452 protein-coding genes, 1 tRNA gene, 9 pseudogenes, 3 riboswitches and 1 other annotated feature (1 of these 466 running past the window's edge) are annotated in these 461,373 nt (G+C 38.9%); of the genes and pseudogenes, 127 read left to right on the top strand and 335 right to left on the bottom strand.

Annotated elements, in window-relative coordinates:
• Positions 1-575 precede the first annotated feature (575 nt).
• The 6 genes from K8L98_RS08675 to K8L98_RS08650 all read right to left on the bottom strand — a co-directional run bounded on the left by K8L98_RS08675 (position 576) and on the right by K8L98_RS08650 (position 5,313).
• Positions 576-722 carry a hypothetical protein gene (locus K8L98_RS08675; protein ID WP_223441300.1) on the bottom strand — a complete coding sequence of 49 codons (147 nt, stop codon included), beginning with the start codon at positions 720-722 and terminating at the stop codon, positions 576-578.
• A 14-nt stretch (positions 723-736) separates the two neighbouring features.
• Positions 737-1,456, bottom strand: coding sequence for an ABC transporter permease (locus K8L98_RS08670; RefSeq protein WP_223441298.1), 720 nt, complete (start codon positions 1,454-1,456; stop codon positions 737-739).
• On the bottom strand, positions 1,453-2,163 hold the full coding sequence (locus tag K8L98_RS08665) for an ABC transporter permease (RefSeq protein WP_223441295.1): 711 nt from the start codon (positions 2,161-2,163) through the stop codon (positions 1,453-1,455). The genes K8L98_RS08670 and K8L98_RS08665 overlap by 4 nt, the downstream gene beginning before the upstream one ends.
• Positions 2,132-3,076: an ABC transporter ATP-binding protein gene (locus K8L98_RS08660; RefSeq protein WP_223441293.1), complete on the bottom strand. Its 945-nt coding sequence runs from the start codon at positions 3,074-3,076 to the stop codon at positions 2,132-2,134. The genes K8L98_RS08665 and K8L98_RS08660 overlap by 32 nt, the downstream gene beginning before the upstream one ends.
• Positions 3,077-3,292: 216 nt before the next feature.
• The gene (locus tag K8L98_RS08655) at positions 3,293-4,651 is read right to left on the bottom strand and encodes a HAMP domain-containing sensor histidine kinase (protein ID WP_223441291.1); all 1,359 of its coding nucleotides are present in this window, start codon (positions 4,649-4,651) and stop codon (positions 3,293-3,295) included.
• Positions 4,648-5,313, bottom strand: coding sequence for a response regulator transcription factor (locus K8L98_RS08650; RefSeq protein WP_223441290.1), 666 nt, complete (start codon positions 5,311-5,313; stop codon positions 4,648-4,650). Before K8L98_RS08650 ends, K8L98_RS08655 begins: the two co-directional genes overlap by 4 nt.
• A gap of 476 nt (positions 5,314-5,789) precedes the next feature.
• Here K8L98_RS08650 and K8L98_RS08645 point away from each other — a divergent pair, with 476 nt between their 5' ends.
• Positions 5,790-6,293: an SMI1/KNR4 family protein gene (locus tag K8L98_RS08645; protein ID WP_223441289.1), complete on the top strand. Its 504-nt coding sequence runs from the start codon at positions 5,790-5,792 to the stop codon at positions 6,291-6,293.
• 80 nt (positions 6,294-6,373) lie between these two features.
• On the opposite strand, the gene K8L98_RS26555 is transcribed toward K8L98_RS08645, so the two are convergent.
• The 4 genes from K8L98_RS26555 to K8L98_RS08630 form a co-directional block, all read right to left on the bottom strand.
• Complete coding sequence (locus tag K8L98_RS26555) at positions 6,374-6,505, bottom strand: hypothetical protein (RefSeq protein WP_275976747.1); 132 nt, start codon at positions 6,503-6,505, stop codon at positions 6,374-6,376.
• 229 nt (positions 6,506-6,734) lie between these two features.
• The gene (locus K8L98_RS08640) at positions 6,735-7,868 is read right to left on the bottom strand and encodes a glycerate kinase (RefSeq protein WP_223441287.1); all 1,134 of its coding nucleotides are present in this window, start codon (positions 7,866-7,868) and stop codon (positions 6,735-6,737) included.
• A 12-nt stretch (positions 7,869-7,880) separates the two neighbouring features.
• The gene (locus K8L98_RS08635) at positions 7,881-9,149 is read right to left on the bottom strand and encodes a GntP family permease (protein ID WP_223441285.1); all 1,269 of its coding nucleotides are present in this window, start codon (positions 9,147-9,149) and stop codon (positions 7,881-7,883) included.
• 122 nt (positions 9,150-9,271) lie between these two features.
• Positions 9,272-10,372, bottom strand: coding sequence for a CdaR family transcriptional regulator (locus tag K8L98_RS08630; RefSeq protein WP_223441283.1), 1,101 nt, complete (start codon positions 10,370-10,372; stop codon positions 9,272-9,274).
• A gap of 165 nt (positions 10,373-10,537) precedes the next feature.
• Here K8L98_RS08630 and K8L98_RS08625 point away from each other — a divergent pair, with 165 nt between their 5' ends.
• Both K8L98_RS08625 and K8L98_RS08620 read left to right on the top strand, forming a co-directional pair.
• Complete coding sequence (locus K8L98_RS08625) at positions 10,538-11,089, top strand: NfeD family protein (protein ID WP_223443277.1); 552 nt, start codon at positions 10,538-10,540, stop codon at positions 11,087-11,089.
• A complete protein-coding gene (locus tag K8L98_RS08620; RefSeq protein WP_223441281.1) occupies positions 11,086-12,609 on the top strand; it encodes a flotillin lipid rafts scaffold protein FloT in 1,524 nt (507 codons plus the stop codon). Before K8L98_RS08625 ends, K8L98_RS08620 begins: the two co-directional genes overlap by 4 nt.
• Positions 12,610-12,959: 350 nt before the next feature.
• Here K8L98_RS08620 and K8L98_RS08615 read toward each other — a convergent pair whose 3' ends face one another.
• From K8L98_RS08615 to K8L98_RS08595, 5 genes are all read right to left on the bottom strand, one after another.
• On the bottom strand, positions 12,960-13,061 hold the full coding sequence (locus K8L98_RS08615; protein WP_223441278.1) for a YjcZ family sporulation protein: 102 nt from the start codon (positions 13,059-13,061) through the stop codon (positions 12,960-12,962).
• 184 nt (positions 13,062-13,245) lie between these two features.
• A complete protein-coding gene (locus tag K8L98_RS08610; RefSeq protein ID WP_223441275.1) occupies positions 13,246-13,803 on the bottom strand; it encodes a PepSY domain-containing protein in 558 nt (185 codons plus the stop codon).
• A gap of 172 nt (positions 13,804-13,975) precedes the next feature.
• Positions 13,976-14,677 (bottom strand): PepSY domain-containing protein, encoded by a 702-nt coding sequence (locus tag K8L98_RS08605; protein ID WP_223441274.1) that lies wholly within the window; start codon positions 14,675-14,677, stop codon positions 13,976-13,978.
• Between the two features lie 55 nt (positions 14,678-14,732).
• The gene (locus tag K8L98_RS08600) at positions 14,733-16,094 is read right to left on the bottom strand and encodes a sensor histidine kinase (protein ID WP_223441273.1); all 1,362 of its coding nucleotides are present in this window, start codon (positions 16,092-16,094) and stop codon (positions 14,733-14,735) included.
• Positions 16,091-16,789: a response regulator transcription factor gene (locus K8L98_RS08595; RefSeq protein ID WP_223441272.1), complete on the bottom strand. Its 699-nt coding sequence runs from the start codon at positions 16,787-16,789 to the stop codon at positions 16,091-16,093. The genes K8L98_RS08600 and K8L98_RS08595 overlap by 4 nt, the downstream gene beginning before the upstream one ends.
• Positions 16,790-16,916: 127 nt before the next feature.
• On the opposite strand from K8L98_RS08595, the gene K8L98_RS08590 reads away from it, so the two are divergent.
• Positions 16,917-17,738, top strand: coding sequence for a glycerophosphodiester phosphodiesterase (locus tag K8L98_RS08590; RefSeq protein WP_223441270.1), 822 nt, complete (start codon positions 16,917-16,919; stop codon positions 17,736-17,738).
• Positions 17,739-17,783: 45 nt separating this feature from the next.
• Here K8L98_RS08590 and K8L98_RS08585 read toward each other — a convergent pair whose 3' ends face one another.
• The gene (locus K8L98_RS08585; RefSeq protein WP_223441268.1) at positions 17,784-18,650 is read right to left on the bottom strand and encodes an STAS domain-containing protein; all 867 of its coding nucleotides are present in this window, start codon (positions 18,648-18,650) and stop codon (positions 17,784-17,786) included.
• A gap of 412 nt (positions 18,651-19,062) precedes the next feature.
• On the opposite strand from K8L98_RS08585, the gene K8L98_RS08580 reads away from it, so the two are divergent.
• Positions 19,063-19,692: a YitT family protein gene (locus K8L98_RS08580; RefSeq protein WP_223441266.1), complete on the top strand. Its 630-nt coding sequence runs from the start codon at positions 19,063-19,065 to the stop codon at positions 19,690-19,692.
• 50 nt (positions 19,693-19,742) lie between these two features.
• On the opposite strand, the gene K8L98_RS08575 is transcribed toward K8L98_RS08580, so the two are convergent.
• From K8L98_RS08575 to K8L98_RS08490, 18 genes are all read right to left on the bottom strand, one after another.
• Complete coding sequence (locus K8L98_RS08575) at positions 19,743-20,837, bottom strand: Gfo/Idh/MocA family protein (protein ID WP_223441264.1); 1,095 nt, start codon at positions 20,835-20,837, stop codon at positions 19,743-19,745.
• A 24-nt stretch (positions 20,838-20,861) separates the two neighbouring features.
• A complete protein-coding gene (locus K8L98_RS08570) occupies positions 20,862-21,689 on the bottom strand; it encodes a sugar phosphate isomerase/epimerase family protein (protein WP_223441262.1) in 828 nt (275 codons plus the stop codon).
• A 24-nt stretch (positions 21,690-21,713) separates the two neighbouring features.
• Positions 21,714-22,334 carry a YesL family protein gene (locus K8L98_RS08565; RefSeq protein WP_223441260.1) on the bottom strand — a complete coding sequence of 207 codons (621 nt, stop codon included), beginning with the start codon at positions 22,332-22,334 and terminating at the stop codon, positions 21,714-21,716.
• 16 nt (positions 22,335-22,350) lie between these two features.
• Positions 22,351-22,869 carry a type 2 periplasmic-binding domain-containing protein gene (locus tag K8L98_RS08560; RefSeq protein ID WP_223441258.1) on the bottom strand — a complete coding sequence of 173 codons (519 nt, stop codon included), beginning with the start codon at positions 22,867-22,869 and terminating at the stop codon, positions 22,351-22,353.
• Between the two features lie 73 nt (positions 22,870-22,942).
• A complete protein-coding gene (locus K8L98_RS08555; RefSeq protein WP_223441255.1) occupies positions 22,943-24,238 on the bottom strand; it encodes an ABC transporter substrate-binding protein in 1,296 nt (431 codons plus the stop codon).
• 146 nt (positions 24,239-24,384) lie between these two features.
• The gene (locus K8L98_RS08550) at positions 24,385-25,983 is read right to left on the bottom strand and encodes a response regulator transcription factor (protein WP_223441253.1); all 1,599 of its coding nucleotides are present in this window, start codon (positions 25,981-25,983) and stop codon (positions 24,385-24,387) included.
• Positions 25,958-27,718 (bottom strand): cache domain-containing sensor histidine kinase, encoded by a 1,761-nt coding sequence (locus K8L98_RS08545; protein WP_223441251.1) that lies wholly within the window; start codon positions 27,716-27,718, stop codon positions 25,958-25,960. The genes K8L98_RS08550 and K8L98_RS08545 overlap by 26 nt, the downstream gene beginning before the upstream one ends.
• A 77-nt stretch (positions 27,719-27,795) precedes the next feature.
• A complete protein-coding gene (locus K8L98_RS08540; protein ID WP_420828837.1) occupies positions 27,796-28,638 on the bottom strand; it encodes a carbohydrate ABC transporter permease in 843 nt (280 codons plus the stop codon).
• Positions 28,635-29,585 carry a carbohydrate ABC transporter permease gene (locus K8L98_RS08535; protein ID WP_223441245.1) on the bottom strand — a complete coding sequence of 317 codons (951 nt, stop codon included), beginning with the start codon at positions 29,583-29,585 and terminating at the stop codon, positions 28,635-28,637. Before K8L98_RS08535 ends, K8L98_RS08540 begins: the two co-directional genes overlap by 4 nt.
• A gap of 369 nt (positions 29,586-29,954) precedes the next feature.
• Positions 29,955-31,163 (bottom strand): exo-beta-N-acetylmuramidase NamZ family protein, encoded by a 1,209-nt coding sequence (locus K8L98_RS08530; protein ID WP_338037035.1) that lies wholly within the window; start codon positions 31,161-31,163, stop codon positions 29,955-29,957.
• Positions 31,164-31,221: 58 nt separating this feature from the next.
• A complete protein-coding gene (locus K8L98_RS08525) occupies positions 31,222-33,141 on the bottom strand; it encodes a glycoside hydrolase family 3 protein (protein WP_223441242.1) in 1,920 nt (639 codons plus the stop codon).
• Between the two features lie 18 nt (positions 33,142-33,159).
• The gene (gene pbp4b, locus K8L98_RS08520) at positions 33,160-34,518 is read right to left on the bottom strand and encodes a penicillin binding protein PBP4B (protein ID WP_223441238.1); all 1,359 of its coding nucleotides are present in this window, start codon (positions 34,516-34,518) and stop codon (positions 33,160-33,162) included.
• A 33-nt stretch (positions 34,519-34,551) separates the two neighbouring features.
• Entirely contained in the window at positions 34,552-35,562 is a 1,011-nt protein-coding gene (locus K8L98_RS08515) for a MupG family TIM beta-alpha barrel fold protein (RefSeq protein ID WP_223441235.1), read from the bottom strand.
• On the bottom strand, positions 35,559-36,929 hold the full coding sequence (locus tag K8L98_RS08510; RefSeq protein WP_223441232.1) for a PTS transporter subunit EIIC: 1,371 nt from the start codon (positions 36,927-36,929) through the stop codon (positions 35,559-35,561). Before K8L98_RS08510 ends, K8L98_RS08515 begins: the two co-directional genes overlap by 4 nt.
• 23 nt (positions 36,930-36,952) lie before the next feature.
• The gene (locus K8L98_RS08505; RefSeq protein ID WP_223441228.1) at positions 36,953-37,810 is read right to left on the bottom strand and encodes a MurR/RpiR family transcriptional regulator; all 858 of its coding nucleotides are present in this window, start codon (positions 37,808-37,810) and stop codon (positions 36,953-36,955) included.
• A 12-nt stretch (positions 37,811-37,822) separates the two neighbouring features.
• On the bottom strand, positions 37,823-38,731 hold the full coding sequence (gene murQ / locus K8L98_RS08500) for an N-acetylmuramic acid 6-phosphate etherase (protein ID WP_223441224.1): 909 nt from the start codon (positions 38,729-38,731) through the stop codon (positions 37,823-37,825).
• Between the two features lie 408 nt (positions 38,732-39,139).
• Positions 39,140-39,829 carry a vWA domain-containing protein gene (locus K8L98_RS08495; protein WP_223441222.1) on the bottom strand — a complete coding sequence of 230 codons (690 nt, stop codon included), beginning with the start codon at positions 39,827-39,829 and terminating at the stop codon, positions 39,140-39,142.
• A 25-nt stretch (positions 39,830-39,854) separates the two neighbouring features.
• On the bottom strand, positions 39,855-40,433 hold the full coding sequence (locus K8L98_RS08490) for a TerD family protein (RefSeq protein ID WP_223441220.1): 579 nt from the start codon (positions 40,431-40,433) through the stop codon (positions 39,855-39,857).
• A gap of 185 nt (positions 40,434-40,618) precedes the next feature.
• Here K8L98_RS08490 and aldA point away from each other — a divergent pair, with 185 nt between their 5' ends.
• Positions 40,619-42,067, top strand: coding sequence for an aldehyde dehydrogenase (gene aldA, locus K8L98_RS08485; RefSeq protein ID WP_223441218.1), 1,449 nt, complete (start codon positions 40,619-40,621; stop codon positions 42,065-42,067).
• Between the two features lie 193 nt (positions 42,068-42,260).
• Here the strand turns inward: aldA and K8L98_RS08480 are convergent, their stop codons facing one another.
• The gene (locus tag K8L98_RS08480) at positions 42,261-43,082 is read right to left on the bottom strand and encodes an aminoglycoside adenylyltransferase domain-containing protein (RefSeq protein ID WP_223441215.1); all 822 of its coding nucleotides are present in this window, start codon (positions 43,080-43,082) and stop codon (positions 42,261-42,263) included.
• Positions 43,083-43,250: 168 nt separating this feature from the next.
• On the opposite strand from K8L98_RS08480, the gene mraY reads away from it, so the two are divergent.
• Positions 43,251-44,207: a phospho-N-acetylmuramoyl-pentapeptide-transferase gene (gene mraY / locus K8L98_RS08475; protein ID WP_223441213.1), complete on the top strand. Its 957-nt coding sequence runs from the start codon at positions 43,251-43,253 to the stop codon at positions 44,205-44,207.
• Positions 44,208-45,168: 961 nt separating this feature from the next.
• Here mraY and K8L98_RS08470 read toward each other — a convergent pair.
• Positions 45,169-45,378 carry a YjcZ family sporulation protein gene (locus tag K8L98_RS08470; RefSeq protein WP_223441209.1) on the bottom strand — a complete coding sequence of 70 codons (210 nt, stop codon included), beginning with the start codon at positions 45,376-45,378 and terminating at the stop codon, positions 45,169-45,171.
• Positions 45,379-45,959: 581 nt separating this feature from the next.
• Here K8L98_RS08470 and K8L98_RS08465 point away from each other — a divergent pair.
• The gene (locus K8L98_RS08465; protein ID WP_223441206.1) at positions 45,960-46,901 is read left to right on the top strand and encodes a S8 family peptidase; all 942 of its coding nucleotides are present in this window, start codon (positions 45,960-45,962) and stop codon (positions 46,899-46,901) included.
• A 47-nt stretch (positions 46,902-46,948) separates the two neighbouring features.
• Here K8L98_RS08465 and K8L98_RS08460 read toward each other — a convergent pair whose 3' ends face one another.
• The 6 genes from K8L98_RS08460 to garR all read right to left on the bottom strand — a co-directional run bounded on the left by K8L98_RS08460 (position 46,949) and on the right by garR (position 52,853).
• Positions 46,949-47,902 carry a DUF4097 family beta strand repeat-containing protein gene (locus K8L98_RS08460; RefSeq protein WP_223441202.1) on the bottom strand — a complete coding sequence of 318 codons (954 nt, stop codon included), beginning with the start codon at positions 47,900-47,902 and terminating at the stop codon, positions 46,949-46,951.
• Entirely contained in the window at positions 47,899-48,459 is a 561-nt protein-coding gene (locus K8L98_RS08455) for an HAAS signaling domain-containing protein (RefSeq protein ID WP_223441196.1), read from the bottom strand. The genes K8L98_RS08460 and K8L98_RS08455 overlap by 4 nt, the downstream gene beginning before the upstream one ends.
• On the bottom strand, positions 48,446-48,775 hold the full coding sequence (locus K8L98_RS08450) for a PadR family transcriptional regulator (protein ID WP_223441193.1): 330 nt from the start codon (positions 48,773-48,775) through the stop codon (positions 48,446-48,448). Before K8L98_RS08450 ends, K8L98_RS08455 begins: the two co-directional genes overlap by 14 nt.
• Positions 48,776-49,064: 289 nt before the next feature.
• Positions 49,065-50,423, bottom strand: a complete 1,359-nt coding sequence (locus tag K8L98_RS08445) for a GntP family permease (RefSeq protein ID WP_223441190.1) — start codon at positions 50,421-50,423, stop codon at positions 49,065-49,067.
• 110 nt (positions 50,424-50,533) lie between these two features.
• Complete coding sequence (locus K8L98_RS08440; protein ID WP_420828862.1) at positions 50,534-51,952, bottom strand: four-carbon acid sugar kinase family protein; 1,419 nt, start codon at positions 51,950-51,952, stop codon at positions 50,534-50,536.
• A gap of 10 nt (positions 51,953-51,962) precedes the next feature.
• Positions 51,963-52,853 carry a 2-hydroxy-3-oxopropionate reductase gene (gene garR, locus K8L98_RS08435; RefSeq protein ID WP_223441184.1) on the bottom strand — a complete coding sequence of 297 codons (891 nt, stop codon included), beginning with the start codon at positions 52,851-52,853 and terminating at the stop codon, positions 51,963-51,965.
• A 228-nt stretch (positions 52,854-53,081) separates the two neighbouring features.
• Here garR and K8L98_RS08430 point away from each other — a divergent pair, with 228 nt between their 5' ends.
• Positions 53,082-53,732 carry a GntR family transcriptional regulator gene (locus K8L98_RS08430; protein ID WP_223441181.1) on the top strand — a complete coding sequence of 217 codons (651 nt, stop codon included), beginning with the start codon at positions 53,082-53,084 and terminating at the stop codon, positions 53,730-53,732.
• A gap of 163 nt (positions 53,733-53,895) precedes the next feature.
• Here the strand turns inward: K8L98_RS08430 and K8L98_RS08425 are convergent, their stop codons facing one another.
• Positions 53,896-54,276, bottom strand: coding sequence for an HTH domain-containing protein (locus tag K8L98_RS08425; RefSeq protein WP_223441178.1), 381 nt, complete (start codon positions 54,274-54,276; stop codon positions 53,896-53,898).
• 278 nt (positions 54,277-54,554) lie between these two features.
• Between K8L98_RS08425 and K8L98_RS08420 the strand changes: the two genes are divergently transcribed.
• The 4 genes from K8L98_RS08420 (at position 54,555) to K8L98_RS08405 (ending at position 57,870) form a co-directional block, all read left to right on the top strand.
• Positions 54,555-55,538, top strand: coding sequence for an ABC transporter substrate-binding protein (locus K8L98_RS08420; protein ID WP_223441176.1), 984 nt, complete (start codon positions 54,555-54,557; stop codon positions 55,536-55,538).
• A 12-nt stretch (positions 55,539-55,550) separates the two neighbouring features.
• Positions 55,551-56,522: an ABC transporter permease gene (locus K8L98_RS08415; RefSeq protein ID WP_223441174.1), complete on the top strand. Its 972-nt coding sequence runs from the start codon at positions 55,551-55,553 to the stop codon at positions 56,520-56,522.
• Positions 56,515-57,309: an ABC transporter ATP-binding protein gene (locus K8L98_RS08410; RefSeq protein ID WP_223443275.1), complete on the top strand. Its 795-nt coding sequence runs from the start codon at positions 56,515-56,517 to the stop codon at positions 57,307-57,309. Before K8L98_RS08415 ends, K8L98_RS08410 begins: the two co-directional genes overlap by 8 nt.
• Before the next feature lie 204 nt (positions 57,310-57,513).
• Positions 57,514-57,870: a hydrolase gene (locus tag K8L98_RS08405; RefSeq protein ID WP_223441172.1), complete on the top strand. Its 357-nt coding sequence runs from the start codon at positions 57,514-57,516 to the stop codon at positions 57,868-57,870.
• 42 nt (positions 57,871-57,912) lie between these two features.
• On the opposite strand, the gene abc-f is transcribed toward K8L98_RS08405, so the two are convergent.
• Both abc-f and K8L98_RS26680 read right to left on the bottom strand, forming a co-directional pair.
• Positions 57,913-59,790: a ribosomal protection-like ABC-F family protein gene (gene abc-f / locus K8L98_RS08400; RefSeq protein ID WP_223441171.1), complete on the bottom strand. Its 1,878-nt coding sequence runs from the start codon at positions 59,788-59,790 to the stop codon at positions 57,913-57,915.
• Between the two features lie 362 nt (positions 59,791-60,152).
• Positions 60,153-60,287 (bottom strand): RAxF-45 family protein, encoded by a 135-nt coding sequence (locus K8L98_RS26680; protein WP_420828836.1) that lies wholly within the window; start codon positions 60,285-60,287, stop codon positions 60,153-60,155.
• 189 nt (positions 60,288-60,476) lie between these two features.
• Here K8L98_RS26680 and K8L98_RS08395 point away from each other — a divergent pair, with 189 nt between their 5' ends.
• The gene (locus K8L98_RS08395; protein ID WP_223441169.1) at positions 60,477-62,018 is read left to right on the top strand and encodes an FAD-dependent oxidoreductase; all 1,542 of its coding nucleotides are present in this window, start codon (positions 60,477-60,479) and stop codon (positions 62,016-62,018) included.
• 46 nt (positions 62,019-62,064) lie between these two features.
• Here the strand turns inward: K8L98_RS08395 and K8L98_RS08390 are convergent, their stop codons facing one another.
• The gene (locus K8L98_RS08390; RefSeq protein WP_223441168.1) at positions 62,065-62,406 is read right to left on the bottom strand and encodes a zinc ribbon domain-containing protein YjdM; all 342 of its coding nucleotides are present in this window, start codon (positions 62,404-62,406) and stop codon (positions 62,065-62,067) included.
• Between the two features lie 62 nt (positions 62,407-62,468).
• Positions 62,469-62,666 (bottom strand): cold-shock protein, encoded by a 198-nt coding sequence (locus tag K8L98_RS08385; RefSeq protein WP_029281940.1) that lies wholly within the window; start codon positions 62,664-62,666, stop codon positions 62,469-62,471.
• Positions 62,667-62,954: 288 nt separating this feature from the next.
• Between K8L98_RS08385 and K8L98_RS08380 the strand changes: the two genes are divergently transcribed.
• Positions 62,955-63,755 carry an alpha/beta fold hydrolase gene (locus tag K8L98_RS08380; protein ID WP_338037024.1) on the top strand — a complete coding sequence of 267 codons (801 nt, stop codon included), beginning with the start codon at positions 62,955-62,957 and terminating at the stop codon, positions 63,753-63,755.
• Positions 63,756-63,988: 233 nt separating this feature from the next.
• Here the strand turns inward: K8L98_RS08380 and murQ (K8L98_RS08375) are convergent, their stop codons facing one another.
• The 6 genes from murQ (K8L98_RS08375) to ggt all read right to left on the bottom strand — a co-directional run bounded on the left by murQ (K8L98_RS08375) (position 63,989) and on the right by ggt (position 71,488).
• Positions 63,989-64,897: an N-acetylmuramic acid 6-phosphate etherase gene (murQ, locus tag K8L98_RS08375; RefSeq protein WP_223441167.1), complete on the bottom strand. Its 909-nt coding sequence runs from the start codon at positions 64,895-64,897 to the stop codon at positions 63,989-63,991.
• Positions 64,897-65,622, bottom strand: coding sequence for a GntR family transcriptional regulator (locus tag K8L98_RS08370; protein ID WP_223441166.1), 726 nt, complete (start codon positions 65,620-65,622; stop codon positions 64,897-64,899). Before K8L98_RS08370 ends, murQ (K8L98_RS08375) begins: the two co-directional genes overlap by 1 nt.
• A complete protein-coding gene (nagB, locus tag K8L98_RS08365) occupies positions 65,619-66,374 on the bottom strand; it encodes a glucosamine-6-phosphate deaminase (RefSeq protein WP_223441164.1) in 756 nt (251 codons plus the stop codon). The genes K8L98_RS08370 and nagB overlap by 4 nt, the downstream gene beginning before the upstream one ends.
• Positions 66,371-67,555, bottom strand: coding sequence for an N-acetylglucosamine-6-phosphate deacetylase (nagA, locus tag K8L98_RS08360; RefSeq protein ID WP_223441162.1), 1,185 nt, complete (start codon positions 67,553-67,555; stop codon positions 66,371-66,373). The genes nagB and nagA overlap by 4 nt, the downstream gene beginning before the upstream one ends.
• Before the next feature lie 229 nt (positions 67,556-67,784).
• Positions 67,785-69,233 carry an N-acetylglucosamine-specific PTS transporter subunit IIBC gene (gene nagE, locus K8L98_RS08355; RefSeq protein ID WP_223441160.1) on the bottom strand — a complete coding sequence of 483 codons (1,449 nt, stop codon included), beginning with the start codon at positions 69,231-69,233 and terminating at the stop codon, positions 67,785-67,787.
• A gap of 497 nt (positions 69,234-69,730) precedes the next feature.
• A complete protein-coding gene (gene ggt, locus K8L98_RS08350; protein ID WP_223441157.1) occupies positions 69,731-71,488 on the bottom strand; it encodes a gamma-glutamyltransferase in 1,758 nt (585 codons plus the stop codon).
• A 223-nt stretch (positions 71,489-71,711) separates the two neighbouring features.
• Between ggt and K8L98_RS08345 the strand changes: the two genes are divergently transcribed.
• The gene (locus tag K8L98_RS08345) at positions 71,712-72,137 is read left to right on the top strand and encodes a PH domain-containing protein (RefSeq protein ID WP_223441153.1); all 426 of its coding nucleotides are present in this window, start codon (positions 71,712-71,714) and stop codon (positions 72,135-72,137) included.
• A gap of 36 nt (positions 72,138-72,173) precedes the next feature.
• On the opposite strand, the gene K8L98_RS08340 is transcribed toward K8L98_RS08345, so the two are convergent.
• From K8L98_RS08340 to K8L98_RS08330, 3 genes are read right to left on the bottom strand one after another with little or no spacing between them, the layout of a single operon-like run.
• Complete coding sequence (locus K8L98_RS08340) at positions 72,174-72,617, bottom strand: GNAT family N-acetyltransferase (RefSeq protein ID WP_223441151.1); 444 nt, start codon at positions 72,615-72,617, stop codon at positions 72,174-72,176.
• The gene (locus K8L98_RS08335) at positions 72,583-73,191 is read right to left on the bottom strand and encodes an MFS transporter (RefSeq protein WP_223441149.1); all 609 of its coding nucleotides are present in this window, start codon (positions 73,189-73,191) and stop codon (positions 72,583-72,585) included. Before K8L98_RS08335 ends, K8L98_RS08340 begins: the two co-directional genes overlap by 35 nt.
• Entirely contained in the window at positions 73,181-74,614 is a 1,434-nt protein-coding gene (locus K8L98_RS08330) for an FAD-binding oxidoreductase (protein WP_223441147.1), read from the bottom strand. The genes K8L98_RS08335 and K8L98_RS08330 overlap by 11 nt, the downstream gene beginning before the upstream one ends.
• 173 nt (positions 74,615-74,787) lie before the next feature.
• On the opposite strand from K8L98_RS08330, the gene K8L98_RS08325 reads away from it, so the two are divergent.
• From K8L98_RS08325 to K8L98_RS08290, 8 genes are all read left to right on the top strand, one after another.
• A complete protein-coding gene (locus tag K8L98_RS08325) occupies positions 74,788-75,219 on the top strand; it encodes a pyridoxamine 5'-phosphate oxidase family protein (RefSeq protein WP_420828835.1) in 432 nt (143 codons plus the stop codon).
• 79 nt (positions 75,220-75,298) lie between these two features.
• Entirely contained in the window at positions 75,299-75,562 is a 264-nt protein-coding gene (locus K8L98_RS08320) for a hypothetical protein (protein ID WP_223441143.1), read from the top strand.
• Between the two features lie 160 nt (positions 75,563-75,722).
• Positions 75,723-76,226, top strand: coding sequence for a GNAT family protein (locus tag K8L98_RS08315; RefSeq protein ID WP_223441141.1), 504 nt, complete (start codon positions 75,723-75,725; stop codon positions 76,224-76,226).
• A 1,291-nt stretch (positions 76,227-77,517) separates the two neighbouring features.
• Complete coding sequence (locus K8L98_RS08310) at positions 77,518-78,297, top strand: transporter substrate-binding domain-containing protein (protein ID WP_223441138.1); 780 nt, start codon at positions 77,518-77,520, stop codon at positions 78,295-78,297.
• 33 nt (positions 78,298-78,330) lie between these two features.
• A complete protein-coding gene (locus tag K8L98_RS08305; RefSeq protein ID WP_223441136.1) occupies positions 78,331-78,996 on the top strand; it encodes an amino acid ABC transporter permease in 666 nt (221 codons plus the stop codon).
• A gap of 29 nt (positions 78,997-79,025) precedes the next feature.
• Complete coding sequence (locus tag K8L98_RS08300) at positions 79,026-79,754, top strand: amino acid ABC transporter ATP-binding protein (RefSeq protein ID WP_223443271.1); 729 nt, start codon at positions 79,026-79,028, stop codon at positions 79,752-79,754.
• A gap of 281 nt (positions 79,755-80,035) precedes the next feature.
• Positions 80,036-80,653 (top strand): YczE/YyaS/YitT family protein, encoded by a 618-nt coding sequence (locus tag K8L98_RS08295; RefSeq protein WP_223441133.1) that lies wholly within the window; start codon positions 80,036-80,038, stop codon positions 80,651-80,653.
• A 171-nt stretch (positions 80,654-80,824) separates the two neighbouring features.
• Positions 80,825-82,003, top strand: coding sequence for a NupC/NupG family nucleoside CNT transporter (locus K8L98_RS08290; RefSeq protein WP_223441131.1), 1,179 nt, complete (start codon positions 80,825-80,827; stop codon positions 82,001-82,003).
• A 50-nt stretch (positions 82,004-82,053) separates the two neighbouring features.
• Here the strand turns inward: K8L98_RS08290 and K8L98_RS08285 are convergent, their stop codons facing one another.
• The 3 genes from K8L98_RS08285 to K8L98_RS08275 all read right to left on the bottom strand — a co-directional run bounded on the left by K8L98_RS08285 (position 82,054) and on the right by K8L98_RS08275 (position 85,468).
• The gene (locus tag K8L98_RS08285; protein ID WP_223441129.1) at positions 82,054-83,682 is read right to left on the bottom strand and encodes a M14 family metallopeptidase; all 1,629 of its coding nucleotides are present in this window, start codon (positions 83,680-83,682) and stop codon (positions 82,054-82,056) included.
• 288 nt (positions 83,683-83,970) lie between these two features.
• The gene (locus tag K8L98_RS08280; RefSeq protein WP_223441127.1) at positions 83,971-84,891 is read right to left on the bottom strand and encodes a patatin-like phospholipase family protein; all 921 of its coding nucleotides are present in this window, start codon (positions 84,889-84,891) and stop codon (positions 83,971-83,973) included.
• 349 nt (positions 84,892-85,240) lie between these two features.
• Positions 85,241-85,468, bottom strand: a complete 228-nt coding sequence (locus K8L98_RS08275; RefSeq protein WP_223441124.1) for a hypothetical protein — start codon at positions 85,466-85,468, stop codon at positions 85,241-85,243.
• Between the two features lie 229 nt (positions 85,469-85,697).
• Between K8L98_RS08275 and K8L98_RS08270 the strand changes: the two genes are divergently transcribed.
• On the top strand, positions 85,698-85,835 hold the full coding sequence (locus K8L98_RS08270) for a hypothetical protein (protein WP_223441121.1): 138 nt from the start codon (positions 85,698-85,700) through the stop codon (positions 85,833-85,835).
• 446 nt (positions 85,836-86,281) lie between these two features.
• Complete coding sequence (locus K8L98_RS26830) at positions 86,282-86,479, top strand: DUF2533 family protein (protein WP_420828834.1); 198 nt, start codon at positions 86,282-86,284, stop codon at positions 86,477-86,479.
• On the opposite strand, the gene K8L98_RS08265 is transcribed toward K8L98_RS26830, so the two are convergent.
• The 4 genes from K8L98_RS08265 to K8L98_RS08250 all read right to left on the bottom strand — a co-directional run bounded on the left by K8L98_RS08265 (position 86,472) and on the right by K8L98_RS08250 (position 91,771).
• Positions 86,472-87,653, bottom strand: coding sequence for a DHH family phosphoesterase (locus K8L98_RS08265; protein ID WP_223441118.1), 1,182 nt, complete (start codon positions 87,651-87,653; stop codon positions 86,472-86,474). The genes K8L98_RS26830 and K8L98_RS08265 overlap by 8 nt on opposite strands.
• 486 nt (positions 87,654-88,139) lie before the next feature.
• The gene (locus K8L98_RS08260) at positions 88,140-89,684 is read right to left on the bottom strand and encodes a GxGYxYP domain-containing protein (protein ID WP_223441116.1); all 1,545 of its coding nucleotides are present in this window, start codon (positions 89,682-89,684) and stop codon (positions 88,140-88,142) included.
• A gap of 12 nt (positions 89,685-89,696) precedes the next feature.
• Positions 89,697-90,845, bottom strand: a complete 1,149-nt coding sequence (locus tag K8L98_RS08255) for a glycoside hydrolase family 76 protein (RefSeq protein WP_223441114.1) — start codon at positions 90,843-90,845, stop codon at positions 89,697-89,699.
• 746 nt (positions 90,846-91,591) lie between these two features.
• The gene (locus K8L98_RS08250) at positions 91,592-91,771 is read right to left on the bottom strand and encodes a small acid-soluble spore protein H (protein WP_223441112.1); all 180 of its coding nucleotides are present in this window, start codon (positions 91,769-91,771) and stop codon (positions 91,592-91,594) included.
• Between the two features lie 391 nt (positions 91,772-92,162).
• Between K8L98_RS08250 and K8L98_RS08245 the strand changes: the two genes are divergently transcribed.
• Positions 92,163-92,786 carry a LysE family translocator gene (locus tag K8L98_RS08245; RefSeq protein ID WP_223441110.1) on the top strand — a complete coding sequence of 208 codons (624 nt, stop codon included), beginning with the start codon at positions 92,163-92,165 and terminating at the stop codon, positions 92,784-92,786.
• A 164-nt stretch (positions 92,787-92,950) separates the two neighbouring features.
• Here K8L98_RS08245 and K8L98_RS08240 read toward each other — a convergent pair whose 3' ends face one another.
• The 6 genes from K8L98_RS08240 to K8L98_RS08215 form a co-directional block, all read right to left on the bottom strand.
• Positions 92,951-93,964: a DUF3231 family protein gene (locus K8L98_RS08240; protein WP_223441106.1), complete on the bottom strand. Its 1,014-nt coding sequence runs from the start codon at positions 93,962-93,964 to the stop codon at positions 92,951-92,953.
• Positions 93,965-94,225: 261 nt separating this feature from the next.
• Positions 94,226-95,167 carry a mannose-6-phosphate isomerase, class I gene (gene manA, locus K8L98_RS08235; protein ID WP_223443269.1) on the bottom strand — a complete coding sequence of 314 codons (942 nt, stop codon included), beginning with the start codon at positions 95,165-95,167 and terminating at the stop codon, positions 94,226-94,228.
• 184 nt (positions 95,168-95,351) lie between these two features.
• A complete protein-coding gene (locus K8L98_RS08230; RefSeq protein WP_223441103.1) occupies positions 95,352-97,286 on the bottom strand; it encodes a PTS fructose transporter subunit IIABC in 1,935 nt (644 codons plus the stop codon).
• A gap of 125 nt (positions 97,287-97,411) precedes the next feature.
• Positions 97,412-99,364 carry a BglG family transcription antiterminator gene (locus K8L98_RS08225; protein WP_275976745.1) on the bottom strand — a complete coding sequence of 651 codons (1,953 nt, stop codon included), beginning with the start codon at positions 99,362-99,364 and terminating at the stop codon, positions 97,412-97,414.
• Between the two features lie 300 nt (positions 99,365-99,664).
• Positions 99,665-101,185 carry an osmoprotectant update ABC transporter permease/substrate-binding subunit OpuFB gene (opuFB, locus tag K8L98_RS08220; RefSeq protein ID WP_223441097.1) on the bottom strand — a complete coding sequence of 507 codons (1,521 nt, stop codon included), beginning with the start codon at positions 101,183-101,185 and terminating at the stop codon, positions 99,665-99,667.
• A 3-nt stretch (positions 101,186-101,188) separates the two neighbouring features.
• Positions 101,189-102,136 (bottom strand): ABC transporter ATP-binding protein, encoded by a 948-nt coding sequence (locus K8L98_RS08215; protein ID WP_223441095.1) that lies wholly within the window; start codon positions 102,134-102,136, stop codon positions 101,189-101,191.
• 165 nt (positions 102,137-102,301) lie between these two features.
• On the opposite strand from K8L98_RS08215, the gene K8L98_RS08210 reads away from it, so the two are divergent.
• Entirely contained in the window at positions 102,302-102,943 is a 642-nt protein-coding gene (locus K8L98_RS08210) for an alpha/beta hydrolase (protein WP_223441093.1), read from the top strand.
• Positions 102,944-103,189: 246 nt separating this feature from the next.
• Here K8L98_RS08210 and K8L98_RS08205 read toward each other — a convergent pair whose 3' ends face one another.
• The 5 genes from K8L98_RS08205 to K8L98_RS08185 all read right to left on the bottom strand — a co-directional run bounded on the left by K8L98_RS08205 (position 103,190) and on the right by K8L98_RS08185 (position 111,499).
• Positions 103,190-106,303 (bottom strand): cell wall-binding repeat-containing protein, encoded by a 3,114-nt coding sequence (locus tag K8L98_RS08205; RefSeq protein WP_223441091.1) that lies wholly within the window; start codon positions 106,301-106,303, stop codon positions 103,190-103,192.
• Between the two features lie 146 nt (positions 106,304-106,449).
• Positions 106,450-107,472: a M42 family metallopeptidase gene (locus K8L98_RS08200; protein WP_223443267.1), complete on the bottom strand. Its 1,023-nt coding sequence runs from the start codon at positions 107,470-107,472 to the stop codon at positions 106,450-106,452.
• A 116-nt stretch (positions 107,473-107,588) separates the two neighbouring features.
• Complete coding sequence (locus tag K8L98_RS08195) at positions 107,589-109,352, bottom strand: glycoside hydrolase family 13 protein (RefSeq protein ID WP_223441088.1); 1,764 nt, start codon at positions 109,350-109,352, stop codon at positions 107,589-107,591.
• Between the two features lie 61 nt (positions 109,353-109,413).
• On the bottom strand, positions 109,414-110,331 hold the full coding sequence (locus K8L98_RS08190) for a LacI family DNA-binding transcriptional regulator (protein WP_223441086.1): 918 nt from the start codon (positions 110,329-110,331) through the stop codon (positions 109,414-109,416).
• Positions 110,332-110,626: 295 nt separating this feature from the next.
• Entirely contained in the window at positions 110,627-111,499 is an 873-nt protein-coding gene (locus tag K8L98_RS08185) for a dimethylarginine dimethylaminohydrolase family protein (protein WP_223441083.1), read from the bottom strand.
• A gap of 170 nt (positions 111,500-111,669) precedes the next feature.
• Between K8L98_RS08185 and K8L98_RS08180 the strand changes: the two genes are divergently transcribed.
• Together K8L98_RS08180 and K8L98_RS08175 are read left to right on the top strand one after the other, a co-directional pair.
• The gene (locus K8L98_RS08180; RefSeq protein ID WP_223441080.1) at positions 111,670-112,914 is read left to right on the top strand and encodes an ATP-binding protein; all 1,245 of its coding nucleotides are present in this window, start codon (positions 111,670-111,672) and stop codon (positions 112,912-112,914) included.
• Between the two features lie 888 nt (positions 112,915-113,802).
• Positions 113,803-115,059, top strand: a complete 1,257-nt coding sequence (locus tag K8L98_RS08175; protein WP_223441077.1) for an MFS transporter — start codon at positions 113,803-113,805, stop codon at positions 115,057-115,059.
• A 367-nt stretch (positions 115,060-115,426) separates the two neighbouring features.
• Here K8L98_RS08175 and K8L98_RS08170 read toward each other — a convergent pair whose 3' ends face one another.
• From K8L98_RS08170 to K8L98_RS08065, 22 genes are all read right to left on the bottom strand, one after another.
• A complete protein-coding gene (locus K8L98_RS08170) occupies positions 115,427-115,879 on the bottom strand; it encodes a YoqH family protein (RefSeq protein WP_223441075.1) in 453 nt (150 codons plus the stop codon).
• A gap of 73 nt (positions 115,880-115,952) precedes the next feature.
• Complete coding sequence (locus K8L98_RS08165) at positions 115,953-116,372, bottom strand: hypothetical protein (protein ID WP_223441073.1); 420 nt, start codon at positions 116,370-116,372, stop codon at positions 115,953-115,955.
• Between the two features lie 421 nt (positions 116,373-116,793).
• Positions 116,794-117,573 (bottom strand): serine hydrolase, encoded by a 780-nt coding sequence (locus tag K8L98_RS08160; protein WP_223441071.1) that lies wholly within the window; start codon positions 117,571-117,573, stop codon positions 116,794-116,796.
• Positions 117,570-118,580 (bottom strand): ABC transporter ATP-binding protein, encoded by a 1,011-nt coding sequence (locus K8L98_RS08155; RefSeq protein WP_223443265.1) that lies wholly within the window; start codon positions 118,578-118,580, stop codon positions 117,570-117,572. The genes K8L98_RS08160 and K8L98_RS08155 overlap by 4 nt, the downstream gene beginning before the upstream one ends.
• Positions 118,577-119,497, bottom strand: a complete 921-nt coding sequence (locus tag K8L98_RS08150) for a C40 family peptidase (RefSeq protein ID WP_223441070.1) — start codon at positions 119,495-119,497, stop codon at positions 118,577-118,579. Before K8L98_RS08150 ends, K8L98_RS08155 begins: the two co-directional genes overlap by 4 nt.
• Positions 119,494-120,597: a dipeptide epimerase gene (locus K8L98_RS08145; protein WP_223441069.1), complete on the bottom strand. Its 1,104-nt coding sequence runs from the start codon at positions 120,595-120,597 to the stop codon at positions 119,494-119,496. Before K8L98_RS08145 ends, K8L98_RS08150 begins: the two co-directional genes overlap by 4 nt.
• A 16-nt stretch (positions 120,598-120,613) precedes the next feature.
• The gene (locus tag K8L98_RS08140; protein WP_223441068.1) at positions 120,614-121,537 is read right to left on the bottom strand and encodes a S66 peptidase family protein; all 924 of its coding nucleotides are present in this window, start codon (positions 121,535-121,537) and stop codon (positions 120,614-120,616) included.
• A gap of 63 nt (positions 121,538-121,600) precedes the next feature.
• Positions 121,601-123,217, bottom strand: coding sequence for a peptide ABC transporter substrate-binding protein (locus K8L98_RS08135; RefSeq protein WP_223441066.1), 1,617 nt, complete (start codon positions 123,215-123,217; stop codon positions 121,601-121,603).
• A 32-nt stretch (positions 123,218-123,249) separates the two neighbouring features.
• Positions 123,250-124,245 (bottom strand): ABC transporter ATP-binding protein, encoded by a 996-nt coding sequence (locus K8L98_RS08130; protein ID WP_223441064.1) that lies wholly within the window; start codon positions 124,243-124,245, stop codon positions 123,250-123,252.
• Positions 124,246-124,249: 4 nt separating this feature from the next.
• Entirely contained in the window at positions 124,250-125,203 is a 954-nt protein-coding gene (locus K8L98_RS08125) for an ABC transporter permease (protein ID WP_223441062.1), read from the bottom strand.
• A complete protein-coding gene (locus K8L98_RS08120; protein ID WP_223441060.1) occupies positions 125,203-126,135 on the bottom strand; it encodes an ABC transporter permease in 933 nt (310 codons plus the stop codon). Before K8L98_RS08120 ends, K8L98_RS08125 begins: the two co-directional genes overlap by 1 nt.
• A gap of 13 nt (positions 126,136-126,148) precedes the next feature.
• Entirely contained in the window at positions 126,149-126,973 is an 825-nt protein-coding gene (locus K8L98_RS08115; protein WP_223441058.1) for a M55 family metallopeptidase, read from the bottom strand.
• A gap of 433 nt (positions 126,974-127,406) precedes the next feature.
• Positions 127,407-127,820, bottom strand: coding sequence for a PaaI family thioesterase (locus K8L98_RS08110; protein WP_223441055.1), 414 nt, complete (start codon positions 127,818-127,820; stop codon positions 127,407-127,409).
• Between the two features lie 16 nt (positions 127,821-127,836).
• Positions 127,837-128,619 carry an enoyl-CoA hydratase/isomerase family protein gene (locus K8L98_RS08105; protein WP_223441051.1) on the bottom strand — a complete coding sequence of 261 codons (783 nt, stop codon included), beginning with the start codon at positions 128,617-128,619 and terminating at the stop codon, positions 127,837-127,839.
• Between the two features lie 6 nt (positions 128,620-128,625).
• Entirely contained in the window at positions 128,626-129,009 is a 384-nt protein-coding gene (locus K8L98_RS08100; protein WP_223441047.1) for a PaaI family thioesterase, read from the bottom strand.
• A gap of 21 nt (positions 129,010-129,030) precedes the next feature.
• A complete protein-coding gene (locus K8L98_RS08095; RefSeq protein WP_223441044.1) occupies positions 129,031-130,212 on the bottom strand; it encodes a thiolase family protein in 1,182 nt (393 codons plus the stop codon).
• 19 nt (positions 130,213-130,231) lie between these two features.
• Positions 130,232-131,380, bottom strand: coding sequence for an acyl-CoA dehydrogenase family protein (locus K8L98_RS08090; RefSeq protein WP_223441042.1), 1,149 nt, complete (start codon positions 131,378-131,380; stop codon positions 130,232-130,234).
• Positions 131,377-132,210: a 3-hydroxyacyl-CoA dehydrogenase family protein gene (locus tag K8L98_RS08085; protein WP_223441040.1), complete on the bottom strand. Its 834-nt coding sequence runs from the start codon at positions 132,208-132,210 to the stop codon at positions 131,377-131,379. The genes K8L98_RS08090 and K8L98_RS08085 overlap by 4 nt, the downstream gene beginning before the upstream one ends.
• Positions 132,211-132,220: 10 nt before the next feature.
• Complete coding sequence (locus K8L98_RS08080) at positions 132,221-133,105, bottom strand: 3-hydroxyacyl-CoA dehydrogenase family protein (RefSeq protein WP_223441038.1); 885 nt, start codon at positions 133,103-133,105, stop codon at positions 132,221-132,223.
• A complete protein-coding gene (locus K8L98_RS08075) occupies positions 133,095-134,711 on the bottom strand; it encodes a long-chain-fatty-acid--CoA ligase (protein ID WP_223441036.1) in 1,617 nt (538 codons plus the stop codon). The genes K8L98_RS08080 and K8L98_RS08075 overlap by 11 nt, the downstream gene beginning before the upstream one ends.
• 11 nt (positions 134,712-134,722) lie before the next feature.
• The gene (locus K8L98_RS08070) at positions 134,723-135,988 is read right to left on the bottom strand and encodes an MFS transporter (protein ID WP_223441035.1); all 1,266 of its coding nucleotides are present in this window, start codon (positions 135,986-135,988) and stop codon (positions 134,723-134,725) included.
• A 24-nt stretch (positions 135,989-136,012) separates the two neighbouring features.
• A complete protein-coding gene (locus K8L98_RS08065) occupies positions 136,013-137,161 on the bottom strand; it encodes an acyl-CoA dehydrogenase family protein (RefSeq protein ID WP_223441031.1) in 1,149 nt (382 codons plus the stop codon).
• A 489-nt stretch (positions 137,162-137,650) separates the two neighbouring features.
• Here K8L98_RS08065 and K8L98_RS08060 point away from each other — a divergent pair, with 489 nt between their 5' ends.
• From K8L98_RS08060 to K8L98_RS08050, 3 genes are all read left to right on the top strand, one after another.
• Positions 137,651-138,781, top strand: coding sequence for an Ada metal-binding domain-containing protein (locus K8L98_RS08060; RefSeq protein WP_223441028.1), 1,131 nt, complete (start codon positions 137,651-137,653; stop codon positions 138,779-138,781).
• Between the two features lie 385 nt (positions 138,782-139,166).
• Positions 139,167-139,925, top strand: a complete 759-nt coding sequence (locus K8L98_RS08055) for a hypothetical protein (RefSeq protein ID WP_223441025.1) — start codon at positions 139,167-139,169, stop codon at positions 139,923-139,925.
• Positions 139,926-140,215: 290 nt separating this feature from the next.
• Positions 140,216-140,383: a hypothetical protein gene (locus K8L98_RS08050; protein ID WP_223441021.1), complete on the top strand. Its 168-nt coding sequence runs from the start codon at positions 140,216-140,218 to the stop codon at positions 140,381-140,383.
• 240 nt (positions 140,384-140,623) lie between these two features.
• On the opposite strand, the gene K8L98_RS08045 is transcribed toward K8L98_RS08050, so the two are convergent.
• From K8L98_RS08045 to K8L98_RS08030, 4 genes are all read right to left on the bottom strand, one after another.
• The gene (locus K8L98_RS08045) at positions 140,624-141,166 is read right to left on the bottom strand and encodes a DUF420 domain-containing protein (RefSeq protein ID WP_223441018.1); all 543 of its coding nucleotides are present in this window, start codon (positions 141,164-141,166) and stop codon (positions 140,624-140,626) included.
• A 113-nt stretch (positions 141,167-141,279) separates the two neighbouring features.
• Positions 141,280-142,965, bottom strand: a complete 1,686-nt coding sequence (locus tag K8L98_RS08040; RefSeq protein ID WP_223441015.1) for a sigma-54 interaction domain-containing protein — start codon at positions 142,963-142,965, stop codon at positions 141,280-141,282.
• A 5-nt stretch (positions 142,966-142,970) separates the two neighbouring features.
• On the bottom strand, positions 142,971-143,291 hold the full coding sequence (locus tag K8L98_RS08035) for a DUF3870 domain-containing protein (RefSeq protein ID WP_223441012.1): 321 nt from the start codon (positions 143,289-143,291) through the stop codon (positions 142,971-142,973).
• Between the two features lie 516 nt (positions 143,292-143,807).
• The gene (locus tag K8L98_RS08030; RefSeq protein WP_223443263.1) at positions 143,808-145,022 is read right to left on the bottom strand and encodes an acyl-CoA dehydrogenase family protein; all 1,215 of its coding nucleotides are present in this window, start codon (positions 145,020-145,022) and stop codon (positions 143,808-143,810) included.
• 349 nt (positions 145,023-145,371) lie between these two features.
• On the opposite strand from K8L98_RS08030, the gene K8L98_RS08025 reads away from it, so the two are divergent.
• Both K8L98_RS08025 and K8L98_RS08020 read left to right on the top strand, forming a co-directional pair.
• The gene (locus K8L98_RS08025; protein ID WP_223441009.1) at positions 145,372-146,442 is read left to right on the top strand and encodes a DUF3900 domain-containing protein; all 1,071 of its coding nucleotides are present in this window, start codon (positions 145,372-145,374) and stop codon (positions 146,440-146,442) included.
• An 893-nt stretch (positions 146,443-147,335) separates the two neighbouring features.
• Positions 147,336-148,175, top strand: coding sequence for an STAS domain-containing protein (locus K8L98_RS08020; protein ID WP_223441007.1), 840 nt, complete (start codon positions 147,336-147,338; stop codon positions 148,173-148,175).
• Positions 148,176-148,232: 57 nt separating this feature from the next.
• On the opposite strand, the gene K8L98_RS08015 is transcribed toward K8L98_RS08020, so the two are convergent.
• From K8L98_RS08015 to K8L98_RS08005, 3 genes are read right to left on the bottom strand one after another with little or no spacing between them, the layout of a single operon-like run.
• A complete protein-coding gene (locus tag K8L98_RS08015) occupies positions 148,233-148,955 on the bottom strand; it encodes an amino acid ABC transporter ATP-binding protein (protein ID WP_223441005.1) in 723 nt (240 codons plus the stop codon).
• Positions 148,952-149,608: an amino acid ABC transporter permease gene (locus K8L98_RS08010; RefSeq protein ID WP_223441003.1), complete on the bottom strand. Its 657-nt coding sequence runs from the start codon at positions 149,606-149,608 to the stop codon at positions 148,952-148,954. Before K8L98_RS08010 ends, K8L98_RS08015 begins: the two co-directional genes overlap by 4 nt.
• 42 nt (positions 149,609-149,650) lie before the next feature.
• On the bottom strand, positions 149,651-150,463 hold the full coding sequence (locus tag K8L98_RS08005) for a basic amino acid ABC transporter substrate-binding protein (protein WP_223441000.1): 813 nt from the start codon (positions 150,461-150,463) through the stop codon (positions 149,651-149,653).
• A 420-nt stretch (positions 150,464-150,883) separates the two neighbouring features.
• Between K8L98_RS08005 and K8L98_RS08000 the strand changes: the two genes are divergently transcribed.
• Positions 150,884-151,933 (top strand): lactonase family protein, encoded by a 1,050-nt coding sequence (locus K8L98_RS08000; RefSeq protein WP_223440998.1) that lies wholly within the window; start codon positions 150,884-150,886, stop codon positions 151,931-151,933.
• 49 nt (positions 151,934-151,982) lie between these two features.
• On the opposite strand, the gene K8L98_RS07995 is transcribed toward K8L98_RS08000, so the two are convergent.
• Both K8L98_RS07995 and K8L98_RS07990 read right to left on the bottom strand, forming a co-directional pair.
• Positions 151,983-152,198: a hypothetical protein gene (locus K8L98_RS07995; RefSeq protein WP_223440995.1), complete on the bottom strand. Its 216-nt coding sequence runs from the start codon at positions 152,196-152,198 to the stop codon at positions 151,983-151,985.
• A 49-nt stretch (positions 152,199-152,247) separates the two neighbouring features.
• Positions 152,248-152,571, bottom strand: a complete 324-nt coding sequence (locus K8L98_RS07990; protein ID WP_223440992.1) for an ArsR/SmtB family transcription factor — start codon at positions 152,569-152,571, stop codon at positions 152,248-152,250.
• Positions 152,572-152,718: 147 nt separating this feature from the next.
• On the opposite strand from K8L98_RS07990, the gene K8L98_RS07985 reads away from it, so the two are divergent.
• Positions 152,719-152,931: a hypothetical protein gene (locus K8L98_RS07985; RefSeq protein ID WP_223440987.1), complete on the top strand. Its 213-nt coding sequence runs from the start codon at positions 152,719-152,721 to the stop codon at positions 152,929-152,931.
• 26 nt (positions 152,932-152,957) lie between these two features.
• Here the strand turns inward: K8L98_RS07985 and K8L98_RS07980 are convergent, their stop codons facing one another.
• A complete protein-coding gene (locus K8L98_RS07980) occupies positions 152,958-153,581 on the bottom strand; it encodes a peptidylprolyl isomerase (RefSeq protein ID WP_223440984.1) in 624 nt (207 codons plus the stop codon).
• Positions 153,578-154,582: an LLM class flavin-dependent oxidoreductase gene (locus K8L98_RS07975; RefSeq protein ID WP_223440980.1), complete on the bottom strand. Its 1,005-nt coding sequence runs from the start codon at positions 154,580-154,582 to the stop codon at positions 153,578-153,580. The genes K8L98_RS07980 and K8L98_RS07975 overlap by 4 nt, the downstream gene beginning before the upstream one ends.
• 241 nt (positions 154,583-154,823) lie before the next feature.
• Between K8L98_RS07975 and K8L98_RS07970 the strand changes: the two genes are divergently transcribed.
• Positions 154,824-155,225 carry a hypothetical protein gene (locus K8L98_RS07970; protein ID WP_223440977.1) on the top strand — a complete coding sequence of 134 codons (402 nt, stop codon included), beginning with the start codon at positions 154,824-154,826 and terminating at the stop codon, positions 155,223-155,225.
• A 38-nt stretch (positions 155,226-155,263) separates the two neighbouring features.
• Here the strand turns inward: K8L98_RS07970 and K8L98_RS07965 are convergent, their stop codons facing one another.
• The 4 genes from K8L98_RS07965 to K8L98_RS07950 form a co-directional block, all read right to left on the bottom strand.
• Entirely contained in the window at positions 155,264-155,833 is a 570-nt protein-coding gene (locus tag K8L98_RS07965; protein WP_223440974.1) for an MEDS domain-containing protein, read from the bottom strand.
• Between the two features lie 106 nt (positions 155,834-155,939).
• The gene (locus tag K8L98_RS07960) at positions 155,940-156,779 is read right to left on the bottom strand and encodes an STAS domain-containing protein (RefSeq protein ID WP_223440971.1); all 840 of its coding nucleotides are present in this window, start codon (positions 156,777-156,779) and stop codon (positions 155,940-155,942) included.
• Between the two features lie 101 nt (positions 156,780-156,880).
• A complete protein-coding gene (locus K8L98_RS07955) occupies positions 156,881-157,837 on the bottom strand; it encodes an ABC transporter permease (protein WP_223440968.1) in 957 nt (318 codons plus the stop codon).
• The gene (locus K8L98_RS07950; protein WP_223440965.1) at positions 157,834-158,775 is read right to left on the bottom strand and encodes an ABC transporter ATP-binding protein; all 942 of its coding nucleotides are present in this window, start codon (positions 158,773-158,775) and stop codon (positions 157,834-157,836) included. The genes K8L98_RS07955 and K8L98_RS07950 overlap by 4 nt, the downstream gene beginning before the upstream one ends.
• 224 nt (positions 158,776-158,999) lie before the next feature.
• Between K8L98_RS07950 and K8L98_RS07945 the strand changes: the two genes are divergently transcribed.
• Positions 159,000-159,512, top strand: coding sequence for an RNA polymerase sigma factor (locus K8L98_RS07945; RefSeq protein ID WP_223443260.1), 513 nt, complete (start codon positions 159,000-159,002; stop codon positions 159,510-159,512).
• Positions 159,513-160,418 (top strand): LolA family protein, encoded by a 906-nt coding sequence (locus tag K8L98_RS07940; RefSeq protein ID WP_223440961.1) that lies wholly within the window; start codon positions 159,513-159,515, stop codon positions 160,416-160,418.
• Between the two features lie 199 nt (positions 160,419-160,617).
• Here K8L98_RS07940 and fbpA read toward each other — a convergent pair whose 3' ends face one another.
• Together fbpA and K8L98_RS07930 are read right to left on the bottom strand one after the other, a co-directional pair.
• The gene (gene fbpA / locus K8L98_RS07935) at positions 160,618-160,770 is read right to left on the bottom strand and encodes a Fur-regulated basic protein FbpA (RefSeq protein WP_223443257.1); all 153 of its coding nucleotides are present in this window, start codon (positions 160,768-160,770) and stop codon (positions 160,618-160,620) included.
• 101 nt (positions 160,771-160,871) lie between these two features.
• A riboswitch (SAM riboswitch) is annotated at positions 160,872-160,979 on the bottom strand.
• Positions 160,980-161,124: 145 nt separating this feature from the next.
• Positions 161,125-161,412 carry a DUF2325 domain-containing protein gene (locus K8L98_RS07930; protein ID WP_223440960.1) on the bottom strand — a complete coding sequence of 96 codons (288 nt, stop codon included), beginning with the start codon at positions 161,410-161,412 and terminating at the stop codon, positions 161,125-161,127.
• A 338-nt stretch (positions 161,413-161,750) separates the two neighbouring features.
• Between K8L98_RS07930 and K8L98_RS07925 the strand changes: the two genes are divergently transcribed.
• Positions 161,751-162,764, top strand: a complete 1,014-nt coding sequence (locus K8L98_RS07925) for an aliphatic sulfonate ABC transporter substrate-binding protein (protein WP_223440958.1) — start codon at positions 161,751-161,753, stop codon at positions 162,762-162,764.
• A gap of 45 nt (positions 162,765-162,809) precedes the next feature.
• Here the strand turns inward: K8L98_RS07925 and K8L98_RS07920 are convergent, their stop codons facing one another.
• The 10 genes from K8L98_RS07920 to K8L98_RS07875 form a co-directional block, all read right to left on the bottom strand.
• Positions 162,810-163,211 carry a hypothetical protein gene (locus K8L98_RS07920; protein WP_223440957.1) on the bottom strand — a complete coding sequence of 134 codons (402 nt, stop codon included), beginning with the start codon at positions 163,209-163,211 and terminating at the stop codon, positions 162,810-162,812.
• 70 nt (positions 163,212-163,281) lie between these two features.
• Complete coding sequence (locus K8L98_RS07915; RefSeq protein WP_223440956.1) at positions 163,282-164,301, bottom strand: aliphatic sulfonate ABC transporter substrate-binding protein; 1,020 nt, start codon at positions 164,299-164,301, stop codon at positions 163,282-163,284.
• 27 nt (positions 164,302-164,328) lie between these two features.
• A complete protein-coding gene (locus K8L98_RS07910; protein WP_223440955.1) occupies positions 164,329-165,675 on the bottom strand; it encodes an LLM class flavin-dependent oxidoreductase in 1,347 nt (448 codons plus the stop codon).
• A gap of 18 nt (positions 165,676-165,693) precedes the next feature.
• A complete protein-coding gene (locus tag K8L98_RS07905; protein WP_223440954.1) occupies positions 165,694-166,539 on the bottom strand; it encodes an ABC transporter permease in 846 nt (281 codons plus the stop codon).
• 15 nt (positions 166,540-166,554) lie between these two features.
• Positions 166,555-167,325 (bottom strand): ABC transporter ATP-binding protein, encoded by a 771-nt coding sequence (locus tag K8L98_RS07900; protein ID WP_223440952.1) that lies wholly within the window; start codon positions 167,323-167,325, stop codon positions 166,555-166,557.
• Positions 167,326-167,340: 15 nt separating this feature from the next.
• On the bottom strand, positions 167,341-168,507 hold the full coding sequence (locus K8L98_RS07895; RefSeq protein WP_223440950.1) for an LLM class flavin-dependent oxidoreductase: 1,167 nt from the start codon (positions 168,505-168,507) through the stop codon (positions 167,341-167,343).
• 106 nt (positions 168,508-168,613) lie between these two features.
• Entirely contained in the window at positions 168,614-168,772 is a 159-nt protein-coding gene (locus K8L98_RS07890; protein WP_223440946.1) for a YezD family protein, read from the bottom strand.
• A 23-nt stretch (positions 168,773-168,795) separates the two neighbouring features.
• Entirely contained in the window at positions 168,796-169,350 is a 555-nt protein-coding gene (gene ssuE / locus K8L98_RS07885) for an NADPH-dependent FMN reductase (RefSeq protein WP_223440941.1), read from the bottom strand.
• Positions 169,351-169,570: 220 nt separating this feature from the next.
• The gene (locus K8L98_RS07880; RefSeq protein ID WP_223440937.1) at positions 169,571-169,969 is read right to left on the bottom strand and encodes a peptidoglycan-binding domain-containing protein; all 399 of its coding nucleotides are present in this window, start codon (positions 169,967-169,969) and stop codon (positions 169,571-169,573) included.
• A 281-nt stretch (positions 169,970-170,250) separates the two neighbouring features.
• Positions 170,251-170,943, bottom strand: coding sequence for an aspartate/glutamate racemase family protein (locus tag K8L98_RS07875; protein WP_223440934.1), 693 nt, complete (start codon positions 170,941-170,943; stop codon positions 170,251-170,253).
• 490 nt (positions 170,944-171,433) lie between these two features.
• Here K8L98_RS07875 and K8L98_RS07870 point away from each other — a divergent pair, with 490 nt between their 5' ends.
• Positions 171,434-171,871, top strand: coding sequence for an SgcJ/EcaC family oxidoreductase (locus K8L98_RS07870; protein WP_223440931.1), 438 nt, complete (start codon positions 171,434-171,436; stop codon positions 171,869-171,871).
• Positions 171,872-171,912: 41 nt separating this feature from the next.
• Positions 171,913-172,269: a VOC family protein gene (locus tag K8L98_RS07865; RefSeq protein WP_223440928.1), complete on the top strand. Its 357-nt coding sequence runs from the start codon at positions 171,913-171,915 to the stop codon at positions 172,267-172,269.
• A gap of 203 nt (positions 172,270-172,472) precedes the next feature.
• Here K8L98_RS07865 and K8L98_RS07860 read toward each other — a convergent pair whose 3' ends face one another.
• From K8L98_RS07860 to K8L98_RS07840, 5 genes are all read right to left on the bottom strand, one after another.
• The gene (locus tag K8L98_RS07860; protein WP_223440926.1) at positions 172,473-172,976 is read right to left on the bottom strand and encodes an RNA polymerase sigma factor; all 504 of its coding nucleotides are present in this window, start codon (positions 172,974-172,976) and stop codon (positions 172,473-172,475) included.
• A gap of 377 nt (positions 172,977-173,353) precedes the next feature.
• A complete protein-coding gene (locus tag K8L98_RS07855) occupies positions 173,354-173,731 on the bottom strand; it encodes a nuclear transport factor 2 family protein (RefSeq protein ID WP_223440924.1) in 378 nt (125 codons plus the stop codon).
• Positions 173,732-173,896: 165 nt separating this feature from the next.
• Positions 173,897-174,349, bottom strand: a complete 453-nt coding sequence (locus tag K8L98_RS07850) for a GNAT family N-acetyltransferase (RefSeq protein ID WP_223440921.1) — start codon at positions 174,347-174,349, stop codon at positions 173,897-173,899.
• A gap of 116 nt (positions 174,350-174,465) precedes the next feature.
• Entirely contained in the window at positions 174,466-175,047 is a 582-nt protein-coding gene (clpP, locus tag K8L98_RS07845; protein ID WP_223440919.1) for an ATP-dependent Clp endopeptidase proteolytic subunit ClpP, read from the bottom strand.
• Between the two features lie 30 nt (positions 175,048-175,077).
• A complete protein-coding gene (locus K8L98_RS07840; protein ID WP_223440917.1) occupies positions 175,078-175,773 on the bottom strand; it encodes a sigma-70 family RNA polymerase sigma factor in 696 nt (231 codons plus the stop codon).
• 509 nt (positions 175,774-176,282) lie between these two features.
• Here K8L98_RS07840 and map point away from each other — a divergent pair.
• Positions 176,283-177,023 carry a type I methionyl aminopeptidase gene (map, locus tag K8L98_RS07835; RefSeq protein ID WP_223440912.1) on the top strand — a complete coding sequence of 247 codons (741 nt, stop codon included), beginning with the start codon at positions 176,283-176,285 and terminating at the stop codon, positions 177,021-177,023.
• Between the two features lie 351 nt (positions 177,024-177,374).
• On the opposite strand, the gene K8L98_RS07830 is transcribed toward map, so the two are convergent.
• Positions 177,375-177,884, bottom strand: a complete 510-nt coding sequence (locus K8L98_RS07830) for a DinB family protein (protein ID WP_223440909.1) — start codon at positions 177,882-177,884, stop codon at positions 177,375-177,377.
• A gap of 728 nt (positions 177,885-178,612) precedes the next feature.
• On the opposite strand from K8L98_RS07830, the gene K8L98_RS07825 reads away from it, so the two are divergent.
• Positions 178,613-180,046, top strand: a complete 1,434-nt coding sequence (locus tag K8L98_RS07825) for a cell wall-binding repeat-containing protein (RefSeq protein WP_223440907.1) — start codon at positions 178,613-178,615, stop codon at positions 180,044-180,046.
• A 415-nt stretch (positions 180,047-180,461) separates the two neighbouring features.
• Here the strand turns inward: K8L98_RS07825 and K8L98_RS07820 are convergent, their stop codons facing one another.
• Positions 180,462-181,769 carry an MFS transporter gene (locus K8L98_RS07820; RefSeq protein WP_223440904.1) on the bottom strand — a complete coding sequence of 436 codons (1,308 nt, stop codon included), beginning with the start codon at positions 181,767-181,769 and terminating at the stop codon, positions 180,462-180,464.
• Between the two features lie 83 nt (positions 181,770-181,852).
• On the bottom strand, positions 181,853-183,427 hold the full coding sequence (locus K8L98_RS07815; RefSeq protein WP_223440903.1) for an AMP-binding protein: 1,575 nt from the start codon (positions 183,425-183,427) through the stop codon (positions 181,853-181,855).
• A 256-nt stretch (positions 183,428-183,683) separates the two neighbouring features.
• Here K8L98_RS07815 and K8L98_RS07810 point away from each other — a divergent pair, with 256 nt between their 5' ends.
• Positions 183,684-184,283 (top strand): TetR/AcrR family transcriptional regulator, encoded by a 600-nt coding sequence (locus K8L98_RS07810; protein ID WP_223440902.1) that lies wholly within the window; start codon positions 183,684-183,686, stop codon positions 184,281-184,283.
• A gap of 197 nt (positions 184,284-184,480) precedes the next feature.
• On the opposite strand, the gene K8L98_RS07805 is transcribed toward K8L98_RS07810, so the two are convergent.
• From K8L98_RS07805 to K8L98_RS07715, 19 genes are all read right to left on the bottom strand, one after another.
• Positions 184,481-185,338, bottom strand: coding sequence for a PHP domain-containing protein (locus K8L98_RS07805; protein WP_223440901.1), 858 nt, complete (start codon positions 185,336-185,338; stop codon positions 184,481-184,483).
• 20 nt (positions 185,339-185,358) lie between these two features.
• The gene (phnL, locus tag K8L98_RS07800) at positions 185,359-186,072 is read right to left on the bottom strand and encodes a phosphonate C-P lyase system protein PhnL (RefSeq protein WP_223440900.1); all 714 of its coding nucleotides are present in this window, start codon (positions 186,070-186,072) and stop codon (positions 185,359-185,361) included.
• Positions 186,073-186,097: 25 nt separating this feature from the next.
• On the bottom strand, positions 186,098-186,703 hold the full coding sequence (locus K8L98_RS07795; RefSeq protein WP_223440898.1) for a DapH/DapD/GlmU-related protein: 606 nt from the start codon (positions 186,701-186,703) through the stop codon (positions 186,098-186,100).
• 13 nt (positions 186,704-186,716) lie between these two features.
• A complete protein-coding gene (locus K8L98_RS07790; protein WP_223440897.1) occupies positions 186,717-187,898 on the bottom strand; it encodes an alpha-D-ribose 1-methylphosphonate 5-triphosphate diphosphatase in 1,182 nt (393 codons plus the stop codon).
• 19 nt (positions 187,899-187,917) lie between these two features.
• Entirely contained in the window at positions 187,918-188,769 is an 852-nt protein-coding gene (locus tag K8L98_RS07785; RefSeq protein ID WP_223440896.1) for an ATP-binding cassette domain-containing protein, read from the bottom strand.
• A complete protein-coding gene (locus tag K8L98_RS07780; RefSeq protein ID WP_223440895.1) occupies positions 188,766-189,626 on the bottom strand; it encodes an alpha-D-ribose 1-methylphosphonate 5-phosphate C-P-lyase PhnJ in 861 nt (286 codons plus the stop codon). The genes K8L98_RS07785 and K8L98_RS07780 overlap by 4 nt, the downstream gene beginning before the upstream one ends.
• Positions 189,627-189,651: 25 nt before the next feature.
• Positions 189,652-190,773, bottom strand: a complete 1,122-nt coding sequence (locus K8L98_RS07775; RefSeq protein ID WP_223440894.1) for a carbon-phosphorus lyase complex subunit PhnI — start codon at positions 190,771-190,773, stop codon at positions 189,652-189,654.
• Complete coding sequence (gene phnH, locus K8L98_RS07770) at positions 190,774-191,394, bottom strand: phosphonate C-P lyase system protein PhnH (protein WP_223440893.1); 621 nt, start codon at positions 191,392-191,394, stop codon at positions 190,774-190,776.
• Entirely contained in the window at positions 191,381-191,818 is a 438-nt protein-coding gene (gene phnG / locus K8L98_RS07765) for a phosphonate C-P lyase system protein PhnG (protein WP_223440890.1), read from the bottom strand. The genes phnH and phnG overlap by 14 nt, the downstream gene beginning before the upstream one ends.
• A 384-nt stretch (positions 191,819-192,202) precedes the next feature.
• Positions 192,203-193,045, bottom strand: coding sequence for a PhnE/PtxC family ABC transporter permease (locus K8L98_RS07760; protein WP_223440889.1), 843 nt, complete (start codon positions 193,043-193,045; stop codon positions 192,203-192,205).
• Positions 193,045-193,830, bottom strand: a complete 786-nt coding sequence (locus tag K8L98_RS07755) for an ABC transporter permease subunit (RefSeq protein ID WP_223440888.1) — start codon at positions 193,828-193,830, stop codon at positions 193,045-193,047. Before K8L98_RS07755 ends, K8L98_RS07760 begins: the two co-directional genes overlap by 1 nt.
• On the bottom strand, positions 193,820-194,608 hold the full coding sequence (gene phnC, locus K8L98_RS07750) for a phosphonate ABC transporter ATP-binding protein (RefSeq protein ID WP_223440887.1): 789 nt from the start codon (positions 194,606-194,608) through the stop codon (positions 193,820-193,822). The genes K8L98_RS07755 and phnC overlap by 11 nt, the downstream gene beginning before the upstream one ends.
• A 24-nt stretch (positions 194,609-194,632) precedes the next feature.
• Complete coding sequence (locus K8L98_RS07745; protein ID WP_223440886.1) at positions 194,633-195,667, bottom strand: PhnD/SsuA/transferrin family substrate-binding protein; 1,035 nt, start codon at positions 195,665-195,667, stop codon at positions 194,633-194,635.
• A gap of 86 nt (positions 195,668-195,753) precedes the next feature.
• Positions 195,754-196,476, bottom strand: a complete 723-nt coding sequence (phnF, locus tag K8L98_RS07740) for a phosphonate metabolism transcriptional regulator PhnF (RefSeq protein WP_223440885.1) — start codon at positions 196,474-196,476, stop codon at positions 195,754-195,756.
• Positions 196,477-196,719: 243 nt separating this feature from the next.
• Positions 196,720-197,505, bottom strand: a complete 786-nt coding sequence (locus K8L98_RS07735) for a TIM barrel protein (protein WP_223440884.1) — start codon at positions 197,503-197,505, stop codon at positions 196,720-196,722.
• Positions 197,502-198,488 (bottom strand): Gfo/Idh/MocA family protein, encoded by a 987-nt coding sequence (locus tag K8L98_RS07730; protein ID WP_223440883.1) that lies wholly within the window; start codon positions 198,486-198,488, stop codon positions 197,502-197,504. Before K8L98_RS07730 ends, K8L98_RS07735 begins: the two co-directional genes overlap by 4 nt.
• Positions 198,489-198,580: 92 nt before the next feature.
• Positions 198,581-199,405 (bottom strand): carbohydrate ABC transporter permease, encoded by an 825-nt coding sequence (locus tag K8L98_RS07725; RefSeq protein ID WP_223443254.1) that lies wholly within the window; start codon positions 199,403-199,405, stop codon positions 198,581-198,583.
• A gap of 26 nt (positions 199,406-199,431) precedes the next feature.
• Complete coding sequence (locus tag K8L98_RS07720) at positions 199,432-200,376, bottom strand: carbohydrate ABC transporter permease (RefSeq protein WP_420828833.1); 945 nt, start codon at positions 200,374-200,376, stop codon at positions 199,432-199,434.
• A 92-nt stretch (positions 200,377-200,468) separates the two neighbouring features.
• On the bottom strand, positions 200,469-201,761 hold the full coding sequence (locus tag K8L98_RS07715; protein ID WP_223440881.1) for an ABC transporter substrate-binding protein: 1,293 nt from the start codon (positions 201,759-201,761) through the stop codon (positions 200,469-200,471).
• A 332-nt stretch (positions 201,762-202,093) separates the two neighbouring features.
• Here K8L98_RS07715 and K8L98_RS07710 point away from each other — a divergent pair, with 332 nt between their 5' ends.
• A complete protein-coding gene (locus K8L98_RS07710) occupies positions 202,094-202,924 on the top strand; it encodes an AraC family transcriptional regulator (protein ID WP_223440880.1) in 831 nt (276 codons plus the stop codon).
• A 137-nt stretch (positions 202,925-203,061) separates the two neighbouring features.
• Here the strand turns inward: K8L98_RS07710 and K8L98_RS07705 are convergent, their stop codons facing one another.
• The 12 genes from K8L98_RS07705 to K8L98_RS07650 form a co-directional block, all read right to left on the bottom strand.
• On the bottom strand, positions 203,062-203,259 hold the full coding sequence (locus tag K8L98_RS07705) for a hypothetical protein (protein WP_223440879.1): 198 nt from the start codon (positions 203,257-203,259) through the stop codon (positions 203,062-203,064).
• A 306-nt stretch (positions 203,260-203,565) separates the two neighbouring features.
• The gene (locus K8L98_RS07700; protein WP_223440878.1) at positions 203,566-204,714 is read right to left on the bottom strand and encodes an MFS transporter; all 1,149 of its coding nucleotides are present in this window, start codon (positions 204,712-204,714) and stop codon (positions 203,566-203,568) included.
• A 15-nt stretch (positions 204,715-204,729) separates the two neighbouring features.
• Positions 204,730-205,371 (bottom strand): YesL family protein, encoded by a 642-nt coding sequence (locus K8L98_RS07695; RefSeq protein ID WP_223440877.1) that lies wholly within the window; start codon positions 205,369-205,371, stop codon positions 204,730-204,732.
• Between the two features lie 41 nt (positions 205,372-205,412).
• A complete protein-coding gene (locus tag K8L98_RS07690; RefSeq protein ID WP_223440876.1) occupies positions 205,413-206,489 on the bottom strand; it encodes a Gfo/Idh/MocA family protein in 1,077 nt (358 codons plus the stop codon).
• Positions 206,490-206,518: 29 nt separating this feature from the next.
• Positions 206,519-207,382 carry a sugar phosphate isomerase/epimerase family protein gene (locus K8L98_RS07685; protein WP_223440875.1) on the bottom strand — a complete coding sequence of 288 codons (864 nt, stop codon included), beginning with the start codon at positions 207,380-207,382 and terminating at the stop codon, positions 206,519-206,521.
• 47 nt (positions 207,383-207,429) lie between these two features.
• Positions 207,430-208,800, bottom strand: a complete 1,371-nt coding sequence (locus K8L98_RS07680; protein WP_223440873.1) for an extracellular solute-binding protein — start codon at positions 208,798-208,800, stop codon at positions 207,430-207,432.
• A 53-nt stretch (positions 208,801-208,853) separates the two neighbouring features.
• A complete protein-coding gene (locus K8L98_RS07675) occupies positions 208,854-209,753 on the bottom strand; it encodes a carbohydrate ABC transporter permease (RefSeq protein ID WP_223440872.1) in 900 nt (299 codons plus the stop codon).
• A 12-nt stretch (positions 209,754-209,765) separates the two neighbouring features.
• The gene (locus K8L98_RS07670; RefSeq protein WP_223440871.1) at positions 209,766-210,713 is read right to left on the bottom strand and encodes a carbohydrate ABC transporter permease; all 948 of its coding nucleotides are present in this window, start codon (positions 210,711-210,713) and stop codon (positions 209,766-209,768) included.
• 39 nt (positions 210,714-210,752) lie between these two features.
• Complete coding sequence (locus K8L98_RS07665) at positions 210,753-210,926, bottom strand: hypothetical protein (protein ID WP_223440870.1); 174 nt, start codon at positions 210,924-210,926, stop codon at positions 210,753-210,755.
• 62 nt (positions 210,927-210,988) lie between these two features.
• Positions 210,989-211,984: a Gfo/Idh/MocA family protein gene (locus K8L98_RS07660; protein ID WP_223440869.1), complete on the bottom strand. Its 996-nt coding sequence runs from the start codon at positions 211,982-211,984 to the stop codon at positions 210,989-210,991.
• 13 nt (positions 211,985-211,997) lie between these two features.
• Positions 211,998-212,840 carry a sugar phosphate isomerase/epimerase family protein gene (locus K8L98_RS07655; protein ID WP_223440868.1) on the bottom strand — a complete coding sequence of 281 codons (843 nt, stop codon included), beginning with the start codon at positions 212,838-212,840 and terminating at the stop codon, positions 211,998-212,000.
• A 38-nt stretch (positions 212,841-212,878) separates the two neighbouring features.
• On the bottom strand, positions 212,879-214,096 hold the full coding sequence (locus K8L98_RS07650) for an ROK family transcriptional regulator (protein WP_223440867.1): 1,218 nt from the start codon (positions 214,094-214,096) through the stop codon (positions 212,879-212,881).
• Positions 214,097-214,759: 663 nt separating this feature from the next.
• Between K8L98_RS07650 and K8L98_RS07645 the strand changes: the two genes are divergently transcribed.
• Complete coding sequence (locus tag K8L98_RS07645; protein WP_223443248.1) at positions 214,760-215,335, top strand: DUF2179 domain-containing protein; 576 nt, start codon at positions 214,760-214,762, stop codon at positions 215,333-215,335.
• Between the two features lie 88 nt (positions 215,336-215,423).
• Here K8L98_RS07645 and K8L98_RS07640 read toward each other — a convergent pair whose 3' ends face one another.
• The gene (locus tag K8L98_RS07640) at positions 215,424-216,296 is read right to left on the bottom strand and encodes a LysR family transcriptional regulator (protein ID WP_223440865.1); all 873 of its coding nucleotides are present in this window, start codon (positions 216,294-216,296) and stop codon (positions 215,424-215,426) included.
• 151 nt (positions 216,297-216,447) lie between these two features.
• On the opposite strand from K8L98_RS07640, the gene K8L98_RS07635 reads away from it, so the two are divergent.
• Together K8L98_RS07635 and yyaC are read left to right on the top strand one after the other, a co-directional pair.
• Positions 216,448-217,563, top strand: a complete 1,116-nt coding sequence (locus K8L98_RS07635; RefSeq protein WP_223440862.1) for an AbrB family transcriptional regulator — start codon at positions 216,448-216,450, stop codon at positions 217,561-217,563.
• A 41-nt stretch (positions 217,564-217,604) separates the two neighbouring features.
• On the top strand, positions 217,605-218,195 hold the full coding sequence (gene yyaC, locus K8L98_RS07630; RefSeq protein ID WP_223440860.1) for a spore protease YyaC: 591 nt from the start codon (positions 217,605-217,607) through the stop codon (positions 218,193-218,195).
• A gap of 15 nt (positions 218,196-218,210) precedes the next feature.
• On the opposite strand, the gene K8L98_RS07625 is transcribed toward yyaC, so the two are convergent.
• Both K8L98_RS07625 and K8L98_RS07620 read right to left on the bottom strand, forming a co-directional pair.
• A complete protein-coding gene (locus K8L98_RS07625; protein ID WP_223443245.1) occupies positions 218,211-219,521 on the bottom strand; it encodes a CitMHS family transporter in 1,311 nt (436 codons plus the stop codon).
• Between the two features lie 300 nt (positions 219,522-219,821).
• Positions 219,822-220,685: a LysR family transcriptional regulator gene (locus K8L98_RS07620; protein ID WP_223440858.1), complete on the bottom strand. Its 864-nt coding sequence runs from the start codon at positions 220,683-220,685 to the stop codon at positions 219,822-219,824.
• A gap of 147 nt (positions 220,686-220,832) precedes the next feature.
• Between K8L98_RS07620 and K8L98_RS07615 the strand changes: the two genes are divergently transcribed.
• On the top strand, positions 220,833-221,960 hold the full coding sequence (locus tag K8L98_RS07615; protein ID WP_223440856.1) for a 2-methylaconitate cis-trans isomerase PrpF family protein: 1,128 nt from the start codon (positions 220,833-220,835) through the stop codon (positions 221,958-221,960).
• Positions 221,961-222,047: 87 nt separating this feature from the next.
• Positions 222,048-222,194 carry a hypothetical protein gene (locus K8L98_RS07610; protein WP_223440855.1) on the top strand — a complete coding sequence of 49 codons (147 nt, stop codon included), beginning with the start codon at positions 222,048-222,050 and terminating at the stop codon, positions 222,192-222,194.
• 359 nt (positions 222,195-222,553) lie between these two features.
• Here the strand turns inward: K8L98_RS07610 and K8L98_RS07605 are convergent, their stop codons facing one another.
• On the bottom strand, positions 222,554-223,198 hold the full coding sequence (locus K8L98_RS07605; protein ID WP_223440854.1) for an MBL fold metallo-hydrolase: 645 nt from the start codon (positions 223,196-223,198) through the stop codon (positions 222,554-222,556).
• 491 nt (positions 223,199-223,689) lie between these two features.
• Entirely contained in the window at positions 223,690-224,112 is a 423-nt protein-coding gene (locus K8L98_RS07600; protein ID WP_223440853.1) for a DUF1801 domain-containing protein, read from the bottom strand.
• 428 nt (positions 224,113-224,540) lie between these two features.
• On the opposite strand from K8L98_RS07600, the gene K8L98_RS07595 reads away from it, so the two are divergent.
• From K8L98_RS07595 to K8L98_RS07585, 3 genes are all read left to right on the top strand, one after another.
• Entirely contained in the window at positions 224,541-225,011 is a 471-nt protein-coding gene (locus tag K8L98_RS07595; protein ID WP_223440852.1) for a DinB family protein, read from the top strand.
• A 203-nt stretch (positions 225,012-225,214) separates the two neighbouring features.
• Complete coding sequence (locus K8L98_RS07590) at positions 225,215-225,541, top strand: helix-turn-helix domain-containing protein (RefSeq protein ID WP_223440851.1); 327 nt, start codon at positions 225,215-225,217, stop codon at positions 225,539-225,541.
• Positions 225,463-226,404 carry an IS3 family transposase gene (locus tag K8L98_RS07585; RefSeq protein WP_223443242.1) on the top strand — a complete coding sequence of 314 codons (942 nt, stop codon included), beginning with the start codon at positions 225,463-225,465 and terminating at the stop codon, positions 226,402-226,404. Before K8L98_RS07590 ends, K8L98_RS07585 begins: the two co-directional genes overlap by 79 nt.
• 193 nt (positions 226,405-226,597) lie before the next feature.
• Here K8L98_RS07585 and K8L98_RS07580 read toward each other — a convergent pair whose 3' ends face one another.
• The 3 genes from K8L98_RS07580 to K8L98_RS07570 form a co-directional block, all read right to left on the bottom strand.
• Positions 226,598-227,284, bottom strand: coding sequence for an MBL fold metallo-hydrolase (locus tag K8L98_RS07580; protein ID WP_223440849.1), 687 nt, complete (start codon positions 227,282-227,284; stop codon positions 226,598-226,600).
• Positions 227,285-227,746: 462 nt separating this feature from the next.
• Positions 227,747-228,268: a hypothetical protein gene (locus K8L98_RS07575; protein WP_223440848.1), complete on the bottom strand. Its 522-nt coding sequence runs from the start codon at positions 228,266-228,268 to the stop codon at positions 227,747-227,749.
• Positions 228,261-230,981, bottom strand: a complete 2,721-nt coding sequence (locus K8L98_RS07570) for a DUF3289 family protein (RefSeq protein ID WP_223440846.1) — start codon at positions 230,979-230,981, stop codon at positions 228,261-228,263. The genes K8L98_RS07575 and K8L98_RS07570 overlap by 8 nt, the downstream gene beginning before the upstream one ends.
• 1,122 nt (positions 230,982-232,103) lie before the next feature.
• Here K8L98_RS07570 and K8L98_RS07565 point away from each other — a divergent pair.
• Together K8L98_RS07565 and K8L98_RS07560 are read left to right on the top strand one after the other, a co-directional pair.
• Positions 232,104-232,397: pseudogene (locus K8L98_RS07565) on the top strand (D-Ala-D-Ala carboxypeptidase VanY); the annotation flags it as partial.
• 107 nt (positions 232,398-232,504) lie between these two features.
• Positions 232,505-233,029, top strand: a complete 525-nt coding sequence (locus tag K8L98_RS07560; protein WP_223440845.1) for a VanZ family protein — start codon at positions 232,505-232,507, stop codon at positions 233,027-233,029.
• A 732-nt stretch (positions 233,030-233,761) separates the two neighbouring features.
• On the opposite strand, the gene K8L98_RS07555 is transcribed toward K8L98_RS07560, so the two are convergent.
• Positions 233,762-234,214, bottom strand: coding sequence for a VOC family protein (locus K8L98_RS07555; RefSeq protein ID WP_223440844.1), 453 nt, complete (start codon positions 234,212-234,214; stop codon positions 233,762-233,764).
• Between the two features lie 706 nt (positions 234,215-234,920).
• Here K8L98_RS07555 and K8L98_RS07550 point away from each other — a divergent pair.
• Positions 234,921-235,481 (top strand): NAD(P)H-dependent oxidoreductase, encoded by a 561-nt coding sequence (locus K8L98_RS07550; protein ID WP_223440843.1) that lies wholly within the window; start codon positions 234,921-234,923, stop codon positions 235,479-235,481.
• Between the two features lie 81 nt (positions 235,482-235,562).
• Here the strand turns inward: K8L98_RS07550 and K8L98_RS07545 are convergent, their stop codons facing one another.
• Together K8L98_RS07545 and K8L98_RS07540 are read right to left on the bottom strand one after the other, a co-directional pair.
• Positions 235,563-235,925, bottom strand: coding sequence for a winged helix-turn-helix transcriptional regulator (locus tag K8L98_RS07545; RefSeq protein WP_223440842.1), 363 nt, complete (start codon positions 235,923-235,925; stop codon positions 235,563-235,565).
• Positions 235,926-236,359: 434 nt separating this feature from the next.
• Complete coding sequence (locus tag K8L98_RS07540; protein WP_223440841.1) at positions 236,360-237,259, bottom strand: DMT family transporter; 900 nt, start codon at positions 237,257-237,259, stop codon at positions 236,360-236,362.
• Positions 237,260-237,739: 480 nt separating this feature from the next.
• On the opposite strand from K8L98_RS07540, the gene K8L98_RS07535 reads away from it, so the two are divergent.
• The gene (locus K8L98_RS07535; RefSeq protein WP_223440840.1) at positions 237,740-238,366 is read left to right on the top strand and encodes a LysE family transporter; all 627 of its coding nucleotides are present in this window, start codon (positions 237,740-237,742) and stop codon (positions 238,364-238,366) included.
• Positions 238,367-238,369: 3 nt separating this feature from the next.
• On the opposite strand, the gene K8L98_RS07530 is transcribed toward K8L98_RS07535, so the two are convergent.
• The gene (locus tag K8L98_RS07530) at positions 238,370-239,149 is read right to left on the bottom strand and encodes a YqcI/YcgG family protein (RefSeq protein ID WP_223440839.1); all 780 of its coding nucleotides are present in this window, start codon (positions 239,147-239,149) and stop codon (positions 238,370-238,372) included.
• A gap of 169 nt (positions 239,150-239,318) precedes the next feature.
• Between K8L98_RS07530 and K8L98_RS07525 the strand changes: the two genes are divergently transcribed.
• The 7 genes from K8L98_RS07525 (at position 239,319) to K8L98_RS07495 (ending at position 246,469) form a co-directional block, all read left to right on the top strand.
• On the top strand, positions 239,319-239,957 hold the full coding sequence (locus tag K8L98_RS07525; protein ID WP_223440837.1) for an MOSC domain-containing protein: 639 nt from the start codon (positions 239,319-239,321) through the stop codon (positions 239,955-239,957).
• 308 nt (positions 239,958-240,265) lie between these two features.
• Positions 240,266-240,520 (top strand): hypothetical protein, encoded by a 255-nt coding sequence (locus tag K8L98_RS07520; protein WP_223440835.1) that lies wholly within the window; start codon positions 240,266-240,268, stop codon positions 240,518-240,520.
• Between the two features lie 21 nt (positions 240,521-240,541).
• The gene (locus K8L98_RS07515) at positions 240,542-241,393 is read left to right on the top strand and encodes a dimethylarginine dimethylaminohydrolase family protein (RefSeq protein WP_223440833.1); all 852 of its coding nucleotides are present in this window, start codon (positions 240,542-240,544) and stop codon (positions 241,391-241,393) included.
• Between the two features lie 45 nt (positions 241,394-241,438).
• Positions 241,439-243,106, top strand: a complete 1,668-nt coding sequence (locus tag K8L98_RS07510) for a ribonuclease J (RefSeq protein WP_223443239.1) — start codon at positions 241,439-241,441, stop codon at positions 243,104-243,106.
• 552 nt (positions 243,107-243,658) lie between these two features.
• On the top strand, positions 243,659-244,498 hold the full coding sequence (locus K8L98_RS07505; protein ID WP_223440831.1) for a manganese catalase: 840 nt from the start codon (positions 243,659-243,661) through the stop codon (positions 244,496-244,498).
• 177 nt (positions 244,499-244,675) lie between these two features.
• Positions 244,676-246,040, top strand: coding sequence for an amino acid permease (locus tag K8L98_RS07500; RefSeq protein ID WP_223440829.1), 1,365 nt, complete (start codon positions 244,676-244,678; stop codon positions 246,038-246,040).
• 12 nt (positions 246,041-246,052) lie between these two features.
• Positions 246,053-246,469 (top strand): hypothetical protein, encoded by a 417-nt coding sequence (locus K8L98_RS07495; protein ID WP_223440827.1) that lies wholly within the window; start codon positions 246,053-246,055, stop codon positions 246,467-246,469.
• A gap of 78 nt (positions 246,470-246,547) precedes the next feature.
• On the opposite strand, the gene K8L98_RS07490 is transcribed toward K8L98_RS07495, so the two are convergent.
• Positions 246,548-247,780, bottom strand: coding sequence for an MFS transporter (locus tag K8L98_RS07490; RefSeq protein ID WP_223443237.1), 1,233 nt, complete (start codon positions 247,778-247,780; stop codon positions 246,548-246,550).
• Between the two features lie 173 nt (positions 247,781-247,953).
• Here K8L98_RS07490 and K8L98_RS07485 point away from each other — a divergent pair.
• A pseudogene (locus K8L98_RS07485) lies at positions 247,954-248,118 on the top strand (DUF4025 domain-containing protein); the annotation flags it as partial.
• A 90-nt stretch (positions 248,119-248,208) separates the two neighbouring features.
• On the opposite strand, the gene K8L98_RS07480 reads toward K8L98_RS07485, so the two are convergent.
• The 5 genes from K8L98_RS07480 to K8L98_RS07460 form a co-directional block, all read right to left on the bottom strand.
• Positions 248,209-251,010 (bottom strand): pullulanase, encoded by a 2,802-nt coding sequence (locus K8L98_RS07480; RefSeq protein WP_338037023.1) that lies wholly within the window; start codon positions 251,008-251,010, stop codon positions 248,209-248,211.
• Between the two features lie 976 nt (positions 251,011-251,986).
• On the bottom strand, positions 251,987-252,979 hold the full coding sequence (locus tag K8L98_RS07475; RefSeq protein ID WP_223440825.1) for a nuclease-related domain-containing protein: 993 nt from the start codon (positions 252,977-252,979) through the stop codon (positions 251,987-251,989).
• Positions 252,980-253,089: 110 nt separating this feature from the next.
• Positions 253,090-254,424 carry a hypothetical protein gene (locus K8L98_RS07470; protein ID WP_223440823.1) on the bottom strand — a complete coding sequence of 445 codons (1,335 nt, stop codon included), beginning with the start codon at positions 254,422-254,424 and terminating at the stop codon, positions 253,090-253,092.
• A gap of 138 nt (positions 254,425-254,562) precedes the next feature.
• The gene (locus K8L98_RS07465) at positions 254,563-255,462 is read right to left on the bottom strand and encodes a DUF3895 domain-containing protein (protein ID WP_223440821.1); all 900 of its coding nucleotides are present in this window, start codon (positions 255,460-255,462) and stop codon (positions 254,563-254,565) included.
• Positions 255,463-255,535: 73 nt separating this feature from the next.
• Positions 255,536-256,096 carry a GNAT family N-acetyltransferase gene (locus tag K8L98_RS07460; RefSeq protein WP_223440819.1) on the bottom strand — a complete coding sequence of 187 codons (561 nt, stop codon included), beginning with the start codon at positions 256,094-256,096 and terminating at the stop codon, positions 255,536-255,538.
• A 99-nt stretch (positions 256,097-256,195) separates the two neighbouring features.
• On the opposite strand from K8L98_RS07460, the gene K8L98_RS07455 reads away from it, so the two are divergent.
• On the top strand, positions 256,196-256,735 hold the full coding sequence (locus K8L98_RS07455; protein WP_223440818.1) for a GNAT family N-acetyltransferase: 540 nt from the start codon (positions 256,196-256,198) through the stop codon (positions 256,733-256,735).
• A 159-nt stretch (positions 256,736-256,894) separates the two neighbouring features.
• On the opposite strand, the gene K8L98_RS07450 is transcribed toward K8L98_RS07455, so the two are convergent.
• From K8L98_RS07450 to K8L98_RS07400, 11 genes are all read right to left on the bottom strand, one after another.
• Positions 256,895-257,188: a hypothetical protein gene (locus K8L98_RS07450; RefSeq protein ID WP_223440817.1), complete on the bottom strand. Its 294-nt coding sequence runs from the start codon at positions 257,186-257,188 to the stop codon at positions 256,895-256,897.
• 117 nt (positions 257,189-257,305) lie between these two features.
• Positions 257,306-257,716, bottom strand: coding sequence for a hypothetical protein (locus K8L98_RS07445; RefSeq protein WP_223440816.1), 411 nt, complete (start codon positions 257,714-257,716; stop codon positions 257,306-257,308).
• A gap of 136 nt (positions 257,717-257,852) precedes the next feature.
• Positions 257,853-258,653: a hypothetical protein gene (locus tag K8L98_RS07440; RefSeq protein WP_223440815.1), complete on the bottom strand. Its 801-nt coding sequence runs from the start codon at positions 258,651-258,653 to the stop codon at positions 257,853-257,855.
• A gap of 14 nt (positions 258,654-258,667) precedes the next feature.
• Positions 258,668-262,111: a hypothetical protein gene (locus K8L98_RS07435; protein ID WP_223440814.1), complete on the bottom strand. Its 3,444-nt coding sequence runs from the start codon at positions 262,109-262,111 to the stop codon at positions 258,668-258,670.
• Positions 262,112-262,987 (bottom strand): DUF4007 family protein, encoded by an 876-nt coding sequence (locus tag K8L98_RS07430; protein WP_223440813.1) that lies wholly within the window; start codon positions 262,985-262,987, stop codon positions 262,112-262,114.
• A 105-nt stretch (positions 262,988-263,092) separates the two neighbouring features.
• Positions 263,093-268,189 (bottom strand): FtsK/SpoIIIE domain-containing protein, encoded by a 5,097-nt coding sequence (locus K8L98_RS07425; protein WP_223440811.1) that lies wholly within the window; start codon positions 268,187-268,189, stop codon positions 263,093-263,095.
• Positions 268,186-269,745, bottom strand: coding sequence for a hypothetical protein (locus K8L98_RS07420; protein ID WP_223440810.1), 1,560 nt, complete (start codon positions 269,743-269,745; stop codon positions 268,186-268,188). Before K8L98_RS07420 ends, K8L98_RS07425 begins: the two co-directional genes overlap by 4 nt.
• A gap of 14 nt (positions 269,746-269,759) precedes the next feature.
• The gene (locus tag K8L98_RS07415; protein ID WP_223440809.1) at positions 269,760-271,448 is read right to left on the bottom strand and encodes a hypothetical protein; all 1,689 of its coding nucleotides are present in this window, start codon (positions 271,446-271,448) and stop codon (positions 269,760-269,762) included.
• Positions 271,449-271,451: 3 nt separating this feature from the next.
• Positions 271,452-272,588, bottom strand: coding sequence for a hypothetical protein (locus tag K8L98_RS07410; RefSeq protein WP_223440808.1), 1,137 nt, complete (start codon positions 272,586-272,588; stop codon positions 271,452-271,454).
• Positions 272,575-273,465 (bottom strand): hypothetical protein, encoded by an 891-nt coding sequence (locus K8L98_RS07405; RefSeq protein ID WP_223440807.1) that lies wholly within the window; start codon positions 273,463-273,465, stop codon positions 272,575-272,577. Before K8L98_RS07405 ends, K8L98_RS07410 begins: the two co-directional genes overlap by 14 nt.
• Entirely contained in the window at positions 273,462-273,686 is a 225-nt protein-coding gene (locus tag K8L98_RS07400) for a hypothetical protein (protein ID WP_223440806.1), read from the bottom strand. Before K8L98_RS07400 ends, K8L98_RS07405 begins: the two co-directional genes overlap by 4 nt.
• 258 nt (positions 273,687-273,944) lie before the next feature.
• Between K8L98_RS07400 and K8L98_RS07395 the strand changes: the two genes are divergently transcribed.
• Positions 273,945-274,355, top strand: coding sequence for a (deoxy)nucleoside triphosphate pyrophosphohydrolase (locus tag K8L98_RS07395; protein ID WP_223440805.1), 411 nt, complete (start codon positions 273,945-273,947; stop codon positions 274,353-274,355).
• Positions 274,356-274,360: 5 nt separating this feature from the next.
• Here K8L98_RS07395 and K8L98_RS07390 read toward each other — a convergent pair.
• Positions 274,361-275,112 (bottom strand): annotated as a pseudogene (locus K8L98_RS07390) (DUF3427 domain-containing protein).
• A 63-nt stretch (positions 275,113-275,175) separates the two neighbouring features.
• On the opposite strand from K8L98_RS07390, the gene K8L98_RS26550 reads away from it, so the two are divergent.
• The 4 genes from K8L98_RS26550 to K8L98_RS07375 all read left to right on the top strand — a co-directional run bounded on the left by K8L98_RS26550 (position 275,176) and on the right by K8L98_RS07375 (position 276,866).
• Positions 275,176-275,301: a hypothetical protein gene (locus K8L98_RS26550; protein WP_275976744.1), complete on the top strand. Its 126-nt coding sequence runs from the start codon at positions 275,176-275,178 to the stop codon at positions 275,299-275,301.
• A gap of 18 nt (positions 275,302-275,319) precedes the next feature.
• Positions 275,320-275,607: a hypothetical protein gene (locus K8L98_RS07385; RefSeq protein ID WP_223440803.1), complete on the top strand. Its 288-nt coding sequence runs from the start codon at positions 275,320-275,322 to the stop codon at positions 275,605-275,607.
• 32 nt (positions 275,608-275,639) lie between these two features.
• On the top strand, positions 275,640-276,575 hold the full coding sequence (locus K8L98_RS07380; protein WP_223440802.1) for a DHH family phosphoesterase: 936 nt from the start codon (positions 275,640-275,642) through the stop codon (positions 276,573-276,575).
• A gap of 120 nt (positions 276,576-276,695) precedes the next feature.
• Positions 276,696-276,866: a DUF3934 family protein gene (locus tag K8L98_RS07375; protein ID WP_223440801.1), complete on the top strand. Its 171-nt coding sequence runs from the start codon at positions 276,696-276,698 to the stop codon at positions 276,864-276,866.
• 141 nt (positions 276,867-277,007) lie between these two features.
• On the opposite strand, the gene K8L98_RS07370 is transcribed toward K8L98_RS07375, so the two are convergent.
• The 4 genes from K8L98_RS07370 to K8L98_RS07355 form a co-directional block, all read right to left on the bottom strand.
• Complete coding sequence (locus tag K8L98_RS07370) at positions 277,008-277,199, bottom strand: hypothetical protein (RefSeq protein WP_223440800.1); 192 nt, start codon at positions 277,197-277,199, stop codon at positions 277,008-277,010.
• A 106-nt stretch (positions 277,200-277,305) separates the two neighbouring features.
• The gene (locus K8L98_RS07365; protein ID WP_223440799.1) at positions 277,306-277,857 is read right to left on the bottom strand and encodes a hypothetical protein; all 552 of its coding nucleotides are present in this window, start codon (positions 277,855-277,857) and stop codon (positions 277,306-277,308) included.
• Positions 277,858-277,934: 77 nt separating this feature from the next.
• Complete coding sequence (locus K8L98_RS07360) at positions 277,935-278,126, bottom strand: DUF1272 domain-containing protein (RefSeq protein ID WP_223440798.1); 192 nt, start codon at positions 278,124-278,126, stop codon at positions 277,935-277,937.
• Between the two features lie 125 nt (positions 278,127-278,251).
• Positions 278,252-281,287: an efflux RND transporter permease subunit gene (locus K8L98_RS07355; RefSeq protein WP_223440797.1), complete on the bottom strand. Its 3,036-nt coding sequence runs from the start codon at positions 281,285-281,287 to the stop codon at positions 278,252-278,254.
• Between the two features lie 256 nt (positions 281,288-281,543).
• Between K8L98_RS07355 and K8L98_RS07350 the strand changes: the two genes are divergently transcribed.
• Together K8L98_RS07350 and K8L98_RS07345 are read left to right on the top strand one after the other, a co-directional pair.
• Positions 281,544-281,738 carry a hypothetical protein gene (locus K8L98_RS07350; RefSeq protein ID WP_223440795.1) on the top strand — a complete coding sequence of 65 codons (195 nt, stop codon included), beginning with the start codon at positions 281,544-281,546 and terminating at the stop codon, positions 281,736-281,738.
• Between the two features lie 187 nt (positions 281,739-281,925).
• The gene (locus K8L98_RS07345) at positions 281,926-282,498 is read left to right on the top strand and encodes an MEDS domain-containing protein (protein ID WP_223440792.1); all 573 of its coding nucleotides are present in this window, start codon (positions 281,926-281,928) and stop codon (positions 282,496-282,498) included.
• A gap of 243 nt (positions 282,499-282,741) precedes the next feature.
• Here K8L98_RS07345 and K8L98_RS07340 read toward each other — a convergent pair whose 3' ends face one another.
• From K8L98_RS07340 to K8L98_RS26540, 6 genes are all read right to left on the bottom strand, one after another.
• Entirely contained in the window at positions 282,742-283,167 is a 426-nt protein-coding gene (locus K8L98_RS07340) for a VOC family protein (protein ID WP_223440790.1), read from the bottom strand.
• Positions 283,168-283,403: 236 nt separating this feature from the next.
• Positions 283,404-284,102, bottom strand: coding sequence for a cadmium resistance transporter (locus K8L98_RS07335; RefSeq protein WP_223440788.1), 699 nt, complete (start codon positions 284,100-284,102; stop codon positions 283,404-283,406).
• Between the two features lie 741 nt (positions 284,103-284,843).
• Positions 284,844-285,047, bottom strand: a complete 204-nt coding sequence (locus K8L98_RS26825; RefSeq protein ID WP_223443236.1) for a Ger(x)C family spore germination C-terminal domain-containing protein — start codon at positions 285,045-285,047, stop codon at positions 284,844-284,846.
• A gap of 4 nt (positions 285,048-285,051) precedes the next feature.
• Positions 285,052-285,180, bottom strand: coding sequence for a hypothetical protein (locus K8L98_RS26545; RefSeq protein ID WP_275976743.1), 129 nt, complete (start codon positions 285,178-285,180; stop codon positions 285,052-285,054).
• Between the two features lie 251 nt (positions 285,181-285,431).
• Positions 285,432-287,333, bottom strand: a complete 1,902-nt coding sequence (locus K8L98_RS07330; RefSeq protein ID WP_223440787.1) for an acyltransferase family protein — start codon at positions 287,331-287,333, stop codon at positions 285,432-285,434.
• 421 nt (positions 287,334-287,754) lie between these two features.
• A complete protein-coding gene (locus K8L98_RS26540) occupies positions 287,755-287,877 on the bottom strand; it encodes a hypothetical protein (protein WP_275976742.1) in 123 nt (40 codons plus the stop codon).
• Positions 287,878-288,253: 376 nt separating this feature from the next.
• On the opposite strand from K8L98_RS26540, the gene K8L98_RS07325 reads away from it, so the two are divergent.
• The gene (locus K8L98_RS07325) at positions 288,254-291,097 is read left to right on the top strand and encodes a winged helix-turn-helix domain-containing protein (protein ID WP_223440786.1); all 2,844 of its coding nucleotides are present in this window, start codon (positions 288,254-288,256) and stop codon (positions 291,095-291,097) included.
• 263 nt (positions 291,098-291,360) lie between these two features.
• Here the strand turns inward: K8L98_RS07325 and K8L98_RS07320 are convergent, their stop codons facing one another.
• Together K8L98_RS07320 and K8L98_RS07315 are read right to left on the bottom strand one after the other, a co-directional pair.
• Positions 291,361-292,203 (bottom strand): aldo/keto reductase, encoded by an 843-nt coding sequence (locus tag K8L98_RS07320; protein ID WP_223440785.1) that lies wholly within the window; start codon positions 292,201-292,203, stop codon positions 291,361-291,363.
• A gap of 29 nt (positions 292,204-292,232) precedes the next feature.
• Positions 292,233-293,441: an MFS transporter gene (locus tag K8L98_RS07315; RefSeq protein ID WP_223440784.1), complete on the bottom strand. Its 1,209-nt coding sequence runs from the start codon at positions 293,439-293,441 to the stop codon at positions 292,233-292,235.
• Positions 293,442-293,617: 176 nt separating this feature from the next.
• Between K8L98_RS07315 and K8L98_RS07310 the strand changes: the two genes are divergently transcribed.
• The 3 genes from K8L98_RS07310 to K8L98_RS07300 all read left to right on the top strand — a co-directional run bounded on the left by K8L98_RS07310 (position 293,618) and on the right by K8L98_RS07300 (position 295,600).
• Complete coding sequence (locus tag K8L98_RS07310) at positions 293,618-293,977, top strand: winged helix-turn-helix transcriptional regulator (protein ID WP_070876893.1); 360 nt, start codon at positions 293,618-293,620, stop codon at positions 293,975-293,977.
• A gap of 132 nt (positions 293,978-294,109) precedes the next feature.
• Complete coding sequence (locus K8L98_RS07305) at positions 294,110-294,454, top strand: DUF805 domain-containing protein (RefSeq protein ID WP_223440783.1); 345 nt, start codon at positions 294,110-294,112, stop codon at positions 294,452-294,454.
• 198 nt (positions 294,455-294,652) lie between these two features.
• A complete protein-coding gene (locus K8L98_RS07300; RefSeq protein ID WP_223440782.1) occupies positions 294,653-295,600 on the top strand; it encodes a nucleoside hydrolase in 948 nt (315 codons plus the stop codon).
• A gap of 46 nt (positions 295,601-295,646) precedes the next feature.
• Here K8L98_RS07300 and K8L98_RS07295 read toward each other — a convergent pair whose 3' ends face one another.
• The 4 genes from K8L98_RS07295 to K8L98_RS07280 form a co-directional block, all read right to left on the bottom strand.
• A complete protein-coding gene (locus K8L98_RS07295; RefSeq protein ID WP_420828861.1) occupies positions 295,647-296,042 on the bottom strand; it encodes an OsmC family protein in 396 nt (131 codons plus the stop codon).
• 63 nt (positions 296,043-296,105) lie between these two features.
• Positions 296,106-297,353 (bottom strand): glutamate-5-semialdehyde dehydrogenase, encoded by a 1,248-nt coding sequence (locus K8L98_RS07290; protein WP_223440779.1) that lies wholly within the window; start codon positions 297,351-297,353, stop codon positions 296,106-296,108.
• A gap of 15 nt (positions 297,354-297,368) precedes the next feature.
• Positions 297,369-298,460 carry a glutamate 5-kinase gene (proB, locus tag K8L98_RS07285; RefSeq protein WP_223440778.1) on the bottom strand — a complete coding sequence of 364 codons (1,092 nt, stop codon included), beginning with the start codon at positions 298,458-298,460 and terminating at the stop codon, positions 297,369-297,371.
• 216 nt (positions 298,461-298,676) lie between these two features.
• Positions 298,677-298,898: a binding site (T-box leader), on the bottom strand.
• Positions 298,899-299,052: 154 nt separating this feature from the next.
• Positions 299,053-299,871 carry a uroporphyrinogen-III synthase gene (locus tag K8L98_RS07280; protein ID WP_223440777.1) on the bottom strand — a complete coding sequence of 273 codons (819 nt, stop codon included), beginning with the start codon at positions 299,869-299,871 and terminating at the stop codon, positions 299,053-299,055.
• A gap of 277 nt (positions 299,872-300,148) precedes the next feature.
• Between K8L98_RS07280 and K8L98_RS07275 the strand changes: the two genes are divergently transcribed.
• Positions 300,149-300,331, top strand: a complete 183-nt coding sequence (locus tag K8L98_RS07275; protein ID WP_133311741.1) for a YolD-like family protein — start codon at positions 300,149-300,151, stop codon at positions 300,329-300,331.
• 38 nt (positions 300,332-300,369) lie between these two features.
• On the opposite strand, the gene K8L98_RS07270 is transcribed toward K8L98_RS07275, so the two are convergent.
• The 3 genes from K8L98_RS07270 to K8L98_RS07260 are packed head-to-tail and all read right to left on the bottom strand — an operon-like array spanning position 300,370 to position 303,064.
• Positions 300,370-301,134, bottom strand: a complete 765-nt coding sequence (locus K8L98_RS07270; protein ID WP_223440776.1) for a HipA family kinase — start codon at positions 301,132-301,134, stop codon at positions 300,370-300,372.
• Positions 301,131-302,216 carry a glycosyltransferase family 4 protein gene (locus tag K8L98_RS07265; RefSeq protein WP_223440775.1) on the bottom strand — a complete coding sequence of 362 codons (1,086 nt, stop codon included), beginning with the start codon at positions 302,214-302,216 and terminating at the stop codon, positions 301,131-301,133. Before K8L98_RS07265 ends, K8L98_RS07270 begins: the two co-directional genes overlap by 4 nt.
• Before the next feature lie 23 nt (positions 302,217-302,239).
• Complete coding sequence (locus K8L98_RS07260) at positions 302,240-303,064, bottom strand: hypothetical protein (RefSeq protein ID WP_223440774.1); 825 nt, start codon at positions 303,062-303,064, stop codon at positions 302,240-302,242.
• Positions 303,065-303,257: 193 nt separating this feature from the next.
• Here K8L98_RS07260 and K8L98_RS07255 point away from each other — a divergent pair, with 193 nt between their 5' ends.
• Positions 303,258-304,013, top strand: a complete 756-nt coding sequence (locus K8L98_RS07255) for an NUDIX hydrolase (RefSeq protein ID WP_223440773.1) — start codon at positions 303,258-303,260, stop codon at positions 304,011-304,013.
• A gap of 75 nt (positions 304,014-304,088) precedes the next feature.
• Here the strand turns inward: K8L98_RS07255 and K8L98_RS07250 are convergent, their stop codons facing one another.
• The 7 genes and pseudogenes from K8L98_RS07250 to K8L98_RS07225 form a co-directional block, all read right to left on the bottom strand.
• Entirely contained in the window at positions 304,089-305,102 is a 1,014-nt protein-coding gene (locus K8L98_RS07250) for a S66 family peptidase (protein WP_223440770.1), read from the bottom strand.
• Positions 305,103-305,594: 492 nt separating this feature from the next.
• The gene (locus tag K8L98_RS07245) at positions 305,595-306,440 is read right to left on the bottom strand and encodes an SDR family oxidoreductase (protein ID WP_223440768.1); all 846 of its coding nucleotides are present in this window, start codon (positions 306,438-306,440) and stop codon (positions 305,595-305,597) included.
• Positions 306,418-307,509 carry a mannonate dehydratase gene (gene uxuA, locus K8L98_RS07240; RefSeq protein WP_223440766.1) on the bottom strand — a complete coding sequence of 364 codons (1,092 nt, stop codon included), beginning with the start codon at positions 307,507-307,509 and terminating at the stop codon, positions 306,418-306,420. Before uxuA ends, K8L98_RS07245 begins: the two co-directional genes overlap by 23 nt.
• A 21-nt stretch (positions 307,510-307,530) precedes the next feature.
• Positions 307,531-308,937 (bottom strand): glucuronate isomerase, encoded by a 1,407-nt coding sequence (uxaC, locus tag K8L98_RS07235; protein WP_223440763.1) that lies wholly within the window; start codon positions 308,935-308,937, stop codon positions 307,531-307,533.
• Position 308,938: 1 nt separating this feature from the next.
• Positions 308,939-309,184, bottom strand: a complete 246-nt coding sequence (locus tag K8L98_RS26535; protein WP_275976757.1) for a DUF5110 domain-containing protein — start codon at positions 309,182-309,184, stop codon at positions 308,939-308,941.
• A gap of 102 nt (positions 309,185-309,286) precedes the next feature.
• A pseudogene (locus tag K8L98_RS26530) lies at positions 309,287-309,487 on the bottom strand (hypothetical protein); the annotation flags it as partial.
• 15 nt (positions 309,488-309,502) lie between these two features.
• On the bottom strand, positions 309,503-309,667 hold the full coding sequence (locus K8L98_RS07225; RefSeq protein WP_223440759.1) for a hypothetical protein: 165 nt from the start codon (positions 309,665-309,667) through the stop codon (positions 309,503-309,505).
• 449 nt (positions 309,668-310,116) lie between these two features.
• On the opposite strand from K8L98_RS07225, the gene K8L98_RS07220 reads away from it, so the two are divergent.
• Positions 310,117-311,112, top strand: coding sequence for a LacI family DNA-binding transcriptional regulator (locus K8L98_RS07220; protein WP_223440758.1), 996 nt, complete (start codon positions 310,117-310,119; stop codon positions 311,110-311,112).
• 1,148 nt (positions 311,113-312,260) lie between these two features.
• Here K8L98_RS07220 and K8L98_RS07215 read toward each other — a convergent pair.
• From K8L98_RS07215 to K8L98_RS07145, 17 genes are all read right to left on the bottom strand, one after another.
• Positions 312,261-312,758, bottom strand: a complete 498-nt coding sequence (locus K8L98_RS07215) for a DinB family protein (RefSeq protein ID WP_223440757.1) — start codon at positions 312,756-312,758, stop codon at positions 312,261-312,263.
• A 487-nt stretch (positions 312,759-313,245) separates the two neighbouring features.
• Positions 313,246-314,001: a Sapep family Mn(2+)-dependent dipeptidase gene (locus K8L98_RS07210; protein ID WP_240549838.1), complete on the bottom strand. Its 756-nt coding sequence runs from the start codon at positions 313,999-314,001 to the stop codon at positions 313,246-313,248.
• Positions 314,002-314,395: 394 nt separating this feature from the next.
• Positions 314,396-314,731, bottom strand: coding sequence for a copper homeostasis protein CutC (locus K8L98_RS26820; protein WP_223443235.1), 336 nt, complete (start codon positions 314,729-314,731; stop codon positions 314,396-314,398).
• Positions 314,680-314,832 (bottom strand): copper homeostasis protein CutC, encoded by a 153-nt coding sequence (locus K8L98_RS26815; protein WP_223440755.1) that lies wholly within the window; start codon positions 314,830-314,832, stop codon positions 314,680-314,682. Before K8L98_RS26815 ends, K8L98_RS26820 begins: the two co-directional genes overlap by 52 nt.
• 15 nt (positions 314,833-314,847) lie before the next feature.
• A complete protein-coding gene (locus K8L98_RS07205) occupies positions 314,848-315,312 on the bottom strand; it encodes a hydrogenase maturation protease (RefSeq protein WP_223440754.1) in 465 nt (154 codons plus the stop codon).
• Complete coding sequence (locus tag K8L98_RS07200) at positions 315,312-316,718, bottom strand: nickel-dependent hydrogenase large subunit (protein ID WP_223440752.1); 1,407 nt, start codon at positions 316,716-316,718, stop codon at positions 315,312-315,314. Before K8L98_RS07200 ends, K8L98_RS07205 begins: the two co-directional genes overlap by 1 nt.
• On the bottom strand, positions 316,711-317,619 hold the full coding sequence (locus tag K8L98_RS07195) for a hydrogenase small subunit (protein WP_223440751.1): 909 nt from the start codon (positions 317,617-317,619) through the stop codon (positions 316,711-316,713). Before K8L98_RS07195 ends, K8L98_RS07200 begins: the two co-directional genes overlap by 8 nt.
• Positions 317,616-318,095 carry a cytochrome b5 domain-containing protein gene (locus K8L98_RS07190; protein WP_070875097.1) on the bottom strand — a complete coding sequence of 160 codons (480 nt, stop codon included), beginning with the start codon at positions 318,093-318,095 and terminating at the stop codon, positions 317,616-317,618. The genes K8L98_RS07195 and K8L98_RS07190 overlap by 4 nt, the downstream gene beginning before the upstream one ends.
• Positions 318,096-318,152: 57 nt before the next feature.
• Complete coding sequence (gene hypE / locus K8L98_RS07185) at positions 318,153-319,160, bottom strand: hydrogenase expression/formation protein HypE (RefSeq protein ID WP_223440750.1); 1,008 nt, start codon at positions 319,158-319,160, stop codon at positions 318,153-318,155.
• Positions 319,161-319,162: 2 nt separating this feature from the next.
• Entirely contained in the window at positions 319,163-320,269 is a 1,107-nt protein-coding gene (gene hypD, locus K8L98_RS07180; RefSeq protein ID WP_223440749.1) for a hydrogenase formation protein HypD, read from the bottom strand.
• Positions 320,244-320,477: a HypC/HybG/HupF family hydrogenase formation chaperone gene (locus K8L98_RS07175; protein WP_223440748.1), complete on the bottom strand. Its 234-nt coding sequence runs from the start codon at positions 320,475-320,477 to the stop codon at positions 320,244-320,246. Before K8L98_RS07175 ends, hypD begins: the two co-directional genes overlap by 26 nt.
• A gap of 6 nt (positions 320,478-320,483) precedes the next feature.
• A complete protein-coding gene (gene hypF, locus K8L98_RS07170) occupies positions 320,484-322,787 on the bottom strand; it encodes a carbamoyltransferase HypF (protein ID WP_223440747.1) in 2,304 nt (767 codons plus the stop codon).
• Positions 322,772-323,434 (bottom strand): hydrogenase nickel incorporation protein HypB, encoded by a 663-nt coding sequence (gene hypB / locus K8L98_RS07165; protein WP_223440746.1) that lies wholly within the window; start codon positions 323,432-323,434, stop codon positions 322,772-322,774. Before hypB ends, hypF begins: the two co-directional genes overlap by 16 nt.
• On the bottom strand, positions 323,424-323,774 hold the full coding sequence (locus K8L98_RS07160; RefSeq protein ID WP_240549818.1) for a hydrogenase maturation nickel metallochaperone HypA/HybF: 351 nt from the start codon (positions 323,772-323,774) through the stop codon (positions 323,424-323,426). The genes hypB and K8L98_RS07160 overlap by 11 nt, the downstream gene beginning before the upstream one ends.
• Before the next feature lie 336 nt (positions 323,775-324,110).
• Positions 324,111-324,575 carry a copper homeostasis protein CutC gene (locus tag K8L98_RS07155; protein WP_223440743.1) on the bottom strand — a complete coding sequence of 155 codons (465 nt, stop codon included), beginning with the start codon at positions 324,573-324,575 and terminating at the stop codon, positions 324,111-324,113.
• A gap of 406 nt (positions 324,576-324,981) precedes the next feature.
• Positions 324,982-326,010 carry a histidinol phosphate phosphatase domain-containing protein gene (locus K8L98_RS07150; RefSeq protein ID WP_223440742.1) on the bottom strand — a complete coding sequence of 343 codons (1,029 nt, stop codon included), beginning with the start codon at positions 326,008-326,010 and terminating at the stop codon, positions 324,982-324,984.
• Positions 326,000-326,791, bottom strand: a complete 792-nt coding sequence (locus K8L98_RS07145; protein ID WP_223440741.1) for a DeoR/GlpR family DNA-binding transcription regulator — start codon at positions 326,789-326,791, stop codon at positions 326,000-326,002. The genes K8L98_RS07150 and K8L98_RS07145 overlap by 11 nt, the downstream gene beginning before the upstream one ends.
• A gap of 434 nt (positions 326,792-327,225) precedes the next feature.
• Here K8L98_RS07145 and K8L98_RS07140 point away from each other — a divergent pair, with 434 nt between their 5' ends.
• The 3 genes from K8L98_RS07140 (at position 327,226) to tatC (ending at position 329,454) form a co-directional block, all read left to right on the top strand.
• Positions 327,226-328,428, top strand: coding sequence for a metallophosphoesterase family protein (locus K8L98_RS07140; RefSeq protein ID WP_223440740.1), 1,203 nt, complete (start codon positions 327,226-327,228; stop codon positions 328,426-328,428).
• 35 nt (positions 328,429-328,463) lie between these two features.
• Positions 328,464-328,643, top strand: coding sequence for a twin-arginine translocase TatA/TatE family subunit (tatA, locus tag K8L98_RS07135; RefSeq protein WP_223440739.1), 180 nt, complete (start codon positions 328,464-328,466; stop codon positions 328,641-328,643).
• A 64-nt stretch (positions 328,644-328,707) separates the two neighbouring features.
• Complete coding sequence (gene tatC / locus K8L98_RS07130; RefSeq protein WP_223440737.1) at positions 328,708-329,454, top strand: twin-arginine translocase subunit TatC; 747 nt, start codon at positions 328,708-328,710, stop codon at positions 329,452-329,454.
• Positions 329,455-329,600: 146 nt separating this feature from the next.
• Here the strand turns inward: tatC and K8L98_RS07125 are convergent, their stop codons facing one another.
• From K8L98_RS07125 to K8L98_RS07110, 4 genes are all read right to left on the bottom strand, one after another.
• Positions 329,601-330,284, bottom strand: a complete 684-nt coding sequence (locus K8L98_RS07125) for a copper homeostasis protein CutC (protein WP_223440736.1) — start codon at positions 330,282-330,284, stop codon at positions 329,601-329,603.
• 44 nt (positions 330,285-330,328) lie between these two features.
• Positions 330,329-331,495 carry a MalY/PatB family protein gene (locus K8L98_RS07120; protein ID WP_223440735.1) on the bottom strand — a complete coding sequence of 389 codons (1,167 nt, stop codon included), beginning with the start codon at positions 331,493-331,495 and terminating at the stop codon, positions 330,329-330,331.
• Between the two features lie 302 nt (positions 331,496-331,797).
• Positions 331,798-332,247 carry a DUF421 domain-containing protein gene (locus K8L98_RS07115; protein ID WP_223440734.1) on the bottom strand — a complete coding sequence of 150 codons (450 nt, stop codon included), beginning with the start codon at positions 332,245-332,247 and terminating at the stop codon, positions 331,798-331,800.
• A 171-nt stretch (positions 332,248-332,418) separates the two neighbouring features.
• Complete coding sequence (locus K8L98_RS07110; protein WP_223440733.1) at positions 332,419-333,012, bottom strand: dienelactone hydrolase family protein; 594 nt, start codon at positions 333,010-333,012, stop codon at positions 332,419-332,421.
• A 771-nt stretch (positions 333,013-333,783) separates the two neighbouring features.
• On the opposite strand from K8L98_RS07110, the pseudogene K8L98_RS07105 reads away from it, so the two are divergent.
• Positions 333,784-333,882 (top strand): annotated as a pseudogene (locus K8L98_RS07105) (YjcZ family sporulation protein); the annotation flags it as partial.
• Between the two features lie 359 nt (positions 333,883-334,241).
• Here the strand turns inward: K8L98_RS07105 and K8L98_RS07100 are convergent.
• Together K8L98_RS07100 and K8L98_RS07095 are read right to left on the bottom strand one after the other, a co-directional pair.
• Positions 334,242-334,700 (bottom strand): VOC family protein, encoded by a 459-nt coding sequence (locus K8L98_RS07100; RefSeq protein ID WP_223440731.1) that lies wholly within the window; start codon positions 334,698-334,700, stop codon positions 334,242-334,244.
• A 192-nt stretch (positions 334,701-334,892) separates the two neighbouring features.
• Entirely contained in the window at positions 334,893-335,276 is a 384-nt protein-coding gene (locus K8L98_RS07095) for a YciI family protein (RefSeq protein ID WP_223440729.1), read from the bottom strand.
• 642 nt (positions 335,277-335,918) lie between these two features.
• Here K8L98_RS07095 and K8L98_RS07090 point away from each other — a divergent pair.
• Positions 335,919-336,461, top strand: a complete 543-nt coding sequence (locus tag K8L98_RS07090) for a tetratricopeptide repeat protein (RefSeq protein WP_223440727.1) — start codon at positions 335,919-335,921, stop codon at positions 336,459-336,461.
• A gap of 324 nt (positions 336,462-336,785) precedes the next feature.
• Positions 336,786-336,941, top strand: coding sequence for a hypothetical protein (locus K8L98_RS07085; protein WP_223440725.1), 156 nt, complete (start codon positions 336,786-336,788; stop codon positions 336,939-336,941).
• Between the two features lie 57 nt (positions 336,942-336,998).
• Here K8L98_RS07085 and K8L98_RS07080 read toward each other — a convergent pair whose 3' ends face one another.
• The 8 genes from K8L98_RS07080 to K8L98_RS07045 form a co-directional block, all read right to left on the bottom strand.
• On the bottom strand, positions 336,999-337,235 hold the full coding sequence (locus K8L98_RS07080) for a hypothetical protein (RefSeq protein WP_223440723.1): 237 nt from the start codon (positions 337,233-337,235) through the stop codon (positions 336,999-337,001).
• Positions 337,236-337,297: 62 nt separating this feature from the next.
• Positions 337,298-338,068 (bottom strand): hypothetical protein, encoded by a 771-nt coding sequence (locus tag K8L98_RS07075; protein WP_223440721.1) that lies wholly within the window; start codon positions 338,066-338,068, stop codon positions 337,298-337,300.
• Between the two features lie 236 nt (positions 338,069-338,304).
• Positions 338,305-338,544, bottom strand: a complete 240-nt coding sequence (locus tag K8L98_RS07070) for a hypothetical protein (protein WP_223440719.1) — start codon at positions 338,542-338,544, stop codon at positions 338,305-338,307.
• Between the two features lie 162 nt (positions 338,545-338,706).
• A complete protein-coding gene (locus K8L98_RS07065) occupies positions 338,707-339,045 on the bottom strand; it encodes a (2Fe-2S) ferredoxin domain-containing protein (protein ID WP_223440718.1) in 339 nt (112 codons plus the stop codon).
• Positions 339,046-339,070: 25 nt separating this feature from the next.
• A complete protein-coding gene (locus K8L98_RS07060) occupies positions 339,071-339,949 on the bottom strand; it encodes a hypothetical protein (protein ID WP_223440717.1) in 879 nt (292 codons plus the stop codon).
• Between the two features lie 29 nt (positions 339,950-339,978).
• Positions 339,979-342,399, bottom strand: a complete 2,421-nt coding sequence (locus K8L98_RS07055) for a heavy metal translocating P-type ATPase (RefSeq protein ID WP_223440716.1) — start codon at positions 342,397-342,399, stop codon at positions 339,979-339,981.
• A 156-nt stretch (positions 342,400-342,555) separates the two neighbouring features.
• The gene (gene copZ / locus K8L98_RS07050; protein WP_223440715.1) at positions 342,556-342,762 is read right to left on the bottom strand and encodes a copper chaperone CopZ; all 207 of its coding nucleotides are present in this window, start codon (positions 342,760-342,762) and stop codon (positions 342,556-342,558) included.
• Positions 342,763-342,777: 15 nt separating this feature from the next.
• Entirely contained in the window at positions 342,778-343,119 is a 342-nt protein-coding gene (locus K8L98_RS07045; RefSeq protein WP_275976741.1) for a metal-sensitive transcriptional regulator, read from the bottom strand.
• 298 nt (positions 343,120-343,417) lie between these two features.
• Here K8L98_RS07045 and K8L98_RS07040 point away from each other — a divergent pair, with 298 nt between their 5' ends.
• Both K8L98_RS07040 and K8L98_RS07035 read left to right on the top strand, forming a co-directional pair.
• Positions 343,418-344,434 carry a DUF3231 family protein gene (locus K8L98_RS07040; protein ID WP_223440714.1) on the top strand — a complete coding sequence of 339 codons (1,017 nt, stop codon included), beginning with the start codon at positions 343,418-343,420 and terminating at the stop codon, positions 344,432-344,434.
• A gap of 2 nt (positions 344,435-344,436) precedes the next feature.
• Positions 344,437-344,901: a hypothetical protein gene (locus tag K8L98_RS07035; RefSeq protein ID WP_223440713.1), complete on the top strand. Its 465-nt coding sequence runs from the start codon at positions 344,437-344,439 to the stop codon at positions 344,899-344,901.
• Positions 344,902-345,064: 163 nt separating this feature from the next.
• On the opposite strand, the gene K8L98_RS07030 is transcribed toward K8L98_RS07035, so the two are convergent.
• Positions 345,065-345,382, bottom strand: a complete 318-nt coding sequence (locus K8L98_RS07030) for an antibiotic biosynthesis monooxygenase family protein (protein ID WP_223440711.1) — start codon at positions 345,380-345,382, stop codon at positions 345,065-345,067.
• A gap of 184 nt (positions 345,383-345,566) precedes the next feature.
• Complete coding sequence (locus K8L98_RS07025; RefSeq protein ID WP_223440709.1) at positions 345,567-346,130, bottom strand: peptidoglycan-binding domain-containing protein; 564 nt, start codon at positions 346,128-346,130, stop codon at positions 345,567-345,569.
• Positions 346,131-346,441: 311 nt separating this feature from the next.
• Here K8L98_RS07025 and K8L98_RS07020 point away from each other — a divergent pair, with 311 nt between their 5' ends.
• The 4 genes from K8L98_RS07020 to K8L98_RS07005 all read left to right on the top strand — a co-directional run bounded on the left by K8L98_RS07020 (position 346,442) and on the right by K8L98_RS07005 (position 352,688).
• Positions 346,442-347,737, top strand: coding sequence for a hypothetical protein (locus K8L98_RS07020; RefSeq protein ID WP_223440707.1), 1,296 nt, complete (start codon positions 346,442-346,444; stop codon positions 347,735-347,737).
• A 349-nt stretch (positions 347,738-348,086) separates the two neighbouring features.
• Positions 348,087-349,658, top strand: coding sequence for an APC family permease (locus K8L98_RS07015; protein WP_223440705.1), 1,572 nt, complete (start codon positions 348,087-348,089; stop codon positions 349,656-349,658).
• A 32-nt stretch (positions 349,659-349,690) separates the two neighbouring features.
• A complete protein-coding gene (gene argH, locus K8L98_RS07010) occupies positions 349,691-351,010 on the top strand; it encodes an argininosuccinate lyase (RefSeq protein WP_223440703.1) in 1,320 nt (439 codons plus the stop codon).
• A gap of 859 nt (positions 351,011-351,869) precedes the next feature.
• Entirely contained in the window at positions 351,870-352,688 is an 819-nt protein-coding gene (locus tag K8L98_RS07005) for a carbonic anhydrase (RefSeq protein WP_223440702.1), read from the top strand.
• A gap of 443 nt (positions 352,689-353,131) precedes the next feature.
• Here K8L98_RS07005 and K8L98_RS07000 read toward each other — a convergent pair whose 3' ends face one another.
• A complete protein-coding gene (locus tag K8L98_RS07000; protein WP_223443231.1) occupies positions 353,132-353,974 on the bottom strand; it encodes a LysR family transcriptional regulator in 843 nt (280 codons plus the stop codon).
• A gap of 125 nt (positions 353,975-354,099) precedes the next feature.
• Between K8L98_RS07000 and K8L98_RS06995 the strand changes: the two genes are divergently transcribed.
• The 3 genes from K8L98_RS06995 to K8L98_RS06985 all read left to right on the top strand — a co-directional run bounded on the left by K8L98_RS06995 (position 354,100) and on the right by K8L98_RS06985 (position 356,111).
• Positions 354,100-354,840 (top strand): SDR family NAD(P)-dependent oxidoreductase, encoded by a 741-nt coding sequence (locus tag K8L98_RS06995; RefSeq protein WP_223440701.1) that lies wholly within the window; start codon positions 354,100-354,102, stop codon positions 354,838-354,840.
• A gap of 297 nt (positions 354,841-355,137) precedes the next feature.
• Positions 355,138-355,692, top strand: a complete 555-nt coding sequence (locus K8L98_RS06990; protein ID WP_223440700.1) for a DUF3995 domain-containing protein — start codon at positions 355,138-355,140, stop codon at positions 355,690-355,692.
• Positions 355,689-356,111, top strand: coding sequence for a DoxX family protein (locus tag K8L98_RS06985; RefSeq protein WP_223440699.1), 423 nt, complete (start codon positions 355,689-355,691; stop codon positions 356,109-356,111). Before K8L98_RS06990 ends, K8L98_RS06985 begins: the two co-directional genes overlap by 4 nt.
• Positions 356,112-356,261: 150 nt before the next feature.
• On the opposite strand, the gene qacH is transcribed toward K8L98_RS06985, so the two are convergent.
• The gene (gene qacH, locus K8L98_RS06980) at positions 356,262-356,630 is read right to left on the bottom strand and encodes a quaternary ammonium compound efflux SMR transporter QacH (protein WP_223440697.1); all 369 of its coding nucleotides are present in this window, start codon (positions 356,628-356,630) and stop codon (positions 356,262-356,264) included.
• 2 nt (positions 356,631-356,632) lie between these two features.
• Positions 356,633-357,181: a TetR/AcrR family transcriptional regulator gene (locus K8L98_RS06975; protein WP_223440696.1), complete on the bottom strand. Its 549-nt coding sequence runs from the start codon at positions 357,179-357,181 to the stop codon at positions 356,633-356,635.
• A 234-nt stretch (positions 357,182-357,415) separates the two neighbouring features.
• Between K8L98_RS06975 and K8L98_RS06970 the strand changes: the two genes are divergently transcribed.
• Positions 357,416-357,712 (top strand): hypothetical protein, encoded by a 297-nt coding sequence (locus K8L98_RS06970; RefSeq protein ID WP_223440695.1) that lies wholly within the window; start codon positions 357,416-357,418, stop codon positions 357,710-357,712.
• 190 nt (positions 357,713-357,902) lie between these two features.
• Here K8L98_RS06970 and K8L98_RS06965 read toward each other — a convergent pair whose 3' ends face one another.
• The 3 genes from K8L98_RS06965 to K8L98_RS06955 all read right to left on the bottom strand — a co-directional run bounded on the left by K8L98_RS06965 (position 357,903) and on the right by K8L98_RS06955 (position 359,919).
• Positions 357,903-358,346 (bottom strand): ABA4-like family protein, encoded by a 444-nt coding sequence (locus K8L98_RS06965; protein ID WP_223440694.1) that lies wholly within the window; start codon positions 358,344-358,346, stop codon positions 357,903-357,905.
• A gap of 31 nt (positions 358,347-358,377) precedes the next feature.
• Positions 358,378-359,271, bottom strand: coding sequence for a hypothetical protein (locus K8L98_RS06960; protein ID WP_223443229.1), 894 nt, complete (start codon positions 359,269-359,271; stop codon positions 358,378-358,380).
• A gap of 135 nt (positions 359,272-359,406) precedes the next feature.
• On the bottom strand, positions 359,407-359,919 hold the full coding sequence (locus K8L98_RS06955; RefSeq protein ID WP_223440693.1) for a TetR/AcrR family transcriptional regulator: 513 nt from the start codon (positions 359,917-359,919) through the stop codon (positions 359,407-359,409).
• A 490-nt stretch (positions 359,920-360,409) separates the two neighbouring features.
• Here K8L98_RS06955 and K8L98_RS06950 point away from each other — a divergent pair.
• Positions 360,410-360,685: pseudogene (locus tag K8L98_RS06950) on the top strand (class I SAM-dependent methyltransferase); the annotation flags it as partial.
• A gap of 567 nt (positions 360,686-361,252) precedes the next feature.
• Here K8L98_RS06950 and K8L98_RS06945 read toward each other — a convergent pair.
• Positions 361,253-361,366, bottom strand: coding sequence for a YjcZ family sporulation protein (locus tag K8L98_RS06945; RefSeq protein ID WP_223440692.1), 114 nt, complete (start codon positions 361,364-361,366; stop codon positions 361,253-361,255).
• A gap of 208 nt (positions 361,367-361,574) precedes the next feature.
• On the opposite strand from K8L98_RS06945, the gene K8L98_RS26810 reads away from it, so the two are divergent.
• Entirely contained in the window at positions 361,575-361,868 is a 294-nt protein-coding gene (locus K8L98_RS26810) for a tyrosine-type recombinase/integrase (protein ID WP_223440691.1), read from the top strand.
• A 307-nt stretch (positions 361,869-362,175) separates the two neighbouring features.
• Here K8L98_RS26810 and K8L98_RS06940 read toward each other — a convergent pair whose 3' ends face one another.
• From K8L98_RS06940 to K8L98_RS06920, 5 genes are all read right to left on the bottom strand, one after another.
• Entirely contained in the window at positions 362,176-362,598 is a 423-nt protein-coding gene (locus K8L98_RS06940) for a hypothetical protein (RefSeq protein WP_223440689.1), read from the bottom strand.
• Positions 362,599-362,753: 155 nt separating this feature from the next.
• Positions 362,754-363,605: a major capsid protein gene (locus K8L98_RS06935; RefSeq protein ID WP_223440687.1), complete on the bottom strand. Its 852-nt coding sequence runs from the start codon at positions 363,603-363,605 to the stop codon at positions 362,754-362,756.
• A 58-nt stretch (positions 363,606-363,663) separates the two neighbouring features.
• Positions 363,664-364,320, bottom strand: coding sequence for a hypothetical protein (locus K8L98_RS06930; RefSeq protein WP_223440685.1), 657 nt, complete (start codon positions 364,318-364,320; stop codon positions 363,664-363,666).
• Between the two features lie 2 nt (positions 364,321-364,322).
• Positions 364,323-364,802 carry a phBC6A51 family helix-turn-helix protein gene (locus tag K8L98_RS06925; protein ID WP_223440683.1) on the bottom strand — a complete coding sequence of 160 codons (480 nt, stop codon included), beginning with the start codon at positions 364,800-364,802 and terminating at the stop codon, positions 364,323-364,325.
• On the bottom strand, positions 364,802-365,053 hold the full coding sequence (locus K8L98_RS06920; RefSeq protein WP_223440681.1) for a helix-turn-helix domain-containing protein: 252 nt from the start codon (positions 365,051-365,053) through the stop codon (positions 364,802-364,804). Before K8L98_RS06920 ends, K8L98_RS06925 begins: the two co-directional genes overlap by 1 nt.
• A gap of 319 nt (positions 365,054-365,372) precedes the next feature.
• On the opposite strand from K8L98_RS06920, the gene K8L98_RS06915 reads away from it, so the two are divergent.
• Positions 365,373-365,573, top strand: a complete 201-nt coding sequence (locus tag K8L98_RS06915; protein ID WP_223440679.1) for a hypothetical protein — start codon at positions 365,373-365,375, stop codon at positions 365,571-365,573.
• A gap of 177 nt (positions 365,574-365,750) precedes the next feature.
• Here K8L98_RS06915 and K8L98_RS06910 read toward each other — a convergent pair whose 3' ends face one another.
• Positions 365,751-366,746, bottom strand: coding sequence for a hypothetical protein (locus K8L98_RS06910; protein WP_223440677.1), 996 nt, complete (start codon positions 366,744-366,746; stop codon positions 365,751-365,753).
• A gap of 238 nt (positions 366,747-366,984) precedes the next feature.
• Here K8L98_RS06910 and K8L98_RS06905 point away from each other — a divergent pair, with 238 nt between their 5' ends.
• The 5 genes from K8L98_RS06905 (at position 366,985) to K8L98_RS06885 (ending at position 370,365) form a co-directional block, all read left to right on the top strand.
• A complete protein-coding gene (locus K8L98_RS06905) occupies positions 366,985-367,548 on the top strand; it encodes a recombinase family protein (protein WP_223440675.1) in 564 nt (187 codons plus the stop codon).
• Positions 367,549-367,778: 230 nt separating this feature from the next.
• On the top strand, positions 367,779-368,045 hold the full coding sequence (locus K8L98_RS06900) for a DEAD/DEAH box helicase family protein (RefSeq protein ID WP_223440673.1): 267 nt from the start codon (positions 367,779-367,781) through the stop codon (positions 368,043-368,045).
• Between the two features lie 479 nt (positions 368,046-368,524).
• Positions 368,525-369,253: a sigma-70 RNA polymerase sigma factor region 4 domain-containing protein gene (locus K8L98_RS06895; RefSeq protein ID WP_223440671.1), complete on the top strand. Its 729-nt coding sequence runs from the start codon at positions 368,525-368,527 to the stop codon at positions 369,251-369,253.
• 33 nt (positions 369,254-369,286) lie between these two features.
• Positions 369,287-369,523, top strand: coding sequence for a hypothetical protein (locus tag K8L98_RS06890; protein ID WP_223440669.1), 237 nt, complete (start codon positions 369,287-369,289; stop codon positions 369,521-369,523).
• 239 nt (positions 369,524-369,762) lie between these two features.
• Positions 369,763-370,365: a hypothetical protein gene (locus tag K8L98_RS06885; protein ID WP_223440667.1), complete on the top strand. Its 603-nt coding sequence runs from the start codon at positions 369,763-369,765 to the stop codon at positions 370,363-370,365.
• Between the two features lie 23 nt (positions 370,366-370,388).
• On the opposite strand, the gene K8L98_RS06880 is transcribed toward K8L98_RS06885, so the two are convergent.
• From K8L98_RS06880 to K8L98_RS26805, 11 genes and pseudogenes are all read right to left on the bottom strand, one after another.
• A complete protein-coding gene (locus K8L98_RS06880) occupies positions 370,389-370,772 on the bottom strand; it encodes a hypothetical protein (RefSeq protein ID WP_223440665.1) in 384 nt (127 codons plus the stop codon).
• A 63-nt stretch (positions 370,773-370,835) separates the two neighbouring features.
• On the bottom strand, positions 370,836-371,510 hold the full coding sequence (locus tag K8L98_RS06875; protein ID WP_223440663.1) for a hypothetical protein: 675 nt from the start codon (positions 371,508-371,510) through the stop codon (positions 370,836-370,838).
• A gap of 17 nt (positions 371,511-371,527) precedes the next feature.
• Complete coding sequence (locus K8L98_RS06870; RefSeq protein WP_223440661.1) at positions 371,528-371,977, bottom strand: hypothetical protein; 450 nt, start codon at positions 371,975-371,977, stop codon at positions 371,528-371,530.
• 92 nt (positions 371,978-372,069) lie between these two features.
• Positions 372,070-372,867, bottom strand: coding sequence for a hypothetical protein (locus tag K8L98_RS06865; RefSeq protein ID WP_223440659.1), 798 nt, complete (start codon positions 372,865-372,867; stop codon positions 372,070-372,072).
• A 227-nt stretch (positions 372,868-373,094) separates the two neighbouring features.
• Positions 373,095-373,292, bottom strand: a complete 198-nt coding sequence (locus tag K8L98_RS06860) for a hypothetical protein (protein WP_223440658.1) — start codon at positions 373,290-373,292, stop codon at positions 373,095-373,097.
• A gap of 47 nt (positions 373,293-373,339) precedes the next feature.
• A pseudogene (locus tag K8L98_RS06855) lies at positions 373,340-374,253 on the bottom strand (tyrosine-type recombinase/integrase).
• 117 nt (positions 374,254-374,370) lie between these two features.
• Positions 374,371-374,442: transfer RNA gene (locus tag K8L98_RS06850), tRNA-Val, on the bottom strand.
• Positions 374,443-374,861: 419 nt separating this feature from the next.
• Positions 374,862-376,829 carry a TRAP transporter permease gene (locus K8L98_RS06845; RefSeq protein ID WP_223440656.1) on the bottom strand — a complete coding sequence of 656 codons (1,968 nt, stop codon included), beginning with the start codon at positions 376,827-376,829 and terminating at the stop codon, positions 374,862-374,864.
• On the bottom strand, positions 376,819-377,328 hold the full coding sequence (locus K8L98_RS06840; protein WP_223440654.1) for a DUF1850 domain-containing protein: 510 nt from the start codon (positions 377,326-377,328) through the stop codon (positions 376,819-376,821). Before K8L98_RS06840 ends, K8L98_RS06845 begins: the two co-directional genes overlap by 11 nt.
• Positions 377,329-377,390: 62 nt before the next feature.
• Complete coding sequence (locus tag K8L98_RS06835) at positions 377,391-378,371, bottom strand: TAXI family TRAP transporter solute-binding subunit (protein ID WP_420828832.1); 981 nt, start codon at positions 378,369-378,371, stop codon at positions 377,391-377,393.
• A 600-nt stretch (positions 378,372-378,971) separates the two neighbouring features.
• A complete protein-coding gene (locus K8L98_RS26805; protein ID WP_223440652.1) occupies positions 378,972-379,115 on the bottom strand; it encodes an aminoglycoside adenylyltransferase domain-containing protein in 144 nt (47 codons plus the stop codon).
• A 240-nt stretch (positions 379,116-379,355) separates the two neighbouring features.
• On the opposite strand from K8L98_RS26805, the gene K8L98_RS06830 reads away from it, so the two are divergent.
• The 3 genes from K8L98_RS06830 to K8L98_RS06820 all read left to right on the top strand — a co-directional run bounded on the left by K8L98_RS06830 (position 379,356) and on the right by K8L98_RS06820 (position 381,443).
• Positions 379,356-379,781: an SRPBCC family protein gene (locus tag K8L98_RS06830; protein WP_420828831.1), complete on the top strand. Its 426-nt coding sequence runs from the start codon at positions 379,356-379,358 to the stop codon at positions 379,779-379,781.
• A complete protein-coding gene (locus K8L98_RS06825) occupies positions 379,781-380,116 on the top strand; it encodes an ArsR/SmtB family transcription factor (protein ID WP_223440649.1) in 336 nt (111 codons plus the stop codon). The genes K8L98_RS06830 and K8L98_RS06825 overlap by 1 nt, the downstream gene beginning before the upstream one ends.
• 187 nt (positions 380,117-380,303) lie before the next feature.
• On the top strand, positions 380,304-381,443 hold the full coding sequence (locus tag K8L98_RS06820; RefSeq protein WP_223440646.1) for a zinc-dependent alcohol dehydrogenase: 1,140 nt from the start codon (positions 380,304-380,306) through the stop codon (positions 381,441-381,443).
• A 60-nt stretch (positions 381,444-381,503) separates the two neighbouring features.
• On the opposite strand, the gene K8L98_RS06815 is transcribed toward K8L98_RS06820, so the two are convergent.
• Positions 381,504-381,746 carry a WGxxGxxG family protein gene (locus K8L98_RS06815; protein ID WP_223440644.1) on the bottom strand — a complete coding sequence of 81 codons (243 nt, stop codon included), beginning with the start codon at positions 381,744-381,746 and terminating at the stop codon, positions 381,504-381,506.
• A gap of 152 nt (positions 381,747-381,898) precedes the next feature.
• On the opposite strand from K8L98_RS06815, the gene K8L98_RS06810 reads away from it, so the two are divergent.
• Together K8L98_RS06810 and K8L98_RS06805 are read left to right on the top strand one after the other, a co-directional pair.
• Positions 381,899-382,402 carry a DUF3231 family protein gene (locus K8L98_RS06810; RefSeq protein WP_223440642.1) on the top strand — a complete coding sequence of 168 codons (504 nt, stop codon included), beginning with the start codon at positions 381,899-381,901 and terminating at the stop codon, positions 382,400-382,402.
• Positions 382,403-382,458: 56 nt separating this feature from the next.
• Positions 382,459-383,316 carry a manganese catalase family protein gene (locus tag K8L98_RS06805; protein WP_223440640.1) on the top strand — a complete coding sequence of 286 codons (858 nt, stop codon included), beginning with the start codon at positions 382,459-382,461 and terminating at the stop codon, positions 383,314-383,316.
• A 138-nt stretch (positions 383,317-383,454) separates the two neighbouring features.
• On the opposite strand, the gene K8L98_RS06800 is transcribed toward K8L98_RS06805, so the two are convergent.
• From K8L98_RS06800 to K8L98_RS06750, 11 genes are all read right to left on the bottom strand, one after another.
• Positions 383,455-384,087 (bottom strand): spore coat protein, encoded by a 633-nt coding sequence (locus tag K8L98_RS06800; RefSeq protein ID WP_223440639.1) that lies wholly within the window; start codon positions 384,085-384,087, stop codon positions 383,455-383,457.
• Between the two features lie 69 nt (positions 384,088-384,156).
• Positions 384,157-385,227 (bottom strand): Ger(x)C family spore germination protein, encoded by a 1,071-nt coding sequence (locus K8L98_RS06795; protein WP_223440637.1) that lies wholly within the window; start codon positions 385,225-385,227, stop codon positions 384,157-384,159.
• Positions 385,224-386,315: a GerAB/ArcD/ProY family transporter gene (locus K8L98_RS06790; RefSeq protein WP_223440636.1), complete on the bottom strand. Its 1,092-nt coding sequence runs from the start codon at positions 386,313-386,315 to the stop codon at positions 385,224-385,226. The genes K8L98_RS06795 and K8L98_RS06790 overlap by 4 nt, the downstream gene beginning before the upstream one ends.
• Before the next feature lie 13 nt (positions 386,316-386,328).
• Complete coding sequence (locus K8L98_RS06785) at positions 386,329-387,849, bottom strand: spore germination protein (RefSeq protein ID WP_223440634.1); 1,521 nt, start codon at positions 387,847-387,849, stop codon at positions 386,329-386,331.
• A gap of 102 nt (positions 387,850-387,951) precedes the next feature.
• Complete coding sequence (locus K8L98_RS06780) at positions 387,952-388,971, bottom strand: DUF3231 family protein (RefSeq protein ID WP_223440633.1); 1,020 nt, start codon at positions 388,969-388,971, stop codon at positions 387,952-387,954.
• Between the two features lie 97 nt (positions 388,972-389,068).
• On the bottom strand, positions 389,069-389,761 hold the full coding sequence (locus tag K8L98_RS06775) for a hypothetical protein (protein ID WP_223440632.1): 693 nt from the start codon (positions 389,759-389,761) through the stop codon (positions 389,069-389,071).
• Positions 389,762-389,904: 143 nt separating this feature from the next.
• A complete protein-coding gene (locus tag K8L98_RS06770) occupies positions 389,905-390,753 on the bottom strand; it encodes a DUF1206 domain-containing protein (RefSeq protein WP_223440631.1) in 849 nt (282 codons plus the stop codon).
• 171 nt (positions 390,754-390,924) lie between these two features.
• Entirely contained in the window at positions 390,925-391,575 is a 651-nt protein-coding gene (locus K8L98_RS06765) for an amino acid ABC transporter permease (protein WP_223440630.1), read from the bottom strand.
• A 13-nt stretch (positions 391,576-391,588) separates the two neighbouring features.
• Positions 391,589-392,242: an amino acid ABC transporter permease gene (locus K8L98_RS06760; protein ID WP_223440629.1), complete on the bottom strand. Its 654-nt coding sequence runs from the start codon at positions 392,240-392,242 to the stop codon at positions 391,589-391,591.
• Between the two features lie 62 nt (positions 392,243-392,304).
• On the bottom strand, positions 392,305-393,117 hold the full coding sequence (locus tag K8L98_RS06755) for a transporter substrate-binding domain-containing protein (RefSeq protein ID WP_223440628.1): 813 nt from the start codon (positions 393,115-393,117) through the stop codon (positions 392,305-392,307).
• Positions 393,118-393,139: 22 nt separating this feature from the next.
• Positions 393,140-393,868: an amino acid ABC transporter ATP-binding protein gene (locus tag K8L98_RS06750; protein ID WP_223440626.1), complete on the bottom strand. Its 729-nt coding sequence runs from the start codon at positions 393,866-393,868 to the stop codon at positions 393,140-393,142.
• A gap of 283 nt (positions 393,869-394,151) precedes the next feature.
• On the opposite strand from K8L98_RS06750, the gene K8L98_RS06745 reads away from it, so the two are divergent.
• Positions 394,152-394,355 carry a hypothetical protein gene (locus K8L98_RS06745; RefSeq protein WP_223440625.1) on the top strand — a complete coding sequence of 68 codons (204 nt, stop codon included), beginning with the start codon at positions 394,152-394,154 and terminating at the stop codon, positions 394,353-394,355.
• Here K8L98_RS06745 and K8L98_RS06740 read toward each other — a convergent pair.
• Entirely contained in the window at positions 394,352-394,930 is a 579-nt protein-coding gene (locus tag K8L98_RS06740; protein WP_223440624.1) for a YdcF family protein, read from the bottom strand. The genes K8L98_RS06745 and K8L98_RS06740 overlap by 4 nt on opposite strands.
• Before the next feature lie 803 nt (positions 394,931-395,733).
• Here K8L98_RS06740 and K8L98_RS06735 point away from each other — a divergent pair.
• A complete protein-coding gene (locus K8L98_RS06735; RefSeq protein ID WP_223440623.1) occupies positions 395,734-396,042 on the top strand; it encodes a hypothetical protein in 309 nt (102 codons plus the stop codon).
• 307 nt (positions 396,043-396,349) lie between these two features.
• Here K8L98_RS06735 and K8L98_RS06730 read toward each other — a convergent pair whose 3' ends face one another.
• The 6 genes from K8L98_RS06730 to K8L98_RS06705 all read right to left on the bottom strand — a co-directional run bounded on the left by K8L98_RS06730 (position 396,350) and on the right by K8L98_RS06705 (position 399,874).
• Positions 396,350-396,583, bottom strand: a complete 234-nt coding sequence (locus tag K8L98_RS06730; RefSeq protein ID WP_223440622.1) for a YolD-like family protein — start codon at positions 396,581-396,583, stop codon at positions 396,350-396,352.
• Positions 396,584-396,774: 191 nt separating this feature from the next.
• Positions 396,775-397,551, bottom strand: coding sequence for an MFS transporter (locus K8L98_RS06725; protein WP_223440621.1), 777 nt, complete (start codon positions 397,549-397,551; stop codon positions 396,775-396,777).
• 187 nt (positions 397,552-397,738) lie between these two features.
• Positions 397,739-398,524, bottom strand: coding sequence for a TerC family protein (locus K8L98_RS06720; protein WP_223440620.1), 786 nt, complete (start codon positions 398,522-398,524; stop codon positions 397,739-397,741).
• Positions 398,525-398,528: 4 nt separating this feature from the next.
• Complete coding sequence (locus K8L98_RS06715) at positions 398,529-398,921, bottom strand: sporulation protein (protein WP_223440619.1); 393 nt, start codon at positions 398,919-398,921, stop codon at positions 398,529-398,531.
• A gap of 15 nt (positions 398,922-398,936) precedes the next feature.
• Positions 398,937-399,065: an FbpB family small basic protein gene (locus K8L98_RS06710; protein ID WP_223440618.1), complete on the bottom strand. Its 129-nt coding sequence runs from the start codon at positions 399,063-399,065 to the stop codon at positions 398,937-398,939.
• Positions 399,066-399,355: 290 nt separating this feature from the next.
• Positions 399,356-399,874, bottom strand: coding sequence for a GNAT family N-acetyltransferase (locus K8L98_RS06705; RefSeq protein WP_223440616.1), 519 nt, complete (start codon positions 399,872-399,874; stop codon positions 399,356-399,358).
• A 142-nt stretch (positions 399,875-400,016) separates the two neighbouring features.
• Between K8L98_RS06705 and K8L98_RS06700 the strand changes: the two genes are divergently transcribed.
• The 3 genes from K8L98_RS06700 (at position 400,017) to K8L98_RS06690 (ending at position 401,896) form a co-directional block, all read left to right on the top strand.
• Positions 400,017-400,409: a DUF948 domain-containing protein gene (locus K8L98_RS06700; protein WP_223440615.1), complete on the top strand. Its 393-nt coding sequence runs from the start codon at positions 400,017-400,019 to the stop codon at positions 400,407-400,409.
• A 257-nt stretch (positions 400,410-400,666) separates the two neighbouring features.
• Positions 400,667-400,930 (top strand): YiaA/YiaB family inner membrane protein, encoded by a 264-nt coding sequence (locus tag K8L98_RS06695; protein ID WP_223440614.1) that lies wholly within the window; start codon positions 400,667-400,669, stop codon positions 400,928-400,930.
• A 366-nt stretch (positions 400,931-401,296) separates the two neighbouring features.
• On the top strand, positions 401,297-401,896 hold the full coding sequence (locus K8L98_RS06690; protein WP_223440613.1) for a short chain dehydrogenase: 600 nt from the start codon (positions 401,297-401,299) through the stop codon (positions 401,894-401,896).
• A 33-nt stretch (positions 401,897-401,929) separates the two neighbouring features.
• On the opposite strand, the gene K8L98_RS06685 is transcribed toward K8L98_RS06690, so the two are convergent.
• Entirely contained in the window at positions 401,930-403,396 is a 1,467-nt protein-coding gene (locus tag K8L98_RS06685) for a phospholipase D family protein (RefSeq protein ID WP_223440612.1), read from the bottom strand.
• A gap of 635 nt (positions 403,397-404,031) precedes the next feature.
• Between K8L98_RS06685 and K8L98_RS06680 the strand changes: the two genes are divergently transcribed.
• Positions 404,032-404,742, top strand: coding sequence for a response regulator transcription factor (locus K8L98_RS06680; RefSeq protein WP_223440611.1), 711 nt, complete (start codon positions 404,032-404,034; stop codon positions 404,740-404,742).
• 214 nt (positions 404,743-404,956) lie between these two features.
• Here the strand turns inward: K8L98_RS06680 and K8L98_RS06675 are convergent, their stop codons facing one another.
• The 6 genes from K8L98_RS06675 to K8L98_RS06650 form a co-directional block, all read right to left on the bottom strand.
• Positions 404,957-406,156 carry a phosphoglycerate dehydrogenase gene (locus K8L98_RS06675; RefSeq protein WP_223440610.1) on the bottom strand — a complete coding sequence of 400 codons (1,200 nt, stop codon included), beginning with the start codon at positions 406,154-406,156 and terminating at the stop codon, positions 404,957-404,959.
• Positions 406,157-406,219: 63 nt separating this feature from the next.
• A riboswitch (ZMP/ZTP riboswitch) is annotated at positions 406,220-406,298 on the bottom strand.
• A 314-nt stretch (positions 406,299-406,612) separates the two neighbouring features.
• Positions 406,613-407,068, bottom strand: a complete 456-nt coding sequence (locus K8L98_RS06670) for a DUF3574 domain-containing protein (protein ID WP_420828830.1) — start codon at positions 407,066-407,068, stop codon at positions 406,613-406,615.
• A 141-nt stretch (positions 407,069-407,209) separates the two neighbouring features.
• On the bottom strand, positions 407,210-407,623 hold the full coding sequence (locus K8L98_RS06665) for a hypothetical protein (RefSeq protein WP_223440606.1): 414 nt from the start codon (positions 407,621-407,623) through the stop codon (positions 407,210-407,212).
• Positions 407,624-407,738: 115 nt separating this feature from the next.
• Positions 407,739-408,032, bottom strand: a complete 294-nt coding sequence (locus K8L98_RS06660; RefSeq protein WP_223440603.1) for a WXG100 family type VII secretion target — start codon at positions 408,030-408,032, stop codon at positions 407,739-407,741.
• A 98-nt stretch (positions 408,033-408,130) separates the two neighbouring features.
• Positions 408,131-408,469 (bottom strand): hypothetical protein, encoded by a 339-nt coding sequence (locus K8L98_RS06655; RefSeq protein ID WP_223440601.1) that lies wholly within the window; start codon positions 408,467-408,469, stop codon positions 408,131-408,133.
• Positions 408,470-408,481: 12 nt separating this feature from the next.
• Entirely contained in the window at positions 408,482-409,675 is a 1,194-nt protein-coding gene (locus K8L98_RS06650; RefSeq protein ID WP_223440599.1) for a lipase family protein, read from the bottom strand.
• A 410-nt stretch (positions 409,676-410,085) separates the two neighbouring features.
• Between K8L98_RS06650 and K8L98_RS06645 the strand changes: the two genes are divergently transcribed.
• Positions 410,086-410,676, top strand: coding sequence for a TetR/AcrR family transcriptional regulator (locus K8L98_RS06645; protein WP_223440597.1), 591 nt, complete (start codon positions 410,086-410,088; stop codon positions 410,674-410,676).
• Positions 410,677-410,952: 276 nt separating this feature from the next.
• Here the strand turns inward: K8L98_RS06645 and K8L98_RS06640 are convergent, their stop codons facing one another.
• The 5 genes from K8L98_RS06640 to K8L98_RS06620 form a co-directional block, all read right to left on the bottom strand.
• A complete protein-coding gene (locus K8L98_RS06640) occupies positions 410,953-412,161 on the bottom strand; it encodes a Ger(x)C family spore germination protein (RefSeq protein WP_223440596.1) in 1,209 nt (402 codons plus the stop codon).
• Positions 412,145-413,248, bottom strand: coding sequence for a spore germination protein (locus K8L98_RS06635; protein ID WP_223440594.1), 1,104 nt, complete (start codon positions 413,246-413,248; stop codon positions 412,145-412,147). Before K8L98_RS06635 ends, K8L98_RS06640 begins: the two co-directional genes overlap by 17 nt.
• A 27-nt stretch (positions 413,249-413,275) precedes the next feature.
• Entirely contained in the window at positions 413,276-414,850 is a 1,575-nt protein-coding gene (locus K8L98_RS06630; protein ID WP_223440592.1) for a spore germination protein, read from the bottom strand.
• An 801-nt stretch (positions 414,851-415,651) separates the two neighbouring features.
• A complete protein-coding gene (locus K8L98_RS06625) occupies positions 415,652-416,566 on the bottom strand; it encodes a response regulator (RefSeq protein WP_223440590.1) in 915 nt (304 codons plus the stop codon).
• The gene (locus K8L98_RS06620) at positions 416,563-417,876 is read right to left on the bottom strand and encodes an ATP-binding protein (RefSeq protein ID WP_223440589.1); all 1,314 of its coding nucleotides are present in this window, start codon (positions 417,874-417,876) and stop codon (positions 416,563-416,565) included. The genes K8L98_RS06625 and K8L98_RS06620 overlap by 4 nt, the downstream gene beginning before the upstream one ends.
• 149 nt (positions 417,877-418,025) lie before the next feature.
• Between K8L98_RS06620 and K8L98_RS06615 the strand changes: the two genes are divergently transcribed.
• The 3 genes from K8L98_RS06615 (at position 418,026) to ystJ (ending at position 422,281) form a co-directional block, all read left to right on the top strand.
• Positions 418,026-419,312 carry a cation:dicarboxylate symporter family transporter gene (locus K8L98_RS06615; protein ID WP_223440588.1) on the top strand — a complete coding sequence of 429 codons (1,287 nt, stop codon included), beginning with the start codon at positions 418,026-418,028 and terminating at the stop codon, positions 419,310-419,312.
• A 47-nt stretch (positions 419,313-419,359) separates the two neighbouring features.
• On the top strand, positions 419,360-420,784 hold the full coding sequence (gene aspA / locus K8L98_RS06610; protein ID WP_420828829.1) for an aspartate ammonia-lyase: 1,425 nt from the start codon (positions 419,360-419,362) through the stop codon (positions 420,782-420,784).
• Between the two features lie 270 nt (positions 420,785-421,054).
• Positions 421,055-422,281 (top strand): NADP-dependent malic enzyme, encoded by a 1,227-nt coding sequence (ystJ, locus tag K8L98_RS06605; RefSeq protein ID WP_223440586.1) that lies wholly within the window; start codon positions 421,055-421,057, stop codon positions 422,279-422,281.
• Between the two features lie 416 nt (positions 422,282-422,697).
• Here the strand turns inward: ystJ and K8L98_RS06600 are convergent, their stop codons facing one another.
• The 8 genes and pseudogenes from K8L98_RS06600 to K8L98_RS06570 form a co-directional block, all read right to left on the bottom strand.
• Complete coding sequence (locus tag K8L98_RS06600) at positions 422,698-425,238, bottom strand: glycoside hydrolase family 32 protein (RefSeq protein ID WP_420828860.1); 2,541 nt, start codon at positions 425,236-425,238, stop codon at positions 422,698-422,700.
• Positions 425,239-425,271: 33 nt separating this feature from the next.
• Positions 425,272-426,300: pseudogene (locus K8L98_RS26800) on the bottom strand (glycoside hydrolase family 32 protein); the annotation flags it as partial.
• A gap of 66 nt (positions 426,301-426,366) precedes the next feature.
• Entirely contained in the window at positions 426,367-427,353 is a 987-nt protein-coding gene (locus K8L98_RS06595; protein WP_223440583.1) for an ABC transporter permease, read from the bottom strand.
• A 6-nt stretch (positions 427,354-427,359) separates the two neighbouring features.
• The gene (locus K8L98_RS06590; RefSeq protein WP_223440582.1) at positions 427,360-428,913 is read right to left on the bottom strand and encodes a sugar ABC transporter ATP-binding protein; all 1,554 of its coding nucleotides are present in this window, start codon (positions 428,911-428,913) and stop codon (positions 427,360-427,362) included.
• Between the two features lie 109 nt (positions 428,914-429,022).
• A complete protein-coding gene (locus K8L98_RS06585) occupies positions 429,023-429,994 on the bottom strand; it encodes an ABC transporter substrate-binding protein (RefSeq protein WP_223440581.1) in 972 nt (323 codons plus the stop codon).
• A gap of 639 nt (positions 429,995-430,633) precedes the next feature.
• Positions 430,634-431,386, bottom strand: a complete 753-nt coding sequence (locus K8L98_RS06580; protein WP_223440580.1) for a DeoR/GlpR family DNA-binding transcription regulator — start codon at positions 431,384-431,386, stop codon at positions 430,634-430,636.
• 510 nt (positions 431,387-431,896) lie between these two features.
• Positions 431,897-432,421 carry a GNAT family N-acetyltransferase gene (locus K8L98_RS06575; RefSeq protein WP_223440579.1) on the bottom strand — a complete coding sequence of 175 codons (525 nt, stop codon included), beginning with the start codon at positions 432,419-432,421 and terminating at the stop codon, positions 431,897-431,899.
• Positions 432,422-432,633: 212 nt separating this feature from the next.
• Complete coding sequence (locus K8L98_RS06570; RefSeq protein WP_223440578.1) at positions 432,634-433,350, bottom strand: YebC/PmpR family DNA-binding transcriptional regulator; 717 nt, start codon at positions 433,348-433,350, stop codon at positions 432,634-432,636.
• 203 nt (positions 433,351-433,553) lie between these two features.
• Here K8L98_RS06570 and K8L98_RS06565 point away from each other — a divergent pair, with 203 nt between their 5' ends.
• Together K8L98_RS06565 and K8L98_RS06560 are read left to right on the top strand one after the other, a co-directional pair.
• The gene (locus K8L98_RS06565; RefSeq protein WP_223440576.1) at positions 433,554-433,895 is read left to right on the top strand and encodes a YflT domain-containing protein; all 342 of its coding nucleotides are present in this window, start codon (positions 433,554-433,556) and stop codon (positions 433,893-433,895) included.
• 245 nt (positions 433,896-434,140) lie between these two features.
• A complete protein-coding gene (locus K8L98_RS06560; protein ID WP_223440574.1) occupies positions 434,141-435,733 on the top strand; it encodes a phosphodiester glycosidase family protein in 1,593 nt (530 codons plus the stop codon).
• A 501-nt stretch (positions 435,734-436,234) separates the two neighbouring features.
• Here the strand turns inward: K8L98_RS06560 and K8L98_RS06555 are convergent.
• From K8L98_RS06555 to K8L98_RS06515, 9 genes are all read right to left on the bottom strand, one after another.
• The gene (locus K8L98_RS06555; protein WP_223443223.1) at positions 436,235-437,017 is read right to left on the bottom strand and encodes a DUF2935 domain-containing protein; all 783 of its coding nucleotides are present in this window, start codon (positions 437,015-437,017) and stop codon (positions 436,235-436,237) included.
• A gap of 329 nt (positions 437,018-437,346) precedes the next feature.
• Positions 437,347-437,718 (bottom strand): VOC family protein, encoded by a 372-nt coding sequence (locus tag K8L98_RS06550; protein WP_223440572.1) that lies wholly within the window; start codon positions 437,716-437,718, stop codon positions 437,347-437,349.
• A 399-nt stretch (positions 437,719-438,117) separates the two neighbouring features.
• Positions 438,118-439,620, bottom strand: coding sequence for a malate:quinone oxidoreductase (locus K8L98_RS06545; protein WP_223440570.1), 1,503 nt, complete (start codon positions 439,618-439,620; stop codon positions 438,118-438,120).
• A gap of 244 nt (positions 439,621-439,864) precedes the next feature.
• Entirely contained in the window at positions 439,865-440,164 is a 300-nt protein-coding gene (locus tag K8L98_RS06540) for a TrmO family methyltransferase domain-containing protein (protein ID WP_223440569.1), read from the bottom strand.
• Between the two features lie 272 nt (positions 440,165-440,436).
• A complete protein-coding gene (locus K8L98_RS06535; protein WP_223440567.1) occupies positions 440,437-441,126 on the bottom strand; it encodes an alpha/beta fold hydrolase in 690 nt (229 codons plus the stop codon).
• 277 nt (positions 441,127-441,403) lie between these two features.
• Complete coding sequence (locus K8L98_RS06530; RefSeq protein WP_223443220.1) at positions 441,404-442,630, bottom strand: MFS transporter; 1,227 nt, start codon at positions 442,628-442,630, stop codon at positions 441,404-441,406.
• A gap of 403 nt (positions 442,631-443,033) precedes the next feature.
• A complete protein-coding gene (locus tag K8L98_RS06525) occupies positions 443,034-446,162 on the bottom strand; it encodes an MMPL/RND family transporter (protein WP_223440565.1) in 3,129 nt (1,042 codons plus the stop codon).
• A gap of 13 nt (positions 446,163-446,175) precedes the next feature.
• Positions 446,176-446,625: a MarR family winged helix-turn-helix transcriptional regulator gene (locus K8L98_RS06520; protein WP_223440564.1), complete on the bottom strand. Its 450-nt coding sequence runs from the start codon at positions 446,623-446,625 to the stop codon at positions 446,176-446,178.
• 167 nt (positions 446,626-446,792) lie between these two features.
• A complete protein-coding gene (locus K8L98_RS06515; protein ID WP_223440563.1) occupies positions 446,793-448,619 on the bottom strand; it encodes an APC family permease in 1,827 nt (608 codons plus the stop codon).
• Between the two features lie 145 nt (positions 448,620-448,764).
• A riboswitch (cyclic di-AMP (ydaO/yuaA leader) is annotated at positions 448,765-448,910 on the bottom strand.
• 167 nt (positions 448,911-449,077) lie between these two features.
• Here K8L98_RS06515 and K8L98_RS06510 point away from each other — a divergent pair.
• Positions 449,078-449,212: a hypothetical protein gene (locus K8L98_RS06510; RefSeq protein ID WP_223440562.1), complete on the top strand. Its 135-nt coding sequence runs from the start codon at positions 449,078-449,080 to the stop codon at positions 449,210-449,212.
• Positions 449,213-449,273: 61 nt separating this feature from the next.
• Positions 449,274-449,921 (top strand): glycosyltransferase, encoded by a 648-nt coding sequence (locus K8L98_RS06505; RefSeq protein WP_223440561.1) that lies wholly within the window; start codon positions 449,274-449,276, stop codon positions 449,919-449,921.
• 217 nt (positions 449,922-450,138) lie between these two features.
• On the opposite strand, the gene K8L98_RS06500 is transcribed toward K8L98_RS06505, so the two are convergent.
• Together K8L98_RS06500 and K8L98_RS06495 are read right to left on the bottom strand one after the other, a co-directional pair.
• Positions 450,139-450,651, bottom strand: a complete 513-nt coding sequence (locus tag K8L98_RS06500; RefSeq protein WP_223440560.1) for an acyl-CoA thioesterase — start codon at positions 450,649-450,651, stop codon at positions 450,139-450,141.
• Positions 450,652-450,676: 25 nt separating this feature from the next.
• Positions 450,677-451,162 (bottom strand): annotated as a pseudogene (locus tag K8L98_RS06495) (amidase); the annotation flags it as partial.
• 261 nt (positions 451,163-451,423) lie between these two features.
• Here K8L98_RS06495 and K8L98_RS06490 point away from each other — a divergent pair.
• Positions 451,424-452,191: a SurA N-terminal domain-containing protein gene (locus K8L98_RS06490; RefSeq protein ID WP_223440558.1), complete on the top strand. Its 768-nt coding sequence runs from the start codon at positions 451,424-451,426 to the stop codon at positions 452,189-452,191.
• A gap of 129 nt (positions 452,192-452,320) precedes the next feature.
• On the opposite strand, the gene K8L98_RS06485 is transcribed toward K8L98_RS06490, so the two are convergent.
• The 5 genes from K8L98_RS06485 to K8L98_RS06465 all read right to left on the bottom strand — a co-directional run bounded on the left by K8L98_RS06485 (position 452,321) and on the right by K8L98_RS06465 (position 456,968).
• Positions 452,321-453,148, bottom strand: coding sequence for an ABC transporter permease subunit (locus K8L98_RS06485; RefSeq protein WP_223440555.1), 828 nt, complete (start codon positions 453,146-453,148; stop codon positions 452,321-452,323).
• On the bottom strand, positions 453,141-454,040 hold the full coding sequence (locus tag K8L98_RS06480) for an ABC transporter ATP-binding protein (protein ID WP_223440553.1): 900 nt from the start codon (positions 454,038-454,040) through the stop codon (positions 453,141-453,143). The genes K8L98_RS06485 and K8L98_RS06480 overlap by 8 nt, the downstream gene beginning before the upstream one ends.
• 19 nt (positions 454,041-454,059) lie before the next feature.
• The gene (locus tag K8L98_RS06475; RefSeq protein WP_223440551.1) at positions 454,060-454,851 is read right to left on the bottom strand and encodes a CPBP family intramembrane glutamic endopeptidase; all 792 of its coding nucleotides are present in this window, start codon (positions 454,849-454,851) and stop codon (positions 454,060-454,062) included.
• 21 nt (positions 454,852-454,872) lie between these two features.
• Positions 454,873-455,415: a helix-turn-helix domain-containing protein gene (locus tag K8L98_RS06470; protein WP_223440549.1), complete on the bottom strand. Its 543-nt coding sequence runs from the start codon at positions 455,413-455,415 to the stop codon at positions 454,873-454,875.
• 326 nt (positions 455,416-455,741) lie between these two features.
• A complete protein-coding gene (locus tag K8L98_RS06465; protein ID WP_223440547.1) occupies positions 455,742-456,968 on the bottom strand; it encodes an MDR family MFS transporter in 1,227 nt (408 codons plus the stop codon).
• A gap of 161 nt (positions 456,969-457,129) precedes the next feature.
• Here K8L98_RS06465 and K8L98_RS06460 point away from each other — a divergent pair, with 161 nt between their 5' ends.
• Positions 457,130-457,885 (top strand): alpha/beta hydrolase, encoded by a 756-nt coding sequence (locus tag K8L98_RS06460; RefSeq protein ID WP_223440544.1) that lies wholly within the window; start codon positions 457,130-457,132, stop codon positions 457,883-457,885.
• 38 nt (positions 457,886-457,923) lie between these two features.
• Here the strand turns inward: K8L98_RS06460 and K8L98_RS06455 are convergent, their stop codons facing one another.
• The 5 genes from K8L98_RS06455 to K8L98_RS06435 all read right to left on the bottom strand — a co-directional run.
• A complete protein-coding gene (locus tag K8L98_RS06455) occupies positions 457,924-458,394 on the bottom strand; it encodes a GNAT family N-acetyltransferase (RefSeq protein ID WP_223440543.1) in 471 nt (156 codons plus the stop codon).
• A 240-nt stretch (positions 458,395-458,634) separates the two neighbouring features.
• Complete coding sequence (locus K8L98_RS06450) at positions 458,635-459,909, bottom strand: MFS transporter (protein WP_223440541.1); 1,275 nt, start codon at positions 459,907-459,909, stop codon at positions 458,635-458,637.
• A 72-nt stretch (positions 459,910-459,981) separates the two neighbouring features.
• Positions 459,982-460,518: a DinB family protein gene (locus tag K8L98_RS06445; RefSeq protein ID WP_223440539.1), complete on the bottom strand. Its 537-nt coding sequence runs from the start codon at positions 460,516-460,518 to the stop codon at positions 459,982-459,984.
• 41 nt (positions 460,519-460,559) lie between these two features.
• Positions 460,560-461,081, bottom strand: coding sequence for an NUDIX domain-containing protein (locus tag K8L98_RS06440; RefSeq protein ID WP_223440537.1), 522 nt, complete (start codon positions 461,079-461,081; stop codon positions 460,560-460,562).
• A 73-nt stretch (positions 461,082-461,154) separates the two neighbouring features.
• On the bottom strand, positions 461,155-461,373 hold the final stretch of the coding sequence (locus K8L98_RS06435) for a helix-turn-helix domain-containing protein (RefSeq protein ID WP_223440535.1). 531 nt of this gene lie beyond the right edge of the window; the window shows 219 of its 750 coding nt (coding positions 532-750); its start codon lies beyond the right edge, outside the window; it ends in the stop codon at positions 461,155-461,157.

Below are 461,373 nucleotides of genomic sequence, written 5' to 3'. Positions count from 1 at the left end.
AGTGAGTCGATTTTTCTGCTCCATTCACCTGCTTTGACGCACTTCTTTCTACAGTGAGGTACTTTTTCTGCTCCATTCACCTGTTTTGACGCACTTCTTTCTAGAGTTAGACGATTTTTCTGCTCCATTCACCTGCTTTGACGCACTTCTTTCTACAGTGAGTCGATTTTTCTGCTCCATTCACCTGCTTTGACGCACTTCTTTCTACAGTGAGGTACTTTTTCTGCTCCATACACCTTTTTTTGACGCACTTCTTTCTAGTGTTAGACGATTTTTCTGCTCCATTCTCCTGCTTTGACGCACTTCTTTCTAGAGTGAGACGATTTTTCTGCTTCATTCACCTGCTTTGACGCACTTCTTTCTACAGTGAGACGATTTTTCTGCTCCATTCACCTGCTTTGACGCACTTCTTTCTACAGTTAGACGATTTTTCTGTTCCATTCACCTGTTTTGACGCACTTCTTTCTACAGTTAGACGATTTTTCTGCTCCATTCACCTGCTTTGACGCACTTCTTTCTACAGTTAGACGATTTTTCTGCTCCATTCACCTGCTTTGACGCACTTCTTTCTACAGTTAGACGATTTTTCTGTTCCATTCACCTGTTTTGACGCACTTCTTTCTAGAGTTTGACGATTTTTCTGCTCCATTCACCTGCTTTGACGCACGTTTTACACGGCATAGCCATTTGGTTACGGCAAGCAACAAAAAAAAGACCGCCATACAGCGGTCTCCATCTAAACAGCTTTATTTTTAATGTAATAAAAGCTTCCTGTAAAAAAACAGACAAACCCGCAGGCTATGGAAAGATAGAAGGATATTTCCGTGATAAAGAATCCCTCGTTCTGGGGCATCATTGCCAAAAACGGCTGCGCCCATGGATAATATGGACCGATTTTTTCTGAGTTGATGATCATTATGTTTGGAAGTGTAAACATCACATTGAGCGCCAATGGGGCGGCAAAACTAGTCCATGCCATGGATACCCAAAGAAATAGTGCGGCAAGAGGCAGGGTAGCCAGAAAACCGCCTGTCAGCAGTTTGATAAAAATATCGGCTGGGAACGGATCCGAATATCCTTTAACAGCTCCAACCAGAATCCATGCTGTCATAAACAAAAGCTGATTGATCAATATCAGGAGCGTAATCATCAGCCATTTAGACATAAAAACACTGACCCTGCTTACAGGCAGACTGAGAAGCTGCTTCCATCCGCCTTGCAGATGTTCATATCTGCAGAGAAAGCTTGTTAAAATCCCAATCATCAGCGGGAGTAAAATCAGAGCATGCGCCGGCACCATAATCAGCAAAGGCGAGAGCCATTCATTTGAAATACCCTCAATCTGGCCTAACTTAAATCCAAGCACTCCTGCAAAAAGCGGACTCACGAACAACAAGCTGAGAACCTTGGTTTTCCGAAGCTTCAGCAGCTCTGCCGACAGCAGCTGCATCATCATGTCAGCACCTCTCTTCTGACAAAATCCATCAGTCCTGCGATCAAGATAACGGACCCTGTAATCATTCCTGCCACAGCGTACCAAATTGGATCATGCTCTCCGACAAGCAATGGCCATTTCCACGGAATCCAGTCCGGTGCAGCAAATGCTGCCGTCATTGAAAAGACGGCACCAAAGACGCCTGCAGCGAGCGGAAATGCCTGATTCTGCATCACAACAGACAGCCATACTTGCAGACATAAAATAGGAATTCCCGCAAAAAAAGGATAATAGCTATTTTTAATAACTGCAAGGAATGGAATATCCAATCCGAAGTGTAATCCTATACCAAAAAACACAGTTCCAATAAACAACAAGGTAGAGGAAATAAAAATCATGATCGCTGCAACCGCTAATTTTGACAGAAACACATACCCTCTTTGAACTGGCAGGCTGAGCAGCTGCTTCCAGGAACTTTGCTGATGTTCGATTGCGGCAATCTGCGAAGCGAGAATGGTCATTCCCAGCAGAAGCGCTGGCGCAACAAACATGTTAATATTATCAAGAAGTCCCGCCCAAACATCCGGCTCCTGCTGCATCAAGTAGTCATAGCGAACCCCGTAATTCACCAGCTGGAGGGCAATGACACCAAAAGGTCCCAGAAAAACCAAGAGCCAGAACCATTTTCGTTTCACTTTAAGAAGATCGGCTTTTAGAATGGACATCATGAACGTTCCCTCCTTCGCCTGTTAAATCCAAAAAGATCTCTTCCAGCGATTTCCGTTTCTCTTCGACCCTGTAGACCTCAATTCCTGACTTAACTAATAAGGCAATCACTTGGGCGATTCTGCTATCTGTCATATCACGCAAAATAACAGATTTTCCGCTTTGCTCTGCCGTTTGCCCATTTGAAAGCAGCAAAGATGCTGCCTTGACCGAATTTCCCGTCCTGATGATCACCTGTTCCTTCGCTTTGCTTTTCAGCTTGCTGATCGAATCCTGAAAAATCATCTTTCCTTTAGAAATAATTCCTACTTTTGTTGCCATTTGATCGATTTCACTTAGTAAATGACTGGAGATTAAAACGGTCATTCCGTATTCTCTCGGCAGCCTCTTAATAAGATCCCGCATTTCATGAATACCTGAAGGATCCAGACCGTTTGTCGGTTCATCCAAAATAAGAAGCTCAGGATTTCCAAGGATGGCGGACGCAATTCCAAGACGCTGCTTCATCCCTAAAGAAAACCCTTTTACTGGTCGATTACTGTCATTCGTCAATCTGACTATGGACAGCACTTCATCGATTCGGCTTTTTTGCACCTGCAGAATTTTCCTGATTGTCTCTAAATTCTCACGTGCGGTTAAATGTCCGTAATAAGAAGGGGACTCAACGAGAGACCCCATTTTCCGCAACGATTCAAGCTGATGGTCAGCTGCATTCTTTCCAAAAAGCTCGATTGTTCCTCCAGTTGGTTTCATAAGTCCAAGAAGCATTTTAATAGTTGTAGTTTTTCCCGCTCCATTCGGCCCTAAGAAGCCATATATCTCCCCTTTTTCAATCTTCATATCCAAACTGTCCACAATGGTTTTTTTCTTAATAACCTTTGTTAGATTTGTGGTTAAAATCATCAATTCCGCCATTTATTATCACCTCTTCATCAGATTAAAAGATGAGAGTTAAAACGCGGTGATGATTCGGGTTAAATTTTGTTTAAAATTAAGAAAATCGGAACCGGCTGTTCAGCACCGGCAAAAAGAAAAGAACTCCATTCAAAATAAGGGGTGATTGCTTAAAAAATTAAGTTAAAACCTGAAGTTATACTCGCTGGTCACAAAAAAAAAACGCCTGAACGACGTTTATGTTTCTTTCAATATGGAGATAACAGTTCCGCTGCTGTCCGAATCAATTCTGAATGTGAGATTCATTTTTTTTGTCATCATCTCAACGATTGTCAGTCCGATGCCCGCTCCTTTATTGCCGCTGTCCTGACGGAAGCCATTTCCCCTGTCTCGAATCATAATATACTGTCCGAATTCCGTTTGGCGGACAGTTATGCCTACATACTTGCCTTCATCTGCATGGCGAATGATGTTCTGGAGCAGATTATCCAGGATTCTCTCAAGCCATTCAGGATCTGCAAACCAGATGATTGTATCCGGCTCAAGATCGATCTCCGCCTCAAACCTATGTTGTTCAAAGACAGGGTACCACTCCGCTGCCTTTTTTCGAACAAACCGGCTGAGATTAATTTCTTTAGGATGATAGTGATACTTTCCGGATGACAGAAGCGTATAAGAAAATAGATTATCAATCAGCGCACTGATAAAATCTATTTTTTCATCGATTGCCCGGGCAGCCTCCAATCCTGCTTCTGTGACAGACTCTTTTTTGACACTAAAAAGATGAGCACGCATAGTGGTTAGCGGCGTTCTAAGATCATGAGAGAGACTTGCCATTAAGTCCTTGCGTATTTTCTCTTCCCTCTTCTCGCGTTCTCTGCTTTCCTCGAGTTCTTTTATCATGTTATTAAAACTTTCTTCAAGCTCTCCAATTTCATCCTTATTTGATAGTGCAATAGGGAGAGGAAGCCCAGAATGATCTTTTCTCTTCATAGCTTCTTTAAGACGAAGAATCCGTTTATGGAGCCGTTTGAAAAATAGCCATGATAGAAATAAAAAAGCGAGCATAAGCACGGCGAGCACGGTAAAATAAATCGCGTCATATTGATACCCCAATCTTTGAATCGGAGGCTCGAGCATCATGCGGTCCACTCTGATCACCATAAACCCTTTATCTTTATCGTCTCCTATAAAAGCGACAACTGTAAATGGATCAGCATCAAAGCTGTTTTTCATATAGGAGATTGTATAACTTGGCGTCCAGATATCAGGGAGCTCCTCTTTATATGAGAAACTCTCTCTTGTTCTGCCTTCTTTATCTACCCAAAACAGCTGAGAGCCTGGATATTTTTTATGAAGAGATTGGAGCTTTTCTGCAACTTCTATATCATTTGCAGCTTTAAGCTGACCTGCCTCTTTATGCCACATCTCGGTGAGTTCATTATAGCCCTCATAAGGATGCACCGTTTCTTTTTCAAGAAAAACTCCAGGGACATAAACCAAGGCGGAAGCAAGAGAAAAAGAAATGGGGATACAGAGCACAGCTGCAAGAATAATAGAAAGGTATTTAAATTGCAGCGATCTGCGCCATTTCATCCCCTCACCCTGTAGCCGACTCCTCTGACCGTTTCAATGATTTCAGGTTCAGAAGGATTCTTTTCAATTTTTTCGCGCAAATAGCGGATATGCACCATCAATGTCTTGTCTCCGTCTAAAAATGGCTCGCCCCATACATGCTCAAACAGCTGCTCTTTTGTCAGAATTTGATTTAAATGCTGCAGGAAACATGTAAAAATATGATATTGCTTTCCTGTTAAGATAATTTCTTCTCCGGTCTCGGCATTCCGAATAAATCGGTTCGCCTGATCGATTTCAAGATGCTTGAGAATCATTTTTTCAGACTCCAGTTTATGATATCTTCTCAGCTGCACCTCAACCCTTTTAACAAGTTCCTCGGGGTGGAAAGGCTTAGTCAGATAATCATCTGCGAACTCAAGCCCCTCAAGCTTATCATCGATCGATGTTCTTGCAGACAGCATCAGAATTGGCGTATCCGGGTTTTTCTTTTTAAATCTTCTTCCTAACGAAAACCCGTCAAGCCCTGGAAGCATAACATCCAGGATGAGCAAATCATACCTTTTGCCATCCTGTAATGACAGCCCGGTGGTTATCCATTCCACGGAATATCCCTTTTGCAGAAGCTCACTTTTCACCCAGCTTCCGATTTCCAGATCATCTTCTATGTATAAAATATTCAAGTTGCTTTCATCTCCTCACCTTTAATGTTACAAAATATGGATGATCTTGAAAAGAGAGAATAAAAATTTGTATGATTGCAGAAAAATAGTGTATTTTGTCGCATTTTCGCGTGTTCTATCTATACAGGGGACAAACAGCTTCCTATTTAGCAAATAAAAAGGCGGCAATCTATCCAGTTATCTACAACACTCATAATAAGACATATATGTGGACACCAACGATTGCTAATATTAAAGTAGAGCCTGTTGAGAAAAGAACAAAGAGAGACTCTGGAATTCCCGGCAAATATAAAACGTGGTACATTAGAAACCCAAAATGGGATTGGACAGCACATCAAATACACCATGAGTTACCACTGAGATTTGGTGGTAACAATACGATGGGCAACCTGTTCCCATTACCGACAACAATGCATCTAAAAACAGTGAGTCCTTGGTGGACTTCTTATTAATAAAGTTGAGGAGGATAAACTGAATTGAGTCATTCCGTACAAAATACCCTAACTGGTCTCAAAAAATTACTGGATGATAAGGGGCAGTTAAAAGTTTCTTATGAAGGTCAAGTTTATACTGTCGTTTGTACTTTCAACTCTCCAACCAACTTAAATGAAGTGGATATCTTTGAAAAAGAGAACAACATCAAACTACCTGAAGACTACAAGGCATTCTTATCACTTCATAATGGTGCAAGAATTTTTCAGCTTACTGATGAAAAAGGAGAAAAAATAGGTGGCGGTCTTACTATCTATACTTTTGACGAAATAAGGAAATTACAAGAAATTGAGATGTTTAATGAATTGGGGATTCCCATTGCAAACCTATTGGAAGATTGCTATTTGTATTTAGATATAGATAAGATAAAAGCAGGAGATCCAAATTACCTTAACATCTTGGAGTTTATAGACCTTTCACCTTTAAATCTTAGTTTCGAAGCCTTCTTAGAACGATACATTAAATCAAGAGGTAATCAATTTTGGTGATAGCACATTTACACCGCTACACCAGAAGATAACCAAATCAAAACAAGAGCGACTGCCAATTAGATGCAGTCGCTCTTTTCTTATTTATTTCCTATGGTTGTAAGTACATCTATAAAATCTTGAAATCGATAAGTAATATAAGCCACACTTACAGCTAAAACAACTAAAGAGATCGTGTTGATTTTTTCAATTGTGGATTTATCAAGTTTCATATTTGCACTTCCTTTTAAAGGGGGGACTATATTACCGGAAAGATTTCATCAGTAAACGATTTAAACAACCACATACATCCTTCATGAAAAACCTATGGAGTCTAATCTCGCTTAGTATATGACAGAGTTCGTTTCCGGGAAAAATAAAAGCACAGACAACCTGCTGCTTCACCGGATGAAAAGTCTGCGATACCAGCAAAAAACCGGTATTAGAATACCGGTTTTTTGCTCATCTTTTTAAATTTAAAACCTGTCCCAGATTAAACATCAGGTTCTCTACATAAAGAGGGCCTCTATTCAGCGCCTCTTCCAATGATACAATTCCAGGCACGATGGAAAACACAGAACTGATTCCCTCTTCATGCACTTTTTCATAGCCATCCCCTATCGACCCGGCAATCGCAATGACTGGAATATTCAGCTTCTTGGCTGTTTTAGATACACCGACAGGCGTTTTGCCGTGAATGGTTTGTCCGTCAATTCTGCCTTCGCCCGTTATGACGAGATCAGCTTCCGCCATATGCTGCTCAAGCTTTACAGTTTCAATGACAATATCGACACCGCGCTTTAGATTGGCATTCAAAAAGGCTAGCAGTCCCGCTCCCAGTCCTCCTGCTGCACCCGATCCTTCTATTTTTTCAACATCCCTTCCTGTCTCTTTTAGAATAAGAGAGGCATAATGTGAGAGATTTCGGTCTAATACGGCAACTGTTTCATCTGTTGCTCCTTTTTGCGGACCAAATATGGCAGAAGCACCAGTCGGACCTGTCAATGGATTATCAACATCACAGGCAACATCTATGGTTACACCTGATAATTCTTTCATCATTTTAGAAGCATCAATCTTTGCAAGCTTTGATAAAGCACCGCCGCCATACGATAATTCTGCCCCCTCTGAATCAAGGAATTTCACTCCCAGTGCCTGAGCCATACCCATGCCGCCGTCATTCGTTGCACTTCCGCCAATTCCGATGATTATATGCTTCGCACCTTTTTGCACAGCATCTTTTATTAGCTCGCCAGTCCCCGCAGTTGTCGTCATTAATGGATTTCTTCTTTCGGGAGGGACTAGATGAAGCCCTGAAGCGGACGCCATTTCAATGACAGCAGTCAACTGATCTCCAAGCCACCCGTATTCAGCTTCTACAGGAAGCCCTAATGGTCCTGTTACAGTCAAAGAAGTAAACGTTCCATTTGTAGCATCGACCAATGCCTGCACCGTTCCTTCTCCGCCGTCAGCCATAGGAATTTTCACCGTCTGAACTTCAGGAAGTGAACGTCTTAACCCGCGTTCTGCCGCTTCGCAAACCTCAAGCGCCGTCATGCTTTCTTTAAATGAATCCGGTGCTATAACAATCTTCAAATCTCTCAGCTCCTATACTAATAGTTTAAATACGCCAAATATTAAGGTAGAGATTACCGCAAGCGTGAATCCTACTAAAGATTCATAGGGGATCAGCTTCATTCTTTCTTTCATCCCCATAAAAACACTGCCTCCTGTTGCATGAAAGAAGCTTCCGTGCGGGAGATGGTCAAGTACGGTAGCCCCCGCATGAACCATGGCTGCTCCTGCCAGTCCGGAGATGCCTATTTCCAAAATAGCAGGAGCAAAGACACTGCTCGCTACTGCTGTACCCGCTGTTGTCGAGGCAGTTGCCATCGACATTAAGATACCTGATGCCGGAGCCAGAATATATGCTGGCAGGCCAGATGCACTCAGACCTGATACAATAACATCCTTAAGACCTGAATTCGCAATAATTCCGGCAAGAGTCCCTGTTCCGATGAGCATGATCGCAACACCTGACATTTTCAAAAGGCCAGACGATGCAAAATCTGTCAGCCGGAGGAAGTTCTTAGTCGCAATCGCTCCGACAATACCGCCAAGGGGCAAAGCAATAATGGGATCGATGGCAATGTCAAATACCGGTCTGAGTGAAAGCAAGAGGATGGCCGCTGCTGGTCCGCTGATTGCTGCTGCAAACGGAGGCAGATTGGCTCCATCTTGAGCCGTAATTTCTTCTGCGCTCACCTGTTCACCTTTTAAAACCATTCTTTTAGCCAAAATATATGTCACTATCACTCCAAAGACGGCAGGAATCAAACCTGCTGCCATCACGGATGTAAGCGGCACGTCAAATGCATCTGCTGCAGCAATCGTATTTGGATTAGGCGACATGATGTTTCCCGCCTTCCCTCCTCCGATCATCGCAAGCAAAATAGCGGGCTTTGAGAGCTTGGCTCTTTTTGCAATGGCAAGTGCAATTGGCGCAATCGTAATAACAGCTACATCAACAAAGACACCAACCATTGTTAAAAGCATCGTCGCAATGACAAGTGCAAGGAGTGAGCGCTTCTCGCTGATTTTCTTAATGATTGTATCTGCTATCACAGAAGCAGAACCTGATTCAATCAGCACGCCTGCAAGAACTCCTGCTGCTAAAATTCTAAGAACAGCCGGTGTGATATCCTTGGCGCCGGTGATCATCAATTCAATGGTCTCCGTCAGATTGACTCCGCCAAGCAGGCCCCCTGCCAGCGCCCCTGCCATCATGCCGTATGCTGGAGGAACTTTCTTTAAGATGAGAAAGATGGCAACAATCAATGCGCACACCGCTCCGAAAGCACTCACTTGGATATCCAATGGTTTTCCCCCTTATAAGTAATCTAACGCTATAATTGTAACCGCTTACCACAAGAGGAATCATTGTTCCAGCTGACAAAAAAAGAAAGCAAGTACCGGCCACACTTGTGCAAATGCACAACCTAAGTGACCAGCATTGCCGCATAAAGGGTCATCAAATCCAGCGTCTTCCTCGGATTATACGAAGTTATCTCCTCTATTTTATCAAGTCGGTACCTGAGTGTATTTCTGTGGATAAAAAGCTCCTCAGCTGTTTTATTCATGTCCCCGTCAAATTGAATGAATGCTCTTAAGGTATGGAGCAGCTCCCCGTTTCGGTCTGACTGCTGAAGAATATCCATAGTCTGTTTAAACAGCGCATGTTTTTTTTGATCTTTTTTATCTCGGAGCAAAACGGAAAGAGCCCAGTCCGTATATTTATAGAAAAAATCCGGGGCGGATTGTTTTTTTGCTGCATCCAAGGTTTCTTTTGCGCTCTCATAAGACATGGATACACCATAAAATCCGTCATACTGATAACCGAGAGCACCGTAAATGCCAAGCTCCATTCGTGTCAGCATGTCATTCATTTCTTCCGGAAAAACAGATTGTTGTAGGGTTTTGGTTTCTTTTAACCATACAATTTCAGCAGCCGAAGTCGATACGATTAAATCATTCGCGCCTGATTTATGCTCCAATTCTCTTATAAATAGCTGTCTTTGTTTTAAAGAGATTTGTTCGGGAAGGTGAAAAAGAACAGCCTGCCGTTCAACAAAGAGGTTTAGATTCAACCGACCTGCCCGTTCTGTAAACTCCTTTGTTTGCTGCTTTTCTCCTTTGAGGAGCTGAATCAGCGTTTCCTGCTTCAATGTTTCATTCCATCGCATCTGATCCGATAAATAGGCTTGTTCGATTGTGAGCTCAGCTGCCATTTTTACAAGCTCGCCAAACGGAGCCACAACTTCTGGATCTCCTGTTATGCCTATGACGCCGATTAATTCCTGATGAAAAAAGATCGGCAAATTGACTCCCTGCTTTGTTCTTGGATAATTCCTGCTGTCCTCCTCTGTAAACACTACTTTTTCACCTGTCTGCAGAACCGCAAGCGCCCCATGATGTTCATCCCCAAGCCTCGTATGATCACCTGAGCCTATTAAGATTCCGTCCTTATCCATTACATTGACGTTGTAAGGAATAATGGACATCGTTCTTGCTACAATTTCTTTTGCGAGTTTTTCATTCATTGCTGATTTCACCTGCCGGCCGTTTTCTTAAATTCTATCATTGAAAAAAGAAATGGCAATTATTCAATTTTTCCAAAAAGATGAAACTTTACGCCTATTAGGTCGTATAAGTAAGAGGGACCCAATTCAAGGAAAATTTTCCAAAAAAGAAAAAGATAGAGGGTGATACTCATGTTTGGTTACCCGATTGAGACGATTTATTTATTCGGACTAATCATTGCCGGAAGCTTGACCTTGCTGTTTGTTTTTTTTGGAGATGCAGTAGAAGGCATCACCGGGGGTATTCCGTTTTTAAGTCCGACACTTGTCCTCGCATTTATGACCTTCTTTTTTGCATGCGGATACATTCTTGAAATGACTGCTCTGTTTTCAGCGTTTCTTTCCGTATTCATTTCCATTTTCAGCTCAGCAATTTTAGTTACCCTGCTTCACATCTTTGTATTAGTGCCGCTATCCTCAGCGGAAGAATCCCTTTCTTATCATGAATCGGAACTCAAGGGACGCGTAGGCCATGTTATTACGTCCATTCCTGTGAATGGATTCGGGGAAGTGCTGCTCTCAAGCAGTGTCGGCTCTATTTCTAAAATTGCCGCAAGCTTTGATAACACCCCTATCCCAAGCGGAACAAAGATTTTAGTCATTGAAAGCAAAAACAGCGTCGTATCTGTTACATCGTATCAGCCATTCGAAGAATCACTTAAGGGGGACACACTATGACCATGCCAATCATTATTGTTTTAGGTATCGTATTTTTTATTCTAATTGCTTTAATTGCTGTATTTGTGACGAAATACCGGACAGCAGGACCAGACGAAGCACTCATTGTAACGGGAAGCTATCTGGGAAGCAAAAACGTTCATACAGATGAAAACAGCAACAAAATTAAAATTGTCCGCGGCGGCGGAACCTTCGTATTGCCTGTCTTTCAGCAAGCAGAACCTTTGAGCCTGCTTTCAAGCAAGCTTGACGTTTCCACACCTGAGGTCTATACCGAGCAGGGTGTTCCAGTCATGGCAGATGGTACGGCAATTATTAAAATTGGGGGTTCCATCGGGGAGATTGCAACAGCTGCCGAACAGTTTCTCGGGAAATCAAAAACAGACCGAGAGCAGGAAGCCCGTGAGGTTTTAGAAGGTCATCTCCGTTCTATTCTAGGCTCGATGACTGTTGAGGAAATCTACAAAAACCGCGAAAAATTTTCTCAGGAAGTACAGCGAGTGGCCTCTCAGGATCTCGCGAAAATGGGTCTTGTCATCGTTTCATTTACCATTAAGGATGTCCGTGATAAAAATGGATACCTCGATTCTTTAGGAAAGCCTAGAATAGCACAAGTGAAGCGCGATGCTGACATTGCAACAGCAGAGGCAGAAAAAGAAACCCGCATTAAAAAGGCAGAAGCAGCAAAAGAAGCGAAAAAATCCGAACTTGAACGGGCAACGGAAATTGCTGAAGCGGAGAAGCTTAATCAGCTTAAAATGGCTGAGTACCGCAGAGATCAGGATACGGCAAAAGCGAGTGCCGATCAGGCCTATGACCTTGAAACCGCAAAAGCAAGGCAGCAAGTAACCGAGCAGGAAATGCAGGTTAAAATCATCGAGCGAGAGAAGCAAATTGAACTTGAAGAAAGAGAAATTCTGCGCCGCGAGCTTCAGTATGATTCAGAAGTTAAGAAAAAAGCAGACGCAGACCGATATTCCGTCGAACAGGCTGCGGCTGCTGAAAAAGCAAAACAGCTTGCAGATGCAGATGCCAACCAGTACCGGATTGAGACACTCGCAAGGGCTGAAGCAGAACGAATCCGCATGGATGGATTAGCCAAAGCTGAAGCACAGCGCGCTCAGGGGGAAACAGAAGCTGAAGTGATTCGCCTGAAAGGGATCGCTGAAGCTGTCGCAAAAGAAAAAATTGCAGAGGCCTTTGAGCAATACGGTCAGGCTGCGATTTTGGACATGATTGTGAAAATGCTGCCAGAATATGCGAAGCAAGTAGCAGCTCCGCTGTCCAATATTGATAAAATCACGGTCGTTGACACTGGGGGCAGCGGTGAAAACAGCGGCGCCAACAAAGTCACAAGTTATGCAACAAATCTGATGAGCTCCCTTCAGGAAAGCCTTAAAGCATCCTCTGGCATTGATATGAAAGAGCTGATTGAAAATTACTCAGGTAAAGGGAATATTAAACAAAGCATCGATCAGCTTGCAGTTAGTCAGCAAAAAGAAATGGATAAAAAAGAATAGACTTTCTGACTAGTTCTTAAACGCCTGGACGTCACCCAGGCGTTTCATTCATTCAGACTGAATGAAACTGTATTTTGACTATGACAGTATATTTTCTGCAATTTTTCGGCAATAAAAGATCGCATGCTGATTCAGCATGCGCAAGCAGGAAGAGGTGTCTTACAAACATGAGGCTTATGAGAAAAGCATCTTTCTCATAAGACATTCTATTCACATTCTATTATTTCGTATGATTGTTTTGTCCAAGCTGCGCACATTTTGTCAAAAATCAACAAGTGCCCTAATGAGTATCTAATAAGTTTTATGTAAAAAGGAGCCGCTGATTTATCATCAGCAGCTCCCTGCCATTATTAGTAGCCGCCGTTACCGCCGTAGAATGAAGTTCCTACGATGATCAAAAGAATAAATAATACGACAATTAGCGCGAAGCTATTGTTGTATCCACCAGACATTGCTCTTCCTCCCTTTCATCTTTTAGTCACTTTCTTTATCAAAATATGTAGAATACTAGGAATTGACATAGGACAAGAGTGGAGTTTCATAAAAAACCCTCAAATGCCCTAAGTACATTTGAGGGTTTATGCTGTTATTCTTCATCTTCCCATTCTATTTTCAGAACCTTCCCGGTTTATGCTATTAATCTTCATCTTCCCATTCTGTTTTCACAACGTTCCCGGTTTCTGCCGAAATTTCAACTTCTGCTTCTTTGCCGTTTTCACTCTTTATTTCAAAGCTGTAAACAGCCTCTCCGTCTTCATCCTCAAGTTCAGCTTCTTCAACCGTTCCTTTTGCTTCATTTAAAGCAATTTTCGTTGCTTCTTCCAAACTGATTTTCACTTGTTTTGAATCAACGTTTGAATCGTCCCTGTCGTCATCCTGCCGGTCATCGTCCTGTTTCTTTTTCGTGATTTCTCCTGAGTCTGCATTTACGCGGAAATCATAATCTGTTCCTTCCGACTTAACTTCGATGTCATATACCCAGGCACCTGATTCACGCTCAAGCTCCATTTCTGAAATGCTGCCTTTTTGTTCTTTCAGTACGATTTCTTTTGCCTGCTCATAGCTGATTTTAAGATTTTGCTCTTCTGCCTTTTTTTCTGCCTGGACACGGTCATTCGGTCCGATAAACTGTGATCCTGCGCCAATTCCTCCTATGACAAGTGCTCCTGTTAATAATGCCGTTGTTAATTTCATGTTTTATTCCTCCTTGTTTTTCTCTACATCCTTATCTTAGCCCTCTAAAATGATAAAAAAGAGATAGAAACATTAGAAAACGATGAGAAAATCATGAATTTCTTATCATTTAGCGAATCCTAACCTGCCAGAATTTAAAAAAACACCTTTTGACAGCATCAAAAGGTGTTTTTTAATCTTCTTCATTTTCAATGGCTACTGATAAAATCTTACCTGTAAACGCGTCAACTTGGATGGTTGCTTCCTGCTGTCCCGAATCAATTTCGACTTCATAGAAAACACTGTCATCCTCTTCTTCTAGATCAATATCTTCTATTTCCCCGTTCACTTCAGCCAATGCGATTTTTTTTGCCTGCTCTTCTGTCAGTTTTACCTGCTTTGTGTTTTTCTCAATGCTGCTTTTGTCCTCTGATGTAATCTTACCGCTGTCAGCATTCATTTCAAGTTTAATTTCTTCTGTTTTTGTCAGAACTGTTATGCTGTAGATCTTATCTTTCAAAGTAAGGCCCTGAACGTTCCCGCTGTAGATTTCCTCTGCAAGCTTTTTAGCTTCTGCTTCTGAGAGTGCAGGTTTTTCCTCCCTTTCAGGGTATTCCTTCTTCACCTGCTGCAGGTTTTGAATGTTCCCTGTCCCTGCATCAACTTCGAGAGTGTATAGTCCCGTCTTTTCTTCTAATCGCACGTGATAGACGTCTTTGCCATTTGATTTGGTTAACGATATTTTCTTAATCGTTCCCGTATAGTGCGCCTCAATAAGATTCCGCGCCTCTGCTTCGGTTACCTTCACGTCACCCTTCATGGCAGAAGCAATCCCGATGATTCCAATGACCCCAATGATCACAAACACGCTGATAATAACCCATTTTCTTTTCATCGTTTCCTCCTTTTTTGACTCCATGAATAAATCTTAATCGTTCAAGATTAAAACTTCATGAGAAGGATTCACTTTGTAAATAAAGATGAACAGTTGTCCCTTTCCCCTCTGTGCTTTCAATTAATATCTCGCCTCCATGGGCATGAACAATTTTTCGGGCAATAGAAAGACCAAGTCCTGTCCCTCCTGTTTCTCTGTTTCGTGCTTTATCTACTCTGAAAAAGCGGTCGAAAACATGCTGAAGATCCTCCTCCGGAATACCGATGCCCTGATCGGCAATCGAAAGATGTACCCGCTCATTCTTCTGTTCAGCCTTACATGTGATGCTCTTCGAACTGTATTTCATCGCATTATCGAACAAAATAAACAGCAGCTGTTTCATTTTAAGCTCGTCTGCTGAGATGAACAGTTCTTTTTGATCAAAATGAAAGTCGACATGCCGGCTGTAAACCTGTTCGATGGTTCGTCCTGCCTGATGACAAAGCAAAACAAGATCCATCTTTTCCAAGTTGAGCTGCATGCGGGTATCATTTTCAGCAAGCTGAAGAAGCTGCGCAGTCATTTCTTTCATCCTCACCGCTTCTGAGTAAATGGCTTCAACAGATTCTTCCATGACTTCAGGTTTTGTTGTCCCCCATCGTTTCAGTAATTTTGCATAGCTTTCGATAATGGTTAAAGGTGTTTTCAATTCATGTGAAGCATCGGAAATGAACTGCTGCTGCTTTTCAAAATTCGTTTGAAGAAGATCGATCATATTATTGAACGTGTTTGTCATCTGCTGCAGTTCATCCTTAGAATGTCCGCTGACTTCGATTTTCTTAAAGGTTTCTTTTTTCTCAATTTCCTCCATCGTGCCAATTAATGAGTTGATTGGTTTTAAGATCATTCTGCTCAGCATTCTTCCTGCAAAGAAGGAAGGCAGCAAAACCAGGAGCGAGGCGATGACCAGAACGATTTTCAAGACATCCATATTTTCATTCACGTTCTCAAGGTTTTCGGTTACCTCAAGCTGAACAACTTCCCCATCGATCCAAATAACGGGAACAGCAGCCTTCGCAAAAGAACGGCCTTCAGCCTTGACGACTTCGCTGCTTTCCGATGAACGAAATGCCGGAGAAAGGATGTTTCGATAATCTGCATTTTTTGATACAGCTAAAATCTCTTTTGATTGATCATCAATAATCCGGATCATGCCATCAGCAGGCAAATAAGCTCTTAAAAGGTCTGATGAGTTCACAGGCTGCTTTTCATCCTGTCTGATGGCTCCTGCGATCGCTTCGGCCTGAAGCTTTAAACGATCAAGCTCGCTGTTTTGGGCAATCGTTAAAAACAGAAAATAGATGGCAGCATTGATTGCAAGAACAATAATCAGCATCCATACAGTTGAAAAAAGCTGAATTTTATGGTTGATTTTCATGAAGCTGGCTCCTTGATCGAATATCCAACACCTCTGACTGTATGGATAAGCGCAAAGTCAAACTCGCTGTCTATTTTTTTCCGTAAATACCGGATATACACGTCAACGACATTTGTATCGCCATAATAGTCGAATCCCCACACTCCGTTCAGGATCTGCTCCCGGTTCATCACCTGATTTTTATGGCTTAGTAAATAAACAAGCAAATCAAATTCCCGCGGCGTTAATTCGATTTCTGCTTCCCCGCGCCTTACTTCTCTTGTTTTTTCATTCACAGTAAGATCGGCAGCCTTCAATACACCTTCTTCAGCTGCTAAACGCATTGGTTTGCTCGTCCGCAGACAAACCCTGATTCTTGCAAGCAGTTCTTCTATTTGAAATGGTTTTGTTATGTAATCATTAGCTCCCTGATCAAGGCCGCTCACTTTATCAGGAATCGAATCGCGGGCTGTCAAAAGAATGACAGGCGTTTCCTGATCATTTGCACGGAGCCTCCTAAGCACCTCTATGCCTGTCAAACCAGGGAGCATCACATCTAGAAGAATTAAATTCCAGGAAGAGGATCGAATCTGTTCAAGCGCATCGAGACCATCATGAACGGAATGGACCAAATACCCTTCAAATTCCAGTTCAAGCTTCAGTACTCTGGCAATTTTCACTTCATCTTCTACAATCAAGATTTTTTCTTTCTCCATAACTGCCTCCCCTGACAACGTTTTTACTGAAGTATATCACAGAATAAGTATGATTCTACCTTCCTGTTGGCAATGATTCATAAACTGGGGTACTATGAAAAGACAAGCTGACCGGGGGTGTATATCTATGGAAACCATCATCATTGTCATCGTCCTTTGTTTATTGATAACTGTTTATATAATTAGAAGAGCAGCCCCTCACCCTCAAAAAGGAGCAGCACGCTCTATGCTGACTGTTGCTCATAGAGGGGCCTCAGGCTATGCACCGGAAAATACGATTGCATCCTGCGATAAAGCAGTCGAGATGAAAGCAGATTTTATAGAAATTGACCTGCAATTGAGCAAAGATGGCCGTATAATGGTCATCCATGATGACTCAGTAGAAAGAACAACAAATGGAAAAGGAAACGTACGGGATCTAACGTTTCAGCAGCTTCGCAATCTCGATGCCGGAAGCTGGTTTCACGATTCGTTTGCAGGACAAAAAATCCCGACTTTTGACGAGGTGCTCGACCGCTATATTGAGAAATGCGGGCTGCTCATTGAATTGAAGAGTCCAGCATTGTATCCTGGTATCGAACAGAAAGTCTTTGATGCTTTAGCAAGCAGAGGTCTGATTGAAAATCGGCAGACGAAAGTCATTGTCCAATCATTCGATACCCATTCAATGAAACGATTTCATGAAATCGCTCCAGCCATTCCGATTGGTGTACTCGTAAAATTCACGCCAAAAGGAATATCAAACGCACAGCTCGACGAATACAAAACCTATGCAAACTATGTAAATCCAAACAAAAGGCTGGTCTCAAAAAAACTAATAGCGCGCATTCATGAGCGCGATATGAAAATCATTCCCTACACCATTCGAGACCGCAAAACAGCAAAAGCCTTTCTGCAGCTTGATTTAGACGGGATTACAACGGATTTTCCGGATTATATTAAAGCTTAAAAAGCATGAAGTGAACCTTCATGCTTTTTCTTTTTATTATGAAGTTCATGATTCATTCCGGTTCAGTGTAAAACCAATGCGGTGCAGGATTTCCTCCAGATTCCCGCCAATCATCACATTCGACAGATTTAAATTAAGCTGCACAGCTTTCATCGCTAGGTCCGGCCGTATACCTGTCAGAGCCGGAGTTACACCTATAAGCTTAAGCATCTGGACAAGGTTTAACAAATGGAAGCTTACGTCGTCGTTCATTTGGAGAATACCTGATAAATCAATAACTAAGTATTGCAGAGATAATTCCGTGCTTTGTGAAAGGGCAGTATGAATGATTTTTTCAGCACGGTATTCGCTGATATCGCCAATGATCGGCAGAATTGCCACACCCTGCGTAATCGGAACAATTGGGGCTGATAGATGAATAATTTCTTTGTTGGCATTATCAAGCTCCAGAACGTACGACAGCAAGGATGCCATCGTTTCGAACAGCTCAACATGCTTGTCTGTAAATGCAAAAGGCAACGTATCAAGACCGCAAATCGTTCCGTAGTTTTCACCATTTTCATAGAAAATCGGAATTCCGATGAAACAGCCCCCGCCAAGTTTCTTTGTTACATCCAGATCTTTTGCCAATTCATTGCCGGTTAAATCAGAAATGATCAGTACCTCTCTTCCCTTCTCAACACTCAATTTACAGAACGTTTCGTTAAATGGAAGTTCGGAGCCTTCTTCCAAAAGAGTCAATTCCTGATTCAGAACCTTCACAATCTCATTTTTATGTTTATCATTTTTTGCAATAAACAATGTATTTATTTCAATAAACTGGCTCATCATCTTAAGAATGCTTTCAGACGCTTCATCAAAATTACGATACTTTTTAATCGGGGTACTCAAATCTAAAGGCATTTCTGTCATCTATCTTTTCCAGCCTTTCTGATGAACTTAGATTGTCTTAACTTGTTCATTTAAACTTTACTCTATACCCAATCTGCCGAATAGATAAACTAAAACCGTCCAAGATTAAAAAGTTTTTTCTCCATTAAAGGTCATTGACAATTGGTTATGATCCTGTGGGATTTAGACATACTTCCCCGTTGAAACACATCAAATTTTTTTAGAAGCTGTATAAAATGAACTCCCTTACAAAGCAAATGTCGGCATACTGAGGAAAACCCTTCTATCCAACTGGATTTGCTTTGTAGAATACCAAAAAATGAAAGGGTTTCCAACTAATTTTCATAACATTTCCATTTTTCAATAACAAAAGAATACCTAAATTCTTCATGTATAATGAGCATATCAACTACAGAAGGAGTCGTCCGGAAACATGCAAAATGTAATTCGTTGGGTCAGCATCTTAATAGGCTGTTTTGCCGTGTCTCTCGGCGTTCACTTGCTATCATCATCAGAATTGGTGATTGGCGGAACGGCCGGTCTTGGCATCGTAGCTCAGCATCTGACAGCCTATTCATTCGGAACCCTGTTTTTTGTTATCAATCTGCCATTCTATGCTCTCGCTGTTACCCAGCTAGGCATCGCCTTTGCCCTTCGGACGTTTATCAGCGTCAGCATCTTGTCCATTACCTCAGAATTTCTGCAGCAAACTTTCATTGTCCATTTTCCACATCCGGTCATCGCAGCCATCCTTGGAGGAATCTCCATCGGCATCGGACTGATCTTCCTGTTCAGAAACGGATCATCCTTAGGAGGGATGAACATTCTCTGCATTTTCCTTGAGAAAAAATTCGGATTTAACCCAGGCAAAACGATGCTCATCACCGACCTCATGATCGTCGGCTCAGCACTCCTTGTCTTCGGGCCGCTGCAAATTGCATATTCAGCTGTGGCGATCTTTGTGATGACCGCCATTCTTGGAAGATATCATAAAAAAGCTCCGCTTGAGCGTGAGAGTCAGGCAGCAGATTCTGAAGAGGATCGGGTTTCGGCTACGGCTTAAGCATAAAAAAACACAAGCCTCAGGCTTGTGTTTTTTCGTGTTGAATTTTTTTACTGAACAGTCTTAAGTTGACGAATAGATGCAAGGGAGACAGGCTGTCCGGTTTTGGCAGATTGATAGATAGCTGCTATGATTTCCAGTGGTTTAATGCCTTCCAAACCATTTACTAAAGGCTCACGATCCTCTTTAATAGCTGAAATCATATCAAGCATTTGCTCACGATGAGAGTTTCCAGAAATAGCACCTGGATCATTCGCCCCTGTTCCTTGTTCTTCATCAGAACTTTTTACAAGGTTTTGTACTTCAACACCATAATGGTCTGTCAAATTTTCAGCCGCCTCTTTTAAGTAAAAATGAGTAAGTTTATCATTGTCAATGACAGCTGTACCTGATGTGCCGAATACTTCAAGCCTTGCTGAAAGACCTGGAAATGCACTTGTCGTGCCAACGATTGTACCTAATGCACCGCTTTGAAACTTAACCGTTGCAACAGCCACATCCTCTACCTCAATCCGTTCATGAGCAAGTGTAGCTGCGTGTGCAAATACACTCTCAACAGGACCCATTAAATATTGCAGAAGATCAATTGTATGAATGGACTGATTCATTAATGCGCCTCCACCATCCATTTTCCAAGTGCCTCTCCAATCACCGCTGTCATAATATTCTTGTGATCTGTACCAATTTACCGCAGCCTGACCGAGGATCATCTTTCCAAACTTGTCTTCATCTATTGCCTTTTTCACTTCAATAGTAGATGAATCAAAACGGTGCTGTGAAATGATGGATAATTTCACATTTGCTTTTTTACAGGCATCTATCATTTCATAAGCTTTTTCAAGAGTGGTATCTATAGGTTTTTCACAGATGACATGCTTTCCGGCTTTTGCAGCATCTAAGGTAATCGATTTATGGGAACCGCTTGGAGTTAAAATGCAAACAACGTCTATGTCTTCCCGCTTCAGCAATTCTCTATAATCAACATACCAGTCAGCGTCAGCCCGGTCCGCAAGTGCTTTAGCTTTGTCCGGGTTTTCATCTGCAACAGCAACAAGTACAGCTTCCTCAATATCCCTTATTTGTGATTGATGCGTATCGCTAATTACACCGCATCCAATAATTCCAAATCGTATCTTCTCAGTCATCCGATTTCATCCTCTCCTGAATACTTACTTCCACTTTGATTCTGTTTCTTGCAGCAAATCCTTTAAAGCTTTTGCAGCAACTTTAAATAAGTCTGGCCCGCTAAATCCTGAGAATGTTTCTGCAGCAGCCAAATGCGGCTCCAGCGAAAGAAATCCATCGTATCCGCTTGTTTTAAGCGTTTGCAGCAGTTCTCTTACTTCTCCATCCCCTTTACCTGCCGGCACAACCTTTCCGCTTTCAAACAATGCATCTTTTATGTGGACATATTCAACATATGATTTTAATAGAGGATAAGCTTCAGAATAGGGCTTTACACCGCATTGTACAAAATTTGCAGGATCAAAGGCCATTCTAAGATAAGGTGAATTGATCGTTTCCAGAATATCTAAGCAGCGAATCGCATTGTCTCCGTATATTTCTTTTTCATTCTCATGCAAAAGGACAATCCCTGATTGCTCTGCTTTTTTCACAAGAACCGATAATCTGCTGATTACTTCGTCTCTATATGCATCAGGGTTATGTCCATCAGGAATAAAAAAAGAGAAGATGCGAATATATTTTGCATGAAAATAATCAGCTGCAAACAAAGCCCGGTCAAATTGAATCAAATGTTCATCGAAATCATCAAGAATATTGATTTTTCCTATTGGAGAACCAATAGAAGATAGTTGTATTTCTTTTCTCAACAATTCTTCTTTTAGGCTGCTTAACTCTTGATCAGATAATTGCAGAACATTTTTCCCCCATACTCCCCTAAGTTCAATAAATCGAATATCTTCAGACTCCAGCACTTCAATTTGAACATGCAAGTCTGGTGAAATTTCATCAGCAAAGCCTGTTAATGTCAGCATTCTAATTCCTCCTTGGATTTTATCTCAATTTTGAACAGCCTGGGACTGATTAAGAACACGCATTGATCTATACATACACCAAAGTCCCAGAACACTGCTTCCACACAAAGCAATTAAACCTGGCACTAGATACAGCACACAGCATAAAGACAGCAATCCAAGTAAAGTCAAAATCGTATTTAAAGGATGTTTAATAGCAAGTTTGATAGATGTTTTAATTACAACAAAATAGCTCATTTGAAAATGCGTATAAAATGAAAAGCTATATAGGCAAATCACTATAAATACCACAATCAATTGCGCTGTGAAAAATCTTCCCAAGATAAAAAGATGTGTATGGCCAGACATAAAAAAGGCAAGATCAATGATCAATAAGCTTCCAGTAAATAGAATAAATCCATTTGCTTTTTGACTATTCATAAATTCTTTTCTATAAGTCTTCCAGAAAAATTGAAGAGTATTAAATGGCTGTTCACTGATCATCCATTTTCTAAGTATGGTTTGAGCTGCAATTGAAGCCGGCGCCCAGCCAAAAAGAACAAGGCCAAGAAGGGTAAAGGCTATCCACAATAAATTAAGGTAAATTAAACGCATGATCCAATCGGATAAGTGATAAAGGGTTTCGCGCAAATTTTGATTGTTCATATTTCTAAACTCCTTATCAATCTAAGAATAGCTTAAGTATTTCCTCTCCTTCCGCTTGCTTTTTGCTGAAAGCAGGAAGAATGGCGACCAATGGTTCATTTACTGGAATCTCATTTTTCTCAAACAGGTTTATATGTTTGTTTATTGGCAACCCATATAAGTGCCTTTCACCGTTCTGATTTTTTGTCATGAATGGATAGAAATCTTCTATATCATTTCTTGAATGAATTAATTGATCCAAAGGCTTCAATCCATTTTTGTTTAATAGCTGTGATAGATGTTCGTGAGTGGAAATGAAAACATCTCCTTCTCTCTTAGAGAGCATCACTGCCAGTTTTTCTCGTGATGAAGGGTATAGTTTCACGTTAATTTTATGCCTGTGTTTTGTCATTATTAATAGCTCAGCTTCAATAGCAGCTTCATGTATGGGTGATATTTTAGAAAAAATCAATACATTTACTTCAGGTGTTGATTTCTCACATCCAGTTAATAGTACAAGGATTAATAAAGATTTTAAAAAGAGGTATCTTGTCATATCATGCCTCCTTTTAAAGACTGAGAATGAACAGTGTCCCAAGGATTTTTTTCCGTGGGGACACCAGCAGCAATTAATTATTAACGGTTTCTGCAAACTTAGCCTTTATTTCTTCGTATGCCTCTTCTGGAGAAATCTTTTCGAAAATCAATTCTTCCCCTACTTGCGTATAATCATTTTGTATATAGTTCCCCCACCCTTTAGGGCCGCCGTTAAATGGCTGCGCATCCGGGGCAGTTTCATTGATCATATTTAATTGAGCTTTATCAGAGTCTGTAAAACTTGAATTTAATTCGTCCAAGACGATGCTTGATACTGGAAGTCCTCTTGTATTACCCAGAATGGCGGTTGCCTCTGGATCGTTAATAAAGAAATCAATAAACTTTTTCGCCTCATCTTTTTGAGATGAGTGTTCACTGACAGACCAGAACATAGATGGCTTTAAGTATCCTCCAGCTTCCTTATCTCTTGGGGCCTTGAGGAGTGCAAAATTGCCCGGAATCACACTGTCAAAGCTCGGAAATTGTGCTGCGAAGCCCTGTTTGAACAATATCGTGCCATTTAAAAGCAAATCCCTTTTAGGGTCATATTCTTGCTCAGATACAGCTACCTCGGCAGGAGTCACAACACCTTTTTTACGCAAGTCTTTGAAAATGTTGATCCACTGCATCCAAGTTTCTTTGTCGATATTGAATTTTCCATCTTCTGTTGTCAGATGTCCTTTTCCCTTGCTTAATTGGTACATCTCATAAACGCCTGCATCGTAAGAAAAATCTCTGACAACATATTTTCCCTTTTCCAATTTTGGCTGGATTTGTTCAGCAAGTTCAAAAAACTCATCCCATGTCCAGCCGGCCTTTGGCGCCTCAATTCCTAATTTCTCGAGAGCTGCCTTATTATAAATCATGCCATATGCATTATTTCCAAGCGGAATTGCCTTCAATTGATCTTCATATTCACCTGAATTTAACAGATTTTCATCGATATCCTTTGTTACTATTCCATCCGTTAAATCTGCGAGCTGATTTCTAGAAGCATATTCCTGTAAATATTGTGCATCCATCTGAATAATATCAGGTGCATTTTTTGCTGCTGATTGAGTTGCCAGCTTGTCCCAATATCCATCCCATCCAGAGAATTCGGTTTCAAAAGAAACATCGGGATTCTTTTCTTTATAAAGCTCGATAACCTTTAATGTTGCATCATGTCTTTCTTGAGATCCCCACCAAACAATCCTGAGCTTTGTTTTTTCAGATTTTTTCCCGGATGAATCTTGACCGTTAGAAGATTGTGCACTGCATGCAGATACACTGATTGCTAATAGAGATGCAATGATTAATAGCAGCAGCTTTCTTACTTTCCTGTTCATTCTGATTCCCCCTCGAATTAAAGAAAATAATAACTGATTTCTTTTATTATAAAGCGCTTACATAGTCGGTTTATATAAGACAGATGCACAATAACTTTCAATTTTGAACAAGGAATTAAGAAGATTGCTATAAAAGCAATGTCATATTATTGTTTTAATAAATCGGTCGGGTTTAATCCTGTGTATTTTTTAAATAGGGAACTAAAGTAAGGCGTATTTTTATATCCGACCTCTTCAGCAACTTCATAGATTAACAATTTGCCTTCTAATATTAGATTTTTCGCTTTTTCCATTCTTATTTTATTTACATAATGATTAAAAGAGAGACCTGTTGCTTTTTTGAAGATTTGGCTTAAATAGTTTCTGGAAATATAAATTTGTTCAGATAGATCTTGAAGTGTTATGTTTTTGCTGTAGTGCTCTTGAACATACTGCATCATATATTCGACCGCCTGCTTATGCCGAATATTTTCTTTCTCATTAAGTTTTTGATGCTCACAAACTGCAGTCAGCGCATCTTTTAACCAAACACTAAAGGGCTTTAAGCCAGTTATATAGTCAATACAATGATAAATGCGTTTCCCTTCAGATAGTTCATCAATATTTAATCCGTTCTCATAAAGAGAATATGTAAGAACTGCCCATAATTCTTTGCAAATTAATTTAAGATGAGAGAGTAAATAACGATTGTTTTCTTCACACTCTTTTACAAATTGATCGATTACTTTCAAACCATGTTCTTTATGGTAAATTTTAAACGCCTCTGCTAATTCACGGTAAAACGGCACTGGACGATGGAAATCTATTTTTTTGTCAGGTTCTCCGTTTATCAGCTTTTCATATTGTACAATTTCATATGGGGAAGCCTTTGATAAAGCACTTAATGCCTCTTTTGTCGAAATCGAAATATGCTGCCAATCATCTTTTATACTGCCTGCCCCCATTTGAAAAGGGATAGTCAGGATTTGACGAACATCCTCTAAAATCAGCTTTGCAAGTTTCAGCGTGTCACAAATGACTGTCTCTGAGGCAATTTCGTCACTGAACGAAAGGAAAATAGCAGAATCATGGTAATCAAGCTCAATCCATTCTGCATTCACAAAATGGGGAAAAGATAATTTCCTTTCATTAAATGACTTTATAAATTTCGGCCATGCAGGATTCGATTGTAGGCCCGGAGACTTTTCCATTTGTATGCAAAGTACGATGTGCTTTAAGTTTGTCACTTTTAATTTCTCATTGTTTAAGAGTGTAAATTGCTGATCCTGTAATCCGATGACAACAGATTTCAGCCATGAATTAAGCAGCATAGACTGATAATATTCAAGAGTATCTTTTGTCTCTCTTTGCTGCTTTTTAGCTAACGAGTCTTTTTCAAGCTGAGTTATCACTCCTTGCAAGACTTCAGTGATTGTTTGAATCGTAACAGGCTTTGATAAATAATCATGTACATCCAATTGCAATGCTTTTCTGGCATATTCAAAGTCTGCATAGCCGCTCAATATAATGGCTTTTCCGTTAAAATCGTGTTCTCTCAGCCTCTGAAGCATTTCAAGACCTGTCATTACAGGCATATAGATATCTGTCATAACGATATCCGGTCTCGTCTTCATAATTACATCATAGCCTGAAGCCCCATCTGTACCTTCCCCGACGCATACTGCTCCGATTGTTTCCCAGGGTATTGCTTTTCTCATTCCAGCTAATACATGGCGGTCATCATCCACAATTACGACTCTCCACATTGCTATCACCATCCCCTAAGATCACTTGTTTTGGAATTTTAATTAAAGCTGTCGTGCCAATATTCTCCTCGCCATAGAGCGTAACAGTATATGATGGCCCAAAATAAGCAAACAGCCTGTCTCTGACATTTCTTATCCCATATCCGCCTGTGTTTACTTTTTTAATAGGATGATTCTTTTTAAGACCAGCTCCATTATCCTTGATTGTTATCAGTAAATTATTTTGAACCTCGTAAACTTTAATAATAATGAATCCTGAATCTTTATTATGAAGACCATGTATAAGAGCATTTTCAACAAATGGCTGCAGCGTCATCTTTGGGATATAACATTGAAGGAATGAGTCGGGAATATCAATCCGATAATCAAAACGATGATCTAAGCGAATTTGCTGAATTTGAAGATAGGATTCCAGATGAATTAATTCATCTTTTAAATGGATGAAATTTTCACCATTAGATAAACCCACCCGAAACATCTTTCCCATTAGTTCAAGAACGCGGCTTATTTGCACCTGTCCTTCTGCAATAGCCATCCAATTCAATTGATCGAGAGTATTATATAAAAAGTGCGGGTTGATATTAGCTTGAAGAGCAGCAACTTCTGCCCTTCTTTTCTCGTTGAACTCCACTTCGAGATCTTCGTATAACTTCTTTATCCTCAGGATCATTTTTTTATATCCTGTAAATAAAGTGCCAAATTCATTTTGATAGTCGTTTGGCAGCTGAAGCTCTTTTTCACTTATCGAAAATTCATCCATGTTTTCAAGGAGGGCTTTAAACGGTTTCGTAAATTGTTTTGTTAGATAAAACGTTAACAGAACAACAAGCAGGATAGCGATTAATCCTATCAGAAAAAGAATGCCTGCCAGTTCTAAACTGTTTTTTGCGATTTCCTTCCAAGGAGTTATTTCTACTAAAAGCCAATCATTATTAAATAGTTTTGACCACACTACAAACTTATCTTCATAACGCATAAACCCATCCGAATTAAGGTCAGCGTCTTCATTCTTTTCAATATCGCCAATTGTGCCGAGGGCATCCTCAATGTCGATTTTGCCAATGGAAGCAATGGGCAGCTGTGAGGAGTCAACCAAAATGCGATTCACTTTTCCATTTTCATCTTCGAGCATTTTTCCAAAACTGGACGATTTGATGTTCACTACTAATACGCCTTCTGCCTTTCCATTTAATGAATATACTTTCCTTGCAAAACTGATGACGGATATTGTCCCTTGCGGAGATTGAATTCTATGTTTTTCAAGCCATGAAAAATCAGCATGATCAAGGCGGTTCAGCCAGCCGGTCCGGCTGTATTGATCAATGGAATAATAACGGATAGGACCTTCTTGATCTCTTAAAGGAGGGTCTTTTAAATACAGATGAATCGAATCAATCATAGGCATACTAAAAACAAGATCAAAAAATGAAGCATTGATGCTCGAAATGCTTTTGTAAGAAGAATAATTATCTTTTTTTCCTTGGAGATATTCCTGTAAATCACTGTTTCTCGTCATGGCCAAGGAAACTTGTTCGATTGCTTTTTTTTGAATACTGATTTGTTCATTCATTTCTCTTAATAGCTTCTGCTGATAATGCGAGGTATTATTTTGCATTTGTGAAATAGATACTTGATAGCTGACAATCACGATCGTAACTAAAAGGAGCGTAACAAATCCTGCAAAAGCAAGAAAGAATACATTTCGAATGGGATAGCGTTTAAATGGACTTTTCATGTAGGGACTCCCTCTTTTAATGTATGGATAAAATGGCAAAAAGGCTGTTTAAACAGCCTCATTTTAATCCTATGACTTCATCCTTTTAAACCAGATGTAGCTACCCCGTCTACGATATGCCTCTGGGCAAAGAAGAAGATAAGGATTGCAGGTACAACGGATAGAAGCGACATTGCAAATAACTGACCCCAGGGTACGGATGTATTGGTGTCAACAAACATTTTGAGTGCCAGGCCGACAGTATATTTATCAACCGAGTTGATATAGATCAGCTGTCCTAAAAAATCGTCCCAATTCCATAAGAAGCAGTAAATGGCAACTGTAACTAGAGGCGGCTTCATGAGAGGCAATATGATTCTAAAATAAATGCCAAACCACGAGCAGCCGTCTATTTTTGCAGCCTCATCCAATTCTTTTGGAATTCCCCTTATAAACTGAACCAGTAAAAAGATGAAAAAGGATCCCCCTATTCCACCGGCCAGCGTATGGGGCACGATGAACGGCAAGTATGTATTGACCCATCCGAAAGCGTTAAACATATCATATTGGGGAACCAGCGTAATCTGACTCGGCAGCATTAACGTGACCAAAACAATTGAAAACCAAAATTTCTTCAATGGAAAATCAAGACGGGCAAAAGCAAAAGCAACAAGACTGCATGAAATTAATGTAGTAAATAATACGCCTGCAATTAATTCAAATGTATTCAAATAGAATTGAGTGAAGGTAAACCCAGGGATGGCATACCAGCCATCAATAAAATTTGAGAATGTCGGGTTTATCGGAAAGAAATGAATGGAATCAATTTCTTCATTTGATTTAAAGGCAGCACCGAACCACCATACGATCGGATAGATCATAAAAAGACATACAAGCAAAAGAGTGATATGAGAAACCCATTTCTTTTTCATCAATCTCATCCTTTCTCCGATTCGTAAAATACCCAATAGCGGGAGGAAATAAAAATAAGGGCAGTGACGATTCCAATAATAACCAGAAGAATCCAGGCCAGTGCTGAAGCATATCCCATTTCAAATCTTGCAAAGGCTCTTTCGTATAAGTAAAGGGCAAACATATAGGTAGATTGAATAGGACCGCCTTTTGTAATCACAAACGCCTGTGTAAACATTTGAAATGAACCGATGGTTTGAAGCACGAGATTAAACAAAATGACTGGTGAAAGCATTGGAAGAGTAATAAGGAAGAACTGCCTGATTTTTGTTGCTCCATCAACAGCCGAAGCTTCATATAATTCAGGTGAGATCTGTTTTAATCCTGCCAGGAAAATAACCATTGAAGAACCAAATTGCCAAACAACCAGCAAAATTAATGTACCAAGTGCAGTATCAGGACTGCCAATCCAGCTGCGCCCAGATATTCCGAATAACGAAAGAGCTCCATTTACAATACCGTCTGAACCAAAGATATTGCTCCAAAGGATGGCTACTGCTACACTTGTACCAATCAAAGACGGCAAATAGACAAGCGTTCTATAAATAGAGATTCCTTTTAGCTTCTGGTTTAAAAACATGGCCATAAGAAGTGCAGTTATTAGTTTGAGAGGTACTGACAGAATGACAAAAAATAGAGTAATGGATAACGATTTATAGAAAAGTTTATCCTCTAAAAATATCTTCTGATAATTTTCTATTCCGACCCAATTTGGGGCTTCGAGCAATGAATAATCTGTAAAAGAAAAATACAGCGACTGAAGCATCGGATAGAGAGTAAGCAAAAAAAGTCCAAGAAGCCAAGGTGATATAAACAAGTAGCCCGTTAATGGCGCATCCCACTTTTTCTGTCTTTTTACACGTACTTTAGGTTGATTGATAACATTTGTGATTACGCTTTCATTTATCGGTTTCATAAATCCTCCTTTTATCTTCTTTTTTTAAGTATAGGCGAGGATTAAATGAGGATAAATGATACAAATGCACAAAATATTATAAAAAATCAATAAACTTTCGCAGTTGTTCAGTGTTTGATTGAATGTTCTTCATCTCTACTAAACCAATTTATTGATTAATTCTATCTAGATGAAACAGAAGTTACAATCTATTTTTTAATTTTTTGTCTTATCAAGTGATGATCTTTGTAATCCGCTATCCTTGTATTTATTTGTACATTCTGCCGAATTTCCAGCTATTAAACAGAGCCGGCTGACTGCAGGAACTGATGGCAGCTTTCAAATAAAAAAAAGGATGAAATCGGCATGATTTCATCCTTTGATAACCTATTACTTATAAATCAAATACTCTTTTCGAACCTTTTTAAATTCATCCTGCTCAACCTGGTATTCATTCATAATTTCAGCTACGGATGCTCCTTCAAGGATCATTGGTCTGACCCAGTCGTTTCCGATCAATTTATCGAAGAAGTTGTTAGATAGAAATTGGAAGTCATTTGGATACATGTCATGAATCGTTTTGATGATGTGAAGACCTGTTGGAATTGCATCAAATTCTTCGCGGTCAGTTACATAAATCTCTACGCCATGACTAAGTTTCCCGGCATGTTTTGAGAATGTCGGTGTAAAGGATGCAGCTCTGAATTTCACGCCTGGAAGACTGAGGGAGTTCAGTTCTGCTGCAAGGTCTGTGCTGTTGATATATGGTGCTCCGATTAGTTCAAACGGCTTGGTTGTTCCGCGTCCTTCCGACATGTTTGTTCCTTCAATCAGACCAGTTGCCGGGTAAACAATTGTTGTTGAAACAGTTGGCATGTTAGGAGACGGCAGGACAAATGGAAGTCCAGTGTCGTCGTAATCCATGGAGCGCTTCCACCCTTTCATTTTGACAACTGTCAGGTCTGCTCCAATTTCAAACTCTTCATTAAAGAAATTGGCAAGCTCGCCTATTGTCATTCCATGCTTTGTTGGAATTGGATAAAGCCCGATAAAAGATGCGGCCTCAGGCTCCAGAACGGGTCCGTCAACTGAAAGTCCGCCTTGCGGATTCGGACGGTCAAGCACGACAATCGGAATGTTATTCTCTTTTGCCGCTTCCATGGCATAAGCCATTGTATAAATGTACGTATAGTGCCGGGTTCCTACATCCTGGATATCAAAAAGAAGGACTTCAACATTTTCAAGCATTTCAGGTGTTGGTTTTTTTGTCTGTCCATAAAGGCTGTAGACAGGCAAGCCAGTTTTTTCATCAATATAGAATTCGACGTAAGATCCAGCTTGAGCATCCCCGCGCACCCCATGCTCCGGACCGAATAAGGCTGTCAGTTCAATATCCGGATCATTGTGCAGCAAGTCCACAATGCTGTTCAGTTTTGAGTCAATGCCTGTCGGATTCGTAATTAAGCCGACTTTTTTGCCTTTCAAGAGCTCTTTTTGATCATCTAAAAGGACCTCAACGCCAGGAGTAACTTTATTCTTTTTCTTTTCCTTATGGGCAGCAACATCTTTTGCTGCAGGCAAAGCACTTAGCGCAAGCATCAGAATCGTTATCAGCACAAGAATTCGTTTCAATGAAACCTCTCCCTTTCAAATCGGATTATTTAAGCTGCTTGCCTGAACGAATATCGAGTCCATGGCCAAACGGATAAAGAATTTCATCTGGTTGAGTAACGGATGGAATATCTACAGGCAATTTACCTTTTGGCTTTGATTCGCCAAAGATCGTTTTAATGCCCGCCGGAATATTCGGCTGTCTGTAAGCTCCATTTGAATAGCCTTTAAATCCATAAACCGCAAGCACAGCTTTAGCTTCTTCAAAATTCGCTGCATCATAAGGGTTGCGCAAACTCATTAATACAAATTCTTTTTTCTTGGCTTCTGCATCTTTCATAACCGCTCTCGGGAAAGCCGTTGCCCATTTACTGGAGTCCTGAACACTGTCATCGATTACGCCATCATTTACAGCAGGATCATTTTTAACAACATAAGAGCCGGTAATTACATAGTCCGCTTCATCAATCATCGCAGCTACTTCATCATTAAATGATTTATTTGAGAAGGCATAGCCTGTCACTTCAACATTTTTCTTCTTGCCCTTTAATTCTTTTATGCTTCTTGTCATCGCTTCTACTTGATCAGCAAAAGGAGCGAGCACAAGGATTTTATCATTTTTCTTTGGTTTGAAAGGAAGGGTTTTGTCTTCATTTTTCAAAAGAGTTACAGCATCCTCCGCCATTTTCTTTTCTTTATTCAAATGATCCTGATTTCCAACAACGTTCAGAGCATTTTCAACTTTTTCGTCGATCGGCGTGTGATCAGGAGTTAAAATACCGCGTTTGACTTTAAGTTCAAGGATTCTCTCAACTGAAGCATTTACCTGTTCAATCGGAAGGTCACCTGTTTCAATGGCCTCTTTTACTGCGTTAAATACAGAGGCTAAATTCTTTTCCATTTCAAGCGAGTTGACCTGTGCAGGCATTAACGCAATATCCACACCTGATTTTAAAGCTAAAACAACGGCTTCTTCCTGGCCAAAGTTGTCAGCGATAGCTTTCATGTTCAGCGCATCTGTGACGATGACACCTTCAAAGCCCATTTCCTCGCGGAGCAAGCCTGTCAGCACTTTTTTGGAAAGAGTGGCTGGAACCAAAATTTCCTGGCCGTCTTTTTTGCTGATATACGTTGTATCATCAAATGCAGGGAATTGTACGTGGGCTGTCATGACCATATCCACGCCTTCATCAATCGCTTTCTGGAAAGGCACAAGTTCCACAGAACGCAATCTTTCCTTGTCATGTGTAACTAGCGGAAGACCGTAATGGCTGTCAGTAGCCGTATCGCCATGTCCCGGGAAATGCTTTGTTGTTGCAGCCATGTTTTGGCTTTGGAGTCCTTTAATGGTTTGGATACCTAGCTTAGAAACAAGCTCAGGGTTTGAGCTGTATGAGCGTACTCCGATTACAGGATTTCCAGGGTTGTTGTTTACATCTACAGATGGACCGAAGTTTACATTGACGCCAAGTGACGATAATTCTTTTCCAATGATTTCGCCAGTCTGATAGGCATACTTTTCACTTCTTGCTGCACCGAGAGCCATATTGCCGGGCAGGTTCGTTCCGGTTTGAAGGCGTGTTACGATTCCGCCTTCTTGATCAATGGTAATAAAAAGCGGAAGTTCAGGGCTCGCTTTTTGCAGACCATCTGTCAAGCGGGCTGTTTGCTCCGTTCCCACGACGTTTTCAGCAAATAGAATGACGCCGCCTAAATGATATTTCTGAATGATGCTTCCTACTTCATCATTCATAACTGTAAAGCCAGCAGCTTTACTTTCCCCTTGTTTTTGCCAGTTGCGGAAATCCGGCATAAGCATTTGACCCACTTTTTCTTCAACCGTCATACCTTCAACAATGGCTTTTACATCTGCTTCAGCTGACGCTTCAGCAGGTTTGATGCCGGCTAAAGCGGAAACTGAAAGCACTGCAGCCAAAGCGGCTGCTGCCCATTTCTTTTTAAACATGTTCCCATCCCCTTTTTATTAATTAGATTCTAAAGCTTCGTAAACAGCTGTTACAACACTTCCATAACTTCCTGTTGTGAAAAGATCTCCGAAAAATTGATTGGAGTTAGCAGCAGGATTCACGAGCGGCGAATGCTTTTTATTCGTGAGCAGGACGATTCCCAAATCCTGTTCAGGGTCAATAATTGTCACAGTACCTGTCCATCCTGTATGTCCGTAAGCACTGTTGCTTGCATATTTGCTGAACATCCAGTCCATGCTGTCATTGCCGTTTAATCTCCAGCCGAGACCATAAGTCGCATTCTTTTCAGATGGGGCAACGAATTCTTCAATCGTTTCTTCATCAAACAATTTTTCATTTCCGTAGCCGCCGCCGTTCAGCATCACCTGCAGAAGAACAGCGAGATCACTGGTTGTAGAGAATAAGCCTGCATGACCGGAAACACCCTCCATTGAATAGAACGCTTTTTCATCATGCACTTCCCCTTGAAGCGTATAAGTGCGGATGTTCGGGAAATTAATCACACCGTCACGCGTGTTGCCTAATAGCTCAGTAGCCGCAATCTCCTTAGGCTTGAAGCCTTTTTGCAGCGGATTAAACACCGTATCTTTTAAATTAAGCGGCTTGTACAATTCGTTTTCTACATATTCATCAAGCTTTTGGCCTGTAATTTTTTCCACAATGGTTCCAAGCAGCATATAGTCAACGTCACTGTAGACATTTTGTGTCCCAGGCTCATATGTAAGCGGAGTTTTATTGATGTTTTCAATCGTTTTTTCTCGTTCCTGGGAATAAAGCTCTTTCGACACATTAGGATTGTGGTACTGCGGGTCTGGTTTGAAACCGGCAGTGTGGTGAAGCACATCAATGATCCGCATCGTATCTTTCCCTTTAATCACATCTGCTTCTGAGTCTTTAAATTCAGGTATGTACTCCTGAACTCTTGCATGTATATCAAGCTTTCCCTCACTCGCAAGCTTCTGAAGGGCAAAATTTGCCGCATACATTTTCGTATTGGACGCAAGATCAAACAGGGTGTCGTTTTCCATTTTCAAAAACTTCTTAAGCGGTGTATGTCCGTCAAATTTCTGTTTATAGCCATAGCTCTCATTTTTCACAATTTTCCCGTCTTTTATGACAATCAGTGCCGCTCCCGGAAACCCTGCAGCTACTTCTTTTTCAATCAGCTGATCGACTTTTTCAAGCTTCTCAGAGGAAAATCCGACTTCCTCCGGCTTTTTTGCCTTTGTTAATACAGGATACTGAACATGTGCTTGAGGCGACGCTTTTTCATTTGGCTCTGCAAAAGAAGCAGAAGGTGCAAGTAATGAGATGGCCAGAACAGAAGTTAGTGCACAGCTTGTCCATTTTTTCATTATGTTTCCCCTTTGAAATCGTATTTTAATACCTTATGAAACAACCAGTTTCACTTTTTGACCTGGCATTGCCAGATCAAGCAGCGGCAAATCCTCTGAAGAAACGTGTCCAATGACATTCACCCGTTCGTCTGCCTCCAAATCCCGCCGGCAAATTTGAATTTCACCCTTGTAACGCCCGTAGCCGTCATTATCCATCGTAATCATACCTATTTGACGTCCGATGGTATTCTCGGGCACTACCTCTGAAGTTCTGCGTGTACCCTGAAGGCGGAATACATCTCTTGAAGCATCAGGTCGAAATTGATACGTTCCGCTTTTAAAAGTACTGGAAATAACATTCATTATAAGAATATTCTGATTTTCGTAGATGGAAAGATTTTCGAGCAGCTCATCTTCTGTGCCCGGATCCCCTATGAATACTTCATCCACTTGCTGCAGCATTTCTACGCCGGCTGCATAAGGGTTTATGCCCCTGTGCTTTTCAAGTGTAGGCAGGCCGTCAAAAAGCGGTCCGCGTTTTGTTTCTGTACCCGGAATAAATGCCGCAATTGGGATGCCGTATTTTTTGAACATCTGATTTTGCTTATGAAAAAATACTTCGTCAAGCCCCGTTTCACGCCTTGGATAAAAATTGTGCCAGGCAATGAGACGGTCTGATTTTATTCCGCTGCCAAGGACAGTCAGAAGCTCCTTTTCGGTTAGCGTGCTTGCATTAAGAGAGAGAGAAAACACGTCTGATAAAGATTTGATTGTTTCATAGTTAAACCCGTCATCAAGCCGGATTCCTTTAATTCCATACGATGATAAATCCTCGAATCTGCTGATTTCAAGGTGATCTAGCGTCTTTAAAGAAACATCTGCATGAATCTCCATATTATGGCTCTCTGCTAGCTTTAGAAGCTCAGACATCCTCTGAACGAGACTGCCTTTTTCTTCAGGGATGTGAAGCGAGGTAAACGCCCGCTTCACTCCTGATTTTGCTGCATGAACAATTTGTTTTTCTGCATTTGGATCCTGTAGATAAAATGAAATGCCTATCACTTGAATTCAGCTGCCATTTCATCTTTAAAGCCGAATAGGTAAGTGAAAATAAATCCAGCTGCATAAGAGATTAATAGACCAGCAAGGTAAAGAATAATTTGATTCGTGTGAACTAAGAATGTAAGCGGAAGGCCTGATACGCCAACTGCGATTGTTGCGATATCAAAATGAGCCTGGAATGCTCCCCCTACACCTGCGCCTAAACATGCTGTTAAAAACGGACGGCCAAGCGGAAGGGTCACACCAAAGATTAACGGTTCGCCGATTCCGAGCATTCCTGAAGGAAGCCCGCCGCCGATTGCACGTTTTAAGCTTTTCTTTTTCGTTTTAAAGTAGATGGCAAATGCTGCGCCGACTTGACCCGCTCCGCCCATAGCAAGGATTGGAAGCAATGGATCATCACCAATAGAGTTAATCAGCTCAAGGTGCACTGGTGTTAACCCTTGATGAAGTCCGGTTACAACTAACGGAAGGAACGTTGCGCCAAGAACAAATCCGGCAACAACTCCGCCAAGATCCAGCACATTGAGTAAGCCTTTTGTAATCGTATCAGATACAAATCCGCCGACTGGCATGAATACAATGTAAGTGACGATACCAGTGATTAATAATGCAATAGTAGGTGTAATGATGATGTCAAGGGATTGCGGCACAAATTTTCTTACTTGTTTTTCAACTAAAGCGATGAAGATGGCTGCGAATAAAACCCCTATTAACCCTCCGCGTCCAGGAAGCAGGTTTTCACCAAATAAAGCAATGTCGCCTACAGCAGGGTTGATGACGAGAATTCCGGCCAGTGCTCCAAGCGCTGGGGAACCGCCAAATTCTTTAGCTGCGTTCGTTCCTACTAAAATACCAAGGTAAGCAAACAGCCCAGATCCGATAACGGTTAGAATAATAGCTAATTGTGAATCTGCTGCAAGCCAGCCTGCCTGAACAATCGCTTTTGTAATCCCTGTAATCAAACCTGAAGCTACAAGGGCAGGAATCAGCGGAATGAAGATGCTTGCGATTCTTCTCAAAAAGAGTTTAAAGGGTTTTGCATTCTTTTTATCAATCTCTGATTTGTTTTTGGAAGCTGCATCTTTCAGGTCAAAATCATCAGCAGCTGCAAGCAGTTTTTCAAACTCTGCTGAAACTTTATTTACAGCACCCGGTCCAAGGATGATTTGGATCGTTTCTTCTTCTACAACACCCAGAACCCCTTCTGTTTTCTTGATGGCTTCCATGTTGACCTTTGAACGGTCCTGCGGCGCGACACGAAGTCTTGTCATGCAATGCGTGGTGGTCGCAATGTTAGCCGCTCCGCCAAGATGCTCCAATAGTTTTTCTGCAATCAATAAGTTTCTGTTATTCCCCTTTGCCATCTTAAAGCCCCCTTTAAAAGTGCCTATTTATATTTTTCTGTCATTGATTTGATGGCCGCTCTAGTATTATCTATATATTGAACGGTCTCATCGTACTGCTCTGTAGCCATTCCGAGAAACAAAATGTCGATCATATAAAGCTGTGCCAGCCTGGATGAAGTCGCTGCGCTCCTGAACGGCGCTTCATTAGAAAAAGAAGTGTGAAGCGAAACATCGCACAGGGACGATACGGTCGTCTGCCCAAAGTGAGTAAGCCCGATCGTTTTGACGCCGCGCTCTTTTGCAAGCTTCAGCACGTTGATGATTTCCTGTGTCTCGCCAGAAAAAGAGATGGCGAACAGGACATCTTCCGGATCTGCATTGGCAATCAGGGTTGCAACCAGATGCATGTCTGTAAAAGCCGTTGCTCCTTTATTTATGCGGATCAGTTTTTGCTGAGCATCCTGCGCCACAATATTTGAAGCGCCTACCCCGCAAAAATGAACGTTTTTAGCTTTCAGCAGCATGCCGATAGCTTTCTTCAAATTTTCATGATCGATAATTTCCGCTGTATCACGGATAATCTGAATCGTGTTGCCGGTTGTTTTTTCAACCACTCTGTAAAGGGATTCGGAAGGTTCAATATCACGGTATCCCTGTTCAACAGATTTCATCAGATCACCGGCAATTCTCATTTTCAGATCCTGGAACCCTTTTAAGCCAAGTGATTTGCAGAGCCTGACGACTGCTGCCCCGCTTGTCTCCGCAGACGTGCTTAATTCACTTACTGTGCTGTTCACTACTTCATGCGGATGCTGCAGAATGTAATCTGCAAGTTTTTGCTCTGACTGCGGCAGCTTGTTAAGCATGGTTTGAATGATTGATAATCCGCCTGTTGCCATAGTGCCCGCTCCTTATGATGTATGGAGTGAGATGGCTTTTCGTACATCCCCATCCGCACGATTTAATAGATTTATTGCTTCTTCTACTGAGGTGTTTGCTTTAATCATGACAATCGCTGGTTTGACTTTAAGCTCTGCTTTTTCAAGTGTTTCTTTTGCAAGGTCATATCCAGCGTCCGTCACCGTTTGGATGATGCTGATCGCTCTCTCCTTCAGCTTGTGGTTGCTGACATTCACATCGACCATTAGATTTTCGTAGACTTTGCCGATCTTAATCATCGCTGCTGTTGAAATCATGTTGAGCACCATTTTATGAGCCGTTGCCGCTTTCATCCTGGTTGATCCGGTGACCACTTCAGGACCTACGACAACCTCAATGCCAATATCGGCAGCTTCAGAAATTTTAGCATCCTTATTGCAAGAGAGCGCGATTGCTTTTGCACCTGTCTCTTTAGCATAACGAAGGGCTCCGATCACATAAGGTGTCCGGCCGCTTGCAGCAATTCCAACTACAGTATCATCATCGGACAGATCAATAGCCTTCAAATCAGCTACACCGAATTCTTCTTTATCTTCTGCTCCTTCGACAGCACGGACGAATGCTTTCTCTCCGCCTGCAATCAAGCCGATAACTGTATCAGGTGAAGTGCTGAACGTCGGCGGGCACTCCACCGCATCAAGGACTCCAAGTCTTCCGCTCGTCCCTGCACCGATGTAAATCAATCTTCCTCCCTTCTTTAACGATTCATATGCACATTCAACAGCTGCCCTAATTTCAGGCAAAACCTCCTGCACAGCAATCGCCACTTTCAAATCTTCGTTGTTCATCATTGAAAGAATTTCGAGTGTATTTGCGCTGTCAATATTCATAGTTTGTTCATTTCTCAATTCTGTCGTTAATGAACGCAGTTGTTTTTCCATAAACGGGTGATGCCTCCTAATAATAAAGATTCTCAATTTTCAGTATATTATATCTTAAACATAATTTCAATTTAATCTTTATTTTCTTGAAATTATGTTTCAGATTATACGCTAATGATAGCGCTTTTATGACTAAACAGCAAGAAGAAATGATTTGAATTCGTGAATAAAAACAGAGTTTACAGGTTTCACAATCAGGCATTACGACAAAATAACAAACAGAAATCATGGATAACAATAAGGATTTTTACACTCATCCCCAATTAATAGCTGATATTAGCAGTCAAATAGATTTATTTTTACATTTAATTGAATTGAAATTAGCTGAAATTTAGGTTTCACTGTTCGAGACCCAATCTTGCTTTCCTCCATCTGCCCCTCAGGCAACATAAAAAAACAGCCTGGGATTCACGTCCCAGACTGTATTTCCTCCAATAATACTCTCTTCTCTTTCGCTTCTCTAATCCAATCCGGAAATTCGTTCAGCAAGCGATCGTACAGCTGCTCATCTGTTATCGCATCGATGTCCTGAACATGAAAGAAATTGGCGTTATCAATAAATCTGCCTTCCATTGTATCCAGGTTTTCCAGCACATCGAAATTTGAATTTCCTACACCGACAAATTGCCAGAATATCGGTTTGTCAGAAGATGATACTACCGGCTTTTTGATCGTTCGCTTGCAGCCTCCGTCGTTAATAAACACTATAAAAGCTGGATCTTTACTTGGATCTTCTTTTAAATATTTGTTCATGACGTCGTACATGACAGGCGGTTCATCGTTGCGGCCGAATTTATGTATAGTGTCACTGTTTAAAATCTGCAGGTTGACGTAGTTTTCAAAATCTCTTTCTGTCACAGAAGGCAGTCTTGAAAACTCATTATCGTATACCCACACATCCAGCATGCCGTCATCATCGAACTGACTGGCCACAGCCAGGATGCGTTCTACCACTTTTTGAACAGTTCCATTTTTATAGAGGCTTCTCATAGATCCTGAGATATCAAGTACTAGTCCTACCCGTGCGACAACTCCGGTAAGTTTCTTTTTTTCAAGTACGATTCCTGCGGTTTTTTTCATTAAGTTGATCGAGCTCACTTCTAACAGTCCCCTTTATCGAATCTTAAACGTCTAATCCGTAATTTTTGCAAAGTGCAGCAAGGCCGCCTGAAAAGCCGCTGCCGATTGCGTTGAATTTCCAGTCTTGACCATGCTTGTATAATTCACAGACAACTACTGCTGTTTCAACTGAAAAATCTTCACCCAAATCATAACGGAGCACTTCTTCAGAGTTATCGGCATTTACAACACGAACAAATGCATTGGAAACTTGGCCAAAGTTTTGATGGCGGCCATCCGCATCATGAATCGTTACAGTAATCCCTATTTTTTCTACATGGTCCGGCAGCAGTGAGAAGTCAATGGTCATTTGCTCATCATCGCCATCCCCTTCTCCCGTTCGGTTATCTCCAGTATGTTCAACAGCGCCATTTGGACTTTTTAAGTTGTTGTAAAAAACAAATTCTAAATCGTTCTGAACCTTGCCGCTTCCATCAGCCAGAAAAGCAGAAGCATCCAGATCAAAATCCTTCCCGCCTGAATACTTATTCGTATCCCAGCCAAGACCGATAATGACTTTCGTAAGGCCCGGGTTTGTTTTTGTCAGATCAATACGCTGTCCTTTTGATAAAGAAATTGACATGATATCACCTCGTTAAATATTTTCCAAAAAAGGAAGTCTGCTTCTATTGTACTACGAAACTTGTCCAAAAAAGTTTCAAAAGAAAAGATTGTCCGATTTTTTAGAACAGATAGAAATTGGCCTTGATGTTTGAGGCTCAATAGAGAGTGGAAAACGTTCAGTACAATCTTAAAAGGAGGCTCACTATGCAGCAGCATAAATTGTACATTAACGGTGAATATATAGACTCTGCTTCTGAGGACACAATCGATGTAATCAACCCTGCAACAGAACATGTGATATCCAGAATACCCGCAGGAACAGAAGAGGATGCAAACAAAGCCATTGAAGCGGCCTATGAAGCGCAGAAAAAATGGGAAAAAGTCTCATCTGCAGAAAGAGGTAAAATAGTCCGCGAGCTTGGCGATAAGCTGAAAGAAAGACGAGAAACGTTCATTGAATTGCTCAGCGAGGAACAAGGCAAGCCATATGAGCAAGCAAGCGGAGAAGTTGATACCGCAATCGACTACTTCTATTATATGTCCGAATGGGCACGGCGGATTGAGGGAGAAATTATACCGAGTGACCGTCCGAATGAAAACATCCTGATGTTCAGAAAGCCAATCGGAGTCGCAGCTGGAATTGTCCCATGGAACTTCCCTGTGTTTATTTTGGCAAGAAAAGTGGCTACAGCGCTGATTACCGGCTGTTCAATCGTCTTAAAACCGAGTCAGCAAACGCCAAATACTGCAGCTGAATTCACTAAGATTGTTGATGAAATGAATGACATTCCTGCAGGCGTCTATAATTTCATTACCGGAAAAGGATCAACCATCGGAACGGTGATGGCAGCTCATCCAAAGGTCAGCATCATTACAATGACAGGCAATGTGAAAGCCGGAACGAAAGTAATGGAAGCTGCGGCTAAAAACATGACAAAAGTCAATCTTGAGCTTGGCGGTAAAGCGCCGGCTATTGTAACTAAAAATGCTAATCTAGATACAGCTGTAAAATGCATAAAAACATCACGCATCACAAATTCCGGACAGGCCTGCACAAATGCTGAGAGAGTATACGTCCACGAAGATATCGCAATAGAATTCATTGAAAAAATGACTCAGTCAATGAAAGAAACGAAGCTTGGCATGCCTAATGATAAAGATGCTGAAATGGGCCCGCTCGTTAGTCAGGACCGTTTGGATATTGTTCATGAAATGGTGCAGAATGCCGTTCAAAACGGAGCGAAAGTCTTAACTGGCGGCAAGAGAGCCGAGATGAGCAGCGGTTTCTTCTACGAACCAACTGTTATAACAAATGTACAGCAGGATTCAGAAATCATCCAGGACGAAATTTTCGGACCTGTTCTTCCAATCCTTACTTTTAAAACACTCGATGAAGCGATTGAACTCGCTAACGATTCAGATTATGGACTATCCTCTTCCATCTATACTGACAACGTGCATGAAGCAATGAGAGCAGCCAATGAACTGAAATTCGGCGAAACCTTCATCAACCGTGAAAATTTCGAGGCCATTCAAGGCTATCACGCAGGTCTCCGCAAATCAGGACTCGGCGGAGCGGACGGTAAACATGGAATCGAAGACTTTACTGTAACACACGCAGTGTATATGCAGTATGACGATGAAAAGCAATAATGGGAAAGCGTTCAGACAAATATCTGAACGCTCTTTAAAAAAAGGCCGGTCAATTTATAAGGACCTAAATTGTAAAAAGCCTTAATAATAAAAGAAGAGCACATATTAGTCATGTATAATATGTGCCTTCTTTTATTCAATTAAAGCGCCCTTTTCTTGAATAAACTTTTACATAGTAATAAGTAGTTCTCTATTAACCCTGATTTTTATACATAATATTACAATAATTAAGAATGTAGTTCATACATAGTATCATGTCATTAACCCGTTGCTTCTTAGAATCACAATAACGTAAGCTTAAACCTTCTCGAATACTTATCGCTTCTTTAATAATGTTATGCCATCTTTCTGGCATATAATTGATTGCAAATTTACCCGCATCAACTTTTGAAATGACTTCATGTTCTCTAAGCGTATAGAATTGGCGCAACATTCCAGTAATAGACCATTGTAATTCCCATTCCACAATTTTGTTTGGCAATAGATGTGCTATTCTTCTGAATTTTTTATTTCTATTCATTCGTTTTAACCAATAGGTGTTCATATTATTGAGTACGTAGGCAGCCAAAACACTTTCATCAACATCAAAGTGAAATGAGTTTATCTCGGGACCAATGACGTTTATTCCCTTGTCTTTCAGAATCCACCAAGTAATCGGATTAGTAACATGATTACCCCAATCTACCTTTCCATCGTTTGCATATAACCGTTTTTTTGTTTCAGCTTTCATATTGCCCATGTCCTCCCACAGAAGGTAGCATCCGTCCAATACTGTCTTTTTGTACTTATCTTCTAATTCTTGATGGATTTTAGATAATATTTTTATCTCTGCTACAGTCAAAAGACGGTTTATTATGGCAACGAAATCAATATCGCTAGTGCCATTAATAAAAGCGTTAAGGGCGATAGAACCGTGTAAATATAAGCCTTCAAGAGTATTGGGAATCCGCTCATGAAATAAGGAAATATATTCATGTAGAATGTTTTGAACTGGTATGGGGACTCTTGAATCCATAAAATCACTCCTTTTCTAAAACTCAATCAATCGTATACAACGATAAATAATTACTTTTACCGCTTCCTATGAAGGTAACCCAAAATATTGGATTGTATGGGATAGAGGAAATGAATGAGTTTTATAGAACTTATTATAGATAGTAAAGAGAAAAGGAGTAAATGAGAATTGAGAGATCAAATAATCCCAGCGTTAATTGCTTTTGTAGCTGTTTCAATTTTATCTCCACTATTAATTACTGTTTTGAGAAAACTTAGGCTCATTCAACCGATAAGAAAAGAACTTCCTTCAGATCATCAGTTAAAAAATGGCACTCCGTTAATGTTTGGAATTATTCTTTTTGTAGGAATTATAGTATCAATTCTTTTTTCACCTACTCCATTAATGTATTTCTTGTCAATTACCTACATTCTTTTTAGTTTTGTTGGCTTTTTGGATGATTTTTGGAAAGCTTCTCGTCAAGATCCAGGAGGGGTATCTGGTAAGACCAAACTTATTTTTCAATTTATTTTTACTGGTACTTTGCTTTTTTACGTGATCAACGAACTAGGCGTAGACACCAGCATTGCTATTAATAAAAATATTACCTTGGATCTCCCAATGGTGTTATATGTCATTGTCATCACCTTATTTGTCGTAGGTTCTGCAAATGCCATAAATTTCACGGATGGATTAGACGGTCTTTTAGGAGTTGTTGCAATCCCTACATACTTTTTCTTTTTTATGGTTTCAGAAAGATCAGAGGTGCAAATTTTTTGTTTAATTATGATTGGATGTTTACTCGGCTTTCTCATTTATAATATATATCCAGCCAAAGCTTTTATGGGAGATACGGGATCACTAGCTATAGGGGGATCGCTTTCATTTCTTGCTGTTCTTGAGAAAGTTGAAATTTTAATTCCCATTTTGTTCTTTATATATTTTGCTGAACAACTTTCGGTTATTTTACAAGTTTCGTCATTTAAACTTACTCATAAGCGTATTTTCAAAATGACACCAATTCACTATCACTTTGGCTTAAAATATGGGTGGTCCGAAACTACAATTGTCACAGTTTTTGGGTTCATTTCTTGGTTTTGTGCTTTTATCTGTTTATTTTATTGGAAATTTCTTCTAAACCCATAAATAAGGTAACCAGGCAATGCACAATGCAGAAAAGAAATACCAAGGTCGAATATCTGCCACCGCATAAATTGATGTACTAATCAATTCTCCGATAATTAAATAAACGGTGATGATCTCCATTTTGTCATCGAACTCTTTTTTAATATTATAAAAAGGTGCACTTGTGAGGGTACTACATTTTGGCATAATATTAAGATTTTTTATGTTAAAACGATCTTCGACTTGAAGATCGTTTTAAGTATGTCACGACTCCGGCTGTTCTGATGGAGGCTGCATCCTGATTCACATATCTTGCAATGTATGCCAAATGAAGACGGCCGGCAAATAATTATCCTCATTTTTAAACGTAAACCTGCCGATAAAAATCTGCATTTTGCTAATTGAAACCCCATTTATGCAAATTGAAAAGGCAATTTTGCGAATTGAAACAGGATTTCCGCGAATTGGCTGCTTGAGATCTTGAGTGAGAACCCATTTACTATTTTTTATTGATCGATTTCTTTTATAAATGGCCAAAGGCAGCTGGCAAAAGGCAATTAAAAAGGTATGGCGGCAGATTCAGTTACGATCACACCCCAGATTCAGGGTAGAGCCTGTTTTACTTTCCAAAACCCGACAATTACCTGCCGAAATAGTTCTTTTACTGCCGGAATCAATCAATACTTTCCTTTTTAGTATTTTACTATCTTTTCTCCATCTCCCTCCTAAGTCGAATGCACTGCCTCCTATTTTTATAAGAAAAAAACGCAGGAATCTATGTTCCTGCTCAAGATACTCATCATTTTGTTTTATAAAAAAATCTTGAAACCAAAATACCAACAAAATACAGGGCTTTTCTTCTTATAACTTTCATTACGTAAACTACATTGCGATCCATCAAGACGGCTTTTTTTGCTTAACTAATGAATAAAAACTCCAGTATGAGTACTGGAGTTTTTGAAGGCGGATGCCCGTGATTAGGTCAGCGACAGAAAGTACATGCGCCAATAATGATTAGTAAAATAAACAACACTACTATAATCGCGAAATCATGACATCCATGACGGTGATCTCTATATTCACAAACTGGAGCTGCGTATCCATAAGCAGGAGCTACATATCCGTGAGAAAAAGCAGGTGAGTGAGGAATATTCTCTCCAAGAGTAAATGGTGCGTTTACGTTATTATACATTTTCACATCTTCCCTTCGTTTGTAAAGCCCTGTGATTATCCATTTCATAAAGCTTTGATAAAGTATATGTTCTACGGTCCTTATGGGAAGCTTATTCGCAGCCTAAATTACGATCCGCTAACCACCGATAATCTCTGGTTATGGTAACAATACGAGGTTGAGTACCTTTTGGACGTCCAAGAGGCACTCAACCTCGTTCATTGCCGATAAGAATGATTATTAAATTAGATTTGTATGGAGTATTCATGTAATACACAGTAACGAGGCGCTTTAATCTTTGAATTTCATAAATCCGATACCTTCTTTTCTACAACACTACGATTAAACACAGTCTATTTCTTCACCTTTTCTCCGAGTCAGCTCGGCTCTAAGTTCACTTACTTCTTGCTGCAATTGCATCATTTTTGTTTCCATTTCATCTATTTTTTTCTGAATTCATAAGCCACCACTTCTATCTTCTTAAGTTACATTATATGGAAATTTCACGAAACTGAATAGTTCTCTTGAATTTCGCATTCTTTAGCATTGATCCTCACTTTTTATCATATACCTTAATCATTACAAATAAAGGAGACGGTAAAGTGAAAGGACAAGTTAAACTGCTTCCCCATAAATACGGACCTATCGTGAAAAATGTAAAAACAAATTCTGAAGGAGTGGAAATGATTCGTGCTCCAAAGCTCTGGGAACAGGGGATAAGAGGGAAAGGAATTACAATAGCTGTGTTAGATACAGGCTGTGATGTGAATCATCCTGACCTGCGCGCAAATATTGCCGGCGGGCGAAATTTCACGACGGACGATAATGGAAATCCTGACAGTCTTACTGACTATCACGGCCATGGCACGCACGTATCGGGCACCATTGCGGCGGCGAGGTATGTGGGAGTTGCGCCTCAGGCAAAAATTCTTGTTGTAAAAGTGCTTGCCGGAGACTCCGGAAGCGGAGAATATGCTTGGATTACAAACGGCATCTTGTATGCGATTGAACAAAAAGTTGATGTGATTTCCATGTCGCTTGGAGGTCCTTCAGATCATTCTGAAATGCGAAAGGCTATCAAAAAGGCGGTTTCCAAACAAATCGCAGTTGTTTGCGCTGCTGGCAACGAAGGCGATGATGACAGCAGAACATCTGAGTTTTCTTATCCCGGTTCCTACAATGAGGTCATCTCGGTAGGATCAGTAGGCTTCGGGAAAATTTCCTCGCCATTCTCAAACTCTAATAATGAAGTTGATCTTGTAGCGCCTGGAGAAAAAATCGTCTCGACTATTCCCGGAGGTGAATATGCAGCATTCACCGGAACCTCTATGTCAACACCACATGCGGCAGGCGCGATTGCCTTAATCAAACAGCTTGAACAAAAGGAATTTAACCGAAAATTTACGGAAGCAGAAGTATATGCGCAATTGATCAAGCGGACAATTCCGCACGGCAATCCTAAAACGCAGGAAGGCAATGGTCTGCTATACTTGACTGCTCCGGACCTGCTGAGGGAAAGTGTAGCCGAGAACAAGCTAATATGAAGAATAAAGAAAAAGCCATCACCTGTTAAATAGTGATGGCTTTTATTTTACCTCAGCTGAAAATCTCCAGAGCTGGTCCGTGCTTTTATCGTATATTTCCCTGAACCGATTTTCCCCAGTATCTCATCTTCCGATTTTTCCTCATAGCTCAAGCCATCTAAATCAACTGTTCCTTCGCCAGAGCCTCCTTTAAAATCGACCGAAAGGGAATCTGGCTTCTCATCCAATTCAATGGTAATTTCTCCACTTGAAGCCTCGGCATCAATGTTTCCTCTCAGTTTCTTGTTTTCGATGTGAATGTCTCCCGATGAAGAATCTGCTTTTACAGAACCAGCTGCATTTACAACATTTATATCTCCTGAAGATGTATAAAGAACTGTCTCTTTTGCCTTCTGATCCCGAATCATTAAGTCACCGCTTTCCGATTTCAAATCTAAAGCAGCTGCTGAATTAGAGAGTAACTGAATTTCTCCGCTGGAAGTTTTAAGAACCGTTTTTCCTTCAGAAGCTGAACTGTCCATTCCAACATCCCCGGATTGCGAATTCAGAATGATTTCCTTTGACTTAATACCAGAAGCTTCTATATCACCCGAGGACGTTTTCGCATTGATCCTGTCAAAAACCCGTTCCGGCAAGTAAACATCAACATTCGTATCCACAATATTGATGCCGAAGTTAAATTCGATTCTGTCTTCCCCTGATAGACTAATATCAAGTGTTTTGCCGTTTTCATCTATATCTAATTGAAAGCGGTCGCTGTATTTCTTGTTTGCTTTTCCATTCAGTTCCACCTTAATATCCTCATCAGAAGTTTGGTGAAGAGTAAGATCTGCTGAAGTTAAATCAATCTCAATGTTTTTAATATCCTTATTTGCAATGATCTTTTCATCAAACACTTCTTTTGTGTTAAAAGAAAATCCCCCAGACGCTCCCGCTGTTGCAACTGTGCCCGCTATCCCTGCAGCAAGCAATAAAAGCAAGCCATAAACCAATTTTTTCATACTGCCCTGTCTCCTTTAATCACTTTTAAATTGAATTTAATGTACCTCAGAATTAAATGGTAAAAATATTTTCCTACGTATATCATTCCGATGCTCATTAAGAGACCAAGGCTGACTAAAGTCAGCGAGAAGAAAAAATTGAATGCAAAGTTTTCGATGCTAAATCCCATGAACGATGAAGCCATAATGCCAAATGGTGATAGGGTAAGTAAAATGGCCACCGCACAAAGTGCCAGATACGTTCCAAGAAGCGCTGCAACAGGACCTGCAATAAAAATAATGTTAAAAAAGCTTAAACTGACCGCTGCAAAAATAGCCCGAAACATGTTGGTCGCCGTTTGATCTGATTCTGCCTTGCTGATAAAGTAGTCCGCAAGCAGTTCCCTTGCAATCACATTCGGATCGCCGAGCTCTCCTGCTAATTCCTTTTCGCTTTTCCCATCGCTTGCGCCAATCTCGAAATGCTCCTGGTAGTCATAAAGCATTTCATGCCTTTCTTTTTCCGGTACTCTGCTCAGCAGAGAATCCAGTGTTGATAAAAATTCATTGTTCCTCATCCCCTGTGCCCTCCTCAATAAATTGATTAACTGAAAATGAAAACTGCTTCCACTCTTCAACGAGCATATTCATGTTTTTTCTCCCTTTTTCCGTCAATGAATAATACTTCCTGGGTGGTCCTTCTTTTGATTCGGCAAGGTACGTTGTTAAATATTCTTCTTTCGTCAGCCTTCTCAGAAGTGGATAAAGCGTCCCTTCCGCCACCTCAATCTTGCTCGATATGCTTTGTGCAAGCTCATAACCGTACCGATCCTTCTTGGAAATAAGAATCAGCACACAAATCTCTAGCACCCCTTTTTTAAATTGCACATTCAATCTTGTTCACCTCTTCTGTGCTTAGTACTGAATATAGTATAGTAGTTAGACACCGTGTTTATGTCATTTAATTCCATGTACTAATAATATAATACAGTAGTGATTAATGCAAGGTACTGAACGTTACTTTTTTTACTTATTTTCTTTCATTGTTAGTTCGAATTTTCTTTTACCGCAACACATTCATTTTAGTTGAAGAACTCATCAGCAAGTTCACCTCAATAAAAAACCCTTGCCGATACGTTAATTGTATCGGCAAGGGCTATTATTAAAATAGAGATGGATCATATTAAATAAACAAATCAAGCAGTAAAACCATAGCAAATGCCGAGAAGGATAAGATTGTTTCCATGACAGTCCACGTTTTTAGAGTGTCTGGTACTGACATGTTAAAGAATTCCTTAATCAGCCAAAATCCTGAATCATTTACATGAGAAAGCATAATCGATCCTGCTCCTACTGCCAGTACTAATAGTTCCGGGCTGACGCCTGGAGTTACCAAAGCAATTGGAGCAACAATTCCCGCTGCTGTTGTCATAGCAACTGTTGCAGATCCGACCGCAGCGCGGATCAATCCAGCAATTGCAAAGGCTAAGAAGATTGGAGAAAGGCTTGCGCCAGATGCAAATTCTGCTATGGCATCACCTACACCGCTTGTAACAAGGATTTTATTAAATCCGCCCCCTGCTCCGATGAGAAGGACGATTGACGCGACAGGTCCAAGACAATCATTCGTAAAATGCAGAATTTGTTCTTTATTATATCCGCGTGCAAATCCAAATGAATAGAATGCAAATACAAGCGCAATCAGCAATGCGATGACTGGACTGCCGATAAATTCAACCCAGTATCTAAGCAAACTTGTTTCAGGCAAAGTCAAACCGGCTACTGTAGATATAAGCATTAGAATAACAGGAAGTAAAATGGTAAATAGAGTAATCCCGAATTTTGGAAGTTCTTTATTTTTAGATTTTGTTAATTGATCAGCTAATTCTCCAGTAGGTTCAACCTTTACTCTTTTGGAAATCCATGAACCGTACAAAGGACCGGCAACTGCAGCTGCAGGAAGAGCAACAACCAATGACAGCAAGATTGTTTTTCCAATATCAGCCCCAAAGATGCCGACAGCAAGCATTGCTGCAGGATGCGGAGGTACAAGACTGTGGACTACCGCTAGTCCCGCTACTAGTGAGAGACCTATTTTAAGCAAAGAGGTTCCTGTATGCTTGGCTATTACAAAAACAAGCGGAATTAATAAGACGACCCCGACCTGGAAGAAGACAGGAATCCCGCAGATAACAGCCACAACCATCATCGCCCAGTGGACATTTTTTTCACCGAAAATTTGAATGAGAGTCCGTGCGATCCTTTCAGCACCGCCTGACTCGGCAAGCATTTTACCAAGCATTGTCCCAAGTCCTATCACAATCGCGATAAATCCTAATGTACTGCCGACACCGGCTTCAAATGCTTTTAATATTTCGGGAAGCTTCATTCCTGATATAAGCCCCATAAACACTGCTGAGACAATAAGTGCAATGAACGGGTTGACTTTAAATTTGGCTATTAAAAAAATTAATCCTGCAATTGCGATAATCGCATATAATAGTAAGCTTGCATTATGACTTAAACCAAATACAGAATCCATTGTTAATCCCCCTTTAAGCTCAATGTTTTTATAGAAGTAACCGTTTTCATTCTTTGTCTGACCTATGGCATGTAAACACCTGAGGTCAGAAAGTACGTTCAAAATACATCCTAGTTCAACAGTTCAACAACTTCCCTTAATGAAGTTTTGCTGCCTACGTTTCCCGGAAACACGATATATGGCATTCCTGGAAATTTACTTTCATTCCCAGTCTTCCAGACGGGAATTCCAGGCTGAATTTGGCCGGCTACCACAGCTCTTTTTACTTCAAGGCCATTGGTGCCTACATCGCTTGATGTTATACCGCCTTTGGCTATAAGGTAGTTAGGTCTAATCTTTAATTGTTTGACGATACTTGTCACGGCTTCCGAGATTTTAACAGAAAGCTTTAACTCTTCTTCCTTTCTTTCTTCCCCAAGATCAAGCCGTTCTCTTCTTGTATAAACAGCCACAGTTTCTCCTGAATTCAGAAGGTTTTCACATGTCTCTATGACTCTGCTGATTTCTGAACGGAACTTTTCTGGATCTAATACAAGATGACAGTCAAATTCTATAAACTTGATAGACTCTGCCTTTCTCAGTTCAGCAAGCTGGTCAGTTGTTTTTTGCACATGGGAACCAATAATAATTAATCCCCCATTACCTGACTCTTCTATAATAAGGTCTTCTTTTGATAGAAGCCCTTTATCCTTTATGCCGCCAATAACTTTAGTAAAGGCTGCAGCACTTCGGAACATAAAGTTTTTCCCTGCTCTAATTGCATCAATTAATGCTATGGAAAATATTTTCACATCGACATAATCGACTGCATTCACAATAACCTTGTTAAAATCCTGAACTGAAAGCAGCTGGTTTTTGATGGTTTCAATATCAAGTGCCCTTAAGCTTTCCAAAGAAATATAGACAGCCGATTCAGCCTTGAAATCTCCATTTGATTTTTCCTCAGCCCACTTGCCTAAATGTGAATGGGTATATCCAAATGTCCTGTCCTTGGCGAATTCAGTTTCTCCAGCTGGAATCAGCTCCTCGTTGTCCTGAACATAGTGAACATTGCCGATTGTGAAGCGGCCGCCTTCCTTAAAGAAGGGGATAATCACTTCTCCGTCAAAACGCGAGGCAGAGGCGGCTTCAGTCGTGTCCTTCAATACCTTTGTTTCTAATGGATAATGCCCCCTAAGAGTTGAGTCACCGCGGCTGACAATCATATATTCCTGATTATGTTTCTTTGCAGCTGCCAGGATATTTAAGGCTATCTCTTTATGAGCCCTCTCCGTTTCTTCTGCTGTAAAACCTCTTGAATTTGTTAAAAGAAAAAATATAGAATTTGTTTCTTTAAATCCCTTTTCTATGCTTTCCATTGACCAGTCTGTGTAGACCGAAACACCGTGAACAGTCTGAACTCCAGTAGGATCATCATCCAAAACGATAATTTTTTTATTCAGCTCCAAAAGCCGTGCATCAAGCATTTTAGAAACAGTGCTTTCATTTACTTTCGGAATTCTTTGAAATACCGCTTTACTTATTCTCATGCTCATTTTATTACCCCCTTACTTCGACATTTGCGAGTTTTTCAAAATATTGAACAATGCCCCCGTGGTCTTCAGCTGCTTTTCCATCGACCTTCAAAGTGTGAAATATTTCTAATAATTGACTGGACAGCGGCATTGGTACACCAATTTGATGAGCTGTCTCCATCACATTTGTCATATCTTTCAAGTTGATGTCAATTCTTCCTCCAGCTGCAAAATTCCGTTTCAGGATTAGTGGAACTTTAGCATCAAGGACAGCACTTCCGGCAAGTCCGCCTCTGATTGCCTGATACATTCTTTCAACGTCAATACCTGCTTTTGCCGCAAGCACCAAAGCTTCAGACATGGCTGCAATATTTAAATTAACGATAACTTGATTAGCTAATTTCGCCGTGGTTCCGCTTCCATTTCCGCCTACTAATGTCACTTCAGAGCCCATTGCATATAGAACATCCTTTACCTTTTCAAAAATCTCTTCCTTACCGCCAGCCATAATGGCTAAAGTTCCATCTATTGCTTTAGGTTCTCCTCCGCTTACTGGGGCATCCAGCATTTCAACACCTTTTTCAGCTGCTGCCTCTGCAAGCTCTTTTGATATTACAGGTGAAATGGAACTCATATCTATAATCACAGTACCTGAGTTCGCTCCGCTCAAAACACCATTTTCTCCCAAAATCACTTGCTGTACATGCTGTGAAGCAGGAAGCATTGTAATGATGATTTCACAGCTTTCACTCATTTTTTTTGGAGATTCAGCCCCAATGGCACCTGACTTTACTAATGCTTGCACCGCATCCTTGTTAATATCGTTAACTGTGACTGAATACCCCTTTGATAATAGATTTAATGCCATTGGTTTTCCCATAATGCCCAACCCGATGAAACCGATTTTTTTCAACATCCTATTTCCTCCTAATCTGCTAATCACTTATTTTGATAGGTTTGTAAATCTAAAATCTGAATACGCTTTCATATTTCCTATAATGCGATTGTATACCATTACATTAATTTTGTATACATTTTTTTAATTTTTGTATTCATTATTGATTAAATTGTTTAGCTTATACATTTATTCATCATTTTTTGTTACTATAATTGATAATTGGTTTTTGAATTAGGAGTGAAAGCTATGAGTAAAAACAAAGGAAAATCTCGGCCTGCTTACCATCAAACATATGAAGTGATTCGTGACAGGATTTTAAATGGGGATATTCCGGGAGGAACGAAAATTGTAGAAGAAAAGCTCGCAGCTGAACTAGGCTACAGCCGTACTCCTATCAGAGAATCTCTTCGCCAGCTGGGATATGAGGGTCTCATTGTAAATAAAAAGGTTGTCCAGCCTACTGAGAAGGATTTGCGTGATTTATTCCAGGTTCGCATTCTTTTAGAAGGGTTTTCTGCCCGGTCTGCTGCAACATATTTGCCTGAGGAAGACTTAATATCCCTATCTGAATGCATTAATATTGGAAGAGAAGGAACGACTGATGAAATCATGTCTGCTAATGAACGCTTTCATGAAATTATCGTTCATTCCACTGGTAACTCTATGATGATTGATACCATCAACAGAATGCAGTCAATTATTTATCTATTCCGCAAGACAGTGGTTCTTTACAGCCGCCCTCGTTTAATTGATGAACACGAAGAAATTTATGAAGCAATAAAATCAAGAGACGGGCAAGAAGCCGAGAGCCTGATGAAAAATCATCTTCAATCAGATCTTGAATTTTGTTTACATATTCTTAGCTATAATCAAAATGAAAAAAAAGGAAGCAAATGAGTGTCTTAATTCATCTCATTTGCTTCTTTTTTTCCCTTGAAATGATTACTTGTATTGGGCTCCAAATTTTTAGAAAGGGTAAAACTATTCCTTATTCCTTCCATGATAATAATTTTCTCCAAACAGCAAAAAAACCCCGGTTACCCCGAGGTTTCTCATCCGTCTATTTGGATAACAGCTGCAGAATCATCTCCGCATCTTTTTCTCTCACATTCATTTCATCCGCAAGCTTCGCAGGATTGCCGGCAAGCGACGGACTTTTTTTTAGGGCAGCAAGCGCCTGATAGCAAAGACAGATCGGCGTTTTTTCAATGCGGGTGCTGATAATTCTGCATACCCCGCTCTTCTTCGACTGAATAGCCCCGAACTGCTCGAGCTGATCGAGCTTCTGAATGGCAGATCGCTTTGAAACGCCTAGTTCTTCAGAGAGCTCGCTGATTTGATAGTTCACATTCCCATCCGCATCCCGTTTGACAAGCAAATAACCTAATAGTTTTGAATATAACCTTGATAGATTGACTAATGCTCTGTCATTAATGTTCATATACCGGCCACCTAATCCAATCTGTTGCAAATAAGTATACATATTGTCTTAGGACGAATGTTTCATATAATCATTTTGTAATATAGTTTTCATTGTTTTGTTATAAATTTGTGAGTTATTAGGAGAATCTTAAGCGAAAAATACTGCCAATGACCTAAAAAGAGCAGAAATTTCAGTTAAATCTGAAAATAATGATTGAAGAAAACGAAACATGAGTTATAATTTAATGAATAAAAGCATAAAAGCGTAAAAGTAGAATAAAAAATGGGGGTATTACAATGAACTGGAAAACAAAGCTTGGCATGAGTGCCGCAATCTCAGGAATGATTCTTGCAGCAGGCTGCGGCAGTAAAGATACAGCGGGAAGTGCTGGAAGTGAAAAGACCTATCAAGTCGGGGTTACTCAAATTGTAGAGCACCCTTCACTCGATGCTGCACTTGAAGGATTTAAAAAAGCGCTTGATGAAAAAGGACTGAAGGTTGAATATGATGTTCAAATTGCTGGCGGCGATCAAAACAACAGCCAGACGATCGCAAGCAATTTTGTCGGAGATGACGTTGACCTTATTTTCGCCAACTCAACACCGAGTGCTTTAAGTGCTCTGAATGCAACAAAGGATATACCGATTGTCTTTACATCCGTAACAGATCCTATTGGAGCAGGACTTGTTAAAAGCTTTGAAGAGCCTGGAGCAAATATCACAGGCACAACCGATACTCATCCGGATGCAGTTCCAAGTACGGTCAAATTTATTGATGAAAATGTTGAAGGCAATAAAATTGGGATGATATACAATTCAGGAGAACAAAATTCAGCTGCCCAAATAGATCTTGTTGAAAAAGCGATTAAAGGTACTGATTTAGAAATCGTGGAGTCATCTGTCTCAACTTCCGCGGAAGTCAAACAAGCTGCTGAAGCACTTGTCGGAAAAGTGGATGCTTTCTATATCATAACGGATAACACCGTCGTTTCTGCACTGGAATCGGTTATCTCTGTAGCAGGCGACGAAGATATCCCTCTATTTGTAGGAGAGCTTGATTCAGTGGCGCGCGGAGGATTTGCAGCTTATGGCTTTGACTACAACGACATTGGCTATGAAGCGGGATTAAAAGCTGCCGATATTTTAGCCGGCAATAAGAAAGCAAGCGAAATACCTGTGGAATACCCGCAGAAGCTGAAACTTCAGATCAGCAAAAAAGCTGCTGAAGCGATGAATGTTGAAATTAAAGAAGAATGGGAAGATGCAGAAATTATCGACTAAGGAGGTCTTATCATGTTTACTGCTCTTTTCTCGTCCGTCGAATCCGGACTGATTTACGCTATTATGGCGCTCGGTGTTTATCTTTCATTTCGAATTTTAGATTTTCCCGATTTAACTGTGGACGGCAGCTTTGTAACCGGAGCTGCCATATGTGCAGCAATGATCGTAAACGGCATTAATCCATTTATCGCTACGCTCGCAGCCCTGCTTGCAGGGTTTGCAGCGGGGTGTCTGACGGGCATCCTTCACACGAAAGGAAACATTAACCCGCTGCTTTCCGGTATTTTAATGATGATTGCCCTGTATTCAATCAATCTGCGGATCATGGGACAGTCAAACGTCCCTCTTCTTCAAGAAAGCACAGTCTTTACTGCCTTGCTTGATGGCTGGAACCAGCTTGGTATTGACTCTTTCATGCAATCATTCTTTCTTTCTGTCGGTCTTGAAAACTTTATTCCTAAAACATGGTCCATTCTTATTGCAATGCTGATCCTTATTTCATTTATCAAGTTAGTCTTGGATTATTTCCTGAAAACAGAAGTCGGCATCGCCATTCGTGCAGTCGGCGATAACGAAAAGATGATCGCAAGTTTTTCAGCTAATACCGACATGATGAAGATTATTGGTCTTGGTCTGTCAAACGCTCTTGTAGCTTTTTCAGGAGCATTTATTGCTCAGTATTCCGGATTCAGCGATGTCGGCATGGGAATCGGAATGATCATTATCGGTCTTGCATCCGTGATTATCGGTGAAGCCCTTGTTGGAACGAAAACCATTATCCGGGCAACACTAGCGGTCATTATTGGTGCGATTGTGTACAGGATGATTATTGCACTCGCCCTAAGAGCCGATTTCCTTGAAACGGGAGACATGAAAATGATCACCGCATGTATCGTCATTGCAGCGCTTGTCGTTCCGCAGGTGCTTGCCAAGCGGAAGCGGAAAAAAGGCGGCTTGAGAAAGAGTGGTGTCAAAATTGCTTGAATTAAAACAGATTGAAAAAGTGTTTAATGAGGGATCACCAGATGAAAAAAAGGCTTTAAACGGCCTTTCTCTTTCTCTGCAAAAAGGAGACTTTGTTACTGTCATCGGCAGCAACGGTGCTGGAAAATCGACTCTTTTAAACGTCATTTCCGGGAGAATCTTTCCGGATGAAGGCGATGTAGACATAAACGGAAAAACCGTCAGCTTCGTCCGCGAGCATAAACGCGCGAAGTACATTGGACGTGTTTTTCAGGATCCTATGGCCGGGACTTCTCCAGCTTTGACCATTGAAGAAAACTTGGCCATTGCTTATTCTCGCGTGAAAAAAAGATCACTCAGACCCGGTGTTACCTCCAAACGAAGAGAATACTTTAAAGAACAGCTTGCATCACTTGGCCTGCGGCTTGAAGACAGACTGACCGCAAAAGTAGGTTTGCTGTCTGGCGGAGAAAGGCAGGCCCTCTCCCTGCTGATGGCGACGTTTACAAATCCCGATATTCTTCTCTTGGATGAACATACAGCTGCTCTAGATCCGGCACGTGCTGAGCTGATTACACAGCTCACTAAAAAACTTGTCACAAACGGCAGCCTGACTACCTTGATGATTACTCACAATATGCAGCAGGCAGTTGATCTCGGCAATCGCCTGATCATGATGGACAGCGGACGCATTATCTTTGAAGCAGAAGGCGAGCAGAAGAAAAAACTGACCGTAACAGCTCTCTTAAATGAGTTTGGGAAAATAAAAGGAAATGGATCTCTTTCTGATAAAGTGATGCTTAGTTAGAAAAGGAAGCGCCTCCCTCAGTGGGGACATGGCAGAAAATGATTCGACAGTAACATCCGGGTTGGTCTTTTTGGGAATTGGTTCTGACCAAGATGCTAAATATTCATGCTCCCTAGTACTTACCATAATTCTAGTCATTTCAGGATTAGCTTTCTCTCTTTAGTGGTAAATGCTTACTAAAGCCACTAAAGGAGTTGAACTAAGATGGAACAAGAAAAACGAACTTATTTTGTCGATATTGCCAGCGGAGAAATCCTTGAATACCCGGTCGAATCCAGTCCAAGCTTTAAAATTTTTGCAAATCCATCCGAACTGAATGAATTGAAGTCGTATTACAGTGAAAACAGTGCTGCGGATTTTCAAACGTTTCAGCGCGCACAGGTTCCGTTTCGCGAATACCATCATGATGCCGAAAATAAAGCTTATGATGATTCAATGAGAAAGATTTATGCCATGATCTACATGCTTGGAGACGCGGAAGCGAGACGCCATATTGAAGAGCACGGCATTTTAAAAGACAATCATGCCAACAATCCTGATGAAGTGGAAAATTTCAAATAAAGAAAAGGTCCATTGCAGATAGGCAATGGACCTTTTCTTTATTCAGCTGATCGCTTCAAGCTGTTCATATAACCATTCAATCTGCTTTTCTTTTTCTTCCTTCAGTCTGTTCAGCTCCATCAGCTGCGCAAGATCAGTCAGCGAAAGCATCTGTTCTTCAAGCCGGAATAATTCGTTTTCATGCTGTTCGATCTGTCTTTCAATTTCTGCTGATCCTGGAGCCTGTAAAACATCGTTTGATTTTTTCACCGCAAGCTTTGGAACTTCCCTTGAAGGTACCTCTTTTTCAGCCAAGTGCCCCTTCATCTTTTCCCGTGCCCAGGAGTAGTTACCATCAAATGAATGAAGCCGTTTTTCATAAATCCAAAACGTTTTTGTGAAAAGTTTGTTCAGAAAATACCTGTCATGGGAAACAGCGAGGATGGTACCGTCAAAATGTTCAATTGCTTCCTCAAGCACTTCCCTTGAATCAATGTCCAAATGATTGGTCGGTTCATCCAGAATGAGAAAATTAAGATCCTTCTGCATCAGCTTAGCCAGCTGGATTCTCATTCTTTCTCCCCCGCTTGTGTTTTTCATTTTTTTAAAGACAGCAGACCCGTAAAATAAAAATTTTGCTAATATATGGCGTGCATCGTCCTCTGAGACAGACAAATCTTCCCTGAAATAATCGATGATCGAAACTTCTGCATCTGTGAGAATAAGCTGCTGGGAGAGGTAGCCTATTTTCACGCTGCTGCCAATCCGCACACCTGCATCATCAGGCTCATGCTCTCCCATGACCAGTTTCAGCAGCGTTGACTTGCCTGAACCGTTTTCTCCGACTATTGCCGCCCTGTCCTTATAGGAAAGCTGCATGCTGACATTTTCAAACACCAGTCTTCTTCCAAAGGTTTTTGTTACTTTTTCAAAGGTCAGGACTTTTTTGCCGCTTCGGTCAGACCCTTCAAAATGGAGATCCATTTTCCTGTGATTCAAAATAGGCTTTTTTAATTTCTCCATCCGCTCAAGTGCACGCTCCATATTCCGTGCACGTTTGTGCAGTCCCTCATTTGGAGGATTTGCCTGATTAGCCCATTCTCTCAGTCTTTTAATGGCTTCTCTCATTTTCTTCACTTTCTTTTGCTGATCCTGATAAGCCTGAAATTCAGCCATCAGCCTCTTTTGTTTTTCCGAAATGAAGCCTGAATAATTGTGATGGTATACTGTGACCTCCCCATCTTCTAGGTCGATGATTTTTGCAGCCACTTCATCTAAAAAGGCCCGGTCATGGGAAATGACAACAACCGTCCCTTTATATTCTTTTAAAAAGCCTTCAAGCCACTCTACAGCAGCTATATCAAGATGATTAGTCGGCTCATCAAGTAAAAGGATCTGGGGTGCCTGAAGCAGCATCAGACCAAGGGACACCTTTGTTTTCTCTCCGCCGCTGATTTTGTCAAAATCCGATTTCAGAAGGGGCTGCAGCTGAAGCCCGTTTGCAACGGCGCTGATTTTGGCATCCATCTCATATCCGCCCTGATTTTCATATGTTTCCTGGCAAATGCCATATCGTGCAATTGTTTTTTCCAATTTATCAGGATCCTCTGTTTCAGACATCTCCATTTCAAGCTGTGCAAGCTCGTTCGATAAAAGATTTAACTCGGCAAAAGCTTGTCTCAGAACCTCCTCAACCGTTGTTCCGGCGGGGAACAACGGAATTTGGGCGAGATATCCGACCTTCATCCCTTTTCTGATTGAAATCGTTCCTGCGTCAGGGTGCTCGATTCCTGACAGACATTTAAACAATGTCGTTTTTCCCGTCCCGTTTCGTCCTACAAATCCGATTTTTTCATTTTCATTTATTTCAAAGGATAAATTTTCAAAAATAAGCTGGCTTCCATATGATTTTGCTAATTGGTGAACTGAACATATTGTCATAAGTAACATCTCCTTTTATTTAAAAAGCGGAATTGCCCGTTTAGCTCGGAAGACAGATTTGTTCTGGCCGAGGAGTTGGGCCATGAGCTAGACATCGATGCGCATAGCTCTGTAATTCTTAAAACTAAAAAAAGACCAGAAAGAAACAGTTTCCTGCTTATCCTGGTCTATCGAAAAGCGAAACCGCCTTGCTCAGCGCAGACATGGCAGATAAGGATCCGCCAAAGTCCTGTTTTGACTTTTTTGGCGGAGCGTTTCTGACCGGGGAGCTAGGCGGTGCAGCTAGACATTGATGACATAAAAAAACGGAGAGCTAATAAGCTCTCCGCATCACTTTTAATTGAATGGATAAGAGAATCTTCTTAACGTTTGATTGTGCCTATGCAATTAGTAAAAAAGGGCATACGTATCCCGTTGATCACAATTGCATGAAAAATTGCACGACATAAATAAAGGTATGACAACTCTTTACCGTGCGACACTTTCAAACTCATCATCTCTTATCCACCTCCGTTCTTTAAGTTACTACAAGTATAACCGATGACTGTCAAAATTATCAATTAATTATTTTATATACATTTATTTGTATTTTATGGAAATCATAAAATGGAACTTTCATCAGAGATTATTAAAAAAGTTTACTATTCATAAATACAGGATAATTGTTAAATAAAGGAGGGATCCATTTGAAGAATCAGAATTCAAAGCTGCCTAAATTTCCAGAGCCTTACTGGAGAGATTCTGCCGAGCTGCCATCTTTTCCGAAGCTCTCAAAACATGTGAATGTAGATGTGGCGATTGTTGGCGGAGGAATCACCGGGATTACTTCTGCCTATTTACTTTCAAAAGAGGGACTTTCAGTAGCATTAGTCGATTCAGACGTAGTGTTAAACGGGACAACCGGCCATACCACTGCAAAAATAACCGTGCAGCATGATATTATTTATGATGAGCTTATTCAGCACTTTGGCGCTGATGGAGCAAAACATTATTACGAAGCAAATAAAAGCGGTCTCGAATTTATTCGCAAAATGGTTGATGATAAGAAGATTGACTGCGGGTTCTCTGATGAAGACGCAATTCTTTATGCCGTTTCAGATGACTCACTAAAAAAACTGCAAAAAGAAAAAGAAGCCTATGATACTCTTGGCATTCCATATGAATATACAGATACCATTCCGATTGATATCGAGATCCAGGGTGCGCTGATCGTAAAAAATCAAGCCCAATTCCATCCTTTGAAATACTTACATACCCTGCTTCAGGAAATGTCACAGACTGGTGTTCAAATTTTTGAAAATACAGCGATTATCGATATAAAAGGAACAGAAGATGAACCGAAGCTGATTACGAATGAAGGATTTGAAATCACCTGTCAGCATGTCATTGCAGCATCGCATTTTCCTTTTTATGATGGGAATGGATTTTACTTTGCAAGAATGTATGCAGAGCGCTCGTATGTACTAAGTGCTATGACCGATAAGCCCTATCCAGGTGGAATGTATTTAAGTGTGGACGAACCAAAACGCTCGCTTCGTTCTGCAGCAAACGGCGGAGAGGAGCTTGTCATTATCGGAGGAGAGGGCCATAAAACAGGTCAGGTAAACGATACGCATAAGCTTTATGAAAACCTTGAATCATTCGGAGAAAAAGTTTTCGGCTTAAATGACATCACACATAGATGGTCGGCACAGGATTTATATACTCTTGATAAGGTGCCGTACATCGGAAATCTTACTTCAAACAAAAAAAACATCTATACTGCAACAGGCTTTCATAAATGGGGCATGACAAACGGAACCTTTGCTGCCATTCTGCTGAGGGACTTGATCGTGAAAAAAGAATCCCGCTACCTTGATCTTTTTACACCATCCCGCTTCCAATCCGATCCGAGTGTAAAAGAGTTTCTGAAACAAAATGCGGACGTAGCCAAGCATTTAATCTCAGGCAAGCTCAAACGTCCATCCAAAAAACCTGAAGATCTTAAAGTAAATGAAGGCTGCGCGGTCATGTTTCAGGGTAAAAAAGCCGGCGCTTATAAAGATGAACATGGCGTACTCCATCTCGTTGATATGACATGCACTCATTTAGGCTGCGAAGTAGGATGGAACAGCGGCGACCGTACGTGGGACTGCCCATGCCATGGATCCAGGTTTTCTTACAGCGGAGAGGTGATCGAGGGACCTGCAGATAAGCCTCTGAAAGTACTGGATGCTGAATCTGAATAGACTTAAAAAGGACAAGAGTCATTCTTGTCCTTTTTCAATGCTGCACTTAAACCTTTTTAACAAATTCAGATTTTAACTGCATCGCACCAAAACCGTCGATTTTGCAGTCTATATCATGATCTCCATCCACTAAACGGATACTCTTTACTTTTGTTCCTATTTTTATAACCGATGAGCTTCCTTTTACTTTGAGGTCTTTGATGACGGTAACAGAATCACCATCATTTAAGATATTTCCGTTTGCATCTTTAACAACCTTTTGATCTTCCATACTTTCAGTTTCCGCATCTGCTGTCCACTCATAAGCACATTCCGGGCAGACAAATAGACTGCCGTCTTCATACGTATAAGCGGATTGACACTTTGGGCAATTTGGCAATTCGTGCATATTTCCACCTCCAATTTTTATGCATAAAAAAAGACTCCCGGCATGGGAGTCCTTTCGTTCAATTACTTTTGAACGTTAGCAGCTTGTGGTCCACGAGCGCCTTCAACGATTTCGAAAGTAACTTCTTGGCCTTCTTCTAAGCTTTTGAAGCCTTCGCCTTGAATAGCAGAGAAATGTACGAATACGTCTTCTTGACCTTCTGCTTCGATGAAACCGAAACCTTTTTCTGCGTTAAACCATTTAACTTTACCTTGTAACATGTGTGTATCCTCCTCGTGCGTCATCCGCACAATTGTATTACTATCCCTGCTCTAGATAATATTCTTCAAGACGAATGCCTTTTTAATCATATTACGAACAAAAATAATTACTCTTAGTATAGCAAATTGGGCCTCAGCCCGCAACCGTTTCTCATATTTTTTTAGGCTGCTATCCAATTTTTTGAACAACTTCGAAATGTGTCGCTTTTCTTACAATTTAGCAATCTGCTTCACATTCACTCTCTAAACATATTAAGATGGAAGTTCCAATTAAATGAAAGATTGCAGGTGCAGAACATTTTATATTACCGGACACTTCGGAATCATGAGCAGAAGCCGTGGGTCACGTTTATCCACGGAGCCGGCGGGAGTTCTGCGATATGGTACAAACAAATACGCGAATTTAAAATTCATTTTAATATTTTGCTGATCGATCTGAGAGGTCATGGCAAATCACAAAAAGGAATGTGGAAAAAAGGGGATGATTTCACTGAGATTGCTCAGGAAGTCATTGATGTTCACGATCACCTCAATATCAGCTCTTCCCATTTTGCAGGTATTTCTCTTGGAACGATTGTTATCCAGTCAGCTGCGAGGCTTAGGCCTGCTCTGATTTCTTCTATGCTATTAGGAGGAGCCATCACTAAGCTGAATGCTTTTACCCGTTTTTTGCTCATTCTCGGCAGCCTGGGGAAACGGATATTGCCGTACATGTGGCTGTATGCTTTCTTTGCCTGGATCATCATGCCTTACTCCAATCATAAAGAAGCACGGTCAATGTTTATCTCTCAAGCACAGACAATGTGCCAGAATGAATTTATTCAGTGGTTCTCACTGACACGATTTGTGAATCCATATTTAAAGGAGCTTCAGAAGGATTTCCACGAGATTCCGACACTCTTTGTGATGGGTGATGAAGACCACTTATTTTTGTCTGCCGTTAAGGAAATTGCAGCTTCACATAAAGAAGTCAAAGTTATTTACATAGAAAATTCAGGCCACGTTTGCAATATCGACCAGCCTGAGCAATTTAATGCAGTCGCAATACAGTTTATAAAGGAAAAAAATTCATTAAAGTTTGTTATATAAAAAAAGCTTGGACTAAATAAGTCCGAGCTTTTTTTAGCAATTTCCATCCAAAAGCAGATTCTCTGCACTTCCCTAGAAGAGATTAATTGGAAGAACCTTGTCTCCTTCTTTTTGCCCCATTTCCTGTTTGTACCATAATCAAGCTTACCGAAATGTTCATGTTTAAGACGAAGACAGTAGCCTAATTTTAAATCTTTTGTAAATGACTTAAAACTGTTAAGGAATGATTTCCTCTACTTTTTATCTTTATCGAAAAAATACTGTATCGCCTGTTTCAGTTTCCCTTCAGCCCGTTCTATAGAAACTGCAGCTTGTTCATGTGAAGATTGAGTTACAGTCATAAAGATCGCTTCTTTTAAATTGTAATGTGTTTGATGCATGGCAGATTCAGCTGCCTCAGCATTAATTCCGGTCAAATCCATTAATATATTTTCAGCCCGCTTTTTCAGCTTCAAATTAATGAGTTTCATATCCACCATTTCATTTTGATACACTTTTCCGAGCCGGATCATCACGGCAGTAGATATCATATTAAGCGCTATTTTCTGGGCTGTGCCCGCTTTCAGCCTTGTGGAACCTCTAATGACTTCAGGACCAGTTGACAATTCAACTGAGACATCACTTATTTTGGAAACGTCAGTATGTTTATTGTTGCTGATGGAAATTGTGCATCCTCCAACTTCTTTTGCATAAGACAGACCGCTTTTAACAAACGGTGTGGAACCGCTGGCCGTAAGTCCAATTACACAATCAGATGTGTTTAACTGATAGGATTGAAGCTCATTGCGAATAACGCTTTCATCATCTTCAGTCTCTTCAAGCGGCTGCCACATCGCTTCATTTCCGCCAGATACAATGGCAGTCCATCTGCCGGTTTCTACTGAAAAGGTTGGGCCAAGCTCCACTGCATCAAGCATTCCGACTCTGCCGCTTGTTCCCGCACCAATTACAAAGACTCTTCCTCCCTTATTCCATCGCTTCACGACCGCATCAACAGCTTTTGCAATTTGCGGCAATGCTTCATTTACTGCCGCCGTTATTGCTGAATCTTCTTTGTGCATCATTTCCACAATCTGAAGGGAATCCATTTCATCAATAAGCGAAGTTCTCTCATTTCTCTCTTCGGTTGGTTTACGCACCATTATAATCGCTCCATATCAATTGTGAATTTATAGCGATCTGCGCGATAGACGGACCTGACGAGCTCAAACGGTTTGTTTGTATCAAGCGTGGTTCTCCGTTCAATCAGCAGTACTGGTGCGCCTTCAGCAACTTCAAGCATCTCAGCCTCCGTTTTTCTGGCAATGGAGGCTTCCAGCACTTGTCTTCCATGCTGTATCTTTAATCCAAGCTTATTTTCTACATAATCATAAATGGAGTTCACTGCTATTTCCTTCGTTAGTCCTTGTGCAAGCTCTTTTGATATATATAGCATTTCATACGCCATTGGAAGCTGATCAGCAAGCCTCACACGTTTCAATTCAAAGAGTAGAGCCCCTGCTTCAACCTCAAGCTTGGCAGCAAGATCATGACTGGCTTCAACTTCAGTAAAACTGATGACGCGAGTGCTCGGTTCAAGTCCTCTCGAACGCATATCTTCTGAAAAGCTTGTTAAGCCCTGAAGAGGCTGCTCAATTTTTTGATGGGCAACGAAGGTCCCTTTTCCACGCTGCCGGTATAAATAGCCGTCATTCACCAGATTCGAAAGAGCCTGTCTCACCGTCATCCTGCTTATTCCATACTTTTCAGCGTATTCTCTTTCTGAAGGAATCATTTCACCAGGTATTAATTCTTGTTGTTGAATGGCTTCTTTTATTCCTTCTTCAAGCTGATAATAAATTGGGAGCGGAGAATTCTTTTGAATCATTTGGCAAACATCTTCCTTTCATCTTGATGCAATTTTGACAATGCTTCTTGATCAGCAATGATGATTGTATCCGGATGATTTCTTAAAATCGTTGCCGGTATGGAGCTTGTAACATCTGAATGAAACAGATCATATAAAATAGATGATTTTTGCAATCCTGAAGCGAGAAGCAGCACTTTTTTGCTTTTCATAATTGTAGCGATCCCCATTGTTACTGCATGAGTTGGTACATCTTCAATTGAATCAAAGTAGCGGGCATTTGCCTGGCGGGTTGACTGTTCCAAAGCAACCAAATGAGTATTCGATTCAAAAGAACTTCCCGGTTCGTTAAATCCAATGTGCCCATTTTGACCGATGCCAAGAAGCTGAAGATCGATTCCGCCAAATTCCTCAATTTTTCGATCATAATTCTTACATTCCGCTTCCATATCATGTGCTTCCCCGTTTGGAAGAAAGGTTTGAGAAGAAGGAATATTGACCTCATCAAAAAAGTGTTTCTTCATATATGCATGATAGCTGTTTTCATCTTGTTTTGATAAGCCTGCATATTCATCAAGATTGAACGTTTTAATATGCTGATAGGCTGTTTTGTTTTGCTGATGATCTAAAATCAGCTGCTGATAGGTGCCAAGTACAGTCCCGCCAGTTGCCAAACCAAGCACAGAATCAGGTTTTGACTTGATTTGAGCCAATATAACCCCTGCTGCGAGCATACTCATTTCGTGATAATCTTTTGCTTCAATTAGCTTCATTGTTCAACACTTCCTGTAAAAGAGATTTTGCCTCTGCAAAACGTCATCAGCACTTCATAATTTTCATCGAGTACGACGATGTCAGCATCTTTTCCGATTGATAGACTACCTTTGCGGTCATAAACGCCGATTTGTTTAGCAGGATTAACGGAAGACATTTTTACAATCTCTTCTAGTGAACAGCCTGAATAATTCATCATGTTCACTGCAGCGTCTCTAAATGTCAAAATACTTCCTGCAAGAGTACCATCAGCAAGCGTCGCCCTGTCCGCATCAACCGTTACTTCTTGCCCGCCAAGGTCATATTTGCCTGCTCCAAGACCTTTAGCTCTCATCGCATCTGTAATTAATATAGTTCCCTCACTGCCTTTTACTTTATAAGCAAACTTCACCATTTCAGGGGCAATGTGAATACCATCCACAATCATTTCTGTTTTCACTTCATCCATCATTAGCACAGTACCTGCTACACCTGGTTCCCTGTGGTGAATACCTCTCATTCCATTGAACAGATGTGTGGCATGCTTCACGCCGCTTTCGACAGCCTTTTCAACTTCTGAATAGACGGCATCACTATGGCCAATTGAGGCCGTTATGCCCGCAGATGTTAAATGCCGGGCCAGTTCATATCCATTCTTGCGTTCTGGTGCAAGTGTGACCAGCTTAATATAATTTTCTGCTTCTTCCAGCCATTTATTAAAAAGTTCGAATGATGGTTCAATGATATTGCCTGGAGCCTGGGCACCTGCACGCTTTGGATTCAGAAAAGGACCTTCTAAGTGAATACCAAGCACTTCTGCTCCTTCATTATTTTCATATTTGATATAATCAGCTGCATTCTTCAGGGCATCCGTAATCTCTCCTCGATCTGCAGTCATCGTTGTTGCGAGATAACTCGTTGTCCCTTCTTTCGGAAGAGCTCTGCTCATCGTTAAAATCGCTTCTTTTGTCGCATCCATCACATCTGCACCATCTGCACCGTGGATATGAATGTCAATAAAACCCGGCAAAATGGAAGCACTGCCTCTAAGATTTATCACCTTATCTTTAGGTTTAGGTTCAGTCATTTCAGCTAAGTCCCCAGCTTCAATAATTTTATCGTTTTCAATGAGGATAAAACCGTTCTGGTAAACGACTTCACCTGTATATAATTTTGCGTTTGTTATATAGGTTTTCGGCATGGTTACAGCTCCTTGCATCTATTCTCAGACTTACTATAACACCCATTCAGCTAGTTGTCTATACCAGTATCTTGAGATCACTTGTATTATATGGATTGGAAGTTAAAACTCCCTCCTATGATTTAAGCAAGCAATTGTCATTGGAGGGAGTTTATGTTTAGAGAAAATAATTACACTTTAAAACGAATAGCTTTATTGAATAATATTCAGTTTAAACATCTATTCTCAATTATTTTCTTATTTTTTCCATTTCATCAGCTACAAACTGTACTTGTGTACCCACGATTACCTGAATGCTGTTTTTTCCGACAATATTAATTCCCGGTACACCCGTATCTTTAATCTTTTTCTGATCTACTGCATTCATATCTTTCACTTCAATTCTTAAGCGAGTCACGCAGTTGTCTACAGACGTTACATTTGCGTCTCCGCCCAGGCCATCATAGATCTTGGCAGCCATTACTGCAAACTTAGAGCCTTCTATGTGAGATGAATCACTGCTTACTGTACCTTCATCTGTATCTTCTTCTCTTCCAGGCGTTGCCAAATTGAATTTTGTAATTAAGAATCTGAATAATACATAATAAATGACCGCTACCACAAGTCCTTGCAGAAGCAACATATAAGGCTGATTAGCTAACGGTAATCTTGAACTTAATACAAAGTCAACAAATCCTGCACTAAAACCAAATCCTGCTGTCCAATGGAAAAATGCTGCAACAGCTAATGAAAGACCTGTTAAGGCTGCATGGACAACATAAAGTGCCGGAGCTAAAAACATGAATGCAAATTCAAGCGGTTCTGTTACCCCAGTAAAGAATGAAGCAAAACCTGCAGCTAACATCAACGATGCCGTCTGTTTTTTTCTTTTCGTTTTTGCAGTATGATACATTGCTAACGCTGCGGCTGGTAAACCAAACATCATAATTGGGAAGAACCCAGCTTGATACATTCCTGTAATTCCCTTAGTTCCAGTTCCTGCCCAGAAATTACCAATGTCATTAATTCCAGCGACATCAAACCAGAACACTGAGTTTAAAGCATGATGCAGCCCAGTAGGAATTAAAATTCTATTGAAGAAACCATATAATCCTGCACCAATAAATCCTAATTTACTGATCCATGTTCCAAAAGCAACTAATCCAGTAAAGATTACAGGCCATGCGAAGAACAATACTACTGAAACCAGCAACATAGAAACAGCTGTCATGATAGGAACTAAACGTTTTCCACTAAAGAAAGATAATGCAGCCGGCAATTGTACATGACTAAAACGGTTGTACATAATGGATGCTACGATACCTGAAAGAATCCCAACAAATTGATTTCCGATTTTAGCAAAAGCAGCGTTGACATTTTCCGGGTCAACCCCTTGAAGCATCGCTACTGAGTCTGTTGAAAGCAGCGTTGTGATAACCAAGTAAGCCACCAAACCACTCATAGCGGCAGAACCATCTTTTTCTTTTGACATTCCAAGTGCTACTCCAACTGCAAAAAGAATCGCCATATTGTCAATAATAGAAGATCCGGCTTTTATTAAAAATGCTGCGATCGGATTCCCTGCTCCCCAGCCTGCAGGATCGATCCAATAACCGATTCCCATCAGAATCGCCGCAGCCGGCAATACTGCTACAGGCAGCATCAATGAACGGCCGATTTTCTGTAGATATTTCATCATTTTACATTCCTCCAAAATAAAGTATAGGATAATAAAGGATTTAGATTTACTTGATGAAGACGACTCCTTGTATTCGTTTTCAATTTCACTATACCACGGATTCAACTAGTTATCTATACCAGTTAATCTGTTTTTTTTTTACAATTCAAACCATTTTTGAGCATAAATCAAATGTTATATTTAAAATATGCTAGATTCTTGAAATAATACTACTAGCCGGCAAAGTCTCCGAGTTGCTTTAAATCCTTTAAAATAAAGGATGATCTTACCACGCAATTCCGAAATTATCTACCTCTATTCCCAGACTTATTGATTTTCCAAAACAATTCTGAGACTTTACCCCTTTATTCCGAGACTTTTGAATTTAATTCCGAGACTTTTAGAAATAATTCCCATACATTTCGAATTAATTCCGTAAAATTGTGAACTTCCGCAAAATCCTAAGTTAACTTGAAAACAAAAAAACAGCACCCTCTCCAATAGGGTGCTGCATTCTCTTACTTATCTTTCTTCGTTTTCAGATCAACGCCGATTGCAGCGCCATTTCTGCTTGAGTCGGCTACTCCTTTAAATGTTCCTTTTTCGTTATCAATCAGGATGCTTTGCACGTTGCCAATGACAACAGGGTTTATGCCAAACCGGTGACCCATTTGATTTAAGCGAGCGATGAGGTCTGAAGAGATGCCGTTTTCAAACCGATACGAATTCAGATTATTCGTATAGATCCTAGGTTCTTCAACTGCTGCTTTTAGTTCCATATCATATTCGATAGTGTGAAGAATCGTTTGAAGCACGGATGTGATAATCGTTGGTCCTCCAGGAGATCCGACAGTTAAAACAGGTTTATCATCTTCAAATACAATGGTTGGAGTCATACTGCTGAGGGGACGTTTATTAGGCTGAACTTCATTGGCTCCGCCCGGAACAGCGTCAAAGTCAGTGAGTTCATTGTTCAGCATTAAACCATATCCTGGAACCATTATGCCGGTTCCAAAAACCTGCTCAATGGTTGTTGTATAAGAGACGACATTTCCCCATTTATCTGTCACGCTGAAGTGAGTCGTTTCTCCGTACTTCCTATCATTTGGCTGCACTGTTTGTTCATAGTCGGCAGTACCTTCTTCGTACCTCCACGGATCACCCGCTTGAGGATTTGGATTAACTTTATCAAGACTGATCATCTGCTGTCTTTTGGCAATGTAATCCGGATGGAGCAGTCCATCTACTGGCACATCTACGAATTCAGGATCACCGGCATAGGCTGCACGGTCAGCATAGGCAAGATGCATGGCCTCTGCCAGTAAATGATATTTCTCAGCCGAACGCACGTCATATTGAGACAAATTGAAATCATCGAGGATCTTCAGCATCTGCAGCAAGAAAACTCCGCCTGAGCTTGGAGGCGGCATGCTTGCAATTTTATACCCCTGATACTCACCCCAAATTGGTTCATCAATTGTGACATTATATCGCTTCAAATCATCCGGCGTCATGGAGCCTCCAAAATCCTGTACGGTGCCGGCAAGAGCTTGCCCGATTTCACCTTTGTAGAACGCATCCGTTCCTTTTGAACGAATCAGTTTAAAGGTTTTCGCCAAGTCTTTTTGAACAAGCTTGTCCCCTTCTTTTATCGGTGTACCTTTTGGAAGGAAGACGTCCTTTGCAGCAGTAGCGGATAACGTATCAGCATTGTCTGAAATCGCTGCTGCTAAAACCGAATCAATTTTAAAACCCTTTTCAGCGAGTTGAATCGAAGGACTGATCAGTTCCTTCATTGATCGCGTGCCCCACATGTCCAGAGCCGTTTCCAATCCCTTCAGCGTCCCTGGCACTCCAACTGCAGTTCCGCCTTTGTATCGTTCTGAAAAAGGAATCGGAACTCCGTTTTCATCGAGAAACATATCTGGCGCCGCTCCTGCAGGCGCCCGCTCGCGGCTGTTAATAATCGTTGTTTCTTCTGTTTTGCCGTCATACACCATCATAAAACCGCCGCCGCCAATTCCGGACATCATCGGCTCTGTCACATTCAGCGCATATTGAATCGCAACAGCTGCATCAATCGCATTTCCGCCCTTTTTAAGAACATCAGCTCCAATTTTAGATGCCAGCGGATGGGCCGTTGTCACCATGCCGTCCCGTCCAACATCGACCTGACTGTATTCCTCTTTCTTTTCCGGCTTCTTAGCCTCTGTACTGACCGGAAATCCTCCAGCAAGCAAGATCGCAATCAGGAAAACACTCAACCTTCTTTTCATAACCTTCCTCCTTATAAGCAGAATCTCATCTCTACCATATGTAAAAGAAAATAGAGAATCAAGCAATACGTCAGAATTATCTGAATATTAGTCCGTTCGTCCTATCCTTATTTTTCCTGATTTCACTCTATAGGGAATTTAGTATGGTATGAAAACTAGATAACAATACCTTCAGAAAAAAGGAAAAATGTGCTAAAATAATTCTTGAAAGGGGACTTTATATATGATCTTTCAAGTTAAGAAAAATCCGATTCTTGTTGCCATTGTGCTGTTTCTGATCATTCTGCCATTTTTTCTGCTTTTCCGGTCTGAATCCCTTCCATCCCTGATTATCCCTTTTTTGCTTTCAGCTTTTTTAGCCCATGCATTAATAAAATCCTACTTTGTTATTGAAAATCAAAAATTGATTATCGTCTTCGGATTAATAAAAAAAGAAATACCTCTAAGGGATATTAAGGAAATCCGCTATTCAAATAACCCGCTCTCTTCTCCCGCCTGGACGCTGAAAAGACTTGAGATCATTTTTGCAAAGCCGATTGGACCCAGACCTCAATTCTCCACGAGATTTGCACTTGTCTCACTGCCTAAGGACGAAACTGGCTTTTTCAGAGAACTGACGAAGCAAAATCCCTTCCTTTCAACACCTTAAAAAGTGCCGGCACAACTTTCGTGCGGCACTCTTTCTTTAATATATACCCAACCGGTAAATGGCCTCGCCGTTTTCTACTTTACCTGTATGAATAAAACCGGCTTTTTGATAAAGCCTTATCGCCTGACCATTCTCAGGATTGACTCCAAGTAAAAGAAATGGGCTGACATCATACCGTGATTTCATAAAACTGAGCACAATCTGCAAAGCTGCAAAGCCATACCCTTTTCCTTGATGGGCTTGATCAACCATAAACCGAACCAGCCAGTACACCCCATCTTTAGGATCCTTTCCGATCATCGCAAAGCCGATCATTTTATTTCCCGCATAAAGGCCCAGCGGCAAAAAGGTGGTTTCAAATCTTGATTCTGCCAGGGAATACAGGTTACTCGCAACAAACCTCTCTTGCTCTTTTTGAACCTTAAGCGATATACATGTTTCCCAATTATGCTTCGTTATGGGATGGAGCTGAATCTGCATGGTACGGCACCTTCTGTTCCTTATCAAAGTATGAATCTGATATTCTTAAAACGCTGACTCCGCCAATAAAGTAGACGGATGAGGCAATGAAAAAAAGAAATGTTACAGTAAAGTACTGAGCTAAAAATCCGCCTCCCATGATCGCAGCCGCTGACATAAGCGATGTGAAAAAATGATAGTTTCCAACTTGCATGCCGCGTTTTTCTTCCGTCGTCCACTGCGTCAACAGCATTTTTTCCCCATGCTTCTGCATCGCGCCAAAGATACCCATGATCATTTGACATACATATACTTCTTCAATCGTTCCCATGTGCGGGTAATACAAAAGAATCAAAGCCATTCCGAAAGAAGAAACCGCTAACATCACTTTGTCGCTTATTTTTCCTGACAAACGGCCTAGAAGCGGATGAACAAGCGCTGCTGAGAGACCAAATAATCCATACGATATGCCGAACTGTGAAAAAGAGGACCCTACATTTTTTATAAACAAAATATAGAATGGGAAGATGAAATTGCCCGCAAAAAACAGGGTGCTCTGAGCCGCAACAAATCTTCTGAACGAATCATTTTTCATCGCGGCCATACTCCTCATAAAAGTAATTCATAAAAATTTCCTTTTCGTCATATGTTCGCTTCAGTCCGAAAAACTCATCTGTTCTTGGATACGCACGCTTCATTTGCTCCTTAGTCGGATAAGGCTGATAAGGCAAATAATATGTGCCGCCAAAAGAAAGGGTGACATCAATCATCTTGCGGATCACGTTTCTGGTCTTCTTTATTTCATCATCAGACAAACCCTGATTGATTAATAAAACGAAGGCAAACATTTCATCTCGGCTGTAGGACAAAACAGCATCTTCATTGTGATCTACGTAGCGAATGGTCATATTAAATAGATTCAGCTCTTCCTCAGTCAATGTCTTCCGCAGACTGTCCACATAGTCAGGAAATGCATCAACCGGGACAAAGTATTCCTGAAGAATATCCGTATTTGTTTCATGTTCATACTCCAGAAACTCAGACTCTGACCGCATCACATTATTTCTTGTAATATAGGAATCTTCTTTTTTTAAAAAATATGACTTTTGGGCATTCCAAAAAACATTTTTTCCCCAATCGTAGTTTCTTGATAAACCAAGCAGGAATTTCATGAGCGCAACATTCTTTTCTTCACTTAGTTCATCATATTCTGTACGAGCCCCCTGATCACCTGCAAGCTCATAGTTCGTCACATACATTTCGCTCAAAAAAGTGTCAGGTGCAGTGGATAATCTGGCAAGATGCATCCTGACCTTTTCATTGCCTCTGACTGCCTGTTTAAAATAATCGGCATATTCTTTGTAATCGAGAGCTTTTGTTTTCATTTCATAGAGCTCATCAACCGTTAAACTGATTTCTGCGTCTAAAATCACTCCAAACAATCCGTATCCGCCTATGACAAGCGGGAATAGTTTTTCGTTTTCTGTTCTGCTGACCCGTACAATTTCTCCATCGGCGTTCAGCAATCGAAAGGACTGAATACTGTCAATTAGAGAACCATGGCGGATATCCCGTCCATGTACATTCACGCTCATCGAGCCTCCCACCGTGAAAATATTTTGAGACTGCATGACTTTGACTGCAAGTCCATGCGGATTGACGTAACGCTGAATATCGTCCCAAGTCGCCCCGCTTTGAACAGTTATCGTCTTATTCTCTTTATCAAAGTCCAAAATCTTATTGTAGGAAGTCATATCAAGCACGATTGCATCTTTGTAATAAGTATGTCCTCCCTGACTGTGCTGCTTTCCCGCAATTGAAATTTTCTTATTCGTCTCTCTTGCTTCTTTGATTGCTTTTTTGAATGACTCAATCTCTTTTCCTTTTATGACCTTATCAATTTTTATTGGCATTAAACCGCTGACATCTGTCATGATTAACGGATCATTTTTTTCTTCTTCTGAAGCCGCTTTTAGTGAACATGTAAAAACAATGATAAATCCGAGAGTGAGGAGCATTAAATATCTCTTTTTAATAGTTCCACCGCCAATTAGAAAAATGTGTTATTTAGTTACATTTTACACTTAGTGGCTATTTTTAACAATACGGTTTTTCATGAACTGCTGGCACCTTCCAATGTTTTAATCTGCTAATAAAAAGGAATATATACACTAACACCTACTAAAAGGAGATGTTTCACTTGGATAAGCAGAAATTAAACAAAGAAGTATTAGATATATTGAAAAAGCATAAGGTCGGCACGCTTTCTACTGTAGTGGATAATAAGCCCCATTCCCGCTATATGACATTCTTTAATGATGAATTAATGCTTTATACACCAACAAATAAGAACACTCATAAAGCAGAAGAAATCGGTGAAAATCCCAATGTCCATATCCTGCTCGGTTATGAAGGCGAAGGTTTTGGAGATGAATATATTGAGTTTGAAGGCAAGGCAAGCATCAGCGAAGATCAGCGATTAAAAGAAAAGATCTGGAATGATCAAATGAAAAACTGGTTTGAAGGACCAAATGATCCTGATTATATCGTTCTTGCGATCAAGCCAAATAAAATCAGATTAATGAACAGCGGACAAGAGTCACCGCAAACATTAGAAGTATAGGGAACCAGCAGCCGGCATCAGTCTGCCGGTTCTTTTTGTGCCGATTTCTTGTTTTCAAAAGAGCCTCATGAGAAAATGAATGCAAGAACCAAAACTAGAAGGTGATCAGATGTATTACGTAGTAGTGGATATTGGCTGTTCTGACTGCGGAGAAGCTTCGAATGTTGTCGGGATTTTCACTGAAGAAACTAAAGCACGGACTGCGCTTCGGGAGTATAAAGCAGCAAATAAACTTGATCTGTACGGTGACGACCATCAATTTTTAATTTATAAAATTGAGAAGCTCAACGCCATTAATAATAACAGCTTTGACCATCTTATTTATGATAGTGAAGAAGAATAAAGGTATGGCACCTGCTTGAATGCGGGTGCTTTTTTTCATAAAAATAGACAGATCTGCAACTCTTCCCAATTCGGGCAAAACGGTTGATTCCCTTTTTAAAATCTAGTAAAATTATATACTGTGTTTTGCGTTCGGATCTTATTTAAGGAAGGAGTCAGGTATGTATAATACTGTATTAACACGCAGCGATCAGACATCCATAGACGCTGAAGAACTTCAGTTTCAGCTCTTTAGAATGCAGGATAATCTGAAGGAAATTGCAAAGCGGTGGCAGGTTGTCGGAATTGATCAAACGAAGGAAGATAAATGGGTTGTGGTTTATGCACAAAATGACGGTGATTCATGCAAGGTGATGCTGAATGATTGTGAATCTGCTTATCGGGGCACCTGGGATTTTTCCATTCATGCCACATACAATGACGATAAAGCGATCCACATCGGAGATATTAAAGGCCCTGCAAATAAGGGCTACGGATCCATTTGCATGAATTATTTAAAGGAGTTTGCGAAGGATCAAAACATCCCCTACATCACGGGCGACATTGCCAAGCGAGACTGGGATCACGTTGACCGTCTTGTGCATTTTTATGAAAAACACGACTTCAAAGTAAACATTGACTACGAGAAGCAAGCAGGCGAAATTGAGTGGAATGATATGTATTGAGAAGCAGATATGATCTGCTTCTTTTTTGTTGGGCTAGAAAATGCGGAGGATGCTCTGCCAGCCGAATTTTGATTTTTTACAGCAAAGCCTATTTGGACACACACTACCATATTTCTCCTTTCTTCTGAGGCGATCATAGTTTGATCGCCTTTTCTAAGGAATTATCTCCATTTGAATACTTTTCATAATTTAAGCTGCCATGGTCACGGTGATGATTATAGAATTCAATAAATTCATCTATTCGATAAAAGATTCAAAGGTGAACTTCGTTGATAACACTCCGTTCTAAAATACTGTGAAACGACTCAATGAACGCGTTCAAATTAGGCGATTTAAGTGGAATCCTTTAAATGCGGTTTACAGCACTTAATGTGGGCTTCAACACGAAATAAGTGTTTCATAACCGAATTTGCTGCACTTAATGTGGGCTTCTACACCAGATAAGAGCTTCATAGCCGAATTTGCTGCACTTAATGCGGGCTTCTACACCAGATAAGTGCTTCAAAACTGAATTTGATGCACTTAATGTGGGCTTCACACCAGATAAGTGTTTCATAGCCGAATTTGCTGCACTTACTGCGGGCTTCTACACCAGATAAGTGCTTCAAAACTGAATTTGATGCACTTAATGTGGGCTTCACACCAGATAAGTGTTTCATAGCCGAATTTGCTGCACTTAATATGGGCTCCGAAACGATATAAGTGCTTCAAAACTGAATTTGCTGCACTTACTGCGGGCTTCTACACCAGATAAGTGTTTCATAACCGAATTTGCTGCACTTACTGCGGGCTTCTACACCAGATAAGTGCTTCAAAACTGAATTTGCTGCACTTAATATGGGCTCCGACACTATATAAGTGCTTCAAAACTGAATTTGCTGCACTTACTGCAAGCTCCGACACAAAATAAGTGTTCCAAAACCGAATTTACAGCACTTAATATGGGCTCCGACACAAAATAAGTGTTCCAAAACCGAATTTGCTGCACTTAATATGGGCTCCGACACAAAATAAGTGTTCCAAAACCGAATTTACTGCATTTAATATGGGCTCCGACACGAAATAAGTGCTGCAAAACTGAATTTGCTGCACTTACTGCGGTTTCTACACCAGATAAGTGCTTCATACTGCTTTTCATGAATCAATCCCCTCTCCCACTCGCCCATCATTTCTAATTTTACAAAATGATAGGTTTTCTCTCCTGAAACTTAGGGTATATACAACTAGTGCATTTTTTCCTGTTTACCATAATCGAGCTATTTCAAAAAAAGAAAGGAGCCATGATCCTTCAATGAGAAAAAAAGCATTACTCTTATTCTCTGCCCTTTTTCTTGTCTGCATGCTTAGCGCCTGCGCAGAAAAAGAGAAATTATCAGATGGCGCAGAACTGATTGACAAAGATGAATTTGTATTCGCGGCTTCAGGTGAGTTCAAGCCATTCAGCTATGTTAAGGATGATATGACGATGACCGGGTTTGATGTTGCTGTCGGCGAAGCCATCGCAAAGGAGCTTGGCCTTGAACCTGTTCAAAAGCGGATCAAATTTAAAGGAATCGTTGAAGGTGTGAAAACCGGCCGAGCAGATGCAGCAGTTGCAAGCCATACCATCAACGATCAGCGTGCAAAGCATGTTTCTTTTTCCACTCCCTACTACTACTCGGGTCCTCAGATTTTCACACGTCCTGACAGTGATATTAAAACAGTAGAAGATTTAGAAGGAAAAGAAGTTGCCGTAGCCAAAGGTTCTACATATGCTGCAACCGCAGAAAAATACACGAAGAACATAAAGATGTACGATAGCGATATTACTGCCCTTAAAGCGCTGAGTACAGGCCGGCATGACGCGGTCATAACTGATTTTGTAACAGGAAAAAGTGCAGCTAAAGGCGGATTTGACATAGCCGGACAGCAGCTTATTGAACGAAGCGAGCAGGCCGTTGTCATTCCACAGGATAATCCCCTTCTCTTAAAAAGAGTGAATGAAGCGCTGGAAAAACTCAGACAGGACGGTACCCTGAAGAAAATCAGCATTGACTACTTCGGAGAAGACATTACGACGAAACCTGAATAACCCACCAATTGCACAGAAAGGATGTTGTTCATTTTGCCTAGTTTTTCACATTTTTTCGATTCGTTAGTTGCGAACAAGGGCGTCTTTTTTGATGCGATGCTTATTACCCTGCAGTTAACGGTTGTTTCAATATTAATCGGTATTGTTATTGGCCTCTTTTTTGCCCTTTTAAAAATTTCGAAATTAAAAGTCCTTGGCATTATCTCGGATGCTTACATTTATTTAGTTCGCGGGACGCCTTTGATTGTCCAAATTTTCATCTTGTACTTCGGCTTTAGCGGACTTTTTCTAATTCCTGATTTCTGGGCTGCATCACTGGCACTTGCCTTTCATAATGGAGCCTATATTGCCGAAATATTTCGCGGAACCATTCAGTCCATTGATAAAGGACAGATGGAAGCAGGCCGCTCTCTTGGTATGACAAGAGGCCTTACATTGAGACGGATCATTATGCCCCAGGCTTTCAGACGCGCTCTTCCGCCGCTTGGAAACCAGATGATTATCGGGCTGAAGGATTCATCACTTGCAGCCTTTATTTCTATAAACGAGCTCTTTAATGTGGCGACCACACTCGGTTCAAATAACTTTGATGAAATGACATTCTTATTAATTGTTGCCGTTTATTACTTAATTTTAGTGGCCATTTTAACCCTTATTGTTAATGGTCTGGAAAAGAAAATGTCAATCAGCGACCGCTAAGGAGGTAATGATTTTTGGAAACGAAAGAAATGATTAAGGTTGAAAAGCTGAATAAATCATTCGGTGATCTGCACGTATTAAAAGATATTGATTTGAAAGTAAATGAGAGCGATGTTGTTTGTCTGATCGGCTCCAGCGGATCTGGAAAAAGCACCCTGCTCAGATGTCTGAACTTTCTTGAGAAAAAAGACAATGGGAAAATCATCATTAATGGCGAGGAAATTACTCAAGCGACACATGACATCAATGAGGTTCGCCAAAAAGTCGGAATGGTGTTTCAGCATTTTCAATTATTTCCGCACAAAACAGTCATTGAAAATATTATGGAAGCACCTTTAATGGTGAAAAAAATGAAGAAAGATCAGGCAGCCTCTGAAGCTCGTGTCCTGCTTGAAAAAGTAGGTCTTTCTGACAAAGCCGATGTGTATCCCAACAAGCTCTCCGGCGGTCAGAAGCAGCGTGTGGCCATTGCCCGCGCCCTTGCGATGAAGCCTGAAATTATGCTTTTTGATGAACCAACTTCAGCTCTTGATCCGGAGCTTGTGGGTGAAGTTTTAGCTACCATGAAGGAACTTGCTGTAGAGGGAATGACGATGGTTGTCGTGACCCATGAAATGCAATTTGCACGTGAGGTGGCCGATTGGATTGTTTATATGAACGAAGGACGCATTGTTGAGAGAGGTCACCCAGATGACTTTTTTACGAATCCCCAAGAAGAGCGTACGAAAGAATTTCTTAAAACGACACAGCTGAATTAATCACAAAAGTTAAAACGCGCCTTGGTTGCCGGGGATCTCGGCGCCGGACATAGCCGCAGCTAATTTTATATTATCCACAACATTTTTGACTTGTATCAATATCTAAATAACCAGACTGGACGAGAGATTTTAGAATCTCTCGTCTTTTTTTTGTTCTCTTTACAATAAATTTCATATTGCTTTTGCAGGCAGAATTGAGTATGATGAAAACGGTTCAAAGAGGTCTGATGACTAACATCCAAATAATTACAATAGATGTCAGCTTGAGAGGGGATTTTTAAGTGAAAGAAAGAGCTTTATTTTTTATTACAGGATTATTGATTTTAACACTGGGTGTAGCATTAATTATAAAATCAGGTTTAGGCGCTTCCTCTTGGGATGCACTGGCTGTAGGTGAATCAAACATGTTTGGCCTGACAGTCGGAACTTGTATTTTCATTAATGGAATCGCTTTAATTTTTATTAATGCATTTTTGCTGAAGAAAAAGCCTGAACTTTTAGCAGCAGCAAGTATTCTTTTAATTGGAGCACTGATTGATTTCTGGCTATTGGTTGTTTTAAAGCATTATTCACCAACTGTTCTGTTTTTCCAGGCTTCAGCTCTTATCGCCGGCATTCTTTCAATGGGCGTCGGAGTAGCCATTTATCTGCAGGCTAAATTTCCTGCAAGCCCGATGGATACATTAATGGTAGCCATTCATACACGTTTTGGCTTGAACTTAAGAAACTCAAGAATCATCAGTGAAGCATTTGCACTGCTTCTTGCTTTTATTTTTCAAGGGGCTATAGGAATCGGGACATTTATCGTCACGCTTACATTAGGGTTTGTTGTTCAGTATTTTTACCCTAAATTTGAAGGTTTATTATTTAAAATGAGTAGCAAACTATCTTATAAATAAAACAAAATTCTTTTTAAATATAGGGTTGATTTGTTCCTATAAATCTATTATAGTTGAATACGTCAGAGGTCAGACATCAGATGACGCTGACTATCTTTTATGGAATTAGATGAAAGCGTATACAGATTTCCTTTTCAAAATGCTTTTAAATATATCTCAGAGGTGAAGAAAATGAAATACCTAATAGCACTGCTCGGTCTTGCAATCGTTCTTGGATTAGCATGGGTTGCAAGCAGCGACCGCAAAAAAATTAAATTCAAACCTGTAGCTCTTATGATTGTGATTCAAATTCTTTTAACGTTCCTGCTGCTGAATACTAAATTTGGTCTTGTCATGATCACAGCTATTGCGAATGGTTTCGGAAAATTATTAGGATATGCAAACGAAGGGATCTCCTTTGTTTTCGGCGGAATTGCCAATGATGGACAAGCTCCGTTCTTCTTGAATGTTTTACTTCCAATCGTCTTTATTTCAGCACTTATTGGCATCTTCCAATACCTTAAAATTCTTCCTTTTATTATGAAAGGAATCGGTCTTGTTCTAAGCAAGATCAATGGAATGGGTAAATTAGAATCTTATAACGCTGTAGCATCTGCCATTGTTGGACAATCTGAAGTATTCATCACCGTAAAAAAACAGCTGGGCCAATTAACATCACAGCGACTTTACACGCTTTGTGCATCCGCTATGTCAACCGTATCCATGTCTATCGTTGGTGCTTACATGACTATGATCGAGCCAAGATATGTTGTAACGGCAATCGTCATCAACCTGTTCGGCGGATTCATTATCGCATCGATTATCAATCCTTATACTGTTACAGATGAAGAAGATATCTTGGTAATTCAAGAAGAAAAGCAATCTTTCTTCGAAATGCTTGGCGAATATATCATGGACGGATTTAAAGTAGCTATTATCGTAGGAGCAATGCTTATCGGCTTCGTTGCCTTAATTGCTGCTGTAAACAATATTTTTGATATGATTTTCGGCATTACATTCCAGGGAATCTTGGGCTACATTTTTGCACCAATTGCGTTCATTATGGGTGTTCCTATGAGTGAAGCAGTTGCTGCCGGCGGAATTATGGCTACTAAATTAGTGACAAACGAATTCGTTGCGATGATGGATTTGGCAAAAATCTCTGAGAACTTCAGCGAACGCACACTTGGAATAATCTCTGTGTTCCTAGTATCTTTTGCGAACTTCTCTTCTATCGGAATCATTGCAGGTGCTGTTAAAGGACTTCATGAAAAACAAGGGAACGTTGTTGCCCGCTTTGGATTGAAACTGCTTTACGGTGCTACACTTGTAAGTATTTTATCTGCGATCATTGTTAGTATCGTACTATAAGAAAAAGCAGCCGGGAATGTTTATCCCGCTGCTTTTTTTGTTTTTTCCCCTTACTTCAGCTTCTTCCCGTTAAGCATAAACCTGTAGACCGGCAGCTCTTTTCCAACTTCAGAAGGAATGTATCCAAATGTGACATAGCTGTCAATCGATTCCGGCTCTAAAGAGAGTGACAGCAAGTTGTTTTCTGGCTGTGCAGATAAGAATACATATGTGCCTTTTGGGAACACGACATCTTTCTTTTCAAGCTCTGTCTGTACTTCTACAAGCTGTTTGCCTTCATACTTCTCCGTGTTCTCTTTGCTCGTTACATCGTAAGCTTCAACTGACAGCTTCATTTGCTTTGGCAGCTGGAACCCTTTCAATCCCTGATTCTGAAGCTTGGCAGCAATTTCTGCCTGTTCAGGCTTCAGCACATAGGCTGTCGGGCGTTCTCTCGTTAACGTCGGTTCTGCTTCTGTTGCGCTGAAATAGTTCACTGGAATATCTTTTACAGTACCTGAAGCGATATCAATCATTTCAAGTGTTTGATTTTCAAGCTCAGCAGCTTCGCTGTTTATGATGATTGGATCTTTATCATTAGGAAGCAGTCCTTTTCTAACAAGCTTTGCCCGTTCTAAGGCAACTGTCGTTTTTACCTTTTTCGCATTCTCTGCGGTCTGCCTTAAAATATGCTCGTGGGTTGCGATTTGAGCGGCAACACGGCGGCCGAAATCTTCTCTCCCAATGGCAATTCCGCGGCTCTCTACTAAAAATGAAAACGATGTCTGCAAGCCAAACGAGTTCCGTCCAATGCGGGGTTCAGTTCCCCCTTCAAGAATGTCGATTTCTCCGTTTGTTACACCAGTTGTATAATAGCGGTCACCTGTAAAGCCCATGTCTTCTAAAGTATTTAAAGTCGGGTCTACATACAGATTGTCGGACATTGCGCGGATTTTTTCAGGAATGTTTAAGTTTCTTCCCGATAATAGGAGGATGTCATGATACTTTAGCAGCCCGTCCTCGCCGAATTGATCAAATGAACTCGTATACGGGGAGTATTCATGCGCATCAATCACAACTTCAGGCGTAAATTTGTTAAATTCATGATGAATAGCCTGTACCTCTGGAGAATCAAGCTTTACATGGTCCCGGTTTCCATCAAGTCCGTTTTGCAGCTGACGTTTAAAATTGTACGAGCCATCCGGATTCACCCGCGGAACGACAATGACGTTAATTTTATCTAATACCTCGTCTCCAAGATCACCTGTCAATCGGTTTGCAATCGCTAAAATCGATTCTCCGCTTGCCGGCTCATTGCCGTGAATCTGACTTTGAATCCACACAGTTGGTTTTTGTGATAAATAACTGGGATTGATTTTTTGATCTTTAGTAAAATAGAGGGCCGGTATTTCAAGGCCATTTTGTGAGGTGCCGATGTTTTTCACCGAAACGTATGGACTCTTCCCTTTCAGCTCTTCTATGTAAGCAAGCATTTCCTCCTGAGTTGTAAATGCTTCTTCATCTTTCACAAATGCAGGTGTTCCATCCGTTGCCTCTACCTCAGGAAAAAGATGCCGTACCTGTTCAGGCTGGCTGTAATCCTTTCCGTAATAAGGAGTTTCTGCACTGACTGCAGGGGCTAATAAAAAACTGGCTGTCAATAATACTGGAATTGAGCTTTTCTTAAGAACCTTTTTCATGGACTGCCTCCTCTTTTTCTTATGAATCTAATGATAGAGGAAAGACTGATTATTTTCAAAAAATTAAGAATAGTTTGTTATACTCATGATATTCGATTCTTACATTCGATTTACGTTAAGCAGGACAAAAGATGCAACGAATATTTCGTAAATCGAAATATTTATAGAAAGAATGTACCATCCACTAGATGATAATTTATAGACACTCACCCTTTAGAAGCATTTTTACAATCCAAAAAAAATCTTAAATATCAAAATGATTTGTTGGCTTTTTTTATTTCCTTTGGTCTAAACTTTATTCTTTTTCTTTCGTAATTCTTTATATTTCTCAAAATTCCAATCTTCTAAAAACGCCTTTGCTGATAAATATCCGGATTCATAAAGAAAATCAATTTCTTCATCTGTCAGCTCAAAATCTGTTGCAGTAATGCCTCCAGTTGGAATTTGAATCGTCCTTCCCTTTGTTTCTTCTGTCAAATGTCTGAGATCATGGGCCTGAAGCATTGTTTTAAAGATATTTTTAAAAAGATGAACAGGTGTCGGAATCACCGCACCCATCTTAATCTCATCCTTTACAAACCGAAAGCCAAACGTCGGAAAACGGGGTTCATCTTTTGAATCAAAAATCCAAATGGGAAAGTTGCTGAGCAGCCCGCCATCTAAAATATAAGATTTATATCTCGATTTTGATTTCCATATGACTGGCCGAAAAAAAAATGGAAGGGATGCACTCATCATGACAGCTGTTGAAATTTTCAAGTCGCTTCGGGTCATGCTGTACTTTGTTAAATCATCTGGCAATATAAGAATTTCACCATTTGATACATCAGAAGCAATAATCTTCAATTTATTTTCAGGCAAATCAGCAAACGTCCTGATGCCTTTTGCGGCAAGAAGCGATTCCACCCATTTTTCCAAGTAATCATTCTTGTAAAATCCTAAATGAATCATAAGCTCAAACAGGCTTCCGACTATCGGAATATAGTTCAGGAATGATTTTCCTCTAAATTTTGAGACATCCATTTCTTTCAGCAAATCACGAATTTCATAGCTCTTATAGCCGCAGGCCAGAAGTGAAGCGATAACGGCTCCTGCCGAGGTCCCGGCAAGCCTTTCCCACTCTACCTGTTCTTCCTCCATCGCCTGGATAGCTCCTGTGAAAGCAATTCCCCTCACCCCACCGCCTTCAAATACGGCATCTGCCTTCATTAGCTGTCACCTCGCATGATAAATTTTCTTTCTCTTACCTTCAAGATTCTATTTGAAAATTCCTGTTCACAATGTTCAAATGATTCATTCCACCCAATATAATAAGATGAATGAGTCGTGAACGAACCATTGCTCTCCAGAATGAAGCCTGACCTCATGGCTGTATATGGGAAAGAATCATGTTTAATCAGCAAAAATCAATTCAGGCTATCGCCATGCATTATTCTCAAAGAATGACAATTGATCATATCCAAATGGACTTAAAGACTAATCGCCACTTTTAATAAGTATTAGAAAAAATCAAATATAGATCTTTCGGGACCCATAAAAAAAGATCTAGTACACGCGGCTAGATCCTCTTTTTAACATCTTCTTTTAATGATTCAATCATATTGTCTGATAAATTTGCAGGAATAGATGTACCATCCTCGAAAACCCAGGAATTAATTATTTCAAGGTCTGCTTTTTTGAAAGTAACACTATATTCTTTATTATTGTGAGTAAAATCAGCTGTCACCGATTCTTCGCCATCAAACTCGTCATCAATAATCATGTTATTTATTTCATATGGATTCACGATGTAATCTCCTTTTAACATTCTTTCTTTATGTATATAGAATTAACTTTAGATTGCTGTTTATTCACTTTTCCCAGCAAATCTGCCTGGATTTTCAAATAGAAAATGCACGATCTGTCAGATAAAAAAATGATTCAATCGACTTTCAAGTGAGCATTTTTCATTGATGCATGATGAAACCTTAAGTGGTGCATATTAATTTTTAGAACAATTGGAAGGGGTAATTACCATGAAAAAGCAAGAAAAGCAAAATGAAAAGGATCATAAAGAAAGCCAATCGGAGCTGCAAACAATTAATGATATTTCTAACAGCGAAAACGGGCAGCCGGTCCCTCAGCCTAAAGATTTCGATGCAATAGAGTATTAAGATAAAAGCAATGCCTGGATAAATGCTTTTAAAACAACGTCTCAGAAGCTTAAGGGAACGCATATGGCCTTCACATATTTCTTGTGAAAGAGATTATGGGTGCCGTGTTTATTTTTAACGTGTTCGGTTGCGGGGTGTTAACATATTAATTAGCAGTATAAATAGCACACAAATTAGCATACCAATTAGCATAGCTTCTGGTATGCTTTTTTAGTGATTTAAAAGGTTTTTATAGGGAAACAATGCTATTTTCAACACATAAATTAGCATAAGAAATAGCAAGCATATGCTGTTCAGCAGAGTGCGTTTATTTGTACTGCTAATTCTAATACCAATTTAAGTGGTAAATAAAAATAAGGAACTCCAGATTTTTATGGAGTTCCTTTTTGTTCTTCCATTATTGCCCACTAGCAGCGTGAGAAATGTATTGACGAAGCGACTGAGTTATGGTAAATATGGAACCTTTTACAACAGATAAAATCAATGAAGTGACAAATAAGATGAACCGACTCAATTTACGTAATATTCCACTTAAACAAAATGTTACCGTTGAAATGATTCAGGAATACGTAAATAAATTAATAAAATGGTGTTCATCTCAAAAGCGAACACTGTCGCTGTTCGCTTTTTTTAAAATTATTTAGCCTTTTTTACTTCTTCCATTAAGTTTCTGACGAAATTATCATCATTTACAAGCCATACTGAATATTTTCTTTTTAAGAACTTTTCTGCTTCTTCAAAACTTGGGTGGGTCTGTTCCGTTATTGTTTTATTTTTTTCAATCCCCCATTCCCCATTTTCTAAAGGATATATAAGATAGATCTCGTCACTTCTGTTTTTATACATGGTACCAAAAGTGGATTCTTTTACATTATATCGATTTCTTTTCGCATCTTCTGGTAACGGTTCAAGATGATAGGTATCAATTGCGAATTGCTTGTAGGCATCTTCTGTTAAGGTGCAGCCGGATGCTTTTGCATGTCCCCCGCCACCGAATTGTGTAGCAACATCAGACACATCAATATGATCGTGAATTGTTCGAAAACCCATTCGTTTGCCGCCAATATTTAATATGGCTATATAATCTAGGTGCGGGTTTTCTTTACCGAGTTCATTCCCGAGTTCTGAGTGATACGATTCCGCATAAACCACACCCGCAAAAAGTCCCCCAACCTCTGTTTGAACGAGCTCCCTTCTTTTCCTGCGAATATATCTGTCAATTTTATTTTCTTCCATATCAAGGATTTTTGTTTCAAATTCATCAAAGTAGAAATGATCACTCGTTTGCAGCCGGGAAATCATTTTTTCTTCAAATTGATCTATTGAGAGAAGAAAAAATAATACATTCAGTCGCTGTGCATGGTGGTTTTCATTTTTCTCCCACTCCCACGTATCGTATTGTCTTACGAGTTCAACAAATTCCGCTGTTGCGTCTGATGGCTCCATTAGTTGATGAGATATGAGGTATTCATATAATAAGGAAGTAGCTGAAGTTAACTTCCCTTCCTCACCCTCCACCACAACGTGCCCCCACTTATAATCATTATAACGGAGAGCCGTTTTATGGTGATCAATCAACTTAACCTTTCCCCCTGCTTGAAAGAATTCTTCCAGTCTTTTTTCATTTTCTTCACTTACGGACAAATCTGTAATAAATAAGAAAGTTTCCTTCCCCTCATTTTCTAAGAACCATTCCACTTCACGATTAAGACCTGAAATAGAATTGTAGCGTACTTTGACCTGCTCGCCAAAAGAAAGTTTTGCTAAAATACCGCAGCCAACTCCATCGAGATCATTATGAGATAACAGTTTATACATATTCTTCACCTCAAAAGATAGTATAGGTTTAACTATTGATTAACATGTAAATAAAAAGCTGACTGAAGGTCCTCCCTTCAAGTCAGCTTTAATGATTTATATAGTTTCTTCACTTTCCCGCCCAATTGTTAATATGGCTTTCCATCAAAATCCCCCTAAATCGATTCTTCACTTATTCCGCAATTGTGCCGATTATTTGAAGAAGGAAAAATCTGGAGGTCACCTGGCTGATCTCCAGGTATCGAGCCCGATACTTTAAACACACACTTTCACAATCTTCAATACATAATAAGAAAGATGGGAATTAATCCTTTTTGCATTGCATTATGGATTAATTATTTCAACTTTACAAACTGGAGTTTGACATCCTACTTTGTTGTAATGTTACGATATACCATCAAATTAATTGCATTTATATATTATGCTGTTTTAATGTTTTGCACCTCTGAACCGAACCTGTTGGTTTATTTCTGCACCTTCCATATGTTAATGGGTTACATTTTCTTTAATGAGGGAAGTAAAATCCTCTGGTGTCACGACCTCTACATCTGAATTGAGCTGTTCCACTACGGTCTTCACATCGGAAAGCGACTTGCTCCATGCATGGACCAATACGAGTGTGTAGCCTTGTTCACTTTCAGGATTTCGCGGTGCTGAATTGATGCTTTCTATGACACTTTTTTCGTCTGCACCGGCAAGTCCGCTCCATAACATTTCTCTGGCAGATATGATCGGCTTATCGTTTGACCAGACAATTTTCCCTTTATGGGTGTCATACCTTGAATATTCAAGGTAAAACAAGGCGTCTATATTCTTCTGCGAGGTATATTTGTTCCAAAGAGATTTATTTTCCAGTGAGTTGAAATCAATAATTTGTGCAATGTGCAGATCAGTTTTACCCATATATTGATTTAGCTTTTTTACATGCTTATTTAATTCTTTCTCTGGATATTGACTCGGATACATATATCCATTGCCGGATGGTCCGACTACAAATTGATCAGAGTGCTCACCGTGTGAAGCGCTTTCATAATACCAGTTCATTACGGAAGGAGCAAGTTCAGAAAGCAGCGGGGATATTCCCCAGCCCATATTGAAAGTGCCTCTTTCTTTGCTCGAATACCACCTGTTGTCTGATTGAAAATCACCGAGAAGCCACTGGACATTATCTCCATCTGTCATCAAAAATGTAACATAATGGGTGTTTTTGTTTGCCGGACGCTTTGTATCGGCTGTTTTCTGCTTAAGAGGTCCGGTTTTAATAGATGATAACATCGATAGATTAGAAGCATGGTCAGAAGGAATCGTAAATACACCGGCTTTTGATGATGGAGATATAAACTGATCCTCCCCTGAGGATGCATCTCCCCATCCAAATGCTGTTGAATCTTTTTTTAGTCCCTCCATTAACTCAGAACGGAAAGGCGAGTTTCCGTCATAAAAAATCATCGACTTTTCTTTCACTGCAAAATCTCTTAATTGAAAGGCAAAATCCTCTTTTTGTTCAACAATTTTATCCTTCTTAAATTGTGGCCAATAATGATCCTTTACCCATTTTTCATCTTTGCCTCTCACATCCATTTTTTCTTTTAAACCATAAAATTCTGCTTTGCCCACAAGACTTTCCTCAACCGCAATTGCTCCTGTCACCCCAGCTAAGCTTGTTGCGGAATTGATCGAATCATCTCCTTTTTTAAAAAGAATATAGTCCTTTATTTTTGATTTCTTCACAAGTTCCCAAGGGTTGTCGGTATAAGAGTACGGGATGCCATAGTTTTCTTCCAAGTCCTTTAACCATGTTTGATACCCGCCATATTCGCGGTCAAGGTAAAGCTGAATTTTTGAGTTTTGCTGAGCCAATAAGCCTTGAAGAGTGGCAATCATTGTCGCTTCTTCAGCCGACATTTCAGACGTTTTGATAACGTAAATATGCTCCGGATCCTGTGCTTTAGCTGTTGTATATAGTGGATGACAAGCCATCAAGATAAGCAGAATGGTCATCCATGATATGATCTTTTTACGATTATTCATATAACACCTCCATTAAGCTTTTTTCCGGTAATCTTTTTTCTTCCAGGCAAGCGAAGCATAAATTTGCACCATAGCTGATTGTTCCAGAAGAGTAACAGGATGTTCACCGTCAAATTTAAATAGTCCGGTTTCAGGGTCTCGATACTGCTCCCAGACCTTGTCTGCATAGGTTTGCATCGCATGGGAATATTCTTTGTTTTTTGTTTCTGCTTCTAGCAATAAAAGGTTCTTAAAGAAAATCGCATTGAATCTCGCTGGCTGTTTATACAGTCGCTCTTCTTCTTCGTAATAGGCTAAAGCTGCATTTGCAATGCTTTCTGATCTTGTTAAATATTTTTTCTCATTCGTAATACGGTATAAAAGAACATTCGCTCCAATCATTACACCCTGGTTGTAGCTCCATTGCGTTTTTTCAATCGTGCCCGCTAAATCAATATGATCCCAAAAAAGCCCGTTAGGTGCGAGCATGTATTCATTTGTCCAATCATACATTTTCTTTGCCCATTGAAAATAATGTGTCTGGCCTGTTATTTCGTACAGATGGAACCCAAGCTCGGCCCCTGGGGCATTTGATACTGTATTTCGATCGCTGCTCCAGGATGCTTGTGTCCAAAAGACGCCGCCAGAAGCAGGATGAGATGGATCATTGTCCCATCCAAAGACAACAAGATTGAATATTTCTTTTGCTCTTTCTAAATATTTCTTGTCATGAGTCATTTTATAGAGCTGAATAAACTCAAGACCAATCCATTCATTATCGTCATAAAAAAAATCTCCCCCATGTCCATACGGAGCAAGGACATAAGAGTCATAGCCTTTTGGCTGTTTTTCTTCGTTCCAATACAGTTCAAGCGCATCTAAACGGTCTTGTACATCATCTTCATAATCTGAACCTATCTTTGGTACTCCTGATAGGTCAATAGTTCCTGCCATCGCTTGAGAAAAAGGCCAAACATAGGAATATGGATTTCCGCTTTGATAGGGAAATTCCTCTAAATACAATTTTGAATCTTCCTTATAAAAGTATTGCTGCAGAGACTCATATGACTGAACGGCTCTTTCTGCATTTTGCGTTTGATGCTGTTTTGCCTGAACACTCATTGGACTAAAGATTGATAAGAAGATGCTCAATGTAATTAGCAGACTAACAATTGATTTCATAAAAACCTCCTAAGTAAATTTAATTGAACTGGCTAACCCTTTTAACCTCCTGTCATTTGATTGGTGTTTTCCCTATGAAGAAAAAACAGCAGATCCGTTCGTTTCTGCTGTTTTCATTCTCTGTTGGTATGTTGTTATATAGATACACATGAAAAATATAACGATATATATCTACATATTGATTATATATAATCTGAATATTTCGTCAAAAAGGAAATAGGTCTAATTTGAAACATGGATAAAAGATCCATTTCTTAAAAAACCTTTATTACTTTTCTCCTATTAGACGACGTGAAAAATACTTAGGGCTATAACTTTAATCATATAATAAGACCCCAAAAACGATTATTCCTATAAAATCAGGTTAATTATCAATAATTAGCTTGAAACCAGATAGTTGATAAAAGAAAGAAAGCTGCCTAAAAGGCAGCTCCGATCTTTACTAACGCAACTCTTTAGTTGAAATAAGGTGATTGGATTAGCGTATTCTGTCCTGCAGCGACCTGCCGCGTTCCCTGTTCTTTGACCATCACGTAAATAGCTAGACTGCCTTGACCATCAGTCGCCGGGTATTGTCGAATATGTGCAACAGTCACATCCGGACACACAAAGAGGATGTTCTCGGCCGAATACCGTGCATATGAGTTAAGGAGTGATCCCGATAATACTGCCTTGTGCGTTTCATTAATTTGCTTCCATCCTGAGATCCGCTCGCCGAACACATCTTATGAAATCGCTTTGAAGATTTAATGTTCTATTAAGTTAGACAAAGGAACCACTTGTTCATTCTGTGGTTCATCAATAGGATAAATTCTAGCTGTTTCATTGTTTTCATCCACATTCTGAATATAGATTGGAGTTTCATTATAGGTTACATTAGCCATAACTGGTGATGCAGCAATCTCTTGTGCACGTTGTTTGTTCATATTAAGACCCCCTCTCTTTTTATAACAATCAAGTCATAATGTTAACTTCAAACAATATAATTATTCTTGTTATTCAACATAATAAAGATTTAATTGTTAAATATAGTTACTCACTAGCCCGGTTGTCCTTGAGCTTAGGAAGAAAATTGAAATCCTTGAACCATTAAAACTGATCGAATAGCTGGTATGGATTGATATACTTGCCTTTTTTATCGCTTATATGCACATTATCAGGCTTTTACAAAATTCAATGGGCGAAAAAAAGATAAAATAACACATACCCTTTACTACTGTCTCCTTAAGACTAAATAGTTCCTTTACTTTAGTTTTGGAAAAGTTTAGATTTATAATTAAATGAAATTTTATTTCAATATTTGGAGGGACTGATAAAATGGAAGTAATAGTAGTATTATCCTTTTTAGGTACGGCAATCTTTCTTACTTTGATGCCTGGTCCAGATATCCTGTTTGTCATTGCCCAAAGTATCTCACAAAATAAAAAAGCTGGTATAACAACAGCATTGGGGCTTTGCTCAGGACTTGTCATACACATATCTGCAGCGACACTTGGCATTTCAGCAGTAATTTATCAATCAGCGCTGGCTTTTGCAATTGTTAAATACGCCGGGGCAGCTTATTTATTGTTTTTAGCTTGGCAGTCTTTTAGAGAAAGAGAATCTGATTTTGCAATTGGCAAACAGAATTCTTTAAACTATAAATCATTGTACAAAAAAGGGATTTTGATGAACATTCTAAATCCTAAAGTATCCTTATTCTTTTTAGCATTATTACCTCAATTCGTTGATAAAACGATGGGGCATGCATCAATCCAAATGCTTATTTTAGGAATTATTTTTATGGTACAGGCTTTAATCATTTTTATAGCAGTTAGTGTATTTTCGGATAAAATACGTAATCTGCTATTAAGAAAAACGTTTATAGCAAAGAGAATGAACGTCATAAAAGGTTCACTGCTGGGCTTTATTGGATTGCAAATCGCGTTTAGTGAAAAATAAGAAAGGACAACTCTTAGAGTTGTCCTTTCTTATTTTTTGTTTCCCATATAAATAGCTCCCTAATAATAAGGAGCAAAGGAACGTGATTGCATCAAAAGAAAATTACCAGGGGTTCAAATATATATTATTAAAGTTTTTTATTCATAATTGTTATAGATCTCCCATTACTTTTTATTGGCCAAGTCATTCCGGTCATCAAATATAGGCGGCTGCTCCATCCAGCCGTTATCTATCATGATGTTTACACCATCTTCAGCGTACTTTGTAACATCCGCTATCAAGAGTAGATACTCTGCTGCCAAATCACGTCTTTGGCTAAGGGAATAAGCTGCGCCATAATATGCAGAAGCAGTTGAAATCAATGATACAATATGAAAAATCAACAGTTTATCTGAAAATGGCGAAACTGTTGAGCTTGTAACTTCATCATCCCATTTTTTGGGGGAGTGAAGATTATCTTCCGATAAAAAAGAACTTAGAATAGTAAATTGCTTATCACAAAGTCCTTTACCTCTTTGGATGTATTCACGGACTTCTTTAGATTCTGCAACTTGACTAAATCCGATTTCCAATACTATTTTTACGACATTCTTTAGCATATTAAAATAAATACCGCTTACCTCTATAGCGTTTAGTGGTCTTTTCCTTCCCAACCAACCCGTTAAATAGCTTTGTTTTTCCACAAATTGAATTTTATCCGGTGCGTTAATAGCTGGTGGTCTGCTTACTATCCCCTTATTTAGCATAGCATCCATTATCATGTTATATAATTCCATCGCTTCCATATTGCATTTAATAAAGTATTTTCTTTGATCTTCGCGAATAGAAGTACCTACTGCTCCAGCGTAGCCTAATAATCCATGTATCGTCATGATATGCAAATAGACAAGCAAAAATGGATCAGAAAATAAAGGAGGTGCCTTGAGGTTAACATCGTCTTCAATTGTAAATCCTTTTGGGATAGGATAATTATCTTGCATAAAAAATTCTTTAATGCTTTCAATATGCGAATGTGATAAGTCTAATGCAAATTCAAGAACAGAACGAATGTCATTATCTTTTACATTTTTCAAATAATAACTAATTACACAAAGCGCCATACTATCATTCACAAACTGACTCCAAAGGTTTGATATTTCAGCTGAGGTTAGACGAGTGTTATGATTAATATCTCCCATATAGATCACCCTTTTTTTGTTACTTAATTATTTCGTTATTATAATTCAAACAATGGATTAATATTCAATATAAATAGTGCAGTCTTGGTTCTATTCTCCCCGCTAGGATGCCTCTTTACCAATGACCGCTTGAATTTTGCAAGATGAACAAGGTCTTGTAATTAAAAAAAGAGCTTGCTATTTGAAATAAATAATAGCAAGCTCTTTTTCTACATACTTCTCTCTGTCGATTAAGATATCAGGTCTATACAATAGCACCCATTATATACTTGAAATAATAAGTTCTGATTTACCTGCAAGCCCGAATTCACCGAATTCACCAGGTAATAAAAAGTGGTCTCCTTTTTTAAAGAAGGAATGATTTCCATTATGGATTAGTTCTCCTTCTCCATGAATGACACTGGCAAGAAGAAAAGGTTTTTGCTGTTTTAAGCTGGCTGTACCGTCTAATTCCCATTTTTGTACTGTGAAGTAAGGACATTCAATGAGTGAATCGATCGTTAAGCCCGCTATTTTTTCAGGTTGAGTATTTAATTTATTTGCTGTGAAAGGAACTTCAGTTACTTCGATGCTTTTTTGAATATGAAGCTCACGGTGATTCCCTTCTGAATCCTTCCGATTATAATCATATACACGGTAAGTAGTGTCAGAGTTTTGCTGCGTCTCTAAAATGATAATACCTTCACCAATCGCATGTATGGTTCCACTGGGCACATAGAAGAAATCACCTGGTTTGACTTTTACTGAACGAAGCAGTTTATCCCATTCCTCATCATTAATCATTCGGATTAATTCTTCTTGTGTTTTTGCATGATGTCCATAAATAATTTCGGCATTTTCTTTACAATCAATAATATACCAGCATTCGGTTTTCCCTAACTCTCCATTCTCATGAATCCTGGCATACTCATCATTAGGGTGAACCTGAACCGATAAGTCTTGATTTGCGTCTAATATTTTAGTAAGAAGAGGAAAACGGTCTCCTGCTGTATTTCCAAATAACTCACGGTGTTTTTCCCATAGTTCACCCAAGGATAACCCTTTATATGCACCATTTTTTACAACACTTTGTCCATTTGAATGTGCTGCAAATGCCCAGCACTCTCCTGTTTGATTAAATGGAATATCATATCCGAAGGAAGTCAGGTTCTTTCCGCCCCAAATTCTTTCTTTAAAAATAGGTTCAAAAAACAATGGCTCAATGGTCAAAACAATTCTCTCCCTTTCATTCTTTTTATTTTTTAAGTATACCTGTCTTTGTCTCTAAGCTGTCATACTGTGCCCTTTGAAACATCTTTTTTCAAAAGGCCCTTTTCCCATTAAAAAAATGAGAAAAGGGCTGACATTCATCCTTTAGTTTGAGGGCTGAACAATCTTGGCAACGAACCTATTCAATCGATTCTAAAAGCTGAAAGGCTTCTTCTTTTGTTTTAACAGCTAATAATTGTTCTCTATAGCTTTCATCCATCAGTTTACGAGAAAGCATTTGAAGGATTTTTAAATGTTCATTCCCTTCACTATCCTTAGGAACAGCAATCATGAAAATCAGCTTTGCATCTGTACCATCAAGGCTTTTCCAGTCTACCCCGTCTTTTTTGAGACCAAAAACAACGCGAGGTTTCTTTACGGCAATTGATTTTCCGTGAGGGATAGCAATGTTCATGCCAATTCCTGTTGAGCTTTCTTGTTCTCGGTTTAATATCGCCTGTTTGAAGTCTGAAGTTGAACTTAATGCTCCTGCATCATCTAACTTTTGTATCATTTCATCAATAACATCATCACGTGTTAATCCGGCTAGATTTACGTCAATTAGCTCCGGACTGGTGATATCTGTTAATTTTTTAATTTCTATATTTGCTGTCTTGATCTCTTTTTGATGTGTTTTTTGCGGTACTTCTTGGGTTTCTTCAGCTTCTTTTGCATCAGGGGTATCTAATGTCTGAACATCTCTTTTCAAGATATTGACCAATAGAGCTGTTACAAACGCACCTGCAATTACGGCGATAAAAAACATCAGAACATTATCAACAGCTCCGAGTACGGCAACGATCGGTCCTCCATGTGCAACTTTATCTCCAACATGTCCAAGCATTGCGATAACTGAACCAATCATAGAACCGGCCATAATACTTGGAATGACACGAAGCGGATCTTGAGCTGCAAACGGAATTGCTCCTTCTGTGATTCCGAATAATCCCATTGTAAATGACGCTTTACCTGCTTCTCTTTCTGCAGGCTGGAATTTTTTCTTTCCTAAGAACGTTGCAAGTCCCATTCCAATAGGCGGTATACAGATTGCAACTGCGATTGGGCCCATGATTTCATAGTTTCCTTCTGCAATCATTGCAGATCCGAAAAGAAACGCAACCTTATTTACAGGACCTCCCATATCAAAGGATATCATTGCACCTAAAATTAATGCCAGCAGGATTGAACTTGTACCTTGCATGCTTGCTAACCATGATGTTAATGATTCGAAAACTTGGGCAACAGGTGCTCCAAGAATATAAACAAATACGAGACCGACAATAAGTGACGCAATGATCGGGATGATGATAATTGGCATAATCGGCTGAATGGCTTTTGGTACTTTTAGTTTTTTAATACCTAAAGCTACATACCCCGCTAAGAAACCAGCGATAATACCGCCGATAAAGCCTGCACCAGCTTCACTTCCGTAAAAACTGCCATTTGCTGCAATATATCCGCCAATCATACCAGGAGCTAAACCAGGTCTATCTGCAATACTAACGGCAATGAATCCTGCCAGAATTGGAATCATGAATGTAAAGGATGCTCCACCGAGCTTTTCGATCGTTTTCCAGAATGAATCATCCGGAATCACAAGGCCTCCAGGAGTCTTTTCTCCTCCGAGAGTTAATGCAATCGCAATTAATAATCCGCCAATTACAATGAATGGAATCATATAAGAAACCCCATTCATTAAATGCCGGTAAAAAGGATTTTGTTTTTCTTCTTTTTTATGATTATTTTCTGCAGCCTTTGATGCTTTGTACACAGGTACGTCGCCGCTTATTTTATTAATTAATTCTTCTGGCTTGCGTATTCCGTCTTGAACACCAGCAACTAACACCTTTTTGCCAATAAACCGATCTTTATTAACTGATTTGTCAGCAGCGATAATAATACCGTCCGCCTCACGAATATCCTTCTCAGTAAATTCATTTTCTACCCCGATTGAGCCCTGGGTTTCAACCTTCATTTGAACGCCTAACTTTTCAGCAGCTTTTTGAAGATTTTCTGCAGCCATATAAGTATGAGCAATCCCGTTTGGACAGGATGTAATCGCTAATATCTTCATTTCTAATCCTCCTAAATTTGTTTCGCAATCGCTTACATTCATACTATAACGCGAAAAAACGAGGGGAAAAGTTTAACTTTTTACCGCAGCTTCCGGAAATATCGGTTTTAATACATGTTAGGATACTATCTTCTAACATGAAAATTAGATAAAAAGTTCATTTTATCTTCTTCTTTAATGAGAGTTTGAATAAAAGCAGGCTGTTCTGTCAGATAGGACAATTCACTAAATAGCTGCTTTGTCTCTTCATGCTCATCATTTTTGACAGCGAGCATAAATACGAGTGTTACTTTTTCTGATCCCCATTTAATCGGTTTTTTTAAAGTAGCAATTGCAATCGCTGACTGCTTGATCAGTTTGGGGCTGCCGTGTGGAATGGCAATGCCTGCACCAATGGTTGTTGATGACATTTTTTCCCTATTAATGGCGTTATGTGCATATTCTTTTTCCACATATCCTTTTTCATACAAGGAGTCAGCAAGCATTTCGATTATTTCATAACGATGTTCTGCATCTTGCTGTAAAAAAACTAAAAAGGGATTCGTATATTTCAACAGCACAGATTCTTCTATTTTATGATGAACAGATTCTTCAAACTGATTGATAAAACTCATTAATTTCTCTTCTTCTGCTGCCGTTAACAAAGGGGAAACTACAAGATGTGGAATCTTTAATTCTGGCAAAGAGACAGTAGATATCACAAGGTCGACATCATATTTTGATACAAATTCTTTTAAGTCTGCCTTGGCTATGCACCCCATGATATGGATGGAATAAAATTTTCTCTCAATTTTTGTTTTTAATAACTGGGACGTACCAATTCCCATATGACAGACAATAACGGCATTTTTCTTTTTTTCTCTGGTGCTTTTAAGCCGTTCAATCGATGCTTGAAAATGCAAAGTAACATAGGCTGCTTCTTCCTCTGGAATTGACAGAGCGAAAGATTGATTAATTTCTTCTAAGACGTTGATGACCATATCAAACATATATGGATACATTTTTTTTATATCATCCAACATTGGATTTGTAACGGAAAGACCGTAATTAAGACGATTTAATGTTGTATACAAATGAACCTTAAGTCCGCTTAACAAGGTTTGATCCTTTGTAAATTCAATCATATTTAACTCGGTCATACGATTTACTAAAAGATGCACCAGCATTAATAGCATAGGGTTATTTTCAGTAAAACCAGCTAGTTTGTCTGTCTCGTTTCTTTGTTGATAACGAATTTTCCCGCCTAATATATGTAAAGCCAAATATGTGATTTCCTCTTCTGGAAAATGCAATGAAAAAACTGGTTCCAGCCTTTTTAAAAATTCAGAAGTCCATTCATATTCTTTCTTATCTCTGAGAAGAGATTTTTCTTTTTCTGAGATGGAAACAGGCTGTTTAAGTTTTATTCGCTTAATCATCAGGAGTGTATGTATGATTAAACTTTCAACAGTTTCATCTGTAAAATATAAGGAATGACGATTTTGCAGCTCTTTCAATTCTATTTTTACTGCTTCTGCTTCATAAGATGAAAATTGTTCTTTTATAAATTGATTACTGGATGTCATATTGTTGGTCAGCTGATAGAATCGGGAAAAAGCGGTTCGTTTATTTTTTTCAGCTCCTATAATCGTCAGGCCGACTCTTTGCTTAGAAATTAATGTTAAGTCCATATCCTTTAGCCATTCATCGATTTTGTCCAAGTCTTTTTTGATAATTGCTTTATTCACAAAATACTGCAAAGCAAAATCCTGAACTGTTACTGGCTTTACGGACATTAGAAGCTGATAAGCTATTTGTAGAACCCTTTCATTAGATTCATAGACTGGATTGTTTGCCAGGTGGAGCTGTTTAAACAGGGCTGTCTTGTCACGCTCTTCAATTTCTAAGTATACGCCTAACCCTGGTTTTCGAATTAAAGAAGCATTTGAATGCTGTTTTATGTATTCTTCAATTGCCTTAAAATCATTGCGTATTGTTTTTTCAGAACAATCCACTTTTTCTGCAATATCCTGCACTAACAAATGCTGATCTGATTGAGTTAATAAAATATGTAGGATTTCTTGCTGTCTTGCATTCATTAGGTTCACCTGCTTATCTTTGGAACAATTCTATATTCATTATATTGTGGATTTAACACCGTTTTTTATACGATACATTTGATGATAGTGTAAATTGACACAATACATCTATAAAAACTTGACGGGAAATTTTGAAAAACCGCAGACATCAAATCTCATCATATATCATTTTTCTTTTATGATAAACAAAGGAATCTATTCAGAAAGCTTAATTTGTATGATTTTCTAACATTTCATAACCAGTTCCCTTGGTCAAATAGCAAAAAGAGAGAATTCCGGTTGGATTCTCCCTTTTTAACTCTATTCTTTCAGCAGGCCATTTTTTTGAAGGTACTCTTTCGCCGCTTCTGAAGCTTGCTTCCCTTCAACATTTACCTGATAATTCATCTCCCGCATTTCATCGTCCGTAATTTTTCCTGCGAGATTATTTAGCGCGTCCTCAATCTCCGGATGCTCTTCTAGCGTTTCTTTTTTCAATAACGGCGCACCCTGATAAGGCGGGAATAAGTTTTTATCATCTTCTAGAACCGTTAAGTTATATTGCTGCAGCTCACTGTCTGTTGAATATGCATCAATTAAATTGATTTCACCGGACTGAATGGCTTCGTAACGCAGCTTTGGCTCCATCGTTTTTATGTTTGAAAAGGTTGTTTCATAAAGCTTTTGAATACCTTTATATCCGTCCTCACGATCAGAAAACTCAAGTGTAAATCCAGCATTCATATTGCCTGCCACTTGTTTTAAATCTGACATTTTTTCAAGGCCAAATTGTTCGGCTGCTTCTTTTGGTACGGCTAAAGTGTACGTGTTATTAAATTTCATCGGCTTTAGGTAGGCCATATCAAATTTTTCCATCATCCCTTTTTTGGCCTGCTCATATACTTCGTTTCGATTGGTGCTTACAGCTTCCTCTTTTAAAAATGTAGTTATGGCGGTACCAGTGAATTCCGGGTAAATATCAATATCTCCTGATTTTAGCGCATTAAAAACAAATGAGGTTTTTCCGAGACCAGGTTTAACTTCCACTTCTAAATCTGTCTCTTGCTCAATCAGCAGCTTATACATATTGATTAAAATTTCAGGCTCAGATCCAAGTTTGCCGGCGATGACGATATCTTTTTTCCCAGTTCCAAAAACAAGCGGAACAGCAACAATTAAGACTGCGGCTAATCCTGCAATACCAACTGCTTTCATTGATTTTCTCGCTGATGTTTTTTCAACTAAACGGAGGAGAACATCAAACAAGATTGCAAGAAGAGCTGCTGGAATTGCTCCAAGTAATATCAGCATGTTATCGTTGCGGTCGATGCCAAGCAGAATCAGTTTCCCTAATCCCCCTGCGCCAATTAGAGCTGCTAGTGTTGTCGTTCCTACGATCAGCACCATCGCTGTCCGGATTCCGGCCATAATTACCGGGAGGGCAAGAGGGAGCTCCACTTTAAACAAACGCTTGGAATTGTTCATTCCCATCGCTCTTGCCGCTTCAATTAAGGAAGGATCAACCTCTTTAATTCCCGTGTATGTATTTCTCAGGATTGGGAGCAGTGCATAAATAACCAATGCAACGATTGCCGGTATGACTCCAATCCCGACAAGCGGAATCAGCAATCCAAGCAAGGCAAGGGAAGGTATGGTTTGTAGCACTGCTGAGATTCCTATGACACCTTCTGCAGCTCTGGCTTTTCTTGTTAAATAAATACCGAGGGGAATAGATATGATAACAGCAAGCAAAAGAGCTATAAACGAAATTTGGATATGTTCAAACAAAGCAGATAATAGCTCGCCTTGCCTTTCTTTAAAAACATCAATGAATGCATTCATACGTTAACCTCTTTCTTCCGTTCGCCCCGATAAAAACTGTACGGCCGACTCTCTTGTAATGGTTCCGATAATCTGTCCATTCCGTTCTACAGGAATCATATCTTCTTCTCCTAATCGAGCCAGGGCCACCTTGATATCTGCAGAATAAGACAACGGAACTTTCAGGGGATCTGTTTCCTGAAGAGGACGAACAAACCCTTCAATCGAACCCTCTAGAACATTTGTCACGGCACGATGGCCGATAAACTCCTTTACGAACTCATTTGCAGGATCCCTAACAATAGCTTCAGGTGTATCAACTTGAATGACCTCTCCATCCTTCATCACACAAATGCGGTCTCCTAAAGCCAGGGCCTCCTGCATATCATGTGTGACAAATACAATCGTTTTATGAATCCGCTTCTGCAGATCAATCATATCCTGCTGCAGTTTTTCTCGGCTGATCGGATCCAGCGCGCTGAATGGCTCGTCCATGAGAATGATATCCGGATCAGCAGCAAGCGCCCTGATGACTCCGATTCTCTGCTGCTGACCGCCGGATAATTCGCTCGGCTTCCGTGTTCGATATGTATCAGGATCAAGACCTACCATTTCAAGCAGCACATCTGTCCGCTTGCGGATTTTCTCAGCGTCCCATTTTCTAAGCTCAGGAACGATCGCGATATTTTCTTCAATCGTCATATGCGGAAACAGAGCAATCTGCTGCAGCACATACCCGATATTCCAGCGGAGCTCATGAATGTCATAGTCATGAACATTTTTTCCGTCTATGAAGACAGATCCAGCCGTTGCATCTATCAGACGGTTAATCATTTTCATTGTTGTTGTTTTTCCGCAGCCTGATGGCCCGATAAAAACAAAAAACTCCCCTTTTTCTATAGTTAAATCCAAGGCATTAACGGCTTTTGTACCATCCTTATATACCTTAGATACGTTCTCAAAGCGGATCATAAGCTCACCTTTTTCTATTGTTATAATGAAAAAATCGTCATACCCTTACCTCTATTACCCGAAATATTCAGAAGTTATTCATCTTTTTAGAAATAACGAAAACTTTCTCTTAAGCAATAGTGGAATTATCTGTATAATACTAGAAAAGAGAGGGTGAAGCCAGTGATGAAGATCATAACAGATTCTGTAATCGGATTTAAGGATGCTAACATTCCATTTACGCTTCTCAGCAAAAATTCCAACACAAAAAGCCTGGCCATTATGCTTCCAGGCTTAGGCTATACAGCGCAGGGACCTCTTTTTCATTACTCAACTGGGGTATTCTTAAATAAGAATGCTGACGTGCTTCATATCAATTATCAATACAATGCTGCATTCTATGAATCTTTTACAAATGAAGAAATCGATGAGGCTTTAAAAAGAGATGTAAGAAACGTAATCGATACTGTCTTAAGCGCACATACTTACAGTGTTTTTTATCTAATAGGAAAATCGCTCGGAACCATCGCATTAGCTTCTGAGCTCGGCAGAACAGCTTTTTTCGATGCGAAAGTAATTTGGTTAACACCGCTATTAAATAGAGAAGATGTTTTTGGATCGATTGTAAAGAGCAAAAAAAGAGGATTGTGCATGATTGGCGATAAAGATCCTTATTATAAGGAAGATAGATTTCAGCAGCTGAAGGATAACCCGATTCTTAACTCTGTCCTTATTCCTGAAGCGAATCATAGTTTAGAATTGGATGGTGATCCTGTGGGTTCCGTGGATATATTAAAAGCAGTGATTGCGAAGATTGAGGCATTTTAAAAGCGCGGCAGCAAGCCGCGCTTCTTTTATACAAACAGCTGATCAATTGCACTTTGAGGAAGACCTATTTCTCCTCCGAGAATGTAATAAACAAATGTTTGTTCCTTATACTTTTGTATAGTAGCTTTAGTTGCGCCGTTTGCAGTCTTTGGATTTGTTAAAACAACCTGGCTGAAGTATTGAGCGGCAAGTGCATACTTTCATTAAAAAAAAGCCCTGATTTGATCAGGACTTTTCATGAAAAACTTATTCAAATAATGAACTTATTGCAGATTCAGGAAGAGCATTTTCTCCGCCAATAATGTAATACTTTTTAGCTGAATCAGCATAAGCCGCAATTGTATCGATCGTTGTTTGCTCAGCTGCTTTTGGATTTGTTAAAATCATAGGATTTCCATGAACTGCTGCTGCAGCAGAACCTGACAATGCATCAGGGTAGTTTGTTCCAGTTGCAATAAACGGACTCGACATATTCAAGTCAGCAGCAAAGTAGCTGATGATGCTGCTGTTTGTTTCATAACGAGTCGCCCCGCTGATGCGTTTATGATTTGGGAAAACTTTAGCAATTTTATCAGGCACAACAGCTGTGCCGCCAATAACAAAGGTTTGCTTCATGCTGCTTGATTTAACGTATTGGCTGACAGAATTCGGTATTGCATTTTTCTTTGTCAGTAATATTGGCATCGTTTTCGATGCAGCGATTGGTGCAATGGATAAGGCGTCTGCAAAGCTTTCGCCAGTAGCAACTACAGCACGATCCGCCGTTCCAATCTGTTTAGCAATATTAACGGATGTCTCATAACGGTCTATGCCGCTGATTCTGGAAATCGATGTTATGCCGGCAGCCTTCAGCTCTTTTTCTACGTTTGCAGTTATGGCAGATTTTCCGCCAACCAGAATAACTTTTTTCGCTCCCAAGCGCTTAAGCTCACCTTTTACCACAGCAGGAAGCGAATTCGTGTCTGTTAATAAAAGAGGGGCCTTGTGTTTATGAGCAAGAGGAGTTGCACTTAATGCATCCGGATAATTTTTGCCTGTTGCAATGACAACTGTTCCGGACCCAGTAAAGCTTTCTTTTGATACTTTTACAGCTGTTTCATAACGGTCTGAACCAGAAATGCGTTCCACCGGAATATTCATTCGATCAAATGCTTTAACAGCGCTGAATAAATCAAGTCGGCCCCAGCCAGATACTGTGTCATAACCTGGAATGACTTCTTCTTCAGGATACGGGTATTCTTCGTCATATGGATATTCTTCCAAGTCATCCATAGGGTTATCTTGTTCATCAAATGCAATGTCAGCAGCAGATTTCGTCAGGATTCGTTCTACTTCACCCGGCGTTAAATCCATATTATGTGAAAGAAGCAGGCCTGCTGCTGCTGCTGCATGAGGTGTTGCCATTGATGTTCCCGTCATATTCGTTACATTGCCATCAGGCATTATGCTAGGAATGTCAGTACCTGGTGCAACTAGATCCAGCCCTTTTCCATAGTTTGAATAATCCGATACTAGATCAATGCGGTTTGTTCCGCCTACTGAGATAACATACTTAGAAGAAGCAGGATAAGAAAGCTCTTCCAAGCCATCATTTCCGCTTGCTGCTACAACTGTTACATCATGATCGTAAGCATATTTTAACGCACTCTCGATGACGCGGCTGTATCCTCCGCCAAGACTCAGGTTGATCACGTCTGCACCTTGATCAACTGCATATCGAATTCCGAATGCAATTTGCTCTGTGTCGCCGCTTCCTGCTGCATCAAGGACTTTTACAGGAAGAATTTTGGCATGAGGATTAATGCCAGCCATTGAATAATGGTTATTTGCTTCAGCAGCAATGATGCCGGAAACATGAGTTCCATGCCCATTGTCATCTATGGCATTTGAGTTTTTCTCAATAAAGTTGTAGCCTTTTTCAGTCAGTACCTTGCTGCTTAGATCTGCAAGAGTATGATCTACTCCGGTGTCAGCTACAGCAATCACTGTTTCACTCAGCTGTCTGCCTTTTAATACTTTTTGAAGCTGTTCAAATTTAATGTCAGCATCAGCAATGCCGCCATCTTTCCCTTCGTTTTTCAGCGACCATTGATATGGATATTGAGTATCAGCAGTAAATGCTTTGTACTGTTGAACAGGTTCCGCAAATTCAACCTCCGGCAGCTTTGCAAGCTGTCCTGCCGCTGTTTTTAAAGAACTCGCTGAAGCTTTATAGCCTGTTGTGCTTCCTTCTACTTCCATCACATACATATCAGGGAAAACAGATTTACTCGCTTTTAGCTGAGAAACCGACTGAATGCCAAATGATTTCGTTTTTGCCTGAATGCTGCTTAATTTCTTTCCTTCTTTTAACTTTACAATGACGCGGTTTTCATAGCTGCTTGCAGCAGGTACTGCATATCCGCCTTTTTGTAAAATAGAAGAAACGGTTTTGTTCGTTACATTTGAAAGACCGATGCTTTTCCCGGTTTTCTCAATTTGATCTTTAAGGAAAGACGGTACTGATTCAAGCGCTGTTTGATATAAACGATTGATCGCATCTTGATCCGCGCGGGTAATTTTATACGTACTGCTGCTTCCTTTTTCTGCAACATCTGTAAATAAGCCTTTTAATTGGACTAAATCCTGATAAACGTTATCGCGGATCGTCTTGCTGAAAACCATTTTCGTGCTTAAAAATGGAGCAATCTTGTAATACATGGAAGATAATTCTTTTCCATTTTCAGTTTTAGCAAGGACATCTTCACGAATGGTTCTCAAGTCCTTTAAAATGTTTTTGCCGTTTTCTCTTTCTTTTGTGCTAAGCTCTGCCGGACACTCTTCCGAACTTACATATTCAGAAGGAGGAAGTGTTATCCCATCATATCCGATCGTATAGGAAGCGGGTGGCTCTGCAGGCTCTTCCTCTTCTTCCTCAATCGTCATCTCTTCTTCTATGACCTCTTCTTCACCCGTGTAATGCTCTACTTTAATATAAAAAGGTCCCGCCCATGCTACCGGGAAATCAATGACTGCCGGCTGATCTGCATAAGAATACCCCATATATCTGTCGAATGCGCGATTATCAATTGCATTTTCAAGACTGGAATATACCGTTACATTCAATTCAGCTTCTGATTGAAGCTTTACGCGCAGGTGCGTGTAATCTTTAATTTCTGCTTCCGTTGGATCTATCGTGTACCACTGTACTTGTTCCGATTCCTCAAACAAACCTTCCACTGGTTCTGAAATGGTTAATTTCGCTTCTTCTTTCGGCACATCTGCTTCTGCTGCCAAAACATCCTTTACAGAAAATTGGCTGAAAAACAGGGCAAAAATCAGAATGACTGCCATGAAACTGCTAAACTTTCTTTTCGTCATTTGAAACCTCCGCTTAATAGATTCATAATATTTACATTTTCTATTAAAACATAGAAATTTCTTTCTTGGAAAACATTTCTATATATTTAAGGTAGATTTAAACAAGGAGCTGCTTCTCGCAGCTCCTTGCTGGTGTTACCCTTTTTTTACAGAACCATAGCAGATTTCACATAGTGATAAAGCAGCTTCGCAGTATTTTCAAGCGAGTCTTTGTGAGTGCGTTCAAACGCGTGTGAGGAGTCGATTCCCGGTCCGATTAATCCATGAACAATATCATGGCCGGAACGGATCGCTGCTGATGCATCAGATCCATAGTAAGGATAAATATCTAATTTAAAGCCAATGTTGTGCTCTTTCGCCAGATTCGTTAAGTTTTTGCGGAGCTCATAATGGTAAGGACCGCTTGCATCTTTCACACAAATTGAAACGGTGTACTCATCCGTTGACTGTCCGTCACCCATCGCACCCATATCTACAGCTAAATATTCGACTGTTTCAGGTGTGATATTAGAATTTCCGCCGTAGCCGATTTCTTCGTTATTTGATATTAAAAAATGAGTTGTATATGGCAGCAGTAATTTTTCTTCCTTGATTTGCTTCATAAGCATAAGCAAAAGCGCAACACTTGCTTTATCATCTAAATGACGGGATTTAATAAAGCCATTATCCGTCACTTCCACACGGGGATCAAACGAGACAAAGTCTCCGACTTCAATGCCGAGTGCCCTTACATCATCGGCATTTTCCACCGTTTCATCAAGGCGGATCTCCATGTTGGCCTGATTCCGTTCTGCTTTTCCTGCATCTTTATAGACATGAACTGAAGTCTGGTGCATCAGGATTGTACCTGTAAACATCTTGCCCGATGAAGATTCGATTTTGCAATATTCACCTTCAATCGAGTTATAGTTAAAACCTCCGATTAAATCAATCGTCAGCCGTCCGCTTGCTTTAATTTCTTTTACGATTGCCCCAAGCGTATCAACGTGCGCTGTCAGCATGCGGTGATGTGAATTGTCTCTTCCCGGAATGGTTGCAAGCAGTCCGCCTTTGCGATTGCGTCTCGTCTCGATTTGACATTCAGCCAAATAGTTTTCTACATATGTAATCACTTCATTTGTATTCCCAGATGGACTCGGTATGGACACGAGCTCTTTGATCAGCTGCATCGTTTCATTCAAATTAGATTCTCTCCTTTTAGTTGCTTTTTCTATATTATAACAGTTTCAAACATCCTTAAAATAGCAAAACCGATACCCCATAATGGGAAATCGGCTGATTGACCTTATTCATATGAGATGATGCTGAGCCCATGAGCATCAAGTGCAAGTGTTGAACTTAAAATCTCTTGACCTGTTAATAGGCATGAAGCCTTCTTTAAATTCTCAGGAAGAGAAACATCAATTGGATGATTTTCCCCGTTTAAAATGAACAGGATTTTCTCATCGTTAAACGTTTTTGTATACATGATATGCTGATCTTCTCGGCCAGCTTCGACAAATTGAATTTTCCCCTTGTTGCCGAAGGCCGGATTGTTTTTGCGAAGCTCAATCATCTGCGTAATAAATTTCAATAATTCCCCGTCCTGTTTTTCCTCATCCCAAATCATGCATTTACGGCAGCCTGGATCCATCACGCCCGTCATGCCTATTTCGTCCCCATAATAAATACACGGTGCGCCCGGTGATGAAAGCAGAAAAGCGAAAAGCTGCTTTACTTTATCTGTATTTTCTCCGCAGACAGTAGCGATACGAGGAGTGTCATGACTTCCAAGCAAGTTAAATGCAACTTCCGACACTTGCTCAGGATACATAAGTAGAGCTTCTGATGTTCGGCTGATAAATTCTGATGCCGTTACTTTTCCGTGAGCAAAATAGTCGATTGCCACACTTGTGTACGGATAATTCATTACTGCATCAAACTGATCACCCTGCAGCCAAGGCATTGCATCATGCCACACCTCTCCTAAAATATAAACCTCAGGATCAATCGTTTTAATTTCTTTGCGGAACTCGCGCCAGAAGTCATGGGAAACCTCATTTGCCACATCGAGTCTCCATCCGTCAATGCCAAATTCCTTCACCCAGTACCGCCCAACTTCAAGCAAATATTCCCGCACTTCAGGATTCCCTGTTCTGAGCTTTGGCATATTTTCCGAGAAACCGAACGTTTCGTAATGAACCTTGCCGTCTTTTTTCAGCGGAAACTGATCAATGTGGAACCAATCTCTATATTTTGACGCTTCTCCGTTTACGACCACATCCTGAAACGGCGGAAACTCATAGCCGCAATGATTAAACACAGCATCAAGCATCACTTTAATGCCATTTTCATGACAGACCTTCATTAACTTTTTAAACGTTTCTTTGTCTCCAAACTGCGGATCAATTTCTAAATAATCAATCGTATCGTACTTGTGATTCGAAAACGCTTTAAAAATAGGGGTGAAATAAATACCCGTAATCCCAAGCTTCACAAGGTAATTAATATTTTGAATGATCCCTTTAAAGTCTCCGCCAAAGCTGTTCGCTGCTGTCGGCTCTGTACTTCCCCAAGGCAAAGCATCTTTAGGGTTCAGGGCTTGGTCTCCATTCGCAAAGCGTTCAGGAAAAATCTGATACCAGACCGTGTCCTTGACCCATGACGGGGCAGCAAAAATATCTTCTTCATTAATATAAGGGAAGGTAAAATAGTAACCGTTATGATCTTGCGGCTTTTTATCCAAAAATCCCTGCTCCGTAAAAATGAGTGTTTGATCTCCCGATAGTATCTCAAACCCATACTTCAAACGTCTATGCGGTGGTTTAAGCGCAGCCGTCCAAATATCGTAAAGCTCCGTTCTTCCAAGCAGAGTCATCCCGATATGCTCTTCAGACTTCCATTTCCAGACTCCTTTGCTTTCCTGCTCCCACGTGAATGGATCTCCCCAGATCAAATTCACCTTTTCAGCATCATTTTTCTTTGTCTGCAGACGGATGTGCAGCGTATCTTTATCATAAGCATATGCAAAATTATTTTTAGGACGGTGGTAAACCGCTTCTTTTAACATCGGATTCAGTTCCCCCAATTCTAGACTTAAACGTTTAAGTAACGGTAGAAAAAAGCAGAAGCTACTCTGCCGGTATATTAGTGTATTTTTCTAAATGCAAACCTCTGTTGTCTTTAATAAGATCGGATAAAACCTTGAATGCAATATTCGCTTTAGAATCCCTGAATAAAACCATTTTTGCTCCCACAGGAAGGATCTCCGGACAATTGGATGTGCAAATCACGGCATCATCTTCAATGTTCCGGAATTTCGATACAGTGGAGGCCAAAAACTCGTTTAGAATAATCGCTGATTGATCAGTGTTCCTTGCTAAAAATTCAGCAAGGACTTTTTCATCCTCCATAAGATGTATGTCACCCTCTGAAAGACCCGACGCCATCTTAATATGCTCAGTAAGTCCAGCATTGTGAAACTTCTCCATAATTAAAACGGCTGATTTTCCTTTCAGCTGTTTTTTTGCAGCTGAAAAAGCTCTCTTGTAATCAAACATGACCTTGTAAAACAATTCATCATCAATTACACTGTCAACGAGTACGAGCGGCACTCCTGCTGGAACGGTGTTTGAGATGCTGTAGAAGAAATCTTCCCGGACATCAATCAGGAAAACGCCATCAAGCTTCCGTTCTGCGATAATCTCAAGATTGGGCTTCTCCACATCAATACTTGAAAGCACAACGTGATACCCCTGTTTTGTCAGCAGCTGCTCAAGCTCAAAAATAAACTCGGCGTGATGCGCGCGTCTCCATACCCCTTCGTGTGCAGAGCGGTTTATAAGAATTCCGATTAACCCTGTCTTCTGCTTAACAAGTGATCTTGCAGCAAGGTTAGGCACATAATTCAATTTCTTTGCAATCTGGAGCACACGTTCCTTTGTCTCTGCTGGAATCGATTGATTTTCTGCATTATTTAAAACGTAGCTCACAGTCGCAACAGAAACATTCGCTTGAGACGCAATATCTTTCATTGTTGCTTTTTTCATCTCTTTCACCATTTTCACTTAATCGTTTAAGTTGAGTATACAGATCATTGACTTAAATGTCCAGGACCAAATATTTAAGTTCCTATTACCGCCATAAAGCGACTCTAATGGTGTGCCAGCTTTCCTTTTAGACATGAGGCTGTATATCTCATTTATGCGTAATTATGTAAGAATAGCCGCGAATTTTCTTTGAAAGAGCCCAATTAATTTGCAATGGCTCCTAACTCCCGAAAGCTAGATTGATTGATTACAGGAAAAGCCGGCTGCTCATTTTAGCAGCCGGCGCTTATACCCTTTATACCGCTCTTAAAATAGGTAATGTACAGCATCTGAAAGAGCCTCCAGATTTGATGATTTCAGTGATATCCACTTCAATCACCTCATACCCTCTGTCTCTGAGCTGTTTGTTTACATTTTTATTAACAGGAAGACTGATGATTTTTCTATCGCCTATCGAAAGGACGTTTGTGCCCATTGTAAACTGTTCGGCTTCCGATACTTCAATTAAGTTGTAGCGCCGCTTAAGCATTTTCAGTTCTTTCTCTTCAAAAGCATATGGAAAGATCAGGGCTTCCGTTTCGGACAGGACATTAAATACACAGTCTAGATGAAGGTATTTTTCATTTATCGGAACAGGTATAACCTCAAAGGCTGGAACAAGCGACTGCAGTTTTTCGATCGCATGCATACACGTTCTGTCACTCACCCCAACGAAAATAGCCGTTCTGTCGATGATCACGTCTCCGCCTTCAATCCGGTGTTCTTTCAGACATTGCTGCGGATAGCCCTGTACATCAAGCCAGCTGCGCAGCACTTCTTCCTCTCCCTGTCTGATGTCCTGGCCCATTTCCGAAACGTAAACGGTTTTGCCTAAAGTGAAGCCGATGTCACGGGTGAATACTTGCTCAGGGTATTTTTCATAAGGTGTGAGCATAATTACTTCTGCCCCATTTTCCTCTAATGTCCGGACAAACTGCTGATGCTGTCTGATTGCGAGCTCTGAATCTATATTTTCATCGGCATAATGCCTCTGTGTTTCATTAATAACTTCGGTGATCCGCATATAGTTTGGCTGACATACCAGCACCCGCTTTAATGAATCATATTCGCTAAAACAGGCTAACGTCTGATCTGGTTTTCGAATGGTCGTCAAAATAAATTCCCCCATTATGATTGCTTTTATGAGATTATTCCCTAAACGGCTTAAATATTAAACTATTTTGTGACATTATCTGACGCCTATTCTTTTAATCACGCTGTTAGTAATTGTCAAACATGTTTAATTGTTATATAGTTTTAAAAGTTGAACTATATTTTTCTCATATGAGGCTGGAAAGAATGAAAATTGATAATGAACTAGAAACATTACGAAAAGAAAATCAGCTTTTAAAAGAACTCATCACACAATGGCCTACTGCATTTACTTATGTAAATCCGGAACTCGAGCTTGCGGTTTGCAAAGAGAAGGCAGACTTGCCTCCATCCATTCAGAAAATGACCAGCGCACAGCTGACGGCTCACACAAATCAGCGCCTCTGCCTATCATCATCAGCTATTGATTCATTTCATCACACAGAAGCTTTTCTATCCGACATCTTCGATTTAGTTGCCCATCATGTTGTTTTTATTGATGAAGCGGGCATTGTTACTTTATGCAATCTTCAAGCAGCAAAGGATCACGGGGTCAACCGGGACGAGATTATCGGCAGGCATTTAAGGGAGCTTGTATGCATTCCAGACGATCAGCTTCTGACACTTGAAACCGCCCGCACCGGGATTGAATTCATTGACCGTGAAGTACTTGATAAAAATTATGGAATCCTGAATACGAAAATCCTCTGGAATAGCGACGGATCCATTAAACGGGTAATCGGCACCTTCTACTTTTTAAACGCTATAAAAGAAGCCGAAAAACAGGCGATCGCCGGCAGAATTGCCGCTGGAATTGCCCATGAAATCAGAAATCCATTAACAACGGTCCGAGGCTTTCTTCAGGTGCTTCAAGCTTCAGCAGATCCTGAAACGAAAAGCTTATTTCAGACAATTTTAATTCCTGAAATCGACCGGGCAAATAAAATCATTTCAGATTTCCTGAGCATCGCAAAACCTGCCGAAATTCGGTCTGAGCATTTTGAAGTGAAAGAATTTCTCCTGAATCATTTAGGAAGAATCTTAGAAAGCGAATCGCTTCTTTACTCCATTGAGTTTCAAGTCAAAATTGACCCCACTGCAGAAGGGATATATATCCTTGGAAATAAGGATGAACTTCTTCAGGTCTTTCTGAATTTGTTTCAAAATTCTTTTCAGGCAAAAAACACAGATCCGCTTAGAATTCACATCTCTTGCACGCGCCAGGAAAATCGGCTGCAAATCAGTTTTTCTGATAATGGAAAAGGCATTATCCCTTCCGCTCTGCATCATATATTCGATCCATTCTTCTCTACAAAAGACAGCGGAACAGGACTCGGTCTCTCTGTTTCGAAAAAAATTGTCGAGAACCATAAGGGTACAATGACGGCAAGCAGTGACGAAAACGGTACTATATTTTATCTGGATTTCCCTGTTTGGGAGGAGCAGCGTTAAAAGTATACAATACCTGAAAATTGCTATGAAATTTCCTTGCAAATTTAGTAAAGAGAAGATCAGGAATACAAAAAAGGCTTAGAGTATTTGCTCTGAGTCTTTTATAATTTAAATGGTTAATTCCATAATAGCCTCCGATTATTGAAGATAATAGTTATTCTATTCATCAAATTCTGGATCGGATATCATAAGCAACCCCTTTAAACAATCATCATATTCTACAATCCTTCCCTTTAACTTAATACCAATTATTTCAAAATAAAGATGAGAATTCAATCATTTATTACATTATTTAACATGATCACTAGCGGTAATTACGCTACAACCCGGATTTCATTAATATAAAGTAAAAGAAAACGTTCTGTCGGACGTGGTCCTTATTGAAGTTATTACCCACCTTGCTTTTTATGCTACAATTCAAGAACTCTAAAAAGAAAACTTTAGTAATGCGGCTGCCGGTTATTAGGGCAGCTTGTTCATTACCTTATACTTTGCAAATAATGAGAGAAGAGGTTAAATTGAATAATATATTAATGCTCGGTGCAAACCGGTCAATTGCAAGGTGAACTGGACCTTGGTGCTGCAAAAGAAACTTATAACTTCCCAATCATTGGGTCTGAGAAAATGTCTCATCTCGAGGATGCAGCAGCTGCTTTTTCTAATACCTGAAGAAATTGCGTTCCTGGAAGAGCCGTATGGCCGCATCCAGTGCTTGGTTTAGATTAAATTGTGGTGCAGCGGCAATTCCCGATATTCCGAGTTTTGCTGACCCTAATCCTAATAAGTAACAGGGTTCCTTTTTTCAGGAGCAGTGTTTAGCACTGCTCTGTTTATTTGTTTGCGGACTGGCAGGATTTACGAATTTTCTAATGGAGGGGATTCATCAAGATGAATAAACAGGAAAGCGGCTATAGATGGGTGGTATTTGGCACCGTACTATTTGCTTACTTCTTAATTGTAAGCCAAAGAACAGCTCCAGGACTTATTACCGATCAATTAATGAAAGATTTTCATGTTTCAGCTTCTACCATTGGTCTTATGATCGGCATTCAATTTTTAGCCTATGCAGGATTACAAATTCCGGTTGGTCTATTAGCAGACCGATATGGTCCCAATCGATTTCTTATTATAGGTACGCTTCTTACTGGGCTGGGAAGCCTTCTCTACAGTCTTGCTCCCAATGAATATGTATTGATTTTTTCCCGATTTTTAGTTGGAACGGGAGATGCAGCCATTTTTGTCAATTTGGTTTTAATCTTAAGTCAATGGTTTAAGGCAAAGGAATTTGTAAGTTTGTTAGGTGTGGTTGCCATGGTTGCGAGCCTTGGTTCATTATCAGCTACCGTGCCTTTTTCCTTGTGGATTTCATTCGCAGGCTGGAGATTGCCATTCCTTAGCATAGGAATTATTTTAGTGGTTTCTGCCTTTCTTCTATTTACTGTTCTTATATCGAGACCAAAACGAATATTTAAAGATGATTCCAAAGCGAGGAAAAGTCCTATTAAAAACCGGGAAAGTGCTTGGATAATATTACGCCGAATGTTTTCTACTCGCCAAGCCTGGGCAACGTTCCTTTGCCACTTTGGAGTGGTCGGCACATATGTAGGATTTATCGGTTCGTGGGGAGTTCCATATGGAATTGATGTGTTTGGATTGTCTCGTTCAGAGGCAAGCCAGCTTATTATGTATGGTCTTTTTGGAGCCATCATTGGAGGTCCTTTAATTAGCTGGATTACAAGCCGGCTAGATTCTATTAAAAAAATCTACACCCTTATTCATCTCATTGTATTGTTTAGTTGGAGCGGGTTGTTTTTGGCAGGTGTGAAACCTCCCTTTATTATGATCGTGGTTTTGCTTTTTATTATAGGTTTTGGAAATGGAGCAAGCTCATTAACTTTTGCAGTGGTACGGGAATCCTTTCCCATGGAACAAGTGGGTGTTGTATCAGGATTTGCCAATATGGGCGGATTCTTAAGTGCAGTTTTATTGCCAAGTGTTTTCGGAAATGTACTGGATCTATATCCTCAAGATTCTATAAATGTTGGCTATCATTATGGATTTATCATTCCTGTCCTATTTTCTTTAATGGGATTGTTCGGTGTCATGTTGATAAAAGAGGGAAAAAAAGAGGAACAAACGTCTTAATGGCTGTTTTCTACCCATTTTCAGGGAAAGAAATTTAGATTGGATTTCGATGTGCAGTATACATAACTCCACAATGTTGCAACAGCTTTAGAAGCAGTCCCCAAAAAGGGGCTGCTTTATCTCGGGACTTGCTGAACTAACCTGCCATAAAAAAACCAGCCCACCTTAGTTGGACTGGTTCTTTTGATATATATTCATTTTGATCCGGAAACCATTGGTTAGAATAAGCTGCATTATCTATTGCGAATTTATCAGCAAATCAATATTCTATTTTTCTCCTTTAAAACAGAACCTTTTATAATTGTCCTTTAAGCTTTTCTTTTTTTAAAAAGTCTTACTTCATAAAACTCCTCGATTGATTAATATATCATTTACAGGATGTAATAGGCTTTGTTAATACACTTGGTCCCAATGTATCGGTTTTCGAGTTAGAAAGTCTAACCTGAACTTCTGCGTTTTTCATCCCTGCCGTAATTAAATCAAATCTTCCTGCCCATGTTGGACTATCTCCTTCAGGAGTAGGATACAGCTTAAAACGCCAACTTATTTCACCAGGTATAAAGGCAAATCCTTCATACCTATCGTAATTCCCATAGGAAGAAGGTTCTGGGAGGTGAACAGCAAGTATACTCACATTCGTGCGAGCGAAACTAGGCGGATTTAGCTGAACTTTATAAATCAAAGCTGTTCCCTTTGCATTTTTCAGATTTTTATCTACTGGCTCTAAAACCATACTGCAAGGCATACTGATTGCATTTGTTTGAGCAGGATTCATAGCAAAAATAGTAATTAAGAATATAGCCAAAACAAATTGTTTCATAAAAACACCTCTTTACATTTGTTTGGCTAGTATCTCCCATTCTGCTTTAATTACAGTTCAATCTATTCAATTATTATCTCTTTATTAGCATTTTATCTAATTCACGCACTTTGTCATATGACTCTAATAGGTGTTCAGATACCAATGTTCTCCCATATTCCCAAGCGTTAGTTTCTATTTCAGACATAAGTTTTTCTTTTTCATCATCGCCGCCATAGATCAGGGTTCTTAAATCATGTTTGTTTTTCTTAAAACTTAAATAATAGCCAATCTCATGATAAAGAATGATTTTCACAAAGTTTTCATCCGACTCTTTAATTCTTACCTTCCCTCTATACCCGTTAATTTGAAGATAATTAAATTTAATTGTATTAGTCGATACGTTAAAACTCATAGGTGCTGGCAGATTATTATCAAATTCATAGTTAATATCTAAATTGTGCTCATGCAGTGTCGTTTTAATTATTTTCTCAATATCCCATATATAAAGCATCTTATCTCTCCCTGCTCTTCAAATTCTCAGTAATAATAAGCTTATTTTCAATTATTTCATAATGTCATACTCTCCATTTGACTATCAACTTTATAGCATTTAGATAAGATTATATTATAGACCTTTAATGAATGAGACGCATTCCTATTTGAGTAATGCAGCCGATTGTTGAAGATTCATTTATTCACATTAATTAATACCGCACTTTTAGAGTTTGAAAACGGATTCCTTAAAAGATTCTTTATGATTGACTAAATACCTCCTTCAACTTTTTTGTCTAGTGAAAAATGACGCCTTCGCTTAAACTCGGATAAGCATGAGACAATAAAAAAACGAGTAATAATCTTTGCGATTTCATACTCGTTTTACTAGTTTTTTTTTTAGTTATTTGAACTGCTTGTCCATAAAAAAATGTGCGTTTTTACATGTCTGTAAGCTCTTCATAAATTAACTTCCCGATTTCACTGATTGTCCTTCTGCCTGCTTCCTTATTCTGAAGCTGATCAATCAGCACGGCGGCATAGGCCGTTCGATTGCCAAAGCGGATGATCGCACAGTCATGCTCAATGCCTGGAAGCTCTCCGGTTTTGTTGCCTGCGTATACCTTTTCCTTATCCATGTGATAGGGAAGCTTGTCTGTGAATTGCTGCTTTTGAAGGATGTCTGCCATCTGTTTTCTGCTTGCTGCAGAGAAGTAACCTTCCCCGCCGATTGCTTTCAGGCACTTCAGGATGTCATCTGCTGCCGTCCAGTTATTCAAACCGTTCTTGATTGCTTCCAAATCCATCATATTCCTGTTCAGTTCAGTCCCTGTGAGATTCAGTTCCTTTATACAGGCGCTTATTGCCGGTCTTCCGGCTTTATGAATCATGTAATTTGTCGCCGCATTATCAGAAACGACAATCATTAATGTAAGCAAATCTAAAATGGTTAAGACAGCATCATCTGAAAAAGACTGCAGGACACCGGCTCCGCCTGTTTTTTCAATATCACACAATTTCACCTTTTCTTCTAAAGTAAGAATGCCGTGCTCTTTTTGATGAAAAGCTGTCAGCAGGATGGGAAGTTTGATCAGACTCGCCGATGAAAAAATTACGCGGCTGTCCCGTTCGAAGATTCTCCCATTTAGATCTATTGACAGTCCTATTCTTCCAGGACAGCGTTCCATCACTTCCTCAAGCCTTTGCTCAAATCCCGTCATTTCGTCGCTGCGATTTGGGAAAAATCCTGGTCGCCCATGATGCTGCGGTCATATAAATGACAGGCAACGAAATGATTTTCCTCTACTTCCTGCCACACGGGCTTTTTAGATGCACAGGCTTCCATCGCATAGGCACAGCGTGTTCTGAATACACAGCCGCTTGGCGGATTCATTGGGCTCGGCAGCTCGCCCTGTAGGATAATGCGCTCCCGCTTATCCTCTATATCCGGATCAGGAATCGGAATTGCTGTCAAAAGTGCCTGAGTATAAGGATGCAGCGGTTTTTTGTAAAGCTCGCTGCTTGCGGTCTGCTCAACAAGGTGGCCTAAGTACATAACACCGATGCGGTCGCTGATTTGCTTCACCATGGACAGATCATGCGCAATAAAAAGGTAGGTGAGTCCTTTTTCCTTTTGCAGGCGTTTCATTAGATTCACAACTTGAGCCTGCACGGAAACATCTAGAGCCGAAATCGGCTCATCTGCGATAATGAATTCCGGATCAAGGGCAAGTGCGCGGGCAATACCGATCCGCTGTCTTTGCCCTCCGCTGAATTCGTGCGGATATCGGTTGGCATGATCACGGTTTAATCCCACATCTTCAAGCAGCTGATGCACTTTTTCCGTCCGGCCCTGCTTATTTTTATACAAGCCGTGAACTTCCATCGGTTCAGAGATGATCTCAAGGACGGTTGACCGCGGATTTAATGATGCATATGGATCCTGAAATATCATTTGCATCTGACGATAGTAGGCAAATTTGTCTTTTCCTTTTAATTCATGGATGTTTTTGCCGTTAAATAATACATCTCCTTCTGTCTGATCGTATAAGCCAAGAATGGTTCTGCCGGCAGTTGATTTTCCGCACCCCGACTCCCCGACGATTCCGAACGTTTCTCCTTTTTTCACCGTGAATGAAATGCCGTCTACTGCTTTTAGAGTTGCCCCTTTACCAAGGTGAAAATGTTTCTTTAAATTTCGTACTTCAAGCAAATTGTCCACTGTTATCCCTCCGTCTTTAGCCAATAGCGTCTAGCTGCACATAATTCCTTTTCATAAATGGTTCCGGCCATATCTAGAATCTCAATCGACTTTCCGGTGTTTGGCGAATGAAGAAGCTTGCCGTCTCCGTAATAAATGCCTACGTGATGAAGGCTTCCTTTCCCTTCTTCGTACGCAAAAAATAATAAATCCCCCGGTTTAATCGCGGTAAGCTCTACTTTTTCCCCTGAAGCAGCCTGATCATGGGCATCTCTAGGAATGATGTATCCATTTGCTTTGCACATTGTGTAACTGAACCCTGAACAATCAAATCCAAAGCTGCTCATTCCGCCCCAAAGATAAGGAAGACCGATAAATCTTTCGCCACAAGCCACAATGTCCTGACCGCTTCCATTTGGAACACTTTCAAAAGCATCATAAATGGAAACATCCGCTGTCTTCAGTTTTCCTTTGCCATATGGTGTTTCTACTTCAATCCACTCTGTTCCTCCTTTTAGAACCGTCAAAATGGTTTGAAAACTTAGATCAAATTGAGGTGTTTCATCTTCTGAATAAAGCATGTTTTTTTTGCTTTGAACAACTGCGATAGGTCCATGCAGTGATTCTGCATTCAGTTCGATTTGGCAAAGAGGCATCCACCCCGGGTACCCTCTTTCATCCTTTGAGGAGGACTGAGCAGGTATAATGACATGTGCATAGCCATCCTGTTCGTCTATGATCAATACTTCTTCTCCAAGCAAAGCCTGAGTCTGGATCCGATTTTCATTACATAGAGCAAGACTCGTTTCATATGTTAGCCCGTTCAGCCATGATTCAATATCAGCCGGATTCACAACTGCTTTTTCATCCAAATCACGCGGGGAATCCTTTGACGTCCATACGGCTGCAACGGATACCGCCACTCTTCCTTTTCGTATTGTCATTTTGCTGCAGCCTCCCCGTCATTTACAAGAACATCTGAGATTCCAAGCCCGATTCCTTCTGAAAATGTTATTTTCCTTCCGTTATACCGGACTCCGCCCTCTACAATTTCTTTTGCAAACATGAGCGGGGCGTCGAAGTCAAAGCGTGTAATATTCTTTTTGGCCGCTGCAAAATGCGCAGCTGCGGTAATGCCGATTCGCGTTTCTATCATGCTTCCGACCATGCATTCAACCCCGCATATTTCCGCAAGCTGATTGATCATGGCTGCCTGATAGATGCCCCCTGCTTTCATTAATTTAATGTTAATCAAATCTGCACTTCTGGTTTTCAGCACTTCAAAGGCCTGTTTCGGAGTAAACACACTTTCATCCGCCATAATCTGCGTCTTCACGGTATCAGTTACTTGCTTTAATCCTTCAATGTCATGGGCTTTTACTGGCTGCTCAACTAATTCAATGTTCAAGCCCAGGTCTTCCATTTTGCCTATTACAGTGACCGCTTCCTTTGGTTTCCATCCTTGGTTGGCATCAAGACGGATTTTAATATCCGGACCGACACGGCTTCTGATTTCCCTGATCCGATCGATATCCAGAGCACTGTCGCCAAGCCCAACCTTCACCTTTAAAACATTAAAACCTTTTTGAATATAGGAAGCCGCATCTTCTCCCATTTCCCGCACGTCGTTTACACTGACGGTAAAATCTGTTTCCATTTTATCTTTATAACCGCCTAAATATTGATAAAGCGGCAGTCTGCTATGCTTGGCAAGACAATCATAAAGGGCCATGTCCACTGCTGCTTTTGCACTTGAATTGCCTGCTAAGACCGATTGTATTCCCTGGAAAATAACTTCATAGTTCAATAGATTTTTTCCGATTAAAAACGGTTTCAGCACTTGATGAATACTGGCTTCTATACTCGAGAGACTTTCACCCGTAATAACAAGTGTCGGCGGCGCTTCGCCCCAGCCGGTAATCCCGCTTTCGCACGTCACTTTTAAGATGACGGATTCTGCTGTCACAACTGTCCGGAGTGCCGTTTTAAAAGGCTTTGTCAGAGGGACAGCCACCCGAAATGTTTCCACTTTTTCGATTTTCATAAAAATCCACCCTTTATTAAAGAATCCCGCTTTCGATTACAACTTTCTTTTCGAATGTATTCATTTCTGCATGTGTTCCAAGCGGAACAGAGATATTAGGACTGCAGTGTCCGATTTTAAACCCTCTTAAAGCGGGTTTGCCTGCAAGTTTTATGTAATGGGCCAGCACTTCATCAAACGGAATTGAATTTTTTCGTTTTTGAGGAACGCAGTTATGAAAATCAGCGACGAGAATACCAGCTGCGTCTGTTAACTTGCCCGACATATAAAGCTGATTCAGCATGCGGTCGACTGCATAAGGCTCTTCATCAATGTCTTCAATTAAAAGCAGTTTCTCTTTCGAATCAATCTCAAAAGCGGTACCGACCGAGCTTGTGATTAATGATAGATTCCCGCCAACAAGCTCACCGCTTGCTTTTCCTTCAATCATGATTTCAAGGGGCGAAAGAGATTCATTATAAGTTAGAGGGCTGTTCTCAAAAAGCTGATGAAAATACTGTTTGGTTATCGGAAGAACACCGGCTTCCTCTCCAAAATCAGAGCTGAGCATAGGTCCGTGAAACGTAACGAGACCGGTCTTCTGTCTGATGGCTGTATGTAAAAAAGTAATATCGCTGTAACCCCAGAAAATCTTCGGGTTCTTTTGAATAAGGTCATAGTCCAATAGAGAGGCCATTCGGGCTGTTCCAAAGCCGCCGCAAGCGCAGATGATGGCTTTTACCTCCTGATCCTGAAACATCGTATGAATATCTTCTGCTCTTTCTTCATCGGTTCCTGCAAGGTATCCGTATTCCCGTTCAATATGTTTGCCGAGCTTAAATTTCAAGCCTGTTTCTTCTAAAAAAGAAAGAGAGCGCTTAAGGTTCTCTTTATTCGGAGGACTTGCCGGGGAAATAATGCCGATCGTATCGCCTTTTTTTAAAGCCTGGGGTTTTATCATGCTACTAGTCTCCTTTATATAGAAAAGGGATGTTCAATCAGCTGAACACCCCTTTTGCCTGGCTTACTTCTTATCTGCCCATTTTAGTTCTAAATATCCGACAGGGTGACGGACGATGCCTGATACATCTTCATTTTGCAAGTAAACCTGGTTGTAGAAATGGATCGGAATGATCGGTGCTTCTTCAAATAAAATCTTTTCTGCTTTGTACAGCATTTCAAAGCGTTTTGCTTCGTCAGATTCATTTTTAGAGTCTTTGATTAATTGATCGTACTCAGCATTTGTCCAGCCAGTGCGGTTCATGGAATGTCCTGTTTGAAAGTTCTCAAGGAAGTTTACAGGATCGGCATAGTCAGCTAAGAATGAACTTCTTGAAAGCTGGAATTTCAATGCTTTTTGATCTTCTGCAAATACGTTCGCTTCAAGGTTCGCAAGTTTAACATCCACGCCTAAATTTTCCTTAAACATTTGCTGAAGCGCTTCCGCAATTTTCTTATGCGTATCATCTGTACTGTAAGTTAATGTTACTTCAGGCAGCTTGTCATACCCTTCTTCTTTCATGCCTTTCTCAAGCAATGCTTTTGCTTCAGCTGCATCTGTTTTCACAAGATCGCCGCTTGCTTCGCGGAAGTCTTTGCCTGATGGATCTTTAAAGCCAGGTGACACGAAGCCGTATGCTGCTGTTTCCTGGTTTTTCGTTACGAAATCAACGATTTGCTTTTGATCAACTGCCATTGCAAATGCTTTGCGGATGTTTACGTTCTGGAACGGTTCAATTGTTACGTTCATGCGGTAGAAGTAATCTCCAGCCTGTTCTTCAACATTTGCTTTTCCTTCTTCAAAAAGAGATTCTGCCAAGTCAGCAGGCACGTCTGATGTATCCAATTCGCCTGTTTGGTAGAGCTGGTATTCTGTATTAGTATCTTCTACGATCGCCCAATGAACGCCATCAAGCTTCACGTTTTTTGCATCCCAGTACTGATCGTTTTTCTTCATTACAAATTCCTTGTCATGCTCCCATGACTCGAGTGAGAAGGGTCCGTTGCCAACAAACGTGTCAGCTTCTGCAAACCAGTCTAGTGTTTCCGCAGCTACTTTTTCATTCACCGGGAAAAATGCCGGGTTCGCAATGACACTTAAGAAATATGCTTGAGGACTGATTAGTGTAACTTCAAATGTCTTTTTGTCAACGGCTTTCACTTTTACATCATCTGCAGAGCCAGTTCCGCTGTTGTAAGCTTCTCCGCCCTCAATGAAGTAGCCTAAAAATGCTGCTCCTGATCCTGTTTCAGGATTTAAAAGGCGTTTCCACGCAAACACGAAATCGCCGGCTGTTAAATCATCGCCGTTTGACCATTTTGCATCTTCGCGAATGTGGAAAGTATACGTTTTGCCATCCTCAGAAACGTCCCATTTCTCAGCCGCTGCTGCTTCAGGCTCATGATCTTTTCCTAAACGGGTAAGACCCTCCATTAAGTTGTTCAGCGCATTCCATGAAACAGCGTCAAATCCAATGACAGGGTCAAATGATGTTGGTTCAGCTCCATTATTAAGGTGCAAAATTTTCTCTTTCTCTTTTTCTTCTTTTTCTGTATCCTTTCCTGCACTCTCATTTGCTGTACATGCTGCAAGTATAAATACTAACAAGGCAGTCAGGAATATAGCCATCCACTTTTTCATTGTTCTCCCCCTCTTATTCTTGATCTATATGTTTATTTCATTGATGCTGCAGCTAATGCGCGGCTGTCCTGCAGCCAGCAGTCCACTTGGTGCTCTTTGCTCAATGCAGACGTAAAAGGATACACACGATCACAAACTTCCATTGCATGCTCACACCTTGCCGCAAACGGGCACCCTTCTGGAGGAGAAAATAAATCAGGAGGTGAACCTGCAATCGGAATCAGCTCTTCTCCTTCAATATCAAGACGCGGGATGGAACGAAGCAGTCCCTTTGTGTACGGATGCTGCGGCTGATAAAAAATTTCTCTTCTTGATCCTGCTTCCACGATTTTACCGGCATACATAACCGCTACCCGGTCAGCTACTTGTGCGACAACTCCCAAATCATGGGTAATCAGAATAATGGAAACGCCTGTTTTCTTCTGAATGTCGCGGAATAAATCGAGAATTTGAGCCTGAATCGTCACATCAAGAGCGGTGGTCGGTTCATCTGCGATTAACACTTCAGGTTCGCAGACAAGAGCCATCGCAATTACAATCCTCTGCCGCATCCCTCCGCTGAATTGATGCGGATACTGCTTTAACCGAGCTTCAGGGCTTGGGATGCCAACAAGATTCATCATCTCAAGTGCTTTTTGTTTTGCCTTTTCTTTCGGCATGCTTTCGTGCTGGATAATGCCTTCCATGATTTGATCACCTATGGTCAGCGTTGGGTTCAGCGCTGTCATCGGATCCTGAAAGATCATCGAAATCTCAGCGCCGCGAAGCTTTCTAAGCTCTTTTTCCTTCATTTTGGTTACGTCTTTTCCTTTAAAAAGGATGGAGCCTGAATCAATTGTTCCCGGCGGTTCAGGAATTAGGCGCATAATGCTTTGGGAAGTCACACTTTTTCCGCAGCCCGACTCTCCTACTATTGCGAGTGTTTCGCCTTTTCGCAAATCAAAGCTTACGCCACGGACCGCTTTTACACGTCCCCCGTATGTTTGAAAAGAAACATGGAGTTCGTTTACTTCCAGTACTTTTTCCATGATGTTACCTCCTTAGCTTCGGATCAAGCGCATCCTGCAGTCCGTCTCCAAGCACGTTAAATGCAAACATCGTCAGAGAGATACAGAGGGCAGGAAAAAAGAGGCGCCACCAGTGTCCTGTTAAGATTGTTGAAAGAGCATCACTTGCCATCACACCCCAGCTTGCAAACGGAGCCTGAATCCCAAGTCCGAGAAAACTCAGAAACGCTTCTGCAAAAATAGCAGAAGGAATCGTAAGTGTTATTTGAACAATAATTGGCCCCATTGTATTGGGCAGGAGGTTTTTCCTGATGATCCTGCTGGTTTTCGTCCCGAATGATTTAGAAGCATGAACAAATTCATAGTTTTTGATTTGAAGAACCTGTCCTCTTACGATCCTCGCCATACCGATCCAGCCTGTGACAGTCAGCGCAACGATAATAGTAAACAAACCTGGCCCCATCACGACCATGAGCAAAATAACGACAAGCAAATAAGGAAGGCCGTACAGGACTTCAACGACACGCATCATATAATGGTCGATTTTCCCTCCTTTATAGCCGGCAATTCCGCCGTAAAGAACCCCAATCGCAAAATCAATTAATGCGGCAATCGCTGCCACTAAAAGCGAAATTCTCGCCCCATACCAAGTTCTTGTAAAAACATCGCGGCCAAGTTCATCTGTACCGAACCAGTATTTAGCGGACGGAGGCAGATTTTGATCAGTCAGAATTTGTGTTCTGACGGAATGCGGTGAAATGATCGGCCCGAAAATGGCCATAAAGGCAATAAAAATCAAGAAGAGCAAGCCTGTCATGGCAAGCTTATTTTTACGCAGTCTTCTCCAGGCATCATGCCAGTAGGAAAGACTCGGTCTGACGACGGCTTCTGCATCCTGCTTGTCCCTGATTTTTGGAACAAACCAATCATCAGGGATATCCCGGGAAAGGTGAGGATCATGCTGTTTTCTAAGCTCCATTATCTTCCCTCCCTTTTATTTAATTGAATTCTCGGATCTAAAATTCCATATGCAACATCTACAAGGAACAGCATCACGATCAAAATTGTACTGTAAAAAACGGTCGTGCCCATTATGACCGGATAGTCGCGGGTTCCAATGCTTTCAATGAAGTATTTTCCCATGCCGGGTATCGCGAAAATTTTCTCAATTACAAATGTTCCTGTTAAAATACTGGCAGCAAGCGTTCCAAGAACGGTTACAACTGGCAGCAGTGCGTTTCTAAGTGCATGCTTGAACACGATTTTGACTGGTGAAAGTCCTTTTGCCCGGGCTGTCCGAATGTAATCCTGAGTAAGCACTTCAAGCATGCTTGACCTTGTCAGACGCGCAATGATCGCCATCGGTCCTGTAGCAAGCGCAAGTGTCGGCAAAATCATGTGCATCGGGCTCGACCAGGTTGCAGCAGGCAGTATTTTTAAATTAACAGCCAGATTTTGAATTAATAGGGTCGCCATAATAAAGTTTGGAACGGATATCCCGAGAACGGCGATTGTCATGGCTAAATAATCAATGAATCCATTGTGGCGGAGCGCTGCAATGATGCCAAGCGCAATTCCTGAAAAGACAGCTACAATAAGCGTGACGATTCCAAGCTCAAAGGAAACCGGAAAGCCGCGGCCAAGCAGTTCATTGACTGTTTGAGAAGACTTTTTGATAGAAGGTCCAAAATCAAACGTAACAAGTGATTTCATGTACATCGCATATTGTACCGGCAGCGGTTCATCTAAATGGTAATAAGCTTCAAGATTTCGCTGAACCGCTTCGCTTGTCCCGCGTTCCTGATTAAAAGGCGAACCGGGAATCGTATGCATCAGAACGAACGTGAGCGTAATGATCAGCCAAAGTGTAAGGACCATGGAAAGCAGACGTTTAAAAAGATATGTATTCATAAATTCTCACTTCCTAACAGAATGTCGTTCTCATCGCAAGCTCCGTCATTACGAGCATTGCCCGGTAAGCCTCAAGAATGTCGCGTGCCTGGTAGCGGACAATCGTGGTGTTTTCTAAGTGCTCTGTTCCCGGCATAAGCGCTGCCCATTCAGCTTGTCCATAGTTGGCAAACTCAATGGCCATAAGCGGACGGTCTGGAGGAGTGAGCGGCATTACGTTTTCTCTGTTTTTAATGGCGAGGGCAGTCTTTTCTATGAGCAGCTCTCCTGCTTTGACAGGTGTCAGTGATTTGACGACAGACCTTGAAATGGTTTCCTTTACGACAGCTGTCGTGATATTCGGTATGAGCGCTTCCGCTTCCATTACTGCCTGATCATCTCCCGCAACCATCAAAACCGGTATGCCGTGATAGCCGGCAACATAAGCATTAAAACCTAATTCTCCAACAGCCGTATCATTTATGTAGATCTCCCTGACCCCAAAAATCATCGTATGTGACATCACGCCTTTTTTTGAAGCGCGTGCATGATACCCGACAAACATCGCACCGTAAAAACTGTCATCAAGTCCCTGCACCATGCTGTATGGTTTTACATCTCCCGTAATCAGCTGTGTTTCCGGATGCAGTCTTTCGATCAGCAAATTGTTCATTTTTGAATGACTGTCATTGACAATGACCTCTTTTGCACCATGGTCAAAGGCAGATTGGATGACATAATTGGCTTCATCCGTCATGATTTGACGGCCCCGTTCGTAATTGTGCTTAGATGAATTCACATGTGTCTCATCAGCGAGTCCAGTGATTCCTTCCATGTCAACTGAGACATATATCTTCACCCAAATTCCCCCTGTTTATATTTCCAATTTTCTTAAAATTATAAATTAAATATCATTACTTTACAATAACATTTACATAAAAATACACAATCCCGAATACATTTACTTCATTTACCATGGATAAAAAGCCCTAATAAATACACATTTTAGTAGAATTAATGTGCAGGAAAACCTATCTTTCAAGTCAATAGATAGAGTAAAAGAATGAATTTTTCAGGAATTTTAAAAGACAATAATTTTAACAGCAAGCACAAAAAACCCTTTATATATAAAGGGTTTGAACGACCTTCCATCCCAGATTCCGTTCCATCCGGCACATACCCGGACAAATATCCCGATCTGCATACTTTCCATTCGGCAGGTTTTATTCCGCCTGCAGGAAAACAGTTATTTAGACTCCCTGCCGAATTTCACATGCATAATCTTCGTCCATCTAAATACTTTCTGATCCTCTGATAACTTTAAACGTTCCTGTTCCCTTGGCCACTATTTTTCCAAATGAATCTTTTATTTCACCCTCCAAAAAAGCAAGCTTATAGCCAAGCTGCAAAACGTTTGCTTCTGCGAAAATGTCACCTTCTGAGATGGCTGCCAAGTATTGCGTGTTCAGGTTTAGTGTTGCACATCTAGTTTTCGTAATGGATCTGAGCAGCATGCCCTGGATAAAATCGAGCATTGTCGCATGAACACCGCCGTGCAGTGTTCCATTTGCATTCAGGACATGTTCTTTGATTGTGAGCTTAATCTTTACGGAATGCTCTTCAAAATGAATGATTTCAATTCCCATATGGTTGAAAAAAGGGCTGCTTTCAAAGCTTTCCCGAATATCCTGAACGAGAATGGCCAAGTGTGTTCATCCTTTCTTATTTGGCTGTGAATTGAGGTTTTCTTTTTTCTAAGAAGGCAGACGTTCCCTCATTTTTATCATCAGTTGAAAAAAGAACAGCCTGCGCTAGCTTTTCAATCACAAGTCCTGTTTTTTGATCGGCATCAAATCCTGCATGCACAGCAAGCTTCGCAAGTTTTACCGCAAGAGGGCCTTTTGAAAGAATTTGTCCCGCTGTTACCTCAGTTTTTTCCTGCAGCTCTTCGATGCTTGCAATCTCTGACACTAACCCTATTCGGTACGCTTCCTTCGCATCAATGATTTTCCCTCTTAGAATCATATCCATTGCTGCACCTTTTCCAACAAGTCTTGCAAGCCGCTGTGTTCCGCCGGCACTTGGTATGATGGATAAATTCAGCTCAGGCAGTCCGAACTTGGCATTTTCTGAAGCAATCCGGATATCACATGCCATCGCAAGCTCGCAGCCTCCGCCAAGTGCATACCCATTCACCATGGCGATTGTTGGTTTATCGTAGGCTTCTATGTAATCATAAACCTGCTGCATGCCTCCGCGGTTAAAGACATCAAGTGCTGTTCTTGACTTCAGCTGGCGGATATCAGCCCCTGCAGCAAATGATTTTTCGCCGCTTCCGGTAAACACCACACATCCGGTCTCATCATCTGCTGCAAGGATTTCTAATGCTTCCATCATTTCATTTAACGTTTCTTTATTTAAGGCATTTCGAAGCTCAGGTCTATTGATGACAAGATAAGCAAGTCCATCTGATTTTCTGATCTCAATATTTGCAAAAGTGTTCATCTTTCTTCAGCTCCTTTTTTTCAGCAGTTTAAAATCTGCCTGGCTTTTCGCAATCAGGGTCTTGTATTCGTCGAAGACCCAGCCTTCAGCAGATGCCATGCCCTCAAAACAGTGAGTCACTTTAGCCCTGCATAATAACGACGACTTGACGGATGAATCAAAAATGGTTGTTGTTAAGGCAATTGTTGCAGAAGGAACACCTCCCGCTTTAGATGCAGCTGTTCCCATAGCAATATCAAGCATCGTGTAAAAAATCCCGCTCCCAATCGTTTCGGAATCTGCTAGATGCTCCTTTTCAATCACAGCGGAAATGATAATTTCTTCTCCTTGATTCTGCTCCCTCCGAAGGGACAAATGGTCAAAAAAAGAAGAATGCATAATGTCCAGCATCTGCCCCGCTCCTTTCGGCTCTTATATGAGTTCAATCATCATGGCCATTCCCTGGCCTCCTCCAACACAGAGCGTCGCCACACCAAGCCTGTGATCTCTCCGTTTCATCTCATGAACCAGCGTCGTCACAATTCTTGCACCTGTCGCGCCGAGTGGATGGCCGAGTGCAATTGCCCCGCCATTTACGTTGACTTTTTTTCTATCAAGCTCTAACTCTCTGATTACAGCAAGGGCTTGAGAAGCAAATGCTTCATTCAGTTCAAACACATCAATATCGCCGATGCTTTTATTGGTTCTTTCTAAAAGCTTCCGCACAGCCGGTACCGGACCAATGCCCATAATTTCAGGGGAAACACCTGCCGCCGCCCAATCTGCTACTCTCGCAATCGGCTTTATATTGAGCTCCTTTGCTTTGCTTTCTGCCATCAGGACTAAAGCGGCTGCCCCGTCATTGCGTCCGCATGCATTTCCAGCGGTCACTGTCCCAGATTTTCTGAATGCAGGCTTTAATTGTGATAACTTTTCATAGGTTGTTTCAGGGCGCGGATGTTCATCTGTATTAAATAAAGCAGACCCTTTCTTATGAGGAACATCAATCGGCACTATTTCATCCTGAAAGAGCAGATTTCGATTTGCCTTCTCCGCTCTCTTTTGACTTTCAAGGGCAAAGGCATCCTGATCTTCTCTGGAAATTTGATATTTCTCGGCAACATTTTCAGCTGTAATGCCCATTCCGAGATGCTCCCCAAACGTTTCCTTTGGCTGCTGCCCGTTCTCTTTATTTGAATCAACCAAATGAGCAGCATCTCCGCCAAAACGGGAGCCTCGAAGATAAATCGGCGCCTGGCTCATATTCTCCGTGCCGCCGGCAACAACGATTTCAGCCTGCCCTGACTGAATTTGCTGTACGGCTGAGGCTATGGCCTGCATACCTGAAGCGCAAAGCCGGTTAATTGAAAATGCAGGAGCTGTTTCCGGAATACCAGCCCGAAGAGCTGCAACTCTCGCAACATTAGAGGCAAGGGTGGTTTGTCTGACTTCCCCTAAAATGACTTCATCGACCTGTTCTGCAGAAACTCCTGCTCTACTAAGTGCCTCCTTTATCGCATAGGAAGCCAAAAAACTGGCCCCAACATCTTTTAGCGCTCCTCCGTACCGGCCAATTGGTGTTCGCACGGCACTTGCAATTACAATGGTTTCCATGGTTTCGCTGCTCCTTCCTTTATTGATATTGCTTTTTCAATTGACCTGCAATGATGTTTTTCTGAATTTCGGAAGTGCCTTCATAGATTCTCGTAATCCGTGCATCCCGGAAAAATCGCTCGATGGGGTAATCAGCAATATAGCCGATTCCGCCATGTACCTGAACGGCTTTATCTGCCACACGGTTATACACTTCAGATCCGAACAGCTTCAGCATCGCCGCTTCTTTAATCACCTTCATGCCTTCGTCCACCATCCAGGCGACCCGGTAGGTAAACGACCGCAGGGCTTCAATTTCCATCGCCATCTCTGCAATCATATGGGAAACTGCCTGATGTTCAAAAATAGGAACATCAAATTGCACTCTTTCCTGGGAATACGTCATCGATAGGTCAAGCAGCTTTTGACACGATCCCAGATTTCGGGCCGCAAGACCTGCACGTCCATTTGCGAGGATTTTAAGAGCATTCACATACCCATGGCCCTCTTCACCAAGTATATTTTCAGCGGGAACCTCACAATCTTCTAAAATGATCTCAGCTGAATGTGAACCGCGGAGCCCCATTTTCTTTTCAACAGCTCCTACTTGGAATCCCGGAAAATCTTTTTCTATGATAAAAGACGTGATGCCCTTTGCACCTTTTGAAGAGTCCGTTACGGCCATCACAGTAAATACATCTGCCTCAGTCGCATTTGTGATGTAATGCTTCGTGCCGTTAAGAATATATTTATCTCCCTTTTTCACAGCAGACGTTTTAAGATTTGTCGCATTAGAGCCGGCACTCGGCTCTGTTAAGGCAAAGGCGCCGATTTTCTCGCCGCTCGCCATGGCAGGCAGGTACTTCTGCTTTTGCTGTTCATTTCCCATCTCGACAATTCCGACTGTTCCAATGCCTGTATGAGCACCGATTAACGTCGTATATCCGTTATGAGTTGCACCGATTTCTTCATACAAAGCACATTTTCCAACCATTCCGATGCCTAGACCTCCGTATTGCTCCGGAATGCTTAATCCGAAAAGCCCCAGTTCCTTTGACATCGAAATGATCCGTTCAGGTATCGCATTTGATTCCTCAATTTCCATCGCAACAGCTTCAACTTCTGTTTGAACAAAATCACGGACGCTCCGTTTTAAAAATTGAATGTCCTCATCAAATTGAAAGTTCATGAGCTTGCCCCCTGGCTGTATTTATAAAATCCCCGGCCGCTTTTTTTCCCTAGCCAGCCTGCCTTTACATATTTCACAAGGATCGGACACGGACGGAATTTTTCGCCAAGCGTTTTATAAAGATATTCCATATTCCTGAGCCTCGTATCGAGCCCGACTAAGTCAGCAAGTTCAAGCGGTCCCATTGGATGATTTAAGCCCAGCTTCATCGCCTTATCGATATCCTGAACAGAACCGACTCCCTCCATCACCATTGTCATCGCCTCATTTCCGATCAGACAATTCATGCGGCTGACAGCAAAACCGGGAAACTCATTAATCTTTACGCATTCTTTTCCAAGTGCTTCTCCAAATTGAAAGCACGCATCGATTGTGTCTTCGGACGTTTCCAGGCCGCAAATGACTTCGATCAGCTTCATTTTTGGCACAGGATTGAAAAAGTGAAGCGCAATGCACTGCTTGGGGCGGCTTGTTTGGGCACCGATTTCAGTCGGGCTCAAAGTTGATGTATTGGTTGCCATAATCGCTGAAGGTTTAGCATAGCGGTCAAGCTCTTTAAACACGCTGATTTTCAGTTCCATCACTTCAAGCACTGCTTCAATAATGAGATCTGCGTCTTCTGCTGCCTGCTTTAGTTCAGTAGTGTAGATCATGTTGGCCTCTGCATCTGTCTTGCCTATTTTTTCGAATTGCTTTGACACATAGGCGCGGCAAGTATTCAGCGATTGTTCATGAATATCCTGAACAACAACTGAAAACCCTGCAGCCGCACATGCAAAGGCAATCCCCCGGCCCATCGTTCCTGCACCAATTACACTGACTTTTTGCACAGAATCCCCCCTATTTCACTGCTGCCTTTTTGTTGTCATATGTGTAAAAACCTTTGCCGGTTTTTCTGCCCAGCTCCCCTTTTTCCACCTTTTCCTGAACGATCTTGGCAGGCTTATCACGCTCATTTCCGCTTTCCTCATAGCGCTGCATTCTGACAAAATAGTTGACATCAATGCCGGTCAGATCCATTAAGGCGAACGGGCCAATCGGATGATTCAGCGCTTTTGTACAAACGAGGTCGATTTCTTCAAAGGCTGCATAGCCGTTTTCAAAAAGGTACACCGCTTCATCCATCAGTTTTCCTAAAATGCGGTTGGCAATAAATCCTGAGATTTCTTTATTCAATAAAACTGGCAGCTTATTAATCTTTTTCACAAAGTCCATTGACGTTTGAGCAGTTTCATCAGAGGTGTGCGGTCCTTTCACAACTTCCACAAGCTCCATTACTAATGCAGGGTTGAAGAAGTGAATGTTGCAGACCTTATCGGGACGGCCAGTTACATCCGCTATTTTTGAGCTGACGATTGTTGAGCTGTTTGTGGCCAAAATGGCATGCGGCGGTGTGATCTCATCCAGCTTCTTAAATAGCGCTCTTTTTACATCCAGTTTTTCAACGATCGCTTCAATAACAAGATCTGCTTCCCTTAATTCATCAAGAGACGCGGTAAACGAAATCCGGCTGAACGCAGTTTCAACTTCCTCTGCGGTAAACCTTCCCTTTTTCACTCGCTTCTCCATTTGTACACCTAAAAACTGCTTTGCTTTTTCAAGGTTTTCCCCGCTTACATCCTGCAATGTAACCGGATATCCTGCAAGTGAGCAGACCATCGCGATTTGCGATCCCATTGTCCCTGCTCCAATCACAGCTGCTTTTTCAATTGATTCAATTCCCATTCAGGTTGTCCCCTCTCTCTGATTCTTCTTTTATCAGCAGCCGTTTTAACAGTTTTCCAACCGTATTCCGCGGCAGACTGTCTCGCACATCAAACTGCTTTGGAACTTTATAGGGTGTCAGTTTTGTATAGCAATAGCCTCTCAGCTCTTCTTTATCAATTGTCTTCCCATCCTTTGGCACAACATACGCTTTCACTCTTTCTCCGTGCTCTTCATCAGGCAATCCTACAACAGCCGCTTCCTTCACATCCGGGTGCTCATAGAGGACACCTTCGATTTCCTGCGGATAAATATTAAAACCGCCCAAAATGATCATTTCTTTTTTGCGGCCGACAATATAAAAGTAACCTTCATCATCCATCGTCGCCAGATCCCCGGTGTACAGCCAGCCATTTTGCAGCGCTGCGTGTGTTTCAGCTGCATTGTTCCAGTAGCCCTTCATAATTTGCGGACCCTTGATCAAAAGCTCCCCGACACTTTTTGCCCCTAGCTCCCGGTTGTCCTTATCCACAATCATGCAGTCTGTTTCTGGAACCGGAATACCGATGCTGCCGATTTTTCTTTTGCCAAACGGCGGATTGCGGTGTGTGGAAGGCGAAGCTTCTGACAATCCGAATCCTTCCCCAATCCGCGTTCCCGTCAAGCGTTCGAAACGCTGAATGATTTCAACCGGAAGCGGAGCAGATCCTGACGAACATAACTTTAGACAACTCAGCTTTGCCTCTTCAATCTCAGGATGATTGACAAAAGCGATGTACATCTTCGGTACGCCCGGAAAAAAAGTAGGCCTATGCTTTTTGATTTTCGCAAGCACATCATCAATCTCGAACTTTCTGAATAAAAGCAGTCTGCCTCCAATGAAGATCCCCAAATTCATGCCGCTTGTCATGGCGTACACATGATAGAGCGGTGTTGCGATCAGCACCGTTTCTTTTCCCTGAACCATTGATTCCCCGTACATTAGGCAGCTCTGATAGACGTTGGCTGTCAGATTAAAATGTGTCAGCATCGCGCCCTTCATTTTCCCTGTAGTTCCTCCTGTGTACTGAATGACTGCCACATCTTCCTTCGCATTGATTTCAGCAGGACTTTTTAAAGGAATTCCAAAGGCTATTAACTCTTCAAGCTTCAGATAACGGCCGTCTGATTCTGACAGCTGAGAAGCCATCATATATCTGAAGGAATACAGGCCGCTGACTTCATTAATTGTTTTCCTGCCCGAGGCATCTGCCACGATCGAAGTCACTTCAGCATCTGTTATGATTTGAAGCAGCTCTCTTGCTGTGTACATCGGATTAATCTGCACCACAATCAGCCCCAGTGCATGAGCAGCATAATATGAAATGACGTAATCGGGGTGATTGGCAAGCATTAATCCAATGCGCTCACCCTTTTTGAACCCCATTTCGTTCCATTTGCCTGCCAGCAAATCGACTTTGCTCTTAAGCTCAAGATATGACAGGTCTTCCTCTTCGAAAATAATCGCGGTTTGCCCGCCATAGCGTTCAGCCGTTTTCTTAAGCATCGTATAAACAGACTGTTCCGGAATATGAACCTCCCCGTGCTGATAAAAAGAATGCCAGGGACGCTGAATCGTACGTTCCACATTACCCCTCCTTACTTTCCGATTGCGGCATGATTATCTGATGCAAGGTCCACTTTCGAATTAGGTCTTACAAAAACAGTGAACAAAATCCCAAATAACGTAATCAGACCTGCCATGAAAATGATGGACAAATCAAAGCCGGCCGCACTGTTATTACCGGATGATCCTACGATATAACCTGTAATTAAAGGTCCAACAATGCCTGCCAGGTTGCCTGATGAAGTTAAAATACTCGTCATCAGCCCGCCCCGCTCCGGAAGCAGATGGATGATGATGGTTGGTCCTATCGTTAAAATTCCATATGTAAGACCTTTTGCAAGGCACATGGCAATAATGACCCAGACGGCATTTGTAAAAAAAGCCGTTGAAGCGAGCAGCAGCGCACCGATGATCATGGCCAGTCCAACTACATACACCCTGGAAATCTGCCAGTCCTTATTCCGTTTAAACATTCTGTCAGATAAAACGGAAACGCCGATATAAACTCCGACTGAAACAACGCCAATGCCTGATACCGCATAGCCCATCTCAATGTTTGACATGTTGACGATTTTTACTAAGTAAACAGGCAGCCATACGGCAAACCAGACAACAAGCAGGTAGGTTGAAAAATATGCAAGCGTCGTGAACAAGGCTGATGGCCTAGACAGCAGGATTAAAAAAGCTTTTATATCAAGCTTTTCAAGCTGCTTCTTCTTCGGTTTTTCGTCTTCTTCCAGTTCTTCAGCTCTCGGAACGTCACGCGTGAATTGAAACGCGGCAAACCAGACAATACTTGCCACTCCTAAAAAGGCGAAGGCAATGCGCCATCCGAAAATATGGATAAGCGCCACAAGAATGGGCGCCGCAACCATCGCACCTAACGTAGCTCCTGAAACAACGACAGAATTAGCAAGACCGCGAAGCTTCGGAGGAAACCAAGTATTTGCATGGTTATATGCAATCGGGCTGAACGGACCTTCAAAAGCACCCAGTAAAAAACGGTAAAGCAGCAGCAATGGCAGACCTGCAATGGCAAGCACACCTATCTGCAAGACTGCCCATGTCAGCATCAGAAAGCCGAGCACTTTTTTTGCTCCGATCCGGTCGGCCCATGCTGCTCCGAAAATCCCTGTTACCGGGTACAGCCAATAATAACTGCTTCCGACAAGACCCCAATCGGCATAGGAAAGATTAAATTCCTTCATAATCGGTACAGCTGCAAGACCCGTAATCGATTTATCCGCAAAGTTAATGAACATCCCAAAGAACAGTAAAACAAGCACAGTCCAGCGCATCTAACTCCCCCTATCCGCTCTTGCTCAATTTTCTTCCAGTACACGTCTTGCGATGATCAGACGCTGAATTTCGTTTGTTCCCTCATAAATTTTCGTAATCCGGGCATCACGGTAAAAACGCTCTACTGGATAATCCGAAACATAGCCCATTCCCCCGTGAATCTGTACCGCTTTGTCCGCTACCCGGTTGAAAACATCTGAAGCAAACAGCTTTGCCATCGATGCTTCCTTAATGACCTTTTTTCCTTCATCAATCATAGAAGCAGCCATGTATGTCAGTGTTCTGGCAGCTTCCGTTTCCGTCGCCATATCGGCAAGCATCCATTGAATCGCCTGATTATCAGCAATCGGTTTTCCGAATTGAACCCGTTCTTTTGCGTATGAAGCTGAAAGCGCTATCAACTTATCGCACGATCCAACTGCTCTTGCTGCAAGCCCCACACGTCCTTCGCTTAATATTTTCAGCGCTGACATATATCCCATGCCGACTTCCCCGATTACATTTTCCTCAGGCACCACGCAATCTTCAAAAATCAATTGTGCGGTATGAGATCCGCGCAGCCCCATTTTCTTATCTTTTTTTCCGAGCATGAATCCCGGAAAATCTTTTTCAATCAAAAATGCGGTAATTCCCCCTTTTGCTCCTTTTTCTTTATCTGTTAGCGCGAAGACTGTAAAAACATCAGCAACCGGCGCATTCGTAATGAAATGCTTTGTCCCGTTCAATATCCACTGATTTCCCCGTTTTTCTGCACGAGTTGCAAGGTTCGTAGCATCGGAACCAGCACCGGGCTCTGACAAAGCAAACGCGGCGATTTTCTTGCCGGCTGCCATATCAGGCAAATATTTTTGCTTCAGCTGTTCGGAAGCAAGCTTCACTAAACCTGTGCTTCCGATTCCTGTATGTGCACTGATTAAGCTGACAAAACCATTATGCGTATGTCCGAGCTGTTCAAGCACCACTGCTTTTCCAACCGCATTCAGCCCGATCCCGCCGTACTCTTCTGGAATGCTGATGCCGAAAAGACCAAGGTCCTTCGCCTGCTCTACTAAATGATCCGGAATCTTGTCTTCATCTTCAATCTGCTGTGCGTATGGTTCAACCTCATTATCTACAAAGCTCTTCACCATTTTCTTCATTTGTTCAATTTCCTGAGTAACCGTTGCCTGCATCTATATATCCCCCTTTTAGATTCTTAGTTTTATAGATGCAAGAAGTGTGCCAACTGTGGAAATGCTGAGGTAATGTGAGTGTCAGGTGCAGAAGATTCATTTTTGAATCACACATGTCGATATAGGAGGGTTTTGGTGATTCATTTTTGAATGAGAGGATTCAGGATTGAATTATTTGAAAAACCGGTCTATTGCACTCTCGATTAAAACGATTTTTTCTTTTTCTAAGCCGTGCGGATTAAAATTTTCGTCACTACACGTTCTGAAGTATTCCGGACATATAAAAAAACCGATTTATAATCAGCTCTTTAAATGCTTCTTCATTACCTTTGATTGCTTTCTCTACTGTATGTACATGACTCACGTTTTCATATCCTTTCACATGTTAGAGGGACATGATATAAGAAAAGTAAGTGATGAAATCTACGTCATCATACAAAAATATGTAAAATAGTGGTATCATTTTTAATAAAGAGAGGGGATGAAATCATGACAGTGTTACCCCGCAGCACAATGCTTAAAGCGATGCTATCTGCTGACAAAACGTTTGATGGCGTATTCTACACCGGCGTAAAAACCACTAAAATCTATTGTTTACCCTCCTGTTATGCAAAAAAACCGCTTCCTGAGAATGTTATTTTTTTCCAATCGGCAGCCGATGCTGAAAACCAGCAGTTCCGCTCATGCAAAAAATGTTTTCCTGATTTTCTGCAAAGTAAATGGATTGATCATAAGAGTTACATAGAATTAATCCCTCCAAATGATTTTGCCTTCAGTGAATGTCTTGCGTTTCTCGGAAGATCCTCTGCTGAAGTTCTTCACCATGTCGAAGAGGGGTTCCTGCTCAAATGGATCGAAATCGATGGTAATAGGGTCATGATGAAGGTGTCATTGAAGCAAGATAGACTAGTCATTGAATTCCCTGATCTTACACCTGACAAGTTCACCCGTGTACAAGCAGCCAAATACATCTGGACTCTATTTGATTTAGACAGGGACATGCAGCCTTTTTACGAGCTTGCTGAAAAGGATGAACTATTAAGAAACGTCGTCACTAAGCATTACGGACTGCGGATCATTGGCATTCCCGATTTGTTTGAAGCCTTGACCTGGGCAATCATTGGCCAGCAAATTAATCTTAATTTTGCCTATACGCTAAAAAGAAGATTAATCGAACAGTTCAGTGAGTGCCATTATTTTGAAGGAAGACAGCTGTGGCTTTTTCCAAAAGCTGAAGTGATTGCTTCACTTGAGATATCAGATCTTCAAAACCTTCAATTCACAAAGAGAAAAGCAGAATATATTCTTGGCATTGCGAGGGAGATTTCGAACGGCGATCTTTCTAAAGAAAAGCTGCTTCGATTAGAAACAGATGAAGCACGGTCTCTTCTGCTAAGCATTCGCGGTGTAGGTGCATGGACAGCAGATTATGTCATGATGAAATGTTTAATGGAGACAGCTGCTTTTCCTGCTGCAGACGTCGGTCTGCATCATGCTATAAAAGCTCAGCTGGGTTTAGAGAGGAAGCCTTCTATGGATGAACTAGTAGAACTCTCTGAAGGCTGGCAGGGATGGGAAGCGTATGCAGTATTTTATTTATGGAGGTCGTTGTATCAATAATAAAAAAACGGGTTATTCTTCCTTGCACTTTGATTGCAGCGCTGCTCATTTGCTTGTCATCAGACTTTGGGGCTGGAAGAAAATCGATCAGATGGGGACGGGATAGATTTTCAAAAGCATTCTCCATACACTATCGATGCAGCCACTGAATACGTTAGGTTCGGATTTAAAGCAGACATGGCTTTTAAATATGCTGTAGATTTTGGGATTGATGGCTTGTATTCTATTCATGAATTACAAAAAGATTTTAAATTTAAATTGCTTAAATAAGTGTTATTCCTTCCAAAAATGGAAATAAATAATATTGTCACATATTACAAGTTTTTGAAATACATAGTAAAATTATTCTGTTACTATGTGACACTATTATTGGGGAGGAATTGGAATGGAACAAAGAATCATTGCATTAAAGAGCCAGCTTGAGAACGTAGAACTAAAAGAGGATTCAAAAGATTTTCTAGCAAATGTCCTTGAAATACTTTCTCAGATGAATGAAGAGTTTGGAGCAGCTAAGAAAGATGAAATTATTGGCCGTATAAATGAGTACTATGAAAAAAGAATGGCTGAGATCAGAGAGGGTAATACACATATTAAATTTGATGATATGTCCCACACTTTCACGATGTTCATATTGCCTTTAGATGGATTTGCAAATAAGAACTATGAAACACAATATGACCTGCAAAAAATCAATTTATCACAAAATCAAGTTAAATTTAAGCCTATCTATGCAAGTGAATGGACTCCTGGAACTAACTCTGAAGGCTTAATTACTAGCAATAAACATTCTTATACCCAGATATACAGAAACGGTGTAGTTGAAGTTGTGGATAAAGGCATCCTAAGTAGAAGTCAAATTCCATCTCAAGGTCTTGAAAACAAAATTGTGGAGCACGTGAGAGAGATATTTGAACTGTTGAGTCTTGCTGAGGTTAAAGGGGATTTTATAATTAAAATCCAAATAATGGACGTTGATAGAGTCACATTGGCCACAAATCCGGAAAGATATTGGGGAAGATCAAAAGAAGTTTCAGGTGACATAAGCTTACCTGATGCATGGATAACAATCGAAGATGACATATTGCAAAGTTTGAAAATTCAATTTGATGCTTTATATAACAAATTTGGTTTTAACAGGCATTAAAGTCTTTAATTGTAGTGAGGGCACATCCTTCACTACAATTAATCAGTTTGACACATGCCCTTCAAGCTAAGATATATTTGTATCCCCTTAACGAAAAAATTCTTTTTTTCTATTGATTTTACAGAAAAAGTAGCCCTTTTTGCGTTTTGGTGTGTTTTTTATTTTTATCTTGATGGCTATGCATCAGTACCCCGTTAAGCAATAAAAACTTTGGTGATGCTAATTTTATTAAATTGAATGTCCTTTTATTATTAGTCACATACTAAAAAAAAGAGGAAGGATGAAATCGAATGGGAAAAATGAATAAAGAAGCTGCTCCTAACAACAACTTGTCTTCAAAAGAAATTCGGTCCTCAAAATTAGTTTCATCTAAACATGAAAATGATTATGAATTCTCAGAAGAACTTGCTGATGGTGGAGAACGAAATGAAATCATTACAAGACAAGAAGATCATTAAGAAACATGATAAACATCCTTCGGGGTGTTTTTTACATTTTAATACTATGGCCACGACTACTTAACGACGAAGTACTATTAAAAAGCTACGTTAAGACGTTTCTTGTGGGTTATGTGGTGGTATCCTGGGCTTTGACAACGTACGAGAAAATGGGAAGAAACTGGACGTCATTTCCCAGACTGATTATCTATTTATTGAAAAAAATGAATAAAAAAAGCTCAGCGCAAGCTGAGCTCTTTTTCAATAATACGGTGAGATCATCAAGTAAACAATGACACCCGTAAAGCTTACATATAACCAGATCGGCATACTCCAGCGTACAATCCTGCGGTGCTTTGTAAGCTGGCCTGTCCAGCCCCAGACAAGTGAGAACAGGGCAAGCGGAACAATGATTGCAGCAAGGAAGCTGTGTGTAATCAGAATGAAGAAATAGACATTTCGAATGAAACCTTCTCCGCCAAAACGCGTTGTTTCACCTGACATGTAGTGATACGTCAGATAAGACACACAGAAAAGCAATGTCGTAGTAAAAGCGGCTAAAATAAAGCCTTTATGCAGCTTCACATTTTTCTTAATAATGGAGACAAGCGCTATGACTAGAAAAACAAACGTAAAGCTGTTCAGTACGGCATTTATCCGCGGAAAAATATGAATATCAAATTTAACTTCGCCGCCATAGCCGATCGGCAAAAAGAACAAACCAAGAATAATCGCATTTACGACAAGGGAAAGTGTGACGATAATCGCTGTATAATTCTTGCCTGTGCGAGCTGTTTCTTCCATAAGTATTCTCTCCTCATGATTCAATATGTTTTATTGTACCACGAGATTATATGCTAATATTCGACAATTGTATGAAGGATTCTCCTGCAGACTGCCCGGGTTCGGGAGGCGTTTTATTGGACAGGCTGTTCGAAACACAATCCATACTTCTTCATCTTTCTCACAATCGTAGGCTGGCTGCTGTCTAGAGCTTCAGCAATTTCATAGGTCGTTTTGTACTTTTTAACCGCAAGCGACAAGATCTTCTCCTCAGCAAGCTCTGCCGCTTCCTTCAATGTGACAATTTTAGAAATATGAATGGGTCCTTCCTGCCGCTTATACTCTGAAGGAAGATGCCGGGTCTTTAATAAATCCTCTTCGCTGATTAAGACGAGTCTTTCAATTAAATTCGCAAGCTCCCGTACATTTCCAGGCCAGCTGTATGTATAAAAAAAATCTTTAAGAGCCGTATCCATCCGTTTCTTCTTCTCATACCTTTTGTTGGCTTTTTCCAAAAAAAGCTCCGTCAGCGGCAGGATATCGCTTTTTCGGTCCCTTAGCGAAGGAATGAGAATCGGGACAACATTTAAACGGTAGAATAAATCCTCACGGAACTCTCCGTTTTGAACCATGTCCTTAAGATCTTTATTTGTGGCGGCAAGGATTCTGACATCCACTTTTTTGGGTGAAGTTCCGCCTACGCGCTGAATTTCTTTTTCCTGTATGACACGCAGCAGCTTTACCTGAAGACTTAGCGGCATCTCGCCGATTTCATCCAAAAACACGACACCCTTGTGCGCCATTTCAAACATGCCTGGTTTCCCATGTTTATTCGCTCCCGTAAAAGCGCCTGCTTCATAGCCAAACAGCTCCGATTCAAGCAAATCAGCAGGGATCGCCCCGCAATTCACTTTAATGAACTCACCCTTTCCTGCACGGGCACTTTTGCTGTAAATGTAGCGGGCAAGCACGTCCTTGCCGACTCCGGTTTCCCCTAGGATTAAAATTGTTGCATCTACATCCACAACTCTGTCAGCCGTTTCATAAATGGAGACCAATTCTTCGCTTTTAATGACGACATCTCCGTTCAAATCTTTTTTTCCTTTTAACCTCTCAATTTCTTTTTTATAGCTGTCATTCAATTTCGTAGCTTTCCGCAATGCACTTTGAAGTTCGTTAAGCTCTGAGAGATCACGGATATTTGTCACGATGCTCTCGATTTCGCCTTTATCGTTAAATACCGGATTGCCGGTGAGGAGCGTTTCTTTCCCTGCCCGGTTCAGCTGAACGACGGAAACACTCCGTTTTTTGTCCAATACTTTATGAGTGACTGAATTTTCAAGAATGCCGCGGTTAATAAGGGCATTCACATTTTTCCCGATATAGTAATCTTTCGGAATGCCGGTTATCCGCTCAATCGCTGAATTCGTCTTTAACGTAATTCCCTCTTTATCTGTAATATAAATGCCGTCATATGAATTTTCGATAATTGCATCAAGTTCCCGATTGACCCTCTTCGACTCCTTAAGCTCATTTATCAAGGAAATCAGCTCAGTGGAAACGGTTCCAATATAGAGCTTGTCAGAAGAATCGGCAAGCTTTGTCTTCATAAAAATACAGCTTGAGCCATTGCTGCTCGCATGGATCAGTTTCCCGCCTTCGAGTTCTTCCCACACATCAAATAACTCGCTGACTTTCATATTTTGAACGCCAATGCGCTTGGTAAATTTCAGGACAACTTCATTGCTGTGTAAAATGATATGGCTGTTTGACGTCACAATACATGGAAAAGGAATATGTTCAATGATCTTCGCATTCATCCCTGTCACCTCTCTAATTTCAGCTGCTGATACTGAAAATGAAGGTCTGATAGAGCGGCAACAATCGCATGAATGGCTTTCCCGCAGTAGTTTTCTTTTACATGCTGAACAACTTCATCCACACCATGCAAAAGACTGTAGCCGCGAAGCAGGCGTCCGACGAAATCTCTCCCGTGTTCTGTCGCAAGTGTACAGGACGCTTCCAAAATCACCGCATACCTTTTATCAATTTCAACCGTAATGGTCAGCATATCATATACATTTTTTGCAGCCATTCCTGCTGGCAAACGTGCATGGCCGGCAATAAACATCGTCTGTGAATGCATCGTGCAGCCCGTCCTTTCGACAAAAACCCCAATTTGATACTGACTTACTTCTTTATTTATCGGGGGAATCCTGCTTTCTTTTGAGGGTTCCCGTTATGAAATAAAGTGATTGCGACTTGTGTTCTGGATTATTTTGGAGCGGCGGAAGTAATTCCGGTACTTTTCGAAATAATTCCGAGACTTTATATCTTAATTCCGAGACTTTTAACTTAATTCCGAGACTGTCCAATTTAATTCCGAGACTGTCCAATTTAATTCCGAGACTTTCTAACTTAATTCCAAGACTTTTCAACTTAATTCCGAGACTTTTCAACTTAATTCCGAGACTTTATATCTTAATTCCAAGACTTTTCAAATTAATTCCAAGACTTTTCAACTTAATTCCGTATAAATGTGAACAAAAGTGAATTTCCTAAAAAGTCCTAACGATCCAATACCCCTGCCGCACAAAGAGGAACCTAATAAAATTTGAACATATTAACAAAACCCGCAGCTATCCGCCGCGGGCTTCCACATTTACCTTTTTACTTTTTCCTTAGCCTCTTCAAACGGCCAGCTGGGCAGCATACTCGAAAGTGCTTTATCTTCACGGTATCCTAAAACGTATTCCGCCTGCATGATCGTGTGGATCTCTCTTGTTCCCTCATAAATGACTGGTGCTTTTGAATTTCTCAAGAAGCGTTCGACTGGATATTCGTTGGAATATCCATATGCCCCGTGAATTTGCACGGCATCGTTAGCTGCTTCGTTTGCGAAATCACAGGACTGCCATTTTGCAAGCGACGTTTCTCTCGTATTGCGCTTGCCTTCGTTTTTCAGGCAGCCTGCACGGAATACCAGCAGCCGCGACATTTGATAGCCAGCTTCCATTTTTGCGATCATTTGCTGAACGAGCTGATGCTTTCCAATTTCTTTTCCGAACGTTTTCCGTTCGTGACAGTAGTTCACGCTTTCTTCAATACATGCCTTAATGAGCCCGCATGCTCCTGCTGCAACTGTGAAACGCCCGTTATCAAGTGCGGACATCGCAATTTTAAAGCCGTCTCCAACTTGCCCAAGCAGATTTTCTTTCGGAACTTTAATATGATCAAAGAAAATTTCTCCTGTGTTGCCTGCGCGGATCCCAAGCTTGCCTTTGATTGCTTTTGAATTAAAGCCCGGCATTGTGCGTTCGACAATAAATGCTGAGATGCCATGATGTTTTTTGCTTTTATCCGTATAGGCAAACACGAGGAAATGATCCGCATAATCACATAAAGAAATCCACGTCTTCTGACCGTTCAGTATGTAATAATCACCTTCTAAAACTGCAGTCGTTTGAAGCGCAGCCACATCAGATCCCGCATTCGGCTCTGTTAATCCAAACGCCCCAACCTTTTCGCCTTTCGCTTGCGGTACTAAGTATTTCTGCTTTTGTTCTTCATTTCCCCATTGCAGCAGCGTCAGGCTGTTCAAACCCGTATGAACCGAAACAGCTGTACGGTAAGCTGTATCGCCGCGCTCAAGCTCCTCGCATACAATTGCAAGTGTATTGTAGTCCATGGCGCTGCCGCCGTATTCTTCCGGAATACAAATTCCCATAAGTCCAAGCTCTGCAAGCTTTTTCAATATGGCAGGCTCGAAATGCCCAGCTGAATCCCACTCTGCAATATTCGGATTAATTTCTTTATCTACGAAATCACGGACCATTTTCCTTACTGCATTTTGTTCTTCTGATAAGTTAAAGTTCATCATTTACCTCATCCCCTTTATTGTAAATATAAAAAAGCCAGCTGCACACTAAAGGCAGCTGGCTTTTGTCAACGTTAATAAGCTCTTCCAAAGACAATTCAGCAGATTATAAAAATCCTATTCAAGCTGGTTATAAACTAGATCACGGAACACAAGAGGGCTAACTCTTTAGGCGTGAAATACGTTTAGTTAAGAGGATTATACACATAACCGGAAAAAATTGCAATATTTTAATTGAAAATTCTATCTATTTTCTCCTCTTCTTCTTTTGATAAAAATAGTGTAATAGATTGACTGCTTTAGTCCAATCTTTTACACTTGAGGAACTGAAAAAGAAGCAGGTGAATCTATGGAATTCAACATTAACTATCTCTCTTTTTACCTTATCCAAGTGGATGGCAAAGAGGAGAATGCCAATAAACAATACAAGCATTTTCAAACATTAACAACAGAAGAATACGAAGGAAACGCACTGAAAGACTTTTTGGACGGCGAATTGAAGAAAATCGTCAAGCGCAAAGTCGAGAAGCATCCGCGCAGCGAACAGGTTCCGACGAAGCTTGGCCACTTTGTCGTTGAGCCAGGCTATGAGCTGGATTCTAATCCGAACTACAACCTTTTCCACAAAGCGCTGACTGCTGATACAAAAGAATCGTTTAAAGAAGCCAGCGAACGATTTGTCGGGGCTTATTTAGATGCAAGCGCAGTTCGCGGCGGGGCATTTCTAGTTCTTTCCGCCACTCCAGAAAAGTACTTTGAAGATACTTTTTTGTTCATCTTAAAATGTGATTTTGAACCAAAAGTTGCTTCAATCTCTGATGAATCCACGCTCATCCGCAACGTGCAAATGGCGATCACAACAAAAAACATGAAATCAATCCAGTACCCGCATATGCCTGAGGAAGGTATGACAGAGCCGGGCGAGCTGAAAATTCATCAGGCCTCACACGCCCGCTACTTTGAAGACTTCTTAAAATTCGTCGAATACGGAGAATCCATGCCCGAAATCATGAAAACCCAAGTGATGAGCATGGTCCAGGAGCATGTCCTCGAAACCTACGAGGAAAACAGCCAGGAGCGCCAGCAGTTCGAACATGACATGGAAATTTGGGAAGCAAGCGAAAAGCGCGAAATTCAAGAGCGATTAGACACGCACCAAGTGATTGAAGCTGCAGCTCAGATTGTTGAACACACTCCTGAAGCTGAGCTGAAAATGAAGCTTGGTGAAACGTCTATTAAAGGATTGCTTGCCGACTTTGGGGAGAACATTCACCTAGGTAAGATCAATGGACGGTATGTGCTGCTGGTTGAAGCGGATACGATTCAGTTTGAGAAAGGTGTCTCGCCGATTGAGTTTCACCGGCCGGATGAGCTTGGGGAGATCATTGAGAGGATTGCTAATAAAACGGAATCTATTTAAAACTATCTCTTTTCAAATTTTGTTTTTTTGGGGTGCTCATAGAAATTGTTTGATGACCCCAATTTCTTTTTTTACTTCTTTAGGTACTCATAGAGGATGAATAAGACCCCATTTTCTTATCCTCACCTATTTGAGTACTCATAGAAGCCTTTTGATTCCCTCATTTTCTTATTCTCACCTATTTGAGTACTCATAGAAGCCTTTTGATTCCCTCATTTTCTTATCCTCACCTATTTGAGTACTCATAGAAGCCTTTTGATTCCCTCATTTTCTTATTCTCACCTTTTTGAGTACTCATAGAAGCCTTTTGATTCCCTCATTTTCTTATTCTCACCTTTTTGAGTACTCATAGAAGCCTTTTGATTCCCTCATTTTCTTATTCTCACCTCTTTGGGTACTCATAGAAGCCTTTTGATTCCCTCATTTTCTTATTCTCACCTCTTTGAGTACTCATAGAAGCCTTTTGATTCCCTCATTTTCTTATTCTCACCTCTTTTGGTACTCATAGTAGCCTTTTGATTCCCTCATTTTCTTATTCTCACCTCTTTGGGTACTCATAGAAGCCTTTTGATTCCCTCATTTTCTTATTCTCACCTCTTTGAGTACTCATAGAAGCCTTTTGATTCCCTCATTTTCTTATTCTCACCTCTTTTGGTACTCATAGTAGCCTTTTGATTCCCTCATTTTCTTATTCTCACCTATTTGAGTACTCATAGAAGCCTTTTGATTCCCTCATTTTCTTACTCCCACCTCTTTGGGTACTCATATATGAACAGCATTCAATTTTGGGACAAGCTATGTATTTTTTTAATTCCTCGTTCGCCTCCTGTCTTTTCACTCAAGAATCTTTTATACTTAACCTATCTGAGTTTCAAAAGGAGAAATAGTACTTAATGAAGGAAGAGCTGCATTATATCGGTCATAAAATACAGGAAAACGCATGGCAGATAACGCTGAATATACCAAAGGTTCAAGATTCACAGCATACACAGCAGCTGGAAGAATCCGGTTTTCCATTAGAAGAACGCATCGCATTACGTGAAGAACTGATTGGATATTTAGGGCAGGCTTTATGCGGAGAAAAAGAGTCTGTAAAAAATGATAATGTGAAGAATTGGAGCATGAAACTTTCTATGCGGGCGATCCATTTTGATGTTCCGTTAAGCCAATGTCTGCGTGCAATTGCTGCTTACCGTACTGCATTATGGGATACTCTCACTGAGGAGCTCCATAAAAACAATTTTTCAGCCATTACGATGCTTGATGTATCAAAAATAATCGATCCCCTCCTTGATAAGGCGTGCAGTGTAATCAGCAATGTTTATGAAAATCATACCAATGAATTAATGGCGATCGCTTATTCGGCACTTGAAGAATTATCTGTTCCTGTTGTGCCGATTGCCGATGGCATCGCCGTTATCCCGCTTGTTGGCGCAATCGATACTCGCCGTGCTTCCTTAATTATGAAAGTTGCGCTCCATGAAGGAGCCCGTCTGAATTTAGAGCATGTGATTCTGGATGTATCAGGAGTTCCGATTATCGATACAATGGTTGCTGATCAACTTTTCAAAATCGTTAATGCTTTAAAGCTTAGTGGCATTGAGACAGTACTGACAGGCATTCGTCCTGAAATTGCCCAGACCATTATGAGTCTTGGACTTGATTTTCATGCAGTTACGACTAAATTCAATATGAAACACGCTCTGCATGATTTAGGATTTCGAAAACGTTAAAAGCTGCAGCCATTTGAGTTGGCTGCAGCTTTTTTTAATTCTGTCCTTTGCTTGCTTCTACAATATCTTACTGAGAAAACTCTTTGTTCGTTCATGCTGCGTATTTTCAAATAACTCCTTAGGAGTGTTCTCTTCGATGATCATTCCCTCATCCATAAAGATAACACGATCCCCTACTTCGCGGGCAAAACCCATTTCATGCGTGACAATCATCATTGTCATTCCTTCTTTAGCCAGCTGCTTCATAACTTCGAGCACTTCTCCAACCATTTCTGGATCCAGTGCTGAGGTTGGCTCGTCAAATAACATGATTTTCGGTTCCATCGCGAGTGCCCGCGCAATCGCCACACGCTGCTTTTGTCCGCCTGATAAAGAATCAGGATAAACATTTACTTTTTCAGAAAGCCCCACTTTTTGCAGCAGCTCACGTGCTTTAGCTTCTGCTTTTTCCTTGCTCCATTTTCGTACAATGATTGGAGAGACCGTCAGATTTTCAAGGACTGTCTTGTGCGGAAACAAGTTAAAATGCTGAAAGACCATTCCCACATCTTTTCTTATAGCATTGATATCTGTCGATCGGGCGGTCAAATCAGCACCTTCGATGTACACATGCCCGTCTGAAATGGTTTCCAATAAATTCAAACATCTCAGAAACGTTGATTTTCCTGAGCCTGAAGGCCCAATAACGACGACAACTTCCTGCGGCTGTACTTCCAATGATATCCCTTTGAGTACTTCATTTTTGCCAAAAGATTTTTTCAGTGCTTTTACCGAGATCATTCTGTGTCTAACCTTCTTTCAACATAATTTAGCAAATAGGTTAGGCTTAATGTGAGCACTAAATAAACGAAAGCGACTGTTAAGTAAGGTTCCCAAATCCGGTAATATTGACCGGTAGCGGCCTTGCCCCAATACATTAATTCCGGCACTGAAATTAACGAAATCAGCGAAGAATCTTTAAGCAGCACGATAAATTCATTTCCAAGCGGAGGAATCATCCGTTTCACTGCCTGCGGCAAAATCACTTCCTTCATTGCTTGCATATGATTCATTCCAAGTGATCGTGCAGCTTCCATCTGTCCCCTGTCGATTGACTTAATGCCGGCTCTGAAAATTTCCGCTATGTAAGCAGCAGCATTTAAGGCTAAGGAGACAACTCCTGATATGATGGGATTCACAGTAGTCATAAACAACGGCATAACGCCGAAATGGATTATGAATATTTGAACAAGCAGCGGTGTTCCTCTGAAAAAATTGATATACCAGACAAAAGGCAGTTTTGCCAGCGGGTTTTTCATCATTTTACCGATTCCGATAAAAAGACCTAAAATTGCGCCAAGCAGCACGCCCATAATAGTGATGGCGATTGTCCATAGTGTTCCTTCTATAAAAAGCGGCAGATAATCTGCTATAATATCAAAACGGAAATCCATAGCTGTCTCCTTTATGTTTAAATCGAATGAAAAGCCCGGTATTTATTCAGCTTTTAATAGAGTGTCTACACTCGGCTCTTTTCCAAACCACTTTTCATAGATTTCTGCGTACTTCCCGCTTTCAATGACCGCTTTAATTGCTTCATCAAATTCTGCTTTTAACTTGCTGTCTTTCGGAAACATTAAGCCGTAAAATTCAGATTCAAAGCTGTCTTTATCTTCTATCGCTTTGACTTTGCTGTTTGGATTATTCTTTGTATATTCACTTGCCACAACATTATCTGTCACAACCACTTCAACATCATTATTTTCAAGTGCCATAAATGCAACAGCGGTATTTTCATATTTTGATATATTGTTATTTGCGCCGACTACTTTTTCTGCAGCAAGCTGTCCGGTTGTACCGTTTTGCACGCCGATTTTCTTCCCTTTAAGATCTTCAGCGCTTTTAATGTCTGTACCTTCTTTAAAAACAATCATATGTGTGGATTCAAAATAAGGAATTGAAAAATCATAGGTTTGTTTGCGATCGTCATTGATTGTAATACCTGAGATAGCCAAATCGATTTGTTTCCCTTGTACGGATGCAAATAATGGATCCCACCCGATGTTGTCGAGTTTATGCTTATAGCCTGCCTCTTCCATAACTGCAGCCAGAAAATCGACATCAAAGCCAACAATTTTCCCTTTATCCATGTATTCAAACGGCGCGAATGCCGCATCGGTTCCAACTTTAAGGACTTTCTTCTCATCTGGCTCTGCACTATTGCTTGCTTTTTCACTGCTGCCGCATCCTGATAGCATGAGAATAATGGCAAATAACAGGACACCTATAAGCTTATTGCTGTTTTTCATTGAATTTTTCCCCTTTTCTAATGGTTTTCTTTTTGTTCAAGTAACTTAGCTTTTCACCTCCTTTTTTCCTAAAAAATAACAAAATGTTACCTTTTATTACATGAGTGCATTTTTTATTATCATATTGGTTGTCGAATCTTTTTTCAATAAAAATTTTTTTAATAGTTTGAAAATACACAAAAAAAAGAATGCTTCCAGCATTCTCTCATGACTTGGTAATACTCGATTGATAGGTTTGTAAAAAAAAAACGACTGCAAAGCGTACCGAAATGATTGGAATAGCTTCTGGATATATTTAAAGAAAAAGGGTTTCTTTTTTCAAGCCGGGAGGGTATGGAAGAATATCTGACCTTTCAAATGAGAGTTCACGCGCTTCATGTGCTAAAATAAAGGCAAACCTACTAAATAGGAGGAAAAAAGATGAAGTATACTGGCTATATTGGTACTTATACAAAAGGCGACAGCAAAGGTATTTACTCTTTTACACTTGATACAGCTGCTAAAAAACTTGGTGAAGTCAGCGTTGCTGCAGCACTTGATAACCCTACATACTTAAACCTCAGCAAGGACAACCGCTTTGTTTATGCTGTTGCTAAAGAAGGAGAGGCAGGCGGCGTAGTTGCTTACTCAAGAAATACGGAAACAGGCGAATTAAAGGAATTGAACCGCCAGCTTCTGCGGGGCGCCTCTCCATGTCATGTCAGTGTGAATGACGAAAATCAATTTGTTGTTTCGGCCAATTATCATAACGGCACGATTGAATCGTATGAAATGAATACTGAAAGCGAAACTCTTTATCCTTCTCTCTCTATTAAAAAGCATGTAGGAGATGGACCCAATAAAGACAGACAAGATGGACCACATGCCCATTATGCAGGCTTTACTCCTGACCAGAAATATGTGGCTGCCATCGACTTAGGAACAGATAAACTGTATACCTACGAATTAAACAAAGGTGAATTAAACGAAATACACAGCCTTCATTTACATGCGGGAAGCGGCCCAAGACATATGACGTTCCATCCGAACGGAAAAATCGCTTATTTAATGACCGAACTGAGCAATGAAGTTGTCGTTCTTGCTTACAGCCAAGAAGATGGCAGCTTTACAGAATTACAGTACATCTCAACAATTCCCGATGATTTCACTGAAAATAATCAAGGCAGCGCGATCCACATTTCTTCTGACGGAAGGTTCGTTTATGCAGCCAACCGCGGACATGACAGCATTGCCGTATTCAGCACAAACAGCGACAGCGGCGAGCTGACATTTGTTGAACGCACATCTACAGAAGGTAACTGGCCGCGTGACTTCGCACTTGATCCGACAGAAAAATTTCTGATTGCCTCAAACCAGGAAAGCAGCAGCCTTGTTTTATTTGAAAGAGATCAGGAAACAGGCAAACTTACTTTGCTTCAATCTGATATAACGGTTCCGGATCCGGTTTGTGTGAAATTTCTGAATCAGTAAAGTAAAAAACCCACCCTTATTGCATTTGGCATAAGGGTGGGTTTTCTATTTATTCAACTTCTTTAAGCATGTTTTCGATGTTAGTTAAACGTCTATTTAATTCCTGACTGGCTTTCAGTTGATTTTTTTGAAAAGAAATTTGCTCTCGATCTAATTTTAGTCTTTCTTCAGCTCGTGCTTCCATTCTCCGAAATAATCGAATGATCACGAATAATGGAACAGATACCATTAAAATCATGATTATAATTGGTCCTAAAGTAGTCAAAATCTCCACTTCTCCAACCCCCGTTTCCGTTATTAAATAGAAAAATCCTTCACTCCTTTTTCTTCTTTATCGTCACACTTTCAGCCACACTGGCAATCATAGATTCATCGATTGGAAGACAGAAAGGGATAAGCTCAAAATATTTCATCGCTTTTCCAACTTCAGAGATTTCATGATGACCTTTGATTAATTCGGCATCTTCGAGTTTTTGAAGGTGCAAATAAAGCAGCGGCCTGCTTATGCCGAGCTGCCTTGCAAGCTGGCTGACGTACTGCCTCTCCTTATATAGGACAGCCAAAATCTTTAGACGGTAAGGATTAGAAAGAGCCTCTAAAACCTTTAATAATTGGTCTCCATTTAATTGTTGTTTCATATGTAATAATTATATGACAGGTGTAAGCGGTAAGCAATAAAATCTGGAATATTTTCATTAAATTTCCATCTTTGAATGGAAGAAGGAGGATTCTCTTTATAGACTAAAGAAATATATATTTACGGATAACCAAACGGAGGTGTCCAAATGGAAATCTTCTTTCTCGCTGTCATTCTTGGTTTCATTACTTTTTCTCTCTATAAAATCATCAAGAAAAACCGCAAGCTGCCAAGCAATGAATATACACCTGCAAACGATATTGACAATGGTCTTGTCCGCACTTATTCGAATGAAACACCAATGAGTGAGACAAAAAACGAAGCTCCGTATGAAGAAAAGGAACCTAAAAAAGCAAAATAAAAGCAGCGGATTCCCGCTGCTTTCCTCTACTTCACCTTTTCAGGCTTCCCGTAATCCTCGCCAAATGTATCGACGGTAACGGTTTTCATTTTTTGATCTTTAACTGGCTTTTCTCCATTTGTTTCTGCGCTTACGATTTCATCTACTGCATCCATGCCTTCTGTTACTTTTCCGAAAGCGGCATATTCGCCGTCTAAGCTTGGGTAGTCAGCAACCATGATGAAAAATTGGGAGCCTGCACTGTCAGGGGACTGCGAACGGGCCATTGAGATGACTCCGCGTTCATGCTTGAGCGGATTTTCAAATCCGTTTGAACTGAATTCCCCTTTAATAGCGTAGTCCGGGCCACCTGTTCCAGTTCCTTCAGGATCACCGCCCTGGATCATGAATTCAGGTATGACACGGTGGAAAATCAAACCGTCATAAAATTTATCGTTGATAAGCGAAATAAAGTTAGCCACCGTGTTGGGGGCAATCTCCGGATACAGCTCAACTTTGATTTGCTTATCGTTTTCCATTGTAATTGTGACAACTGGATTTTTTTCAACCTTCTTTGCCGGTTTATCAGAACCTTGATCATCTGCTTCATTGCCGCATGCTGCCATTAATAGTAAAAGCAGCGTCATTAGTACAAATCCTAATTTCTTCATTTCATCATCTCTCCCATTTCATTTGCAATTAATTCATAAGATTTGAGACGGTCATCGTAGCTATGGATAATCGTAACAATCATCAGCTCGTCCGCACCGTACTTTCTTGCGATGTCCAAAAGCTGCTTCCGAACTTCAGACGGATTTCCGATCACCATCTTTTTTTCCGCTGCCTCAATCATTTCCCGTTCTTCAGGTTTGTATTTGTAAGCTTTTGCCTCGTCTATTGATGGAATGCCGGATGTTATCCCTTGGAACTGCTGAATTCTCCAAAGATGAGCACTCAATGCCATTTCTTTTGCTTTTTCTGTTGTTTCTGCACAAACGGCATTTACGGTCAGAATGGATTTGGGCTGCTTTAGTTCATATTTCGGCTGAAAGTGGGTACGGTAACCTTTCAGAATTTCCGCCCCGTCCTTATCACTCATAAACTGGCCGAATGCGTATGCTATTCCTGTCTGAGCAGCAAGCTTTCCGCTTTTTTCACTTGTCCCGAGAAGCCAAACTTCAGGAGGCTCTGCTGGAATGGGCGATGCCTTAATTTTCGAGAACATATTCTCATCTGGAAAATCACTATGTAAAAAGCGGAGCAGCTCCTTCAATTTTTGCGGCATTGTCCTTACGTTTTCAAGGAAATTATCAGACAGCGCCATCGTTGCTTCAGCTGATCCGCCAGGGGCCCGTCCAATTCCCAGATCGATTCTTCCCGGAAAAAGAGAGGCAAGCAAATGAAACGTTTCCACCACTTTGTACGGTTTGTAATGCGGCAATAAGATCGCACCAGCCCCGATCCGGATTGTGCTTGTCCCCGCACCAATATAGCTCAGCATCACTTCCGGCGCAGGACATGCCAGCCCGGGCATATCATGATGCTCGGCTATCCAATAACGAGTATAACCTGTTTTTTCGGCGAGCTGTGCAAGCTTCAATGATTCCTGCAGCGCGTTCTGCGGGGTTGCACCGCTTGCAATCGGCGCCTGATCTAGAATACTCAGCTTCAAAGCTTCCACTTCTTTCTGGATTTTGATGCTTCTATTATACACGCTTGACTGCTTTAAATTGAAGCTTTCTTGCTCCTGCTTTCCTGCTTTTACAATAAGAAAAGAAGTTTTGTGCTTTTCATTACAGGTTTGGCAGCTGCTTTATTTTATTTTATCATGAATGCTTGCATTATTTTCCACCAACTCTAAAAAGAATGGATCACACCTGACTTGCAAAAGCTAATGGACAGAGGTGATAAGCATGACACAGGTTACGCTTTTATTCATATTCTTTTTATGGCTGCCATTATTAATTGTGCTCTTTTATCTTCATGTAAGTTCTGACCCAGCTATCTTTCTGAATCAATATCAGAAATGTGAAAACAGGATGCAGCGAAGGCTTTATGATACGCTCCGCAACAATGGCTATTATGTAAGGGTTAAAGAAAAATGCGGACCGTATACACTGGATTTAGTTCTCCCATATTATCGGATTGCTCTGCGCTGCGTCTGTGAAACCGACAAAATTGAGGATTTTAAAAAAAGGAAGTACCTCGATAAACAAGGGTGGCGTGTGATACCCGTCAAAGAAAAAGACCTGAACGGAAAAATAACAACGATTTTAGCTAAAATTGAAACTGCGGCAGTTGAATACAAAAAATAAGAGCGAAGATTTTCTCTTCGCTCTTACATAAAACGATTTTATTTTTCTTGTTCTATAGTCTGCTTCTTGATTTCTTCATCCGTCATTAGAATTTCGTGAGACCTCAATAATGATTCCTTAAGCGAGTCAGGCACTCTGTCTGCATCATAGGCACACACTGAGATTAGTTCCAATGAAGATACTGCTTTATTTGCCTTATTTTCAAAATCTCCGATTAGATCCGTTATTTCTCCTGTATTTCCCCATTCTACATGTGCCCAAGTCCGGACAGAAATATTTTTTGTAAGATATGGATCTAAAATAGAAGAAAAATAATCTATTATTGTTTCAGAATGGAAATCACCATTCAAACAGTAGAAATCAAAATTATTTATATAATGGATCATAGTAAGCTGTTCTTCTGTCAAAAGACTTTGCATTTTCTTGTATACAGAAGGAAATATTCTTTCATTTTCAATAATAAGAACACAATCCCCTTGTTCAATGCCAGCATGAATATAGGAAACCGTATTTTCAATATATTTTTGTTCATCATGAAAATAATAAAAGATATGACCGCCGGATGATAGCTGTAATTCTTTTGTAAGCTGCAAAATTTTTTGATTCAACATTCATTACCCCTTAATGGGCCTATATCAATAGAAAGACACCACAACACACTTCGTTGATAGGATACATTTTATGGCCATAAATCTGTAAACCTGAACACCAATATTATTTATCAGGCTTAGAAGCAAGAGCTTGAGATAACGTTGATTTAATTGAAATATTGTCAAATGAAAGACCAAGCTGCATGGAAGTAAGCGCAATTTCAGGGCGAATGCCTGATAAGGTTGTCTTAATCCCAATAAGATTCAACGCATCAATCAATTGAAAAATTTGATGCGCTACCATTGTATCAATCATAACCACTCCTGATAGATCAATAAACAAATGAGAAACCCTTTTTTCGGAACATTGTTTTAATGTATTTTCTAGGACCATTTTAGCCCGTGCTGTGTCAATATCTCCAACAAGCGGAAGCAAGGCAGTATCATCTTGAAGTTTGATAACAGGCGAACTGAGCTCATAAATCATTTCCTGTTGAGCTTTTAATTGACGGTCAGCTGTTTTTTGTGTTTCATCAACGTAATGAAAAATGACTCTGTCATGTGCTCTGACGATTAAATCCTTCCAGGCATTAATCTGCTCTTGTGAGTATTCATCCGGATACAGACCTGCAAATGTACATACTTCATCTAAATACTGACTTCTCGTTCTCATAAATTCTTTAATAATAAACTGGATCGGAGTATTTAAATGCTCACCGTCCTTAGCGATTTTCTCGATCCATTCTTCAAAAAGCTCCATAAAATTAATGTCTTCCTCGGCAAATACCTGAATAAATCTCTTATGAAATTCCTGGTTTTGCGCCTTCAGCTCTTTAATGACTTCAGGATCATTCGATGTGTACACTCCGCCTGTTTTCGATTTATCGAGGGACTCATACCACTCTTCTGTTAAATGATGCGCCCGCTGCTGCAAATAATTATAGAATTTCTGGTTTCTGTGCACGATGTTTTTCCTCCTGATTTCTTCTCCACTCTTGTCTGTCCTCTATTTTACTCCATAAACCAAAAAAGAACCAAACGAATTGATTCTTTTTTGGTGGCAAATTATATGCTAATATCTCTTTTCTGGAAATAAATGAACGTCACCGTCATGAATACCGCATAATAGATGGCCAAAATCAGCAAGGAGATTGGCAGCGTAATTGTCTCAAGGATTTTATCCTGATATGCATATACGGTCAAATCCATGTGCGGAAAAATTAAAAATTTCGTCCATGTGTATTTTTCAGCTACGAAAAGAATGACGCTTCCGATTGTCGATGAGAAAAAGAGGACAAAGATCCCGATGCCGACGGCAAGCGCCTGACTTTTAAATAAAGTCGACAGCATAAAAGCAATCGCCGTCACGATGAATAAACTTGGCAGGAAATAAAGCAGCTTCAGCACAGTTTGATCGCCTACAGCGACGATATTTTCAGGATTCATTTGACCTTCCATCGAAATCTCAAACATTCTTTCACTAAAGTCGCCTGCTCCAAACAAGATTAGACCTGCTAAATAACCGGCAGTCAGCAGCACGAGCAAAAGAAGAAGCGAATAAAGCGTCGCTGCGATATATTTTGAAAGCAATACCTTCCATCTTCTATGCGGCCTGATCAGAAGCTGTTTAATGGTGCCGTCCGAAAATTCAGAAGCAACGTTGGCGCTGCACACAATAACGGCAAACAATGTGACGACAGAAGTGATCATAAAGACGATATTATTCAGAAAATGCCACGTGCTCTTGGCACTTGGATTTATATCTTCCTGCAAATACAACTGCTTTTCGTCGATTTGCATTTGCTGCCATTCCCGTTCTTCTTCAGGCAGCTCTTTCATTCCCTTTTGCAGCTGAGTGATGTCTGCTTGAACATCCTGACGCCAGTCTTCGCTTGGCTTTTCTGTAAACTTATAATCAATAAAAGCAGCGCCGGATACGATAATTACTATTAATATAAGATATATCCAGCTGGACACTTTCGAAAAGATTTTCATCCATTCATTTTGTATTAGTCCAATCATTGCATTTGCTCCTTTTTCTCTTTGTTCGTCAGCTCTAAAAAGCGGTCTTCAAGTGTTGCTTTATGGCTTACGATTCCGTATACGCCGACTCCGTTTTGAACGAGCAGCTGATTGATGACCATCGTCTTTTCCTTATCCAAATGAAGCTTAAGCTGCTCACCATTTGCCTCAATTACACCTTCATATAAGCCTTTTTCTTTAATAAGAATGGCCGCCTCAGAGCTGTCGCTTACTTCAAAAATAACCTCACGCGTCATTTCTTTGCTTTCTTCCATTGAATCATGCATGGATGAGATATGAATCAATTTTCCTTTTTCAATAATCGCAAACCGGTCGCACATCAGCTGCATCTCAGAAAGCAGATGAGAAGATACAAGTACAGAGATCCCATCGTCTGCAAGTTTGCGCAAGTAATCTCTGAACTCTCTGATTCCCTGCGGATCAAGGCCATTTGTGGGCTCGTCAAAAATTAAAACAGAGGGATTATGTAATAATGACTGCGCAACTCCAAGACGCTGGCGCATACCAAGAGAATATGTTTTTACCTTTTGATGCATCGCATGCTGAAGTCCCACAAGTTCAATGACTTCGTTTCTGCGTTTTTCTGAAATATCTTTTACAGCCATTCGTTCATAATGACGGATGTTTTTTAATCCGCTCATATATTTGTAAAATTCCGGGTTCTCAACGATTGCGCCAATCTCGCTCATCGCTTCCTTAAAGGAATCATCGAGATTATGGCCATTGATGATGACATTCCCGCCAGTGCGGTTAATCAGACTGACAATCATTCGGATGATTGTTGTTTTTCCGGCTCCATTAGGGCCAAGCAGTCCAAAGATCTCTCCCTTTTCTACTTGAAAGCTGACATCATCCACGATTGTTTTTTTGCCGATCTTCTTTGTCAGAGACTGCACTTCAAGTGCATACTGCGTCATGATTTAAAACCTCTTTTCTTTCTGTCGATTTATGTATTCAATTGTAATACGAACCATCAGGGAAAAAGTTTCCATTATCATAAAATAATTTCATTTGGACACGCTTTCCTTTGTTATAATGACAGAGGTTTGGATTTTTTATGATTTATTTTACATATTTTTGAAACTAATCGTAATATGAGACGTCAATTCAGTATGGAAAAAGGGTGGGAAGATTGGAAACAGTGAATGTTGAAAAGCTGATTGAAGCGCACCGTCCAAGAATGGAGAAAACCATCAGGAAGTTAATCAAGAATTCTTCTCTAGTCGACGACATCCTTCAAGATGCTTCAATTAAAATCTTTCGGTACTTTTCAGACAAAGAGAAAGAATATCCTGAAAATATCGAAGCTTGGGTTACGATTTTGTCAAAAAACACAACCTATGACCATTTACGAAAAATGAAACGAAATCAGGACACTGTACAGCATGTGAGTGAAGAATACAAGCACAACATCAGCATCAACACCGAAACACCTGAACGGGCATTTCTGTCGAAAGAAATGATCGGCGAGGTTAAAGAAGTTTTTCAGACACTAGATCAAGAAACAAAGAATATTCTCATCTTAAGAAATCAAGGCCGTTCATACGAAGAAATAGCCGCAAGCCTTAAAATTTCACTTGCAAAAGTAAAGACAAGAGTATTTAGGGGCCGCAAGAAATTAATGGACGCTCTTAAAAGTAAGGGGGTGCTATAAATGAACTGCGAAAAATGCCAGGAAAAAATTCTTATCTTTGATCAGCTGTCAGAGCCGGAACAGGATGCCCTGCTTGAGCACATTGAAGAATGCGAAGAATGCTCAGAATCCTTTGAACAATTTCTGCAGCTTGAAGAAGCTTTGGACATCATTCTCGAAGATAAAGAGGTCATGCTTCCTCAAAAGAAAAAGCAACAGCCAATTCCATATAAATACTTAAAACGCGCAGCACTCATTTGTGCATCCCTCTTCATCCTGTGTCTTGCAGCCTGGAACACACCTCCTGTCAAAGCAGCGATAGAAAGAGCGCTCAATGAGTTAATCAGAGACAAGTTTTTAGAAATGGACAAACCATTGGAGCATAAGGATGAGGATAAAAAGAAGAAGGAAACAGAGCTGATTATTTATATTGTTTTTGATGACAGGAGTAAGCAGTACGTTTCAGGAAGAAAAGAAAGACGGGAATATGAGAACGGGAATGTGACAGTTGTAAATGGAAAGTTCCAGAAAAGTTACGATAAAAAAGAGAACACATTTACTATTACTGAACTGCTTTTAACAGCTTCTCAATATACACAAGACATTCTAAATGAATTAGATCCTGATCAGATAAAGAGTTTAGGGGAAACGACGATCGCTGGACGAAAGGCTGACCGTTATCAAATTACCTATAGTGCTGATAGGACCGTTGAGTTCTGGTTTGATAAAGAAACAGGATATGTGGTGAAAGAAATGCTTGTGGCTGAGGGGAAAGCAATCGATGATCAGCCTAAAGTCATCCAGTTTGAAGTAAAGGAATATGAAAAAAATCATGGATTATTTAAACTTGAACCGCCTGTAGGTGCAGAAATCATTGAAGAGTTCAATAGTCCGATTGAGGAAACAGATGAAGGAAGCGAGCAGTAAAGATTAATAATATCTCGGGTTCAAACCTGTTCAAAAGGCTGAATCAAAAGGCCGTTTTAAAAACGACACTTTTGATTCAGCTTTTTTCTTTGCATGATTTAAGTGGTTTTGGTTTGTATGATAGTTATTTCTATCACAGCTGAGGTAAGCTGCCAGTCTGCCAGGGTGACCAAAAGTTAGACTTTTGGAACACTCTCATTTAATTTTGCACGTTTAAAATCCGCTTGAATTCCTCCTCAAGCTCCGTTAAAGTCAGCTCAAATAAATGTAAATCATTCTTCTTATAAATACCGTTGCTAAGCAGTTTGCCGATGAGATGTTTTTTTCTTTTTTCAATAGCCTGACGAATCATGTTTCCCAATTCAGACACCCCTTTTTCTTAATATAAGGGGGAATAAATAATACCCCCTTCTGATTACAAAGAAGAGGGTTCATTTAAAATGAACGTGCCCCTTCTCATCTTCCAAGCACTGAAGCTTGATGGATTTAGCACAGTCTTCACACGTAGAAGCTGCTGCTGAGACTTCATCGGGCCATTCCCTCCGCCTCTCTTGATAAGAAGAATTTCTATTAGACCATAGTGTCCCCACAAAAATAACCCATACCTATTGGTATGAGCTTTCGGTCGACCGATCAGCGATTTTTCTGATTTTATTTTAATACTAATTAATCATATGTGTCAAGTTGGTTTTAATGCATAATTAGACTACGCTGTCATGATTTTTTTCAATTCACAGGATATGGAGGTCCATGAGCGTTTCGAGAAAAAAACAGGAATCGCCTTCTCCTGAGCCTTTCTTTTTACAATCGTGGAGAGATTGTGATTGATGTAATCGGTGAGTATGAGTACCACCTCCACTTTGCATGGAATTTCTTTGACGGTCATCTTGGGTTTTCTTCCGTCCAGATGAGAAATCACCTTTACCCCTTCCTGCGCAAGTCTCGCCACGATGGGCTCGATGCGATCCCCGCCTGCAATCAGCAAATACTTCATAACAGCATCCTCCTTTTGTATAGACGAAGAGGCTTTCATTCTGTGAGAAAAATAAACAGGAACGAAAGCCTCCAGCAGTCTGGTCGACGTTTTCAGTTATTGTTATTATTTTACTCCGAATATTCTGATTTATCAATGTGATTTGAAAATAAATCACACTTGACAAATCGGAATAGTAAGTATTAACATGGATATATATTCATACATAAGCCGATCTGTCAACCGAAGGCCCTGTCTAGCAGCATCTTTATGCTGTTAGATAGGGCCTTTCCTGTTTCAGCGGAGAAAAGGAAGTGAAAATGAGTTACTATTTCAACATATCTTCTAGGGGGATGAATATGAAAAGAACGAATCGTTTTACTGGGTACTTGATTTTCTTTATGCTGCTCACCCTTCTTTCTGGGTGCGGGTCTAAATCAGCTGGTTCAATAGAGAACAGCGAATCAAAGAAAGAGGGTATAACGGTCAATATCGGTATTCAGCAAAGCATCTGGCCTATTTTGCTTGCAAAGCATAAAGGCTGGTTTGAGGAAGAATTCAATAAGGCTGGCGCAAAAGTTAAATGGGTCGAATTTCAAAGCGGCCCCTCCTATTTTGAAGCCATTGCATCAGGAAGGATTGATTTTGGGAGGGTCGGCAATATTCCGGTCCTATCCGGCCAGGGTGCTGATATTCCGTTTAAAGAAATCGCATCAGCAAGCACCGGAGAAAAAGGGGATGCTATTCTTGTCCATAAAGATAGCCCTATTCAAAAACCAGAGGATTTAAAGGGAAAAAAAGTAGCGGTTGCCAAAGGAAGCAGCGCATTTGGATTGCTGTACCGCTTCCTTGAAAAGGAAGGCATGGATCCATCTGAAATACAGATCATTCAGCTTCAGCCTGATGAAGCGCAGGCTGCTTTTGAAACGAATAAAGTAGACGCCTGGGCGATTTGGGAGCCTTATCAGTCCATCCAAGTTGTAAAAAATGAAGCAAGAGTTCTCTCGAACGGAAAAGCGATCGGCACCTTCAGCCCTGGCTTTCAAATCGTACGCACTCAATTTGCTGATGAACATCCTGAACTTGTTGAGCTTTATCTGAAAGTTTCAGAAAAAGCAACGAGATGGCAAAATGAAAACCAAGAAGAAGCAATTGCGATTTATTCTGAACTTAAGAAAACGGATAAAGTAGTGATCCGAAAAGTTCTTGAAAACTCCGTGCCTGCAAACTCACCGATCGATGAGAGCATCATAAATGAACAGCAAAGCACTGCTGATCTTCTGCTCGAACTCGGAGGACTGAAAAAAGAACTGAACGTCTCGGAAGTAGTGGATAATTCATTCATTGAAAAAGTATTAAAGGAATATGAGTAAGCCTATATGAAAAATGAAACCCTCCTTTAACTTCAAGGAGGGCCTTTATCTGCTTTCTTCTATAATAATTGTTTCATGAAAACGGCTAATCAGACGCATGATCTTTTCCGGAATGTCTTCATTCTCCTCTGCAGGTGAAAACACAGGCATCAGCAGCTTTCCTTTAAAAATCTCAGCAGGTAAAGCTTCAAGGATGGATTGCATCGCATAAAAAGAAGGCAGGAACTGTTTTGGAACCGCGAGTATGACGACTCTTGAGGAGTTTATTCCATCTATTAAATGACGGAATTTCGGATGACCGTACTGGGGGTTAAAAAGAACATCCGGGTGAAAATCACAAAGATAAACTGATTTTGCCCTGCATCCTTTTTCAGCCAAATTGGTCCAGAACGATTTCATCTTCCGCTCACCTATCAAAGGGCCAATAACAAACAAAAGATCCTTCATTTGTTTCCCTCCATTTATATAGAAAAAAGAGGATGCTGATAAAAGCATACTCTCATTTCCCGCATTCATCTTATTTCAAGGCTTCTTCAATGTAGCGATTCTCTATGACTTCAGAGGTATCAAGTTTTTTATGAATACCTCCCGCTTCAAAAAGAAAATCAGCTTGATCCTGGTGCGCTTTTTTAAATTCATCTGTTGCAGGAGATAGGATAGGTTCAGAATTTTTCAGGACAGTTGAAATAATGTCTACGTCCACTCCTTCTGCATCTGCTATTTCCTGCGATACTTCATCTAGATTTTCAGTAAAGTGCTTTCTGACCTCTTCATATGTTTTCAGAAAGAGAACAGTCAGTTCCGGATGCTCTTCCGTAAAACCTGTACGTGCAATCAGAAAGCCTGGGGCATTGATATTTAAGTCTGCCCCACTGACGAGGACATCCGCTCCTGTTTGAAATACGGCCGTCGTCACGTATGGCTCCCATGTAGACCATGCATCAATTGAGCCATTATCGAGCGCTGGCCGCGCTTCATCCGGCTGAAGCTGAACCAGTTTAATGTCTTCATCTTTTAATCCTGCCCGCTCAAGCGCCATATATAAGAAATTGTAGGCACTGCTACCTTTTGCTACTGCAATCTTCTTCCCTTTTAAATCCTTTAGTTCATTAACAGCACTTCCTTTTGGAACAACGATTGAGTTTCCTTTTTTACCGTCTGTTGTTACCGCTATGGCTTTAAAATCAACACCTCCTGATTGTCCTGCTATCAGCGGTGTCCCTCCAGTTGCCCCAAAATCCAGTCTTCCTGAAGCAAGTGCTTCAAAATGCGGCGGGCCGCTTGCAAATTCATGCCACTCTACTGCTGCCCCTGCTTTTTCAAAAGCCTTTTCAAACGATTTTTTTTCCCGTGCATATGGCAAAATCCCTGTACTTCCCTGAACTCCAATGTGAACCACCGTTTTTTGACCGGCAGAAGGGGCTTTTTCTTCTTCAGCAGAGCTCGTTTCTGAGCCGCACCCTGTAAGAAAAAGCTGGATGACCATTAGTAAACTTAAAAAAATTCCCCATTTTCCAAGGCTGGCTGCAGATTTCATGAATACATGCTCCTCTCTAATGAACAACTAATAGTTTCGTATTTTTTGTTGTTTTTCCGGAAACGAAAGACCCAGATTCCCCCGCAATGTATGGCTTTCATATTCCGTTCTGAAAAGACTTCTTCGCTGAAGCTCCGGTACAACAAACTGAATAAAGTCATCAAAACCTTCACTCATCAGCTGCGGCATGATGTTAAAGCCATCTGCTGCACCATTTTCAAACCACAATTCCAGTTCATCTGCGATCTGCTCTGCCGTTCCTGCTATCGTGAAGTGACCGCGCCCTCCTGCAAGACGAAGCAGCAGCTCTCTAATTGTCAGCTTCTCTTTTTCTGCTAAACTCACAATTAGCTGTGTCCTGCTTTTATGGCCCTGAATATCACTGATGTCAGGCAGCCGAGGAAGAGGTCCGTCAAGCGGATAGCCTGTCAAATCAATCCCAATTCGGTTTGAAAGCTGAATCAGGCTGTACTCTGGATTCGTTAATTCATGCAGCTTTGCTTCCTTTTCCTTCGCTTCTGCTTCTGTTCTGCCGATAATCGGGCAAATTCCGGGAAGGATAATGATTTCATTCTGGGACCGACCATATTCCAGAGCCTTTGCTTTTATGGCTTGATAAAATCCTTTAGCCTCTGTCAGCGACTGCTGGGCAGTAAAAACGGCTTCCGCATATTGTGCCGCAAAATCAATTCCATTCTTTGAGGAACCGGCCTGTACGATGACGGGCTGACCCTGAGGAGAACGGGAACTGTTCAAAGGGCCTTTCACCGAGAAATAATTGCCTCTGTGTTGAATTTCATGCACTTTTTCATGATCTGCATAAATGCCTGAATCTTTATCTTTTAAAAGTGCTCCTTCTTCCCAGCTGCCCCACAGCTTGATGGCCACATCCATAAATTCTTTTGCACGCCTGTACCTTTCTGCATGAGGCGGAATGCGGTCAAAATTGAAATTGACCGCCTCCTCATCTGTGCCTGAAGTAATCACATTCCACCCGGCTCTTCCTTTGCTGATGTGATCAAGAGAAGAAAACCTTCTTGCTACGTTAAAAGGTTCATTGAAAGAGGTGGATACGGTGGCAATCAGGCCGATTTTTTCTGTCACGGCCGCGAGAGCCGATAAGAGAGTAAGAGGTTCCAGGCCCCCGCCTCCAAGCTCCCCAAATTTAACCGCTTGTTTAGAAACAGAATACCTGTCTGCCAGAAAAATAGAATCAAGCTTGGCTGCTTCTGCCTTTTGGACAATCTCGCGATAATAGCCGATATCATGAATCCGTCCTATCTCAGAGGACGGATGCCTCCACGCTGCCTCATGATGACCCATGCTTGTCAGAAACAAATTCAAATGCATTTTCCGCTTTTTTCGCTCCGCCATTATTATCCCCCTTAAGTATTAGCCTTTATAGCTGTCCCGCCATTTAAGCAGTCTTCTCTCAAAGAACCTGACAAAAGAATCCGAAGCCTTTCCAAAAACGGCAAAAATGATTATTCCCACGAAAACGACCGTTGTTTGAGAAAATTGTCTGGCATCTGTAATCAGATAGCCGATTCCTTCACTCGAGCCCATCAGTTCCGCAGCTACCAAAGCGAGCCAGGCTGCACCGAGAGCAAGACGCAAGCCAAGCAGAATATTAGGGAGAGCTGATGGCAGCACCAAATTTTTAATTTGTTTCCATCTGCTGAATTCCAATACCTTGGCCACTTCAAACATTTTTGTATCTACACTCCGGATCCCTAGAAAAGTATTTACATAGAGCGGAAAAAAAGCACCTTTGGCAATTAAAAGCAGCTTGGAAACTTCCCCGAACCCGAACCACAAGATAAACAGAGGGATCACAGCAAGTGTTGGAATGGTTCTCAGCATCTGCATGGTCGGATCCAATGTCTGTTCTGTTTTACTTGAAAAGCCAACTAGAAGACCGGCAAGAAGCCCGAGTGTTCCTCCAATCAGAAATCCCCCCAAAGCACGGAGTAAACTGACCTGAAAATGATAGATCAGATTGCCTGTTGTCAGCAGATCAATAAATGAAACAAAAATGTCCGTTGGCCTCGGCAGCAAAGTTTGAGAAATGACTCCCAGATAACCTGCAAGCTCCCATATGACGAGTATGGCAGCGGGAAACAATAATCCCCTCATAAAAGAACTGGTTTGAGCCTTTTTCTTCTTTTGTTTTGTTAAGAAGCCTTTATTCCCCTGCTTGGAGGCTGGTGTAAATATCCATAAAGCTTTTTGACTCATCTCCTATTCACCTCACTAGATACCTGCACTGTTCAGCAGCTCAAGCTCTTCCGTTTTTTCAAACTCATTTAAAATAAGCTGGCGGTATTCCTGAAACGGGCGGCTTGTTTTTTTTCTTGGATGCGGCAGATCAATCGTCACCGTTTTTCGGATGGAACCCGGTCTTGCGTTCATAATGACGACCCTGTCGCCGAGATAGATAGCTTCATCGATATCATGTGTCACAAAGAGCATCGTTGTCCGGTTCTTTTGCCATATATCAAGAAGCACTTCCTGCATATGGGATCTTGTAAAAGCGTCAAGCGCTCCAAACGGCTCATCGAGCAAAAGCACTTTTGGATTTCTAAGCAGGGCCCTTGCAATCGCAGCACGCTGTGCCATTCCGCCTGACAGCTCCTTAGGATAGGCTTTTTCAAACCCATCCAGCTTTACAAGCTGAATCAGCTCCTTTACTTTTTTCCACGTCTCTCTTTCATGAAGCGAGTAATTGGCTGCTATGTTTTTCTCAACCGTGTACCATGGAAAAAGTCTCGGTTCCTGAAAGATAAACCCTTTGTCAATACTCGGTCCTTTTACTTCTTCCCCCTCGATCTGAACACTGCCCGACAGATCCGTATCAAGTCCGGCAATAATTTTCAGCATGGTGCTTTTGCCGCATCCGCTTGGTCCGATGATCGTAATAAACTCACCGTCATTAACAGATAGCGTTATATCTTTCAGCGCATGAGTATGTCCTTTTTCACTTTCAAACCGTTTGTTTAAATCATTCATTTCAAGTAAAGCCATAACCTTCTCCTTTCTTTACGCTTTTACTTTCAGCTTTTCTTTGACAAGCGGCAAAAGCAGTTTCCCGGTAATCTCTGCTTCCTCCAGATTAGGATATCCGGATAAAATAAAGGAAGAAATGCCGAGATCTGCATATTCAAGTATGCGGTCAGACACTTGTTCCGGAGTGCCAACAAGCAGCAGTGAGCCCCCGCCTCTGACTGAAGAAAGACCGGTCCATAAATTAGGCCCTGCAAAATAATCCTGATCAGCCGATTGCACTCTCAGCTGATTCTGTCTCTTCTGATTCGTTGCATCTGTTCTCGTGAAGCGCTGATTGGATTGATCAACTGCGCGCTGGTCCACTTTGCTGATAATTTCCCATGCAGCTCGGTACGCCTCCTCCTCCGTTTCCCTAACCAGAACCTGAGCCCTAAGTCCATACCGAAGCCGGCGGTTCAAGCCTTTTTCTTCATTCACCTTTTTCACCAGACTTTCTGCCTCATCTATTTGCTCCTTGATCCAATCAAGGGGTTCGGCCCACATGAGGTATACATCAGCTGTTTCAGCAGCAGTCCGTTTTCCTGCAGGCGAGCTTCCTCCAAAATAAATAGGAGGATGCGGTTTCTGAATGGGTGCAGGCTGACTTTCACCATTTTCAATCGCATAATAGTCTCCTTTGAAAAATAGACCCTTCTCACTGCTTTTGGCATGCGCTGCTAAAAATTCATTACCTTCTGCAGCTATTTGGTTATTCCAGAGTCCTTTTATAACCTGCAAAAATTCAAGTGTTCTGTCGTAGCGTTTGTCATGATGATTGGCCAACGGGTCTCCTGTTGCTTTTAAGTCGTCTGGAGACCCGCCAGTTACGATGTTTATTAAAGCCCTCCCATTGGATAAAACGTCCAGAGTTGCCGCCATCCTTGCTGCAGGCACCGGCTCAATCAATCCCGGACGCATAGCTACTAAAGGTTTTAGAATGCTGGTATGGGAGGCAATCATGGAACCTACAATCCAAGCATCCAGGCATGAGCCTCCCGTTGGAATCAGAGCAAACGTAAAACCCGCCGTTTCTGCTTTTTGTGCAACCTCAATCATGTACTCAGCCGTTGATTCTTTCTCAGGCTTCACGCCAATGTATTTCCCGTCGCCAGTTGTAGGTATAAACCATCCAAATTCAACCTCTTTTCCTGTATCACTCACACTCATTCATCCCTTTCGATTCTTTTTTTCAATAAAAAAAGACACGCTCTACAAGTAGAATTCGTGTCTTCTCCGGATGACCGGTCGAATGACTGTCAGGCAATTTTCAGCTTTTAACAGGTTTAGTCTTTGAGAATCTGCTCTTTTCCGTGCTGTCAAGCTGCGTAATTTCACCATCGTGAATGGTAATGAGTACAGAGCCGTAATTGATTTTTTTCAGAGCGGTTATTATTTGCTGAACCTTTGTCTCGTTAATAGTAGCCATCCGCTTTTCCTCCCTGTTCTTTTTTACTTCAATTCAGCAGAGCTTCTTAAGTTTGAAACAATTTCTATAAACTGTTTAAATTGAACGGTTACTTTCGACTGAACCTCTTCATCTTTAATTGGGTTTCTGGGGTCAGACTTATCCACAAACTTATCTAAGACATAGACGCCTTTTAATATGGTCTGGGCACTTAAAGCGGCCAGCAGAGGCTTCAATGAATAATCAATCGCAAGCAAATGCGCCCCGCTTCCTCCAACCATCAGAGGAAACACAGGTTTATCCTTTAAAACATCCTGGGGAAGAAGATCCAGCAGGGTTTTTAAAGCCCCAGAATAAGCAGCCTTATAAACGGGCGATACGATAATGACACCGCTTGCCCCCTTTAGTTCCTGTGTAACCTGCAGAATGGACGGATGATCGTAAATGCCGCGGATCAGAACATCAGGCTCAAAATCAAGAACTGAGATTTCTTTTATTTGAATTCCATTCTGCTCAGCTTCCCTCTTCAAGTAGTTTGTCAGAATGGAAGATCTGGATTCTGACGACGGACTTCCCGAAATAGCAACAATATAACTCATGTTTTAACATCCTTTCCTTGATAAGCATAAAGGCTCCAATTCTTGCTTTGAAGCAAGACCTGGAGCCTTCGGTTTTCCGATTAGCAAATCAATTATTTTTTTAATTGTCTGTATTTTATAATACATTAATCCGATAAGTCAACTAGGTTTTTATATTTTTTTTATAAATTTATCCAATAAAAAACGCGTTATCCTTCACAGTGAAGGATAACACGCTTTTTTAGTATCTGGCAGTTGATAAGCAATAATATGTATCCTTGCCCACAATTCCGTCAGCAGCAAGGCCTTTGTCAGCCTGAAAGTCCTTCACTGCCCGTTCTGTCCCGCTTCCGAAGATCCCATCAGCAGCGCCCGGTGAATAGCCAAGGCATGCAAGCGTTCTTTGAATGCTTGCAACATAAGATGATTTGTTGCCTGAATAGCCATTCTTAACGATAAAGGAAGTGCTGAAATCAATAATAGTGTTGCTCAGGACTACTCCGCAAATGGATACCCCAGATTTGACATAGCCTTTGTCCGAGGTATTGATTATCCATTGATACCCTTCTGTTTCCGTTCGTGAACTTCCTGACCATGAACTTCTTCCATTGCATGAATACGCTTTTGCATCTAAAGACATTCTTATTTCCCCCTGAAAAATCGATCATTCAATTCTGCCGACCCGACTTCACATGTCTGATTCCACTATGTATGAGTCCAAGTTTTTAGAACTGTACTATAGGTACGAGTCACTAGACAAGAAGTTTCACTTTTTTCAGGAAAAATGAACCAATTCTTAAAAATCCAAATAAAAAAGCAGAAACTACAGCTGAACGGTTAGTTAAACAAAAAAAAGCGATTCTTATTTAACCCACTTCATCAGTAAATTATATTAATTATTTAGGTATCTTCATTACTTTGCTATTTCCGTAAGGACATATTTACTGCTTCAAGAGCATGTATATAAGTTGTATCAAACAGAGGAACTTCAGAATCCTCCGGTTTTATCAATAATCCAATTTCTGTACAGCCTAATATAATACCTTCAGCGCCAGTTTCGATTAAACCTCGGATAACCTTTTTATAATAATCCCTTGATTTTTGTTGAACCTTCCCTAAACATAACTCTTCATAAATAACTTTGTTTACGATCTCTCTTTCATTATCATTTGGTACCATAACCTTTATACGATTAGAATCTAAGCGTGATTTGTAAAAGTCTTGCTCCATCGTATATTTTGTGCCAAGTAACCCTACGGAATTAATTCCTTGCTTTTTAATTTGATTAGCTGCTGCATCTGCAATATGCAAAATAGGTATGCTGATTTTTTTCTGTATGTCACCAATAACCTTGTGCATGGTATTGGTACAAATTACGATAAAGTCTGCTCCCCCTTTTTCCAAAGAACGTGCAACATCACCCAATGTTTCACCAGCCTTTTTCCAGTCGCCCTCTGACTGATAACGCTCAATTTCTTCAAAATCAACACTGTATAAAAGGCATCTTGCAGAATGTAACCCTCCTAATCTTCTTTTCACTTCTTCGTTAATAATCCGATAATACTCAACAGATGATTCCCAACTCATTCCGCCAATAAGTCCAATAACCTTCATGTTAAATCCCCCACCATTTTTTTGTTATTCTTCCCTTTGTTCAGCATCAAGCAAGTTTTCTTGTTCAAATAAGCGTCATAACATCTTCTGATAAACTTCGATTTACTAACGTATAACCCCTTCTCTTATTCCTTAAAAATGGCCCAATACATGAAAAAGACGCGTTCCTAAATAAACGCGCCAAATTGCAGATATATTGAAATATGTGAAAGAGCTGTAAAAATGTATGAGTAAAGAGTTGCGTTTAATTATTTATAAAGTAAGTCTCATACAGCAAAAGTTGGAAGCAAGTTCATCCATTTGACTGTTAAGATAAGTTTTATCTCCCTTTATAATTGGGATAAATCGTAATATTAACCAAAAAATGGACTGAATGCTGATAAGGTTTCTCTAAAGAACCAGTTATTTACTTAACACAAAGAAAGTATAGAAAGTCCGCATTATAGAAAGAAACCAACAATTCCCAATAACAATAGGAGGAGGAATGTTAATGTCTGACAAACCCGAAGTTTACAATTCAGAGGATCGGCAGGAAGAAATAAACGCCATCCGGCAAACCATCATCGAGATTGAGGCTGCATTTAATCAACATAATGCAGACGAATTAGATCGTCACTTCACTCAAAACGCCATATGGGTCAATGTGGTCGGTGTGCAGCTATCTGGTTGGAAGCAAATCAATGAAACGCACAAAGTAATCTTGGCAGGACCACTCCGTAACGCATATGCTCGTTATACGGTCGATAGCATTATTTTTGTACGTCCAGATGTGGCTACTGTACACATTCGGCAATATCCGACAACCTCAGAAGGGAAAATAATAGAAAATGGGCAAGGCAGTCTCGCCATTTACGTGATGGTCAAAGAACAGGGAACGTGGATGGTCGCTGCTGGACAGAATACATTAGTCCAAGAAATCCCTCGTTAGCGGGGAGTAAGATATTATCACTAAAAAGAGGAGTGTAACCAATGAAACTAAACCATCTCAATCTCACGGTCACTGACGTTAACGCAGCTCGAGAATTCTTGGAGAAATATTTCGACCTGCAAACCAAGAGCACGCATGGCGATTCATTCGCTGTACTGACCGACGACAACGGGTTATTGCTCGCCTTAATGAAAGGTACTCAGGTCAGCTACCCTAAGAGCTTTCATATAGGCTTTTCGCTGGAGGGCGAAGAGCAGGTGAACGAGATCAATCAACGCTTGAAGGATGATGGGTTTGATGTGAAACCCCCGCAAAGGCTGCATGGCTGGACATTCTATGTTAAAGCACCGGGTGGATTTACTGTCGAGGTTCTCTGTAGAATGAGGCACATTCAATAAACCATCTTCCCGAACGTATTTTATCGTATACTGTTCACCTTGATTCAATTGTGAACAAAAGGTCTCAGCTTTGGTTATATCACTATTTTCCTAGATGAAATCCATTTCCGGATAGTCGTCTTTCTAAACACAATGGAAATAGAACTAGACCCTACACCAAAGGAAATAAAAGAGGATGAACTCCCATGAGTTTTCATCCTCTTTTACAGCGCAGCCTTCAATTCCTTTCGCGCTCTATGTATTTTTGTTTTAACAGTCGATAGGTTCAAAGAAAGATACTCTGCAATCTCCTGATCTTTCATTTCCAAAAAAAGTTTTAGGGTCATAATTTCCCTGTAATCGGATTTAAGCGCAGAAACCAGAAGCTTCGTCTTCTCTTTTAACAGCGTATAGTCAATCGTATCCTCTATCTGTTCCCTGCCGTCCGCTATGAGCTGCTCCTCAATCGAGATCTCGTTTCTCTTCTTTCTTAAAAACAAATCAATCGCCGTTCTCCTCGCAATGGCTGAGAGCCAATTTTTCAGCTTCCCGTTTTCAAATATCGTATCCATCTTCAAAAAAGCCTTAAGAAAGGTTTCCTGTGCAATATCCTCAGCTAAATGAGGATCCTTTGTCATCCGCAGTGCAATCCGGTAAATCACCGTATAATAAGTTTGATAAATATCATTAAAAGCAGTCTGTTCCCTTACTATAGCTGCTGGGGGCATGAATGACTCACCCGACTTTCTAGTATTCTCGTTAAATTAACTTTCCATGTCATGATTATATGTCAGCTTATCGCATGTTGAAAGGAAACTTTTTCTTAAGATTTTTTAAAGAAATATTAAGATTTGCCTATAGGCTGCTTTTTTAAGTCGAAAAAGAAATAAACCGCTCTCCTGATGGAGTCGGCAAAGGGAAACGGTTCTACGCTTTTGACTTACTATATAAAAATAATGGTCTAAAAGGTCACAAGTCGCTGGGGGCAGTCAAAACAATGCATTAGATCTATCTGAGCCACCGATTCTGGCCTTTTTCTTATAGGGTCATGATTTTTCTTGGATCAAAATCGGCGATTCCTAGTACACATTTTAAAAGGATTTAATCAGTATCCTTTTTCAACATCATTTACCTGCAAATCGGTTATAGTACCTTGATGGAAAAACAATTGCCACCTGCCGTCGATCAATTTCCAGATTGAGCTGCGAAGTGTATTTCGCTTTCTGGTTTTATCGTTTATAAAATAGGTGGATAATACAACATCCGAAGCTAAAGGATAAATTTCGTAATTATGTAAAGTCATCTCTGTCAACATTACTCCGCTTTCCAGACATTCTTTTTTATCAAACATATAACCAGAACTGCCTATTTCAAAGAAATCATCCGCAAGTATCTTGTTCAGTTTTTCACGGCTTTTCCGCACTTCTAGACTTGTATGGCTTTTCTCTAATTCTTTTAAATGTTCTTTTAGATGTGAGTTCATTATTCTTCCTCCTTTTTATTAAAATGAATCATGATCCGATCGGGGGTATTACATTAAGGTGAGTGTAAACGTCTGCAAGGAAAAAGAATGAGATGTTTGACAAACATTCACCAAAACAAGGAATTATACATATAAGCAATTGTAATGTTTAGTGTGTTGAAAACCTCATATCATTTTCTTCATACAAATGCTGTTTTCCATTCCTATATAAGGTCCGTAATTTGGGATTTCAGAATATCCGGCATTTATATATAAATGAATGGCCTCATGCTGCTTGGTTCCCGTTTCAAGCACGGCGTATGAATACCCTTTTTCATCTCCTGCTTTTTCCAGCTCCCTGATGATTAATTTTGATAACCCTTGTCTTCTATTCTCTTTTCCTACGAAAATACGTTTTAATTCAATCGTTTCACGATCGTATTCTTTGAAGGCGCCGCAGGCCACAGGAACATCGTTTTTGTAAATGACGATTACATCATGGATATGATCCAGTTTATTGTGCTGATCGTATTCCTGCTGCAGGTCGCCATACCTTTCGTTGAGGTCGGAATCTAATTGGTTGACCAGCATTCTAAAATCTTGATTCTTGCCATTTGTTTTTACTATTTTTAACATCATTTAATCTCCTCCATAAAATGAATTTATCTTTAATTTACAATTGGCAATCGTAAAGTTCAATATATTCAAAAAAAAAGATACATGATCGCCCCATAGGCAGTCATGTATCTCTCTTCTTATCTCGAAACAATTATCTCATCAATAATCCCGTATTCTTTCGCTTCAGCAGCACTCATGTAATAATCACGGTCAGAATCTCTTGCTACTTTTTCAACGGACTGACCTGTGCGTTCAGCGATGATCTTATTGATGTGCTCACGAAGCTTCAGGATGCGGCGGGCGGATATTTCAATTTCAGTGGCCTGGCCGCGTGCACCTCCAAGCGGCTGATGGATCATGATTTCGCTGTTTGGGAGCGCAAACCGCTTTCCTTTGGTTCCAGCTAACAGCAGCATCGCTCCGAATGAAGCGGCCATGCCTGTGCAGATGGTCCTGACATCCGGCTTGATATATTGCATGGTGTCAAAAATTGCGAACCCCGCCGTAATTGATCCACCAGGACTGTTTATATAAATGGATATGTCTTTTTCGTTATCTTCTGCCGCCAAAAACAGGAGCTGGGCGACAACTACGTTTGCTACATGATCATTAATTTCATCACCGATCATGATAATGCGGTCCTTCAATAGGCGCGAGTAAATATCATAGGAACGCTCTCCGCGCCCTGACTGTTCAATGACATATGGAATCGTACTCATTGGAGTTCCTCCTCTTTTCGATTTAGCAGGCTATGCAGCCATGCACAGAGAGGCCGAAGAAGAGAAGCTCGGTAAAGGGCGCACACTTGCAAGTGTGAGCGCAGGGCTGTCAGTACCATCAAATGTAAGAATTTCCGGCAATGCCTGAAGCAAAGGAGATGGGTCCTGAAACTGCAGGGAGGTATACATCAAATCAGAAAGCAGCTCGCGTTCTTCCTCGTCCCAGTAAGAATCAGCCTCATCCTTATCCTTCGCTAACCGTTTCTTTGCACGGAACAAAGCGGATTTAATCGAAGTCTCGGACGTCTCAAGCATTTCTGCAAGCTCTTTGGCCTGATATTGAAATCCTTCTTTCAGGAGAAAAAGAACGGCTTGCTTTGGAGTACACTTCTCCACTAAATGATCAATCATTTCTGAAAGTTCATTCAATCGTGCTGCATGATCCCTTGCACTCAGCTCAGGAAGCTCGCCAAGAGATTCTTTTTTCCTTTTTCGAATCAAATCGACCCAGTGATTGTACGCCATTTTATTCAAAAGGGCAGAACTTATTTTCTCTTGCTCGTATTTAAGAATCGCTTTTAGCATAACATCCTGGGCTACATCTTCCCCGTCATGTTTATTTTGGGTCAGAAACTGGCAATATTGCTGTAATTTTGGGTAGTGCTCAAGTATTTCAAACGCTTGCCAATCCTGTTTTTTTATGTCTGACAGCCTGTTACCGTGCATGATCTCACTCCTTTTAAACCTCTCTGCTTTATAAACGAATGAAGGGGGATGAAAAGATACGGGTTCGGTTATATATTTTTATTTTATACAATTTCATTTGGTTTTGACCACTTAGATGAAAAAAACCGGCTCTGTTTTAGTAAGGGGTTCCGTATAAGGAGAGAAAACAGTAAATAGCATTATAAATAGCAGGGTAATTCGCATATGTATTCCATTAAAGGACAGGGTTGTGGAGGATTCGATATAATTATGTGGTGTGAGATTGTGAAGAAATGTACTTAAACTAAAGGGACAGGTTTTCTCTATAAGAAAAGTGGAAGGTAAATCCAATTAATAGTATAGTCATATGTACTAGATCCTTTTTGTGATCTATTTCTTGATCAAAGAAAAATTCAAGCTGGGGGTATTGCACCAAATAATTTACATTGCTATTATTTTTCGAGAAAATAAAGGAACAATTAATACTTATATAGTTTATTGATGAAAAAAGATAATGAGGTAGGAAAAAAATGATTGCAAAAACAGAAGAAGATTTTAATGGTTTGAAGGAAATTGGCAAAATTATTGCCTCCATTAGAGATGAATTGGTACAAAGAACAATTCCTGGCATAACGACCAAAGAACTTGATGAAATAGCCGGAGAACTTTTAGAAAAAGCAGGTGCAGTTTCAGCTCCAAAAGGTGAATATGATTTTCCTGGCTATACTTGCATTAGTCTTAATGAAGAAGTTGCACATGGTATTCCGGGTCATCGGGTTATTCATGAAGGGGATCTAGTAAATATAGATGTATCTGCTTCAAAGAACGGTTATTTCGCAGATACAGGAATCTCATTTGTAGTAGGAGAAGGAGAAGAAGTATTAACGAAAATATGCGACGTTGCTAAAAAGGCATTTGAAGCAGGTCTTAAGAAAGCAAAACCCGGTTCCAAAAAAAGCAGAATCGGAAAAGCAGTATTCGAAACAGCGAGACAGCATGGATTCACTGTTATCAAAAACCTTACAGGACATGGTGTTGGACGTAGAATACACGAAGCACCTGACCATATTTGTAATTATAATGATCCATGGGATAATGAACTATTAAAGGAAGGGATGGTTATCGCATTCGAACCATTTATCTCAACCTTTGAAGAAGAAGTATTCCAAAAAGAAGACGGTTGGACCTATGCTACAGAAAAAAGCTATGTAGCTCAATTGGAACATACGATTATCCTTACTAAAAATGGTCCGATTATTGTCACACTTTAATTCAAGCATAGACGGAAAAGACTCGTATTAATATAAGTAGTTCGCTTACCGTGCAGGAAACTTAAATGGAGTAACATATAAATTCGTAACAGTTTTAAAGAATGTTACTCGCATCTATAAAAAGAAGGATTCGATTGGTGTATTCCACATCAACCCACTTAAATAAGGGAGTTGCTTTGGCAGCTCTTTTTCTTATGGAGCTAAAGGGGCAGATTAGTTCAATAACGAAAGTTAATTTTTGGTTGTAGATGCGCATTTAAATTTATGTTTCGTTTTACTATACAACTGACAATACACTAGTGGAAAATTGAAGCTAAAAAAGCACTACTCAAAAAGCAGCTCCCTTTGTAACTATTTTTGTTGTTCGAAAAGAAATGCACCATAGTCTGTATTGCAGCCAGTAAATCCAAGTTGTCTTAACATAGCCGTTATATTTCCTCTGTGATAAGTTCCATGATTGACAATGTGCGTAATCATATCATGGTACGAACAATCCAATTGACCAAAAAAGATGGATTCAATTTGATCAAAGTCATTGATTTCATTGAAAGCTTGTCTAAATTCTAAATATAAATCGTCATATAATTTTTGCAAACCAGTAATATCTTGTTTTTGAGCTGATTCTGCTAAAACTATCACTCTTTCCTTCATCTCATCAATATCGGAACTTTCATCCCTTAATATAGTAGAAAGCCATCCGTGATCAACAACGTACATATGAACCAAAGTATCTTTTATTGATGCGAATACGCTAGTAACTTCTTCGGTTGTAACGTTTTGAGGCAATGTTTGCAAATGAGCAAAAACTTTATTATTTGCCCAAATATGATAATCGTAGAATTTTAATGAACTGTTTTTCATTAAATGAAACCTCTCTCTTCATTTATTAAAAGAAGAAGTCACAGTTTTTGGATCAGTAGGTGATTCTTCCCCTGATTAAATATGTTTCAACCCAGTTCTGTAATTTGTCATAATAAACGCCTCCGATTCGATAATCATAGTACTGGAATCCAATACGCTATGCAAGAAGAGGTTAATTTGCTTTTTATAGTTGGCGTGCATGTTAAACGATTTCTACTGTTTTTCAGCAAACGGGAGAGAATAAGATTGTGTAGGATTGTACTTTAACTAACGGGTAGCGTTAGTTAAAGAAGAATTGTAAGTTGAACAATTTTAGGACTGTGGGCATATTGTAGTTATTCCATTAAAGGGGACGTTAGTTGAATAAAGCAGTGAAATAAAGGAAATACTTCCGTCTGTACTTGCAGCTAAAAAATGCAACTACGAACCTTATAAACCCAGCTGGAGCAGAGCAAACAACGAAAGATACACTTGCTTCGTATACTGACTCAGCTGAAATGTATTACATCATCGGCGGTGAAACTACTTTACCGGAAGACTCAATCCTTTCATTATCTGAATAGGACCAGCACATGCAGGCCCTGACTTTTGTCAGGGCTTTGTTTATGTCAAAAAAAGTCGAAATAAATAGAGTTATGTATTACCATAAAATAGTAAACAACTATTACATTTGAATGGATTAGGAGTTATAATCTAGTAGATTTAATACATATATTCAGGGGGATACTATGAAAAAAGAATTATTGTTAGCCTGCGGACTCTTTCTTGCACTACCTGTGGGGCAGGGTTTTGCAGAGGGAAAAACAGCATTGGCAGAAAAATGGTCAGCTTTGCAGCAGCATCAGACACATGAAATGAAACTATTTGGATTTAATGAAGATGAAGGAACTTATTATGAAGATGAGCCAAACGATACTTTCGCAAAAGCCACTCCTGTAGAGACTGGGTATTTTTTGTCTGGAAGCAGTCACAACCAGTCTGTTAATAATGGAAAGGATATTGATCTTTATAAATTCACATTAAAAGATGAAGAAGATTATTCTCTCGTTGCATATACTCAGAATCAAAGAGAACAAACACTTAAAATACGTGTACTTTCATCAGATGGAGAAGAAGTAGCAAAGAGCACTTTGTTCAGTGAGGATGGATATGATCTGCAAAGCATTGAGAGCGTTCTTACACCTGGAACCTACTATTTGGAAGTCACGAATTCCTATTCAACTGTTCTTAATGAAAATTATGCAATCTTTCATGATGTTTACGGGTATGGACAATCATTTGAAAGACTCGCCGGCGAAGACCGCTATGAAACATCAGTCAAAATCTCACAGGACGGGTGGTTGGACGGAGAAGCTGAAACGGCTGTCTTAGCGACTGGAGCAAACTTTCCTGATGCCCTCAGTGCAACTCCGCTTGCATACCGCTACGGTGCACCATTGCTGCTGACAAGGCAAGCATCCCTGCCAGCAGTTGTTAAAAATGAGCTTGTTCGTTTAGGCGTATCCAAAGTATTCATCGTTGGAGGCACAAGTGCTGTTTCAGCAGATGTTGAAAAACAGGTTATGAATATGGGGATTAAAGTAACTAGACTAAGCGGTACTGACAGGTATTCGACTTCTGTGAAAATTGCAGATGAAATTGGAGCAGGTGCGGTTGTAGTTGCAACAGGAGGCAACTTCGCTGATGCTTTATCAATAGCTCCGATTGCTGCTCAATTGGAAATGCCAATTCTTCTTTCTAGGAAAGATTCAGTACCAGGCGCAGTTTCAACCTTTATTAATAATTGGGATGTAGAAAGAAGCTATGTTATCGGAGGAGTTAATGCTATTTCAGATGCGGCTGCGAAAAAACTGCCCGGAGTAAAACGAATCAGCGGTGCAGACCGTTACGCGACAAACAGTAAAATCATTGATACGTTTATTGAAGACATTGATACGTTTTTCACTTATTTCGCAACTGGCACTAATTATCCTGATGCATTAGCAGGATCTGCTCTTGCAGCTCAATATTCCAGTCCTGTCATTTTGACAAATCCGGCTAAAGCGAACATAGCTACCAAAACGACAGTAGAAAAATATATGGACCAAATGTACGTCTACTATATCCTTGGAGGAGAGACAGCTCTTCCACAAAGTGCAATCGATCAATTATTTGCAGAATAGATGGAAAGCGTGGCCTATTGCCACGCTTTTTAAAATGCGTTAATTTTTATCAGCACATCCTTCAATACAACCACTTACCCGACAGCATTCTCTGAATATTCCAGACTGTCTGTGGGCTTACGTTAAAAATCCCAAAAGGTATGATGGAATGCAATATTCAGCAATCGGGGGCATTAGCTGAAGAGTGGAGCTGTCTTTAAGGCGGCATTTTTTAGGACAGAGGCCATATTATTCCATTATAGGGGGGCTATAATGGAATAACTTATTAACTCAGTTCAACAATGAGCTGAGTTTTATTATGCAAAAAAAACACCGCTAAAAGCGGTGCGAATTGGAATTCTAATGCTATTCCAGGTGCTAAATACCGTGTGATTTCAGGTTCCCCCCCATTTTTTTGGGGGTTTCCTGAATAAAATTAAACATTAAGAGTCTTGTCTGATTCGAACGTATCCACACGATCTTCGTACCGGGAAATTTTCCTGGTATCTGGTGCAAAGATACATAAGACAAGGGAGATAGCTATCCCCGACATCATGAATCCGCCAAAAACCCACGGTGATGGCCCGTATGATTCTGCCATTGATGTCCAAATCATAGGTCCAAACCCTACAATAGCAGCTGCAATCTGATACCCAACTGACAAACCGGTGTATCGAACTTTTGCAGGGAATAACTCAGAGAAAAAGGTTCCTTGAGTTGAAAAAATCGCCGCCCAGATGATGCCGAGCATTGCTGCCTGGAAATAGTACAGCCAGATGGCACCTTCCCCGATCATTGTAAAGTATGGAACCGCAAAGAGGAACATTAGAATTAATCCGCCAATATAGATAACTTTACGGCCTATAAAGTCAGATAGGTACCCAACAGCAGGAATGGTGATAATCATTGTTGCACAGCCTATTGTCAGGGCGGTCAGGGCAATATCGCGTGAGTAACCCAAATAGGACGTTGCAAAGACAAGAACATAGGACATAAGAAATACATTAAAAAATCCGTCACCCAATTTAAGTCCAATCACATGAAAAACGCTTTTCCAGTTGTTGCGGAAGGTCTCTATAATAGGCACCTTTGACAGTTCTCCACTCTCTTTTTGCTGCTGAAAAGCCGGAGTCTCATCTATACCGCTCCTGATCCAAAGTGCCAGAACAATGAGCACAGCGCTGAACAGGAAGGGAATACGCCATCCCCATGCTAAAAATTGAGCATCGGTTGTCATTGAACTTATAAACGTAAGACTGAAGGACCCTGCAACCAAACCTAATGGAACACCTAATTGGGGAATGGAACCGTATAATCCGCGAACCCCTTTAGGAGCATACTCTGTTGCTAAAAGGACTGCTCCACCCCATTCACCGCCAAGGGCAATCCCTTGAAAAATCCTCAGGATCACCAGCAGGATAGGGGCGAGCAACCCGACCTGGGCATAGGTTGGAAGTAAACCAATTAGAAAGGAACTCCCTCCCATACCGATAAGTGTCAGCATAAGTGTAGCCTTTCGCCCAATCTTATCACCCATGTGTCCAAAAATGATACTTCCTATCGGGCGTGCAGCATATCCAGCTCCAAAGGTAGCAAAAGCGATAAGGAGTGATATCGCGGGATCCTGATTTGGAAAAAAGAGAGTTGAAAATACTAATCCAGTTGCCGTACCATATAAATAGAAGTCATACCACTCTATAACCGAACCAGCAAGGCTGGCAAAAAGAACACGGCTTTTTTTCATGCTAATTCCCCCTTATGACATTTACTTAGTCAGATCAAAAACGTTTACATTCGGATAATTTAAAAGCTTTTATAAGAAAACATTTATAAGTGTGCCTTCCCGCTTTCTTTATGTCTCTGCCTTAAAATATGCTTTTGCACTTTTCCAACTGCTGTCCTCGGAAATTCCTCGATAAACTCTATTGAATCTGGAACTTTGAATTTTGCTAAACGTTCACGGCAGTAAGATAGTAACTCTTGCTCAGATCCTGCATAATTTTCTTTTAAAATAACATATGCTTTTATTGCTTCATCACGAATGTCATCGGGTATGCCTATTACTGCAGCCTCGTATACACTTTGATGTTCAGCTAAAATACTTTCAACCTCATTGGCCGCAACATTTTCACCGGCCCGTTTAATCATATCTTTTTTCCTGTCAACAAAATAAAAATAACCGTCCTCTTCAACCCTTGCATTATCCCCTGTGTATAACCAGCCATCCCGCAGTGTTTCTGCAGTTGCCTCAGGATTCTTAAAATACCCTTTCATCAGCGTGCGACCTGAAATTCCTTTAACAATGATTTGACCTGTCTCCTTTATATGTACATCATTTCCATCATCATCCACCACTTTCACCTCATACCCGATCGTCGGTTTACCCATACTCATGTTTTTACGTATTCCATCGATTGGATTCATTAATGGAACGCCTACTGTTTCCGTCATTCCATACATCTGTAACAATGGAACCTTATATTTTTCTTCAAATTTCTTTAATTGTTCCTCCGAGACCATTTGAGCAAACCAGATTATTCTTAATGAATGATTTATGTCATTTGGATCGTAATTTTGTGCAAGAATCATCCTGATTGGTGCAGCAAACAGCGAACCAACTGTCACATTGAGCCTTCTTGCTTGTTTGAAATAACCAGAAGCGCTAAATCGCTCGGTAATGGCGATACTTGCGCCTACCACCAAAGCTGACATTGTCGAATAGTATTGCGCATTTCCGTGAAACAAAGGCAGAACAATGAATTGTCTATCATTCGGAGATAAACGAATTGACTTTGACATCATTTCACCTGTAAAGATGTAATTTGCGTGAGTAACCTGAACCCCTTTAGGTTTAGAAGTCGTTCCAGATGTGTATAACATTGCTGCTGGATCTTCTGAATCTATTTTGAAAGTTTTATAATTTGGTTTAGCGTTCTCTATTAACCTATTTAAATTTTGACCTTCAAAATCCTCCCCTTCATAACGGGCTAACAATATTTCTTTAAGTTTCGGCAAGTTTTTACGAATACAATTAATTTTATCCAAGTGTTCCTTCTCAGTAATAATTAGGACTGATTCTGAATGTTCTAAGATATATTCCATTTCGTTTGAAGTGGATAAAGGATTTGTTGGAACCATGATGGCTCCAATGCTGGCCAAAGCAAACCATGAAGTCATGAAATCCATACTATTAGGAAGGTGCAATGCCACATGATTCCCTTTTTCTACACCAAAATCGTTGAATACTTGACTCAATCGGTTTACACGCTCAGCAAATTCCCCATAAGTAAAGCCATATTTTCGTTCCTCTTTATCTTCAAAAATAAGAAACGTTTTATCACGATGTGCGGCAACTTTCTCATTTAATAAATCCCGCAAGTTTTTATCCCCGACAATATCCATACAAACCCCCTCCTGGTTAAACGCTTTCATTTTATCCGATTTAACAAACCATAGTCAGAAACTATAGTCTTTCATTTATTGTAGAGCAGCTTCCATCTATCGTCAATTGTGTTTTCTGAATTTTTAGAAATATAAATATGTTATGATTTGGGCAAGGTAACATCTAATCAGATTCTAGTTTTTAATGGTAAAATATCTATTAATATTTCTTTTTATTTACCTTTTTTATTACCTTGTTAGCTAAAGGAGAATTATTATGTCACGGTTGACTCCGAGAAAACTGAAAGCACTGCAAACAAAACAAAGAATTTTAGAAACAGCACTGGAGCTTTTTAGTAAAAAGGGATTTGATCATGTAACTGTTGATGAAATAGTCAGTAAAAGCCAAACCTCTAAAGGCGCTTTTTATGTGCATTTTAATTCTAAATACGAAATCTTCCTTGAAAAATTCAAGGAAATCGATGACTTTTATGCGTCTTTTATTCAATCTCTTCCGAGCGGAATATCCTCTCATGAAAAATTACTTCTCTTTACACAATCCCAAATGATTTATCTAAGGGATTCTTTAGGTAAAGATATTATGAGAACAGTTTATATGAGCGGTTTAATTCCGGCACAAGTCAATTACTTCTCCAATACGGATAGAAATCTTTATAAGATTGTCTTTACTTTAGTGAAAGAAGGACAGGAAGCTGGTGAAATCAAAACAGATCTTTCACCAAATGAAATAACGATGTTAATAACGCGGTGCATGCGAGGAACACTATACGATTGGCTATTGTTTGAAGAGAATTACGATCTATTAGATGAAAGCCAAAAATTCATAAGAACGATTTTAGGCGGAATTCAAAAGTGAATGATACTTATAGGAAAATCTTTAAAATGTCTCAGGCTTAACTTTATCCGCTAAGTTCCTTTGTAAGAGGCCGGCTCTTGCAGTTTGGTCCGGCCTCTGAATAAATAGAAACACTTCTCAAATCGTTACATAGCTCTACGAATAAAACTGTTATTCCGCAATGAAAAAAAGATACCCCTCTGGATATCTATCACACATCATAGCTTTAGCATACTTTCTCTTCTCGCAATCAATTTATCAAATTCCACTTGATCCGCTGCAAAAGCTCCAATTTCAGATTGTGTATCACTATAAAAACCGTGAAAATCGGATCCTCCGGTTTGAATCAAGTTAAAGCGCTCTGCTAAATGTCCAGCTTTTATTCTGTCTGTTTGATTATGCAGCGGATGGTTGACTTCAATTCCCTCTAAGCCAAGCTGTACCCATTCTTCGACTGCATCAAAGTTGTGAAATTGGCCTGGGTGTGCAAGGACAGGTATTCCGCCTGCCCTTCGAATGGCTTTAATCGCATCTTCTGCTGATACATATTCAATAGGAATATACGCCATTCCTCTCTCTTTTTCATTACGTCCTTTTGAAAACAGCTTTTTGTAAAGCGTGCCATAAATGGAATTTGTGTAGCCCTTTTTCAATAATGCATGCATAATATGCTGTTTATAGACACCTGTTCCGCCTGCAGCAAGCTCCTCGACTTCATCCCACGACAGGTCATAGCCAGCTTCAATTAAAATCCTGACCATCATTTGGGATGCTTTGTTTCTTTGTTCGATTAAAGGCTGACAGAGTTCACTTATTGCTTCATGTCCAGGTGTCACATACAGTCCTAATATGTGGGCGCGATTTCCCCGTGTGAAATCAAATGCCGAAATTTCTATGCCTGGAATAATGGAAACGCCAAGTGCCATTCCGATTTCTGCTGCTTCACTGAGCCCTGAAGTTGTGTCATGATTTGTGATAGCCAAATGCGTAACACCTTTTTGTTCAGCCATTGAAATCACTTCTTCTGTTGTAAATGAACAGTCCGATATCTTTGTATGACAATGCAAATCGATCATTTTTTCTGTCAGCTCCATTCTTAAACGGTCATTTCATCCTTTAATACACCTTGCGTTAAGCTGTATTCACGATCCACCACTGTCTCCATGAAATCAAGATCGTGGAAAATGCCAATCATGCTCGTTCCCTCTGTTTTCAGCTGGAGAATCATTTCCTTAACCGAAATCTTAGATGCATCATCAAGGGAGGCAGTCGGTTCATCGAGCAGCAATAATTTAGGGCGTTTAACCATGGCCTGTGCCAAATTCAGCCGCAGTTTTTCTCCGCCGCTGAATGTGCGGGGGTAAGAATCCCATAAGGAAGATGGAAGGTTGAAATGAGCCAATATGGATTTTGCCTCTGCCGCTGCATGTTCGCTTCCTTTTCCCATTTCCATCAATGCTTCTGCAACAACCTCAATGGCTGTAATCCTTGGCATAACATTTAAAAATTGAGATACATATCCTATCTCATGTTTTCGGATGGCAATCATTTCACGATCGGTCGCTTTCACTAAATCAATGGGTCCAAACTGCTCCGATTTGTAATGGATCGAACCGCCTGTCGGTGCATACGTCCGGTAAATGCTTTTTAGTACAGTTGACTTTCCTGATCCGCTTTTGCCTGTTATTCCGATAAATTCCCCTTCGTTAAGTAAAAAACTGATGCCATTGCAGCCTATAATCTGTTTTTCATTAAATTCATGCATATTAAACGTTTTTTGCAAGTTTTCTACTTTCAATAATTCGTTCATTGTTTTCCTCCTTCTAAGGCGGAGATTACTTGCCATATTTCCGGATAAACCGTTCGACATCATTTAATTCTTCAAAGCGTTCTTCCAATGTAGGGCGATCCCAATTCCACCATGCAATCTCCAGCAGTTTTTCCGCGATTTCTTTTGGAAAGCGTTCTTTAATAGGCTTCGCCGGCACTCCAGCTGCAATCATATAAGGAGGGACATCTTTGGTCACAACAGCCCCAGAACCGATGACTGCACCTGTGCCAATTGATACACCCGGCATGATAATGGCACCATGGCCGATCCATACATCATGGCCAATCGTTACTTTATGGTCTTTTCTCCATTCGAAAAACTCCGTGTCGTCAGATTCACCTAAGTCATATAAAACTCTGCGGTAGGTCATGTGATGCTGTGTGACTCTCCACATTGGGTGATTAACCGGATGAATTCTCACATGGGAGGCAATTGAACAATACTTCCCGACCTCTGAATACGTAATTTGAGCATCTCCGGCAGTATAGGTGTAATCACCAATGATAGATTCTTCTATAACAGAGTTTGCTCCTATTTCTGTCCAGGCGCCAAGTGTACTGTCAAGAACCTTTGCACCCTCATGAATGGTTGGTTTTTCTGATAATTTCATTCTTTTTCATCCTTCACATTGGAATTGGGACTGCCGCATGGTGGTGATAATTCATTTGACAGACAACCTGGCCATTTACCATCACCATTTCAAGAACCGGACGCACACCTTCTTCACTGATAAAAATGAGATCGGCAAGCTTTCCTTCTTCAATTGAACCTATTTCCGCATCAATACCCAGCGCTTTCGCTGGATTTAAAGACACCATATTAAAAGCTTGATAGATTGGCATTCCTCCTTTATACAATTTAAAAGCTGCATGCAATAAAGAGGATGGATAATAGTCAGAGCATAGAATATCAACCGCACCAGTCTGAACAGCTTCCAGGGCAGAAACATTATTGCTGTGTGATTTTCCAAGCAGGGCATTTGGTGCACCCATGACAACATAAAGTCCTTCTTCCTTCGCCTTCACAGCTACATCAAGCTCAATCGGAAACTCACTGATGACAGCGTTCCATGATTTAACCAATTCAATTTTCTCAAGTGTATCGTCATCATGAGAAGCAAGGGGGATGTCATATTCTGCTGCAAGCTCTGACAGCTTCGTTAAGATTTCACCGTCTAATTTCGGCAGCAGCTTGCTGTCTTCAATGACCTGCTTTGCTTCTTCCTCTGTAAAATGACGGTGCTCCATTAACAATCGTTTATGAACCTCTAAATCACGAAATTGACCTTGTCCAGGCGTGTGATCCATAAAAGATAACTGATCAATTTTCCCGTCCTTCATCATTCTTTTCACATCTTCAACTGCGACTGTGTTTGTTATTTCATATCTTAAGTGTGTTTTGTGGCGGATCAGCTGTTTTCCGGCAGACAGCCGTTTAATATCATCAATTACCTGAAGCACCGTATCATTTTGACGAATCCATTTTTTTGCATTTTCCTCCATAAGCGATAAAGAATGATAGATTGTCGTAATACCTTCTCCTGCAAGCTTTTTTTCCAGTTCAAAAAATGAGATTTCTATTGGAAAAGTACTGCTTGGACGAGGTTCCAGCTCTAATTCAATTGCATCGCTGTGGGAATCAACCAAACCTGGGAGAACCCATCTTCCTGCTGCATCAATATCCTCAAGTCCAATCGCTCCCGGTTCTCCTTCAGTAATAGAAGCGATTTTTCCTTCAAGAATTTCAATCGTCCCATTCTCGATGACGTTTTCGGGCGTTACGATTTTTGCATGATAGATTTTCATAGGTCACCTCATCTAATTTTTATAAAAGAGAATGCACAAGCAATTGAGTATAAGGGTGCTCTGGATCTTCTAAGATTTGGTCGGTTAATCCCTGTTCGACAACTCTTCCGCTTTTCATCACAAGCGTCCGGTCAGCAAGCATGCGAATCACGCCAAGATCATGGGATACAACAATCATTGATACGCCAAACTCACGCTGAATGCTGCGGATAAGATCCAAAACTTTTGCCTGTACCGATAAATCCAGGCCAGTTGTCACTTCATCAAGCAAAAGAATGGGAGGATTATTCGCCATCGCTTTTGAAATCTGCACGCGCTGCTGCATGCCGCCGCTGAAATTCTTCGGAAGCTCATCCATCCGGCCGACCGGAATTTCAACATGCAGAAGCAGTTCTGATGCGCGTTCACGAATGTTTCCGACATGGTAGGTCCCTGATGCGATTAATTTTTCTGCAATGTTTCCCCCGCTTGAAAACGACATTTTAAGACCGAGCCATGGATTTTGATAAACCATTCCCATCATGTAATTGCGGATGTACCGTTTCTGCTGGGCAGAGACTGAAAAAATGTTAGCTTTTCCGTCATGGTATGTGGAGATTGTTGCTTCTCCTGAAGTGACAGCATCATCAAAATAGAGGCTCTTAACCAAGGAGCTCTTCCCTGAACCGCTTTCGCCGACGATCCCTAAAATTTCGCCTTGATACAAATCCACATTAACATCTATGCACGCCCAGACACTGCCGCATTTTGGACAGCGGTTGTCATTGTTTTTCAGATCATTCGGTGAATGACAATGAGTGCAGCCTTTCCCAAATCGTTTATTCAGGTTTCTTACTTTTAATAGAGGGGTGTCCCCCGATGGCTGGATCATACCTCTAACCCCCTTTCTCCCTGAACCTTTGCACAATGGCCGGTATCTGAACATTGATGCATTTTCTCTCCTGTTTCGCTGTTGTATATTTCATCAAGGAACGTGTCTTTGCTGCCGCATATATAACATGAAAGACCTTCAAAGCGTTCTGTTTCAAAAGGATAATCCTCAAATTCAAGCGGAGCGACATTCGTATAAGGAGGAATGGCATAAATCTTCTTTTCCCTTCCTGCTCCGAAAAGATAGAGGCCATCTGCCTGATGAAGCTTCAGCAAATCATAGCGCGGGATTGGACTTGGATTAAAAATGTAGCGGCCATTCACCAAGCTTGGGTAATCAGCGCCTATCGTAATTTTTCCATAGTGCACAATATCTTCATATAATCTTAGCCACATTGAGCTGTAGTCCATTTCAGCATGCAGCTTTTTCGTTTCCTGCTCCTTTGCTTCTACTCTTCTCAGCGGTTCAGGAAGCGGCACCTGCAAAACTAATATTTGATCTTCGCGCAGTGGTGTTTCAGGTACTCTGTGTCTGGTTTGAATAATCGTGGCTTCCTCAGAGTCATTGGTAGTTATGACGTTTGAGCAAGATTCAATTAACTTTTTTATGCTGACCGCATTCACGCTGTCATCATGACCTTGATCGATAACCTTCACACAGTCCCTCTCTCCGATTAATGATAATGTAAGCTGCAGTCCGCCTGTTCCCCAGCCTCTGCCGATTGGCAGCTCTCTTGATGCAAAAGGGACCTGATAGCCTGGGATAGCAATGGCTTTCAGTGTGGAACGGCGAATTTCCATTTTTGATCCTTCGTCTAAAAAAGCATAATTGTATGCTTGCTTTAGCTGCTGTTTCATGATTAACACTCCTTTCCCTCCAGAATTATGTATGACTGAACGATCCTTCGCTTTCAAATTGGGCTGTTTTAGAAGCTGTTTCTGCTTGAGCCTGCCTGATTCGATCCAAAGTGGATTGAAAGGTAATATAATGAGGCAATTTCAAATGGGAGACAAAGCCATTTGATTCAATGCTGTCTATATGCAGCAGCACAAACTCCTCATCCTGTGCAGGGGATGTCCCCTTGGTCTCCAAGCTTCTTTCCAAAATGGCCATAGCGATCGCCTTTACTTCGTTTTGACCAAATGTCAGTCCGTAACCCAGCATAAACTCAACTTCTCCCTCATTGTTCTGTGTAAAAGAGTTGATGGTTTCAACTTCAGTCATCAGGACTTCTCCAATATAGAGACTGTCATCCTCATCTCCGAACGGGTATGGGATATGAACATCTGTGTGTCCAACCCGTAATTCTCCAATCGTCGGATGAACGACTCCATACCCTCTCATACTGCTGTAAGCCATCGCCGTCATGGCTCCAGTTTCACCCCTAGCAAGAGATTGAAGCCTGGCAGATCGTGAAGCCGGAAACGTTATTTTTTCCCGGGTAATATCAAAAGGCTCCTCTTCTTTCTTCTCCCGGTTTGAAAGAAAACCCTGATCTCTCAACAAGTCTGCAACCTTTTGAAAGGTGTGTTCAAACTTGATGTCTTCTGCATCGAGATTCATAGATTCCAAAAATGATTGAATTTCTTGTTCATCTTCATTTCTTAAATGAAAATTTAATAAGCGATGGGTATAATCATAGGTTGGGCCAAGCAGCTGTCCGCCAGGGATATCTTTAAATGAAGAGGAAATTCTTCTGACCACTCTCATATCCCCCGGTTCGGCGGTAAGAGAATAATAGTTTCTTGGAAGAGTCGAGCGATAGGCTCTTAATAAAAATGCCGCTTCAGCAGGATCTCCTTCTGATTGCTTGAGGGCAAGAGCTGCATATTCAGGTGCATATAAGCCGCCTTCTCCCATTACCCGGTCGATCAAAAGGCGCATTTGACCTTCAATTTGATTCGTTTTTAAGGTTTCTCCCCTATCCTTTAAACGAAAATAATCAACTAGACGACTTGCATGCTCAATCGCTTTTTGTCCTCCAGTTACTGCCACATATCCCATTCAGATCTCCTCCTTTTCAATTAATGCAGTACGGGGAATCGCCATGATTTCACCAGAAGAGGTTGTCAGAATCATGTCAACCCCGAGCGGAAATTCACTGTTTACTTTCTTTCTCTCGGCTATCCAGGCAGAAGGCATTCCATCTGCATATACCTCTCTCGTGCCTTGAATGCCGGGGCCAGTTAACTTTAGCTTCATGCCATCTCCAGGAATATCAGTCAGTGTATTCACTTGAATCAGAATCGTTGCGCTTAAATGAGGATCTTCCAGAGTTCCGGCTTTTACTTCATTCATTACACTTTGAATCTCTGAATCACTCAGCTGCTTCCCGATAAAAACATAATGGGCTTCATGCAGCTCGGCAGCTCGGCTGAAAGTCTGCCAATATATATATTGTTCAGCCTTTTCTTTAAGATCAGATATCACGTGAAAACTCACTTCCCGATCGACAAGCGTATAAGCAAGACTAAGCAGGGGCTTGGAAAATAAATTCTCATAATCTTCTTGGACTAAATAAGGCTCAATGGAATTCACTTTACCCGGTCTTGCCATGCAATCCAGAAGCTTGCGGTAAATTTGCTGTGTATGGTTCACAGCATCAAACGGCTCAACTTTTGTCATTGTAATCCTCCATTGTGTCAAAACTTACTTGTGAACGAGCAAGTTTTGACATTTCTTTTTGCTTTAGCTTTGCTATGTTCCTTTCTTCCTCTTCAAGTTCATGAAGCCATAACCCGGCAATCGGGAGCTTTGCATTAAAGGCGGCATCAACAACGGCAAGCGAATATGCCCGTTCAGGCTCTTCGCCCATCAGCACACCTAATCCTTGTGAGCCATGGACTTCAACGGTGCAGTCTGTAATGAGAACTTCACCCATATAAAATGGCTGCCTGGAAACCGAATCACGCGTTTTCATCATGACAAGACCAGTACTTGGTGAACGGTTCACTTTAACTGTGTGAGTTTCCTCAACTTGGGCTGAAAATTTCTTAAGCAGATTTGGATTTCCTTCTATTAAAATCTTTGATAATCTTGATTTTTTCATTGGTTCTCCTCTCATAAACAGTCTGTATGAAGATGAAAGAGCGTTTCATCTTTTCCTTACTTACAATCTAACTTGTCGCCAAGTTTCAAAGGTTAAGTGAATGTAAAAAAAGGTAAAGAATGAGTAAAGAAAGACTATATATCTCTGGTTCGTTTTGTTCACATTTATACGGAATTCATTCGGAAAGTCTCGGAATTATTTTTGAAAGTCTCGGAATTATTTTTGAAAGTCTCGGAATTATTTTTGAAAGTCTCGGAATTATTTTTGAAAGTCTCGGAATTAAATGAAAAAGTCTCGGAAAAATGGCTGAAAGTCTCGGAATTAAGTAAGAAGGGCACCATTTCACGTAACACTAAAAAAAACGCCGAATAATTCGGCGTCCCGCTATCTTGCACGCAGATTTGATTTAATCCGGATAGCTAAAAGTTCGAGCAAAATAGCAAACGTTAAAATGAAATAGGTGATCATTCCAACTTCTCTCAAGTCAAAATAGAATCCGCTTGCCATAAACAAATCAAACCCGATTCCGCCCGCACCTGCAGCCGCACCCATTGCAACAGCTACCCCAAAGTTTATTTCAAATCGCAGAAACGTCCATGAAATCAAATAGGTAATCGTTGAAGGTATGACTGCCTGAAACACAATATGCCAAAAGCTTGCCCCGCTTCCCCGCAGGGCTTCAATGACTCCTTCATCCATCTCCTCAAAGGATTCTGAGTAAGCTTTAATTAAGTATCCGACAGAGTGAAATGTCATTCCGATTACGGCGGCTACGCTGCCAAGTCCGGCAGCAACAGCAAAAATTAATACCCAGAGCACCGTAGGAACAGCTCGAATAAAGGCAACTGCTCCTTTGATTACAGCTGAAACCTTATCATTCGATAAGTTCCGCGCTGCAAACAGCCCAAGAAATAAGGCGATGACAGCTCCAAACAATGTCGTAAGAGCTGCAAGGCCGATTGTAATTAAAACCTGATAAACCGCTTCCGCAAAAGTGAAATGAACAAAATGAGCCTCTGTGAACATTATCTTGAAATTTTCAAAAGCAGCAGCAAGTCCGCCTAATAAAGTAACATCCTTATAATCAAAGCTTATAAACCCATAAACCGTCAAAACTGCAAGAGCAGCCATCGTAAGCTGGATGATGAATGACTGTTTATTAAAGGGCTTTACTTGAATCCGCTTTCCTGCAGCATTCGGAGGTATGGAAAATCCATCTGATCTCATTATAAAATCACCCTCCTTACATAATTTGAGACCGCTTCAATCAGCAAAATGGACACTACTATCAAAAGAACGACTAAGCTCGCAGAAGAGTAATTAAGACTTTTATAATATAAGTCAAAAGAAAATCCAATGCCTGTCCCAGTCAGAATTCCTACGAGCGTCGCACTTCTGATATTCGTCTCAATCATAAACAGCACCCAGCTGATCATTTGCGGTAGACTCGCCGGAATGACGGAGTGAATAATCACCGTAAAATAACCGGCGCCTGTTGCCTGCAATGCTTCAACCGCGCCATGACCGACTTCATCAATCGTTTCCATGAATGCTCTGGTCAAAAAACCAAAGGACACAAAAAATAAAGCAAAGTACCCTGTCAGCGAGCTTTGTCCAAAGGAAAAAAGCAAAATCATGGCCCAGGCAGCAACATCGATATTCCTGAATAGGGTAGCAATACCTCTGCTCACGCCTGCAAACAAACCGTTTACTTTGGTTGTTTTCGAACCTGCAATAGCAAAGAATACGGCAAGCACGGATGCCACAGATGCTGCTGCAATGGAAATGAGCAACGTTTCAATTAACTTATCAAAGATAGAAGGAAGATTTTCTAATGATTCACTTGTTGGATAAAAATTTGAAAATCCCCATATAATCGCTTTTGGAATGGAGGATAACCCATCTTGCAAATTAAACTGCGTAATCATCATCGCCCCGTATGTGACTGATAAAAGGACAGCCAGGATCATTGCAGATTGAATTCGTTTTTTCAAAAAGAAGTTACCCTGCATTGCGTCCACCTGCATCCATAATCAATTCTCCCGCTTCTGAGCCATAAATACTGTGTATTTGTTCATTCGTGATATTTTTCGGAGGGCCATCGTATACAACCTTTCCCTTGCTGACGCCAATGATGCGATCGGAATAGGCTAAAGCCACATCTACCTGATGCAAATTGACAAGGACCGTAATTCCCATTGATGTTGAGATTGTTTTCAAATGATCCATAATAATTTTAGATGCATTTGGATCCAGGGACGCTATCGGTTCATCACAAAGCAGCAGTCTCGGATCCTGAATCAAGGCTCTTGCAATGCCGACACGCTGTTTCTGCCCTCCGCTCAGCTGATCACATCTCTTATAAATTTGATCGCCAAGTCCCAATGCTTGAAGAATTTTTAATGCTTCCTTCTTTTCATCTTCCTTGTATACGCCAAACATCCCTGCTAAAACAGATTTATATCCAAGTCGTCCATGCAAAACATTTTCAATCACACTTAAACGGTTCACAAGATTATAATGCTGAAAAATCATACCCATTTTCGTTCTCGCTTTTCGTAAATCCCGCTTTCCTAAAGAATTCAAATTTGTTTGATCAAATAGTATTTCTCCTTCTGTTGCATCAATCATTCTGTTGATGCAGCGAAGGAGCGTCGATTTCCCCGCCCCGGATGGACCGATAATGGAAACAAACTCTCCTTCGTTTACAGAGAAGGTAACATCTGATAACGCCTTCGTATCTTTCCCATACTGCTTAGATACTCCGTTTAACTGAAGCAACGCTTTCATTGTTATCTCCCTCTTCTTCATGATTTATTTAGATAATTCACGGATCGGATCAAACCATGCATCTTCTACTTCAAGGAACCTTTCTTTGTCCGTTTTGTAGAATAAGCCTGAAGTCTCTGAATCTTCCGGAACGAAAATGTTCTCATTGCTTGCCATTTCATCAGAGGTAAAGGTTTCTTTAAGAGATTTGATATCTTCTTCACTGACTGTTTCTGTATTGACTGTAAATGGTGCATTCAATACCGGTGTGACAGAAATCAATGTGAACTCTTTACCAGGGACTGTATTAAATGGCTCCGCTGCATCCTCTTTGACTTTGTAAACCGATCCTGCAGTATTCTCATCACCTTCAGACAGCTCTACATAGTTTTGAACACAAGTATCACAAAAAGCTGCTGCATCTGATTTTCCTGTCAGTAAATTCACTGCAGACCCTTGATGGGAACCGCCATATTGAACCTCGCTGAAAAACTTTCCGCCTTCTAGCAGGTCTTCTGCTTTAAGATCTTTGTACTCGTCCATTTTGCTGAAGTAGGAAACAATGCCGTCTGAAGGTACTTTAAAACCAGAAGTAGAGCTGTTTGAGACAAATGAAAACTTTTTATCTTTGATTTCATCAATCTTGAATTCTCCGCCGTCTTTATATGACTCTGCCTTTTCTTTTTGTACAGCCAGCCAGCTGTGATAAACAGCATCGTCGATTGTGCCTGATGCACCGCTTGGAACAACCAGCGGCTGTACTTTATCGTTTTTAGCATTAGCTTCGATGTAGCCTTGCGCTCCCATAAATGCGATATCTGCATTTCCATTTGCAATCGATTCAATTGCAATAATGTAATCTGTCGTCGTTTTGTGCTCAACTTTTTTGCCGGTTGCTTCTTCAACCACTTTACCGATTTCCTCGCGTGCACCTTTTAAATCAGCCCCGGATTCATTAGGATACCAGGCAATCGTCAGCGTATCATCACTGCCGCCGCTTCCGCTTTGTGCGTCAGCCGAGCAGGCAGACAAAATTGCCGCAAAACTAAACAGGAACATAAGAACAAACCATTTTTTCATTGAAGATTCTCCTTTTAACTTGTTTTAGTTTGGTGGATAACGAATTCAGAAAACGCAAAGCTTTAAGAAATGCAGACAACACCCCCTTAAAATTCGATCAGACATCTATGCATGTCGCTTCGGACTCTTGCAACGCTGTATTCAAGCGGTGAACCGCCTGGATGGTTCATCAGACTTTCAATTTGCACGATTGGCACGCTTTCAGGAATGCGCAGTACTTTTGCATCTTTCAAAAATGGAAGACTCGCATGAAAGATGGATTTGCTTCGCACTGGCCGAAACTGATAGTATGTTTCAAGCAGCCCGTACAAAGAATGAAATCCTTCAAAATAGTTTTCAAGTCCAGGAACTTCTGCTTCTGGAAACACAGTCGTCGTTACGGACATTGGTGTGTCATCTACATATCTCAAGATTTCTAAACGATAGACAGTTTCATTTTTTTTCAGCTGTAAATGGGTGCGCTCCTCTTCTGAAGGCAATCCTGCCTCCCAATGAAGAAGCTTGCTTTTATGCGGAACGCCTTGATTTGACATATTTTCAGAGAATCTGGTTTGAGAGGACAGAACATATTGAACAGGTTTCATGATTCGATTAATATAGCAGCCCTTTCCCTGCACAGGCGTCACCCACCCAAGATTAGTCATTCTCGCAATCGCCTGCCTCACCACATGACGATTCACATGAAATTGACGGCAAAGCTCATTTTCAGAAGGGATTTTTTCGCTTTCCCTATACTCCCCGCTGCGTATTTTTTCAATAATCGACTCCGCAATCTGCAAGTGCAAAATCGCCTCATCCTGAACCTTCATTCTGCTGCCCCCTTTCCTTTTCACTCACTGTATTAAATGTAACTTATCAACAAGTTGGGATGGTTAAGGCAGTGTAAAAGAGTTTTAGTTTTATGTAAAGTTTCATCGAAATTTGTTATTATGTTCATACTATTTTTACATTCAGGCTGAAATACCGGCAAAAATAAAGAAAAAGCCCCTCCCTTATATGGGAGAGACTTACTAGTTTGATAGTTTCCAAAAAGCTCTTAATGTGAATTGCAATTATCTGGCACCCGCTTCAGATGGAAATACTTGATTAAGAATGGTTTGTGAAAATTCTTCTAGAGCTTCATCCGTATTTTTCGTATAACCGCACTCTAACCCTACAAAACCATTGTATCCCGTTTCTTTAATGGCCTTAAGAATATTGACATAATTCAGTTCTCCAGAACCAGGCTGATTCCGCCCAGGATTATCAGCAATATGGTAATGGCTGATTCGCTCCGCATATTTCGTAGCGTTTCGAATGACATTCCCCTCTGTAATCTGCTGATGGTACACATCAAATACTAATTTAACATTCGGACTGTCGACTTTATCAATAATTGACACAGCTTCATCTGAATATTGGAGGAAATGTCCCTGATGATCAACAAGTCCATTCAAAGGTTCAACTTCAAGAATGACATCTGCATCCTCACACATAACAGCACACTGTTTTAATGTTTCAATCATTGCCTGCTGCTGTACTTCCCGGGATACACCATCCTGAACATTGCCGGTTTGAGTAATAATAGATTGAGTTCCAAGAATTTTACATGCTTCAATGGTTTCTTTCAAACCTGCTAAATATTCAGCACGCCTGCTTGAATCAACTAAATTAAAATAGCGTGTGCAAGTAGCAATAATGCCTGCACCAATCCGTTCCTGTTCTTTTGAGATCTTTTCCAGATCAAGGTCCCACCAGCTGTAATACTCCAAACCGTGAAAACCATGTTCTTTAATTTTCTCTAAATGGTAAATAGCATCCTTCCCTTGATAAGCACCTATACATAGAGAAAACTTCATATTCTTGACAACTCCTTAAGTGAAACCGGTTTTCCGGATTCAGCCGATTCATTCGCTGCCAATGTTACCTTGTGCGTTTTTAGAGCATCTCTATAATCTGATAAAATACTGGATGGATCACCTGTTTGTACAGCCTGAATAAAAGCTTCATCTTCCGAAAGATAAGGGTTCTTCCTATCATGATAGTCAAAAGTACGGCCTGGAGAAACCTCTTTCAGTCCTGATCCGGTAATTTCCAAAACTCCCTGTTCTGTATAAATGTCAAGGCCAACCTTATGTCCAACAGGAGACATGCATGTGTTGGATATTGTTGCAACCATTCCATTATGGAGAGTCAATGTAACTGTCCCTACATCAGCAACGGTAGTACCTTTTACTTTTTCATGCATCACACGTTTACCGTAGGAGGCATAAACCTCTTTCACCTCTCCGCAAAGGTAGCGCAATAAATCAACGATATGGGTTGTTTGTTCAACAAATTGCCCTCCTGAACCTTCCTGAAGTCTCCACCAAGGTACCATAGGCATACCTCCCATCCAGTAGCCTAGAGCCATACCCGCCTTACGTTCAGTGAGCATAGAAAGTGCTCTTTGAACTCCTTCCTGATAGCGCCAATGATACCCTACAGATGTAATCAATTTATTTGCTTCTACAAGCTTTAAAATATCTTCCGGCTGTTTATGATCAATGCCAAGCGGCTTCTCCACAAGAAAAGGAATACCTCTCTCAATAACAGCTTTTTCTGCTTCACCATGCACCATAGGAGGAACACATATGTAAACGGCGTCTAAATTCCGATCGTCAAGCATATCGTTTACATTTGCATATGCCTTTGCATCAGGCCATTGCTGTGCTTCGGCCTGCGCTCTTTCCACTTGAACATCGCATAAGGCTGATACTTGTACATCTTTTATCTTGGCAAGATTATTGATATGGAATTTTGCAATACCGCCTGTACCTATAAATCCAATTTTCAACGTCATAAAAATAGCCTCCCTATTAATTGGTTTCATCCTCTACTGGAGCTTCCAAATAATCATTCAGTGAAGGCCCCACCTCCTTTAAAGCAATTCTATTAATCTTTTATGGCACCAGCTGTTATGCCGGAGATAAATTGACGGCTTACGAAAATGAAGAAGATGATTAATGGGAGAGTGGCCATTAATGTACCTGCCATAATCATCCCGTAATCTGTTGTGTATATCCCATTTAACTGCGATAAAGCAACTTGCAGCGTGAATTTCTCAGGATCATTTAAAGCCACAAGCGGCCATAAATAGTCATTCCAGCTGCCAATAAAAGAGAAAATACCCAGAAATGCAAGCGCCGGTCTCAAAATTGGCAGAGCAATGTGCCAATACAGCCTGAAGGGACTGCAGCCATCGAGTCTTCCCGCATCAAGCAAACTATCGTGGATAGCTTCCTCAGCAAACTGCTTGATCCAAAAGATCCCAAAAGCACTGGCGATGCCCGGGATGATCAGCGCTTTAAACGTACTGGCCCAGCCTATTTCCGCTACCATAAGAAAAGATGGAATAAATGAAAGCTGCGAAGGAATCATCATTGTGACCAGCAGGCCCCCGAACAATATTCTTTTTCCGGGAAACACGAACTTTGCGAACGTAAATCCTGCAAGTGAACAAAAGAATAAAATGCCAGCTGTTGAAGCTCCAGCCACAAATAAAGTGTTTAAAAAAGCCTGAAAGAAGTCCACATTCTCGATGACCTTACTGATATTTGCAAAAAGCTCATCGCCAAGTGTCAGCTTAGGAGGAAACGCAAGAATGTCACCCGTTTTATTTGATGCCATCACGACAAGCCAGTAAAAAGGAAAGATAGAAATGAAAACACCTATTAATAAGATAAGATGCAGGATCATTTTATTTAACCGTGCCTTCATCCGGTTCATTAGATTAATTCTCCCTTCTAGGATTTCACGCCAGTCCTCTGTACAACTTTCCAGTTGAATAATGAAAAAAGAGCAATGATTAGAAAGAGTGCCCATGAAATGGCTGCTGCATATCCAAACTCATGCTTGATAAACCCTTGCTGATACATGTACAAAGCAATTGTTAAGCCCGACTCTCCAACGCCCCCAGAATCTCCAAGCAAAACCTGCGGTTCAGTGAACAGCTGCATGGATCCTATTGTTGTCATTAAAACTGTAAACAGGATAATAGGCCGAAGCATGGGAATCGTGATATGAAAAAACATTTGATATGAATTCGCACCATCTATTTTTGCAGCTTCGTAAAGTGTATTTGGAATACTTTGAAGGCCTGCAAGGTAGATAATGGCGTTATAACCGGCCCATCGCCAGACAACCATGGAAGCAATCACAATTTTGACTAGAATGCCAGAGTTCATCCATTGAACAGGCTCAAGACCGATCACGGTTAAAATATAATTGAGGAGTCCATACTGATTTCCAAATATAGATTTAAAGATAATGGTAACCGCTACGATAGACGTAACATTAGTTAAGAAAAAAGCGGTTCTGTAGAATCCTTTGAATCTGAGACTGGGTACATTCAGCAAAAACGCAATGCACAATGCACCAAACAGCATGGGAATGGTTGATAAAAACCAAATAATAAAGGTATTTCCAATTGCCTTCCAAAAAACAGGATCCGTTATTAAATACTGGAATTGGACTAGCCCGACAAACTCCATTTCTCCAATTCCGGCCCAGCTTTGAAATGAAAGAAATAAAGAAAAGATTACAGGAAACAAACCAAATGCTAAAAAGAGAAGATAAAATGGCGATATAAAGAGATACAATACTTTATTTTTATAAATATCATGCCAGATGCCGCTTTTAGGTAACGGAACGGCTGGGTGTGCAAGTGCTTCCGTTTTTTCAATTTTCATGGGGCCATCCACCTTTCTAATCCCTCCTTTAATCTGCTGAAGAAGCCTTCAGTCCATTGCATGAAGAATGCTAAATAGGTCCAGCCAGATCATTAATGTGAAAGTTCCCTTTTTATTTTTTCTAATGCATCTTTCCATGCTTTGCCGGGATCTTTATTTTGTCTTGCTATCAATAACAATTGTTCATCGAAAGCGGCTCTGGCTGTAGAATGCTCAGGGCCATAGTATGCTACTGGAACATCTCGGGCTGCTTCGCTAAAGACCTCCACCGTTTTTTGGCCTCCAAAAAACGATTCTTCCTCAATCATTTCCGGTTGATCATATATGCTGGGTGTTGAAGGGAATAAATCCATTTTCAAATAGGATTGAAGCTGATTTTCAGGATTCATCAGCCACTTGATGACCTCATATGCCTCTTTAGGATGCTTTGAGCTTTTTAATACTCCTATAAATGAACCTCCATTGTTCCCGCCGCCGCCTGGACCCCTTGCAACCCGCCACTTTCCTGCGGTATCAGGAGCAGCATCCTGAAGAATTAATTTTTCCCAGGAAGCGCCCACAAATGAAGCCACTTTTCCATTGTTCATGCCGGCGCTCCATTCAGGTCCATTTTCTAAGTTTGCGCTTAATCCTTTTTTATGGATTTCCACGCCATATTCCCAATCTTCTTTAATAGATGGCCCATCCCCTATAAACTGATCAGATTTATTGAAGAATATATCTTTCCTTTGACTTGTGAGCTGGGTGAACACTCTGTTGATCGTATCAAACATGTAGACTCCGGTTTTGGCTTTCATTTGTTCTCCAGCTTTTATATAATCATCCCAAGTTGAAAGGTGTGCAGATACATCAGCCGGGTCGGTTGGAAGCCCAGCTTCTTTAAATAAATCTTCCCTATAGAATAAAACGGTTGGACCAATGTCCATCGGCAGAGCAATTAAATGCTTTTTATCTGGTGTTAACGCCTGATTCCACTTCCAGTCCAGATATTGATCTTTTATCTTTTCACCTTCTAAATCTAATAGATTTACAAACTCATCATGATATGGCAAAAACTCAGAAACCCAATCGTTCATTGCAACAATATCCGGTGCTCCATTTTTTGCAATCAATGTAGTTTGAAGTTTTGTTTTGTATGTGGCACTGTCAATTTTTTGGGTTTTCAATCTAACATGAGGGAACTGCTCCTGAACTCTTGCCAAAAGTTCATCATCGATCGATCGATTGTAATACCATATTGTAAGCTGAACCTTGCTATCAGCGTCTGTATCTTCCGTACTTACAGGCTTTGTACATCCGATCACAGCGCAAAACATAAAAAGGATCATGACGATTCCTGAAACCTTCCTTGACTTCATTGCAATCATTCCTTTTGAAATAGTCATAATTACACTTCTTACATGAACTGAAAAGGATCAAACAGCACTTTTTAAAGCGCTTTCATTTTACTGCAAACAAGCTGAGACTCTTCAGCTATTTTCTTAAAGGCACACATGAAAAAGGTTTCAATTGTTCCTTCAGTTGTACATGTTCCTCCCTTCTGTAACGGCAGATCATAGGCACATTGACTGAATCGGCAACTTCTCATTGACATCTTTTTAATTATTTAAATATTTATAATCTTTAGTTATATTTATCATAATGGAATATTTCACAAATCTATAGGACAAAACAAACGAATAAATAGGATATTTTGAACATACGGAGGAGGAGGGCCATGCTGCCAATTCATTTTCTTAATACAAGAGGGGAAAACAAAGGAATACCGTTGACTTTGTATTCAATTGGATGGGAGCATCAGGTATACATGAACAGGCCCGTCGGATTTCCCGTGAATCAAGTCTTCTTGACTAAAAAGGGCACGGGGGTATTTCGAATTTTTGGGCTTGGCGAGCTTGAATTAAAGGCGGGGCATGTCCTTGTTTTACCTGCCGGAGTGGCGCATGAGTATTTCCCATTAACCAAGTCGCCCTGGCAATTAGGGTTTATTGGGTTTGAGGGAAATTCGGTAAATCCAATCCTTGAGAATATAGGACTTAAACAGCCGAAAGTGATGACTGTAAAATCATTTTCATCTCTTTGGTCTTATGTTGAAAAGCTGTGGCAAATTGCAAAGAAAAATGAGAATGATGCCGTAATGAATGCATCCGTCAGTCTTTACTCTTTCCTGCTGGAACTGAGAAAGCTGGAAGAAACGAACAGCGAAAGCCATATAAACAGCGCAGAACATTCACCTCACGAAAACATTCGCAAAATCGTAAATCTTCTTCACGAACATTACGACGAACCTCTGGAAATGACAAGCTTATCAAGTCTTGCCGGCTTTACACCACAGCATTTCACAAGAATTTTCCGCAAAATGTACGGTCTGACACCTTATCAATATTTAAATAAAATACGTTTTGAGAAAGCCATTTTTTTGCTGAAAGAAGAACCAGAATGGCATGTTCATGAAATAGCTGAAAGACTGGGGATGGAAACAAACTATTTTATTAGAGCTTTTAAAAAGAAATATGGTGTTACACCAGGTGTCTATAGAGCAAAGTAGAGCAGAAAGCAGAAAAAACAGCGACAGAAGAGCAAGTTTGTTTAATTTTTAATACAACCGAATTAAAAATTCCAAGTGTTTTTTCCTTAATATAAATAGTTTATTTAACCGATTTTAAAAAGAAATTACAAGGAGCACTAACCCCAAGAAGATAACAGTGCACCAATATGAGATGTCGGCATCGCTTTTAGTATCACATCCTGGACTACATCTTCCCCGTCATGTTTATTTTGGGTCAGAAACTGGCAACTTTGCTGTAACTTTGGGTAGTGCTCAAGTATTTCAAACGCATGCCATTCCTGTTTTTTTATGTCTGACAGCCTGTTACCGTGCATGATCTCACTCCTTATTAACCTCTCTGCATTTTAAAGGAATGAAGGGGGATGAAAATACGGGTTCGGTTATATATTTTTATTTTATGAAATTTTAATTGGTTTTGACTATTCAGATGAAAAACCAGCTCTGTTTTTGAGCCGGCATTTTTTCGAGGATTTCCTGAATTAAGTCATTTTGTTCATACTTTTTTAAACAATCCCGCTGAAAATACAGTAAAAAAAATAAAAAGCCCCTCCTTGTTATGAGAGAGACTTACTAGAGTTATATTCAATAAAGAATGACTTTCATTTCACCAAATCCTCTTTTTAGATATCTTTTTCTCTGCTGACCTTTATTGAGGGATCTTTCTTTTCCATCCATAAAAAAGGAATGCCAGCCAATGCCAGGACAGTCGTTAGCTGGAACATCGTCTCTGCTGCAAAATGATTCAGAACCCAGCCGCCCAAAAGATTGCCAGTCACTCCCCCCAATCCCAGGGTCACAGCCGTATAAAGAGTTTGCCCGGTAGCCCGGTAATTTTGCGGCGTCAATACATCTACATAGGCTACAGATGCAAAATAGTGAATACTAAAAGAAAAACTAAGCAATATCTGAGTCCAAATCAGCACTTGCAAATTATCACTGAAACCCAGGACACTCCACCTGCATGCATAAATAAAAGCAGCAAATGACAAAAGCATAGGATAAGAAAATCTCTTCATCAGCTTGCCTGAAACCGCGAAAAAAGGTATTTCCCAAATTGATTTTAATAGCAGGGTAAAGCCTACTATTGTAATGCTGGCTCCAAGGGACTGCATATGAATTCCATAAAACGAGTTATTCGCATTGATCGTCAGCTGCAGCAAAAAATTAAAAAACAAGAACAGTACAAATGCTTGGTTTTTAAGGAGACCAGCCGCTTCTTTTATAAGAAAATGCTTCTTCTCGCCTTTTTGAATCGGCAGTCTTAATAATACAAGCAATGTTATAAGCAGCACTCCGCTGTGAAGCAAGAACATAAATTCTAACCCGATAAAATCAAGAATTCTCCCAATACTGATAACACCGATTGCATACCCTAATGAGCCCCACAAACGAATTTTGCCAAAATCATTGCGATCTACCAGCAAAGCTAGAGCTGTACTATCGGCAATTGGGTTAATAGAGCTTTGAAAAAACCAATAAAAAAGATTTAAAATCACGAAATGATGAAAATCATATGCAAAAGGAAAAAAGGCGGCTGTACAAGCTGAACCAAGGAGAGCCAAAAGCAGCGTTGCCTTGGGACGGTCCCATAAATCAGTCAGCACACCCCATACAGGCTGAGCCACAATCATCACAAGCGGTCCGATTGCAAACAGCATGCCAATCTGCCCTTTTGCAAGCCCAATCTCTCCATAATATAAATTAAGAAATTGAAGGGAACCTACGCTTAAGCTGAAACAAAAGTAGAAGGTTTTTAAAATGAAAATCATTTTTTAGTATTCACCTTAACTTTCTGAAGCAAGATGCTTTTTCATTTCCCAGTCCATATACCTAAAGATTCGTAATGAATACCACATGATCAGAAGCGAGATACCGCTTATTCCAAAGAAAAGAAAGAGACCTGACAGCATCATTGTGACATAGAATGAGAGTACAGAGGCCAGCACCAGCAAAATGGTCTGAAAAGGATTTACGATAGCAATAAAGAAAGCTTGCCGAAAGTATAAGAGTGTCCTCATCTCATAATGAACATATACAGGAAAAATGTAGATCAGAGTAAAGACGAACAAAATAATCATCAAACTAAAAATGCTTGTTAAAAAGATAAATGCGGCCCCCTGCAAAGTTTGTACAAACTTCAAATCAACATAGAGGATGCAGGCTGCTAGTCCAAAAAGAAGGCAAAGCCTATTAGAATGAAAGAATTCCTTCCGGTAGGATTGCAAGAACGTACGGACAAGCGGTACATCTTTTTCTCCTCTTAACCATTTCCTTATGACAGTAAATACGGCTGTCGTGGATGGAAAGATGCCAAATAGAATGAATCCGGCCAGAGTAAACGCAAGCCATAATAAATTTAAGAAAGCGAGCCTGTAAAACCAATCGCATAGTCTGTAGAGATTTCCAGTAACCCAGCCGGTACTCATTAGACGATTCTCCTCCTTTCCATACACACAATCAGATTCTATTACACTTCAACACTCTGTCCGAACTGTATTTCCGTACCTTTTTCACTAGATTCATAGATCGCACAAAGTATTTTCATCATTTCAATTCCATCCTCTACCGGACTCAACGTTTCTTTTTCTCTTTTACATGCAGCAATAAAGTGATCAATTTCATTTTGGAAAGCCTGTACAACATCAAAAGACAGATTATTAATCTGAGGCGTTGCATTCAAAATAATATCATGCTGTTCAGTTACGATGGATAATTCAGGCTCCAGCTCAAATCCTCCCTTATCTCCATACAATTGCACTGTTAATTCATCTTTTTTCCCATGAATGGTAAAGCTGACATCCACCATCAATGAAGCGCCATTTTCAAATCGGATAATGGCGTTAGCCAGATCTTCCACTGTGTTCTTATCAGGATCATAATCGGCTGCTTGATAAAACGATAAATGCTTAACATTAGAGCGATTTCCGAGCTTTGAATACGTATTGCCGCTGACCGATTTCACTTTCGGTTTCCCCATTAGGTACCAGCAAATGTCTATGACATGGACTCCAAGATCGATAAGAGGTCCTCCTCCTGATCTTTCTTTATCCGAAAACCAGCCTCCAGGATTCCCTAAACGGCGCAAGCAAGAGGCTTTTGCGTAGTAGATTTCGCCAAAATGATTTTGATTCACGAATTTTTGAATGATTTCAGTATTTGATGCGTAACGTCTGACAAAACCAACTTGCAGGAGCTTGCCGCTTCGTTTAACTGCTTCTTCAATTTTCAATGCATCAGCTACTGTTGTGCAAAGTGGTTTTTCAACTAATACATGTTTGCCTGCATCGAGTGCAGCAATGGCAATTTCGGCATGAGAGTTATTCCAAGTACATATGCTGACAGCATCAATCACCTGATCAGCAAGAAGCGATTCATAATCATAATAAACCTTTGACGCATTGTACTTTTTTGCTTTTTCATGTGCTCTTTCTTCATTCATATCACAGATCGCATACAATTCTGCAAAATCATTATTTTCATAGGATTGCATATGCATCTCTGAAATAGAACCAGCACCAATGACTCCGATCTTTAGTTTACTCATCGCTTGATCCTCCCATTTCCCACATTAATTTAAACTTCTTCCCACATTCTGCGCACATTTTCCATACTGATTCTCGAGCCTGTTTTACACTCTTCCATTCCTTCAAATTCTACTGACAAATACCCGTCATATCCTGAGTGTTTAATCACTTTTAAAACTTCCCGCATCGCTATATCCCCATGACCAATAATTGCTCCCCGCAAATAGTTTCCAGATGCTGTCGGGAACCAGCCCTTTCCAGGATTGAAATGCGACGGCCGCATGTAAAAATCTTTAATATGAACTATGGAAGCAATCGGTATATTCTTTTTTACCGCTGATACAGATTCCTCATCCACACACATAAAATTCCCCACATCAAGCGTTGTTTTAAAATTAGGCCGATTCACATGATCCACAACTGTTTGAACACGGTCACTCGCCTGAACAAAATACCCATGATTTTCAATACTTGTTGTAATTCCATGCTCAGCAGCATAATCAGCAATCCTGCGGGAAGCCTCAACAATCTTCGGCAGATCTTTTTCAAATTGCTGAATGGAAGCCTCTTGCGGTGGCCTTGAGGCAACATCATGGCGCATCAGCTTAACTCCTAATTGTGAGGCAATATCAACTTGTCCCTTAACACGATCGATTTCTTTCTCAAATTCTTCACTTGTTAATGAAATAAAATTAGCTCCAATTGCATAATTAGATATCTCGATGCCGGTGCTCTCGGCCCTTTGGCGAATTGCTTCGATTAAATCAGGGTTGTGATCGAGTGTAAATCCGAAGGGAACAATTTCAATGTGCTCTCCTCCTTGTTCCGCGATCCAGCTGATCGCTTCTAAAATATCAATTTCTTTTGATTTCAGCGCTGAAACCAGACTATACGAACTTAATCCAATTTTCATATTTAATCACCTCTTAATTGAGTCGTTTCATCACGCTCATATCTTTTCTATTGTCTTGCAGACCAGCTCTCAGCTCGTTTTTGCAGATCATCCAGAAACGTTTGAATATCAGGTGCCTGTTTATTTGCTGCTTTACTGATAAATCCATTAATAGCCGGAGCTATTTCACTGCTGAAAAACGGATTTGCCTCATCCATTAGCGTCGATTTCGAAATATCCGCTACCTCCATTGCCCGTTTCATATATTTGTCATTTTTACTCACAAAGTCAGTTTCTTTTAAAGTTGGCGTAAATTTGTAGTTATCATAGTTGTGCTTTTGAGTTTCATAGCCAGTTAAAAATTTCATGACCTCCCATGAAGCCTCAACATTTTTTGCATCTTTTGCCATAACAAAAGGATCTGCAGCCACCCAGCCTTCGCCGTTTGGTCCAAGATTTAAGCTTGTATCAAATCGCTCTAAAAGCTTTTCATCTTTATTTGCCTGAAATTCTCCCATTGTGCCTGCTCCAGAATGATCTAAAGCAATGGCAATTCGATTTTTTTCCAGTCCGAAGTTTTCTGCTCCCTGATTATTAATAAATGCTTTCGGAGGATACTTTGCAGCTTTTTCAAGCCATTCAAGAACCTTTACCATTTCTGGAGTATTAAGCATCCATTTAATATTAGCAGTATCATCCAAGCTTCCTTCTGCCCCTTTAGCACCATAAGCATGAGCCAATGCAACAAAAGTAGAAGCATTTAATGCATTCCCATTCCACCATAACCCGTAGTTTTGCTTGCCTGTTTTCGGATTTTTACCTGTCATTTCTTTCGCTTTATCTAAGATCTCTTCAGGAGTAGGATTTTCAGATAAATAATCTACGCCCCATTCATCGAAAATTTTTTTATCGTAGATGGTTATCCTTCTTCCAAGGACTGCAGGAAGACCGTATCTCTCTCCTTTAAACGATTTTGTACTGTACGAATTCTCCCAAATACCATCTAAATAGATGCTTGAATCAAATGCTGCATCCTTTTCCATTAAATCGTCGATTCCACGGAGCAATCCCTTTTCCATCCACTGTGAAGCGAATGCGCCTCCAGTATAAAGAACATCAACATCTTTTGACTGCAGCAGAGCAGTCTGTTTCGCCTGAGCATTTTCCCATGGAACTTGATACAGTTCTAATTTAATGTTGGGATATCTCGGTTTGAATTCTTTTTCAACATATTCATTTAATCCCGTTGCCAGAGTGCCTGTGATTGGATCAAGTCCATTCTCTAGCTGCCACCCTGCAAGGGCCACCCTTACCGTTCCTTTTACCTCCGAGACCACCTTGATATTTTTGTTTTCACTTGTACTGCTGGATTCTGAAGAGCAAGCGATCAGCGAAAAAAACATTAGAAATGCCAGAAACATGATCATAAGTTTTTTCATTCTGGTTCCCCTCTTTTCTTTTTTATGCAATTTATCCCGACTTAACAGGACAATTATTGCTTAATTCCTGATAAAGCAATGCTTTCCACTATATATTTTTGCAGAAATAAATAAACAGCAACGATAGGCACAAGACTTACGCTTGTTGCCGCCAATATAATAGAAGGCAAAGGAATATCTTTGTTGTACGTAAACATGGCAAGCCCTAATTGAATGGTATATTTATCGGGACTTTTCAGTGCGAGCAGCGGCCATAATAGATCATTCCAGACACCCAAAAATTGAAGAATGACCATCGTTGCAAGGATCGGAATGCACAATGGGAGGTAAATTCTCAAAAAAACGGTGAATTCATTCGCTCCATCTATGATTGCAGCTTCCCGCAGACTCCCCGGAAGCTGATCAATAAATGCCTTTGCCAAAAAAGTTCCGAATGCATAATTTAATGCGGGAAGATAAAAGGCCCAGTAAGTATCAAGAAGCTGCAGTTTATCGAAAAGCAAATATTGAGGAATCATTGTCATCTCAAATGGAATCATCATCGTACTGAGTGCAAGTACCATAATAATCCCTGCTCCTTTAAATTTAAGCTTGGAAATGGCATATCCGGAAAATAAGGCTGACATTAAACTGATTAAAATTACTCCTATTGCTACAATAAGCGAATTAATCATGTATTTGATCATTGGGACATTTGTAAATGCTGCCTCATAAGGCAAAAGCGAAGCCTCCTCTGGCCAAAATCTTGGTGGAAAAGGAATATTCAGCCTGGCTCCCCAGTCAAAGCTTGTTGTAACCATCCAGATAAAGGGGACAATCATGATGAGAGAGCCCAAAAACAAAATTCCAGTTAACAGATGTCCTCCAAATCGAATCTTTTTTTTGGGGGCCTTTTCTTTAAGAATTAATCTGCCTGAATGTTTCTGATGAATTTGATCAGGTACAATTTTCATGGTATTCCTCCTTTAATCCAGATTATTTTTTTTATTTGAATACAGCATGATAATGGTGAGGATAAGAATTATCATAAAAAGAATATAGGATGCCGCTGTAGCAATTCCCATTTGAGAAGCCAAAAAGGCATTCCTATAAATATAAAGGACAGCTGTCATCAAAGATCCTGCAGGATTTCCGGCGGTTCCCCCGATCAGCCAAACATCCGTAAAACGTTTCATTGCATTAATCGTGCCAATAATGACCATAAAAATAATAATTGGCTTTAAATATGGAACAGTGATATAAAGCCACTTCTGAAACCAGTTCGCTCCGTCCACTTCAGCTGCTTCATATAAATCCCTTGGAACGCTAGTCAAAGCAGCAATAAAAATAATCGTATTATAGCCGAGCATTCCCCAAAGCGTCATCAAAACAATACTAAAACGAGAATAAGAGGGATCAGTAAACCACCCAATCGGCTTCATTCCCAACAAGCCGAGAACGTAATTTAGAAGCCCTTCTTCTCCAGGACTGAAAAGAAAAGAGAATAAGATACTTGTTGCAACCAGCGAAACAACATTGGGAAGAAAGTATACACCTTTAAAGAAATTTCTCCATTTGGAGGAAGCGACATTATGAATCAAACTTGCCAGAATAAAAGAAGAAGAAACTCCCAATATAACCGTAAAAGCCCCCATATAGAGAGTGTTGTAGATCGATTTCCAAAACATGGAATCCGTTAGAACATATTTGTAATTGCTAAAGCCTGTCCAGCTTCCTTCAAATGAGCTTGAAGATTTTTTAAAACTCAAGATAAGTGCACCAATCATTGGATAAATAGCAAATCCAAAGATTCCTAATAATAGAGGTACTGAAAAAAGATATCCGGCAGCATCACGCTTTGTAAAAATTTTCTTACGTCTTTTTAGAACCAGTTTGCTAGAGTTTCCTGGAGATGTTTGAGTTGTAGTTTGCACATAATCCCCCCATTTCCCTATAAATAACCAACTTTAAATTCATCTAATATCTTTTAGTATTCTAAACGCATCGAATGCGGTTCCTGCTAAACCCCACTCAACGTAATTCCTTCTATTAAATACTTCTGCAGGAAAAGGAACAGCAGTTCCAATAATCGCTGAAATTTCACAGTCGTTTAATTTAGACCATGCTTCAAGGTGCAGCTTCCCCATAATTCCCTACCCACCAACCGCTACTTCCCTCATTTTCTCGCCTCATTTTGGTGAGATTGTATTTAGTGAACCCCCGCAGCAGCAGACATAAATTCTTTTAAATGAATAGCCTTTCCCGATTTGTTTGATTCATTGGCGGCAAGCGTTACACCCAATGTTTTATACGCTTCTTCATATGGTGCAAGAATTAAGGCTTTATTCTTTAATCGAATCGCTTCAATAAATGCCCGATCCTGCTCAGCATAGAAATCAATGCTCGATTTGTAAGTGACCGTTTTGTTTTTTTCAATAATGTGAAGGGTTGTGTTATCAATAACTACTCTGAAGTCACGCCCATAAAGCGCAACTCCTGAACTGTGATCGGCCTGGATAAACGAACTGGCAAGATGGCCTACTGCGCCTGTTTCAAGCGTAAAGCTGACAGAAGTTACATCCGGAATATCAATTTCCGGGATATCATTCATCACCTGCAGCGACATGTTTGCATAAACCGTGCTTACATCTCCAGCCAAGTAACGGATGAGATCCAGGGTATGTGTTGATTGCTCGACTAATTGTCCGCCGGATTTATTTATGCTTCGATACCATGGCGTTAAAACAAAAGAAGTCAGATAATGTCCTCGCACCATTGCAATTTCCTTATCCTGCAAATATTCCCTTGCCTTTTGCACAGTGTCCAGATAGCGCAAACAATAGCCGGTTGCGCAGATAATCCCTGCTTGCTCAATCGCTTTTGCTTTCGCGGCAACACCTTCCAGCTCAAGTCCCAGCGGTTTTTCAACCATCAAATGTATCCCCTTTGCTGCTGCTTTCTCTTCAATAAACCCGTGTGCGAATGGAGGAACACAAATAAACAGCGCATCCAGTGTTTCCTTTTCAAGCATTAAATCTATATCTGTATATCCTTTTGCTCCATACAATCGGCTTGCCTCTTTTACTCTCTCTGCTGATAGATCACATACGGACGCAATCTCGGCATATTCATTCAAACTCAAATTCTTTAAATGCACCGATGCAATGCCGCCTACTCCAATAAACCCAACCTTGACCTTTGTCATCTTTTATTCCCTCCTATACTTTTTGTGTGATTGTACAGCTTGATAAAATAACATCCATTTGTCGAGCTGTGTCATTTGCAAGCTCTTGTGGAGCAATCAAATATGGTGATAGTTCTGCTGTTAATACATCGTCATACTTAATTTCCTTCAGAGCCTTCATCACTGCAGCCCAATTTACATCTCCTGCCAACAATGAGACAAAACCGGTTATATTTCCTATGCTTGTCCGAAAATCTTTCACATGCACTTTTCGAATCCTGTCATTCAAGATCCGGATCCATTGTTCAGGGTAACCGAATTGAAGGACATTCCCGACGTCAAAATAAGCTCCTGCATATTGAGATTCAATCTCATCAATGTATCTTGCCATTTCCAGGGGGCTTAACAGGAATTTATTCCAGACATTTTCGATCCCAATATGCACTTTTTTTTCTTCAGCAAAAGCAGCCAGCTTGCGAAGTTCTATCTGACTTCGCTCATAACACTCTGCATAAGAGGTTTCTTCATTGACAACCCCAGGAACAACCAAGACCGTACCGATTCCCATGGCTTCAGCAAGCTCGATTTGTTTTTTCACAATGCTCCTGCCTTTTTCTCTTACATTCTCATCAGGTGAGGATAGAGGTGCTTTCCATAATAATCCCGTCGAAAGACTCGGCAGCTTCAGGCCATATTTCTCTGCCATTTTTACAATAGCGGCCGCTTCCTGAGCAGCCGTTTCCATTGTCAGCCCTATTCCTCCTTCTTCATAAACATTCAGTTCTACTGCTTCAAAGCCAGCTTCATAACTATATTCAAAAATCTTTTCAAGTGATGTTCCATCCGGATAACACCATTGATTAATACCTTTCAGCATTTTGAGCCCTCCTGTTTTTTAAATATTCAGAAATCTAATCAGCTAAAAAAACCCGGTGAACGAAACTTTTCCTGTAAAAGCACAGCAGCAGCACCCATCATTTCAAATTCAGGCCCGAGTGTCGTTGGGAGAATACGAATATCATCCTTTAAGGATGGGATGACGTGTCTTGACACCTCCTCTTGAATAGCTTCTATAAACAATGGATTATCTTGGAACATATTGCCTCCAAGTATAATAACTTCCGGATTAAATAAATGGATATAATTAACGATGCCTGCAGATAAATAAGAGACGACTTCATCCATAATTTTTAAGCAGATCAAGTCTCCCATGTTTATTGCTTTTATGAAAATTTCTGGAGTTATTTGGCTGAGCTCCTCAGGCACAAGCTCTTGGATTTTCGTCTGCTGGCCTCTTGTCAGAATTGCGGTGAGAATTTTCGAATATATCGCAGGCCAATTCACATAGCTTTCCAAGCATCCGATATTGCCGCATTCACATTTTACTCCGCTTCCTCTATTGACGGTTGTATGTCCAAGCTCACCGGAACTTCCCCTATACCCACGGTGAATGGAACCATTGATCATTAGGCCCGATCCAACGCCATCCCCGACCGTAATATAAATCACGTCTTTATAATGGCTGTAAGAACCAAAATGCTTTTCGGCAAGAACAAAGGAATTCGTGTCATTGTCCAAATAGGTCTTTAGACCAAATTGCTGCTCGATTAATTTCTTCAGGGGAACATGATTTAAATTTAATTTTGTGTTATATGAGATGATGCCTTTATCCGCATCGACGATTCCCGGTGTAATAACTGAAATGCCAACACATCTCTCCATGTTATCTGTATTTTGAAGGAACTGTTTAATAATCTCTAAAATATGATCAATCACAGCTTGCCCGAAATGCAGATTTGTAGAGTAAACTGCCTTGCGCCGTATTTCCGCTTCCAAATTCATCTCAGCAACCTTTATATAGGAATTTGAAATGGAAACACCTATAATAAAATGACTATTTGGATCAAACCTCAGCAAAACAGGTTTTCTCCCTCCATTCGAAACACCAATGCCATCCTCCCTGACAAATCCTTCATTCATCAACTCGTTTACAGCAGAGGTCACAGTTGTTGGACTAATATTAATTCGTTTGGCGATTTCACTCCTGGAGATTGGAGCTTCTTTACGGATCATGTCAAGAATAATAGAGCGATTGAGTTCTTGAATTAGTTTCAAATCCCCAGTTCTTCGCATTTAGGCAAACACCCCCAATAAACAACTTACTTTTTCCAATGACTTTAATAAGATTGTGAGGATGATAACTAAGTTAATAATTATCGATAATAATGGTATATTATGTGAAAGTTCTTGGTTGAATTTGTGATGAAAACTCATGGTGAATAGATGCAGGATTGTTAGTTCCAATCTTGGTGGATTGATGAAGGATCGATAGTTCCTATCTTGGTGAATAGACGCAGGATTGTTAGTTCCTATCTTGGTGAATAGACGCAGGATGGATAGTTCCTATCTTGGTGAATAGACGCAGGATGGATAGCCTATCTTGGTGAATAGACGCAGGATGATAGTTCCTATCTTGGTGAGGGAAATGAAACAATTTGACACTTACTTTTTCCAATGCTTTTATTAAGTTAAATTCAACTACATTATCACATGAAGCAATGATTTATTAAATGGCTAATTGTTACTATTTTCTAAATTTTCTAATATTTATAATTGGGTCTTATTTCCTTTTTTTCTCTATAAGTATTTACTATTTTAATAGGCTCACATCCATAATATTTATTGATTGATTTAAATCAACCAAATGGTAATTTCATGAATAATTACGAATAACTGAAAAGATTTACGAAATATGTTAAGCTTTCCCTATGTCAGGAAGAAGGAGTTTTATACATGATGCTTCAAGCGTTGTTGATCTTTTTACTGCAGCTGATTTTTGTTCCGGTCCTCACGATGAGAACCATCCTTCTTGTAAAAAATCAAACAAAATCAGCAGCTGGTGTCGGGTTATTGGAAGCGATTATCTACATCATCAGCTTAGGGATTGTTTTTCAGGATCTTTCAAATTTTTATAACATTATCGCTTACGTCGTTGGATTCAGTATTGGTTTGCTCCTCGGCGGATTATTGGAGAAGAAGCTGGCCATTGGCTATATAACGTATCAAGTAAATATTCCGGAGAGAAATTCGGAGCTTGTGAATGATTTAAGAAATGCAGGTTTCGGCGTTACTTCGTTTGAAGGACAGGGCATCAATTCCACCCGCTATCGTTTAGACATCGTTTCAAAGCGGTCACGCGAAGAGGAATTGCTCGAAATTATTCAGGAAAGAGAACCGGCTGCTTTCATGATGTCCTATGAAATCCGTTCGTTTAAAGGCGGTTATTTGACGAAGTCGATGAAAAAAAGACAGAGTATGTTTAACAAGAAAAAAATAAAAGGACATGCTGAGTCCTATACTGAAAAAGGCTGATGTGAATCCACATCAGCATATTTTTTATAGATAAGAAAGGATAAAATTTTGTGCATTGATGTTTTGCGCTTTTCTTATTCCTTTCCGCCTAAATCCCATTCTCTAAATCCAAATTCTCGATAAAATCCACAAACGCCTTCACAATATTCAGCTGCAGAGATTCCTCGTGAAAAAACATCCATGTTTTACGCATGATAGGCTTTCCATCAACTGTTTCGATCACAATTTTGTGCAGGTCATCAACATCACTTAAGATCATACTCGGCAAGATGGCATAGCCTAATCCGTTTACAACCATTTTTTTGCACGTATCGGCTTTATCCACTTCTATACTTATTAATGGTGGCTGAGTGAAATGTTCAGACCACCAATGATCGACAGCTGTTTTCAGAAGAGGATCTGTATGATAATCAATTCTCGGCAGTTCAGGGAGTTTCGAGATATCTATTTCTTCTTTTGAAGCAATGCACAAGGTTTCTTCAAACAACGGACGCTTTTGCCCTTTCCAGCTGTAATCTCCCCTGACAAACCCGATGTGAACATCCCCGCCGTAAATTAAATGGGCAATTTCGCTGCTGAATGCGGTCGTTACCTTGAATTCCACTTTCGGATACTGCTCTTTAAATAATTTTAATAGATTGGGAAGCTTGTAATCTGTGAAAAAGTTAGATACGCCAAGCCTTAAAGTTCCAACTGTGTTATCCTCCATATTCAGGACATTTTCTTTTATTTTTTGAATGGCTGACAGCATATCATGTGCACATTTCGCCAAATATTCTCCTTGTGGAGTAAATTGAACGCCGCGCCTTCCTCTGTGCACAATGGTCACACCGAATTCCTTTTCCAGCTGCTGCAGGCGATTCGTCAATGCCGGCTGTGAAATATATAAATGCTGCGCAGCCTTTGTGATGTTTTTTTCGCTGTAAAGCGTTTGTAAAACCAGCCAATCCCGTTCATCCACCCTCATTTCCTCCCTATTGAACATCAATTTTATTTATGGATAAGAATAAAAATTTAATATTTTATTTATATCTAAAAGTATACTATATTTGGGTTAATAAGTTGGTGATGTATCCGTTCACAGCTTTAAATCATGGAAAGAAGGAGCTTGAATGAAAGAAAACAGCGTTTTTTTTCAATGTGTCTTCTTTATGGCAGTTTGCGGGGCTTGTGGATTTCTTATTTCTCTTACAGGCGTTCCAGTCGGCTGGATGATTGGAACACTGCTGATGGCTGCTTTCCTCTCCATCATGAGTCCGAAATGGCTGAAAATGCCCCAAACAGGTATTCCGGTGCACTGGCTATTAATTGGGCAAGGTATTTTAGGGATTGAACTGGGCATGAAATTAAATGATTCTGTTTTTTATATTTTTAAAGAGAATTGGCTGACTGTCATGATGATGCTGCTTCTTTCTCTTTTCTTTGCCTTGCTCTCAGGCCTAATTTTATGGAAATACAGCAGACTTGATATGCTTACCAGTTTTTTCGCCTCTGCGCCCGGGGGCTTGTCCGCCATGCCGGGTATGGCAGAAGAAGCAGGCGCGAATACAGGAATGGTAAGCATCATTCAGACCATGCGCATATTCATTGTCGTTCTCTCCATCCCAATTCTGCTCTTTATGTGGATAGGCAACCCGGTTGAGCACACGGTTTCTCCTGCTGTATCAACTTTTGAATTCAAAGAGTTGTCAGGGACTGTTATCTTAGTACTGGCCGCATGGTTCGGCTCTTACTTATTTAAATTATTGAAATTTCCTGCTCCATGGCTGATCGGGACAATGATATGCGTTGCCATGGCAAAGTCTTTCAGTTTTACAGCCGGGTATGATCTCACAGCCTGGTGGCCGCCTGAATTCATAATTCTTTCGCAAATCTTTATCGGGGCAAGCATCGGCTCCCGTTTTCATAAGAAAATGTTCATCGGGTTGAAGGAAACCTTGTTTGTTTCATTCTTAAGTACAACTGGGCTTGTGCTCTCTATGTTTTTATGTGCTTATCTTGTTTCAGCTGCAACCGATTTGCCATTCATCACCTCGGTGCTTGCATTTGCCCCGGGCGGCATTGCAGAAATGACAACGGCTGCAGTCGTGTTTCATGCCGACTCTGCCTTTGTCGCCGCGGTTCAAGTGCTGAGGGTAGTAGCTGTCTGTATGATTCTCCCTCCTTTCTTTCGATTCTTACATGTTTTAGAATGTAAGAAGAAGAAGCAATCGCGGGCTTCTGCATAATGTTCAGGTTATAATGAACAGAGCCGATTGGGGGGACAACAGTGAATCTATTTTATAATGAAATGACAGAAGAACCTGCTTTTTATGTTAAGTCCAAGAGTAAAACAGAAGAAAAAGAAATTGAATGTGCAGCCCTGAAATTAAATGAAATTTTCCAGCATGCTGAACGGGAGAATCAGGAGATTGTATTCTTATGCATTGGTTCAGACCGTTATGTCGGCGATTCATTAGGACCATTAGTCGGAACAATGCTGTTGGAACATGAAATACCCTATCGTGTATACGGAACTTTGGAAGAACCGGTTCATGCGTTTAATTTGAAAGGAATCCTTAAAAAGATTCAAAAACCAAAGAAACCTCTCATCATCAGCATGGATGCATGCCTCGGCGATCAGGATCAAGTCGGTTCTGTTAGTTTTAATAAGGGCCCCCTTGCGCCGGGAAAAGCTCTTGAAAAAATGCTTCCGGAGGTAGGGGACTACCATTTCAAAGGGTTCGTGAATTATATCGATCCGCTGCCGGCTTCACAATTTTTAAATGATACACGTCTTTATACAATCATGAACCTGGCGAAGATCATTGTCAGGATCATTTCAGTCGCCGCGCAAAAAGAAACGGAGCCTGGTATTTAGCAGGCTCCTCCCCTATTAAGAAATAGCACCTGTTATAAAAGCAGCAATAATGATGACAAGTGAGCATAGAAGAGTCCACTTAAAGGCATAGCGCTGAAATTCGCCAAGATCGGTTTTGACCATACCAACTAGCAAAAGTGTTGAAGCAACAAGCGGACTCAGAAAATGTACGGGCTGGCCTAAAACAGAAGCTCTCGCAATCTCCAAAGGACTTACTCCATAAGCAGCTCCTGCTTCAGCAAGAATCGGCAATACACCAAAGTAATAAGCATCATTTGAAAGCACGAATGTAAACGGCATACTTGTCAGCGCCACAACCAGCGGGAAAAATGAACCAACAGATTCCGGAATGATGGCTACCAATGAATTTGAAATGGCATCGACCATTTTTGTTCCCGAAAAAATCCCTGAAAAGATACCCGCCGCGAATACAAGGATGACAACTGTTAAAGCATTTCCTGCATGTGAAATAATTCGTTCCTTCTGCTGCTCTAAATTCGGATAGTTAATCATTGCGGCAAGCACTGTACCGATTAAAAACAGAATTGGAACCGGGAGAATGCCCATGACCAGGATCACCATCACCGTGAGAGTTAATACCAGGTTTACCCATCTTAGTTTTGGCCGTTTGATATCATCCTGCATCGTATAAGCGGCTGCAGCCTCACTCAGCGCCATTGACTCCTTCGACACTTCTTCCATTTGAATAATTCCTATTCGCGCCCTCTCCTTTTTCCCAAGAACAAAGGCGATAAATAGAATACATCCCATCCCTGAAAGCATTGTCGGAAGCATAGGCAGAAAGAATTCATTTGCATCCAAGCCTAAAGAAGCAACTGCTCTTGTCGCAGGCCCTCCCCACGGCGTCATGCCGCTCATGATACTGACAGACAGCATCGAAATCGTAGCGAGAATAAGTGTATTCATGCCTATTCGGAGGTAGAGCGCAAGCATAGCCGAAATGGTAATCATGTGTGTCGTAGTTCCGTCTCCATCAAGCGCAACAATCATCGCGATCACAGCGGTTCCTATCGCTATTTTCACTGGATCGCCTTTAACCAATTTCATCATTTTATGGATAAGGGGATCAAACAATCCCGCGTCTATTAAGATACCAAAAAACAAGATTGCAAACAGGAGTAAAGCTGCTGAAGGGGCTACTACCTTCAAGCCTTCCATCATCATCTCCCCAAGCTCTAACCCGAAACCGCCAATCATTGCAAAAACAATTGGCACAATGACCAGGGCCGTAACAGGAGATAACCGCTTTGCCATAATCAAATAGGTAAAGACCGCCACCATTGAAATTCCTAAAAAAGTAAGTATCTTCATCCCCTCCTTGTAGTAAGTAACCGCTTTCAAATAACTCTTATTATCATTCGCAATATTGCATATTTTAAGATTATTAGAAACAAGGAAATAAGTAAAATATATATTTTTTTAAGTATTCTTTAAAAAAATCTTATAATGAGAAAAACGGATACAATCGTTTAGTTCCTGCAGACAGATAAGAATCCGGCAGAAAAGACAGGTTTTTATTTTGAGGGAGTTGGGATGGAGCTAGACCTTAATGCGCAACTCTTTATATTTTTTATCTCAGTAAGAAAGAGGAAAGTTCTCCTTTCCTCAAATATCAGGATGATTATTTAAAAAGTCAACAAAATGCTTAACAGTAGACAGCTGCAAGGAATCCTGATTATACATAAGCCATGTATTTCTTAAGACAGGTTCCCCTTTTTTATAGGACAAACCATATGTATATAGATTATCAGATGGCTGCAGGCAAATTTCAGGCAGAATGGCAATTCCTAAATCATTTTTCACCATCTCCTTGCACGTTTCCTGCCTGTCTGTTTCCATCGTCACAAATGGCGGCTCTGAAAAACGGTCATTCCACCACCCGTTTATTAGATTTTTAAGGGAACTATCTGTTTTATATTGAATAAACGGCAGCTGTGGCAGCCGGTCCATATTGATTTCTTTTTTCGAAATCAGACACAGCCTTTCCTTATGGAGAAGCGTTTTCGTCCCATACCAATCATAATTTCCGCGCAAAATGCCCAGCTGAACACTTGAAGAATCCAGAAGGCTCATAATCTCCGTACTCCATCCAGTGTTCACGCTGAATTGCACATGAGGATGCTCGGTAGAAAAGCCTTTTAATAGTTTGGGAAGCTTATATTGTGCAAAGTTGCTTGAAACACCAAGCCTGAGAGTTCCCCTTACTTCATTTTGCATGTTCAGCATGTAATCTTTCGTTTTCTGCAGATTTTTGATCATTTCTTCAGCGTACGCTGCTAAGTGCAGTCCTTCTGATGTGAACTCTATTCCCCCTTTAATTTTAAAAAACAAACGAGTTCCGAATTCTTCTTCCAGGTTTTTCAGTCTATATGTCAGCGCAGGCTGAGAAATATACAGACGTTCTGATGCCCGGCTGATATTTTTTTCTTCGCTTAAAATCCGTAAAGCGATCCAGTCTTTTTCATCCATTCCATTCAGCTCCGATCTTTGATTATAAGTTTTTTTATATATTCTACTAATAAATTATCTATTTTACTTATGATTATCTCTATCATACTATATTTTTAAAAGCACCGGTACTTTTTGAAAATGAATAGGAAAAGGTGGTTATGCGGGATGAAAGTGCCTGTTGTCCTGATGCGCGGAGGAACAAGTAAAGGAGTTTTTCTGAACTTTGAAGATATGCCGGCTGATCAATTGCTTTGGGATGAGTTTTTACTCGACATTATGGGAAGCCCTGACCGCAGGCAAATTGACGGACTTGGGGGAGCAAATTCATTAACCAGTAAAGCGGCAATCATCAAAAAGGCAAATTTAGAAGAGATTGATGTAGAATACACCTTTGCCCAAATCAGCATTGAAAATCAATTGGTTGATTTTAAAGGAAATTGCGGAAACATTTCATCGGCAGTTGGTCCTTACGCGATTGAGCAGGGACTTGTACCAGCAATCGAACCAATTACCAGGGTGAGAATTTTCAATACCAATACTCAAAAAATCATCATCGCGGAGGTAGAGGTAGAAAATGGCCGGGTAAAAACAGAGGGAATGTGCTCCATTCCAGGTGTGCCGGGAACTGGTTCCCCTATTTATCTTTCTTTCACAAATGCAGATGGCGCTGTAACTGGAAAGCTTTTTCCGACTGGAAACGAAAAAGATGTTATTCAAACACCGAGAGGTCCAATTGAGGTTTCAATAGTTGATGTGGCCAATCCGCTCGTTTTCGTAAATGCTAAAGATGTGGGTCTTAACGGAACTGAGCTTCCCCACGAATTTACACCGGAGAATTTGGCAGAACTTGAGGAAATCAGAGCAGCGGCAGCTGAGTTATGCGGTTTTGCAAACAAAGAAACGGCAACAAAACAATCTCCTGCGGTGCCAAAAATGACCCTTATTGCTCCCCCATTGGATTACATCGATGTAACTGGAACGCCAAGATCAGCTTCTGAAATGGATTGCACAATCAGAATGATGTCGATGCAGAAGCCGCATCAGGCCCTTGCCATTACCGGAGCCATTTGTACAACCTCTTGCGCATATCTGAAAGATACGATCTTATCAGATTTTATAACTGTCCAAAATGAAGTTTTTCGCCTAGGTCACCCGGCAGGAATTATGCAGACAAAGACAGATATAATCGCTGGCCATATCCGTGCCATCAAAGTTGTTCGAACAGCAAGAATTATCTTGGATGGGTACGTGTACACAAAGAAAAACTATGCTGTTACCGGAATGCTTGCCTGACCACATGTCGATTTTTAGTCATAATATGTCCATCTCGAAATAGGTTTTAATAAGAAGACTAAATCGGCTGAACAAGGAGGAGATATCATGTGGGTGATCACGCTCTTTTTAAAGGGATCGATTAAAATGTACGAATTCAGCACAGAAAAAGAAGCCAGAGATGCTTTCAAAAAGTTAAAAGGCAGCAAGTTTCTATCTGAAATTGTTTACTTTAATGATCCTTGTTTTGCTTGAACTGTATTGAATAGCCGTAGAAATCACTAATAAAACGCTTAGAAGTTATTCTAAGGGGTACCGTTTTGGGAGGGAAAACCTGAAATCACACGGTATTTAGCACCGGGAATAGCATTAGGATTAGTACACTAAATTCGCACCGCTTTTAGCGGTGTTTTTTTGCATAATAAAACTCAGTTCATTGTTGAACTGAGTTAATAAGTTATTCCATATATCCGGACCTAGTACCATTGCTCCTGCACCCCCACTCCTTGATCATAAGTTATTCTTTAATAAATTAAATATTAAAATATTTTATTTCCATCTAAAATGCTTAACAAATCAATAATGTCTATTCAGGAGAAGGCCCAGCTATATATTTATTCATACAGCATAGTTACGACTCCAGCATATTCTGACAAATTTTCTTTGGAAATATCCAATGTCTTAACTTCGGTTGTTCGTTGTCCGGAAAGCTGAAGAAACTTATCTACCTTTGAAAACATCAAGCCAACTACCGACAATGCCTTTGTTCTATAATGCATAGGAATTGTTATAGTAGGTTTCAATTGGCGCATTACTTGAGTAGCTTCTAGTGCATTAATCGTAAATGTACCTCCTACGGGAATGATGAGAATATCAACTTTTCCAATTTCATTTACTTGTTCACCTGAAATTAGATGCCCTAAATCTCCACAATGACAGATAGTTAGACTATCCATTTGAAAACGATATAAAATATTGAGGCCTCTTTTCTCACCATTAACCTTGTCGTGAAATGTCTTAAATCCACTAATTCTTACATCATCGCCGATGTATTCCTTCGGCTCATTAACAAGCAAGTAATCACCTGTTGCAGCTTGAATTCTACTGTGATCAAAATGGTTATGTGTAACGGCAACTATATCTGATTCAACAATCGGCATACGGTAGCGGATGAAGCGAAAATATGGATCAATGAGAATCCTAGTTCCTCCTTCAGATGTCAGTAAAAAAGCAGAATGACCAAACCATTTTATTTTCATACTAAAAAATTCTCCTTACTTTGCAATTAATTTAAAATTAATAAATCAAGCAACTTTATAGGAACCTCGGACTACAGTTCAATAATAGTCCATATTTTATTAATAACTAACCTACGTCGTTCTTTTACCCCAACAAGAAAAGGCGACACTAATTCAGCAATCGCCCCCTTTAATGGAATAACTACAAAATGGACTCAGTTCTAAAATTGCTTACTCAACTTACAATTCTTCTTAAACTAACGTACCCTATAGTTTAAGTACATAATTTCACAAACTTTATACAGAACAAGGTGCTATAGATATCACAAAGAAGGAACACTCGGTTTTAGTTACCGGTTATGATGAAAACTATATCTCCTTTAACAACCCTATGACTGTTGAAGTGAAAAAAACACCAATAAACGATTTTCGCGAGGCATGGATACAGATGGGGAAACAAGCAATTACAGTTACAAAAAAGAGGACATGGATTTAGAACTATGGCAATAACTTTATTCGTTCGGATAAAGATTCTGATATGTTTCTACTGTATGTTTAATTAAATCCTTTAAAACATTGGTATCGATATCAGTCAATTTATTAACATAAATACAAGCCTTACTCTTCGTGTGTTTACCAAAGCTTTCTAATAATTTTTCTCTTTCCTCACTTTCATAGGACAAATAAAGACTAATTTTCGCCTTTCTTGGTGAAAACCCCACTAAAGGCGCATCCCCTTCATGTCCTGATGCATACTTATAGTGATAGCTACCAAAGCCTATAATACTGGGACCCCACATTTTTGCGTCGTAACCAGTTACCTCTTCAAAAATTTCTAATAACTGATAGGCATCTGCCTTCTTCTTCTCATTTTCCACACTTTCAATAAATTCAATTACACTATTGTCGGTTTCTTTCATCTTCGGTTCATTCATATATGCGCTCTCCTATTCTCTGAGTAAATACTTGTTTAATTATTGTCATCATTATTACATTCTAGAATACAAGTCCAATTTCCGGCAAAAAAGAATAATCTCTAAATAACCAATTATCCTACAAATACTTTTGAGAACTTTATAACTTCCCCTTATAGAAAACATTTTCTACCAAAGTTCCAGTTTTTTTGATATTTTGCTATCTATTTTTACTCAAATATGTTGCAGGAAATCTAAAAGTCTTTGTTTACTGAAAACACATGCCAATCGTATTCATAATCAATTGCGACAAATTGCGAAATATGAACAACATATTTCTTTGTCTGCCTATTTTACTTAAAGCTTCTTATAGGAAGTTTCAACTATATTCTTTTCCAATTTTTACTGGTATAATATGGTTGATTTTGTTAATGAGAGGGGAGAAAAAGATGGATCAACTTGTATTTAAGCAATTTGAGATGACAAGAGAATACTTCATTAAGATTGTAGAGTCCGTTTCTAAGGAACAAACTGATGTGCAGCCAGATGGTTTTAATAACACAATTCATTGGCATACAGGTCACGTTTTGACAATTACTGAACAAACTATGTTTGGTTTCCCTAATGTAACAACTCACCTTCCCACGAATTATATGGAATTGTTTGGAAATGGCACAAAACCAGCTGATTGGACAGGGAATATACCTGCTATGGATCAGCTTATTGTACAGTTGAAAGATCAATTAACTCGTTTAAAGCAAATTCCTACTAAACAGCTAGATCAAGATTTGGATACACCATTCTTTGGGTGTAAGACTGTTGGAGAACTTGCAGGTTTAACATTAATGCATGAAGCTGCTCATATGGGGCAAATTCAGGCAATGAAGCGTATGATTGAACAAGTAAGTGTTAAAAACTGAATTTAACAAAGTGTTACATTGAGATAAAAAAACCAGTCTAATAAAACAGGTCTTTTCTTTTGTATATTTTATACATTCTTAGTTAACATAAACATAATTGATTGTTATCGGTATGAAAAAAAGGATCTTCGATTGATATTATCCCCTTATAGTAGACAGTAAAAAGAAAGGTTTGTACTGTTTATTTTGGAGGGGATTTTATCATGGGGAAAATTAGAAAGACTTATACAAAAGAGATTAAATTAAAAGCAATTAATTTGTACATAAATGATATGGGGATTAGATCAATTTCTAAAGAGTTGGGTATAGGATATACAACTATCCAAAGATGGATATCTCATTATAAAAGTGAAGGAGTCCAAGGCTTAGAGGAAAAAAGAGGAACATCACGTAGCCAGTTTAAAGGTAGACCTAATAAAGATTATGAAAGTGAGGCAGAAAAAATAAATCGATTAGAAGCAGAAAATGCCTTTCTAAAAAAGCTCTTAGCTGCGAAAAGGGGGATGTTAAAAGAAAAGAAAAATCGTTAGTATATAAAATAATCCATGAACTTAAAAAACAATTTAGTATCATCACCTTATGTAAAATAGCAGGTGTTTCAAAGAGTGGTTATTATAAATGGTTTAAACGCCAAAATAACCCTTCAAAAAAAGAGCTGGAAGATCAATCAATTGTAACAAAAATTATTAAATGCCAACAAGATCCTGATATTAATTGGAGTTATGGTTATCCAAGAATCAAAACTTGGTTAAAAAAGACCTACGGTCTAAGAGTTAATCATAAAAGAATTTATCGTTTAATGAAGAGATATGGAATTCAAGCAAAGATACGAAAAAAGAAGTGGAGGCACTTTGGACGTAAAGAAAAATGTGTCGTCTCTGATAACTATTTAAACAGAGAATTTTCAGCTACACGCCCAAATGAAAAATGGGTGACAGATATAACCTGTCTCAAATTTAATGGAAAGAAAATCTATTTATCTACAATATTGGACCTTTACAATAATGAGGTTGTTTCGTATAAGATAAGTGAAAGAAATGATCTTAAACTAGTAACTGACACTTTAAAATCAGCCATAAAAAAAAGAGATGTCAAAGGACTCCTATTGCATAGCGATCAAGGATTTCAGTACACCTCAATAAGATATAACCAACTATTAAAAAGAAGCAATATAAACGTAAGTATGTCCCGAAAGGGAAATTGTTTTGATAATGCTTGTATAGAGAGTTTTTTTAGCCACTTTAAAACAGAATGTTTTTACCGTTCTCGATTCAAGACTTCAAAAGAAGTAACAACAGCAGTAAGAAAATATATCAAGTTTTATAATAATAAACGTTTTCAAAAGAAATTAAACAACCTCAGCCCTACTGAATTTAGGGCTACGGCTGCTTAATTAGTATACCCTTTTTTTCATTGTCTACTTGACGGGGGTAAGACCAATCGAAGATCCTTTTTGCTGCTTGTTAAATTAACGCGCCTGATTGCGGAAGATCTATTGTATTATAAAAACTTGTTAAACCAGTCTTATGTGTAGAGATAATAAAGTTATTTAATTTGAGAGCCGAATATTAGCGTTTAGGCCCCAATTATAAAATGAATTTTCCACCATGATAACAATAGTAATTTTCAGCTTTAAGATTTTTAATTTTATTCAAAGACTGTTCTGCTTTCTCAACATTTAAACAAAAGTGTGGATTAGCAATAACTAATTCATGATTTTCATTAACAGCTGCATCGCCTGTAATTACACTTTTTAAACTTGGAAAATATAATGAAATATGCCCTGAGGTATGCCCTGGTGTTGCTACTACTCTACATTTGTTATCTAAAATCATATCACCATCATGTACCTTTTCATCAATTGAAACATGCTTCAAATTCTTTAATTGCTGTATAAACCATTTACCAAATTCCATTTCTTCATTTGGCATATTTTCTAGCATTTCTTCGGCTTGAACCAATCTTTCTGACTTTATTTCACCACAAATATATTTTGATTCAATTTCACTAGCTATAATGTTAATCCAAGGATACTTTTCTTTAAAATCATATAAGGAACCTATATGATCAACATCATAATGAGTAATGATTATATTCTTTAAATTCTTCATTTCATATCCATTTTTAAAAATTTCTTTTTCGATTAAAGTTAAAAAATTTATATAGCCTGTATCGACCAAGGTTAGTTCATTATTCAATATAATTAAGCTAGGATAAATATAATTTTTTTGTCCATTAAATTCAAATTCAATTGGTAGTTCTATTATCTTCATTTTTCTTCCTCCATATTAGTTCAAGAATAAATCTGTTAAAACGACTCCCCAGTAAAGAAAACTCATAGTAAAAAAAACAAACACAAATGTCGTTAAGGCTTTTGGTAATTTACCATAAAAGTATATTAGTGCTAATCCAATTAGTATGTGAATGAAAGCAAAAAGAACAAGACCCATGCACCTCACCTCTTATCTAATTAGCACCATTTTTCCACTACTCTGCACCGTGAGTTCAATTAGCCTTACTCCAGAATATGGCCCGATTGTTGATCAAACTCTTGAAACCACTCTTCAACTATACTGCCCTTTACTACAATAAGAAGAGGCGACACTTTGTTAAGCAATCGCCCCCGGTTGTTGAATATCATCTATGTTGTCTTATAGAAGAAAAGCGCCCTTTAACGGAACATGGAAACGATTCGAGTAATGAGGGTCATATGGGAATAGTGATCCCCAGTCTAATCACTCAACAAGCTGATCCTCAATAAAACGCAACCACTTAATTATTTCTCCTTCCTTACTTTTATCATAAACATTGTATTCTTTTTGTGGTTCAGCATCTGACCAAATGATCGATGCAATGAGATCATGCTTATGATGTTCCATCCGATCCGTATTCATGTAACTTTCATCAGGCTGCCAGTCTCTTGGCAAATCGTCACTTTCCCTGTAGAAGGACATATAAAAAATCCTGTTTTTTCCTTCTATTACTTTCATGTCTTCTTCAACTGGATGATTCTTAATGTATTTTTCAACTAATTCTTTTAAATCTATTAAATCTGTTGGTGGATTCAGAATCATATAATGCTTTCTAAGAGTCACCTCTTCTTCATCCTTTTTACCAACGATCTGTTCTGTATTGGCAATTTCGAAAATCTTTGTTTCCCCGCTTGATTCCTCATTCTTTGTACATCCAATTACGTTTAATGGAATTAAAACTATACCAATCATTAAAACGATAATTTTTACATTAATTTTAATCACTCAATTTCCCCTCAAATGGTATATCCATTTCCATTACAGAAACAAAGGGCTTATATTTCCCATTATATTCATCATAATGCTGTAAGACAAACCAGGCACGAAATCCTGCTAAGTTGACATACTCCTTCTCCACATCTGGCTGATCTAACCCAAAATGATCATATAAACGAACATGCATAACACCTTTAAAGTGATTGTTCTCTACTGAAAAGTCTTTGACGGATACGGTATTCCCCCAAGTATCATTTACTGAAATTGTAAGTCCGCCTATTCTATCGTCCCAAGTGCTAAACGTCGGGTAAACAGCATTATCCTGTATATATTGATAAAATTTATCTGTATCCTTTGTACTTTTATCAAACTGAAGTGCTGACAAATTACCTCCATTTTTCTTTAACTCATCAACTAAAGCGTTTTTGAGGAATTCAATATAGGCTTTTGTTGTCTCATGCTCCCTCGCTTTTTTCGTTAAAGTCTGATTGCGATAATCAGTACCATTTCCTTCCTCAAAGTGATCAATCATATCTAAAATAACATCTTCCATTTCTCCCGTAGAAAATAAGCTTGTTGACATCCACTCGAACTCATCAAAGAGAATATCTGGCCAATCAGATTCCCATAATTGGAAGTTGAACATCCAGCTAATGTCAGTCATTTCATCTCCAGTATAATCATTTGTTTTCATATCATTCGCTACATTTCCATTTTCATCATAGCCTTCTGGTCTATCTGATTGATAAATTACTAAATTGGATAAATCAGCGTACAACAACGGTCTTTCATCCTCTTTATCAAAAATTCCATCTCCATCACTATCTTTTTGGTCAGGAAAACTGGTTGGAAAGAAACCTTCAAAATGAATAGTAATTCCAAAAAATTCCACCGTGAATGTTTTGAATGGACCCATTTCTTGCCCATCGGTTAATCCATCTCCGTCACTATCTTTCTTGTTAGGATCTGAGTAGATGATACCGTATGGTGTTTTCATTCCTTCAGTTTCATAGGTATCGTATAAGCCATCCCCATCTGAATCTTTTGGATCTGTCTCTCCACCACTTGAATCATCGCTACTAGATACTATATTCTTATCTCTGCTTAAGTAGTCTATTTCCTTACTCCAAAGCTCCAACCATTTTTTCTTATCAACAACCATATATTCACTAAGCTGAGTCGTTTCCACACTTATTGTATTCTTACTTGTATCTAACACAGCGTTAAGGCTTTCAAACATTTCTTCCTCTTCATTATACCAAACGATGGCTAGATCATCTTCCAACGTGTCTCCTAGCTTTGATTCATCATAAGTAAATGTAATGCTTGCTTTCTCAAATTCTGATTGCGTATTGATCCTAATAGGAGAACCAATAATACCGTGTAAATTAGTTGTTTTCATATTGCCTTTGTTTGTGCTAATTCTAGTCGTTTTATTAATATTATCCTTTGCACTAAAACTAACTTCTACACTTGTAATTTCTGATTTACCAGACGGTTTCAATGATTGACGAATAGATTGTTGATGGAGTTCTTGTGAATCCGTGGTCTCGTCATTATCACTGTCTGCAGCATTCGGGTTTGTCTTTAAAGCATGTTCATCTCCATCACTTAATCCATCGCTATCTGTATCATCCTTATTAGGTAATGAATCAAACTGTTGAACTTCAAATCCGTCAGTTAAACCATCTTGGTCTGAATCTTTCTTCATCAAATTTGTTTGATAAGCCTGCTCATCATTATTTTTCAGGCCGTCTTCATCGCTATCTTCATCTGCATCACTTATGCCATTATCATCTGTATCATATTTTATAGGGGAAATAGAGGATTTCATCTCATATTCAATATTGTCCTTTAATCCATCACCATCTGTATCCTTTTCAAATGGATTCATTCCCTCTAGGAATTCTATTCCATCGGTTATCGTGTCACCATCCGTGTCAGAAGTAGATTCAAAGAATTCTGTGTTAAATTGATAGCCTGCTTTTTCAAGTCCGAATAATACTTGTTTATATACATTTTGATAGGATTTTGATGCAGGGATAGCTAGATCTTTTTCTAGAAACCCATTCGCTTTTTCAGACATTTTCACAGCGTTATTCAAATGAGCTTTTATTTTATTTCCTTTGTGATCCGTTTGATCAGAGATATCCTTTAAAATGCCGATAGCATTTTTATTGACAATTTTATCCGATAAATAAAAATTAAAGAGTATATCTGAAATTAATACTTCAGTTGGTTCATTAAAATCGTTTTCTTTTACATACCCCCATAGACCTATGGTTAACTTATGTTTGATTTTCAAGAGCCGATCACTTTTAAGAACCACCTCTTTTATGTATTCCTCTTCAACAGCTTGTTCATATTCGTTAATCAATTGTTGAAGTACATCAGGTTCATTTATCTCTTTTTGTTTAAAGTCTCCAGTTTCATCCATTTCCGCTAGCAGTTTAGAATCAAACTTCGCATTCGTTTCTTTTATGACTGTGGCAAAACGCTTTAATTCTTTTATTGCAATCTGATCATAGATTTTTGCAATTCTTGTGTCCTCATAGAATTCATATTCACTTAACCACTGTTTTACATTTTGCTCACTAGAAATCTTATTTTTTCCTTGATTAGCTTGGTTATTGCTCTTGGCAACGACCGCTTGCCCAAATCCGCTAAAAATCATTGCAAAGATCAATAAAAAACTCAACATCCTTTTTAATTTTTTTCCCACCGTGATAATCTCCTCTATTAAAATATTTATTTAACCTATTGACGTTATCGTGGTTCCCAACCGAAGAAATATTGTCAAAATCCTTGAAATCATGTCATTAGATCAACTCCCTTACAAGTATTATTTTTTAATAGAACTTGTTGTCTTTATCAAAAGATATTTGAATTTTACAAAAATTTTCGAGCCAGAATGACACTTAAATTTACCGAACATCAATAAATCTTTGCCCCAATCTATTTTCGAACTGTAAACCAATGAATGGACCCCGTTTCGCTCCCCACCGTTTATATAAAATGTTCAAGGGATGATGCTTTTTGGTCCTTAGACTGTGGCGAAAATACAAAAGCATTTAAGAGCATAAAAAAACAGTAACAGCTCTTATCATTCCTTGAGGAATAAATTCATTTTTCTCCTTTCCCTCACTAAAAAATTTATTTATCAACTCAGTATCAGTTTACACAGGAGAAATATGGAATATAAGGTAAAAAACTCCTGAATATTTTTATCAGACTTATGAATCATTGATCTTTCTTTAGAGATTGAACCTACCAATTTTTTTAAAAACTTTTGTTCAAGAAAATGGCCCGATTGTTGATCAAACTCTTGAAACCACTCTTCAACAATCCTGCCCTTTAATGGAATAACATACATTTCGAGATGAACCACCTAATTGTCTTTTTTCACTCCAGAATATGGCCCGATTGCGGAACAACTCTATTGTCACTCAACAATTCCCTAATCCACTTTTATGTTGGTTTTGAATAAAGTTTGATTAAAAATTTTCTGTAAACCCACAAGCTATGGCTAATAAAAGGAAACCATTTTGAAAAAAGATTAATCAAAATGGTTTCCTTTCTTTTTGAATGGACTCTCCGTTTTCTAAAAAAGTTTAATCAAAACTCATTTAGAAATCTTTGATTGAAAAGATAAAGTATCACAACTTTATTCAAAACTTCGCATCTTTCTTACAAACATCGCAATTAATTACCAATGGCGGATTCCTAAGAAGATTAATAATAAAATCCAAGTAAAAATTTAAGAAAAATTTAATATTTATCCCACTTTTTATTTTAAAAGTTTTTCCTATCCTATAAACAAGTTACATCAAGGAGGAGACTAAAAATGAAAAAGTGGGGATTTTTATTGGTTTTTGCATTATTTCTAGTTTTTATTTTTAATATATTACCGATATCCCAAGATAAAGTAGAGGATCAAATATATGAACAAAATGATAATATAGCTACTGAAAATACCCAAAAGATTGAGATTACAGAAGAGCAGATCTATCAAGGGAATCTGCTTTTAGTTAACAGTGAATATGCTGTTCAACAAGCTGGTATAAAATCGGATATCATAAATTTATTTACACATAAAGAATTAACAACCGGATACCAGTTACTTAATAGTGAAATAAAATGATCAGAAGAAATAGCTGAAAATTTTTCGGAGATGATAGCATAGTGTAAAGTCGGATAAAAGCTTAGATTATAAGTTTGAAAAAGAATTAGAAATTGAGGATTTATATGGAAAAATCAAAAAATAATCAAAATAAAATAACTGCTGGCTTGTTGGCCGTATATTTATTTGCATTAACATGGATTATAGTCTTTAAAATGCAATTTTCATTTCAAGGCTTGCCGGATTTTAGGGAAATCAATTTAATCCCTTTTGCTGGTTCAGCTAATGTTAATAATCAAATAGATTTTAATGAAATAATCTATAATGTACTTGCATTTATCCCATTTGGAATTTATATCAGTATGCTAAAACCAAATTGGTCTTTCTTGAAAAAGATTGCAGTAATAGCAGGAGTTAGTTTGTTATTTGAAGTATTGCAATTCATCTTTGCTATAGGAGCTAGCGATATAACTGACTTCATGGGAAATACATTAGGTGGAATTATTGGAGTTGGATTTTATATTGTATTTTGTAAGCTGTTTAGTACAAAAGCAAATAAAATCCTTAATGTTTTAACTTCAATCGGAGTGATATTCCTTGTTGCATTAGTGCTGTTATTAATTAGTGGTGTTATTAGGTTTAAATTTTAGTAATTGGAGAATTGCTGTTCATGAAAATTAACAGAGGGTATACCATCAATGACTTTGATACAGCAGGTTTATTTATAAAACAAGAATGACAAATATCACAAGCCACCTATTTTGAGGGTGGCTTTTTTATATCCAGTAAACAAAGTAATGTGTATCCTATACATTTCCAGTTAACACAATCACTTAATTTAGGAAGATGCCCAAAACGCCAAACCCATACAGTTAAAGGGTTTGGCATCTGTTCGTTTTTTATCATTTATGCATGATTTTATACAACTTTTTTACATCAACGTTTTTGGCTTCTGAAGAAGCCTGGTTGCTGCATAAAAATGTGGAGTTTTATGTAACCTCTTATTCAACATTATGGCCCTTATGTGGAATAACTTCTGAATCCGCTTACTCCGTTAAACTGCCCTTTACTTCAATAATAAGATGCGACACTTTGTAAAGCAATCGCCCCCCTTTAATGGAATAATAACAACTTGGATTCAGTCCTAAAATTGTTCACTCAATTCACTATTCTTCTTAAACAAACGCTACCCGCTGGAAATTTATTCAGTTGAATCATACTCCTTTGATATTGCATCAAAGGTTATGCTCCACAAAATTCTTAATTATATTTAATGTGTAAAATCTTTAAAGCAAATAATTTAAAAAGCGCTCCTTCTTCTTGGAGAAACGCACCCGATTGCTGAATAAAGCAGTAAAGGCTTTTTATAAAACGTCACAGACTTATTTGTTACCGAGTTGTTCCGCCAAACCGATTAGAAGTCCTTCGGTTCCGCGAATGTAGCAGAGCCGATACGAGTCCTCGTACTGAACCACTTCGCCAACGAGCTGAGCACCATACTTAGTGAGTCTGGATACCATTTCGTCAATGTCTTCAACGGTGAACATGACGCGTAGATAACCGAGGGCGTTTACAGGAGCAGTCCGGTGATCTGATATAGTAGGTGGGGTGAGAAATCGCGAAAGTTCAAGTCGGCTGTGGCCATCTGGGGTAACCATCATAGCAATCTCTGCGCACTGAGAACCCAATCCGGTTACGCGACCAGCCCATTCACCTTCGACAGTGGCTCGCCCTTCGAGGTTCAAGCCAATCTCCTCGAAGAAAGAGATTGCGTCATCAAGGGATTCTACAACGATGCCGACATTGTCCATTCTTAGTAATTTGTTTTTTGCCATAGTTTTATCTCCTTATGTGTAAAAATTTATTATCTGATTATCTTAATAATTATGCTATTAAAAAGTTACAAATCCCTTCCAAACAAAAACACCTTGTCACAGTATAGGAAAATGTGAAATTGGGTTTTCGAGTATGTCATATAACATCTTGTTAACGAACAACACTTCGTAAACCCTCTACTATTTGAATATTCGCGAACCTTATTTCGTGAATGCCACCATGTTCAATAGTTTCAAAAATTCGATACCGTAGTTGCTATTCGATAAAACAACTTCGACTTCCCCACAAAATATTCCTGCCCTCTACTCCATTAAATGGCCCTTATGTAGAATAACTTTAGAATCCGCTTACTCCGTTAAACTGCCCTATTGCTTAATACCAATTATTTCAAAATCAAGCAATTTACTCAATACTTTATTCCATTAAATAAGGCGCCATCCTTGTACTGGATAAGCGCCCGATTCTTGAATAACTAAAAAATGACTTAGTACACGATTTTTTCTAACAACGTACGGTTACCCCGAGAATGCAGCTATTCTACTTTGCGGGTAATAGGTTCGCAGGTCCTCCTTATAGAAAAAATATTTTTATGACTGATTTGACGCTCACCTTTATGTAAGTACCTGTACTAAAAGTGCATACTTACATATTTGCAGTTTGCACTTTATTATCAAGATATAAATAATACTTTAGGAGGACAATTCTTTGAAAACTCTTGTTATCGTAACACATCCCAGCATAGAAACATCCGTTATTAATAAGCGATGGGTAGAAGAACTGAAAAAGTATCCGGAAAAGTTTACTGTTCACGAATTGACTAAAGTTTACCCTGATGGAAACATAGACGTGGAAAAAGAACAAAAATTGGTTGAATCACATGGTAATCTTGTTTTGCAGTTCCCTATATATTGGTTTAATTGTCCGCCTCTCCTTAAAAAATGGTTTGACGATGTTTTAGCTTATGGATGGGCTTATGGTTCAAATGGCGGAGATAAATTAAAGAATCGTAAAATTGCTTTAGGTGTATCTGCAGGAATCAAAAAAGAGGATTATAGTAAAAATGGAAGATATCAGTATACACTTGAACAACTATTAGTTCCATTTGAAACGACCTTCCTATATTGCAGTGCAGATTATCGTTCGTTCTTTGCGTTTTATGGCAAAGAAAATGAGCCGGGTGGAAACGAACAAGAAGAAAATGAGTCGGGTGCAAGCGAATTGGAAAAAAGCGCTCAGGATTATTTGAATTTTGTTGACAACCTGTAATAGGCAGCTTAATTAAAGCTATAAAAAAGAAGTATTTTTATTGAGGAAATACTTCTTTTGATTTAAACAAAATAGCTACGCCTACCTCTGTACATCCTCCAGAATTGGCAAACGGTTTTTCTCTCCCCATTCGCACATCATATTTAACAATGGAACGAGAGAAAGACCACGGTCAGATAATGAATATTCAACTTTTGGAGGCACTTGGGGAAATTCCTTGCGTATGATAAGACCATCTGCCTCAAGCTCTTTTAACATGATGCTTAGCGTTTTAAAAGAAATGATACCGATACTTCGCTTCAGCTCATTATGCCGCATAACCTTATTTTCAGACAGCCAATATATAATGATCATTTTATATTTACCGCCTATTAAGGACAACGTATATCCAAAACCAGTGTCTTTTCGTTCAACGCCAGTCGGAACACAGGTTTTGCGTCGCATAAGTTACACTCTCCTTTAGGTAAGTATATGAAATAGGCATCCTTTACAATAGATCATTATGCAATCTTATTGCAAAGGATGTATTGTAAAATCGCTATAAAATTTTGCTATATCTTTAATTCCAGTAAATTTTAACAAAACAACCCTTAGATTGACTGTTAAAAAACTTCTTCTTTATTCAATTAATTGGCCATTATACAGAAGAACTTCTGAATCCGCTTACTCCGTTAAACTGCCCTTTCCTTCAATAAGAAGAGACGACACTTTGTTAAGCAATCGCCCCCGATTGGTTGAAGATTACTATTTAAGCTGGTTAGCTCAATAAGCCTATTAAGTTAAATAGCTAGATTTTCTTCTGGATTCTTTGTCAATAACCTGAGATTCCATTCATTAAATGAGTGCAATTATTAAATTAATAAGTAAATTCCTTCTTACTAAATCCTGAAAGGCAGCTTCACATTCTGATTTCTTATTCCAAATCCTAAAGCAATTGCAGCGCCAATACAGCTAAATAGGCAACCAGCAAATAAATACACTGATGGATCTGACTCACCGATAAAAACAGAGGCCACTCCACCAATAGCTGGGAAAAGAGCGACCATATAGCCGCTTTGAGCTCCTCCAATTCTTTCTACAAGCTTCAAATAAAATAACCATGCCGCAAATGAAGCAACCAGAGTTAAATATAACAACGCAGATAAGTATGAAACAGATCTTGGAATTATAAATTCTTGACCTTGGAACAATACAATTGCCCCCATCAATATACTGCCCACTGTAAATCCAATTGCATTTGCATAAATTGGATCAACCTTTCGATTAGCATTTCTTGCCGAGCTGGCGTCACCAACTGACGTCAGAAGTGTACCTAGGAAAGCAATCATAATTCCTTTTATGTCATTGAACCCTTGAAAATTTTCCAAAGTCGGATAGATAAGAATACATACGCCCAATACACCTAGAGTTCCCCCAATTAAAACCCGTGAATGTAATTTTTCTTTTAAAAAAATTCGGAGAGCTATCGGAGTCAAAATCACTTTTAACGAAAAAACCAGTGTTACGATTGCTGCCGTACTCAAAATTGTGGCGTAATAAAGGCACAAATAGCTTAATGCAAAGTTACATATACCAAACACCATTACAAATGGAATATCTTTTCTTGTTGGTCTCCCCTTTGGGCGAAGGAACCAAACAAGAACCAAAAATAAAAAGGATGTTATAACTAAACGATAAGTTAAGGATAATTCCAAGCTTACTGGTGTTCCTTGAATTTTTACCGCAATAAAATTAAGTCCCCATACAATCAAACAAAATATGTACATGAATCTTACCATGGTATTACCTCTTCCTGGTGTCTGACTAACAATGTTAATGAATGATTACTTTATTTATTTTAACAAATTCTTTAAAAGGAAAGAGATATTAATTCCGGACTATCTGGATTTTCTTATTCGACAATATGGCCCTTTAACAAAAGTAGAAAGAAAATTGAATCCTCCACAATCCTGCCCTTTCATATTATAAGGGTGCTGATTATGTAACTATTTCTACTCAAAAACGGTTGAAATCCTTGTTATATCAACAAAAACAGCAGGTCTAATTCATATGCGAATTACCCTGCTGTTTTAATGCTATTTACTGTTTTCTCTCCTTAAACGGAACCCCTTAAAGTTATTCTGAGCATTTTATGTTTCTCCTTAAGTAATACCTCGTCCTCATTTGAATAAAAGTAAAGCTATTTCTTTAATAAAAAGTGGTACATGCCTATCCTTAGGAATATGCTTACATATAAAAATAATTTGGAGGGCACCGCTTTGAACATTTTCTTAACCTATATGATCCTTGGTATTTCTCTGGCAGCACCTATTGGTCCTGTAAATGCAGCTCAGCTTAATCGCGGTATAAAAAAGGGATTTTTTCATGCATGGATTTTTGGGATAGGAGCGCTGCTCGCTGATCTTCTTTATATGATGCTTGTATATTTTGGTGTGATTCACTTTATTGACTCTTCATTTATGAAAACGTTTCTTTGGATTTTTGGTTTCTTTGTCCTTATTTACTCAGGGATCGAAAGTCTTTTGAGCATAAGAGAAATACATATCAGGAATGATGCTTCTATGAAAAATTCGGGCTTAAGCTCATTTTTATCAGGATTTGTCATGTCTGTTTCAAATCCGCTGACTATTATGTTCTGGTTAGGCATTTATGGATCAGTTTTAGCTAAAACTGTTTCCAGTTCCAGTGTCAATCAGCTTCTATTATACAGTACTGCTATCATCTGCGGAATTTTAATCTGGGATTTTACAATGGCCGCAGTCTCAAGCTATGCAAGAAAGTTCCTTCACTCTAAAATATTGATCGCAATCTCATTCCTCTCATCATTATCGATGATTGGATTTGGAATCTATTTTGGCTATCATGCATGGGTGATTTTATTTTAAAACTCAAAGATTATTCTTATTTTTCTTAGACTCAGAGTTTATGTCATTTTTCCCATAGCCTGAGAATGGACAGGACTTGGGTGATGAATGATCATCCCGCAGGAAATACTGCTTCCATTCATAATTATCTTCTTTCCCATACTGATTCAAATCCGGATGAGGGGAAATTGTATCATATTGATTTAATCTTCTCCTTATCTCTTTTTTCACTTTGCTGCTGAGGATTTTATTCTTTTCGAATTCATTTAACACCCAGCGTGGTGTAATTGCTAACATGAGATAAGGAAAAAAACGGCTATTTCTGTGACGATGACTGGGGGTTGCACAATACATAAAGTACTTTTCCCCAGCGAAACAGTACTCCCAGAGTTTATTTTCCGGATCTGTTGGTATGTCTATTGGCCATTGCTCCTCATCGAACTGCTTTATGCTTGATAATATCTTCCAAAAAAGAGCCTCATAATTCTCCGGCGTATATCTTTCAGTTTCAGGTATGTTTTTAAAGAAAACAATAAGTGAAGAGTATGTTCCAGTCGTTTTAGAGATTTCGGAATAATAGGTGAACTTGCCGGCAAAATCAGAGAGAGAGTTCATGTCAAGCGGATCATCTATGAACGCATATCTAAAGTGATTCATAGCAAACCCTTGTGTCGCTGGTATGCAAGGAAATTTAAGCTCCTTGTTTTGTATTTTTTCTGAGAATAAATGAAATGCTTTTCTTTCCCAGTCGCCAAGTATAGCTTCGTTTTTATCAAGGCTGATTTTATCATATATGAGCTTCACGTATTATCCCTCCTCCACCCAATTTATTTTTGGGAACGGGAAAGGGTGCGCGTATAAGATGAGAAAGCTAAAAGGAAGGTGAAAATCTTATGATAATTGGTAATGTGAAAGAAATAATAAGGTATCCGGTAAAATCATTCACGGGGAAAAAATTAATCAAGTAAATGTATTGGGACATGGATTATATGGAGATCGAAGTCACGGATTCAAGACTGGGGACGGGAAATATTTAACTCAAACACAACTGCCTGAGATGACAACTTTTAAAGCACGTTTTAAAGGTGATGAAAAACCAGAAAACTATCCGCCTGTGGAAGTTATTTCAGCAGAGGGAACAGTATTTGCTTTTGAGGATACAGCCCTCCTTGAAAGGCTTGAGAAATTATCTAAAAAGAGGCTAACCCGCATAAAACATCATCCCGCTTATACACCCTTTGGTGCAATCGAAGTTGAAAACATTCTTCTGGTGACTGATGCCTCAATAAAATACATCTCTCACGTCTTAGACAATGAAGTAAATCACCTCCGTTTTCGGCCAAATATCGTCATAGATTTATATAATAAAAAACCTTTTTCAGAGCAAACCTGGGCTGGTAAACGATTGAAAATTGGGGATGTGGAAGTTGTTATTAAAAAAGGCTGTGAACGCTGTTCCATCATTAATATTGATCCTTCCTCCGGCATCATTGATCGAACGGTGCTAAAAACGGTCTTTAAAGAAAATCATAATATTTTTGGTGTGTATGCTGCTGTATTAAAAGAAGGATCTGTCAAAACCGGTGACATGATCACATTACATGATGGCTGATTACGACAAAATGCGATAGAAATGAAAGCTTTTATAAACCAGCTATGAAAGCATGATTTAATCTTGAGTGGAAAATTTGCCCTTAACACAGACCAAAGTTTATCTTAACAGGGATTTCATTTATCTGTATGAGTCTTATGTTACCTGAGCACAATATAAAGAAAACGTGCTGCAAGCAAAAGCCCCAGCAGAAAATCATGCATTCAATCACCTTATCAATTTGAAGCAGTTAAACTAGTTCAACGATAATCTGGTTTTATGAAAGTGAAAAACAAAATTATGATCATGCGTCTCTTGGAGGAAAGATAATGGAACATACTGATTTTGATGAAATGCTCGAGCTTGTAGAACAAGCAAGAAATGCGGTGATTCACGCCCAAATGAATTTTAACTCCGATGAATACCAAAGAGCCTTAAGAGCTTTAAAGTTAGCTAAAGACCAATTAAGCACTGTTATGCACCAGGAGTTGCAAAATGAAGAACAGGCAACGATGGTTCATCATGCTAAAGAACATTTAATGCATTTAAATGAAACACTAGTTGCCCTGCAGAGCATCAATTAAAACAATTTGGAGGATAATGGAATGCATCAAGAAGATAAATCAGAAGTAAGCTGCTTTTCCGAATATGATTCTTTAAAGAATGTAATCCTGTGCGAACCAAGATTTATGAGGATCAGTCAGGTCATTAATGAGACTCAAAGAAGATATCATAAAGAAAATATTCAAGTGGAAAAAGCAATCATTCAACATCAATCTTTTGTTAATGCTCTTAAAAATAACGGAATCGAGACTCATATCCTTCCTTCAAAAGAAAAATATCCAGAACAGGTTTTTACTAGAGATATCGGATTTGCTGTAGGAGAGGTTTTATTTATTTCAGATATGAAAATGCCAATCAGACAGGGAGAAGAAGGAATTCTAAAAGAATGGCTTAATACCATTGGAATAAAGTACATAGACCTTGTCGAAGATCAGACTGAAGGCGGCGATGTTATTATTGACCGTAAAACAGTCTATATTGGTTTAAGTGAAAGGACAACAGCCGGTGCCATTGAGAAAATCCAATCACATCTAATAGATTATACGGTCATTCCTATCCCTATAAAAAAAGAAATTTTACATTTAGATTGTATCTTCAATATTATTTCAGATACAGAGGCCCTTATTTATAAAGATGGCCTCAATGAAAGTGAATATAACCTTTTAGCCAATCGATTTGATTTAATTGAGGTTTCTAAAGAAGAACAGTTTTCTATGGGTGTTAACGTACTTTCAATAGGAAATAGAAAAATCATCAGTTTGCCTCAAAACGCAGAAGTCAATCAGCAATTAAGCAAGCGCGGGTATGATGTGATTAAAATTGATTTTAGTGAAATTATAAAGTCAGGCGGATCATTCCGCTGCTGCACGCTGCCAATTAAACGAATTCCGTAATTCACTCTCAAAAAAGTTTAGATACATAGGAGGATTTTTGTTTTGATGACTAGTGAAAAGCTTTCAATATTTGCACTTGGCGGATTAAATGAAATCGGTAAAAACATGTATGCCTTACAGTACGATAATGAAATAGTAGTCATTGACTGCGGATCAAAATTTCCCGATGAAAGTCTATTGGGAATTGATTTGATCATTCCTGATATTGCTTACCTGCAGGAGAACAAAGACAAAATCAAAGGTTTAGTGGTTACTCATGGACATGAAGATCACATCGGCGGTATCCCCTATCTTTTAAAACAGCTGAACCTCCCAATTTATGCGAGTAGGCTTACTTTAGGATTAATCGAGATTAAGTTAAAAGAACATAACCTTTTGGCTGAAACACAACTGATAAGAATTGACTCAGAATCAAAAATTGATTTTGAATTTCTAAAATTAAGTTTCTTTAAAACAAATCACAGCATCCCTGATTGTCTTGGCGTAGTTTTTAATACCCCTGAAGGAACTGTTGTCCATACCGGGGATTTTAAATTTGATTTGACCCCGGTAAATAATCAGCATACTGACATACATAAAATGGCCAAAATAGGCAGTGAAGGCGTTTTGATGCTCTTATCAGAAAGCACAAATGCTGAAAGGCCAGGATTTACTCCTTCCGAACAAATCGTAGGAGAACATATAGAAGAAGCTTTCATAAAAGCTAATCGAAAAATTTTCATCTCTACTTTTGCTTCAAATGTAAATCGTGTTCAGCAGATCGTGAATGCTGCAAAAATAACGAATCGAAAATTAGCCTTACTCGGACGAAGTATGGTTAATGTGGTATCCGTGGCTATCGATCAAGGATACCTTCAAATACCCGATGGCATGCTGATTGAAGCACATGAAATCAATCAATTGCCTCCTGAGCGGGTAGCGATCCTTTGTACTGGAAGTCAAGGTGAACCAATGGCTGCTCTCGCCAGACTTTCAAACTCCAGTTATCGGAATGTCGAAGTATTGCCTGAAGATACGGTGATTTTTTCAGCTTCCCCAATCCCAGGTAATGAAAGAAATGTCTCCCGTATTATAGATAACTTGTTTAACTTAGGAGCAACTGTCATATACGGGTCTGGCAGTTCAACTGGAATGCATGTTTCAGGCCATGCCTATCAGGAAGAACTCAAGCTGATGCTGACTTTGATGAAACCTAAATATTTCATCCCTATTCATGGAGAATACAGAATGCTCCACCATCACTGTTTACTGGCTGAATCCGTGGGTGTCGCAGCTGACAATATGTTTGTTATGAAAAATGGGGATATTGTAGACATTTCGAATCAGACAGCCGTTCAAACTCGTTCAATACAAGCAGGCAATGTATATGTTGATGGTTTAGGTATTGGCGATATTGGCAATATCGTTTTAAGAGACAGGAAACAGCTTTCAGAAGATGGGATGCTTGTTATCGTAATCACTTTAAGCAAAACGGAAGCAAAAATCATTTCCGGTCCAGATGCTATATCTCGAGGTTTTGTTTATGCACGTGATTCTGAAGCGCTGTTGCGAGAGGTTAATCAGCTTACAAAAACAACTGTAAATTCACTATTAACAAAGAAAAACCACCAATGGAACGCAATCAAAAAAGAGATAAAAGAAAAACTTGGGCATTTTTTATTTGTTCAAACTAAGAGAAGACCTATGATCCTTCCCATCATTATCGAAGTTTAATAAAACAGGAATGATCTGCTCTTTTTAAATGCCCTGGTTTAACAGAAATGAACAAAAGTACATCTACCTTTTTTAAAAAGACTTCTATCTTTACGATAGAAGTCTTTTTAAATGTTAAGAAAATCAGGTTTGAGAAAGTTGTTTTTATTTAGAAGAACAATTAATTTAAAAAAAGGTTTTTATTAAATGTTCATCTCTCTCACATGCAGAACAAAGATAATTTATTTCTAAAGCATCTTCAGTTATTGTGTGGAGTGTTTCTTTTTTGCAGTTTTCACAATATCTTGTTGAATTTGTTTCAATCAATTCCTCACCTGCTTTTAGATTATTTACGAATATTTTTCCACACAAAAACGGCCTTATCCATATAAAGTATGCCACTTTTAAAGTCAGGTAAAACTCATTTTCACTTTATACTCCCTCTTTTACCTAATTGACCAGAAGTATGACTGCTGGTTAATTCATCTTTTTACTCTTCCAACGTTTTGTAAAAGAATTACCGGGTATGTAGATATTGTAAATATAATCAATATATTAGGAGGAGAAATTTAAATGTTCCGACATCAGAAAAATTTGCAATTTGAAGTGAAAGTAGACAACCCTGACCCAATGCTGGCCCGTCAAATTCAAGAAGTATTAGGTGGACAGTTTGGAGAAATGACCGTTATGATGCAGTACCTCTTTCAAGGATTTAACTGCCGCGGTGAAGAGAAATATAAAGACATGCTGATGGATATTGGAACAGAAGAAATCGGTCATGTAGAAATGCTTTGCTCATTGATAAGTCAATTATTGGATGGTGCCTCCCCTGAAGATCAGGCAAAAGCAGCCGAGGATCCTGCAATGGCTGCCATCATGGGAGGAATAAATCCGCAGCATCTGCTTGTAAGCGGTCTTGGCGGCTTGCCGTCAAACTCTAATGGTGTACCATGGAACGGGTCATATATAGTGGCAAGCGGAAATCTCTTGGCTGATATGCGATCTAACTTGCATGCTGAGACTCAAGGCAGACTTCAAGTATCCAGGTTATACCACATGACAAAAGATGAAGGTGTACGTGCAACATTCCGTAAAATGCTTGCCCGTGATCGGTATCATCAATATCAGTGGATGGCCGCCATTCAGGAACTAGAAGAAAAGAATGGTGTCGTCGTACCTGCTTCGTTCCCTCCTGAAGCAGAATTAGAGTCCCAGGAAGAAGCATACAAATTCTGGAGCTTATCAGAAGGAGAAGAATCAGGCAAGGGCCCATGGGCTAATGGCAGCGCTCCCGATGGAACCGGTGATTTTGTGTATGTTTCCGATCCTGAACCTAAAGGACAAGTGCCGAAACCTAAAATACCTGCCGATCATTTGCATCATGATTTAGGAAAACACCTAGTAAAAAATTAATAATAAGACACTTTTATTTTTCCTTCCTTAACAAGCCAGAATTCTGGCTTGTTTTAATTTGTAAAAGAACTAAAAGCTCGCTTAAGCTTAACGGAAAAAATACATATATCCCTTCCAAATTAAAATACATATTCAATGACTTTAAATCGAACAATAAAACTGTGAAGGAGGGGTTACATGAGCAGCTGCACTCCAGGCAGTTCTAATAAAAGCAGCTCAAGCAGCGGAGATTTAAAATGGTGGCAGTTATCTTTAATCGGAGTCGGCTGCACCATTGGAACCGGATATTTCCTTGGATCAAGCATTGGAATTATGATTACTGGTCCCTCCATTGTCATTTCTTTTTTCCTGGCATCAATAGGTACATATATTGTCTTTAATGTTCTGGCAAAAATGACAGCAAAAGACCCGCAGGAAGGATCCTTCTGTTATTATGCAGGGAAAGCATTCGGCAAATGGGCAGGATTCAGCTGCGGGTGGAATTACTGGGCCTCCAATATCTTAATTATGGGCAGTCAGCTTATTGCCCTGTCTATACTCTCTCAATTTTGGTTCCCAAATATAGCTTTATGGATTTTTGCCGTTTGCTATGCGATTCTTTCCATCCTGGTTGTTATTACAGGCACCAAAGGGTTCGATAAGACAGAAAACCTTCTTGCCATATTAAAGTTTGCTGCGATAATCATGTTTATTATTCTGGCAGTTCTGGCACTTATGGGATTCATAAAAGGCCCCCAAAAACCGGAAGTGTTTGCTGGAGCATTTGATCTTTTCAAGGATGGATGGAAAGGATTTTGGGCTTCATTGACATATGCTTTTTATGCCTATGGAGGAATTGAAGTAATTGGTCTTATGGCCATACAGCTTAAAAAGAAGGAAGATGCGCCAAAGGCTGGAAAGGTGATGCTCTTCTGTCTGACCGCCGTTTATGTCATTTCTTTGGCACTTGCAGTATTGTTGGTGTCCTCTGATTCTTTTCATGAAAAAGAAAGCCCATTTGTAACGGCATTAACTGGATATAACCTTGTGTTTTTTCCACATGTATTTAATGCAGCGATTATTATCGCTGGATTTTCTACTATGACTGCTTCCCTTTTCGGTGTAACGAACCTTCTTGTTACGTTGTCCAAAGATGGAGATGCTCCAGCCCTTTTTTCTAAAAAAAGCAAGAGATTCAAACAGCTTCCTGTCCCTTCCCTTGCATTAGCATCAATAGGTCTTGTTGCATCCATCATAACAGCCTTAATTCTGCCTGGAAAAATATACGAGTATATAACCACTGCAGCAGGAATACTTCTTCTGTACAATTGGTTTTTCATTATTATATCTTCCTTAAAACTGCTGAAAACGAAGTGGATCACTAAACTATCTTCATATCTTGGAATTGTATTGATTTTTGCTGCTGTAAGCGGAACGTTAATGGACAAGGCCGTCAGACCAGGTTTTTACATTAGTCTGTTATTTGTGCTCATTATCTTTTTAATTTGCTTAAAGATGAAAAAATATTGGAAACAAGAAAAAATAAAAATTAGATATTATTAAGGAGTGACTAAAATGGGGAATTCAAAAAAAGAACAGACTCCTACAGAAGATGCAGTCTTGCTGATGTTCCTGTCCCTTGCCGAAAATGACGGCATAGAAGTAGCGATTACCCTGAACATTCAGGGAGCCATCGTTACAGGCATATTAATTGGTTCCAGAGCTTATTATGACGGGATTACGGAATCCTCCCTTCATTTAAAAGACGATACAATGTCCAAGATTATTGCCAAACGATTTGGTGACTTAAGAGATGAATACTTAAAACAAAAGCAGGAACAAGGGGATAAAAAAGACGATGAGGAAGCTGCCGCAACCTATATTCACCTGAAAAACGCAAAATATAATCAGCCGGCAATGACTGCTTCTGCGTCCTGGTGGAGAGGAAAAATTTCATCCATTGACTCGTTTTCATTTGATTCACTGATTTAAGTGCAGAAAGAACTCTATTTCGAGTTCTTTCTTTTTTACTTGAAAATAAATTGCATCCGGCATTTAACCAGATGCAAGTCAAAAGTAAATCATTTTCCTTTTTTCAGGCTTTGCTTTGAAATTTTTTATCACCAACCACAACAGGAGAATGCCTGTAATACCAGCTGTTATAAAACTCAGGTTCAAATAATTTTTTGTCACCGCAGTCATAATTGGCGGTCCTAAGGCAACACCGATGAACCTTGCAGAACTGTAAAATGAGGTAATCGTGCCCCGTTCTTCCTTCTCGATATTTTCTGTTACAATTGCATCCAAGGTAGGAAGCATGGCCCCAATAGCCATACCAATGATACTGGTAACAAAAAAAAGCCAAAAAAAATCATTTTTAACGTAGCCTATAAACGGAACACTTAAAGATAAAATTAAAAGGCAGAAAATCGTGATGATTCTCATTATTTTCATATCACCCTTTATACATTTACCTGTTATAAATGCTGAAGTGCATAAAACCATAAGGGGAATGGCTAACAAAAATCCTTTTTTGATTCCTTTTAGTAAATATACTTTTTCAAGATGGTTTGATAAGAAGAATAATACAGCGAATAAAATAAGCATAACAAATGCTCCAAGGGCGAACAAAAGGTAGAGCCATTTTCCCTCTTGATGAAAGGTCTTTTTTGTTTTTGAAAGAAATTCTTTAAAAGCAGCCGGTTTTTCTTTCCTTTTAGGAACCTTTATAAAAAAGAAAACAAGAAGAATGGAAATTAAACTAAAAAAAGAAATGGAAAAAAACGGAACAAACCATAGTATGGAAGCGAATAATGATCCGATAATTGGACTGAGCACTTTTCCAAATGTATTGGATGTTTCCACTACACCCAGGCATGAACTTGCCTTTTCATCATCGTTTTTATACAAATCCCCAACTAAAGGCAGGATGATGGGAGAGGCACCTGCTGCTCCTATCCCCTGAAGAATACGCCCAAGAATGATCATTGTATATGGATCACTTAACTTCCAAGAAGCAAATCCTGCCACTAATCCGCCGATGAGAGCAATAAACAGACTGGGTAATATCACTGCTTTTCTTCCAATTCGATCAGATAAGTATCCTGCAAATGGGATAAGGATAATGGACGCAATCGAATAACTGGTAATTACCATACTTGACTGAAAAGGAGTAATCCCAACCTCTTTTTCAAAAATCGGCAAAACAGGGATAAGCATTGAATTGCCGAGTGTCATAACGAGTGGAATAGAAGCCATACTTACTATGCACCACTTGCTTAGTTTGTTCTCCTCACTGACCATGGATGCACCCAAATCTTTGACCTCCTGCTTGTTAGGATTAGATCAGACCTTTCTTAGTATTTTCCTCGTACTCTTAAGTATGTACAAACCGGCTATTTTAATGATTTGGAATGTTTTACTGACATAAGAGCATTCTATAAATAAATACACATGAATGAGGTGCATGAATGATGAAAAAGAAAAACACACAATCATCAGAAATTGCAGGAAAACAATTTGATGTTTCTAATTATGAAGGTGAAACACAATTGGAAAAAGGACTGGCCGAGACTCATGAGCAAGTCAGTGATGATTATTACGAGGGAACCATTGACCAGCAAGTTAAAGGGGATGAATAAATAAAAAGGCCAAATGGCTTGGCCATTTGGTCTTTTATTATCTTATATATATCTTAGCAAGCCACCAAGCCGATCGTAGCATCTACGCGGTTAACGGCAAGATGGATGTTTAGGGCCAACCGGTTTTTTATTGCTTACTTTTATGACAACCGTCGTTAAAGGTTCGATTGTAATGGAATTTTTTTTCAGCTTAAATCCGGATGCTTTTTTAACTTTTTTTGCGCCTGCTTCGTCATTATCGACTACAATTACGCCTTTTCTTAAATCCTCGGAAAGAGTAAGCGTTCTTGCTTTCGTATCTGCATTTACAAATACAGAGTAAGCTTCTTTTCCATTGGAAGATACGTTTTTATAGCCGATGACTAAATCTGAATCATTCATTTCAGGAGCATCAATCATCGTAACATTGGAATCAACTAACTCCTTGCTTCCTAACCTGAAAGCATCTGTTGATTTTCTCAGTTCAATTAGACCTGCCGTGTATTCGCGAGTCGTGTTATTGATTGGATACGCCCTATCATCTGTGGCCTTTTTCCAGTCGAATTTATTGATGGCATCTGATGAATCGTATGAATCGTGAATGAAATAGCCAAACACTTTTCCAGAATCATCTTGAAGAGCGTGGAATTTCTGTTCAGGCACTCCTTCTCCAAGCCACTGTTTTGTTCTTCCATATTCCTGGCCAGCATGCAGGAAGGCTGTGCCCTGCGAAGTGAGAATCATGGAGTTTCCTAAACGGATTCTGTCATGAATTTCTTCATTGTTTGCAGGAATGGCCGGATCTTTCTTGATTGATTGAGCGATGACATCATACAATGGCAGGTTGTCATGCGCTTCAATATACTGAACCATATCACCAGAATCATCTGCGGCAGTATTGGTAGGCTGCCCTTTAATATTTTTCATAATAAGATCAAGGCTTCTTGCTCCGCCTGTCAGGAATCGCGGTTCTCCTTCTGATCCGAAACCAGACTTCAGTTCATTGCGGATTTCATCTGAGAAAACTCCGACATCATCTGTTTTGTTCATCCAGTCCTGATCGGCACCCTTGCCTGCAAGAGATGGATCTGAAAGATGGCCGCCGAACGTTCTCCAGCCTTCGCCGATGAATAAGGCATTTTCATTAATTTCTGCAGCAGCATTGTAGGCATTCTGAATGGAATCATACGTAGCATCACCCATCATATCAAAACGCATGCCGTCAATTTTGTATTCTTCAAACCAATATTTAACGGAATCAACCATCAGCTTTTCAGCCATAACGTGGTTTGTTGCAAGGTTGTTTCCGAATCCGCCGATAAAGTTTCCATTAGCATCCTGGAAAGCATAGTAGTTCGGGACAATATCATTCAGCATGCTTGATTTTGCCATATGGGTATACACAACATCAAGCACAACACCCATTCCTGAATCATGCACCGCATCAATGAGCCCCTTTAATTCTTTGATTCTAAGCTCAGGATCTTTCGGATTCATTGAATAAGCTCCGTCGGGTGAAAAATAACTGTGAGGATCATAGCCCCAGTTATATTCATTGTTTGCCGCAGAATACTCAAGCTCGCGTTCTCTCATATTCGTTTCATCGCCATAATACCAGGCCATCACCGGCAACAATTGAACGTGAGTCACACCAAGAGATTTGATATATTCAAGCTTATCTTTAAACGCGTCATACGTACCCCAGTCAGATTTTAAATCTTCTTTAATGGAAGGATCTGATGTAAAATCTCTGACGTGCACTTCCCAGATTACAGCATCCTCTCTTTTTTCATAGCCGTCAATCTTCGCAAAATCAAGTCCCTTCGGATTTGTTTTTGCAAGGTCAACAATGGCTGCTTTCCCCACCATATCACCATCTGGACCTGCTTCACCTTTTGTATTTACAGTGAAAGGAGCCATAGATTTTGCATAAGGGTCGAGAACTTTCTTTGTTTCCCCGCCATTTGTTACTTCGTATTGATAATAGTATCCTTTTAAATCAGAGATTCCAAGATTCTTTGGCTTCGCTTCAACTGACCAGACTCCTTTTTCTCCCATAGCTAAATTGAGCCTGCCAATCTCTTTTGCTGCATTCTTTTTATCATAAAAAACCGCTGTAACCTTGCTTGCTTTAGGTGCCCATAGTTTCAGCACTGCTTTGCCAGATTGATAGACAGCTCCCAGATCATCGCCATCATACGAATAAAGCTCATCAATCATTCTCCAGCCTTTAGTTGCCGTAATTGATTTACCGCCGTATGTAACGGTGTAAGAATCATTCGTCAGTTCAGCAGAAGTACTTACTTCCACTGTAGAACCGGATATTATTTTCACACTTTCAACTGGAATATCTGTGCCGTTTTCATCCTGAATTTTTATAGAAGAAAACAGTTCCTCTTCCGTTAACCCTTCTGTTCTTGTCAATCCAATCAGAAGCTTTTGTTTTGAAACAATTTCTGCACTGACTATACCAATCGGATTTTCCCATTCAGATGATGTGTAAACCGTGTCATCTGCATTTTTAATCCAGAGGTGATTGTAGTCCTCAAGCATCGTGAAAACTTTGTCTCCGCCTGTTTTCTCGCCAGTCACGCGATTGACAACAAGGAAACCAAGTTTCTTCGCGCCTTCTTTCACTTTCACATCGATGTAGCGTCCATGCTCGTCGGTTTGCTCTTCAGTAAACGGCACAGCATCTTTAGGCCACTCTTTTGGCGCTTCCGCTACATCCTCCCATAACCACAATCCAAGATCTTTGTAGTTTTTATCGTCCTTAACATAGTGAATTCTGACCGTATTTTCAGGCAGATCAGGGTCCTTTTCAGCTGCGTTTGCTTCTGGCAGCTGTAATGCTGGAATTACCATTGAAATAAATAAAATAAAAACAAGTGCACTTTTCAATAATCTTGGCATCTTTCAACCTCCCTATTATTAGCTTGTACTAAATGAAACTTTGAAACTGGTAAGAAAGTGTGTACGCGGATAGTTCTTGCACGGTGTGCAAACGATTTCATAAAGCGTTTACATTTATAATTAAAAGGAAAAATATGCTTTGTGTCAATAATAATTTTGAAAATTCTACAAAATATATATTAAGGGAGAACCCGGCTGTTGGCCTGGTTCTCCCTTTTGAACGCCACTTTAAATTCTGCTATTTGCAAGTAGGCAGGCTATTTCTAGCGCGGCAACTCTCAAATTAGCGCCCGTTTACTGTATAAAGTGATCTTTTTCTAGAAAAAGACTATTTCTCCTGGACACCAGAATGAGCATTTCTATTAATTCCGAGACTTTCAACCTTTATTCCAAGACTTTTTGAATGAATTCCTAGACTTTGCGGGTTTTTTCCGAGACTTTAGTAAATAATTCCGTATAAATGTGAACGCCCATCAAAAATTGGCTAATCGAAAGCATGTAGGCTATTTTTAGCGTGGTCCCCTCTTCAATTGGTGCTTATTTACTGTTTAAAGTGATCTTTTCTAGAAAAAGACTATTTCTCCTCGACACTAGAGTGACCATTTCTTTTAATTCCAAGACTTTGAACCTTTTTTCCAAGACTTTTTGAAAGAATTCCTAGACTTTGCGGTTTTTTTCCGAGACTTTTGAAAATAATTCCGTATAAATGTGAACGGCACATCAAAAATTGGCTAATCGAAAGCATGTAGGCTATTTTTAGCGCAGTCCCCTCTCCAATTGGTGCTCATTTACTGTTTAAAGTGATCTTTTCTAGAAAAAGACTATTCCTCCTCGACACTAGAGTGACCATTTCTTTTAATTCCGAGACTTTGAACCTTTTTTCCAAGACTTTTTGAAGGAATTCCTAGACTTTGCGGTTTTTTCCCGAGACTTTTGAAAATAATTCCGTTTAATTGTAAACAGCTTCTCTACATGCCTACAACAAACCATCCCTGTATCGTTCAATCAGCGAGGTCAAATGATATCGTCTTCCCTTGGTTTCTCCGGAGTGATCAATATTCAAGATTCTTAATAAGTTTAAAGCAGATGTATCTGAAGAGATTTGTAAAAATTCTCGCATCTGTTTATTAGAAATGTCTGAAGAAATCAAAAGAGCATAATCAATTAATGAATGGACGTACGCTTTGCGTGAGGTACCGCTGCACTTTGGACAAACCCACGAGTAATGGACTCTACTTATGGGCAGCTGCATGCATTTCGTACAATAAACTCCCTTAATAAGATCAGATTCTTTAATCTTGAATTTGGTCAAAATTTCTCTGATCAAAAGAATATTTTTCTTCATAAGAATACTGGAAAGCTTTTTCAATTCCTTATCAGATAGTATGGGAGTTTGATGATTGGTCTCGAGGTTTTTCAATTCAAGCGGAAGCGCAGCACTATGAATAATTTTGGTGCCATTTCTAATCATTTTGGACGTGGGTTTAATAATAGTTGATGGATTGCTGATGACAATGAAACCTTTAATTGGAGCGCACGTGATTTTATGCTGGAGGATGAAATTTTTCAGAAGGGCTTCTTGACGGCCGACTTGCAAATAAGGGTCTGCAAAACCTGTTTCTTCGCCGTTTTTTGTCCGAATGAGCTGACTGAATTTTTCATCAAAATAGAGGGTGCCGGAAAGGTTTTTAACTTCTAATACAATGAAAAGATTCTTTGAGGCAATCAGTGAATCAATCTGAAAATTGCGGTCTTCGGAGGAAAGACGGAGATCGTGGAATATGTGATACTTTTTTTGATCAATACTTGATAATTGATAATCCAAAGACTTCTCTCCGTTGAAACCTGCCTTGCTTTTTGCCAATTCCTCAAGGATGTGAGGACGCTTGGGATGATTTGCGGGAATTCTCCTAAGCAAAGCTTCATATTGGAGAATAATTATGGGGAGTTTTCTTTCTTTTTTTATCATATACAGCTCCTTTCTGGATGATTATACCATTCCTTACTTATAGATGAGAACAAGGAATTTAAGGACTAAAATTGGGAATAGAAAAAAGACATGAGCTTCATCATGTCTTTTCAAAAAATAACCCCCAATCCGGCAAAAGCCAAATCCTCACACTCTACTTTCTGAACATAACTGTCTTTTTCAAAAGTATGTGTATACCGGCTCAGTTTAACCATGCCTACATCGTTCTTCGTGTAGAAGACAACAGTCGGCCTTTCATTTTCATAGAAAAAAACCGGTCTGAGTGAAGGAGGAATGGTTTTAAATTCATTCCAATCACCTAGTGTATACAAGTAATCTACTACGCTGTTTGCCACTCTGTATTCGGCCTCATCTATAGGCAAAATATCGCCTGCACTCCAATAGCACCCGTGCCACAGCGCGCCAAATTCCCCGATTTCATGATAAGCAATGGCTGCCTGCAAGTAGGATAGCGGAGAATAATCCCCGTCCACTGCCTTCATGAAGTGATCATACGCAAAATCCGGTTTCGGATGCTCCAAGCTATGCTCGTCTGAATACATGCATTCTTCAGGCGAAGGCAGCTCCCGATCATGAGGAATAGCCCACACGGCTGAATTTCCGTTTCCGCCAGCCGTATATTGATAGGCTCTTAATTTGTAATTCTTTCGTATTCGCAGCTGTGAAAAACTTTCAATGACACGTTCAGGATTATCTCTTGAAACCGCCCATCCTTCATTTTCATGATAATAAGAAGTAAAAGGACCAAGATAAAGATTAGGTCGAGTGGCAGCGACCGTAAATTCAATGATATCTGATAGATCTTGTGGATTAACATTTTGCACATACAAGTGCCTGAGCTCTTCGACCATTGCATGCTTTTTTGTCATTAGGAGCGGGCAAACGTGATAATAATCTCCATTTTGATTTTTCTTGCCGAATGAAGGAATGCCTGCCAGTTCTATTTGCTCCAGCCAGTGGCTTTTCAGCTGCTTTAAAAATGTGTATGTACTCTTATTGTTTACTCCCCACCCGATGCAAATCCATGGATTCTTTTTCAGCTCACTCACGGGCACTTGCATATCGGATGGAAGTACCATCCCTCTCCCGCCCAAATATTCGTTATAGGCAATGGCCTCACTGTCCTTCGGGTTCTGCAGCGTGAACAAATTATACAAATGAATTCTTCCATTTAGAGGCTCAAGATGGTAGAATGCTTCAACCAATTTCACCACTTGCTTCATCGTGGGATCCAGGGAAACCTGTGCGAAAACACTTTCCCCATCCTGCAAATCCCTTACAGCATCGTGACTTGCACTTCCAGGGTTCAGCAGCAGAAAACTGCCGATCGATTTTTCACTCACTCCCCATTGAAGGTAAGCTGACTGGCGGAAAATGTGATTCTTCTTTTTTAGAAACGTTCCGAATGCTTTTGGCAGGTACATCTCATTCACCCCTATATTGATGTGTCCTATCTTTTATGAGTTCAGATTGCGTTAATATTAACAAGTAAACTTATCTAATAAGCAGTTACCTAAAAAATCTTCGGCACAAAAAGAAAATGCCTTCATACTAAGCAGATCTCATTTCACTGAATACCACCGGTCATCAAACGTCTTACTATCTAATTGACAGACTCCCTGATCCACCAATTGATCCAGCACCATTGCCACATAGACAAACGACTTCGGTTTTCCAGAATCATAAAATCCTTTAAAAGGATGATTGAACTGATTAATCTCGCTGCACACCTCCAGCACACTTGTCGTTCCGGTGTTTTCAATTAAACGAATGATTGCTTGATGAATTTCCACCCCTAAAGGAGAACTTACCTTAGGAATCACGTTTAACTTCTTTGGAGCAGCTCTTGTAATCGCCTTTGCGGCTTCAGGCTGACGCAGTGCCTTACGGCGAGCACCTTTCTCCTTTTGAACCATTCGATAAAGTCTATTAATCTGTCGATTTAACAAAGGCAGGTCGAGCTTAATGAGTTCCTGAATCTCTTCAGGAAGTTCAATATTAACCGCTTTAGCCTCCGTAAGAACTTTCCTGTCCCAGCCATTCATCACTTTATAAAGCATTTCATCCAGTTCAAAATCAATCTGGGTAAACCCTTTAATGATATCCTTCACAACGGATGCCGGAATCCCGGTGTGAAATTCAAAATGATCTTTTCCAAATTTCTTGATTTCGCCTGTCTCTGTATTCTTCACAATATACTGATACCTAAGCGGCATGCCGCACTCACAGCGAAACGGGCGATTTCCAAGACCGCCATCAAGCAGCTCAATAAACTCCCAGTCGTTAATTTCCCGGTCAAGCTCCTGATCTGAACCACTATAAGTCCCCTTGCTTCTCGCCAGTTCATTTGAAAAAAGAGTCCGTTTTCCGCGCTTTAACCGTTCAAGTAAATACGACCGCTGATCAACTGTTAAATCCTCAAGAATCTCAGACCGTTCCTCCGCCTCAAAATAAAAATCCATGGATGCCGCCTCCACTACGTACTATTCTTCCTTACCAAACGTTTTCCTTGTTAAGATTCATTAAATATTCCATTTATAAATGAAAAAGTAAGGACATATCATTCGTTTTTCTTTTCCAAATCATATGATCACTCTCTTCTCCCCAATAATCTTTAAGCAAATAATCAGGATCACCAAACTTCTTCCGCCATACCTTTTGTGCATTTTTATATCCACTATCCAGACAAAACTCGTTGATTCCTCTATTCTGCAGAGTAAGAAGCATTAAATTCAAAAGCAGCGAACCTAAACCCCGTCTTTGATAATCCGGATGAACAAAAACGGTTCCTACCTCGACTCCTTCTCTCAACACGCCCTCTGTGCATGTAACAATCAACTCACTAACAGGACCATATTCAATTGAACCGACAATCTCATTTTCATCTAAAGCGATTAAAAAATATCGTTTCTCCCCATTGCTTTCCAAGTCGGTTTTCAAATATCGTTTCTTACTTTCAATTTCCTCTTTCATATCATCAAGCAGTTCCGATATACCTTCTTTATTAAATGTATCCCTAATGACTATACTGAAAAATTGATTCAGCTCTTCCATATCTTCCATTCTTGGTCTTCTTATCTCAAGACTTATGACCATCACTCCCTGACTATTAAAACAATTCCATCCACTATATTCCATCTACTATCTTGTTTATCCTTTTAAATTCGGTACAATTAAGAGAGAGGGGATGATTTGATGTTAAAAAATGAAACCATACATATAAGACCTTTTACAGTGGAGGATGCAGAAGCAAGACTTCAGCTTCAGCTCAATAACCGCGAGTTCTTTGAACAATTCTCCATGATCCGCACACCAGATTTCTACACCCTGGAAACTCAGCGCACCATGATCCAAGAATACGAACAAAAAAGCAAAGAAGACACCGAGTATCAATTCGGCATCTTCCTGAATGAGGACAATCGTTTACTCGGCACCATCAGCCTCTTCCAAGTCATGCGGAGTTCACTCCAAAATGCTGTCCTAGGCTATTTTCTGGACAAGGCTCACAACGGAAAAGGCTACACAACCCATGCAGTCAAACTGATTATTAAGTATGCCTTTGAAGAACTCAAACTGCACCGTATAGAAGCCGGCGTTATGCCTCACAACATCGGTTCTATTCGAGTACTCGAGAAAGCAGGCTTTCATAAAGAAGGACTTGCGAGAAAGAATGTGAAGATTAATGGGAAGTGGGAGGATCATGAGGTTTTGGCGATTTTGAATCCGGATGATTGATAATTGGGAAGAGACTGTTTCGTACTTATAAGCAGTCTCTTTTTCCTATTCAAAACAAACAGGCGGGATTACTTAATAGTGAATACTTCTACCCCCTGATATTGTGTGGAAATATGATTGTATTATTCAATTTCACCATCCTATCTTTTTGTACAAATTTCATTTTTCTAATGACTTCATAGACTCTTCAATTATTTTTCTTAAATTTTCTTCATTAAAATTCTTAATATTAATCCATCCTCTTTTATCTACTAAATAAGAATGAACATCTGAAAGATACTTTCCACATACATAACCATTTCCTGTTTTAGTAGAAAATTCAGAGATTACAGTTTTCTGACGTTTTGTAGCAGTGGGATGTTTGTATGAGAGCCTAATGTTATCTTTGTGTTTTCTTTCAATTAGTAATGAATAACTTTTAAAGATTGATAGTTTTTCTGAGACTGAAAGCATTATAAACCCCTTTCATTTTTGAAACTACTTATCACTAATTTAATAGTAACTGGAAATTTCATTAATAGCTATTTGAAATAAAAAGACCGTCCAAATATGAACGGTATATATTGTTTCCTATATAATGCTCTTACTGTAATGGTTATATTGAAATACATAACACTTCATATTTAGGCACAAGCAATTTTCAGCTTCAGTTATTACTTCATTGGTATCTTGTAAGATAAAATTATCAGTAACATAAGGATTATAATAAATTTGTTTAGAATGACGAATAGGATCATAGTGAAGACCTTTAAACTCCCCTACAATAAAGGCATGTACATTTTTATTTCCGGTTTTCAGTGTCAATTCTCTACCGCTTTTTCTGACAACCATTTTTACATTAGATACTAGAATACCTTCTCCATATCCAATTACCTTATTTAATTTAATGTCTTGTATTGAAAAAATATTTTTATGTAAATTCCTATATATTCTTATCTTTTGTCCAGGAACTAATGAGAAACCTGCTTTTAAATTTAACATTTATAACACCTTCATCTTTTTTAGCTTGTCCACATATTCTGTCCAATTAATGAAAGTATTATTTATTTCTGTTATAAACAAAAAACTACTTTTAGAATAATTCTAAAAGTAGTCTTTTGACTCTAAATCAAAGCTTTTATGAAAATGAACATACACAAGGAACAGTTTCATCTTGGGTTTTTAAAAATTTATCTACACCTTCAGCATCCATTTGAAGTCTGTATTGTTTCAATGTAAAGGGACCACCCTCTTTTTTAAGTATTGAAACATTCTTTTCAAAGTGCTTACGAAAGTTTTCTTCCATCTCTTCTTGTAAAGCATATCTATCAGGCCATATTTTGTATAACTGAGCGTAATGCTGAAATCCGCCTCTCACGCATCTGCCACCACAATTAGCATGTGAAAAACCTAATTCATACATCCTTGGAAGTTTAATACCCCATTCATTCTGTATTATTGCTTTTGCATCAATGTCTTCTCTAAATGTTTCGATCATAGGAAATCTAGTTTCAATTGGCTCTACAGGTCTATGTAGATAAAACTCCTTTAAATTGTCAGACCTGTGTGTTTCATGAGGACCTATTCCAAAATAAAGAATTGGTTCTAAGTTGTGAACGTCTCTTAATTCTTCTAAAAATACAATTGTTTGATACACTTTAAGTTCTTCTGAACATTTGGCTAAACGAGAATTTCCCAGAAAACGATAGTCATAAAACACTTCTTCAGGGGTACGACCATCTACTCTCTCGGTAATCTCTAACCCTATATAATCTGCGACTTCATCCATAAATCTATAGTTATCTTCATCTTCCCACATTGTGTTTGTGAAAAATAAAATACAGTTCTCTTTTCCATGAGTTTGCACCATTTGATATGCAACATAAGCACTCGCTGCTCCACCACTAAACATTGCTACATGTACTTGTTTTCTTTCCATAAGAAAACACCGCCTTACTCTACAAAATCTTCCATTAATTTATATATCATATATTCAACTTCTTCTTTAGGTACATTTCTTCCAGCATTATTTATCATTCTTGAAACATTATTGTAAATAGTCTGGGACTTTGTTGATAGTTCAACTGTATTAATATATTTTACATTACCATTATATATAATTTGGATATTTTTATCATTTATTTGATCTGTTTGCTTAATAGAATCGAATTCTACTTTTAATTGCCTTTTAAACATTTCTGTAGTTGTGTCTGACCACGCTTCAATTTCAATGCCTAAAAAACTTATTGCAAAAGCATCTATCCATTTATGTTTATCATTTATTTTTATAATTGAATTGGCTAGTTTATTTTTCTTTTTTATTTCTGGAGTTTGCTCTTTAACCCGTTTATAAAGTTCTTCAAAACTATTCACATTAAATAAAGTTAAAATGAATTTCTTCAAATCTAATTTAAACTCATTAAAATAACTTTCTAATTGTAGTCTATGATTTTTTAATTCTGACAAATTATTAGAGTATCTTGAGTAAAGTTCAGTTAAGCTTTCCTGCGGATTAATTTCACTTTTCTTAATGTTATTTTTTAACCAGAGCAAATCACTATTTAGGTTGTCTGTGATTTGAGTTACTCTAGGTAAATTCCTTAACCAAGTCAAGATAGCATTATTAATTCTAATTATTCTAGGTTTATTTTTCACTAAACCATTTTCAAACTCATTAAACATTCTTTCTATTCCGACAAAAAATTCTTCAAATTCTTCTTTGAAATTATAATAAACAAATGAATATTCACTAGCTTCTTCAACCATTTTGTATAGTTTCTCGCCATTAATTCCAGATACGTACATATCGTTTCTATAAAACATTAGTTGATCCCACTTGTCTCTTAAAAGAGACACTAAAAAGATTGGAATTAGTGGTTCTCTTATCCCAAAAGGCTCATTACTCATAATCTTTACAAAGTCTATTAAATTTCCTGAGTTGTTTTGCTCTAAGTAATTTATTAGTTCTTTTCTTAACTTTTTTATATCATCAGATTGAATTTTATCTAATGAGTTTGGATAAAACTTATTATTCTTAAAAATCGTTGCATAGATAAGATAATCAGGACCTTGCCCTTCAATACCAATGTCTTGTTTTGAGTAATCATTAATAATATGATCTAATACTTTATATCCAGCATTTCTCTGAGTATTGTTGATTTTTCTTCTATTAAAAGAATCATTCCTTACTTCAATTGTATTAGGGTATTTTTCAAACATAGTTTGACTTAAAATCTTTTCTAATCCAATTTCACTTTCTATGTTAATAACTCTATTTTTATAAAGCCAAGTAGTTTTATTATCATAAGAATAATATGTGTTTAAGAAATCATTAAAAATAAAAACTAAATCCTCTTTCTTTAAATTCAACTCATCTTTTAAGTTCTTATCCTGGCTCATTAATTCTTGATCTAGTAATAGATTTTCAATCGCTAAATATTCAAGTGTTTGGAGTTCTATTGACGTGAATAAATTATTTGATATACAAAACAGACAATAATCATTATTCATTAGGTGTGGGTTACTTAATAATTTTTCATAGTCTTGTTGAGACTCTAATAATATATAGAATACAATCATATCTGAGTTTTTACTATTTCGTAATTCTTCATAATCGATAGTAGTATCTAATATCTCAGAGCTAAATATGAATTGAACTTCTGCATATCTAGTCATGCTTTTAGTGTCATTATAATCATTTGACAAGTAAAACTTTTTAGCTAGACATTTATCTAATACAACAATTTTATTGCGATTGTTATATGAAATAGTAGGAAGTTTATCTTTTATTAATTCATCAAGGAAGAATGAACTCCCCTCCATTAATTCCCAATATCCCAAAACACGATTATATCTAATTGCTTTAATCATAGATAAATCTAGTAATAGTTGTCCTAATACTTTATTACGTATTCCTAATGAAAATTCAAGAAACTCAGAATCAAGTTTAAACTTAGAATTTAAACCTGCTAACTGCCAGAGAGTAATTAATTTTAATATTGAAGATTTCTCCTTATCATTATTTATTTCTGGAGTTTTATTTATTATCTTCTTATAAATTTTCAACTCTCTAAAATCTTCATTACTAGTATCAATATTGTGAATAGCAGGAAAAAAATACTCAAATAATTCGGAGGGAAGATAGTATTTACCTGTTTTATTCATATGATTTTGAAGCCCACTTGTCTCGTTACTTTCTAAGAATGTAAAAAGTGTTCTCTGATTTTGCCCAAATGCGCTTGATAAATATGGCAACAAAAAAAGAGTTACTGGATGAATTGGATAAGTTCCTTCAATTACGATTTTTTCTATTTCCTGCTGGTTTAATTCAGGAAACAAAGGGTATTTACGCAAACTATTTACAATTTTCTCGATACCATTATTCACTACTTTTGTTGGATAGCCATCCTGAATAAAGCTTTCTGCAATCCTTAAAAAAGTTGAACTATCACTTTCTACATAGTAACTTCTAAATCTTTTTTCTATACGATTAAATTCTTTCTTATACTCATCATTTAACAGGTTAAAATATTGAGACAGATTTTTATGAGTAATTAATAAAAAATGCAGATTAAGTGATGTGTGATCAATTAACTCAGCCATATCCTGTATGTCTTGCATTGTTTCATGTACTTGTAGAGAATCTAATGTTTGAAGCATTCTTCCGAATTCATCATATACAATGAAAAGTCCAATATTTAGTTTTTTTAATTCTTGTAAGACAAATGACAGCTGTCCTATAAAATCTTCCTTAAAGTCAATGAAAAATTCAGCACCTGCTGAAAGAGTTGGATATACCTGCATAAACCATTCTATTTCATCTTTATTTCTATTTAGTATTTCTAATCTCCAAAGTTGCAAATCTTTCTTTTCTTCTTTTAATTTCTTTTTAAATTCTCTATAGGTTTGAGGAAATTCCTGTTTCCATAAATCAATCGTTTGTATGATCTTACCGTATTGGCCTGGTAAAATTATATCTACTTTATTTTCATTTAATGTACGAATTATTGAATCTAAGATTGCATATCTAAAACGACCTTCATTCCCATTTAAAGCAACAGTTAAATACGTTATATCATTATCTTTTATTTTATTTAGTTCTGTATAGATACCTTCATGAACTTTTTCATACTTTCTCACTAAGACATTGAAAGTAGAGTTATCGATTTTCTTAGAGACGAGGCCTCCTACTATTGTTGCTATAAGAGACTTTCCGGTTCCATATGGGCCTATGATCATATGTGATTTTAAAGATTTTTTAGAGTTAAATCCTTGTAATAAACCAAGCAGTGATTCCGCATGGGATGGTGTAGGCAGGTACCTCTTTACGAATTCTTTTTTACCTAAGTCAAACTTAACATTTACACTTGTTTTAAAATTACTATCTAAAACCTTCATCTATTTAACCCCATTTTTTAAAAGATACTCATACTCTAAAAACTCTAATGGAGAAACATCAGGAATTCTAATTAAATCCAAATTATTAGTTCTAATGAATTTTAAAGGAAATTTATTATGGTTATTTAATTTGTTTAAAGCATTTACTATTGATGTTCTACTCATATTAAATACTTTTCCCCAAAGCCCGCTTTTTTGTACTAGATCATCAACGCTAATATTTTCTGTATCAAATTTACTTTTAAAATCTAAAAGAATATACATGAGTGCCGATAAACCTATATCATCCTCGGATAAGCTTCGTTTAATTATTAAGCCTCTTTTTTCTTCCAATAATCCTAATTTATTTAGAGGACTTTGTATTACTTCCTCAGGGTCATTAGAATTTTGTCCAGCTGTATACAACTTTATTAAACAATCTATATCTCTTTTTAATGAACGATCAGAGATACCTTTATTTTCATTTTTACTAACCCATTCAATTAATTCGTCTTGAAGATTATCTCTACTGATTAATGTTTCGTTTAAAATATTGAAAAACCAAAACCAAGAAGTGCTCGGCTCTCTTTTATTAACCATTTCATAGTGTAAAATTGAAGCCGTATCATTATATTTCAAGAACTTGTCATATTTAAAAATTAGTTGCCCTAGTGGTGTTATATGATGTATTTTTTTTCTTTCAATATTTAGTTTCTCATGAACTACACCTGTAGCAACTACCCAATATCGTAGAGATTGAACCATATTTTTACCTAATCCCATTTCCTCAAAAGCATCTTTGTCATAAAATAATCTTTCATTATCTTTTAAATGTTTTATTGCCTTATTGAGCCATCTATCTCTTAGATAGAAACTTTGATGTTGACCGTATCCCATAGGTAATTACACCCTTCTATTTCTACTGGTAGTTTATATCCAGTGAAAAATTAATTGCAAAAGAAGGCATCTAGACAAATTCTAGATGCAATATCATATATGATGCTAATTTTGATGTGAATGTTGTTCAACTTTTTTAAAATAATTTAATAAAGCTCTTCTAACTTGAGTGGTAAGAAATGGACTTTTTCCTCTATCAATGTTGCCGTGTATTTTAGCAAGGAAATCTCCTTTTCCTGCCAAATTTTCTGCTCCTGATTCATCTAGTATAATATTAGAAGCATTAGCATCTGCTGCTCTTAAAGCCAAGCGTGCTCCTAAATTATTTCTAATGTTTGTATTTATTATGTCCGCACGAGGATTTTGTGTACAAATAATCAAATGGATACCAGCTGCTCGAGCTTTTTGACCTAATCTTAAGATTGAATTTTCCACTTGTTTTTTCATGTCCCCATCTTGAGTCATAAAATCTGCAAATTCATCAAATACTAGTACTAACCTAGGCAATTGTATTTTTACTTCTGTAATATATTCTTCTAGATTAGTCACCCCTTCTTTTGCGAATTTTGTATATCTTGATTCCATCTCATTTACTAATTCATTTAAAATATTCACTGATTCATTTAGTTCTGTAATAACATTCATTGTATGTTTTTTTTCTTGATATATAGTAAATTCTACCTTTTTAGGATCTATAAAGATAAATTGTAATTGCTCAGGTGAATATAAGCACATCATACCTAAAATAATTGAATTTAACGTTACACTTTTACCGCTTCCAGTAGTACCTCCAGTTAATAGATGAGGTGACATTGAACTTGAAAAATCCATATATATCACGTTATTTAGAGGGTCTAGACCTAGTGGAGCTATTAAATTTACATTAGAAACTTCATTTTGAATTTGGTTTCTAGTTAATTGCATGAACTTTTCAAAATAAATAGTTTCTGGTGTCTCTCGAATGATGTCAATATTCATACCTTGTTTATTAATAAAAATATGCGGTTCTGAATTAAGACCTAACCATAATTGTATATCCTTAGTTTTAGATAATATTTTATTTGCGGATAAGTCATGCGGTAAAGAAATTATTAATCGGATTACACTTGATCCTATTATTGAATCTTTGATAGAAATATGTATACCATTTTGATTAAAACTATATTTTAATTTTCTAATATACATATCTTTCAGCTCTTCACTATTACCTTGTATATCTTCGTAATTGAAGCTTAAACCTGCAAGAGCGATTGCTTCTGGGAAATCCATATTATTTTCTTCAAGTGTATAAAGTTCACCTATATTCTCTTCATTAGATTTACTAACTACATTGTCAAAATCACCAATATTCTTAGAATCTTCAATATTATTTATCTCTGAAAAATCATCGGTACTTATTTTCTGTTCATTAGAAAAATCTACTGCCTTATCAACTTCTTCTGTTTCAGTTTCATCATTTCTTGAGATAGTTCCTATAGATTGTTTAAGAGATTCTTGTAATGAGTATAAAGTGTCAACATCTTCATAATTCGGGATTACTGCCTCATCTGTTTGTAATTCCTTAAGAATGTAAGACCTTGCATACATATAATTGTTTATACTAGGTTCTAGTTCTTCTTTAAATATTCCATCGTCTACTTTTTCAAAATTATAGTTTGTTAAATTAGAAGTATAACAATAAGCATCAACACTGCCGCTAATTGTAACTTCAATATTCTCCAGATCTGTATGTTGCAAATCTTTGATTAAATGAACATGATTTGGAGGATATGCACTTCTTTCAACAAGATATTGAACTAGTTCAGATCTCCAATAATTTGTGTCAAGTTGTGTCTTTGATAAAGAAAACAATTTATTATATAGATTTAATCCACTCTTAACTTGTTTTAATGCGTCGAATCTTTCTTTATCAAAAATATTGTGGTTAATAAATTTCAATTCAATCAATTCAAAATTTATTTTTATATTATTTTGCTCTTTGCAAATCGTGGTTAATACCAAATCAGGGCGTCTTTTATTATTTGCAAACCAAGGTAAATCATCACAAATAGACCAAATTTGCAATTTATCGACTGATTGATTGGATCTTTTTATTGTTGATAAGTATGTTGCTAACATCTCATGTGCATATTTCCCTCTACCTATTACCTTTAACACTAATGAACCTGAAATATCTTTTACTTTATTTACAGAATCAATAACAATATCTCTAGAAATATTCTCATTCTTTAAAATAGATACTAATTTCCGATGAAGTCGATCATAATATGCAAAATCTGAAGTTTTCTCACTGATTTTTTTAATATATTTCGATGAAGAAACAATTAATTTAAACTCACTATTTTGGCCAGCAGCTTTAGGTTTATATTGAATAATATTAGCCTCTGAAGAAGTTTTAGTTAAAAGGGTCTTGTCTAAATACCTATCTAAGATCATTACCCAATTAAATTTCCTGTGCATAAAATCAATTAAAGAACTATGATTAATATTTGTAATAGAAATAATGTTTTTAAGCACGTTAATTTCATCTTTATCTGGCATTGCATTAGTTTGAACTATATATTGCATTTGATAATATAATTGCAAAACTTTAGGTAAGTGTTCACTAACATAACTAATTCTTTTTACAGCTTCGTCATCTTTAAGTGGTTCTTTATATAAAGTCTCAAACCAATTTAAAGATAGTTTAGGTTTTATTCGTTCAAAGTTATATCTTATCTGATTACTTTGTCCAAAGTAGTCTGCTAAAATAACTAAATCAGAGTCAGACATTTTTTTATCTATCTGGGTAAATATCTCACTTGCACTACGGCCCGATATTACACCGATTTCCAATTTAGGGAACTTACTTCCGATATCAGGTTTGGTGTACTCTTCCTTTTGTTGCAGCCACTTATTTAGTTGATTGTGTAATTTAGCTGCAGATTCACTGTGTACTGTCAATCTCAACTTCTTAATCTTAGTTTTGGAGAATAAGGAGTCTACACATTTAATAATTACATCACTGCTATGGCAATGAAGAAGAAGAATATCCATCCCATCTTTTGCGTAAGGATAAACTTCTAAATAATTTTTTGTAGTTTTAACTAGTTCTTCAGATAATTCATTCGAAATGTAATCTGTATTATTAGCCGGTTTAGTATTTAAAATAAATGAGCCTTCACCTAAAACTTCAGATTTTTCAATTAAGAAAGATTCATCTCCGTAGCTTGAAAAGTATCTAGGAGCTAAATGTTTTGATTTTCCTAACATAAATTCAAGGTACTCATCTAGTTTTTCTACTTCTAATATGTTCTTACTAGCATTTATTAGCCATTCATCAATAATTAAAGAGATTTCTTCATATCTTTTAATATAAGCTAATAACCTTATAGGATTTAAAATTGTTAAGATTCTGGAAACTGGTATTCCAGATTCTCCTTTTTTATTATCATAGAAATCTGTAGCCCCAATTAAATTTATACATTGTAAGATTTGTTGTGAAACAATAGATGATGAATATAAATTTTCCAGGATTTTTTCTAAGATTATTTCTAAGCTTTTATAATCAATGGAAAAGACTCCGTTTTCAAATATAGAGTGTAGTATTTCAGTGTACTGCTCTAAAAAAAGTTTGAATTTATCTAAATTCTCTTTTATATTAGGTGTACCTGAACTTAAATAATGCTTAACTCTATCTTGAACATTTGTCATGATATCTATTAACTCTATTTCATTTTCAGCATAATTAACTAAGTATGGTACTTTATTATCTTTTACTAACTGGCTGAAGGAATATAAGTTCAAGTTGTTAAAAGTTGTAACCTTAAATTTCTTATTTGATACATCGGCATCTTCAATCTTATGCGTTAATTTAAAATTCACATCAGTATCCTTTACTGAATTATCAACTTCAGGTAACGAATCAATAATAAAGTTTATTCTTGGTATAACGCTTTTTATATTCGTTAAATAAACTTTCAGTATACTTACAACGTTCTCTGGTGATTTCGGGGTAACAATTTCTAATTCAAAGGTTGAATCAGAAATCTTTGAGTTATTGCTCTCTTCTTCGATAAGAGAAAAAACCTCTCTCATTAAAGCGTGATTAATATCTTCATAAATTGATGGATTTCTTAGTTTTTCAATTAAACGATTAAGTTTTTTTACCAAACCTTTTTTCTGATTTAATAAATCTTCAAATTCTTCAACGAAATCTTGTATTGCTTCAGGGTTATTTCCACAAACTACTTCATTTAGCCCTTCCTCAAACTCACGCTTACCATTTTCATCAAATGTAGACTGGTTATTAATATATACCTCTTCAATCTCACTTTTTATTGTAGATGGTCCATTTTTAAATTCTGTAATCTTCTGAACAAAATCAAAATCGTTAAATAAAAAAGAAGTAGAATTTTGATTTAAGAATCCTATTATTTCATTAGTTAACTCATCAACTGATTTTGTTTGCCATATCTCATCAGGCCATTGATTTAACTCTTCCTTATCAATAAATGAATATAAGTTATTTTGTATTTTTTCTTGATCTGAATCTTTTATTTGTAAATTAGCTAATAGATAATTCCTTTTCAAACGAGAACTTTCCAATATATTAATTTTTAGTTTACTGTCTGAAAACAAGTTCAAATAAGGAAGATTTTTTTGAATTTTTTCTACTACAGAAGGTCCCTGATCATTTAATATATGAGTAATAAAATTTAGAATACTCATTAATTGCGGTTCAGAAATACTTTTATACATCTCCATAAAAGTTTCAATATGCTCAATTTCATCCGCTGCAACTTTGCTGCTTTCAGATAGTACATTATATAATGAACTTAATCCTAACCCTGTTAATAAGGAAGACTCATCAATAGTAAAAAGATTTTCAAGACTCTGACCTTCCGGTGTAAGATCATTAATTATTAGGATAAAAGCTTGGTTATATTTAGTGTTATTTCTTAACCAAGTACTTGTTTCATAGTCTCTAAAAGAGAATTCTTCAAAACCCTCTATATTTTTAACAGTTCTTATAATGGGATCGTAATATTCCTTAAAAGTTGTCATATTTTTTCTTGTTTGAATGAGTAGTTCTTCTATATTATTATTTGTTAAGCCTGTAATTTTAATAAATAGTTTTTCAGTAAAATCTTTTTTCTGAGCTTTAAAATGATCAACTATTAATCTGTTAATCCATAAAGCTAAAAGTTTATCACTTTTCATACTATAGCCACACCTTCCGCTAAATCGTATGGATTATGAATCATTGCAGTCGCGTCTGAATATTCTACTAACAAACCATTTTTCCTAAGTTTTTCTCTAAGTGCTAGCTCATTTTTTTGATAATAACTAATGTTTAACTTAGATTCCTTATAAAGCCCACTTTTTCGTGCTTGAACTTCCCCTATTACAAACCCATAACTATTATATAATCGTGAAATAAAATCACTAAATTCTATTGATTCATTAGGCCTAACATTTATAAATACTAGAGTTTGTAGAAAATCATCTGTCATAATGTAACGATAATTAGATCCGGACTTAAAATTACCTATTCCCCCATCTCTCGCTAAAGTTCGTATTATAGATAATTGATGACGTTTTAGAGAATCTGATATCACTTCGTTTACTACGTTAAATAGTTTTGATGTTACATCTTCATAAGTATTACATTTTGCTAAAGTATTAATTACTCTTTTTTTCCTTGATTGGAGCTTTTGTAAATTCATTATATTAACGAACTCTTCTGGATTTTCTTTCCACATAGAAAGATTTGTTTTTACATTTTTCTCATTTCCAATGAGTTCATGGAATTGCTCATTAAAGTAATGTTCAAATTTATTTTTTACTAATAACTCATTGTTTTTAAATGTTTTTGATGATAGTTTTTGAATTTGTTCGTTTTTACCATCTAAGCAATCGAAAAAGTATTGAATTTGATAACTTTCTTCAATTTTAGATTGTTCGTACATATATCTCATTAATTGAAAACAAGTTAAACTAATAAGTAATTTAAACATGTCATACGTATCAATATCTAGTGATAAAACATCATTAAGTTCTATTGCAAATGAGTCAAAAAGATCAGATTCTGTCAGTGGAAGGTGGGGGTATTCTTTGCTATTTATTGATTGTTTTAATGGATATGTAACATCAGTATTTTTTGAATCGCCTAACGCACTTTGAATAGAATCAACTATTTTCCCAATTGAGTTATTCTTTGTTAATAATTCTTTGAAACGACTTTCAATTTCATTTCTTAATTTTGGATTTTTTTCAGTTCCATATGAAATCATTAAGTAATATAGTTCTCCACCTCGTGCAAAGAAATTTCTTTCATAAGATGCCGGACTACCACTTTTCACACGTAATTCAAAAAATAATAAGCTTTCGTGTAATGGGTATAGTGAACGAGCATACCAAGAACGATCTGCTTCCTTACCTCTACCGTCTACTAATGGTACTTCTAAATTCCTAAAGAATTCTCTTATAACTTCTACCTTATTCTCGTTGGAAATTTTTTCATATAATATCCTTTTTTGTTCATCTTTTAATTTAGCAGTGTCTCTCTTGCTACCTTCTTTAACTCCTTCAAAAATAAACTTTCTTAAATTTTCCGCCTTATTTCTGTTATAACCATCTGCATCTAAAGCATAGTTAGTACCAAATAGCACATTTAGAAACTCTAAAACATACTCAGGACCACGTTGACCGTCTTTAAAACGATGTCCCCATATTTTAGCAGAAAGTTTTGAAGAAAAATCATCCAAATTTTTCACTTTATTCCTCTCCCTCAATCAAAGATTTCAATCTCATCTTGGACATATAATCCTCTGTCTTTATCTGCACGCAAAACGTTAAGAATATATTGGTCTGGTTTACTAGTCTTTATTATTTCATTTTTAAAAGTATCTAATAATATTTCAACATCTTCCCTTAAAATATTATGAGTATCACCAGAACTTAAACGCTTTAAATATTCAAATACATGTAAATCCATAGGTAATACATTATTGTCATTCACAATTAGACTGAATTTTGATGGTATATGATCTACGTCTTCTCTGTTTTTATCTTCAATTAATTTCACTTGATTTGCTGAATAAGATGAATGAATCATTAAATTTTCTGATGTTGCATAAAGAGGAGAGTTCGCTAATACTAGCCTTTTGGAAAATGCTCGATTAAGACCATTTATTAGATCTTTTTTAACTTGGGCTTGTTTTAAACCACTTTCAAATAGTAAGCTATACTCTTCAAAATATTGAAAAGGAATTAAACTTTTTCTATTAAACAAATCTTCTTGAGGAAATTCGAAATAAAATTTCCTTCTAAGCTTTGATATCCACTCTTCAATTAATTTGTCATTACTTTCTTTGTTATGGTCTCTATAAATTTCCAAACGTTTTTTGAAGTAACCTAAGTAAAGATCAAGATCATTATTGAAAAGATTTAAATGATATTCTTCAAGTATTTCGTTCCCACTAATATCACCATTAAGTATAAAATCATCAATATTTGAATTCGAGTTTGATCCAGGATCTAATTCTCTGAAAAGTTTTAATGCTCTCATCTCTGAAAATGCTTCGTGTTCAATCTCATGTCCGTAAAAATTTTGGTAATACGGTTTGTTAATTTGAAGTTTCAGTTCATTATAATTTCCATTGATTATATCAGTACACTTATAGCCGCCTGTTAGAATATAGCTGATATGAATCAACATTTCACGCATTGTTATATGTGTACTTAAAAAATCTAACAATCTATATTGTTCAACTAGTCTATTTTTGACATCAATTTTAGAAGTTTTTTTATGGTTTAAATTAATAATACATGTATTTATTTTAGGACAAGAATTACATGGCACCCAATTCTTTTCTTTATTCCACTCTTCGAGGACCTTTTCTACATAAATTGAAGAAGTGACATCAATAAGGTTAATGATATTAAATACATTATTGTTATTAATACTATCTTTAAAACGTAATTTAACTTGTTCTTTTAGGTGTGATAATTCACTTTTTTGCGATAAAAACTTTGTTAGCTTTCCCTCGTTTGCAGCAATTAAATAATAAACGCGATCTTTATGATCATTCATAATATACTCTTGTAGTCTTAACAATTCCTCAAAGATCTTATCCTCTTTTAGTTCAGAAAGGTCTTTCACAATTCTCAATGTGCCATGTTCCGTTGAAACCTCGCGAATACCTGAATTAGGCCAATTTTTTAAATCTTCACTACTAAAGTAATTAAAAATAGATCGACATAGGCGGGTCTTTCCATCGCCTGCATTACCAGTTAAAATAAAACTTTGTCCAGATTTTTTTAGAATATTAATTAAATAATCTTCTACTTTTGTTTCAATTTTAAAAGTATATGATTTTTCACCTTTATCATATGAGTATTCATCATAAATCTTTGAATGATTAGGAGACAATACGTTAAATTGATCTAAATAGTCTACAAATGGATTACCGTTCAAAAGCTAACTCTCCTTTATACGTTTTTTTAGATATGCATATATAATGTTTAGCTCCTCGTGAATATTAGACTCTTCATAAAATACTTTTGAAAATTGCCCATATTCTTTACTACCAATCTTTGTAATCTGAACTATTTTATGCTCTATAAGTTTAATCAAAATTACGTTGAATCTTTCAATTGGATTGTCCAATTTCTTTGAAACACTTAACCTGAATCTTGAGCGCATAACGTTAATTGAAAAAAGACCTTCATAATTAATTGCATTCATAATTTCTCTAAAAAACAAAATACCAAATGAGTCATTTGATAACTCATTTTCGAAGATAACCCTCAGCTGTAAAGCGCTTTCATTAGGTATTTTCTTAGTATTATCCATATAGACACTTACTAAAGAAGCTATTAATTTTCCTCTAGTTTCAAAAGTATTGAAGTAATAGTAATAATCAGCCTGTATGTTATTGGCAATTTTTATGTAATTACTTCTATTTAATATATTTTGTTCCAATGATAAAGGAATGATTATATATTGCAAGTATTGCTCTAATTTTTTTTGGATACTCTCACTTACACTGGAGCAAACTATGTTTGAAATATCTCTATTATCAAGATTTACATTAATAAATAATTCCGAGAATTTATATTGAAAAATTTCATGTAATATTTCTTTATTTTCATTGATAAAATTGTTTATTTTATTAAATGAGCCTTCCCAAAATAATTCAATAATTTTCTGTTCAAAATAATTATTTAAATTATTTAAAATCTGATCTTGAAATAGTAAGTAAGATTCAAGAAATAATGAATAAATATTATTGTAATCCTGGAGATAACTCATATTCACTTCCGAATAATTGAATTTAACTGAAATAAATTCTTTATTCACTAATATATGGTCATTATTTGGATATATCGATTTAAATAATAATAATAATTCAGGACTATATAAAATTTCGTTGCAATTTGAATCATACTTTAAGCAGACAATTTTTCTTGTTTTTTCAAAATAATAGAGTTCACATTTATTTTCATCTAATATAAAAAAAGGGTTATCTTTACTATGTGAAAGATTATTAAGATTACTTAACAAACGTTCAATAAACAAAGTATATTGTGATTTAATTTCTTTATTTTGTTTCAATTAAATCACCTTTAAGTATTTCTGCTAAAGAGTTACTTTTAAGTAAATTATTTATTATTGAGTTTTTATTAATAAGTTGGTTAACTTGTTCAGTTTTTTCATTAACATCTAAAATGTTTTCTTCAGCTTCAAAGATTTCAATTAATTTGAGCTTATTTTCTTGTTGAACTTTTTCTAGTACATTTACTAGATTATTAATTTTATTATATATTTCATCAATTTTACTTTCTGTAGAACTTAATAGTTCGTCTAAAAAGAAGTTCTCATTTATAAAGGAGAATGGTGTTTCAGCCTTATCCTCAATTTTTATGCTAACAGTCTCTTTATCATTGCTAAGTATGAACCTTTTATCATATTCTAGTAAAAAGACTTTATTTAAACCTACTGAATTATTGCAGATCTCATTATATATATAATCTAAATGTAAATAAGAGATTTCATTTTCTTCTAATAATTGATATACATCATCATTAACAATTTCCCATTCTGACAATATTATACTTTTATTACCACTTAACATTAAAAATCTACTATCCCTTTGAATGAGGTTCAATAGGGATATTTTGTTACCATCATAAAATGATGTGGCATTTGAAATAGGATAACTATCTTTATTATTTTTTAATTCATTATACAAATTATCTAAATCGGAAATACTTTGGTATTTCATATATAATAATGAACTAGTTTTCTCAATGTAACCTTTTTTAAGGTACTTATTAAGGAGGTTCTTGAAAATATTCTGATTAATTTCAATATTCATTTCTATTTTAAAAAACTTATTTAAATCTGAAATTGTTAGTGATCTCGAAGATAGATAAAATGCAATTTTAAGTAAATCAATAAACCTTAATTCTAATCCCTTAAATTTCATCATCTTAAATAAGAGCTCCATTCATCTTTTAGATTTTTCAAGTTGTTTATTGATGTACAAATTGGAGTAATATTATTATGAATCACTTCCATTTTTTCTGTATTGCATTCTTTAAAATTATCGATCACTTTTTTTTCAACTTCTTTTTTTAAATCAATCTCTACTTTTAAAAGATTATCAATATCAGAAAAGATATTTTCTATATCTTGAAATATTTTCTCCACTCTAAAACCCGCCTTTCTGCAATAAGTATTATAGCATAAGATAATGGTATTATATTCTATTTTATTTGAATAATTTTCTTTTAGTTAATCATTAAAAACTATAAATTAATTACTGAATCAGGAGTAAATAATCAAAAGTCTTATTAGAATTTAGGTCTAAGTGCTTATTACCAACTTAAATCTATACTTCATTTTTATATAATCATTAAAATTAAGTATAATGATAATAAAATAAATAAGTTAAGGGAGGATTCCACCTTGAAAAAATCACTAAAAGTTGTCGCATCAATCATCGAAAACGATCAAAACGAAATCCTCTGCGCTTTAAGGTCTCCAGAGATGGCCATTCCGAACTTGTGGGAGTTTCCTGGTGGAAAGGTAGAGAAGGATGAAGATATCCATTCTGCTTTGATTCGAGAGATTGATGAAGAATTGGGATGTACGATTGTTACTGATGGTTTATTTCATGAACACACTCATGAATATGACACGTTTAACATTACGCTTCTGTGTATCAAGGCTAAGATTACGGATGGAGCTCCTGCTCCAAGTGAGCATTCTAAACTGATTTGGCTCAAGCGTGAAAATCTTGCTTCATTGAAGTGGGCTCCAGCCGATATTCCAGCAGTTGAAGCGTTAATAAATGAAAAAATAGTCTTCTCAAGTTGAGAAGACTATACTTTTACTACGAATTCAGTATAAAGAGGTCCTGGTAGTTTGTGTTCTAATTCTATTTGAACGGTTATTGGTTTTTCCCCCTCGTATTCAAATACGTCTCCCTTGCCTATATAAATATAGGGTTCTACTTTTCCATCGATTTCTTTATATTTTCTCAAGAACAAATGAAGGTTAATGCCCCTCGACGCATTGAATATGATATTCTTCCCACGTTCAGAGCTTTGGCTCGTACTGTTTGGTGTCTGCCACTGGAATGTTTTTCGTTTATTAGTTTGTCCTGATAATTGATGCTTTCTTTGATATTATCTTCTTTATGCAAGTCGATAAAGAGAAAATAATCGTTTCCGTTTGTCAATAATCCAGATCCTCTAAATGAACTGTGGATCTTTCGATAATTGGATAAGAGAGCTGCATCTATCATTTGATACTGTTCGTATAACTTAAAATGTGGAATCCCGTAATCCGTGTTCTTAAATTCCTTTTCATATCGAAAAAGGCCATAATTTACGATATCCTCAATAAATCTTCTGTACTCAGGATTATTTAGCACTTTTGAAAAACTTGTTGTTTTACGAAGGATCCCATGTTCTAAATCAACCAGTTTCAACTTACTCTTTTTTTGAACGCTGTCAAAATACGCATGATTTAAGCTTTCAAACGCATGAAAAACACTATCTTCATAAACTTCAGACACATATTTCAAGATTTCTATCTTTGCACGATCTAAAGATATCGTTTCATTTTCCATTAAATCTTTTATTATTACAAATTCGTATATTCTCTTTAATGGAAGCATTATAGCAGTGTAGCTTTGTCGGGAGCGAATTCCATTGACGAGCGCTCCTATTTCATGAAACGATTAGAAATCGACGAAGATGAGTTAGAAGTTATTTTCACCGTGGATATTTTTAATGAGGGTGTCGATATTCCATTATAAAATACAGGAGGGTTATCAATGGAATATGCCATAATCATCGTGATTCTGCTTTTCATCTACATGGTCACTTCCAGCAGAATTAAAGCACTTGAAAATCAGATTAAAAGTATGAAAGTTAAGATTGATCAGCTTTCCATAAACGGAGATGTACAGGTCAATCCAGTAGATGATGACATACGCAAGCTATTGCATGAAGGGAAAGATGTTCGTGCAGTGAAAGCGGTACGTGACGCTTTGGGCTTGTCTTTGCTTGATGCAAAACAATATGTGGATGCAATTAAGAAAGAAATGGATGAAAAAAAGTAAGGAACTTATAAAGGTTTAAAGGAGATGATGACTTGGAAACAGTACAAAAAGGAATAGTAGATGCTATACAAAAGCACTCCACCATCATCATCCACCGCCACATCAACCCCGATCTCGACGCCATGGGATCCCAGGCAGGATTGCAGAGAACGCTTCAACTTTCTTTCCCTGACAAAAACATTTACGCAGCCGGCAACGATGAGAAAAGTCTTCTCTTCATCAATACGATGGACTTCATCCCAGATGAAGTATATAAAGAAGCTTTAGTTATTGTCTGTGACACGGCTGATACGTCTCGTATTTGTGACCAGCGATTTTCAAAAGGAGCCATGCTGATAAAAATCGATCATCATCCTGACCATGAACCATACGGTGATCTCTCATGGGTAGATCCTTCATACAGCTCGGCCAGTGAGATGCTTATTGATTTGTTTTTGGAGTATCCTGAAGTTTTTAGTATGAATAAAGAAGTAGCCGGAGCTTTGTATACCGGGATTATTGGGGATACTGGCCGTTTGCTGAATGGCACTGCTTCACCGCGTACTTTGATGGCTGTAAAGGCATTGAGGAAGTTTCATTTTCAGCCTGAACGGATTCATAATCATTTGAATAAGAAAAGCAGCGGTGTTTCTCGTCTTCGCGAGGCGATTTTAATGACTTTTAAGGTGACGGATCATGGAGTTGCCTATATTTATTTAACGGATGAAAAATTGGCTGCTTATGGGGTGGACCGTGCGGAAGCGGCTAATCTTGTGAATGTCCTGTCTTCGATGGCACGAGTGAGAATCTGGGTCTTGTTTATTGAATATCCGAATGAAATTCGTGTAAGAATCCGTTCAAGGAATATTCCGATTGATGACATCGCCCGTACGTTTGGCGGCGGCGGTCACTCTTTCGCAGCAGGAGCATCGATTGATTCCTGGAAAAAAGCGGATGAAGTGATTGAAGCTTTGAATGGTAAAACTTAAACCGAATATTGGAACTATTTTTGGTTTTTACATAGAACCTGTGGTTTGTGGTAGTGTAGTACTAATACACTTAAAATAGACACGCTGCAATTCAGCGTTCAATCATAATGGAGTGATAGTATGGGTAAAGCTAAAGCTAAAACGAAGAGCAGTAAAGGCGGGACAGGCGGAGGAACAGGCAAAAAGGGCTGGAACCGCTGGCAGGCAAGCGCCAATAAAAAGAAGAGCTTTAAGCCCTATACGAGTAAGGGCACGAAACAGCAGGACGATGGAAAAGGCTCAAAAGAATAAAATGAATAACAGCGCATGGATCCTTTTTGGGTCTTTTTTTATTTACTGCAGTCTTAAAGAGATGCCGAATAAAAAAGAATAGAGCCGGGATGCCACCACAATAAAAAAAGACCGATCCCATTAAAGGTCCGATCTTTTTTTTCATCGGTAACTGCTTCCCTTCACAATTAAAACTAAAATCACTGCCAGCAGCAATCCGCCAATGATAAACGGACCGAGGCCCGAGCTGTATACGAGATAGACTCTTACATGTTTCATTGTATTGACAATCACATAAACGAAAAAAATCAGACTCAATCCTGCAATCAGCGGAACATAAGGATTTCGCTTCAAGTTGATCAGCCCTTTTTAGAAGCTTTTACTTAACCCTATGCCTATGGTAATTTGTATCATGCTAAAAAGGCCTGCTTTCTTATGAGAAAAGCAAACCGTTTTTCATTTACATGTCTCTTCCCCTATACGGTTCTTTTTTCGGGAATAAGGTGTAGCTGAAGCTGATGAGAAAATCAAGTCCAAGGACTAGGGTCCAAAGCTGAAGAGTTTTAAGCAGCTGTTCTGTCTGCTGTCCGTTGTTGATGTAGAGAATAATTGCCCCGAGAAAAGTTGCACCAATTATCCAGGCAAGGAGATGGCGGAACCATCCTTCTCTTTCACGTCGTGCATGCTCGGTTCCGTATTTGATTTTCTTCGGCGGTTTCTCTCCATTTGCAAACCGGTAGGCAAAATGCTGATCTGCCCAGTTGATCATCCCATGGCCGAAAGCAATACTGATTCCAATATAAATGGCTGCAATTCCATGTACCATTGTCGCAGTCGCCCCGTTTTTTAAATCAAGCACGGTTGCTGCCAGCAGCACCAAATCAACTACTGGTGTACAGATCAGCAGAAACGCTCCAAGCTTCTTCTTTTTCAATAGATACCTTGCGACTAAACCCGCTAGAACAAAGACCCAAAATCCAATTTCACACCCTATAATTAACAAGCCAATCACTTCGGCACCCCCTTACCAGCCAGTAAAAACAAAGAAAAGTGAGATGTTGACTGTTCTTTGTTTTTCTAAATAGTTTTTCATTCAGCCAAAACAGCTTTTCCGCTCCTCGGCCGCTTCACAAGCTCTCCCCCGCAATTTGGGCAGACAAATTCCATTTCTTCCGTACATGTATGGCAGAATGTGCATTCATATGTACAGATGTAAGCATCTGATTTGTTATGAAGATTTGCAGAACATTTTTCACATACTGATCTCATTTCCAGTGCCATTTTGAAAACCCTCTCCTATTAGAATTAGAAAATCCTTCTTTTCCCAATTATATACCATATTTTCTTTTTTAGGTAAAAAACAGAGGGCAGACCTAAAAGTCTGCACCTCTGTGTTCTTATATTTCTTAAACCCCAATATCCTCTGCAACATCTTTATTCTTCTTCTTTCTTCTCCCCATTTTCGCCAGCAGTTCATACATAACCGGCACAACTACCAATGTTAGGGCAGTGGATACGATTAGTCCCCCAATTACAACTACTGCTAAGCTTCTTGAGACCATGCTGGCAGCTTCTGTTGCACTGAAAATCATTGGTGTTAAGGCTACGATTGTTGTTACGGCCGTCATGATAATCGGGCGCAGCCTAGTGGATCCCGCTTCTAACAGTGCTTCTCTGGCGTCGAGTCCTTTTTCGCGGTTTTGCTGGACGCGTTCGATTAAGACGATGGCGTTTGTTACCACGATGCCAATCAGCATTAAAGCTCCGAGCAAGGCATTGATGTCAACTGGTGTCTGTGAGACGACGAGTCCCAGAATACCTCCCACTGCAGCAAGCGGCAGCGAGAACAGAATCGCAAATGGCGCTCTTGCCTGGCCGAAGGTGACGACCATGATGAGGTACACGACTAATACAGCGATTCCCATCATTTTAAAGAGATCAGTGAAATCGTCCTGCATCGATTCAGTAGCGCCTGAAATGGAGACGGATGCACCTTCCGGGAGGTCGATTTCTTTTGTCATTTGATCGATTTTCATTCCTGCCGCTTTTAAGTCGTCGGCACTGATTTCACCTGAAATTTGAATCGTTTCTTTTCCATCCTGATGATACACCTGTGTTTTAATTTCCCGTTCTTCAATCTCAGCTACTTGTTTGAGTTGTACAGGTCCGGCAATAGGTGAAGTGACGTACGTATCGAGGACTTGTTTAGTTGTCGAAAAGGTTATATCATCGTATTCGATCACAGCTTGGAGCTGCTCTTCGCCGACTTTTATTTGGCCAAGCGGCGTTTTATTCAGCATGGCGCGGACCTGCTGGCCGATTTGTACTGGACTTAAGCCCAGTGCAGACGCTTTTTCCTGGTTCACATTGACAATCCATTCGTTTTTCAATTCTTCGTAGTTGCTTTTGACTTTTTCGATTCCCTCGATCTTCGCAAGTTCTGCTGCAGCAAGCTTTCCTGCTTCTGCAAGGTCATCCTCATTTGATGCCGTCACGTTCAGCTGAATGCCATTTCCTCCGCCAAAGCTGCCAAATGAGAACTGAGTTCCTTCAATTTTGCCTGGAGCATACTCTTCATTTTTTTCCTTGATCATTTCTAAAAATGCTTCAACATCTTTTCCTTTTTCAAAAATCACAGAATAATTCGCTTGTTTTTCAGATAAAACCTGACCGTATTTTGCATCTTCTGCTGTAGAGCCCATCTGGAAAAATAAATCCTTGAGCTTATCTTCTTTTAATAATTCCTGCTCAAATTCCCCTGCTTTTTCTTTGGCATCTTCTAAATCAAAATCTGCCGGGTAAGTTAAGGAGACATTTACGAACGATTCAGACTGACTGTTAACACTGGCCTGCGGAATCGAATTGAAGGTGAAAATGGATCCAACAAAAATGATCAACGCGGCACCTAAAACAATCCATTTATGATTCAATGACCATTTCAAAATAGATATATACTTAGCAGACGGCTGATGCTCCTTCTGCTTCACCTTCTTTAAAAGGACAAAGCTTAACAGCGGTACTACTGTTAATGCGACAAGCAAGGATGCAAGGATCGAATAGACGACTGACAAGATCAGCGGAGTCATGATTTCTCCAATCGAACCGCCAACAAGACCAATCGGCAGGAAGACTGCGATTGTCGTAAGCGTTGAAGACGTAATCGCAGTAGAAACCTCTTTCGTTCCACTTAGAATGACTTCTTTTGACAAGCCTTCAGTCTGAATGCGGCGGTAAATATTTTCAATAACAACAATGCTGTCATCGACTAATCGTCCGACCGCAACGGCTAATCCGCCAAGGGTTAAAATATTTAGCGTAATGTTTGATTGATCAAGTAAGAACAGTGTAATTAGAATCGACAGCGGAATACTGACGACCGCAATTAAGGTTGTTCGGATGTTTCTTAAAAACAGCAGAATGATAAGCGTTGCAGCGATTGCCCCAATCGCCACTTCCTTTGCCATGCCAAGCACGGCGCCTTCAACATCCTCTGCTGTATTTTGAACCGTGCGGATGGAGAAATCATCTTTATAGATATCGTTTAATTCTTCGGCTTTCCGGTCGACTTCTTTTCCAATTTCAACAGCGTTTTTGCTTGCTTCTTTAAAAATAACCAAAACCAGTGCTTCTTTACCATTTAACCTTGCATCTGCTTCGTAAAACTGACGAATGGAAACATCCGCAATATCTTTTATTTTTGTATCTTGTGCAAGTATCGCATTCTCTATTTGTGTTTTGTCTGTTACTTCCCCGAGCACCCTGACGGCATTTGATTTACCGTCCACTGCAATTTCTCCAGCAGGAATCGATGCATTTTGAGATTGCAGAGCCATCATCAGCTGTTCGGCAGACACTTTCTTTTCTTTCATTTTTTCCGGATCGATTTTAACAGAAAGCTCCGAAATGGACTTTCCGTAAAACGTGACGCTGGATACACCATCTATGTCTTCAAATTTCGTTTTTATTTCTTCTTCAATCCGATCTTCATCTGCTTTCGAAAATCCCTCTTCAGATTCAAGTGCCACCTGAGCAAGCGGAATCATCGAGAAGTTAAGCTGAGACACAACCGGCTTTCCTGTGTTCTGCGGCAGCTGAACTTGATTGATCAGCTTTTCAGCCTCTGAAGCAGCCTCTTTCATGTCGGCTTCTGACGTGTAATTAAGCGTAATCATGGAGATTCCTTCACTTGTTGAAGAAGTCATGCTGTCAAGATACGTACCATTTTTCAATTGACGTTCAAGCGGTTCCGTTATCTCTTCGGTAACCGTCTCGGCATCCATTCCCTCACCAAACGTGGTGACCGTAATCATCGGTGCATCCACGCTCGGCAGCAGCTCCATCGGCAGACGGGAACCCGAATACACACCGAGTACTGTTACCAGAAACACCATGATAACAATCGCTGCCCGATTTTTTAACGAGAACTTGGTTAAAATAGACATTTGCTTATCCCCCAACAATATGAAATAGACATACTCCATAAATATACAACAGAATTTGGAAATTAGGTGTAAATTTTTGTTAATGATTAGTAAAAATTACTTATTCGCACCCTTTACAATTTATCTATAAATAACGGGGGATACTATCAGTAAAATAAAATCTAAAATTATTTTCAAATTAGGGGTAGACGGTTTAATTAAACTTGTTATAATAGGTGGAAGTTAAAGCACATTATGAAAAAAAAGGCGGGACGAAATGAAAAATAATTCGTGCAGATATATCATTAACGCGAGCGGTAAAGGCGGAGAAACGTATATGACCCACTGCCAGGATAAGCATGAATTAAATCAATGGATAGCTGAACGTAAAGATAAACTCCTGATGGATGAAATTAAAATAACAGACAAAAAGAAAAATCCATTCTTTAAATGGTTTTCTTTTATGAAATAGACGCCATGTCTTGTATATGGCGTTTTTATTATTTTCTTTAATTAATCGTGAGACTAGTCACCGTTCATACTGTTCTGTATAAGACGCACACTCTCAGCGATTAAGGAAAGCTCTATTCTTCATTCGTTTTTTAGCTTTCTTCACAGAAATCCATTATAATGAGGGAAAATAAAAAAAGGGTGATTACTTGAAAAGCAAAATGAACCAGTTGTTTTATGACCAAAGGAATATTCATGTACTGTATTCCTATAGTGGAACGAAGAATTACATAGATCAGGCAGTGAGTTATATCCAAGATGGCATTTTGGCGGGAGATTACGTTATTCTTATTGAAAATGAACGTGTTTACCGTGCGATTCACAAAGAACTGAGCACTCGGTTAACAACAAAGCAAATGGAATTCGTTCACTTTGTAAACAACTTCGATTTCTATTATTCAAGCGGCAGTTATCATCCTCCTGCAATCGTTGAATACTTTAATAAAACCGTTCAGCTATATGTGGAAAATAAAATTTCTTTCCGATCTTGGGCACATGTAGAGTGGGCCACTATGGGAGATCCGCTGCATCTAATAAGTGATTTAGAGAAAGCAGTAGACGAAGCTGTAAACCAGCTTTCGTTTCCGTTAATTTGTGCATACGAAGCTGAGAGAATGCCAGACTATCTCAATACGATTTTAATGGAAACACATCCATATGTGTTAATGGAAGATGATATCATCCTCTCCGAGCAATACCAGCCAAAGATTGATGTAAAATAAATAACGCTATTAGTAAAACCGGTTACGGGGTCTTCTTGGTATCCAAGAAGCAGTAAAAAGCAGCTAAAGCCGAATTTCTTGTTGAAACAATGAGAAATTCGGCTTTCGTTGCTCTTACTGGCTCCCTTTTGCCTGAATACCTTGGGAAATGTCTTTTATTAACTTAGTATCACCTTAGCCGGTAATTTCCTGCTAAGAGTATCAAAAACAGCCGCTATGGGTTATCCATGGGGGCTATTTTTATTATTTTTCGCCCTCTGTGTAAATTTGAAACGTTACACCGAACTTGTCCGTTACGATCCCATAAGCAGGGCTAAAAAAAGCTTCCTGCAGCGGCATTTTCACTTCTCCGTCTTGCTTTAGCGATTCAAAGATTTGTTTGGATTTTTCGATGTCGTTCGTTGAAAGACAGATCGTAACCTGATCTCCAATTTGACTGGTTTGACCTGGAAACATATCTGAAAACATTAGGTCCGTTTCGCCAACTTTTACCATTGCATGTGACACCAGTTCCTTTGCTTCTTCAGGTAAAGGGAATTCTGGATTTGCTGGCATTTCTCCAAAAGTCTGGTTGAAGAGGACTTTCCCGTCCAATGCTTTTTCGTAAAATTGAATCGCTTCCTTTGCATTTCCGTTCATCATTAAATAGGGGGACATTCGCAATGTCATAATTAAGCAGCTCCTTGGCTTAAATTTTAATACAAATGCTTGAGTAACCTACAAACCTCCGTTTGAATTGTCAATGGCTGTAACCACTTTCACATTATTACCCATAAATGCATTTTACAATACAGAACAAATGTTCGTCAATAAAAACTTAATTGAAGATTAACAATATTCCCCTTAATACTCTTTACCCAGTCGATAACCAAGTTCTTTAGTAAATTCCTTTTGAGAAGTTACTGTTAATTGAATAACAATAACAGATGATTGAATGTACCATTTTCAAAAAGAATAAAGATACCTAATCCGATTAAAACAAAAGGAACAAGAAAGTGACCGTAACGCTCCAAAGTCTGAGCAATTAACGGATGGCGAACTAATACATAACCTGCGTAACACCATAAAGCTAAAAGAGTTAAGAAAATAAAAACAATCAGAATAATGTTCCCTGTGCTATAGGCTGCAAAAAAAGGAATGTAGACACCAATATTATCACCGCCGTTCACAAATGTGACCGTAGCCACTTTTAAGACATCAGGGTTTAAAAGTTTCTTTAACCAACCTGGTAGATTAAATGTTTCATTTTCTACTTTGTCAATCTTTGGCTTCCTCTCACCGACGGAATGCAGAACTCCTTCAACCTTTACAGCAGAAATGCTTTCCTTCCTCTCTTGATATTGCTCGACCAATGATTTTATCCCAAGATATATAGGAACCAACCCAAGCAATCCTATCCACGCCATGGAAATGAGCAAAACTCCAAAAGCTCCAATTAAACTTAACGTGATCAGGAGAATAAATCCAAGGTATTGTCCTGCAACAATATAACGTCTTTTTTCCCTAGTTGTATTTGCTTGAGAGAACCAAGTCATTAAGAGAAATATATCGTCAATATTAGTTGCTGCGAAAAAAACAATGCTCGAAAAAATTAAAGTTAACATACTCGACATACCTTCCTTTCTTTTTTGAAAGGTACACTTATCATTTTAACTTCAATATATATACTGGATTTTAAAATCTCTTATGCAACTAAACTGCATTCGGCAGTTCAATAAAAAAGAGCTGTAATCAAGGAGGCCAGATTGTTGTGGAACGTTTTCTTTAGAGCAGGAATTGTGAAGGTTTGCACTTAAACTAACGTTTTTTTTGTTTTACATCAATTCCTCTTAAGGATACATAACAATTTCTAGATATTGTTAAAAGTACATAATACAAATAGCCATTAGGTTTAATACGAAGAACAAGGTTATTTTCATTTACTTTTGTAGTAAATGTTTTTTAAATTATAAGATTTTATTGTTTTATTACTATTATTCAATGATGATTCTTATTCTCTCTCAATAACAGTAAGAATCCAGTAATATCGTCCATTTACCCTAATGGTATTCGCATAAAAAACAAATTAAGGGAGGTTCTACATAGAGTCGTCAAAAAAGAAAATCAGTACCATATTTCGTTTCCGAAATTAAACGAACACATATTCGCATATAATAATTTAAGAAATAGATAAGGAGGTGCATGGCATACTTCGTGATCGAAGAATATCAATTGGCAAGGCATGTTTTTACCAGAACAAGTGAAGCTTCTTCGAGAACATCTAAAGCTCTTTTCTCACTGTTACATACTTATTAATCTTTCCTTACAAGTAGTGGACAAGCACTCCATGTGTGACAAAGGGGAGTTTAAAATAAATTACCAGTATTTTTAATATTCACTTCTATTGAAGGAATGATTTCGACATTTTGATATGCTTCCTCCCAATTAAGCCCCTTATAGAATGAGGGCTTTTTACTTTCTACCGTTCTTCCAATACCTATAGGGTCACTATTTGCTTCAATTAATAAATCAGTTATTTCATTAGCTTGACTTGATAGCTTTTTTGATATGGTCTTATACCAGTTCTTTTTCTAATAAGTCTTCGGTGTGAGACAAGTATTCTTTGATTAAACACAAATTTTCTTTCAAATTATCAGTTAGATTGGTAATTTCATCATTCTTCTTATTTTCAAAGAACTCCATTGTTTTTCTCCTTATTAATAAATTCAATGATAATATCCCCATTTAGATATGTAATATTCTATTTGTACTAGCAAAAAGGTTTCTTTTTACACTAAAAAAAGCGCTTCTTCCTATAGAAGAAACGCTACTCAATATAATTTTATTTTACCGATCTCTTCGGAAGTTACCTTTTTATCCGCTATATAATTTCACTGCAGCTCAGCCATTAAAAGAAGAATGCCAATCTTACAGCATTCCTCTTCATATTTTCTCTATTTATTTATTTTCTCGGCTATCAAAAAAGCCATCATTTGAGAACCTTGTTCATTAAGATGTATCCCATCAGGAGCAAAATACTCTTCTTGATAGGCACTTGCCGAATACCAGTCCACAATTTCCGCATTTGGGTGGCCCGATTCCACATTATTCAATATCGAGTTCACGACAGCCTCCCAAGGTCTCGGAACCCTTACATTAACTAAAATAATATCCCGTTTGCTGCCAATCAGCTCAATTAGAGACGACAAATGTTCTTCAGAAAAACTGCCATTGGTACCTAGTTCAATTATTACACAACTACCCAATTCATTGGATTTTTTAAGTACCTTGACAATATTCGCTGCTTCTTGCATTTGTCTGCCAACCTTGGCATCAATCATGATATTCGGAAATTCTTTCTTAAGATATGGAGCGACATCAATCAAAACTGAATCTCCAATAGCAGTTATAGTAGAATTTCTATTACACTTATTAGAAGACTGCGTATGTGATTTTAAATCAACAATGTCATTGGCTTTATCCTTATTTTCAATAACAGAATCTGTTTGTTTTTTTTCATCTTTAACAAGTACCGAATCATTTTTTGACATTTCTGCAGCTGTCTCACTATAAAGAGCAGTAACTTTAGATATAGCTGTTACCAAAATAAGAAGTAAACAGAAGATAAAAAGAGATTGTCTAAGAAATCTCATTTTTTCCTTTCTCTCTCCAAACAGCATCATATTCCAAACCTTTTTATATATTCCATTTCGTATAGGATTCTCAATGAGTTCCCATGACAGAGAAGCAAGACCAATGATTAATGCAAGCTGGAATATGATTCTGAAAATATTTGGTTCACCAACATCAATTTGTGGGCTAGTTAACACGATCACAGGGTAGTGCCAAAGATAAATCCCATAGGAACGCACGCCTATCCAACTAAGAGGTTTAAAACTCAACCATTTATTTAGATTGCTGGCAGGGTGTGCAAGCACCGCAACCAGTAATGCAGCAGCGATAGATAGAAGGATCATACCCCCACGGTAAAGAAAGCCTTCATACTCATTAATATTCCATATCATGAAAAGAATGATAAAAAGGCCTGCTCCGCCAACTGAATCCATTATATAACGAAGCAATGCCGGTAACTCTTTAGAAAGTCTTCTGTTTGGCCATAAGAAAGCAAGCCCTGCTCCAATAAGAAGGGAAAAAGCCCTTGTATCAGTTCCATAGTATATTCTGCTGGGATCAGAACCCGGCTGATACATTAGTGCCATTGCAAGTGCTGAAACAATTGCAAAAAATATAGTTAACCAAAAGAGGAGTTTAGTTTTAAGTCTAAAATGAAACCAAAGACAAATTAACAATGGCCAGATTATATAGAACTGCTCTTCAACAGCCAATGACCAAAAATGAGTAAGAAGAGATGGAATTTCCAATTTTTCAAAATAAGATAAGTCTTGAAAAATATACCACCAATTACTTATATATAATAGTGCGTATAATGTATCTCCCCAAAACTTCATCAGTAAAGAATGATTAAAAAGCATGATCCATACCATAACCACCACTAGCATAGCTAACATACCAGGAAGCAGCCTCTTTGCTCGTCGAATCCAAAAATGCTTCAAATCAATTTTCCCATTATTGTTCCATTCTAAAATTAAGAGATCTGTGATCAGATAACCAGAAAGTACAAAAAAAACAGTTACTCCCAAAAGACCTCCTGATGCCCATTTGAAATTTAGATGATAGGCAATTACTGATAGAACGGATATGGCTCTTAAACCGTCCAACCCTTTTATATAACGGTTCTTTCCCTTTTTTTTTGGTTTTTGACTTCTCTTTACTTCCTGTGATTTGATAGCATTTTTCAATATTATTTCAACACTGTTATTCCTTATGGAATTCATATCTATATATTCCTTTCTGGGATTCTATTTATGAACTAACCTTTCCGTCCACGAATACATAATTGTTCTTCTTTAGCCATCAAAGATAGAAACTAGAAAAAATAAATCACTGATTGATGTATAAACGTGCTAATCCGAGATTAAAACTATCTAGTACTCTTAACTGTTCTATTTTTTTTAGCCATAATCCTTATCTTTAGTTAATTTAAAAAGAACAAACCCCTGATAGGTCTGTCCTCAGTTTGATTTATATTCGTTCAGATAATCTTGTCCATACACATAAAAATCTGTTGCAGGTCTCTCGCGATTTTCTTTACGACCAAGAACGGAGCCTTTTCCAGTAAGGGTTGCCACTATAAAGGGCAATTGCACTTCAGGGGAAGAGTTTAAAAAAGTGTAAGGAACTGACCTGTTATCGGATTCACGCTCCAGCTCCATATGGAAACCGCGGTAGATCTTCTGCTCCTGCAAAATTCGCATTCAGAACATTTACTTGCTTCGTTTCATTTATCACAGTCCCAATTTCTGAAATTGTCTTCATCATAATGTTTCAATCTTACTGATTTCTTACAGAATGCTATTTTTACGTTAACTAAAATAAAAAAGACTGTCTTATCTATATAAGTCAGTCCCTGCTGATTCTGAATGCACTAAATCTCACTCCTATTTGCAGGAAGGGCAACGCTACTCCATTAAGAGCATTCTTGTATTCTCTATTTATTATAGCTTCTATAAAATCTCTGGTTTGACTACCTAGCTAAAATCTAACTAGTATATTAGTTTAAGTGACAGCGGTTCTGAATGGTGTTGATAAAATTCAGAAAAATTATAAAAGAAATAAATCTTTATATAATGCAAACTTTAATCTATTTTTTAGGTATAATCTTTATACATCTTTAGAAAGGAACTTTCTATCCTATATGCAAAGAATTTTAGAACATAAAATTAAAATACCCAGCCCACATAATTACTTTGTTCGTAAAAGACTATATTCGTACCTAGATAAACATTCTTCTGCCTCCCTTTTCTTAATAAACTGTGATGCAGGATATGGAAAAACTTCTTTAGTTTCAGGATATGTGCGGCATAAAAAAGTGCCGGCCGTCTGGTACCATTTGGACGCGGATGATCAGGAAGCTCATATTTTTCTTAGTTATCTCAAAACTGCTATTTTAAGAATAACTTCAAATAATGAAATGAATTTAATTGTTAATCGTGAAGAGATCGAAAGTGAATTCCAGGATCTTCTTTCCATCCTAACAAATTGGTCTGATCTCCTATTTATTGTTATAGACAACTGCCAGCACATAGAAAGCAATAACAAAATACACCAAATGCTAGATCAACTTCTTCAATATTCTTCTTCTTCCATAACATTTATTTTAATAGGACAAACTAGAATTAAACGAATCCCAGTACAATTAAAATTAAATCGCAGAGTTATAGAGATAAATAAGGAACATTTATCTTTTACGAAAACAGAAACTGAACAATATCTTAGACATTTGCACGGCATTCAACAAAATCATGAAATTACTGCTGTCCATGAAAAAACAGATGGGTGGATAACAGGTATACAATTCTATCTTCAATCTATTCAAGATATGGAGGATAGAACTCACAGTGATGCCATTATGAATTTTCCCGGTATTCATGACATTCATGATTATTTTACTTTTCATGTAATGGCTAGACTGCCAGAAGATTTGAAAATCTTTCTCTATAAAACCTCTTTGCTTACAGAACTTGACCTATCTGTTATTAATCAGTTCCTGGCAATTCCTAACTCTGAGAAAATAATAGATGGTCTATTAACAAGAGGGGTCTTCCTTTCCAAAGATGAACAAGGGGTTCTATGTTATCATCCTATGTTTCAGTCTTATTTATATGAAGAGTTTCAGGATATACTGAAAGATTCTGATCAAGATATTAGCGATCACCATATAAAGATCGCAAAAGTCTACAAAGATAAATGTATGTTTTTCCCTTCGTTTGTGCATTATGTTGCAGGTGAGGATTACTATCAAGCCGCTCAATTAGTAAGAAATATGGAGCTAAGATATAATCCTGACAAATTTTTGATCCTTATTCTTAACTGGTTAGATGGGATTTACGCTCACGACAAGATGCCATTTGACAGCGTTTTCCTTTTTCGTTGCATTCCCCTAGCCATATTAGATCAGCTGATCCTTCCAATTGAAAAGTATATGAAAATCTTAGAAGAAAAAGAAAACCTTCTACAGTTATGTCATCTTCAATATTGTTTGGCTACAATATACAGACACAAAGGTGAGTTCGAAAAGGCAAAATGTTTTTACCTTACTTCATTAGATTACAGTGAAAAATGGAACATTCACTCCTCTACTGTGTTGAATCTTGTTGGACTTTCAGAAGTCTATCTCAATTCTGGTCTTTTTCATGAAGCAGAAAAGAAAGCAAGGCAAGCGTTATTTTTATCAGAAAGATACCAGATTACTCATTGTCAAATATACGCACTTTGGTTCTTGGCTGAAATTCATCTACAACAAAATAAGGCCGATACTGCTTTACCTTTTTTAGAACAATTGAAAACGTTATTGGATCATGCTATAGAATATGACGCTCGAAGTGTTTATCTTTATTATTCTTTGAGTCGGTTAAAGGCATTGCAAAAGGATTATGCTCAATCACTGGAATTTGCAGAAAAAGGGATGCGTGATGCTAATAAATTTGGGAATGACCTTGACCTCGGCGGATCATACTTTCAATTAGGGCAAACCTATATACAAATGAAAAATTGGGATAAAGCAGAAGAATACTTAAACTTAGCAGTGAAGGAACTTGAATATTTTACGTTTTATCGTTGTCTAGCAAAAAGCAAGCTTGTAAATCTATTCGAATTAAAAGGTGATTATAAGGCTGCCAATGAAATGAGGAATGATTTATTAAATATCTGCCGGATAAATCAATATCATTATTTAGCTGAACAAATCAACCTAACCCAGAGATGTATCGTAATAAGTAATATTCCAATGGTCCAGCCATTATCCATTAAGGTTTTAGGGGATTTTAAGGTAACTCTTGATGGGAAACCTGTCATCATAAAACGTAAATCGAGCCTAAAAATGCTTCAGCTATTAATCGTAAATAGACAAAAAAAATTACAAAAAGACTACATGCTTGATACTCTTTTTCCCGAAGTTACTTTTGAATCCATAAACAACCACTTTTATGTTTCATTATCGACTTTACGAAAAGTGCTCGAACCTGAACTAAATTCAGGAAGAAATTCACGTTATATCAGTCAAATTGATGATCATTATATACTCAAATCTGAACATCTTTATTTAGACGTGGATGAATTTCTTTCTCTATCGGATAATAATTCAAATTCTTTATCAAAAATTCCAATAGAGAAACTATTAAAGGCGGAGTCTTTATATAAAGGAAACTTGTTTGAAGAATATCCTTACGAGCCTTTCATTGAGCAAGAACGTGAGAGAATACGGGCAAAACACCTTACTATTTTAAGAACGTTGGCTCATTATAATTGGAGTATAAATGATTTTACTAATGGAATTGAATACTTTGAAAAAATACTGGCCATAGATCCTTATCAGGAATTAATTTATCTTGAATATATTAAGAAGCTGCTGGAAAATAACTTGTTTATACAGGCAAAAAATGTAGCTGAACGTAATATTAAGTTTGTAGAGAAAGAGCTTGGAATTAATGTAAGCACTAAAATAAATGAAATATTTCATCCTTACTCTTTCTCGATGTAAAATTACTTAAAAAATAAAATAATAACTTTACTAGATATATTTATTAATTTATAGCGTTAAGCAAAGCACAAGGGAGGCTATACTCCTCTTTGTGCTTTTTTTATCGATTTAATGACCATTACGTTTAATCCCATACAATTACTCCAGACATAGTACTGCAAATGCGAAAAAGCACACCATTTTTTTAAAAAAATGGTGTGCCAAAATAGAATGTTATATAATGCTTTTACGCCACTGAACTAATCCATTAATGAGGACTCTAATTAAAAATCAAAATTGTCAGGATCAGGGCCAACTCGTTCATTTTTATTCAGTCCATCAATAAGAGCCATGTCCCCGTCTGTTAACTCAAAATCAAAGATCGCTGCATTCTGGATGATGCGTTCCTCTTTTGTTGATTTTGGAATCGTGATCACTCCGTTTTGAAGGTCCCACCGCAGAATGATTTGAGCAATTGATTTCTTGTATTTATTTGCAATTTCCTGCAGCTGCGGATGATTCAATAATTGGCCCTGCATCAAAGGAGACCATGCTTCAAGCTGAATACCATGTTCCCTGCAAAACGATAGAAGAGTTTTTTGAGTCAGACGCGGATGGAATTCCACTTGGTTAATCATTGGTTTGATTTCCGCATCTTCCATCAGACTTTCCAAATGATGAGTTTGGAAATTGCTTACGCCTATCGCTTTAATTTTTCCACTCTTATAAAGAGTTTCAAGCGCTCTCCATGCTTCCTTATATTTGCCTTCTACCGGCCAGTGAATCAGGTATAAATCCAAGTAGTCTAAACCAAGTTTAGTTAAGCTCGTTTCATAAGCTGCGAGCGTTTGATCGTAACCTAAATCCGCGTTCCAGACCTTCGATGTGACAAATAGATCTTCTCTGCGGATACCAGCTTCAGCTATCCCTTCACGTATTCCTTGTCCAACGCCTTCTTCGTTTCCATAAATAGCCGCCGTATCAATACTGCGGTATCCATGTTTAATGGCTGCTTTTACGGCATTTACAAGCTCTGGTCCTTCTTCTACTTTAAACACGCCAAGCCCGAACCATGGCATTTTCACACCGTTATGCAGAGTTGTTGTACTTTGTAAGTTGTTCATCATTTTCATATTCCTCCTATAATTTCAATAAGTTATCCAGCTAGTTTTTGTCCTTGCATTTTCTGATCTTTATTTTCTAGCGCGCGGCTCCAGCCCGTAAGAATAACAGCGCCCAAAACCATGAATCCTCCGATCCAGGCAGTGTGAATCAGGCCAATTGAATCCGTAATGATTCCTCCCAAGAATGCGCCAATCGCAATTCCTGCATTAAACGCAGCAATATTGATCGCAGATGCCACATCAACGGCACTTGGCACAAAACGTTCCGCAAGCATGACGACATAAACCTGAAGCCCAGGCACGTTCATGAAAGCAAATAGTCCCATCAATAAAATCGTCAGCAAACCTGCAATTTTGAATGGAGCGGTAAAGCTTAACACGAAGAGTACGATAGCCTGCACAATAAACATATAAAATAATGCCTTAATCGGATTTTTATTCGATAGCTTTCCGCCAATCATATTTCCGATGGCGATCGCAATTCCATAAACAAGTAAAATCATTGCTACTGTTCCTTCTTTAAAACCTGTTACATTTTGAAGCAGCGGTGACAGGTACGTAAAGACAACGAATGTTCCACCGTATCCAAGAGCTGTAATCATAAAGACAAGCAGCAGACGGCCGTTCTTTACTAGTTTCAGCTGATCGGCAAATGTTGTGCGATTGCCTTTTTTCAAATCAGACGGCACTAAAATGCTGTTGGCAATAAGTGCAGCCAGCCCAATAATAATAATCACAATAAATGCAAGTCTCCAGCCAAATTGCTGGCCAATAAATGTTCCAAACGGAACTCCTGTTACAGTTGCTACTGTCAGACCAGTAAACATGATGGAAATTGCACTTGCCCGGCGGTTTTCTGGTACAAGGTCAGCTGCAATCGTTGAACCGATCGACATAAACACACCGTGTGAAAGTGCTGCGATAATACGTCCGCCTAATAAAACTCCAATGCTTGTAGCTCCGGCAGAAAGACTATTGCCGATAAGAAAAACAATCATAATCCAAAGCAATAACGTTTTGCGTGACATGTTTGATGTGAGCGATGTCAGAATCGGTGCCCCGAACATGACCCCCACTGCATATAAAGAAACGGTTAATCCTGCAGTTGTAACAGGTATGGCTAAATCCTCAGAAATCATCGGAAGCAAACCGACGCTGATGAATTCAGTTGTACCAATGGCAAAAGCACTGACTGCTAATGCGAGCAGCGCGAGCGTACTTCTCTTTTTATCTAAAGTCATCTTTTCTCCTCCTAAAAAATTGAATATTTATTAAAAATAAGTGTATGGTAAAGATCAGCCGGCAAATGTTATTATGAAACATATCGGACATCATGAAAAGTACGTACTTTTAAGTGCTGTAGGAACTTTTAAGTTCGGTAGGCACTTTTTGGTGCCTATAATATAGGAGGGATTTCATGCAAAAAAAATACAATATACCTGTTGAAGCAACACTTGAAATCATTGGCGGCAAGTGGAAATGCGTGATTCTCTGTCACTTGACTCACGGCAAAAAACGGACAAACGAATTGAAGCGCCTGATGCCAAACATCACGCAAAAAATGCTGACACAGCAATTGCGGGAGCTTGAAGATGATGGCGTCATTAACCGGATTGTCCATCAGCAGATTCCTCCCAAAGTTGAATATGAGCTCAGCGAATACGGCTGGAGTCTGCAGACGATTTTAGATTCACTCTGTGCCTGGGGAGAAGGCCATATTACGAAGGTGTATGGGGATAAATCGGCGGTTCTTGAGGAAAGTATTCTGAATAAGTAAATGAAAAAATCGAAATTCCTTCTTGGGATTTCGATTTTTTTGAGTATGTGAAAAATATTATTAATAGATAATCTGAAAATGATATACTATATCAGTTGCCTTCATATATAGAGTTTGAGAGGAGGAAATTATATGCAATGGTACCTGCATGTGTTAAAAAATTATGCCGTTTTTAAAGGCCGTGCAAGACGGAAGGAATACTGGATGTTTTTTTTGATGAATATGATTGTCACCCTTATTTTAACTGTCGTTGAGTCAATCACCGGTCTGACTGACATCCTGGTTGGAATTTATTCTCTTATCGTTCTTTTACCTTCATTGGCAGTAGGAGTCCGCAGATTACATGATACCGGCAGAACTGGATGGTGGCTTTTAATCAACCTTATCCCGATCATTGGAACAATTGTGATTATTGTGTTCAGTTGTCAAGATAGTCAGCCGAATGCAAATAAATATGGACCAAATCCTAAGATGTAATAGATCAAGTAAACCGCCTATTTTAATAGAGCGGTTTTTTTCTGTATTTTCCGAGCCAAATATCAACAGCATACTTTTATGTTTTCCATGAATTAGGTATTTGGAAGCTATTTTCCAAAACCTGTAAAAAAAGAGGCATTTTACATAAGGAAAAAGGATACAGATTAGAAATACCATCAAATACGAGGAGGCTTTGCGGTGGCGTTAAAGGTCTTGCTGTTTGGAGATATCGGCATTGATGACATTGTTGCCCTAATATATGGAGCGCTGCATGAGGAGATCGAAATCGTTGGGGTTGTAGCTGATTACGGGAACATTCCAAGAAAAAATGCAATGGCCAGCGTCCAGTATTTGCACGATTTATTTAACCAATCTGATCAAATTCCTATTTTTGAAGGGGCAGAGCTTCCGATGACAGGAGAAAATCCGACCTATTATCCTGAAATCCACGGGGAATACGGGATGGGCCCTATCATTCCTGAGCAGGAGTATTCCGGCAAGGGCGATAACTTTCTGGAAATAATAAAGCTTATTGAAGCCCATGGACAAGATCTGACCATTATCAGCATCGGCAGGCTCACATCACTTGCTACCATGTTTATTCACTATAGAACGTTAATGAACAGCGTCAAAGCATATTATGTCATGGGAGGAGCTTTTTGGGTGCCTGGAAATGTGACACCTGTGTCAGAGGCTAATTTCCATGCAGATCCTGTTGCAGCCAAAGTGGTTCTGACTCACGCAAGCAATCTGACGATTATCCCATTGAATGTAACCGAACGAGCCATTGTCAGCCAGGAAATGGTCGATTACATTGCAAGCATAGGGAAAGCCAAAATTCTAAAGCCTCTGCTTGACTACTATTTTGCTTTTTACAAAAAAAGAAATCCGGCTGCACCAGGCAGTCCTGTTCATGATGCCTTAACAATTATGGCTCCGCTTCATCCGGAAATGCTGAGCTACAGATCATTGCCCGTTTATGTTGTCCAATCAAAGGATGGGATAGAAAGAGGCCACAGTATTGCAGATATCAGACCCTATGTGAAAATCGGGGAAAACGAGAAAAAACACCGTATCGCATTTGAACTCAATTACAGTCTGTTCTTTTCTAAATTCATGTCAACCATGACGGGGGAACGATTTTAATAAATAAAAAAAGAGAGCTGCAACACTAGGCAGCTCTCTTTTTTTATTATATTTTCTGTGCACCGATTACACCATTAATCGAATACCCAACTGATATTTCCGCATTCAGCGATTGCGAAACAGAACAATATTTGTCCTTCGACAGCTGAATCGCCCTTATCACTTTTTCTTCTGGCAGATCTCCTTCTAATATATAGTGAATGTGGACCGCTGTGAAGCGTTTCGGATGATCTTCTGCACGTGTACCGTTTACTTCCATGTGAAAAGAGGAAGGATTCAGCCTCATTTTTTGCAGGATAGAAATGATGTCAATTCCAGTACAGCCTGCAACTGCATGTAAAAGCAGCTCCGTTGGCCTTGCACCTGTATTTTCTCCGCCGAATTCTTCTGCGGCATCCATTTTCACTTCATGTCCTGAAGGCGTTGTGCCGGAGAAACTCATTTTTCCGTTCCATTTGATTGATGTGTTCAATTTGTTCAGCCCTTCCTGAATTGATGTTGTTAGCTATTCCCTGATCTGTCCATTTCCATAAATGAAATGTTTGCTTGATGTCAGCGCAGGCAGCCCCATCGGTCCCCTTGCATGCAGTTTTTGTGTGCTGATGCCGATCTCTGCTCCATAGCCAAATTCAAAGCCATCCGTAAATCGGGTTGATGCATTATGATAAACAGCTGCAGCGTCTACCCTTGTCTGAAACTGTGATGCGTTTCCTTCATTCGTTGTAAGTATGGCTTCTGAATGCTTTGTCCCATATTTATTGATATGATGGATGGCTTCCTCCAGATCCTTCACTGACTTTACGCTGACGGTCAGTGCTAAATATTCTGTGCTCCAATCTTCTTCAGCTGCTGGTTTTGCTTTTGGAAAAATAGAGCGGATTTGCTCATCACCATAGATTTCAACTGATTGATCGTGAAGCTGCTGCAATAGCTTTTCCCCGCTCGTTTGAAGCCACTTTTCATGAATCAAAATCGTTTCAATGGCATTGCACACGGATGGACGCTGTGTTTTTCCGTTTAAGACGATCCGTTCAGACATTGTTGGATCTGCTGATTCATCAATGTATATATGGCAGTTGCCTGCGCCTGTTTCAAGGACTGGAACAGTGGATTCTCTAACGACTGTATCGATCAGTTTTTTTCCGCCCCGCGGGATCAAAACATCGAGGTATTCATTTAGGGTGAATAACTCTTTCGCTGTTTCCCTGCTCGTGTCTTCGATGAGCTGCACGGCCTCCTGCGGAATTGCCGTTTGTTCAAGAGCGCGGTGGATGACGGATACAAGCGCTTTGTTTGAATGGATGGAGGATGAGCTGCCTCGCAAGATGACGGCATTTCCTGTTTTCAATGAAAGTGTTGCGGCGTCGATGGTGACGTTTGGCCTTGCTTCATAAATCATGCCGATCACTCCAAGAGGAACACGCTTTTTCTGGATAAGAAGGCCGTTTTCTTTTTCGATGGTTTCAAGTGTTTCTCCGATTGGATCTTTCAGTTTGATCAGGAGACGGATGGCGTGTGCCATGTCTTCAATGCGCTTTTTGTTCAGCAGCATACGGTCAAGGATGGAGTCAGATAATCCATTAGATCTTCCAAAATCAAGGTCCTTTTGATTTTCGGTGACAAGATAGTCTTGTTCCCTTTCTAATTGCTGGGCAATTTTTTCTAATGCGGTATTTTTTTCTTCAGTCGTTTTTCCAATTAAATGATAGCTGACAGCTTTGGCTGCCTTGCCTTTTCTTAGTACTTCGCTCATGTTTTCCCCTCCGTTTCAGGCTTTGACCCAGCGGTCGCGGTGAATCACTTCGATAGAGATAATTTCATCTGTCAATTCGTGGCTTCGTTTCCCCATTACTTGTTTCAGACTTTCTGATGAATAGAGTACTTCTCCTTTCCCGAGCAGACCGTTTGTCCCGAAAACTTCTACGACGTCCCCTGCTTCAAACGTGCCGGTAATGTCATAAATGCCCGCCGGCAAAAGACTTCTTCCGTTTGCAGTCAATGCAAGCTCAGCGCCTTGATCTACATAGATTTTTCCTCTGACGAGTGAATGCAGGGCGATCCATTGCTTGCTGCTGTTGACGTAGAAACGGCTGTCTCCGCCTATGTACGTTCCATCGCCTTTTCCGTCAAGGATTTCGATTAATTTCCCTGACCCCGCTCCGGCGCCGATAAAAATTTTCACGCCTAGAGATAAAGCCGTTTTTGCTGCGATGAGCTTGGACTTCATGCCGCCTGTTCCAACAAGTGAACCTGCCCCTTCAGCTCCCTGCATCATTTGATCTGTGATTTCGAAAAGCTGATCGAACTTTTTGGCAGCTGGATTTTCACGCGGATTAGAATCATACAATCCGTTGATGTCGGTCAAAATAATCAGCTGATCTGCTTGTACGAGTCCGCTGACGAGAGCCGAAAGCATGTCATTGTCGCCAAAGGTTAACTCTTCTACTGAAACCGTATCGTTTTCATTGATGATTGGCAGGATGCCCCGGTCAAGGAGCTCACGGATTGTGGCATAGGCATTTTTATAGCGTTCCTTTTTCGAAAAATCATTGCGGGTGAGCAAAATTTGAGCAGGAATGATGCCAAAACTGCCAAGCTGCTCCATATACGATTGAATCAGGAGACTTTGTCCAACCGCTGCTGCTGCCTGCTTTCCTTTCAGGGTGAGAGGTCTCGCTGGATAGCCCAATTTTCTGAAGCCTGCAGCTACTGCTCCTGATGAGACGAGCAAAACCTCGTGACCAGCTTGTCTAAGGGCGGCGATTGCAGCAATGTGATCCGTAAACTTCTCCTGATCGATTTCTCCTTTGCGGTTCGTTAAGGAGCTGCTGCCAATTTTGACGACAATTCGTTTTTTCATGGGATGGAACCTCCTATTTTGATACAATATGGACGGCCTGCAATTTCTTTTTAGCGAAAACCAGAAATTTAATAGCGAAAACTACATTTTTTCAAGCCGATTTTGAAGATTTATTAACGGAAATTGGGAAACATTTAGCCGAACCGTATGATGGGCCGTCCGGGCAAATAATTTTATATCCAGTACCTCATAAAAAAAAGCCCTTCTCATCCTTATAGAAAGGACGAAAAGGGCTTGGCTTTTCCGTGGTACCACCTTAGTTGGATGCACACAGCATCCCGCTTTGCCTGATAACGCCAGGTTTATGGCGCCTATGTTTTTGACATAGGACTCTGAGGGCAGGTTCTGCGGCTTTGCTGCGGCAGGGTCTTCCAGCTGATAAACCCCGCTCTCTGTCACATAAAGACCCGCATACTAGTCCCTCTTCAACGTTCATTGATTTTTATATATTATGCGGAGTAAACGTCTTTATGTCAAGAACTTCCCATCTTATTTTTTCCACTCAAAACCGTGTGAAACACATCCGATGCTTACAATTAAAACCAGGACATACAGCGTGTTGTTCAGCCATTTTGGCATGATGCATCATCCTTTATTTTATTTTTGCTTCGTCATAAAACCTTGCAAGCTCAATGATCATGGCACCCATTCTTTCAAGCTCAGGTGCAAGCGGATTTTTGACGCCTTCTTCCATCAATGCCTCTGCCGTTATTTTCCCAACAGCTGCCGGCAAAACATGAGTCTCAAATGCGTGAAGGATTTGCGGCAGACACTTCTTTTTTTTCACATAAGCAAATAACTCGCGCACCTGCACTGCGGTTGTAAAACAAACAGCATCTACTTTATGGCTCAGCATTTCCTCACAAAGGAGGCTGACTGCCGCTTCATCTGGAGCAATATGCTGATAAGGCAAAACCTGCAGAACAGTGGCGCCTTTTTCTTCAAGAAATCGGATCAAAGCCGGAGCCGTTTCCCCATGAAGCTGAACCATGATCTTCTTACCGTTCAAATCCTCATTTTCCAGAGCACGCACAAGCCCTCTCGTCGTCCCGTCATCATCTTTTGCCGCAGGTAGTAAACCAAGCTTTTTCAGAGCAGCAAATGTTTTATACCCTCTCGATGCGATTTGCGCCTGATGAATTCTATTTAAATAACCTTCCTCTTCCCCTAGTTTCCGGGCAAGATTTAAAAGCGTTTCCGTTCCTATACCCGTTGTAAAGATGACCCAATCCGCACCGTCATGAATAAATTTCCGCAGTGCCGGCTCAACTTGCTCCTCAGCCAAAAAAACAGTCCCCTGCAGGGAACGGACGAAAGGAATCCCTCCCTGTTTTTCAATTAATGCGCTGATTTCATCTGTTTTACGGGAGCCTGCAATGACAATCCTCTTTCCTTCTAAGCCTTTTCCCATTTTATATCCCCACTTCCTATGATTATATTAAAGAAAAGCCTTTTCGAATGGACCAAGCAATTGGCATATCCGATTTTTCTTATATCTAAAGGTATCATTATGTACTGGTTGTTTCAATCGTTTCTCAGGACAGCCAATGTGTTTTTTTTCACAAAGTGTTCAAACTTTATGTAATCGCTTTCAAAAACTTGTAGTATAATAGGAATATAATCACAGAAAGTCAATTTTATAGACTAATTAACCTTAAATATAACAACTTGCGGAAGGAGAATTCACCATGATCTTAAAAGCTTTGAGGCGAAATAAATTAGTAACGGTTAACTATTACATCGACGGTGCGATTCAGACATTAAAAGGCCGCGTTCACAACCTGGACCTTAGTGATCAGACACTGTCTTTAGAGGACGAAAACAAGAATATTTTCTCTATCAGGCTTGCAGGAATTAAAGAAATTTATTAAAGAAAAAAGCACTTGAACCATTTCAAGTGCTTTTTTCTTTATGGATGAAGCGGCCGGTAAATGGTCTTGATAAATTTCCGCATCACCTCAGGTAAGATTTTATGCCGTCTGGTATTCAATACATTTATGATTTCCAGCTGATCATCAGAAGAAAGGTTCCAGTCTGGGGGAATGAACGCAAAGATTTCTTCCAGCAGCTGTGTCGGAATTGTCTGCACCCTCTCAATTTCTTTCCAAAAGACTTCTTCTTCCTTAATGAATGAAGCCATCATTTGGTGGGTTGCACTCTTCAATAATGTATGCGGAAGCTGTTGCAGGTCTTCTGCTGCCCAAGAATAAGATCCAAAAATTTCTGCGTGGTCAATAACATTCAGTATATAATTTCCAGGAGATTTTTCTTGCAGAATAATATTTTTCTTCGTCCGGTCTGTATTGCAGAGCCAATAATCAAAAACAATAATCTTTGCAAGTTCTGAGGTATTTACTATAGATTTCACTTCTGCCTGATGTCCATTCACACTATCTGGGATATACTCACTTGCAAATTGTTTGGAGGTATACTGAAGATCTTCATTCTGGGGGATCGTCTCAAAAAAAGATTCTGATAGGTCGGTTATTGCTGAATAAGGCACCGGCAATCCCATAAAACGGGCAATGCAGTAACCAAACCATTCATTAATAAGCGCTTTATTTTCGGAAGGCTTATAAAATTTAACAACATAATCTCGCTTATCCTCAAAAGTTATGAGATGGGCATTATTCGTCTTGCTCTCAAAAAGATTTTTATAAATGGGAGCAGTCATTTGTCATCAGCTCTCGTTACTTCCTTTAGAATCTCAATATATCTTTCAGCACAGTGTGAAAGCTGAAACATGTTTTCAACACGTTCAGTGGAAAGAGTTGAAAGCGTTTGATAGTTTTCAGGGTGATCGACTATTTTATAGATTTGCTCTACTGCACCTCTGACATGATTTTCGCGAAATAAGTAGCCTGTCTTCCCATGTTCGACGATTTCAGGTATGGAAGAAACGTTAGGAGCCACTACTGGAACTCCACAAGCCATTGCTTCGATAAATGTGTTTCCAAATGACTCTGCAAGAGTAGTCGCAAGAGTGCAGCCGCCAGATTGCCTAATCTTTGAATAGATTTCAGGCATTTCATGATAAGGAATGACAGGATACCATTTTACAATGTCTGTAAGATCCAGCCTTTTCCATTCAGCTTCGAACAAATCACGTTCCACACTCTTTGCCCCGCCGATAACCCAAAATTGAATATCCTCCCTTTCTTTGCTGACTACTTTGGCAATTTTAAGCATGAGCCTCCAATTTTTTCTTACATCCAATCTTCCAATATAGGCAACTATTTTTTTGTCCGGGGGAAGTAATGGATCACTTTTACTTGTTATTTCAATTGGGCGAAAAAGAGAAGGATCGATTCCATTGTGAATCACTTCAATTGGGATTTCCTGATTGATCAGAATGGATAAAACCCGCTTTTGATATTCAGATGGGACAACAAAGGTATAAGGTTTAATTTTTTCAACGCCTTTTAGATTACGGTGCAATTTTACAATTTCCGGTGTTCGTGCTTCCACTACGATTGGACCGCTGTAATTTGCGTCTTCAAGCCACTGGTATGCTTTACTTGTATCAACAACAATAATGACATCGTAATGATTTTCGGTTAAAATCCTTTTTATTTTCTTTTTGTCATTAGTTAAATACACCGTTGCTATATCTTGTATCATGTGCATTCCGCCCAAGTCCTTACTATAAAGAAAATCAGTGGTTATCCCATATTTTTTAAAGTAGATCGCCCGATTTCTCCAGCCTGCATTTACACCGCCGACCGTCAGCAGACGCCAAATAACTAAGATCTTCATCAGGTTCTCTCCTCTCTCTGATTTTATTTTTTGCCTTTTTCTTTAAGAGTCTTCATTTCATTTTGCTTTTCTAATTCTCTATTTTTCTCTTCTTTTACTACTTTACGGACAAGATTTTCAAGCTGTGCGTAATGTTTTTCGGTGTCGTTTGTCGTAAGCAATTTTTTTGTTTTTTTACGCAGAGATTTTGAGTCTGTGTTCTTTTCGGAAGAAATTTTATCGTAAAGCTGCCTGGATACTTCCTCCATCTGCATATAGTGCTGCCACTCGTTATAAAGTTCTGGTGCTGCTTCCTTTACATGTGAGAGAAACACAGCTTTATAATCCTCTCCAAGGCTCATTAAAAGTTTTCGGGGATAGGGGTATGTCCGATTCCTCCACACAGTTCTTCCTACATCAATTACTTTTAGCGATCCATCATGCTGAAGGTAGATTTGCCTCTTATGATGATCAATCCGCTCATATCCAATTTCTTTAAAAACCATAAGCATTTCAATCAGCTTATAAGAGAGCTCCTTCGTTAAAGGATTCACCTGAAGATATTCACGCAGATCTACACCATATACCATATCCATGACAACATAGTTTCTCCCTTTGCAATGAACTTTTGGAAATAGCTGAGTGTTCTTTCCTAATGAAAGAGCATAATATTCACGTTCACAATCCTCTATTTCACCATAAATTTTCATGCAGAACTGATTATTGATTTTGAAAACAGCTCCCTGTCTCCCTTTTCCGATCATTTCCAGACCCGATTTATTTTCAACTTCTACATCCATATCCTCATACTTTATTACACTAATTTTCTTTGCTTTCTTTTTTATTTCATTGCATTTAATAGAAGCCACTTTCTTCACTTCCTCTGCTGATTTTTGTCAAATTACAACACAATTCTTATATAGTAAATGATATTTCACCCCATTTTGACATGGATAGAAGTACAGTTTGAAATGATTATTTACTAGCTTACCCTGCATGATTTAAAGGATTTTCCAAAACAGTTATCGAAATATAGCCTGGATGTGACGGGAGTGATTAAAATTGATCTACAGAAGAAAGACCTATAAAATTCTGCCTGAAAAAGCGAAATTATTTAATCAATTTTTCCATGATTTCCTTTTGCCGAATCAACTCAAAAATGGAGCGAGATTGACCGGCCGCTGGATAAATGAAACGAAAGACGAAATTGTCGCTATATGGGAGTATGATAGTTATGAAGAATATATAAAAATTGAAGAACGTGTAAAAAAAGATAAGATGCATAAGCTGGCGGCAGAAAAATTAAAGACATTTGGTACACTTTTCACATCAAGTGAACAAGATTTTCTTAACCCTGCGGGAAACTATCATTTTCCCAGACACACCGTTACTGTATCCGGCTATATTACGAATAAAGAAGGTGAAGTTCTGCTCGTAAATACTTTTTGGAGAACGGATACATGGGAACTTCCGGGCGGAGCAGTTGATGAAGGGGAAACACTAGATACAGCTCTGTGCAGAGAGATCCTTGAAGAAACAGGTATTGAGGTTAAACTCCATGGTGTTTCCGGTGTTTATTCAAATGGAACTACCATTACAATTGTTTTTATTGGCTCGTACAAAGGCGGTAAAGTAATGCCTTCTGATGAAACAAAAGAAGCAGGGTTTCATAAGCTGGACTCTTCTAATATAGAAAACTTTGTTACTCGTGCAAAATATCAGCCTAGGGTAAAGGATGCGATGTCTGGGAGATACATCCCCTATGAAGCATTCAAGGTGCGTCCCTATGAACTTTTGAATCGAATGGGAGATTCCTGAAGTCGTTATCCTGCTTGGCAAATACTTAAAAAGAAGAACTGCATGATTGCAGCTCTTCTTTTCACTTTTAGACGATTACTGAAACCTTTGAAGGATTGAACCCCTTCCATTATCCACATTAACTTCAGCGTAAGCTCCATTAATTAACGTGATTTGCGGAGGCTGATGGCCGCAATCGATGTCATATATGATTGGAACGTCCAGTTCCTCAGCAAGATCATTGTATACATCCAACACTGTATAATCATCGACAGGATGATTTGCGGCACTTCTTCCGAACAAAATTCCCGAACAGTTTTCAAACCATCCTGCCAGCCTCAGCTGAACAAGGGATCTGCGCAAATCGGTTGCTGTCTGCTCACAGTTTTCAAAATACCAGAGAATGGGTTCGTTTGGAATGTACTGTTCGCTGAACGTTTTGATATCGCCAAATGGCGTTCCGGCTAAATGGCTAATCAAATCAATACATCCTCCGAGCAATCGGCCTTCTGCTTTTTCTGACCGATTGGACAAGGTCTTCCATTCTGTTGGTTGAGTTAAATGAAAAATGTGCGGAGTCGGATTGTTGTGCTGCCACTCATTCTGGTAATGGCAGGAAGAGAATTGAAGAATCGATTCCCCGCTTTTTGTCTTAAGAACGTTCTCCCACATTGCTGTTGCAGGATCGGATTTCTCGCCTCTTAAATCCACAAGATTGGTTCCATGAGCAGTGGCCATTCCGGTCTTTAGCGTGATGGCAAGCAGAAGCGGACTGATATCGGAATAGCCCAGCACCCATTTCTGCTTGATTGAGTCATAGTTTATAAGTTCAAGAATCTCAATCAAAAGCTCGCCGCCCCAGGGAGGGATAATCAGATCAATTTCTTCGTCCTGCATCATACGGTTAAATTCTTCTGCCCGAGTTCTAAAATGAGCTGATTTTGCTTTTTCCTGCGTCCACGGTGTTTTTCCGCAGATCACTTTGTACCCCCTAGATTCCATGCGGGTGCAGGCTTGGGTAAGAATATCGTGCAATTCTGACGGAACCCCTGATGAGGGTGCCGTTACTCCGATTGTTGCTTCATTTTTTAAGATAGGATAGGTAATCATTGATTTCCTCCTGACCGTTTTAGCTGATTTTAACTAAGAAATTACGATCCAACAATGTTTATTATGATTATTTTAAAAATTCTTTCCATTTTTATAGTTATACTGTCCGAAACTATCCATTTACTGTCCGGTTTAACTGAATTACTTTCTATAATGAGGCATTTACTTTCTTGGTGTGCTCGCTCGCTAAACGACTTCGTTCGAGTTCACATTTGTACGGAATTAATTTGAAAAGTCCCGGAATTAATTTGAAAAGTCTTGGAATTATCTTTAAAAGTCTCGGAATAAAGTTTCAAAGTCTCTGGATTATCTCGTATTATGCTATTTTCCTTCACCTTTACCGCAATAAATAAGGAAAAACAGTCATCTAAACCGTGTTCCCTGAGGTAGTTCTATTCTTTAGAATGACTTTCCTTCAAAATAAAAACGAACCCTCTCAAGGAAGGTTCGTTTTCACTCAAATTTATCCACCAAACGAAAAGTCAGCTGTCATCAAACTCCTGAATAAGCTGAAAATCCGCCATCGACCGGAATCACCGTTCCAGTCACAAATCGGGATGCTTCATTGCTGACAAGCCAAAGCAGCGTTCCATTCAAATCCTCAGGATCTCCAAATCTCTCGAGCGGTGTCTGGTTAAGAATCTTTTTAGCCCGATCTGTGTAGCTGCCGTCTGTATTCGTTAATAAATTTCGATTTTGCTCCGTTAAAAAGAAGCCCGGTGCAATGGCATTAACGCGTATGCCTGCCTTTGACATATGCACAGCCAGCCATTGAGTAAAGTTGCTGACTGCCGCTTTTGCCCCGCTGTAAGCTGGAATTTTTGTCAGTGGGGTATAGGCATTCATTGATGAGACATTAATGATCACATCACCTTCCCCCATATCTCTGCCAAATACTTGAGTGGCCTGCAGGGTTCCGAGAAAGTTCAAATCAAAGACTGAACGGACCCCTTCTGAATCCAAATCAAAAAACGTATTGATTTCTGAGTTTTTCAAATCCTCATGGAAATAGTATTCTTTATCCGTATTCCCTTTAGGGTGATTTCCCCCTGCACCATTTATTAGAATGCTGCAGGGGCCAAGCTTTTCATTCACTTCTGCTTTTGCCCGCTCAAGACTTGTTTTATCAAGCACATCAGCAGATAGTGCTATAGCCGTCCCGCCATCTGCACGAATTTCTTCGGCAACGCGTTCCACAGATTCCTGGCGTCTGCTTATGACTGCCGTTTTTGCTCCGCATGCTGCTAGAGCTTTGGCAAATTGGCTGCACAGAACACCGCTTCCACCAGTAATGACAGCCACTTTTCCCTCTAAATCAATTTGAAAAGGAATCTTCATATTTCTTCCCCGTTTCGCCTTGTCTGTTTTTTTCTTTTGTTGCAGCTTCCCACAAACCATTTAGATAGGCAGCACCAAGTGCGCGGTCATACAAACCATAACCCGGTTTTCCTGTTTCTCCCCAGATCATTCTGCCATGATCCGGTCTTGCCGGTCCTGAAAAATCAACTTCTCTTAAGGCACGGACAATTTCATACATATCCAATGAACCGTCCGTTGAAAGATGGGCAGATTCCTGAAAGGATTTTTCACCTGTCCATTTAATGTTTCTTAAGTGAATGAAATTGATCTTCCCTTTGCTGCCAAAATAACGGACAAATTCAGGGAAATCATGATCTGGATTTGCACCGAGAGAACCGCTGCATAAACAAAGTCCGTTATATGGACTTTCATAAAGATTGACGAATCTGTCTAAGTTCTCTTTACTGTTAATAATTCTCGGCAGTCCGAAGATTGACCATGGCGGATCATCCGGATGAATGGCCATTTTGACTTCTTCTTCCTCAGCAACCGGAATGATTTCTTTAATAAAATACGAGAGATTCGCCCACAATTTCTCTTCCGATACATTCTGATATTGGTTCAGCAGGTTTTTTAATTGCTCCGGTTCATAGCTTGTGTCCCATCCCGGCAGCTTTAAGTCTCCGTTTATCGGATTCATTTGCTTTACTTTTTCTTCTTCATAAATAAGAGCAGTTGAGCCATCTTCTAATTCATAGTCAAGTGATGAACGAGTCCAGTCAAAGACAGGCATAAAGTTATAACATACAATTTTAATTCCAGCCCTGGATAAATTTCGAATCGTAGTTTTGTAGTTTTCTATATATCGATCTCTGGAAGGAAGGCCGAGCTTTATATCCTCATGAACAGGAACGCTCTCTATTACACTTAGGCTTAAGCCGCTCTCTTCAACCTTCTTTTTGAGCTCAATAATTTTGTCGTAAGGCCAGGCATCCCCGACAGGGATATCGTAAATAGCGGATACAATTCCAGTCATGCCCGGAATCTGGCGGATCTTTTGTAAGGTAACAGGATCATTGTCCCCATACCAGCGAAATGTCATTTGCATAAGCGTTTTCCCTCCATCTGATTATCTGGTAATCTCAAAATATGTTTTCGCATTGTTATAGCAAATATCCTGCACCATTTGACCGAGCAGTTCATAATCATCTGGTGCTTCGCCTTTGTGAACCCAGCCGCCGATTAAGTTACATAGAATTCTGCGGAAGTATTCATGTCTTGTATAAGACAGGAAACTGCGGGAATCCGTCACCATGCCTACAAAATTGCTGATCAGTCCTATACTTGCAAGGTCTGTCATCTGGCGGATCATCCCGTCTTTTTGATCGTTAAACCACCAGCCTGTGCCAAATTGAAGCTTCCCTCTTGCTTCTTCATTTTGAAAATTGCCGACGGCTGAAGCGATGATCGGATTATGAGCAGGATTCAAATTATAGAGAATGGTCTTTGGCAGCTCATTCTCTCTGTCAAGACGACTCAGAAACTGATTCAGCGGCTTTGCCAGTTCAAAATCGTTCATGGAATCAAACCCAGCATCAGGACCTATTTTCTCAAACATTTTTGAATTGTTATTGCGGATCGCCCCAATGTGAAGCTGCATTGCCCAGCCATGAGAATGATACAATTTTCCGAGATGAAGAAGTGTATATGTCTTATATTTATTTTCTTCAGATAAGGTGATGGATTGACCTTGAATGGCCTTATCAAATATCGCTGAAACTTCTTCCAGTGCTGCTTCTTCATAGAAAAGATGGTCAAAACCATGGTCTGACACTCTGCACCCTGCTTCGTCGAAATAATCGACCCTATTTTCAAAAGCCTTTAATAAATCTTGGTAGCCTTTGATTTCGATATTTGCTGCTTTAGACAGCTTCTCTATGTAACGAAGAAAACCTTGCTGCGTAATTTCTATGCCTTTATCAGGACGAAAAGCTGGCAGAACAGCTGTCTCTATCCTTTCATTTGCCCGAATTTCCTTATGATAGGCTAGTGAATCTGCCGGATCATCTGTTGTGCAAATCACATGAACGTTTGATTTTTTAATGATGGACTGAGCAGAAAAATCCTTCTGCTGAAGCAGATGATTGCAGCTCTCCCAGATTTCGTCTCCTGTTTTTTCACTCAGCGGCAAATCGATGTTGAAATACCGCTTCAGCTCCAAGTGAGTCCAATGATAAAGGGGATTGCCTATACAGGATGGCATTGTTTTTGCCCATGCATCAAACTTTTCCTTATCGCTTGCATTGCCTGTAATCAGATCTTCGCTGATGCCGTTTGCACGCATGGCTCTCCATTTGTAGTGATCGCCGTTCAGCCAGATTTCTGTCAAGTTTCGGAATTGCTTGTTTTCCGCAATTTCTTCAGGACTCAAATGACAGTGGTAATCATAGATCGGCATTTCTTTTGCATATTCATGGTAGAGAATCCTAGAGCTTTCGTAATCTAATAGAAAATCGTCATCCATAAATTTTTTCACTTCAGATTTCCTCCTGTTTCAAATAGATTTGATCTCCGCTTTTATACTCTGCACTGTCTATAATCAGCTTTCTTTTTTCACCCTGCGGCAAAATAAATGCTGCTGTGTCATATGGAAGAGTGAAATTCCCCTCTATTTCAGCGTTTATATGAATCTCTGTTTCTGTTGTATTCATTTTGACAGCCACATAAGCGAAGTCTTCTTTGTATTGTGCTGTCACGCCGTCATCTTCATATAATCTGTACACGGATTCACTGCTGCCCTTTTCAGGGAATAACAGAAACCCTCTTTCATCTTTATGTTTATCAGCAAATGAAACGTCCGCCAGATTAACAGGAAGGATGCTTCCTCCTTTTACAAGCAGGGGAACATAATGAAGAGGTGCGGGAATGGTAACCGTCTGTCCGCCTTCAAACCATGTTCCTTCATGGAAGTCATACCAGCCTCCGTCGTGCTGCGGCAAATAGACGTCCCGCTGTTTTTTCCCTTTTTCTACAACAGATGCGACTAACAGGTTATCTCCGAGCATAAAATCATCGTTTTCTTCAAATGTCGTGTCATCATGCTATCTCGCAAACTCAGTCAGCGATTTATGCACAGGGTGCGTTTCGCTTTGGTTATGTGCGAGCCTCATCGTGATCGATCCATGACTTGATGCCTGTGTGCTGCATGCAGACAATACGCCAGCTGCAAGCAGGCAGATCATCATAAATGCCATCCATTTTTTCAAATGCCATCCCTCCTGAAATTATACTGCCCCTTTGTTAACGGTTACATTTTTAATTAAGGCTGTTTCGCTTAGAATGTTGTTTTTGATGATACAATGTTGTCCGTTCCCTTTCCGCTCCAGGAACTTGCTTTCCGCGCTCCGGCTGGGAGCCTCCTCGGCTTTGCCTGTGGGGTCTCCCATTTCCCTCTATTTTCCCACAGGAGCAAGTTCCTTCCGCTACAATCCACTCATGGTTTTAAATATCTACATTTAAAGCAACAAAGTTTACGAGAAGAGTCTTAATTAACAACGTTGTTATTTTTATTCGCAAAATAACAACGTTGTTATTTTTCATCAAAAAGCATGTTATTCTTCAGCTTTTTATACTATACTACAAGTAACAACGTTGTTATTTTTCAGTATAATATGTATTCCGAAAATTTTCAACAATTCCTTTTGGAGGATTTAAAATGAGTGTGACGATTAAAGATATCGCAAGGGAGTCTGGAGTCAGTTATTCAACTGTCTCAAAGGCGCTTAATAACAGCCCGCTTGTTAAGCCTGAAACGAAGAAAAAAGTCCTTGAAACAGCAAATATGCTCGGATATACGCCTAACTTTGCCGCTAAAAACCTTGTCTCTAAAAAAAGCAGAACGATTGGGCTTGTGTGGCCTGCAATTGACCGGATTGCCCTAACAGCCCTTGTTTCAAAGATAAATGAACTTGTAACAGCTGAAAATTATTTTATGATTCTCTCAGTGGATGAAGCAGACAAGGCCATTGGGATGTTCATAGGATTCCAAGTGGACGGTGTCATGATTTTTGAAGAAGGCAGAGAAACCATGCTCCATTCAGATGTCTTCTCTTCTATCCCGATCCTTTCATACGGTGTATCAGGGGATCATGTTTACCCGATCATTGACGTAAATCATAAAAAAGCCATTCACCTGGCAGTCAGCCACTTGATAGAATTGGGACATACGAGTCTTTCCTATATTGGGGATGCCACTCCCGGAGATAAGCGGCAAACTGAGAAGCTGAATGGGTTCTATGAAGCTATGGAAAATGCCGGTCTGACTGTTCATGAAAATAGCATCGGCAATACTAAAGGACTGAGCTGGTATGATGGGTATCTTGCAGCAAAAGAATTGCTTAAAACAAGCAAGCCAACAGCCCTGATCAGCGGAAGCTATGATATCAGCATCGGGGTTCTGCGTGCTGCCAAAGAACTGAAAATCAGAATTCCTGAAGACCTTTCTGTTATCTCCTATGATAATATTCCGCAGATGGCAAGCCTTGAAACAGAGCTTACAAGTGTTGGTGTCCCGATCGAACAATTAGCTGAGAAAATGGTCACATCATTACTTTCTCTAATTGAACACCCAGATTCTATCAATCTTACTCAGCTGATGGAGCCAAAGCTGGCACTTAGAAAATCAGCAAAATCTCTGCAAAAACACCTCTGATCAAATATTAAGGGGTTCCGTTTTTGGAAGGAAAACCTAAAAATACACGGTATTTAGCACCGTGAATAGCATTAGAATTAGCACGCTAATTCGCACCGCTTTTAGCGGTGCTTTTTTGCATAATAAAACTCAGTTCTTTATTGATCTGAGTTAATAGGTTATTCCATTAAAGCCCCCTTTAATGGAATAACCTAAAAGCAAATGCGATTGCATAAAGCGGTACTCCGACAATTAACATTCCAGCTAAAAGGTAACATATACTTTTGAAAATAAACTTAATGAAATCATAGATTGCACCAGACAAATCATCAATAAACTTGTTCACATTCACACCCACCAACTCTATTTTTTGCTATAGGAATCCAGCCCAATATCTTAATACCAATTATTTCAAATTGAGGTCGTATTAACAACAAAAAACTGCATAAAAAGAGGACTTATCTTATTCCGGATAAGCCCCCTTTAATTGAATAAAAAAACTCTTTTAAAATAAGATTGGTTTGAACAAATAAATAGTAAAACGAATAGAAAATAGATATCAGCCCTGTTAACATTCCAAAGCTTTTAACTTTTTCTTTATTAAGCGAAATAAAGAATACACCAGTACCCCATTTCAAATTGCAAAATACCAAAAACAAAACCTAAAACGCCAACTATTTGAATTAAAGAAATTATTCTTGTCTTTATTCCATTAAACTGGACAAATCTTCAATAAGGAAAAGAGCAATCACTCTCTGCTGCAATCACTCTCTGCTGCAATCGCCCCCATTGTTGAATAAAGGACACGATTCACTATTTGTGTATTGCGCCCGATTGTGGAATATCAAGATGAGATTATTGCCTTTTGCTTGTTAAACTAAAGCCCCTTTACTTTAAGTACAGGACTTCACAATCTTTTTTTACACCTCATTAAACTCATTTCCTAAATGTGTTGTACATGCAAAAGACGCCTTCTTATTTAAGAAAAGCGCCCGACTGTTGAACAATGAAATATGCGAAAGATCGCTCTGCAATACGTTCTAATTTATTTGACTAACACACCCGTTTAGCCATAAAATCAACCGCTTCACCAGAGAGAATGAAAAGGGCTTCACACCGTCAATATTGCTTCTACGGCTGGGCGAGGAATGTCGCTGAATTATGGTGCTTTAGGACCAATCAACGCCACCCCAAGAGGATTGCAACTTTCGCAACAGAACAATTTGACCGAGATGATACGTATCGTGCATCATGATATTGCTGAGTAAACGCTCAATAGAGTACCTGTTAGCTGCATACGGGGCTTTTAACTTTTCATCGTCAAGGTCCGCAATGACCGTTTTTAATTCATTCATGACTTCATTAAGGCGCTGCACTGTCTGAGCCCACACAATTTCGTCTTCTGGATCCCCCGGATTTCCAAAGGTTTCTTCATTGTCTTCTGCCTTATGCGGATTCTCCGTGCCCTTAATTCGATGGATTACGTCTTCATTCCAAAATATCAAATGGTTGACAATCTGCCAAATCGAATTGCTGATTCCCGAACTTGTCCATGCAGCCTCAGCTGCGATGACTCCATGAAGCGCCTGATCCATGGATGCAAACCAATCATTCTCATGACAATGCATGTCGAGTTGTTCTAAAAACATTTTGGTTACAACTTGCATACAACCAATCTCCTCACTGTTTAGTGTAATCTTTCAAAGTTAAAAGACACGAAAAAATCTGACTATATTATAAATTAATCGGTCCTAAAAAGGTAAAAACCAAGTGGTCCCTTCCATATTGGACATACCTTTCTCTACAGCTTCTAATCCTCTCCAACATGGCAGGGTAATCCGAAATTTCCGGGTGACGATAACAATAATCCTCAATCAATTTCAAAAAAGCCATTCATACGCATAAAATAACTTTCATTTTCGACTGTCGGCCATATAACGAAAAAATATTCTCAATGAAATACTCCATTCTTTTATTCTGAGAATACAACAAAACCATGATTACTATGACTTATTCGGCTCATCCAGTTTTTATTCCTTCATCATGACAAATAAAGTACCCTATAGGGCAGACCTTTTTAAGTGTCTACTCTATAGGGTACTTTTTATTTTTCTGGTTGACCTGTTGACTAAACTACAAACCTGGCCTTTGATTTTATAAGTGGCTTAATTCATATAATGCTTTGGCATAGATAGCTGTCGCTTTGATTAAATCATCGATTTCTATAAATTCATCATTTTGGTGAGAGCTGTCTACCTTACCAGGGAAAAGCGCACCGTAAGCCACTGCATTTTTCATTAACGCTGCATATGTTCCCCCGCCCGATGTTAAAAGTGTGGGTTCATCCCCTGTAATCGATTGATAAGCCGATTGTAGTGTTTTAATCATTGGATGATCGGCAGGGATATAATGTGGAGAGAATTGTTGCGCATCAGCGATTGTAAAATGGCAGGTCTCAGCTTTTTTCGTGATCATTTCAATGGTATGTTGGTAATCTTTATTTAATGGGAATCGAATGTTCAACTGAATTGAGCCACCAGCTGTATGATTATAATTAAAAATGCCGGCATTAACCGTTAAAGGTCCGAGCACATCTTCACTGTATTGGATTCCCAACTTTTCCCCAAAAGGATCACTATATAGGCTGTTTTCGGCAAATGTGATAAATGATTGGTCACTACCCGCAAAGCTTAATGAGTTTAAGAAATGCAGGCACTCCAGTCCAGCATTCAATCCATTTTGCGGTTCCATTCCATGCACGGTTTTACCGTAAAGGGTTAAAGTAATCGTTTCATCAGACTTGCTGACCTCTCCATGCAGCTCCTGTTCCGTACAATATGTTTTAAAACGATTCACAAGTTCCTCAGGTTGTTTCGTTTTAATTACAGCAGCGGCTTTCCCAGGTACCATGTTTCCCCTGTCACCCGAAGAAAAGTTAACTAAAATAGTTCCATGTTTTTCTTCTTCACTCCTTAAGCACAGCTTCACCTTCTTCAAGTTATTCAACGACTCTGTGGGAGCATACTTCATCTCAAGGCTACGGCAGAGGAATGCTTTTTAGACATTCCGATTGGTATGGCAAAACAGCTAATATGGCTTCGGATTGGAACAACAAGGCTTCGGCAATTGAAATTAAGTAAAATAGATTTTTTCAAGAATTACTAATTCTCGCTACAAACTTTACAAATAGACCCATCAAAAAACAGCCAAAGCAAGCCAAAACCATTATCCCAATGAAAAAGATATTATAAACGAACAAAAAAGCTCCAGGCATTAATGCTTGGAGCTTTTTTTAATTGCAGTTCTATTCTACGATTTTCCTGATCGCTTTTATTTGAATGAGATCGATAGGATTACTATAATTCGATTCATAACGGATTCCCGAACCAAAGTGAACTTCTCTCACGTTCACTTTTTCTAAGAATGCAGGTAAGTTTTGAGGGGTTAACCCTGATCCTGCCATAATTGAAAGACCCGTTCCGGCTGATAGATCTGCTAGCTGACTCAGCTCTTCTATTGCTTCTGTAGCTTTATCTTTGCTGCCAGATGTGAGTACTCTAGATATGGCAGGGTACTTTTGAAGAATACCTAAAGCAGTGACCTGATAATCGACCTCGTCAAACGCGCGGTGAAAGGTAATATCAACCCCTTTGATGCGCGAATCATCACATTCACCGGAATCGTTAATCCGCTGCAGACACTTATAATTAATCCATAGCTAGGCGTAAGCCCGCCTTCCATTAATCCAGTGACGTTTTACACTTCCTCTTTTTCCTTTATTAATTCCCGGATCGCCTTCCTTGTCTCCTCTAAAATCTCATCCCATTTTTCTGTAAGCATGTCGCTCAGACCTATATGAAAATCAATTTGATAAGGTTCCACACCTATTAGAAATCCCTTTATCGTTTTTCTTTGCTGATACAGCACTTCAAATAAATGAAGGTTGTGCGGAGAGATATCAAGTGTCCGGTGTTCATGTAATGCTGCCAGAGGATAGATTGATAATTGTCCGGCTTGTTTGCCGGAGGATACAGCATCGAGAATTATCACAAACGATGCTCCGTCAATCACTTCGATACAATAATCAATATCTGATTCACCTATTCTATAATCGATGCTTGGATAATGATCAAGCTTCGCCAGCTCTTCTGTAAGATAGATTCCAGCTCCATCGTCCATCATTAATTGATTTCCAATCCCCAATACGATGATTTTTTCCATTAAAACACCTTAATGGTTTTAACTTGTTTTCCAGGAATGTATACATGTGTCGCACAAGACATACATGGATCAAAGGAACGAAGGATTCTTCCAATCTCAGCTGGATTATCAAGATTCTCAATTGGTGTGCCGATTAACGCTTCTTCTGCAACGCCTCTGTATCCCTTTTCATCTCTGGTGGAAAAATCCCATGTTGATGGGGTGATAATTTGATAGTATGATAATTTTTTATCATCTATTTTAAGCCAATGCCCTAAAGCGCCTCTTGTTGTATCGACAAGCCCTCTTCCTGATGCAGTTTGCGGAAGCTCATATTTTTTTTGAACATCTACATCCGGGATAAGCTCTTTTAATAATATTTTCATAATTTCTGTTATTTTTTTCGCTTCAAGTGCTCTGGCAATTGTCCGATCCATGGCTGAAATTCCATTGCTGTATGAACCGCTTAAGATTAATCTCGCCAGCGGGCCAACTTCAAAGGGAAGATTATTGTACCTTGGCGCTTTTACCCAGGAGTATGCTTTCTCTTTATCCATGTCAGGCTCAGGCACCTCTGCATCAGGCCCGTATGTGCTTTCTTTTGCTGTGTAATAGGAGTAATCAATTTTTTCCGTGATTTTGTTCTCATTAAAAGCTTCTACAGTGCCGAGAACAGATACCAGAGGATTGACATATAACGTTCCCAGCTCTTTATAATCATTAAAGGCACCATAGGTCAAAAGATTGCCGTATCCTCCGCCTAATCGGAAGTACTCCGGATAATACCTGGCAATCTCATATACATCAGGTATCATTTTTTCATCTATAAATAAGATGATCTCCTCAAGAATGGAATCAATATGAACGACTTTTTCTGCTGTTGCCTGCGCCGTAATACCTCCAATAAATACGCCATGATTATGAGGAGCCTTCCCCCCTAATACCGCCAGCATTTGATGTGCTGACCGGCTTATCGCGAGTGAATCGAAGTAATGGTTTGAAATCCTGTCATTTATTGCTTTGGGCAGTCTAAAATCGCCATGGTCTGATAGAAAAAGAGAATTTTGTTCAATTTTCACATAATCCGGAACCGTATATTGATAAAAATGGCGAATGTGATTCTGCAGAAACTCACAGCAATGAATGATATCTCTAAGATACCTTCCTTGTTCCATCGGTTCTATGTTTAGTGCATCTTCTAATGCCAATGATGAGGCCATCGAATGTGCTGCTGAGCAAATTCCGCATATTCGCTGTGTGAAATAAACCGCATCAAACGGATTTCTCCCTACTAACATTTGCTCAAATCCCCGAAATAAATTCCCTTTTGTTTTGGCATCTGCCACTTTATTATTTTCCACGAGAACATCAATTTCCATAAAACCGCTTATTCGCGTCAAAGGATTAATAACAATTCTTTTACTCATCATCCACCACCCTTGTCGTGTCAAAGCTTATGAATGGAGCCATTGCATCCGGAAACCCAAACTGTGCACAGCCTATGCATGGCGTGTTATCTCCGATCGGCCAGTTCACGTGTCCGTTCCATTGTCTCGTTGGACAATCTACCCTTGTTACAGGTCCTCTGCATCCGAGCTTAAAAAGACATGTTTTATCCCCTAATTTTTCTGCGAAAATACCGCGGTCAAAAAATGGCCGTCTTGGGCAGCGGTCATGGATAAGCGTGCTGTAAAACATCAGCGGACGACCTAGCTTATCTGTATCAGGTTCGCCGTATAAAAGGAGATGAGCTAATGTCCCCAAAAACCAGTCTGGATGAACGGGGCAACCCGGCAGTTTGATCATTTTTTCATCAGGAAGGACGGTTTGAAGACCGACAGATTCAGATGGATTTGGTTTAGCAGAAGAGACTCCGCCGTGTGTGGCGCATGCGCCGACTGCTAAAATATGTGATGCCTTCGCTCCAAGCATTGTTGCTGCCTGAAGACCTGTGAGCGGTTTTCCCTGCCAGCTTCCGATGATATTGTATAAGCCCTTGTTTTTTAAAGCGACAGCGCCTTCAACGGCAAGGATATAGTCTCCCTCATCCAGAGCCTTCATCATTTTCTCAATAGCCCGCTCTCCTTCTGATGCCATTAAACTATTACTATAGCGAAGGTTAACCATTGAATTTAAGGTATACTCAAAATCTGGATTTTGTCCGTTCAGCAGCGAAATAATATTCCCCGAACACCCATTCAGCTCTAAATAAACTAGATTTTTCTTCTTGATTAACCCCTTATTGATGCTATTCATTGCTGTATTGGTTAATCTTGCGGCTATGGCTTCGTTCGTTAATGGCTCCGGCGGCAATATGTGCTGTTTCATGATGATAACCTCCCCACGGCTGGAAGCGTGCTTAATATTGCTTCTTGCCCGGCATGACAAGAGGCAAATTCTGCTGAATATTCTTTACCTGCAGTTAAAGCAAAGTGAGTGGCAGCTGCCCATGCTCTGTTGTTCGTGACATCATAAACGGTGCCATTAACGGCGACATAGGCAGGCTTGCCGTTTTTCCCGTCATTGACTGCTAATTCTTCAATTGTAAAAGTACGCTGCCGTGATTTTGAGATGGATGGATTAGGGTAAGGTGCCTGATTTGACATTAGAAAGCGATTATTCGTCATACATTGATTTGCCATCTGGTTACTGTGGAAGGAAATCATTGAAAGTGTATTCCATAATCGCTGAAGATGTTGCTGATTCGCTGTTGGATTCCGCAAGTTCGACATGGTATAGATGTCATAACGCGCCTGAGCAATAAGGTCATTCAGCTGCATTCTGAGCAGTTCGGTGTTTTGCATGATGTTCTCTCCTTAAGGCACATTTTCATCCTCTCTAATGCATATGATTCAGCTTCCCTAACATATTCTAGGTAAAATCATGCCCGCGAGCCGATGCAGGCGTCTTGTTGTGCCTATAGGGGTTTTCAGGAGTAGTTTACCGCCTTGATTCTGACAGGATGTGACCTGGCCAATCACACATGCATTTTGACCATATTCATGGTTCTTTAAAATTCTCAGTACTTTTTGCTTCTGATTTTCATCAACTATTATCACGACTTTTCCCTCATTTGCCAGATAAAGAGGATCAAAGCCCAAAATATCACATGCACCTCTAACATCTTTACGAATCGGAACTGCGATTTCATCTAACTCAACAGTAAAGTGAAAGTCTTCACACAGTTCTACTAGAGTTGTCGCCAATCCGCCGCGGGTAGGATCCCGCATGATCCGAATGCCGTCGATTTCCTTCATGAGTTCATGAATAAGCTGGTTTAACGAGGTACAATCACTTTTCACGTCTGTCAACAACCCAAGTTCTTGGCGTGCACTGAGTATAGCGATCCCGTGATCCCCAATGGTTCCATTGATGATCACACAATCTCCCTCACGGATTTCTTTAGATTTTAGCCGATGATCCCGTATCTCCCCGATTCCAGCTGTATTTATGAATAAACCATCTGCACTTCCCTTTTCAACTACTTTTGTATCGCCTGCAACAATTTTCACTCCGGCTTTTAGAGCTTCTGCTGCCATACTCTTTACAATCTCTTTTAAGTCATTGAGAGGAAAGCCTTCTTCAATAATAAAACCCGCTGTCATAAAAAGAGGTATTGCCCCTGAAACAGCTAAGTCGTTCACTGTTCCTGTTACGGCTAACCTCCCTATGTTTCCTCCGGGAAAAAATAGGGGATTTACTACGAAGCTATCCGTTGTGACTGCGATTGTTTGCGAGGGAAAGGCAAGAACAGCAGAATCAAGCTGTGTTTGCTCTGAATGGCCGAATGATTGAATAAATACATCTTGTATGAGGTGATGAGTCAGTTCCCCGCCTTCTCCGTGAGCCAAACTGATTCGCTGAACCATGTCTATTCCTCCCTCATGTATTGGTAATGAGCAGCGCAGGTTCCTTCTGCAGATACCATGCAAGGTCCAATTGGATTGGATGGGGAGCAGCTTTTCCCAAAAAGCACGCACTCTTCCGGTGTGATTAATCCCCGAATGATTTCACCGCAGCGGCATTTTGTTTTTCTTGGTTCCCCTGTTGAAACCGTAAATTTCTTTTTCGCATCAAATTGGGCATATTTTTCTTTAAGCACTAATCCGCTTTTTGGTATCGCGCTCATCCCCCGCCATATTTCATCAAAGGGTTCAAAATACTTCTCCATTAAACGCTGAGCTGCAGGATTGCCATGATCTTTTACCAAATAGGTGTAATCATTCAGGATATCAGTCTTTTTCTCCAGCAAAAGCTGCAGCAATTTATAGATGCCGCTGAGTAATTGAACAGGTTCAAATCCAGTAATCACGCCTGAAATATTATACTCTTCGGATAAATAACTGTAGTTCTGCTTTCCTAAAACGACGGAAACATGCCCAGGCAAAAGAAACCCGTCCAATTTCACATCACCAGAATCAAGGAGCGCTCTCAATACAGGTTCTACTAGCTTAGTTGTCATCCACATGGAGTAATTCTTCAGCTTTTTCAGCTCTGCCTCGCGAATGGCCAGAGCGAGAATCGGAATCGTCGTTTCAAAACCTATTCCTAAAAAGATGACTTCTTTATCGGGATTTTCTTCCGCAATTTTCACACTATCAAGCGGAGAGTATACAACCCTGATATCCTTGCCTTCTGTTTTGGCTTTCATCAGGGTGAATTTAGACCCCGGCACGCGCATCATATCACCAAAGGTACATAGAATTCTCCCATTTCCTTCAGATAGCTGAATCATGGCATCGATCGATTTTTGATCCGTCACACATACCGGACAGCCTGGGCCGGCAATCAGCTTTACACAGTCTTTTAATCCGGTTTTGATGCCTGTCTTGGCGAATGCCATCGTATGTGATCCGCATACTTCCATAAAGACCGGCATTCTTCCTGTTTCTTCTTTAAACTTCCCTGCTAACTCTTTAACAGCTTCAAGCGAATGACGAGTCAAGATTGGATCAGAAAAGATGTCCATGGTTTCCATCTAATACATTCCTCCATTCCTCAATACTTTCTTTGGCATATTCCTCATCAACAATTGTCATTGCCTGCCCTGCATGCAGCAGAACATAATCATCTTCCTTGACCTCTGGAACAAATAAGATTCCGACATGCATTCTAGACCCCATAACATCTACCAGTGCTGACTCATCTATTATTTGGATGACTTTTGCAGGTACTCCTATGCACATATGAATTCACCGCCTTTGATTTCTTTCAGCCGCTGAAGCGATTATCAATTGTCCTAAAGCTAAACCGCCATCGTGGCATGGAATTTTACGATGGGAATAAACATGAAAGCTTTCCTTTTGAAGACCACTGGCTATCTCTTTAACTAGAAACCTATTTTGAAATGAACCTCCCGAGAGAACCACACTTCTATTTAATTCCGGTCTCTTTTTTGCAAGTGTGAGAACCATTTGGACACAGCTTTTAACAATCGTTTGATGAAAGATTTGGATGATTTTTTCAAGCGGGACAGCATTTTGCCGGTCTTTAATGATTTTTTTAATCATGGGAGATAAATCAAGCTGAAGCAGGATGTCCTTGTTTGTCTTAAGATGAAAAGGATACGATTCGTCCTTCTTTTCTATTTGAGGTTCATTCATATAATCCGATAATTTAATGGCTGCTTCACCTTCATATGTGGATGTTAGACAGATGCCAAGGATGGCACTCACTGCATCAAAAATTCGGCCGCACGTTCCTGCCATTGGAGTATTGATTTGTTTTTTAATCATCTGTTCGATGATGGCAATTTCGTGTGACTTACCCGGGAATAGATTCACTGCTAATTCTTTGCCTTCTTCCGGCCAGTAATAAAGCAACATTCCTGCAGCATTTCTCCATGGATCTTTAACAGCTTTTTCTCCTCCAGGCAACGGGGTATAGTGCAAATGAGCCAGACGTTCGAATGAATCAGCATTTCCATACAAGCACTCGAAACCCCAAATATGACCATCTTCTCCGTAACCTGTTCCGTCCAAAATCAGGCCAAAGCATGGCTCCACAAGTCCGTTATCTTCCATACAGGACACATGATGGGCATGATGATGCTGGACAGGTACAAATTGGCCTTTTAGTTTGTCAGCCATTCGATGAGCTGCATAATGAGGGTGTTTATCAACAGCTATATATGTCTCATTCATGCCAAGCCAATCTTTAAAATGATCAAGCTGTGTTTCAAAGAAGTGAATCATTTCTTCATTATCTAAATCGCCTATATGGGGGCTCAATAAAATATGATCTTGCTTTCCGAGAGCAAACGTATTTTTTTGATTTCCGCCGAGGGCAATGATTCCATCAACTTTCGAATTCGTTTTAATGGGATCAGGAACAAACCCTCTGGCACGCCGTAAATACATCGGCTTTTCACCATCACTTTGAACAACAGAATCATCGATTGGAAGATAGATTTCTCTATTATGGGTTAAAACATAATCACAAAGTTCTTGTAAACAATTTATAGAACTGCCTCTGTATATGATGGGAAGGCCTGATGGATTAGCACTTGTCATGACAAGACATTCCAGCCTGTTTTTTTCAAACAGCAGATGATGTATTGGTGTGTAAGGCAGCATGATTCCTAAAGTAGATAAACCAGGTGAAAGATTTTCGGGTAATAAGCACGTTTTCTTCTTCCGCAGAACAACAATTGGCATTGCGGTATCTGTAAGCAATTCTGCTTCTCGGCTTGAGATATGACACAGCTCTCTTGCTGCCTCGATAGACTTTACCATGATGGCAAGCGGACGCTGCGGCCGTTTTTTCCTAAGCCTAATTTGATTAATGGCCCCCTCCTGATAAGCATCACATGCTAAATGGTAGCCGCCGATTCCTTTTATACCAATGATCGATCCGCCTTTTAAAAGATCGATTGTTTGACTGACTGCGAGTTGGTTTTCAGCCAGAGTATCCGTCTGCTGATTTTGCAAAATAAGCGCAGGTCCACACTCTGAACAGCAAATCGGCTGTGCATGATGACGCCGATTTAACGGATTTTCGTATTCTTTCCGGCATTCCTCGCACATTTTAAATGTTCTCATCGTAGTTTGGGGACGATCATAGGGCAAGTCCTTAATAATCGTATATCGTGGCCCACATTGAGTACAATTTATAAATGGATACTGAAACCGGCGATTAGACGGCTCTTTCATTTCTTCTAAACACTGTCTGCAAATACCCGCATCCGCTGCTATCCATGGAAGAGAAGAATGGCTGTTTATTTGACTTGCAGCTATCGTAAATTTTTTATAGTCAGAATGGGGAACTTGATGAATCGAGATCTCTTTCACTCTTGATATGGGAGGCGGAGACATTTTTAAATCGTCTACCGCTTTTATTAATGAAATTTCTTCTCCTTGAAAAATAATGATGACATGATCAACGTTGTTTTGGACGGTTCCTGTAAGCTGGTACTTTTTAGATAGTGAATAGATGAAGGGGCGGAAGCCGACCCCTTGTACCCTCCCCTTAACAATGATCTTTATTGTTTGATGCATTGGAAATGAGCGTCCTTTATCCAATTTATCCAGTCAACCATACCTTCTCCAGACTTTGCGGAAACCGCTTTAAACTGCGCCTGGGGATTGATTGCTTCTAAATCGCGTCTTGCTTCTTCAAGATTGAAAGATACATATGGCAAGAGGTCCACTTTATTAATGATAGTGAGATCTGTCCTCCTGAACATCACTGGATACTTTGGGATTTTATCATTGCCTTCTGGCACACTCAGGACAACTACCTTATAATGCTGTCCTAAATCATAGCCTGATGGGCAAACGAGGTTGCCGATATTTTCAATAAACAGAAGGTCAAACTGATCGAGCCGCTCAAATTGCGGGAGTTTTTTAGCAATCATTCTTGCATCAAGATGACACCCGCCCACAGTATTGATTTGAACCGTTTTGATTCCAAGTAACCGCAAGCGCTCTGCATCCCGGTCTGTGGCTAAATCGCCTTCAATCACTGCAATAGAATAGTCATCTTTTAATGCTTTAACCGTTTCTTCTAGTAAAGTCGTTTTACCGGCACCAGGGGAGCTCATTATGTTTATTACAAGCGTTTTGCTTGTTTCAAAGAGTACCCTATTAAATTCAGCTGCTTTATGATGATCTTTCAACACATCTTCTTCAATCTTAATTTTCATTCTCCTCACTCCCTTCATAAGAATCAACCCTGAACGCTTCCCCAGAAATGAGCAGACAATCTGGAATGCCGCACCTTGGGCATCGTGCTAATTGATAGTCTGGTTCAAACTCAAGATGACAGTTCTGACATTTTGACAGCGCAGGTTCCCGTATAATATGTAATTCGGTCTTTTCATTAATAGGAAAGCTGACAGTATCTTTCCTCAGATGAAAAAACGCAAGCTCAAGAGCGTCTGGAAGCACATTCGATAAATCTCCGACTATGACTTCTATTTGCGTCACTTTGCAGAACCCATGTAAAACAGCATCTTGGGAAACAATCTTTAGAATTTCTGACATGAGCGACATCTCATGCATGGAAAACACCTGCCATTATTAAGCGTTAATAAAGTTTATGCTAGGATTTATTAATGAGACCTGATGAAAATTTATGAATCAAAGATTTGTCGTTGAAAATACCTTATTCGATAATGATTGGAGTTTTGTTACTATTTAAGTATTGTAAATATTACCCATGATTCTATTTCAGATGTTCCGATATACCAAAACTATCAGAAACGAAAAAAAAGCTGCAGACACTTTTAAATGCCTGCAGCTTTTTATTTGTAAGTATCATGTAACGATTTTTCTGATCGCTTTTATTTGAATGGGATCGATAGGGTTACTATAATTCGATTAATAACGGATTCCCGAAACAAAGTGAACTTCTCTCACGTTCACTTTTTCTAAGAATGCAGGTAAGTTTTGAGGGGTTAACCCTGATCCTGCCATAATTGAAAGACCCGTTCCGGCTGATAGATCTGCTAGCTGACTTAGCTCTTCTATTGCTTCTGTAGCTTTATCTTTGCTGCCAGATGTGAGTACTCTAGTTATCTCAGGGTACTTCTGAATCACTCCTAAAGCTGTTGCCAGATGATTGGCCTCGTCAAAAGCGCGGTGAAAGGTATCTAACCCCTTTGATGCGCGAATTAATTTAGTAAGCATTTCCTCATGAATTTCCTTCTCGTTAGTAAGAACACCAAATACAACTCCAGCTGCACCTAATTTCCGGCAGATTTCAATATCTTCTAACATAATATTCAAGTCTTCATCAGAATAACAAAAGCTCCGGCTATGCGGCTGAAAAACTCTCCAGAGCACTTGCACTGACCTTTGATAGATCTACAGCTCGGTCTGGGTAAAAGAGTTATTCAGCTATCGGTGGCTTATCATAAACAAATCTCGAAGTTAGTGCGCCAAAACCGATCTTGCAAAGCGAATTCACAACAGAAACAACAATCTATGAGAAAAAAGCCATATTAAATTGATATATGGACATTTGTTAATTGAAGCACTAATCCATTAAAAGGAACTTTAATGGAGTAACTTTTAAAAATGCAGTACATTCAGTTCAAATAACGACTGATTTTTTTGTGCAAAAAAAAAACCGCAAAAGCGGTGCAATTTAATGTGCGAATCTGCGTTAATTCTAGTGTGATATTGAGATTTCCCTCACAAAAGGGAACCCAATAAATTATGATTTCAGGTGTTTTTTCTGCTTTTTGTTCTAACGCAGGATATTCAATGAAGATCCCCCTATCGAAAGAGGCTTCATAATCCGTTTCCTCTTATCAAAAGTAGCGATTTCCTTTACCCCTTTATTAATCAGCATATCCATGTTTTCATCTAGAAAAGCACCTATATCCTCTGGAAAATGGGCATCAGAAGAAAGAAGCAATGGAATCTCATTTTCGATTAATAAATGAAGAAATGGTTCACTTGGACACATTTCTTTTACCGGGAATCGGTAAAATAAACCTGCGTTAACCTCTGTAGCTGCATCCATTTCTTTTAAAGCTTTTACGATCCTTTTGTACATGGGCATCAAAAGATCAGTATGCGGACGGTAGCCGAAAACTTTAATATTATCCAGGTGGGAAATATAGTCAAACAAGTCGCTTCGGATGGCCTTTTCCACGATTCTAAAGAAGGTTTCATATAATACATGGACATCATAATTTTCAAACTCATGGATCGTTTTAGGATTATCAAACCCCCATCCATTGATAAAATGAACAGAGCCATTAATAAAATCCCACTCATGCCTGCAAAGCAATGCAGATAAATCCTCTTCATCACCTTCAAAGTAGTCTGCTTCTATTCCTACCTTTAACTGCACACCTTGTTTGGCCCATTTTTCTTTATTTCTTGAAATGGATTCCGCAAAATGATCCATGCTTTCGGTCATGACCAGATTTAACCACTGCTTTTGCAGGCGGCCAATCGGGCTTTCATCAAGCAGCATGTTCTTTTCAAAATACTCTCGGCAATCTGTAAAACGATATAAATGATCCACAATCCCGACTTCTTTGATTCCTTTTCTTTTCGCATTTTCAAGATATATATCAAGCCAAATTGGATCATAAGCTCCTTTTATCATTCTTTCAGATAACTTTTGCACGGATTTGGCAGCCCATTGTTTCGAGGATTTTTCTTCTGGCGAATGCTGTCCCAATAGAAGGTTTTGATAGGTTTTTTTCAGCCAATTAGATGTATAAGGTCCTTCTTCAAGATGAACGTGATAATCAACTCTCATTGGCGTCACCTACAGTTATCCAATCTACTTGACCAAAAACTGGATCTTTAGACCAATCAGCCGGCATTTTTTGATCAGTAATCAAATAGTCAATAGCAGAGAACGGCCCTATATGGAAAAGAGCCCTTTGATTCAATTTAGAAGAGTCAGCTGCAACAATTATTTGTTTTGATCTCTTCATCATAATGGAAGAAGCCGTTGCTTCTTCTACATTGAAATCACAAATTCCTTCCTTGTTTATTCCCCCGCATGAAATAAAGGCTTTGTCAAAATAAAATTGTTCCAATAACTTATTTGTTATGGACCCGCTTATAGAACGCTGCAGAGGATTGGAAATACCTCCGAGGACAATGACTTTTCCATCAAATAGCCTGTTTTCGATCCGGCTATTTAATAGTTCAGCTGCTGCCAGAGAATTAGTCACGATTGTTACATTTTTGACGTCTTTAATAGCACTTGCAATTTGAAAAGTTGTTGTGCCGACATCCAGAGCGACTAAATCCCCATCCATAATAAATGTCGCCGCAGCTTCTCCAATCATTTTTTTCTGAGGATGAAAGATCCCGACTTTCTTATTAAAATGAGGCTCTATAATCACACCAAAATATTGGATGGCTCCACCATGAATTCTGCGCAATTTCTTTTTCTCTTCGAGTGCGCTCAAGTCTTTTCTGATTGTTTCAGGCGTCACGTTTAATTTTATAGCTATATCTGCTACGCCAATTTTATTTTTCATTTCCAGTTCTCTTATTATCGCTTTATATCTATCATTCATTTTCATTTCCTTCCCCCATTTTGTTTTGTTTTGTTTTGTTTTGGATTAACCCATTATAAAAAAGGAATATAAATAATAGACTGTAAAAATATTAACTTTTGTAAAATTAAACAAAAATGAAAACGAAATCAAAAGCCTAATCTTGCGATTCATCAGGCTTTTACCTCATAAAAAATTCTAAAAACCTTCTTTTTTATGCGAAACAAGCAATTAATTTTTGTTTTTTTGTTTTTTGTTTTGTTTTATTTACTTACATTGCTGTTTTGTTTAATAATCTATCAACATTTATATCTTATGATGAATAGGTAGCTAACGGGGATCGTGGCGCCATCTCCATTTACGTAGTGAATGCTTGCAGCATTACATAAATGATTCTCCATTACTATTGCTCTTTTCAATTGTTATGCTAATCAATTAATTAAAAAATTGGAGGTTTTTATATGAGTAATCAAGATCAGCAAAAGGGATTAGACAGAAGGAGTTTTATAAAAATAGGCGGAATGAGTACACTCGCGTTAACACTGGCATCAACTGGCCTGCCGGGAAACTTATTGACGAACACTGTACATGCAGAAAAAAAACCGGACGCTAAGCTTCACTTCAACTCAGATGGAAAGTTTAAGGTCGTTCAATTTAATGATACTCAGGATGATGAACGTATTGACCGGAGAACACTTGAGCTTATGGAGAAGGTGCTTGACTCTGAAAAACCGGATTTTGTGGTACTGAACGGCGACAATATTGCTGGAGGCTGTGATACAGAACTTGAGATGAAGCAAGCTCTTAATAATGTTGCTCAACCTATGGAAAAAAGAGGGATTAAATGGGCGGTTACGTTTGGAAACCATGATGAAGACTCCACTTCCAAGAGCGGAATGGACGAGAAAGCGATGCTGCAATTTTATATGAAGTACAAATATAATATGAACGAGCCAGGTGAAAATGGCCTTACTGGTACAGGCAACATGAACCTCATCATTAGACATTCAAAAGGCAATAAGGCTGCATTCAATCTATGGCTTCTTGACAGCGGCAGATATGCCCCATCACAAATCGCCGGACAAGATTTTAAAGGTTACCCTACTTGGGACTGGCTCCGTTTTAATCAGGTGAACTGGTATTATGAGAAATCTAAGAAACTTGAGAAGCAATACGGTTATAAAGTGCCTTCACTCGCATTCATTCATATCCCTTTATGGGAGCATCGTTTTATGTGGCATGGAGGCGTAGACGTAAGAACACAAGCAAGCCATGAGCTTGCAATGGCAAGGCATCAAATCACAGGTGAACGAAATGAAGATGAATGTCCTGGACCGGTAAACGGCGGTTTATTTTCAGCTATGCTTGAGCGCGGAGACGTTAAAGGAGTTTTCTGCGGACATGATCATATAAACACTTACTGCGGAAATTACTATGGAATTCTCCTTGGATATTCCGGAAACACAGGCTTTGGCACATACGGCCTTTCAGGTGCACAAAGAAATAGACTTCGCGGAGCACGGGTATTCAATTTAGATGAGAACAAAGAAGGCGGACTTGTTGAAACTCATATGGTTTTCGCTAAGGACTATGGAATTGATTTAACTGCGAATGATCAAAGTATAGATCCACTGCCTTTAAATACTGAACAGACGAACAGTTAATTCTTATAAAATTTGAGAAAGATGGAGGAATGATCATGCTGCAAAATATAGGTGTCCCTGGACTAATCCTTATTCTGATTATCGCGCTTATCGTATTTGGACCTTCGAAGCTGCCGGAAATCGGCCGTGCATTTGGAAATACATTAAGAGAATTTAAGAACTCAGCAAAGGATATCATGTCAGAAGAAAAAGAAGAGAAAAGCAGCTCTAAGTAAAAGTGCCGAAGATGTAAACACCATGTTTGCATCTTCCTCTTATTTTAAAAAGGGAGAAGCTAATATGAACAATAAAGAGTTATCTTTTGTCAATCACCTTGGGGAATTAAGGAAACGGTTAATCTATGTTTTAGTCGCTTTTGCCGTTTTTTTATTTGGTTCATTCCTATATGTACAGGAAATATACGAATGGCTGGTTCGGGATCTCGGTCATGACTTAGCTGTCTTAGGGCCAAGTGAAATTCTGTGGGTCTATTTTACGATTGCAGGGGTCATTGCCATTGCACTGACTATTCCTATTGCAGCTTATCAAACGTGGCTGTTTGTAAAACCGGCATTAACCGATAAGGAATGGAAAACAGCGTTAGCCTACATTCCAGGGTTGTTTACTTTATTTGCTGCAGGTCTATCATTCGGTTATTTTATCGTCTATCCGCTTGTCCTTAATTTTTTAATCTCTTTATCAGAAGGACATTTTGAAACCATGTTTACTGCAGAAAAGTACTTTAAATTTATGATCAATCTGACACTCCCGTTTGGATTGCTATTTGAAATCCCTTTAATAGCTATGTTTCTTACCTCAATTGGCGTCATTAATCCGATGCTGCTCTCTAAAGCAAGAAAGATTTCTTACTTTTTACTTACACTGATCGCTATTTTCATAACCCCCCCTGATCTTATTTCAGACATACTTGTTATTGTACCGTTATTCGTTTTATATGAAATCAGTGTGAGCTTATCTAAATTCGTTTATCGAAAAAAACAGCCAAAGCAATCTGAAACAATGATTCCATTGAAAAAAATTTCATAGACAAAAGGCTGCAGGATTTAATTAATACCTGCAGCCTTTTCACTGATGGCTGAATATTTTGGGGCCAAATATATCTGACGTAAAAGCGAATTCTACCTCAAGGGAAGAACCTTAAACTATTTCTGAAAAACTTTATTTGACTCTCTTTATGAAACGATTTTCCTGATTGTTTTTATTTTATTGGGATCGATAGGGTTGTTATAGCTTGATTCAAAACGGATTCCTGAACCAAAATGTACCTCACTCACGTTTACCTTTTTTAAGAATGCCTGCAAGTTTTGAGGTGTTAATCCTGATCCTGCCATAATGGAAAGTCCAGTCCCTGCCGAAAGGTCAGCCAGCTGTCCCAGCTCTTCGACCGCTTCTGTAGCTTTTTGCTTGCTGCCGGATGTGAGGATTCTAGATATCTCAGGATATTTTTGAAGAACTTCTAAAGCCGTGAACAGATGATCGACCTCGTCAAACGCCCGGTGGAAGGTAATATCTAACCCTTTTGAGGCTTGAATTAATTTACTTAACTTATCCTCATCTATTTTCTCCTCTTGCGTTAGAACACCAAACACAACTCCAGCAGCACCTAAATTGCGGCAAATCTCAATATCTTCTAACATAATATTCAAGTCTTCTTCTGTATAACAAAAGCTGCGGCTATGCGGGCGAATCATCACATTCACTGGAATCGTTAATTCGCTGCAGACACTTTTAATTAAGCCATAGCTTGGCGTAAGCCCTCCTTCCAACAACCCAGTGACTAATTCTATCCGATCGGCACCAGCAGTTTGTGCGGTTTTTGCATCTTCAAGTGAATCTGCGATGGCTTCGATAATCATAATCTGTTCTCCTAATCGTGTTTAAATTTTTTATTCCAGCTAAATTAGCAGGTTTCTTCTTTTCCTTTTACAGCAGCTTTCATTCTAAGTAAAGCTTCCGTTAAGACCTCACGGGGACATGCAATATTTATACGTTCAAACCCATACCCGCCTTTACCGAATTTCATTCCTTCATCAAGCCGAACTCTTGCATTTTCTAAAAAGAATGTATGCAGCTCTTCATGCGGAATCCCAAGATCACGGCAATCCAGCCAAATCAAATGAGTCGCTTCAGGTTTCAGCACTTTAATAGCAGGAATATGTTCATTTAAATAAGCACATACATACTGAAGGTTCTCTTCTAAATAACCCCTTACTTTTTGAAGCCATGGCAATCCCTTATAATAGGCAGCAATCGTTCCTTCAACGGCGAAAGCATTTGGACGCATTAAACCGTATCCTGTTAATAGGGCTTCATATTTTTCTTTCACATCTCTATTCGCAATAATAAAAATAGAGCTTTGCATGCCCGCGATATTAAAAGTTTTACTTGGTGCAGCACATGTAATCGAAAACTTTAAATGGTTTGGGTGAACGGTTGCAAATGGTATATGCTTATAACCTGCGTAAGTTAAATCTCCATGCATTTCATCCGAAATAACAAAAACACCATGTTTTTCACAAATTTCTCCAATTTTACGCAATTCCTCACGAGTCCAAACTCTTCCTACTGGATTATGAGGGCTGCACAAAATGAATATTTTCGTATTGGGATGTGATGCTTTTTCTTCGAAGTCTTCAAAATCCATTTCATAGTATCCATTCGAAGACACAAGAGAATTATATAAAATGGTACATCCTTGTGTTTCAATTGTAGAAAAGAAAGGATAATAGACAGGATCTTGCACGATCACCGCATCACCTGTCTGTGTTAACGCTTTTAATAATAAATTGATTCCAGGAATAATTCCAGGGCTAAAAGAAATCCAGTCGCGTTTTAACTCCCAGCTGTACTGTGTTTTCCACCAATATTGAACAGCATCATAATAACGTTCACAAAATGTGCTGTAACCATATATTCCATGCGCTGCTTTTTGACTTATCGCATTTACGATTTCTTCTGAAACTTGAAAATCCATATCTGCAATGCATAATGGAATAATATCTTGATCCTCTATGTACCATTTAACAGAATGTGTTTTTCTTCGATCAATAAATTTTTCTAGCTGCATGACTTATTCTCCTATCTTTTATCCCCTAATGATAATTCATCCATATTATACAAGAAGTAATGAGCTTTTATCCTTTTCTTCCTGAACTTTTAAGAGGCTATGTAAAGTTTATAGTGATATTAAAATAAGGGAACCTGCCTTTTGGAGCAGGCTCCACAATTCTCTTCATATAAAGTTTAACTAATGGAATTTAGTAAAATACAGTTGGATAGCAGACAACAATTCACTAATGCCGTTACATCATTATACTGCCAAATTTTAAGTGATTCTCTTTGGATATAAGAATGCCAGATAAATAATAATCACTTATTTTTTTTAGCTGAAATAGTTCCATTAGTTTCAAGTATACCAACCTTTACTTCTTCAACCGACCAGACATTTTGCATTCTTAACAACATTAAAATTTCATCCTGATCTAAATGTGCCCGTTTTGCAATGTGCCAGTTAATTGATCCATCTTCAATGATTACTTCAGGCTTTCCTTCTGATATTTTCCGAATAAGTTTTATTCTCTGTGCTGCTTTTTCAAAAAGCCAGATTGCTGATGAACAAACAAGTAACCCTGTAATTAAATACGATAATCCTTTTTTGGGGTCAAGTGCTGTTTCTTCAACGATCCCGCCTAAAATCAGCACGTAGATAATATCAAGCGGGGTTGCTTGAGCCAGTTCTTTTCTCCCGAGAAAACGCATGATGAAAATTAGAGCAAGAAGACCAACTAATAAGTCTAATGCCATTTTTAACAAATCCATTTTAGTCCCCTCCTAACTAGCCCTATTCCCCTTTATTTGTTTTCTAAAAAAAGAAAAATTTTCCTCAGGGCAGGCAAGTGGAGTTTTTGGAACATCGCCACTATTTAATATCATTGATAACTTATCTTTATAGCGAGATTCATGTAAATGCGCTCTTTGCAGAGTAAAGACTCAGTTATTTCTTAAAAATTTCAATAGTTCTCTAAATGTATATTGATCAGATTCTTCATTGTATTTATGTGAGTAAGGATCGCTAAATCCATGTTCGCCCCTGCATAAATGTACATTTATACCCTGTTTATCTAAACTTGAAATTAATTTATGAACATTAAATGATTTTTCTGCTTGGGGAAAAAACAGCAAGGTTGGACATTTTGGAGATATATTTACATAGTCTCTAATACGTGAACCATAGTACCCGACAATACCATCCACATACTCTAGCTCACTGCATAACCAAGAAATAGTGGCCCCTGCACTAAATCCAATAATAAATATTTTTGAGTACTCATCTTTAATATCAAATAAGATATTTTTTATTTTATTGAATCCATTTGTGAAACCAACATGATTCATAAAATTAAGGTAGGCTTCTTCCTCTTGAAAATAGTCAAAAGGTAATTCATGTTCTAATAAATTTGGACAGATAACATCAAAATTTTGTTCGGATAAAACTTCACAAAAATCCGTCATATGTTTGTTAATTCCATAAATTTCGTGAATGACAATGATTACTTCATTTGATTCTTTGTGGATTTTAAACATTCTAAATACCCCCTCCATTTAGATTTTAAGATAAAAGTAAAACTAAAACTGCTTAATGGCGGAATTTATTTTATTCAGTCACTTTTCACGCTTTAAGGTTTTGTATTATTCTAGATGATCTGCCATATTTACAGAATGTTACTTTTTTTGAAGATAGGGTATATAAAATTAAGCTTATTTTCATCTAGTATCTGCCGCTAAGCTTTCTTTGCTCATTATTTTGAATAAAGAAACCTTGGTGGGAGGTGATTATTTGAGAAAAGTTTATGGAACCCAGAGATTAATTGAGTATTTACATTCAGTCGACTATCCAATGACTGAGGAGGAAGTCAATAATTTGCTGCTAAGGAAAGTTATCCCCCATCTTAGCCCTATCAACAATATTCTTATCTTTAATCTGGATCATATTGATTGGTGGATAAAAGAAAACCCTAAAACTACTTAGTATATTAAGGCCCCGCTAAGCGGGGCTTTAATAATTCTGGAGCATAAGGTGATGCCGCCTTGTGAGCAATGCATTTTCCATATCCATCTGAAAGCGGCGGAATTCTTCTTACCTATTTTTCATCTAATCAATTTCAACCACTAATAGCCTATATGGGCCTTACTTTAGCACCTAGAATTAACTGGAAATAAAAATGGATAAATTCCTTGGGAAGCTATACACACATTAAAAATTAGAGTGAAATTGCAAAATGTGCTTATGTAGTCTAAGCTAAAGTCCCCGCTGCATCATAAAGTATTTTAGTTCTAAAAAGGAGGGAATACTTTATGGGTGAGAGTTATGGAGGAAACTATAATAATGGTTTTGCTTTAATTGTAGTACTATTTATTCTTTTAATCATCGTTGGTGCTGCTTTTGTTGGCGGCAGTTACGGCGGAGGCAACGGCGGCGGATACTGCTAAAGCAAATTAAAAGGTGAAAATAACTTATCTGTCTTACAAGATCAGGGGCTTATACCTGATCTTTTTTTATAATAAAAGCACAATAGTGCTGACTCCTGCATAACTTATAAGAATCCACAAGCAGAATCCCCTTACCTTTTTATACACTTTCATCAGCCGCCTTTGGGTGGCTTTTAGTATATAATTAATTTCCTTAATAAAACGTGGAAAAGCCCTTATAAGGGCTTTTATTTCATTATGGTTCTCTTTAGTTTAAGATAAAAGCCACCATAAGCTATCGGCCTGGGATTGAAAATTGGGACCGGGGGGGCATGGCGGGTGGGTCATTGCTGAATTTCACGCATCGCACCCAACACGATGTTATATCCATCAGGGTCCTGTATATATACATTTTTAAACTCCGAATTGCCGTGTACATCAGTAAATGGGTCAACTGTTATATTTCCGCCTTTTTCACGCACTTCTTCGACAAGGATGTCCAAGTCATCCCAACTAACGTGTATAAATGTGTCCCATCCGCAATCTGGACCTTCCCATTTTGTTGGATAATCTGAACGCTTTTTTGAGGAGGCATTCGGCCGCACATCATCTCGGGAGACTGCCTGTTGAAGAATAAAAATCATTCCATCTCGTTCTGCGTGTCCCCAGTTATCTACCTTACATCCGAGAACATCACGATAGTATTCCTGAGATTTCTTTAAGTTTGAGACTAAACGAACTTGAATGGTCAGTCCGAATTTCGCTCTCTTTTTTATATTTACCTCCGATAATTGCTCGCTCAATTTCATTTCTCCTTTCTGTTTCAGAATCGTTTAAAAGACAAACACTAATTTATTCAACTAATACTTATTTTTTTCCTGTAATTTTGTTTACGTGAATCGTTAAACTATTTGATTGATTTCCTTATGTAGTATTCCTCTCTTCCTCGGAGTATGAACTAGAAGTTCCCTCTAGCGGAATCTTGAGGTAAAAAATTAGACCGTCTCTTCTCTCTTCTCGAAGTAATGAACAGGACGGATCTCAATGCGCCATCCAAACTGCTCACCTTCAGCAACTTGTGCGGCAGGATGTAGTGAGGCTATCCGAATTGCATCCTTCATGTCCTGTGCTTCAATGAGGAACGCACTGCCAATCAACTCTTTGGTTTCTACAAAAGGACCGTCCGTAACCATTACCTTCCCGTGCTCCCGGCGCAAGCACTTGGTCTCTATGTCAAGCCCGGCATCCATTATCACTTGACCGCTTTTGTAGAATTCCTTGAGGTGGGGCTGACATTCGCTCATGACAGTCTTAATCTCCTCCTTAGGACGGGCGTCCATTTTTTCTGGATTGAAGTAACCTAAACATAGATATATCATTTTGACATCTCCTTTATTTTAGTGATTTGGCTTACATTTTGCTGTTATTAACAGCTTTTATTTTACCTTTAATAAGTCAACGTTTGATCCAGTAAAATCGACACATTACTAATTGTATTTCTAGACTTTTTCATCTGTTTTGCGTGCTATTCCTCCTTACATGTCAATTTCTTCATCCAGCAATATCTCCCTTTTCTTCGGAAGCCGATCTATCTATAACTCTCTTGATTTTTAATGGTACCTAAACTTTTCCTTCTTCCCTAATCCTGCCCTTTAAAGTAATACAATTCAACAAGAAGGAGCGTTAACCCTTTTTGGATTAACGCCCCCGTTTGCTGATAATTAGATAAATTACGGTTATCCGTCAGGTATGCTGCAAACTCTGCAGCAGCAAAGATAAGCTGAAGAGCATAATAGTCTTCCAGACATATCCCCCGTAGAAGAATGCGACAATACATGAGGCTATAAACAAGTCTAATTTAATGTTTTAAAATTCTGTTTATTCATTGACCGTTTAAACAATAAACATTATTATACAAATAAACTCTAAGTTAGTGCACAGATTTGAAATGAATACTCCCTGGCAGTATTAATAGGATTAATGCAGCTTGCCAGTACTAAAACAGTAGGGGAGATAAAAAAATGAATAAAAAATTTAAGAACACTTCTGAAAATACAAATTTACGCAAGCTTCTGAACAAAGCTATTGCACTGCGTGAAGACGGACGCGTAAAACAAGATATGACTATCTTGAATGAAGCACGTACGCTCCTTTTAAAAATGTCCGAAGATTATCCCGACAACGCAGAAATTAATTATCAGATTGGGATTGCTTATGATAATTCCGGCTTTGGGAAAGATGCAATCCCTTATTATGTTAAAGCGATTGAGCAAGGCCTTTCAGGACCAGATCTACAAAGATGTTTACTCGGTCTTGGCAGTACTTATCGTCTTTTGGGACACTATGATGAAGCGGTTGAAACACTCCATCGCGGTGTGACTCAGTTTCCTGAACATCGCGGTCTGCAAATCTTTTATTCATTGGCTTTGTATAATACCGGCAATTATAAAGAAGCAATGGAAATAGTCTTGATGAATTTGATGGAAACAACGACTGATGAAAACCTCCAATACTTTAAACGAGGGATTTCTTATTATGCACAGCACCTTGATGAAACCTGGTAATCATTAATAGTAGAAAAACGTCTGAAGATTTTATCCTAAAATACTAATTTTAAGAAAAAGTTAAAACGCAGGGGAATTCATTTACGAAATTCACTGCGTTTTTCAATGAATTAACGTATGGCATTGTCTCTTACTTTGTAGATAAAATTCAACTTTTATCGTATTTAAAGCCGTTTATTTGGAAATAATTTTAAACACTATGGGGCCAAAGAAGGCTCTTTTTTTTGTGGCATGTAATGACTGAGTAACGTTTGAAATAAGAATGAATAATAGAAGCAGTGAATACATTAACTGACGGATAAATAATAAGGTGGTTGAACACTTATGAATAAAGAAGAGTGGAAAAAAGCTTTGTTAGAAGAAATTAGGACGGAAAAAGAACGTCATCATGGTCCCAACATAAAAAAAATCGCCTATCCAACAATGAAAGACGTGATTTTAAAACTCATTCCTGTTCCAAGCCTGTTAAGAAGGCTGTGATTGTTATATACCATTCATTAACCACAAAAAAAGGAAACCGGCATTCCCGGTTTCCTTTTATTTTGCGCTGCCGGCACTTAGAAAAGCTTGAAGGTTTTTCAATACTGGGTCGTTTTTAGAGACATTGACTTTGTTTATTTGAACATCAGAAATTTTACTGTTTTTGATTGTTTCTAAAAAGTGTGATTTATATGTTTCTTTTATAGAAAATTCAGAATCCTGACGTTTTCTCCAATTTTCATATTCTTCATCTTCGGAATGGTAAATACGCATATGTGAATTTTTATTTTCCATTTCATTCACTCCCTTTATTCTATTGTATATCCAAATCAATATCTATGTAAACACTCAAGCAGTTATGGGATCAGAAGGGTTGTATGACAAATATTTTTTCCATATTCAAAAATACTGGTAACTACTTCTTTATCATAATCTGTAAATGTGTGCTCTTTACTCTCTATGAGGACAATAACCTTTTTCCCAAACTCTTCTCTGACTGCCATTAAAATATTGGTGTCAACAGATACTTTATTCTTTATAAAAACTTGTTTATCAGACGATGTTTCAAGAACCAGCCTATCCATTACATTTGTGTAATATGGATTCGAGAATGGTGAAGTACCCGCTTGATATTCCCATACTTGCGCTTGAATATTGATTAAAAGTTCATTTTGAAAGAATTCTTCGTATTTTGCTAAGATTTCTTGAATGGTCCTTTCATATGGGACCGGAGAATAGGAAGACACTCTTCCTATAAAGTATGTATTCAACTTCAGAACAGACGATATAAAATGAAATTGGTTTAATTGCTTTTCTTGCTGTTTAGCTATTTCCGCAAACTCCACTTCAAATTGCATCACTTTAATTCTCTTTAGAGGGGTTGCAATGACAATCATAGCAACGAAAATTCCTAAAAGCACAACTAAGACGAATCTCAGAACGGCTAATATAAACGGTGAAAAAATTCTGCCTATAAGGTCATTGCCATCTTTAACTGCGTGAATAGATTGATGATGAAAATATCCTTTTACTCCGTATACAACCGCCAGAACAAAGAAAATCAGGATGATGCTGTAATAAATCTTATCTTTATTTTCTTGCAGCATCTTTATTAGCTTTTTCCACATCAAGCCGTTCTCCCTTATTATCTAATTCTTCTTTAAGTAATGATACCAATTGTTCCCACATAATATCTATACTTATTTTAATCAAATTTAAAATGCCAGTGGTTTTGACATGGCAGCTGAAAAAGAATAAACACAAAAGACTCGTCTCATTTGACGAGTCTTTTTCATATTAATATGAGTTAGTTAATACGGTACCCCACTCGCAATAGTTAATAAAGTACCCCTTTTTATCCAAGTTACTTCTTGATTTTATTGTTGATTTTATTCCCACGCATAATTTTCTCAAAATCTTCCATCTTTTCATTAGTCTTTATGTTAGAAAAATGATATGGATTTTGATCTTGATTGAATTCTTCGTCAGCGTTGATAACGATTCCCATTTGCTTCCCTTGCGTGGCTGTTGAATCATTTATGACGTTTTCTTTTTCACCATCAAAATGGGGAGTTACTTCACTATTTTGGTCATTCCTTGGCATAATTTACATCATCTCCTTAGTGTTAAGATGACTGACTTTAATCAAATCTATTCCTGAGTTTATGTCCCATCTTTGACTTTATTGCAATTGTTGCTGGACACTTATTACAGCAGAAAAGCGTCCTGTTATACAGAACGCCTATTTTGATATAGAGTTAAGATGTTACCGTTCGCTGCTTTCATGGTTCTTAAATGTTTTCCCATCATGGCAATAAAGTTCAGAGCCTATATGATCATTGTTATTTTCTTTTAATTGACGGATAAGTTCTTCACTTTTTGTTTTATTCATTTCTTTATACCAGATTCCTTGTGGGTATAGAACAGCGATTGGACCATGCTTGCATTGGCCGTTGCATAATGTTTTTGTTGTGTGAATCTCCTTTTGGAGCTCTAAGTTTTTCAATTCTCCCCTAATGGTCTCTGTTACTTCTTCAGCTCCATTTTTCGTGCATGTTTTCCCGCTGCAAATTAATAGATGTTTGCTAAACCCATCTAAGTTCATAAAAATTCCCCTTTGTTCCTCCTATTTATTTGACCTCTATAACAAATGGATAGATATTGACTTTACCGTCAAATTTAAATTCTCCCCACACTTTGTAGAGCCCAGGTTTATCAAACTTTGTTTTAAATACTGTCTTTTCTTCTGACGCAGGGTGCACATGGACAAATTTCTCACCCTTATCATCCAAAATAACAACATGGCCTAAAGCCCCCAGATAGGGCTCTGGAGTAATCCCTTTTGTATCAAAATTTAACGTAACATCTTTGTTTGATACTAGCTCTGCAGTTGTTAATTCAACTGTCTTTTCATTGATTGTTTTTGTTAAATTTGTATCAGCCTTCAGTGTATTATCCTCATGTTTACCATGACCATTCCCCACATGCAGCTCTATCGGACTAACCTGATAGGCAAGGTTTTTTGGTTTAATATCAACAAACGCTTTATATGAGTTTTCAGGCAGGTCGAATTTCAGAGTATAGGTGCCATTTCCTTTTTCCTCAGGATGTAAATGGTAATAATCTTCTAAGTCAGCACTTACAATAATTAAATGCATCATTTTTTCATGTGAAATTTCTAATTCAGGTGAATTTTGATCTTTATCCTTTAAATCAATGGTAATTAAGCCTTCCTCATATTTTACGTTTGCGGCCACTTCACCTTCTGCAGGAGCTGCATGATCTGAATGCCCTGAATCCGCACCTTCACTTTTTTGGCTAGTATGCTCATCGTTATGCTCTTCCTCAGTACCAGTTTCTTTTTTCTCGTTCCTATGTGATGCTGCCGAATGGGTTTCAGTGTGATCCTTATTATGATTCATGCTTGCATAAACGGTATATCCGCCAATTACCAACCCGAGATAAACAATAGCTGAAATCGCCCAGGCAACTATCTTTTTCTGTTTCATAAAAACACTCCTCTCTTTATTAGAATAAATTATCCTTTTAACTTAATCCTTTGTAATCTGAGTGCGTTTAAAACAACGGAAACTGAACTAAATGCCATTGCTACCCCTGCAAGCCATGGTGCCAGAAAACCCAATGCTGCAATTGGAACGCCTAACGCATTGTAAGCAAATGCCCAAAACAGATTTTGCTTGATATTCCGAATCGTCATTTTACTCATATAGATTGCATCGGCAATACTATTTAAGTCTCCTCTGATTAAGGTGATATCAGCCGCCTCCATTGCTACATCAGTGCCAGTACCGATTGCCATGCCTATATCTGCAGTAGCTAACGCTGGGGCATCGTTAATACCGTCACCGACCATCGCCACTTTCTTCCCAGCTTTTTGCAGTTTTTTAACTTCTTCTGCCTTTCCTTCCGGCAAAACTTCTGCTATAACATGTTCAATTCCAACTTCTTTTGCAATTGCTTGGGCTGTCTGCTTGTTATCACCTGTAATCATAACAACCTCAAGACCCATCTTTTTTAACCTTTCAATCGCTTTTTGAGAGGTTTCTTTAATTGTATCTGCGACAGCAATCACTCCTGCAAATTGATGATCAATTGCGACCAGCATTGCGGTCTTACCTTGCTTTTCTAAGTTTTCCATCTTAGGTAATATGTTCCAAACATCAATGTTATTTTTCTCCATAAGCTTGCGCGTTCCAATAAGCACGGATTTACCTTCAACTTTAGATTCGATTCCAAAACCAGGAATTGCTTCAAAATGTTCAGTGCTTCCAAGTTCAATCCCTTTTTCTTTAATGCCCTCAACTATTGCTTCAGCCAGCGGATGTTCAGAATTTCTTTCTGCAGAACCGACTGCCTTTAAAAATTTATCTTCTTCAAATCCATCTGAAAGAATAACATCTGTAAGTGTTGGTTTTCCATTTGTTACAGTTCCCGTTTTATCAAGGATCACTGTATCCAATCGATGAGTTGTTTCAAGATGCTCTCCGCCTTTAAACAAAATTCCATATTCAGCAGCTCGGCCCGACCCGGCCATAATAGACGTAGGCGTAGCTAGACCTAGAGCACATGGACAAGCGATAACTAATACGGCGATTAACTTTTCAAGAGCTACAGCAAACTCTCCAGGGCTTACAACAAAATACCAAACTAAAAATGTCACAATCGCTATCCCAACTACAATTGGGACAAAAATTCCGGAGATCACGTCGGCTAGGCGTTGAATAGGAGCTTTTGATCCTTGTGCTTCTTCAACTACTTTGATGATTTGCGCTAAGGCAGTATCCTTCCCAACCTTTGTTGCCTTTACCTTTATAAACCCATTCTTGTTAATGGTTGATCCTATTACTAAATCTCCAGCTGTTTTATCAACAGGAATACTTTCACCTGTAATCATTGATTCATCAAGTGCAGATCTTCCTTCAAAAATCTCACCATCAACAGGTACCTTTTCACCTGGTTTCACGTATACGATATCACCAGCGATTACCTCTTCAATTGGCACATTCAATTCTTGGCCGCCTCTAAACACCGTGGCCGTTTTGGCCTGCATGCCCATAAGCTTCTTAATGGCTTCAGATGAACGTCCTTTTGCTTTTGCCTCAAACAGTTTACCTAATATAATAAGGGTGATTAATACAGCACTTGTTTCAAAATATAATTCCGCCATGTGGGCATCAGAACCTATTGTTTGAATGCTCAGGTAGATACTGTAGAAATAAGCTGCTGATGTGCCAAGCGCAACCAAAACATCCATGTTTGCACTTTTATTTCTCAATGCTTTATAGGCACCTGCATAAAATTGACCGCCGACAAAAAATTGAACTGGAGTAGCAAGCGCAAGCTGTACCCATGGATTCATAAACATTTCTGGCAGCCAAATAAACGATGTAAATTCAAAATGACTGACCATTGCCCAAAGTAAAGGGATAGACAAAATAGAAGAGAAAATGAATTTACCTGTTTGTTTCTCAATTTCTTTCTGTCTATGATCAACCTTTTCGCCATTAGTTTCTTTCTTTTGTTCTAATGAATAGCCCAGTTTTTTGATGGCTTCCTTCATATCAGCAGCCGATACTTCGTTAGGATTATATTCTGCTGACGCAGATTCCAAGGCGAAGTTTACCGTTGCATTTTGTACTCCATTCAACTTATTTAAACGTTTTTCAATTTTATTAGCACACGCTGCACATGTCATTCCGCTTATATCAAATTCTGCTTTTTCAGTTACTACTTTGTAACCTAAAGATTCCACTTTTTCTTTAAGCTGATTTACATTTGATCTGGATGGATCAAATGTTACTTTTGATTTTTCTAATGCGAAATTCACGCTCGCATCCTCTACTCCATCTATTTTTTTGAGACCTTTTTCTATTCTCACAGCACAAGCAGCACATGTCATGCCAGCTATTTGAAGTGTTGTTTCTTTTTTATCGCTCATAAACTTACACTCCTATCACCACATACTATAGTGGGGTATATTTTCATGGAACAAATGATACATCTGCTCTTTTATTCAAGTGAACCTCCCCCTTTATACCTAGTAGGGGTATATTTAATTGAGAAAAAGGAGTGCTTAAAAAGCACTCTCATTTTTTTATTCAACATCATAGCCTTGGTCATCAATTGTTTCTTTAATTTTATCTAAAGAAACTTTTTCCGGGTTAAAAGCAACATCCACTTTTCCATCTTCTAGATGTACTTTTACTTCATTAACGCCTTCTAGTTTCCCTACACTGCCTTCTACAGATTTCACACAGTGTCCGCAAGACATTCCGCTTACATTCAATTTTACGGTTTCCATTTGTCACTTCTCCTTTTATTTTTTCATTAGTTTTTGTATCGTTACGACAAACTCATCGAGAACATCCATATCGCCCTCATTGATCCGGTCAACTACACAGCCCTTTAAATGGCCTTCAAGCAGAATTTTCCCAACACTGTTAAGAGCTGCTTGAGTCGCTGCTATTTGTGTAATAACATCATCACAATAAGTATCTTTTTCTATAAGACCTTTAATACCCCTGATTTGCCCTTCGACACGATTTAAACGGGTTACTAAATTTTTCTTTACTGCATCTGAGTGATGACTTTTTCGGGAAGAAGTATTACAGCAGTCATCCTCAATAGGAAGATCCATTTTCTCCATTTCATTTTCCATTTACTTCCCTCCTCTATAAACAATATACCATACCCCTCTACCCTATGTAAACCCGTATTTATTTATTTTCATACCCATTTTTAATCTTTAATAAATATCGCTGGCAGCAAACAAGGCCAAGAAAGGCTCATTAAATAAGGATTTAACGAAAGTACCTCCCTTCCCCTTACAATCCAACTTTTCAGGACCAAACTTCTGTCAGGTATTGTTTACACCTATGCAATGATTTTACACTTTTTACATATTTCGCTATTTTGGAGAGAAAATAAACTGACTTCATAAAAGGAGAATTAAAGTCATGCAAACAGAACATAACGTTAAATTAACTGCTTCAGAAATTTCACAGCTTTGGTCAGCGTACATGAATAGTAGTATGTCTAAATGTATTTTTAAATACTTTTTAGAAACTGTTGAAGATAATCAAATACGTTCAATATTAGAACAGTCATTAGAACTTGCAGATGCACATTTAAAGAAGCTGTCTGAAATATTTAATAAGGAAAGTTATCCAATACCCCAGGGTTTTAATGTTAAAAATGACGTAAATATGACTGCTCCAAAGTTATTTTCAGATAGTTTTGTTCTATATTTTATAAAAAGCATGGATGAAATAGCACTAAGTTTTTATGCTGCCTCTAAGGTTTTAGTTGTACGTTCAGATATAGATCAATACTTTTCGGAATGTCTTACTGAGATGAACAAATTTGATACGGTGGTAAAAGACGTTTTATTATCTAAAGGATTATTTATCAGGTCCCCTTACTTGAATCCACCGAATGAAGTCAGATTTGTTGAGCAGCAAAATTTTTTAGCCGGGTGGTTTGGAAAACAAAGGCCTCTAACAGCAATAGAAATCACAAATATATTTGCCAATTTACAAAGAAATGCCTTAGGGATTATAACAATGTTAGGATTCAGTCAAGTAGCAAAATCTGCTGAAGTAGCCAGGTTCATGGCGAGAGGAAAAGAAATTGCTTCAAAACACGTTGAAATATTTGGTTCACTATTAAAAGAAAATGATCTGCCAGTTCCAATGGCCTGGGCTTCTAATGTAACTGCTTCAAAGATCCCTCCATTCTCAGACAAAATGATGATGTTTATGACGACAGCTTTAATTGCTTTGAGTATTGGATTTTATGGAGCGAGTATGTCAGTAAGTGCTAGAAGGGACATAGCTTTCCATTATGTGCGGTTAACTGCTGAAATAGGAGAATATGCAGAAGACGGTGCAAACATAATGATAAAAAACGGCTGGCTTGAAGAACCGCCACTTTCAGAAGACCGCAATAAATTAGCAAATCATAAAAAGGGATAAATATGATTGGGTTATTAGCAAGTATTTTCCTCTTTCTCATTATTGCATTTAGAACAAACAGAAATATAACAGGAAATCAAATAGTTCACATTTGGCTTTTTACGATTGCTTTTCAATGCACCTTTGATGTATTTGTAGAAATAAAATATGATGGCTATTGGTATTTTGATAAAGAAATTGAATGGATCGATTTACTTCCTCATCTTTTTATAATTCCACCTGTTAATATGATGTTTTTGAATTGGTATCCATTTAAAAGTTCAATGTATTTAAAGGGATTATATATATTTCTTTGGGTTATTGGGATTTTAATTTATGAATCACTCACCCTTCTTCCGCAGCCTTTTGGTTATTTTAATTATGGATGGTGGAAGTTATCGTACGCAGCTGTTCTTGACCCCTTCTTATTCATTTTCTTGCTGCTGTTTTATAAATTCATATGTAAATTAGAAAAAGCCTCAAGTTAAATTAATAGGTAAAATACTTTCATTCTTCTTCAACTAGCACCAAAGGTTTCACTGTTCACTTTTATCATTAGGAAGACGACCGGCTGCTGGCCGGTAAGGGTGATGCATAAATCTATATCACCCTTTTCTTTCATGTCCCACTATCGCATAGAATTTAGGGGATCTACAAGTTTTCAATGCTTTCCACCAGCGTATAGTACCCGCCTTCAGCTCCTTCAATAAGATGTTTAATCTTGTTTAGGTGTTCAGAAAAGTCATTTTTTTCTAACCAGCTTTTATGAAATTCAATATTCTCGAAGGTAGTCACCATAATTGCCTTGTTATGATCGACAGAACGGTGCCAGCGGCTACTTATCCAGCCAGGAACACCTTTACTCTTAAAGTTGAGTAGTTCTTCAGCTTGTATTGCAACCAATTCATCCAGTTTTCCTGGTTTGGCAGTAAATACATTAATCCACACTATTGATTTACTGGGTTTCATTTAACAGTACACCTCTTTATAAAAGTTTGGAACACCATATGACTGTTTCACTGACTGACATTCAGTTTTAAAAAATATTATGGGAGATTCCTAATCAAATACTATATACTTGCTAATCTATATGAAGTGAGCATAAACGCCAATCCTTTACGGTTCAAGAGATTGGCGTCTGTTCATTATTTATCTATTCTTCATAGTTAAACAAAATGTCCCACGTCTCCGGTCCGACAATTCCGTCAACTTTCAATCCTAATTTTTTCTGAAATTCTTTTACTTTCAGCTGAGTTTTAGGGCCGAAAATACCGTCAATTTTAATCGATCCGCCGGCATCATTTAGACGAGCTTGGATGTGTGTTACATTTATGCCCGAGTCCCCTATCTTCACAACATGGCCTGGATAAGGAAATTCAGTATGATAGAGCGCTGTCCACGTTGATGGACCTACTATCCCGTCTGCTTTCAAATGTCTTCGCATCTGTAATTCTTTGACCTTCTTGAGTGTTGTTTGACCAAATATCCCATCTACATAGATTGGTACATTGTTTTTGTTTAACTGGTTTTGTACTTTTCTTACATCCGGTCCCCGATCCCCATACTTTATGACATGGCCTGGATAGGGATCACTTACGGCACTTATTGTGCGGGTTGATGCGGTGATTGAAGATGCTTCTGCCATTGTTGAAGGCAGAACGTGAAATGCCATAATTCCTGCAGCAGACAAACAGATAAATGATTTTATTAATCTCACAAAATTTCCTCCTTCGGTTTTTGTTGAAATTGATTTAGGAAATCAAATTCAATTATGTAACTCTTTCACATTGGGAAAAGTTTCAAATTTTCAAAAAAATTAAAAATATATAAATCTTTTTAATTTCTTTAATGCAGGTTCATTAAAATACCAGGAAGGTGAAGGAGGCACACTCTGTGATATGTTCAGAAAGTCAAAGATTCCTTTCAAGAAATTTGAAATTTCTGTACCAGAACCTAGGTTGAGACTATAATTTCTTTAAATTTCTATATAGAATGTTATATATAAAGTTTTTAAAACAGGAGGAAATAATGTATAAAGTTGGGGTTATCGGTCCTATTTCATCCGTAGAACGAATTATTAATTTAGGTAAAGAATATGAGATGACCATGGATTTTATAGCTTATCCGTATAGCGATTTCCAGGATACTGAAAGAATTGTCCTCGAATATAATTCCTATGTTGATGTCTGGTTTTTTTCCAGCCGAATTTCATATATGATTGCGAAAAACACTTTAAATTCGGGAGAAAACTTAGTTTATATTCAACATACTGAATCCGGAATTTATAAAAGTCTTTTGCATATGGGATATTACCAAGCAGAATTTTTGAATAAAGTGAGTATCGATGAATTAACAACGTCCCATTTGGAACAGGCATTACAGCAAATAGATTTTGCTCCCAAGGAAATCTATGTGAAAACCTTTAACATTAACTCGAACACTCAAGAATTAATTGATTTCCACATCGATTTGTGGAAAAGTGAAAAGACTAAGGGAGCTTTGACTTGTTTTGAAGCTGTATATCTCAGTTTAAAAGAAGCCGGAGTGCCGACTTACCGAATTTCAACAACTGACATGGAAATCCGCCAAACTTTAAGAATTCTTGCAGAAAAGACTAGGACTTTTTACTTTAAGGACACACAAATTGGTGTTCAAATTATCGAAATTGAACATTTTGACAAACTATCAGAGAAGGTTAAAAGTTCATATCACTTGCAATATTTAGAATTACGATTAAAAGAAACTCTGCTTAGGTTCTGTGAACAATTAGATGGGTCTTTATTAGAAAAAGGCAACGGCCGTTACGTAATTTTCAGTTCACGCGGTGCGATTGAACGGAAAATTAAAGATTTACAAGATACTGTCTACCAACTTTCTCATGAATCTGATACTGCAGTCACAGTAGGTATTGGGTATGGGGTGACCGTTCATTCAGCAGAAATAAACGCCAAGCGCGCTATTCAACTATCAAAAGAAAAGTCAGAGCATGGGATTGTCATTATTCAAGAGGACGGTACTATTATCCAATCTGCAGGTGAAGAGGATGAGTTAAGTTTTTCTTACCGTATAAATGACAAAGATTTTTTAGATAAACTAAAAAAAGTCAAAATCAGTGTGAAAAATTATAATAAATTATACGCTCTAATCAAAAGAATGAATTGGAGTAATTTTACGATTAAAGATTTAGCGACACATCTCTATTGGGATGAACGTAATGCAAGGCGCGTTGTAGTAAGTCTATGTGAGGTTGATTTGGCTGAGTATATCGGAGAGGAGTCTTATTCTTCTCGTGGAAGACCAGGTAAAATGTATCGATTAAAATAACCATCCACCATGGATTGGTTATTTTTTTTATAAATTTTCAGAAAATATATTGAAAAATATGAATGATTAAAATAAAATCATTTTAGGGAAAATACCTTTTATTTACCCTAAAATATTCAATTGAGCTAATTCATAAACTATGAGTCAATCATTGTTAAACCTGAAGTGTCATATTTAGATTTATTGAATTTTTTTTAAAAATTTTTTTCTCTGACACATTGGGTTGAACTATGCTCTAAGTTTCAACTGAAAAATAAGAAAGGAGTTATTGCATTGATTCTTTAAATGGAATCAAAATAAGGAAATTGAGAATTTAAAAGGTAAATACTTAGTTAAGAGAGGTAAATTCATGGATCAAGAACAATATTTGAAAAAGAAAATGGGATTTTGGTCACTTACAGCACTATCTCTCGGGGGAATAATAGGGTCAAGTTGGCTCTTTGGACCATGGGCAGCAGCAAAATTAGCTGGTCCTGCAGCTATTATTTCTTGGATGATTGGTGCAGTTGCCATAACACTCATAGCTCTTATTTATGCTGAATTAGGCAGAGTTAAGCCTGAAACAGGTGGTTTAGGACGGTATCCCCTCTATTCCCATGGAAAAATGCTTGCTACAGTAACTAGTTATTCTATCTGGCTTGGCTATTGTGCCACAGCACCAGTGGAATCTGCCGGAGTTATACAATACGCCAATCAGTTTTGGCCAGGGCTATATGATGTAACTAAGGAGCAGCTTACAACAACCGGCATTCTGGCATCAACACTTTTAATGATATTCTTTGTGGTTTTTAACTATTTTGGAGTGAAACTATTTGCAGTCACGAACACCGTTATTACCACTATTAAGTTTGTTGTACCCGTCCTAACGATCCTGGCTTTTTTTATGACAGGTTTTCATGCAGAGAACTTTACGAGTCAGGGATTTGCCCCTAATGGTTATAGCGCTGGATTAAGTGCGATATTAACCAGTGGTATATTTTTTGCGTACACAGGATTTGGAAACGTTATCATGATGAGTGGAGAAGTGGTCAACCCTAGACGAAATATTCCACTGGCTTTGATCACCTCTCTGGTAGTTGCAGCAATTTTATATGTGTTACTTCAAGTTGTTTTTATTGGAGCAGTTCCACCGGAAATGCTGGCAAATGGCTGGAGTGGCATTAAATTTGATTCTCCATTTGCTAATCTGGCACTTATGGCAAATATGGTTTGGTTATCATGGATCATAACAGCTGACGCCATGATTTCCCCAACAGGCTCAGCCCTTACTTATACAGCTGGAACTTCAAGACATGTTTTTGGAATGGCGAAAAGCGGGTTCCTGCCATCTTTCTTCGGATCAATCAACAAGCGGTTTGGTGTCCCGACTCGTGCACTTGCTCTCAACTTCTTTATCGGAATGCTATTCTTATTCCCTTTAAAAAGCTGGACTGCAATTGTTGCTATTGTGGGAGCAATAGGTATTTTCAAGTATGCTTCGGCATGTGTTACTGTAATGGTTTTCCGTAAGGTTGGTTTGACAAAAGACAATGGTCTCCCAGGTATGCATATCATTGCTCCATTAGCCTTTGTTTTTGCTACGCTTCTTATTTATTGGACAAACTGGAGCAGGGTACAACTTGCAATTACGGGGTTAATTTTAGGAATTGGCTGTTATTTAGTAACCCATTTTATCAATAAACATAAATCAGTTGAAATCATAGGCGGGTTATATCTTGTTATTTATATTCTATTGCTTGTTTTGCTGTCCTATATAGGAAATTTTGGCGGCAATGGTATTGTTCCTGAGCCATTTATGTCTATAGTTGCGGCAATACTTGGATTTATCTTTTACTACTTTGCAGTTTATAACGGAGTATGGTACATGCGTAAAAAAGGGAACATTGAAGAATTACAAGAAAGTGTAACTAAAATATCTTAAAAGTCAGAAATTCCACAAAAGGAGAACTCGTTATGAAGCTTTGGGGAGGACGTTTTAGAAAAGAAGAAAATAAATTAATGGAAGACTTTAATAGCTCACTTAAGGTTGATAAAAGGCTTTATTCTGAAGATATTAAAGGAAGTATTGCTCACGTCAATATGTTAGTGCAATGTGATTTGCTCACAAAAAAAGAAGGCGAAGATCTTGTAAAATCTCTTCTTTCGATTTTAGAGGACATTGAAAACGGAACATTGCCTATCGAAGGAAATTTTGAAGATATCCACAGCTTTGTTGAAGTGAATTTGACAGAACGAATTGGTGACACAGCAAAAAAACTCCACACAGCACGGAGCAGAAATGACCAAGTTGCTACAGATATTAGACTTTACGCTAAAAATAAGGCTTTAGAAGTGATCAAATCGATTGAGGATCTGCAAAATAGCCTGGAAAAAAAAGCAAAAGAAAATAATGTAATTATGCCAGGATATACCCATCTTCAGCGTGCTCAAGTAATAACTTTTCAACACCATCTAATGGCATACTATAACATGCTGAATCGGGATAGAAAAAGAGTTCTTAAGGCAATTGAAATTATGAACGAAAGTCCGCTTGGCTGCGGGGCTCTGGCAGGAACTACTCATCATATAAATCGAGAAATTACAGCAGAAGAACTGGGGTTCTCTAAACCGGTGGATAATTTCCTAGACGGAGTAAGTGACAGAGATTATCTTTTAGAATTAATGGCTGACTTTTCAATTATCATGATGCACTTAAGCAGATTAAGTGAAGAATTAATTTTATGGAGCAGTCAAGAGTTTAAATTTATTACGATCGATGACGCTTACTCTACAGGCAGCAGTATCATGCCTCAAAAGAAAAACCCTGATGCCGCTGAGCTTATAAGAGGAAAAACAGGACGAGTATATGGATCACTTACATCGCTATTAACAACTATGAAAGGATTACCTTTGGCATACAATAAAGATATGCAGGAAGACAAAGAACCTTTTTTTGATTCGCTGGATACAGTATTAGCTTGTTTGAAAATTATGTCTAAAATGATATCTACAATGAAGGTTAATAGAGAAAACATGAAAAAAGCTGTGAAAAATGGTTTTCTCAATGCAACAGAGGTTGCTGATTATTTGGTCAGCAAAGGGGTTGCTTTTAGAGATGCTCATAGCATTGTTGGTTCTATTGTAATTTATTGTGAAGATAATCATAAAACAATTGAAGAGTTGTCTGTAGACGAATTTAAGCACTTAAGTTCATTAATTGAAGATGATATATATGAATTTATTGATTATCAAAATATATTAAATAAAGGGATTAAAGTGGGCTTACTAAGATAATTAGTTTGAAGAGATTCCAAATTAAAGAGCTACTAATATAGAAAATAAGAAATACATTTCATATGTTAGTAGCTCTTTATAAAGTTATTATTCAAAGACTCGGACATAAAGATTATTGAGACTGCTATGAACTTTTCTGCACATTTCACTAAATAGATGGATTCAGACGCTGGATACTTTTTAAAGGTAAGAAATTAAATTGGCCAGTTAAATTATTTCAATAGCAAATAAAAAGGGTCTCCCTTACCGGGAAACCCTTTTAAACGTTTATAGGCTTATGACCTGTGAGGAATTCGAACCCCCGACCCCTTCCCTGTCAAGGAAATAAGATAGTTTTGCACGTTCAGGACAGGACAGGAAAAATCCATTTGCACCGGTATATTTTAAACCATCATTATACTAATTTATGAAACTTTTAAAGCATCTACAGTCAGTTTGGTCAGTTTTTCGGTCAGTTATACTGCTAAACATTAAGGGTAGCGCTAAAGATTAGAAAGATACTTAATAAATCTGAAGAAGAACTTTGGGGTCATTTAATAAAAGAAGAAAAACCGCCAATTTAGTTTTAAGGAGTTCCGTTTTGAAGTTTTTCATTGTAACAAGGAATAATCTCAATTGTCAGCTGGCTCTTTTCGCAAAAAAAGGAGATGTAACTATTTCTCCTATTTTCTTTAAATATAAACAAGTCAGTATCACAAATATTTAACATAATGGTTCTTTTCACTCGTCAATCAGTAGTCCGTTTCCCCTAATTTCATAATGTAAACGCCATCTGGAAAATAATGTTTTGTTGTTATTTGTTTTTTAGTATTTATTTTAAATGAATACTAAAAAATTAGAAAAGGGAGATTTATAAAACATGCGGAAGAAATTCGTATATCCATTTTTAGCTGTTTCTTTAAGCTTTTCATTAGGAGCTTGCTCGGAGAAAACTATAGAAATACCTAATACAGATAAAAGTGAAGGAAAAGAGGCTCAAAGTACACAGACTGCTCATTGGTCCTATGAAGGGGAAACAGGACCTGAACACTGGGGAGAATTGGACCAAGCGAACTCAACATGTGTCAACGGAAGTGAACAATCTCCAATTAATATTGAATTTTCACAGGTAATAACCGATAAAAAAATAGAATACATTCAGATTCAATATGAGCCTGCACCTTTTACACTTGTAAACAACGGTCATACCGTGCAGGCTAATGCCACAACAGAAAGCAACAGTATTTTAGTTGAAGGAAATAAGTACAATCTCGCTCAATTTCATTTCCATACTCCGAGTGAACATCAATTTAATGGCCAAAATTATGATATGGAGCTACACCTTGTACATAAAGACGCGAATGGAAAGATTACCGTCCTTGGAGTGATGATACAAGAGGGTAAAAAAAATGAAAAACTTGCATCTATTTGGGATGTATTACCGCAGGAAGAAACAGGAGAAGATATTTCCGTAAAAGAACCGGTCGATTTAAAAGGTATACTCCCTCAAGAACAAACGTCTTTTCATTATAATGGATCGTTAACAACTCCTCCTTGTACAGAAGAAGTGAAATGGATCATATTTGAGCAGCCGATTGAAATGTCGAAAGAACAAATTCAGGCATTCCAGCAAATCTTCCCTGACAACCATCGTCATCTTCAATCTTTTAATGATCGTGAATTATATAAAACTAAATAAAGAATGATTTCATGTAGTGATGACCACTTAAAGAAAAGTTGAGTGGTCATTTTTCTGTTTTCCGAAGAAAATACTTGATCAAAATGGATTCTTATCTAGGGTTAGTGTAGTCTCCTTTGGTCACTTTTCCATTCTTACGCCTTTTTCTTGAATAATTAAAAAATGACTAAGTGCATGATCTTTTCGTACAACGTACGATGCCCCCGAGAATGCAGCTATTCTACTTTGCGAGTAATAGGTTCGCTTGTCCCCCTTATAGAAAAAATGTTTTTTAGGACTGATTTAACACTCACCATTATGTAAGTACCTGTACTAAAAGTGCATACTCAATTCATTAAGAAGAGCGCATTTCTTCCTCAAGAAATGCACCCCGTTAACGGAATAACGGATTAGTTTCTAGCTTTAGCAAATGGAAAATAAAGTCCATTTCAAGTATTATCGAATTATGTTCTCTGTAAAAAATGAATAAATTTTTTTAGACTTTGCGGTTGCTGTTTTCTATGTTTGATTATAAAATCTATCTTGATTGTTTCAGACAATTCTTTATATTGAATTGTTTGTATTTCTTTTCGAATATTAGCTACGTCTGCCGGTATTATACTGATACCAAGTCCATCATGAACTGCTTGCAGAATAGATTCAAGCGAATCAAACTCCATGATAGCCAGATCATGAAAATTACTTTCTTTGAAAATATCTAGTGTTTTATTTCTGTATATGCAATTTGTATCACTATTAACAATTAACGTTTGATCATGTTGCTTTTCAAATTGACTATGTTTAGGTGAAATGAGTACGATTTTCTCAAAATAACTATAAACGATTTCGAACTGTGAGTAATTATATGTACCATTTATAAAAACACCATCGAGTTCTCCATAAGAAAGCATTTCTTGTAACTTTTGCTTATCATTCGTTCTTACTTTTACATCAATATTTTTATGTTCTCTCAAAAAAGAAGAAAACAGCTTTGGAATTCTAACTGCAGAAATCGTTTGGGATGCACCTATTGTTAGAGATCCTCTCCATTTTTTAGGATTAACTAATGACTTGGCTTCGTCCATTAATAGTATAATTTGATTTGTATACTCCAGTAAGACGCTTCCCTCCTCAGTCAATGATACCCCTCTATTATTACGAATAAATAATCTGACGCCTAGTTCATCTTCCAAAACCTTAATTCGCTGACTAACATTAGGTTGTACATAGCCCAATTTTTCAGCAGCTTTAGATACTGATTGTAGTTCTGCAACATGTTTAAAAATCCGCAAATCATGACTTTCCAAGAATAACATTCCTCTCACTGGTATCATTTAAAATGATACCTCCTTCATTATTCAGTATTATACTCTTCATATGCATAAAAATATAATAGAACATATTAAATCAAACAAAGTAAGGATGATTTAGAATGGAGTTAAGAGGTAAAGTAGTCCTAGTAACCGGCGGTGGCACTGGTGTTGGAAGAGCAACATCTTTGAAATTAGCAGCTGAAGGTGCAAGAGTTGTGATTAATTATAATCGATCTGAAAAAGAAGCTTTTGAAGTTGTCAATGAAATTACACTGCTGGGAGGAAAAGCATTCGCTTATAGAGCAAATGTAGCGATAGAAAAAGAAGTTAATGATTTAGTATCCCATATTGTTACATCTTTTGGCACGGTAGATGCTTTAGTAAATAATGCGAGTGTTACAGCTCAAATAGCTATGGATGACTTAGATGCCGTAACAGATGAAGTATGGGATTCCCTTTTCAGCGTAAATGTGAAAGGAATGTTTCAGTGCGTAAAAGCTGTTGTCCCTTATATGAAGAAGCAACAATCGGGTGTGATTGTTAATATGGGCAGTGTGGCTGGAATGACCGGAATAGGCTCATCTATCCCATATGCAGCAACAAAATCAGCCATTCACACAATGACAAGATCGTTAGCTATCGCATTAGCACCTTATATCAGAGTGAATAGTATATCTCCTGGTGCAGTTGATACTAGGTGGTGGTCTGGTAATGAAGAAAAGATGTATCAACTTGCGGGCAACTTACCACTTAAAAGAATTTCAACACCAAATGATATTGCAGATGCTATTCTTTTTCAATTGATTCATGAATCTGTCACAGGCCAAGTTTTTACAATTGATAATGGACAAACACTTTGAAGTTTAAAATAACCCATAGTTTTTGCTTTTCTAAAATGTTATTTATCATATAAACACCCTATTAAAGGTAAGTCAAATAAGAGGGTGTTTGTATATTTTATACAAAGTTAGTTAACATAAAACTTTTCTATTTTGGATTAACCTTTAACTTTAAATAATCGGAGTTTACCAAAAGGTGAACTCTTTTTTAGTTATTCAACAAACGGGCAGGATTGTTGAATAAGTAATTATTAAAGAGTCCAACGAATACCTATAACTAAATAGGCTTCATTCCTAAAAGAGAAGGGAGAGTGTCTTTTGAACTTAAAACATGAGAAACATATGAGGTCAGAAATAGCTAATAAAACTTATTTAACTAGTGGATGGGGCTATGTTGCAGCTGTTGCACTGCTGCCGTATGCAATTTTAAAATCACTTTGGGCATGGGGATCAACAATAGGACTTACAACAGAACAAGCTGTACAAGATGTAGCAAGGTTTTCTGATACATTAAAGGAAGGATCTGCTTTTCTATATACGTTATATACCAACGGAATAGACTTCACAGCTATCTTGGCGATACTGGCATCTTTATTTGCTTTAGCTCTCGTGAGTTCCTGGGGGGAGAGACTACCAAACTGGTTATTAATCATTTCAGGATGGTCAGTTGGGGTACTGACAGTTCTAATTAGCATCTTGACAGCTCTTCAATTTTCAGGTGTGTTTTCTAAAGGATACGCCGAAGGGTTAGCCATTTGGGTATATGTGGTAACGTACGGAGGATTGTTCTTGTGGGGAGTAACTGTTTTTATGGCGACTCTGTCGTTCCAGCATAGGATTAAAAACAAACAGTCTCGAGGAGGAAACAAATGAGTAAGATTATCGATGCGGAAACAACCGCGAGAGTAGAAACCAAGCCCCGAGGAAAAATGATTGCTTATTGGACAATCACATTACTGCTCGCAGCAGCTGTTTTGTTAAGTGGTATCGGCCAACTGATGCAATATGGGGGAAACCTCGAGTTAGTGACGAATCTTGGTTACCCATCATACGTCTTGACCATTCTCGGGATTTGGAAAGTGCTTGGAGCCATCGCTCTCGTCGTGCCAGGTTTTCCTCGGCTTAAAGAATGGGTTCACGCTGGTATCTTCTTTTTAATGACCGGTGCGGCTTTATCTCATGCGTTTGCTAACAATTATGGTGATTACGGGTTTCATATTATCCTTCCGCTTTCATATGCTGCACTAAATATCGCCTCGTGGGCGCTGCGTCCGAAGAGCCGCAAACTATAATACGAAAGGGGGCGATTGCTTATCATAGTGTGTCGCCTTTTCTTATTGAAGTAAAGGGTAGTTTAATTGATGAAGGACTTCATAAAATACTCTTAAATAAGTAAAAAAGTCCTTCTCTTTATTAAGAAGGACTTTTTTATGTTTTTCCATTTATTCATTGATGGTAATTGTTTCGCCTGCTTCATGACCAGATTCTCCATGCCCTGGTCCAAACAAATTCAATATTACAACTCCTACAAGAATCAGTATTATTCCTGCAATGCTAGCCATGTTAATTTTTTCTTTCCAAATTAAAACAGAAATGATAGTAGTAAAAACAACACCCAATCCCGACCATATTGCATACGCAGTATTTAAGGGGATCGTTTTCAGTGACACTGACAAAAAGAAAAAACAACTAACGAAAGCTATTATTACCCCTATTGTAGGAAAGAGTTTAGAAAAACCTTCAGATGCTTTTAATAAAGAAGAACCAATAAGTTCCCCAACTATTGCAAGTGCTAAATATAGATACGACATTGTTATTCGTCCTCCTGAATCATGTTTATTAGTTCATCAAAAACTTGTGTTTTTAGTTCTTCATTTAATGGTGCCATTCCAAATATTTCTGAGAACCATAGACCATCTATTGATAATCTTGCAATTGTTATTTTGACAGGATCAATCCCATCTTTTATTAACTTCGTATGCAAAATATCGTATTTCTTCCGGAATTCATCTAATAAATCTGGATTAATAAACATCGCAGCCATTAGTGCGGAATTTAGTTTGTTGTTTTCTAAATCGGAAAATGCAGATTTAACATAAGCCCTACTCCATTTTCCTAATGCATTTTTATCGTTATTAACTAACGTATTAATGCATTCGAAATAATTATCTGTCCAATCTTCCACCATTCCTTTAATTAATGCCTCCTTGCTGGGATAATGGTATAATAATCCACCTTTACTCACACCAGCTCTTTGGGCGACCGCCTCTAATGTGAGTTTGACAACTCCTTCTTTTTTTACAATTTCAGATGCAGCAGTCAATATATTTTTTTTCTTATTAGCATGCTTTGAAATAGACATATATTAACCTCCATAACTCGATATACAAAGTATACCGTCTGGACGGTTTTTCATCAATCGAATTAAAGTTCTTATGTAGTATCACTGTTTCACTTTTGCTCTCTCTAATAAGCCCTTCATATGATCAGCTTCTTTGTTGTATTCTAAATATATACGAACAAACATTCTAACCTAATTGCTTTTTCGAACATTTGTTCTTATAATATATTTAAACTGTATAGAAAAGGTGAGGAGATGCAAATAGTCATAGATCTCCATTATTTTGTGAATGGAATGAAAACTTTACAATGCGGATATTTCAAAGTGAATGTAAGGGAATTTAATATCAATCCTCATGAGGAAGCAGCAAGCGTAGCTTTGGAGTGGTTTAAGAAATTGAAACGTGACTTTATTTATAATGTAGAGCTATACAAAGTCTTATATAATCAAATTGACATTACCGAATTAGTAAAAGTGAAAGAGGTAAATCTCTTGAAAGATCCAGATGTTGGCGGCAGCCCGATTCTTAAAGACCCGGGAACTGGAAGTTAAATAAAAAAGCCCCTCTCATTTAGAGAAGGGTTTTTGGCTTTTTAATTTGCTGGGAATGGTACTGTATATTTACTGGTATTATAAGGTACCATTGTTACAATACCGCTTTTAGACCCATTTATATTCCCTGTTACTTTAGCTCGGTGCAACAAGATATCGCTTTATATATATTGTGGCTTTTGCGACTGGTCTAGACATGAAAATTCTTCTTCTCTTTTTTCAGTATTTTTCGCAGTATTAGATAACATAAAAATCCAAGAGGGCCGAACATTAGGATAAGGAATAAGATAATAGATTGGACCGGTATGGGTAAATACCGGTGTTCCATGTTATCCCTGAAAACATAATGGCCGATAGTCTGATCGAAACAAAGTATATGAAGCCAGACAAGTATAGCAAAGTTCGGTTGGGACAACAATTTAGTGACCCCTTCAACAGAACCAAAATCATGAACGAATCCAAAGCCAGACCCTGCAATCGTTATGATTATTCCAATAACATAAAGTGCGGCAAGATAGATAGGAAAAACAGCTATATTCGCCAGAAACCGTGTAACTCGCCACTTCGGAAACACTATTAAGACAAGCCAAAACGGCATAACTATACTTGCAAGAGAAAATAACTTTTCATACATCTTTAAAATCCCCTCCTTATAAGATAATTGATTAGTCACTATGCGATGATAGATTGAGAATCACCGTCTTCGGCCAAAAAAGATTAAATACAGCGATAACAACTGATGCAAACCAAATAAGCAGCATAATGCTGGAAAGGATTGGAAGTGCTGTCCATTCAAAAATGGAACGTCCTAAGACTGTTTGTACGCTAATCAATAGAATAGAAATAGTCCAAGCTAAACTCCCAATATGGATGAGCCGTTTTGCATGCTTGATTTCAATACGTGCCTTCTCGGATAACCATCCTAACAACGGTAATGCCTGCAAAGCATGGAAACCAAGACCATGAAGGACAATTAGGTTTCCTGCTTCCCCTGTATATCGACTTTGCAGAACGATCATCCATAATCCAGAGGCAAAGGCAAACATGATGGATAGAAATGCATACCGGATGCCCAGTACTACAAGCAGACGTTCATTCATCTGTCTTTTGCGATAAAACGGGATGGCAATCAGCGCAACTACAATGATGATCAATAGCGAATCAAGCCCGAATAAAGCACCAGCAATTGAATCGGCTGTGTTAGAACCAGCTTTTGAAAATCGTGGATTAATCCCGCGAAAATGCTGAATTGTTTCGATCGCATAGGCATAGAGTATTGCAGGTATAAAAAACCAACGAGCAGCAGCACGTTTACGCGAACTTAGACCCGATAATGGTAAAATGGCTGCTATGGACAAAAGAAACAATGCGATTGCTGCGTCAAAGGAAAACGCACGATCTAAGTTTCCTTCTGGTAAAACCACATTCCCAAATATACCGATATAAAGAGCAACCCCAATTGCAAGCACAAACCCGAGCAAACTAATCATTACGAGCAGCTTTTCTCCTCTAAATAGCTTCAAATCCGAATTGTCAACCTTTCCATTACTCGCCTTCATCAATGAATCATTCCTTTCTCTCATTTTTGAATGGAACTAGACTGCACATTTTATTTATTTATCAATAAATAAATAAAATTAAAAGAAAAGAGGCAGCTATTCTACTGCCTTGTTTCGTTTTTATAGTTTGAATGGTTACTTTGATTTAAAACAGAGTAATTGTGGTAAATCTAAAACTTCTGAGACCGTAATTAAGAGACCTGTTCCAAAAAATTGCGAAGCTGCTTCTTCAGCATTCAAAATTCCTGCTGATTTAAACTTCACGACAATTGCTTCATATATGATCTGAAACTGCTCTCTCACATAATCCCGAATCACTGGTTCAGAAATGGCATGAGCTTGCATGACCATGATAATCTCATCTCTATGGGCTTCCATGATTTGAATAAAAGCGTGCCCCATTGTCTCCATTAATCGGTCAGGAGGTGCTTCAACTTGGGTGAAGGTTTCATATATTCGATTCATTGCCCTGTCGTTAACTGCTTTGAAAAGCTCTTCTTTATTTTTAAAAAAGTGAAACACATACGGTTGTGTAACTCCTACGGCTTTAGCCACCATAGCTGTAGTTGTTTTATAATATCCAAGTTCCGCAAATAGTCCTACGGCTTTATCGATGATTTGTTCTTTGCGATCTTCGCGGCCAGCCAATACTTCCCTCTCCTTTTTTATTTATTGATAAATAAATATTAAATCGATATGGAAAAAAAATCAAGAATTATTTTTATTATGAATCAATGTCAATACTATAAAGACAGATAGCTAAGTACAGCGGTCCCTTATTGTCACTTACGAGTTCAGCAATCGTCTCATTTTCTGTTCTGTGACTACTTCTTGACGTGGTTAGTAAAGAGTTAATTTATTCAACTATATGGCCCGATTGCTGAACAAAAAGTTGAATCCACTCTTCAATTAAACTGCCCTATAACGGAATATCCATTTTTTATAAGCCAAATAAAAGGGTCTCCCATTTTCGGGAAACCCTTTTTATATAAACGTTTATAGGTATATGACCTGTGAGGGATTCGAACCCCCGACCCCTACCCTGTCAAGGAAATAGCATTGCTGGGTAAGTTTAGGAGAATTTGTGACAAATCCAGTTGTACCAGTATTTTTTAAACCACCACTCTACTACTGGTATTTCAAAGGATTTAGCGGTGGAATGGAGGAAACTTCAGAAGTATTTAACAGCTTTTTTAAAGATGGAAAGTATGAGTTTAAAAAGTATTAAAATGATTTGCTATTTGATTATGAAGGATTTATAGGAAGGAATTTATCAGCGTCCTATGCTCCGAAAAAAAATTACGAAGAGTATGAACGTTTTGTTTTTCTCCTGTCAGAGGTATTCGAAAAATACAGTAAGAATGGAAAAATTGTTCTCCAAAACATAACGCGAAGCTATCTAGGCAATGTCTAAACAGCCGAACAAAGGGGGCTGGAGATTAAACTGGGTAGCTGGTAAAAAATAAGTTTAAAATCTTGAGGGGGAGTCCAAATAAAATAAGGGGCTTCCCCTTAAAGAAAAAGCCCCTCTCATTTAAGATAAGGGCTTTTCTCATTATTTATGCCAAACACGTTCCAAGTTCAAGGGTACATAGACTTTATCTCCATGAATTTCTCTGTGTATTATTGGGTTTGTATAGCTATGTTCTCTTTCATTGCTACTGTTCCTTTTACGAACGGTGCTTGAATAAATTAATTTACCATCGTACATTTTTGCTTACCTTCCTTTAATTAATATGTATGACATAAAATGTCTTATACTACTATGTGCTGTATAAAATCAGTTTATACGATAAAAAGCGCCTCTCAATTATGAGAAGGGCTTTTTGTATAGAAAAAAGCTGCCGATACTTCATCAGCAGCCTAAAAATGAGATATCTGGTGGTATACCCCATTTTTGTAGTACAACGCTAAAACACAGATGGATAGGAAGAATTCTTTGCCTTAATGATAAAACGGTATTGAGTCGGCTAAACAATTTTTAGTAATGATCTTTCATGAAAGAAGCGCCTACAATAATCAATAAAATAAACAACACAACGATTAACTCAAAATTTTTGTCTTTCCTACGAAAATCACCTTGATAATCACTCATTTAAAATTCCTCCTTCCCACTTTAACTACTACTAAATTATGCGGAAACACTGAGATTGTTTGGACAAACGCTCAGGGCATTCATTGATTTTCTTGAAAAATGCGCTAAATAAAGGTACTGATTACTCCATAACTTCTTCATAGTACCATCCACGCATCTAACCATTTTTCGTACTATGCTTTCATAGAAGGGCTAAGTCCGCCGGATAATGCGTGAACATGTGAATCTCCTTTTCGCCAATTTAGATGGCATTCCCTGCTCTCCTTCTTCTGTTAGTCAGTTTTGGCAGCGAATAGTGAAGCGATACGACCTTAAGAAGATTGCTTTTCATGACCTTCGGCATTCATCTGCATCCTATTTGTTAAGTGAAGGTTTTAGTATGAAAGCTACTCAAGAAAGACTTGGTCATAAAGATATTGGGTCCACGAGGAACTTATATACACATGTCACTAAAAAAATGGATTCAGACGTTGGAAATGCCTTTTTAAAGGTCAGAAATTAAATCGGTCAGTCGTTTGGTCAGTTACTTCTTTTTAAAGACAAATAAAAGGGTCTCCCATTTTTGGGAAACCCTTTTATTTCAACGTTTATAGGTATATGACCTGTGAGGGATTCGAACCCCCGACCCCTTCCCTGTCAAGGAAAGAGAAGCCATAATACTTATGTATTCAAAGGGTTAAACACGCTTAAAACGTATAACCACTTCACAATTAACTTTTATTATTATCATTATAAAGTGGTTGTTATTAAATGTAAAGTAGTCTCTCATTTGCGTAATGCTTATTTAGCTTCTTAGAATCTCAAAATCTTTATATACCGTTACGTTCAAGTTCTTCAGACTCAATTACCCAACAGACTAGTTCTGATTTGAGACTTGATATATCTTTGCTATTTGAATCATTCATGCAATATTCCGTAATGTAATTCGCAGCAAATTCATCATTCTGTTCAAATTCAAGGTATTGTAAAAGCGTTTTCATGAAAAAATCACCACTATCTCGGTTTAAAAATTCATTACTCATAATATTACCTAAATCATATAGACAATTTTTACAGCATTCAGATTTTTCAGGTTCCCACACTTTGTTAGCATGGATATAGTCAGACACATTCTTGTCAATAATATTGTCCAATGACCACAGTAACTCAATTGATTTTATTAAAGTTACTGAAAGTATTTCTTTATCTAAAGCATTAATTTTTCTTATTTGTGTTTCTAACTTACCTTTCATTTCATCACCTCCACAATTAATTATACGTGTTAAAGATGTAAGCTGTTTTGCTTAGTTTTAGTAATTCATAAAACACAAAAAAAGCCCTTGCAACAATCCAAGAAGGAAAGCTACAAGGGCAAACAGTCATTTCGGGGATGAAATAACAGTCTAAATTACAAATCTTCTAAATTAAAGCCAGTAAGTTTCGCAACACCTTTCGGGTTGAACATCACTGTACTGACGTACCATTCAATCAGGGTTTCATACATTGTGCCACGCAGGCCGTTATCTTCAACTTGCAATTCACCATTCTGAATACCAACAACGCCACCTTCACCGAATTTAACGGCATAGATTTCATTGTCAGGCAGCATAGAATCTTCAAGTACACCAATTTTTGTATCTGCATAAACACTGACAAAACGACCAAATGAATCTTGTCCTTGTTGGACGTATGCACCCTGAACACCGAATAAGCCTGTTAAATGGCGACGAGTACGTTTATTCATATAAAGCATATCTGCCCCATCAACGCAATCAAGTAACGCATCAACCATAGGTGTAACAAGGCGTTTATTCCCCACTGTAATCGTGTTTTTAGCAGTAATATGCTGGTCAATTCCATTAAACTCCAATGGATTAACCGCAGCATTGCCTTTGAAGAATACACGTGTAAATTCATTGGCGATTGCTTTAATCTTCGATTCAGTGGCTTCTGCACGTACTTCATGAATGTTTTGCGTTAATTCAAAATAACGGTCAACTTCAACCTTTGAACCTAGTAAACGCAATGATTCAACAAGGTTTTCATATGTTGGCATGTTTGAAGGATAACTTTCGTTTACATCACGAAATGTCGCACCACCATCAGTCTTCTCACGTGCAAATGAGAAAGCATTGCCACTGATATCAACAAATGGTAACTTCTCCAATACCGAACTTTCTTTCATAATTGTTTCGATAACACCCTTTTTCAACGGTGTTGCTGTTAGTTTACTAGCTTCTGACAGTAAAATTCCAGTCATTCAAATCATCCTTTTCTCAATAAAAATAAGCCCAAAATGGGCTTTGAATTGTTGTAAATTATTTTAAAATCCCGTCTTCCTTACCTTGCTTCACAACGGTTTGAAGCTTTGCGAATTCATTTCCATCAAGTGCAGAAGCAACATCCGAAGTAGTTATGTCAGCAGTTGTACCCTTCGCTGCATACAGGCTATCAAAGGCTGGAACCGGGAACGTTGTTGGCTGCTTGCCAATCTTCTTCTTCAAACGGTTGTACAGGCTATCATTAACAATTACTTTTTCATATTCCTTACCAATACCATTCAGCTTTTGCAGGTATTCCAGTTTGGCTTCTGTAATTTCAAAGCGTAACCCTGTGATGACTTCATTTTGCTTTGTTGTGTAAGCAGCTTCCAAGGCTTCAACATTCTGAATTGTTGGAACCAGGTCTTCAACTTCATAACCATCAAGCAAAGTTACTTCTTTTCGTTTTGCATCAAGCTTCTTTTCTAAAGCAGAAACATCAGCTTCAATTACTTCAAATTCTTCTTCAGTAATAGTTCCCAGGATTTTATCCTTCATCATAAATCGAAGTTGGTCCTGTGCTGCCTTCAGCTGTGCTTCCAGCTGTAAAGCTTCTTCATGTTTCTTCTCTGCTAAAGCTTGGTATTTATTTTCTGTTTCCATAGCTTTCTGCAAGTAGTTTGTTACTTGTTGTAAAATTGTTGGTCTTGCCATAATTAATCTTCCCCCCTAAGTTTTTTAATCAGTGCGGTCCGTCTTGCTTCAATATCAACCGGCCCACTTGGTGCAGCTGATTTATGTGATAACCCAAGACGTTCCATTTGCTGGCGTTTGTCGGATTCTGCTAGGTAGCTGAATGTGGAAAGGAACAGTTCAATTTCTTTAATACTTGGATTCTGTTTTGAACTGATGCCAAGAATAATACGTTTGATGCGGTTATAGGCTTGCTTCTCGTCATCAGGAATGACGGCATCTTGCAATTGTGCTAAGTAGTCAATAAAGACAGGATTCTTCATCCATTCTTCGTTATAAAAGGTTTTCGACGACAAGCCATGTTTACTACAAAATTCCTGTACATTGAAACCTTCAAGCATCTTTTCTTTTGTGTAATCTTTCGCCACCACAATTTGACGGCTGGATAATGAAGACGGTACTTTAATTTCATCTAACATTTTTTCATGTGTTGTTAATTCCATTACTTGTCCCCTTTCGCGAAAGAGTTCATCTTACGAGATTCGAATAATGAATGAATCATGGTAATGTCATTTCCTGATACACCAGCTTCACCGACTGCTTTTAATATCTTTTGTTCTAATACTGGTTGTAACGGTACTTTACCTGATTCAATTTTCGAAAGTAATGTATGGTGAACACCAGTCTTTATCGCAAGTTGCTGCTGCGTCATTTCGGCAAGTAATCGGACGTTTCGTAAAACATCTTTTTGCATTGATACCATTCCTTTCCTTTCAATTTTTTTGAATTTATAGCCAAAAGAAAAAGGCACTGAAATTAATCAGCACCCACACCTTCTACCTTTGTCTGATGGAAAACAAAGTTAAATAAGTCCAAAACGTTCCCGAACTACACAATTAATGTGTAATTTTAAAACCAAGATTCCAGTTCAATCCGTATATCATTTCAGGATTCTGTTACGAGTTTCTTGTATATATAGGTGCTTCGGCAACCAGAAAAGTATGACGTAATCCAACGCATACTTAAATTTCTATGATAAAATTTATGTAAATACACTGAAAAGGGTGGTACTAATGACTGAAGAAGATAAAGGATACGAATTGTTACTTGAAATAGAGAAGGAATTGAAGAAACTATCTTTGCTTATAGGTGAAGGATTCATAAAAATGGATGAAGGATTTAACAGAATTAATGTTAGGCTTGACCGAATGGAAGGTAATCTTTCTAATATTAAAGAAAGCCTGAAAACTACTTTGGAAAGGTTTGACAAGTAAAAATTTTCTTGAGAAATTCTGAAGCAGTTTTTGAGTTTAGGGTTTTAGGAACTCCGATATACCCCTTCAACATCAGAACTGAAAATAAACTATGTTAAAAATTGGGGTATATCTCTATGAAACAGTTAGTTCGAGTTTCTCTCACCCCTGCCCACCCTATACCCCCTGATTGCGAAATCAGCCAGACATTTTGTTCCAAAGAACATTATTAATTTTGTTTTTCCAATTTCCTCTGTGTGTTATTCTTTCAAATTCTTTATCCCAATTGCTTAATAATTCTGTCCTACTTAACTTACTTAACTCCTTCCAATCTTCAAAGAATATATATACTGCATTTCCGTAATTTGCATTTTCTAATATTACACATTCATCAGTTAGTAATGCACCAAAATAACTACTAAATTGATTTGAACCTTTAATGTAATTTTTAGGTTTTAAGCTTTCAAAGAATTCAATTCTATCTGCATATAAATCTCTTAATTTCTGATTTGGATTTCTATGATTTTTAACAAAAGAATTGATATTCTTTTCTTTATTATCTTCGCCTGGTGGAAGTAACTCCCATTCTACAAAGATAGTATCAATATAATCTGATTCAGATGCTTCAGGTTCAAAGATACTACATACACCCGTGTTTTCCTGAAGAATATTACAATAGTAAAGTAAGTCTGAGTTGAAATGTGTACTATTAGTATTCAAGGGTCTATCAATTAAAAATTTAAAGGAATAGGTTTCTTCATTCTCCTTTAACAATGAGATTTCAATACCTAATTCCTGGGGTATCCAATGTTCTTGTTGAAAAACTTGTCTTGTCCAAGATACAGTATTAGAACCCCTACTCCAATCCCCGAAAATAGGTACTTCGTTAGAATATGTTTTATCTATCTTAGGTAATTTTTTTAATTTAACCGACCTTCCATATCTATTATAAAATGAGTATCTACCCACTTCAGAATTAGGAACTATATTAGTAGGAAATACAACCTTATCATGTTCCTTGTTATATTCCATTTCTAAATGTGCATAAACCCCATCAATAATATCTTTCTTCTTTACTTCCTTAGCACTTGCAACAAACACAAACTGTGTATCCTTCCTTAATTCACTTATTTTTTTTTCTACTTCCTTTGGAACTTTCATCAAATTTTTTTTCCAAGGTAATTTAATAGGCATGAGTGCAACTCCTCTATGGATACTTTATCCTATTATATACATTAATAGGTTATTTTGTAAAAATAAATCATTTTTATCACTATTTGTAATTTCGTCTAATAGTTACAAGTTTTAGACAACGCAAACAAGCTATTAGAATTAATAAAATTTGCGGCTTGATTTCGTCTAAAAGTTAGTCTAATATTGATTGTACATAAGTTTTTGGACTTTTAGACAAAATATGAAAGAAGGATTATTAATGGCTGTTATCGGATATGCACGTGTTTCTACAAAAGGACAGGACTTGTCTTTACAAATAGATGAACTGAATAAGTATGGCTGTCATAAAATATTCAAGGAAAAAGAAAGTGGTAGTAAATCAGATAGAAAAGAATTGAAGAAAACATTGGAGTACTTACGTGAAGGTGATAAGTTAGTCGTTTATAAAATAGACCGTTTAGCACGTTCTACCTTTCATTTACATCAGATTGTAAAAGAATTAGAATCACGTGGTATCGCTTTGGTTTTCATACATGAACAGATTGATTTCAGCACACCAGCAGGAAGGTTAATGTTTAATATGCTGGGGTCAATTGCTGAATTTGAACGAGACCTTATCAATGAAAGAACTGCTGAAGGAAGGGAACGTGCAAAGGCACAAGGGAAACATATGGGTAGAAAAGGACAGGAAGAAAAACAAGTACAGAAAGCATTGGGAATGTATCACAATAGAAAAGAAAACGGTTTGAGTGTAAATGATATTGCTAAAGCCACTGGTGTTCCGCGGTCTACTATATATGCAAAGTTGAAAGAACTGGTGTAAGCAGCTGGTTCTTTTTTACGGAAAATAATTGGTAGTTCTTTTCTTTTACGCCCCAGACCTGCTTTTTGTGTCTATTTTGAACATTCTTCGCTGCTATAAAACCTGATATCCTGACACATTTCTGTAACATATACCCACTAATAGCACAAATTTACTATTTTTAAACATCAACTACATACCTACTTTTCATTTATATATTACCATTATATGTATCAAAAGGAGGTGTTACGGTGTATATTCTACAATTCATAAACTATCACAACCAACAAGTAATAAAAGAAGTCAGATACGAATCACAGAAGCAATGCCTATGGATGATAACTGATTTTGAAGCAAGTAAAGGTGAAGAATGCTTTATCTTTGATGATGAACATAGAACAATTTCAGCTATATATGAATCAAATGAAATGACAGCTGAAGGAAATGATACGGTCTACAAGCTATTCTTCAAAGCAAGTTTAGCAGAAAGGCAAGTGCCTATACGATATTCAAAATAATACATAACGGTGGACTGGCTTATATGCTGGTTCACCTTTTTCATTCTGAAAAGGCAACCCTTTCTCCTTACATCATCGCAAGGTTTTGCTTAATTTCTTCATTAAATCGTCCATGTTGTTTTAGATACCACTCCTTTCTATTGCTGCACTTAATGCAATACTTAGTCTGTTTTCTTTAATTTTATTGTTTCAGGGTTGTACGAACTAACAGATGATGATTGGAATAGATGACAAAAAGACTGCCAGCTTCTAACCTATTTCCAAGATTAATTTCCTGGAATATGTGACGCATATTTTTACTAACAAATAAATTCTCTTTTATGTGTCTTTATTGTTGGTATTAGTTGTTATAGGTGTGTAGTACTGTTTATCCCTGTTTAATTGATTACATATAATATGAACGACAAAAATCTCTATTTGTAACAAGAAAAGTTAAAAAAGTTAAAAAAAAATAAAAACCTACGAAAGGGGGTTTAAGTATGCAAGTATTAGCACAATCAAACAGACTAGTAAAAACCGTAACGCTTCTTGATGCTATTCAGGAAACCTACAATGTAAAGCTGGAAAAGATACATTTTTCGAAAAATAAGGATGCCATTATAGCAATGGAAGAAATGTATATTCAGTTTTTCTTCAATAAAACATTATCCATTGATGATTTACTCTCTTATAGTGGTCCTGAGAATCAACCCGTATACGATTTGCTTTTCTCACTTTCACGTGCTTTTTACAATCAATATAAAAAACACTCTCGTGTTTCACTTGACGATTTTCTTTCAGTATCGTACGAAAAAGCATGGGAAACCATTACCAGGTACAACTATCAAAGCAATTACTGGCTATACCATCACTTAAAGAAAAATATTAAACATGCTTGTATCGATTTGTTAAGAAAAGAAGGCTTGACAAGGGATAGAATCAGTTATAAACACAAAGCACACCATGAAGCAGTTCCTTATTTGTTCAGCGAAGAGGTTGATAGTTTTAGTGTTGAAGATACTGTTATTTTACGTGACTCAATAGAAATAGTAGTTGCATCATTATCAGAGAAAGAATTTGCTGTTTATATGGTTTTCCAAAAAGCTGATAACGTGGAAGAAGTAACTCTTGAAGTAATATGTTCAAAACTGAAACTAAAGCATAGGCAAAAGGCAAAACGCCTACTGGACAAATTAAGAATCAAAATGTCTGATTTAAGACTTACATAAAAGAATTCAATCTTGATAAAGGGGGTTTTTGAAATGAAAAGTAGTATTTACAATGTGAAATTAACGGATAGAGAAGTTTATAGAATGCTTTACTTGAACAAAGTTAAAGGGTTACTTCCCCATCAATTAGAAGAAATGTTTCCAGTGTCCAAATCAACAATTAAAAGCATTGTGAACGGTAAAAGCAGGAAAGATTGCTATGCTGCGTTTATGTACTACATGGCGAAGCATCCAAGAAAAGTTCATAAATTATTTACTGATGAAGTTTAAACCGACATGACATAAGTGAATTACCATGAAGACCCATTAAAGTAAAAATCATCCCGAAATAAATCAAGCTGCTTTTTGTGTGGAGAAGTAACAAAGCACCTGGTGAAGCTTTGCTTGGTCATTTCAATGATACCGCTTCAAGGTTAGCTGCAAAAAGCCGTACTCTTTAAATTTGAAGTTTGTGCAGGAAATAGTCCTTAGATGAAGAAAGTATGTCGTAAGAAAATGGAGGACTTTATATGATTTATACTTACGCACTAATAGTAGTAGCATCATTGGTTTTGTGTTTAATTTTGAATGTCTTATTCAGAAAAATGAAACCTTCGACATTCGGGCATACCATAACACACATACTTCTTTATTTAATTGAAATTTTGACTGTAACAACCATTATTACATGGTTATTAAGTGGTAGCGAAACTACAGGAGGAGATTCAACATTACTAGCAGTATTTAGAAATTTTGTTTTTTCTTATACCCTTTACCAGCTTGTACTGCTTGTGACATTTAAATTAATGGATTCTATTGATACGGATGCTTTAACGATAACAAAAAATATAAATGACAAGATTCAGCTTTATGCAGAATTCAAGAAAAAGTTCCCTGAAGAAGATATAGTAAAAGCAAAAGCTTATATACATGATTCAGGGGTTTCCTTTAATAATAAACAACGTGAATATTTGTTAAATTTACTCAATATGGTCCAGCTATACAATAAAAATGAAATTTCACAAGAAGATTTTAGATTACACTTGAAAATACAATCAGTTGAGTTAGACACTCAACTGAAAATGTATGGTTACGGTTGGATGAACTCTGTTTTATTAAGGTTTATTAAATAACTTTCGATTTAATCTTGTATAAACTAAAAAGCACCTTGATAAATCAGGGTGCTTTTTTCTATTTCAGAAGCCTTTTCTTCTATGTTCAACAATTGCGTTCGTACCTCTTTTGCAACTTCTGAATCTCGCAAAAGCATACCAACACGTAAAATGGCACGTTTAGGGAAAATTCCGTTTGGTGCGTAAGCAATCTGCATACCGTTATCTAAAGTCATATAACCGTTTCCTGAACTGGTGTGCAAATTAAATTTATATACCAGTTCCTTTCCCCTTAACGTGTGGTATCCATCTGAAAGTAGTTCTTCCTTGTTGTTTGTTATCAGCATTGAAATTACCGCACGACTAACACCGTAAAATTCTGCAACTTGTTTTACAGTAGCCATTTCCAGTGCTGGAAGCAGAAGCAACCCCTTCACCTTTTCTAGTACGTCAATTCGGTCAAGGTTCTTTTCACAAAACTTCAAAAGACACTATCGTTTTGGATTGACCATATCTTCAAGGTATCTTGCAGTCTCAATTTCCGAAGAGATATGATAATTTGTAAGTTGAATAAGCTTTTTTAAATCTTCAATGTCTTTATTTTCCCATATTCTATGATAATGCGTTTCGTCATTACCTAACCAAGTTGCACGTTCAGCAACCTGTTTTACGTTGTCAGAAAGAAAGTTTTTTATACACGCACCTAGAAATGTTTTCTTAATGGTTTCTTCGTCGTGATTTTTGAAGTTTATCAGATAATCCTTCACAAGAAATTCAAGTGATTTCCTGTATCCCATTCCTGCAACGTGCTTTAAATCAAGGGCTTCAGCAGAATTTGCTTGATTATATATTTCCACAAATAAAGGTGATAGGTTCTCTATCACTTCATCGAATTTAATTTTGATAGCGGTTTTAGGAAAGCTATCACTAATAGTGAAACCATATCCATTATCATACGACTTACTTAAAAAAAGCTGGTTGCAATCACGGTTAGTACACTTAAATATTAATTCAAGGAAATTAGAACTAATCAGATAGGCATCTACTAATTTTGGTTCTTGAATTTTATTACATATAGGACAATAATCCGGAAATCTCCGTATATTAGTAGTGTATTCCCTATTGTCATTTGTAACATCTAATCTCCCATACTCTATTGTCTCCATCACTTTCTCCTTCCTATTTATCCTTCAGGAAACATCAACTTGAGTAAAAGCTTCCCATAATTCATTAACCCTGAAGCAGCATCCAATGCATCATTTGTTTCCATTGCTTTTGTAACCACATTTTTTATAATACCTTCAGCTTCTTCAGGTGTTTGTGCTTTCATTACTTCTGTCATTTCCTGAAATAGTGCCAGCATTTCTTCATTCACTTCATTATTCTTTCGCACCAGTCCGACCATTTCAGGAAGGTAGGCGGTGTTTTCAACAATCTGCTGTATCATTTGATTCAGCTGAATTTCACGTTGTTCTTTTGCTTGTTGTTTAGCGGCTAAAAGTTCTCGATTTTTATTTATATCCTTAAATGAATCATTAAGCCTACTTTTTTCTGAAGCTATAATGTCACTGAAAATATTTTGTGAAGGGAACTTAATATCCTTCAGAAAATCCCCAACTTTGATTTCACTCACCTTTTTGACACCCCTTTTAAGAATGCTAGTAAATAACTCAATTTAATTATATACCAAAATTTTCAAAGTGTTGAGATTTTTTTCCTATGACATTACACTCTTTCCCACCATGTATTAAACATTTCCTTCAGATGGACAGCTTTAAACTTCTTATTCAGAATGCCCCAATACAAGCCATAAGTGCTTGTTACGGTGCTGAACTTCACCTTGCGTACCAAAGCCTTAAACGCCTTGATAGCGATGTCTGTGATGCCTTCTATGACTTTGTGCTTCCTGGCTGAAATAGTAACAAGCTTATAGTATTCTTCAATCACTTTCGCATCATTGTAGAAGCACTTTACAAAGTCAGTGAAGGCAGCGGGAACTTTTTCACTTGTGAAGGTAGCATCTAAATTCAATTCTTCCTTTTGCGAAAGAATCAGTTCGTCCTTACGTATATCTTTAATATCTTGTTTGGTAGTTTGAAGAAGGTTGTCTGTTTGTGGTTGGTTCAATTTTTCAACATTGGATGGTTCAGAAGCTGGTATTGAAGAAACTTGGAAACGGTTAAACACGTAAACATTGCTGGATTTACTGCCGTTCTTACGTACAGTCTCATGCACTGTTAATAGGCCTAAATCCTTTGCTTTAGACACCATACGTTTGAACGTGCTACGGCTGATACCAAGACCGTCAAGTTCGTGTGTAGCTTTAGTGATTGTACCTATCTTTGCATTGCAAACACCAGCAACCTTTGCGGAAAAACGAATAAGCCTTTTGAGTGCGACTAGTTCTGACTTTGTAAATTGCTTCTTAACATCAAGCATCCACTGTTCAAAGTGGTTGTTAAAATCATTAATATCCCTGAAGTTTGAAAGTTCTTTATAGTTGGCAATGTTACCTGATTGCATGGTTGCTTTCCCCAGTCTTTATACAGAACAACCGCACCTTGCTTTCAGAAAAAAGGCATCACTGAAGAAGCTTGCACACATCGAATTTTTTCGATAAAATGAAAGTAATTGTACGGCTATTCAGTTTTCTGTATTTGGTAGTGCGGAATCTTTACTGCTGTACGGTTAAACGTATATATGTATGTTTTAGGGAAGCGTGTTCGTAGCACACTTCCTTTTTCTTTTGCTTAAAACTGCTGCCTGATAACGTTACATTTCAGATTCAATTCTTTTTTCCAGGCAAGAAGTGCTGACTTGTAATCATCTGAAAAAGTTCCTGCAACCCTGTGCTTCGTGCTGTACACTTCGTTTATCTCTTTCAAGTACCATAAAATTGCATCTTCAGCCTTCATTTCATCAATGTTTGGTAGTTGTTCCTGCACCATTGCAAAACATCCTTTCTGATATAATTACAATCCATAAAAACATATAACTATATATCTATTGAATTTAGCGGGTTAAATCTATCGTTCTGTTCCTTCAGGTCATTCCCCACATAGCTGCATAGCGTTCCGTAACAATTATTGAAGAATGTCGCATTAGCCGTTGAACTGCAAAAGTACTCATACCTGATTGAATACACCTTTGGCAGAATGTGTGTCTGAATGTATGGCTAGACAAACGCACATCACGAAAATTCATTATCTTTGAAAGGCGTTTGAACACGTTTTGAACTGCGTTTGGTGTCAATATTTGATTATCTTTGTTGGTAAAGACAAATTCACTCAATTTGGCGTTAAACACTTGTTGGCAATAAACCTTATAAGCAGCTAGTTCTTTCATACATTTTTCAGTTACTGGAATAGTTTCTCGTTTACGGTTTTTACCGAAGATTGACATGGTTTGTTGTTCAAAGTTAATATCAGACCATTTCAAGGAACATAATTCTGATAATCTCAAACCTGTCCCTATCAGCGTCACTATTATTTGATAGTCCCTGTACGCATAGAAAGCTTTCTCACGTTGTTTAATTCTCCTATAATAGTTCAGCATTTGTTTGATGTGATAATCGGTGAATACATCTATGCGTGTATCTTCTCTTGCCTTTTGAATCTTCTTGGCTGGATTTTTTTCGATAACTTCACATTCCACCATGTAATTTAACAAGGCCCGAATACGTTGAAGCTTTGAATTAGTAGTGGTGGCATTATTCCCACGCTTTTGACAGAAGATGATGTATTTCTTAATAGTGATTGCAGTAATATCTTCAACGTTCAATAATTCTTGCGAAGAACAGTATTCTTCAAACTGCTTCAACATAATTCTGTAACCTTCTAACGTGCTTGAGGTAACATTCTTATATTCCCTATCATCAATAAAGTCTTGAACTGCAAATTTCAACAACAAAAAAACCACCCCCAATAATTTGAGAAGTGGTTCAAAAATAGTCATGACGGTAAAGCACCGACCACAACATTTTATACGATTTCAAAGCGTTTGAAACCCTTGATACGACTAGGTATATGACCTGTGAGGGATTCGAACCCCCGACCCCTTCCCTGTCAAGGAAGTGCTCTCCCACTGAGCTAACAAGTCGCAGTATGTAGGTGTTGCTGACAAACTCTATTATATGAGGCTGCGTACGCAATGTCAATAAAAATTATTCGTGCTCTTCTCCGCTTCTTTTTGTCTGCTACAATAGGCTTATCACATGGTGAAGGAACAAAGATGACGGTTAAATCTATTCGGATTATGCGTATCCGTATTGTTTTATCGGTAAAGCACCGCTGAAAGAAGCGATTCAAGCAAAAAGTTGTTCAGGCCTTAGATTTTGCAAGATCAGGGAGTGACCGAAAGATCAATCATTGGAATATAAAGAATATTTTACCATAAAATCAATAATTCCATTCGACTCATTTCCCGGACAATAATCGACGAAATACCTAGATATCGTCTGAGTTTGATGTTTACAAAAAGCATGAAAATCAAGTTGATTTTCATGCTTCATCAGGTAATTATGCCTGCTGTACGATTTTCTGATCTTTATCTCTATTCATAAAGAACTGTGCAGCAAACAATCCTGCAAACATAATTAGACCGGCAACATCTGAAATTCCCTCTGGATAGATTAAAAGCAAGCCTGCAATGATAGCCAGTACTCGTTCTATCCAGTTCATAGGTCTCATCCAATAGCCTATGATTCCAGCTCCAATTGCAATCATTCCCGTCACAGCTGTAAATACAACCCAAATGACTTCTGGGACTGTTGTATCGATTAATAGCATTTCTGGAGAAAGAACAAAGATGTATGGAATGATAAATGCTGCGATAGCAAGCTTCGACGATTGTATCCCTGTACGAATAGGCTCTCCTCCGGATACTCCAGCAGCAGCAAAAGCTGCAAGTGCCACCGGCGGTGTAATATCCGCAATGATTCCAAAATAGAAAACAAAGAGATGTGCAGCTAAATCCGGATAGCCCAGGAAAATGATAACAGGAGCTGCTATGGTTGATGTGATGACATAGTTTGCCGTTGTTGGTGATCCCATTCCCAAGATTAAAGATGCGATCATTGTGAAAATCAGCGTTGGAATAATGTAGCCCTGTGCAAGGTCAATTAATCCATTTGCCAATGTTAGCCCAAGTCCTGTTTTCGTTACTATCCCAACAATAATACCAGCAGCTGCAGTGGCCGCCGCTACAGACAAAGCTGTTCTCGCCCCATCTACCAATGCTAAAATGATAGCTTTGGGACCCATTCTTGTTTCTTTATTTATAAATCCGGCTACGATGGCGATTAAAATGGAATAAAGTGCAGCATGCATAACTGGAATACCTGTCATTAACAAGATGATAATCGCTAAAATCGGAAGCAAAAGGTAGATTTTCTTCGCGACTTCTTTACGATTAGGCATTTCTTCTTCTGTTAGTCCCCGCAGTCCTAATCGTTTCGCTTCAAAATGTGTCATGATCCAGATGCCAGTGAAATAAAGGATAGCTGGAATAGCTGCAGCCTTTGCAATGTCCCAGTAAGTGATGCCATTTCCAATAAACTCGACCATCAAGAAAGCAGCGGCTCCCATGATTGGCGGCATTAATTGTCCACCAGTTGAAGATGCGGCTTCAACAGCACCCGCAAAATCCTTTTTATATCCTAATTTTTTCATCATAGGAATGGTGAATGCCCCAGAGGTTACAACGTTCGCAACTGAGCTTCCGCTTATTGTGCCTTGCAGGGCACTTGAAAAAATAGCTACTTTAGCCGGTCCGCCTACTCTTTTTCCAGCGATTACAGCTGATAGATCATTAAAATATTGGCCTACACCAGTTTGAATTAAGAACGAACCGAATAGCAGAAACAAGAAAATAAATGTTGCCGAAACCCCAAGCGGAGTTCCTAAGATACCTTCTGTTGTGAAAAACATTGTCTGTACCAATCGCTCAAGACTCAAGCCCCCATGCTGAAGAAATCCCGGCATATATTGTCCGAAAATTCCGTAAAGCATAAAAATAACCGCAATAATGGTAATAGGAAGCCCAACTGCTCTTCTTGTTGCTTCGAGTACTAGCAGAATTGCTATAATTCCAATTGCAAAGTCAGTTGTCGTTAGGATTCCAACCCGCATTGCGATATCTTCCATAAAAAGCGGCCAATATGCACCTACAGCAATACTGAGAAGAGCAAGCACGATATCGTACCAGCCAACTTGCCACTTGCCAGTTTCTTTCTTTTTCTTACTTAAAGGGAATAATAGAAAAATTAGCGCCAATGCAAATCCTAAATGAACGGAACGCTGAATTTGAGCAGTAAAAACGGAAAAAATAGCTGTGTACAATTGAAAAATGGAGAATGAGAGCAAACCGAGGAAAGCAATCCATCCCATGATTCCTGTGAGCTTTCTTGTTGCAGCTTCCGGATCGTACTTTTCAAGAATTTCCTGTTGTTCTTCAAGTGATAAAAATTTAACTTCTTCATCTTTCATTCATTTTCACTCCTCTCATAAGCTGAAAAAGATTCATAGTTTCATAGCTGATTCTGACCCAGGTACCAGGTTTTATATACTTTTTCAATTCATATTCTTGACCTTTAGAAACCACTCTATGATTGGCTACTACCTGTCCAGTGCTGAGATCAATAAACGGGAATGTCCGGTTCATATTTGACATGATATATTGGCCACCCTTTCTCTCAAAAATCTCATCTCCCTCAGGTCCTGAAGGCATGCCTACTGCAAACGTGTCATATGAAAGCTCTATTTGTTTGATTTGCTTATTCGATAATTCATACGTTTCAATGACATCTGTCAGATGAATGGAATGTGTGTACTTTATTTGAAAAGTGTCCATATCTTTAACAGATAGGTAAGCCAATAATTTGCTGGTGTCTTCGTAATGAAAAGCTACGGTATTCTTAAACGGGATAAAAAGGATGAAAAGAATAGTGATGAAAAGCATGAAAACGTATATTAGCTTTTTTTTCATCCCACTTTCCTCCAAAATTAAGCGATAGACCGCAGTTTCGCTGCGGCCTATCCCTTAAACCATTATTTCAATACGCCTTTTTCTTTGAAATATTTCTCTGCACCCGGATGCAGCTTTAAGTCACCGATTCCTTCAAGTGCAGTATCTGCTTTGATTAATTTTCCTTTTGCATGAGCGATTTTATCTGTGTTTTCAAAAATTGATTTTGTGATGTCATATACGAGATTCTCATCAAGCTCATCTTGAACAACAAGCATCGCTTTAACAGCTACTGTATGAACGTCTTCACCAATCTTGTATGTGCCGTTTGGAATAACCTCCTCTGAGTAGAAAGGATATTTTTCGATAAGCTCTTTCACTTTGTCAGCTTCAAGAGGAACAACAACGACTTCGTTTTGAGCTGAAAGGGTTTCAACTGCCGCAGTCGGTGTTCCGGCTGTTACAAATGCTGCATCAATGCTTCCGCCTTGAATTCCTTCTGTTGACTCATCAAATGACAGATTTTGTGCCTGAATATCATCCACTGTCAAACCATGAACTTCAAGAACTTGAGTAGCATTTAGATAAGCACCGGAACCGATCGCTCCAACGGAAACCTTTTTTCCTTTTAGATCTGCAACAGATTTAATTCCGCTTTTTTCCGTAGTAATTAATTGAACTGTTTCGTTATATAGCGTGCCAAGTCCAAGCACGTTATCAATCTTGTTATCTTTAAACATACTTTCCCCTTTTAAAGCATATGTCGCAATATCTGTCTGAGAGAATGCTATTTCAGCGTCTCCGCTTTTTAAAGTTTGCATGTTTTCTACAGAAGCTCCTGATGACTGAACAGTTGCCTTGTAATCTGTGCTATCAGTAATAATATCTCCAAACGATCCGCCAAGAGGGTAATATGTACCACCCGTTCCGCCTGTTAAAATCCGCAGCGTTTTTGGCCCAGAGCCACCGCCGGAACCCGATGTTGCATCGTTTCCGCCACATGCAGAAATAATCATGATAAGAGCAAGCAGCATCACTACAAATAAACTTTTACTCATTCTCACTAGTAAAATTCCCCCTTTTTGTCATTTAATTGTAATATTTCCACTTTTTTATATTACCATATGTTTGAAGATAATTGTCAATCTATTCTTAATATTTCAAATATAACTAATCCCACACTATTGGAGGCGCTTCTAAATGAAGCATCTAAAATTAGACCTACTCTTTTTTATTTATTCAGCCTTATTAGTGTGGATTTCTCAATTTGCAGGTAGCGAATTAAATAACGTCTCCTGAGGAATTGCAACATGCCTTCCCTTTATATCTCGGGTTTCCTATTTCTTATGCTGAGCTTAATACACCCAGAATAGATCCTTCGTTTCCATATTCCTATGACTGAAGATGCTGCGATAGCAAAATGCATGAAGATTTGTTCTGGCAGTGTGCGGGAATCACCTTTTTGATGAGTTTTTCCCTATGGGGTTTGGGTAGATTCTCTCCAGTAAGTACAGAAATTAAATAAGCCTTAGTACGAACACAGACCTATTTTTGCTCCCTAAAATAATGAAGCTGACAGTATTCAATGGCATATTTTAAAAAACCTTGGCAGTCAATTGCTCTATGCAGACGATTCTTGTATAAAGATTCTTCTTGATTTTTTATTATGATTCTTCTTTCATTATTCGGTGCCACTTTTCTGGGAGTTTAAGGAGAAGTCGTTCAGCAGCTTCTATTTTTGAAACGATTTCCTTTGTTTCTAAAGAACAGATGATTCTGCATAGATTCAGAATTGTAAATTCAGCCATTTCCGCTGATAATATCGCCGAATTCATTGACCAAGTTTCGGGTAAAGTAAGCAATGAAATTCTGTAAATCATTTGGTATTTTACGTTGCAGACTGATCATCTCAAATCCTCCGTTTTATTCGATTATACGGTATGGTTTTTATTTACTTTGACAAAATAAATTCATTGACATGAAACCAAATGGTTTTATATAATCAAATGCGAAACCATTTGGTTTTATATTTATGATAAGGAGAATACATGATGAATCAAACTAATTTGCAGGACATTACACAGACCGTTGTCTACAACGCTCCCATTGAAAAAGTATGGGATGCCGTTTCCACCTCTGAAGGAATTGCCGCATGGTTTATGCCCAATGATTTTCAGCCCGAAGTTGGGCATGAATTTCACTTGCAATCTCCGTTCGGCCCGTCACCATGTAAAGTGATCCAACTGGAGCCCCCTCACCGGCTTTCATTCACATGGGATACAGATGGCTGGATCGTCACTTTCCTATTGAAAGAAATGGATGGTAAAACGGAGTTTACCCTTATCCATGGCGGCTGGAAGCAACCAGACACGATTCTGCCAAAAGCCAATGAAAAAGCCTCTGTCATTCGTGACCGCATGAATCATGGCTGGATAAAGATTATCGAACGCCTGGGAGAGGTTGTTGGAAACTAGTGTCATCTTCTGCACAAAAATATGATGTTTTTCAGGCTATCGCTGACCCAACGCGACGAGAAGTGTTAAAGCTGCTTGCAGAAAAAGAGATGCCGATCTCAGAAATCACAAGCCATTTTCGAGTAACCCGAACAGCGATTGCCAAACATCTTCACATTCTTTCCGAGGCTGAACTTGTAAGCGGAAGAAAAACAGGAAGAGAAAAAAGGTACAGGCTTCATCCGGAGCCGCTTGCGGAATTACATGAATGGCTTTCCTATTACGAGCAATTCTGGAATAACAAGCTGTCTATGCTGAAGCATCTTGTTGAGGAACCCAATGAAAACGAGAAATGAAATACTATTTGAACAGCGTCCTTTTATAAGGGACGCTGTTCTTTTTTTATATTTCAAGAAGAATTATCAAATACTGAGAAAGAACCACGTAAAAAAGGCAGACGAAAGACTCATTTTTCTCTTTTTTCATTTTATTCTATCTTTCAGCGGGTATATCAAAACTATCACTATACAGGAGGTTGTTAAATTGAAAGCTGTCACATTTCAGGGAATGAAGGAAATGGAAGTGAAGGAAGTTCCGGATGCCGTGCTTCAGAAAAAGGACGATATCATTGTCAAAATTACCTCAACGGCCATTTGCGGATCAGATTTACATATTTACCAAGGAGCCCTTCCTGCTGAAAAAGACTATGTAGTTGGCCATGAACCGATGGGGATTGTAGAGGAAGTCGGACCAGAAGTAACAAAAGTTAAAAAAGGCGACAGAGTTGTCATCCCATTTAATATTTCCTGCGGAAGCTGCTTCTATTGCAAACACGACCTTGAAAGCCAGTGTGATAATTCAAATTCCAATCCGGAAATTGATACAGGCGGTTACTTTGGATTTACAGAGAGGTATGGGAATCACCCTGGCGGGCAGGCTGAATACTTAAGAGTGCCGTTTGGAAATTTCATGCCGTTTGTCATTCCTGAACCTGTCGAGCTTGAGGATGAAGCCTTGCTGTTTATGTCAGATGTATTGCCTACTGCGTATTGGAGCATTGAAAATGCCAACGTAAAAAGTGATGATACTGTAGTGGTGCTTGGCTGTGGACCAGTAGGGTTAATGGCTCAAAAATTCGCCTGGATGAAGGGCGCTAAACGGGTCATTGCCGTTGATAATCTTCCTTACAGATTAGAACGGGCAAAAAGAATGAACAATGTTGAAATTATCAATTTTGAAGATTTTAAAGATACAGGTTCTCATATTAAAGAACTGACAAGCGGCGGAGCAGATGCCGTGATCGATTGTGTCGGAATGGACGGGAAAAAGTCAGCACTTGAAGAAATTGGCCAAAAGCTGAAGCTGCAAGGCGGAACTCTAAGCCCGTTTGAAATTGCGATGAATGCTGTCAGAAAGTTCGGGACCATTCAGCTGACAGGTGTATATGGTTCAAAATACAACATGTTCCCGCTTGGCAATATTTTTGAACGGAACATCAATCTTAAAATGGGCCAGGCACCTGTTATTCATTACATGCCAATGCTATTTGATATGATTACATCAGGAAAATTGGATCCAACTGAAATTGTCACTCACAAAGTTCCTTTAAGCAAAGCCAGTGAAGCTTACAAAATTTTTAATGATCATGAAGATGACTGTGTGAAGGTTGTTTTAAAGCCATAAATTCATAAAGAAAAAGCATGCGGCATTTTTGCCGCATGCTTTTATATGTCTGCAGTTAGCTTAATCCCTGCGATCTCTATCTTTTCTTCTAAGACCTAACAGCCCTGCTAAACCTAATAAACCAATCCATCCCATGTCCGTATCATCGTCATCGTCAGCTGCAGCGGCAGTTTCTGTATTTACATTTCTTGTGCCTATATTATCGTTTCTGTCATTGTCGTTATTTTCTGCATAAACGCCTGCACCAGACACCATAACTGCGATAACCATTGAACATAGGATCATCATTACATTTTTCTTCATGAGAAAACCTCCATTTTTTATTAGTACGTTTTTTATTCTCTTCAAACAAGAATTTTTTATTCTTCATTTTATATTCATAAAACCGTATCAATTAAATCATCTGGTACAAAATAGAATGTGTAGTTTTTAAAATATGAAATGGAGTGATCAAAATGGGTATTCTCAGCGGAAATCCTACAGATGAACCAATGCATTATGGAGAGGTATTCGGAGTATGGAGTGCGTTATCTGTTGCAAAAGCATCTCATGCAGCTTATCAAGTGTATTACAATCACACTGGTGATGCCGACCTTAAAAAATTAATAGATCAAATCATTAAAAATAATATTTTGCCTTGCATTGAAGAACTTGAAGCACTATTAAAAAAGAATGAGGTCGGTTTGCCGCCTGCCCCCCCTGAAAGACCAAATGCTAAATTAGAAGAAATCCCTGCGGGTGCACGCATTTCAGATCCAGAAGTGGCTATGAGCATCTCTAAAGACCTTGCCCAAGGATTAGTGGCTGACAGTACCATGATCGGACAATGTATCCGGGAAGATATTGCCCTGCTGTTTACTCAGCATCATGCTAAAAAAGTTCAATACGGCGGGAAAATTCTTCAATTAAATAAAGAAAAAGGCTGGTTAATTCCGCCTCCTCTTCATTTAGATAAATAATTAAAAACAGGCAGTAGTTTTTTACTGCCTTATTTTGCAAATAAAGGAGTCAGGACATGTACTTTTATAAAGAAGATTTAATCAATATGATTGTTCCGGACAAACCGGATCCCGCTGCAGCAAAAGTTTTACAGGAAACATTGGGCGGCCAGTTTGGTGAGATGCGGACAATGATGCAATACTCTTTTCAAAGTGCCAATTTCAGAGGTAAAGATAAACAATACCGAGATTTGATCAGAGGCGTTTTTCTAGAAGAAATCAGCCATGTAGAACTTGTTCAAACAACTATTAATCAGCTTTTAAATGGATCAGGTGAAGTGGACGATGCAGGAAATTCCGGGCCTAGTCAAGCACCGCTTGCAGACCCTGTCATGCATGGAAATCCTCATCATTATATTATGGGAGCGCAATCTTCTCTGCCTGTTGATGCTGGAGGAAATCCATGGAACGGATCATGGGTGTACAGCCACGGAAATTTAATCAGCGATTTGCTTAATAATGTCATCCTGGAATCAACAGGTGTTCTGCAAAAATCAAGAATTTATGAAATGAGCTCTAATAAAACCTTCAGAGAAACCCTTGCATTTTTGATTGTCCGCGACAACGCCCATCAAAATGCATTTGCCAAAGCTCTTGAAACATTGGGAGTCAACTGGGGCAAGATTTTTCCAATCCCAAATTATGATATTAATAAGTACCCTGAATGCCGAAAGTATGTGGAAATGGGCTTTCATAATGCACAATTTAATTTCCGGCTTGATTCAACCCGTATTGGCGAAATTTTCAGCGGGGAATCTCCGAGCAGAGACAGTGGTGACTTACAGGTTACTGATCCTCCAAAGGGTTATCCTGTACCAGATTTTCCAGATATGCCGAATGAACACAGCCCAGGCTTAAATGATTTGAATCAATAAATATAAAAACGGCCATTTTTTCAGGCTGTTTTTTATGTCTCTCAAGGGCTTGTTTGAAAAATTTCAAATAAAGTCTATTAATAAATGGATCAAGTATAAAGACCTCTCAAGATTGAGAGGTCTATTTTGGGAGATCATTCAATTCGGAAGATTTTTCGATTGTGCAGGAGCATATGAATTCACCATCTGCTGCATATCACCTTCTGTAAGCTGTGGAACCTGATAATAGTGATGCTTATTTTGGTAGATTGAAATCTCATAAGCCATTTCAATGCAATTTGGAATGGTATCAGCCAAAACTCGTCTGACAACCGGATTAGCTACCTCTGTCGTAGCCATACCTTTTAATGACGCATTCGATTTTACAGATCCGAGCATGAGGTCTGAAATAACCTGTTCATTTATTTCCGCAGGCATATTCATCGGCTTCATCGGCGGTGAAGGTTTTAGGCCATAAACAAAGTCATTTCCCTGCTTCATATTATAGACTTCTGTCGAAACTGAAGGCTTCATCCCTGTCTGGAAACACTCAACAATCGTGTTGTATTCCGTCATCATAAATTGCTCTTGACGGTTCATCATATCCAGAAGTTCCGGATCTTTGACATGCGGTTTTAAAATGGTATATAAGTTTAATGTATTGATGGCACCAGATAAAATTTCAGATACATCAAACATCTCATGTCCGCCATGGCTTAATTGGGGCGGCACAGCTCCAGCCTGCATGTTTTCAGATCCTGCAATGTTCATTGATTGATCCACATTAATCATTCCTCTCTCATCTTTTTAAGATATACATATCTATTCTGTATCAGAGAGAGAAATCTATTCGTATTTTCTTCATTCCATAATCCCAGCCTGTATGAGATGAACCTTTGCGTCTACCTCAAATTGAACAGAGCCATATTGCTTCTTCCAATCTTTGTAGCCAGCTTGTCTTAGCTCTTCCTTAATGCCGAGCGGATCGACATTTAATTTCTGCAGCTTTTCAAGCAAAGCTAGAGCTTCTTTTTCCAGCATGATTTCAGTTTTCTTTTCAATTTTTTCGATATTCTTTTTTTGTGTAAGATCTAATCCTCCGCCTTCCATGACTCTTCCATCCATTTTTATGCTGACATTGAACTTATACCCGTTTATTTTTTTTTCAGGTTTGAACTTCGTATTGGAGGAAAGATTTTGAATGCTTACCTCCTTTTCTTCTTTTAAATCGATTTCAATGATGCCTTTGCGGATTTTTTCATATAGAACTTTCAAAGTATATCCTTCTTTCAAATCAATGGTATCGATTAATCGATCTCCGTTAAAAAGAGCGACCCCAGAAACTTGAATGTTATCACCCTTTTTTTCAATAAGAGGCAAAAAAGGGTCAAACCCAAGGCCCCGGTACTGAAAAAGAAAATGATGCAGATTGATTCTTGGAATCGTCCTCTCCATATTTTGTCTGACGAGGTCAATAACAAATTGTGAAACAGATTCATGCTGATCGACCTGTGCTGAAAGAATTTCATTTGATTTTCCTTTTGATATAACTAAACTGATGTCTCTGCCTATATTTGGGTCTCTTTGCAGATTATCAACGTGATCACCAATTCCTCTTCTCGCCAGTTCCTCGTCAAATAGAATCACCCCTACCCTGCCTATTTCAATGGGTCTTGGTGACTGTGCCTGAATTTCCTGTCTTATATGCTTACTTGTCCGGCCGATAGCTGTTAATGCTATATTTTGCGGTTTCGATTGAATTCCTGGCGGAGTATAAGTCGCACCGGCAGTCAATTGGAATTCTCTATCACTAATATAGTCATAGCCTATTGACTGAATCAGCTGAACATCTTCAAGGACTTTTGAATCAGGAATACAGCTGCTTAAAAGACACATGCAGAGCAGGAGTGCGCAAGCTTTGTACCCATTCATTTTTTATTCCTCACCTTCATGATGATGACCTGCAGAACAAACAGCAATGGGATATAGCCGTAAATCGTATAAAATCCTATCTCTGACATATTGGTATTGAGCAGATCAATCTGTTCTCTGTCTTTTAAAAAAACGGCAAAGATAAAAATGAAAAAGCAGATAATCCGCAATGCATTTCTTTGTGTCATCGCAAAAAGCCGGTGCATTCCCCTGCTTGCACTCCATAGTCCAATACACATATTGGGCAAAACCACAAAGAACCAAATCGAAATTCCAAGATATTCAAACCGCTCAATAATGGTCAAGTCTACAATTTTCCATAGAGTAAGCGTCGCCCAAATGGTAGATTTCAGCTGATTCTGATCATAGTATGCAAAGGAAACCAGAGCAGTTATCAGATAAATAAACATGCTGAATAAAACAGCATAATGAGCCCATTTTTGGGACTTAGGGGGATCTTTTATAAACGGATAAAACATAAAAAGAACTTCAAACCCCAGATAATTAAGAGTCATTCCTTTTGTAGCTGACAGGAGCTCCTTGAACGATAGATCAAAAACAGGAAGAAGGCTGCCAAAATAAGCTTCTTTTATGGGGAAATATTTAACTAATAATAACGGCAATCCATAAATGACTCCAAGAAAAGCAATCCCGGTCACTATTCTGAATCCCCCTGTAACATATGAATAACAAATCAGAATAATAATGGCGATGAATACCCAATGATAGACATCCGGAAAAACCCACACTTGGATAACTTCTACATACGTCCGTATCAGCACAACGACAAACATAGCGTAATAAATAATGAAATAAAAACTGAAAAATCCGCCAATCCATTTTCCGAAAATCTGGTGATGGATGGCTACGATATCATTCTTTCCCCGGTTCAGGATTAAGTAAGATAACCAGATCAAACCAAGAATTGTGATGCCGGATGTAATGATGGCTATCCAGGAGCTATGGCCGGCAGACTTTGCGATATACCTCTCGAATCCTAAGATGCCTACACCTATTTGCATTTTATGAATCAAATAAAATACAAAGTAATTGGATACCTTTTTATCTTCTTTAGGCAATGGGAACATGGAATTACCTCCTTTAATCCTCAATATCCCGTTTCTTTTCTTTATGAGGCTTCGGCTGAAAACGATCAGGTGTGGCTGTTCTCATTTGCAGAGGCCGTTTATTTTGCATATACATCGGCACTCTAAACAGCGAATCTTTTAAATCTTTAAGCCTCAGAGGATAGACTGGTGCAAGATATGGCCTTCCAAGGGATGATAGCTTAAGCAAATGCCCCAGAAAAAAAGCAAAACAAAAGGCAATCCCTATGAGACCAAAAAGCTGAGCGGCAAAAAGAAAAGGAAAACGGATTAAGCGGATGACGTTGCCCATTTGATAAACGGGAGTAGTAAAGGATGCAAGTGCTGCAAGTGCCACGATGATCAGCAGTACGTTGCTTGTAAGCCCTGCTTGAACAGCTGCTGTTCCTATTACAATCCCTCCTACGATACCGATTGTCTGGCCAATCTTAGTCGGCAATCTGGCTCCCGCTTCCCTCAGCAGCTCGATTGTCAGCTCAAGAATAATTGCCTCTAATATTGGCGGAAACGGCACACCGCTTCTCGAAGCTACAAGCGGATTAAGCAGGTTTTGCGGAATCATTTCGTAATGATAGGTAAGAACCCCAACATACATGGCAGTAGAAATAACAGAAAAGAAAACCGCAAAAAGCCGGATAAGCCTGAAAATGGAGGCAATCGGCCAGGATAAAAAATAATCCTCAAAAGCAGAAAAAAATTCTACCAGCGTCGTAGGACCAGTCAGTGCATGAGGGGAACCGTCAACTAAGACCGTAATTTTCCCTTCCGACAGAACACCGGCTACCCTGTCAGGCCGTTCTGTATCAATCATTTGGGGAAATGGCGAATTGTTATTATCTGATATAATCTGTGCGATCATTGAACTGTCCAGGATCGAGTCATAATCGATATCTTTTATTCTTTGTATAATGGTATTTACGTTCTCGTCGTTCGCAATATCTTTAATATATAAAACAGCAATTCTTGTTTTAGAAAGCCTGCCTACCCTAATCTCTACTGCAATGAGTTCGGGGATCGGCAATCTTTTTCGAATTAAGTTCAGATTGGCATCCAGGGATTCAACAAAGGCTTCTTTTGGTCCAACAACACTGTATTCAACCTCAGGAAGGCTCACCGCTCTTTTCTCAAGGGAAATTGCCGAAATCAAGAGCACTTCATTAATATTTGATTCGGATTGAACAGCAATAAAACCGGACATTAATCTATCCTGGATTTTGTCTACATTGCTGATGATTTCTGTATTATCAATCGGCAGAACTTCCTGCAGTTCAAATAAACTTGTATTATTCTGTCCTTCGGTTAAAAAAGGAAGAACATGCTTTTGTAAAACATTAATATCTACTAAAGTTTTATAGTAATGAATATAATAGGGACTGCTTTGTGAATAACGATAAGATGTAAAGTCAGCTGACAGCTTGCATTGCTTCAGCAGATCCTCAAGCTTAGGATCATCGTTTTTCACATCCGCTTTTTTTTGTTGTTTAAAGGATGGATTTTTCTTAAAAAAAGAAAACATAATCTCCCCCACCTCTTGTTGAGGATATTTCGTACAAAAAAACAAGACATTCTTAACATGCCTTGTTTGCTGCAAAATATGAAAGATTTAATAAATAGAACGTCAGCAGTCCTTTTTTCTTATCAGCTGTTCTTTATCAAGTGTCCCGGGAGGCTGTTCAAGCCATCCATTGCTGATTACAATATCAGCTCCATCCTTTGCATATTGTGCAATTTCAAGTGACAGGCGCTCATAATTCAAAATGAGATCACTTCTTTGGCTTGCTGCCGCTGCAGTTGCATAATTCCCTGAACCAGCTGCACTTAACAGTGACATATGAAATAATGTCAGCTTATCAGAAAATGGCGATGTCGTTGAATCTGTAATACACGCATCAGATGAAATCGGGGGCTGGATGTGATTATCTAAGAGCGTTTTGCTGAAAATTTGAATATGCTTCTGAGAGATCTCACTTCCTCTTAACATCCACTTTTGAATGTTTTCCCGGGGTGAAATTTGTGCAAAACTAAGTGCCAGTTTGCTTCCCATAAGATTTGTTTGGATATTCATATAAAGATGAGAAATTTCAATCGTATTTAATGGCCTCTTTTTACTGAACAGCGAAAAACCGCTTAGATACTTTTTGCTGTCAATATAATCCTTGGATTTGGGATAGGCAATATAAGGAGCTCTTACAAATATTCCTTTTGAAATGGCTATATCAGAACTTATATCGAATAGTCTTGCTGTCTCCTCCAGACCCTCGATATAATAGGTGCGGATATCTTTTCTGGCACTCATTGAAATAAAACCGCCGTAAGCAAGCAAGCCAACTTTTGTCATATGATTTATATAGGTAAGCATGAAAAGATCCGTATATAACCGAGGTGCATTCAGGTTTACGTCCTCATTTGTAAAGCCTGTGGGAACTGGAATATCCTCTTCTTTAAAAATAACAGTCATCTTTTCCAAATGAGCGACAGTAAGATTATAGGCACTTTGAATAACAGGAAGGATTTCCTTATCATCTGCATGTTCTAAAAAGAATGCAAGGATGCAGTTTGACATACTGTCGTTCATAAAGCTTGTCCAAAGACATGCAATTTCGGCTGATGTAAGATTCGGGCGATTTCCTTCTTGCATGAAATATTCCTCCAAGATAAATTTCTTCTATTATTTGTTTAAACAATTAGTTTTATGAATTCGGGGCAAATAGAAAGGAGACATCTAAAGATGTCTCCTATAAGTCCTTACCATTTAATAATTTCACTGTAAGCGCAGCATTCAAATATCTGATCGTCGGAGGTTCATAGCCTACATTCGGTGAACTAGTATTAATCGTTCGTACCGAGATTACATCATTTTCTTCAAGCTCTGTATGAATTGTTTTTCCTAACGTTGTTTGTATCGTATCTTCTGAAACAAATGAAAACTTCGACTCATTAATTTGAGTATTATTTCTAAAAATAGCAAAGTTGGCTAAAGCGGAGTTTGCCAATATATCCATAAAGAAGGAGATTTCATAATTCCCGTCTTTAAAAACATGAATCGTATCTTCTTCTGGATTTGCATCAGTATTGAATTCCGGCCCTTCCACTGTAAAATTAATCGGAGCAGCGTCCATTGCAAATCCGCCTATATCAAAGTTATACAAAGATCCAAAGGCCTTTTGATCTTCTTTTCCCTTGAATTTTTTTTTGATTTTATTTTTGTATTTTTTTTCTTTATATTTTTTATCGCTTTTTTTCTCTCTATGTTTTCTGCTGAATTTTTGTTCAAAATCCGCTTCAATCTTTTCTTCTGTCTGCTCTAATGCATCTTCTGACTGATCCGCAACATCACCGAAAGCTTCTGTATGCTCTGTCTCTTCTTCATCCAAAAAAACGACTTTATACATAAGATCATCTGACGCATGTTTGTATATTTTTGACACATTCATCACTCCCTTATATTAGTCTATTCTTCTTTAGGAGGATTGCTTGTGTATTCATCTATATTTTTCACTGGACTTGCACAGCAAATTCACTGCTAATAAAAAAGAGCAAGAGATCCTATCAGGATTTCTTGCTCGGTTAATTATTTTCCGCCAAAGCTCATATGTTCATAGCGTCCTCGAATCACTCCGTAAATGCCATAAAGCATCAGTCCCGCTGCAGCAATTCCAAGCAGCCACTGACCGTAAGGCTTTGAAGCAAGTTCTGCAAGCGCCCCGTCAATTCCTTTTGATTGGTCAGGGTTTGCCGTAATCGCTGTCAGAATAAAGAAATAGCCGATCATAGCCAGAACAGCACCGCGGGCGATCATGCCCATTTTCCCTGATTTTCTTGCAATTTTTCTCTCATGCTGATTCATTTCACTTACTCTGAACTTATTCATAAATCTCTCCGAATAACCATTGTACAGTTCATAAAGTCCGTATCCAATAATGATAATGCCCACGAGTCCGATTATCCACTGTCCAAAAGGCTGAGCCAGTAATTTAGCAGAGATTGTTTTCTCAGATCCGCCTCCCGAACCTGCATGCATAGCGATGGAGATGGCTTTAAACGCAATTGCTCCATATATAATTGCACTTACTGCGTAGCCAGCTCTAGTCAACAAACCTTTTGCATCTGTTCCTTTGTTCTCCGGATCTTTTATCACCTTAATAATTTCCCAAATCACATAACCAATTAAGCCAATGCCGATAAGCCAAAGAAGAACCTCTCCAAAGGGCTTGCCTGCAACCGTCTCAAGCATTCCGCTTGTTCCTGTCATTTTGCCTCCAAGACCAAGCGCTGCCAAAAGAGCAAGAATCCCGATTAAAAAATAAACGGTGCCTTGTGCCATATATCCGTATCTTCCCAAACGCCTGATCCAAGGCTTCGTTTCTTGTTTTGCCTGATTTGCTTTTTGCTTGGCATCTGCTTTTGCAGAATACTCCATGTTTATCTCTCCCTTATATATAATGCCTGCTGAGTGTTAAATTCCCATCGAAGGAGAAAAAGAAACCTGGATTGCACATTTACAAAATATTGGATATTACCTTCATAAGAAAAGAATACAAAAAAACCTCAAAGCAGAGCTGCCTCTGCTTTGAGGTGAAATTCATAAAACTTATGCACTTTTCAGTTCCAGTCGGCGGGCCAGCAGCGAAAGTGAGTAGTTCACTGCAAAATACATGAATGCAATCATGATAAAAATAGGGATGATATAAGTCGATTTTTGCCCATTTATTATTTGTGCATGGTGAGTCAGTTCTGGAAGCGCAATGACCACAGCAAGCGATGTATCTTTTAACAATGAAATGAATTGACTTACAATGGGAGGTACCATTCTGCGAAGAGCCTGCGGCATCACAATGTATCTTAGGGTTTGTACATATGTGAGTCCTGAAGAACGTCCTGCCTCAATTTGCCCTTTTTCAATTGACTTCAGTCCGCTTCGAATGACCTCTGACAACATGGCTGATTCAAACACGGTTAATGCAGCAATGGCAGATAAAGTAATCCCCAAATCAATTCCTATCTCAGGCAAGGCGAAATATGTAAAAAAGATAATTAATAATAGCGGTAAATTCCTGATCGTTTCGACAACTACAGCAAGTGCCTTTGATAGCACTGGAATTTCTGCATATCTTAATGTACCGACAATTCCGCCGATGATAAAGCTTAGGATAATTGAAATAAATGCTACTTTTAATGTGATATAGAACCCGTCAAGCAAAAACATGAAATGATCTGGGGTATATGCACCAGCAAAATCCATTTTTCACCCTCCTTTAGTTACTCTTTGCAAGGCGTTTCTCTAAATAACCAACGCCAATACTTAAAGGAATAGTTAGAATCAAATAAAATACAGCTACAAATATATATACATCAAAAACGACAAACGTATCAGATGAAATCAAATCTCCGTGATACATAAGATCAAGTCCAGCTACGACACTAAGAATTGAGGAGTTCTTCACTAGATTAATGAATTGGTTTCCAAGAGGCGGAATAACAATTTTAATAGCCTGAGGCAAAATGATTAATCTCATCGTCTGGTTATAAGTGAGCCCTGATGATCTGGCTGCTTCCATTTGTCCTTTAGGAACGGATAATATTCCAGCTCTAATGGCTTCTGCGATAAAAGAGGCCGTATAAATCACAAGTGCAATGGTCCCGGCTGTAAACCCATCAAGCCTTAAACCGAGTGCCGGCAATCCAATATAAAAAAAGAACGCGATAATCAGCAGCGGAATATTTCTGACGAATTCTACGTATACAGTTCCCAGCCAATTCAAAGGTTTTAGCGGAGCTATCCTAAGAACAGCAATAAGGGTTCCAAGCAAAAAGCTTCCAATCAAAGCAATTAAGCTTGCCATTACAGTGTTCTTAAACCCTTCTAGATACATGTCCATATTGTCGACAAGTATAGAGAAATCAAGCACATCTTTCACTCCTTTAACTAATCAGGATGAGCATCACTTGCTCATCCTGATTGAGGATCTGTTTAGTTGGATAAATCTTCTTTAATCCATTTTTTATATATTTCATCATATTTGCCGCTTGATTTTAATTCTTCAAGGACAGCGTTGATCTCTTTCACCAAATCTTCATTTCCTTTTTTAACGGCAATTCCATATGGCTCATCTGTGAACGGCTCGCCGACTACCTCATAGCTGCTGTCTTCAGCAGCCATTCCGTAGAGAATTGCATTGTCTGTTGTTAAAGCGTCCCCTTGACCTGATTTCAAAGCTGTAAATGCTTCCGTGTAATTTTCGTATTCAAGCACCTCTGCATCAGGTGATTTCTCACGGATATTTTTTGTGGATGTTGATCCCTTAACTGCGAGAACTTTTGTACCTTTTTTAATATCATCTATACTCTTAATATCGCTGCCTTTTTTAACTAAAAGGGATTGTCCTGCTTCAAAATAAACGTCTGAGAAATCAACTTCCTTTTTACGCTCTTCCGTAATGGTCATCGTTGCGATAATCGCATCGATTTGACCGTTTTGAAGCATTGGCACACGTGTTTTAGAGGTAACTTCTTTAAATTCGATGTTCTTTTCATCACCAACGATTTTCTTTGCAATTTCTTTCGCTATATCAATGTCAAAGCCTTCAATCTCTCCGCTGCTTGGGTTTTTAAGTCCAAATAGTCTTGTATCGTTTTTAACGCCAAAAACAATTTTCTCATCCTTCTTAATGGCTTCAAGTGCATTTGCAGTTTCTTTTTCCTCCGATTTTCCACACGCTGCAAGAACGAGTACAGCAAGCATGGATACGAAAAGCAGCTTCAGCAAACTCTTTGATTTCAACATAAAATGTCCCCCTATTTTTATATTAATGATTTAAAATACGGCTGAGAAATAAGCGTGCCCTTTCTTCTTTGGGATTCGCATAAAACTCCTCCGGTACAGCCTCTTCTAAAATTTGACCTTGATCTATAAACACGATGCGGTCTGCAACTTCTCTGGCAAATCCCATTTCGTGTGTAACAACTACCATTGTCATGCCTTCTTTCGCCAGATTCTTCATGACATCTAATACCTCGCCAATCATCTCAGGATCAAGGGCTGAGGTCGGTTCATCAAATAGCATAATCTCAGGATTCATCGCGAGGCCTCTGGCAATCGCAACACGCTGCTGCTGTCCGCCTGAAAGCTGGGAAGGAAAAGAACCGGCTTTATCGGGAATTCCAACCTTGTCCAAGTAATAAAGCGCTGTTTTCTTCGCTTCTTCCTCTGATTTCCCAAGAACTTTGACTTGAGCAAGCGTAATGTTTTGAAGAACGGTTTTATGAGGATACAGGTGAAAATGCTGAAAGACCATGCCGATCTCCCGTCTTACTTTATTAATATCTGTTTTCTTGTCATTAACCGCAATGCCGTTAACTGTTAATGTACCTTCTGACACTGTTTCAAGCCGGTTGATGCAGCGGAGCATCGTGCTCTTACCGGATCCGGACGGACCAATAATCACGACCACTTCTCCCTTTTTTATCGTTAAATTAATGTTTTTTAAAACTTGGAAATCACCAAAATATTTGTTTACATTGTCAAAAACAATCATGCTGCTCCCCCTTATCTCTGATTGCAGGCATTCATTCCAGCTGTCTAGAACTTTATAAATATAATTTTCATCTCTAGAATTATACATTTTTTAGAATATAATAGTCAAACAATTTTGAGTTATTTATAAATACTGAACATTAATAAAAATATAAAAATCACTGCTTTATTTGCAAGCAGTGATTTTTATTCCGTCTCTCATTTAATTGATTTTTCCATTTACTGTACAAAAAGGCTCACTTCCTCGTATACTAATAGAAATACATGACAAGGAGTGTTTAAGTATGAGTCAATCTAAGGCAAAGAAACAGCGATTGAAGAAAATGCGTGAAGGAGAAAGAAATCCGGAGGCTGGAAGAAGCCCATTTATTTTTCAGGATTTGCGCACTAGACAAACAAAAACAAAAAAAGAGCAGCTATATAAGCAAAAATACAAGAACCATTTCCAGGGAGACGGAAAAGATGGTTCTTTTTATTTTGCCTCTTAACGGCTCTTTACATAGTAATTTGTGATGGCTAAATATTCTCTTGTATAAGATTTTAAGACAGCCGCTTTCGGCGTTTTAGCTGCGAGCCCTTTGGCATCAAGACCAAGATCTTTTGCAGCCATGCATGAACGGTAGATGTGGAAATCATTTGTAACAATGAGACCTTTTTTCGCACTTGGCGGGAGCATTGCTTTCGAGAAGGTCAAATTTTCTATCGTACTTGTAGACTTTGATTCTAATATTATACGGGATTTCTCTATTCCATGATCTTGCAGGATTCTGCTGATGGCCTCTGCTTCCGTTATTTCTTCGCCTGGCCCCTGTCCCCCTGAAGCAACCACAATCGTATTTGGATTTTCTATTAAATACTCTGCTGCTGCATCCGCCCGGTATTGCAGGGCAAGCGACGGAACCGTGCCATTTACCTTTGCACCTAGCACGATTAAATAATCAGCGTCTTCAATCGGCTTTTCTGAACTGTATCTGTGGATGTTGTAATGTAAAAAGCCAGTATAAATAAGGCCAATTGCTAGCAGTGTGAAAAGAATCTTTCTAAATGGCATCTTTATTTTCATTCATGTTCGCCCATTTCTTGGTTAAAAAGTTATAAAAAAAAATTTTTTGCTGTTTTTTCAAGAATGCAATTTTCTTTTTTTGAACTCATATGAATTGTCATTTTTTATACCTTGAGTGATAAGACGAATATCAGTCGGGTAATTAAATCCAAGAATATTAATTATATGCTCTCCTATTACAAAACAGTACTTTCCAATATTGATCAAAGGAGATAATCATGCTTTCTAATGAAGAAAGCTGATTTTGAGTCATACCTTTTTTAATTCTGCCGTCTTAGTCACTTTTAGATTTTGAGTATACCGGGACTAGGATAATTCCCAAAATAAATAGTCCAAATGATACTCCGCGTACCAGATTAAAATATTCGTTCGATTTAAAAAACAATACATTTAATCCCATTGCAATTGCTCCGACTAGTATCATTATTTTTCCAAATAATTTCCAGGACATTAATCTTTCACTCCCTCTCTTCAAATATTATGAGATTCTAACGGACACCCGAATATGAACTTATGTACAGACCTTATGGAAGAGTAATTTCACCCTGAAATCATCATCTAAGCTCCAGGTAAATTCTAAAATGGCCTTGCTTTGAATAGTCCTCCCTAAAAATGGATTCATAATAATTACGATTGTTGGCGATAAAAAGTTCCAGATAATGACATATATAAAAATTAAAAAGGCCGATTTTTTAACGAAACTTTTTGCACGGATAATCGTATATAGATTAGACAAACCTGTTTTTTCTTACATATTAGTCGTTTACAGACAAGCATAATTGTATTTTTTCCAGGAGGACATAGTGAAAATAAAAGAGATTTCATATCCGACATCACTCAGTAAAATCAAGAATGCATCAGATGACATCATTGATATCTTGGTGGAGCTTGAAGATGGCTGCACGTATACCATGGTCGTCACTACACCTGAAAATTTTTCTTCCTTGATGAAGAGAGAGAAACTTTCTTATTTATTGCCTGAACCGCTTATGCTCGTCGTCAGCAGTCTGACTGAAAAGAATATATGGAAAGTTGCAGAGAAGTTTGCTGAAAATAATGCTTACTGGCTGAAATCGTATTACTTGATTGAAGATAACAAATTTGTGACATAGAAGAATGGAAGTAAGTAGAAGGTAAGTAACCATACATGATTACCAATGTCTTTGTAGATATGCCTATTAAAAATAATTTATATATATCGTAAATTAACAGATTGAACGAAGAGCTTAAATTTTTTTGTAAGTTGTGAGTTATAATAGGAGATTACATTTTAAGGAGAATCGTTTATGACCGTTAAAAAGAGCAAATCCATAGAAGTGAAGTCCGTATCCTTAGTATTTTTTGGTGCTGCTATTGGAGCTGTTTTGGGAATAGCTGCATATGTGAACAATTGGCTGGGCTAAGATCTTAATGTAAGTATTATGTAACTCTGTATATGGCAATAAGGTCTGTAAGCTGCATCAGGACGATGTCATTAAATCTGTTTACAGCTCTTATCTCGTCCGTTCCTTCATTCAAGTAATGAACGGTGCCGATAAAATGCACAATCTGATCACCATGCAGATAAATAAATGATAGCTCAAAATGAAACTCCAAAGATCCGCTGATTAATAATTGAATGCTGTTGCGTTTCTCTTTAGGGATCATAAGCATGGGGATACCTTCTTTATAATAGATTTATTACTTAGTATACGAATGTTTGTTCTTATTTTCAATCATCATTTTTTGAAATGCAGCTTTTTATTACTAGACAGGAATTAGGGTACTAAAAAAAGAAAAAGAGCTTTCGCAGAAACGAAAACTCTTTCTCATGCACTCAGCAAAGGGAATTCCTCAAATCACCCTTACCCTTTTGCTTCACTTCCTTCACTAACACCTATAATTCCGCTTTTTGATTTAAGCACTGCTCCAAAAAGGACAGCCATTATAGAAGCGGCCATTAAGAAAAAGCCTAACACATAAAATCCGTCCGTTAAATCACTGTTTTGCGCTACTGCTCCAACAATGATTGGCCCTACAATACCTCCAATATTTCCGCACGTATTAATTAATCCATTTGCTGTACCTGCTTGATTGCTCGGGAAGAAGGACATTGCCCATGCCCACCAAGGGCCAAAAGCTGAATAAATTCCTATTCCCGCTATTATTAACAAAATCATATTAAAGACCATCCCGCCTTCAACCAAATGTTGAATAGCCAGGGCCAAGCCGCCAATCATTAAAGGAACCGATACGAATAAAACCCGATTTTCCCCTACAGAATCCGACCAGACTGAATTGTAGTACATGCAAATTGCAGCTAAAATAAATGGAACAGCTGACAGCCAGCCTACTATACCGATGCCACTATTGCTCAATTGTTTCATCAAGCTTGGCATCCATAACCCAAAGCTATACACACCGGTAATCCACAAGAAATATATAAATGAGAAGACCCATACTCGGTAATTTTTCACCACATCTAAGAATGAGCCATGTTCTTTTACTTCTGCAGTACGATTTTGAACAATATAATCCCGCTCTTCTTTCGAAAGAAGCTTGTCTTTTTCAGGAGAATCTGCACCAAGAAAAGCAAATAACACAGCTAATATTAATGGAGGCGCTCCTTGTAATATAAACATAGTCAGTAATTTCACTCGCTCCAAACACTGAAATTTCTTCTCCGCAGTACCCTTTTCCTGCCCGCAGTTCAGGACTCCAACTCGCGGAAATCATGTTCCAACTCGCCGGAATCCCGTTCCAACTCGCCGGCAAAGAAAAATCGGCATCCTCCTTGCCAGCTATGGCAAAAAAGATACCGATTCTATTTTAAGCATTTTTCACTTGATCTACAGGTGTTACTGCCTTTTTCTCTTTTGATAAAAACCATCCCGCTAATGCAATTCCAACAAGAACTACATAGAATGTGATTTTCCAAAGAGGAGATTTAGCGAATCCTTCAGGCAATACAGCGAGCTCCGGGTGAGACAACGTGTAAACCGAGAGCTTCACACCGACCCATCCCACGATTCCAAAGGCTGCGATTTCCAGGCCAGGCTTCTTATGAAGCAGCTCCACAAAGAAGTTTGCCGCAAATCGCATGATCACAAGTCCGATGATTCCTCCAGCAAAAATGACGAGAAACTTGCCGCCGTCCAAGCCGCCAATCTGAGGCAGACTCGTATTTGGAAGGGTAACGGCAAGAGCTACGGCTGCAAGAATTGAATCAACCGCAAAGGCAATATCCGCAAGTTCAATTTTAAGCACTGTTGCCCAGAATCCAGACTTTTTCTTGACGTCAGGTTTGGCTTCATCTTCTTTTTTCTTAAAAACAAGTTTTCTCAATATATGATTTGCTGCGATGAACAGCAAGTATAGAGCACCAATTGCCTGAACCTGCCATACATCAACGAGATAAGAAATGGCGAACAGGGATCCAAAGCGGAAAACAAATGCCCCTGCAAGTCCGTAAAATAGGGCTTTCTTTCTCTGCTCTTCAGGAAGATGCTTCACCATGATGGCTAACACAAGGGCATTATCTGCCGCGAGCAGCCCTTCAATCGCAATTAACAGGAGCAGCACCCAGCCATATTCCATTAACATTGTCATTTCCATCTAGTCAGTCCTCCTTTACCGTAATAAAATCCTGATCCTTGCTGATTACACCTTCATCAAAAACAAGTCTTGTATTAAAGTAATACGACCTCTCTTCAGCGGAAGCCGCTAAAACCTTAGGCAACCGGAAAATAAAATCAATTCGGTTCTGTTCATCTGACTCAATTTGTTTAGACGTTAAGATATTGGCTGTTTCTATAACCTTTTCAGTTCGTGATGACAAATCAGCCATAACTAAATCACAATCAATCCGTTTCAGCTGCTGCTCAATGACACCGCCTTTAATTAAAAAATATCCATTTATGCATTCTCCCGGCTGAAACTCTTCCTTTGGCAGAATAAGATCAATCTGCGCTGAGCCTATTCCTAAAATCGACATATATTTTCTGAGTATCATTGGACAATCCTCCCTTTATGATTTTACTTTTGAATATTTATCATCAATGCGTTTTTCAATTTTTTCGAGCTGGCGTTTATCTTTAAGCAGCTCCTCTTTGTTTTCTCTAATAAGCTTTTCAATTGAACCTCTGACTTTTTTCATTTTTTCATCTCACCTTCCATGACATTTTTCGAATAAAAAAAACCTTTGCCTGAAATCCGGCAAAGGTTTTATCTGGAAAATAATAAAAGACCTTTACCGTTATAGGTAAAGGTCTTGCTAACAACGTAATGGTTGCCAATAGGGCCGGAAGCATATGCTTCGAAATGACGACTCTATTGTAAAAGCTACTCCCCTTTAGGAGAACTATTCGATTTGTATACTCTTATCTTAAAGGCAATCTGAATTTGTGTCAACACTAAATGATGAGAATTTTGATAATCAGGTCAAGATCACACATTCATAAAAGCAGGCGGATACTTGACAGTACCTGATGCTTCATCAAGCGCACCCGGCTTTAACTCAGTCAGCATAAAAACCTCATCCGGAACCTCAAACGGCGGCTTAATTCCTTTACTGCTTGCAGGAACAAAACCAAACTTAGGATAAAACTCCGGATGTCCAAGAACGATGACTGAATCATAACCCCGTTCTCTGCAGTGCTTCAGCCCTGCACGTACGAGCAGAGAACCAACGCCCTCTTTCTGAAACCCCGGTTTAACCGCCATAGGAGCAAGGGCTAGTGAAGGCACTTCCCCGTTTTCCGTTTCGATGATTATTTTACTGAACAAAATATGTCCAATCACTTCACCTTCTTCGTTTTCGGCAACCAATGACAGACCTTTCACAAAGGACTCAGATTGTCTGATTTCATGAATGAAATTTGCTTCATTTTCCTGACCGAATGCTGCATCGTTTACTTCCTTTATTGCAGCAATGTCTGCAGCTGTTTCTTCTCTGATCGTGAACATCTGTTCATCCCTTTCTGTCACTCATACTCTTTGTCTTTACCACCAATAGTTTACCGTATTTGCCCATTAAATTTCTATCTCTTAAATTTAGGAATGTACGCTCCTGGAAAAACATAAAGTGAAAGTAAAAAGGAGTGAAAAAATGCTTATAAAATTGAGTGTAGCAGGAGCATCAGGCGCATTTATTTTTCTTGCAGTCAATCTGGTCGGGACTTTAAAAAAAGGGATGGTCACACTTGATGAAACAAACAAGACGCTTGCTGAGGTCAGAAATGCGGTGAATGGCCTGACCGAAGAAGCAGAGCAGCTGATACATACAGCTAATCAGATTACCGCTGATGTGAAAGGGAAAATTAAAACGGTTGATCCGCTGCTTGAGTCCGCACAGGATGTGGGAGAAATGATTCATAATGTAACAAGCTCGATCAAACAGGTTGGTGCAGTCTTTGGCGGAAAACGGGCACAGCGCACCGAAATTTCAGTAAATGAACCTCCAGTCCGAATTAAGGGGCCAGTTCACATTAATGTAAAGTGAAAAAAAGAGCGATTTGCTGACGGCAGATCGTTCTTTTTTTCATTACTTTCCATAATAAAGATTTTACTTTCCAGTTTGCGGCCAATACTTGCCAATATGCATAAAATACTTTCTTCTTTATCAAAAATATTATCTTTTTCCCAGTTAAATCCAATAACAATCAAAAAAATTAAATACAAAGGTTTCAATTTAGGGAAATTATGGTATTATATCTAAGTCATTACTTACATAAATTTACTATCAGGGAGGTCATAAATATGCAAAAGTACAGAAGAAGAAATACTCCAGCATTCACCTTTTTAGCCTATTTCACTTTTTTTGCAGGTGTTGCATTATTTTGTATCGGTCTTTACAATGCAGACAATCTTCAGCTGAATGAAAAAGGGTACTACATTGCGGTTATGATGCTGGTTGCAGTCGGAGCCATTCTTACTCAGAAAGTAACAAGAGATAACGCCGAAGATAACGAAATGATCGCCGAGCAGGAACGCAAGCAGAATCTCGGAAAATCGATGGATTAATAGACTGGCAGGGATGGTGCAGGTGCTTCTTATTTATTTAACTTCCCGCTGAACAGCACTAGGGAAGCACCAGAATTTTTTATCCAATTTGACCGTTTACTGTAAAACAAAAAAAACATAGCAGAATTGGCTGATGTCATTTCGCTATGTTCTTTTTGATTCTATTAAATTACCTTATTTTGTTTAAAATCAAAAATTTGTTCTTTACTATAACCTGATTGCTGCAGAACTTCGTCAGTCTTTCATGTTTGCTAAATCCGGTACTCCCAATTGAATGCAGCCATTACTTTCAGTTTAAATGATTGGCGGCTGAGATATTTGAGAGGATATAATAGATATCAGATATATACATAGGGAGGCAGCTAAATGAGACTATTATTAGTAGGTGCAAGCGGAACAATCGGAAATGCGATTGTAAAAGAGTTTGGTAAAGATCATGAAATCATTCGCGCAGGCCGTAATGGCGCAGACGTGGAAGTAGACTTCACATCTCCCGAAAGCATAAAAAAGATGTATGAAGCTGCAGGTAAAGTAGATGCAGTTGTCAGCGCAGCGGGAAGAGCACAATTTGCACCTCTTGAAGAACTGACGCCTGAATTAAATGAAACAGGGATCATGAGCAAATTAAAAGGTCAAATCAACCTCGTCTTACTTGGCATTCCTTTTATAAACGACGGCGGCAGTTTTACCCTGACCAGCGGAGTCATGATGGATGATCCGATTCTAAAAGGAGCTTCTGCAGCCATGGCCAACGGAGGAATTCAGGCTTTTGTCAGAGCATCAGCCATCGAAATGCCGCGCGGGATCCGCATCAACAATGTAAGTCCAAATGTCCTCATTGAATCAATGGATAAGTATGCTGATTTTTTTCAAGGCTTTAAAGCTGTTCCGGCAGCGGATGTTGCGCTTGCATATAAAAAGAGTGTCCTTGGAGCACAAACTGGTCAAACCTATAAAGTGTATTAAAAGCAAAACGGCAGCTCACACGCTGCCGTTTTGTTAAAAGCTTGATATGCCGCTCCACTCCTGAAAGCGATATAGGAACCGGAGTCCAAACGAATCATCTGCAAAGACCTCATAATTTTCTGTATAAGTACCTGACTCGTTAGTCCAGATCGTATGGAAATACTCTTCGACATCTGCCATCATACCAGTGTCAGCAGGACCCGATATCTTTAAATCCGTTTCAAGGTTAAAATCACCCAGATTCCGCTTTGTAAAATTTGCGGAGCCTCCAATCACTGTTGCCTCTTGATCTCTCTCAAAAAAGACCAGCTTTGTATGATACTGCTCCCCATTTGTTTTGTACCAGCGCACTTGAATCTTTTGATCAGATTCTGTAACCAGTTCATGAGCAACAGGCCTGTTTGGGACACCATTCTTTTCGCGTCCGAATGCATCTTTATTGGCATCCAGGATCAGTTTAACATCAGCCCCTCTTTTAGATGCTGCAAGCAGTTCTTCTACAATATCGCGGTCTGATAAATAAAACGCTCCAACCGTAATTTTCTCTTGTTTCTGCGTCTTTTTCAGTTCATCAAGCAGATGTTTTTTAATTTTACCTTCTGTCAAAAGCTGAACATCATACTCACCGGATTCAGCCTGCTCGAAAACAGCTGCGCTTTCGGCACTCTCTATCTCTGCACCTGAAAGGTCCGCTACAGCTTTTTCTGTTTGAACAAGTTCCCTCAATATGTCACCTTTGACGAGAAATGCAATGTTGGAATGCAGCGAGCTGCCGTCATGCGGATTGGCGGAAGTTACAAGGCCCTCTTTTTCGTTCACTACTACTTTTCGGTGATTGGCTTTAAAGTTCAGAAGATCCAGATATGATCTCAGCGTGACATCCGGTGAGTCCGGACTGAAGGCATTTGGAATCCAGCCGCTGCCAGACGTTCCAAACCATTGAAGAAATGTCCGGTGCCCGCCTGAATAAAAAGGATTGGAATCTCTCAGCGGCTTCAAATCCGTAAACACAACCTGTATCCCATGTTCCTTCAGTTCTTCTGCAATATCAGACGGATATGATCCGTAAAAGGTATTTATGCGGTCCGTAATAACCGTGATTTCAACTTCTTTATCCTCTTGTTTTTTTTCTATTAAAGCCTCCATTAAACTTCTTGATAAAGCAGGATAGCTCGCGGAACGGTCGTATTCATCGTTAAACAGGAACATATCCATCAGGATAAAATCGCGGGCTTCGTCAATCATGGTCTCAATCTGATTAAAAATAACCTGATCATGTGTGATGCTCTTTCCATTTTCAAAGGTAAGATCATATAAAAACTCAACCTGACCGGATGAATGAATGTCCCCTTCATGCGAAATCCCAGGGGGAAGCGGTTTTGAATAATGATAAACAGCGATACATACAGAAAGCAGCATTAAGGACAGGACAGCTCCAAGAAAAAGCTTTCTCTTTCGTTTTTTAATAATGACTGGTTCTGCAACATTTGGTTTTGTCATGGTGTAACCCCTTTTTTATGAATATATGGCTAAATAAGTATATTCTCTAAAAAATGAAGTTCCCCTTCTAAAAAAGGAAAAGCGGTCTGTTTCGTCAGACTGGTTCTAAAAAAATCATTTTACTGCAGCGAGTCAAAAAGGCTCTGATTCTTGACCAATTGCGGTTACGTAATAAACGTGATCTGCTGCATTTTCATCGGTAAAGCTCTTATTTAAAGCTGATTACATGCTCGGGTGGGCTTTCTGCGTTTTCTGATTCAGCTGTTGCGTTCTTCGCTTGAACTTCAGTTCGCTCTGCTGTTAGCGGGACTGTTTTGGTGAGGATTGCTGATTAGGAAAAATACCATAATTGTATTGAAAGAATGATGATTTTTTTCATAGGACCGTACACCTCTTTTATTGAAGAAGAAGAGAGGTCACGTAATGATATGCTAAGTGCAGGTACTAATAACTTCTTGATTTTCATGAGTACACTCTTCTTTGAATGGTAGTAGATGAAAGTTCTTTTTGAACTTCTTGTTTAGAATAACGAGCGTTATTTTCATATGGATCACTTTTTTGTTTATTTTCTTTTTTTGCTATAAAATGACTTGAGAGATTATGAAGTTGTGATTAAAAACTGCGGGGGACTCAGTATGAATGAACCGAAGATTTTGATAATAGATGATGAAGAACCGATGAGATCATTGATTAAGACCTTTTTATACAAAGATGGATATGCTGTATTGGAAGCTTCTAATGGTCTGAAAGGCCTTGAATTGATTTCAAAGAAAGAACCTGATCTTATCCTTGTAGATGTGATGATGCCTTTTATGGATGGATTTGTTTTTGCAGAAGAATTGAAGAAATCTTATAACATCCCGCTCATCTTTTTATCTGCCAAAGGAGAGGAATGGGATAAGATTCATGGTCTTAAGCTTGGAGGGGATGATTATATTGTTAAACCTTTCCATCCCGGGGAGCTGCTTGCCCGAATTGAATCCGTGTTAAGAAGAGCCAATTACTCAACCAAGCAGAGCACAGAATTATCAACAGGTCCGCTCGTTCTGGATTTCATGGCGTTCCGTGCCTACATACATGGTATGCCGCTTTCCTTAACACTGAAAGAATTTGAAATGCTGTCACTTCTCGCAAAAAATAAAGGGACTGTTTTTTCCCGTGATCAGCTCCTGCAGTCTGTTTGGGGAGATGATTATAAAGGCACCGGCAGGACAGTCGATACTCATATTAAAACCCTGCGGCTAAAATTAAAGGATGAGGCAAAGCTGATTCAGACTGTATGGAGTGTAGGCTATAAGTTTGAAGTTGAGAACCTGAGCAGCAGAAAAAAGCAACCGGCCGATTGATCTAACGGATAAAACGCCTTATTCAGTTTTTTGGAAATCATAGTGGGCGGCTGATTCTTATGATGCGGTTCTCCGCACCAGTTTAACCGGCGGGTTTCTATGCCATGCAAAAGCAGAAAACAAAAAAGGTGATACAGAAACTTGTATCACCATTAAAAAAGTGTACGAACCCCTATGTTATAAGAGATTTATCTTGTCTTTCCTAAAACAGCCATTAGATAATACGTGCTGTGACAATGCCTTCAATCTTGTAGATTTTTTCCTCCAAAAGGGGAATGATATCACTCGTTACATTATTATCAATATCAATCATTGTATAGGCATATTCCCCACGACTTCTGTTCACCATATCTGCGATGTTTAAATCATAGCTTGAGATGGCTGAGGTAATCTTTCCAACCATGCCAGGGACGTTTCGATGAAAAGCTGCTACACGTTGCTTACCTGTATATGGAAGGCAAGCATTTGGAAAATTCACTGAGTTTTTAATGTTTCCTGTCTGCAGGAAATCCCTAATCTGGCGACCCGCCATAATCGCACAATTATCCTCAGATTCTTTTGTGGAGGCACCAAGATGTGGTATTGACACAGTATTTTTCATTTTCAATACATTTTCATTTGGAAAGTCTGTAATATATTTACCCACTATCCCGCTTTCAAGTGCAGCTTCAATATCCGTTTCATACACAAGTTCCCCGCGTGAGAAATTCAAAATATGAACACCTGGTTTCATTATGCTAAATGTTGCTTGATTAAACATTCCCCTTGTATCATCAGTTAATGGTGTGTGTACGGTAATATAATCAGCGCTTGCAAACAACTCCTCAATGGTAATAGCACGTTTAACATTACGCGATAAATTCCATGCCGTATCAACAGAGATAAACGGGTCAAATCCAATCACATCCATGTCTAAAGCAATCGCATCGTTCGCTACAAGCGCACCAATTGCACCTAATCCAATAACACCCAGTGTCTTCCCCTTAATTTCTGTTCCTGCAAATTGTTTTTTTCCTGCTTCCACAAGCTTTGGAACTTGTTCCCCTTTACCTTCTAAGGTCTTTGTCCATGCAACACCTGCAAAAAGATTTCGTGATGAAGCCATTACTGAGGTTAAAACAATCTCTTTTACAGCATTAGCATTAGCACCAGGGGTATTAAAAACCACTATTCCTTGATCTGTACATTTGTCTACTGGAATATTATTGACACCTGCCCCGGCCCGTGCGATTGCTTTTAAATTATTACCGAATTCCATTGAATGCATATTAAAGCTGCGAACAAGAATCGCATCAGGATTTTCACAGTCATTATCAACCGTAAAGGTATCCTTATGAAAGACATTTAAACCTCCTTCTGCAATATTATTTAATGTTTTAATTTTTTTCACTTTGTCTAATGTTATTGGGCTCATATTTTTCTCCTTTTTTTATAATAATTTTTTTAATAAACAAAAAGAGGTAAGGGATACATCCCTTACCTCTGCCCAGGCGAACGGCTACGACACTATGTGCTCCCCCGCGGTTATCCGCGTTTCGCCAGTTACACATAGTCTTTTCATTTCCTCTATTCTATCAATTTCTTTACCAGACTTCAACCTCAAAAATGTTCTTATTTATATTTACGTGCTATTAAACCTCATTTGCTTATGATACGGTTCTCCTTCCTTAATCTTTAAGCTAATTGTATTTACTCCACAAAATGGCCTATTGCGGAACAAAAAAGTTCGCTTCACGATCCTCAGCTTAGTTCAATAAAAGCTTATCACCTACTGTATAGTTCCCTTTCATTTTCTATATATTTCCAAGAAAGTGCAAAGTAATCACCTTTTCAGTAGGGACGATAAAATCTCTAGGACTTTTTGTATCAGTTATTCAATAAAATACATTTTCCCATTTATTTCAAGAGACACTGATGATTGTTTCATCTCTTCCTTTAGAGTTTTGGCATAGGTAACTGCTTTATTAATTTTTTTCTTATCCAAATCTTCTGCATAGCTATAGACAATCGTTACTTTCTCCTTAACCAACTGATTATCATCAGTTAGCCATGATCCCGTCCCATCGATGGCTGTAGCTCCCCCAAACATTCTTGAGAATTCTTCTAAAGACTTGTTAACATATGGAGTATTATCAATTGGCTGATCAACATTATATGTAGATGGTACATAAATTTTCACTACGTCTTCAAGGTAGAATTGACCCTTTAATAAAGAAGATTGTTTTGTTTTAGATATATCTTGTTGTTCTGCAGCGTACACAGCGTTGCCTAAAAAGACAATTAATAGAATCGGAATAATCCAATAGAAGATTTTTTTCTTATCCAACATTTTCACTCCTTCTATTTTAATAGTTTAGCTGACACACTAAGCCGGCAACCCCAGTAGGGTAAACCGGCTTTTTCCATTTCGTTAAAACGTTGGCGTACCTGGGTGTACTCCTTAATTATTGTTTATTAATTAACTTAATTAATATGCAGTAATTACTCTATCACCATATATATACAACCATGAAAAAATATCTTTCATATCAACATTAAATGTTGCTGCTTTCATTCCGTAAAATCTTGCCGATCCATCATCTTCATAATATTTCCATCCAGTACAAGCTCCTGTATAAGCATTGCATAAACGAACTTGCAGATTACTTGGATAAGCTTGATTAGCACCGTAACCATCTGTTTTCCATAAATTAGATACACGAACTACTACATTTGGGTCCATAGAATTTGTGGTAATTCTTCCGTCCCATTTTCCATCTTCGGTAGCAAAATGGCCCCATCCAGTGCTAGTGTCTGCATTTGCTTTGTTTATTTCTAAAGAAAACACTCCTATAAAACTAATGACCATTATGCCAAGAACAGATAATACTTTTTTCTTCATAGGGTACCTCCTTTAGATTAGTAACTTTCCTTAAAACAATGCTTATAAAAAACAGAAAACTAAAATTACAAACGTAAGTCCTGCAATCAATCACTTACTAGATTGTCATATGACATTAACCACGAATTTGACTGGCAATTTGCTGATCTGCCTCTTCAAGAGCGCGTGCAGTGCTGTTAAGCTGAGCTGAGATATCCTCTAATAATTGCTGCATTTGAATAAAAGAAGGCTTTAATGTTTCATATTGCTCAGCGAATGCACGGCTTGCTTCACCTTCCCACATTCCTTGTAATTGACTAATCATGGAATCCAAGCGAGTAATCTGCTCACCCACCTGACCGCTTTCACCATTGTAGCGAGTCGACATAACAACTAATTCAGCTGGGGTAACGCGAATATTACCTGACATTTCAATCTCTCCCTTATTTATTAATTTTTATAAAATCAATGTTCCTTCCATATTAGGAAGAAACAAAGATTGCTATATTTATTGAGAATGTAACTAGGTCATTGTTTCATTCCAAAGCTATTAATAAAAATATTATAATGTCCATTCGTTAGATAACTAAGATTATAGGTATTATGCAGTCTCTCATCTAGAGCCTCTTTTGCTTTCCCATCAAATTCTTGACATAGTTTATTTTTAATATCAATTATTTGAGTGGGATGATCTAAGAGTTTATACCTGAATCTTGTGTTATCTTGCAGGTTTTTAATTACTTCTTCTAGCCGTGCTTTTATTTGCCGTTCCAGCATTTCACTTTGTGATTGTAACTTTAACATTCTTTGTTCAAAATCCGGATTTTGATTCTCAGCATTATCGACATCGTAACGGAAGTGTCTCATCATGAACCTCCTTTAAGTTATTTTTAGCCAGTTTGCGATTTGCCTATCCTTATCACTAAGATTTGCTGCCATGTATCGTAAGTTATCAGAAACATCCATAGTATCTTTCTCAAGTTGATTAATACACGAATATAGCGCTTCTTCAGCTGATACATCGTAAAATTTAGGTAACCCTGAACTTATACTTAACGCATAATTACTTATCATTTTTTGTACTGCATCAAAGGGAATAAGATTAAACTCTGAGCTCAACCTCCCTTCGAATTCTCGTTGAACGCCGAGTATAGCTTCATCGTGCAGCGAACTGAATTCATCAATTAATAATCGATTATCAATTACTAACCAATGCAACTCATCCATCTTTTCAGCTAAAGCCTTCGCTTCTGGTTCATTCATTCGAATAAAATTTACAAGACGGTGGTTATATAAAGTCCAATAACTTTCATTATCAACATATTTTACTGTTCCCACTTCTGGAAATGTACTATTTAAGTTTCCAAAAGTATCGCGGGGATCGGTTTGGTCCTCCGTGTTATTTTTAAATACACCTTTTTCAACCAATGCTTTCTCTTCTGGTGTTAGCAATCCATACACATTGGGAGCACTATAGGTTATAGCTTCAATAATCCAGTCCCTTCTTTTCACCCTCATGTAAGTTGCTAACGCCCCTCCAAGAGAGTGTCCTGTTGTAAAGAATAAGGCATTTGGATGTTCCTTTTTAACCCGATCTGCAAATTTTACAGCTTCATCAAATGGATTCTTCAAATCTTTACTAAACTCGTTAATCTTTCCGGTCATCTTATTATGTTTTTTTGCCATTTCTATTTCCAAACGAGTTTTGGATGGTTCCCTATCTCCCCCATTAACTAGGTAATTGTAGTCTGTAACAGTCCAGTCCTCCAACTCTTTAAGTTTCCCAGTCAGCATATCTGATACACTTGGAATTTCTCCTGAGCCACGGTACACAATAATAATTTGATTACCCTTTTTAACGGCCATTGCTTGCAATTCGGTTTCTTTATCGTCTATTACATCTATGACAATCCAACCTTCAGGTCCATATTCACCCTTTACAACAATACATTTGTTTTTTATAGTGCTGATATTTTCATAAACCATTCTGGAAAGATCTACATAAGTATGATAAGAAATTTTTGGGTTAGAATTAGGATCTTGGTTACTTCCTCTTGTCACTTCTTTAGCCATAATTCTCATCCTCTTTATTTTTGATAATATATCCCCTTGAGATTATCCGACCGTACGGTTGGTTATAAGTGAATTTTATTCCCAAAATTATGTAAAGGCAATGTTTCCAATTTCCTATTTTTGGATAAAATTTAAACCGTGCGGTTCCCCATTCTATATTTGATACAATACTTCATCAAATAACCAGTATTTGAGATACATCTTTTAGTTTACCATTTACTTCCACATCCAATTTTGTTTTATTTTCGCTTCATTAGTACTATTTGATCACATTGATTAATCGTGACTTTTTATCTAGAATACTTATTTGACCCTATCGGACAGTTAGTGCTAAATTATTATTATTCACATTTTTCTGTTATTGCAGGATGAAAAATTTGTTAACAAAGATATAAATGGAGGAACAGAATATGGCAGCCGGGTCAGTAGAAGGAACAAAAGAACGTATTCTAGATGCTGCTTATAAACTTTTTGCTGAGCATGGATACGAGCATACTCCAATCAGTTTAATCATGAAAACAGTTGGTCGTTCAAAAGGAACGTTTTATTCTCATTATCAGCGAAAAGAAGATATCGCATTAGATATCATTGATAAACAAGTATATAGAAATTATGGTTTTATAGAAAAGGTTGTTGAACCTTACATTTACCAAAAGGATTATCATGTTCTCGATTTTTTTACAGGTTATTTTACTATTGGTCTTCACCTTGAGGATCGAAAAGAATGGACACTAGTTTTTAATGACTTGATTCGTCTCTCAATAAAAGATGAAGTTATTCGTGAAAAGCTTTCACTCGTACATAATGGATGGATTTATTTGTTTAATAGAGCGATATCAAGGGGAATTGAATTAAAGCAATTATCAGAGGACATAGATAGGGAAGCTATTATTAAGGTTATTCTTTCCTTATATAAAGGTATTCAATTAGAAAGAACTTATGGAAATGGACCAGACATCGAACAAATTCGATATATATTAGAAAGAATTCTCCGGCAATAATTGTATGTCTCAAACACGGATAACCCCGTTCTAATTTTAGGACGGGGTTATACTTAAGATATTTAACTTTTGAAAATACTTCACTATATTTAAATCATAACAATTAACGCGTTTTTATCTTTGTGTTATTGTAAAATCGCGCCCGATAGTTGAATAACACTTATGGATTTTTTTGATTTATACTCTCTATTTTGGACAGATGAATAGTCTTAAACAATATTTAAGATGGAGTTTCTTTTCATTTTAGAAATAATCATCAAAACTGTACACAAGGATTCACTTGCTGGAGCCTGATGCCCCATATTCAGTGATAGTTAATTTCAGGTTGTACTTGATAGGAATCTCACTAAATGTTTGATCCCAATCCTTTTTGACCTTTTCCCATACTTTAGGATGTTTAATTCTCAGTTGGTTTCCAAAGCCGGCAACATCGACTTGGTAATCCTCTTGCATGATTTCTAAAACATTATTCACTAATCGATTTACTTCTTCTTCAGCGGCTTTTTCAGCGTTCTTTAAAAATTTATTTTCAGATGTTTTCTCCGAAACCACCCAATTTTCTGATAGGCGTCCCTCTGATTCGATATTCACATCAAAAGAGATATTTTTTCCATTAACATGAGGTATAATTTTGCTTTCCATTGACGTTACCTCGTATATGATTGGCTGACTTGTCTCTTTATCAAAGCTTTTCACCAAACCGCCTTTTCCCTTTCCGGTTATCCACGTTAAGCCTTCCAATTCTTCTTCATTCAAAAAACCACGCAGCTTTTTGGTCTTTCCTTCAATCACGGCAGCTCCTGAAAATTTTACTTCTCCATTCGTCGAGATTACATTTTGTAAAAGAAAACTAGATTTTGATTGCATCTTTCCCTCTAATTTAGCAAGCGATATAGAGGGCGAAATCCTTGTTGTTCGATATTCATTATCTGCTATTCCAAGCAAACGAAACGCTGGAATTTCTCCTGCTTCCTTTGATTCCATCGTCTCTCTGGCTTGCCCCTTGCTAATGAACACAAGACAGCTTGGTCTAATCTCATTATCACGGAGAAATTGATCAAGTAATTGTTCAAGACTATAGCTGCGTGCAAGATCCGAATTGATGACAATAACTTTTAGATGCGGGCTGAACATAGGGCGATCCTTTCTCAAAGAAAATTCTCGAGTCATTTGATGGATGGAATCACCGGTTTCAGAAATATTTATATAAGGTTTTTGCTTTCCTCCCCCATTACTCTCTGATCCTTTTCCTTGTGCGTTAACAAATTGGTGGGTCATCGTTATGATATCGCTTTTAGTATACCCCCCACCCTGTTTCTTTAGCTCTTTCTCAATTGTTGACTCTCTTCCTTCATCCAATGCTAAACCTACACTTAATCCAATCTCTTCAATTTCATTACTGCTCCAGCATCCTGTAAGAGAAAGGAGTAAAAGAACCGACAGCGAAACTGAAAGGAGTAGTTTATTGTTACGGTTTTGCTTCATGCTTTCCCACCTTCCATCTCGAGATTATGAGAAGGAGCAAAGGCAGTAAACCAAATAAATACAACGCGGCATTGCCAATCAAATCACCGAGTTTAAATTGGTCATTAATATTTTTCGGCACCATAGAGATAATGTAAATAACAGGAAGTAATCCATACATAAATGGATGAATGTTCTTTTTGAAGAGTTGAGCCAGCCCCAAAGCAGCCGCATAGTAGGAGATGGTAAATGTAGCAAATAATTGCATGATCCATATTACGAGCAGCATAGACTCAAATCTTTCAAAGATCAGGCCGCGGATTTCAAAACTTCTCATGAGATCAAGGGTCGGCCATGTTCTTGTGACCACTCCATCGACGGAAAACGCTCCAATTACCATAATGACGGTTATTATATAAAAGACCAAGGGTATAGCTATTCCGACTACAACAGCTTTTACTGCTTTATGCGGATGTTTCATAAATGCCGGAAGGAACAACATGATTTCAATTCCTGTATACGAGAGAGCCGTAGTCTTTACCTCTTTTAGCACTGGTATGACTCCCAATCCTAATACCGGACGGAGATTATCCATTTCAAATATTCCAAAACTCATAAAGACAACCAGCAAGAAAAGGATGATCGTAATAGGGAATATTATTTCAAACAGACGGGCGATCGGATTGATTCCTCCAATGATCAAATAGAGACCTACCCAAATAAATGACATGGTGATTGCCCAAGCAGGGGTGCCTTCCAGTAAATAAAAGCCTGTTACTTCAACCATTGAACGGATTTGAAACCCGGAAGTCATTAATAAATAACATACAATAAGGAGACTGACCAGCCCGCCTACCCATTTTCCTATGATTTCTCGATTATATTGATAAAAGGTTTTTTCGGGAAACTGTTGGCTTAATTTCACAATGATCACCCCTGCTATCATAGCGATTAGTCCGCCTAGAATAACGGTAATCCAAACATCTGGTGTTTTTACCTTTTCTACAGATGTCCTGGGCAGAGTGAGGATCCCTGATCCGAGGATAAAATTAATGACGACAACAGCTGCTTGGGGAGTGGTTAATCGGTCTTTCGGACTGAGATTCATCTAGGGTTCACTTCCTTTCTAAGTAGGCTATCCTTTACGGATTTCATCTTTCGTGTGCATCATCTTCGGACGTCGTTTCATCATCTGAAGCGGCATGCGAACCATAAAATCTTTCCAGTCGTTTAATCGATAAGGCACAGCCGGACTAGCATAAGGTACGCCAAAGCTCTTTAGTTTAACCAAATGACTGCAAAGTAAGAGGAAAAATAGAATAACCCCATACAATCCAAACAAGGCAGCGCCAAACATGGCTACAAAGCGAAGAATGCGCAATGGAATCCCCGCGCTATAACTCGGAATCGCAAAGGAGGAAATGGCGGTTATTGCCACTACGATAACCATGATATTGCTGACTATCCCTGCTTGCACCGCTGCTTCACCAATTATCAGTCCGCCAACAATCCCCATTGCTGGACCAATAGGCTTGGGCAATCGCAGACCAGCTTCCCGCAATATTTCGATTGCTACTTCCATAAGCAGTGCTTCTATTAAAGAAGGAAACGGAACACCTTCCCTTGTCCCTGAGATAGAAATGGCTAACTCACTAGGAATCAACCCCGGATGAAATGAGATAAAAGAAATATATAAAGCAGGTGCAAACAACGTAACAATAGCTGCTCCAAAACGCAGCAGACGAAAAAGCGTGCCTGGAATCCAACGTTCATAATAATCTTCTGGCGATTGCAGCAGCATGCTAAATGTAACTGGGGCGATCAAAGCGAAAGGCGTGCCATCTAACAAGATTGCTGCTCTTCCTTCCATCAATGCACTAATGACGCGATCAGGGCGCTCCGTACTCTGTACTTGGGGAAAAGGACTGAGGTAATTATCTTCGATCAGTTGTTCTACATAGCCAGATTCCGGTACATGATCAATATCGATTTTCCGAACTCTTTTCTTGACCTCTTCTATTAATTCAGGGTCAGCAATTTCTTGCATATAGGCGATGACCAGTTCTTTTTTTGCACGCTTTCCAACTTGAAATTTTATTAATGATAGGTTCTCATTTTCACCATGGCGTCGTAAAAGCGCGGTATTATCGCTTATAATCTCAGTGAAACCTACCCGTGGACCTCTGACCAATGCCTCTGATACTGGCTCTTCAATATTCCGTTTGTTTGCTTTTGTTGTACCAAGAATGTACACATCAGATGACCCATCAATCAAAAGGGCTGTTGAACCTGTTAATACTTTTGTCATCAACTCTTTTATATGATGGGCTTCTTCTACTTCACTAATAGAAAGGACTTGATTTTTAATAAATTCTTTTGAAATGGCACCTTTCACATAAGGAGTTTCCTGTTTGTATTCTTCACAAAAATTAAGCATCAATGATTTCATAATATGTTTGTCGATGAGATCTTTATCTGACAGCCCATCGACAAAAATAATCGCCGCCCGTATGCCTGTGCGCCCTATGTTAAACTCCCGAAAGTGAACATCCGAGTTATGGGCCATTTCTTGCTTGACAAGTTCCAGATCTAAGTCGAAATCGCCTGTAATTTGACCTTTTGAATCTTGAAAAAACGTAGTTTTCTGCTCTTTATCACTTTGAATGGAAGGTTTCTGCGTTTGTTTTATCTTTGATTTCCACCATTTCATTCTCATCACTCTTCCTCTAAAGTACGGACCCATTTAAAAAATCTTGTGATCAAAAACGGAATGAAAAATACGATAAAACCCTGAATAAAGACTTTCCAGTCCGGAAGATAGGAAACCACCATTTTCCACATATTAATCACCCTTTAAGTACCCAAAGCCCGCAACTGACATTAGGAATAAACATTTCTAAAATGTTGTTATTAATGTTAAAAAAGCTTCTAGATTAGTATGTAACCCGGAACATTAACGATAACCCTATTCGATTTTGTGCCTAATAAAATGAATTAGCCATGCAGTTCCGAGGAAGAGAAATTCCAGCTTCATTTGAAAAATCGAAGAATATTCAATTATTATTTGTACTACTTTGTGTAAATATGCGGAAGTGTATCCCTCCCGTTTTTTTAGTTTTCCTATAGGTTGTTTTAGAAAGAAACAACCTTGGTCATGACGTACGCACTTGTTCCTGTAGCTTAACAAGCAATTAATTAAAAAGTGTATGAAATTGCTCACGAAAATTGGTGTTCTTAGGTGCTGATACAAAAAAGAACACGATCTCTATGATCATGCTCTAATTGTTAGTTCAGAAGGCTTTTTTCCTAATCAACCTTCAGCCTTAGTATTTATTTTCATCATAGGATCTTGTGCAAACCGAGCTTCATACAAAATAAATGGTATTTATTTATGCATGTAGGAGTATCAAGGTTTTATTGTTCGTTTCTGAACATGTTGTCTAGTAACAACAGCCTTGTTACAACATGACTGCACATAATCCCTGCAATTTGCAAGAAACAAATTTTTCCGCTAATCCACCAATTGCTGCGCTTCTATATAGAGCGATTGAATGAATTTTTTCATGTTGATTCGGCTTTGATTGGTGCTTCGTTCACTTTTATCTTCAAGCTCCAGCATTTTCTTCCGGACTTCAGAGAAATCGAAAAATGTGGATGAATACGCCTCGAATTTTGGATTCGTGTAATCTGTTAACCCTAATGAGGCAATATAGTTGAGCGCCTGGTAAATTGCTCTGCGAACCCGCTGTTCGGAGGCTTTCATTTCTTTTTGTACTTCCGCCTCGGCAGCCTGTTCTCCAAGCTTTTTTTGGGCATTTCCATAAAAAATTTCCTTTAGAGGCGGAAAGTAGGAGGATCCGAACTTTTGTTTATCATCCTGCAGGAATTCTAAAATTTTCATCAAGTCTTCACTGCCGCTTTCTCCAATCATCCCTAAATCTGAAATCAATGAACGGCCTGCTTCGATTATATTTTTTGTATGAGAAGAGCTGGATGGCGGCGACTGATGACCTGTAAATAATGTTAACGATTCTTGAATGCCTCGAATTGATTTTTCCAGAATGACCCGCTCGTTTACCTTTTTTAACACTCCTGCTATTTCAAGGCGGTTTAACGGCTTTGTGATGTAGTATTCTGCTCCTAAACTATATGCTTCCCCTATGAGCTCCTTTGCCTCCATTTGAGAAATCATCACGAATTTCCCCTGGAATTCAGAAGAAAGAACACGAATTGTTTCAATTCCATCTCTCTTTGGCATCAGTAAATCCATGAGCACCACGTCTACTTTTTTGAGCGCAAGCTTCCCATTGTCCACCAATGATCCGTCTTCTGCTTCACCCACCACTTTGCCTAAATCCTCATCCTCAATCAAGTCTGTCAGCATCGCTCTAATAGCTGGATCATCGTCTATAATGAAGTAATTCATTTGACCTGTCCTTTCTGTATCATCGCATCAATCGGAAGCCCGATGACAAATATGGTTTCTTTATGATTATCTATTAGCTTAATATGTCCGCCAAGCTTGTCAACGGTTTGTTTCACATACGAAAGTCCAATGCCTGTAGAAGGATTGCCGGAAACATCATACTTCGTTGTAAACCCCTCTTTAAAAATGATTTCTTTCAGCTTTTGCTCAATGCCTGGTCCATTATCACAGACCTGAAATTCTACCATCCGGTCTCTTCGAATGACATACAACGATATATGTCCCTCTTGTTCAATGGCTTCCAACGCATTTCCGATCAAGTTATTTATCAATGATAACACCATGTTTACTTGATATGGCGGATGTTCCCCTTCCACATGCAGAGAAAACGAAACGTGTTTATTTAATAACTCCGCATACCTTCTATTTGAAACAAACATAATGTTACTCAGCTGCTCAATGCTCATGTAGTCCTCTAGCTTTTCAGAGGTCATCAACTTTGACAGTCCAGCATAAATTCGCTGATTATCTTTTTTCATTTCATGTACAAGACCTGCAATTTGCAATGCTGTTTGAGCCTCATGACCATGTGAATCTCCCGATTTCAGCCTGCGATAAAAATCATAACATTTGTGGGTGATTTCTTCTGCATTTTGCATCGTTTTCTTAAGCTGAACAGATTCCTCATACAAATTCGAAATGAACAGCAGCATTTGCTCGTTTTGTCTGCGCTGCTCTTCCTCTGCCAATTTTGCTTCTCTCAGTTTAATAATGTTAAAAAAACCAAGTACGAAAAAACTTCGGATAAACGCGATAAAGATAATCTGTTTGATTGCGTGAAATGAAATAATCTGATCCGCTAACGAGGATCGAATCGCCATTTCCGACAAGCTTGCACAAAATTCAATGACCACGCCTAGTATTCCAATCATAAACGGCTTATTATGCTTCTCATTCAGCTTTGTAATATGAAAAATGAAAGCGTACATGGCGTAATAAAGGAACACCGGAAGATGACGGCAGATTGCCTCTTCAACCGGTATGTCACTGATAATGACCGCCAGCAAAAACCGAAACACAAACACACTTGTCCCAGTCAAAACCCCTGCAATATACGGGTGAATGCCTCTGTTCCATAACAAAAACAAGAAAAATGCCGGTGTCCCCAGGCTGACGCGGAATGCATCATTGAACGGATAGAATTTAAACTCTCCAGCGAGCGGTACGGCAATCATCATCAATAAAACTGCTAAAATTCGTTCCTTCAGTTCGGACACCTCCATACCAAATAATGTACAAACATTACACATTGTACTCAAACCTTTGGAAAGTTGAAACAGTTATGAGAAAATTTTTTTTATTTTTTTATAAGTATTTGTAGGTTTTCGTATGAATCAGTAGGTTATTGTAGGTAACCGCTTACACTCATATTGGTAATAGACTTGAAGGGGTGGATGGGATGAAAAAACTAAAACTTGGCTTAGCTTGGCAGATTGTAATTGGTCTCATTTTAGGAATCGCGGTTGGAGCTGTCTTTTATGGAAATCCAAATATTGAAGGATTCCTCCAGCCGATTGGAGATATTTTTATTCGCTTAATTAAAATGATTGTCGTGCCGATTGTCGTCGCAACATTGATTGTCGGTGTTGCCGGCGTGGGTGATGTAAAAAAGCTTGGAAAACTTGGCGGCAAAACGATTCTATACTTTGAAGTCATCACAACCATTGCGATTATCGTCGGGTTGCTGGCTGCAAACATTGTACAGCCTGGTGCAGGCATTCAAATGGATGAGTTAGGTACGGCCAGCATCGATAAATATGTCGATTCAGCCAACGAACAAAATAGTCATGGAATTGCCGATACTTTCGTTAACATCGTACCTTCGAACATATTTGAGTCCTTAATGAAGGGCGATATGCTTGCAATTATTTTCTTTTCAGTATTGTTTGGTCTTGGGGTAGCATCACTCGGTGAAAGAGGGAAGCCCGTTTTGACATTCTTTGAGGGTGTTGCCGAGTCCATGTTTTGGGTGACAAATCAAGTAATGAAGTTTGCACCGTTTGGGGTATTTGCCTTAATCGGCGTCACAGTTTCAAAATTTGGACTTGCGTCCCTTATTCCGCTTGGCAAGCTTGTAATAGTGGTATACGGTGCCATGATCTTCTTCGTATTGATTGTACTAGGATTAATTGCAAGATGGTGCGGCACCCATATCTTTACGATCATGAAAATCTTGAAAGATGAAATGGTACTCGCTTTTTCTACCGCAAGTTCAGAGGCGGTGCTGCCAAAACTAATGGAAAAAATGGAGCGCTTCGGTTGTCCAAAAGCTATAACGTCTTTTGTCATTCCGACAGGGTATTCTTTTAATCTGGACGGCTCGACGATTTATCAAGCGATTGGCGCTTTATTTATCGCACAAATGTATGGAATTGACATGTCTATTCCAGAACAGCTGACCCTTGTGTTAGTTCTGATGGTAACTTCAAAGGGAATGGCCGGCGTACCTGGTGCCTCATTTGTCGTGCTCTTGGCTACGCTCGGCGCAATGGGACTCCCGATGGAAGGATTAGCTTTTATCGCAGGTGTTGATCGTGTATTAGATATGGCACGAACAGTGGTCAATGTTATAGGTAACTCTCTTGCGGCCATTGTAATGTCTAAATGGGAAGGTCAATTCAATGAACAAAAAGCGCAAGATTATATCAAATCACTTGAAGCAAGTAAACAAACAAATGTAGCATAATCTTTCTTAACATCATAGTGAGCAAGATATAGATGGGGGAGTTCAACTTGAAAAACGAACATGTACGAAAAGAAAAAGATTTTTTGGGAGAAAGAGAATTGCCTATTAATGCCTATTATGGTGTGCAGACATTAAGGGCTGTAGAAAACTTTCCGATTACTGGCTATCGCATTCACGAGGATTTAATTAGAGCATTGGCAATCGTCAAAAAAGCGGCTGCGCTCGCGAATATGGATGTGAAACGTTTATACAAAGGCCTTGGAGATGCGATTGTTCAGGCAGCAGACGAAATTATTGAAGGAAAATGGCATGACCAGTTTATCGTAGATCCGATCCAAGGCGGTGCCGGTACATCCATGAATATGAATGCAAACGAAGTTATTACGAACCGTGCACTTGAGCTGCTCAGCAAAGAAAAAGGGGCATATGCTGAGTTGAGCCCAAACAGCCATGTCAATATGTCACAATCAACGAATGATGTGTTTCCAACCGCCATTCATATTGCAACTCTTAATTTAGTTGGAAAGTTGTTAGACACAATGCAATATATGCAGGAAGTGTTTAAAAAAAAGGCGAAGCAATTCGATCATGTCATTAAAATGGGCCGTACACACCTCCAAGACGCGGTGCCGATCCGGCTTGGCCAAGAGTTTGAAGCTTACAGCCGTGTATTAGAGCGTGATATCAAACGCATTCAACAATCACGCCAGCATCTGTATGAAGTAAATATGGGGGCCACAGCCGTTGGCACAGGCTTAAATGCAGACCCTCGCTATATCAAAAATGTGGTCAAGCATTTAGCGGACATCAGCGGTCTTCCTCTCGTAGGTGCAGAGCATCTTGTTGATGCAACACAAAATACGGATGCCTACACAGAAGTCTCTGCCGCCCTAAAAGTATGTATGATGAACATGTCGAAAATTGCCAACGACCTGCGTTTAATGGCATCAGGCCCTCGCGCGGGATTTGGGGAGATATTCTTGCCTGCTCGACAGCCAGGCTCATCGATTATGCCGGGAAAAGTAAATCCGGTTATGCCGGAAATGATTAACCAAGTGGCATTCCAGGTAATTGGCAACGACCATACGATCTGTTTGGCCTCTGAAGCGGGTCAGCTTGAACTAAACGTGATGGAACCTGTGCTTGTATTCAACTTACTTCAATCAATCAGTATAATGAACAATGCATTTCGTTCCTTCACCGATTACTGCCTTGCAGGCATTGAAGCAAACGAAGACCGGTTAAAAGAATATGTAGAAAAAAGCGCAGGGATTATTACAGCTGTAAATCCGCATATTGGATACGAAGTGGCTGCACGCATCGCACGAGAAGCCATTTTAAATGGAAAATCTGTACGCGAGCTATGCCTTCAATATGATGTATTGACAGCAGAAGAGCTTGATCTCATTTTAAATCCTTACGAGATGACAAACCCGGGGATTGCAGGTGCATCCCTTTTTGAAAGAGAGTAACCCGCTGTTTAAATCCGCATAAATCATTGGACATGGATTAAAACATCTAGATTTCGTATTAGCGGATGCCAATCTCCCCTGCGGGTTCTTGTTAAGTTCTTTTATGAAAACCTTTATGAGCTTAAACAAGATGTAAGAACAGAAAAGCCTAAACGCGATAAAAAACAATCATGATCATACAAGATTAAGAGGGATATAGAAGGCTGAAGAAATACCTTTTCTTCAGCCTTCCCCCCTTTTTAACCAATATGCGAGAGGAGAAACAAAAGAATGAACAGTCTACGTGAAAAAGCGCTGCAGATGCATAAAGAAAATAAAGGAAAACTTGGTGTTCACTCAAAAGTCCCGGTGCGTGACGCCTATGATTTAAGTCTTGCTTACTCCCCTGGCGTTGCAGAACCGTGCATGGAGATACATCATGATGAATCAAAAGTATATGACTATACGATGAAAGGCAATCTTGTGGCGGTCGTATCAGACGGTACGGCTGTGCTTGGCTTAGGAAACATCGGACCGCGTGCTGCAATGCCTGTCATGGAAGGAAAAGCCCTTCTCTTTAAATCATTTGCCGATGTGGATGCCTTCCCTCTTTGCCTCAATACGACTGATCCTAAAAAAATAGTGGAATTGGTTAAATTGATAGAGCCTACCTTTGGAGGAGTCAACTTGGAGGATATTGCAGCACCGCAATGCTTTGAGATTGAAGAACAATTACGAAAAGCTTGCAACATCCCTATATTTCATGATGACCAGCATGGAACAGCGATTGTAACAGCAGCTGGGTTGATTAACGCCCTTAAGCTTGCAGGTAAGAAGTTGGAGGAAATTTGTGTTGTTGTCAATGGAGCAGGTGCAGCCGGTGTAGCGATTGTGAAGCTTTTACTGCAAATGGGTGTAAAAGATGTGATTTTATGTGACACAAAAGGAATTATCTATAAAGGCCGCCCTCTCGGCATGAATCCTTTTAAAGAAGAAATGGCACTTATCACGAATTTAGAGCAGAAACAAGGAACATTAAAAGATGCAATGGTTGGATCCGATGTCTTTGTTGGTGTATCGGCTGCCGGTGCTATCAATGGAGAAATGGTTCAGTCCATGAATCATGATCCAATCATTTTTGCTCTCGCTAATCCAATCCCGGAAATTATGCCTCAAGAAGCAAAAGATTTGGGTGCTAAAGTAGTCGGTACAGGTCGGTCCGACTTTCCGAACCAGGTCAACAATGTTCTTGCCTTCCCTGGTATTTTCCGCGGTGCGCTTGACGTAAACGCAACAGAAATCAATGAAAAAATGAAGTCAGCAGCAGTTTACGCTATTGCCGAACTCATTTCAGAACAAGAGCTTCATTCAGACTATGTCATTCCAGATCCATTTGATCGCAGAGTTGCTGCTCACGTTGCAGCAGCTGTAGCACAGGCGGCAATAGACAGTGGAGTGGCCCAAACAATTATCAACCCAGAAGACATTAAAAAACGTTTATTATCCCTTAATGAATAATAGACTCTTATTATATTTAAATGAAAAATTAGATAGCGACTTAGCAGACTGTTTAAGATAGATGTTGCTCATTGCTAACTCCAAAATTCTTATTTCATATTCTGCGTCTTTCCCTTTTGATGTATAAATAAAAACCGAAGCTTGTTATCACTAAGAATACAGCCGTTTTCCTAATTTTTTAGGAAAACGGCTGTATTTTGCTTCAGATAAGAAGCTGAATAACAACTGAGCGGACTTTTTTGTTTTGCTTGTTCCCTCTTCATTTCTTTCGTGGAAACTTGTGAGATACAAAAGTGAACATCAGAATATAAGGAACGAAAAATATTTATTTTAGCAGTAAAATACCACAATGAAGTTGAGTCTATGGAAATGGCCCCTCGTTCAAAATAATATGCCATTCATATATTCTCCCCCAATCATCTTGTACCCATGTTAACCTTGTTTTTTACTTGGTTAAACACAACAGTTGAATCCCAGACATTTAGTCCAAAGTAGCCTTCTTTATAGGTTTGGTCGTTTGTATCAATGGCAAGCTTGTCATCTAAATAAGCCTTAATGTTATCGCCTGCCGTCACTACTTTAAGATGATGGTTTTCATTTGCTTGCAGTTTAAGATTTCCATCATTGTTATAGGATGCAAGGTCATGGCCAGCACCATTCACAAATTTTATTAATTTGACAACATTATTTTTCACATCAACATTGACAGCATAAGCATTTTTCCCTTCTGAATCTGAGCGAAAAACCAGTGCTCCTGCACCAACTAAGTTACCAGCTGTATCCTTATTAGGATCATTCGGATGTGAGTCCGTATCAAGAATTTTCATGTCTGCTTCATACTTAAAATTGCTTCCTGCTTCATTTGATAAAATGAATGCATCCCCGCTGCTTTGCCCCTGTTTTCCAGCAATTGTATCTGCCCACTTGCCATTTACAGCTTTCCAGCCATTTAAGGTTGATTTAAAGCCGCTTTTTTTCCAGATACTTTTTACAGGATAGATATTCAAGGATTTCAATGTAACATTTCCATCCTTACTATAAATCTTTACTCCTTTGCTTGTTGGACTAGGGAAGATTTGATCGGTAATCACCGTTTCTCCATCGTTGCCAAATACTTCTACAGCTGAATGATCGACAAAAATATGCATTTTCAAAGTTCCATTTGACACAGAAAGAGGACCTTTGTGCATGTCTACAACATTGCTGCCGTAATCAAAGCTGTCAGAGTTCTTACGGTCAACAAATAATTGCTTGTTCCCAACTTCATACCCTATTTTTGTATACTCATTAGTAGAACCTTTGCGAACTTCAAAGCCAAATTCAGTTGCCGTGGTATTAGAGACATCAAATTCAGCAATCATTTCATAAGCATCTCCTGAAAAATCATCCAGAAGATTGCTCTCATCTGAAATTACTTTATTTTGATAAGATACTTTCTGGTTTTTGTCACGAATTGAATTGATTGAAACCGGCGTTTGTTTTAAACGTACTCCTTCTTCTGTTTCAGTAAGCTCCATCTTCCGAGGGAGGCTCATTGAACTCCTCCATGTTGATGTTGGTGTATTGTTGGCGTAGTGCCAGTTGCTCATCCAGCCTAACCAATATTTCTCACCATTCTCGCCCTCAATTCCACTCCATTCTACTGCTGCATAGAAGTCAGCTCCATAATCACTCCATAATACCTGATCGGACGGATTCTCATTTTTAAACGTTTTTCCATCAAAACTGCCAACAAAATATTGACCGCCAGACCCGCCAGCAGGGGCTCCATCATTTAAACTTACTTGCAGCACCCACTTTGTTTTGGTCGGATCGCCATCAATTGGCAATTCAACTAAAGCAGGACATTCCCAAATACCGCCGTTGCTGCCATGTGTAGAAGGGATCCATTCACCGGAAACAGCCATCCAGTCTGTAATGGTTCCGCTCTGCTTAACTTCAGCTTCCACAGGTTCTTTTGCAACATTGTCAACTTCTGCTGGCATAGGACCTTCATTATAAACATGAACATCATCTAGGTTTATATGCCCCCAGCCTCCTACAGCATGGTCAACCACTTTCATATAGAGTACTTCACCGATATAATCAGAAGCATCCCATACGTATTTGTTATACTTTTCCTCTTTAAATTTCGTATTTGCCTGGCGAATTAATTCTTTATTATCAGAGGCTCTCACCAATGATACATAGCGGCTGTTAAAGTCATTCCCACCGCCTAATAAGAAATTAATTTCACCTGTTCCGCCTAGCTTAAAGTATGAGGAATGCAGTTCACCGGTTGCATCGTCTCCATTATGAAGATCTGAAAATCCCCATAAATGATAATTTCCTTCATGGCCAAATTGACCTCCCCAATAGGATGCTGCATCTGTGACGTGATCATTTGTAAAAGCATTCCCTTCAATTAGGCTCCAACCAGTTAAATCACCTGTTTCAAAATCATGGTTATTGATTTCCTTCTCATTTGTTGCGATGTTCTTATTCAGTTGAACATCTTGAAAATTCGTTGAGGAATTCCAAATGTTCAAGCCTGCAAACCCAGAGGAAAACGTTGCGTCATTTATGTCATGAATAAGCTGGTCATCTATATAGACTTTAATGTTTTCGCCGTACGTACTTACTTTTAAATGATATAGCTTATCTGTATCAAGACTCATCGATTTTTCAGCTAAGACGGATATTTTTCCATTTTCAATTTTCATTAGTTTCACAGTATCATTCAGGGCATCGATATTTGCAAAATAGCCATTCTTTGCTTCTTCATCTGCTCGGAAAACAAGTGAACCTGCGCCATTACCCCCTTTATTTCCAGAAATCGTGATATCTGCTTCATAGATCAAATTCCCAGCCGTTTGACCGCTCATAATAAAAGCATCATCTGTAGAGCTCCCATTTTTCCCAGCTAATGTATCTTCCCAAGAGCCATTGACAACCTTCCATTTAGACAGGTTCGACACAAAATTTGATTTATTATTAAATTCTGCATTTCGAAAAGCCGCTGTAGAATTCCACGCTGATAAGCCGTAGTAACCGCTTTCAAAAGATGGATCATTTGCTTCAATTACAAGCTCATTGTTTATAGCAACTCTGATTTGATTCCCATCGGCATCTATCTTCACATGATAGGTCGTTGAGGTTTTTAGAGGTAATGGTTTGCGGACAATTTCTTTCGTGATGCCCTCCACACTTTTACTTAATGTGACAACATCGTTTTTGGCATCCAGGTTGGCAATATATCCATTCTCCGCACGCTTGTCAGCACGAAAAATAAGGCCACCTGCACCTTCTCTCCCATTCTTTTCGTTAAGGGTAATGTCACTCTCATAGCTAAACGATCCGCCTATTTGCGAGGACATCGCGTAAGAGGTGCGATCAAGACTATTCGCTTGAATTCCGCCATCTGGCCCAAATTCACTAGCAAACTCCCAGTCTTTTAAATTGGGTGACGTATAAAACATGACCTTATTCTTTGCTGTTAACGACATCACCCACTTGCTTGAATCTTCATGCCAGAAAACCTTCGGATCACGCCAATCAGGGATAGGAGGATCAGCCATAACAGGATTACCTTCATATTTTTCCCACGTTCTTCCTTTATCAAGGCTGTATGCAAGACTTTGGACTTGGCCTTTTTCCCCTGAATGAGTAAATATAGCAACCATCGCTTCTTTTCCAAATCCTGCTGTATTGTTCCAATCGATCACAGCACTTCCAGAGAAAATATCACCGTTTTCATCAGGTGATAAGGCAATCGGCAAATGCTCCCAATGAACAAGGTCTTTACTTACAGCATGTCCCCAATGCATCGGTCCCCATGTCGTTCCATATGGATGATACTGATAAAACAAATGGTATTCACCGTCATAATAGACCATTCCATTCGGGTCATTCATCCAGTTTGCTTCAGGAGAGAAATGAAATTGATTACGAAAAGGTTCATTATAATACCCGGAATCATCTGCGAAAACACTTGTTAATGGAAAACTAAGAACGATTAAGCTGATTAGATAGAAAGAAATCTTTCTTTTTATGGAAATTTTCAAAAAAAAACCCCTTTAACTTTTTAATGTCGCGGAGTGCAGACCTTACGCTGCACTGCTTCCTCTTAAACGATCCAATAAAACAGCTGCTACAATTACGCCGCCCTTTACAACTAACTGCCAATAATAATTAACATCCATAAGTGTCAATCCATTGCTAATAACACCCATGATTAAAACCCCTATGATCGTTCCTTGTATTCTGCCCTTTCCTCCAGTTAAACTTGTTCCACCTAAAATAACCGCAGCAATAGCATCTAATTCATACATTTGTCCTGCAGTTGGTTGGCCAGAATACAACCTTCCTGCTAATACGACACCACCTAACCCAGCTAATAAGCCACTAATGGAATAAACGTTTATTAATGACTTTTCAACCTTGATTCCTGTTAAGCGCGCGGCTTCTTCATTTCCGCCAATTGCATAAATATGTCGGCCAAACATTGTATACTTCAGGACAAAAAACATCACGCCATACACCAAAAGCATGATATAGATTGGTGTTGGTATGCCTAAAATAGCACCGCCGCCAATGAATTTAAAGGTTTCATTTTGCAAAACAATTGGATAACCGCCACTTATGACATAAGCAAGACCGCGAACATACGTAAAGCTTCCTAATGTCACGATAAATGATGGTAATTTCGTTATTGCTGTAAAAAAGCCATTTATAAGACCTACTGCATAACCTACTGCTGCACCTGATAACATCGCAATAATCGGGTTAACTCCTGCAGCTGAAACCATAACTGATATAACTCCAGATAATGCAACTGTAGAACCTACGGATAAATCGATGCCGCCTGTTAAAATAACAATCGTCATCCCTGCAGCTAATATCGCAATAATGGAAACCTGCTTTAATACATTTAACATATTGGCTGTATCTAAAAAGTTAGGTGCAGTGAACGAAAGGACAATACATAATAATAATAGAATCATAATCATGCCTAAACGATTCCATAAAGCAAGAAGGATTTTGCCCGCCTCCAGGCTTTGCGATGGTGATGCTGTTTGAGTATTTGCCTTCATTTTTCTTTACTCCCCTCTAGTAGCTAAGTGCATAACTTTTTCCTGTGTTGCTTCTTCTCTCGAAAGTTCCCCCGTTAATTTACCTTCGCTCATGACAAGGATTCGATCACTGACTCCTAATACTTCCGGCAGCTCAGATGAAATCATTAACACGGCCAGTCCTTCATCCGCAAGCTGTGAGACAATTTTGTGTATTTCAGTCTTTGCCCCAATATCAACACCACGGGTTGGTTCATCAAGCAGTAAAATCTTTGGTGTAATGGACAGCCATTTAGCAATGACTACTTTTTGTTGATTACCGCCGCTTAGGTTTGAGACCTGCTGTTCGGGAGAGGCAACTTTTATATTTAGGTCTTTTATAAACTGTTCGGCACTAGAATTAACCTGTTTCCAACTAACAATTCCTGACTTAGAGTGCTTTTTCAACTCTGCCATTAAAATATTCTCTTTTACTGACATGGATAAAAATAAACCTTGTTCTTTTCGGCTTTCAGGCACATGGGCAATTCCATTTGCAATCGCATCAATTGGTGATTTTATGTTTACAGACTTGCCATCCACGTATATTTCTCCGCTTTTCAACTCCGATATACCAAATAAAGCCCGAACCAGCTCCGTTCTGCCTGCACCTACAAGTCCCGCTAAACCAACAATTTCACCAGGATAAATTTTCAGCGAAACGTCTTTAACAATGGTATTATCAGAGACACTTTTCAGCTCTAGAACAGGGACTGCTTCATATGAGAGTGTTGTCTCAGATGATTTCGTTCGATTAAATAAATCCTTTAAATCACGACCTACCATTAGCTTTACGAGGAGGTCGGGGTTTGTCTCTTCAATCGGCCCGCTTGTTATCCACTCACCATCCCGTAAGACAGTAAATCGATTTGAAATCTTAAAGATTTCGTCCATTCTATGAGAAATATAAACGATCGCAACTCCTTGTTTTTTTAAATCGTCAATAATTTGAAACAGCTTTGTGATCTCTTTATCTGTTAGCGAAGCTGTAGGTTCATCCATGATCAGAACCTCTGCCTTAAAGGATAATGCCCGTGCGATTTCTACCATTTGCTGTTGTGCGACACTCAAGGCTGAAACGAGTTGACGGGGATTTAGATTAGATCCCATTGAATCTAACACCTTTTGTGCACGTTCGTGAACTTCGTCCCACCTGACCATTCCCAGTCGATTTTTTGGAAAAGTTGAGCCCATTAAAATATTTTCACTGATTGTTAGATTAGGAGAGAGATTTAACTCCTGGTGGATAACACTTATTCCTCTGTTCCTTGCTTCGACAGGATTCTTCCATGATATTGGTTGACCTTTTAAATAGATGGTCCCATCATGATCAGGAGTATGGATCCCTGCAAGGATTTTCATAAAAGTTGATTTCCCGGCACCGTTTTCTCCCATTAATGCGTGTACTTCACCTGGATAAAGCTCCATTCTCACATTGTTTAATACCTTTACACCTGAGAATGTTTTACTTATCCCTTCCATATTCAGTAATGGCATTTTTTTAGTTTTTTGTTTTTCTATTAACATATCTTTAACAGCCATAAGTCTATCCCACCCCTTATTTATCCCATTCTTAACGGACAGTAAGACCCTTATTTGAAATAGGCTGAATTAGGGATGGACCCTTATCAGCCTATTTATTCAAGGAGGCTTACCAACCCTGGTAAGAATCTAATGTATCTTGAGTTACAAGCTTAACAGGCACTTTAATAAGTTCTTCAACGTCTTCACCCTTTTTCACTTTCATTCCAATTTCAACTGCTTTTTTCACCATTTCACTAGGTGATTGAGCAGAAGTCGCCATAATAGAGCTTCCTTCTTTCGCCATTGCTTCTGCCGCTTCAGGAGCACCGTCGACGCCAACAATGAAAAACTCATCTTTTCTTCCAGCTTGCTCTGAAGCTATTTCTACTCCGATTGCTTCAGGGTCATTGATCGCAAATACAGCGTCAATTGATCCAGATGGATTCGCTTGTAAAATACTTTCCATAACAGATAATGCTTTTTCACGGTTTCCTTCACCATTTTGCTTTGCAGCTACTTTAATTCCAGACTCTTTAATCACATCCTCAAATCCTTGAATACGATCTGTAACGGCTGAAACTGGAGGTCCATCAATAATGACAATGTTTCCTTTTCCATTTAATTGTTCAACCACATATTCACCAGCAAGCTTACCTGCTTGGTAGTTATCTGAAGTGACTGTTGCATTAACACCGCCCTCTGCATTCGTATCTACTGCAATTACTGGAATTCCGGCATCCTTTGCTTGTTGAACAGCTGCAGCAATCCCCTTCGTATCAACTGCATTTAATAAAATCAAATCTACCTTTTTTGTAATAAAGTTTTCAATTTGAGAGGTTTGTTTTGAAAGATCATATTCAGCGCTTTCTACAAGAACTTCTGCACCTAATTCCTTCCCTGCTTCTTCAGCTCCTTTTCCCATTGCAACGAAAAATGGATTTGCTAAAGTACCTACAGTTAATCCGATTTTTAACTTATCGTCGCTGTTTTCCTGTCCAGTGCTATCATTTGAAGATTCACTTGCACTACTGCATGCGGACATTAAAGCCATTAATGCCATTAAACCTAACACGAATAAAGTTTTTACATTCTTTTTCATTGTGAGCCCCCTAGAAATTAATAAATACAAATTTCATTTTTCTTAGAAGTAAATAAATTGATAATACCATTGATAACGCTTACAATCTTGTGGCTGCAACACCTCCTTTAAGTCGTTCAAATATGATTTCATTTTTCTTTAAAGAATAATCTTAGAATATATCGATAATGAAAATTTCAATATTTGTTAGTGGGTTCAAGTTAAATAAATAAAGGAGTTATGATTTTTTATGGTGGATTTCACCACTTAATTTGCTTATCTTTGACTCTTTTTGATTGATTTTGATTATATTATGCTCTTTAAAAACTGTCAATATATTGAGAAAATTCAGTAAATTATATTAGTAATGTAAATATTAGCTAATTTTACTTTTTGTTATAATTCTCAATATAAGTATTATTAGGCGTTTTTAAATGAATAATGGAAGATTTTGATCTACATTGCATTCTTTCCAATTTCAAATAAACGGTTTACCAATATATTTACTTTGAGAAACTAAATGTAAAAGGGGGAAAATTTTTTTGAGATTTTGCCTATTCAAGGCAAAAAAAAAAAGAGCTTTAAACCCCTATTGTCTATTCAGTAGACATGTGAGTCAGCTCCAATTAAAACTTTTTTATGTAGAAAAATGAGAGTTTATTAAAGAGGTGCACAGTAAATTTCCGTTTTCTCCCTATACTTCTCCAATATCATCGAATCTTCTTCATTCGTAATGATTTTAGCTTGATGCAGTTTTGCAAATTCAGAAAATGAAACTTCGCCAAATTTCGTATGATCTGCAAGTACAAACGATTCACGAGAGAGATAGATAGCTTTTGCTTTCAGTTGTGCTTCTTCAGGATCTGGAGTAGTAAAACCTAGTTCATGGTGGATTGCATTTGTTCCTATAAAGCTTTTATCAAATCGATAATTTTGAATACTTTCGTATGCATTGCTGCCAATCATCGCTTTTGTTACTTTTTTTACATATCCCCCAATTATATAGGTACTTATATCTTTTTCAAGTAATGCATCCAAATGGTCAATCCCATTTGTAACCACAACAATGTTTTCTTGGTCTAAATACTGTATCATTTGATAGGTTGTTGTACCTGCATCAAGGTATACACAATCTCCAACTTTAATTAATTGGGCAGCATATTTTGCTAGATTGTTTTTTTCTTTAAGATTCTGAGTTGATTTTTCAATCATACTTGGTTCTTCCCGTTTTCTTTGTAACAGTGAAGCACCGCCATGTACACGTTTTATATAGTTCTGCTTTTCTAGTTGATCCAAATCGCGTCGCAATGTAGATTCTGAACTTTTTGTTAACTCTACTAGTTCATGAACCTTAACATTCTCTTTTTCCTTTAAATAATCTAATATCAAACGATGACGCTCAGTTATAAGCAAAAATACCTCCCCCTTATTACTTGTTATTTATCGTATATTTTACTTCTTTTAGCTTAGTATAGTATAAAAACGCAAATAAATGGAATTTTCAAGTTGTATTTACTCTTTAACTATTTAATAAAAAACCGGACAAAAAACGCCCGGTCCAAATCAAGGAATAAATGAAAAATGAAATTACAAGGCTTCTTTTTGCCAGTACATAATCATCATGATTCTTTAAGTACATCATGGTTATATAACCAAATATAAAAAAGCCTAATTTCTCGGTGTTGCAAATGAGAAATTAGGCTTTAGTTACTTCATAAAAGCGCCCTTTTCTTGAATAAGCAAGAAGCTCTTATTAGATGGTACATTGGAAGAAAATACATGTTTTTTTATTTCAGAAAAGCACCCGTTACTTTAAGTAAAGACTTCACAATCTGCTTCGTTAATCAAACAAAAAAAGGCAATGCCTTGTTAAAGCATCGCACCCGTTTGTTTGATTTACAATTTGATATTTCACAATGGTTTTCACTTTAACAAAGAATAAATATTCGTATCAAACGGAATATCATTTTGATACATATAATTTCTCAAAATCCCTTCTTTTACAAAGCCTAATTTTGTTAACAACTTATTAGATGCTTTATTTTCAACAAAAACAACTGCTCCAATACGCATTAAACCAAACTCTTTAAAACCATATGAAATCACTTTAGCAGCAGCTTCAGTTGCAAATCCATTGCCCCAATGTTCAGGAAAAAGTGCATAGCTTATTTCTGCTCTCTTATGTTCAGAAGACCACTCTTGATACCCAATTGTCCCGATAATACCTGACGTACCCTTCATTTCAATTCCCCATTTAATACCGCGTTTTTCATTGTAATTCTTCGAAAAATTCCTGACAATTTGTTTCACCTGATCAAGACTTGTTAATGGATTTTGTCCGTAATAACGTAATACATCTGCATTAGAGAAACAATTAAATATATCTAATGCGTCATATTCAATAAGTTCTCTCAAAACTAACCGTTCTGTTTCTAATACAGGAAACATTCTCCCACTCCCTTTTGTTTGAACCTAGAGTCACCTTATTATTATAGCGAGAAAAAATTTTGGATATTATCCATCCCAATTATTTTCAAACAATTAAACTTGCAGTATCTTTATTTTCAAAGAACAAACGTTAAAATAACAAAAAACGGGTACTAAATTGCTGTGCACTTTAGTACCCGTTTTCTTCTGTATTTTTCTTCTTTCTGACGTTATTAACCTAAATCTACATTATGATAAACCTGCTGAACATCTTCTAAATCTTCAAGAGCATCAATCATTTTTTCAAATTGTGCCTGTGCATCTTCAGGAAGCTCGAGGTCATTTTGCGCAAGCATTGTTAGTTCTGCAACTGAAAATTCTGTAATGCCGGCATCCTTAAATGCTTTTTGAACAGCATGGAACTGATCAGGTTCTGCATAAACAATCACAGCTTCCTCTTCTTCCAAAATATCGCGCACATCAAGATCCGCTTCCATTAACAGCTCAAGAACATCGTCTGCTGTTTTGCCTTCAATGCCGATAACAGCTGTTGCATCAAACATATAGGCAACAGATCCATTAACACCCATATTTCCTCCGTTTTTGCCAAATGCCGCACGGACATCCGATGCTGTACGGTTAACGTTGTTAGTCAAGGCATCCACGATAACCATTGATCCATTCGGACCAAATCCTTCATAACGAAGTTCATCATAGCTTTCTTCTGAACCGCCTTTTGCTTTTTCAATCGCACGGTCGATGATTGCTTTTGGAACACTGTAAGTTTTTGCACGCTCAAGCACCACTCTTAACGCCTGATTTGATTCCGGATCAGGCTCGCCCTGCTTTGCTGCCACATAAATCTCACGTCCGAACTTCGCATAAATCCGGCTTGTGTTAGCATCTTTTGACGCTTTTTTCTCTTTAATATTGTTCCACTTGCGACCCATATTCTTTCACTCTCTTTCCGTTCATATAAAAGGCAGTTTCGGGTGCCTATATAAAGTTCGCTGCATGATTAAAACTAGTTATTTACTGCATTCAATCTATTATATCAAATTCACCTCATTTTTCACGAGTATCTTGCTGAAAAAGAAAGGCTTGTTTATCCAGTGAATAGAGCGGGTATCTCTAACCTATGGAGGCGATCTAAATGAAACCGAAATTCAAAGTATTTCACGATGACGAGCAATTAAGCAAATCCATTGATACTTTAAGAAATGATGGAATCAGAGATGATGATATTTATATCCTTTCACATGACAACGACCATGTAAGGCGTGACCGCAAAGAAACTGATGCCAACAAAATCGGGGTAGGCGTAACCGGAGTCGGAACTGCCTTAAAAAATGTGTTCCGAAGCAAAGGCGATAAATTGCGTGCGAAAATGGAAGAAATCGGCTTTGAAAAAGAAATGGCTGAAAAGCTTGAAGAAGAATTGGATAAAGGGAAAACGCTGCTGGTTGTAAGAAATCAGGATGAAGTGACGTTTTGATCTATTTTAAGAATTAGCTGAAAGATTTTATAATGCACTAGCATAATTATGCTAGTGCATTTTTGTTTGTTAATAGCATCAAAAACGTCTTAACCAAATAGATAATTTATTTATTATCAATCAAAATCCTTCTATTTCTAACTCTGTAAACAAATGTTCATAAACACATAATGTTCCCTTTACTCTAGCTTAATAACAATTTAGTAAAGTAAACTAAAGTAGACACAACTCTAAGGGAGGCAATGATGAAGAAACAAATATTTCAACTTCATAAAAAAGGTATTAAAAGGTTTTCTCATATAACTTTAGCAGCTTTATGTATTTTTATAACTCCATCTCTTACCTATGGTTACGATGCAAAAATGAAAACTGTTAAAACAGAAACTCAATCACCATTTATGAAGTATGAAACTAAAGAATCACAAAAATTACAGGACGGAGTAACATTTTCTAGACTCGTTTACGGAAAAACAAATCGTGAAGATGCCTTTATGGTAAATGTAGATTTCCTTACTTCAAATAATGAAGCAATTAAACTAAAAGAAAAGTTGGCTTCTCAAGGCTATGATTCATTTATTCAAAAGATCAATGAAAGAGCACAAGACGATCCAGAACGAGTACCTCTTGGATATCTAGTGAGAATCGGTCCATTCCAGGCAGAGTCAGAAGCAAAGAGTTTAAAAGAGGAACTGGCGTCAGGAGGCTACAGCGATTCAAGGGTTGTTTTTACGGGAGAAGATGGAGATGCGACTACAGGACCATGGGTTGTTAATGTTCTTGAGATAAACCCAAAAACGTTTAAAGGGCATATATCGCCTGTTATAGCAAATGACCAAGTCCCAAGTAAAGAAAAGCTGACTAGTATGTCGATGAGGATGAATGCATTAGCCGGTATTAATGGCGGATATTTTGTAATGGGTCCAAAAGATGGAACTGAGGGCGACCTTGCAGGTATTTCTATGGTAGATGGCAAGCTTATCAGCGAGGCTGTAAATGGTCGAACAAGCCTCATTTTGAACGAGAAAAATCATGCCTCCATATCTACGGTAAATACAAAACTCAGTATACAAACATCTGATGGTGAAAAAAGGGAAATAGATGGTCTAAACCGGGTACCTGGCCTTATTCGGGGATGCGGTGGTGTCGGTGATAAAGAAACCAATCAGCCAAAACATGATTATACTTGCACAGATGCAAGCGAATTGATCCAGTACTCTTCACACTTTGGAACAAATACTCCTTCTGGTGACGGTGCTGAAGCTGTCATTAACAGCAAAGGGATCGTTACTGAAATCAAAGATGCACGTGGAGGCAAAATTCCTGAAGGAAGTACAGTTTTATCGGGTACATCAGAAAATGCACGGTGGATTCATGATCATCTGCAAGCTGGAGAAAAGGTGAATATTAAGAAAAAGATGTTTACAGAAGAAGGCTCGTTTCCTTCAAGAAAAGGAATTGGAATTATCAATGGCGGCCCAAGACTCCTGGAAAATAAAAAGATAAACATCCCTTCAACTGCAGAAGGATTTCACCAGCCTGATAACCCTGAGTTCTTTTATCAGTTCGGCCAAAGACGGCACCCCCGAACCGTTGCTGGAATTAAAGCTGATGGTACTATCCTTTTGGTAACCATTGATGGAAGAAAACCAGGTTATAGCGTTGGAGCTAACTTTAAAGAAAGTGCACAACTTTTAAAATCTTTAGGTGCCGTAAACGCCCTAAATCTTGATGGGGGCGGCTCCACAACCATGACAGTAAATCAAAAATTGGCAGGCACACCTTCTGATGCTGCAGGTGAACGTCCAATCGGTGATGGTATCTTGCTGTTACCTCAATAAATATGAGATAACTTAAAACTGCACCCTAGCCAGGTACACAACGAAAAGCTCTAGTTTATATCTGCTAGAGCTTTTTATATGTCTGAAAAAATTCATCCTATTTTCTTTATTGATAATCATTACCATATAAATATACTTCAATTATAACTTAACTCATTTATCTATTGATAGAGGCGACAAAGTATTTCCCGTTTCAAGCAACCTTTTCAAGTTACTTAGGATATCAGGCCAACCATAGTTTAAACCTTCAAAGGTATCTTCCTTCTCTACAAAATCAGCAGGCACAAGATCTTCATGTTTAAGAGTGAATTTTACAGTTGAATCCAAAAGGACTAATTCAAAGTAACCTGTACGGGCTTCATGTTCATATTAGAGTGCATGCAGTTTTATTATGCAGACGACAGACACTCTTATGATGTTTGGATATAACCTTAAAAACAAAAAAAGGACTAAATACGTCCTTTTGTAATCACTAAAGCCATCAATTTAATTATTTATGGCCTATTCTAGACTCGCTTCAAATAAATCGATGATCTCAAGAAACCTCTCAGCTTCTCTAAAAGTATGATCAGCTAAAAGGGGATGTATAATGCTCTTAATACGGCATGCTTCTATTAACTCTCTTGCTGTTTTCTTAAAATCCCTTAACGAAGCTACTGAAACTTTATTTTGATTTAAGAATTGGCTTAGTATAGGTCCAGTTTCTGATTGTGGCCGCATAGATTCCAAGTCAACTGCCTGAAAAACCAATTGATCAAAATCATGACTAAACTCCCTTGCCTGCTCTACTAATTTTCGTTCCGAAGGATCTAAAAGATGTCCGATAAACTTAGCATGATCTGCCATGATTCTGAGAAAGAAAACATTTTCTTCTATAATAGCTTCTGGTTTAGGGACTAGTTTACCTTCATTGAGTTCTTTTAGTCGATTAGCAAAGTAAGCTGCTTCTCTGCTAATGTGATCAACCAATAACGGGAAATTATTAGAACGAATTTCGCAGCGCAATGTTAAACCTAACACTTTTCTCTTGTATTGCCATATTGAAGCAGCTGCTTGAAAAACCTCGCTATTAAAAGCCTGTATTTGACGTAAATCTGAGTTTACCGTGAACTTGCTCAACTTTTCCTCTATTCTTTCAAAAACAGTGATAAACTGCTGTGCTTCAGTAATCAATTGTTTCTGTTCATGGGTAAACCCTAAACTTAAAAATAAGGCGTGCTCTTTCATAATCCTTGACCAAAATTTTATTTCGTCAAGCGACCTTGCAACAATTGCGTTTGCCAGAGTAATCCCCCCCCATTTACACACTCCTATCTAAATATATATTTGATTTGTTGTCCATATTCATACTAATTCAAAATTAAATGTGAGTAAGCACTTCCGTTCTGAAAAAGTCTTCTTATATATAGAGATTTTCTTTTATTTCTGACCCTTTAGTTAAATAAAAAGGCTTTACTCCTTATTGAAGTAAAGCCCCCTTTCCTCCTTTTCGTTGAGGAAGTTTCATTCTAACACCTATGGTGAATCAAAAAGACTGATCCCAAGTGAAATCGACTAAACGTTTTTTTGAAACAGAAGGAGAATTTTATGTTGTTCCTATTCCGTCCTCTATTTTATCTGTGCTGATCTACAAGAATGGGATTACCGTCAGGATCTTCAATTGTAAAACTTGCAGGCCCTTCGGTTGTTTCATCTGCTTCAGACAGTATTTTAATTCCTTTTGCTTTAAGCTGCTTTTGGATGTCTCGAATGTCTGTAAACGACTTAAGATTTTCGGCATTTTCATTCCACCCAGGATTATAAGTCAGAATATTCTTTTCGAACATTCCTTGAAAGAGACCAATTATGCAGCTTTCATTCTTCATAATAAGCCAATTTTGAGTAATATCCCCTCCAAAGACTTGAAATCCTAGATCTTCGTAAAATAATTTTGATTTGTTAATATCTTTTACACTTAAACTTACAGAGAATGCACCTAGTTTCATATTTTCCTCCAATAAAAAAGTAATAATTCAGAAAGTTAATTTCATTTAAATTAATTATACATCAATACTTTTAAGAATACATTTCAGTTTGTCCAATTTTTATAAGGTAAAACCAAAGCCCAGTTAGCTCACCAAACATAAATCCATTATCTGACCCACTATTCGAATAAAATAATTGCGTTTTTATGAAAAAAGAACCTTCAATCTAAAGATAGATTAAGGTCCTCTGTTTTATTTTCAATGATATTCTATTATTTACTCAATTCTATATGTGAATTTTCTTTATCTCTTTTTACAATTATCGCCTTTTAAACCTCTTCATTATTTAAACGATTGTCATATATGAAAAATGCTGCTTAAACTTTTTCATGAAATCCCTACGTTTTTGCATCCAAAGAATTAACTATAGACTAGTTCTTTTGCGCTTAGACCAAGCGTCTCTGCTGTTGAAGTATGAATTTCGTGCAGAAGCTCTGGATTTTCCATTAGTGACACGCCATAAGAAGGAATCATTTCTTTGATTTTTGGTTCCCACTCTTTCATATGCTGAGGGAAGCATTTATTAATTACCTCAAGCATAACATGAACAGCAGTAGAAGCACCTGGAGAAGCACCCAGTAATGCTGCAATCGAGCCATCAGCTGCAGTAATAACTTCGGTACCAAATTGAAGCGTTCCTTTGCCGCCTTCAGCAGTATCTTTGATAACTTGTACACGTTGGCCAGCTACTACTAAATCCCAATCCTCGCTCTTAGCGTTAGGGATAAACTCTCTTAACTCTTCCATGCGCTTTTCTTTCGATAACATAACTTGCTGGATCAGGTATTTTGTCAATGACATCTCTTTTGCGCCTGCCGCAAGCATTGTTAAGACATTATTCGGTTTTACGGAAGTTACTAAATCAAACATTGAACCTGTCTTTAAGAACTTTGGTGAGAAGCCGGCAAATGGCCCAAATAGCAGCGCTTTTTTATTATCGATAAATCTTGTGTCAAGATGCGGAACAGACATTGGAGGAGCTCCAACCTTAGCTTTTCCGTATACTTTTCCATGATGCTGCGCTATAATTTCCGGATTCTTACATACCATAAATATTCCGCTTACTGGGAATCCGCCAATATGTTTCCCTTCAGGAATACCAGATTTTTGCAGTAAATGCAGGCTTCCTCCCCCGCCTCCGATAAAGACGAAATTAGCAGTATGGCGTTCTATGCTGCCGCTATCGGCATTACGCACTTTTAATTCCCATGAGCCATCGCTAGTACGTGCAATATTATCAACACAATGTTTGTATTTAATATCGACGTTTTGATTCTTTAAGTGATCAAACAACATGCGTGTTAAAGCACCAAAGTTAACGTCTGTACCAGAGTCGATTTTTGTTGCTGCAATAGGTTCGTTCGATGGACGGTCTTGCATAATTAGCGGGATCCATTCCATCAGTTTTTCTGGGTTATCCGAAAATTCCATACCTTTAAACAGAGGATTGTTTATCAGCGCTTCAAAACGTTTCTTTAAAAACGCAACATTTTTTTCCCCTTGTACCATACTCATATGAGGTATTGGCATAATAAAGTCTTGCGGATTATTAATCAGCTTACAGTTAACGAGATAAGACCAAAACTGCATTGAAACTTGAAACTGTTCATTAATTTTAATAGCCTTGCTAATATCTATAGATCCGTCAGATTTTTCGGATGTATAGTTAAGCTCACACAGTGCAGAATGTCCCGTACCCGCATTATTCCATTCGTTAGAGCTTTCTTCTCCTGCGTTTGCGAGCTTCTCAAACACTTTGATTTCCCATTCCGGTGCTAGCGCTTTCAATAATGATCCCAAAGTCGCGCTCATAACACCGCCACCAATTAAGATAACGTCTGTTTTTTTCTGTATGCTGCTCATTATACCCGTCCTTATCCCCTATATTTGCAAAAAAGATGTAGGGGCTCCTGCTCAGATGTTACAAAAAGCCAGGCGCGACCTAGGAACACACCTTTTCTGTCTCAATTATAACTATATCATAGTCTATTAAAATTATTTATAAATTTAATTATCTACTATAACTATATTGTAAAAATATAGTTTGTGTGAAGAAATGAACTAAACCTTGCCTGCCTTTAGTTGAAGAAGAAAAAGCCATTCTTTATTAGGTTGTAGCACCTATTTTATTTGGACGATTCTTTCCTCGTTGTGCAAAAATCCCCACTTTAGGAAACTCTTTATTATTTCTTGGGTGTCTTGAGGTATATTGTATATTTTCATCTGAAACCAGGTGAAAGAGGTATATTATTTCTAAATGACTAAACGATTCTATACCATCTAGACAACTTATATCCCATTCTTTTTCTAAATTTATTACCGAAACAACTTCCCCCCATAAATCATCTTCTGGTGTTTTACGTTCGTTGGAAACTGATCCAATAGAATTTATAGTAAATATACTCATTCTCAACACTCCCTTTATAAGGGAAATATAACACTACATTTATTGAAATAGTATAACTATTTTTTTAATAAGATTAATAACTTTTTCTTATCCCTTTTGAACTAACGGGTTATGCTCAATTGGCTTTATTCCACAATCCTGCCCGATTGCTTCATTTTAAAACCAAGCCATTTGCTCCTTACTTTATAAAGTTTAATAAGGCGCACTCCTTTTTACAGAAATGCGCCCGTTTGTTTAATAAAGGAAAGGAAATCATGAAAGCGTTCGGAAACTCATGAATGAAGAAAACCTTTTACGGCAGCTAAGAAGGCTGGTAAATTAGCTTCATGCACAAAGTGCCCAGCATCCTCTATCGTCACCAATTCGCAATTCGGAATCAGCTCAGAAACTTCCTGCAATTTGTTTTGAGGAATATGACTGGACCCACCGCCTATAATAAGAGTCGGCATGGTAATGTCGGTAAGCCGCGCCCACCATTCGGGATTTGGTTCATTAAGCTGCCGCAGAATCGAAGGCACAACCAGCCAATCAAACGGCAGGGGATCAGCTGGTTTGGAAGGAACTTCGATCAGCTTATCCAGAAAAGGAGGAGGAGTGTCTTCAACAATCAGCCGTTCTACCCTTGACGGAAAAGTTTCAGAGAAAAGATAGGATACTGTCCCACCCATGGAATGACCAATTAGCGTAAACCGTTCCAAATTCATTTCATTCGCAAAATGAAGCAAGTCATCGCACATCAGTTCAAAAGTGTATGTACTTGTTCTCGCACTCCGGCCGTGCCCCCGTTGATCTAATGCTAGAACACGGTATTTTTCTCCTAATACTGCAGCCGCTTGATCCCATGATTCTGCACTTTTTCCCAGCGCGTGAAGTGCAACCAGCGGCGGTGCAGAAGGGTCCCCGCTCTCACGATATTGAAAAGTGAGTCCATTCAGCTCAATTTGTTTCACCCGTGTTTCCATCTCAAGTCATCTCCTAGGGGGGTTTCGTCATTTACACCCGTATATTTAGTATCCATACATATATATTTCAGCGAATGTATGAATATTTCCTTCATAAACACTTCTCCCTGAATATTCCTCCTCCTCTTAAACAAGATGGACCTCTACTAAAGAAGGAAGGATATCGGATTCTCAACAAACCTGCCCCATTGCTCAATTATTTCAAAATCAAGCCATTTACTAATGGCAAAACTACTTTTTCAGAAATGTGCCTTTTTTGTACCAATGATAACCCTAACTAATTGGAATCTTCTTTCAAGATTGGCTTTCCGGTTTCAATTAATATTTTGTTTCTGCCTAAAAAGATTGCAAGTATTAAAATGAGCAGCCCAGTTCCAATAAGCAGCCATTCAATTTTTATTATATCTGCGATTGGACCGAAAATGAGCATCCCTATCGGCATCATCGACGTCGATATCATCCCAAATACACCAAAAATTCTCCCCAGATAATTTTCTTCTACTCTCTCTTGTAATAAAACCATAGTTGGCGTATTAAAAAGTGGAATAGCAACTCCAAATACAGCCATACAAATTAAATAAATCCAAAAGACAGGAACAATCCCGAGCGCAAACGTACAAGCTCCCATTAAAAGACTTGCGAATGTCATCGTATAAACTTTGTTTTGAAATCCTCCCCAAGAAGCAATAATTCCTCCACCCGCCATCATACCAATCGAAAAAGCGATTTCGATGGCTGTTAACCGCCAAACACCGTCTCCAAAGCTGCGAGTAACTTGCAATGGGGTTAAAAATGCAGCAGGTGCCATCAAGACAAAGAAAAAAGCGAAAAACAGAAAAAATATCTTAAGAAAATCGTGATTATTAATGTACGTTAATCCTTTTTTAAAATCATCGAAGTAGCTCGTAGTTTGTTTTTCGCTTGCTTTCTCATGCACCGGAATATTAAAAAACACAAGTAACGTCAAAATCGCAATAGCTGCGGTAATGACATCGATCATAAAAATCATTTCGATGGAAGCCATTGTCAACAGTGCTGCACTAACGATTGGTGACACGAACATAATAATTGCCTGAAGACTTCCATTTGTTCCGTTCACTTTCGTCAGCTTATCCTTTGGAACGATTTGAGGTAAAATGGCTCCCACCGCCGGGGTTTGAATGCCTGTTCCGATTGCACGAACTGCAGCCATAACAAAGAGCAGCCAAATCGCATCATATCCCATTAAAAATACAATTGCGAGTATAAGTGTTGCGATTGCAATCAGTCCATCTGATAGAATAATCAGCATTTTTCGATTGTAGCGATCCGCCCATACACCCGCAATGGGGGATAAAATAAAGGTAGGTATGAAGCCGCAAATGATGAACAGCGTCATCATTACACCTGATTCAGTAGTAAGTGTGATATGCCACAAAATCGCATATTGAACCAAGGATGAACCAAAAAGGGATATCGTCTGACTGCTTAAAAAGAGAATAATATTTTTTTTCCAATCTTCCATTCCATTTGCTGAGTTCACTTAATCACGACCTTCTCTATTCCTGCTAAAATTAATTTTAAACATCATTAAATAATACTCATTCAAATAAAACGCTGGGATATTCAACAAAAACCAAGGCCTTTCACATAAAGAAAGAACACAATGATTACTTCTTATTGCCCCTCATTAGCTTATCAATATTACCTATAAATTTCCAGTGAAAAGTCATTCTTTTTCCCGATCAGCAGGATTATAATTCCATTTAAATAATAAGAAAAAAGCATTTCTCCGAATGCCCGGAATCCACCTTCAATTTAAGGTTATTTGCAATTTATATATTTTACATTTCGAAAACACTGCGCTTCAATGCTTCTTTAATCAAATAAGCCGTCCTCATTAAGAGGACGGCTTTATTTAATACTGTTCAGTCAGAAATCCGTTTAAACGGCCACCAATTCGCCTGCCCAAAGCTTTTCACCATCACCGGGATAAACAGCGGCAGGATAACTAGCGCGTATAAGAACAACCCTATTAGAATGATAGATGCAATCTGGAGCAAGGACAGCATTCCAGAAGGCATCATAGCAGCAAAGGTTCCGCCAAGAATAACCGCAGCTGAAATAATGACGGTTCCCATCTTTTTCATCGCCATCAGCATCGCCTCACCTACTGAGAGATCGCGGTACTCGTTGAAGCGGTCCATCAAGAAGATGCTGTAGTCGACGCCAAGGGCGACAAGAATGACGAATCCAAAGAATGGCACCGCCCAGCTGATGCCGGCATACTGCAGAATATCTACAAAGATTACTTCGTTAATAGCCATAGAGGTAAAATAAGCTAAAACCAAGGACCCAATAATATAGATTGGCATAATAATAGATCGGAACATAAAAATGAGAATAATCGAGATGCCAACAAGCATCAGGACTACTGTCCGGGAATAATCCTGTGCAGAAACTGTACTTAAGTCTGCATTTGTACTTGTAATCCCGCCAACTGCTACGATTGCATTTTCAAGTTTCGTATCATTGACAGCTCTTTCTACTGCTTCTTTGATCTCGGGCACTTGTTCAATCGCCTCATTTGAATACGGACTTGCCTCCATTACCACATCTAGAGTCATAGTTTTGCGGTCCTCTGACATGTAGGCATCAAGAGCCTGCTCAAATTCCTCACTCTCTAACACTTCCTGAGGCAAATAAAAACTTTTAGTATTTGACGACTTTGATAAGCCTGAAAGGTAATCCTGAGCTGACCCAAGTCCGTCTGAAACTTGATTCAGTCCGTCTGCACTTTGATTCAGTCCATCTGTGAGCTGACCTAATTGCCCCCCAAGATCTCCAAACCCGTCAAGCAGCTGTTTTTGGCCGGAGTTAATTCCGACAAGTCCCTCTGTGAACTTCGGCATATTATCAATGATTTGCCCCTGACCGTCAGCAAGCTGGTTAAGTCCTGCGAGCTGCTGATCAACGCCTGTAATAAGAGCACCAAGACCCCCAGCTACTCCTTGCTGTCCTGCATTAGCTTCAGCGAAGCCTGCGTTTGCCTGATTCATTCCTGCAGTCAATTGAGCTAAACCGGAGTTCAGCTGTCTTAGTCCTGCAGAAAGCTTAGGCAGCTCCTGCTGGACAGCGCCAACTGTTCCTTTTAATTTTTGATACTGGGCTTCATTTTCTATTCCTGCATATTTCATTTCAAGATAAGCAAAATCCTGCTGTGAAATTTGAGCCATAGCCCCATCCAAAGTCGACAAGCCGTTTTGAATCTGTGTATATTGAGCACTCAAGTTTTCCAATTTCCCTTGAATATCTTCGTATCCCTTAAGAAGCTCTTTATATCCCGCAAGCAATTCCTCACTGCCTGCTTTAGCCTGTTCCAGCCCCTTTTTAATTTCACTGGAGCCTGCTGAACCCTGACGAATCCCATCCTCTACCTTCGCTAAATTCGCTTGAACTTCCGTCAGTCCTGATTGAAGCTCCGAAGTACCCGAAATCAAGTCGTTTATGCCATTTGCTGCATCATTCAGCTCAGGCTCAGACTTTGAAAGCTCGCTGCCTGCTTCATTCAGCCCTTTGCTGATTTCATCCAGTCCTTCTTTTCCATCGCCTATGCCTTTACCGAGGCTCTCCGCCTGCTTGGCGACAAAGAAGTCTTCTACCTGTTCTCCTGCAGGACGTGTAACTGAGCGGACGTTATCGACCAGGTCCACTTTTTCAAGCTCCTGGCTGATTTTCTCTGCAAGTGCTGCATATTCTGCAGAATCCATTTTTTCATCATTTTTCATGACAATCTGAGTCGGCATGGATTCCCCTGGACCGAAGCTGTCTGCGATTGCATTGAATGCTTTAATCGAGGCCACATCTCCGCTGACCTCTTCAAGTGAATCAAAGGATAGCTCTCCGTCATAGACTGCTAAAAATGGAACGCAAATGGCAGCTACGATCAGAAGCGAAAGGAACGGACGTGCAAGAGAGAATCTTCCTAATACTCCCCACAGCTTGCTTTCTCCGTGCTCTGCTTTACTTTTTGACGGCCAGAAAATCTTCCCGCCTAAAACCGCCATGAAAAAAGGAACAATTGTAAACAAAGCTACTAGTAAAATAGCAACTCCAACCGCAACCGCAGAAGCAGATTGATAGAGTTTAAACTGTGAAAAACCAATCGCTGCAAAGCCTATCATAACGGCGACACCGCTGAAAAACACTGTGCGTCCGGCATTGCGGTAAGTTGCCACAATGGCTTCAGGAACGGTTTCATGAGCAGATAATTCTTCTTTAAACCTGCTTAAAATCAAAATACAATAATCTGTTCCGATCCCAAACAAGACGGCAACTAAAAAGATTTGAGTATAATTTGAAATTGGAAAATGAAATGAATCGACTAAAAACGAAACAATTGATTGTGAAGCTAAATAACTAAATCCAACTGCAAGCAGCGGAATAAGAGGTGCCACGATTGATCTGAAAACCAAGAGCAGAACGCCTAATATAAAGACAACTGTAATGCCTTCTGTCTTTTTCAGGCCCTCTTCTGAACTTTTCATCAAATCTACATTGATCATCCAGTTCCCCGTATAATCGTGATCCACTTTTACTTCATGGATCGCACTGTATAAGGCTTCTCTGACCTCAGCAGGCTCACGTTCATTCCAGGCTACATTGATTGAGGCCAATATTGCTTTTCCATCCTTGGATACAAGCTGTTCTTTTAAACTATCTTCATTAAAATGCGTGAGAATTTCTGTAATTCCAAGCTTATCTTCATTCTTCTCAAGCAGCCTGATTGCTTTTTCAGCTTCGGCTATTTCTGTTTTCGTCAGTTTTTTCTCACTGTAAAAAACAAGTGCAACGCTGCTTTCATCTCCGCCGCCTTCATCCTTCTGCACTTCGCCTAAAATCTCAGAGGCATATGAGGAAGAATACCCTTCAGGAACATCAATCTGTCCTTTTTCCCTCACTAAATCCGCCATATTCGGGGCCGCAAACAATAATCCTGCCACAACAGCAAGCCAGGCAATCAGAACAAGCCATTTGCTTTTAATAATTGTCTTCATGATCTTCCCCCAGTTATTGTTCTTTGCTTTCTATTAAAACTTTATTGAGTTTTTCATACGTTTCTATAAATTGTTTAATTTCCATCGGATCGAACTTATTAATGAAGGATTCCACAAGTTTATGAATGCGGTCTTCTGCTTTTTCATACAGTTCATTTCCTTTATCGGTGAGCGTCAAATAGACAACGCGTCGGTCATTTTCATCACGCGTCCGCTCAATCAGTCCTTTTTCAAACATTCTTGTGATAATCGCGGTTATCGCGCTTTTTTTCACATTAAACACTTCTGCCAATTCAGAAGATGTACATGATTGTGCATGATTGATATACCTGAGCATATAGTGCTGGTCATTCGTCAGATCACTCCCAATCTGCTCTTTGACCAGATTCTCGGCAATGCTTGTAACAGAAAAAGATACCGCTATGTACCGGTCTACCAGTTCTTTAATATTTTCTCCTGACATTTTTCCACCTCATTTCGTCGATTGTTCTATTGTTTAATTGTTCACTTGTTTAACTATTAACAGATTTAACTTTAATGTCCTGATAAAAAAATGTCAAGACATGAACACTGCCATTTCTTTTACCCATAAGAAAAGGAGCTCTTTTAAAGAGCTCCTTGATATTCCCGCTATTTTTTCAGATGATACGGAACGGTAGTGACAATGACATTTCTTTTATACAGCAGAAACGTCCTTATTAAGATACTTGACTGGTTATGAAGAATATTGTGCCAGCTTTTTTTTGGAATAAATTGCGGGATTAAAACCGTAACCCTATAGTTGGATTCACTTGCTTTTTTCTCTACTGTATCAATGAATTTAGTCAACGGCTGAATGATGCTTCGATAATAAGACTGCAGAGTTACAAGCCGAATATCCGGCTGCCACTTGTTCCATTTATCTTCAAAGATTTTTTCATCGACTCGTTCAAATGAAACGTAAACCGCAATGATTTGATCTGCGGATAATGATTTTGCATAGTTCAAAGAATTTTCTACTACGTGAGTCATTCCGGCTACTGGCACGATAATGACATTCCCTTCAATCGGCTTGATCGGCTCGCATGTTGTGAGTCTCAGCTGATCTCCAACGGCCACATAGTGCTTCTTAATTTGATGAAATCCTAAAACGATAAGAGGCAAAAAGATCAGCACCGCCCAAACCTGCGAGAACTTTGTTATGAAGAACATCATCATGACAAGAAAGCTGATAAGTGCTCCAGTTAAATTTATCGCAAGTTTAACCGCCCAGCCTTTAGGCTTCTCACGAAGCCACTTCACGAGCATCCCTGTCTGGGATAAGGTAAATGGAATAAACACGCCTACTGCATAAAGGGGGATGAGCTGTTCTGTCTGCCCTTTAAAAATAATGATTAGTAAAATGGACGTGATTCCAAGAGTGATGATCCCATTTGAATACCCTAATCGGTCTCCTCTCATCGTAAACATTCTTGCAATGTATTTATCTTTTGCAAGGTTGAATGCAAGCAATGGAAAAGCAGAATATCCAGTGTTGGCAGCGAGAACAAGAATCATAGCTGTCGTTCCCTGGATAAAATAATACATAAAGTTTCTTCCAAACGTCTCAGCTGCAATTTGGGAAACAACGGTTTCCTCGTGTTTTGGAGCTATCCCGAAGTAATAGGCTAAAAATACGATTCCAGAAAATAAAATGGCAAGCAATAACCCCATTGCCATCAGCGTTCTGACTGCGTTTCTAGGACCGGGTTCCTTAAAATTCGGTATCGCATTTGAGATTGCTTCGACCCCAGTTAAGGCAGAACTTCCTGAAGCAAATGCTCTCAGCAGCAAAAATAAGCTAATGCCTGCAACAGGAGTCCCTATCGGTGCATGCAAATCAGGTGAAACATCCCCGGTTATGATTTTAAATATCCCTACCCCTATTAAAATAAAAAGCGCCAAAACAAACAAATAGACTGGATAGGCTAAAATCGAAGCCGATTCGGTGATTCCTCTGAGATTTAGTATGGTGATAAAAACAACCAGCAAACAAGCAATGATGACATTATGATCATGTAAGCCTGGAAATGCAGAAGTAATCGCATCTGTTCCTGCTGAGACACTTACAGCAACTGTCAATATGTAATCTACTAAGAGTGAACCTCCTGCAACTAAACCTGCATTTTCTCCAAGGTTTTCTTTTGAAACGACATATGCTCCCCCGCCATGAGGATAAGCATAGATAATTTGACGGTAGGATAAGATCAGAGCCGTTAATAAAAATAGGACCCCTACTGCAATTGGAATGGAGTACCAAAATGCAACAGCACTTATTGTTACTAAGACAAGCAGGATCTGCTCTGGCCCGTACGCTACAGAAGATAAAGCATCTGAAGATAAAATAGCCAGTGCTTTCTTTTTATTTAATTTTTGCTCTCCTAATTCTGTAGATTTTAAGGGAGCCCCAATGATTATTCTTTTAAGCATAGATAACATTTCTGCACCACCATTTTTTCATCTGAACTTTTTCTTGGAAGGTATCATTTAAGAAAGTAAATATTTAATTAGTGAATCAATCATAATTGTCCGCAAGTCATTACGAACAGCATAATGGACATTAGGATTTCAGTCTCACCGCTACACATCCTCTCTTTTAACGCTTACGGGGTTAGCTGACGGATTCGGGACAAAAGAGTATCCCTACCTATATGAATAGGATTCACCCCTTTGCGAAAATTATCACAATTTCGGGTTCCCCGCTCCTTATGGATTAAGCGAATAATAAATATGAAACTGTTGGTTATCATACTCCTATCCTTAAGAGATGTAAATAAAAATAATTCATTTCCTTTGACTTTTTTAAACCAATAAGCTACCGGTCAATAAAAGGAGGAAATGTATGATATTGTGCCCTTGCGCTAACACTATTTTTATTCAAGCATAGGAGGATTTTAATGATTAAAGAAAACATACCGATATTATCTGATGAATTTTTAGATGAAGTGACAAAAGAGATCAATGATGTATACGGTTTTGAAAATGATCCAATAGAAAAAGCAGATCGGGAGTTTCGTGCGGAAGAAGAATGAAACTTAGGATTACATGCAAACTATTGATGTTACGCACTACTTATATAAAGGAAATTTACAATTGAAAAAACACTTAATAACTGCTGGAATGCTGGTTATGTCCTTAGTCTTCGTCATGTCGCCGATAAAAACTGATGCAAAAGACATGGCACAGGCACGCGAAGAATGCATCACAAAAGAAACGCTTGCTTTAAAAGAAAGCATGAGGAGGCTCTGGACTGATCATGCGGTTTGGACAAAAAGCTATGTGGTCAGTTCCCTTAACGATCTTGAGAATCAAAAAGAGCTGCTTGCAAGACTCTTAAAAAATCAGGATGACATTGGCAATGCCATTAAGCCTTATTACGGGGAAGAAGCAGGAAACAAGCTTGCTGAGCTCTTAAGAGAACACATTCTGATTGCAGGAAAATTGACTGCAGCTGCAAAAAGCGGCAATCAATCTGACTTTAAGAAATTTAATACTGAATGGCATAAGAATGCAGATGACATCGCCAAGTTCTTGAGCAGCGCAAATCCGAACTGGTCTGAAAAAGAACTGAAGGAAGCATTATATATTCATCTTCAATTTATTTCTGAAGATCTGTCTGCCCGACTTAAAAAGGATTGGAATGCGAGTATTGAAGCATTTGATAAAGGGCTGGATCATTTGATGATGCTTGCCGATGTTCTTTCGGCAGGAATCATGAAACAGTTTCCAGAAAAATTCTAGCTTATCTATTGAATATAAGTTTACTTCAAGATTTGTTTGTGTTTCGTATGAAAATCGCAATTTCATTAGTCTTAAATAAAAGGAAGATCCCCAAAGGATCTTCCCTCTTTTTTATTATTGATTTTTTTGCGGCTTTTTTCAGGGTGGAGGCGATTTTCTTCCCTAATACACTGCTTTGGTGTACTTTTTTCAAGGCGAGCGCGGTATGTATGGCCAATTAATATTGCTTAATTTTCTCCGAGAATGTAATACTCGCTTTTCTTCTTGCTTTCCTGATTAACGAGCGCTCCTCACCTGAATCAAATAAATATTTTTCCTCTTCTGTTTCAGGATAAACTCCCGGAACGGCTTTTGGCTTACCATGTTCATTCAATGAAACAAATGTGATAAAGCTTGTCGCTGCTACTCTGGATTCACCGCTTATTAAATCTTCTGCCGTTACTTTTACGAATACCTCCATCGATGATCTTCCCGTGAATGTGACGAAAGACTCAAGATGCACCGCATCAGTCGGACGAATCGGATGCAGAAAATCCACCGAATCCATGGATGCTGTGACACATTCTGACCGGCAATGTTTCGCAGCTGAAATTGAGGCTACAACATCTATTGAAGCCATTAATTTCCCGCCGAACAAGGTTTGATGATTATTCGTATCTGGCGGCAGTACACGGTTTGTTTGGAAAACTCTTGATTCTGAACACGGTTTGCTGTTAGGTATCTGTGTCATATTAATCTCCTTTTTAATTGCATTTTTAAGAATTTTGCTGAATTTCTTTCTCAAAGTATGGACTTCTTCTAAGCTTCGTATGCTGTTCATAAGTATATCCAAGCATGATTAAAGGCCCCTCACTAAAAGCAAAAGCCCCTAAAGCAATTCCAAAGGGCCTGCCGTTTTCCATATACTCTGCAGGTAGGACAATTGAGGATAACCGGCTTTTGCACAGATAGTTGAACAAATATACGAAGGAAGAAGGTTTGCGCCCGAGATTATATTTTTTCAATGCATAATCAATAACTCCCTGTTGGGAAAAGTATATATCTTCTAATTTTGCTTGTATATATTCAGGTGCTCTTAATGGATCCGGCAGCTTTATTCTGCTTTCAAGTTTATCCTGTCCATATTTCAGCGTTGTCTCTTTATGATTTTCATTGAATCTGATCAGCTCTGATAGAAAATGAACCGGCATTTCCGGAGGAAGTTTAGCGAGAAAATTGTCCAGGCTATGCTTTAATTCATAGAATTAAAACATTCCAGCTTCATGGAAGGTCCCCTAGTCCCTAGCATCAGGATTAATTTTCCTGCCTTTCACCCAGATGCCCATATTCTAACATATTTTCCTAATGCCCTTTGCTGATTTTAAACGTTTCAATCCTGTTACAATTCTTCAGATCGGCTCGATAAGGTTTCTTTTTCACAGGATTTCCTTTATAATGCGCACTAGATGATTTTTTTTCAAAAGAAAAAATTATACTTCTAGCTTGAAGGAAGGAGATCGATTATGAAAAAAGTAATGTTACCATTAATAACCGGTCTAATGGCCGTTGTTTTAGCAGCATGCGGAGGCAATGAAGAAAGCAAAGAAGCAAAAAATGATGATAAAGCAAAAACAGCCGAAACCGATCAGCAGAAGGATCAGCAAAAACAAATGGAAGAAATGCAAAAGAAATTAGAAGCGCAGCAAGTGGATGAAAAGAAAACTGTTGCTCTTGTGAATGACGAAAAAATCCTTGGCAGCGACTATAACAGCGTCCTGCAGTCGACTCAGGGCCAAATGCAGCAAATGGGACAAGACCCTACTTCTAAAGAAGCTGCAGAGCAAGTGAAAAAACAAACACTTGACAGCTTAGTCGGACAAACCCTGCTGCTTCAAGAGGCAAACAAAAAAGGCTATAAAGCATCTGATGAAGACGTTAAAAAACAGCTTGACGAAACGAAAAAACAGTTTAAAACTGAAAAAGAATTCGAAGCAGCTCTTAAGAAATCAGGCATGGACATGAAAACACTTGAAGCTCAAATTGCAGATGATATTAAATTCAGACAGTATGTTGAAAAAGAAGTGCCTGCAGGTGAAATCTCAGCTGAAGAAATTCAAAAAACATATGACCAATACGCTGAGCAAGGAAAAAGCAGCGGACAGGAAGTTCCAAAACTAGAAGAAGTAAAACCTCAGATTGAACAATCTCTTCAGCAGCAAAAACAGCAGGAACAGCTTGCTCAAAAAGTGGAAGAATTGAAGAAAAACGCGAAGATTGATCTTAAGATTTAACAGCTAACCCCCTGTGCCAGAAGGCAAGGGGGTTTTTTAGCTCTGTCAGTGCAAATCAGGTTTTTAGTGTAAATCAAGGATTTATCCGCATTATGCAAACCTGATTTTATCGCCTGAATTTGAGTTCCCTCAATGAATCTGCTTTTCAAATATCACATACCGATCATTATACTTCGTGATTCTATCCAGCAAAACGGCATTCACGATCAGAATCACAAGTGAGATCAGCAGTGTAATTTGTGCCCCCACAAAAAATAAACCGCTTGACTGACCAGCCATCATTCCCACAGCAGGCAGGATAATCAAGCCCCCAATGTTCTGCGCTTCCTGATATGTTTTGACACGCGAGGAGATAAAGACGTTAAGCAAGACCGTCATAAGAGACACCATTGGTGAGAGACAAAAGATCAGAGCGAGCCAATTGGCAGATGGAAAGATCATTTCTCCAAACAGCTGAAAACCCAGAATATTAATAATCAATCCGCTCACTAAAAAGCTTAAAAAGGAGACGAGAAGAGACGGAATAAAAGATCCAAGGATTTTGCTCACAAAGAGTGTTTTAATCGGCACAGGAGAAAAAAGCAGACTCTCAAGTGTACGCCGCTCCTTTTCCCCTGCAAAGCTGTTGGCGGCCACCACACTTGCCGTGATTATCGGCACCAGCAAAAACAAGGACGGAAGCATGTAGTTAATAAACAAATAAACAAATTGCTGTTCGGCTGTTTCAAGCACGAGATTCTCCTGTTTTAAATGAGTCAGGAAACTGCTGATCAGCTTCTGTGCATCATTTCCCGCCATCTCTTCGATATCAAAAATAAGAGCACTTCCAAGGAGAGCTGCAGGTATGATTGCTGAAAAAATAACCGGAATAATAATCAGCGTAGCAAACAAATTTTTGCTGCGAAAAATATCCCTTAAATCTTTTTTGATAATCGCCTTCATCATTGCGCTATTCATTGTGCATCTCCCTTACTTTAAAATAAATAGATTCTAGATCATTATTTAAAATTTCTGCGGAATAGACATGATGATTTTCTAAAATCCCCCTCAGTAAAAAAGGGATATCAATTTTTGCAGGCAGTGTGAAGATGACTTCGCCTTCTGCTCGCTGTTCACAAGGAAACTCCAAGTATTCTTTTCTATGAAGCTTCATATCTGTGTTTACTTTTACCTTGATTTCTTTTAAATACTTTTTCTCAAGTTCAGCCATTGTGCCTTGCTCAACAATGGTTTGATGCTCAAGAAACGCGAAGGAATCGCAAACAGCTTCCAGCTGATGCAGTACATGAGAACAGATTATCATAGTTGTGCCGGTTTCTTCGTTGTATTTTTTCAAATATGCGAGGACCATTTTGATGCCGTCCGGATCGAGGCCATTTGTCGGTTCATCCAGAAACAGCAATTTGGGACTGTGTAATAGCGCTTTTCCGAGCGCAAGTCTTTTTTTCATGCCTGTACTGTATGTTCCTGCAGGTTTATCTTTATGCTCAGCTAGATCAAACAGCTCAAGCAATTGAATGATTCTGGATTTATCCTTGACTCCATATAAATCTGCAAAAAAAGCTAAGTTTTCTTCACCGCTTAATTGATGATACAAACCTGCACCTTCTGTAACAATGCCTGAAATCTTTCTGATCTCATCGCCATGTGTTACAGGATCATGATTCAAGATCGAAATCGTCCCGCTGTCAGCTTTAATGACGCCGTTTAGTATTCGGATAAATGTTGTTTTCCCGGCTCCGTTTGGTCCAAGGAGTCCTACAATCTTTCCCTGTTCTGCTTTAAAATTGACGTTCTTCAGCACAGTCTGACTTCCAAACGTTTTTGTAACACCTGCGACTTCAATCATCTGTATTCAAGCTCCCTTTTTAATAGAATAATGGAATAAACAGCAGCTGCATCGAGATATGAGCAAACATGTGCGAGACGATTGCATACTCAAACCCTTTTTTCCAATAGAGGTAACCAAAAAACAAACCTCCGATACCATTCAGCAGGAAGCAGCGGAAAAGAATCATACCAGTCAAATCACCAAATACCATTGAAGTGAACGGTAAATGACCGGCAGCAAATACTAGTGAAGCAATGATGATGGCAGCCCAGATATAAAATTTAAGCAGCTGCTGCCTCTTTCTTCCAGCCGTTTTTTGAAAAATCCATGCCAGCAAACTCACTAAAAACAGCCGCATCAGGGTTTCCTCAAACACTCCGCCTGCCAGAACACCCGCGAATAATCCGAGCCAAGAGAATTCAGGCGTGCTCTCCCCTATCTGCTGAATCTGATACTGAAAATAAAAGCGGTCTGAGCCGACAATCATGAATCCCGTCACAGTTCCAAGAACAATGGAAAGCAACAGAGATGAACGGTTGAATAGCCTCTTTTTTCCTTTTTCAAAGAGAGATTGCAGGATGTCAAAAGAAAAACCAGTATTTCGTGCCAGTTTAAAACCAAGAAAAGCAAGGATGAAACTCATGATAAATAATTGAACAGATGATACTAGAGATAAAACAACCAAGGAGGCACCGCCGGTCATTTCCTCAAATTCATTTGCAGACATCGCTGATTTTAATAACTCCATTTGATATGGCAGCAAAAGAAAGCCAGATGCAAAACAGATCCCTGAAATCAACAAAGCCAGTTTCAAATCCATTCTCTTCATTAGCCTCTCCCTCTTCAGCTTTTACGTTTTTTTACTTTTGCCTTCAGGTATGACAATCGTTGCAATGTTTCTTCCTGTACGTTCGGGCGAAGGTTCATTAAGCATGGCCTTTTGCAGCAGTTCACCCATCCCCTTTAACAGTTCCATAAATTCGGAATCTGATAAATGGATATTTGCTACAGTGTAACTTACTCCATCTTTCATCAAATCTGCTTCTCCCTGCTGTAAATAATTCTCATACATGCCCATCAGCTGAGTGGTAAAATTCATGAATAATTCTAAATGCTCTTCACTTGATAAGGATAAAAAGTCTTCTTGCGACTGAACGGATGGCTGATTTAGCATATAAACTTTTTCAACCGTTCCTCTTATTTGATTTTCTTTTACAACTTGAATGATTTTGGCTTCAAGAAGTTTATTAAGATGTCTGTACAGTGTCGCCTGAGGAACATCTTTCGCCCGCTCCCCCAATTGGCTGACTGTCATTTCTTTGCCGTTCAGCAGAGATTGAATAATTTTCATTCTCACAGGATGCAGGATCAGGTTCATCTTTGATTTATTCATGTCTCTATCCTCCAGTGTATTCATTGTTATCAATATTAATAATGATAACATTTTATAAAAAAACTACCTTTATCACTTTTGATAATAATACATTATTTGATAATAATCCAATATTTTTTCCGAATTTTCTCTCTTAACCATTTTATAGAACCTTTATATAAGGAATAAGGTTATGAATGCAGCAATTTTCCAGTCAGGTTATGATGACTGCCCGTTCTGCTTTTATTGGTAACGTATGTAAATAAAAGAGAATCATGAAACAAGGCGAAGGATAACTGAAATCTTTTAAAAAGAAGGAAGCGCACGATGTACGCATCCCTCCTTCTTTACACATGAACATGTTGTTTAATAATTGTTGCCTTTTTTTCCATTTCTTTTTTCACAAGCAGCAGAACTGGCAGACCGCTTAATGTGATAATCATCAGACAGCCGAATAAAATGGCAGGATCGCTGACACCGTAAGAATCGAGAAGCAGTCCGCCGATCCAAGGACCGAGAACGTTCCCGAGCTGAGTAAATCCCATAGCGCCAAAATAAGTACCCTTCATATCGGGATTGGAAATTTCATCAATCAGGACATCCATCATCGCGAAGAGCAGGACCTCTCCAACCGTAAAGAAAATGACAACCAGGCCGATCATCCAAATGCTTTTTGCAAAAGCAAAGCTGAAAAGGCTTAAACCGACAAATAAATTCCCAAGCATAATTGATCTGATCGGAGAATAGTTCCTCGCTATTCTGACTACCGGATACTGAATGATCAAAACCACGACAGCATTCAGGGACAGCAGAATGGAAAACGTTCTGGCCCCGTCCTTAATCTCAGGAGACATGGCAAAGTATTGGGGCAATGTAGAAGTAAGCTGTGAAAATCCTGTAATGCATAAAATAATGCCTACTAAAGTTAAAAGAAGCAGTTTATCTTTTCTCGTTACATGAAATGCCTCCCTAAATGAAATGCGGGTAGTTTCGTTTGCTTCACTTGCAAGTTCCGTTTTCATAAATGTGAGCAGCAGTGAGATGCCGTAAAGGGTATAAATCGCGGCTGCAATATAAAAGGGAAAGGTCGTTTTTGCTGATCCCAAAAAGATGCCTAATATCGGTCCGAATACAACCCCGACATTGATGGCAGCATATCTCAAATTAAAAATCAGCAGCTTATTTTTCTGATCGGTAATATCCGATAACAGCGCTCTCGTGGTTGGTTCAAATACCGATCTGCAAACCCCGTTCAGAGCATTCATAATAAAAAATGAAAGCACACTGTCTGCCACTCCAAAACCAATAAAAACAAGGATCCATAGAAAGATGGATGTCAGCAGCACTTTTTTCCTTCCAAGTTTGTCAGACAAATAACCTCCATAAAAGCTTGATAAAATGCCGGCAAGTGAGCTGACGGCAATAATCGTTCCTGTCATGGACGCAGAGACGCCTTTTACTTGAGTTAAATAGATGGCCAGAAATGGTATGCTCATGGATGTTGCCATTCTGCCGAAAATCGTGCCGATTAAGATGTTCCACCCAAGCGGATGAATCTGTTTAAGCTGTTTCATGAATGTACCTCCACCTTGTGATAAAAGCTAGTTTACCACAATTTCTCATTTTCTGAATCCTAAAATGGAAGGATGAATCTCAACCTTTAGTAGGAGATTGCAAGTCTAATAGCGAATGGTAAATCGTTGAGATTTTTAAATAATTGGCAGGAGGTTTTTTTATGTCAGAAAGATATCCGGTATTAAAAGGAGCAGAACCATTTTATTTTGAAGGGAATTCGGTCGGGATTCTCGTATCACACGGATTCACAGGCTCAACACAAAGCATGCGCCCGCTTGGAGAAGCCTACGCAAAAGCCGGATACACTGTATGCGGACCTCGGCTTAAAGGCCACGGTACACACTATGAGGAAATGGAAGGAACAACTTATGAGGATTGGACTGCTTCTGTTGAAGAAGGTTATCAATGGCTGTCTGCGCGCTGCAGCACCATCTTTGTTACTGGACTTTCAATGGGAGGCACGCTTACTCTCTATCTCGCCCAAAAACATCCGGAAATAAAAGCGATCATCCCCATAAATGCTGCTATTGATATTCCGAACATGGCAGGAGCCCAGCAAATTCAGGCCAGATTTCTGGACGCAATTGGTTCTGATATTAAAAATCCTGCGGTAACCGAGCTTGCTTATGAAAAAACACCTGTTCAATCATTAAAAGAGATTAATAAGCTCATGGCATTAGTGAAAAAAAACCTGTATGAGATTACATGTCCTGCGCTTATTTTCGTTTCATCAGTGGACAACGTTGTCCCGCCGGATAACTCAAAGGTCATTTATGAAGAAATTTCTTCAAGGAATAAAAATCTGATCACACTTGAAAACAGCTACCATGTCGCTACGCTTGACCATGACCAGCAGCAGATCATTGATGAGACGCTTCATTTTATTGAAAAAGTACTGAATCAGACTGCTGTTTAATTCACACAAAAGGCTCTATCTATTAAAAGACAGAGCCTTTATTTTTTGACCATGACTAAGAAGGCTGAATGCCCTGTGTCAAAACTTGCTTTTTCAATAAATCCTGCACTTTTGTATAGACGAATGGCCCTTTTATTAAAAGAAGCCACAGTTAATCTAAGAGGCATATTGGGAAATCCCATGTGAACATGATGCAGGATGAACGAAAAAAACAAATGGCCCATTCCTCTGCCTGTTCTGTCCGGCTCAAGACCAAGGCCGATATCAATCATATTCTCTGAATAGATTTCCGGAAGAGGGCCGTTCGGAACTTGAGCCGGTTTTCCCAGGCAAAAAAAGCCTATTAATCTGCTGTTTAAGTCAACCACTGCATAATAAGAGTTTGACAGCATTCCATTGATATTGCCTTCTGTAAGCTCCATGTTATAAAAATCATAAGGCGGTTTGTAGTTCCATTGCAGAATTTCAGCAGCCATTCTTCGGTTCATCTTTTTTATTAATAACTGCATGCAATCCCCCTCTATCCAATGGTATGAAAATGTCTCTCATTGAAAATAAATTAAACGAATTCCAAGACTTTTCTCATTAATTCTGAGACTTTGCGAAATAATTCCAAGACTTTTTCCATTAATTCCAAGACTTTTCATATTAATTCCGTATAATTGTGAACAAAAGGACGTTTGTCTTAAATAGCGCCAGGCTATATAACTAGAAAAAGCTGTATCCTCATGCGGCACAGCTTTTTCTAGTCAGCCTTTTACAGTATGGCCTTTCAAAATAGCAGGCGCTTCCTGCTTCTTAATCACTAAAACAAACAGACTCGCCACCAAGCAGAATAGACCAGATATAAGAAAAGCCCACGTGTAAGAGCTGAGAACCTTATAGATCATTCCTCCGCCAAATGCGGCCGCTGCAGCACCAGCTTGATGTGCAGCAAAAATCCATCCATAAATAATTCCGCTCTTTTCAACACCAAAGACTTGCCGCGATATGCCAATCGTGGGCGGAACAGTCGCAATCCAGTCCAATCCGTAAAAAATAGAGAAAATGATTAATAGAGTTGTAGAGCCTTCAAATAATGCATATGGCAATAACAGCAAAGACAAACCTCTTAGTCCGTAATACCAAAACAGCAGCCAGCGATTATCAAATCGATCTGAAAGCCATCCGGACGCCGTTGTTCCGATTAAATCAAAGATGCCCATAAAGGACAGCAAGCCCGCAGCTGTCACTGCCGGTATACCAAAACTGATGCACACCGGAATAAAATGCGTTCCGATCAACCCGCTCGTCGATAGCCCGCATATAAAAAAGCTTCCTGCAAGCAGCCAAAACTCCTTTGCTTTTATTGCTTCGATTAAGCCCTGAAATGCCATGATGATCGGATTTTTCTTTTCGGCCGAGCTTTCTATTGGTTCTTCATTCTCTGATCCATAAGGCAAAATCCCGATATCCATTGGTGAATTTTTCATAAAAACCAGGATGATTACAAACATTCCCAGACAAAGAAATAAAACGAGGGAAATGGCTTCCCGCCATGAATAAGCTTCTGTGATCCAGGCTAAAACCGGCAGTAAAATCAACTGGCCGGTAGCCGTGCTTGCTGTCAGAATTCCAACAGCAAGCCCTCTCCTTTTAATAAACCATCGATTTGCAACATAAGGGCTCAATACTGTCAAAAACAACCCAGAACCAAGACCTATAATAACACCCCATATGAGAATAAGCTGCCAGGAATCCTGCATGAAAAAAGTGAGTACAATCCCTGACAGTAAGGTGGCCATTGCAAGAATCATCATTTTTTTTATGCCAAGCACTTCGATCAGGGCAGCCATAAATGGACCTGACAGGCCATATAGAAACAGACTGATGGCAAATGCAAGCGATATGACGGGCCGGTCCCACCCAAATTCCTTCTCAAAAGGCACGATAAATACCCCAGAGGAAGATCTGATAATTCCAGCTACAATAATAGCCAAAAAAGTGACAGATAAAATGATCCAGCTATAGTGAAAACGTTTCATATATGTACCTTCATTCTGCATTTATTCTATTTTACATTAACAACACTATTTCACAGCTGTGATCTTCAAGCTTCATCCAGCTGAAAATTCTTTTGCCCCCAAATAGCGTTCTTTAAGGATTTTTCGGTGATGAAGCTCATGACCGGCAATAATACATGCTATCGCCCGTACTGTAACACCCAATTCATTTGCTGTTCCCCATCTCTGCCAGTCTTTTTCTTTTAAACTCTTAAGCAGGAGCAGCGTTCCCTCTCGGACAACGAACAGGTTCTGAAGGAGATCTTCCATCTTCTCCTGATTAAAATTCGCCTGAGCTACATATGCATTTTCATCATAGCCAGGCAGCTGCGCCGCATCTCCCCTTGCAATGGATAAAAGACGGTATGCCATGATTCTTTCCGTATCCACAACATGGCCGATCACTTCCTTTATGCTCCATTTACCCGGTGCGTATCTGAATTCCCCTTCTGCTTCAGAAAGGTCGTTAAGCAAATGCAGGGTATCCTTTACTTGCTGCTTTAAAAGCTGTTCAATATCTCCTTCAGGTATCATGCTGATATATCCTGCATAATACTTTGCATATTCATTTTGTTCCGGGCGTTTGTTCATGCTCCTCATCCTTTAGCAAATTTTATCTCTTTTCTAATCTCTTATCCTTCATTCCAAGTCCAATTTCCATCTAACAGCATCTCTTCCAAACGGGTCAAGAGCCTAAAATCGGTTTTATTTACAGAGCCTATGTTTTCAGTAAGGTCCCATAAACGAATCTCAGATGTTTCTTTATTCACTTTAAACGGCATTAAATCCTTTGCAGAAGCAAAAAAAATTGGACTGTACTTAATTTTCCCAGTGCGCTTCTTCCTTTTTTTCAGCAAACCGGCAAATTCCAGTTCCGGAACAACTTGCCCGGTTTCCTCAAATAACTCTCTTATCGCGCATTCTTTCGGAGATTCTCCTAACTTCCTTCTCCCGCCGGGAAGCTCCCATTTCTTTTTCTTTATACTGAAACAAAGCAAAATTTTACCCCTGCTTCTGAAAATAACAAATGATCCTGCCAATGGCTGATATGAAGCTAATTCCTCTTCATCTACTATTAAAAAATCAACAAATCCTGTTCCGCTCCTGATTGTCTGTACCTCCCTGAATTCTGCAAAGAGAATATGCTTGGTCATTTGTTATGATTATGCACAGCTTTTCAGAAATGACACAGATAACCTGTAAAATGATGAACGAACCTGCTCTTTATCAATCATTACAACACCAGTGATTCTCCTCCATATCCTCAAAATACAATCGATCAAGCAGCTGATTTAGAACCCCATTGAAATATCCTGAAATACTGCGTATCTTTTTTCGCTTTACTGCTTGAAACGCAATTTTTGCTGCTTCAATTCCTATGCTTAATAAGGTCTTTTCTATGTAAATGTCTTTTAAATGAACAATATGCGCCTGATATATTCCATA

The organism is Metabacillus dongyingensis (genome assembly GCF_019933155.2).
GTDB classification, from domain to species: Bacteria; Bacillota; Bacilli; order Bacillales; family Bacillaceae; genus Bacillus_P; species Bacillus_P dongyingensis.
Note: the sequence above shows the minus strand (reverse complement) of the source record. Positions and strands in the feature narration are given on the sequence as shown.

Coding starts and splice junctions, on each gene's coding strand:
- K8L98_RS08675 (WP_223441300.1), bottom strand. CDS start 722: ATGGCGGTCTTTTTTTTGTTGCTTGCCGTAACCAAATGGCTATGCCGT.
- K8L98_RS08670 (WP_223441298.1), bottom strand. CDS start 1,456: ATGATGATGCAGCTGCTGTCGGCAGAGCTGCTGAAGCTTCGGAAAACC.
- K8L98_RS08665 (WP_223441295.1), bottom strand. CDS start 2,163: ATGATGTCCATTCTAAAAGCCGATCTTCTTAAAGTGAAACGAAAATGG.
- K8L98_RS08660 (WP_223441293.1), bottom strand. CDS start 3,076: ATGGCGGAATTGATGATTTTAACCACAAATCTAACAAAGGTTATTAAG.
- K8L98_RS08655 (WP_223441291.1), bottom strand. CDS start 4,651: ATGAAATGGCGCAGATCGCTGCAATTTAAATACCTTTCTATTATTCTT.
- K8L98_RS26555 (WP_275976747.1), bottom strand. CDS start 6,505: ATGAAACTTGATAAATCCACAATTGAAAAAATCAACACGATCTCTTTA.
- K8L98_RS08630 (WP_223441283.1), bottom strand. CDS start 10,372: ATGAATGAAAAACTCGCAAAAGAAATTGTAGCAAGAACGATGTCCATT.
- K8L98_RS08620 (WP_223441281.1), top strand. CDS start 11,086: ATGACCATGCCAATCATTATTGTTTTAGGTATCGTATTTTTTATTCTA.
- K8L98_RS08615 (WP_223441278.1), bottom strand. CDS start 13,061: ATGTCTGGTGGATACAACAATAGCTTCGCGCTAATTGTCGTATTATTT.
- K8L98_RS08610 (WP_223441275.1), bottom strand. CDS start 13,803: ATGAAATTAACAACGGCATTATTAACAGGAGCACTTGTCATAGGAGGA.
- K8L98_RS08605 (WP_223441274.1), bottom strand. CDS start 14,677: ATGAAAAGAAAATGGGTTATTATCAGCGTGTTTGTGATCATTGGGGTC.
- K8L98_RS08600 (WP_223441273.1), bottom strand. CDS start 16,094: ATGAAAATCAACCATAAAATTCAGCTTTTTTCAACTGTATGGATGCTG.
- K8L98_RS08595 (WP_223441272.1), bottom strand. CDS start 16,789: ATGGAGAAAGAAAAAATCTTGATTGTAGAAGATGAAGTGAAAATTGCC.
- K8L98_RS08590 (WP_223441270.1), top strand. CDS start 16,917: ATGGAAACCATCATCATTGTCATCGTCCTTTGTTTATTGATAACTGTT.
- K8L98_RS08585 (WP_223441268.1), bottom strand. CDS start 18,650: ATGACAGAAATGCCTTTAGATTTGAGTACCCCGATTAAAAAGTATCGT.
- K8L98_RS08580 (WP_223441266.1), top strand. CDS start 19,063: ATGCAAAATGTAATTCGTTGGGTCAGCATCTTAATAGGCTGTTTTGCC.
- K8L98_RS08575 (WP_223441264.1), bottom strand. CDS start 20,837: ATGACTGAGAAGATACGATTTGGAATTATTGGATGCGGTGTAATTAGC.
- K8L98_RS08570 (WP_223441262.1), bottom strand. CDS start 21,689: ATGCTGACATTAACAGGCTTTGCTGATGAAATTTCACCAGACTTGCAT.
- K8L98_RS08565 (WP_223441260.1), bottom strand. CDS start 22,334: ATGAACAATCAAAATTTGCGCGAAACCCTTTATCACTTATCCGATTGG.
- K8L98_RS08560 (WP_223441258.1), bottom strand. CDS start 22,869: ATGACAAGATACCTCTTTTTAAAATCTTTATTAATCCTTGTACTATTA.
- K8L98_RS08555 (WP_223441255.1), bottom strand. CDS start 24,238: ATGAACAGGAAAGTAAGAAAGCTGCTGCTATTAATCATTGCATCTCTA.
- K8L98_RS08550 (WP_223441253.1), bottom strand. CDS start 25,983: ATGTGGAGAGTCGTAATTGTGGATGATGACCGCCATGTATTAGCTGGA.
- K8L98_RS08545 (WP_223441251.1), bottom strand. CDS start 27,718: ATGAAAAGTCCATTTAAACGCTATCCCATTCGAAATGTATTCTTTCTT.
- K8L98_RS08540 (WP_420828837.1), bottom strand. CDS start 28,638: ATGAGATTGATGAAAAAGAAATGGGTTTCTCATATCACTCTTTTGCTT.
- K8L98_RS08535 (WP_223441245.1), bottom strand. CDS start 29,585: ATGAAACCGATAAATGAAAGCGTAATCACAAATGTTATCAATCAACCT.
- K8L98_RS08530 (WP_338037035.1), bottom strand. CDS start 31,163: ATGCTTGCGCTAAGTGCTTTGCCTGCAGCAAAAGATGTTGCTGCCCAT.
- K8L98_RS08525 (WP_223441242.1), bottom strand. CDS start 33,141: ATGTTTAAAAAGAAATGGGCAGCAGCCGCTTTGGCTGCAGTGCTTTCA.
- pbp4b (WP_223441238.1), bottom strand. CDS start 34,518: ATGAAAAAATGGACAAGCTGTGCACTAACTTCTGTTCTGGCCATCTCA.
- K8L98_RS08510 (WP_223441232.1), bottom strand. CDS start 36,929: ATGGCAAAGGGGAATAACAGAAACTTATTGATTGCAGAAAAACTATTG.
- K8L98_RS08505 (WP_223441228.1), bottom strand. CDS start 37,810: ATGGCAACAGGCGGATTATCAATCATTCAAACCATGCTTAACAAGCTG.
- murQ (WP_223441224.1), bottom strand. CDS start 38,731: ATGGAAAAACAACTGCGTTCATTAACGACAGAATTGAGAAATGAACAA.
- K8L98_RS08490 (WP_223441220.1), bottom strand. CDS start 40,433: ATGTCAATTTCTTTATCAAAAGGACAGCGTATTGATCTGACAAAAACA.
- aldA (WP_223441218.1), top strand. CDS start 40,619: ATGCAGCAGCATAAATTGTACATTAACGGTGAATATATAGACTCTGCT.
- K8L98_RS08480 (WP_223441215.1), bottom strand. CDS start 43,082: ATGGATTCAAGAGTCCCCATACCAGTTCAAAACATTCTACATGAATAT.
- K8L98_RS08470 (WP_223441209.1), bottom strand. CDS start 45,378: ATGTATAATAACGTAAACGCACCATTTACTCTTGGAGAGAATATTCCT.
- K8L98_RS08460 (WP_223441202.1), bottom strand. CDS start 47,902: ATGAAAAAATTGGTTTATGGCTTGCTTTTATTGCTTGCTGCAGGGATA.
- K8L98_RS08455 (WP_223441196.1), bottom strand. CDS start 48,459: ATGAGGAACAATGAATTTTTATCAACACTGGATTCTCTGCTGAGCAGA.
- K8L98_RS08445 (WP_223441190.1), bottom strand. CDS start 50,423: ATGGATTCTGTATTTGGTTTAAGTCATAATGCAAGCTTACTATTATAT.
- K8L98_RS08440 (WP_420828862.1), bottom strand. CDS start 51,952: ATGAGAATAAGTAAAGCGGTATTTCAAAGAATTCCGAAAGTAAATGAA.
- garR (WP_223441184.1), bottom strand. CDS start 52,853: ATGTTGAAAAAAATCGGTTTCATCGGGTTGGGCATTATGGGAAAACCA.
- K8L98_RS08430 (WP_223441181.1), top strand. CDS start 53,082: ATGAGTAAAAACAAAGGAAAATCTCGGCCTGCTTACCATCAAACATAT.
- K8L98_RS08425 (WP_223441178.1), bottom strand. CDS start 54,276: ATGAACATTAATGACAGAGCATTAGTCAATCTATCAAGGTTATATTCA.
- K8L98_RS08420 (WP_223441176.1), top strand. CDS start 54,555: ATGAACTGGAAAACAAAGCTTGGCATGAGTGCCGCAATCTCAGGAATG.
- K8L98_RS08415 (WP_223441174.1), top strand. CDS start 55,551: ATGTTTACTGCTCTTTTCTCGTCCGTCGAATCCGGACTGATTTACGCT.
- K8L98_RS08405 (WP_223441172.1), top strand. CDS start 57,514: ATGGAACAAGAAAAACGAACTTATTTTGTCGATATTGCCAGCGGAGAA.
- abc-f (WP_223441171.1), bottom strand. CDS start 59,790: ATGACAATATGTTCAGTTCACCAATTAGCAAAATCATATGGAAGCCAG.
- K8L98_RS26680 (WP_420828836.1), bottom strand. CDS start 60,287: ATGATGAGTTTGAAAGTGTCGCACGGTAAAGAGTTGTCATACCTTTAT.
- K8L98_RS08390 (WP_223441168.1), bottom strand. CDS start 62,406: ATGCACGAATTGCCAAATTGCCCAAAGTGTCAATCCGCTTATACGTAT.
- K8L98_RS08385 (WP_029281940.1), bottom strand. CDS start 62,666: ATGTTACAAGGTAAAGTTAAATGGTTTAACGCAGAAAAAGGTTTCGGT.
- murQ (WP_223441167.1), bottom strand. CDS start 64,897: ATGGTGCGTAAACCAACCGAAGAGAGAAATGAGAGAACTTCGCTTATT.
- K8L98_RS08370 (WP_223441166.1), bottom strand. CDS start 65,622: ATGATTCAAAAGAATTCTCCGCTCCCAATTTATTATCAGCTTGAAGAA.
- nagB (WP_223441164.1), bottom strand. CDS start 66,374: ATGAAGCTAATTGAAGCAAAAGATTATCACGAAATGAGTATGCTCGCA.
- nagA (WP_223441162.1), bottom strand. CDS start 67,555: ATGCCGAAAACCTATATAACAAACGCAAAATTATATACAGGTGAAGTC.
- nagE (WP_223441160.1), bottom strand. CDS start 69,233: ATGATGAAATATCTACAGAAAATCGGCCGTTCATTGATGCTGCCTGTA.
- ggt (WP_223441157.1), bottom strand. CDS start 71,488: ATGAAAAGAAGGTTGAGTGTTTTCCTGATTGCGATCTTGCTTGCTGGA.
- K8L98_RS08345 (WP_223441153.1), top strand. CDS start 71,712: ATGATCTTTCAAGTTAAGAAAAATCCGATTCTTGTTGCCATTGTGCTG.
- K8L98_RS08340 (WP_223441151.1), bottom strand. CDS start 72,617: ATGCAGATTCAGCTCCATCCCATAACGAAGCATAATTGGGAAACATGT.
- K8L98_RS08335 (WP_223441149.1), bottom strand. CDS start 73,191: ATGAAAAATGATTCGTTCAGAAGATTTGTTGCGGCTCAGAGCACCCTG.
- K8L98_RS08330 (WP_223441147.1), bottom strand. CDS start 74,614: ATGCTCCTCACTCTCGGATTTATCATTGTTTTTACATGTTCACTAAAA.
- K8L98_RS08325 (WP_420828835.1), top strand. CDS start 74,788: ATGTTTCACTTGGATAAGCAGAAATTAAACAAAGAAGTATTAGATATA.
- K8L98_RS08320 (WP_223441143.1), top strand. CDS start 75,299: ATGCAAGAACCAAAACTAGAAGGTGATCAGATGTATTACGTAGTAGTG.
- K8L98_RS08315 (WP_223441141.1), top strand. CDS start 75,723: ATGTATAATACTGTATTAACACGCAGCGATCAGACATCCATAGACGCT.
- K8L98_RS08310 (WP_223441138.1), top strand. CDS start 77,518: ATGAGAAAAAAAGCATTACTCTTATTCTCTGCCCTTTTTCTTGTCTGC.
- K8L98_RS08300 (WP_223443271.1), top strand. CDS start 79,026: ATGATTAAGGTTGAAAAGCTGAATAAATCATTCGGTGATCTGCACGTA.
- K8L98_RS08290 (WP_223441131.1), top strand. CDS start 80,825: ATGAAATACCTAATAGCACTGCTCGGTCTTGCAATCGTTCTTGGATTA.
- K8L98_RS08285 (WP_223441129.1), bottom strand. CDS start 83,682: ATGAAAAAGGTTCTTAAGAAAAGCTCAATTCCAGTATTATTGACAGCC.
- K8L98_RS08280 (WP_223441127.1), bottom strand. CDS start 84,891: ATGAAGGCAGATGCCGTATTTGAAGGCGGTGGGGTGAGGGGAATTGCT.
- K8L98_RS08270 (WP_223441121.1), top strand. CDS start 85,698: ATGAAAAAGCAAGAAAAGCAAAATGAAAAGGATCATAAAGAAAGCCAA.
- K8L98_RS26830 (WP_420828834.1), top strand. CDS start 86,282: ATGGTAAATATGGAACCTTTTACAACAGATAAAATCAATGAAGTGACA.
- K8L98_RS08265 (WP_223441118.1), bottom strand. CDS start 87,653: ATGTATAAACTGTTATCTCATAATGATCTCGATGGAGTTGGCTGCGGT.
- K8L98_RS08260 (WP_223441116.1), bottom strand. CDS start 89,684: ATGAATAATCGTAAAAAGATCATATCATGGATGACCATTCTGCTTATC.
- K8L98_RS08255 (WP_223441114.1), bottom strand. CDS start 90,845: ATGAAATCAATTGTTAGTCTGCTAATTACATTGAGCATCTTCTTATCA.
- K8L98_RS08250 (WP_223441112.1), bottom strand. CDS start 91,771: ATGAACAAACAACGTGCACAAGAGATTGCTGCATCACCAGTTATGGCT.
- K8L98_RS08245 (WP_223441110.1), top strand. CDS start 92,163: ATGGAAGTAATAGTAGTATTATCCTTTTTAGGTACGGCAATCTTTCTT.
- K8L98_RS08240 (WP_223441106.1), bottom strand. CDS start 93,964: ATGGGAGATATTAATCATAACACTCGTCTAACCTCAGCTGAAATATCA.
- K8L98_RS08230 (WP_223441103.1), bottom strand. CDS start 97,286: ATGAAGATATTAGCGATTACATCCTGTCCAAACGGGATTGCTCATACT.
- K8L98_RS08225 (WP_275976745.1), bottom strand. CDS start 99,364: ATGAATGCAAGACAGCAAGAAATCCTACATATTTTATTAACTCAATCA.
- opuFB (WP_223441097.1), bottom strand. CDS start 101,185: ATGAATGCATTCATTGATGTTTTTAAAGAAAGGCAAGGCGAGCTATTA.
- K8L98_RS08215 (WP_223441095.1), bottom strand. CDS start 102,136: ATGATCCGCTTTGAGAACGTATCTAAGGTATATAAGGATGGTACAAAA.
- K8L98_RS08210 (WP_223441093.1), top strand. CDS start 102,302: ATGAAGATCATAACAGATTCTGTAATCGGATTTAAGGATGCTAACATT.
- K8L98_RS08205 (WP_223441091.1), bottom strand. CDS start 106,303: ATGACGAAAAGAAAGTTTAGCAGTTTCATGGCAGTCATTCTGATTTTT.
- K8L98_RS08200 (WP_223443267.1), bottom strand. CDS start 107,472: ATGCAGCTGATCAAAGAGCTCGTGTCCATACCGAGTCCATCTGGGAAT.
- K8L98_RS08195 (WP_223441088.1), bottom strand. CDS start 109,352: ATGTTAAAAGAAGCGGTTTACCACCGTCCTAAAAATAATTTTGCATAT.
- K8L98_RS08190 (WP_223441086.1), bottom strand. CDS start 110,331: ATGAAAAAAGCAACAATGAAAGATATTGCGTCTCAAGCGAATGTTTCT.
- K8L98_RS08185 (WP_223441083.1), bottom strand. CDS start 111,499: ATGGGGGAATTTATTTTGACGACCATTCGAAAACCAGATCAGACGTTA.
- K8L98_RS08180 (WP_223441080.1), top strand. CDS start 111,670: ATGAAAATTGATAATGAACTAGAAACATTACGAAAAGAAAATCAGCTT.
- K8L98_RS08175 (WP_223441077.1), top strand. CDS start 113,803: ATGAATAAACAGGAAAGCGGCTATAGATGGGTGGTATTTGGCACCGTA.
- K8L98_RS08170 (WP_223441075.1), bottom strand. CDS start 115,879: ATGAAACAATTTGTTTTGGCTATATTCTTAATTACTATTTTTGCTATG.
- K8L98_RS08165 (WP_223441073.1), bottom strand. CDS start 116,372: ATGCTTTATATATGGGATATTGAGAAAATAATTAAAACGACACTGCAT.
- K8L98_RS08160 (WP_223441071.1), bottom strand. CDS start 117,573: ATGACGGGATTTGAGCAAAGGCTTGAGGAAGTGATGGAACGCTGTCCT.
- K8L98_RS08150 (WP_223441070.1), bottom strand. CDS start 119,497: ATGACAATACGAAAAGGAAGAGTGGCGGTATCCGTTGCAGCCGTATGG.
- K8L98_RS08145 (WP_223441069.1), bottom strand. CDS start 120,597: ATGAAAATCGAAAAAGTGGAAACATTTCGGGTGGCTGTCCCTCTGACA.
- K8L98_RS08140 (WP_223441068.1), bottom strand. CDS start 121,537: ATGATAAAACCCCAGGCTTTAAAAAAAGGCGATACGATCGGCATTATT.
- K8L98_RS08135 (WP_223441066.1), bottom strand. CDS start 123,217: ATGAAAAAGTGGATGGCTATATTCCTGACTGCCTTGTTAGTATTTATA.
- K8L98_RS08130 (WP_223441064.1), bottom strand. CDS start 124,245: ATGGAAAAAGTACTGGAAGTAAACGAACTCCATGTTTCTTTTCAAACA.
- K8L98_RS08125 (WP_223441062.1), bottom strand. CDS start 125,203: ATGGAGCTTAGAAAACAGCATGATCCTCACCTTTCCCGGGATATCCCT.
- K8L98_RS08120 (WP_223441060.1), bottom strand. CDS start 126,135: ATGAATACATATCTTTTTAAACGTCTGCTTTCCATGGTCCTTACACTT.
- K8L98_RS08105 (WP_223441051.1), bottom strand. CDS start 128,619: ATGAACACTTTTGCAAATATTGAGATCAGAAAATCAGATGGACTTGCT.
- K8L98_RS08100 (WP_223441047.1), bottom strand. CDS start 129,009: ATGCTGGACATTATGCATTCTTCTTTTTTTGACCATTTGTCCCTTCGG.
- K8L98_RS08095 (WP_223441044.1), bottom strand. CDS start 130,212: ATGGAAACCATTGTAATTGCAAGTGCCGTGCGAACACCAATTGGCCGG.
- K8L98_RS08090 (WP_223441042.1), bottom strand. CDS start 131,380: ATGAACTTTCAATTTGATGAGGACATTCAATTTTTAAAACGGAGCGTC.
- K8L98_RS08080 (WP_223441038.1), bottom strand. CDS start 133,105: ATGGGAATTGAATCAATTGAAAAAGCAGCTGTGATTGGAGCAGGGACA.
- K8L98_RS08070 (WP_223441035.1), bottom strand. CDS start 135,988: ATGCGCTGGACTGTGCTTGTTTTACTGTTCTTTGGGATGTTCATTAAC.
- K8L98_RS08065 (WP_223441031.1), bottom strand. CDS start 137,161: ATGCAGGCAACGGTTACTCAGGAAATTGAACAAATGAAGAAAATGGTG.
- K8L98_RS08060 (WP_223441028.1), top strand. CDS start 137,651: ATGACAGTGTTACCCCGCAGCACAATGCTTAAAGCGATGCTATCTGCT.
- K8L98_RS08055 (WP_223441025.1), top strand. CDS start 139,167: ATGGAACAAAGAATCATTGCATTAAAGAGCCAGCTTGAGAACGTAGAA.
- K8L98_RS08050 (WP_223441021.1), top strand. CDS start 140,216: ATGGGAAAAATGAATAAAGAAGCTGCTCCTAACAACAACTTGTCTTCA.
- K8L98_RS08045 (WP_223441018.1), bottom strand. CDS start 141,166: ATGGAAGAAACAGCTCGCACAGGCAAGAATTATACAGCGATTATCGTC.
- K8L98_RS08040 (WP_223441015.1), bottom strand. CDS start 142,965: ATGAATGCGAAGATCATTGAACATATTCCTTTTCCATGTATTGTGACG.
- K8L98_RS08035 (WP_223441012.1), bottom strand. CDS start 143,291: ATGCATTCACAGACGATGTTTATTGCCGGCCATGCACGTTTGCCAGCA.
- K8L98_RS08030 (WP_223443263.1), bottom strand. CDS start 145,022: ATGAACTTTAACTTATCAGAAGAACAAAATGCAGTAAGGAAAATGGTC.
- K8L98_RS08025 (WP_223441009.1), top strand. CDS start 145,372: ATGGAATTCAACATTAACTATCTCTCTTTTTACCTTATCCAAGTGGAT.
- K8L98_RS08020 (WP_223441007.1), top strand. CDS start 147,336: ATGAAGGAAGAGCTGCATTATATCGGTCATAAAATACAGGAAAACGCA.
- K8L98_RS08015 (WP_223441005.1), bottom strand. CDS start 148,955: ATGATCTCGGTAAAAGCACTGAAAAAATCTTTTGGCAAAAATGAAGTA.
- K8L98_RS08010 (WP_223441003.1), bottom strand. CDS start 149,608: ATGGATTTCCGTTTTGATATTATAGCAGATTATCTGCCGCTTTTTATA.
- K8L98_RS08005 (WP_223441000.1), bottom strand. CDS start 150,463: ATGAAAAACAGCAATAAGCTTATAGGTGTCCTGTTATTTGCCATTATT.
- K8L98_RS08000 (WP_223440998.1), top strand. CDS start 150,884: ATGAAGTATACTGGCTATATTGGTACTTATACAAAAGGCGACAGCAAA.
- K8L98_RS07990 (WP_223440992.1), bottom strand. CDS start 152,571: ATGAAACAACAATTAAATGGAGACCAATTATTAAAGGTTTTAGAGGCT.
- K8L98_RS07985 (WP_223440987.1), top strand. CDS start 152,719: ATGGAAATCTTCTTTCTCGCTGTCATTCTTGGTTTCATTACTTTTTCT.
- K8L98_RS07980 (WP_223440984.1), bottom strand. CDS start 153,581: ATGAAGAAATTAGGATTTGTACTAATGACGCTGCTTTTACTATTAATG.
- K8L98_RS07970 (WP_223440977.1), top strand. CDS start 154,824: ATGACACAGGTTACGCTTTTATTCATATTCTTTTTATGGCTGCCATTA.
- K8L98_RS07955 (WP_223440968.1), bottom strand. CDS start 157,837: ATGATTGGACTAATACAAAATGAATGGATGAAAATCTTTTCGAAAGTG.
- K8L98_RS07950 (WP_223440965.1), bottom strand. CDS start 158,775: ATGACGCAGTATGCACTTGAAGTGCAGTCTCTGACAAAGAAGATCGGC.
- K8L98_RS07940 (WP_223440961.1), top strand. CDS start 159,513: ATGAACTGCGAAAAATGCCAGGAAAAAATTCTTATCTTTGATCAGCTG.
- fbpA (WP_223443257.1), bottom strand. CDS start 160,770: ATGATTCGTCAGGCTATTGAAAAAAGAAAAAAACATCTCATCGGCAAA.
- K8L98_RS07930 (WP_223440960.1), bottom strand. CDS start 161,412: ATGAAGTATTTGCTGATTGCAGGCGGGGATCGCATCGAGCCCATCGTG.
- K8L98_RS07925 (WP_223440958.1), top strand. CDS start 161,751: ATGAAAAGAACGAATCGTTTTACTGGGTACTTGATTTTCTTTATGCTG.
- K8L98_RS07920 (WP_223440957.1), bottom strand. CDS start 163,211: ATGAAGGATCTTTTGTTTGTTATTGGCCCTTTGATAGGTGAGCGGAAG.
- K8L98_RS07915 (WP_223440956.1), bottom strand. CDS start 164,301: ATGAAATCTGCAGCCAGCCTTGGAAAATGGGGAATTTTTTTAAGTTTA.
- K8L98_RS07910 (WP_223440955.1), bottom strand. CDS start 165,675: ATGGCGGAGCGAAAAAAGCGGAAAATGCATTTGAATTTGTTTCTGACA.
- K8L98_RS07905 (WP_223440954.1), bottom strand. CDS start 166,539: ATGAGTCAAAAAGCTTTATGGATATTTACACCAGCCTCCAAGCAGGGG.
- K8L98_RS07900 (WP_223440952.1), bottom strand. CDS start 167,325: ATGGCTTTACTTGAAATGAATGATTTAAACAAACGGTTTGAAAGTGAA.
- K8L98_RS07890 (WP_223440946.1), bottom strand. CDS start 168,772: ATGGCTACTATTAACGAGACAAAGGTTCAGCAAATAATAACCGCTCTG.
- ssuE (WP_223440941.1), bottom strand. CDS start 169,350: ATGAGTTATATTGTTGCTATTTCGGGAAGTCCGTCGTCAGAATCCAGA.
- K8L98_RS07880 (WP_223440937.1), bottom strand. CDS start 169,969: ATGTCTTTAGATGCAAAAGCGTATTCATGCAATGGAAGAAGTTCATGG.
- K8L98_RS07875 (WP_223440934.1), bottom strand. CDS start 170,943: ATGAAGGTTATTGGACTTATTGGCGGAATGAGTTGGGAATCATCTGTT.
- K8L98_RS07870 (WP_223440931.1), top strand. CDS start 171,434: ATGTCTGACAAACCCGAAGTTTACAATTCAGAGGATCGGCAGGAAGAA.
- K8L98_RS07865 (WP_223440928.1), top strand. CDS start 171,913: ATGAAACTAAACCATCTCAATCTCACGGTCACTGACGTTAACGCAGCT.
- K8L98_RS07860 (WP_223440926.1), bottom strand. CDS start 172,976: ATGCCCCCAGCAGCTATAGTAAGGGAACAGACTGCTTTTAATGATATT.
- K8L98_RS07855 (WP_223440924.1), bottom strand. CDS start 173,731: ATGAACTCACATCTAAAAGAACATTTAAAAGAATTAGAGAAAAGCCAT.
- K8L98_RS07850 (WP_223440921.1), bottom strand. CDS start 174,349: ATGATGTTAAAAATAGTAAAAACAAATGGCAAGAATCAAGATTTTAGA.
- clpP (WP_223440919.1), bottom strand. CDS start 175,047: ATGAGTACGATTCCATATGTCATTGAACAGTCAGGGCGCGGAGAGCGT.
- K8L98_RS07840 (WP_223440917.1), bottom strand. CDS start 175,773: ATGCACGGTAACAGGCTGTCAGACATAAAAAAACAGGATTGGCAAGCG.
- map (WP_223440912.1), top strand. CDS start 176,283: ATGATTGCAAAAACAGAAGAAGATTTTAATGGTTTGAAGGAAATTGGC.
- K8L98_RS07830 (WP_223440909.1), bottom strand. CDS start 177,884: ATGAAAAACAGTTCATTAAAATTCTACGATTATCATATTTGGGCAAAT.
- K8L98_RS07825 (WP_223440907.1), top strand. CDS start 178,613: ATGAAAAAAGAATTATTGTTAGCCTGCGGACTCTTTCTTGCACTACCT.
- K8L98_RS07820 (WP_223440904.1), bottom strand. CDS start 181,769: ATGAAAAAAAGCCGTGTTCTTTTTGCCAGCCTTGCTGGTTCGGTTATA.
- K8L98_RS07815 (WP_223440903.1), bottom strand. CDS start 183,427: ATGGATATTGTCGGGGATAAAAACTTGCGGGATTTATTAAATGAGAAA.
- K8L98_RS07810 (WP_223440902.1), top strand. CDS start 183,684: ATGTCACGGTTGACTCCGAGAAAACTGAAAGCACTGCAAACAAAACAA.
- K8L98_RS07805 (WP_223440901.1), bottom strand. CDS start 185,338: ATGATCGATTTGCATTGTCATACAAAGATATCGGACTGTTCATTTACA.
- phnL (WP_223440900.1), bottom strand. CDS start 186,072: ATGAACGAATTATTGAAAGTAGAAAACTTGCAAAAAACGTTTAATATG.
- K8L98_RS07795 (WP_223440898.1), bottom strand. CDS start 186,703: ATGAAATTATCAGAAAAACCAACCATTCATGAGGGTGCAAAGGTTCTT.
- K8L98_RS07790 (WP_223440897.1), bottom strand. CDS start 187,898: ATGAAAATCTATCATGCAAAAATCGTAACGCCCGAAAACGTCATCGAG.
- K8L98_RS07785 (WP_223440896.1), bottom strand. CDS start 188,769: ATGATCCAGCCATCGGGGGACACCCCTCTATTAAAAGTAAGAAACCTG.
- K8L98_RS07780 (WP_223440895.1), bottom strand. CDS start 189,626: ATGAAACAGCAGCTAAAGCAAGCATACAATTATGCTTTTTTAGACGAA.
- K8L98_RS07775 (WP_223440894.1), bottom strand. CDS start 190,773: ATGGGATATGTGGCAGTAACTGGAGGACAAAAAGCGATTGAGCATGCA.
- phnH (WP_223440893.1), bottom strand. CDS start 191,394: ATGACAAAAGTTGAGCCGTTTGATGCTGTGAACCATACACAGCAAATT.
- phnG (WP_223440890.1), bottom strand. CDS start 191,818: ATGAAAAAATCAAGATTATCAAAGATTTTAATAGAAGGAAATCCAAAT.
- K8L98_RS07760 (WP_223440889.1), bottom strand. CDS start 193,045: ATGAGATCAGATGGATTTTCCATACCTCCGAATGCTGCAGGAAAGCGG.
- K8L98_RS07755 (WP_223440888.1), bottom strand. CDS start 193,830: ATGCAGGGTAACTTCTTTTTGAAAAAACGAATTCAATCTGCAATGATC.
- phnC (WP_223440887.1), bottom strand. CDS start 194,608: ATGAAAGCGTTGCTTCAGTTAAACGGAGTATCTAAGCAGTATGGGAAA.
- K8L98_RS07745 (WP_223440886.1), bottom strand. CDS start 195,667: ATGAAAAAATGGTTTGTTCTTATGTTCCTGTTTAGTTTTGCGGCAATT.
- phnF (WP_223440885.1), bottom strand. CDS start 196,476: ATGAAGGTTCAGGATGAGGCGATTTTGCACTTGCAGATTGCGGAGTCG.
- K8L98_RS07735 (WP_223440884.1), bottom strand. CDS start 197,505: ATGAAGTTTTCTCTATGTATAGGTGCTTATCAAGGGAAGGATGCTATT.
- K8L98_RS07730 (WP_223440883.1), bottom strand. CDS start 198,488: ATGACGTTGAAAATTGGATTTATAGGTACAGGCGGTATTGCAAAATTC.
- K8L98_RS07725 (WP_223443254.1), bottom strand. CDS start 199,405: ATGAAGGCACGGTTAAATAAAATGATCCTGCATCTTATCTTATTAATA.
- K8L98_RS07720 (WP_420828833.1), bottom strand. CDS start 200,376: ATGAAAATTGAAAAAACGGAAGCACTTGCACACCCAGCCGTTCCGTTA.
- K8L98_RS07715 (WP_223440881.1), bottom strand. CDS start 201,761: ATGACTATTTCAAAAGGAATGATTGCAATGAAGTCAAGGAAGGTTTCA.
- K8L98_RS07710 (WP_223440880.1), top strand. CDS start 202,094: ATGCTGCCAATTCATTTTCTTAATACAAGAGGGGAAAACAAAGGAATA.
- K8L98_RS07705 (WP_223440879.1), bottom strand. CDS start 203,259: ATGCACGGTAACAGGCTGTCAGACATAAAAAAACAGGAATGGCATGCG.
- K8L98_RS07700 (WP_223440878.1), bottom strand. CDS start 204,714: ATGATTTTCATTTTAAAAACCTTCTACTTTTGTTTCAGCTTAAGCGTA.
- K8L98_RS07695 (WP_223440877.1), bottom strand. CDS start 205,371: ATGAGTACCGGCTGGGTTACTGGAAATCTCTACAGACTATGCGATTGG.
- K8L98_RS07690 (WP_223440876.1), bottom strand. CDS start 206,489: ATGAGTAAACTAAAGATCGGAGTCATTGGTGCTGGTTCTATTTCAGAG.
- K8L98_RS07685 (WP_223440875.1), bottom strand. CDS start 207,382: ATGAAAATTGGATTAAGTTCGTATAGTCTGGTTTCAGCGCTGAAATCA.
- K8L98_RS07680 (WP_223440873.1), bottom strand. CDS start 208,800: ATGAAAAAACTTATGATCATGTTTCTGGCATTTCTAATGTTTTTTTCG.
- K8L98_RS07675 (WP_223440872.1), bottom strand. CDS start 209,753: ATGAAAATTGTACCTGATCAAATTCATCAGAAACATTCAGGCAGATTA.
- K8L98_RS07665 (WP_223440870.1), bottom strand. CDS start 210,926: ATGGGGAAGCTGCACCTTGAAGCATGGTCTAAATTAAACGACTGTGAA.
- K8L98_RS07660 (WP_223440869.1), bottom strand. CDS start 211,984: ATGACAAAGGTCAAGGTTGGGTTTATTGGAGTAGGCGGCATTGCATCG.
- K8L98_RS07655 (WP_223440868.1), bottom strand. CDS start 212,840: ATGCTGAAAGGTATTAATCAATGGTGTTATCCGGATGGAACATCACTT.
- K8L98_RS07650 (WP_223440867.1), bottom strand. CDS start 214,096: ATGCGAAGAACTGGGGATTTGAAACTAATTCAAGAACTCAATCGCTCT.
- K8L98_RS07645 (WP_223443248.1), top strand. CDS start 214,760: ATGCTTCAAGCGTTGTTGATCTTTTTACTGCAGCTGATTTTTGTTCCG.
- K8L98_RS07635 (WP_223440862.1), top strand. CDS start 216,448: ATGAAAGAAAACAGCGTTTTTTTTCAATGTGTCTTCTTTATGGCAGTT.
- K8L98_RS07620 (WP_223440858.1), bottom strand. CDS start 220,685: ATGGATGAAAAAGACTGGATCGCTTTACGGATTTTAAGCGAAGAAAAA.
- K8L98_RS07615 (WP_223440856.1), top strand. CDS start 220,833: ATGAAAGTGCCTGTTGTCCTGATGCGCGGAGGAACAAGTAAAGGAGTT.
- K8L98_RS07610 (WP_223440855.1), top strand. CDS start 222,048: ATGTGGGTGATCACGCTCTTTTTAAAGGGATCGATTAAAATGTACGAA.
- K8L98_RS07605 (WP_223440854.1), bottom strand. CDS start 223,198: ATGAAAATAAAATGGTTTGGTCATTCTGCTTTTTTACTGACATCTGAA.
- K8L98_RS07600 (WP_223440853.1), bottom strand. CDS start 224,112: ATGAATGAACCGAAGATGAAAGAAACCGACAATAGTGTAATTGAATTT.
- K8L98_RS07595 (WP_223440852.1), top strand. CDS start 224,541: ATGGATCAACTTGTATTTAAGCAATTTGAGATGACAAGAGAATACTTC.
- K8L98_RS07590 (WP_223440851.1), top strand. CDS start 225,215: ATGGGGAAAATTAGAAAGACTTATACAAAAGAGATTAAATTAAAAGCA.
- K8L98_RS07580 (WP_223440849.1), bottom strand. CDS start 227,284: ATGAAGATAATAGAACTACCAATTGAATTTGAATTTAATGGACAAAAA.
- K8L98_RS07560 (WP_223440845.1), top strand. CDS start 232,505: ATGGAAAAATCAAAAAATAATCAAAATAAAATAACTGCTGGCTTGTTG.
- K8L98_RS07555 (WP_223440844.1), bottom strand. CDS start 234,214: ATGGCAAAAAACAAATTACTAAGAATGGACAATGTCGGCATCGTTGTA.
- K8L98_RS07545 (WP_223440842.1), bottom strand. CDS start 235,925: ATGCGACGCAAAACCTGTGTTCCGACTGGCGTTGAACGAAAAGACACT.
- K8L98_RS07540 (WP_223440841.1), bottom strand. CDS start 237,259: ATGGTAAGATTCATGTACATATTTTGTTTGATTGTATGGGGACTTAAT.
- K8L98_RS07520 (WP_223440835.1), top strand. CDS start 240,266: ATGGAACATACTGATTTTGATGAAATGCTCGAGCTTGTAGAACAAGCA.
- K8L98_RS07515 (WP_223440833.1), top strand. CDS start 240,542: ATGCATCAAGAAGATAAATCAGAAGTAAGCTGCTTTTCCGAATATGAT.
- K8L98_RS07510 (WP_223443239.1), top strand. CDS start 241,439: ATGACTAGTGAAAAGCTTTCAATATTTGCACTTGGCGGATTAAATGAA.
- K8L98_RS07505 (WP_223440831.1), top strand. CDS start 243,659: ATGTTCCGACATCAGAAAAATTTGCAATTTGAAGTGAAAGTAGACAAC.
- K8L98_RS07500 (WP_223440829.1), top strand. CDS start 244,676: ATGAGCAGCTGCACTCCAGGCAGTTCTAATAAAAGCAGCTCAAGCAGC.
- K8L98_RS07495 (WP_223440827.1), top strand. CDS start 246,053: ATGGGGAATTCAAAAAAAGAACAGACTCCTACAGAAGATGCAGTCTTG.
- K8L98_RS07490 (WP_223443237.1), bottom strand. CDS start 247,780: ATGGTCAGTGAGGAGAACAAACTAAGCAAGTGGTGCATAGTAAGTATG.
- K8L98_RS07480 (WP_338037023.1), bottom strand. CDS start 251,010: ATGCCAAGATTATTGAAAAGTGCACTTGTTTTTATTTTATTTATTTCA.
- K8L98_RS07475 (WP_223440825.1), bottom strand. CDS start 252,979: ATGATAAAAAAAGAAAGAAAACTCCCCATAATTATTCTCCAATATGAA.
- K8L98_RS07470 (WP_223440823.1), bottom strand. CDS start 254,424: ATGTACCTGCCAAAAGCATTCGGAACGTTTCTAAAAAAGAAGAATCAC.
- K8L98_RS07465 (WP_223440821.1), bottom strand. CDS start 255,462: ATGGATTTTTATTTTGAGGCGGAGGAACGGTCTGAGATTCTTGAGGAT.
- K8L98_RS07460 (WP_223440819.1), bottom strand. CDS start 256,096: ATGGTCATAAGTCTTGAGATAAGAAGACCAAGAATGGAAGATATGGAA.
- K8L98_RS07455 (WP_223440818.1), top strand. CDS start 256,196: ATGTTAAAAAATGAAACCATACATATAAGACCTTTTACAGTGGAGGAT.
- K8L98_RS07450 (WP_223440817.1), bottom strand. CDS start 257,188: ATGCTTTCAGTCTCAGAAAAACTATCAATCTTTAAAAGTTATTCATTA.
- K8L98_RS07445 (WP_223440816.1), bottom strand. CDS start 257,716: ATGTTAAATTTAAAAGCAGGTTTCTCATTAGTTCCTGGACAAAAGATA.
- K8L98_RS07440 (WP_223440815.1), bottom strand. CDS start 258,653: ATGGAAAGAAAACAAGTACATGTAGCAATGTTTAGTGGTGGAGCAGCG.
- K8L98_RS07435 (WP_223440814.1), bottom strand. CDS start 262,111: ATGAAGGTTTTAGATAGTAATTTTAAAACAAGTGTAAATGTTAAGTTT.
- K8L98_RS07430 (WP_223440813.1), bottom strand. CDS start 262,987: ATGGGATACGGTCAACATCAAAGTTTCTATCTAAGAGATAGATGGCTC.
- K8L98_RS07425 (WP_223440811.1), bottom strand. CDS start 268,189: ATGAAAAGTGATAAACTTTTAGCTTTATGGATTAACAGATTAATAGTT.
- K8L98_RS07405 (WP_223440807.1), bottom strand. CDS start 273,465: ATGATGAAATTTAAGGGATTAGAATTAAGGTTTATTGATTTACTTAAA.
- K8L98_RS07385 (WP_223440803.1), top strand. CDS start 275,320: ATGGAATATGCCATAATCATCGTGATTCTGCTTTTCATCTACATGGTC.
- K8L98_RS07375 (WP_223440801.1), top strand. CDS start 276,696: ATGGGTAAAGCTAAAGCTAAAACGAAGAGCAGTAAAGGCGGGACAGGC.
- K8L98_RS07360 (WP_223440798.1), bottom strand. CDS start 278,126: ATGGCACTGGAAATGAGATCAGTATGTGAAAAATGTTCTGCAAATCTT.
- K8L98_RS07355 (WP_223440797.1), bottom strand. CDS start 281,287: ATGTCTATTTTAACCAAGTTCTCGTTAAAAAATCGGGCAGCGATTGTT.
- K8L98_RS07350 (WP_223440795.1), top strand. CDS start 281,544: ATGAAAAATAATTCGTGCAGATATATCATTAACGCGAGCGGTAAAGGC.
- K8L98_RS07340 (WP_223440790.1), bottom strand. CDS start 283,167: ATGACATTGCGAATGTCCCCCTATTTAATGATGAACGGAAATGCAAAG.
- K8L98_RS07335 (WP_223440788.1), bottom strand. CDS start 284,102: ATGTTAACTTTAATTTTTTCGAGCATTGTTTTTTTCGCAGCAACTAAT.
- K8L98_RS26545 (WP_275976743.1), bottom strand. CDS start 285,180: ATGGAGTTCTTTGAAAATAAGAAGAATGATGAAATTACCAATCTAACT.
- K8L98_RS07330 (WP_223440787.1), bottom strand. CDS start 287,333: ATGAATTCCATAAGGAATAACAGTGTTGAAATAATATTGAAAAATGCT.
- K8L98_RS26540 (WP_275976742.1), bottom strand. CDS start 287,877: ATGATGAAGACAATTTCAGAAATTGGGACTGTGATAAATGAAACGAAG.
- K8L98_RS07325 (WP_223440786.1), top strand. CDS start 288,254: ATGCAAAGAATTTTAGAACATAAAATTAAAATACCCAGCCCACATAAT.
- K8L98_RS07320 (WP_223440785.1), bottom strand. CDS start 292,203: ATGATGAACAACTTACAAAGTACAACAACTCTGCATAACGGTGTGAAA.
- K8L98_RS07315 (WP_223440784.1), bottom strand. CDS start 293,441: ATGACTTTAGATAAAAAGAGAAGTACGCTCGCGCTGCTCGCATTAGCA.
- K8L98_RS07310 (WP_070876893.1), top strand. CDS start 293,618: ATGCAAAAAAAATACAATATACCTGTTGAAGCAACACTTGAAATCATT.
- K8L98_RS07305 (WP_223440783.1), top strand. CDS start 294,110: ATGCAATGGTACCTGCATGTGTTAAAAAATTATGCCGTTTTTAAAGGC.
- K8L98_RS07295 (WP_420828861.1), bottom strand. CDS start 296,042: ATGAGTTTCTCCGGCACAACGCCTTCAGGACATGAAGTGAAAATGGAT.
- K8L98_RS07290 (WP_223440779.1), bottom strand. CDS start 297,353: ATGAGCGAAGTACTAAGAAAAGGCAAGGCAGCCAAAGCTGTCAGCTAT.
- proB (WP_223440778.1), bottom strand. CDS start 298,460: ATGAAAAAACGAATTGTCGTCAAAATTGGCAGCAGCTCCTTAACGAAC.
- K8L98_RS07280 (WP_223440777.1), bottom strand. CDS start 299,871: ATGGGAAAAGGCTTAGAAGGAAAGAGGATTGTCATTGCAGGCTCCCGT.
- K8L98_RS07275 (WP_133311741.1), top strand. CDS start 300,149: ATGATCTTAAAAGCTTTGAGGCGAAATAAATTAGTAACGGTTAACTAT.
- K8L98_RS07270 (WP_223440776.1), bottom strand. CDS start 301,134: ATGACTGCTCCCATTTATAAAAATCTTTTTGAGAGCAAGACGAATAAT.
- K8L98_RS07265 (WP_223440775.1), bottom strand. CDS start 302,216: ATGAAGATCTTAGTTATTTGGCGTCTGCTGACGGTCGGCGGTGTAAAT.
- K8L98_RS07250 (WP_223440770.1), bottom strand. CDS start 305,102: ATGATTACCTATCCTATCTTAAAAAATGAAGCAACAATCGGAGTAACG.
- K8L98_RS07245 (WP_223440768.1), bottom strand. CDS start 306,440: ATGAAGATTCCTTTTCAAATTGATTTAGAGGGAAAAGTGGCTGTCATT.
- uxuA (WP_223440766.1), bottom strand. CDS start 307,509: ATGCAAATGACATTTCGCTGGTATGGGGACAATGATCCTGTTACCTTA.
- K8L98_RS07220 (WP_223440758.1), top strand. CDS start 310,117: ATGAGTGTGACGATTAAAGATATCGCAAGGGAGTCTGGAGTCAGTTAT.
- K8L98_RS07215 (WP_223440757.1), bottom strand. CDS start 312,758: ATGCAAGTTGTAACCAAAATGTTTTTAGAACAACTCGACATGCATTGT.
- K8L98_RS07210 (WP_240549838.1), bottom strand. CDS start 314,001: ATGGTACCTGGGAAAGCCGCTGCTGTAATTAAAACGAAACAACCTGAG.
- K8L98_RS26815 (WP_223440755.1), bottom strand. CDS start 314,832: ATGGAAGGCGGGCTTACGCCTAGCTATGGATTAATTATAAGTGTCTGC.
- K8L98_RS07205 (WP_223440754.1), bottom strand. CDS start 315,312: ATGGAAAAAATCATCGTATTGGGGATTGGAAATCAATTAATGATGGAC.
- K8L98_RS07200 (WP_223440752.1), bottom strand. CDS start 316,718: ATGAGTAAAAGAATTGTTATTAATCCTTTGACGCGAATAAGCGGTTTT.
- K8L98_RS07195 (WP_223440751.1), bottom strand. CDS start 317,619: ATGAAACAGCACATATTGCCGCCGGAGCCATTAACGAACGAAGCCATA.
- K8L98_RS07190 (WP_070875097.1), bottom strand. CDS start 318,095: ATGCAAAACACCGAACTGCTCAGAATGCAGCTGAATGACCTTATTGCT.
- hypE (WP_223440750.1), bottom strand. CDS start 319,160: ATGGTTCAGCGAATCAGTTTGGCTCACGGAGAAGGCGGGGAACTGACT.
- hypD (WP_223440749.1), bottom strand. CDS start 320,269: ATGGAAACCATGGACATCTTTTCTGATCCAATCTTGACTCGTCATTCG.
- K8L98_RS07175 (WP_223440748.1), bottom strand. CDS start 320,477: ATGTGCATAGGAGTACCTGCAAAAGTCATCCAAATAATAGATGAGTCA.
- hypF (WP_223440747.1), bottom strand. CDS start 322,787: ATGCATCAAACAATAAAGATCATTGTTAAGGGGAGGGTACAAGGGGTC.
- hypB (WP_223440746.1), bottom strand. CDS start 323,434: ATGAAAATTAAGATTGAAGAAGATGTGTTGAAAGATCATCATAAAGCA.
- K8L98_RS07160 (WP_240549818.1), bottom strand. CDS start 323,774: ATGTCAGAAATTCTAAAGATTGTTTCCCAAGATGCTGTTTTACATGGG.
- K8L98_RS07150 (WP_223440742.1), bottom strand. CDS start 326,010: ATGAGAGTTGATTATCACGTTCATCTTGAAGAAGGACCTTATACATCT.
- K8L98_RS07145 (WP_223440741.1), bottom strand. CDS start 326,791: ATGAAAATGAATGATAGATATAAAGCGATAATAAGAGAACTGGAAATG.
- K8L98_RS07140 (WP_223440740.1), top strand. CDS start 327,226: ATGAGTAATCAAGATCAGCAAAAGGGATTAGACAGAAGGAGTTTTATA.
- tatA (WP_223440739.1), top strand. CDS start 328,464: ATGCTGCAAAATATAGGTGTCCCTGGACTAATCCTTATTCTGATTATC.
- tatC (WP_223440737.1), top strand. CDS start 328,708: ATGAACAATAAAGAGTTATCTTTTGTCAATCACCTTGGGGAATTAAGG.
- K8L98_RS07125 (WP_223440736.1), bottom strand. CDS start 330,284: ATGATTATCGAAGCCATCGCAGATTCACTTGAAGATGCAAAAACCGCA.
- K8L98_RS07120 (WP_223440735.1), bottom strand. CDS start 331,495: ATGCAGCTAGAAAAATTTATTGATCGAAGAAAAACACATTCTGTTAAA.
- K8L98_RS07115 (WP_223440734.1), bottom strand. CDS start 332,247: ATGGATTTGTTAAAAATGGCATTAGACTTATTAGTTGGTCTTCTTGCT.
- K8L98_RS07110 (WP_223440733.1), bottom strand. CDS start 333,012: ATGTTTAAAATCCACAAAGAATCAAATGAAGTAATCATTGTCATTCAC.
- K8L98_RS07095 (WP_223440729.1), bottom strand. CDS start 335,276: ATGATATATCTATGTTTAGGTTACTTCAATCCAGAAAAAATGGACGCC.
- K8L98_RS07090 (WP_223440727.1), top strand. CDS start 335,919: ATGAATAAAAAATTTAAGAACACTTCTGAAAATACAAATTTACGCAAG.
- K8L98_RS07085 (WP_223440725.1), top strand. CDS start 336,786: ATGAATAAAGAAGAGTGGAAAAAAGCTTTGTTAGAAGAAATTAGGACG.
- K8L98_RS07080 (WP_223440723.1), bottom strand. CDS start 337,235: ATGGAAAATAAAAATTCACATATGCGTATTTACCATTCCGAAGATGAA.
- K8L98_RS07075 (WP_223440721.1), bottom strand. CDS start 338,068: ATGTGGAAAAAGCTAATAAAGATGCTGCAAGAAAATAAAGATAAGATT.
- K8L98_RS07070 (WP_223440719.1), bottom strand. CDS start 338,544: ATGCCAAGGAATGACCAAAATAGTGAAGTAACTCCCCATTTTGATGGT.
- K8L98_RS07065 (WP_223440718.1), bottom strand. CDS start 339,045: ATGAACTTAGATGGGTTTAGCAAACATCTATTAATTTGCAGCGGGAAA.
- K8L98_RS07060 (WP_223440717.1), bottom strand. CDS start 339,949: ATGAAACAGAAAAAGATAGTTGCCTGGGCGATTTCAGCTATTGTTTAT.
- K8L98_RS07055 (WP_223440716.1), bottom strand. CDS start 342,399: ATGAGCGATAAAAAAGAAACAACACTTCAAATAGCTGGCATGACATGT.
- copZ (WP_223440715.1), bottom strand. CDS start 342,762: ATGGAAACCGTAAAATTGAATGTAAGCGGAATGTCTTGCGGACACTGT.
- K8L98_RS07045 (WP_275976741.1), bottom strand. CDS start 343,119: ATGGAAAATGAAATGGAGAAAATGGATCTTCCTATTGAGGATGACTGC.
- K8L98_RS07040 (WP_223440714.1), top strand. CDS start 343,418: ATGCAAACAGAACATAACGTTAAATTAACTGCTTCAGAAATTTCACAG.
- K8L98_RS07035 (WP_223440713.1), top strand. CDS start 344,437: ATGATTGGGTTATTAGCAAGTATTTTCCTCTTTCTCATTATTGCATTT.
- K8L98_RS07030 (WP_223440711.1), bottom strand. CDS start 345,382: ATGAAACCCAGTAAATCAATAGTGTGGATTAATGTATTTACTGCCAAA.
- K8L98_RS07020 (WP_223440707.1), top strand. CDS start 346,442: ATGTATAAAGTTGGGGTTATCGGTCCTATTTCATCCGTAGAACGAATT.
- K8L98_RS07015 (WP_223440705.1), top strand. CDS start 348,087: ATGGATCAAGAACAATATTTGAAAAAGAAAATGGGATTTTGGTCACTT.
- argH (WP_223440703.1), top strand. CDS start 349,691: ATGAAGCTTTGGGGAGGACGTTTTAGAAAAGAAGAAAATAAATTAATG.
- K8L98_RS07005 (WP_223440702.1), top strand. CDS start 351,870: ATGCGGAAGAAATTCGTATATCCATTTTTAGCTGTTTCTTTAAGCTTT.
- K8L98_RS06995 (WP_223440701.1), top strand. CDS start 354,100: ATGGAGTTAAGAGGTAAAGTAGTCCTAGTAACCGGCGGTGGCACTGGT.
- K8L98_RS06985 (WP_223440699.1), top strand. CDS start 355,689: ATGAGTAAGATTATCGATGCGGAAACAACCGCGAGAGTAGAAACCAAG.
- qacH (WP_223440697.1), bottom strand. CDS start 356,630: ATGTCGTATCTATATTTAGCACTTGCAATAGTTGGGGAACTTATTGGT.
- K8L98_RS06975 (WP_223440696.1), bottom strand. CDS start 357,181: ATGTCTATTTCAAAGCATGCTAATAAGAAAAAAAATATATTGACTGCT.
- K8L98_RS06970 (WP_223440695.1), top strand. CDS start 357,416: ATGCAAATAGTCATAGATCTCCATTATTTTGTGAATGGAATGAAAACT.
- K8L98_RS06965 (WP_223440694.1), bottom strand. CDS start 358,346: ATGTATGAAAAGTTATTTTCTCTTGCAAGTATAGTTATGCCGTTTTGG.
- K8L98_RS06960 (WP_223443229.1), bottom strand. CDS start 359,271: ATGAAGGCGAGTAATGGAAAGGTTGACAATTCGGATTTGAAGCTATTT.
- K8L98_RS06945 (WP_223440692.1), bottom strand. CDS start 361,366: ATGAGTGATTATCAAGGTGATTTTCGTAGGAAAGACAAAAATTTTGAG.
- K8L98_RS26810 (WP_223440691.1), top strand. CDS start 361,575: ATGCGTGAACATGTGAATCTCCTTTTCGCCAATTTAGATGGCATTCCC.
- K8L98_RS06940 (WP_223440689.1), bottom strand. CDS start 362,598: ATGAAAGGTAAGTTAGAAACACAAATAAGAAAAATTAATGCTTTAGAT.
- K8L98_RS06935 (WP_223440687.1), bottom strand. CDS start 363,605: ATGACTGGAATTTTACTGTCAGAAGCTAGTAAACTAACAGCAACACCG.
- K8L98_RS06930 (WP_223440685.1), bottom strand. CDS start 364,320: ATGGCAAGACCAACAATTTTACAACAAGTAACAAACTACTTGCAGAAA.
- K8L98_RS06925 (WP_223440683.1), bottom strand. CDS start 364,802: ATGGAATTAACAACACATGAAAAAATGTTAGATGAAATTAAAGTACCG.
- K8L98_RS06920 (WP_223440681.1), bottom strand. CDS start 365,053: ATGCAAAAAGATGTTTTACGAAACGTCCGATTACTTGCCGAAATGACG.
- K8L98_RS06915 (WP_223440679.1), top strand. CDS start 365,373: ATGACTGAAGAAGATAAAGGATACGAATTGTTACTTGAAATAGAGAAG.
- K8L98_RS06910 (WP_223440677.1), bottom strand. CDS start 366,746: ATGCCTATTAAATTACCTTGGAAAAAAAATTTGATGAAAGTTCCAAAG.
- K8L98_RS06905 (WP_223440675.1), top strand. CDS start 366,985: ATGGCTGTTATCGGATATGCACGTGTTTCTACAAAAGGACAGGACTTG.
- K8L98_RS06895 (WP_223440671.1), top strand. CDS start 368,525: ATGCAAGTATTAGCACAATCAAACAGACTAGTAAAAACCGTAACGCTT.
- K8L98_RS06890 (WP_223440669.1), top strand. CDS start 369,287: ATGAAAAGTAGTATTTACAATGTGAAATTAACGGATAGAGAAGTTTAT.
- K8L98_RS06885 (WP_223440667.1), top strand. CDS start 369,763: ATGATTTATACTTACGCACTAATAGTAGTAGCATCATTGGTTTTGTGT.
- K8L98_RS06875 (WP_223440663.1), bottom strand. CDS start 371,510: ATGGAGACAATAGAGTATGGGAGATTAGATGTTACAAATGACAATAGG.
- K8L98_RS06865 (WP_223440659.1), bottom strand. CDS start 372,867: ATGCAATCAGGTAACATTGCCAACTATAAAGAACTTTCAAACTTCAGG.
- K8L98_RS06860 (WP_223440658.1), bottom strand. CDS start 373,292: ATGGTGCAGGAACAACTACCAAACATTGATGAAATGAAGGCTGAAGAT.
- K8L98_RS06845 (WP_223440656.1), bottom strand. CDS start 376,829: ATGAAAGATGAAGAAGTTAAATTTTTATCACTTGAAGAACAACAGGAA.
- K8L98_RS06840 (WP_223440654.1), bottom strand. CDS start 377,328: ATGAAAAAAAAGCTAATATACGTTTTCATGCTTTTCATCACTATTCTT.
- K8L98_RS26805 (WP_223440652.1), bottom strand. CDS start 379,115: ATGGCTGAATTTACAATTCTGAATCTATGCAGAATCATCTGTTCTTTA.
- K8L98_RS06830 (WP_420828831.1), top strand. CDS start 379,356: ATGATGAATCAAACTAATTTGCAGGACATTACACAGACCGTTGTCTAC.
- K8L98_RS06815 (WP_223440644.1), bottom strand. CDS start 381,746: ATGAAGAAAAATGTAATGATGATCCTATGTTCAATGGTTATCGCAGTT.
- K8L98_RS06810 (WP_223440642.1), top strand. CDS start 381,899: ATGGGTATTCTCAGCGGAAATCCTACAGATGAACCAATGCATTATGGA.
- K8L98_RS06805 (WP_223440640.1), top strand. CDS start 382,459: ATGTACTTTTATAAAGAAGATTTAATCAATATGATTGTTCCGGACAAA.
- K8L98_RS06800 (WP_223440639.1), bottom strand. CDS start 384,087: ATGATTAATGTGGATCAATCAATGAACATTGCAGGATCTGAAAACATG.
- K8L98_RS06795 (WP_223440637.1), bottom strand. CDS start 385,227: ATGAATGGGTACAAAGCTTGCGCACTCCTGCTCTGCATGTGTCTTTTA.
- K8L98_RS06790 (WP_223440636.1), bottom strand. CDS start 386,315: ATGTTCCCATTGCCTAAAGAAGATAAAAAGGTATCCAATTACTTTGTA.
- K8L98_RS06785 (WP_223440634.1), bottom strand. CDS start 387,849: ATGTTTTCTTTTTTTAAGAAAAATCCATCCTTTAAACAACAAAAAAAA.
- K8L98_RS06780 (WP_223440633.1), bottom strand. CDS start 388,971: ATGCAAGAAGGAAATCGCCCGAATCTTACATCAGCCGAAATTGCATGT.
- K8L98_RS06770 (WP_223440631.1), bottom strand. CDS start 390,753: ATGGAGTATTCTGCAAAAGCAGATGCCAAGCAAAAAGCAAATCAGGCA.
- K8L98_RS06765 (WP_223440630.1), bottom strand. CDS start 391,575: ATGGATTTTGCTGGTGCATATACCCCAGATCATTTCATGTTTTTGCTT.
- K8L98_RS06755 (WP_223440628.1), bottom strand. CDS start 393,117: ATGTTGAAATCAAAGAGTTTGCTGAAGCTGCTTTTCGTATCCATGCTT.
- K8L98_RS06750 (WP_223440626.1), bottom strand. CDS start 393,868: ATGATTGTTTTTGACAATGTAAACAAATATTTTGGTGATTTCCAAGTT.
- K8L98_RS06745 (WP_223440625.1), top strand. CDS start 394,152: ATGAGTCAATCTAAGGCAAAGAAACAGCGATTGAAGAAAATGCGTGAA.
- K8L98_RS06740 (WP_223440624.1), bottom strand. CDS start 394,930: ATGAAAATAAAGATGCCATTTAGAAAGATTCTTTTCACACTGCTAGCA.
- K8L98_RS06730 (WP_223440622.1), bottom strand. CDS start 396,583: ATGCTTATGATCCCTAAAGAGAAACGCAACAGCATTCAATTATTAATC.
- K8L98_RS06725 (WP_223440621.1), bottom strand. CDS start 397,551: ATGTTTATATTACAAGGAGCGCCTCCATTAATATTAGCTGTGTTATTT.
- K8L98_RS06720 (WP_223440620.1), bottom strand. CDS start 398,524: ATGGAAATGACAATGTTAATGGAATATGGCTGGGTGCTGCTCCTGTTA.
- K8L98_RS06715 (WP_223440619.1), bottom strand. CDS start 398,921: ATGATACTCAGAAAATATATGTCGATTTTAGGAATAGGCTCAGCGCAG.
- K8L98_RS06710 (WP_223440618.1), bottom strand. CDS start 399,065: ATGAAAAAAGTCAGAGGTTCAATTGAAAAGCTTATTAGAGAAAACAAA.
- K8L98_RS06705 (WP_223440616.1), bottom strand. CDS start 399,874: ATGTTCACGATCAGAGAAGAAACAGCTGCAGACATTGCTGCAATAAAG.
- K8L98_RS06700 (WP_223440615.1), top strand. CDS start 400,017: ATGCTTATAAAATTGAGTGTAGCAGGAGCATCAGGCGCATTTATTTTT.
- K8L98_RS06695 (WP_223440614.1), top strand. CDS start 400,667: ATGCAAAAGTACAGAAGAAGAAATACTCCAGCATTCACCTTTTTAGCC.
- K8L98_RS06690 (WP_223440613.1), top strand. CDS start 401,297: ATGAGACTATTATTAGTAGGTGCAAGCGGAACAATCGGAAATGCGATT.
- K8L98_RS06685 (WP_223440612.1), bottom strand. CDS start 403,396: ATGACAAAACCAAATGTTGCAGAACCAGTCATTATTAAAAAACGAAAG.
- K8L98_RS06680 (WP_223440611.1), top strand. CDS start 404,032: ATGAATGAACCGAAGATTTTGATAATAGATGATGAAGAACCGATGAGA.
- K8L98_RS06675 (WP_223440610.1), bottom strand. CDS start 406,156: ATGAGCCCAATAACATTAGACAAAGTGAAAAAAATTAAAACATTAAAT.
- K8L98_RS06665 (WP_223440606.1), bottom strand. CDS start 407,623: ATGAAGAAAAAAGTATTATCTGTTCTTGGCATAATGGTCATTAGTTTT.
- K8L98_RS06660 (WP_223440603.1), bottom strand. CDS start 408,032: ATGTCAGGTAATATTCGCGTTACCCCAGCTGAATTAGTTGTTATGTCG.
- K8L98_RS06655 (WP_223440601.1), bottom strand. CDS start 408,469: ATGAGACACTTCCGTTACGATGTCGATAATGCTGAGAATCAAAATCCG.
- K8L98_RS06650 (WP_223440599.1), bottom strand. CDS start 409,675: ATGGCTAAAGAAGTGACAAGAGGAAGTAACCAAGATCCTAATTCTAAC.
- K8L98_RS06645 (WP_223440597.1), top strand. CDS start 410,086: ATGGCAGCCGGGTCAGTAGAAGGAACAAAAGAACGTATTCTAGATGCT.
- K8L98_RS06640 (WP_223440596.1), bottom strand. CDS start 412,161: ATGAAGCAAAACCGTAACAATAAACTACTCCTTTCAGTTTCGCTGTCG.
- K8L98_RS06635 (WP_223440594.1), bottom strand. CDS start 413,248: ATGAATCTCAGTCCGAAAGACCGATTAACCACTCCCCAAGCAGCTGTT.
- K8L98_RS06630 (WP_223440592.1), bottom strand. CDS start 414,850: ATGAAATGGTGGAAATCAAAGATAAAACAAACGCAGAAACCTTCCATT.
- K8L98_RS06625 (WP_223440590.1), bottom strand. CDS start 416,566: ATGAATTACTTCATTATAGACGATGATCCAGCTATTAGAGCGATGCTG.
- K8L98_RS06620 (WP_223440589.1), bottom strand. CDS start 417,876: ATGTGTAATGTTTGTACATTATTTGGTATGGAGGTGTCCGAACTGAAG.
- K8L98_RS06615 (WP_223440588.1), top strand. CDS start 418,026: ATGAAAAAACTAAAACTTGGCTTAGCTTGGCAGATTGTAATTGGTCTC.
- ystJ (WP_223440586.1), top strand. CDS start 421,055: ATGAACAGTCTACGTGAAAAAGCGCTGCAGATGCATAAAGAAAATAAA.
- K8L98_RS06595 (WP_223440583.1), bottom strand. CDS start 427,353: ATGAAGGCAAATACTCAAACAGCATCACCATCGCAAAGCCTGGAGGCG.
- K8L98_RS06590 (WP_223440582.1), bottom strand. CDS start 428,913: ATGGCTGTTAAAGATATGTTAATAGAAAAACAAAAAACTAAAAAAATG.
- K8L98_RS06585 (WP_223440581.1), bottom strand. CDS start 429,994: ATGAAAAAGAATGTAAAAACTTTATTCGTGTTAGGTTTAATGGCATTA.
- K8L98_RS06575 (WP_223440579.1), bottom strand. CDS start 432,421: ATGTTTCCTGTATTAGAAACAGAACGGTTAGTTTTGAGAGAACTTATT.
- K8L98_RS06570 (WP_223440578.1), bottom strand. CDS start 433,350: ATGGGTCGCAAGTGGAACAATATTAAAGAGAAAAAAGCGTCAAAAGAT.
- K8L98_RS06565 (WP_223440576.1), top strand. CDS start 433,554: ATGAAACCGAAATTCAAAGTATTTCACGATGACGAGCAATTAAGCAAA.
- K8L98_RS06560 (WP_223440574.1), top strand. CDS start 434,141: ATGAAGAAACAAATATTTCAACTTCATAAAAAAGGTATTAAAAGGTTT.
- K8L98_RS06550 (WP_223440572.1), bottom strand. CDS start 437,718: ATGAAACTAGGTGCATTCTCTGTAAGTTTAAGTGTAAAAGATATTAAC.
- K8L98_RS06545 (WP_223440570.1), bottom strand. CDS start 439,620: ATGAGCAGCATACAGAAAAAAACAGACGTTATCTTAATTGGTGGCGGT.
- K8L98_RS06540 (WP_223440569.1), bottom strand. CDS start 440,164: ATGAGTATATTTACTATAAATTCTATTGGATCAGTTTCCAACGAACGT.
- K8L98_RS06535 (WP_223440567.1), bottom strand. CDS start 441,126: ATGGAAACACGGGTGAAACAAATTGAGCTGAATGGACTCACTTTTCAA.
- K8L98_RS06530 (WP_223443220.1), bottom strand. CDS start 442,630: ATGGAAGATTGGAAAAAAAATATTATTCTCTTTTTAAGCAGTCAGACG.
- K8L98_RS06525 (WP_223440565.1), bottom strand. CDS start 446,162: ATGAAGACAATTATTAAAAGCAAATGGCTTGTTCTGATTGCCTGGCTT.
- K8L98_RS06520 (WP_223440564.1), bottom strand. CDS start 446,625: ATGTCAGGAGAAAATATTAAAGAACTGGTAGACCGGTACATAGCGGTA.
- K8L98_RS06515 (WP_223440563.1), bottom strand. CDS start 448,619: ATGTTATCTATGCTTAAAAGAATAATCATTGGGGCTCCCTTAAAATCT.
- K8L98_RS06510 (WP_223440562.1), top strand. CDS start 449,078: ATGATTAAAGAAAACATACCGATATTATCTGATGAATTTTTAGATGAA.
- K8L98_RS06500 (WP_223440560.1), bottom strand. CDS start 450,651: ATGACACAGATACCTAACAGCAAACCGTGTTCAGAATCAAGAGTTTTC.
- K8L98_RS06490 (WP_223440558.1), top strand. CDS start 451,424: ATGAAAAAAGTAATGTTACCATTAATAACCGGTCTAATGGCCGTTGTT.
- K8L98_RS06485 (WP_223440555.1), bottom strand. CDS start 453,148: ATGAATAGCGCAATGATGAAGGCGATTATCAAAAAAGATTTAAGGGAT.
- K8L98_RS06480 (WP_223440553.1), bottom strand. CDS start 454,040: ATGATTGAAGTCGCAGGTGTTACAAAAACGTTTGGAAGTCAGACTGTG.
- K8L98_RS06475 (WP_223440551.1), bottom strand. CDS start 454,851: ATGAAGAGAATGGATTTGAAACTGGCTTTGTTGATTTCAGGGATCTGT.
- K8L98_RS06470 (WP_223440549.1), bottom strand. CDS start 455,415: ATGAATAAATCAAAGATGAACCTGATCCTGCATCCTGTGAGAATGAAA.
- K8L98_RS06465 (WP_223440547.1), bottom strand. CDS start 456,968: ATGAAACAGCTTAAACAGATTCATCCGCTTGGGTGGAACATCTTAATC.
- K8L98_RS06460 (WP_223440544.1), top strand. CDS start 457,130: ATGTCAGAAAGATATCCGGTATTAAAAGGAGCAGAACCATTTTATTTT.
- K8L98_RS06455 (WP_223440543.1), bottom strand. CDS start 458,394: ATGCAGTTATTAATAAAAAAGATGAACCGAAGAATGGCTGCTGAAATT.
- K8L98_RS06450 (WP_223440541.1), bottom strand. CDS start 459,909: ATGAAACGTTTTCACTATAGCTGGATCATTTTATCTGTCACTTTTTTG.
- K8L98_RS06445 (WP_223440539.1), bottom strand. CDS start 460,518: ATGAACAAACGCCCGGAACAAAATGAATATGCAAAGTATTATGCAGGA.
- K8L98_RS06440 (WP_223440537.1), bottom strand. CDS start 461,081: ATGACCAAGCATATTCTCTTTGCAGAATTCAGGGAGGTACAGACAATC.